The 461,373-nt window shown below is 60.9% G+C and carries 357 protein-coding genes, 5 tRNA genes, 1 other RNA gene and 2 pseudogenes (1 of these 365 running past the window's edge); 207 read left to right on the plus strand and 158 right to left on the minus strand.

Going from position 1 to position 461,373, the window contains the following annotated elements; translation table 11 throughout:
• Positions 1 to 79: 79 nt before the first annotated feature.
• Positions 80 to 982, minus strand: a complete 903-nt coding sequence (locus HS101_08410; GenBank protein ID MBE7506291.1) for a hypothetical protein — start codon at positions 980 to 982, stop codon at positions 80 to 82.
• Positions 983 to 1,317: 335 nt separating this feature from the next.
• Between HS101_08410 and HS101_08415 the strand changes: the two genes are divergently transcribed.
• The 3 genes from HS101_08415 to HS101_08425 all read left to right on the plus strand — a co-directional run bounded on the left by HS101_08415 (position 1,318) and on the right by HS101_08425 (position 5,125).
• Positions 1,318 to 2,907 carry a HAMP domain-containing histidine kinase gene (locus HS101_08415; protein MBE7506292.1) on the plus strand — a complete coding sequence of 530 codons (1,590 nt, stop codon included), beginning with the start codon at positions 1,318 to 1,320 and terminating at the stop codon, positions 2,905 to 2,907.
• Positions 2,908 to 2,934: 27 nt separating this feature from the next.
• Positions 2,935 to 4,080 carry a hypothetical protein gene (locus HS101_08420; GenBank protein ID MBE7506293.1) on the plus strand — a complete coding sequence of 382 codons (1,146 nt, stop codon included), beginning with the start codon at positions 2,935 to 2,937 and terminating at the stop codon, positions 4,078 to 4,080.
• A 253-nt stretch (positions 4,081 to 4,333) separates the two neighbouring features.
• The gene (locus tag HS101_08425; GenBank protein MBE7506294.1) at positions 4,334 to 5,125 is read left to right on the plus strand and encodes a UvrB/UvrC motif-containing protein; all 792 of its coding nucleotides are present in this window, start codon (positions 4,334 to 4,336) and stop codon (positions 5,123 to 5,125) included.
• A gap of 24 nt (positions 5,126 to 5,149) precedes the next feature.
• Here HS101_08425 and HS101_08430 read toward each other — a convergent pair whose 3' ends face one another.
• Entirely contained in the window at positions 5,150 to 8,350 is a 3,201-nt protein-coding gene (locus HS101_08430; GenBank protein MBE7506295.1) for a glycosyltransferase, read from the minus strand.
• A gap of 239 nt (positions 8,351 to 8,589) precedes the next feature.
• On the opposite strand from HS101_08430, the gene HS101_08435 reads away from it, so the two are divergent.
• Positions 8,590 to 10,104: a hypothetical protein gene (locus HS101_08435; protein MBE7506296.1), complete on the plus strand. Its 1,515-nt coding sequence runs from the start codon at positions 8,590 to 8,592 to the stop codon at positions 10,102 to 10,104.
• A gap of 15 nt (positions 10,105 to 10,119) precedes the next feature.
• Positions 10,120 to 13,005 (plus strand): FAD-binding protein, encoded by a 2,886-nt coding sequence (locus HS101_08440; protein ID MBE7506297.1) that lies wholly within the window; start codon positions 10,120 to 10,122, stop codon positions 13,003 to 13,005.
• 66 nt (positions 13,006 to 13,071) lie between these two features.
• Here HS101_08440 and HS101_08445 read toward each other — a convergent pair whose 3' ends face one another.
• The 4 genes from HS101_08445 to HS101_08460 form a co-directional block, all read right to left on the minus strand.
• Positions 13,072 to 13,872: an electron transfer flavoprotein subunit beta/FixA family protein gene (locus HS101_08445; protein ID MBE7506298.1), complete on the minus strand. Its 801-nt coding sequence runs from the start codon at positions 13,870 to 13,872 to the stop codon at positions 13,072 to 13,074.
• A gap of 36 nt (positions 13,873 to 13,908) precedes the next feature.
• Positions 13,909 to 15,084: a cobalamin B12-binding domain-containing protein gene (locus HS101_08450; GenBank protein ID MBE7506299.1), complete on the minus strand. Its 1,176-nt coding sequence runs from the start codon at positions 15,082 to 15,084 to the stop codon at positions 13,909 to 13,911.
• Positions 15,085 to 15,222: 138 nt separating this feature from the next.
• Positions 15,223 to 17,271: a glycogen debranching enzyme N-terminal domain-containing protein gene (locus HS101_08455; GenBank protein ID MBE7506300.1), complete on the minus strand. Its 2,049-nt coding sequence runs from the start codon at positions 17,269 to 17,271 to the stop codon at positions 15,223 to 15,225.
• Positions 17,272 to 17,497: 226 nt separating this feature from the next.
• Positions 17,498 to 20,068, minus strand: coding sequence for a thioredoxin family protein (locus HS101_08460; protein MBE7506301.1), 2,571 nt, complete (start codon positions 20,066 to 20,068; stop codon positions 17,498 to 17,500).
• Positions 20,069 to 21,034: 966 nt separating this feature from the next.
• On the opposite strand from HS101_08460, the gene rny reads away from it, so the two are divergent.
• The 3 genes from rny (at position 21,035) to HS101_08475 (ending at position 25,177) form a co-directional block, all read left to right on the plus strand.
• Complete coding sequence (gene rny / locus HS101_08465; protein MBE7506302.1) at positions 21,035 to 22,585, plus strand: ribonuclease Y; 1,551 nt, start codon at positions 21,035 to 21,037, stop codon at positions 22,583 to 22,585.
• A 220-nt stretch (positions 22,586 to 22,805) separates the two neighbouring features.
• On the plus strand, positions 22,806 to 23,951 hold the full coding sequence (locus HS101_08470; protein MBE7506303.1) for a DUF1570 domain-containing protein: 1,146 nt from the start codon (positions 22,806 to 22,808) through the stop codon (positions 23,949 to 23,951).
• Positions 23,952 to 24,037: 86 nt separating this feature from the next.
• Positions 24,038 to 25,177, plus strand: a complete 1,140-nt coding sequence (locus tag HS101_08475) for a DUF1570 domain-containing protein (GenBank protein ID MBE7506304.1) — start codon at positions 24,038 to 24,040, stop codon at positions 25,175 to 25,177.
• Positions 25,178 to 25,221: 44 nt separating this feature from the next.
• Here HS101_08475 and HS101_08480 read toward each other — a convergent pair whose 3' ends face one another.
• Positions 25,222 to 25,794, minus strand: coding sequence for a hypothetical protein (locus tag HS101_08480; GenBank protein ID MBE7506305.1), 573 nt, complete (start codon positions 25,792 to 25,794; stop codon positions 25,222 to 25,224).
• 333 nt (positions 25,795 to 26,127) lie between these two features.
• On the opposite strand from HS101_08480, the gene HS101_08485 reads away from it, so the two are divergent.
• From HS101_08485 to clpX, 3 genes are all read left to right on the plus strand, one after another.
• Complete coding sequence (locus tag HS101_08485) at positions 26,128 to 27,249, plus strand: hypothetical protein (protein MBE7506306.1); 1,122 nt, start codon at positions 26,128 to 26,130, stop codon at positions 27,247 to 27,249.
• On the plus strand, positions 27,219 to 27,521 hold the full coding sequence (locus HS101_08490) for an SHOCT domain-containing protein (GenBank protein ID MBE7506307.1): 303 nt from the start codon (positions 27,219 to 27,221) through the stop codon (positions 27,519 to 27,521). The genes HS101_08485 and HS101_08490 overlap by 31 nt, the downstream gene beginning before the upstream one ends.
• Before the next feature lie 213 nt (positions 27,522 to 27,734).
• Positions 27,735 to 29,012 (plus strand): ATP-dependent Clp protease ATP-binding subunit ClpX, encoded by a 1,278-nt coding sequence (gene clpX, locus HS101_08495; GenBank protein ID MBE7506308.1) that lies wholly within the window; start codon positions 27,735 to 27,737, stop codon positions 29,010 to 29,012.
• Positions 29,013 to 29,070: 58 nt separating this feature from the next.
• Here clpX and HS101_08500 read toward each other — a convergent pair whose 3' ends face one another.
• Complete coding sequence (locus HS101_08500) at positions 29,071 to 31,056, minus strand: DsbA family protein (protein ID MBE7506309.1); 1,986 nt, start codon at positions 31,054 to 31,056, stop codon at positions 29,071 to 29,073.
• A gap of 328 nt (positions 31,057 to 31,384) precedes the next feature.
• Between HS101_08500 and rnpB the strand changes: the two genes are divergently transcribed.
• From rnpB to HS101_08515, 3 genes are all read left to right on the plus strand, one after another.
• Positions 31,385 to 31,929: RNase P RNA component class A (rnpB, locus tag HS101_08505), an RNA gene on the plus strand.
• Between the two features lie 418 nt (positions 31,930 to 32,347).
• Entirely contained in the window at positions 32,348 to 33,748 is a 1,401-nt protein-coding gene (locus tag HS101_08510; protein ID MBE7506310.1) for a hypothetical protein, read from the plus strand.
• Between the two features lie 190 nt (positions 33,749 to 33,938).
• Positions 33,939 to 35,642, plus strand: coding sequence for a hypothetical protein (locus tag HS101_08515; protein ID MBE7506311.1), 1,704 nt, complete (start codon positions 33,939 to 33,941; stop codon positions 35,640 to 35,642).
• 8 nt (positions 35,643 to 35,650) lie between these two features.
• Here the strand turns inward: HS101_08515 and HS101_08520 are convergent, their stop codons facing one another.
• From HS101_08520 to HS101_08530, 3 genes are all read right to left on the minus strand, one after another.
• Positions 35,651 to 36,154, minus strand: coding sequence for a DUF192 domain-containing protein (locus tag HS101_08520; GenBank protein MBE7506312.1), 504 nt, complete (start codon positions 36,152 to 36,154; stop codon positions 35,651 to 35,653).
• A 2-nt stretch (positions 36,155 to 36,156) separates the two neighbouring features.
• Positions 36,157 to 37,005: a hypothetical protein gene (locus HS101_08525; GenBank protein ID MBE7506313.1), complete on the minus strand. Its 849-nt coding sequence runs from the start codon at positions 37,003 to 37,005 to the stop codon at positions 36,157 to 36,159.
• 320 nt (positions 37,006 to 37,325) lie between these two features.
• On the minus strand, positions 37,326 to 37,931 hold the full coding sequence (locus HS101_08530; protein ID MBE7506314.1) for an HAD family hydrolase: 606 nt from the start codon (positions 37,929 to 37,931) through the stop codon (positions 37,326 to 37,328).
• A 200-nt stretch (positions 37,932 to 38,131) separates the two neighbouring features.
• Between HS101_08530 and HS101_08535 the strand changes: the two genes are divergently transcribed.
• Positions 38,132 to 38,992, plus strand: a complete 861-nt coding sequence (locus tag HS101_08535) for a hypothetical protein (GenBank protein MBE7506315.1) — start codon at positions 38,132 to 38,134, stop codon at positions 38,990 to 38,992.
• A gap of 903 nt (positions 38,993 to 39,895) precedes the next feature.
• On the opposite strand, the gene ccsA is transcribed toward HS101_08535, so the two are convergent.
• The 6 genes from ccsA to HS101_08565 form a co-directional block, all read right to left on the minus strand.
• Positions 39,896 to 41,980: a cytochrome c biogenesis protein CcsA gene (ccsA, locus tag HS101_08540; GenBank protein ID MBE7506316.1), complete on the minus strand. Its 2,085-nt coding sequence runs from the start codon at positions 41,978 to 41,980 to the stop codon at positions 39,896 to 39,898.
• A gap of 107 nt (positions 41,981 to 42,087) precedes the next feature.
• Positions 42,088 to 44,412 carry a hypothetical protein gene (locus HS101_08545; GenBank protein MBE7506317.1) on the minus strand — a complete coding sequence of 775 codons (2,325 nt, stop codon included), beginning with the start codon at positions 44,410 to 44,412 and terminating at the stop codon, positions 42,088 to 42,090.
• Positions 44,413 to 44,701: 289 nt separating this feature from the next.
• Positions 44,702 to 45,229 carry a hypothetical protein gene (locus HS101_08550; protein ID MBE7506318.1) on the minus strand — a complete coding sequence of 176 codons (528 nt, stop codon included), beginning with the start codon at positions 45,227 to 45,229 and terminating at the stop codon, positions 44,702 to 44,704.
• A gap of 114 nt (positions 45,230 to 45,343) precedes the next feature.
• Complete coding sequence (locus HS101_08555) at positions 45,344 to 46,069, minus strand: DedA family protein (GenBank protein ID MBE7506319.1); 726 nt, start codon at positions 46,067 to 46,069, stop codon at positions 45,344 to 45,346.
• A gap of 33 nt (positions 46,070 to 46,102) precedes the next feature.
• Positions 46,103 to 46,900 carry a hypothetical protein gene (locus tag HS101_08560; protein ID MBE7506320.1) on the minus strand — a complete coding sequence of 266 codons (798 nt, stop codon included), beginning with the start codon at positions 46,898 to 46,900 and terminating at the stop codon, positions 46,103 to 46,105.
• A gap of 43 nt (positions 46,901 to 46,943) precedes the next feature.
• Positions 46,944 to 47,870 (minus strand): ParB/RepB/Spo0J family partition protein, encoded by a 927-nt coding sequence (locus HS101_08565; GenBank protein MBE7506321.1) that lies wholly within the window; start codon positions 47,868 to 47,870, stop codon positions 46,944 to 46,946.
• 478 nt (positions 47,871 to 48,348) lie between these two features.
• Between HS101_08565 and HS101_08570 the strand changes: the two genes are divergently transcribed.
• The 4 genes from HS101_08570 to HS101_08585 all read left to right on the plus strand — a co-directional run bounded on the left by HS101_08570 (position 48,349) and on the right by HS101_08585 (position 50,274).
• On the plus strand, positions 48,349 to 48,648 hold the full coding sequence (locus HS101_08570) for a hypothetical protein (GenBank protein MBE7506322.1): 300 nt from the start codon (positions 48,349 to 48,351) through the stop codon (positions 48,646 to 48,648).
• A 225-nt stretch (positions 48,649 to 48,873) separates the two neighbouring features.
• On the plus strand, positions 48,874 to 49,071 hold the full coding sequence (gene rpmI, locus HS101_08575; protein ID MBE7506323.1) for a 50S ribosomal protein L35: 198 nt from the start codon (positions 48,874 to 48,876) through the stop codon (positions 49,069 to 49,071).
• Between the two features lie 54 nt (positions 49,072 to 49,125).
• Positions 49,126 to 49,491, plus strand: coding sequence for a 50S ribosomal protein L20 (gene rplT / locus HS101_08580; protein ID MBE7506324.1), 366 nt, complete (start codon positions 49,126 to 49,128; stop codon positions 49,489 to 49,491).
• Between the two features lie 120 nt (positions 49,492 to 49,611).
• Positions 49,612 to 50,274: an HAD family phosphatase gene (locus tag HS101_08585; GenBank protein ID MBE7506325.1), complete on the plus strand. Its 663-nt coding sequence runs from the start codon at positions 49,612 to 49,614 to the stop codon at positions 50,272 to 50,274.
• 329 nt (positions 50,275 to 50,603) lie between these two features.
• On the opposite strand, the gene HS101_08590 is transcribed toward HS101_08585, so the two are convergent.
• The 3 genes from HS101_08590 to HS101_08600 form a co-directional block, all read right to left on the minus strand.
• On the minus strand, positions 50,604 to 52,007 hold the full coding sequence (locus HS101_08590; protein MBE7506326.1) for an MBL fold metallo-hydrolase: 1,404 nt from the start codon (positions 52,005 to 52,007) through the stop codon (positions 50,604 to 50,606).
• Between the two features lie 39 nt (positions 52,008 to 52,046).
• Entirely contained in the window at positions 52,047 to 54,716 is a 2,670-nt protein-coding gene (locus HS101_08595; protein MBE7506327.1) for an O-antigen ligase family protein, read from the minus strand.
• A 368-nt stretch (positions 54,717 to 55,084) separates the two neighbouring features.
• Entirely contained in the window at positions 55,085 to 55,345 is a 261-nt protein-coding gene (locus tag HS101_08600) for a transcriptional regulator (protein MBE7506328.1), read from the minus strand.
• Between the two features lie 444 nt (positions 55,346 to 55,789).
• Here HS101_08600 and HS101_08605 point away from each other — a divergent pair, with 444 nt between their 5' ends.
• Entirely contained in the window at positions 55,790 to 58,537 is a 2,748-nt protein-coding gene (locus tag HS101_08605) for a leucine--tRNA ligase (GenBank protein MBE7506329.1), read from the plus strand.
• Positions 58,538 to 58,588: 51 nt separating this feature from the next.
• Here HS101_08605 and HS101_08610 read toward each other — a convergent pair whose 3' ends face one another.
• Entirely contained in the window at positions 58,589 to 59,551 is a 963-nt protein-coding gene (locus HS101_08610; GenBank protein ID MBE7506330.1) for a hypothetical protein, read from the minus strand.
• 62 nt (positions 59,552 to 59,613) lie between these two features.
• Positions 59,614 to 60,480: a hypothetical protein gene (locus HS101_08615; GenBank protein ID MBE7506331.1), complete on the minus strand. Its 867-nt coding sequence runs from the start codon at positions 60,478 to 60,480 to the stop codon at positions 59,614 to 59,616.
• A gap of 614 nt (positions 60,481 to 61,094) precedes the next feature.
• Between HS101_08615 and HS101_08620 the strand changes: the two genes are divergently transcribed.
• The gene (locus HS101_08620) at positions 61,095 to 63,770 is read left to right on the plus strand and encodes a hypothetical protein (GenBank protein ID MBE7506332.1); all 2,676 of its coding nucleotides are present in this window, start codon (positions 61,095 to 61,097) and stop codon (positions 63,768 to 63,770) included.
• Positions 63,771 to 63,811: 41 nt separating this feature from the next.
• Here the strand turns inward: HS101_08620 and HS101_08625 are convergent, their stop codons facing one another.
• The 7 genes from HS101_08625 to HS101_08655 form a co-directional block, all read right to left on the minus strand.
• Positions 63,812 to 66,937 (minus strand): adenylate/guanylate cyclase domain-containing protein, encoded by a 3,126-nt coding sequence (locus HS101_08625; protein ID MBE7506333.1) that lies wholly within the window; start codon positions 66,935 to 66,937, stop codon positions 63,812 to 63,814.
• A 129-nt stretch (positions 66,938 to 67,066) separates the two neighbouring features.
• Positions 67,067 to 67,495 carry a hypothetical protein gene (locus HS101_08630; GenBank protein ID MBE7506334.1) on the minus strand — a complete coding sequence of 143 codons (429 nt, stop codon included), beginning with the start codon at positions 67,493 to 67,495 and terminating at the stop codon, positions 67,067 to 67,069.
• Positions 67,496 to 67,511: 16 nt separating this feature from the next.
• Entirely contained in the window at positions 67,512 to 67,868 is a 357-nt protein-coding gene (locus HS101_08635) for a type II toxin-antitoxin system PemK/MazF family toxin (protein ID MBE7506335.1), read from the minus strand.
• An 18-nt stretch (positions 67,869 to 67,886) separates the two neighbouring features.
• The gene (locus HS101_08640; protein MBE7506336.1) at positions 67,887 to 68,117 is read right to left on the minus strand and encodes a hypothetical protein; all 231 of its coding nucleotides are present in this window, start codon (positions 68,115 to 68,117) and stop codon (positions 67,887 to 67,889) included.
• A complete protein-coding gene (locus HS101_08645) occupies positions 68,104 to 68,541 on the minus strand; it encodes a hypothetical protein (protein MBE7506337.1) in 438 nt (145 codons plus the stop codon). Before HS101_08645 ends, HS101_08640 begins: the two co-directional genes overlap by 14 nt.
• A gap of 88 nt (positions 68,542 to 68,629) precedes the next feature.
• Positions 68,630 to 69,001, minus strand: a complete 372-nt coding sequence (locus HS101_08650; GenBank protein ID MBE7506338.1) for a hypothetical protein — start codon at positions 68,999 to 69,001, stop codon at positions 68,630 to 68,632.
• 627 nt (positions 69,002 to 69,628) lie between these two features.
• On the minus strand, positions 69,629 to 69,946 hold the full coding sequence (locus HS101_08655; protein ID MBE7506339.1) for a hypothetical protein: 318 nt from the start codon (positions 69,944 to 69,946) through the stop codon (positions 69,629 to 69,631).
• A gap of 272 nt (positions 69,947 to 70,218) precedes the next feature.
• On the opposite strand from HS101_08655, the gene HS101_08660 reads away from it, so the two are divergent.
• The 3 genes from HS101_08660 (at position 70,219) to HS101_08670 (ending at position 72,341) form a co-directional block, all read left to right on the plus strand.
• Positions 70,219 to 70,899, plus strand: coding sequence for an RNA polymerase sigma factor (locus HS101_08660; GenBank protein ID MBE7506340.1), 681 nt, complete (start codon positions 70,219 to 70,221; stop codon positions 70,897 to 70,899).
• Positions 70,896 to 71,744 (plus strand): hypothetical protein, encoded by an 849-nt coding sequence (locus tag HS101_08665; protein ID MBE7506341.1) that lies wholly within the window; start codon positions 70,896 to 70,898, stop codon positions 71,742 to 71,744. The genes HS101_08660 and HS101_08665 overlap by 4 nt, the downstream gene beginning before the upstream one ends.
• Positions 71,745 to 71,945: 201 nt before the next feature.
• Complete coding sequence (locus HS101_08670) at positions 71,946 to 72,341, plus strand: zinc-ribbon domain containing protein (GenBank protein MBE7506342.1); 396 nt, start codon at positions 71,946 to 71,948, stop codon at positions 72,339 to 72,341.
• Positions 72,342 to 72,398: 57 nt separating this feature from the next.
• Here the strand turns inward: HS101_08670 and kdsA are convergent, their stop codons facing one another.
• Together kdsA and HS101_08680 are read right to left on the minus strand one after the other, a co-directional pair.
• The gene (gene kdsA, locus HS101_08675) at positions 72,399 to 73,232 is read right to left on the minus strand and encodes a 3-deoxy-8-phosphooctulonate synthase (GenBank protein MBE7506343.1); all 834 of its coding nucleotides are present in this window, start codon (positions 73,230 to 73,232) and stop codon (positions 72,399 to 72,401) included.
• Positions 73,233 to 73,309: 77 nt separating this feature from the next.
• Entirely contained in the window at positions 73,310 to 74,092 is a 783-nt protein-coding gene (locus tag HS101_08680; protein ID MBE7506344.1) for a histidine phosphatase family protein, read from the minus strand.
• 247 nt (positions 74,093 to 74,339) lie between these two features.
• Here HS101_08680 and HS101_08685 point away from each other — a divergent pair, with 247 nt between their 5' ends.
• Positions 74,340 to 75,893, plus strand: a complete 1,554-nt coding sequence (locus tag HS101_08685) for a glycosyltransferase (GenBank protein MBE7506345.1) — start codon at positions 74,340 to 74,342, stop codon at positions 75,891 to 75,893.
• A 38-nt stretch (positions 75,894 to 75,931) separates the two neighbouring features.
• Here HS101_08685 and HS101_08690 read toward each other — a convergent pair whose 3' ends face one another.
• Positions 75,932 to 76,615, minus strand: a complete 684-nt coding sequence (locus tag HS101_08690) for a DUF2071 domain-containing protein (GenBank protein ID MBE7506346.1) — start codon at positions 76,613 to 76,615, stop codon at positions 75,932 to 75,934.
• 414 nt (positions 76,616 to 77,029) lie between these two features.
• On the opposite strand from HS101_08690, the gene HS101_08695 reads away from it, so the two are divergent.
• The 4 genes from HS101_08695 to HS101_08710 all read left to right on the plus strand — a co-directional run bounded on the left by HS101_08695 (position 77,030) and on the right by HS101_08710 (position 82,510).
• Positions 77,030 to 78,046, plus strand: a complete 1,017-nt coding sequence (locus HS101_08695; protein MBE7506347.1) for an NAD(P)-dependent oxidoreductase — start codon at positions 77,030 to 77,032, stop codon at positions 78,044 to 78,046.
• Between the two features lie 100 nt (positions 78,047 to 78,146).
• A complete protein-coding gene (locus HS101_08700; protein MBE7506348.1) occupies positions 78,147 to 80,423 on the plus strand; it encodes a hypothetical protein in 2,277 nt (758 codons plus the stop codon).
• A 3-nt stretch (positions 80,424 to 80,426) separates the two neighbouring features.
• Positions 80,427 to 81,857 (plus strand): alpha/beta fold hydrolase, encoded by a 1,431-nt coding sequence (locus tag HS101_08705; GenBank protein MBE7506349.1) that lies wholly within the window; start codon positions 80,427 to 80,429, stop codon positions 81,855 to 81,857.
• A 2-nt stretch (positions 81,858 to 81,859) separates the two neighbouring features.
• The gene (locus HS101_08710) at positions 81,860 to 82,510 is read left to right on the plus strand and encodes an isoprenylcysteine carboxylmethyltransferase family protein (protein MBE7506350.1); all 651 of its coding nucleotides are present in this window, start codon (positions 81,860 to 81,862) and stop codon (positions 82,508 to 82,510) included.
• Positions 82,511 to 82,532: 22 nt separating this feature from the next.
• On the opposite strand, the gene HS101_08715 is transcribed toward HS101_08710, so the two are convergent.
• Complete coding sequence (locus tag HS101_08715) at positions 82,533 to 85,841, minus strand: glycosyl hydrolase (GenBank protein ID MBE7506351.1); 3,309 nt, start codon at positions 85,839 to 85,841, stop codon at positions 82,533 to 82,535.
• A gap of 982 nt (positions 85,842 to 86,823) precedes the next feature.
• Here HS101_08715 and HS101_08720 point away from each other — a divergent pair.
• A complete protein-coding gene (locus HS101_08720; protein ID MBE7506352.1) occupies positions 86,824 to 87,315 on the plus strand; it encodes a GNAT family N-acetyltransferase in 492 nt (163 codons plus the stop codon).
• Between the two features lie 108 nt (positions 87,316 to 87,423).
• Here the strand turns inward: HS101_08720 and HS101_08725 are convergent, their stop codons facing one another.
• Positions 87,424 to 87,945, minus strand: a complete 522-nt coding sequence (locus HS101_08725) for a hypothetical protein (GenBank protein ID MBE7506353.1) — start codon at positions 87,943 to 87,945, stop codon at positions 87,424 to 87,426.
• A gap of 105 nt (positions 87,946 to 88,050) precedes the next feature.
• Entirely contained in the window at positions 88,051 to 89,622 is a 1,572-nt protein-coding gene (locus HS101_08730) for a hypothetical protein (GenBank protein ID MBE7506354.1), read from the minus strand.
• 215 nt (positions 89,623 to 89,837) lie between these two features.
• Here HS101_08730 and acs point away from each other — a divergent pair, with 215 nt between their 5' ends.
• From acs to HS101_08745, 3 genes are all read left to right on the plus strand, one after another.
• Positions 89,838 to 91,808, plus strand: coding sequence for an acetate--CoA ligase (gene acs / locus HS101_08735; GenBank protein MBE7506355.1), 1,971 nt, complete (start codon positions 89,838 to 89,840; stop codon positions 91,806 to 91,808).
• Positions 91,809 to 92,114: 306 nt separating this feature from the next.
• A complete protein-coding gene (locus tag HS101_08740) occupies positions 92,115 to 92,786 on the plus strand; it encodes a DUF3052 family protein (protein ID MBE7506356.1) in 672 nt (223 codons plus the stop codon).
• Between the two features lie 139 nt (positions 92,787 to 92,925).
• Positions 92,926 to 93,696 (plus strand): class I SAM-dependent methyltransferase, encoded by a 771-nt coding sequence (locus HS101_08745; protein MBE7506357.1) that lies wholly within the window; start codon positions 92,926 to 92,928, stop codon positions 93,694 to 93,696.
• A gap of 9 nt (positions 93,697 to 93,705) precedes the next feature.
• On the opposite strand, the gene HS101_08750 is transcribed toward HS101_08745, so the two are convergent.
• Complete coding sequence (locus HS101_08750) at positions 93,706 to 95,343, minus strand: hypothetical protein (protein MBE7506358.1); 1,638 nt, start codon at positions 95,341 to 95,343, stop codon at positions 93,706 to 93,708.
• Positions 95,344 to 95,769: 426 nt separating this feature from the next.
• On the opposite strand from HS101_08750, the gene HS101_08755 reads away from it, so the two are divergent.
• The 6 genes from HS101_08755 to HS101_08780 all read left to right on the plus strand — a co-directional run bounded on the left by HS101_08755 (position 95,770) and on the right by HS101_08780 (position 103,101).
• Complete coding sequence (locus HS101_08755; protein MBE7506359.1) at positions 95,770 to 96,795, plus strand: tetratricopeptide repeat protein; 1,026 nt, start codon at positions 95,770 to 95,772, stop codon at positions 96,793 to 96,795.
• Positions 96,796 to 96,852: 57 nt separating this feature from the next.
• Positions 96,853 to 98,172, plus strand: a complete 1,320-nt coding sequence (locus HS101_08760) for a hypothetical protein (GenBank protein ID MBE7506360.1) — start codon at positions 96,853 to 96,855, stop codon at positions 98,170 to 98,172.
• Between the two features lie 4 nt (positions 98,173 to 98,176).
• A complete protein-coding gene (locus HS101_08765; protein MBE7506361.1) occupies positions 98,177 to 98,401 on the plus strand; it encodes a hypothetical protein in 225 nt (74 codons plus the stop codon).
• Positions 98,402 to 98,483: 82 nt separating this feature from the next.
• Positions 98,484 to 98,624: a hypothetical protein gene (locus HS101_08770; protein ID MBE7506362.1), complete on the plus strand. Its 141-nt coding sequence runs from the start codon at positions 98,484 to 98,486 to the stop codon at positions 98,622 to 98,624.
• A gap of 173 nt (positions 98,625 to 98,797) precedes the next feature.
• Positions 98,798 to 101,872 (plus strand): hypothetical protein, encoded by a 3,075-nt coding sequence (locus tag HS101_08775; GenBank protein MBE7506363.1) that lies wholly within the window; start codon positions 98,798 to 98,800, stop codon positions 101,870 to 101,872.
• A 149-nt stretch (positions 101,873 to 102,021) separates the two neighbouring features.
• Complete coding sequence (locus HS101_08780; GenBank protein ID MBE7506364.1) at positions 102,022 to 103,101, plus strand: PilT/PilU family type 4a pilus ATPase; 1,080 nt, start codon at positions 102,022 to 102,024, stop codon at positions 103,099 to 103,101.
• Between the two features lie 194 nt (positions 103,102 to 103,295).
• Here the strand turns inward: HS101_08780 and HS101_08785 are convergent, their stop codons facing one another.
• From HS101_08785 to HS101_08795, 3 genes are all read right to left on the minus strand, one after another.
• Complete coding sequence (locus tag HS101_08785) at positions 103,296 to 105,110, minus strand: cobalamin B12-binding domain-containing protein (GenBank protein ID MBE7506365.1); 1,815 nt, start codon at positions 105,108 to 105,110, stop codon at positions 103,296 to 103,298.
• Positions 105,111 to 105,521: 411 nt separating this feature from the next.
• Positions 105,522 to 106,814, minus strand: a complete 1,293-nt coding sequence (locus HS101_08790; protein ID MBE7506366.1) for a hypothetical protein — start codon at positions 106,812 to 106,814, stop codon at positions 105,522 to 105,524.
• A 123-nt stretch (positions 106,815 to 106,937) separates the two neighbouring features.
• Positions 106,938 to 107,450 (minus strand): hypothetical protein, encoded by a 513-nt coding sequence (locus tag HS101_08795; protein MBE7506367.1) that lies wholly within the window; start codon positions 107,448 to 107,450, stop codon positions 106,938 to 106,940.
• 202 nt (positions 107,451 to 107,652) lie between these two features.
• Between HS101_08795 and HS101_08800 the strand changes: the two genes are divergently transcribed.
• A complete protein-coding gene (locus tag HS101_08800) occupies positions 107,653 to 108,261 on the plus strand; it encodes a cyclodeaminase/cyclohydrolase family protein (GenBank protein MBE7506368.1) in 609 nt (202 codons plus the stop codon).
• 16 nt (positions 108,262 to 108,277) lie between these two features.
• On the opposite strand, the gene HS101_08805 is transcribed toward HS101_08800, so the two are convergent.
• On the minus strand, positions 108,278 to 109,306 hold the full coding sequence (locus HS101_08805) for a hypothetical protein (GenBank protein ID MBE7506369.1): 1,029 nt from the start codon (positions 109,304 to 109,306) through the stop codon (positions 108,278 to 108,280).
• A 234-nt stretch (positions 109,307 to 109,540) separates the two neighbouring features.
• Between HS101_08805 and nadD the strand changes: the two genes are divergently transcribed.
• Entirely contained in the window at positions 109,541 to 110,173 is a 633-nt protein-coding gene (gene nadD / locus HS101_08810) for a nicotinate (nicotinamide) nucleotide adenylyltransferase (protein MBE7506370.1), read from the plus strand.
• Positions 110,174 to 110,602: 429 nt separating this feature from the next.
• Entirely contained in the window at positions 110,603 to 111,490 is an 888-nt protein-coding gene (locus tag HS101_08815; GenBank protein ID MBE7506371.1) for a DUF1571 domain-containing protein, read from the plus strand.
• Between the two features lie 109 nt (positions 111,491 to 111,599).
• On the opposite strand, the gene HS101_08820 is transcribed toward HS101_08815, so the two are convergent.
• On the minus strand, positions 111,600 to 112,460 hold the full coding sequence (locus HS101_08820; protein MBE7506372.1) for a hypothetical protein: 861 nt from the start codon (positions 112,458 to 112,460) through the stop codon (positions 111,600 to 111,602).
• Between the two features lie 129 nt (positions 112,461 to 112,589).
• Between HS101_08820 and HS101_08825 the strand changes: the two genes are divergently transcribed.
• The 4 genes from HS101_08825 to HS101_08840 all read left to right on the plus strand — a co-directional run bounded on the left by HS101_08825 (position 112,590) and on the right by HS101_08840 (position 115,022).
• Positions 112,590 to 113,306 carry a 16S rRNA (uracil(1498)-N(3))-methyltransferase gene (locus HS101_08825; GenBank protein MBE7506373.1) on the plus strand — a complete coding sequence of 239 codons (717 nt, stop codon included), beginning with the start codon at positions 112,590 to 112,592 and terminating at the stop codon, positions 113,304 to 113,306.
• Positions 113,307 to 113,313: 7 nt separating this feature from the next.
• Complete coding sequence (locus HS101_08830; GenBank protein ID MBE7506374.1) at positions 113,314 to 114,216, plus strand: helix-turn-helix transcriptional regulator; 903 nt, start codon at positions 113,314 to 113,316, stop codon at positions 114,214 to 114,216.
• Between the two features lie 97 nt (positions 114,217 to 114,313).
• The gene (locus HS101_08835) at positions 114,314 to 114,475 is read left to right on the plus strand and encodes a hypothetical protein (GenBank protein ID MBE7506375.1); all 162 of its coding nucleotides are present in this window, start codon (positions 114,314 to 114,316) and stop codon (positions 114,473 to 114,475) included.
• Between the two features lie 130 nt (positions 114,476 to 114,605).
• Complete coding sequence (locus HS101_08840) at positions 114,606 to 115,022, plus strand: nuclear transport factor 2 family protein (protein MBE7506376.1); 417 nt, start codon at positions 114,606 to 114,608, stop codon at positions 115,020 to 115,022.
• Positions 115,023 to 115,061: 39 nt separating this feature from the next.
• Here HS101_08840 and HS101_08845 read toward each other — a convergent pair whose 3' ends face one another.
• The gene (locus HS101_08845; protein ID MBE7506377.1) at positions 115,062 to 116,378 is read right to left on the minus strand and encodes a homoserine dehydrogenase; all 1,317 of its coding nucleotides are present in this window, start codon (positions 116,376 to 116,378) and stop codon (positions 115,062 to 115,064) included.
• 270 nt (positions 116,379 to 116,648) lie between these two features.
• On the opposite strand from HS101_08845, the gene HS101_08850 reads away from it, so the two are divergent.
• From HS101_08850 to HS101_08860, 3 genes are all read left to right on the plus strand, one after another.
• Positions 116,649 to 117,518, plus strand: a complete 870-nt coding sequence (locus HS101_08850) for a hypothetical protein (protein ID MBE7506378.1) — start codon at positions 116,649 to 116,651, stop codon at positions 117,516 to 117,518.
• A 42-nt stretch (positions 117,519 to 117,560) separates the two neighbouring features.
• Positions 117,561 to 118,226: a hypothetical protein gene (locus HS101_08855; GenBank protein ID MBE7506379.1), complete on the plus strand. Its 666-nt coding sequence runs from the start codon at positions 117,561 to 117,563 to the stop codon at positions 118,224 to 118,226.
• A 77-nt stretch (positions 118,227 to 118,303) separates the two neighbouring features.
• Positions 118,304 to 118,837, plus strand: a complete 534-nt coding sequence (locus tag HS101_08860; protein MBE7506380.1) for a peptide chain release factor-like protein — start codon at positions 118,304 to 118,306, stop codon at positions 118,835 to 118,837.
• Positions 118,838 to 118,894: 57 nt separating this feature from the next.
• Here HS101_08860 and HS101_08865 read toward each other — a convergent pair whose 3' ends face one another.
• A complete protein-coding gene (locus HS101_08865; GenBank protein MBE7506381.1) occupies positions 118,895 to 119,155 on the minus strand; it encodes a YdeI/OmpD-associated family protein in 261 nt (86 codons plus the stop codon).
• Between the two features lie 212 nt (positions 119,156 to 119,367).
• Here HS101_08865 and HS101_08870 point away from each other — a divergent pair, with 212 nt between their 5' ends.
• From HS101_08870 to iscX, 15 genes are all read left to right on the plus strand, one after another.
• Positions 119,368 to 120,354, plus strand: coding sequence for a hypothetical protein (locus HS101_08870; GenBank protein MBE7506382.1), 987 nt, complete (start codon positions 119,368 to 119,370; stop codon positions 120,352 to 120,354).
• 102 nt (positions 120,355 to 120,456) lie between these two features.
• Entirely contained in the window at positions 120,457 to 121,446 is a 990-nt protein-coding gene (locus HS101_08875; protein ID MBE7506383.1) for an electron transfer flavoprotein subunit alpha/FixB family protein, read from the plus strand.
• Positions 121,447 to 121,563: 117 nt separating this feature from the next.
• Positions 121,564 to 123,615 (plus strand): (Fe-S)-binding protein, encoded by a 2,052-nt coding sequence (locus tag HS101_08880; protein ID MBE7506384.1) that lies wholly within the window; start codon positions 121,564 to 121,566, stop codon positions 123,613 to 123,615.
• 183 nt (positions 123,616 to 123,798) lie between these two features.
• Positions 123,799 to 124,170 carry a transposase gene (locus HS101_08885; protein MBE7506385.1) on the plus strand — a complete coding sequence of 124 codons (372 nt, stop codon included), beginning with the start codon at positions 123,799 to 123,801 and terminating at the stop codon, positions 124,168 to 124,170.
• Positions 124,167 to 124,748, plus strand: a complete 582-nt coding sequence (locus tag HS101_08890; protein MBE7506386.1) for an IS630 family transposase — start codon at positions 124,167 to 124,169, stop codon at positions 124,746 to 124,748. Before HS101_08885 ends, HS101_08890 begins: the two co-directional genes overlap by 4 nt.
• Positions 124,749 to 125,076: 328 nt before the next feature.
• Positions 125,077 to 125,811 carry a B12-binding domain-containing protein gene (locus HS101_08895; GenBank protein MBE7506387.1) on the plus strand — a complete coding sequence of 245 codons (735 nt, stop codon included), beginning with the start codon at positions 125,077 to 125,079 and terminating at the stop codon, positions 125,809 to 125,811.
• A 530-nt stretch (positions 125,812 to 126,341) separates the two neighbouring features.
• Positions 126,342 to 127,613, plus strand: coding sequence for a hypothetical protein (locus HS101_08900; protein MBE7506388.1), 1,272 nt, complete (start codon positions 126,342 to 126,344; stop codon positions 127,611 to 127,613).
• A 178-nt stretch (positions 127,614 to 127,791) separates the two neighbouring features.
• Positions 127,792 to 128,274, plus strand: a complete 483-nt coding sequence (locus tag HS101_08905) for an Rrf2 family transcriptional regulator (protein ID MBE7506389.1) — start codon at positions 127,792 to 127,794, stop codon at positions 128,272 to 128,274.
• Complete coding sequence (locus HS101_08910) at positions 128,271 to 129,485, plus strand: IscS subfamily cysteine desulfurase (GenBank protein ID MBE7506390.1); 1,215 nt, start codon at positions 128,271 to 128,273, stop codon at positions 129,483 to 129,485. Before HS101_08905 ends, HS101_08910 begins: the two co-directional genes overlap by 4 nt.
• A 79-nt stretch (positions 129,486 to 129,564) precedes the next feature.
• Positions 129,565 to 129,975: a Fe-S cluster assembly scaffold IscU gene (iscU, locus tag HS101_08915; GenBank protein MBE7506391.1), complete on the plus strand. Its 411-nt coding sequence runs from the start codon at positions 129,565 to 129,567 to the stop codon at positions 129,973 to 129,975.
• A gap of 86 nt (positions 129,976 to 130,061) precedes the next feature.
• Complete coding sequence (locus HS101_08920) at positions 130,062 to 130,394, plus strand: iron-sulfur cluster assembly accessory protein (GenBank protein ID MBE7506392.1); 333 nt, start codon at positions 130,062 to 130,064, stop codon at positions 130,392 to 130,394.
• Between the two features lie 138 nt (positions 130,395 to 130,532).
• The gene (gene hscB / locus HS101_08925; protein MBE7506393.1) at positions 130,533 to 131,150 is read left to right on the plus strand and encodes a Fe-S protein assembly co-chaperone HscB; all 618 of its coding nucleotides are present in this window, start codon (positions 130,533 to 130,535) and stop codon (positions 131,148 to 131,150) included.
• A complete protein-coding gene (locus HS101_08930) occupies positions 131,147 to 133,090 on the plus strand; it encodes an Hsp70 family protein (protein ID MBE7506394.1) in 1,944 nt (647 codons plus the stop codon). The genes hscB and HS101_08930 overlap by 4 nt, the downstream gene beginning before the upstream one ends.
• Positions 133,091 to 133,093: 3 nt before the next feature.
• A complete protein-coding gene (locus HS101_08935; protein ID MBE7506395.1) occupies positions 133,094 to 133,540 on the plus strand; it encodes a 2Fe-2S iron-sulfur cluster binding domain-containing protein in 447 nt (148 codons plus the stop codon).
• A 2-nt stretch (positions 133,541 to 133,542) separates the two neighbouring features.
• Entirely contained in the window at positions 133,543 to 133,764 is a 222-nt protein-coding gene (iscX, locus tag HS101_08940) for a Fe-S cluster assembly protein IscX (GenBank protein MBE7506396.1), read from the plus strand.
• 45 nt (positions 133,765 to 133,809) lie between these two features.
• Here iscX and HS101_08945 read toward each other — a convergent pair whose 3' ends face one another.
• The 11 genes from HS101_08945 to trpB all read right to left on the minus strand — a co-directional run bounded on the left by HS101_08945 (position 133,810) and on the right by trpB (position 146,585).
• Complete coding sequence (locus tag HS101_08945; GenBank protein MBE7506397.1) at positions 133,810 to 134,337, minus strand: hypothetical protein; 528 nt, start codon at positions 134,335 to 134,337, stop codon at positions 133,810 to 133,812.
• Between the two features lie 5 nt (positions 134,338 to 134,342).
• Positions 134,343 to 136,037, minus strand: a complete 1,695-nt coding sequence (locus tag HS101_08950) for an Rne/Rng family ribonuclease (GenBank protein MBE7506398.1) — start codon at positions 136,035 to 136,037, stop codon at positions 134,343 to 134,345.
• Between the two features lie 811 nt (positions 136,038 to 136,848).
• Positions 136,849 to 137,484, minus strand: coding sequence for a DUF2344 domain-containing protein (locus tag HS101_08955; GenBank protein ID MBE7506399.1), 636 nt, complete (start codon positions 137,482 to 137,484; stop codon positions 136,849 to 136,851).
• Positions 137,485 to 137,644: 160 nt separating this feature from the next.
• Positions 137,645 to 139,384: a phosphoenolpyruvate--protein phosphotransferase gene (gene ptsP / locus HS101_08960; protein ID MBE7506400.1), complete on the minus strand. Its 1,740-nt coding sequence runs from the start codon at positions 139,382 to 139,384 to the stop codon at positions 137,645 to 137,647.
• Positions 139,385 to 139,442: 58 nt separating this feature from the next.
• A complete protein-coding gene (locus HS101_08965) occupies positions 139,443 to 139,733 on the minus strand; it encodes an HPr family phosphocarrier protein (GenBank protein ID MBE7506401.1) in 291 nt (96 codons plus the stop codon).
• A 202-nt stretch (positions 139,734 to 139,935) separates the two neighbouring features.
• The gene (locus tag HS101_08970) at positions 139,936 to 140,409 is read right to left on the minus strand and encodes a PTS sugar transporter subunit IIA (protein ID MBE7506402.1); all 474 of its coding nucleotides are present in this window, start codon (positions 140,407 to 140,409) and stop codon (positions 139,936 to 139,938) included.
• A 48-nt stretch (positions 140,410 to 140,457) separates the two neighbouring features.
• Positions 140,458 to 140,775: a ribosome-associated translation inhibitor RaiA gene (raiA, locus tag HS101_08975; protein MBE7506403.1), complete on the minus strand. Its 318-nt coding sequence runs from the start codon at positions 140,773 to 140,775 to the stop codon at positions 140,458 to 140,460.
• A 146-nt stretch (positions 140,776 to 140,921) separates the two neighbouring features.
• Positions 140,922 to 141,728, minus strand: coding sequence for a ComF family protein (locus tag HS101_08980; GenBank protein MBE7506404.1), 807 nt, complete (start codon positions 141,726 to 141,728; stop codon positions 140,922 to 140,924).
• 24 nt (positions 141,729 to 141,752) lie between these two features.
• Positions 141,753 to 144,395 (minus strand): DNA gyrase subunit A, encoded by a 2,643-nt coding sequence (gene gyrA, locus HS101_08985; protein ID MBE7506405.1) that lies wholly within the window; start codon positions 144,393 to 144,395, stop codon positions 141,753 to 141,755.
• Between the two features lie 173 nt (positions 144,396 to 144,568).
• Complete coding sequence (locus HS101_08990; protein MBE7506406.1) at positions 144,569 to 145,381, minus strand: tryptophan synthase subunit alpha; 813 nt, start codon at positions 145,379 to 145,381, stop codon at positions 144,569 to 144,571.
• The gene (gene trpB / locus HS101_08995) at positions 145,371 to 146,585 is read right to left on the minus strand and encodes a tryptophan synthase subunit beta (GenBank protein MBE7506407.1); all 1,215 of its coding nucleotides are present in this window, start codon (positions 146,583 to 146,585) and stop codon (positions 145,371 to 145,373) included. The genes HS101_08990 and trpB overlap by 11 nt, the downstream gene beginning before the upstream one ends.
• A 110-nt stretch (positions 146,586 to 146,695) precedes the next feature.
• On the opposite strand from trpB, the gene HS101_09000 reads away from it, so the two are divergent.
• Both HS101_09000 and HS101_09005 read left to right on the plus strand, forming a co-directional pair.
• On the plus strand, positions 146,696 to 147,175 hold the full coding sequence (locus HS101_09000; GenBank protein MBE7506408.1) for an acetolactate synthase: 480 nt from the start codon (positions 146,696 to 146,698) through the stop codon (positions 147,173 to 147,175).
• Between the two features lie 137 nt (positions 147,176 to 147,312).
• Positions 147,313 to 147,386 (plus strand) — tRNA-Val (locus HS101_09005).
• Positions 147,387 to 147,443: 57 nt separating this feature from the next.
• Here the strand turns inward: HS101_09005 and HS101_09010 are convergent.
• The 4 genes from HS101_09010 to HS101_09025 all read right to left on the minus strand — a co-directional run bounded on the left by HS101_09010 (position 147,444) and on the right by HS101_09025 (position 154,401).
• On the minus strand, positions 147,444 to 150,506 hold the full coding sequence (locus HS101_09010; GenBank protein ID MBE7506409.1) for an efflux RND transporter permease subunit: 3,063 nt from the start codon (positions 150,504 to 150,506) through the stop codon (positions 147,444 to 147,446).
• A 48-nt stretch (positions 150,507 to 150,554) separates the two neighbouring features.
• Positions 150,555 to 151,826: an efflux RND transporter periplasmic adaptor subunit gene (locus tag HS101_09015; protein ID MBE7506410.1), complete on the minus strand. Its 1,272-nt coding sequence runs from the start codon at positions 151,824 to 151,826 to the stop codon at positions 150,555 to 150,557.
• Positions 151,827 to 151,942: 116 nt separating this feature from the next.
• Entirely contained in the window at positions 151,943 to 153,412 is a 1,470-nt protein-coding gene (locus tag HS101_09020; GenBank protein MBE7506411.1) for a TolC family protein, read from the minus strand.
• A 479-nt stretch (positions 153,413 to 153,891) separates the two neighbouring features.
• The gene (locus HS101_09025) at positions 153,892 to 154,401 is read right to left on the minus strand and encodes a hypothetical protein (protein MBE7506412.1); all 510 of its coding nucleotides are present in this window, start codon (positions 154,399 to 154,401) and stop codon (positions 153,892 to 153,894) included.
• A gap of 265 nt (positions 154,402 to 154,666) precedes the next feature.
• On the opposite strand from HS101_09025, the gene HS101_09030 reads away from it, so the two are divergent.
• From HS101_09030 to HS101_09040, 3 genes are all read left to right on the plus strand, one after another.
• On the plus strand, positions 154,667 to 155,338 hold the full coding sequence (locus HS101_09030; protein ID MBE7506413.1) for a response regulator transcription factor: 672 nt from the start codon (positions 154,667 to 154,669) through the stop codon (positions 155,336 to 155,338).
• 9 nt (positions 155,339 to 155,347) lie between these two features.
• Positions 155,348 to 156,781, plus strand: a complete 1,434-nt coding sequence (locus tag HS101_09035; GenBank protein MBE7506414.1) for a heavy metal sensor histidine kinase — start codon at positions 155,348 to 155,350, stop codon at positions 156,779 to 156,781.
• 329 nt (positions 156,782 to 157,110) lie between these two features.
• The gene (locus tag HS101_09040; protein ID MBE7506415.1) at positions 157,111 to 157,389 is read left to right on the plus strand and encodes a hypothetical protein; all 279 of its coding nucleotides are present in this window, start codon (positions 157,111 to 157,113) and stop codon (positions 157,387 to 157,389) included.
• A 26-nt stretch (positions 157,390 to 157,415) separates the two neighbouring features.
• On the opposite strand, the gene HS101_09045 is transcribed toward HS101_09040, so the two are convergent.
• A complete protein-coding gene (locus tag HS101_09045) occupies positions 157,416 to 159,182 on the minus strand; it encodes a hypothetical protein (GenBank protein ID MBE7506416.1) in 1,767 nt (588 codons plus the stop codon).
• A gap of 363 nt (positions 159,183 to 159,545) precedes the next feature.
• Between HS101_09045 and HS101_09050 the strand changes: the two genes are divergently transcribed.
• Positions 159,546 to 161,162 (plus strand): sodium-dependent transporter, encoded by a 1,617-nt coding sequence (locus HS101_09050; protein ID MBE7506417.1) that lies wholly within the window; start codon positions 159,546 to 159,548, stop codon positions 161,160 to 161,162.
• A 317-nt stretch (positions 161,163 to 161,479) separates the two neighbouring features.
• Positions 161,480 to 162,637, plus strand: a complete 1,158-nt coding sequence (locus HS101_09055) for a hypothetical protein (GenBank protein ID MBE7506418.1) — start codon at positions 161,480 to 161,482, stop codon at positions 162,635 to 162,637.
• Positions 162,638 to 162,745: 108 nt separating this feature from the next.
• Here the strand turns inward: HS101_09055 and xerC are convergent, their stop codons facing one another.
• The 4 genes from xerC to HS101_09075 all read right to left on the minus strand — a co-directional run bounded on the left by xerC (position 162,746) and on the right by HS101_09075 (position 166,112).
• Positions 162,746 to 163,774 (minus strand): tyrosine recombinase XerC, encoded by a 1,029-nt coding sequence (gene xerC, locus HS101_09060; GenBank protein MBE7506419.1) that lies wholly within the window; start codon positions 163,772 to 163,774, stop codon positions 162,746 to 162,748.
• A 171-nt stretch (positions 163,775 to 163,945) separates the two neighbouring features.
• Positions 163,946 to 164,155: a hypothetical protein gene (locus HS101_09065; protein ID MBE7506420.1), complete on the minus strand. Its 210-nt coding sequence runs from the start codon at positions 164,153 to 164,155 to the stop codon at positions 163,946 to 163,948.
• Positions 164,152 to 164,919 (minus strand): hypothetical protein, encoded by a 768-nt coding sequence (locus HS101_09070; protein ID MBE7506421.1) that lies wholly within the window; start codon positions 164,917 to 164,919, stop codon positions 164,152 to 164,154. Before HS101_09070 ends, HS101_09065 begins: the two co-directional genes overlap by 4 nt.
• A 17-nt stretch (positions 164,920 to 164,936) precedes the next feature.
• The gene (locus HS101_09075) at positions 164,937 to 166,112 is read right to left on the minus strand and encodes a PD40 domain-containing protein (GenBank protein MBE7506422.1); all 1,176 of its coding nucleotides are present in this window, start codon (positions 166,110 to 166,112) and stop codon (positions 164,937 to 164,939) included.
• A gap of 729 nt (positions 166,113 to 166,841) precedes the next feature.
• Between HS101_09075 and HS101_09080 the strand changes: the two genes are divergently transcribed.
• From HS101_09080 to HS101_09135, 12 genes are all read left to right on the plus strand, one after another.
• Positions 166,842 to 169,343, plus strand: a complete 2,502-nt coding sequence (locus HS101_09080) for an NADH-quinone oxidoreductase subunit L (protein ID MBE7506423.1) — start codon at positions 166,842 to 166,844, stop codon at positions 169,341 to 169,343.
• A gap of 126 nt (positions 169,344 to 169,469) precedes the next feature.
• The gene (locus HS101_09085) at positions 169,470 to 171,047 is read left to right on the plus strand and encodes an NADH-quinone oxidoreductase subunit M (protein MBE7506424.1); all 1,578 of its coding nucleotides are present in this window, start codon (positions 169,470 to 169,472) and stop codon (positions 171,045 to 171,047) included.
• A 7-nt stretch (positions 171,048 to 171,054) separates the two neighbouring features.
• The gene (locus HS101_09090; protein ID MBE7506425.1) at positions 171,055 to 172,656 is read left to right on the plus strand and encodes an NADH-quinone oxidoreductase subunit N; all 1,602 of its coding nucleotides are present in this window, start codon (positions 171,055 to 171,057) and stop codon (positions 172,654 to 172,656) included.
• Between the two features lie 73 nt (positions 172,657 to 172,729).
• Positions 172,730 to 173,155: a hypothetical protein gene (locus HS101_09095; protein ID MBE7506426.1), complete on the plus strand. Its 426-nt coding sequence runs from the start codon at positions 172,730 to 172,732 to the stop codon at positions 173,153 to 173,155.
• Positions 173,156 to 173,216: 61 nt separating this feature from the next.
• Positions 173,217 to 173,615, plus strand: a complete 399-nt coding sequence (gene acpS, locus HS101_09100) for a holo-ACP synthase (GenBank protein ID MBE7506427.1) — start codon at positions 173,217 to 173,219, stop codon at positions 173,613 to 173,615.
• 133 nt (positions 173,616 to 173,748) lie between these two features.
• Positions 173,749 to 174,417 (plus strand): NADH-quinone oxidoreductase subunit I, encoded by a 669-nt coding sequence (locus tag HS101_09105; GenBank protein ID MBE7506428.1) that lies wholly within the window; start codon positions 173,749 to 173,751, stop codon positions 174,415 to 174,417.
• A 118-nt stretch (positions 174,418 to 174,535) separates the two neighbouring features.
• The gene (locus HS101_09110) at positions 174,536 to 174,922 is read left to right on the plus strand and encodes an NADH-quinone oxidoreductase subunit A (protein MBE7506429.1); all 387 of its coding nucleotides are present in this window, start codon (positions 174,536 to 174,538) and stop codon (positions 174,920 to 174,922) included.
• A 34-nt stretch (positions 174,923 to 174,956) separates the two neighbouring features.
• On the plus strand, positions 174,957 to 175,493 hold the full coding sequence (nuoB, locus tag HS101_09115; protein MBE7506430.1) for an NADH-quinone oxidoreductase subunit NuoB: 537 nt from the start codon (positions 174,957 to 174,959) through the stop codon (positions 175,491 to 175,493).
• 21 nt (positions 175,494 to 175,514) lie between these two features.
• Complete coding sequence (locus HS101_09120; GenBank protein ID MBE7506431.1) at positions 175,515 to 176,078, plus strand: NADH-quinone oxidoreductase subunit C; 564 nt, start codon at positions 175,515 to 175,517, stop codon at positions 176,076 to 176,078.
• A 6-nt stretch (positions 176,079 to 176,084) separates the two neighbouring features.
• The gene (locus HS101_09125; GenBank protein ID MBE7506432.1) at positions 176,085 to 176,720 is read left to right on the plus strand and encodes a Uma2 family endonuclease; all 636 of its coding nucleotides are present in this window, start codon (positions 176,085 to 176,087) and stop codon (positions 176,718 to 176,720) included.
• 8 nt (positions 176,721 to 176,728) lie between these two features.
• Positions 176,729 to 177,919 carry an NADH-quinone oxidoreductase subunit D gene (locus HS101_09130; GenBank protein ID MBE7506433.1) on the plus strand — a complete coding sequence of 397 codons (1,191 nt, stop codon included), beginning with the start codon at positions 176,729 to 176,731 and terminating at the stop codon, positions 177,917 to 177,919.
• Between the two features lie 148 nt (positions 177,920 to 178,067).
• Positions 178,068 to 178,700 carry a bifunctional 4-hydroxy-2-oxoglutarate aldolase/2-dehydro-3-deoxy-phosphogluconate aldolase gene (locus HS101_09135; protein ID MBE7506434.1) on the plus strand — a complete coding sequence of 211 codons (633 nt, stop codon included), beginning with the start codon at positions 178,068 to 178,070 and terminating at the stop codon, positions 178,698 to 178,700.
• Between the two features lie 3 nt (positions 178,701 to 178,703).
• Here HS101_09135 and HS101_09140 read toward each other — a convergent pair whose 3' ends face one another.
• From HS101_09140 to bamA, 7 genes are all read right to left on the minus strand, one after another.
• Positions 178,704 to 180,383, minus strand: coding sequence for an RDD family protein (locus HS101_09140; GenBank protein ID MBE7506435.1), 1,680 nt, complete (start codon positions 180,381 to 180,383; stop codon positions 178,704 to 178,706).
• Positions 180,384 to 180,415: 32 nt separating this feature from the next.
• Positions 180,416 to 181,372 (minus strand): hypothetical protein, encoded by a 957-nt coding sequence (locus HS101_09145; protein MBE7506436.1) that lies wholly within the window; start codon positions 181,370 to 181,372, stop codon positions 180,416 to 180,418.
• Positions 181,369 to 181,941 carry a hypothetical protein gene (locus HS101_09150; GenBank protein MBE7506437.1) on the minus strand — a complete coding sequence of 191 codons (573 nt, stop codon included), beginning with the start codon at positions 181,939 to 181,941 and terminating at the stop codon, positions 181,369 to 181,371. The genes HS101_09145 and HS101_09150 overlap by 4 nt, the downstream gene beginning before the upstream one ends.
• 39 nt (positions 181,942 to 181,980) lie before the next feature.
• Positions 181,981 to 182,517, minus strand: a complete 537-nt coding sequence (gene coaD, locus HS101_09155; GenBank protein MBE7506438.1) for a pantetheine-phosphate adenylyltransferase — start codon at positions 182,515 to 182,517, stop codon at positions 181,981 to 181,983.
• 75 nt (positions 182,518 to 182,592) lie between these two features.
• Positions 182,593 to 183,822, minus strand: coding sequence for an ABC transporter permease (locus HS101_09160; GenBank protein ID MBE7506439.1), 1,230 nt, complete (start codon positions 183,820 to 183,822; stop codon positions 182,593 to 182,595).
• Positions 183,823 to 183,825: 3 nt separating this feature from the next.
• The gene (locus HS101_09165; protein ID MBE7506440.1) at positions 183,826 to 184,581 is read right to left on the minus strand and encodes an ABC transporter ATP-binding protein; all 756 of its coding nucleotides are present in this window, start codon (positions 184,579 to 184,581) and stop codon (positions 183,826 to 183,828) included.
• 173 nt (positions 184,582 to 184,754) lie between these two features.
• Complete coding sequence (bamA, locus tag HS101_09170) at positions 184,755 to 187,130, minus strand: outer membrane protein assembly factor BamA (protein ID MBE7506441.1); 2,376 nt, start codon at positions 187,128 to 187,130, stop codon at positions 184,755 to 184,757.
• Between the two features lie 313 nt (positions 187,131 to 187,443).
• Here bamA and HS101_09175 point away from each other — a divergent pair, with 313 nt between their 5' ends.
• Positions 187,444 to 187,953, plus strand: coding sequence for an FxsA family protein (locus tag HS101_09175; protein ID MBE7506442.1), 510 nt, complete (start codon positions 187,444 to 187,446; stop codon positions 187,951 to 187,953).
• A gap of 122 nt (positions 187,954 to 188,075) precedes the next feature.
• Positions 188,076 to 188,435 (plus strand): cupin domain-containing protein, encoded by a 360-nt coding sequence (locus HS101_09180; GenBank protein MBE7506443.1) that lies wholly within the window; start codon positions 188,076 to 188,078, stop codon positions 188,433 to 188,435.
• Positions 188,436 to 188,573: 138 nt separating this feature from the next.
• On the opposite strand, the gene HS101_09185 is transcribed toward HS101_09180, so the two are convergent.
• Positions 188,574 to 189,893, minus strand: a complete 1,320-nt coding sequence (locus HS101_09185) for an IS1380 family transposase (protein ID MBE7506444.1) — start codon at positions 189,891 to 189,893, stop codon at positions 188,574 to 188,576.
• A 700-nt stretch (positions 189,894 to 190,593) separates the two neighbouring features.
• On the opposite strand from HS101_09185, the gene HS101_09190 reads away from it, so the two are divergent.
• Both HS101_09190 and HS101_09195 read left to right on the plus strand, forming a co-directional pair.
• On the plus strand, positions 190,594 to 191,898 hold the full coding sequence (locus tag HS101_09190; GenBank protein ID MBE7506445.1) for a PhoH family protein: 1,305 nt from the start codon (positions 190,594 to 190,596) through the stop codon (positions 191,896 to 191,898).
• 31 nt (positions 191,899 to 191,929) lie between these two features.
• Entirely contained in the window at positions 191,930 to 192,337 is a 408-nt protein-coding gene (locus HS101_09195; GenBank protein ID MBE7506446.1) for an NUDIX domain-containing protein, read from the plus strand.
• On the opposite strand, the gene HS101_09200 is transcribed toward HS101_09195, so the two are convergent.
• From HS101_09200 to HS101_09210, 3 genes are all read right to left on the minus strand, one after another.
• Positions 192,332 to 193,399: an HDOD domain-containing protein gene (locus HS101_09200; protein MBE7506447.1), complete on the minus strand. Its 1,068-nt coding sequence runs from the start codon at positions 193,397 to 193,399 to the stop codon at positions 192,332 to 192,334. The genes HS101_09195 and HS101_09200 overlap by 6 nt on opposite strands.
• A 40-nt stretch (positions 193,400 to 193,439) precedes the next feature.
• Positions 193,440 to 194,018, minus strand: a complete 579-nt coding sequence (locus HS101_09205; protein ID MBE7506448.1) for a response regulator — start codon at positions 194,016 to 194,018, stop codon at positions 193,440 to 193,442.
• A 434-nt stretch (positions 194,019 to 194,452) separates the two neighbouring features.
• Positions 194,453 to 195,130, minus strand: coding sequence for an HD-GYP domain-containing protein (locus tag HS101_09210; GenBank protein ID MBE7506449.1), 678 nt, complete (start codon positions 195,128 to 195,130; stop codon positions 194,453 to 194,455).
• A 498-nt stretch (positions 195,131 to 195,628) separates the two neighbouring features.
• On the opposite strand from HS101_09210, the gene HS101_09215 reads away from it, so the two are divergent.
• Together HS101_09215 and murQ are read left to right on the plus strand one after the other, a co-directional pair.
• Entirely contained in the window at positions 195,629 to 196,834 is a 1,206-nt protein-coding gene (locus tag HS101_09215) for an anhydro-N-acetylmuramic acid kinase (protein ID MBE7506450.1), read from the plus strand.
• On the plus strand, positions 196,831 to 197,766 hold the full coding sequence (murQ, locus tag HS101_09220) for an N-acetylmuramic acid 6-phosphate etherase (GenBank protein ID MBE7506451.1): 936 nt from the start codon (positions 196,831 to 196,833) through the stop codon (positions 197,764 to 197,766). The genes HS101_09215 and murQ overlap by 4 nt, the downstream gene beginning before the upstream one ends.
• Positions 197,767 to 198,081: 315 nt before the next feature.
• Here the strand turns inward: murQ and HS101_09225 are convergent, their stop codons facing one another.
• The 6 genes from HS101_09225 to HS101_09250 all read right to left on the minus strand — a co-directional run bounded on the left by HS101_09225 (position 198,082) and on the right by HS101_09250 (position 207,006).
• A complete protein-coding gene (locus HS101_09225) occupies positions 198,082 to 200,535 on the minus strand; it encodes a DUF4968 domain-containing protein (protein ID MBE7506452.1) in 2,454 nt (817 codons plus the stop codon).
• A 645-nt stretch (positions 200,536 to 201,180) separates the two neighbouring features.
• The gene (gene hppD, locus HS101_09230) at positions 201,181 to 202,323 is read right to left on the minus strand and encodes a 4-hydroxyphenylpyruvate dioxygenase (protein MBE7506453.1); all 1,143 of its coding nucleotides are present in this window, start codon (positions 202,321 to 202,323) and stop codon (positions 201,181 to 201,183) included.
• A gap of 117 nt (positions 202,324 to 202,440) precedes the next feature.
• Complete coding sequence (locus tag HS101_09235) at positions 202,441 to 204,375, minus strand: tetratricopeptide repeat protein (protein ID MBE7506454.1); 1,935 nt, start codon at positions 204,373 to 204,375, stop codon at positions 202,441 to 202,443.
• Complete coding sequence (locus HS101_09240; protein MBE7506455.1) at positions 204,372 to 205,271, minus strand: hypothetical protein; 900 nt, start codon at positions 205,269 to 205,271, stop codon at positions 204,372 to 204,374. The genes HS101_09235 and HS101_09240 overlap by 4 nt, the downstream gene beginning before the upstream one ends.
• 47 nt (positions 205,272 to 205,318) lie before the next feature.
• Positions 205,319 to 206,212 carry a 4-hydroxy-tetrahydrodipicolinate synthase gene (locus HS101_09245; protein ID MBE7506456.1) on the minus strand — a complete coding sequence of 298 codons (894 nt, stop codon included), beginning with the start codon at positions 206,210 to 206,212 and terminating at the stop codon, positions 205,319 to 205,321.
• 68 nt (positions 206,213 to 206,280) lie between these two features.
• A complete protein-coding gene (locus tag HS101_09250) occupies positions 206,281 to 207,006 on the minus strand; it encodes a pyridoxine 5'-phosphate synthase (protein ID MBE7506457.1) in 726 nt (241 codons plus the stop codon).
• A 440-nt stretch (positions 207,007 to 207,446) separates the two neighbouring features.
• Here HS101_09250 and HS101_09255 point away from each other — a divergent pair, with 440 nt between their 5' ends.
• The gene (locus HS101_09255) at positions 207,447 to 208,802 is read left to right on the plus strand and encodes an amidohydrolase (GenBank protein ID MBE7506458.1); all 1,356 of its coding nucleotides are present in this window, start codon (positions 207,447 to 207,449) and stop codon (positions 208,800 to 208,802) included.
• 174 nt (positions 208,803 to 208,976) lie between these two features.
• Here the strand turns inward: HS101_09255 and HS101_09260 are convergent, their stop codons facing one another.
• The gene (locus HS101_09260; GenBank protein MBE7506459.1) at positions 208,977 to 210,083 is read right to left on the minus strand and encodes an acetyl-CoA carboxylase carboxyltransferase subunit alpha; all 1,107 of its coding nucleotides are present in this window, start codon (positions 210,081 to 210,083) and stop codon (positions 208,977 to 208,979) included.
• 413 nt (positions 210,084 to 210,496) lie between these two features.
• On the opposite strand from HS101_09260, the gene HS101_09265 reads away from it, so the two are divergent.
• Together HS101_09265 and HS101_09270 are read left to right on the plus strand one after the other, a co-directional pair.
• Entirely contained in the window at positions 210,497 to 213,502 is a 3,006-nt protein-coding gene (locus HS101_09265; GenBank protein MBE7506460.1) for a phosphoribosylformylglycinamidine synthase subunit PurS, read from the plus strand.
• Positions 213,503 to 213,623: 121 nt separating this feature from the next.
• Complete coding sequence (locus HS101_09270; GenBank protein MBE7506461.1) at positions 213,624 to 213,833, plus strand: hypothetical protein; 210 nt, start codon at positions 213,624 to 213,626, stop codon at positions 213,831 to 213,833.
• A 99-nt stretch (positions 213,834 to 213,932) separates the two neighbouring features.
• Here HS101_09270 and HS101_09275 read toward each other — a convergent pair whose 3' ends face one another.
• A complete protein-coding gene (locus HS101_09275; protein ID MBE7506462.1) occupies positions 213,933 to 214,523 on the minus strand; it encodes a DUF1579 domain-containing protein in 591 nt (196 codons plus the stop codon).
• 579 nt (positions 214,524 to 215,102) lie between these two features.
• Between HS101_09275 and HS101_09280 the strand changes: the two genes are divergently transcribed.
• The 5 genes from HS101_09280 to HS101_09300 all read left to right on the plus strand — a co-directional run bounded on the left by HS101_09280 (position 215,103) and on the right by HS101_09300 (position 222,624).
• On the plus strand, positions 215,103 to 216,446 hold the full coding sequence (locus HS101_09280) for a sodium:proton antiporter (protein MBE7506463.1): 1,344 nt from the start codon (positions 215,103 to 215,105) through the stop codon (positions 216,444 to 216,446).
• A 216-nt stretch (positions 216,447 to 216,662) separates the two neighbouring features.
• Complete coding sequence (locus HS101_09285) at positions 216,663 to 218,684, plus strand: hypothetical protein (protein MBE7506464.1); 2,022 nt, start codon at positions 216,663 to 216,665, stop codon at positions 218,682 to 218,684.
• A 252-nt stretch (positions 218,685 to 218,936) separates the two neighbouring features.
• Entirely contained in the window at positions 218,937 to 219,515 is a 579-nt protein-coding gene (locus HS101_09290; protein ID MBE7506465.1) for a DedA family protein, read from the plus strand.
• A 456-nt stretch (positions 219,516 to 219,971) separates the two neighbouring features.
• Complete coding sequence (locus tag HS101_09295) at positions 219,972 to 222,065, plus strand: S8 family serine peptidase (protein ID MBE7506466.1); 2,094 nt, start codon at positions 219,972 to 219,974, stop codon at positions 222,063 to 222,065.
• Positions 222,066 to 222,180: 115 nt separating this feature from the next.
• Positions 222,181 to 222,624, plus strand: a complete 444-nt coding sequence (locus HS101_09300) for a hypothetical protein (protein MBE7506467.1) — start codon at positions 222,181 to 222,183, stop codon at positions 222,622 to 222,624.
• Positions 222,625 to 222,723: 99 nt separating this feature from the next.
• On the opposite strand, the gene mutL is transcribed toward HS101_09300, so the two are convergent.
• A complete protein-coding gene (gene mutL, locus HS101_09305) occupies positions 222,724 to 224,676 on the minus strand; it encodes a DNA mismatch repair endonuclease MutL (GenBank protein ID MBE7506468.1) in 1,953 nt (650 codons plus the stop codon).
• Between the two features lie 150 nt (positions 224,677 to 224,826).
• Between mutL and HS101_09310 the strand changes: the two genes are divergently transcribed.
• Positions 224,827 to 226,161: an alkaline phosphatase family protein gene (locus HS101_09310; protein MBE7506469.1), complete on the plus strand. Its 1,335-nt coding sequence runs from the start codon at positions 224,827 to 224,829 to the stop codon at positions 226,159 to 226,161.
• A gap of 57 nt (positions 226,162 to 226,218) precedes the next feature.
• On the opposite strand, the gene HS101_09315 is transcribed toward HS101_09310, so the two are convergent.
• Positions 226,219 to 227,919, minus strand: a complete 1,701-nt coding sequence (locus tag HS101_09315; protein ID MBE7506470.1) for an FG-GAP repeat protein — start codon at positions 227,917 to 227,919, stop codon at positions 226,219 to 226,221.
• A 387-nt stretch (positions 227,920 to 228,306) separates the two neighbouring features.
• Between HS101_09315 and HS101_09320 the strand changes: the two genes are divergently transcribed.
• Complete coding sequence (locus HS101_09320; GenBank protein ID MBE7506471.1) at positions 228,307 to 229,980, plus strand: vanadium-dependent haloperoxidase; 1,674 nt, start codon at positions 228,307 to 228,309, stop codon at positions 229,978 to 229,980.
• 61 nt (positions 229,981 to 230,041) lie between these two features.
• On the opposite strand, the gene HS101_09325 is transcribed toward HS101_09320, so the two are convergent.
• A complete protein-coding gene (locus tag HS101_09325; protein ID MBE7506472.1) occupies positions 230,042 to 230,758 on the minus strand; it encodes an acetyltransferase in 717 nt (238 codons plus the stop codon).
• Positions 230,759 to 231,263: 505 nt separating this feature from the next.
• Here HS101_09325 and HS101_09330 point away from each other — a divergent pair.
• From HS101_09330 to HS101_09360, 7 genes are all read left to right on the plus strand, one after another.
• Positions 231,264 to 232,832 (plus strand): SLBB domain-containing protein, encoded by a 1,569-nt coding sequence (locus tag HS101_09330; GenBank protein ID MBE7506473.1) that lies wholly within the window; start codon positions 231,264 to 231,266, stop codon positions 232,830 to 232,832.
• Between the two features lie 47 nt (positions 232,833 to 232,879).
• Entirely contained in the window at positions 232,880 to 233,872 is a 993-nt protein-coding gene (locus HS101_09335) for an exosortase/archaeosortase family protein (protein ID MBE7506474.1), read from the plus strand.
• Positions 233,872 to 234,639, plus strand: coding sequence for a hypothetical protein (locus HS101_09340; GenBank protein ID MBE7506475.1), 768 nt, complete (start codon positions 233,872 to 233,874; stop codon positions 234,637 to 234,639). The genes HS101_09335 and HS101_09340 overlap by 1 nt, the downstream gene beginning before the upstream one ends.
• 96 nt (positions 234,640 to 234,735) lie before the next feature.
• On the plus strand, positions 234,736 to 239,319 hold the full coding sequence (locus HS101_09345) for a tetratricopeptide repeat protein (protein ID MBE7506476.1): 4,584 nt from the start codon (positions 234,736 to 234,738) through the stop codon (positions 239,317 to 239,319).
• A gap of 184 nt (positions 239,320 to 239,503) precedes the next feature.
• Entirely contained in the window at positions 239,504 to 242,056 is a 2,553-nt protein-coding gene (locus HS101_09350; GenBank protein ID MBE7506477.1) for a polysaccharide biosynthesis tyrosine autokinase, read from the plus strand.
• Positions 242,057 to 242,120: 64 nt separating this feature from the next.
• Positions 242,121 to 243,119, plus strand: coding sequence for a KpsF/GutQ family sugar-phosphate isomerase (locus HS101_09355; protein ID MBE7506478.1), 999 nt, complete (start codon positions 242,121 to 242,123; stop codon positions 243,117 to 243,119).
• A gap of 21 nt (positions 243,120 to 243,140) precedes the next feature.
• Positions 243,141 to 243,740 (plus strand): hypothetical protein, encoded by a 600-nt coding sequence (locus HS101_09360; protein ID MBE7506479.1) that lies wholly within the window; start codon positions 243,141 to 243,143, stop codon positions 243,738 to 243,740.
• Here the strand turns inward: HS101_09360 and HS101_09365 are convergent.
• A complete protein-coding gene (locus HS101_09365; protein ID MBE7506480.1) occupies positions 243,729 to 246,584 on the minus strand; it encodes a protein kinase in 2,856 nt (951 codons plus the stop codon). The two genes, HS101_09360 and HS101_09365, sit on opposite strands and share 12 nt — an antisense overlap.
• A gap of 4 nt (positions 246,585 to 246,588) precedes the next feature.
• On the minus strand, positions 246,589 to 247,143 hold the full coding sequence (locus tag HS101_09370) for a sigma-70 family RNA polymerase sigma factor (GenBank protein ID MBE7506481.1): 555 nt from the start codon (positions 247,141 to 247,143) through the stop codon (positions 246,589 to 246,591).
• A 231-nt stretch (positions 247,144 to 247,374) separates the two neighbouring features.
• Between HS101_09370 and pepD the strand changes: the two genes are divergently transcribed.
• Positions 247,375 to 248,847 (plus strand): beta-Ala-His dipeptidase, encoded by a 1,473-nt coding sequence (gene pepD, locus HS101_09375; protein MBE7506482.1) that lies wholly within the window; start codon positions 247,375 to 247,377, stop codon positions 248,845 to 248,847.
• Positions 248,848 to 248,883: 36 nt separating this feature from the next.
• Positions 248,884 to 249,783: a PQQ-binding-like beta-propeller repeat protein gene (locus tag HS101_09380; protein ID MBE7506483.1), complete on the plus strand. Its 900-nt coding sequence runs from the start codon at positions 248,884 to 248,886 to the stop codon at positions 249,781 to 249,783.
• Positions 249,784 to 249,794: 11 nt separating this feature from the next.
• Here the strand turns inward: HS101_09380 and HS101_09385 are convergent, their stop codons facing one another.
• Positions 249,795 to 250,229 (minus strand): CBS domain-containing protein, encoded by a 435-nt coding sequence (locus HS101_09385; protein MBE7506484.1) that lies wholly within the window; start codon positions 250,227 to 250,229, stop codon positions 249,795 to 249,797.
• A 105-nt stretch (positions 250,230 to 250,334) separates the two neighbouring features.
• Complete coding sequence (locus HS101_09390; protein ID MBE7506485.1) at positions 250,335 to 252,014, minus strand: FHA domain-containing protein; 1,680 nt, start codon at positions 252,012 to 252,014, stop codon at positions 250,335 to 250,337.
• Positions 252,015 to 252,381: 367 nt separating this feature from the next.
• Here HS101_09390 and HS101_09395 point away from each other — a divergent pair, with 367 nt between their 5' ends.
• Positions 252,382 to 252,816 carry a hypothetical protein gene (locus tag HS101_09395; GenBank protein MBE7506486.1) on the plus strand — a complete coding sequence of 145 codons (435 nt, stop codon included), beginning with the start codon at positions 252,382 to 252,384 and terminating at the stop codon, positions 252,814 to 252,816.
• A gap of 104 nt (positions 252,817 to 252,920) precedes the next feature.
• Entirely contained in the window at positions 252,921 to 254,423 is a 1,503-nt protein-coding gene (locus HS101_09400; GenBank protein MBE7506487.1) for a hypothetical protein, read from the plus strand.
• 149 nt (positions 254,424 to 254,572) lie between these two features.
• Here HS101_09400 and HS101_09405 read toward each other — a convergent pair whose 3' ends face one another.
• A complete protein-coding gene (locus tag HS101_09405; protein MBE7506488.1) occupies positions 254,573 to 255,070 on the minus strand; it encodes a DinB family protein in 498 nt (165 codons plus the stop codon).
• Positions 255,071 to 255,247: 177 nt separating this feature from the next.
• Between HS101_09405 and HS101_09410 the strand changes: the two genes are divergently transcribed.
• The 5 genes from HS101_09410 to HS101_09430 all read left to right on the plus strand — a co-directional run bounded on the left by HS101_09410 (position 255,248) and on the right by HS101_09430 (position 257,934).
• A complete protein-coding gene (locus HS101_09410) occupies positions 255,248 to 255,706 on the plus strand; it encodes a GNAT family N-acetyltransferase (GenBank protein MBE7506489.1) in 459 nt (152 codons plus the stop codon).
• A 51-nt stretch (positions 255,707 to 255,757) separates the two neighbouring features.
• The gene (locus tag HS101_09415) at positions 255,758 to 256,150 is read left to right on the plus strand and encodes a RidA family protein (protein ID MBE7506490.1); all 393 of its coding nucleotides are present in this window, start codon (positions 255,758 to 255,760) and stop codon (positions 256,148 to 256,150) included.
• Positions 256,151 to 256,293: 143 nt separating this feature from the next.
• Positions 256,294 to 256,926, plus strand: a complete 633-nt coding sequence (locus tag HS101_09420) for a hypothetical protein (protein MBE7506491.1) — start codon at positions 256,294 to 256,296, stop codon at positions 256,924 to 256,926.
• A gap of 138 nt (positions 256,927 to 257,064) precedes the next feature.
• Complete coding sequence (locus tag HS101_09425; protein ID MBE7506492.1) at positions 257,065 to 257,262, plus strand: hypothetical protein; 198 nt, start codon at positions 257,065 to 257,067, stop codon at positions 257,260 to 257,262.
• Positions 257,263 to 257,298: 36 nt separating this feature from the next.
• Positions 257,299 to 257,934 (plus strand): tetratricopeptide repeat protein, encoded by a 636-nt coding sequence (locus tag HS101_09430; GenBank protein MBE7506493.1) that lies wholly within the window; start codon positions 257,299 to 257,301, stop codon positions 257,932 to 257,934.
• A gap of 15 nt (positions 257,935 to 257,949) precedes the next feature.
• Here the strand turns inward: HS101_09430 and HS101_09435 are convergent, their stop codons facing one another.
• From HS101_09435 to HS101_09455, 5 genes are all read right to left on the minus strand, one after another.
• Positions 257,950 to 259,026, minus strand: coding sequence for a response regulator (locus HS101_09435; protein MBE7506494.1), 1,077 nt, complete (start codon positions 259,024 to 259,026; stop codon positions 257,950 to 257,952).
• 33 nt (positions 259,027 to 259,059) lie between these two features.
• Positions 259,060 to 259,440: a response regulator gene (locus HS101_09440; GenBank protein ID MBE7506495.1), complete on the minus strand. Its 381-nt coding sequence runs from the start codon at positions 259,438 to 259,440 to the stop codon at positions 259,060 to 259,062.
• Positions 259,437 to 259,943: a chemotaxis protein CheX gene (locus tag HS101_09445; GenBank protein MBE7506496.1), complete on the minus strand. Its 507-nt coding sequence runs from the start codon at positions 259,941 to 259,943 to the stop codon at positions 259,437 to 259,439. Before HS101_09445 ends, HS101_09440 begins: the two co-directional genes overlap by 4 nt.
• A 254-nt stretch (positions 259,944 to 260,197) precedes the next feature.
• Positions 260,198 to 261,334, minus strand: coding sequence for a pyridoxal-phosphate dependent enzyme (locus tag HS101_09450; protein ID MBE7506497.1), 1,137 nt, complete (start codon positions 261,332 to 261,334; stop codon positions 260,198 to 260,200).
• Positions 261,328 to 262,779, minus strand: coding sequence for a GMC family oxidoreductase (locus HS101_09455; protein MBE7506498.1), 1,452 nt, complete (start codon positions 262,777 to 262,779; stop codon positions 261,328 to 261,330). Before HS101_09455 ends, HS101_09450 begins: the two co-directional genes overlap by 7 nt.
• Positions 262,780 to 262,887: 108 nt before the next feature.
• Here HS101_09455 and HS101_09460 point away from each other — a divergent pair, with 108 nt between their 5' ends.
• From HS101_09460 to HS101_09495, 8 genes and pseudogenes are all read left to right on the plus strand, one after another.
• Positions 262,888 to 263,964 (plus strand): amidohydrolase family protein, encoded by a 1,077-nt coding sequence (locus HS101_09460; protein MBE7506499.1) that lies wholly within the window; start codon positions 262,888 to 262,890, stop codon positions 263,962 to 263,964.
• A 395-nt stretch (positions 263,965 to 264,359) separates the two neighbouring features.
• Positions 264,360 to 264,959 carry a dephospho-CoA kinase gene (locus tag HS101_09465; protein ID MBE7506500.1) on the plus strand — a complete coding sequence of 200 codons (600 nt, stop codon included), beginning with the start codon at positions 264,360 to 264,362 and terminating at the stop codon, positions 264,957 to 264,959.
• A 155-nt stretch (positions 264,960 to 265,114) separates the two neighbouring features.
• The gene (gene rho / locus HS101_09470) at positions 265,115 to 266,671 is read left to right on the plus strand and encodes a transcription termination factor Rho (GenBank protein ID MBE7506501.1); all 1,557 of its coding nucleotides are present in this window, start codon (positions 265,115 to 265,117) and stop codon (positions 266,669 to 266,671) included.
• A gap of 119 nt (positions 266,672 to 266,790) precedes the next feature.
• Positions 266,791 to 267,872, plus strand: a pseudogene (locus tag HS101_09475) (IS3 family transposase).
• A gap of 315 nt (positions 267,873 to 268,187) precedes the next feature.
• A complete protein-coding gene (locus tag HS101_09480) occupies positions 268,188 to 268,838 on the plus strand; it encodes a sigma-70 family RNA polymerase sigma factor (protein MBE7506502.1) in 651 nt (216 codons plus the stop codon).
• Between the two features lie 51 nt (positions 268,839 to 268,889).
• On the plus strand, positions 268,890 to 271,520 hold the full coding sequence (locus HS101_09485) for a serine/threonine protein kinase (protein ID MBE7506503.1): 2,631 nt from the start codon (positions 268,890 to 268,892) through the stop codon (positions 271,518 to 271,520).
• A gap of 146 nt (positions 271,521 to 271,666) precedes the next feature.
• Positions 271,667 to 272,005: a hypothetical protein gene (locus HS101_09490; protein ID MBE7506504.1), complete on the plus strand. Its 339-nt coding sequence runs from the start codon at positions 271,667 to 271,669 to the stop codon at positions 272,003 to 272,005.
• A 32-nt stretch (positions 272,006 to 272,037) separates the two neighbouring features.
• Positions 272,038 to 272,796 carry a queuosine precursor transporter gene (locus HS101_09495; protein ID MBE7506505.1) on the plus strand — a complete coding sequence of 253 codons (759 nt, stop codon included), beginning with the start codon at positions 272,038 to 272,040 and terminating at the stop codon, positions 272,794 to 272,796.
• Positions 272,797 to 272,842: 46 nt separating this feature from the next.
• Here the strand turns inward: HS101_09495 and HS101_09500 are convergent, their stop codons facing one another.
• The gene (locus tag HS101_09500; protein ID MBE7506506.1) at positions 272,843 to 273,238 is read right to left on the minus strand and encodes a 6-carboxytetrahydropterin synthase; all 396 of its coding nucleotides are present in this window, start codon (positions 273,236 to 273,238) and stop codon (positions 272,843 to 272,845) included.
• Between the two features lie 727 nt (positions 273,239 to 273,965).
• Here HS101_09500 and HS101_09505 point away from each other — a divergent pair.
• The gene (locus tag HS101_09505) at positions 273,966 to 274,880 is read left to right on the plus strand and encodes a hypothetical protein (GenBank protein ID MBE7506507.1); all 915 of its coding nucleotides are present in this window, start codon (positions 273,966 to 273,968) and stop codon (positions 274,878 to 274,880) included.
• A 6-nt stretch (positions 274,881 to 274,886) separates the two neighbouring features.
• Here the strand turns inward: HS101_09505 and HS101_09510 are convergent, their stop codons facing one another.
• From HS101_09510 to HS101_09540, 7 genes are all read right to left on the minus strand, one after another.
• Positions 274,887 to 275,963, minus strand: a complete 1,077-nt coding sequence (locus HS101_09510; protein ID MBE7506508.1) for a DUF1834 family protein — start codon at positions 275,961 to 275,963, stop codon at positions 274,887 to 274,889.
• 13 nt (positions 275,964 to 275,976) lie between these two features.
• The gene (locus tag HS101_09515) at positions 275,977 to 276,420 is read right to left on the minus strand and encodes a DUF1320 domain-containing protein (protein ID MBE7506509.1); all 444 of its coding nucleotides are present in this window, start codon (positions 276,418 to 276,420) and stop codon (positions 275,977 to 275,979) included.
• A 162-nt stretch (positions 276,421 to 276,582) separates the two neighbouring features.
• Complete coding sequence (locus HS101_09520) at positions 276,583 to 277,497, minus strand: Mu-like prophage major head subunit gpT family protein (GenBank protein ID MBE7506510.1); 915 nt, start codon at positions 277,495 to 277,497, stop codon at positions 276,583 to 276,585.
• Positions 277,498 to 277,598: 101 nt separating this feature from the next.
• The gene (locus HS101_09525) at positions 277,599 to 278,354 is read right to left on the minus strand and encodes a hypothetical protein (GenBank protein ID MBE7506511.1); all 756 of its coding nucleotides are present in this window, start codon (positions 278,352 to 278,354) and stop codon (positions 277,599 to 277,601) included.
• Positions 278,355 to 278,426: 72 nt separating this feature from the next.
• Positions 278,427 to 279,449 carry a hypothetical protein gene (locus HS101_09530; protein MBE7506512.1) on the minus strand — a complete coding sequence of 341 codons (1,023 nt, stop codon included), beginning with the start codon at positions 279,447 to 279,449 and terminating at the stop codon, positions 278,427 to 278,429.
• 78 nt (positions 279,450 to 279,527) lie between these two features.
• On the minus strand, positions 279,528 to 280,859 hold the full coding sequence (locus HS101_09535; protein MBE7506513.1) for a DUF935 family protein: 1,332 nt from the start codon (positions 280,857 to 280,859) through the stop codon (positions 279,528 to 279,530).
• A 35-nt stretch (positions 280,860 to 280,894) separates the two neighbouring features.
• Positions 280,895 to 282,181, minus strand: coding sequence for a hypothetical protein (locus tag HS101_09540; protein MBE7506514.1), 1,287 nt, complete (start codon positions 282,179 to 282,181; stop codon positions 280,895 to 280,897).
• A 244-nt stretch (positions 282,182 to 282,425) separates the two neighbouring features.
• On the opposite strand from HS101_09540, the gene HS101_09545 reads away from it, so the two are divergent.
• Positions 282,426 to 283,775, plus strand: coding sequence for a 6-phosphofructokinase (locus HS101_09545; GenBank protein ID MBE7506515.1), 1,350 nt, complete (start codon positions 282,426 to 282,428; stop codon positions 283,773 to 283,775).
• Here HS101_09545 and HS101_09550 read toward each other — a convergent pair.
• From HS101_09550 to HS101_09560, 3 genes are all read right to left on the minus strand, one after another.
• Positions 283,759 to 285,510, minus strand: a complete 1,752-nt coding sequence (locus HS101_09550) for a hypothetical protein (GenBank protein MBE7506516.1) — start codon at positions 285,508 to 285,510, stop codon at positions 283,759 to 283,761. The two genes, HS101_09545 and HS101_09550, sit on opposite strands and share 17 nt — an antisense overlap.
• A 69-nt stretch (positions 285,511 to 285,579) precedes the next feature.
• Complete coding sequence (gene gyrB, locus HS101_09555) at positions 285,580 to 288,192, minus strand: DNA topoisomerase (ATP-hydrolyzing) subunit B (protein MBE7506517.1); 2,613 nt, start codon at positions 288,190 to 288,192, stop codon at positions 285,580 to 285,582.
• A complete protein-coding gene (locus HS101_09560; GenBank protein ID MBE7506518.1) occupies positions 288,193 to 288,660 on the minus strand; it encodes a DUF721 domain-containing protein in 468 nt (155 codons plus the stop codon).
• A 571-nt stretch (positions 288,661 to 289,231) separates the two neighbouring features.
• Here HS101_09560 and HS101_09565 point away from each other — a divergent pair.
• Both HS101_09565 and HS101_09570 read left to right on the plus strand, forming a co-directional pair.
• Entirely contained in the window at positions 289,232 to 289,816 is a 585-nt protein-coding gene (locus tag HS101_09565; GenBank protein MBE7506519.1) for a hypothetical protein, read from the plus strand.
• Positions 289,817 to 289,835: 19 nt separating this feature from the next.
• Positions 289,836 to 290,999 carry a hypothetical protein gene (locus HS101_09570; protein ID MBE7506520.1) on the plus strand — a complete coding sequence of 388 codons (1,164 nt, stop codon included), beginning with the start codon at positions 289,836 to 289,838 and terminating at the stop codon, positions 290,997 to 290,999.
• Between the two features lie 543 nt (positions 291,000 to 291,542).
• Here HS101_09570 and dnaN read toward each other — a convergent pair.
• From dnaN to HS101_09585, 3 genes are all read right to left on the minus strand, one after another.
• On the minus strand, positions 291,543 to 292,406 hold the full coding sequence (dnaN, locus tag HS101_09575; protein MBE7506521.1) for a DNA polymerase III subunit beta: 864 nt from the start codon (positions 292,404 to 292,406) through the stop codon (positions 291,543 to 291,545).
• 181 nt (positions 292,407 to 292,587) lie between these two features.
• On the minus strand, positions 292,588 to 293,928 hold the full coding sequence (locus HS101_09580; protein ID MBE7506522.1) for an SBBP repeat-containing protein: 1,341 nt from the start codon (positions 293,926 to 293,928) through the stop codon (positions 292,588 to 292,590).
• Between the two features lie 56 nt (positions 293,929 to 293,984).
• Complete coding sequence (locus tag HS101_09585) at positions 293,985 to 294,881, minus strand: hypothetical protein (GenBank protein MBE7506523.1); 897 nt, start codon at positions 294,879 to 294,881, stop codon at positions 293,985 to 293,987.
• A gap of 173 nt (positions 294,882 to 295,054) precedes the next feature.
• Here HS101_09585 and HS101_09590 point away from each other — a divergent pair, with 173 nt between their 5' ends.
• Both HS101_09590 and HS101_09595 read left to right on the plus strand, forming a co-directional pair.
• Complete coding sequence (locus HS101_09590) at positions 295,055 to 295,222, plus strand: hypothetical protein (protein ID MBE7506524.1); 168 nt, start codon at positions 295,055 to 295,057, stop codon at positions 295,220 to 295,222.
• Between the two features lie 572 nt (positions 295,223 to 295,794).
• Entirely contained in the window at positions 295,795 to 297,114 is a 1,320-nt protein-coding gene (locus HS101_09595) for an IS1380 family transposase (GenBank protein ID MBE7506525.1), read from the plus strand.
• A gap of 255 nt (positions 297,115 to 297,369) precedes the next feature.
• On the opposite strand, the gene HS101_09600 is transcribed toward HS101_09595, so the two are convergent.
• The 5 genes from HS101_09600 to nadA all read right to left on the minus strand — a co-directional run bounded on the left by HS101_09600 (position 297,370) and on the right by nadA (position 304,237).
• Positions 297,370 to 298,494 (minus strand): ABC transporter permease, encoded by a 1,125-nt coding sequence (locus HS101_09600; protein MBE7506526.1) that lies wholly within the window; start codon positions 298,492 to 298,494, stop codon positions 297,370 to 297,372.
• Positions 298,494 to 301,235 carry a ribosome-associated ATPase/putative transporter RbbA gene (gene rbbA, locus HS101_09605; GenBank protein ID MBE7506527.1) on the minus strand — a complete coding sequence of 914 codons (2,742 nt, stop codon included), beginning with the start codon at positions 301,233 to 301,235 and terminating at the stop codon, positions 298,494 to 298,496. The genes HS101_09600 and rbbA overlap by 1 nt, the downstream gene beginning before the upstream one ends.
• 11 nt (positions 301,236 to 301,246) lie before the next feature.
• The gene (locus tag HS101_09610) at positions 301,247 to 302,248 is read right to left on the minus strand and encodes an HlyD family efflux transporter periplasmic adaptor subunit (GenBank protein MBE7506528.1); all 1,002 of its coding nucleotides are present in this window, start codon (positions 302,246 to 302,248) and stop codon (positions 301,247 to 301,249) included.
• Positions 302,249 to 302,524: 276 nt separating this feature from the next.
• Positions 302,525 to 302,734, minus strand: a complete 210-nt coding sequence (locus tag HS101_09615; protein MBE7506529.1) for a hypothetical protein — start codon at positions 302,732 to 302,734, stop codon at positions 302,525 to 302,527.
• 342 nt (positions 302,735 to 303,076) lie between these two features.
• The gene (gene nadA, locus HS101_09620; protein MBE7506530.1) at positions 303,077 to 304,237 is read right to left on the minus strand and encodes a quinolinate synthase NadA; all 1,161 of its coding nucleotides are present in this window, start codon (positions 304,235 to 304,237) and stop codon (positions 303,077 to 303,079) included.
• Positions 304,238 to 304,551: 314 nt separating this feature from the next.
• Between nadA and HS101_09625 the strand changes: the two genes are divergently transcribed.
• The 5 genes from HS101_09625 to HS101_09645 all read left to right on the plus strand — a co-directional run bounded on the left by HS101_09625 (position 304,552) and on the right by HS101_09645 (position 308,824).
• Entirely contained in the window at positions 304,552 to 305,133 is a 582-nt protein-coding gene (locus tag HS101_09625) for a DUF2617 family protein (GenBank protein ID MBE7506531.1), read from the plus strand.
• A gap of 530 nt (positions 305,134 to 305,663) precedes the next feature.
• Entirely contained in the window at positions 305,664 to 306,173 is a 510-nt protein-coding gene (locus HS101_09630; protein ID MBE7506532.1) for a hypothetical protein, read from the plus strand.
• 22 nt (positions 306,174 to 306,195) lie between these two features.
• Complete coding sequence (locus tag HS101_09635; protein MBE7506533.1) at positions 306,196 to 306,846, plus strand: O-methyltransferase; 651 nt, start codon at positions 306,196 to 306,198, stop codon at positions 306,844 to 306,846.
• A complete protein-coding gene (locus HS101_09640; protein ID MBE7506534.1) occupies positions 306,846 to 308,096 on the plus strand; it encodes an amidohydrolase family protein in 1,251 nt (416 codons plus the stop codon). Before HS101_09635 ends, HS101_09640 begins: the two co-directional genes overlap by 1 nt.
• 341 nt (positions 308,097 to 308,437) lie before the next feature.
• Positions 308,438 to 308,824 carry a DUF1844 domain-containing protein gene (locus tag HS101_09645; GenBank protein ID MBE7506535.1) on the plus strand — a complete coding sequence of 129 codons (387 nt, stop codon included), beginning with the start codon at positions 308,438 to 308,440 and terminating at the stop codon, positions 308,822 to 308,824.
• 45 nt (positions 308,825 to 308,869) lie between these two features.
• Here HS101_09645 and dacB read toward each other — a convergent pair whose 3' ends face one another.
• Positions 308,870 to 310,360: a D-alanyl-D-alanine carboxypeptidase/D-alanyl-D-alanine-endopeptidase gene (gene dacB, locus HS101_09650; GenBank protein MBE7506536.1), complete on the minus strand. Its 1,491-nt coding sequence runs from the start codon at positions 310,358 to 310,360 to the stop codon at positions 308,870 to 308,872.
• Positions 310,361 to 310,542: 182 nt separating this feature from the next.
• On the opposite strand from dacB, the gene HS101_09655 reads away from it, so the two are divergent.
• The 3 genes from HS101_09655 to HS101_09665 all read left to right on the plus strand — a co-directional run bounded on the left by HS101_09655 (position 310,543) and on the right by HS101_09665 (position 313,887).
• Positions 310,543 to 311,280, plus strand: coding sequence for a hypothetical protein (locus tag HS101_09655; GenBank protein MBE7506537.1), 738 nt, complete (start codon positions 310,543 to 310,545; stop codon positions 311,278 to 311,280).
• A complete protein-coding gene (locus tag HS101_09660) occupies positions 311,277 to 312,584 on the plus strand; it encodes a GGDEF domain-containing protein (protein ID MBE7506538.1) in 1,308 nt (435 codons plus the stop codon). The genes HS101_09655 and HS101_09660 overlap by 4 nt, the downstream gene beginning before the upstream one ends.
• Positions 312,585 to 312,750: 166 nt before the next feature.
• A complete protein-coding gene (locus HS101_09665) occupies positions 312,751 to 313,887 on the plus strand; it encodes an aminopeptidase P family protein (GenBank protein ID MBE7506539.1) in 1,137 nt (378 codons plus the stop codon).
• 151 nt (positions 313,888 to 314,038) lie between these two features.
• Here HS101_09665 and HS101_09670 read toward each other — a convergent pair whose 3' ends face one another.
• Together HS101_09670 and HS101_09675 are read right to left on the minus strand one after the other, a co-directional pair.
• A complete protein-coding gene (locus HS101_09670; GenBank protein ID MBE7506540.1) occupies positions 314,039 to 317,221 on the minus strand; it encodes a proprotein convertase P-domain-containing protein in 3,183 nt (1,060 codons plus the stop codon).
• Positions 317,222 to 317,597: 376 nt separating this feature from the next.
• The gene (locus tag HS101_09675) at positions 317,598 to 319,457 is read right to left on the minus strand and encodes a DNA topoisomerase VI subunit B (protein MBE7506541.1); all 1,860 of its coding nucleotides are present in this window, start codon (positions 319,455 to 319,457) and stop codon (positions 317,598 to 317,600) included.
• 317 nt (positions 319,458 to 319,774) lie between these two features.
• On the opposite strand from HS101_09675, the gene HS101_09680 reads away from it, so the two are divergent.
• The 4 genes from HS101_09680 (at position 319,775) to HS101_09695 (ending at position 323,716) form a co-directional block, all read left to right on the plus strand.
• Complete coding sequence (locus HS101_09680) at positions 319,775 to 320,239, plus strand: hypothetical protein (GenBank protein ID MBE7506542.1); 465 nt, start codon at positions 319,775 to 319,777, stop codon at positions 320,237 to 320,239.
• Positions 320,240 to 320,617: a hypothetical protein gene (locus tag HS101_09685; GenBank protein ID MBE7506543.1), complete on the plus strand. Its 378-nt coding sequence runs from the start codon at positions 320,240 to 320,242 to the stop codon at positions 320,615 to 320,617.
• Positions 320,618 to 320,744: 127 nt separating this feature from the next.
• Positions 320,745 to 322,025, plus strand: a complete 1,281-nt coding sequence (locus HS101_09690; protein ID MBE7506544.1) for a tetratricopeptide repeat protein — start codon at positions 320,745 to 320,747, stop codon at positions 322,023 to 322,025.
• Complete coding sequence (locus HS101_09695) at positions 322,022 to 323,716, plus strand: tetratricopeptide repeat protein (GenBank protein MBE7506545.1); 1,695 nt, start codon at positions 322,022 to 322,024, stop codon at positions 323,714 to 323,716. Before HS101_09690 ends, HS101_09695 begins: the two co-directional genes overlap by 4 nt.
• 108 nt (positions 323,717 to 323,824) lie before the next feature.
• Here the strand turns inward: HS101_09695 and HS101_09700 are convergent, their stop codons facing one another.
• Positions 323,825 to 324,931, minus strand: coding sequence for a 6-phosphofructokinase (locus tag HS101_09700; GenBank protein MBE7506546.1), 1,107 nt, complete (start codon positions 324,929 to 324,931; stop codon positions 323,825 to 323,827).
• A 98-nt stretch (positions 324,932 to 325,029) separates the two neighbouring features.
• On the opposite strand from HS101_09700, the gene HS101_09705 reads away from it, so the two are divergent.
• Together HS101_09705 and polX are read left to right on the plus strand one after the other, a co-directional pair.
• Positions 325,030 to 326,280: a hypothetical protein gene (locus tag HS101_09705; protein MBE7506547.1), complete on the plus strand. Its 1,251-nt coding sequence runs from the start codon at positions 325,030 to 325,032 to the stop codon at positions 326,278 to 326,280.
• Positions 326,281 to 326,355: 75 nt separating this feature from the next.
• Entirely contained in the window at positions 326,356 to 328,089 is a 1,734-nt protein-coding gene (polX, locus tag HS101_09710; GenBank protein MBE7506548.1) for a DNA polymerase/3'-5' exonuclease PolX, read from the plus strand.
• Between the two features lie 16 nt (positions 328,090 to 328,105).
• On the opposite strand, the gene HS101_09715 is transcribed toward polX, so the two are convergent.
• Positions 328,106 to 330,442, minus strand: coding sequence for a hypothetical protein (locus tag HS101_09715; GenBank protein MBE7506549.1), 2,337 nt, complete (start codon positions 330,440 to 330,442; stop codon positions 328,106 to 328,108).
• Positions 330,443 to 330,736: 294 nt separating this feature from the next.
• Here HS101_09715 and ilvC point away from each other — a divergent pair, with 294 nt between their 5' ends.
• Positions 330,737 to 331,735 carry a ketol-acid reductoisomerase gene (gene ilvC / locus HS101_09720; GenBank protein MBE7506550.1) on the plus strand — a complete coding sequence of 333 codons (999 nt, stop codon included), beginning with the start codon at positions 330,737 to 330,739 and terminating at the stop codon, positions 331,733 to 331,735.
• Positions 331,736 to 331,793: 58 nt separating this feature from the next.
• Positions 331,794 to 331,866: transfer RNA gene (locus HS101_09725), tRNA-Ala, on the plus strand.
• Between the two features lie 53 nt (positions 331,867 to 331,919).
• On the opposite strand, the gene HS101_09730 is transcribed toward HS101_09725, so the two are convergent.
• The 3 genes from HS101_09730 to HS101_09740 all read right to left on the minus strand — a co-directional run bounded on the left by HS101_09730 (position 331,920) and on the right by HS101_09740 (position 338,022).
• Positions 331,920 to 332,942, minus strand: a complete 1,023-nt coding sequence (locus tag HS101_09730) for a response regulator (GenBank protein MBE7506551.1) — start codon at positions 332,940 to 332,942, stop codon at positions 331,920 to 331,922.
• Between the two features lie 28 nt (positions 332,943 to 332,970).
• Positions 332,971 to 336,588 carry a response regulator gene (locus HS101_09735; protein MBE7506552.1) on the minus strand — a complete coding sequence of 1,206 codons (3,618 nt, stop codon included), beginning with the start codon at positions 336,586 to 336,588 and terminating at the stop codon, positions 332,971 to 332,973.
• A gap of 1,119 nt (positions 336,589 to 337,707) precedes the next feature.
• Positions 337,708 to 338,022 carry an HNH endonuclease gene (locus HS101_09740; protein MBE7506553.1) on the minus strand — a complete coding sequence of 105 codons (315 nt, stop codon included), beginning with the start codon at positions 338,020 to 338,022 and terminating at the stop codon, positions 337,708 to 337,710.
• 421 nt (positions 338,023 to 338,443) lie between these two features.
• Between HS101_09740 and HS101_09745 the strand changes: the two genes are divergently transcribed.
• Both HS101_09745 and HS101_09750 read left to right on the plus strand, forming a co-directional pair.
• Positions 338,444 to 338,893, plus strand: a complete 450-nt coding sequence (locus tag HS101_09745; GenBank protein ID MBE7506554.1) for a helix-turn-helix domain-containing protein — start codon at positions 338,444 to 338,446, stop codon at positions 338,891 to 338,893.
• 89 nt (positions 338,894 to 338,982) lie between these two features.
• Positions 338,983 to 339,510 (plus strand): IS630 family transposase, encoded by a 528-nt coding sequence (locus HS101_09750; GenBank protein ID MBE7506555.1) that lies wholly within the window; start codon positions 338,983 to 338,985, stop codon positions 339,508 to 339,510.
• A gap of 162 nt (positions 339,511 to 339,672) precedes the next feature.
• Here the strand turns inward: HS101_09750 and HS101_09755 are convergent, their stop codons facing one another.
• Both HS101_09755 and HS101_09760 read right to left on the minus strand, forming a co-directional pair.
• On the minus strand, positions 339,673 to 340,554 hold the full coding sequence (locus tag HS101_09755) for a hypothetical protein (protein MBE7506556.1): 882 nt from the start codon (positions 340,552 to 340,554) through the stop codon (positions 339,673 to 339,675).
• A gap of 737 nt (positions 340,555 to 341,291) precedes the next feature.
• On the minus strand, positions 341,292 to 342,356 hold the full coding sequence (locus HS101_09760) for a PA0069 family radical SAM protein (protein ID MBE7506557.1): 1,065 nt from the start codon (positions 342,354 to 342,356) through the stop codon (positions 341,292 to 341,294).
• Positions 342,357 to 342,603: 247 nt separating this feature from the next.
• Here HS101_09760 and HS101_09765 point away from each other — a divergent pair, with 247 nt between their 5' ends.
• Both HS101_09765 and HS101_09770 read left to right on the plus strand, forming a co-directional pair.
• Positions 342,604 to 344,301 (plus strand): hypothetical protein, encoded by a 1,698-nt coding sequence (locus HS101_09765; protein MBE7506558.1) that lies wholly within the window; start codon positions 342,604 to 342,606, stop codon positions 344,299 to 344,301.
• Between the two features lie 116 nt (positions 344,302 to 344,417).
• On the plus strand, positions 344,418 to 344,891 hold the full coding sequence (locus HS101_09770; protein ID MBE7506559.1) for a DUF1801 domain-containing protein: 474 nt from the start codon (positions 344,418 to 344,420) through the stop codon (positions 344,889 to 344,891).
• Between the two features lie 26 nt (positions 344,892 to 344,917).
• On the opposite strand, the gene HS101_09775 is transcribed toward HS101_09770, so the two are convergent.
• The 3 genes from HS101_09775 to HS101_09785 are packed head-to-tail and all read right to left on the minus strand — an operon-like array spanning position 344,918 to position 347,819.
• On the minus strand, positions 344,918 to 345,256 hold the full coding sequence (locus HS101_09775; GenBank protein ID MBE7506560.1) for a DUF86 domain-containing protein: 339 nt from the start codon (positions 345,254 to 345,256) through the stop codon (positions 344,918 to 344,920).
• Positions 345,243 to 345,560 (minus strand): nucleotidyltransferase family protein, encoded by a 318-nt coding sequence (locus HS101_09780; GenBank protein ID MBE7506561.1) that lies wholly within the window; start codon positions 345,558 to 345,560, stop codon positions 345,243 to 345,245. Before HS101_09780 ends, HS101_09775 begins: the two co-directional genes overlap by 14 nt.
• An 18-nt stretch (positions 345,561 to 345,578) precedes the next feature.
• Positions 345,579 to 347,819: an MFS transporter gene (locus HS101_09785; GenBank protein MBE7506562.1), complete on the minus strand. Its 2,241-nt coding sequence runs from the start codon at positions 347,817 to 347,819 to the stop codon at positions 345,579 to 345,581.
• Positions 347,820 to 347,947: 128 nt separating this feature from the next.
• On the opposite strand from HS101_09785, the gene HS101_09790 reads away from it, so the two are divergent.
• Positions 347,948 to 348,826: a hypothetical protein gene (locus tag HS101_09790; GenBank protein MBE7506563.1), complete on the plus strand. Its 879-nt coding sequence runs from the start codon at positions 347,948 to 347,950 to the stop codon at positions 348,824 to 348,826.
• Here the strand turns inward: HS101_09790 and HS101_09795 are convergent.
• Together HS101_09795 and HS101_09800 are read right to left on the minus strand one after the other, a co-directional pair.
• Positions 348,812 to 349,555, minus strand: coding sequence for a hypothetical protein (locus HS101_09795; protein MBE7506564.1), 744 nt, complete (start codon positions 349,553 to 349,555; stop codon positions 348,812 to 348,814). The two genes, HS101_09790 and HS101_09795, sit on opposite strands and share 15 nt — an antisense overlap.
• An 80-nt stretch (positions 349,556 to 349,635) precedes the next feature.
• A complete protein-coding gene (locus tag HS101_09800) occupies positions 349,636 to 350,868 on the minus strand; it encodes a hypothetical protein (protein MBE7506565.1) in 1,233 nt (410 codons plus the stop codon).
• 193 nt (positions 350,869 to 351,061) lie between these two features.
• Between HS101_09800 and HS101_09805 the strand changes: the two genes are divergently transcribed.
• Both HS101_09805 and HS101_09810 read left to right on the plus strand, forming a co-directional pair.
• On the plus strand, positions 351,062 to 352,447 hold the full coding sequence (locus tag HS101_09805; GenBank protein MBE7506566.1) for a hypothetical protein: 1,386 nt from the start codon (positions 351,062 to 351,064) through the stop codon (positions 352,445 to 352,447).
• Positions 352,448 to 352,520: 73 nt separating this feature from the next.
• Positions 352,521 to 353,477, plus strand: a complete 957-nt coding sequence (locus tag HS101_09810; GenBank protein MBE7506567.1) for a M50 family metallopeptidase — start codon at positions 352,521 to 352,523, stop codon at positions 353,475 to 353,477.
• A 25-nt stretch (positions 353,478 to 353,502) separates the two neighbouring features.
• On the opposite strand, the gene HS101_09815 is transcribed toward HS101_09810, so the two are convergent.
• The 4 genes from HS101_09815 to HS101_09830 all read right to left on the minus strand — a co-directional run bounded on the left by HS101_09815 (position 353,503) and on the right by HS101_09830 (position 357,711).
• The gene (locus HS101_09815) at positions 353,503 to 355,062 is read right to left on the minus strand and encodes an aldehyde dehydrogenase family protein (protein ID MBE7506568.1); all 1,560 of its coding nucleotides are present in this window, start codon (positions 355,060 to 355,062) and stop codon (positions 353,503 to 353,505) included.
• A gap of 60 nt (positions 355,063 to 355,122) precedes the next feature.
• Positions 355,123 to 355,923: a YceI family protein gene (locus HS101_09820; GenBank protein MBE7506569.1), complete on the minus strand. Its 801-nt coding sequence runs from the start codon at positions 355,921 to 355,923 to the stop codon at positions 355,123 to 355,125.
• Positions 355,924 to 356,002: 79 nt separating this feature from the next.
• Positions 356,003 to 356,365, minus strand: coding sequence for a hypothetical protein (locus tag HS101_09825; protein MBE7506570.1), 363 nt, complete (start codon positions 356,363 to 356,365; stop codon positions 356,003 to 356,005).
• A complete protein-coding gene (locus tag HS101_09830) occupies positions 356,362 to 357,711 on the minus strand; it encodes an L-lysine 6-transaminase (protein MBE7506571.1) in 1,350 nt (449 codons plus the stop codon). Before HS101_09830 ends, HS101_09825 begins: the two co-directional genes overlap by 4 nt.
• A 494-nt stretch (positions 357,712 to 358,205) precedes the next feature.
• Here HS101_09830 and HS101_09835 point away from each other — a divergent pair, with 494 nt between their 5' ends.
• On the plus strand, positions 358,206 to 359,903 hold the full coding sequence (locus tag HS101_09835; GenBank protein ID MBE7506572.1) for a cation:proton antiporter: 1,698 nt from the start codon (positions 358,206 to 358,208) through the stop codon (positions 359,901 to 359,903).
• 26 nt (positions 359,904 to 359,929) lie between these two features.
• On the opposite strand, the gene HS101_09840 is transcribed toward HS101_09835, so the two are convergent.
• On the minus strand, positions 359,930 to 360,121 hold the full coding sequence (locus tag HS101_09840) for an Arc family DNA binding domain-containing protein (protein ID MBE7506573.1): 192 nt from the start codon (positions 360,119 to 360,121) through the stop codon (positions 359,930 to 359,932).
• Between the two features lie 42 nt (positions 360,122 to 360,163).
• Positions 360,164 to 361,075 carry an SPFH domain-containing protein gene (locus HS101_09845; protein MBE7506574.1) on the minus strand — a complete coding sequence of 304 codons (912 nt, stop codon included), beginning with the start codon at positions 361,073 to 361,075 and terminating at the stop codon, positions 360,164 to 360,166.
• A 307-nt stretch (positions 361,076 to 361,382) separates the two neighbouring features.
• Here HS101_09845 and HS101_09850 point away from each other — a divergent pair, with 307 nt between their 5' ends.
• From HS101_09850 to HS101_09935, 18 genes are all read left to right on the plus strand, one after another.
• On the plus strand, positions 361,383 to 361,991 hold the full coding sequence (locus HS101_09850) for a biotin transporter BioY (GenBank protein ID MBE7506575.1): 609 nt from the start codon (positions 361,383 to 361,385) through the stop codon (positions 361,989 to 361,991).
• Positions 361,992 to 362,026: 35 nt separating this feature from the next.
• Positions 362,027 to 362,518 carry a hypothetical protein gene (locus HS101_09855; protein ID MBE7506576.1) on the plus strand — a complete coding sequence of 164 codons (492 nt, stop codon included), beginning with the start codon at positions 362,027 to 362,029 and terminating at the stop codon, positions 362,516 to 362,518.
• Positions 362,519 to 362,785: 267 nt separating this feature from the next.
• Positions 362,786 to 362,986: a hypothetical protein gene (locus tag HS101_09860; protein MBE7506577.1), complete on the plus strand. Its 201-nt coding sequence runs from the start codon at positions 362,786 to 362,788 to the stop codon at positions 362,984 to 362,986.
• 38 nt (positions 362,987 to 363,024) lie between these two features.
• On the plus strand, positions 363,025 to 363,783 hold the full coding sequence (locus HS101_09865; protein ID MBE7506578.1) for a flagellar hook-basal body protein: 759 nt from the start codon (positions 363,025 to 363,027) through the stop codon (positions 363,781 to 363,783).
• Between the two features lie 90 nt (positions 363,784 to 363,873).
• On the plus strand, positions 363,874 to 364,683 hold the full coding sequence (gene flgG, locus HS101_09870) for a flagellar basal-body rod protein FlgG (protein ID MBE7506579.1): 810 nt from the start codon (positions 363,874 to 363,876) through the stop codon (positions 364,681 to 364,683).
• Positions 364,684 to 364,722: 39 nt separating this feature from the next.
• Positions 364,723 to 365,865, plus strand: coding sequence for a flagellar basal body P-ring formation protein FlgA (flgA, locus tag HS101_09875; GenBank protein ID MBE7506580.1), 1,143 nt, complete (start codon positions 364,723 to 364,725; stop codon positions 365,863 to 365,865).
• Between the two features lie 29 nt (positions 365,866 to 365,894).
• A complete protein-coding gene (locus tag HS101_09880; protein MBE7506581.1) occupies positions 365,895 to 366,641 on the plus strand; it encodes a flagellar basal body L-ring protein FlgH in 747 nt (248 codons plus the stop codon).
• A gap of 21 nt (positions 366,642 to 366,662) precedes the next feature.
• Entirely contained in the window at positions 366,663 to 367,763 is a 1,101-nt protein-coding gene (locus HS101_09885) for a flagellar basal body P-ring protein FlgI (protein ID MBE7506582.1), read from the plus strand.
• Between the two features lie 3 nt (positions 367,764 to 367,766).
• Positions 367,767 to 368,162 (plus strand): hypothetical protein, encoded by a 396-nt coding sequence (locus tag HS101_09890; GenBank protein MBE7506583.1) that lies wholly within the window; start codon positions 367,767 to 367,769, stop codon positions 368,160 to 368,162.
• Positions 368,159 to 368,680, plus strand: a complete 522-nt coding sequence (locus HS101_09895) for a flagellar protein FlgN (protein ID MBE7506584.1) — start codon at positions 368,159 to 368,161, stop codon at positions 368,678 to 368,680. Before HS101_09890 ends, HS101_09895 begins: the two co-directional genes overlap by 4 nt.
• 4 nt (positions 368,681 to 368,684) lie before the next feature.
• Positions 368,685 to 370,391, plus strand: a complete 1,707-nt coding sequence (gene flgK / locus HS101_09900; GenBank protein MBE7506585.1) for a flagellar hook-associated protein FlgK — start codon at positions 368,685 to 368,687, stop codon at positions 370,389 to 370,391.
• A 65-nt stretch (positions 370,392 to 370,456) separates the two neighbouring features.
• Entirely contained in the window at positions 370,457 to 372,394 is a 1,938-nt protein-coding gene (locus HS101_09905) for a hypothetical protein (protein ID MBE7506586.1), read from the plus strand.
• A 144-nt stretch (positions 372,395 to 372,538) separates the two neighbouring features.
• The gene (gene fliW, locus HS101_09910; GenBank protein MBE7506587.1) at positions 372,539 to 372,994 is read left to right on the plus strand and encodes a flagellar assembly protein FliW; all 456 of its coding nucleotides are present in this window, start codon (positions 372,539 to 372,541) and stop codon (positions 372,992 to 372,994) included.
• Positions 372,995 to 373,191: 197 nt separating this feature from the next.
• Positions 373,192 to 373,458: a carbon storage regulator CsrA gene (csrA, locus tag HS101_09915; GenBank protein ID MBE7506588.1), complete on the plus strand. Its 267-nt coding sequence runs from the start codon at positions 373,192 to 373,194 to the stop codon at positions 373,456 to 373,458.
• 102 nt (positions 373,459 to 373,560) lie between these two features.
• Entirely contained in the window at positions 373,561 to 375,000 is a 1,440-nt protein-coding gene (locus HS101_09920) for a flagellin (GenBank protein ID MBE7506589.1), read from the plus strand.
• Between the two features lie 279 nt (positions 375,001 to 375,279).
• The gene (locus tag HS101_09925) at positions 375,280 to 376,992 is read left to right on the plus strand and encodes a PQQ-dependent sugar dehydrogenase (protein MBE7506590.1); all 1,713 of its coding nucleotides are present in this window, start codon (positions 375,280 to 375,282) and stop codon (positions 376,990 to 376,992) included.
• Positions 376,993 to 377,154: 162 nt separating this feature from the next.
• Positions 377,155 to 378,537, plus strand: a complete 1,383-nt coding sequence (locus HS101_09930) for an N-6 DNA methylase (protein MBE7506591.1) — start codon at positions 377,155 to 377,157, stop codon at positions 378,535 to 378,537.
• Positions 378,538 to 378,565: 28 nt separating this feature from the next.
• Complete coding sequence (locus HS101_09935; protein MBE7506592.1) at positions 378,566 to 380,011, plus strand: MFS transporter; 1,446 nt, start codon at positions 378,566 to 378,568, stop codon at positions 380,009 to 380,011.
• A 23-nt stretch (positions 380,012 to 380,034) separates the two neighbouring features.
• On the opposite strand, the gene HS101_09940 is transcribed toward HS101_09935, so the two are convergent.
• From HS101_09940 to HS101_09965, 6 genes are all read right to left on the minus strand, one after another.
• Positions 380,035 to 380,116 (minus strand) — tRNA-Leu (locus HS101_09940).
• Positions 380,117 to 380,315: 199 nt separating this feature from the next.
• Entirely contained in the window at positions 380,316 to 381,404 is a 1,089-nt protein-coding gene (locus HS101_09945; GenBank protein ID MBE7506593.1) for a prepilin-type N-terminal cleavage/methylation domain-containing protein, read from the minus strand.
• A gap of 61 nt (positions 381,405 to 381,465) precedes the next feature.
• Positions 381,466 to 381,909, minus strand: a complete 444-nt coding sequence (locus HS101_09950) for a hypothetical protein (protein ID MBE7506594.1) — start codon at positions 381,907 to 381,909, stop codon at positions 381,466 to 381,468.
• Positions 381,910 to 382,271: 362 nt separating this feature from the next.
• The gene (locus HS101_09955) at positions 382,272 to 382,994 is read right to left on the minus strand and encodes an N-acetylmuramoyl-L-alanine amidase (GenBank protein ID MBE7506595.1); all 723 of its coding nucleotides are present in this window, start codon (positions 382,992 to 382,994) and stop codon (positions 382,272 to 382,274) included.
• A 108-nt stretch (positions 382,995 to 383,102) separates the two neighbouring features.
• Positions 383,103 to 384,194, minus strand: a complete 1,092-nt coding sequence (locus HS101_09960) for an aminopeptidase (GenBank protein MBE7506596.1) — start codon at positions 384,192 to 384,194, stop codon at positions 383,103 to 383,105.
• Positions 384,195 to 385,134: 940 nt separating this feature from the next.
• On the minus strand, positions 385,135 to 386,853 hold the full coding sequence (locus HS101_09965; GenBank protein ID MBE7506597.1) for an AarF/ABC1/UbiB kinase family protein: 1,719 nt from the start codon (positions 386,851 to 386,853) through the stop codon (positions 385,135 to 385,137).
• Between the two features lie 155 nt (positions 386,854 to 387,008).
• Between HS101_09965 and HS101_09970 the strand changes: the two genes are divergently transcribed.
• Positions 387,009 to 388,646, plus strand: coding sequence for a hypothetical protein (locus HS101_09970; GenBank protein MBE7506598.1), 1,638 nt, complete (start codon positions 387,009 to 387,011; stop codon positions 388,644 to 388,646).
• Here HS101_09970 and HS101_09975 read toward each other — a convergent pair.
• Together HS101_09975 and HS101_09980 are read right to left on the minus strand one after the other, a co-directional pair.
• The gene (locus tag HS101_09975; GenBank protein MBE7506599.1) at positions 388,636 to 389,754 is read right to left on the minus strand and encodes a YjgP/YjgQ family permease; all 1,119 of its coding nucleotides are present in this window, start codon (positions 389,752 to 389,754) and stop codon (positions 388,636 to 388,638) included. The two genes, HS101_09970 and HS101_09975, sit on opposite strands and share 11 nt — an antisense overlap.
• Positions 389,755 to 389,759: 5 nt before the next feature.
• Positions 389,760 to 391,394 (minus strand): LptF/LptG family permease, encoded by a 1,635-nt coding sequence (locus tag HS101_09980; protein MBE7506600.1) that lies wholly within the window; start codon positions 391,392 to 391,394, stop codon positions 389,760 to 389,762.
• A 241-nt stretch (positions 391,395 to 391,635) separates the two neighbouring features.
• Here HS101_09980 and speA point away from each other — a divergent pair, with 241 nt between their 5' ends.
• From speA to HS101_10040, 12 genes are all read left to right on the plus strand, one after another.
• Entirely contained in the window at positions 391,636 to 393,573 is a 1,938-nt protein-coding gene (gene speA, locus HS101_09985) for a biosynthetic arginine decarboxylase (protein MBE7506601.1), read from the plus strand.
• Positions 393,574 to 393,884: 311 nt separating this feature from the next.
• The gene (locus tag HS101_09990; protein ID MBE7506602.1) at positions 393,885 to 394,241 is read left to right on the plus strand and encodes a hypothetical protein; all 357 of its coding nucleotides are present in this window, start codon (positions 393,885 to 393,887) and stop codon (positions 394,239 to 394,241) included.
• A gap of 296 nt (positions 394,242 to 394,537) precedes the next feature.
• Positions 394,538 to 395,734, plus strand: coding sequence for a type II secretion system F family protein (locus HS101_09995; protein ID MBE7506603.1), 1,197 nt, complete (start codon positions 394,538 to 394,540; stop codon positions 395,732 to 395,734).
• Between the two features lie 159 nt (positions 395,735 to 395,893).
• The gene (gspG, locus tag HS101_10000; protein MBE7506604.1) at positions 395,894 to 396,349 is read left to right on the plus strand and encodes a type II secretion system major pseudopilin GspG; all 456 of its coding nucleotides are present in this window, start codon (positions 395,894 to 395,896) and stop codon (positions 396,347 to 396,349) included.
• A gap of 33 nt (positions 396,350 to 396,382) precedes the next feature.
• Positions 396,383 to 397,483, plus strand: a complete 1,101-nt coding sequence (locus HS101_10005; protein MBE7506605.1) for a prepilin-type N-terminal cleavage/methylation domain-containing protein — start codon at positions 396,383 to 396,385, stop codon at positions 397,481 to 397,483.
• A gap of 309 nt (positions 397,484 to 397,792) precedes the next feature.
• Positions 397,793 to 398,710 (plus strand): hypothetical protein, encoded by a 918-nt coding sequence (locus HS101_10010; GenBank protein MBE7506606.1) that lies wholly within the window; start codon positions 397,793 to 397,795, stop codon positions 398,708 to 398,710.
• Positions 398,707 to 399,552, plus strand: a complete 846-nt coding sequence (locus tag HS101_10015) for a prepilin-type N-terminal cleavage/methylation domain-containing protein (protein MBE7506607.1) — start codon at positions 398,707 to 398,709, stop codon at positions 399,550 to 399,552. The genes HS101_10010 and HS101_10015 overlap by 4 nt, the downstream gene beginning before the upstream one ends.
• On the plus strand, positions 399,549 to 401,267 hold the full coding sequence (locus tag HS101_10020) for a general secretion pathway protein GspK (protein ID MBE7506608.1): 1,719 nt from the start codon (positions 399,549 to 399,551) through the stop codon (positions 401,265 to 401,267). Before HS101_10015 ends, HS101_10020 begins: the two co-directional genes overlap by 4 nt.
• Positions 401,267 to 403,123, plus strand: a complete 1,857-nt coding sequence (gene pilM, locus HS101_10025) for a pilus assembly protein PilM (protein ID MBE7506609.1) — start codon at positions 401,267 to 401,269, stop codon at positions 403,121 to 403,123. Before HS101_10020 ends, pilM begins: the two co-directional genes overlap by 1 nt.
• Positions 403,120 to 404,655, plus strand: coding sequence for a hypothetical protein (locus HS101_10030; GenBank protein ID MBE7506610.1), 1,536 nt, complete (start codon positions 403,120 to 403,122; stop codon positions 404,653 to 404,655). Before pilM ends, HS101_10030 begins: the two co-directional genes overlap by 4 nt.
• Positions 404,656 to 404,762: 107 nt before the next feature.
• The gene (locus tag HS101_10035) at positions 404,763 to 418,118 is read left to right on the plus strand and encodes a hypothetical protein (protein MBE7506611.1); all 13,356 of its coding nucleotides are present in this window, start codon (positions 404,763 to 404,765) and stop codon (positions 418,116 to 418,118) included.
• Positions 418,115 to 418,726: a hypothetical protein gene (locus HS101_10040; protein ID MBE7506612.1), complete on the plus strand. Its 612-nt coding sequence runs from the start codon at positions 418,115 to 418,117 to the stop codon at positions 418,724 to 418,726. The genes HS101_10035 and HS101_10040 overlap by 4 nt, the downstream gene beginning before the upstream one ends.
• 149 nt (positions 418,727 to 418,875) lie before the next feature.
• On the opposite strand, the gene HS101_10045 is transcribed toward HS101_10040, so the two are convergent.
• From HS101_10045 to pckA, 5 genes are all read right to left on the minus strand, one after another.
• Complete coding sequence (locus HS101_10045; GenBank protein MBE7506613.1) at positions 418,876 to 419,328, minus strand: hypothetical protein; 453 nt, start codon at positions 419,326 to 419,328, stop codon at positions 418,876 to 418,878.
• A 12-nt stretch (positions 419,329 to 419,340) separates the two neighbouring features.
• Positions 419,341 to 420,024, minus strand: coding sequence for a DUF4349 domain-containing protein (locus tag HS101_10050; protein MBE7506614.1), 684 nt, complete (start codon positions 420,022 to 420,024; stop codon positions 419,341 to 419,343).
• A 224-nt stretch (positions 420,025 to 420,248) separates the two neighbouring features.
• The gene (locus HS101_10055) at positions 420,249 to 420,668 is read right to left on the minus strand and encodes a YjbQ family protein (GenBank protein ID MBE7506615.1); all 420 of its coding nucleotides are present in this window, start codon (positions 420,666 to 420,668) and stop codon (positions 420,249 to 420,251) included.
• 50 nt (positions 420,669 to 420,718) lie between these two features.
• Positions 420,719 to 421,666, minus strand: coding sequence for a hypothetical protein (locus HS101_10060; GenBank protein MBE7506616.1), 948 nt, complete (start codon positions 421,664 to 421,666; stop codon positions 420,719 to 420,721).
• Between the two features lie 114 nt (positions 421,667 to 421,780).
• A complete protein-coding gene (pckA, locus tag HS101_10065; GenBank protein ID MBE7506617.1) occupies positions 421,781 to 423,367 on the minus strand; it encodes a phosphoenolpyruvate carboxykinase (ATP) in 1,587 nt (528 codons plus the stop codon).
• A 289-nt stretch (positions 423,368 to 423,656) separates the two neighbouring features.
• On the opposite strand from pckA, the gene HS101_10070 reads away from it, so the two are divergent.
• From HS101_10070 to yidC, 4 genes are all read left to right on the plus strand, one after another.
• Positions 423,657 to 424,394, plus strand: coding sequence for a hypothetical protein (locus HS101_10070; protein ID MBE7506618.1), 738 nt, complete (start codon positions 423,657 to 423,659; stop codon positions 424,392 to 424,394).
• 233 nt (positions 424,395 to 424,627) lie between these two features.
• Positions 424,628 to 424,831: a Trm112 family protein gene (locus HS101_10075; protein MBE7506619.1), complete on the plus strand. Its 204-nt coding sequence runs from the start codon at positions 424,628 to 424,630 to the stop codon at positions 424,829 to 424,831.
• A gap of 53 nt (positions 424,832 to 424,884) precedes the next feature.
• Complete coding sequence (locus HS101_10080) at positions 424,885 to 425,643, plus strand: metallophosphoesterase family protein (GenBank protein MBE7506620.1); 759 nt, start codon at positions 424,885 to 424,887, stop codon at positions 425,641 to 425,643.
• A 68-nt stretch (positions 425,644 to 425,711) separates the two neighbouring features.
• Complete coding sequence (yidC, locus tag HS101_10085; GenBank protein MBE7506621.1) at positions 425,712 to 427,910, plus strand: membrane protein insertase YidC; 2,199 nt, start codon at positions 425,712 to 425,714, stop codon at positions 427,908 to 427,910.
• Positions 427,911 to 427,972: 62 nt separating this feature from the next.
• Here the strand turns inward: yidC and HS101_10090 are convergent, their stop codons facing one another.
• Entirely contained in the window at positions 427,973 to 429,727 is a 1,755-nt protein-coding gene (locus HS101_10090) for a hypothetical protein (protein ID MBE7506622.1), read from the minus strand.
• A gap of 360 nt (positions 429,728 to 430,087) precedes the next feature.
• Between HS101_10090 and polA the strand changes: the two genes are divergently transcribed.
• The 12 genes from polA (at position 430,088) to rplK (ending at position 440,454) form a co-directional block, all read left to right on the plus strand.
• Positions 430,088 to 432,850: a DNA polymerase I gene (gene polA / locus HS101_10095; protein MBE7506623.1), complete on the plus strand. Its 2,763-nt coding sequence runs from the start codon at positions 430,088 to 430,090 to the stop codon at positions 432,848 to 432,850.
• A 719-nt stretch (positions 432,851 to 433,569) separates the two neighbouring features.
• Positions 433,570 to 433,746 carry a hypothetical protein gene (locus tag HS101_10100; GenBank protein ID MBE7506624.1) on the plus strand — a complete coding sequence of 59 codons (177 nt, stop codon included), beginning with the start codon at positions 433,570 to 433,572 and terminating at the stop codon, positions 433,744 to 433,746.
• Positions 433,747 to 433,927: 181 nt separating this feature from the next.
• Positions 433,928 to 434,254, plus strand: a complete 327-nt coding sequence (locus HS101_10105; GenBank protein MBE7506625.1) for a hypothetical protein — start codon at positions 433,928 to 433,930, stop codon at positions 434,252 to 434,254.
• Complete coding sequence (locus HS101_10110) at positions 434,251 to 435,183, plus strand: hypothetical protein (protein ID MBE7506626.1); 933 nt, start codon at positions 434,251 to 434,253, stop codon at positions 435,181 to 435,183. The genes HS101_10105 and HS101_10110 overlap by 4 nt, the downstream gene beginning before the upstream one ends.
• A 50-nt stretch (positions 435,184 to 435,233) precedes the next feature.
• Positions 435,234 to 436,268, plus strand: a complete 1,035-nt coding sequence (locus HS101_10115) for an aldo/keto reductase (GenBank protein MBE7506627.1) — start codon at positions 435,234 to 435,236, stop codon at positions 436,266 to 436,268.
• A gap of 327 nt (positions 436,269 to 436,595) precedes the next feature.
• Positions 436,596 to 436,668 (plus strand) — tRNA-Thr (locus HS101_10120).
• Between the two features lie 291 nt (positions 436,669 to 436,959).
• Positions 436,960 to 438,168: an elongation factor Tu gene (gene tuf, locus HS101_10125; GenBank protein MBE7506628.1), complete on the plus strand. Its 1,209-nt coding sequence runs from the start codon at positions 436,960 to 436,962 to the stop codon at positions 438,166 to 438,168.
• Positions 438,169 to 438,268: 100 nt separating this feature from the next.
• Complete coding sequence (rpmG, locus tag HS101_10130) at positions 438,269 to 438,445, plus strand: 50S ribosomal protein L33 (protein MBE7506629.1); 177 nt, start codon at positions 438,269 to 438,271, stop codon at positions 438,443 to 438,445.
• A gap of 102 nt (positions 438,446 to 438,547) precedes the next feature.
• Positions 438,548 to 438,620 (plus strand) — tRNA-Trp (locus HS101_10135).
• A 132-nt stretch (positions 438,621 to 438,752) separates the two neighbouring features.
• Positions 438,753 to 439,265 (plus strand): preprotein translocase subunit SecE, encoded by a 513-nt coding sequence (secE, locus tag HS101_10140; GenBank protein ID MBE7506630.1) that lies wholly within the window; start codon positions 438,753 to 438,755, stop codon positions 439,263 to 439,265.
• 45 nt (positions 439,266 to 439,310) lie between these two features.
• Positions 439,311 to 439,970, plus strand: a complete 660-nt coding sequence (nusG, locus tag HS101_10145; protein MBE7506631.1) for a transcription termination/antitermination factor NusG — start codon at positions 439,311 to 439,313, stop codon at positions 439,968 to 439,970.
• Positions 439,971 to 440,019: 49 nt separating this feature from the next.
• Positions 440,020 to 440,454, plus strand: a complete 435-nt coding sequence (rplK, locus tag HS101_10150) for a 50S ribosomal protein L11 (GenBank protein MBE7506632.1) — start codon at positions 440,020 to 440,022, stop codon at positions 440,452 to 440,454.
• Between the two features lie 9 nt (positions 440,455 to 440,463).
• On the opposite strand, the gene thpR is transcribed toward rplK, so the two are convergent.
• From thpR to wecB, 4 genes are all read right to left on the minus strand, one after another.
• Complete coding sequence (gene thpR, locus HS101_10155; GenBank protein ID MBE7506633.1) at positions 440,464 to 441,033, minus strand: RNA 2',3'-cyclic phosphodiesterase; 570 nt, start codon at positions 441,031 to 441,033, stop codon at positions 440,464 to 440,466.
• 293 nt (positions 441,034 to 441,326) lie between these two features.
• Positions 441,327 to 441,743, minus strand: coding sequence for a type II toxin-antitoxin system VapC family toxin (locus tag HS101_10160; protein MBE7506634.1), 417 nt, complete (start codon positions 441,741 to 441,743; stop codon positions 441,327 to 441,329).
• Positions 441,744 to 441,971 carry a hypothetical protein gene (locus HS101_10165; protein MBE7506635.1) on the minus strand — a complete coding sequence of 76 codons (228 nt, stop codon included), beginning with the start codon at positions 441,969 to 441,971 and terminating at the stop codon, positions 441,744 to 441,746.
• Between the two features lie 108 nt (positions 441,972 to 442,079).
• Complete coding sequence (gene wecB, locus HS101_10170; protein MBE7506636.1) at positions 442,080 to 443,186, minus strand: UDP-N-acetylglucosamine 2-epimerase (non-hydrolyzing); 1,107 nt, start codon at positions 443,184 to 443,186, stop codon at positions 442,080 to 442,082.
• Between the two features lie 425 nt (positions 443,187 to 443,611).
• Between wecB and HS101_10175 the strand changes: the two genes are divergently transcribed.
• The 4 genes from HS101_10175 (at position 443,612) to carA (ending at position 453,506) form a co-directional block, all read left to right on the plus strand.
• Complete coding sequence (locus HS101_10175) at positions 443,612 to 444,931, plus strand: IS1380 family transposase (GenBank protein MBE7506637.1); 1,320 nt, start codon at positions 443,612 to 443,614, stop codon at positions 444,929 to 444,931.
• 227 nt (positions 444,932 to 445,158) lie between these two features.
• Positions 445,159 to 448,314: a hypothetical protein gene (locus HS101_10180; GenBank protein ID MBE7506638.1), complete on the plus strand. Its 3,156-nt coding sequence runs from the start codon at positions 445,159 to 445,161 to the stop codon at positions 448,312 to 448,314.
• 561 nt (positions 448,315 to 448,875) lie between these two features.
• Positions 448,876 to 452,418, plus strand: coding sequence for a carbamoyl-phosphate synthase large subunit (carB, locus tag HS101_10185; GenBank protein ID MBE7506639.1), 3,543 nt, complete (start codon positions 448,876 to 448,878; stop codon positions 452,416 to 452,418).
• Between the two features lie 5 nt (positions 452,419 to 452,423).
• Positions 452,424 to 453,506, plus strand: coding sequence for a glutamine-hydrolyzing carbamoyl-phosphate synthase small subunit (gene carA / locus HS101_10190; GenBank protein ID MBE7506640.1), 1,083 nt, complete (start codon positions 452,424 to 452,426; stop codon positions 453,504 to 453,506).
• 17 nt (positions 453,507 to 453,523) lie between these two features.
• Here the strand turns inward: carA and HS101_10195 are convergent, their stop codons facing one another.
• The gene (locus HS101_10195) at positions 453,524 to 453,802 is read right to left on the minus strand and encodes a hypothetical protein (protein ID MBE7506641.1); all 279 of its coding nucleotides are present in this window, start codon (positions 453,800 to 453,802) and stop codon (positions 453,524 to 453,526) included.
• 136 nt (positions 453,803 to 453,938) lie between these two features.
• Here HS101_10195 and HS101_10200 point away from each other — a divergent pair, with 136 nt between their 5' ends.
• Positions 453,939 to 455,441, plus strand: coding sequence for a hypothetical protein (locus tag HS101_10200; GenBank protein ID MBE7506642.1), 1,503 nt, complete (start codon positions 453,939 to 453,941; stop codon positions 455,439 to 455,441).
• Positions 455,442 to 455,447: 6 nt separating this feature from the next.
• Here HS101_10200 and HS101_10205 read toward each other — a convergent pair whose 3' ends face one another.
• From HS101_10205 to HS101_10215, 3 genes and pseudogenes are all read right to left on the minus strand, one after another.
• Complete coding sequence (locus HS101_10205) at positions 455,448 to 456,998, minus strand: hypothetical protein (GenBank protein ID MBE7506643.1); 1,551 nt, start codon at positions 456,996 to 456,998, stop codon at positions 455,448 to 455,450.
• Positions 456,999 to 457,085: 87 nt separating this feature from the next.
• Positions 457,086 to 459,161 (minus strand): annotated as a pseudogene (locus HS101_10210) (CoA activase).
• A gap of 158 nt (positions 459,162 to 459,319) precedes the next feature.
• A complete protein-coding gene (locus HS101_10215; protein MBE7506644.1) occupies positions 459,320 to 459,904 on the minus strand; it encodes a DUF3750 domain-containing protein in 585 nt (194 codons plus the stop codon).
• 79 nt (positions 459,905 to 459,983) lie between these two features.
• Between HS101_10215 and HS101_10220 the strand changes: the two genes are divergently transcribed.
• Together HS101_10220 and HS101_10225 are read left to right on the plus strand one after the other, a co-directional pair.
• Entirely contained in the window at positions 459,984 to 460,292 is a 309-nt protein-coding gene (locus HS101_10220; protein MBE7506645.1) for a hypothetical protein, read from the plus strand.
• The gene (locus HS101_10225) at positions 460,289 to 460,639 is read left to right on the plus strand and encodes a hypothetical protein (GenBank protein ID MBE7506646.1); all 351 of its coding nucleotides are present in this window, start codon (positions 460,289 to 460,291) and stop codon (positions 460,637 to 460,639) included. Before HS101_10220 ends, HS101_10225 begins: the two co-directional genes overlap by 4 nt.
• A gap of 53 nt (positions 460,640 to 460,692) precedes the next feature.
• Here HS101_10225 and HS101_10230 read toward each other — a convergent pair whose 3' ends face one another.
• On the minus strand, positions 460,693 to 461,373 hold the 3' portion of the coding sequence (locus tag HS101_10230) for a class I SAM-dependent methyltransferase (protein ID MBE7506647.1). It continues 171 nt past the right edge of the window; the window shows 681 of its 852 coding nt (coding positions 172–852); the start codon falls outside the window, past its right edge; the stop codon is at positions 460,693 to 460,695.

The following is a 461,373-nucleotide window of genomic DNA, read 5'->3' on the forward strand; positions in this document are numbered from 1 at the left end:
CCCGGGCCGCCAGGAATGATGTCGGTTCAATGATAGGATAACGTCAGTGTCAGTCAGCCAAGCGAAGGCTTTAAGCTGCTTATCGGGCGATCCCCTCATCACCACCGCCGGCCGGAGCCGATCGGGCTTCGTCAATAAACCGGCCAAAGCGGATGACCGCTTCGACCAGGTCCTTGTTCATGGTCGCCATGGAAGGATCGGCGAGTAATTTGGTCATGTATTGCTGTGCGGATATCAAATCACCGTCCAGCCAGGAGCAATATGCCAGGAGGAGGGCGGGACCGAAGATGTCGGTGCTTTGGGATTCCACGACGCCGAGCACGTTCATTGTGCGCTCAAGTTTCATCGGGTCGGGGTAGAATTTGGAAATATCCACCTTCAGCCCCTCGGGGCTTTCGGCTCTCTTGAAGGCCATAATGAGGCTGAAGCGGGCGCGATTCATGTCGCGCTGCTCAAGGGCACAAAAGACGTCGGCGATATATGCCCGGGCGGAGTCGCGATGAATCTCGCGATCCATCTGAAAATTGCTCTTTGCCTTTGCGAATTCACCCGCGGCGAAGTAGGCGACGCCGATCTCGTAGTAGTCATCCGCCCGGCGACTTAATTGTTGCTCGTAAAGATCGAGAAAATCCGAGGTGACGGCCTCGCCGCCCTTGAGACGGGACGCGGGGCTGCCGGCGATGTTCATGGGAAGCGATTCACTGGAGATCTCGGAAGAGGCGTCCCCGATGCCATAGTAATCCTGTCCGAGCATGTTTCGGGTGATGTTCGATCGCGGGCTCAGGAGGTTGCGCTGGTCGAGCATGATTTCGACCAGGGTTGGTTGTCGCCGAGCGAGGCCTTGAAGCTGTCGAGCTCGGTACCGGGGGTTGGTCGCCGCCAACAGAGCACGAATCTGGTCCTGTCGCGTCGATACGCCGATATAGCGGCTGTCACGGGCGGAGGAGCTGCGTGCCGGCCTCTGGGCAGTCTGGCTTTGCACCTGTGGCGCTCTCGCACTTTGTCGCCTTGCGGTTCCTCTGCGGCGCGAAGCCTGGCCGAATGAATCGGGGGTCATCGCTAGAACCAGGGCCAATGATGTAAGAAGTATCGAGGTAGAACGCATTTTCAGTGGCTCCTCCCTGATAAGTAGGAGGGGAACTTGTAATGATATCGGTCGAATTTGGGGGGGTCAAACGCAGGGGCGGCAGAATCTGCCCCGAAAGCCAATTCTTCGCACCCCGATTCGGCCGCGTAGCGTACAACTTGCGTAGCTCGAACGAGGCACGCCGCCACTACCACGCCTTCGGGCCGATCTCAGCTTAAACTAGCGAGGTCATGGCCCGAATCTCCTTTTTTTCGATTTCGCTCGCGGCGAAGTGCCGGATTCTCTTTGGACTTGCCGTTCTGCTGATTATTGCCTCGGCGCTCTTTGTCCCGTGGCTGAGAATGCAGGACCTCGTGCATGAGGCGAATATTCAGATTGCCCGCCAAATGGGTCGGCTGGCGCTTGCTCGAAGCGATCTCGGCACGGGTAATTGGCTTCGCAAGCAGCAGGCGCTCGATGCCTGGTGGACAACCGGAGCCGATCAACATGGGCTGCAAGGGCCTGCCCCGAGACTGATCCAGTTATCAGACCCCTCGAATCCTCAGCCGCCGCCGTGGGTAGATGCTGAGCTTGAAGAGGCGATCAAGCTTCTCGCCAAGGATCCCGGTCTCGAAGAGGCGCCGGCCATCGCATCATCGGTCGATCGCAATATCGTCTATCGGGTTGTGTTGCCGGTTCGCTCTTTTGGCGGGCATATGCCGCCGGGAACGCTGCTGGGGATCGTCGCGGTCGAGTATCCGTCGCCGGACGCGCGATTCAATTTGCTTGTAAACCTCGGGCTGAGCCTGATGGCCGGGGCGCTTGCGGGTATCCTAGCGGTTCTTGTTTTTTATCTCATCACGCAGAAGCTGATTCTCTCGCCGGTGCGCGAGTTGACGCGCGTGGCGGAAAGCGTGGCGCAGGGCGAACACGGCGTCAGAAGCCAGATCGCGACCGGGGACGAGTTTGAAGACCTGGCCCGGGCGTTTAATGCCATGCTCACGCATCTTCAGTCGTCCGAGATTGAACTGAGGACCATCAATCGCAGTCTTGATACGCGCCTGGGTGAGCTGGCCGAGCGCAACGTCGCGCTGTTTGAGGCGAACAAGATCAAGAGCCAGTTTCTGGCCAACGTGAGCCATGAGCTTCGCACGCCGTTGACGTCGATCATCGGGTTCGCCGAGCTGCTTCGGGAGGCGACGAGCAGCGACGGGGGCCGGATGCTGCGCTACTCGGAGAACATCATGTCCAGCGGCCGGATGCTCCTGGGGATTATCAACGATCTCCTCGACCTGGCGAAGATCGAGGCGGGCAAGATGGAATTGCACCTCGCCGAGGTCAACATGCAGGAGATGTGCAGGAACCTGATCGACTTCATGCGGCCGCTGGCGGACAAGAAGAGCCTGCAGCTTACGACGTCGATCAGCGAAGATGTCCCGGTCATTCATTCCGACCCGGGGCGCATTCAGCAGGTGCTCTACAACCTGCTTTCCAACGCGGTCAAATTCACCCCGGACGGCGGCGTTGTTGAGCTTTCGCTTTCCAACAGCGGCGAGGCGAGCGTGCAGGTCTGCGTCCGCGATACGGGCATCGGGATACCCGAGGCGGAGTTGGCGACGGTCTTTGAGAAATTCAGGCAACTGGACGACTCGATGACCCGCGAGCACAGCGGGACGGGATTGGGGCTGGCAATCAGCAAGGAACTGGTCACGATACTGGGCGGGACGATCAGCGCGACGAGTGAAGTCGGTAAGGGCTCGGTATTTTCGGTCACGCTGCCGATCGCCGGGCGGTTTGAGTCCTCGACGATTTCGACCGAGCCGATTTCCCTAAACGATTGAGGCCGCCGCTTCAACCGATGAAAGGTCATGGCGAACAACGATCCCCCACCGCAGGCCTCGACCACCACGGATGCCAAAGGCTCGAACTCCCGGCTCAATCGGAAGATTCTGCTTGCCTGGGCCAGCGTGATCGTCGCGTTCCTTATTGCGGAGCTGGGCGTGCGCGTTTTGGACATCGGGCCGAAGACGCTTGCGCCACGGAGATTCGAGCCACGCGGCGGCGTTCCGTTCACGTCGATCGACACCATGAACATTTTGCTCCCGGTTTATCAGCCGCGGGCTGTTTTCTCCTCCATTTACGATCCGGCCGGTGATGCAAACGGCGACCTGGGGCCGGACGGCCGCGTGGTGTATCGAATCAACTCGCTCGGGCTACGCGGTGACGCGGTGGTCGTTAAGAAGCCGCCGAATGTCTTCCGCGTGGTTTGTCTTGGCGACTCGATTACCTTCGGCGAGGGTGTTCACGAGGAGCAGACGTACCCGGAATTGCTCCAGCGCATCCTTGCCAAAGAGTTGCCGACGATGACGGTCGAGGTGATTAACGCCGGCGTTCAGGCGTACGGGCTCAGGGAGTGTGTGGCCCTGTTTCTGGCCCGTTGCCGGGCACTGGAGCCTGATGTCGTCACGCTGGGGCTCTTTTTGAACGATGCGATGGACTTTCCGGAGACGATTCGCCTGAACGACGAGTATACGCGTGGCGCAAAGCTGTCGGCCCTTTCGCGATTCTCCAGGGTCATTGAGATCATTGAGCGCAACCGGCGATCCGCGGCGCTTCAGGATGAGTATTTCACGGAGATCCGGCGATCGTTTGACTCGGCGAAGTGGAAGAAGGAATCACCGCTTCTTTCGGTCATGGCGGAGACGAGCCGTACTGATCACTTCAGATTTGTGCCGGTCCTGTTTCCAGTTTTCTGGGATCTGGATGGCGATTATCCGTTCGAAGACGTGCACGAGCGCATTCTTCGAGACGGCGCTGCGAACCATGTCAGCATCATTGATCTGCTGGACTCGTACCGCGGCATTCCCGCCGAATCGCTCTGGGTGCACATCACGGACCATCATCCCAATGCGAAGGCGCAGCGCATCGCCGCCGAACGAATCGCCCGGGCGATTCTCAGCGTGCCCGACGACGTCGAGGGCAACGGCTCGCGGACGGCGCAGAATTCGCCTTAGCGCAGAAACATGCGCGCATCATGACGAAGGGCCGATAGCGTCGCGCCGGCAAGTTCGAGCCCACAATAATTCCGCTAACTTTTCACCCCAGCACTTCATCTAAATGATAGGCACGCGGAACCACGGAAGGCGACGCTTTATCGGCACCTGGATCGGACAGCGCATTTTTTTCCGTTTTCAGCACTGAAAAGCTTGGGTTTGTCCGATCGCAGGGTTGTATAATTAGGTGACTCCCCGTCGAAAGGAGCCCATCATGGCATCACTGGATCTGCGAAGGATTCTGGCCGGTTGGAACTACGAAGCCAACCAAATCACGGTCCGTAAGATCACCGGAGACGATGGAACCGTGAAGGTGCAGATGCGTCTGGACCTTGGGCTGCTGCAGATGGAAGTCAGCGGGCGGCCGGACGGCACTCGGCCACACGGCTGCGATTCTCTGCTCGAATATCACGAAAAGCAGCTTGAGGCTCACACCGAGAAGAACGGAACCGAGCTGGGCTTTGAGCTCAGTCCCGCCGATTGTCAGGCGCTGCGCGAGGAATCGCTGCAGTACTACCATCGATATCTGGCCGAGTTCGTGCTTGAGGACTTCGAGGGCGTTGAGCGAGATACGGCGCGCAACGTGCGCGTGATCGACCTGTGCCACGATCATGCCCGCGAGGAGAGCGATCGAACGGCCCTTGAGCAGTACAGGCCCTACCTGATCATGATGAATACCCGGGCGCAGGTTCACCTCGCCCTGCGCCGCGGTTCCTTTAAGACCGCGATGGCGCGCGTCTCGGCCGGACTTTCGCAGATTCAGGAGCTTCTGACCGAGACGGGCCAGGAAGACATGTTCGAAGAGCTGACCGAAGTGACGATCCTCACGGCCCTGCGAAACGAGATCGCGGCGCGATTGCCCGCGGACCCACTGGCCAAGCTGGAAAGCGAGCTCAGCAAGGCGGTCGATGAGGAACGGTATGAGGACGCCGCCGTGCTGCGGAACCGCATGGAGGCCATGAAGGCCCGCCATGTTGGAAGCTCGGCTCGTCGGCGTAAGAAATAGCTTCCCGGGCAACTGGATCGAGTATTACTTTCGATACTTGTGCGGCTGCCAGGTCCCCCATTTCGACTCGAAATACCGCTTGTTACGCTCGAAGAGTTCCTTGCGCCTCGCGTCTGCCATCGTGTTGAATGAGGCGGATAGATGGTGATGCACGAAGACGTCTTCGGCGCAGGCGAGCGTATATCCCTTCTTTCTCGCGCGCATGGAGTAGTCGTCGTCCTCAAAGAAGCCCATCCCGTATTTCTCATCCAACTCTCCGATATCCTCCCAGACGCGCTTGCGCAGCATGACGCAGAAGAACGCCGCGCCGGCGAGGGCGAGCCGGAGTTTCGTGTATTTCGACGTATAGGCCTTTGCCGCGACGGCCATTTCCGCCATCGTCGTGTATTCGAGGTCGATCTTCGCTTCGTTTCCAATGTTGTTGGTGACCGGATTGAGAAGCCCGAGGTTCGGCTCGGCGGCGAAGTGGACGAGCAAGTCTGCAAGCCAGCCGGACGTGACGTAGGTGTCGTTGTTGAGGAAGACGAGAAACTCGCCCGTGGCCTGGCTGGCTCCCTGATTGTTTCCGGCGGCGAACCCGACATTCGTCTGATTGAGGGTGAGTCGCACGTAAGGACGATCCCTGGCGAAGTCCTCCAGGAACTTCGGCGTGCCGTCCGTGGAGGCGTTATCGATCAGGATCAGTTCCCAGTTCGGATACCTGGTGAATCGCTCCAGACTGGCCAGACACCTTTGGGTGAATTCAAGCTGATTGAAGGTCAGCACGATCACGCTCACCTTGGGGAAGAGGGTGTCCAATGCTTCGGAGAGAACTTCGCCGCGTTTCGCCCAAGTGTTTTCACGGGCGAAGGCACGCCGCGCTTCGACGCGCGCGGGCGCGTTATCGGTCAACGCCTTGCGCAAACCGGCGACGAACGCCTCGGCGGTCGCCGCGGTTTCGATGACATCCTTCATCAGAACCAGCTCCGGCAGCTCGACGGATACGACAGGCTTGCCGGCGCTGAGGTACTCATAGACCTTGACCGGGTTTGTTGCGAGGGTCAGCTCGTTGACCTGGAAGGGAATCATGCAGACGTCAAAACCGTGGAGGTAGCCGGGCAACTCGGTGTAGGGAACCTCTCCGAACAGCCTGACATTGGGAAGCCCCTGAATCGGGGATAGATTCGCACCGTAGGTCGATCCTACGAGGACGAAGTCGCACTCCGGCATCTGCCTGGCCGCCTGGGCCACGAGCTCCGCGTCAAACCATTCAGAAATGGCGCCGTAATAGCCGATCACCGGGCGGGTCTTCTCGAACGCGAGCTTGGCGGGCGGGGTGCAGAAGTGATCGTATTGGCCTGCGTTGCGGACGAGCAGCGGATTCGCCGAGGAAGCTTTCACCATATCGAACAATTTCGCCGATGAGGCGACGACCAGATCCGCGGAGCTGAGCAGGCGGACCTCCTGGCTGAGGACATTGCTGTTGTTATTGGAGAAGCCGGCGTGGTGATCCATGCAGTCGTAAACGACGCGATGGTTGGTCAATCGCCTGCAGACCGGGGCCCAGAATGGATGATCCACCACGCTGACCGCGGCGCCGATGGAGAAGCGGGTTCGAAGCAGCTCGATGCCGCCTACCACGCTATCGAGCTGCGCAGGGTCGAGCGACTCGCTGTAGATGACCGGCGGCTTACCGGAACAAGGCAGCGAAACCGTGAACACATTCGGCGCCACCAGGCGTACGACAGGCTCGTAGGCCTCGCTGGATGAAAACGTCGTTCGGAAGTAATAGACACGATGGCCGCGCTCGGCGAACTGGAGGGCCAGTTGCTGCGGACGCTGGTGGCGAAACTCCCAGTCGATCACCGGGAAGACGAAGACGTCGTAGGGCTTCGGCCCGCCGCCGGCCATATCCGGCTCGGCTTCCACGATGGTTGCGGAATGGATGGCGTCCAGATGGCGCCGCCACTCAAGGTAGCGCAGGTAGCGTCCGGATTGGGGCTGAAGCCGCCCCAATACCTTGTAGAAGATCGCCTTACACTGCTCCTGTGCGCGCCGGGGAAGGAGGGATGAAAAGGACCGAGCCAGGGCCCATGCGAAATCGATGAATGAGTAGACGGGGTTGCGACGGCGCGCCTCCAACTGGCGCATCTGCTCCCGATAAATCGCCTCGCTATGCGCCGCGCGCTGGGCGAGCAGTTGGAGATCGGCGGATCTTGAGGCCAACTGGACCGCGCGATCGCGATCCTGGCGGACCTGCGTCAGTTCGTCTCGGACGAGGACCATCTCGGCTCTTTCACGACGAATTGCTACGCGCTCCGGCTCGATCTCGGCAAGCTGCCGGTCCGCGGCGAGGCGCAGGGCCAGCGAATCGGCGATGGCCGCCGTGAACTCGGACTGCGAGAAGGTTTCCTGAAACGAGCTGAGCGACCACGATGCTGAAGCGATTCGGTCGTCCTTCTGAACGGAGCCGAGGGCGGCGACCAGGTATCCCCGCTGGACCTGGGAAACCACCCTGGAGCGGTGCACGGCGAGAATCTGGCTCTTCAATGCCGGATCGATGCCGGTCATGTTTTCGATCATGCCCTCGGTCCAGCTTTCGCCGAGGAAGGCGTGTCCGAGGAACTTGAGTCCGGCTGCTTCGAAGGCCGCGGAGAGATCCGCCATCGGCACCTCCTTGCCGAAGGGCCAGTCGGCCTTGCTGGCGCGCTGAATTCGCCAGAGCCAATACCAGTAGCACAGACGATTGGGGACCATGGCCAGAACGAATCGTCCGCTGCGTTGCGCCATGGCTCGAATGAAGGCAACCTGCTCATCAAAGGTATAGTGTTCGAGCACGCCGGCGTTGAAGACGAGGTCGTACTCACCGTTTGCGGGGGCGAAGACGTCGCCCTGAACGAAGTCGGCTCTGAGATGCTCGCGGTCGAAGAGGCGCTTGGCGTAGTTGAGCGCCTCCTGGGAGAAATCGAGCAGGCTTACCCGATGAACACCTGAACGGGCAATCGCCAGGCTTTGCCAGCCGCCGCCGCATCCCGCCTCGAGAACGCTGCCGCCCGAGGGCAGCAGCTCGGTGATCATTCCGGCGAAAGCGTCATTGAATTGCCGGGTCGCGGCATCTTCATCGACCAGCGGCAACGACGCGTAGTAGCTGTCCCACTTCGCCTGTTCGAGCTCGATATCCGATTGATCGGGAGCGGCTTGTCCAACCTTCTGTCGTGTCTCCGGCACCATCGTGTTCTCTGTCATCTTTGTGGGTTCCATTGCTCACCGAACGCACGGCAATGATCGAGCACCACTATGCGAGGGACGACTCGGTGGACGGGCACGAGGAAAGCTCAGGTACGCAGCCTGATGATTTTTATCCTACAAGCCCGGCTACAGGCTGGCAAGAAACCGGGGGTGCCGGATCGCGTCAAATGCGGCGTTGCGAGTGGGCACCGCCGGACGTTGCGGAATCGCCCCGCCGCGCATAGAAGTTGACGCGCATGCTGCTTCGGCTCGCCTTGTACTTTGCGCTTGCCCTGGCCTTCCAGTGTGAGACGGCGATTGTCACCCCGCGCGCCGATTCCGCGGCGTGGCTCTTCATGGCCCAGCGACAGCAGTCGGGCGAGATGCCGGGTAGAGACCTGTGGGATAACAAGCTCCCGCCGATCTACCTCGTCGGCCGTGCGGCGGTGGCGACGGGGCATCCGCAGATCTTTCTGTGGTTGCTTGAGGCGGCGCTGACCGCTGCCGGGGCCGTGGCGATTGCGCGAGTGGTTGATCAATCAAAGGCGAACCTCAAGCAATCAACTCGTCCGGGCACAATTGCCGGTGCGATTCTTTGCGTGGCCTCGGGGGCGGTTTCCTACCACGCCGGTGGTTACATGACCGAGACCTATGCCATGCCGCTGGCTGCGATCGCCGCATGGTGCACTCTCCATACACTCGAACCGAGGAGATCGTATTTCTTCAGCGTGCTGTCCGGCGCACTGTGGACACTGGCCGTTTCGTTTCGGCTGCCCTTGGGCCTCGCCGCGGTCGGGGTCGCGGGTTTTTCGATCATCCCCTCCGTGGATCACAGCCGGCGCCTGTTTCGGGTTGGGTGCCACACCATCGGCATTGCCGCCGGCTTGCTCGTCGTCTTTGCGCACCCGATCATTGCCGGATACCTTCCGGCGTGCATTGACGCCGCTCTACTCTGGCCACTCGGCATCGGGCACGTTAGAACACCCGGCCCTTTGGCGCCTGGGACGGCCGACCGGCTGGGGGACTGGGCTCAGGATATGTTCAAGCTGGGCTGGCTTCACGCCGCGGCGGTCGCGGGGCTGGTCATGGGATGGCGCGGAGGCGGGCGAACCTCCCAGGTCGGCGCGATCTGGTATCTCGCCGCGCTGCTCTCGGCCGCATGGGGCTGGGCGAGCTATGCGCACTATCAGTACGTCGCTCTCGCCCCGGCGTGCCTGGCCATCGGGCTTTTGATCATCGAATTGAGGCCTTCGCCTGGCCGATTCATGGCTCGGGCATTGATCGCAGTCACGGTCGCGATCGTCGGCTTTCAGGTCGTGCGTGAGACGGCGGGAAATCGTTTCGCGCAGGAGGACGCCGACAAACGGGCGGCGTATGAGTACGCACGGTCGCAACCTTTGCGCGGGGATGCTGTGTTTATTTGGGCATGGGGCAGAAACGCCGACATCCTTTATAAGCTTAATCGCCCAACCGGCGTGCGGCACTTCATGGCCCATGCGTATCTCGATATGGACGTGACGCTTTTTGACGAGTTTGTGACGGAGTTCATCCATGCGCCGCCCGCATGGATCCTTGAGGACACGCGTCGGAAGAAGCCGTCGCTCAGCGGGACGGCTGACTCGTTGATTGAGTCACGCGTCCCGTCTTTGAGGACGCTACGAGAGTTCGTGGCGACGGGGTATACACGCGTTGCCGCTTTCGGGTCGTGGTCAATTCATCGGCTGAATCGACAAGCGGCAGACGTGCCCGCGACACAATCGACTCGGCCGTGATAACATCCTCGTTCGATGGCTCAATCGGCAAACGCCCACACCCTTGCTGCGATCGACCAACTCAAGTCCACCCTGCGGGGCGAGGTGCGCGATGACCGGCTCGCGCGGGCGCTCTATTCGACCGATGCCAGCATCTATGAAATCGTTCCGGACGCGGTTGTCTTTCCGGCGTCGGTTGAGGACGTGCAACACGCCGTGCGCATTTGCAGTGAGCATCGTGTGCCGATCACGCCGCGCGGGGCGGGGACGGGTCTTGCCGGGGGGGCGGTTAATCGGGGGGTGCAGCTCGATTGCTCTCGCCATCTGAATCGCATCCTTGAGATTGATCCGGCACGGCGGACCGCGATGGTCGAACCGGGGGTGGTACTCGATGAGCTTAATGCCGCGCTGCGGCCGCACGGTCTGCAGTTCGCGCCGGACGTGGCGACGAGCAGTCGAGCCACGATCGGTGGAATGATCGCCAACAATTCCTGCGGCGCGCACTCGGTCATGTATGGCCGGACGGTGGATCATGTTCGCGGATTGGATGTCGTACTCTCTGACGGCTCGCGGCAACGCTGGGGGCAGTTCGATGTTGCGGCCGATGCTCCGCGAAACGAACTGGCCGCGCAGTGCGAGGCGGCGCTCTTGCGGGTTTGCGAGAACGAGCGTGAAGAAATCGCCGCGCGATTCCCGAAGGTGATGCGGCGAAACGGCGGATACGCCCTTGACCGGCTTTGCACCGCGAACGGGCGGATCAATCCCGAGTCGATCATCTGCGGCAGCGAGGGGACGCTGGTGATTGTCGTTGGCGCGGTATTGAATCTTGTGCCGCTGGCCCGGCATCGCGGGATCGTCGTCGCTCACTTCGCCGAACTGCTTGACGCCCTCGCCGCAACGCCCGTTGCACTGGAGCACGGCCCCGCCGCGGTCGAGCTGCTCGACAAGCTGATCCTCGACGCCGCGAGGGAGAACCCGGTAATGCGACGGCGGCCGTGGCTGATCGAGGGGGACCCGCGCGGGATTCTTGTCATTGAGCTTTACGACGACGATGCCGAACGGCTGGCAACGCGGCTTCATGCGTTGGCGGGAGATTTCAAGTCCCGCGGATTGGGATATGCCTGGCCGGTTCTGGCGGACACGGCCCTTCAGGATGAAGTCTGGTACGTTCGCAAGAGCGGGCTGGGACTGCTGATGTCCAAGCCGGGCGATCGCCAGACGTATGACTTCGTCGAGGACACGGCGGTCGATCCGGGTCGGCTGCGCGATTACATCGCGCGATTCATGACGGTGCTGTCCGAGGAGGGCGTGACGGAGGCGAGCTATTACGCCCACGCCAGCGTCGGCTGCCTGCACGTCAAGCCGGTGCTGAATCTCAAGAGCGCGGGCGACATCGCACGAATGCATCGCATTGCCGACCGAATCAGCTCGCTGGCGCTGGAGTTCGGCGGCACGATGACCGGCGAGCACGGCGACGGCATTTTACGTTCGTGCTGGCTGGAGAAGATGTACGGTCCGCGGATCGTGAAGGCTTTTCGCGCCGTGAAGGCGGCGTTTGATCCGCACAACATTCTGAACCCCGGCAAGATCGTTGATCCGCTGCCGATGCTGGAAAACTTTCGATACGGGCCCGCGTACCGGGCGGAGAATCCGCTGACGGTTCTCGATTTCTCCGCGCATGGCGGCATGTCGGGCCTTGCCGAGATGTGCAGCGGCGTCGGTCAGTGTCGCCAGAGGCTCGTCGGCGTGATGTGTCCGTCGTACATGGCCACCGGTGATGAGCAGCACACGACCCGCGCCCGGGCCAATGCCCTGCGGCTGGCACTTTCCAATCGCGACATACTCGACGGGCTGGCGGATCCGGCGCTTGACGAGGTGATGGACCTTTGCCTGTCGTGCAAGGCGTGCAAGACGGAGTGCCCAACCGGCGTGGACATGGCGCGACTCAAGTCGGAGTGGCAGCATCATCGTCATGAGAGGTCCGGCGCGCCGCTGGGCAGCCGGCTTGTGGCCCGCGCGGCGGACTTTGCTGCGTGGGGCTATCGCTTCGCGGGCATGGCGAACAAACTCGGCGAGACTCGATTTGTGCGCGATCTTGTCGAGGCGGTCGCCGGTTTTGACGCACGCATTCGTCCGCCGAAGTTTGCGCGGGAGTCGTTTCGTGACTGGTTCGCGCGGCACTCGCATCGCAGGACGCAAAGGCCCGGAGCGCGGCGCGTCGCGTATTTCGTGGATACGTGGACGAACTACTTCATGCCGCAGGTGGGCATCGCGGCCGTGCGGATCCTCGAACATCTGGACTGCGAAGTGGTAGTCCCGCCGACGGTGTGCTGCGGCAGGCCTGCGATCAGCAAGGGAATGCTCCTTCATGCGAAGAAACTCGCCGAGCGGAACGTCGCCGTGCTTTCGCCGCTTGTCGAGCAGAACATTCCAATTGTCGGCACGGAGCCGAGCTGCATTCTGACGTTTATGGATGAGGCGCCGCAACTGGTCCGCGGATCGAAGGCGGATCGACTCGGCGCCGGCGCGATGATGCTTGAGACGTTTCTTGCCCGGGAATACGCGGATCGACTGAAGGGATTTGGAATGGGCAGCCCGATTCTTTATCACGGTCACTGCCACCAGAAGGCGCTGGTGGGAACCGGTGACGTCGTGACCGTTCTAAAGGCGGTGTGCGGCGCGGGCGCGACGGAGCTGAATACCGGGTGTTGCGGGATGGCGGGCTCATTTGGACACGAGAAGGATCACTACGAAGTGGCCCGGGCAGTCGGCGAACAGCGGCTTTTTCCGGCGGTCAGAAACCGCGGCCACGCGGAGATTGCCGTGTCGGGCTTTTCATGCCGCGAGCAAATCTCTCACCACACCGATGCACGTCCGCGACACGTGATCGAGGTCATCGCCGACAGAATGCTGAACGGTTAGATGCCGAACCGATTCTTCGTCCGGCCGGCTGGCGAGAACTCGCCAAAGAGGCGGAGTCGTTTGCCGTCAGATGACCTTTACTTCTTCGCGCAGAATGCGGACCAGTTCCTTGGCCATGTCGGCGGGTTCGCCGGTCAGCTTGCGGCCCGGCGGTCGCGGAGGCGGGGGAGAGAACTCGCCCATCCAGGTGCCGACGGCTTCCTTGGAGAAGTCCGCGGGCGACAGGCCCAGGGCGGCCAGGTTTTTAGTGTCGATGGGCCGCTTCTTCGCCTTCATGAGTCCCGGGAGCGAAGGATATCGCGGCTCGCAGAGGCCCTTGTCCACGGTGAGGAGCGCGGGAAGCTTTACAGTCACGACCTCCTCTGCGCCTTCGATGCGGCGACGAACGGTGCACGACTTGAAATCGGCAGCCCACTCAATTGCGATGACGGCGCCGACGTGGGGCCAGCCGAGACTCTCGGCCAGGGCCGGGCCGACCTGCCCGCTGTCATAGTCGATGGCATGCTTGCCGGCGATGATGACCTCAAATCCGCCGTCCTTGATCGCCGCGGCGATGACCCGGGCGGTCGCCAATTCGTCGATGCCGTTGAGCGCGTCGTCGCAAACGTGGATGGCATGATCGACGCCCATGGCGAAGGCCGTCCGCAGGACGTCCGCGTGGGCCGCCGGGCCGACGGTCAGGGCGGTGATTTCGGCGCTTGCCCCCGCGTTCTTTTCCTTGAACTGAAGCGACGCCTCGACCGCGAACTCGCAGAACGGGTTCATCACGAACTTGACGCCGGCGGTCTCAATGCCGCTGCCGTCCGACTTGACCTTGATGGCCGTCGTCGATTCGGGAACACACTTTACGAGCGTCAATATCTTCATGAGTCACCTGCGAATGAGTGAATGACTTAGCTCTACCTATACGCGCTGAGCCTGCTTCGCGCGCGGCTTCGGCACGTGGGCCAATATGGCGTCGGCCAGATCGGAAATACCCTGACCGTGACTGGCGACGGTTTGAACGATGGGGCGCCCCGTGCCCAGAGTTTCGCGCACCTGCGCGTCGAGGACACCCGCCCCCGGAAGATCGGCCTTGTTGATTACGAAAATGTCTGCCACTTCGGTAATGCCGGCCTTTTCAAGCTGCAAATCGTCGCCCGTGCCGGGGATCATCAGCAGCACCAGCGGATTCGCCAGTTGATAGACGGAGACGTCGTTCTGACCCGCGCCGACCGTCTCGACAAAGATCACGTCCACCTTCGAGGCGCTGATGGCCTTCACCATGCCTGCCGTAGTCGGGGCGAGGCCGCCGAGCTGGCCGCGACTGGCGGCAGATCGGAGAAACACACCGGCATCGCCGGCGTTCAGTGTCATTCGGGCGCGATCGCCGAGCAGGGCCCCACCGGTGAGCGGGCTCGCCGGATCGACCGCCACTACCGCGACCTGCTTATCGCGCTGGCGGAACTCCTTGAGCAATCGACCGATCAGCGTGCTCTTGCCGGCGCCCGGCGGGCCGGTCATTCCGACAATCAGTGCGCCGTCCGGCACGTCGGCAAAGCGGCGCGCAACATCGTCGGGCTTTGCGTCGTTTTCGATCCAGGTGAGCAATCGGCCCAGGGCCACGCGATCGCCGCCGCGCGCCGCCGAGATCCACTTATCGACAGCGCCGCTCGCCGTGAGCTTGGCACGCGCTGCGCGGGCCTGCGATGCGATGCCTTCGATGACCGAGACAATCGAATCCATCGACGCCTCGGTCTCCAGGACGGCCGCACAGCCGGCATCCTTCATGACCTGCACGTCGTCGGGCGGAATGATCCCGCCGATGACAACCGGCAGATCGGATCGACCGCGGGCCTTTAATTCTTCAATGATCATGGGAACGAGAGTCAGATGGGCGGCACTGTGGAAGCTCACGCCGAGAACGTCAACGTCCTCTTCGATCGCCGCCTTCGCCGCGCCGGCGGGCGTCTGCCACAGGCCGGTATAGATGACCTCCATCCCGGAATCACGCAGGCCGCGCGCCAACACCTTGACCCCGCGGTCGTGTCCATCAAGACCCACTTTGGTCAAGAGCATCCTCTTCGGCAACGTCTGCATGGCAAACCTGGTGTTGAAATCGAGTCATGAACCGTCGGAATGAGCCACGTAATTTCGCCGTGTTCGCCGACTCGCGGCTATTCTGATGGAGATTGCGGTGAATCGCAAGCTGCGGGGTCCACGAGGCGTTCGCAACGTCTATCGTGCGCCGACCGTGGGGCGGCCCGATACGCCCCGCTCCCGGGGAACAGGCGGATGGGTGCGGAGCACGTCCTCGCACAATGCGCGCAGCGGCTCGGCCACACTCCACGCCTGCCAGGGGCAACCGCCGGGCGTGTGCGGATAATCCGCGTCGGCGACTTCGCTCACGCCGCCGATTCCCGCCTCACCGATGTGCGAGAGGAGGCCGTTGAGAAACGTTTTTGCCGTCTCGAGTGCCGCGGGCGAGTCACTCGACGCCTTGACGAAGGCTGATACGAAAGGTCCGAGCAGCCAGGGCCAGACCGTGCCCTGATGATACGCGGCGTCGCGCGCGTGCACGTCGCCCGCGTAATGTGGACAGTAACCCGGGGAGCCGGGGGCCAGCGTGCGGAGACCGACGGGCGTCAGCAACTTCTCGCGGCAAATGTCCACGACCGCCTTCCATCGCGACGCATCGAGAATCGGATAGGCCAAGCTGATCGCCATGAGTTGATTGGGACGAATGGCGCCGTCCACTTCGCCGGCGCGACCTTCCACGTCGACGACGTCGAAGAGACAGCCCGTCTGGTCGTTCCAGAATCTTGAATTGAAGGATGCCTTCGCCCGCTGGGCGAGTTCTTCCCACTGCCGTGCGCGATCCATCTTGCCCAGTCGCGTGGCGAACGATGCGCCGAACTGCAATGCGTTGTACCACAGGGCGTTGATCTCGACGGGCTTGCCGATGCGCGGGGTGACTGCGTAGTCCGGCAGCTTGGCGTCCATCCAGGTCAATGCGTATCCCTGCTCACCGGCGGCGAGCAGTCCGTCTTCGCAACAGTGAATGCCGTGCCGCGTACCCTTTTCATGCGCGTCAATGATCTGGGCGACGACATCGAACAGGCTGTCCGCGAGGAGGCTCCAGTCGCCGGTGTAGGCCAGGTAGCGCCCGATCGAATGGATGTACCAGAGCGTGGCGTCCGCGGTGTTGTACGCCGGGGCCTCGCCCCAGTCAGGGAAGCGATTCGGGATCATGCCGCCGTCGACGTACTTGGCGAATGTCTCGATGATTCGCCGCGCTTCGGCATGTCGGCCGGTCACGAGGCACAGACCGGGCAGCGAGATGAAAGTGTCGCGGCCCCAATCTCCAAACCAGGGAAAGCCCGCCATGATGGTTTTGTAGGTGCCGTCTCGCGTCGCGAGGTAGTCCCCGCTGGATCGCAACAAGGCCTCGAGCAGCGGGTCGGCCTCCACGTCGGCGGGAAGCTGAACCTTAGTGCGGGCGGCGGCCTCGACGAATGCCGATTCGTGCGCCCGCCAGGTCTTCTGCTCGGTTGATGCGGCGAAGATCAGTGAATCTGCGCCGCCGGGCTCGAGCGTCTGGGTGATCACGCCGGGCATGAATAGGTCCTGCGCCGAGTCGTAGCCGCGCGCGGCGGAGGTGGGCAGCACAAAGTGGTAATACCAGTCGGCGCGCGAGCGGAACGTACCGCTGTGCGACAGGTACCACGTCGGGCGATCCTTTGCCCAAGAGAACGCGAGCATGTCGCCGCGATCCTCGACGGTCGGCGGTCCCATCTCCTGATAGTTGGTGAGCACGTGAAAATGCCGGCTGGTGCAGAGCGGCCGCACCGAGAACTGGACCGGACGATTGCCCTCGACGACCCGATAGCGGACGAACGTCGTGTCCTCACCGTAGCCCATGCACAGGGTCTGCTCGATGACCGCCGAACCGGCACGCCATCGCCACGTCGGATAGGGCAGGGTGGTGAACGATTCGAGCAGCCGGTAGCCCTGTGGGTGGACGGCCTCGTAGTAATGATTCGTGCCAAGCTCGTAAGTGAGCCCGTCGACGAGGACCGTGGCGTCCAGCTTGGCGAGCACGACGAACCGCTCGACCGGCGGATTGACGGCGGCGACGAGCAGCCCGTGATATCGACGGGTGAGCATCTGATTGATGGAGGCCATGGCGAAACCGCCGCGGCCGTTAGTCACCAGCCATTCAAGCGTGCGCCCCTCTTCCAGATTGTTGCATCGTGGTGGGGAAACGCGGTACATGTCGCCGTTCAATTGGACCTCCTTCAATCGCACCCGCGAGGACGGTCATCCCCAGCGCCGACCCATCGCCCCCCCGATGACTCTCGATTCATCGCGGATTTCCAGAGAGCATGACGGCGTCAGCTTGCTCTGGAGCTTGTCGAACTCATTAAACCGTAACCCGCGAGCGTACGAATCGCAACCAAACCGACTCCGGGAGCACGGCATTGGTACCGCCATTGCTGCCTCTCAAGTTCACCTAATGCACGGTTGCCGGTTGACTTGCGGTCGATACGAGCGACGTCATGCCCGGACGGCTGGGCCCGGCGCGCTTGAGCGCCCCGACCAACATTTCTGCCGTGATGAGCTCGGGGAGGATTTCGGGCTTCTCAGTATCGAAGGGCCGGTACACGACAAAAACCGGAACGCCGCCGCGCTCGAAGCGCTTCAGGTCCTCGGTGATCTCCGGCACCGGCAGGGTGTAGTCCGCGGTGTAGGGAATGATGTCGAGTTCCTTCATCGCGGCGATGACTTCCGGGCGCTCGATGGCGGTCTTGAGCATGGTCTTGCAGTTCGCGCACCAGTCGGCGGTGTAGTCGACAAAGATCGTGTACCCGTTACGCACGTCGGTCAGCGCGCGGTCTCGCCTGTAGCGCTGCCAGGGGATGCCGCGCGACCAATCAAGTTCGACCCTGGAAAATTCGCCGGTTGAGCCGCCGACTCGGCGATAGAGCTCTCCGTCCGCAGCGAGGTCGGCGGCGTAGAGCTGTTTTTCGGCGAGGGCCTCGATCGTCGTGGCGAATCGAAATGGGATGACCCAACCGATCACCAAAATGCCGATGCTCAGTGCGTAGAGCCTTGCTTTTCTGATGGCCGAATCGTCGTATCGAATCTTGCCCTTGACCCAGGCCGCTATCGCCACGAACAAGAGAAAGATCATCGACAGGAGCAAACCGTCGCCGCCGATCTGATTTCGCAGGGGATTGATGATCCAGATCACCGTTCCCAGCAGGAGAAAGCCCATCAGATACTCGAACGTTCCCATCCACGGGCCGGGCCGGGGAACGAACTTGAGCCATGCCGGGTTCGCGGCCAGCACCACGAAAGGCGCGGCCATGCCAATGCCCACGGAGAAGAAAATAAATGCGCCCTGCACGGACGAAAACCTACTCGCAGCGCCCAGGGCTGCACTGAGGAAAGGCGCCGTACATGCGGTGCCGAGAAAGGTAGCGAGCAGGCCTGTCGAAAACGCGGAGAGCAACCCCTCGCCCTCGGCCTTTTCCCCCAACCTGTTGATCACGCGCGGGGTGAAGACCGCCCATACGCCGAACAGGCTCAACGAAAAGGCGGTCACAATCGCCGCCAGCCCGATGACCACATGCGGACGTTGAAACTGCTCGCCCCATTGCAACTTGCTATTGGTCTGCCAGTAGATGAACGCAAGCGCGCCGAAGAACACCAGGATCCCCGCCGAGTAGGTCATGCCGAGCCAGAAGATGCGCGCGCGATCTTCTTGGGCCTGTCGGACGAAGGAGAGAATTTTCAGCGAGATCACCGGCAGGACGCAGGGCATGAGATTCAATATCAGTCCCCCGATCAGTGCCACGATGATCGCACCCATGTATCCGAAGCTGAGCAGCCAGGTTTGCATTCTTGTGAGGACGTTGACCGAGTCAGACTCGGTCGCGTCGGACGACTGCGCCGTCGGTTGACCGGGCGTTTGATCGGTCGCGATTGAACCGGCGGGTGTAGCCGAGGCGCCGGTATCGGGCGCGGCAGACGCGGTCGCCTTTGCCCCGCCTTCCATCTGTACGGGAATCTCCACGCTTACGCGCTGCGGCGGATAGCATGTTCCGGAGTCGGTGCAGATTTGATATTGCAGGACGCCGCGAATCGTGCGCGGCGCATTGTCCGCGTCTTCGGCGACGGTCAACGGCGCACTGATTTCCACGCGGCCGTCGTACTCGCTGAGCTTGCCGAGAATCTTGTCCTCGCGCACGTGACCCTTGGGATAAGTGATTTCGCCGTATTCGAGTCCGGCGGTTGATTCCAGGAAGAGGATCGTCGGGATCATTTCCTCCTGGGCGGGCTTGTTCGACTGCATGTGGTGCTTCGAGTCTACGTCGATGATGAAACTCGCCGTCGCCGTGTCCGAAGGCTTCAGCGTCTCTTTACTGAGCTTGCCGGTGATCTTGACGTGCTTGGCCTTGTTGCCCGGCTCGGGAAGCGCCTGCTGTGCCTGCTTGAATATTTTCGCGTTCGCCGGGCGAGGAGCGGCACCTTTCTCAGCGACCGGCAGCGTCAGCACCACCTCGGCTTCTCCGGGGATGCACTCTTTCTTGCATGCGAGCCAGCTTACTTTCGCGTTCAACGAGACGTCTTTGCCGGTTTGGATATCCGCGGGCACCGTGACTGTCGTCAAAAAGAGCGACTCGCCTTCGAGGATGTATGTCGTCTCTTCGAGGTCTTTGTCGAAGTGGGCTGACGGTACGGGGTACTGGGTCGGTCCGGCCTTGAACCCGTCGGGCAGGCGCCATTCAATCGACGTCGGCATACCCGTGCCCGCGGGATTCTGCCAATAGATGTGCCACTCCTTATCGGGCTTTACCGAGATGAGGAGATTCAGCTCACCGCCGGGGACAATGGCTTCGCGATCGGCCATGGCCCGGACGGCCACGTTTGCGTCGCGAACCTGCTTGCTGACCGGCTGGGCCCAAGCCTGGCCGCCGAGCAAGGCCGGCGTCATCACCGCGATGATTGCGAGAAGCAGATTTCGGCCAAACCATGTCCCGGCCTGGCCGCAGTCGGATATCGGGTCTTTGCAGCTCATCTCACCTAAACCTCATTCCCGAAAACTCTTATGATGATTCGGCGATACATCGGGTTTCGCTGTTGGTTGGATATTACTCGCCCAATCCTGTTAAACGCGGCCGGGCTCCGCCGTAAACGGTTATTTTGACGATAGTTCCAGTCACGAACCCCTGCAGAATCCTTGACGACACCTAACCGTTTCTTATACTACGGCGAAGTGTGATCGGGTAAGTATGCCCGATGAGCGAATGTAGCGCTAGTTTTTTTGCTTGTCGGATGGCGACGGCGCCAGGGGACCCCTTGGGGTGTCCGGCCGCGACGTTCGGCAGGAATAAGGAGATAAACTTCCCCGCGGTGGTTGAGGAGCCATGGGTGCGGTGAGAAGTCTTGCGGAATTGCTGACGCACGGACCTCGGCGCGAGCGCCATAAGTCAAATCGGCGACCGATGATAGGCGATCGAATTGACTTTTAGTACTTTTCGACGGTGGGCCGGTAGTGGTGTCGACGAAATCGTTCACCCGCACACAAAGAGACCGATTACGGCTTTGAGTGCCAGAAATGGTGACTGAGGAACGAAAGAGAATCCAGACCCTTCGTATATCCATATCCTCCGGGCCAGGTCTGGATTTGAGCGTCGACCAGCAGTGACACGTCCGCTTTTCGGTGGTGTCACGGCAGGTTAAGCAGTTCATCGAGCTTTCGAGTCTCCCCTTTTTCTACCTCTCCATTCGCAGTTTCAGACTACGTCCGTCCTGTGGCTTCGATGGGTCTGAGAGGCCCGATCGGCCATCGGCGTCGATCGCCCCGGCGAACCAGGGCTAGGCATTTTAGTGTAACACATGGAACTTAACGGGCTATTGAGAGTGCGTCCCAACCCCGAAAGCGGCGCCGGCTTTCCGCTGGTGGACTTTCGGGGCCTCGGACGCCCTCGAGGAAAGGCAGTGAATCATGGGATCTCTGTTAATCGCAGAGGTCTCGACCGGCATGGCGGTGCTTTTTGCGGTCCTGGCCCTTGCGGCCGGCAGTGGGATTGTCGTCCTGCTCCAGACGCTCAAGGGAAAGACCATCAAGAACGCCGCCGAGCAGGAAGCCAAGAGGATGACCCGCGAGGCCGCTACCAAGGCCCAGGAGATCACCCGCTCGGCTGAAGTCGAGGCCAAGGCAACGTTTCTAAGTCGTCAGGAAGAGTTCGAGAAGCAGGCCAACGTCACCCGCAACGAGATTCGAGAGGCGGAAAAGCGACTCGACAAACGCGAAGACCAGCTTGAAAGGCAGATCGACACTCTCAATATCAAAGAACGGAACATCGAGAAGGCCGAGCTGGCGATCAAGGAAAAGCGGGCCGACACGGACAAGAAATCGGCGGAAATCGATGAGATTCTCGCCAGACGCCGGGCCGATCTGCTCAAGGCCGCCCAGCTCACCATGGACGAGGCGCGCAAGGCCCTGCTCCAGCAGCTCGAGCACGAGCTCGAGCAGGAATGCGCCGAGCTGATTCAGAAGCGCGTCACCGAGGCTCAGGACGAGGCTGAGGAGAAGTCACGCGAGATCGTCATCACCGCCATTCAGCGGTATGCCGCCGGTCATACTTCGGCCTCGACGGTCAGCACCATCGATATCCCCAGCGACGAGATGAAGGGCCGCATCATCGGGCGAGAAGGCCGAAACATCCGCGCTTTTGAAAAGGCCAGCGGCGTGGACATCATCGTGGACGACACGCCTGGCGTCATTGAGGTCACCTGTTTCGACCCGGTGAAGCGCGAAGTCGCCAAGCAGGCACTGAACAAGCTCATCCATGACGGCCGCATCCACCCCACGCGCATCGAGGAAGTCGTGGCTGAGGTGCAGGCCAACATGGAAAAGGAGCTGATGGAGATCGGCAAGAAGGCCGCCGTGGAGTCGAACGTCCAGGGCATGCACAAGAAGCTGATCGACCTGCTCGGCAGGCTGAACTTCCGCACGAGTTACGGGCAAAACGTCCTCCGCCATTCCATCGAGGTCGCCTATCTCTGCCAGATCATGGCGGATGAGCTCAAGCTCGACGGCGCCCTGGCTCGGCGGTGCGGACTGCTGCACGACATCGGCAAGGCGGTCGATCACGAGATCGAAGGCGGTCACCCGGCCATCGGCGAAGAGATTGCCCGCAAGCTCGGCGAGCGTCCTGAGGTGCTTAATGCCATCGCCGGTCACCACGGCGATGTCCCCGCGACCAGCCCCTATACGCCGCTCGTTGCCGCCGCCGACGCCATCAGCGCGGCCCGGCCGGGAAGCCGGCGCGAAGCGCTGGAGCGCTACATCAAGCGGCTGGAGCAACTCGAAGGGATCGCCCTCGGGTTCCACGGCGTCCGACAGGCCTACGCCATCCAGGCGGGCCGCGAGGTGCGCGTCATCGTTGATGCCAACAACGTCGATGACGCCAACGCCATGCGCATCGCCCGGGAGGTCGCCCAGAAGATCGAGGCTGAAATGACTTACCCCGGCGAGATAAAGGTCACGCTGCTGCGGGAGGTTCGCGCCGTCGAATACGCCCGGTGATGCCGGCGCCCGCGTTCAAGTGTACGAACGCCCAACCTGCGAATCGGGCCGCCCGCCGGCAGGCGGCCCATTCGAGCGGGTAAGCCTGCGTTTTTGCGGACCCCATTTTTACACGGCTTTCGGGCCCGTGGGTTGTCGGGGTCTGAAGTACAATCTAATATGATTTCATCAGTTCCGGGGTGGGCCTCTCGCTGAGTTCTCACTTTCTAAGGAGGGCGGCATGACAGTCCCTCGCAGCGCGGTTCTCGTTGCTTTCGTCATTGCATTGTGTGGTCTGTTTGGGATTGCCTCCGTGCAGATGCTCGTCGCCGCGCCGCCCAAGTCAGGCGACAAGAAGACGAAGTCGCGATCGTCCCGATCCAAATCAAGCAAGAAAAAGTCGGGCGACAGGCCGTTCAAGAAGGGCCCGCGCGAAAAGGAATTCGCCGACGCCGTGGGCGAGGAGTATCGCGTCAAGCCCACGGATCATTTCATCGTCCTGACCAACGCGGACGAGGCCATCGTCAAGGACTTCCTTCCCCGGCTCGAGAAGACCTACGATTCAGTCCACCGATTTGTCGATCAGGTCGGCGTGAAGATCAAGTATCCGAAGGAGAAGCTCCCGGTTCTCTTTTGTCACGACTTCGATGAGTACAGCGCCCGCTGCAAGCAGTTCACGGGGCAGCCCGCACCGGGCGAGGCAGCCGGGCTCTATTGGCGCGAGCCGCTGAACTTTTCGCTTTTCTACGACATGTCGCAGGTGTCATTCATCAAGGAGACGACGGCCAAGGCTGAACAGCTCAAGCAAGACGCCGCCAGGACGCCCGACCGAAATGCCAAACAGGCCAAGCTCCGCGAGGCCAACTGGTACATCAATCGCATCGCCATTTACCAGCAGGAGCAGAATCGCTCGGTCGTTCAGCACGAAGTCGCCCACCAGCTCTTGTTCAATCTTCAATTCCACAAGGCCGATGTCGACAACCCGCAGTGGTTCGTCGAGGGAATGGCCACGCTCTTTGAGCCGCCGCCGGGCAAGACCGGCGCGGGCTTCAACGTCATCAACCAGAGCCGCCTCGGCGAAATCCGCGATGCCCTCGTGGTCATGAAGACGGATGATCTGAAGAACCTCATCTCCAGAACGCGCACCGGAATGCTTTCGAGCCAGGGGTATGCCCAGTCGTGGGCCCTTTGCTATTATCTGGTAAAGCGAAAGAGCAAAGAGCTGCCCAAGTACGTGGAGCTCATCAAGAAGCGACCGGTGGATAAGGTGTTGTCGGCCAAGGAAAACCTGGCGGACTTCGAGAAGTGCTTTGGGAAGGTGAACGACATGTTCACCAAGAAGTTTACGAACTACATCACGAAGCTGCCCTTCATGCCGCCGCAGTGAACCATCGCCGCAGCGCGATGACCCCCCGAGTTCCACGGGGCATGACCAGTTCCATGCCTTGCCGCGAACCAGACTGGAAATGAATCATGAATTCGTCAAAGTCAGCCAAGCTCGCCTGGATGCCGTGGCTTCTGGCAATCGCGCTCGCCCTCTCCTGGCCCTGCGCTGTCGCATTTGCGGAATTCGACGGCCCGGCGAAGAAGAAGCGGTCGAAGCGTCATGCGGATATGTCGGAGATCAAGCCGGACGAGGCCGCCGAGAAGAAGGACCTCGCATCGCTCGGCGAGGGTTTCAAACTGAAGCGCACGAATCACTACTCCGTGCTCTTCGACACCAGCGAAAAGGACGTCAAGGAGTTTTCGTCGGCGATCGAGAAGACCTATCGCTCGTGCGTCAATTACACCCGGCGGCTCGGCTTCGATGCTCATCCGCCCAAGCGCAAGCTCATCATCTATTATTTCGAGCAGCACCAGGACTACTCCGACTTCTCCGTAAAGCTCGGCAACGGCCCGCGCGATCAGAACACGCCGGGCGTCTTCTTCCCGCCCCTTAACCGGAGCATGTTCTACAACTTCAAGAATCAGGAGTCGTTCAAGAAGGCCCGCGAGGATGCCGAGGCGAAAATCAAGGAGCTACGGGAGCAGCTTCGCCAGCCAGGCGTTTCTCCGGAGCAGCGCAAGGACATCGGCAAGCAGATCGCCGAGGCCCGGAAGCAAGCCAATCGAAGCAGCTCGGTCGGCGGCGATGTGAGCGAGTCCATCGTTCAGCATGAAGTTGCCCATCAGGTGCTGTGGAACATCGGGTTTCACAATCCCAAGGGTTTTCTGGCGAATCCGCGTTGGTTCGTCGAAGGCACGGCCATGATGTTCGAGCCGATCAGCACCGGGGCCAGCGCGAATTTCGGCGCGGTCAACGCTGAGCGTCTCAAGGGCTATCGAACCCTTCTGGCCGACAACCGTCTTATCCCGGTGCGCGATTTTGTTTCAACCGCCGACTATTTCGGTCCTCAGATCGATATCGCCTACCCGCAGAGTTGGGCCCTGGTGCATTACCTGAACCGGACGAAGCGCGGCAAGTTGAAGCAGTACGTCGAGGCGATCAACAAACGACCCGGCGACTACGAACCGACTCCCGAAAAAGAGATCGCCGAGTTTGAGAAGGCCTTCGGCACGATTGATAAGAAGTGGGTCGATACCTGGCAGGATTGGATGAAGCGCGTTCGCTGAGTCCGCCGATTACTCTTCACGTTGATCGTTTCTCATCCGCGGCGTCACAGGTTTCCGAACAATCGGTCAAGTGCGTCGGCGATGCTGTCGCTGTCGCGCTCGCTTTCACTCTCCGTGCTCCCGCCTGCGAAGGGATTGAAGCTCAGTGCCCGCTCGACTTCGACCTCGGCACGGAAGCTGAAGATGCCGCCGGTCAGCCGGACTCGTATCGTGTCGCCGCAGCTGAAATCCTTGTCGCGCTCCAGCCGTCGAATGTTCCCAACACCGCCGATCGGCAGTCCGCTCGACTCAAACGACGCCCCCTCGAAGATAATCACCTCGATGTCGTCGCTGCACGATATCGTCGTGCTCTCCGTTTGATTGGCCGCGACCACACCGTCCTGGCCCACACCGTTCACCGAGTCGCTGCCGCTGGTGATCTCCTCGATCAGGTTGGTCGCGCTGCTGGTGCTGAGGCGGGGCGTCGCCTTATAAGCCGTCGCGTTTTCGACAACGATGGTCACACCACCGGCGAACAGGTTGAGCAGACCCGCCGGCAGGTCCGCCGTGCAGCCCGCTGAAAGCAATACGCCGAGGACTATTCCGCCTCTCAACATCGAGCGTCCGATTCTTGCCATGACGACCTCCTGCGCGGCCGCTCTTCGCGGCTTGGGCCCATAGAATCTGAGTGCCTGTGCATCGGTTCGATCGGCTGCCCGCCTCATGATTCGATCTTGAACAGGGGTCGTTTTGCTCGTGTACCGGCCCGGCCGGGCTTCTCGTCACCAATTGTCCGCTCAATCGGCACGATCGTGACGACCGATAAGTCTATGACAGAACACGGGATAGGAATTGCTGTGAACCGTCGCGGTGGACATTCACGTCCCCAGCGATAAAGTTAGAGTGCGACGACAGTCGGGTTCGCCCTCCTGTCTTCATCCTCCTCGCGCGTTCTAATTGAGGACCCGACCATGCTCCACAGGAAATCGCTGCGGGCGACGCTTTTCATCTTCGCCGCGGTCGCCGGAACTGCCTCGGTCCCCACACATGCCGGCGTGACGGGCGTGGCCGGACAAGCCACGACGCAGGTCACTCAGTTTCTTGGGCCGCTCCCGGTGCAATCCGATTTTGGCCTGGAGATCATCCCGCTTACCAAGTCCGAGCCGCCGCTGCTGGCTCGGGCGCGCGTGGATCGATTGATCAATACCGAAGAGGTCTCGGCCGCCGGACAGGGTCTGGCCATTCTCTTTGCGCCCAATCTCAGCGGCGTCGGCAATCCCAACGATATCGGAATCGACGTCGGCGCGTTCACCGATGACACGGATATGCTCACGCACTGGGTGTCGAGCGCGACCGTTCAATCCAAGCGCACGCTTGTCCTCAGCGCCGGCGAAATCGGTCAGCAGCCCGGCATCAACGCCGGTCGCGCACGCAGTCGCGTGCTGCTGTCTGGCATCATGATGCTCACGTCCAGCAATCCGACGCGCGACATGAGCAGTGCCGAGGTTTCACTGGCGCTCAATCTCATTCGGACGCAGGAAGGTCGTGCGCCGCAGACCGCGCTGGCCGGTGAAGTCGCGCTGGTCGGCGGACCGAACGGCGCCATCACCGTCGAGCGTCGCACCGGGGTCTTTGCGAACACCGTTCTTCCGGTCATAGACTTCGGGCAGGCGGTGCCCGATACGCCGCTCGTTCGCGCCATTCTCTTCACCGGCGTCGATCTCCCGTTTGAGTACGACATGACGCTGAACCAGCCGTTTAACCTTGATCTGTCGGTCACGGCCACGGTCAAGACGACGCCCGCCGGTGTCGGCGGCCTGGCAGTGTTCGGCACGCCCCAGGAGGGACTGACCGCGATCTTCGATCGAATCAAAAAGGACGATCGCGGCGCGAAGCTGGCCGAAGCGATCACGGCCCGGGTCGACACGACCGGTCAACTCTATGTACAGAATTCCAATCCTCTTGCCCTGCTCCTGCCGTCGTGCGGCGCAATGACTGCCGTGCCTCTGGCAATGACCTGCGTCGGCTTTGCGGCGCTCGTTGGAGCAAGGAGACGATCCAGGTGCAGATCGCGGTCCAACAAGCCCTTGTGATCGGCGCGGCCTCGCCCCCGTCGCAGGCCGTCATCTGGGGGCTCGTCGTCATTGCGGCGATCGTCATACTTGGAGCGGGCGTCTGGTTCGTTCGCCGCCGGCTCTTCAACAATCGGGATTCCGACGATGCGGGGGCAGTCTGGTCGCTGCAGCATTTGCGCGATTTGAGGGCATCCGGCCAGATCACCGAGCAGGAGTTCGATTCGCTCAAGGCCGGCGTCATCGAATCGGCAAAAAAAAGCCGCTCAACCGGCGAGCAGCCCTCGGCCTAGCGCAACGACGGCGCGGCCGGGATTGAGGTCAAGACGGCCTCCGGGCAGGGTCGATATCTTGCCTGCCGTGCATTACAATTCATTGCCTTACCATAGGCGGGTGACGCACGGCGGCACCGAGCAACGCACCATGGCCAACCAATAAGGATTCTGCCCTTGAAGAATGGATCGAAGGGAAACGGCGGTTCCGGCGACAACACCACGCGCGGCGGGATGTCCGCCAGCGGAAACATCAGGCGACGCAAGTCGAGCACGTGTAGTTTCTGCGGAAAGACGCACCGCGAGGTCGGGCCCATGGTCGAAGGACCGGGCGACGCCTTCATTTGTTCCAACTGCGTCGATCTGTGCCACAACATCATCAAACAGGAGAAGCGCCGCGCCGGTGGCGTCAAGCCGCTCTTCCATAAGATCCCGACGCCGCTTGAGATCAAGAGCTTCCTCGATCAGTACGTCGTCGGCCAGGATCATGCCAAGCGCGCGCTCGCCGTCGCCGTCCACAATCACTACAAGCGCCTCGGCTACACCGATCGCGCCGAAATCGACGACGTCGAAATCGAGAAGAGCAACATCCTGCTCATCGGCCCCACCGGTTCAGGCAAGACGCTTCTGGCCAAGAGTCTCGCCCGCATTCTCGATGTCCCCCTTTCGATCGGCGATGCGACGACGTTGACCGAGGCCGGCTACGTCGGTGAAGACGTCGAGAACGTGCTTCTGCGACTTCTTCAGTGCGCCGACTTCGATCTCGAAACAGCTCAGCGCGGCATCGTTTACATCGACGAGATAGATAAAATCGCCCGAAGCGCCGGCAACGTCAGCATCACGCGCGACGTCTCCGGCGAAGGCGTGCAGCAGGCGCTGCTCAAGATGCTCGAGGGCACGGTCGCGAATATCCCGCCCCAGGGCGGTCGAAAGCACCCCGAGCAGCAATACATTCAGATGGACACGTCGCACATCCTCTTCATCTGCGGCGGCACCTTCTCGGGAATTGAGGAGACCATCAAGCGCCGCGTCGGCGGTAAGTGCATCGGCTTCGCCACCGAGGATGTCGGCGAACAGGACGCCATCGACGCCCGGACGGAGCTTTTGGCCCAGGTGGCCCCGGAAGACCTCGTTGAATACGGCATGATTCCCGAGTTCGTCGGTCGTTTGCCGATCGTTTCGACCCTCGGCCCGCTGAACGAAGACGCCCTGGTGAAGATTCTCACCGAACCGAAAAATGCCCTGGTCCGGCAGTATTGCAAGATGTTTGAAATCTCCGGGAGCATCCTGGAGTTCACCGACTTGGCCCTCCACGAGATATCCCGCCGCGCGCTGGAGCGCAAGACGGGCGCTCGCGCACTTCGCGGCGTCGTCGAAGACCTCATGCTGGACATCATGTTCAACTTGCCCGAGCCGGGCATGGAAGGCCGCTACGTCATCACCGACGCCGTCGTACGGGGTGAGTCATCCGCCCGAATGGAAGAGACCAAGCTCCGCAAGGAATCCGCCTGATTCGCAGGCCGTCAGCCCGCGGCGAATGCCGGACCCCCAGAATCATTGAGGTCGAACGTTACGGCGCGGCAACGGGCGCCGCCGGCGCGGCGGCCTGTTGGGATTTCGCTTCCTCGCTCTCCTTCAGTGCCGCTTCAAAGACGCGCTCCAGGATCCGCTCCTCGCGGCGATACCAACGCGGCACGAATCGCTGATTCACGAAAATGAAGGGAATGCTGGTGAGGCCGAGGGCTTTTCCGGTCTCGCAGTCAAACTTGATTCCCTGGGCGACTTCGGGGCTGTCCATCTTGGCGAAGAGCGGATCGGCCAGGAATCCCATGCCCTCGACGGCGGCGCGCAGGTTGGCGTCTGTATAGTTGGCCTGATTCTTCATCAGCCATTCGTGCACCTTCCAGAACCCGTCGCTCCCGTAAACCATGCCCGCCGCCTCGGCCGCCTGCGACATGCGGCACGCGTTTTCGTGACGAGTGAGCTGGCTCTTCGGATTGCACTTCTGGTTCACCGGGTAGTGGCGAAACACGTATTGCGCGTCCTTGCGTCCCGAGACGTACTTGCGAATGATCTCATCCGCCATCGCCGTATTCGGTTCCTGATAGTCTCCCCACATCACAACGTGCAACGCGGGAGCCTGCTGAACGCCCATGGGCCAGGACTGAATATCGTCGCCGGGCAACAGCATCGGGCCTTCCTTCCAGTCGTTGACATACTTCTCCATCGCGGGCGGCGGCTGATCGAGTTCGGAAGTGCTCGGAGTCGGATTGGTGGCCAAGACGTCCGTCACGGCTCGGCTCAGGGCCTCGAAGGCAAAAACGCCCTTTAACTCCTTGCCGTTGATGAAGATCATCGGCGTGTAATGCAGACCCAGCCAGAGGGCTTCCTGAATGTCCTGCTGCACCAGGTTCAGCGTCGTCTGGCCGCTCATGATGTCGATGAACTGACCGCGGTCATATCCAAACCGGTTCAGCGTCTCATTTAGCTGTTCGCTGGTGAATGCCCCACCGGTATCGAACAGATGCTTATGCATCTCCCAGAAACCCTCGGGGCCGCGGAGGATGCCGGCCGTCTCCGCCGCACGCGCCGCCCAGCAGGCATTGGGGTGAAGCGTCTCGCTCACGCCCTTATTGCAGTCCTTGCAAAACGGAAAATGCTTGATCGTGACCGACACATCGCTTCGCGCGTTCATAATCTTCAAGAGGTCCGTCTCGCTGCGCTTGCAATCGGGGCACTGATAATCGGTGATCATCACGATGCGCACCGCGGCCACTTCCGGTCCCCAGCGATAGCGCCCGGCAAATCCGCCCTTCCACGGACGCTCCACCACGGCCGTTTCAGAGATGGACGTCGTTCCGGTGTCCTCGACCGGCGCGGGCTGCGAGGCCGACTGAATGATCTCCTGCGTAGACTCCGCGAGTTGTGTTTCCTGACGAGTCTCTTCGGCCTTCTTGCCGCGCCACTCGGTCGCCCCCAGCGCCGCTGAGCCGAGAAGAAAAACCACCGCCATCGTTCCGACCGGACGCCAGGCGGCCGCCTGTCCCGGCCGAACGCGACAGTTTTCAATCACCAGCCAGAACAACAGATTCGACGCATGCGTCGCGATGCAATACCAGCAAAGATGCTTCTCGACGAGAAGCACGATCAGATACATCAGTGAGAGCAGTACGCCGAACCGAACGACCAGCTTCAGCGGCGCCGAAACACCCGACGACTTGCTCGAAAGCCAGGTCACCAGCAGCCCCAGGAAATATGCGAGCCCCACGAACGAGATCGGCCACGTCGTCCCCGGTAACTTGCCCCATGGACTCGCCGCGGCTTGATCGCAGGCGCCGCCCGGCCGACAACCCGGAAGACTCAGGGCATTCAAATGATTGGCCACCAAAACGCCGGTGACGCCGACGGCCACCAGAAGCAGCACGGCGCCGGTGATAAACGCACCACCGGAGATGCCGTCGCCCTCGACGTTACGCGGAGCGCTTGGGGCAGTTCGCGGCGCGCCTTCTGGCTTTTTGCTCGGTGTCTGTTGACGGGATCGTCCCTTCTTCGCCATGACGAATCTCCCAATGGCATGCCGGATAGTCAGGGGATGCAGGTCCAAGTGAACTCTTATTACCGATGAATATAACAGTATTTGCGCGCGCGGGCCACTTCGCCGGCGGCTGACACGTCCAGTAATCCTTCTGATGGGATGCCGAGTGGCCGACTTCCTCGACGGTTCGGGGCAGTTACAATTGCTTTACGAAGTCCGGCTCCGGCAAGGGTGCGATTCCTGTCCCGACTCAAGACATCGCCGCCCCGTTTCCGTCTATTCCTGAAGCGTTTCGATCTCAAAATTGGTTTCATTGGCCTGTCGACAATCCTAGAATAGGGTAAGCAGCAGAGTGGGACAGGCGGCCGCTCGAAGTCGTGCGGGCCCTCAAAAAGGGAACGCTCGATCTTCGGGAGGAAAGTCCGAACTGGACAGGGCACGGTGATGGCTAACGGCCACCGGCAGCAATGCCAGGGAAAGTGCCACAGAAAAGACACCGCCCAAGGCCGACGATTGTGGAGTCATCGGAGCAATTCCTGCTCCTTCGGCTCTTGCGAGAGTCGGTCCGGCAAGGGTGAAATGGTGCGGTAAGAGCGCACCGCACGTCCGGTGACGGGCGTGGCAGGGTAAACCCCACCGCCAGCAAGCCCACGTAAGCAGTGAGGAGATTTCGGCGCACCCGGACCTCTGGGACCCAGGCGTCGAAGGTCTCGCGGAACGGCCCGTTCCGTGCGATGGCTGACTTGGCTCCTCCTCGTCAGTTGCGCGTCATTGCGGGTAGGGTGCTAGAGCCGATGGGTAACCGTCGGCCCAGAGAAATGGTCGCCGCCCAGTGTATTGGCCTTCGCGGCCCATCCACAGGGCACAGAATTCGGCTTACGGACCACTCTGCTGCTTTCTTTTTTCCTTTTACGCATTACTTCTTAGCCACGCTTCCGCGGACCGGAATGTCCGGCACGAATTGCCGGCACGCAGGTTGGCGTGGGGATCGAGGAGTGCCCCAATTTGCTTCCACAAGGGTGTATCGCATAATAGGATACCGAGCCCGGGGTCGAACTCGCCGGCCCCAAAAGGGTATTCCTTTGATTCATCGTGAAAGTCGATCAGCCTGAGTCGCATGAATGGGTGTACGGCTACCTCGCCCGCAATGCTCCCTCGCGTTGATCAAGGTTGGTCGATTTGATTCGACGGTTCGGACATAACCCGTGCCTGTCCCCAGGATTCCGGGAGGCAGTTGATCGGCGGCCTGAAGGACGCCGGCTCCCTGAAGAAGGCGAGGATGGGCCAACGGACTCCCAGAGGAATTAAGATCATGAGTCACCGAAAGCAGTTTCAGGTTGTTTGCTTCATGGCATGGGCCGCACTGACGGCGACGAGTTCGGCATGGGCTGCGCCGGAGAACACCACCGCCGACGCGGTCATCGGACAGACGACTTTCACCACAAACCTGGCGAATCAGGGCGGCGCCAACGGAACCGCGGCGACCATGAACGGCAACCGCGGCCTCACGGTCGACAACGTGTCCGGCAGGCTCTGGGTCGCCGATACCTCCAACAATCGAGTTCTCGGCTTCGTCAATGCGGCCGCCTTCATTAACGGCGAATCGGCGGACGTTGTGATCGGTCAGGCCGATTTCACCGGAATCCAAAGCAACCGGGGTGGTGCGAATCCCGCTCAGAACACAATCAGCGGTCCGCGGGGCGTCGCCGTCGACTCAGCCAGTCGGCTCTATGTGGCCGACACCGACAACAAGCGAATTCTCCGCTTCGACCCGCCTTTCACCAACGGCATGAACGCCGTGCAGGTCTTCGGCCAGGCGGGCAGCTTCACCACCGCCAATCAGGCCGCGATGAATGCCGCGACCGCCGACAATCTCGGCAACCCTGAAGGCGTCGCCGTTGATGCCAACGACAATCTATATCTCGCCGATCGCTTCTTAAGTCGCGTCCTGCGATACAACACCCCCGCCGCGGGCGCCGGCGATACCACCGCCGACCTGGTCATCGGCCAGCCGAACTTCACCAGCGGCGACTCGAATCAGGGCGGCACCCCGGCCGCAAACACCATCAATCGCGCCAGCGGATGCGCCCTGGATGCCGCGGGCAATCTCTACGTCTGCGACGAGTTCAACAACCGCGTCCTGCTCTACCTGGCCCCGTTGCAGAATGGTCAGGTCGCCGCACGCGTGTACGGGCAGCCGAGTTTCACCACCGATACGGCAAACAACGGCGGCGTCAGCGCGACGAGCCTGAGCACGCCGGTCAGTGTCTGTGTCGATCCAGTGAGCGGCAACATGTACATCGCCGACTCCGTGAATATGCGAATCCTGGAGTTTACCAATCCGCTGACCGACTCCACGGCAGACCGCGTCTTCGGTCAGCAGGGTGACTTCACCACCAATACCGTCAACAAGGGCGGCATCAGCGCCGATAGCATCAACGATGTGGGCGGCGTGGTCGCTGATTCGGCGGGCAATCTGTACGCCGGAGACCGCTTGAACAGCCGCGTCCTGCGATACAATGTTGCTCCGGCGCCTCCCGGCGGCGGTGACGGCGGTAACGGCGGCGGCGGTGACGGAGGCGGCGGCGGTATGGGCGGCGATGGGGCGATGATGCCGTGCGGTCTCTGCGGAACCGGCACGACCATGTTGATGCCGATCATGCTCACTGCCTGGATTGCCCTGCGGCGAACGAATCGCCGTCGTAATCGCTGATTTGTGTCACAACCGACCCGGCCCTTGTCGGAACAGCATTCCGGCAAGGGCCGGTCTCGATTTTTGATTTGCCTGTCAAAGCTGCAATTTCCTCGAATAATCCGCCGAGATTCCGCGCCCCTCTCGTCCGCCATATAATCTCCCCGTGATCAGACCAGGCACTCGCAGGACGTTTTTCTTAATTGCTTCGGTGGCTGTCGGCGCGCTTGCCGTCTGGCGCGCGGGGCCGACGAATTCGCTGCGCTATGAATACAATCTGGCGCTCCCGCCGCTGCCCAGCACCATCCGACCTTCGATGCTGCTGACGCCGATCCTCGCCCTCGGACGCGCTCCTTTGGTCGATTACCTCTGGATTCGGGCGACCAAGCTCAAGGAGGAAGGGCACTTCTTCGATGCCTATCAGCTTTCGGAAATGATCTGCGAACTTCAACCCAAGTTCGCCCCGGTCTGGGCGTTTCAGGGTTGGAACATGGCCTACAACATTTCCGTGACGCTCAAGTCGCCGGAGGAGCGATGGCGATGGGTGCGCAACGGCTACGAACTCATTCGTGACAGAGGCATCCCGCTCAATCCGACCAACACCCAGCTCTACCGCGAACTGGCGTGGATTCTCTTCCACAAGGTCGGCGACACGATGGACGAGTGGCACTCGTACTACAAACTCCAGTTCGCCCTCATCGTGGAAGACATCCTGGGACAGCCGCCGGATGACTACGTTCGACCGGGCCGGGTGCGCGGCGACTTCTATCGGGACTACGACTTTCAGTCGCTGGCCGATGCGCCGCAGAACTTCGACACACTGCTCAAGGAGCGGCCGGATGTTGCAGTTTTTATTGAGACATTGAAGGGCTTTGAATTCGATTCGTCCGTAAGCGGCGTCTATCTCGGGCTGCTCAAGGGTCTTCGCGACGGCACGCTTCAGATTCCCAACACGCCCGAGGGGATGAAGGAAACGCGGTTGGCCGCATTGCGAAAGCTCATGGAGGACCCGAAAACCGAGTCCGCGCGGAAGGCGGTCGAGAACTTCTGGCGTGCGCATCGGCTACGAAGTGAACTCAAGCTCGATCCGGCGCGGATCGTGGAATTGCAGAAGGGACTTGGCGTCACGCTCGATTTTCGGCTGGCCCAGACACACGCCCTTTACTGGGCCAATATGGGAATCGAAAAGGGACTCGAAACGCATAGTCTGGTGGACATACACAGACTCAACACCACCCGAATCGAGTTCTTCTGTCTTCAGAAAATGTTCTACGGCGGTCGTATGGCGATGAGCCGCCAGGCCGATCTGGGGGAGCCGCCGAACTTCGGACCCGACATCCGCATGGCGCCTGTCTTGTTTGAGGCTTATCAGCGGGATTCCAAGGAGTATCTCCGGGAAGAAAACCAGGGGACGCCGATCTCGATCAACTTCATGACCGGTTTCGTCGGTTTCGCACGCAATGCCATCCTTCGTTACAGCGAATTGGGCATGGACGACAAGGGGCGGGAGATGTTCGACTTCCTCCGCAAGTATTACGACGATCCGATGTACGCGGGGGGATACAACAAGTTCCTCGAAAAGCAGTTCATCGAGGACAAGAAGAATCTGGACCTCGTCAAGGCCACGGCGCGCATTGAGAATCTGATTCTCGGCGGGCTCAAGCAATATGCCTACGACGAAGACGAGGAAGCCGTGCGGTATTTCAACCGTGCCAAACAGGTCTACGACGTGTATCGGCGCGACCTGACGTCCAAGCGCCTCGACATTCCGCGCAAGTTCCCGGAGATCATCAAGGATGTGGCCGAGCGGATCGGTCCGCAGATGTACCCGGGCACTTACAACATCATCCGACGAAAGCTCGGCATGCCCCCGATTGAGGACCTCGCTGCCACGAGCCGGCCCGCGAGCCGATGACGTCCGGTCTAATCTTCAAAGAAAGATTGCGGTAGCTCGACGTGGTCGCCTGCCTGAATGCCGTGGGCGGCGAACTGGCCCGCGCGCGTTTCCAATGCAAATCTGGCCGGCTCGATCGACGGATATCCCATTTCGTTGAGCGGCTCCATCGTGTAGGTCTTAACGATGGTCCCGTCCGAGCGGATGTAAGCGATGTCGAGGGGGATGATCGTGTTGCGCATCCAGAAGTTCAGATGCATGTCGGAGCTGAAGACGAAGATCATCCCCTGGTCTTCGGGCAGCTCTTCCTCGGTGACATTCATCAATCCGAGCTGCCGGGTGTGGTCCTGATCGGCGATGTAGGCGGCGTACGACGTGCGGCCGGTGATGGAGATGGTGACCTTCTGCAACGCGGCGAGATTGTTCTTCTCGGTGGAGTTGCGCGGGATCTGATCGCAACCCGAGACGAGCATGGCCCACGCGGAAAAGGCGAGAGCCGCGCGGGCGATGAGATTTCGTCGGGGCCTTTGCACGGTTACTCCATCTCCGCCGGGTTGACCAGGTTCTTTCCGGGCTCCAGAGGCTCAACGGTCACGATGAACTCTTTCGGCTCCTCGATGGCGAAGCGCGAGGCGGCGGGGGCCTCGTTGGTGTCGACGTCGTTGAAGTCCACCTCGATCCGGTTCCCGTCCTTAACCCGTTCGGTCACGATGCGGACGGGGAGGCCGCTGCGCTTGTTGATGTAAATCTCCACGCGCGTGTAGCGGGATGCCAGGTCGGTATTGGGAATCGGCACGCAGTTGAGATGCCGACTTTGGAGTGGATCACCTAGTGTGAACGGCTGAAGCTTGACTTTGAAGCTCCGCAGGATGTCATCCCGCTTCTGTCCGAAGGGCAATGGAAACGGCCCGTGGCCGATGCGGAAGGGATCGGTCTTCTCACTTTCGCGGGCGATCTCGCGCTTGATGATCTTCTTGGAACGGTCATTCCGCTCGGTGAGCCATCGGCCGTCGAAGGCGAAATACTCGCCTGACTCGCTGACCACGCCGTCGGCGATTTTCTTTTTGAAGTGAACGAGGAACTTTGAATTCGGCTCGCCCCGGGTGAAGAGCAGGTCGCCTTCCTTGATATGCCGGGACTCGACGGGCTCTCTCATCACGTATTCATAGTGGAGCTTGCACTTGAGGCCCTTGATGGCCGCGCCCTGCGACTCGAGACGATCGAGAATCTCGTCGGTCTCCTTATCGCCGGAGGAAAGTTTCTCGGCAGCGTCGGCCTCGGAGACCTGTGCCGGAGCGCTTGACGTGGGCACGCCCTCGTCGGCGAATGAGCACGCCGCTGAAAAAAGGGGGAGAAACGCCGCAAGGAATCGATGGATGTTCAACTGTCTCTCCTGCCCATGATCCGTCCGGGACTACGGCCCAGCATCGCCGGGATGAAGTAGATTAGGCCTTCCAAACGCGAATCGCCAGAGTGACATAAGGTGACACACGGGCTCGCGGACGCTTGTAACCGTTGTGGCGGGCACGTGTTGGGGCGAGTGGCATTTTGGGTGGTTTTACGTGAAACAGGGCTGGAGCCGGTCCGCACCGGCGACGTCGGATTACTGGGCCGTGGGATTTTCAATCGTGAAGTCATCGCAATCTGTACTCTTGCTCAACGACCGCGCCGTTTTCAAGCGTCGCGGCGCTGCCCAGCGCCTTGTCAGGCCATTCCAAGTAGGCTCAGCAACTCTCCCAGCTTTCGAATCACATGATTCGCCTCGCCGGACCACTCGGGCAGGGGGCCCGTCTCGCTCCACATGAGGACCGTCGTCGCGCCGGCGGCGTTTCCGCAGAGGATGTCGTAGTGAAAGTCGCCGATGACCCAGGCATCGGAGGGCTTGCCGCCGAGGGTGCCGCAGATTTCGTGGACCGGCTGCGGCGATGGTTTGCAGACGCCGTCCTCGCGCGTGCGGATCAGGTCGAAGGCAATCCCATGCCGATCCTGAAACGCCCTTACAGATACGCGAGAATTCCGCGTCATGAGCGCAACAGGAAATCCGAATCTTCTGATGGCGGCGACCACATCCTTTGCGCCGGGCTGCAGGATGCTCGACGCGGCGGCATCGGCCTCGTGGCGATGAACAATTTCCTCGGCCCGTGCCCTTTGCGCCGGGGACATGGTCTCCAACTCTTCGAGCAGCGATCCCTTGGTGATGCCGATTTCGGCGCGCATGCGGTCGAAGTCGAGGGCGGGGACGGTGAGGGTGCCGTCCATGTCGAAGATGATGACGCGGGATCGGGAATGCATGGGCAAATGATAGCCCATGCATCGATCCTCCGCGAACCGAGATGATCGCCCGCGCGGGCGGTCGGAAAGCGAGTGACCGAGTCGACGCCACTATGAAATGTCCTTTTGCGGCAAACCCCGGCGCGCAGCGAGAGTGAATGATCGCGTGCGAGGCTTGACATGGCGGGCGTGGGTATTATGTTGCCACTGTCGCAGAGGCTGGAAAGGAGGCAAGCCGCATGTTTCCCGCCCTTGTTAGCTACCTCATTCTCGGTTTGGCATCAGGCGACGCGCTTCATCAGCAGGCGAGCCAACGCGCCAGTACCAAGCGTTCGGAAAACAACGATGCAATTCGCCGTGATCTCGCCGAAAGGGTCGCCGGGACCCTGAAGAGTGCGCGCTCGCTGGTCATGGAAGTCGAAATACGCGCCGAACCCCATCGCTTGCGAGTCCTCACGGAGATGGCGCCGGCCCTCCTGAGAACCCGAGTCTACGACCTCAGCAATACGGAAAGCTGCGATCTCGACCGTCCGGACACCGCGTTTCTGTTCAAGAACGGTGTGATGAGTGAGTATCGTGCGGTTTGGCGCCCGGAAAACGGGCTTCCGTTGAAGAGTGTTCTGCTGCAGTACCCCGCCGTATTCGCGGTTCAGGAGAACTCCGGTGAGTCTTGGACGCCGGATCCGAACGGGAGCCAACATGCCATTCTCGGACACCCGACTGATTGCCTGATCGGGTCGTACATTCAGTCTTGGGTCGGACCGTTTTCGGAAAAAGCCGGCTACTTCGCGGGGGTGATTGGCGAGGGCGAAATCTCGCCGATCCACGAGCGAATATCCGACTCTGACTGTATCGTTGTTACGAAAAAACAAGAGATGGGTAACTACATACGGATTGATCGATACTACTTCGACAAAGACAAGATGCTGCCGCGTCGATGGCAAACGCTGGAACGCGAGGGTGAGGGGGAACCCAAAGTGACGCGTGTCAGGGACTTTGTGAAGATCCACATTGACGAGCAGACCCTGGATTCTCGCACTTTGAGTCTCCCATTCGTCGGGACACGCCAACAGGAAGCGCTCAGCGATTCGGAAGAATGAGGTCATCGTCCGGTCGAGTCAGAAAGAAGGTTGACCCTGCCGATTCGGGCAGGTTCATGCTGAAGTTCGTTGTGGATTTGACGAGGAATAGTGAGTCAATTGTTAAAGGAGGTCTACGTGAATATCACAAGACTGATCATGTCATGTCTGGTTACGGCGTTTGTTCTCGCTGGGCCCAGTGCATTGGCGATTGATCAAACGACTTAGCTGCAGCAGAAGATTCTCGTTGTTACCGATGGAGAAGAGTATTGGAAGCAGTTTGACGCCCTTCATTCTCCCGGCGTGGATATGTGGAGCGTCCTGGATAGAACGCAGGACTATACGCTGTGGAGCGACAAGCTTGGGAGCGATGCCTTCGCGGTTCGCTGGCGCTCCGCAGCCGGGTCGACTGAACTCGTGAAGAACGGCGTTGTTGTTGCCGATGTCGTGTGCGGGTCCGACCAGCAGAATCGTCCTACCTTTGCAGGGGCCTTTGATTCGCAAGGCAATCCTCAGATATCGGGACACCTGGATTACGACTCGGAAAACGAACTCGTAATCCTCCAAATTACGGTCGACGCAGCATCACACCGAGCAGCAATCGCGGTTTCCGCTGACGCCTTGACGATAGTGAGCTCCGCCAATAACTCGTGTGTCTGCTTCGGTCTCCCCGGCGGCACCACAGCTACGTGCAGTACGACGGCGTGCGACGAAGGAATCAGTTGTGGAACCGCCGGAAACGGCACGAACAAGGCTTGCAGATGGAAAGCCGGATCACGAGTGGTCGAGGAGGTTGTCGCTACTCCCGCACCGGACCCCGGCGGATGAGCGGCTTGCAACGCCGGTTGAATATCGACCCTGGAGGCCGCGTCCTTCAGGGTCGTTCTTTCGTCCAAGTCTTTGATTCAGTCCCCGATTCGTGCCTCATGCATAGCTGTGCAGGCCGACGATGTAGAAGTTCACGAAGCACCAATTGAAGGCCATCATCAGGCAGCCGGCGACACTGAGCCACGCGGTCCACAGGCCCTTGTTCTTGGTCACGAATCGCATGTGAATGAGAATGGCGTAGACGATCCACGTGTTGAGCGCGAAGACTTCCTTCGGGTCCCATCCCCAGGGGCGGCCCCAGGAGTAGTCTGCCCAGACGGCGCCGAGGATGGTGCCGACGAAGAGCATGACGAAGACCATGTTCAGAATGATGAGATGGCTCCAGTCGACATGCTGCAACCACATGGGTAGGCCGGTCGGCGAGGACTTGTCCCCGGGAAGGGCGCCGGCGAGGATGGGCTTTTCCAATGCCAGGTCGTGGAACGACCCTGAGACGCCGACGGCCGCGAGGCGGGGATTCGCGCCGATTGGACTTGCCGCGCCGCGAATGACTCGACCCGCGATATTGCCGAGAGTCCAAACACCGCCGACGCCGATCATCACCCAGCCCATGCCGAGCGAGAATCCGTGATTGCCGATGGCGAGCGTCAGACAGGCGAGGAACAAGCCCGTGACGGCGGCAATGAGGCGATGCGACGTGTCCGGGCGAACGACAATCAGCAGGAGCGCGAGCGAGCCGATCGCGGCTACCCAGAAGGCGGTGGTGGCGGTGGAACTCTTCACGTATTCGCCGGACGGGTCAAGCCCCTTGACGAAGACGAAGTTGAGCATGGCCAGCACGATGCCGCCGAAGAGGGCGACGACCGCGCCGAACTCCGCGGACTTGGTTGCGGCGCGATGGTGGTAGTAGCTGAAGAGATAGACCACCGCGATGATGGCGGCGACGAAGATGAGGGCATACGACGAGATGATCAGGACCGTGTGAATGCGCAGCATGAGGTCATCGAGGATGCCCATGATGGTCGTGATCGTTCCGCCGCCGGGGACCACAAAGCCCGCAAGCATCATCGCGACGAAACCGGTGGCGTGAGCGCCGATGAGCGCGACGCGGGTTCGATATTTGAGCTCAACGAGAAGGGCGATGGCGATGCCGATCCATGCCGAGCCGACGATGGCCTCAAACATGTTGGCCACGGGGATGCGGCCGAGGATATACCATCGCAGACCAATCCCAAAGGCGTGAACGCCCATCGCAATCATCAGAAACGCTATGGAAATGACCCACGGCTTGCGCCAGCCGGTGACCAGCGCCGGAATGCTGAAGATCAGGCCCGCCATGTAGAACCAGTAGCCCCAGGTGAATTTGCCCCAGGAGTAATAACTGGCTTCGGCGGCGCGCTGCGACTCCGCGGGATAGACGCCCTCTCCGGCCATGGTCGGCAGGAACTCAGCGAGCTGGTCGATGCTCGCCTGCACCTTCGCCGCATCGCCTTCCTTCCAGGCGCTCCAGACCTTCGCCCAGGCCTGCACGCCGCGCACGGCCTGTTCGGTGGTCACGCCGGGAATCGGCGCACCGATGGAATCGGCCGAGCGGCCGGCCTTGGCGAGCAGATCGGGCGGGAGATTCGCCTGAAGCTCGGCGATGGTGTGCCACATGGCGTCGCGCGCCTCGTTCGGGGCCGGCACAATCCGGAGCATTTCTTCCATGTGGCGAAAGACGGCCTCGGTTCCGCGGACGCGGCGCATGGCCGAAACCATCGGGGCCATCGGCTCAAGCTCGATGATTCGCTGGGCGACGACGGGGTCGTCGAACTCGCGCGGGGTCATGTAGCCGGTCTGCTGGATGCGCTGCCGCGCCGCCTCGGGCATGTGGGCCGAGAGATGGATCTGAACGCCTTTGTCCTTGATGCGAAGGACCGGCGAGTCGGCATAAGCATCGCGATTGAAGAGCCACTCCATCATCGTGGCCATGGGCGAGAGGCCGGGGAAATGCTCCTTGCCGTACATTTCGTGAATCGCCTCGCGGGCGAAGGAGTCGAGCGTCTTGTAGCGCCCGGCGTCCTGCACGGCGATGAGCCGGGCGTGTGACCAGTCGATTTGCGCGTCGATCGCGGCGGCCTTCTCTGAGGCGGCGAATGCGACCTCGTCGCCCGATGCCGGGGCCGCGATGGCTGCGATCATCAGGCAAAGTGAACATCCAAGGGCAAATAGACGCTTAGGTTGCATATCGATCCTCTCGATCAGATTCATTTGTCTTGCGGGCAATCCGGCAGCAGGTGCGGTCGGCTTCATACGTGCACCTCTTCCTCGGGATGGCTGACGACGGCTTCCATCCTGTCGGTCGCAAAATGACCGTTACCGCCGCGGGAAGCTGCGGCCCGGTCGTCATCATCTTTCGATTCCCTCGGTGCGCCATTCTTGCGGCGACCGCGAATCAACACGGGCTTCACATAGAACGCGTAGAAGCAGCCGAGCGGAATGAGCGTGCAGCCGATCAGCATCGTCCAGATTCCGTTTCGGTTTCCGACGCCGAGAATCGTGTAGCTCCAGTGGTCAGGGGCCGCCCCGCTCTGGAAGAGGGTCCATCGGCCGGCGCCGCAAGTCTGATTGGTATAGACGGCGGCGGGGCGCGGCGCTGCGTCTTCGCCGGTGCTGACCCAGAAATCGCTCCGCCAGGATTCGACGTTCTGGCGTCCCGGGAAAAACTTGACGCTGAGCTTGCCGGGGATGAGCGCGGCGCCGAGGGAGCGCGGCAGCCTGGAGAAGATGACTTCGTAGTCGCTCTCGTCTCCCGGCACGCGGAGTTGAATCGGTCGAGCGTCGGTATGCGGGTATTGACTGAACACGCACCAGCGCGTCACGGTGTCGCCCTTGCCGTCCTTGGGCGTGAACTTCAGTCGCACGGCGGAAACGGATCGCGCGGCGAGGTTGGGTCGGCGGCGCTCCAGCGGCTCGATGATCGGCTGTTCGACGCTGGCAGCGCGATCGAGAAGCTTGGCGATCTTTAGATCGACCGGCGTGTTCATGATCGACACGCGCTGCGACTTGCCCAGCTCGACATCCGACACGGTCGCGGCGCCTGTTTGATCGAAGACGGCGATCCTGGGCGTGAGCTTCGGTCCGCCGACGATCGTCACCCAGCCGTTCTCGGCGGTTCGATACTTGAGGATGAGATTGGGGTCGTAAGGGCCCTCGCGGTGGCGAACGCCCTGCTCGTCGATGTCCTGCGAGAGCGCGGGATAGCGCTGGATGACGGTTCGATTGTAGGACTTCTCACCGTTGGTCACGTCGACCGACGCCATCGGCGAACTCGCTCCCTCGAAACCGGGCGTCATCAGCGGCCAGTTTGGTTGTAGGTCTTTGATGGATAATTCGTAGGGCGTGCCTTCGATCTTGATGCTCTGGCCACGAATGATCGCCATTGTCTTCGACACCGGCGGGTCGATCACCTGAACAAACAGCTCGTGGGTGGAGGCCATCGGCTTGAGATAGGCGGCCTGCTCGGCTTCGTCGGCAGCCCAGCGATATTCGACGGGAATTCCGCGCGACATCATCGACTTGGCAGGTTGCAAAGCGAAGAGCGGCTCGGAGATGGATGCCTCGCCGACGGCCAGGCGGACTTCGGCCGCCGGATTCTGCGGACCGGTCGATGACTCCACGGCGGTCGAATCGAACCGCGAGATGTACGGGACATAACCCGTCACGCGAACCGAGAACGGCAATTCACCGGCGTCGAGCTCGATCGGCATTCGCCAATGCTCGAACCATTGCGTCGGAATCGTCGCGCTGCCGATGGTCAGATTCGGCGTGGTTCGCTTCGAGGGCACTTCGCGACCTTCGGTGTCCTTCAGGACGTAACCCTCGTCGAGGTAGCGCTCGCGGAAGAACGGCAAACCTTTGATCGGCATGACCGTTGGTCGATCGGCACCGGCCTTTCTGACGAAGAGCGCCGCTGTTTCGTTGTCATAGAAAGTCTTGACCGGCTCGGCGGGCTGCAATTGAACAACGAGCCGCCCCCCGGCCAGGTCGCCGGCGGAGCCATTGTCGATTCTGAACTGCTTCTCCTCGGCGCCGAGGGCGGCGGTGATGACGGCGCTGGAGACGATGCCGGCGGAGTCGCGGGCGACATCCACGACTTCGACCCGTGCCGAGCCGCCGAAGGCCGGCATGGTGGTTTCCCACTTCTGGCCTTTCTCGGCGAGCACTTCGGCGATCACGCGTTGCTGGGAACCGGCGATGCTGACAACCTGAACCTTCGGAGAAATCATCAGCGCGTCGCCCTCAATCTTGGTGGAGAAGTAGACGATGGAGCCGATCACCAGAAGGAGTAGCCCGGTGTGGACGGTCAAGACGCCGGCATTAAACCGATTGAATGCGATCCTGGTGAGGGTGGCTGTGATGATGGAGATGCCGAGCACGACGATCAGGCCGAAGAACAACCAGTGACGGAAGATTTCCATCTCCGTCATTTCCAGCGCCCCGCGCACCTGCGGCAGGGCTGACGCCACGCAGGCATAGACGAGGATGACCAACATCATGCTCACGCCGAAGCGGATATTGGCAAGCAGGCGGATGACCGGATTACCAAGCCAACCGGAGAGCGGGGGGTGCATGTGAGGACCTTTCTATCCTGAATGGGATCGGGCGAGAATGCATCTGGCCTTTGGGGCGAGTGCATGGCAGCTTGAGGGGGTATCGCCAACGCCCGAACACCGTTCCTCCCGTCAATTGTATAAGAATAAGGCAACATTCGTGCCATTTCAGGTGAATCGCGTTCGTACGCCGGTTTTCCGCCCGTTGTGAGGGATGTGGCGGCCATCACGCCTGGGACGTTTCCACCAGGGCTCGGAAACTTATGCGATCCCCCGTCCGGATCGGATTACCCCGCACCGGTCGGCGGAATCATTCGCGGCCCCGATGCCGGACGAAGGGGGTCATGGCATTGGCCAAGTCCTCCGTGTCGATCCGCGAAAACCGCAGTATCACGGTGAAGAGATCGCCATCCTTTCGGTGCATGAGTCGCGGCGTCAGGGCGTTATCCGGCATGGCGGCCAGAACCTCCGGCTCCATCGCATTTCCGTAGTCGGCCGCGATGTCGGTCCACAAGTACCGCCACTCGCCAAACGGGCCGAGATGTAATTCGATTGCATCGGGCCCGACGCGCATGCCGACGTGTTTGGGCCAGCAGGCGAGAATGAGCCAGCGCATGGCAGTATAGAAGAGCCAGGCCGACAGGGCCCCGAGCAGGACCATCACGACGACCATCGCAAAGAACGAGGCGCTGTCGGTCAGCCTGAGCAATCGCCAGTCGGGGCGAACGATCGACATCAGACCGACCATCACCGCCACGACCATCAGTCGCCAGAGTGCGCGCATCATCGCCGCGGAGCGCTCCACGGGAATGTCAAATGAGACGGGATCGTCGTGCATGGGAAGGGTTATTGTCGTCTTTGCGCCGTAATTAGGCAAACAGGCCGCGCAAGGCGTTACTGCGTTAACTGGTGCGGTGGATTTGTATATCGCGAGGAGCGGAGAAGACGGACGCTATGGATGGGTGGCTCCGGCGGCCGCGTGTGGCTCCTTGGGCTCGCGATGCTTTGGGTGGTCCACGACGAGCGGGGCCGACTTGACGACTTGCTCGATCGCGGCCGCGGCATCCAGCGCGTCGCGGTTCTTCTTCCGTAGGTTGTGATAGTACTCGTAGAGGCCCCAAGCGATCAGCGCGAGGACAAACACGCCCCCGATGACGTAGCTGGCGACGCGGGTGCCGCCCAGGATGCCGTCGATGTGGGCACTGAACTTGTAGCCCGCCCATACCCACAAGGGAACCGAGATCAATGCGGCGCAGGAGTCGATCAGGAAGAACTTCCAGAAGGGAACCCGGCACACGCCGGCGGTGAGATACAGAACTGATCGCAGACCGGGCATGAATCTCGCCGCGAAGAGAATCTTGATGCCGTGGTTGGCATAGAGGGTGCGCGCCCGTTCGAGCAGCCAGGGCTTGGCGATTCTCTTGAGCCAGCGATGCTCGACGATTTGCGTGCCGTATTTGCGGCCCATACTGAAGATGAGCGAGTCGCCCACCATGACGCCGGCCAGGCCGGTCAGGATCATCAGGTATAGATCGGCGCTGCCGCGGTAGGCCAGCCAGCCAGCGGCGAGGAGCGGAATGTCCTCAGGCAGCGGAACTCCCAGGCCGGCGATAAAGAGAATCGCGAACAGGCCGATGTACGAGAACTGCGAGAGGAATGTAAAGAATACCGAGTCCACGCCTGACTTACTCCATGTCCGGCCGCCGCCGCACTAATGCTCCATCGACCCGGCCCGCGCCACCGGGTCCGCGGCGGAATCACCCTGGGTCTCGGCCGGCGAGAGTGCCATGCGCGCGGCATCCGCGACGCGGGGCTCGGCGTCGGCCGACAACATTTCCAGCCAGGCCTTGCGGTATGGGCCGCCGACGGCCTGTACATATCCGACAATCCAGACTCGGCGGTCAACGCTCAGCTCGCCGAGACGACGCTGCATTTCAGCGAGGCCCGGGGCGCCCTGTCGCAATAAGCCGGCACAGGCCTCGTCGATGACGCTCTGCGATACCTCGCCCGACTCGGCGCCCTGAAGGCTCTTGCCGAGGACCTCCGCCGCGTATTCGGGCGGCTCAAGCTCGGCAAGGGCCGCGATGGCCTCACCGGCGATGTGCTCCCGGCGATCTCGCCGTAATTCAAACAACGCCTTCTCGATGCTCTTATGAGAAATAAACACCTTGGAGATTTCGATCATGGCCGAAAGCTGCTCGTCCGATCGGGCATTCGCCAGGCCCCGGCGCAGCTCCGGAAGTACATGCTGGGCCACCTTGGGGCGGTCCTTCAACTCCGCGGCCCGCTCGGCGAGCTCTTCGGGCGTTCGATTTTCGAGCGAGCTGATGAAGCTGCGGACGCGCGTGGTGAGCTGATATCGCTGGTAAATCTTGTAAGTCAGAAACACGGCTGAGCCGAGGATCGAGACGGTTAACAGGCACGCTGAGAGCGAAACGAGAACGTGCCCCCATACGCGGCCGCGCGGGGCTTCGACGAGCGGAGGTGTGCCTGGGCTGGATGAATTCAATTCAATCGGCTCCGGAAGTCTGCGGCTCGTAAGCGGATCGCCATCATGCAGAATCGCGTTCGACCCCCAGCTTCCCGGTTACGCGCTCGAAGTCGTCGAGCGCGTAGTATTCTATCGTGATTTTTCCCGTGTGCCGACGCCGCCCTTCCTTGATGGTGACGCGCGTTCCGAGCGCGTCCGTTAACTTGCGTTCCATGTCGGCGACGGCGGGCCTTACCTTGACCTCTTTCGAGGGCTTATTTGCGACCTTGTTTGTCGCGTTATTCACCGCGGCTTCGGTCTGCCTTACCGACCACCCCTCGCGGACGATTCTGCCCGCCAAGGATTGCTGATGTTTTATATCCGAAATACCCAAGAGTGCCTTGGCGTGGCCCATGGAGAGGCCTCCCCCTGCCACGAGTGCGAGCACCTCGGGATCCAAGCCGAGTAATCGCATGTAATTGGAAACGGTCGCCCGATCCTCGCCCATTCGGGCAGCAATCTCGTCATGGGAGAGCTTGTGCTGAATGTTGAGATTCCGGTAGGCGATGGCTCGTTCCACGGGATTCAGGTTCTCGCGTTGGATGTTTTCGATGAGAGCGAGCTCGAGGAGATCCTCATCCTTGACCGGCCGAACGATAGCCGGGATTGACTCCAGACCTGCCATCTGGGCGGCACGGAATCGCCGCTCGCCGGCGATGAGCTCAAAGCCGGACTCCGTAGGTCGTAGGGCGATCGGCTGAAGCGTTCCCCGTCGTCGCATGGACTCCGCCAGCGCTTCGAGGGCCTGCTGATCGAACGCGCGGCGTGGCTGGGAGGGGTTCGGTCGAATGGACGACAGGGGGATCATGGCGAGCCGCTGGTGCCCGGCAATCGGAGTGTGTGGGGCCGGCGTCGGCGCCGGAAGACCCTGGACTGCCTGCGCGTCTGCGGGAGACGTGGAGATAATGGAAGCGATTCCCCTACCCAGTCGTTTTGTATCCTTGGACATATTGCCCTCCCTGGCGCTCAAGCGATAGGATTTCGAAGCGTTTGAGACACGGATTCCTGCGTAGAGTAGCTGTGATCGGGTTGATTGGCAACGATGTTCCACGTGGAACGTGCGATTCTCTATGCCTTTGATGGCATGGGGGGAGTAGGCCCTGGCGACTCTAAGGGTGCCGCATGAGTCGCCGACCATCTCGTTGTGGCCGACGATCACTGACTCCAGTCGGAGCCATTCCGCGGCCCCGCCTAGTGCCCAAGGTGACTACATAGGTGGACAAGAACAACGTTCCACGTGGAACATGACGTATTATAGTCCGATAATGTATTTACGATGCATAATATCCGCATTAAACGCCAGGGGGAGCCCGACGGCTACAGGCTCGAATCCGCCGATGGGAATGAATGCCATGCCGCCATCGACAAATCTTTCCACCGCATCGAAGTCCCGGCTTCTGCGTACAAGCCTGGCGGAGGCATGACGGATGATCTTTCACCCGAGAAACTCACGCGCTCGACGGAACATCCTCGGGATACAGCGATGCCTTCTTCTGCTCTTGGCATTGGGCCTTTTGAGTTCGGCGGGCTGTGACGATCCCAATTCTCGCCGTCGCATTCAACGCAGATGGGAAAAGGTCAACGTGACGGCGAACCAGATTGGCCAGCGCGAGGTTGACGGCTCGCAGCGGGTGGAAGAGGACATGAAGACCCTGCGAAAGTGGTGGAGGAAGGATTGCGAGCGGTTCAATCGCAAGGCGCCGACGGTCGGGGACTACATCTGGTAATCGCCGGCTTGAAACCAGCATCCTTCTCCAGATACTCGCATAAGCACCTATATTTGATAACGTTAGGCTCAAACACGCCTCGGCCGGCCAAGCCCTTTCACCAGGGCTCGCGCTGGCGGCCTCGACCGGCTGAATCGAGGCGGTTCCGCAGCTTGTCTGGCCGGGGGGAACCGGTTAATGTATTGGGCTCGCCATCATGGCCCCGGCGAAGAGCGGAGAAGTTTGATGCCCAAAATGAAGCGACACAAGGGACTTGCCAAGCGGGTGAAGATCACCGCCAACGGCAAGGTGAAATATCGGAAGTCCAACATGGGCCACCTGATGAGCGGCAAGAGCGGTGATCGCCGGCGCTCGCTGCGGTCCAAGGGAATTCTGAACAACCCGAAGCTGAGCGCGAAGATCATTCGCGCCCTTCAGGCCTGACGCAGACATAGAGATATCTTTTCCGCGCGAGATTCGACGCGAGGAGTTTGAGAGATGCCAAAGACACGAACGCACGTCGCTCACCACAAGCGCGTGAAGCGGACGCTCAAGGCCGCCAAGGGTTATTACGGCGGACGCAGCAAGTTGCTTCGATCGGCCCGGGACACCGTTCTTCGCGCCGGCGTGTATGCCTTCCGAGATCGTCGGGCGCGCAAGCGGGATTTCCGCTCGCTGTGGATCACGCGCATCACCGGTGCGTGCCGGACGCGCGGCATCAGCTACAGCCGCTTCATCAACGGCCTGAAGATCGCGAATGTCGATCTAAATCGAAAGATGCTCAGCGAGATCGCCATACACGACGCGGCGGCCTTTGACATGCTTGTCGAACTGGCTCGCAGCAAGCTGAAGATAGCGGCGTAATTCTTAGGAATTTCGCTTAGATTTCGTATCATTCAAGCCCCGGGCGTTTGCCTGGGGCTTTTTGTTGGAACGCGTCATGCGACGAGGGCCGGAGACCGGCGGACTAAAGGAGACAACGATTTGAATTCGCTGGGCGTGATCTTCGACATGGATGGCGTGCTCGTCGACAGCGCGGCCGCGCACTTCGAGAGCTGGCAGCGGCTGGCGCAAGAGCGCGGCGCCGGGCCGATCAGAGAGGCGCAGTTCAAGGCGACGTTCGGCGGGCGCAATTCCGAGATCATTGCCGAATGGTTCGGCGAGGCTGACGCCACTCGGTCGAAAGCGCTCGGCGATCGAAAAGAATCGCTGTATCGCGAGATCATCCGTCACGATGTACGACCGATGCCCGATGCGAAGGAGTTGATTGATCACCTGGCCGCCGAAGGCATCGCGATGGCGATCGGCTCTTCGGGCCCGCCGGAGAATGTCCGGATGATCTGCGAGGCGATGGGGTTGACCGATGTGTTTCGGGCGATCATCACCGGCGCTGACGTTGCCCGTGGCAAGCCCGATCCGGAGGTCTTCCTGCGTGCGGCCGAGGGGATGTCGCTTGCGCCCGCTCAATGCGTGGTGATCGAAGACGCGCCGCTGGGGATCGAGGCGGCTCGTCGGGCGGGGATGAGGTGCATCGGCCTGACGAGTTCGCACGCGGCCGACGTTTTGGCCGGGGCGGATCTGATTGTCGGGTCGCTCGGGCAGGTCACTTCCGAGGGGCTGAGGAGGCTTATCGGGTCCCGCGCGTAGTTACCCGATTCGCGCGGCCGCCGCGGCGCGGTGGTAATATTTCCCAATTCTCTGCGGTCGGCACATCTCCTGAAATTCTTAGATAGTCTCAATCATTTGTTGAACAACGGGTTACGACTGATCCGCGTAATACCCGCAGCGGGACGATTGCGCGGCACAGTGGGTGCTTACCCAGATTCAGGAGAGCCGCGAGGCACTCCGGCGGGGGTGGCCAAGCGGTAATCCTGTGGGGTCCACTCGTGCGTCGGCCAAGAGCCCGGGCTGGCGTATGGGGACCCCGCAGTTTTTTTTACCCACTCAAAATGTGTTCGACATGATTCGCCGGAAGATCAGTCCAGCGTGAAGGACGCACCCCGTTCGGGCATTTCGACGTTTTTGAAGCCGTCGGCGCGCATCGTCTGTCGAAGGATCTCCATCTGGTCCGGCTCGCCGTGGACGAGGAAGGCCGTCTTGCACTTGGCGGCCAGCGGCTTGGTCAGTCGCTGCAACTCATCGCGATCGGCATGCGCCGAGAAGCCGTTGAGCGCCACGACCTCTGCCCGAAGCCGCAGTTTTTTCCCGAAGATGTTGACGTGCGTATTCTTCTCGACGATTCGCCGGCCGAGGGTGTGGGCCGCCTGGAAACCGACGATGAGCACCGTGTTCTTGGGGCTTTGAATGTTGTTGCGCAGGTGATGGACGATGCGGCCGTTTTCGCACATGCCGCTGGCGGAGATGATGACGCACGGCGCCCTGCGCTTGTTGAGGCGCATGCTCTCTTCGACGTCGCGGATGAACGTGCAGCAGCCGGCGCCGAGGATGTCGCCGTTCCGCTGCATGAACTTTCGCACTTCGGCATCAAACAACTCGGGATGCAGGCGGAAGATCTCCGTCGCGTTCACCGAGAGAGGGCTATCGACGAAGACCGGGAGCTTGGGAATCTTCCCCTCGACCTGCAATCGGTGGATGGTGTAGACAATGACCTGGGTTCGTCCGACGCTGAAGGCGGGAATGATGACCTTTCCACCTCGCTTCACGGTAGCGTTGACAACGTCAGACATTTCACCGGGCAGGTCGGCGGCGGGCGGATGGCGACGGCCGCCATAGGTCGATTCGCAGATGAGGTAGTCGCATTCCGGGAGCGGCGCGGGGTCTCGCAAGATCGGCAGGCCGAATCGGCCCACGTCGCCGGTGAAGACGAGACGTCGCGCCTGCTTGCCGTCGCCGGGCGAGAACTCCAATTCCAAGGAGGCGGAACCGAGCATGTGGCCGGCCTCGTGATAACGGGCCCTGAGTCGCTTGATGATCCAGAATGGCTTTTCAAGCGGCACGGCGTGAAAGAGGCGCAGCGTGGCGGCAACGTCGTCGTCATCGTAGAGCGGCTCAACGGGCGGCTCACCGACTTTGGCGCGTTTCTTGCTGTGGTAGCGCGCGTCTTCAACCTGAATGTGTGCGGAGTCGGCGAGGAGCAGGGCGCACAGGTCGCGCGTGGCGGCCGTCGCGTAGATGGTGCCGGTGAAACCGCGTTTGACGAGAAGCGGCAGACGCCCGCAGTGGTCGATGTGGGCATGGGACAAGATGACCGAGTGAAGCTTCGACGGGTCGATGGGGAATTCCTGGTTCTTCTCCAATGACTCGGAGCGCCTGCCCTGGAAGAGGCCGCAGTCGAGCAGGATGTGCTTGCCCTCGACGTTGAGAAGGTGACACGATCCTGTCACTTCGCGGGCCGCGCCGTGGAACGTCACATCAAACATGGGCTTGCACCTCTTGGGGCTGTCGGCGAATCGGCGAGCCTAGCGGCCGGGGGCGGCCGGGGCGCTCGTCGGTGGCCGGATCAGCCTGCCATAGTACTCGGCCATCGCGGGGAGGCGGTCAAAATGTTTCGGGCGAGTTTCGGGCGGGGCTTTTGACAGCAGGGCGTACGCCTCGCGGGCCAGCTCGAAGAGTTGGTGATTGAGATTGTCGGTCGTCCATTTTTCCGGCGGGAGGCTGGCGAAGATGCGAAGATCGAGGAAGCGATCCTCGCCGGCGACGACCTGGAGCAGCGCTGAGAGCCGCCAGAGCGGGCGCAGGCTTTCAGGATACTCGGTGGGCACGACCTCGCCGCCGACGTATCCCCAGTCGGGGTGCTGATCGGCGAGGTCTTCGTGATTGATGCCGAGAACGGCGTAGCGCTCGGCGTTGCGGATGGCGTCGAAGGCCTCGCGCCAGTTTTCGGGCTGGTGCTGCGCGAGCATGGCGGCGAGTTGGCACCAGGCGTCTGTCTCGGCTTCGTGGGCGCGGCGATATGGGTGCGACTCGCGCTCCAGGCGGCGGTAGCAATGCGCGGCGAGGCGCTGGTCTTCGATGGCGCCGGGCCAGTCGCCGGACTGACCCTTCACAAACGCCGAAACGCGGAGGAGTTCGACAAGCGTGCCGGAAAGCTCTTCATCGTCACCGCTAACTGCCGCGACGATGCGAGCGCGCTGGAGCAGTTCTTGATTCGCGGGCGATTGAAACTCGCCGAGGTGATCGGCGAAGACGGATTGAATGTGCTCGTCGAAGGCCCCTGCGCGAAGGGCATGCTCAAGGCAATCCAGATAGACGGCAGGGTCGTTGCGGAGCGAGGCGTAGAGGGCATTGGCCACGGGGTTGAAGGGTTTCTGTTTTGGGGACAATGTCGCGTCTAGCACCTGGCGCGCTTGCTCGGCGTCACCGGACTTAATGAGAGCGTGCGCGTATTGTTCCGCGACGTCGGAATAGACGGGGAAGACCTGCCACAGTCGCCCCCAGGCATCCGCACTTGTTCTCCATGCTGCGTGGGACGAAATATCACGGCTGGCGATCTCGGTGGTAAACGCGGCGTTTCGATAGCGGGTCTCGAACTCCTTTTCGAAGGTGAGGTTCATCTCCAAAAGATGGTATTGGCGGTTGGGGGCGCCGGTTCGGCTCGTGGCAATTGACATCACGCCGGCACCGAGCCAAAGACAATAGAGGCCCCAGAAGACGCCAGAGATTGATTGGATCAAGTTTCGGGCGGGCACGGAACTGTTTGCCGATTTCGTGTGCGCTGTATTTGAATTCGCCTGACCCATTGAAGTACTGAGGGGCTTTGATACACACAGCAGTCCGACCAGCGTCCAATACCACGCGGGCATGATCGGGCCGCGCATCGTGACGCTGGCGGTTTCGGTGACGCAGATGGCGATGAGCCCTGCGGCGAGGGGGTAGATGAGGAGCTTGTCTTCCGTGGATTTGGCGCGGCGGAGTGCCAGGGCGATGACGCCGAGCGGGAGGGCGAGGTAGAGAATCGCCGCGGGGACGCCGAGTTCCACCGCCGCCTGCACCCATTCATTGTGGGCCGTCGGGTCGTAGCCTCCGTGATAGACGTGCGGGCTGACGGCGCGGAGCGGAGCGATCTTGTTGGTCATGGCGACGATGAACATGTCGGGACCGACGCCGAGGAACGGATGCTCGCGGATCAGCTCCCAGGATTTTTCGAGATAGGTGAGTCGAAGCTGGACGGGGCCGGAGCGGACGCGATCGGGATTGGTCGCCTCGCGCACGACGTAGGCGACGCCGCCGGAGACGGCCACGATGGCAGCGAGGATGCCGGCGGTGATTCTTGCCCTGGTGGGCTTGGCGCGAATGAGCGCGACTGTGCCGACGATCACGAGGGCGGCGATGAGTCCGATGGCGGAGGAGCGCCGACCGGTGTTGATGAGGGCGGCGATGAATGCCAGCAGGACGACACCGGCGAAGATGGCGTCGCTGAGATTCCTTCGGGTCATGAGTCGGGCGGCGGCCCAAACGACGGCGATCGCCGCCCAGCAACCGGCGAGCGCGGCAGTGATGGTGATGGGGCCGATGGGCCAGGAGATGTGGGCGTAACCGACATCGCGGGCCCGGGCGAAGGCGAGCAGGATGGCAGCGGCGGCGACGGCGAGCAGGGAGAGTATGGCGGCGCGCGTCATCTGCGGTGTGAAGAATCGGGCGATGAGCATCGCCCAGACGGCACCGAGGACGAATCGTACAAACCAACCCGCGCTGAATTCAGAATTGTCGCATACGGCCATCGAGATGGCAGACAGGATGCCGACGCCGAAGGTGCAGAAAAGGAGCCAGCGCATGGCGGGTCCGGCCTTGAATGACTCGCCGGCGGATGAGGATGCGGACTTTTCTTCACTCGACCCCTTGGCCCCTGGACCCCTTGGACCCTCGTCACCCATCCATCGCGCCGCGGCGACGAATAGCATCATCATCCCCAGCGCGAAGATCAAAACGACATCGCGGACGTCGGCGATGCCGAGGGTGGGAATGGGAACGGTGAGCAGGTCGGCGATGGCCGCGAGCCACGGCGACCAGTTTCCCCCGGCCGCGGCGGTCTGCGGGTCCATGGGCCCGGCGCCGCTATAGAGGCAGGTCGTGCCGGCGCAGGCGAGGACGACAATCACGACCATCGCGATGGACAGGCGGCGGGGCATGGTTGAATTGAAACGTCGATGCGGGGAAAAGTCGAAGAGAGGGACCAGCGGCTTGGAATCTGGGGCGCTCGACAGCGGCGCGTAAAAAAGGAGAAACGCAGGCTGTTAAGAGCCCGCGCTTCCCACTCTCCCCTCCAAGAAGACCGTACCGCCGAAGAGCGAATTCGTTGGCACGCTTGTCGGTGGATCCCCCGATGGGTTCGCCCTTCCCCCCCGAGTCAGGCGAACCTGAGTCCCGTTCCCCAACAGGACTCAAGGAATCTTGTTTGAAGGATCACCGCACCCCCGTTTGAGGCTTCTTGTCGGGATGATTACTGGTTTCTCGAACCGTATCTCAATCAAACTCGCAGGTATCCGGGCCGGGCGAGTCAGGCTTCGGGCTCTTCGAGCATCTTGCGGAGGTAGTCGTTCTCCCGCCGCGTTGCTTCCAGATCGAAGAGCAGATATTTGATGGACAGTCGCAGATAGTCGATGGAATCGTGAAGACTGGCGACCGTCGCTTTGAGCTTTTCGTGGCGTGCCCTAGTCTGGTCGGCGAGGACTTCGAGCTTCGATCGCTCGGCGTCGGGCAGGGTTCCAATCTCCGAGACAAGTTCGGTGAGTTTCTGTTGGAAGGTGGTCTCGTCCATTGCTTCAACCCGCCTTTCGCAGTTGCCTTCGCAGTTCTGCCGCCGAGCCACCTCGGCGTCCCCTCGTGCCGGGCATCGCCTCGGCGTCGTTCGCTGCGGGGATAAAAGGCAATCGCCGTTCCCGATGTGCCGCGCGTTGAAAACGAGCAAAATTCGCGCGCAAACGCTTGTCGGAACTTCGATTATGATCGCAGCGGAGTTACCGGACGCGCTGTGGCGAATGTCCGTCTGTAGTGGCGGGTTGAGGCCGTGCATCGTTTGCGTTGATAGCGCGGGGTTTTTGATGTTTCGTTTGCGGGACAGCGAGCGATTCGCAGCGCGCAACCGCTCGGTTTGGAGGGTCCGTCGATACGGCGTAAACTCTGCCTTTTTGCGCATAACGACCGCGCCCCATCCTGCTTTGTAGTCCGATGCAGGGTGAGGCAATGACGAAGACTATTACCTATGGATGCTCCTCACACCTATCCGCCGAGGGCCCTTCGAGAGAAGTGGCAGAAGTACTGGGACGAGAACCAGACCTTTCGCACGGCGAACCCCGGCGAAGCGGACTTCGACGCCTCGCGGCCCAAGGCATATATCCTTGATTTCTTCCCTTACCCCAGCGGGTCGGGCCTGCACGTCGGACATCCCGAGGGATACACCGCGACGGACATCCTTGCCCGATATCGGCGGATGCGCGGGTACAACGTCCTGCACACGATGGGCTGGGATGCCTTCGGACTGCCCGCCGAGCAGCACGCCATCGAGACCGGCGAGCATCCGGCGGTCACGACGAATCGCAACATCGATACGTTTCGCCGCCAGCTCAAGATGCTGGGCTTCTCGTACGACTGGCGGCGCGAGCTGTCCACGACCGACACCGGTTACTACAAGTGGACGCAGTGGATCTTCCTGAGAATCTTCAATAGCTGGTACGACGCCGAGAAGAAGAAGGCCCGGCCGATTGCCGAGCTGCCGATTCCGGCGGATGTGAAGTCGCGCGGCGAGAAGGCAGTCCGCGCGTACGTCGATGGGCAGCGGCTGGCGTTCATCGCCGAGGTGCCGGTCAACTGGTGCCCGGCGCTGGGCACGGTGCTGGCCAATGAGGAAGTGACCAACGAAGGCCGCAGCGAGCGCGGCAATCACCCGGTCTTCAAGCGGCCGCTGAAGCAGTGGATGCTGCGGATCACGAAGTACGGCGACCGGCTCATCGAGGACCTCGAGGAACTCGACTGGCCCGAGTCGGTGAAGATCATGCAGCGCAACTGGATCGGCCGCAGCGAGGGCGCGCAGGTCAGGTTCCGCATCGACGGCCGCGATGACGTATTGGAGATCTACACGACTCGGCCGGACACGCTGTTCGGCGCGACGTACATGGTCCTCGCCCCGGAGCATCCGTTCGTCACGAAGATCACGGCTGCGGATCGCCGCGCCGAGGTGGAGGGCTATTGCCGCGAAGCCGCGAACCGCACCGAGCTCGACCGCACGGCCGACGCCAAGAAAAAGACCGGCGTGTTCACCGGCGCGTACGCGATCAATCCGGTCTTTCCGGCGGGCGACGCGCGCGGGCGCATTCCGATCTGGGTCGCGGACTATGTGATGATGAGCTACGGCACCGGGGCGATCATGGCGGTGCCGGGCCAGGATCAGCGCGACTGGGATTTTGCCAAAGCCTTCAACCTGCCGATCATTCGGACCGTTCAGCCGCCCGCGGATTTCGACGGCGAGGCGTATCTCGGCGAAGGCGTTGCGATCAACAGTGAATTTCTCAACGGCCTCGAGGTCGATGCCGCCAAGCAGAAGATCATCGCCTGGCTGGAAGAAAAGGGCGTCGGTGTTCGGGCGATCAACTACAAGCTGCGCGACTGGCTATTCTCCCGCCAGCGATACTGGGGCGAGCCGATTCCGATTCTGCACGGGCCGGACGGCGAACTGATGCCGCTCGATGAATCAGAACTGCCGCTCACGCTGCCGGAAATGGAGGATTTCCGCCCGACGACGCGCGAGGGCAATGACGCGAGCACGCCGGAGCCGCCGCTGGGCCGCGCGAAGGAGTGGGCGACGGTCACGCGCGACGGAAAGACGTACAAACGTGAATTGAATACGATGCCGCAATGGGCCGGTTCGTGCTGGTACTACCTTCGCTTTTGCGAGCCGTGGAACGAGGCGCGATTTGTCGGCGCGGAGGCCGAGCGCTACTGGATGCTGTCGAAGCGCAAGGACGGCAAGCCGCACGTCGGCGGGATCGATCTGTATCTCGGCGGCGCGGAGCACGCAGTGCTGCATCTGCTCTACGCCAGATTCTGGCACAAGGTGCTCTACGACCTCGGCGAAGTGTCAACGGTCGAGCCGTTCGGCAAGCTGTTCAATCAGGGGATGATCCGCGCGTTTTCCTATCGAGACAGCCGCGGCATCCCGGTCGGTTACGACGAGATCGACTTCCGCGAGGAGGGGGCGATTCGCAAGACAGACGGCGAGAAGCTCGTCGGCACGGTTGAGAAAATGTCGAAGAGCCTGAAGAACGTCATCAACCCTGAAGAGGTGGTGGATGAATACGGCGCGGATTCGCTGCGGCTGTACGAGATGTTCATGGGCCCGCTGGAGGCGAGCAAGCCGTGGAACCCGCGCGACGTGCCCGGCGTGTTTCGGTTTCTGCAGCGGTCGTGGCGACTGATCGTGGACGAGAACACCGGCGCGCTCGCCGCAACGGTGATCGGCGACAAGCCGCTCGCATCGTTTGACGCCCTGGAGCGCACGCTGCACAAGACCATTCAGAAGACGACGCAGGACCTCGACCGCATGGCCTTCAACACTGCGATCAGCGCGATGATGGAGTTCGTCAACGAGGCCTATCGGGCCAAGGGTCTGCACAAGTCGCAGGCCGAGCGATTTGTCATGCTGCTCTCCGTCTTCGCGCCGCACATCGGTGAGGAGCTTTGGCAGCGCCTGCGCGGCAAAGAGTGGCGCGGCAGCATGTCAAAGGAACCGTGGCCGACCTGGGACGACAATTACGTCGTGGAGAACGAGGTTGAGATTCCGGTGCAGATCAACGGCAAGGTCGTGGCGAAGATTCTCATTGCCCGCGACGCCGACGAGCCGACGGTGAAGAGCGTTGCGCTTGCCAACGACAAGGTCAAGGATCGCATCGGCGCGGGCCAGATCGCCAAGTGCATCTTCGTTCCCGGGCGGATGCTCAATCTCGTCGTGAAATAAGCCGGAAAATCGATCGCACTCGAAAGAATCCACCGGGATGACGGAGGGGATCTACGACATTTCCACCAGCGCCTGTCGCAAGAGCGGCAGCAGGATTTCGTGATGACCGGTGACGTGAAGCCCGCGCCCCTTCTGCACCGGGCGGCCGATGACGTTTTCGCTGGGGCGATAGTGGCGGATCATGTCGAGATTCGCCGTGGTGATGTCGTCGAGGTTGGCGCCGAGGTTTCTCGCCACGGACACCGCCTTCAAGAACACTTCCGGTAGCAGGACTGCCGAGCCGACATTCACCCACACGCCCGCCGGCGCGCCGCCCTTCGCGCCTGCCATGTCGGCGACGACGGCGCAGATCAGTCGGAAGTCAATCGTGCTTCGGGCCGCCAGGTCGCTGTCGCAGACGGATTGATGAACGTGAATTGTGTCGGTCCCCAAGGCGACGTGCACGCTTGCAGGCATTCCCAGCCGAGCCGCGGTGGCGAGCAGGCTCAGCTTCGCGTTCGGCGGATTGGTCTGCGTCAGGTGCGCGCCCAGCGCCGCGCCCAGCCCCGCTTCCTTCGGCGCCGCGGCCAGGGCATCAGCGAAGAACTTCGGCGTCTCCTGCACCATGCCGAAGCTGCCGTCCTTGATGGTGTCGGCGACCTCTTCGCTGGTCTGACCGAAGATCGCGACCTCAATATCGTGAATCGCCGTCGCTCCGTTCATCGCCAGCGCCGTGACGAGCCCGCGCTCCATGAGGTCGCAGATGATCGGCGAGCAGCCGACTTTAACGACGTGAGCGCCGAGCGCGAAGACGACGGGCCGATCGGCGCGGCGGGCTTCGACAACGGCCGTGACGAGTTTCTTCAGTGAGTTCGTGGCGAGATACGGCGGGAGACTCTCCCAGAAGTCGCGAAAGCTCGCGCCCTTGTCGGGAAGGCCCGCCGTCGCGTGGGCGTCGAACTTGTGGGCCCGATCGGAGATCGAGTAGGTGCGCAGGGCGGCCAAGTCGACGGGTTGATATTTTTTGCGTGCCATAGGCTTGGCTCCGCGACCGCCGCGTGGCGATCACGGCCCACATCCTAACCGTGGCCCGAGCCTCAGGCCACCGCCAGCCCGCTGCCGAGTCTCGCAAGCTCCTCCTCGTCGGCCGGATGATCCCAGCCCAGCCGGCGCTCCCGCGACATCGTGCGGAGCCGGGCGAACACCGTATCCTTCTCCAGCCGCTGGGCCACCAATTCGCGGAAGCGATCTTCGCAGCGCGTGACGCGGCCGATGGAAGAGCCCGTCCGGCCGGCGACCTGTCGAATCGACGTGCGGGCCGACTCCTCGGGGATCTCCCAACGCTCGCTCATGCAGGCTTCGAGGAGCGATTGATAGTCCGCTCGTCCGAAGGGTGAGGCCTTCATCTCGCGCAGTGCGTCGCGCATCGCCGAGTCGAGTCGATCGCGCGCCAGGTCGCCGATCGAAACGCGAGCGGCGCCGGACGGCTCATCGCCTGCTCGCCACTGCGATCTACTGCCCATCGATCGCCGCAGTCGGGTAGTCGGCTCGTTCAGGCTTTCGACCGATGGCGGGGCATCGGGCCGATGACGGTCTTCATCTGGCACGGCCCTTCGCCGGCGATGCAGCGACTGGCCGGCGGCGCGGCGCTGGGTGATGAACGGCACGCGGACGAGGGAGTCGTTCTCCTGAGCGTAGCGCCGCATGGCGAATCGAATGCGCGCGACGGCGTAGGCCCCGAATGGCCCGTGCTGCCGCGGATCGTGTGTGCGCAGGGCCTCGGCCAGCGCGACCGACCCTTCCTGAAAGAGCTCCTCGTGCGACCGGCCGATCTTCCCGCGGCGCGCCAGGCGATCGAAATGGCGGATGGTCCAATGGACCAGCGGCAGATTCCGACGGACGATCTCCTGCTGGGCGAGGCTTAGGGAGGTGAGCGGAATCTGAGTTTCAGTCGGCAGCTTCATGGCGCCTCCTAACAAGGACGAAGGGATGGACCGGCGACTCGGCACCGGCGGCCCCAAGCCGCCACCGGCAAGATCAGCCTACACTATTATACCTAACAAAAACCGAATTTCTGGCTCGAATGGAGAAATGACAGGCTGTGCGTATCCCATGGTCGCGCAACCCTTTGCTGGCACGATGGCTGTGTTACTATAATGGCGGGCGACAGTTTTGGAGATACACGCCGTTTGGAACGGGCCGGGGGCATGCTTGATATTCAGGGTAATCTGCTTACGATATCCAGGCAGGCACGCCAACTAAGGAGGAAATCAGGATGATATTGATGATTGTTCCCCGCACGAGAATCGGCAGGCCCTTGTCGTTGGCCCTGGCATTGACTTGTTTATTGTCGGCTTCACAGGTCGCACTGTCTTCGCCTCCCTATTGGAGGAACGATACTCGCACTGCTACGTCGAGATATGAACATGCGATGGCATATGACTCCCTGAGACATCGACTTGTGATGTTCGGCGGTAGTCGAAAATATGACAATTACACGAACGATACGTGGGAGCGTGATGGCACCGTCTGGACTTGCCGTGGAGGAGGAGGGCCAGCTGCCCGTGAAGGGCACGCCATGGCGTTTGACGCCGCCCGTGGCCGCGTTGTGCTATTCGGTGGGGAAATCGGATTCCAGAGAAGTCGAGAAACGTGGGAATGGGACGGTTTTGCCTGGGTACTCAAGTCGAACACCGGTCCGAATAGACGCCGAGACTCCGCCATGGCGTTCGATCCATTGCGTGGAAGAGTAGTTCTTTTTGGCGGGCAGGACAGCAGTTACTTCTCAGACACATGGGAGTGGAACGGTACATCGTGGATACAGATTGCCACGAGCGGTCCCAGTGGCCGGAAAAATCATGCGCTGACGTATGACCCTGCTACAGACACAGTGTTACTCTTCGGCGGTTACAACGGAGTCGATCGAGGTGACACCTGGCAATTGGAAGGAACGTCGTGGACGCAGGTTGCTACCACGGGTCCTTCACCTCAGAGCGGACATGTCATGGCAGGGGATATTGCTCACGGGAAAACACTGCTCCTGGGGAGTCAAAGCGGCACTGATAGCCAATCCGAAACCTGGATTTGGAACGGTTCGGTGTGGGAGTTTGCAGCGATCGGCGGTCCACCAGCACGAACAGCTTCCGCGATGGCATACGATCCGGATCGGGCTCGCGTGGTCGTTTTTGGTGGCCTCTCGCTGAACTCCTCAACACAGGATCTGGATGAAACCTGGGAATGGGACGGTTCGCTATGGACTCAGTTTGCCGGCGCTGGTCGGACGGCGAGATACGAACATTCGATGGTATATGACTCTGCGAGGTCTAAACTCGTACTCTTTGGGGGTACCGAAAAATCGCTATCAAGTGCTCGCCGGGATACTTTGGAATCTTCCAAAGATGGCTGGGAACTGCGATCTCTCATCGGGCCATCGGCACGTTGGGGACAATCGGTAGCCGTTTTGGGTTCGCAGGGCAAGACGCTGTTGTTTGGAGGAAAGGACGTAACCGGGACTTGCCTTGGAGATACATGGGAATGGAATGGCACAAACTGGAATCAGAGAATCGTTACCGGGCCATCGTGCCGTGATCACGCTGCCATGACTTACGACCCCCTTCGCGATCGAGTTGTTCTGTTTGGTGGAATACTCATTTCCGGAGGCGCGTCAGGCGAGACGTGGGAGTGGGACGGGAATAATTGGGCGATGGTGTCGTCAACCGGACCCCATTCTCGCTCAGGTCACACACTGATTTTTGATGAGACGCGAGGTACCGTGCTTCTATTCGGTGGAAAGGTTGGGACATCGTACAACGGCGAAACCTGGGAGTGGGACGGCTCAACCTGGAGTTTACTTTCTTCAGGTGGACCTCCTGCGCGCGCGTACCATGCGATGGTCTATGACAATGCCCGAAACAAGGCGGTACTGTTCGGCGGGTTTAGTTTCTCATCAGGAACTGGGACATTCTACGCAGATACCTGGGAATGGGATGGACTGACATGGCTCCAACGCTCCAGTGGTGGGCCGATAGGGCGCTATGGCCACGCGATGGCGTTTGATGAGCAGGCAGGTGAGACTGTCCTGTACGGCGGCGTGTATTCTAACAATATCCAAGGTTCTCCAGTGATCCCATTGGGTGATGAGTGGAGATGGAACGGCACTGAGTGGGTTCAGGAATCGACAAGGTCCAGGGGCCCGAGTCCACGGTCCGCTGCAGCATTTGCTTACGACTCTCTTCGTGACAGAGCGATACTGTTCGGTGGATGGACTGTTCAGTCGAACCTCACAAGCCTCGGAGAGACATGGGAATTGTCGAATCAAGAATGGACATTACTCTCCAACGCGGGACCCGGCCCTCTCGGCGGCAGCGCAATGGCATACGATCCGGCAAGAGATAGGATGGTGATGTTCGGAGGCGCAGAGAGTCTGGGCTCGCCAGTGCGAAAAACATGGGAATGGGATGGGAATTCATGGTCGCTTGTGAGCACGGCTGGACCACCTGCCCTTTATTACTCGACGATGATCTTCGATGACGTCGCCAATCGCTTGATCCTTTTCGGCGGCCTCGGTTCGGGCGGAGCCCGAAACGGGGAAACCTGGGCATGGGATGGAATTTCTTGGACTTTGTTAGCAAGTACGGGACCAAGCCCGAGATACGGACATCGAATGGCATATGATCAGGCGAGATCGCGTATCGTCCTGTTCGGTGGATTTCATTCGGGTAGCAGCTATTTTTCCGACACATGGGAGTGGGATGGAGTGAGCTGGACTCAAGTGGTGGCAAGCGGCCCAAGCGGCCGATCAAGTCATGCAATGTCCTACGACTCGCGGCGTGGTGCGACAATTCTTTTCGGTGGATACGCAGTCATTTCTTCAGTTGAGCAATTCTACAACGATACCTGGGAATGGAACGGAAGCACATGGACACAATTGCCGATTCAAGCCCCAAGTGCTCGTGGGAGTCATTCCATGCTCTATGACTCACACTGCGGGCACGTCAACGTCTTCGGCGGCAGCCGAAAGGGCGGAACCGTTTACGAGGACTTGAACGATTTGTGGACTCTGATTATTCCCATTCTTGACGCGGACCTCGACGGCAGCGGCGTAGCCGACGGCAACGACATCATGTACTTAATGCACGCAATCGCTGGGGGCTCAACAGACAATAACGATCTCGATCACGCTGATTTCGATATGAACGGCATTATTGGCGTCGGCGATATCCAAGGCTTCGTCAACAAGATCATCAGCGAGTAGATTGCAGCCGCAGTAGCAATTCCAGTTGCACACTGGTTGTCCTACTTTTCCTTCAACTCCAGCGCCCCGGCCCAATCATCGTCCGGGGGGAAGGTCTTGAATTCCTGGCAGGCGTCGATGTAGCGGCTGGCACCCGCGTCGTCGAAGCGGCGGGCGAGCATGCGCGTGAAGTGCACGATGCACTCGTCCCACTTGCGACTCTTGTACAGCTCCACGCCGGCCTCGAAGCGCTCGATGTATTCCTTCTGCTCCGGCGTGAGCTGACCGCGGCGGCAGACGACTTCATAGACCGGCACTGTCTTGGCCTTGCCCTTGACCTGAAGCTCGGCGAGGTATCGAAAATCGTAACTGTCGCGGACCAGCTCGCGCGTGGGACCGCTGACCATGATGCTGGTGCCGAAGACCTTGTTCGCCGGCTCCAGCCTCGCGGCAAGATTCACCACGTCGCCGATGACGGTGTAGTCGGCCTTGAGTTCCGAGCCCATGTCGCCGTTCATGGCGAATCCGCTGGCCAGGCCGGTGCGCATACTCAGCGTATCGAAGACTCGCGACGCCGAATCGTTCTTGCGCTCGACCTTTAACTTCTCCAGCTCCTCCATGGCGTTTAGGGCCGTTTCCACCGCCGCATGGGCGTGCTCCTTCATGGGGTCCACCGAGGCATTGAAGAACGCCATGATGCCGTCGCCCATGAACTTGTTCAGCAGGCCGCGCCGCGCCCAGATAACTTCGCTCATGCGGTGAAGGTAGGTATTGAGCACGTGCTGGATCGTCTCCGCAGTCTCCGCCTCGCTTAGCGAAGTAAAGCCGGCAAGGTCGGAGAAGAAGCATGTCACCTCTCGCTTCTGAACGGTCTTGAAGGCCTGGGCCGCCTGCGGGTTCTCGGCGATCTTCGCGGCGATGGCGGGAGCGGTGTATTGACCGAGCTGCTTGGCGAAGAGCCGCTTTTCGCGCTCGGCGGTCAGTTGGCGATAAAGCGTGACGAAGGCCCACGAGACGAAGAGACAGATCTCCGGTCCGGCGAGCGGCGCCCAGATGTCCATGCGGCGGAAAAGGGCTTCGCAGTTGAGACCGGCGTAGGCCACCATCAGGCCGATTGTCGAAATCAGCGCGGCGCGCGGTGCAAGCGTGGCGGTCGCAAGGCTGACGAGCGCTCCGCCGAGCAGGCAGATGGCGACGCCCAGCCAATGCGGCGCGATATGGATCGGGCGATTCTGCACGATGGCGTTGAAGACGTTGGCGTGGCACATGACCCCGTTGGTGCGGCCGTCGATGGGCGTAGTCACGATGTCGCCCTGCGCCGTCGCGGCGAAGCCGAGGAAGACGATCTTGTCGGCGAGACGCTCGGAAAGCTCTGCCTGCACGGCGACGATGGACTGCCGCAGCGATTCGTTCGCGCCCTCCAGCGCGGCGATGTCCTGATCGATCACACGAGCCGCGTCGCGAAAGCGCTTTGCGTCGGCGGCAAGCAGCGGGTCGGCCGCGATCTCCGCCTCGGGAATCTCCGCCAGGTCGGCAACGGACATCTTGATGAATGAGACCGCATTCTTCTGCTCGGACTGAAGCGCCTCGAGCAGCTTCGCCGCCTCGGCCTCCATCGCGGCGATTTCCTCTTCCGGCAGGTCGCGCCGCAGCCGCGCCATCCTCGCCTTGCGCGCCAGTTCGAGCTGCCGGTTCACTTTCAGGCGATAAGGGCTATCAGCCGCTCGTGCCGTACCGCCGTCACCCGTTTCTCCCGACTCGATGACCAGTTCACCCTTCGATGCCGCGACGATCTCGGCAAGTTTGTAGTTGATGGCCGTCTCGTTGTCGGCCAGCTCGCGCTGGGCTTCGATGATGGTCATCAACTTGGCCGCCGTGATGTGCGGCATGTCCTTGCCGGTTCGCCACTGGGTGCCCGTGCCGGTCCAGTGAATGATCAGTCCGCCGTTGCCGTCCAGCGGAAGCGTGATGGCGTTGGGCGCGGCCCCCAGTTGCAGGTTACCATTTTCATTCACTCGCGCCGGGCTTTCCGCCGCGTCGCTCAGGCCCATTACCTGTGCCGCCGCCGAAAGGCCCAGGTGCATGACGCCTTCACCGCCGCCGACGTCCATGAGCACCGGCACGCGGCGCACGGGCCCGTCCTCGTCGGCGTGGAAGTTGACCGCCGCGACGTGCATGGAGGCCTTGGCGAGCGGTGCAATCAGGGGCGTCACCTCGGCACTGACGAAAATCGGTCCGCCTTCCTTCAGGGGGATGGCCGCCTTCTGCATCGTGGCGAGGCGCGACTGGTACCAGTCGAACGCGGCGAGGACGTCTGCCCGATCGGCGGTGCGGCGATTCATCTGAGCGCCCAGCGTGGCGCGAAGCACGTCATCCAGCGCCGGCGGCCGTCCGGTCTCCTGGGCGAACGATTTCCAGCTCTTGGCGACCCAATGCCGCGCGGCCAGTCGCTTCGTCCCGGCGATGACCCGGGATATCTCCGTCGTCGGTCTGCCGATTCGTCCGGCAAGCCCTTCGACGGTCAGCGTAAAATCGCGGTCCAGCTCTTCAAGGATGCGCGTGCGGAGAAATTCCCGTTCGACCGCCATGCGCGTGGCGACGTCGCGCCTCAGGCCCAGGTCGCCGATCGCGTGATCGACATCCCAGGCGTCGTGCTCCTTTCGCCAGTGCTGCAATCTCAGCGCAAGCGGCGGAGCATCGTTCGGTGCGCGCGGGTCGAACTCGGCCGACATGATGACGTTGCCGGCCCGGCGGATTGCGTCGGCCAACTCCAGATCGCCGAAGACCTTGTTCTCCTCGGAGATCGCGCCGACGGCCTGCACATCTTCGCCGGGCAGGCCCTGCAGGGTGGGGTCATCGTAGTAGATGGTTTCGCGCTCGGAGAAGAGGAAGTCCACCATGATGAGCTTCGGCTGGAACTCGGACAGAGTGCGGACGAGGCTGGCCATCTGACGCCGCTTCCACGGCCACCGGCCGAAACGCTCAACGGCGCTGTCGTCGATGTCGACATGCACGATGCGCGGGTCGGCCTTGAGCGAATTGAAGTTTCGCATGCGCCAGTCGAAGGTCAGCAGCTCCGACTTGCGATCGCCCGGCGCGGAGAAAAAGTAGGCCGTCACCGTGGTCGTCACGGTGAGGCCGATGAGCAGGCCCAGAAACTGCTGGAGTCGTCGTCGATTGCTGAACATTTGTACCGGGCAGGTAGCCTATCCGGTGGACGGAGAAATGAGAATCGTCGGGAGTGTGAACAATTCGTGATTCCCTGAATCCGCGGGGCGAAGTCGCAGGCCGCGCAAAACCTGAGCAGGCCGTTGCCATCAGGAGATCGGCAGGCGCTTTCTCGATTTGCCGGCGAGTCTTGCGGGGACGGTCGGCAACCTGATGCGCAGCCTGCGGTATTGCGCCTTCATGAATTGCAGGGCAAGGTAGGTGTGACACCGATCGACGCGCGGGTTCTTCTCGGTCGGGCAGGAGCAGCCAATGAAGACGTCTTCGGCGGCGGCCAAAGCGGCGAGCTCGTCGAAGGGCCGGCGATCCTCGCGGAAGCGCTGCGCGATGAGTTTGCGGTACTCAGCGGCGAACTTCTTCCACGCCGCATCGGTGCCGACGGCGAGGAAGGCCGCGGCCATCTCCTTGGTGGGGCGAAGAACATGCCGCGTGCGAAACCGCGAATCCTGCCGAACGCCGACCGGCAGAGGATCACTCGGCGGACGCCTGCCGCGATAAATTTTGTAGCGAGCGAGCAATTGAGCCACTCCGGCTTCACAGCGGTCGGGCATTTAATCGTCGGACCAGAGCCACGACTTCCAACAACTTGCTCGTCGGGACAAAGCCCATGGTCTCAACGATGTCGCTTTGCTTGATCGTCACCAGCCAGTCACAGACCGCTGCGCTTCGCTTGACCAGGCCGGTAGATGTACGAATCGGCGGTCGCGCCCACGGAAGTTCCACCATGTTCTGCGGCGTCGGAGTTACGAAGGAACTGGTCACCGCCACCGCCACTAACGGGGAATCCAGAATGATCTCGCTTGTCGATGTGAGGATGACCGCCGGGCACACTTTGACGTTGCCACGGGGATCGGTCACGCGAACGCGAACGACATCGCCCTGTTTGCTCAACGAATTGCTCTCGTTCGATTATTCGTTACCAACGGCGAAGGGATCGTCGTCCTCGTCAAACCATGCCTGAGGGGGCTGGTTCCTGGGGTCCGCCGCCCAGACAAGGAGGTCCGACGCGGCAGGCGTCGACTCAGCGAGCCGCTTCGAGAGGTCGGCGATTCCTGTGCGCTGCGTGCGGACAGTCGGATGCCACTCCATGACATTGCTGGAAACTTCGTCGGTTGTCGCAGGCGTACTATTCCCCGTCATTTCCTTGTCCGCCTTTTTCTGTGGTTTCAATGGCCGTTACTAACAGCGGCCGTTGCTGCAAGATTTCCTCGTCAGCCTTAATCATGACCCAATATTTTCCCGGCTGCTCAAGAATAATGTCTCGCAATCGAATGTGCATGTCCTGAACAGCAAGCGGATCGCTAAAGCGCGCCGGCCCTTCCATCGTTAACACCTCGAGGCCGGATTGCTCGTGCTCGATGCAGAGTTTCAAATTGTAACTGCCCTGTCCGTTCGTCAACGTCACGAGGACGGACATTCGGGGGTGCCGACAAGGAAACACCCGCGATCGAATCTGGTTAAACGTCCCGACAAGAATGAGGTTCTTCGTCTCCTCGTCCCTGTAGATCTCGTTGCAGATCACGATCGAGATGCACTGCAATCTCTCAGGATTGGGTTCCGACACGCAGCATCCTTAAACAAATCCCAAAAAACCGCTTCGCCCTAATTCTAGATTATCGACATCCCAATGACAACGAATTCGTAGGTCGCCGTTATTCGGACCCGACCGCCCGATTCCCAGAACCAGCAACACGGGTTGATTGGGCGAACTGCTGTCCGCACTCCGGGCAGATGCCGCTGACGTTGCCGGTGAGGTCGTAGCTACAGTTAAGGCAATGGTCGGCGTCTTCATAGCTGATCTTCCACCTGATCAATGGGTACGCGACCCTTGCCGTAGTGTAGGAAATAAGCATTGCAACGAATAAGACGGTGATGACGCGCATGGTTTCCGGAAAATGCAATGTTTCGCGCATGAAATCATCGAGACTACCCGGCGAGAAAATGGCATCGATCAACTCAAATAAGAATGGCATTGCAAAAAGAGTCGCAACGCAGATGATTGCCGCGACGATCTTGGAAGTCACGTTTCCCAAGCGGTCGCGGACGACCGTTCGAAATGTCCGGCCTTTCCACCGATAGCGGATGAAGGCTCGACGCCACGAAAGCACAGCACATAGACCAAAGACTGCGCTCGGCATCACAATGGGTATAATGCATGTCCGAAGTGTACTTGACTGCGTTGTCACGGATGAATACGAAGGAATCCAGTCTGATCGACCTGTCTTGAAGACCCACCAACTCCACACGGGGCTGTTGCTTATTGAAAAACCTTGAAGCGAGCTGTTCCCGGGAGCGGAGAGGATTGGCAGCCCCAGCACTAACTGTCCGTCTTCGATTGCCCAAACCCGATACAGGGCGAGTCCCTGGTAAGGACTGGGTAAACCTTTAAGATTGGCAGGCGAAGCAGCCATCGTGCAAAAGGAGAAAGAGCGGAGGTAGCTACATGCCCAGGTTCCGATGGTGACGAGAAAAAGGAGCGTGGCAAGCCAGAACCAGATCCCGAAGATTGGCCTGTTTCGCTGCACTGGTTTTCTCCCGCTAAGAAACGCAATGCGGGCAAATCGTTCTGGTCACGGGATGCTGAATCGTCAAGAGCTTGAACCTCGCAGAAACAAATCGACGAGCAGTAGCCTTGATGGGTGCGTAAATCCCTATTGCGGCAGCGTATCGTCCTCCTCATCCTCATCATCCGTGTACTTCCACGCATCCGCCTCGTCCACGTCGTCGATCTCGTGTTCCATCTGCCGGAACATCTTTTCCTGTAGCGGCTGGATGCGCTTGTACATGGCCAGTGTCGCCTCGTAGGCACTGACCATCCGGTCGAGCTTCTGCGACACCTCCGTCAGCCGCAGCATCTGCCATTTCACCAGGCACTCCGGCTCCTTGATGGTGCCGAAGGGGTCGCATGTGAATTTCATCTGCCCGTCGGGCCCGCGGGAGAAGTGCTCGCAGTCGGTGCATTGGATCATATCGGTTCGCCCCTTTCGGAGAAAATGCCGCGAAGCGCCATCCTGTCGGGCCGTTGACGAGCACGGTCAGGAGCAGGCGCCCGCCCCCTTCCGGTCCACCTAAGGATATCCTCAACCGGCGGAATCGGCACGTTTTGCCGGTTTTTTAGCGGGTTAGCGTGGTGTGTCGGGGCTGTGGCGGCGGTCGCATCAGCCGATGAATCGCTGATCCGCCCCCATAATCCGCAATCCGGGCCCGTTCTCGACACATTAAGTCTTTAGAATACGAGGTTATGCACGAGCCGAGCACGAGCCAGGGTCAGGATCGCTCGCAGCCCGAGCGCGGCAGCGCGCGGGACCGGTTTACCTCGTATTATCGCGAATCGTTCCGAGTGCTTTGGTTCACGGCCGTCGGTATCGTGGGGGATCGGTCGCTGGCCGAAGACGTCGTTCAGGAAGCGGCGATCATCGGTCTCGAAAAGTTTTCCCAGTTTCAGGACGGCACCAGCTTCCCGGCCTGGATGGGTCAAATCGTGCGTCACGTCGCATTGAACAGCATGAGGAAGGAAAACCGCCGGCGCACAAGCCCCCTGGATTCCGACGGCGAGGTTCAATCGCCGATCGGCAGTTCCAAGAACCAGCCCAATGCGAGCGACCCGGCCGCCGACCGGCAGCGGCTCGAAAGCGCGCAGCGCGGTGAGCTTGCGCCCGACCAGGGAGATTTTGACGATCGCGTGGTCCAGGCACTGGGCGAATTGACCCCGGCCGCTCGGGCATGTCTGCTGCTGCGGACGGTCGAACAAATGGAATACCGGGAAATCTCAGGAATACTGGGAATCCCCGAGGGCACGGCGATGAGCCACGTTCATCGCAGTCGTCAATTGCTCCGGGCCAGCTTGGGTAAGGTCAGCCGACCAGGAACGACCGCAGCCAATCCCGACGGCATGCCTCGTGCAACGAGTGAGGAAGCATGAGCGAGCAGGACAAAAAGAAACAGATCGCGAAATGGGTCAACGCCCATGCCGACGGCCTGCTGACGCCGGAGCAGCAGGCGCAGTTCGACCGCGCGCTCGCGTCCAACGCCTACCTTCGCAACGAGGTCGCCAAGCAGGCACGCATCGATGAATCGCTCAAACGCCGGTTCGCCGCCCCTTCCGCCGACGAGGTTCTGCGTCGGGCACTGGGCGAGAACCAGACCGCCGCGCCTGCGAAGAAGGCGAAGAAAGCGCCCAAAGCGCCGCGTCGCGACTGGTCGCCGATGGCGAAGTACGCGTCGCTCGCCGCCGCGGTCCTGCTCATGGCCGGAGCCGGTTCGTGGTATTGGCTCTACCAGCCGGACATCGGCGGCCAGACTCCGGTGGCCCGATCGTCGGGTGCGCCGCCGGTCGGCCCCCAATCGCGCGACTTAAAAGGGGTCTATGACGAGACAGTCGCCTCGGGCTTCACGCCCAAGTGGGTCTGCAAGACGGACAAGCAGTTCTTCCTGACGACCTACAACCGCTTCGGCCGGGGGCTCTTGCTCGCCGGCCTGCCGCCGGACATCAAGGCCCTAGGCTGGTCCTACGGCGTGGCCATCTCTCCTAAGACGGCCTATCTCCTTGCCGACGTGCGTGGTCATAAAGTGGTCGTGTTTATTGACGAGGCCACCTACGACGGCAAACAAAGGTCCCCGGCCGATTGCAGTCTCTACATGCATTACCGTCGGATTGACGACCTCATCCTCTACGAAATCTCCGATCTCGATCAGCCCGCCATGCTCGAGTATTTCTACTCCAAAGACATTCCCGAAGAGTGGAAATCCTCGGTCCTTCGCCCGTGAAAAACCCCTTGTTTCAGCGGTCACCCACCCCCAAAACTTGCACTTGACATTTTGGACCGGCTCGTTTTCCATTATTCTCCAGTTAGAGGGCTATGCAGGCGATCCTTCCTCGGAGCATCCTTTCCTAATGACCCGGCCGCTCGGCCGACGGATTCCCTGAGATATTTTCGCGGCAGCCGCTCTTAGCCTGAGGCCAAACCCATGGAATACACTGACAAGACCCTGATCTGTGTCGATTGTGAAGGCGAGTTCATCCACTCGGCCGACGATCAGGCCCGATACGCCGAGCGCGGGTTCACCAATGAGCCCAAGCGCTGCCGGCCTTGTCGGGACAAGCGGAAGAAGATGGGCGGCGGCGCGAACGGCCCTCGTGGCGGCGGCGGCGGTGGCGGAGGTCGAGGCGGTTTCGGCGGCGGAGGCGGCGGCATGCGCTCCGGTCCTCGCGAGCTGTTCAAGGCCACATGCTCGGAATGCGGCGTCGAGACGGAAGTCCCCTTCCAGCCCAAAGAGGGACGGCCGGTCTACTGCCGCGACTGCTATCGCTCGAAGAAGCCCGGCGGCCCGTCAGATGGCCCTCGCCACGCTGAATTCGACTGAGAATCAATCTGATCCTTTAGCTTTGATCTGATATCGCCGGTTGGGCCGAGCGGCGGGCTATCGATGCGCGCCGTCGGCGATCGCATATCTGACGCGAAGACACGCGGCGAGCAGGGCCTCCAACTCATCGAGCGGATAGACCGTCGCCGGGTCGGACTTCGCGTCTTCCGGCCGGTCATGCACTTCAAGAAAAAGCGCATCGGCGCCCGCGGCCATCGAGGTCTTGGCGAGAAGCGGCACGTACTGTCGCAGACCGCCGGATTGATGCCCCTGTCCGCCGGGAATCTGGCAACTGTGCGTCGCGTCAAAGATGACAGGGGCAAAGGCCTGCATGATCGGGATGCAGGTGAAATCATTCACCAATCGGCCATAACCGAAGAACGTGCCCCGGTCGGTGAGCAAAACGCGATCGTTCCCCTCGCCGCGGACCTTGGCCGCAGCCTGCCCCATCTGGTCCGGGGCCATGAATTGGCCCTTCTTGATATTCACGGCCCGGTGCGTTCGCGCGGCGGAGACGATGAGGTCGGTCTGCCGACAAAGGAACGCGGGGATCTGAAGGATGTCCGCCACCTCGGCAGCCGGCGCTGCCTGATCCGCGGTGTGAATGTCTGTGACAATCGGCACGCCGATTCGCTTCTTCACCTCATCCAGCGTGCGCAGGCCCTCTTCGATGCCCGGTCCGCGAAAGCCGCTGGCGCTGGTGCGATTGGCCTTGTCGAAGCTGCACTTGAAGACGTAGTGGATGCCGAGTTTCTTGCAGATGCCGGCCACCTTGTCGGCGACCATCAGGCAGTGTTCGGTCGATTCGATGATGCAGGGCCCGGCCAACAGGGCAAGTGGCTGGCCGCGACCGATCTTGAAGGAACCAATTTCTACTTCCGGGGGCGTCATCGGGGTCTCGATTTTTGTTGACCTGAAAAGTACCGAGACATCATCCTAGTCGGTTCGAATAAGCCGGGAAAGGTTCGCTAGACCATGGGCGGCCGTCGCGGCTTGATCGATCCGTCGGCATTGTAATTGGCGATTTCCGGGGCCGACAGCCCAACCAGATGGGAAGCCTCGTTCAGGCAGGCGAGCGTGCTGACGCCGTTATAAAAGCGCAGCGCGGAGATCGTCGCGTTATCGATGACATAGCGAAAACTCGGGCACGTCCCCTCGGCCAGCCAGCCATGCACCAGTCGGGACGACGGGCTGCCATGACTGATGAGGACAACCGCCGCATCGCTTTCCCCCCACCGGGCCTTGAGATGATCGGCGAGTGAGCGCATCCTTCCGTCCAGCTCGTCCGACGACTCATCGTGTGCCGGCCAGACCCATTGGCCGTCGTAATCCGGGCAGAGTTCCAGCGACGAATGGTTCTTCAGAATATCGTCGAGTTCGCCGAGTTCACTTTCGACGCGCTGTCCGTGTGGCAAGTGGTAACACTCGTGCAATTCGGGACGGAGTCTCACTCGAATATTTCCGGCGGCCGCGATCGGCAGCGCCGTCGCCAGGCACCGCTCGAACGGGCTGCTGTAAACGGCTGCGAGATTTGCGGCGGACAGTCGGCGCACCAGACGTTCGACCTGCTGAAATCCAAGCGGCGTCAACGCCGGGTTAAGGCTCTTGCTCTTTCGGGCGTTGGTCAGCGACTCGGCATGGCGAACGAGATAAACAAGCATGACGACTCCGGTAAATCCATAAGGCTGCGGCGAATCATAACCGGGCAGCCGCACGACCACCGGCCACAATTCGCCCCGGCAGGGGATCAATCCGAACTCCCCGAAACACCCGCGAAATCGCATTCGCCGCAGCCGTGGAAATAGTCGCACTTGCGGCCCCAATTCCCAGATACCGTACTAAGCCCGGGGATCGTGCCTTATTAGTGGCCCCCCCGCAGCAACTTTGACATGACCGGCACCGTGCACCTAAAATCCCCAGTTGCTTAGAGATACCGACATGGCCACTGGCTCCGCGGCCCACTCTGACTGAATACCGCCTACATCGAGCAAAGCATTCATGGGCGATACCTCGCTTCCGTACCAAATCCTGTTGATCATGCACCTGTGCATCTGCCTGACGCTCGCGGTGTACGGCGTTCATCGCTATTGCCTGGTCTATCTTTACTACAAGTACAGCCGGAATACGCCGCGGCAGACCGCCTGCTTCCTTCAAAGGCCGCGCGTCACCATCCAACTGCCCATGTTCAATGAGCAGTTCGTCGCCCAACGGGTCATCGAGGCCGCCTGCCGGATCGAGTACCCCCGGGACCGGCTCGAAATCCAGGTGCTCGACGACTCGACCGACGAGACGGTGGAGATCGCCCGATCGACCTGCGACCGCATGCGCGCCGCCGGCCACAACGTCGTGTTTCTTCACAGAAGCGACCGAACCGGTTTCAAAGCCGGCGCACTGGCCGAGGGTCTCAAGGTCGCAACAGGCGAGTTCGTCCTCATCTTTGATGCCGATTTTCTCCCGCCGCACGACGTGCTCGATCACCTGATCGACTACTTTGTCGATTCCAAAATCGGCATGGTGCAGGCCCGATGGGAACATCTCAATCGGGACCAGTCCCTTCTCACCAAGAGCCAGGCGATCTTTCTCGACGGCCATTTTGTCATCGAACACGCCGCGCGAAACCGCTCCGGGCGTTTCATGAGTTTCAACGGCACCGCGGGCATGTGGCGGAAAACCTGCATCGAAGAGGCCGGCGGCTGGCAGCATGACACGCTGACCGAAGACCTCGACCTCTCCTATCGGGCTCAGATGAAGGGGTGGAAGTTTCTCTATCTGCCCGAGATCACCACCCCAGCGGAATTGCCGCCGGAGATGAACGCCTTCAAGAGCCAGCAGCACCGTTGGGCCAAGGGCGGGGCGCAGACTTGTCGCAAGCTCCTGCCGAGCATCTTGAAATCGCGCCTGCCCTGGCGGATCAAGGTCGAGGCGTTCTTCCATCTGACGAGCTGGGTCAGCTATTTCCTCATTCTCCTGCTGACGCTGTCGCTTCTCCCGGCCCTTTATTTCAAGACTCACGTTTTCGCGGATAACGAGCTCATGCGGCTCGTCTTCGATATCTCGCTGGTGCTCATCGCCACTTGCTCGGCCAGCACCTTCTACGTCGCCAGCCAGCGCGAGGTCTTCCGCACCTGGGGCGAGAGCCTCAAGTACCTGCCGTTCCTGATGAGTCTCGGCGTCGGCGTGGCTTTGAACAATGCCCGGGCGGCGTTTGAGGGCTTCTTCGGCAAGTCGGGCGAGTTCGTCCGCACGCCGAAGTTCGGCGTCGCCGGCCAGAGTGGCAACGCGTGGCTGAAGCAAAGCGGCAAGCAGCGCCTCGACGCCAAGCGCATCCAGGCATGGTGCGAACTGGCCATGGGCCTCTACATGTCCGCCTGCGTGGCCTACACCGTCTATCAGAAGATGTGGGTCGGCCTGTTCTTCATGTGCCTCTTCACCGTCGGATACCTCTACGTCGCAGGCCTCACGTTCTGGGGTCAGTACCACGCCTCGCGACCGGTGCCGCAGACACCGGAGCAGGACGCCGTCGTCACCGCGAACGTCGTGGCAACCAAGTAACCCCCTTTCATCAAGCGAAACATCCTTCACCGCGATACTCAAGCGCACGAACGCGGTCGCCATATGAGAGCGCGAATACGCTTCGAGAAGTGAACCAAAGGGGGCACATCCGGCAGGCGAATGCCTAACCCCTGCGTCATCGTGTTCGCGTGAATCGTCGCGCAGGCCGTTTGAAGCGGCCACGGACGATGTGTTATGTCAGCCGTCATAAGTGCGCCGTTGCCGTGAGGAGCGAAGAGGCAGTATCGCTCCGTGAGCCAATGATCCAGCGATCCCGGGCGAGCGTTGACGGCCGGACCACAAGGCGAGTACTCAGCCGCAAAGTCAGCGTCTGGGTGACCGTGTTCGACGCGCTCAGACGTGAATGAGAATCCATTCGCTGTCCTATGAACCGACATGCGAGCTTTCCGATACGGCAGATGAAACCAGCATCGGGCAATGCAATTCATCATTGCGTAAGGCGCATCTAACGTAAGAAAAAGTACGCCGGGGCGTCCGCGATACCGCACGTAAGTTCTGATGTTCAACTCCGCGAAGCGCGATACAAACGGCAGCGGAGGCATCCCGCGCAGCCGAATTCCGCTCATCCAGAACGGGACAACTCCTATCCAGGCCTCATTCTCATACAGGTCAATTTCAAGCGGCTCGCGAACGTGTAGACACAATGCATCAATGTCGACCGGCCAGTGAAAAAACGCGAGATCGTGCCATACTTGCGACATGATCCACGCTCGACTCGGCAGCGGCCATGGGCGATGAGACGACGCCGCGAGGAGGTCGGCCGGTGTTTCAAGCGGAGTCGGCGTCCTCGTTGCAATCCGAAGAATTCTGATATCGTCCGTCGGGCTTTGTACGTCGTTCGTTGCGAGTTCCATAACATAGCCCAAATTGCCGGTCCCCCATTCGGATTCTGACTCAATGCCGCTAAAAGGGAAATCCGCACATTGAGATTTGAAAGTGCCAAAATCCTTGAAAACAAGCTCGACAAAAAGCGTCTCATCGGGATGGATGCCCATCGCTGACTGCTTGCGAAGCCGGTCGCCGAGCCTGAGAATAAGGCTTCTCACGTCGCTTCCGAACTTGTTGCGGGGCGAGGCGCGGATAGGCAGCCGAAAACGGCAACACTTGTAAATGTCATGATCCTTGTCACCGGTTCATCTGGTCTTGTCGGGCGTGAACTCGTCCGGCAGTTGCTCGACGCGAAGGAGGCCGTGCGCGGTCTCGACATCGTAGATGTCCCGCGTGCGGGCTTCGATCATGTCCGCGGCGACCTGCTCGATCCTTCGGCGTGCCGAAATGCCGTTACCGGCGCCGACGTCGTCATTCACACCGCCGCCCTTCAGCATCACAGCGGTCTGCCGCGATGGGGCCGGCGCAAATTCTTCTCGGCAAACATTGAGACGACGCGCAACATCGTCGAGGCCGCCGCGTCCGCAGGCGTCCGTCACCTCGTCTTTCTCTCCAGCGACATGGTCTACGGCGAGCCGCGCGGTGCGCCTTTCGTTGAGACCGATCGACCCAGCCCGATCGGGCCCTATGGCTGGAGCAAAGTCGAGTCCGAGCGCATCTGCGAATCCGCTCGCGCCCGCGCCATGTGCGTCACCATCCTTCGACCGCGCCTCATCGTCGGCCCGGGCCGGCTCGGCGTTTTGCAGAAGCTCTTCGACCGCATCCGCGCGGGCCAAACCGTGCCGATCCTTGGCGACGGCGATCATCGCTATCAGATGGTCTCAGTCGCAGACGTGGCGGCGGCCTGTATCGCGGCGGTGCGCCGGCCGATGAACGAAACATTCAACCTCGGATCGGCCCATCCGCCGAGCGTGCGAGAACTCCTGACCCACGTCATCCGCCTTGCGGGTTCGGACTCGCGGCTCGTCTCGCTTCCAAGAGCTGCCGCCCGGGCGGCACTGTGGACCTTGCACGCGTTTCGCGTCTCGCCGCTCGCCCCGGAGCAGTTTCGCATCGCCGACATCGACTACGTCCTAGATACGACGAAGGCGCGCGACACGCTGGGCTGGCAGGCGAAGCTGGAAGACGCCGACATGCTCTGGAGCGCATACGAAACCTACGTCGCCGGTATCAGCGATACACGCATCACAAGGCAGGAAGACAGTGCGACCTTAAGCGCCGCGCCCTCGCGCTCGGCCGTTTGACGAAGCCTCGCCGCGATGCAAAGTTGCCGGAGCCCTGCCGGTTCACTATATTGCCGCACGCGCCTGATCTCGCCGCTGACAGAAGGCCAAGTCCCCGAAAATGACCACCCAATTGCCGCGTCCCGCACCAAACCCGCCGACCGATGCCGACGCGCCGGCCGCCGGCGCGTGGTATCTCATTCGCGGCACGCTCACGCTGGCGATCGTCACCGCCATCCTGCACGGCTTCTCACTGTTCGACGGAACGATCCTCGACGACTACTGGCACCAGAAGGGTCTGCGCGAGCACGGATGGTCGTTCGGCGAACTACTCAAGACCCTGATCATCGCGCCGGGCGATTTCATCCACGCGTGGTGGCAGACGCAGGATGTCCGCTGGGATTACCTGCGCCCGTTCTTCATCATCTGCATGAAGACGCTGTACGTCATCGTCGGCAAGGGCGACCCCACGGCGCTTCACGCCTTCAGCATCGCCCTGCACTTCGTCTCCGCCCTGCTCATCTGGCGGCTGGCGTGGCTGCTCACGCGCAACCAGACGTGGAGCCTCGTCGGGGCACTGCTCTTCGTCGTCTATCCGCACACGGTCGTGACAGTCGCGTGGCCCTCCTCGCAGAATGTCGTCATACAAACGGCGCTGCTCCTGGGCACATTGCTCTGCTACATCCGCGCTTCCGGGCTGACGATCGCCCCCGACTCTCAGAGTCTGACGTCGCCGGTCAATCCCGCGCCGCTTCGCAAGGGCCCGCTGGTTGCGGTCATGTTGCTGTGGCTGCTGGCGATCTTCACGCGCGAAAACGCCATCCTCATGCCCGCGATATTCGTGTCATTCGATCTGGCCTTCGGCGGTCTGCGTCACGCGTGGGCGCGGCGTTGGTTCTACGCCGCATGCTTCGCTGTCGGCTGCGCGTTCATGTTGTGGCGACAAGGACTCGGCATTCACCCATTGCCCGAGGTCTATTGCCGCAGGCCCGCCGGCGACTGGGGCGAGTATCTGCCGTGGCTCGTCGCCAAGTTTCTCCACTACATCTGCGCCAGCGTCTGGCTCGCCCCCATGACCGTCGGCCCGACGGGGCGATTCAACCCCTGGACCGAGGCGCCGGGCGACTGCGCGCTGATGCTGGTAATCGTCGGCGGATTGGCGGTGTTTTATTTTCTCGCATCGAGAAATGCGCGCGGCTGGTGGATCTGGCCGCTCTGGATCGCCCTGTTCATCGTGCCCGTCGCCGCGGTGATCGCCACGCCGCACTCAGGCTACATGAGCGCCGTCGGCTTCGCCCTGGCGGCAGCGGTTGGAACCTCGGCGGCCATCCGAACGCAATCGCGCCGCATCGCCCGCACCGCCGTCGGACTCACCTTCTTCTACGCCGCGAGCATGGGATTCATGGCGGGCGTGAATCGCCTGCAATGGTTCGGGACCGACGCCGCGGAGAAATACACGCCGAACTGGGTCATGGTCGATCCGCCGGATCAATCGACGACGGACGTCTTCTTCATCAACCTGCCGTTCGTGAATGTCTACTGCAAGCCGAACCTGACGGCGCGACTGGGCCCGTGGTTCGACGAAGTGAACCTCCACGCCCTCACCTACGCCCCGCGGCCGTTTTCAATGGGCCGCGATTATCTCCCCGAGTCGCTCGTCCCGACCCTGCGCACAACGATCGAGCAACAGGACGCCCACAGCTTTACGCTCGCCATCGAGGGCCAGCCCTACTTTTCGCGCCTGCTCGGACGATTCCTGCTGGAGGCCTTTCGCGGAAAAGAACTTTTCGAGCCCGGCCAGGTCGTGCCGGGAGATTTGTTCGACACGACGATCCTCTCGGCCGACGAGCAGGGCGTCTGGAAACTGCGCTTCACCTTCACGCGCCGTCTCGACGATCCGGCGCTGCGCTTCTACATGGTCACGAGCGGCTGCGGCGCGGCGCGCATCCGATTCACCGATGTGTCCGCTCAAAAGGCCGACGCGATCTGGTCGCCGCCGACATTGATCGACGCGGCCTCCATGGTCGAGGCCGGCCACTCCGGTGCCGCCGAAATGTTATTCTCCGCCGCCGGCTCCACAGATGTCGAATTGTCATCGCAGGCCGGCCACCTCGTTCAACCCGTCGCATATTTCATGTCAACCGTGCTCGGCGGACCCTATCAGTCGGAGCTTGCGACGAAGAATCTGACGGCGGAGCAATGGCGATCGTTCGCCGAGTGGTGGCGCACCCGCGTCGACGATCGGGCGTTGGCCATGACCTGGCTGCACCGAAACGACTTCGACGAGATGATCTACCTGCGCAGCGAGGCGGACTGGGATCGCTTCGTCGCCAGCTTTGCGGTTGACACGGACCTGTATCTGACCGGAAAACCCTTTCCCGGACCCCGAGGGCACTGACGCGTGTTCGCCGACGGCATCGCCAAAACGACAAGACGTACTCTCCACCTCGCGGTGCTGCTGTGCCTCTCCGCGCCCGGCTGCTTCAACGAGCACTCCCATCCGCTTCAAACCGGCGACGTGACGCGCCTGAAGTCCACCGACCATTCGGAGCCCCGTTCGCTGACCGCCCGACCCTGGCTCCGTGAAGCGAATCGACAATTCAAACATCTCCTCCCGTCGGGCAAAGACACCGCGATCCTCACCGAAGACCTTCTCGATTCCGACGGAATGCCGATCGACGTCCTCGGTCGCTACGGCTACCGCTTCGAGCAGATGGACAGCCTCATTCATAATTTCGACGGCATGTCCAACTCCGCCCAGGCAACCGGCGACAACTTCGTCGCGGGCCATTCCACGCCGCCCTGGCCCGGCTTTGAGCAGGTGTGGATTCCGATCAACGACAAGCTCTCGCTTTCCGGGCGTCTCGGTTTCGCAATGAAGGACGGCAAGCCGATCGACACAAACTGCGTCGTCATCCTCCCCGGCATCTTCGGCCACAACGACATCTCCCGCACGCGCGACCTGGCCGCGGGCCTCGTCGCATCCGGCATTCATGCGCTGGCTCTCGAAATGCGCGGCAATGGAGACACGGAAAACCGATACCCCGATGTGTACTATACCTTTGGCGCGCTGGAGTCAGGCGATCTTCTGGTCGTCTCCGAGTGGCTCCAGACGAAGCCCCACGTGCAGCGTATCGGCCTCGTCGGCTTCTGCTGGGGCGCCAATCAAGCCCTGATCACGGCATGGTTCGACAGTCGCCTCGAAAACGACCCGAGTATTTCCGCGAAAATGGCGCCGCACTTGCGACCCGTCTCTGCCAGGCAGCACTTTGAAGCGGGCGTCATGGTGTTCTCGCCGGTGCTGCGCTTTGAGGAAGTGATCGAGAGTCTGAAGAAGCCGCAGCAGATGCTCGTGCACCCCGTGTTCTGCTCCCTACAAGGCACGGTGGAGAACCGCTTCCGCCAAAAAAATCACGAAAAGACGCACGTATTCAAGCCCGGCGATTCGCCCAGAAGCCTGCGCGAGCTGATCGATTGCGAATTCGCCCGATCGGAGATGAGCTATCCCGAAGCCCCCGACGACACGATGGACTTCTTTCGCATGCTGCCCTTCCGCGACCTTCCAGACAACGGCAAGCTGACGCGCACGCCGGTCCCGGTCGTCATCGTCCATGCCGCCGATGATCCGCTCGCCAACGCCAACGACGTCGCGGAGCTCATCCTGCGAACACCGAATCCCAACGTCGCAGCGATCGTCCTTGCCGGCGGAGGTCACGTCGGCTTCGCGCCATTCGCTCGCAAATACTTCTATAGTCTCATCGTGAACTTCTTTGACCCGCAGACCGGCCCGGCGGCAGCGACCCTTCCGCCGTCCATCGCCCCGAAGGAATAAGCGTGAAGCGGCTCTGGATACTGCTGTTCCCGACAATCTTCGGGCTGATCCTCTTCATATCCGCCGGGCGAATCGATCTTCCCTTCTTCTGGATCACGCTCGCCGTACTCACGCTCACCATGTCGCTCGGCATGGGCGGCATCGATGCAGACTTGATGAAAGAACGAAAGCGCCCCGGCCCCGGCGGCGTCGACCGAATGCTGCGCTGGCGCGCTATGCCGTTCATGCTGGCACAATTGATCGTCGCGGGGCTCGACGCGGGACGCTTTAACTGGTCAGGAGAGTTTCCACCGTGGCTTCAGGCGTTGGGCGTGATGATCTGCTGCACGGGCATGCTCATCTCCGGCTGGGCCATGCGCGTCAATCGCTTCTTCTCGCCGGTCGTGCGCATTCAATCAGAACGCGGCCATCATCTCATCACCGACGGCCCCTATCGACTCATTCGACATCCCGGATATCTGGGAACCCTGCTCGGTTCGCCGGGGATGAGCATTGCCCTCGGTTCGTGGTGGTCCATGCTCGCGCTGATCCCCCTGAGCATGCTTCTATTCCGCCGCCTGCTCATCGAAGACCGCTATCTCAAGGAGCATCTCGACGGATACGCGCAGTACGCCGAGCGAGTCCGCTTCCGTCTCATCCCCGGCATCTGGTAGCGCGAACCTGATCGAAAGTGACTTACTCCATCTTCCAATCGGGAATGCGACCCGGCGTCCACGGCGCGCCCGCCGCTTCCAGCTTCGCCTCAATGCCCGCGAGGTCGTCTTCGATGAGCACTCGCAGACCCGCCAGCACCGGCGCAAATTCCTCACCGGCATAGCGATACGCGTCGAGCTGCGTCTTCGTCGGCGGGCTGGTGACAAACCACTGGCCATAGACAAGCGTCGAGACACGGTCGCTGATCGACGGCGGTGTCGGTTCCTCGCGGCTGCCCAGCGTCGAGTCGCCGTTCAGCTTCGTGAGTAGATCGGTCAGCCGCTTCTGGATCGAATCGAGATCGGCCACCGCCGCCGGATCGGCGTTCGGCGTGTCGATTAGCGCCTTTCGCAAATGGGCGATGCGCGTCTCGGCCTCTCCGGCGATGCGCTGCGCACCGGTCACCGCGCGATGCAGTCGAGCCGACTTCGCCTGGAAGGCCAGCACCTCGTCGCGGTCCTTCGCGGCAAACGTGGCAATGTCCAGCGGCGTGACCTTGAAGGTCTGCGGCTCAGCCATTTCGGTCCAAGCGCCGTCAACTTCCTTCGCCAGCGTCACCGTGTATTCGCCCGGCGTCGCCAGGTAGCCGACCGGATCGACGTCCCAGTCGGCCCGCTCCTCGGTGGAGCGAAGAACAGTCGGCGTCGTCGAAGGATAGCGCAGGTTCCACGTCGCACGATGGATGCCCTTGTCTCGGGACCCTGCCACGCGTGCAACCGTCTGGCCCTCCGAATTCTTCACCGTGAGCATCACCTGCGGCTCGCGCTCGGTGTCCTCGGCGCGAAGCTCCTCAATCGGCGGAACGCGCGGCGACTCGCCGGCCTCGATGGCCTTCTTCTCCGCCTCCTTGCGCCGCTCCTTGCGCGTCGTCAGCTTCTCCTTGAGGTAAAAAGAAAACGTCGCGCCGAACGGCGGATTCGGTGCGGTGTAATACGAGGTGCCCATCCAGCCGCGACCGCTGCGACCCGAGAACCGGCTCGTCTCGATGTAGCGCAGCGCATCCTTCGCCGGAAACAGCACCGCGTCCGATTCGAACAGCTTCTCGTCCGCCTGCCGCAGCGCGGCATAGTCATCGAGGATATAGAAGCCCCGCCCGAAGGTCGCCAGCACCAGATCATTCTCGCGCCGCTGAATGTCGATGTCTCGCACCGCAATCGTGGGCATCCCGCCCGTCAGTTTGATCCAGTGCGCCCCGCCGTCGACCGTGAAGTACACACCGAACTCCGTGCCCGCGAACAGCAGATCGGGCTTCTCGTGGTCCTCCGCGATGCTGTAAACGATCTCGCGTTCCGGCAGATCGCCGACGATCGACTCCCACGTCTGACCGCGATCGGCGCTCCGCAAGGCATACGGCTTGAAGTCGCCGTTCTTGTGATTGTCAAAGGACGCATAAACCGTGTCCTCGCCGTGTCGCGAGGCGATCAGGCAACTGACATAAGTGACATCCGGAATCGTCGGGAACACGGAAATCTTTCGCCAGTTCTTGCCCGCGTCCTCGGTCACCTGCACCAGTCCGTCGTCCGTCCCGACGTAGATCAGGTCCTCGACCAGCGGCGACTCAGTCATCGCTACGCAGTTGCCGTAGATCGACGTCGACCGATGCAGCGCCACCGCATCGACGCTCTGCACCTTGCCGAACACCTTGAGCTTGCGCCGATCCAGCTTGCGCGTCAGGTCGTCGCTGATGCAGGTCCAGCTATCGCCCTGATCGTCGGAGCGGAACACCTTCTGCGCCGCAAAGTACAGCCGCTTGCGATTGTGGGGGCTGATGATCAGCGGGCTGTCCCAGTTCCACTTCAGCGGGTCTTCGCCCGGCGCCTCGCGCGGCTTGATGTCGACAATCTCTCCGCTCCGCCGATCGTGGCGCACCAATCCGCCGTGCTGCCACTGGCTATAGACAATGTTGGGGTCTTCCGGGTCAATCGCCGGCTCAAAGCCGTCGCCCCCCACCGTGCTGAACCATTCCTCATTGGCGATCCCTGCCGGGCTCTTCGTCCTCGAAGGGCCGCCGAGCGTATTGTTGTCCTGCGTCCCGCCATAGACGTAATAAAACGGCGCGCCGTTATCGACGGCCACGCGATAGAACTGCGTGATCGGCAGGTTCCCCTTGTGCGTCCAGTTGGCGGCGCGGTCGAAGCTCTCGTAGATGCCGCCGTCGCAGCCGACGAGCAGGTAGTTCGTGTCGTTCGGGTCAATGTAAAGCGCGTGATCGTCAACGTGGCGATTCTTGTTCGGCACACGGGAGAACGTCTTGCCCCCGTCGTTCGTCACCTGCATGAAGGTGTCGAGCGAGTAAACGCGGTCCGCGTTCTTCGGGTCACAGACCAGTTCGTGATAATACTGCGGGCTGCTGGCGTTGTAGTCGCACATCTTCGCCCACGTCTCGCCGCGATCGGTCGAGCGAAAGAAGCCGCCCTCCTTGTCCTGCGCCTCGATGATCGCATAAACGATGTCCGGGTTCGCCGGGCTCACCGCCACGCCGATGCGGCCCTTGTCGCCCGCCGGGATGCCGCTGGTGATCTTCCGCCAGGTCTTGCCCGCGTCGGTCGACTTGTGGATGCCGGACTCCGGCCCGCCGTTCACCAGCGTCCACACGTGTCGCCGGCGCTGATAGGCCGAGGCATACAGCACGTCGGGGTCCCGCGGATCGAAGTGGACCTCGTTCACGCCCGTATCGTCGCTGATGTGCAGAACGCGCTCCCAGGTCTTTCCGCCGTCGATTGTCTTGTAGAGCCCGCGCTCGCCGCCGCTTCGCCATAGCGGCCCCTGCGCCGCGACATACACCACATTGCTGTCGCGCGGGTCGATGATGATCTTGCCGATGTGCTCGGACTCCTTGAGGCCGAGGTTCTCCCACGACTTGCCCCCGTCGCGCGTGCGATAAACGCCGTCGCCGAACGACACGCTGCGCTGGCTGTTGTTCTCGCCGGAGCCGACCCATACCACGTTCGGGTTGTTCGGGTCCATCGCCAGGCAGCCGATCGAGTACGACCCCTCCTTGTCGAACACCGGCTCGTAGGTGTTGCCCGCGTTGTCCGTTTTCCAAACGCCGCCGGAACAGACCGCCACGAAATAGCGCGCCCGATTGTTCGGGTCCACCGCGAAGTCGCCGACACGGCCGGACATCATCGCCGGGCCGATACAGCGCAGCGACAATCCGGCGAAGGTCTCGGAAGTCATAAACTTCGGCTTCTCGTCAGCGCTCGCGTCGGCCGGCTGGCTGGCCGGTGCGGTGGTCGTGCTGATTTGCGGAAGCGCGGCGATGATGCAAAGCGCCAGGAATTGGAGCATGTCGATATCCCTCTTGTTAAACGAACGCGGCTCGCAGCGGTCCACCCACCCCCGCAGGCAGGATAGCTGTCACACAGTATCGGCCCTTACCCGACCGAATTAAAGACCCGCTCGACCACTCCGCTCGAAAAACCCCGCTCCAAAGAGATGAGACGTGGTTATCAGACCATTAGCCCGCCGAAGTGACACAACTAAATGCGATGAAAATCACTCAACGCCGGAAACGGCACCGGCAACACGGATGTGTCCGACTGCTGAACAGCCCGAACGCCTCAAAGGCGACAGGCACCGACATCGCCAATGGGTACGACGGTTCCACAGCCCGAAGGGCTGAAAGTTAGTAGGCAGTGGCAACGCCGCTGTACACGAAGCCCATCTAGAAACCTCGACCCCAACGGGGTCGCATCACTCCCCCGCCGCGAACGTACCCGAGCTCAAGAGACGCGCCCCATCGGCGCGAGCGCGGAGCAAGTGTGCATGAATGGAAACGAGTTCGGCAATGTCCAGCAGCCAAGCAATAGGGAATCCTGAGGAAACCGATCCGGCCCACCGGCCCCTGGATCTGGTGTCTCAGAGCCGAATCACCAAAAACCCCCCGATTTTCGAACCACCGCAACACATGCCCGCCACGCGAGTTGCAAGCGTCCGCCAAAACTTTTTTCGCCTATTGTCACCTTCGATTCTGCACGACTTACGCGCGTCCCGCGCCCCTGACGGACGCATGACACACGAGCCCTCCGGAATGAACCCACGCACACTCGCTGCCCAAAGTTTTGACGTTTTGACTTTTTGGCGTTTTGACGTTTCCACCAGGAAACCACCTAAAACGTGCATCGCCCCAACTCGTGCCCGCCACATGTGTTGGCACAATCCCCGCGAGGCTTGTGTCACCTTATGTCACCTTCGAATTTGCACTCAATCCAGGCCCCCGAAACCCCCGGAAGCCGCGACGCAACATCCTCCCGAAGGGTATGATTTCAGCATGTCTCAGAACCACTCCAATTCCCGGTGCGATTCCGTTTGCCTGCGAAATGTCGAGCCCGCCGACCTGCCCGCCCTCTGCGAGCACCAGCTCGATCCCGAGTCGAATCACATGGCCGTGGCCAATCCGCGCGACGTCGAGGCGTTTCACGCACACTGGACGAAAATCATCAACGACCCCTCCGTCGTCGCGAAGGCGATCCTCGCCGACGGCGAGATGGTCGGCTATGTCTCGTGTTTCAACATCGAGGAGAAAAAGTTCGTCGGCTACTGGCTCGCCCGGCCTCACTGGGGCCGCGGCATCGCGTCCCGGGCCATGGCCCTGCTGCTCGAGCAGGTCACGACTCGGCCGCTCCACGCCCGAATCGCGAAATCAAACGCCGCCTCGCTCCGCGTCCTCGAAAAATGCGGCTTCCAGATCACCGGCTACGAACAAACCCCCGCCACCGAACGCTACCCAGCATGCGAGGAGGCGATTCTGATTATGGAATAGGACGGGTACAGATCAATTCCGACTCGCGCGAAAGTGCTCAGGTTTTTGCGTGGGCGGCGGTAAGAGGAAATGTCAAACGCGAGGACGTGGATTCATCGAAGGAGGAGGCTATATCGGAGAAGGAGGATCGAATTGTCCGCCGCCGTCGGGCATTCCGCCGGTCGTTTCATCATCTTGATCGACCCGCCCTTGCCGGCCCAATGGGTTCCATGCCTGAACGTCTGCTTGAGCAATCGGAAATGCAAAGTCGTTCGGCGCGATGACCCAGTCCGGCAATTCGACCGGCCGAAGCGGGTACTCAGCCATGCGATCGCCCATCGATCGCGAGCGTCGGCGGCCGCCGTACGAGCGGTGCGACCATTTTCGCCAGGCGTAGTCCGTTGCGTACGATGTCAGACGCTCAACATCGCGCGGACGGCAACAATCGGCATATGCACGGTTCGCCTTGCGACCGCGGCGGCAGGGGCACGGCGACGCCGGAGCAATCTCGCACAGACGGTGATAGTACGGCTGCAGAGCCACGGCCCTCGGCGACCAGCGCCGAAGAAGCAGCCAGACCGCGCAGCAGAACATCACTACGACAATCGCGCAAAGCGCGAACTCGACCGTCAGCAGGGGGCCGTCGTTCATCGGAATAATGATATCACGCGTAAAGGCCCGCGACTTTTTGGTAACAGAGGAGAAATAGCAAGCTCGCCGAAAGGTGTAAACCGGCTCGCTGATCTGTCTATGACGTCACGCCTGCGGCGCGATCTGCTGCTGAAGCTCGCCGAGTCGTTCGTCGACCAGCTTCTTCGTTCTTGCCTCGATCGTCAGATTCAATTCGCCGTTCGCTTCCGGCGATCGAAGGTTGAACCACCAATCGGGATAGCGAACGGTGACGCCGTCCAGGTATTCAATCTCCGCCTCCTGATGAGCCGCCGCGATGGTCCGCATTGTCTGCTCGGGATCGTCGCACGGCACGCGAACCTCGCCCGAGGTGCGATACTTCGCCAGCGGCCGAATCAACTCGCTGAGCTTTCGGCCCGACTCGATGAGAAGATTGATGACGCAAGCCGCCCCCAAAAGGGCGTTCTCGCAGAAAGAGGCATCGCGGAAGAAGTGCCGCCCGGACAGGTCGGCCCCGAAGACCGCCTGACGATCGGTCATCGTCTTCTTGATGAAGACATGGCCGACGCGCTCGCGCGCCAGAACCCCGCCGGCCCGCTGAATCTCCTCGACCGCCGCCGAACTGAATCGATGGTCGAAAACCACGCAGGCCCCCGGCTCGCGCTCAATAAATCGCCGGGCAATCAACGCGGCCAGCAGATCCGGCGGCACGGGCAGCCCTCGTTCGTCGACGACCTCGCACCGATCCGCGTCTCCGTCAAACCGCAGGCCGAAATCCGCGTGAAGTTCCTTGACCGCCTTGCGCAATTCTGGAGTGACCGAGCCGCTGTACGCATTCGGCGCGGCCGTCGCGCCGTCGCGCGGTTCGTTCAGCTTGACCGTGGTCACGCCCTGAAGATGACCGAGCGTCTCGTCGAACCAGTGCCCGCCCACACCGCCGCCGACATCGACCACGATCTTCAGCGGCCGCGGAAGCGCCGGAGCGCTCGGCACCGAGCGCAGGATGAAGTCGCGATAGCGCCCGGTCAGATCGAGCGAGGTGAGCAGCGCATCGACGCCCGTGCGATGCGGCGGAACGCGAACGGCCATGTCTCGAATGCTGTACAGGCCCGTCTCCGAGGCGATGGGAAAGGCCTTGGCCGCGCAGATCTTGAAGCCGTTGTAATCGGCCGAGTGCCGGCCGCCGGTCACCTGAATGCCGCCGCAGCCGCCGAAGTGAACCACGGCGAAGTAAAGCTGCGGCGTATCGACAACGCCGATGCGCACAACGTCGATGCCGGTGGACTGGATGCCGGCGATGAGCGACTTCTCCAGTTCTTCACTGTGTGGGCGATTGTCGCGGCCGACGACGAGCGAGCGAGTGCTGGGGTTGGCGCGGTCGAATCCGCGCAGGCGACCGTGGAGGTACTGTCCGCAGGCGTGACCGATGCGCCACGCCGCGTCATCAGAAAGCGGAAACGGGTGGATGCCGAGGATGTCGTGAGGCCTGAAGAGCGATTCGATGATGGCGACAGACTTCGCCCGGCTCTGGGGCGAGGACGGCGAGGGCGTCCGATTTTCATCGTCGTTGAACTGACAGCCCGGACACTTTGGGTAATGCGCATGGCGGCGGCCGCGACAGATCGCATTGGATAACTTGATCTGCTCCTCCCCGGGACAATAGCGATAGTAGTCCACAAGTGGTTGGGCGCCGCTCATGGGGAGCCATCTTACACGGCGAGTCGCCTTGAGACCATGAATAGCGGGACGATTCGCTTAACCGGCGCTGGCTCAAGACGCCTCGGCACGACCCGTTTCGCCGTCCCGATCCTTTTGCGAGAACGCCTCGATCCGGGTAATATTCATCGGAGATTCCGCTTGTTTGCCAGACTTCTGCGCGATCTCACATCTGCACATCCCGGAGGATCGACACCATGACGCAAGCTGTGAATGACTCAAAAACTCCCGAATCCGCGAAATACCCGCCGCCCGAGGCCTTTGCCAAACAGGCCCACATCAAGAGCATGGACGAGTATCACCGGCTGTACGAGCAATCCATCAAGGATCCCGAAGCCTTCTGGGAAGAAGTGGCCGGCGCCTCGCACTTCTTCAAGAAGTGGGATCGCGTCCTGAAGTGGGAGCCGCCGTTTTCGCAGTGGTTCGTGGGGGGGACAACAAACGTCGCGTACAATTGCCTCGATCTGCAGATCGAGCGTGGCCGCGGCGATCACCCGGCGATTCTCTGGGAAGGCGAGCCGTGCGACGAAAAGGGCCAGCCCCGCGAAGTGCGCACCTACACATACCGCGAGTTGCTGCGAGAGGTGAGCCGTTTCGCCAACGGTCTCAAGTCGCTCGGCGTCAAGAAGGGCGACCGGGTGACGATCTACATGCCGATGATCCCCGAGCTGCCGATTGCGCTATTGGCCTGCGCCCGGATCGGCGCGCCGCATTCGGTGATCTTCGGCGGGTTCTCAGCTCAGGCGATCGTCGATCGTCTGGCCGACGCGGAATCGCATTACATCATCACCGCCGACGGCGGCTGGCGGCGCGGCTCGGTCGTTCCGCTCAAGGCCAACACCGACGAAGCCTGCGCCATGACCGACCTCGTGAAAAAGGTCGTCGTTTGTAAGCGATGCAACAACGATATCTCCATGAAGGCCGGCCGCGACGTCTGGTGGGAAGACGTCGTCAAGGATGCGTCCGACAACTGTCCGGCCGAGCAGCTTGATTCCGAGCACATGCTCTTCCTGCTCTACACGAGCGGCAGCACCGGCAAGCCCAAGGGCATTCTTCATACCACCGCCGGGTACATGGTGTACATCGCCTATACCACGAAAATGATCTTCGATCTGAAGCCGGACGACGTTTACTGGTGTACGGCCGACATCGGCTGGGTCACCGGCCACAGCTACATCGTTTACGGCCCGCTACAAAACGGCGTCACCACCGTCATGTATGAAGGCGCGCCGAATTATCCCGAGTGGGATCGCTTTTGGGCCGTCATCGCCCGGCACAAGGTCACGAAGTTCTACACCGCGCCGACCGCGATTCGCGCGTTCATGAGGCAGGGCGCCGAGTTCCCGAAGCGGCACAATCTGTCTTCGCTCAAATTGCTCGGCACCGTCGGCGAACCAATCAATCCTGCTGCCTGGGAATGGTACAGCAGCCACATCGGCGGCGGCCGGTGTCCGATCGTTGACACCTGGTGGCAGACGGAAACCGGCGGCATTCTCATCTCGCCTCTGCCCGGCGCGACACCGGCCAAGCCCGGCTCGGCCACGTTGCCGCTCTTCGGAATCGAACCGGCCATCATGACCAAGGAGGGCGACCTGCAGAAGGGCCCGGCAAGCGGGATGCTAGTCATCCGCAAGCCCTGGCCGGGTATGCTCCGCGGCATTTACGGCGATGAGGAGCGCTACAAGAAGCAGTATTGGTCGGAGTTCCCGGGCTTCTATTTCACAGGCGACGGCGCTCGACGTGACGAAGACGGTTACTACTGGATCACCGGCCGCGTCGATGATGTCATCAAAGTCTCGGGGCATCGACTTGGAAGCGCCGAAGTGGAATCGGCGTTGGTGTCACACCCGAAGATCGCCGAGGCAGCCGTCGTAGGATTCCCTGATGAAATCACAGGCGAGGCCATTGCCGCCTTTGTCGTCGTCAGGCAAGGCGTCGTGCCGGATAGCGAGCTTGAGGCCGAACTGAAAAAACACGTCGCCGGACAGGTGGGGGCCCTCGCGAGGCCGAAGTCCATCCGCTTTACGGATGCCCTTCCGAAGACACGCAGCGGAAAAATCATGCGGCGACTTTTACGGGAGTTGGCGACCAAGGGCCGCGTAGAGGGCGATACGACCACTCTGGAGGACTTTTCTACCATCGCAACATTGAACTCTGACGAGGGATAGGCCCTTCTCTACCGGGCGATTTGTGGTATAATGCCGAGCGTTCGTGACGGGTCTGATAACCCGTCGCAATGACGACCGGCAATTGGGTACCGGCGATCGGCTGTTCGGTTCAGCGGCCAACCCGACAGGGGGTCGCAAGCGATTGGATCATGAATCATTCGCAAGTCTCGCGGCGCGGCGAAACTTGCGATGACTAAGAGTAAGCCGATCGAGTATTTCGGTTCCCACTGATTGTTTTTGTCCAGATACCTCGCCTTTGAATCAGGCAGGGCCTAATCGCGCCGCATAGATTAAGGGATTGAGATCATGGCGATGGAATCAGCCTGCAAGCTTGAAGTCGGACGGGAGCATTACGAGGGCCGCGTCCGCATGTCGGGCGACCACATCGACTTTGCGGGCTCGACGAAATTCCGCTTTCGAATCAGCGAAATGCGCGACCCGGATCGTGCCAACCAGAGCATCGTATTCAACTTTCACGGTAATCCCGTGAACATCGAGCTTTCTAGCCTTCGCGCCGCGGAGAACTGGATCGCCTATATCCTCCATCCTCAAACACTGGCGGACAAACTGGGCGTCAAAGAAGGCCAGACCATCCGCGTCATGAATCTGGAGGACGATGACCTGCTGACCTCCCTCCAGAGCAAGAATACCAAGATGGCCTCGCGAGCCACGTCGCGCTGCGATCTGGTCATGCTCGGCGTCGAGCGATCGGCGGAGCTCCGCCAGCTCGAAGACATCAGCGAGTCGCTCCGGCCCAAGGGCGCCATCTGGGTCGTCCTCCCGAAGACGGGTCGCCTCGTCACCAAGGCCAACGTCTCCGCCGCCGCGCGAGAGGCCGGTCTGAATCAGGTAGACGTCGTCGATTACTCCGAGACGATGTCCGCCTTCAAGATCGTTCGCCCTAATACTCCCAAAAAGCGCTCCGGCGGTAACGGCAACGGTCACGATGCCGCCCCGCGTCAGGCCGCGGCAAGCTAACTCTCTTTTTCGTCACAATCCTGTCGTACAATGACCCCGAAAGTGTTGATCACTTGCTCGGCCGTTCGGGCATGCGCGGAGGTTTTTATGCCATCTTGCGAATCATGGGTTAGGTCCGGGGAAGAAAGGGGATCTTCGCATGACTGTCGCTAATGCGCTGACGCGATTCTCCAACCGGGTGCAGGACTACATTCGCTATCGACCGGGCTATCCGCAGGCGGTGATGGATTGCCTTCGCGATGAGTTCGGCCTTCGGCCGCAGCAGGTCGTCGCCGACATCGGCAGCGGGACCGGCATCTCAACGGGCCTGCTGCTGGATAACGGTCATCGTGTGATCGCAGTCGAGCCGAACGCGGACATGCGCGCCGCCGCGGAGACGCGGTACGGATCAAACGGAGCCTTTCAAAGCGTGGCAGCGCCTGCGGAGGCCACGACGCTGCCGGATGCGAGCGTTGACTGGATCGTCGCCGCCCAGGCATTCCACTGGTTTGACGTTGAGAAGTGTCGGGTCGAGTTTCGCCGGATTTTGAAGCGCGGCGGATTCGTCGCGCTGTTGTGGAACGACCGCCGAGACGACACGCCATTTCTCAAGGGGTACGACGCACTCCTCAAAGAGTACGCCATCGACTACGAAGCGATTGACCACCGCCACGCCGAAAGCGACGGGCGAATCGAGCGCCTCTTTGCTCCGCACGCACCGTCTCGTCGGGTCTTCCCGAATCACCAGGACTTTGACTTTGACGGACTTCGCGGTCGCGTGCTGTCGTCGTCGTACATGCCGACGGCGGAGCATCCTCAGTTCAATGAAATGATCCAGGCGCTGCGAGAGCTTTATGATCGGCACCAGACAGGCGACCGAATTCGGTTTGCTTATGACACGAAATTGTTCGTCGGGCCGGCGGGCGACTGAGTTCGCGGGTTATTCGCCGATATCGTCGCTGCTGGCCGTCTTGCGCGGATTGGCGGGCGCTTGAGCATCGTCGCCGGTTGAGGCCTCAGGGGATGCCTCGGAAGGCGGCGGAGCGGCCTCACGCTGTGCGCCGGATTCCATCAGGCTTTTGCGCTGCGTCAGATCGACGACCTTGCCGGCAACGGCGATGGGGACGCGAGCCGACGGGCTGAAGGTCCGGCCTGCCGTGCGGATGCCGACGAAACGACCGATGAGGTGCTCGGGGTTTTCGTCGACCGATCGCGGAATGTCGACATAGGCGACGGTGGAGTCCGTCGCGGGATCGACCAGCCTGAATCTGCGGTTTTCGGGACCAAATGCCAGGCTCCGCCGCAACTCACCCTCGAGGTCGTAGGTTTCGAGAATGGCCTCGGTTCGCTTGCGCATGATTCGCATGCGTTCGGCGTCCATGCCGGCGCGGTACTGCGCAAGATCGTTTTCCATCGGCTTGAGAGCCACGTGCTGTTCGCGCAGCGACATGCGATTCTTAAGCTGGCGCACGCGAATCTTCGCCACTTCCGCCGGAATGTATTCGGATGTCTGAGCGGCGATTTCCTCGTAGCGCTTGACGAGCGAAGTCGTATCCTGCTCCTCAAGGGGCTTGCTCAGCAGGCTGACGAGCTCGCTTTCGCACATGGTCAGCATGGCCTCATATCGAGCGGAGCCGGGCTCAACCTTTCCAGCCGGGGCGGCGGTCTGCTTTGAGGGTACCGGCTCAAGGACCGGCTTTTTCGTGTCGGCCGCGAGCTTCTGCGCGGGCGGCTTGGTTCCGGCGGCAACCGGCGGCTTTGTGCCATCGGCGGTTGCGGGCTCGACGGCGCCGGACGCGCCAGGTGTCGTGCCGCTGGCACTCGTGTTGGTAGCCTGAGCAAGACTCGGATCCTTTACGGCTGCGTCCCCGGCGGCATCGTCGATCGGCGGCGGAATCGTGACGGAATCCGGCGAAGCACCCTGCGCAACCTGATCTCCGGTGGGAGACGGCTCCAGCGCATCCGTCTTTGCATCACCGGCAGTTGCGGGGGCCGGGGGCTCTGACTTTGCAGACGACGCATCGGCGGTCGGCGCGGGCGGAGGGCTGTTCGACAGGTATCGTTCCACCATACCGGTCGAGAGCTTTGCCTCGATCGGCTTTACATACTGCTTGGAAATGTAGAGCGTGGCACCGGGCGGAGGCGAGATTTTGAAGAACCCCTGCGCCTCGCCGAGAATCTCGACGGTCGAGCCCTTGTTCAGCACGACCTGAGTCGCACTTTTCCGCTGCTCGATTGCGCTGCCGGCCCTGACGTAGACCTTGTCCTGCTTGACCGTGCCGACCTTGTCACCGGGCTTGCGATCCACCATTGCCATGTCGATGTAGCTGAAGCTGCTCTGGGGCGGGGTGATCTGATACCAGCCGAACTTGTCACCGAGTACGAGGATTCGATCGCCGGCGTTCAGCTTCATCGTCGGGTACCAATTGGCACCCGCTCCGCTGCGAACGTAGACGTTGGAACCGCTGACCTCACCTTCCCAGGGAAAGCCCGGCGTCTGGCCGTGGGCCTCGGCGGCGGAAATGAGCAGAATTCCCGTGACTGAAAACGCGATAAGTTTCGCAGCTACCGAAGGCATGATTCAACCTCCCTGTTAACCCCCGCCGCGATGCGCGAGGCGATCCGTTTACGATGATATTCAATGGAAAAAGGTATTTCGCGGCACCCCAAATGTCAATCCGGCGGGATGAATTGGGCGGCTATCATTGTCCGGCAACTGCACTTGGCGGGCTAACACCCGATTCGGATGAGCGCCGAAATGCCCTTTGCGCCGCTTTGACCGTGTGAAATCCCCGATTCGCACGATTCTTGACAATGCCCCCCCGCAGCCGTATGAATCCCTCCGGCGATTCGGTCCCTCAACGCTTTATGGATGAAGCAGGCCGGTCCGCCGACCCCCCTCGCATGGGTCAGTCGTCCGGCATCTTCACCGAATTGCCCGGAAAACTGAGTCCGGTCCTAACCATCAATCGGGAATTGTTGTCTCTTGCAAGGAGTATTTGCGATGAAGCGAGCCGCAGGGCTAGTCGGAATGTGTCTGGTAGGGGTGCTGGCAGTTGGTTGTGGTCCGAAGACCCCGAAGGCTACGGTGGCCTTCAGCCAGTTTATTGAGCCGAAGTCGCCCCTCAGCTCCCAGTACATGCAGATTGCGGTGATGAACGCCAATATGGAAGGCAGCAGCGACGAGGTCGATCAGACGAAATGGGCCGGCATGACGGCCGACATGATGCAGCACTATCTCGAGCAGGCCTCGGAAAAGTACAACATTCCCATCAAGCTGGTCGATCGCGAGCATCTGAAGATCGCCATGGGCGAAAAAGACCTCGCCGCGGCGGGCATTACCGACAGCGGAGACGAAGTAGCCGCATCGCAGGTCAAGGGGGCCAGCGCCATTCTCACAAGCAAGGTCACGGTCAAGATTGACAAGCAGGTCGGCAAGCAGCGCAGCATTGATGCCATGAGCGTCTTCGCCAGTGCCTGGGGCGGGGGTGGCGGCATCAGCACCGAAGAGGTCGATGAGGAGGCCCGCAACATCACCGTCACCTGCCAGTTCCAGCTCAAGGATCCCGCGACGAACGACATCGTCGTATCGCATAGCGCCATGCCCTCGCAGGAATATGCCAAGACGTCATCGAGCTTCTTCTTCGGCTCCAGCAAGACCGAGGCCGACATGTCCCCGCGCGACAAGGTCATCGGGGCGATGATCGAGAAGCACGCCCAGGACTTTCTCGCCAAGTTCGTGCCGGTCGAGACGTTTACCGAGGTCACGGTTGAGCCGTCCAAGAATGAGAACAGCATCGCCGGCGTTCGCTCTTTGGTGATGGACGAATATGAGTCAGCCCTGGCCAAGTTCAAGGCCGCGATCAGCGAGGACCAAAACGACGACGAGTCGCTTTTCGGCGCGGGCGTGGCCTGCGAGAAGCTCAAGCGCTACGACGAGGCCAGAAAGTACTACAAGCTGGCCCAGTCGCTGGACACCGAAAACGCGAATTACAACGCCGCCGTTGCGCGCATCGGCCGAATGGGCTGATGATGCATTCGTCATAATGAAAGTGTCGAGGCAGTCAACACATTTGGAGGATTTACGATGACATCATCGAAAAAACACATCCTGCTTTTTGCCGCCATGGCGATGGCGATTCCGACCATCGCATTCGCCCAGGACGCGCAGAAGGATGCCCAGAACAAGCTGCTCGCCAAGCGCGCCGCCGAGGCGGACGCCTATCGCAAGCTCGGCGAGACGATTCAGGGACTACAGATCACCTCGGAGACCTACGTCCGCGATTTCGTCGCGGAATCCGACACGATTCGCACCGAGTTTGACGGTTTCGTTCGCGGCGTGCGCTTCGGCAAGCCGCAGTGGGACTCCGAGGGAGTGTGCATGATCGAGGCCGAAGTAACGGTCGCCAAGGTCATCGAAGAACTCAAGTCGATTCACAAGCGACACTACAAGGGAAACACGCTGAAGAGCTCGGACTTCGAGCAGATCACCCGCCACGTGCAGAAGAGTGTGATCAAGGCGGTCGGCATGGGCGCTCCGCGACCCGACCTTCCTCCCGATGTGCCCGGCGGTGACATTGCCATGCCCACGGGCATCACGGCTCCGGATCCGGTCATTCCCGCCTTGTGGAAGGCTGTCCCCGCTCAGGAGCGACTGATGGCCCAGCGCGCCGCCGAAGTGGACGCCAAGCGCAAGCTACTGGAGCGCATCAAGGGTCTTCGCGTCAACAGCGAGACCCGCGTGCGCGACTTCGTGGCCGAGTCCGACGTGATCGACACCGAGGCCCAGGGCACCCTGGTCGGTTCGCAGATCGTCGGCAGGCCCTACTTCCACGATGACGATCTCATCGTCGAGGTCACCGTGCAGGTGCCGATTGAGTCGGTCATTACCACCATCAAGACCCTCCACAAGCGTCACTACAAGGGCGACCGCGTCACCGGCATGGATATCGAAAACATCACCCAGACGCTCAAGAGCCAGACATTTGAGGCCGTCGGCATGGGCGTCCCCCGGCCGCAGGCCATCAAGGTGGTCGTGGCTGCGACGAAGATGGATATCCCCGATTGGGCGGCCATGCCCATTCGCGCTGAGGGCAACGGTGTCCCGCCCGGCGACAAGGCCGGCACGCCTCAGGGCAAGTTGATGGCCGCACGCGCTGCCGAGCTGGACGCCAAGCGCCGCCTCGCCGAAGAGGTCATGGGCTTCCAGATCGACTCCAGCACGACGGTGCGCGACTTCGTCACCGAGCGCGATGAGATCAACACCCAGTTGATGGGCTACATCCAGGGCGCCTATGTGAAGTCGACCAAGTATGACAGTGAGGGCACGGCGACCGTCGTCGTGGAGATGCCTGCCATGCAGATTTGGGAGATCATTCACACGTACATCCGCGTCAAGCGAATGTAATCATTTGAAATCAACGGTCCGCGCCGACGGCGATGGTCTGTCGGCGCGGACCGCCTATATGAAAGGATGCAACATGCTTCGGAAAATGCTCAGCGTTATGTTTGTTTTTGCGTCGGCTTACGTCGTCAGTGGCTGCGCCGAGGACGAGCACACGGTTTCGCAAGAGACCCAGTCGCAGACTGAGTCCGAGCCGCGCGACGTCGATCAAGGTACGATGATTGTCGAGTAAGCGACTAGACGGCATGTACATCAGACAAGCTTGTAAACATCAAAAGCCCGGGGCGACGACGCTCCGGGCTTCTCTATTTTCCATGTCTCCCATTGCCCGATTTGCCCGAGTCGCACTGCTGGCAGCCACTATCTTTTCCGCATCCGCGTCGACCTTCGCCTGTCGCAACGATCAGGCGATCATCGACCGCCACCAGGAGGCCCTCGACGCTGACGACGAATAGGCTTTTGCTCGAAGGGAAACGGTCTGGTCGCAGCGGACGCGGTACTTCGATCCTCCACGGCTTGAATCGCAGGGCGTCGCCGTGCTATTCTGAACCAACGACTGTGCCCACCGCCATTGCCGATGGGGTCGCAATGGCCCTGCCAAACCTGGGTCCCAACGGGTCATCAAGTCATGCACCTTCGTCGATGCATCCTGCAATTCAACTTGCCGCGTGGTTGCTGCCTTGCGGCGTTGATCATGCTCGCGATCGGGCCTGCCCGCGCACACTCCGCGCAGATTGACTCAGTCTGGTCCGGCGGCGCTGGCATCTGGCATCTGTCAGGCAACTGGAGCCCGGCGACGATTCCGACGAACAGCGCGATGGATACGTACAATGTTCTGATCGACAACTCTGATACCGGCAATTTGTCGATCGTCTCGCTCAATCTCAGCGCCGCCATCGATAACCTGACGCTCGACCTCGGCGACACGCTGATGATCGACAACTCGCGCATTCTGACAGTTGTCGGCGGCATCGGCCGAGGCACCATTCTCAATTCCGGCCACATCATGCTTAACTCGACTGGAAGTTTGTCCGGCATTACCGCAAGTGCCGGGCCCGTGACCTTCTCCGGGGGCGGAACCCTGATGATGTCGGGGAACATCAACAACCGCCTCATCGGAACGTCCGGCGGCTCGTTTGTGAATTTGGACAATTTCATTCAGGGCGCGGGCTTGATTGGCGTAGGCGTCACCGACTTTTTCAACGCTTGGACGATTCAGGCCGACGAGGCGGCAGGGATTATCATTGATCCAGCCGTTAGTCCGTTTGTGAACACCGGCACGCTGCGCGCCGCCAACGGAGCGACCCTCCGACTTCAACAGGGCTCGTTCGCAAACGACGGTGGGCTCATCGAGGCGTTGAACGCGTCGCGGGTCGATCTGACGACGGCGACGGTCACCGGCGGCACGATCTCCACCACCGGTTCGGGGCTCGTTCGCGCCGTCGCCAGTTCAACCAACGTTCTGGCGCAAGGCGTCACGCCGGTCACGAATCTCGGCAACATCGAAGTGACGAATGGCGCGAGTATTCGACTCGTCGGTACGACCTTTCAAAACGCGGGCGACATCTCGCTTGTTTCTTCAGGATTCGCGACCGATCTGGCGGCCGATGGCGGAGTCGTCAATCTGACCGGAGGGGGCGAAGTGGTCATGGGCGACAACGCCAGCAACCGCATCGTCGGCGCCGGCGGTGGTTCGCTCGTCAACGTCGACAACACCATTCGCGGAGCCGGTCAGGTTTGTGCCAACACGATGGACATGACCAACCAGGCGGATGTGATCGCGGACCAGCCGAGCGCGCTGACGATTGATCCAGCGGCAACTTTCACCAACCTCGGAACGCTTGCAGCACAGGGCGGCGGCACGCTGCGATTGAGCGGCGGGCTCTTTGCCAATGAGGCCGGGCTCATCGAGTCGCGGGCGGGCTCGCTCGTCGAACTAAGCGGCGCGACGATCAGCGGTGGATCGCTGCAAGCCGTTGATGGCGGCGTGGTTCGCGTGATCGCCAATTCGAGCTTGAACGGAGATGTGAGCCCCCTTTCCATCGCATGCGCCGTCGAGATGCCTAATAGCGTTGACATCATCCTCCGTGGGTCCATTCAGAACGGCGGGTCGCTCAATCTCAACGCCACCGGCTCGTTCACGGATGTTCAGGCGGCTGACGGCGTGGTGACGCTTTCCGGCGGCGGAATCATCAACATGGCCAACTCGAGCGCTGCCCGAATCATCGGCGTTACCGGCGGCTCGCTGATCAACGAGGATAACACGATCCGCGGCTCCGGGGCGATCGGCTCCAATACGTTGAACATGACTAATCAGGGAGAGATTATTGCGGACCAGTCGGTCGCGCTGACGATTGATCCGGCGGCAAGCCCCTTCGTCAATTCCGGCGTCCTGGGTGCGAGCAGCGGCGGCACCTTGAGTCTCGTCAACGGTGCGTTCGACAATCTGGGCGGCCTCATCGAGGCGCAAAACGCCTCCCTCGTCACGCTTGCGGGAGCAACCATTTCCGGCGGTGAGCTGACCACCGGCGGCACCGGCCTCATCCGCGTCACCACGACGGCGACATTCGACGGGACGGTCAACATTCCGACCAACTCGGGCGTCATTGAGTTTCAAAATGATGCGGATGTCATCTTCCTCAGTGCAATTGAGAATTCAGGCACGATACACCTCGCCTCGATCGCCAGCGTGACGGACTTTGAGCTGCACAACGGGCCGGTCGTGCTCACCGGCGGCGGGCAGGTGACCACGTCGAACCTGGCGACCAATCGCATCTTCGGCGTCTCGGGCGGTTCGCTCATCAACGTCGACAACACGATCTCAGGCTCGGGCAACATCGGGGTGGGCATAACGCCGATCATCAATCAGGGCAGCATCATCGCGAATCAATCCGTCGGCCTCGGCGTGAATCCCGACGGCGCCGTCGGTCTTAACAACCAGGGGACGCTGAAAGCAACCAACGCCGCAGCCATGACCATCGGCGCAGGGCCGTTCACCACGTCGGGCAGCGTCATCGTCGATCCCGGCGCAAACCTGTCTCGATCCGGCGCCTTCACCCAGACGGCGGGCTCGACGATCGTCAACGGCTCGCTCAGCGCGACAGGGCCGATCCAGATTCAAGGCGGCTCACTCTCGGGCAGCGGTACCGTCACGGGTCCCGTCACTGTCAGCGGCACGACGGCACCCGGCACATCGGCCGGTCAGCTCAGCATCAGCGGGACATACACGCAGCAATCGACCGGAACGCTGGCGATCGAGATCGGCGGACCGATGCCCGGCACCCAGCACGATCGACTCGCCGTCAGCAGCGCGGCAACCCTGGGCGGTACACTAACCATCGGCTTTATCAACGGCTACACACCGACGATCGGGCAGACTTTCACCGTTATGACCTATCCATCGCGCACGGACACATTCGCGAACGTTGTCGTCCCATGCCCAGGCGGTTTCGGTGTTGCCGTCAACGTCCTGGCGACATCGGTGCGCGTGGATATCGTCGCGCCGACGAACAATCTCGGCGACATGAACTGCGACTGCGCCGTGAGCTTTGACGACGTGGTGCCCTTCGTCCTGGCCCTGGTCGACGCGGCGGCCTATGCGGGGCAGCAGCCGCTGTGCTCGATCAACAACGCGGATATCAACATGGATACGACTGTTGACGGCAGTGACATTGCCGGGTTTGTCGATTTGCTCCTACCATGATCGCTGTCGCGCCGTCGCGAAGCACGTCGCAGGCAATCTGCAATCAATTGCCAATCAGTGCGTAAAACGTGCATAGGGGGCTTGCATCAAGCAGTCCTTCGCCGGAGAGTATCCCAATAAGGGCAAGCGATTTCCTGAGGAGTGACCGCGTGAACTCAGCTTCCATGCCGACGAACATTATGGAACTCCTCCACTGCATGCACGATGCCGAGGCGTCGGACCTTCACCTCGTGCCTGGCTATCGTCCCATGTACCGCGTGCATGGCGACCTGCGCCCCGCGGGCGAGACAGTTCTCGCGCCAGGTAGCGCGCTGGAGGCCGTTCGTGCCGTTTCATCTTCTGAAACAGCGGACCGGCTGGGCAATACCAACGATCTCGATTTCGCACTCTCGCTGCCCGGTCCGAGCGGCCTTTCGCGCTTTCGCGTCAACGTGTTCGCCAGTCGCGGCGACTTCGGCGCCTGTTTCCGCGCCATTCCGGAGAAGATACCCTCGCTGGGCGAGCTTGGCTTTCCCATCGAGCTGGCGGAAAAGATCACGCGGCTCAACAACGGCCTGGTCCTCGTCACAGGAATCACCGGCAGCGGCAAGACGACGACGCTGGCGGCGCTGATTCAGTTGATCAACGAGCGCGGCGGCTCGCGCATCATCACCATTGAAGAGCCCATCGAATATGTTTACCCGCAGACCGACGGCAGCGTGGTGACCCAGCGCGAGGTCGGGACGGATATTTCCAGCTTCTTCGACGGCCTGCGTTACGGCCTTCGGCAGGACCCGGACGTGCTGCTCGTCGGCGAGATTCGAGATCGCGAGACGGCGCAGCTTGCCCTTTCGGCGGCCGAGACCGGGCACCTGATCTTCGCCACCATGCACACCACCGACGCCAAGGGTGCAGTGACGCGACTCGTGGATCTGTTCCCGCCGGAGCAGCACGACGACATCCGTACTCAGCTCTCGATGAGCCTGCGATATGTCATCGCCCAACATCTGCTCCAGACCGGTTCGGGTGGCCGGCGCGTGCTGGCGATGGAAGTGATGTTTTCGAATTTCCCGGTCCGCAGCGCCATTCGCCAGGGCAAGATTGAAAACTTGGAGTCCGCCATTCAAAGCGGTCGAAAGGACGGCATGTACAGCCTGGACGCTGACCTTCGCCGACTTGTCACCGCGAACCAACTACCCATTGAGGTGGCCCGCTCGTTCGCCAAGGACCCGGAAGAATTCGGGGCCTGATGTGGCCGCGGTCAATTGTGGCTTTCAATCTCTCTATTGACTTGGACTACGGCGAATTAGGTCCCGGCTATCGCCGGAGGAGCGCAACTGCGCACACCCCAACGCTCGCTGCAGTAACGATGCGCCCACTGCCCATCGTCGCTGGCATCCGCGAAAATATTCTTCGAGGGCAGATCTGGTTGTCCGAAGCCCCCCTATAACACGGGGGCGGGGCTTGCCTGGACGACGATTTGGACCAAGTTGTCGTTCGTCGTGCGGGTGATGGTTGATGCGGTGAATCGATCCCTTTTAGGGAATATGCGACGGACGAAACTCTTCACTTTGTTCGTCATGTCTTCTTTCACGGCAGCGAACAGGTTCGCGTGAAAGCCCCCTTGCAAACGGGAAACTCGAGGCGCGGGGACGGGGGCTGCCTGGGTTCGATGCTCGATTCTTAGCAGCGCGGGCTGTTGAAGAATGCCCAGCGTTCGCGTGAGCCAAGTCCAGCACGCGAGCCCCAGGAGGCCGCCACCCTGAAGCCAGAGCACGGGGCGTGACGGTTTAGCTTCCTTGTTGATACGTTTGTACAAATCGCGGGCCATCGCGCGGGTCTCACGGGTCGGCCCCATGAGCATTGCAGGGACGAGCGTCGGGAGCGCCTCGCGGACACCGTTCCAAAGCCGCTCTGCACGTGCACGCAGGAGTGGCGACGTCGAATCGCGGAGGCTCATATAGCCCTCGAACCAGGCGCTGACGAGGCGCATCATCGAAGGGCCAAGCGTCTGGAACTCCCTGCGGTAAAGCTCACGCTGAAGCCCCTCAAGTTCCCGGGCCGTGAAATTCGCATGTTTGAAGTGCATCGCGAATCCATCCCAGCGGCGAAGATCGGGCGCCTTCTGATACTGCGGGAGATAGCGATCTTCCGCCAATACCTGTGCGTGAAACGGCGTACCCGGGAAGGCGAAGTAAATGAGAATCTGCGTCATGGCAGGGCGAAGTTGCATGAGCCGCCCGAATTCGAGCATGACCTGCTTGCGATCCTGATAAGGGAATCCAATGATCATGGAAGACAGGATGGAGATGCCGCGCGAGCGCAGTGAATCATAAATCTCTTCGACGGGCCTCCCCTTGAGCTTGCCGAATCCGGACTCGACACCCTCGAAGCCGGTCCAGATCGTGTCGAAGCCCATCTCGGCGATCTCGTCGGGCGTGAACTGTGAGAGGCCGCGTATGCTGCCGAATCCCATCAGGCTCAGGGGCTCGCCGCCGGCGCGCACGCATTCCAGGAATTCACGGGCCCGCTCCTTGAAGAGGAAGAAATCCTCGTCGATGAAGATGAATCCTCGGAGGTCGTCGCCCTTTTCTCTCGCCGTTCGCTGCATCCCGCGCAGCGCTTCGTAGATATCGCGGCCGGATTTGAGGAAGGGAACGTACTTCCGCTTGAAGAAATGCGATGTGCAGCAGAAGTCGCAACCGTTTGGACATCCCAGCCCCGCCGTCAGGTGACCGACCACGTTCGACGGCTGAAACGAAAAAACGCGCACCGCCGGGATGGGCGCATAGGGATGCGACACGGGCTGATCGCCCGCCTCGCCCAGAAGACGGCGCATGAAGCCGATCCCCTCCTCGCGGCAGACGTGGTCGCAATAAGGCTTGAGCAAATCGTCAGGGAGGACTGTGCCGTAACCGCCGAGGATGATGCTAGTGTCAGGGGCGTGTTTGCGGATCAGTTCCACCATGCGCCGCACCTTATGGAAGGTCGCCACGACGAAATTGATGCCGACATAGTCGTAGGCGTGCGCTCTTAGCTCGCGAATGAATTCACGTTCTGATGGATAGTGCAGCACGGTTGCTGGCGCCGCGATGTTTTCGGCGATGTAGTCGATCGCCCAACAGCGAATGACTTGCCGAAAGCTGAAAAGCCCCTGAGCACGGGTAACCTGGGCATTGAACAATTCGGCGCCGACGGAATCCCCCTCGCCCGGCCCCCCGAAGGGACGACAGACGGTTGAGAGCAGTAGTTTTGACATGAATGAGACTCACCTGACAAGGTAAACATCGTTTGAATACGAATCCGCCGACCGCCCGAACATCGCGAGAAGCAGACTTCCACTCGGGCACATCCGCCGGGAGGACGACAAGGAAGGTCGCTCTGGGCTGACATATTCATACATCTAGATGGAGATGTCAAGAAACATCCCAACCTCGGACAGAAAACAGATCCGATGTTTGAAGCGCAAGCTCTTAATACGGCCCATGCTATGGAAGGCGGTTCACCTGGGACAAAAAGTCTCAGGCCGTGCTCATGTATCCCTCATCCGGACAATAGATCGCCGAAAGGGCCGCGAGCGATCAATTTGATGACGTGATGGTCGATGGCGTTCGGCAGGGTTTCGCAAACTCCGCGGGATTGATTGGGATGCCGGATGAGGTCGCAGTCGTCACATCGTGCCGAAGAGGAGATCCTTGCGGAATGACTGTGCGAAAATCCCGTGCAGTCGGGCGAGGACGTAGTTGCCGTAGAAATAGAACGCCATCACGACGCCCCACGCCACGAGCGCCAGTGCAACCTGTAGCATGTTGCCCTGGCCGGCCCCTTTCATCATCTCGCCGATCTGCGGAATGAACCAGTCGAAGACGATCGCCAGAAAAGCCGAGGCGAACAAGATGCCGTACACCGACAGGAGCAATACAAGAAAGATGTAGTGAACGTGCGTACGGCCGATTGACTTGAACACCCTTATCGGATTGATCGCCTGGCCCACCGAACCGAGTCCGAAGCCCAGGAGGTTCATCGGCACGCCGAAGGAAATGACCAGCATGCCGATGAAAAAGGGAGTGCCGGCGGCGGTGAATATCTCAAGGACTTCGCCTTTTTGAATCTCGGCGACGAGATCGCCGGGGTAGGTGACGAAGAGAATTCCCGTTGTCGCCACGGCATAGTAGGAGAGGAGCACGAAGTATCCGACGAAGCTCTTGCCCCAGGCAGCGGGAGTCCAGCCTAGATTCGGCGGGGCCTGAGTACCGATGACGGTCGCGCGGATCGTGTCCAGAAAGGCGTGCAGGGCCACGGCGGTGTAGAAAAGCACCTCCAGGCCGAAGATGGCCGCGAGGATCCACTGGATTCCCGACAAATCCTGCTCCTTCAGGTCAGCGCCCGGCAGGCCGACATTTCCCTGTGCCATCACATAAGTCAACGCGGTCATGATTGCCACTGGCGCGAGAGCCGCAGCGATGGCGATGCCCGCGGCAGAGCCGAGCCCGGCCAGCGCGGGAATCGGATAAGTGACGGCGGTGGCAAAATCTCCATAGAAGGCGGCCGCACCGCCGCGCGATGCCTTGACCTTGACGAGCGTCTCTCCTTTGACCAGAGCGGGTATGGATTGCCAGCAATGGGAGCAGAGGATGTCGGCGTAGGGGTCCTTTACCTCGGTGGGCTTATTGCAATTGGGGCAGACCCGCACCTTGGCACTGGATTTTTTCTTGGCCTCTTTTTGGGCGGCGACGATCCGGCTCGCTTCGGCCAATTCCCGCTCGTCCATTTCTGTTGACGCGCGTTCGAGGCCGGCGAGACCTTCGAGGTCCAGCTTTGATGCTTCCATCGCGGCGCCGGTGCCGGCCGTCAGCTTGGGAACGGAAAAGGCCCGGCTGCAGGCGGGGCAGCGAATCGCCTTGCCCGCGTACTTGTCGGGGATAGTCAGCTTTTTTTGACATCGCGGACAACGTAACTTCATGGGAGGCTAGACCTTGGAGACGACCTTTTAACGGGCATGATTTGTGTTCATCCTAAGGGAAAGCACGCGGCGCAGCAAAAAGCTCATGCGGACACTGATGCCCAGTCAGGGCCCAAGCGGCGATCAATCAAGGTCGGAGTTTTCTCGGTCGTTCGTGTCGGAGTAGTACCGTCCGACGACTTCGCCATTGTGAATGACAAGCGTTACGGGACTATTCAGGTAACGAGTCGTGGGCCAACAGGTGACGTGCAGGTCGCCGTCTTCAACGGGTGTTGCGCACATTCTCCACTGCGGGGGGAGCATCGAGCGTGATCGCAGATAATCTCGAGACTTCTCAATCGCTGATATCGCTTGCTTCGGTAGCTCGTGCGGCGATGGCTCCGCTTCAGACGTGCGACACCAGCAGGGCTCAGACTCCGTCTTGACGGTCACGATGGCGACGCGGCCCGAGCACTCCAGGATTCCGGCCTTCTCCGGGACCATTTGCGCTACGGCAAGGCCGGGGCTTTCGGCGGGCCGAGGTGCGGCGTCAAGCGGAATTCGCATCCGCTCGTTTGCACGGCAGCCGAAACCCACGATTCCGCAGGCGCCGACCATGCACAGGATCACGAAGCGACACAGGTGATTGCTATCCATTTTCGGCCCATCGATTCAACGGGGCTGCCGCGCATGTATTTCCAAGGCGATTTTTCTATCCTACCGCCTGGTGGCCCGGCCCGTACAACAGATTCTGGACCCGTCCGCGGGATTTATACGTCACCATTGCCAGCTTGGTGCTCGCATCCGATCATCATCGCATATCATGGGGTTGCGTTACCGCCCATACGGAGCCTGAATCGTGACTCAGCTTGACCAGACCGTTAAAGGATTTCTTCAATCCCTCAGTTCCAAAGCCGCCACGCCCGGAGGAGGGAGTGCCAGCGCCTTGGTCGGGGCGGTCGGTGCGGCGCTCTGTGGGATGATAGGGCGCCTCAACGACAAGAAGGACGGCGCGCCGGGTCCTCTTCATGATACGCTCGGCGAGGCGGACCGGTTGCTCGCACGCCTGGGCGAATTGATCGACGAAGACGTCTTGGCATTTGAAGCACTGGCCGCCTCGTGGAAATTGTCGGACGACAGCCCCGAGAACGCAGCCGCAAAGGAATCGGCGGCGATCGCGGCGACACAATCTCCGTTGGAGATCATGGAACAGGCCGTGGCCGTCATGCGCCTGGCCGTAAGCGGGCTGGAGAAGTCCAAGAAGAATTGTCTGTCGGACGCCGGCGTCGCGGGGTTGATGGCACATGCGGCGCTGGAGGGCGCGCGGCTCAACGTGGCGATCAACCTGCCGGGGATCAAGGATGCGGTGGCAAGGTATTCACTGCGAACACGATCGGGCGCGCTTCGAGATGAAGCGGCCGCCTTACGCAAGCGGATCGACGCGCTGATTGACGCCAGCTATGGATGAGCGAGGGGTCGGCGTTTTATCGCCGCGTGGGCATCAGTTTTTGCTCCAGACCACAGTGACGCAGCGCCAGGCTCTTGGCAAGCTGGTCGATGTCGTCAGTGACACTTGGTCCGGCCTGATTGATGATGCTACGCGCAATTTCCGGTGTCATTTTCAGATTCCATTCATCACGAAGCGTCTCACCCGCTCGCGGCATGACGTTTTGCTTGTCGATCACCCCACGGACACTGCCAACCAACACTGACCATTGATCATTTGGAACATGGTCGATTCTTTCGCTGGATGGGCCAAGCCCGCGATACCAGTTTCCGAAAAGTCCCAGTCGTTTGACATCCGCAGGCTTCGCCGTATGCGCGATGACCCTGCGACCCATTCTGGGATCGGGCGCAAACATGCACCCCGCGAAGACGACGTCAGGCTCTCTGAGCTCGATCGGATACATATTCCCGGCAATGACGCAGTTCGTAACCAAACAGAATCCGCCTTCAAGCTTCGGCGTGCGGTAGGTCACGTTGGAAAAAACGCAGCGGTCGATCCGGGCCAGGTTGTCTATATGAGCTATTCGGTCTTTACTGGTCCATATCAAAAGGCCCTGCCCATAGACGCCTACCGGCATTGAAAACAAGCAGCGCTCGTAGTTAATGCGCCGGGTGCTCAAGCCTCCGCAGCCGGCCATATCGTCGGCGCAAATTGCGAAGCTGCACCGCGAGACCGTCACGTCCTGGCAATCGGAGATCACCAGACCTCGACCGTCCATGCCGTCCGACTTCATGATCTCGCGGGCAATCGTTGCGAAGTCATCACCGCCATGATGACGATGGGCGAAGTTCTCATGACGAATTAAACTGCAGTTTATGTAAGCAAGCTGATCGCCGACCAGATAGGTCGGGCCCGGCTTGCTGATGAGGGAAAACCGATTGACGTTCTTAACGGCCAGCGCCGTGGACAGGCGGATCGTCCAGCCTTCGGGCGGCGTCTCAATCGTGACGGTCTGACCGTCAGCGGCGTTCTCAAGCGCCTGCCTGAATACGGCCTCGGGCGGCATCCTGAGAATGACGTCTTGGGCTGAGCGTGACGGCGGAGGAGGCAGAAAACAAAACGAACACGCAGCAAGAATTTGTAAGCAGGAGAACAGCGTGTACACCCGGGGCATTATCGAATCGGGCATGATCTCCCGCAAGCCGTGACACGTAGTCAAACCAGCCGCATTGGAAGAATATGTTGGGACCGACAAAATCAGTAGAATTGGGTGGAATGACGGAAAGGCGCGCGTGAGACGATGGATTCTCGTCCGACATCAACTTCGGTCGGCCTCTTTGGCGGGAGCTTCGATCCCATTCACTTCGGCCACCTCATCTCCGCGCGAAGCATTGCCGAGCAGCTTGGATTGGAGCGGATCGTGCTGATTCCGTCGGCACGGCCGCCGCACAAACTGGGCGGGGTTAAGACGGCGCCGGAGCACCGGCTGGCAATGGCAAAGCTGGCCGTGGACGGCGATTCGCTATTTGACGTATCCGACATTGAGCTTCACCGCGAGGGTCCGAGCTATACATTCGACACGGTCGGGCAATTTCGACAATTACTTGGCGATAATGTGAAACTCTGTTGGCTGATCGGCGGCGATACGCTTCCGGAACTGCCGACGTGGTATCGGGTGCGTGAGTTGGTTCAGTTCGTGCGGATCGTGACCGCCACCCGGCCGTCGTGGAGCCCGCCGGCGGCTTCCGTTCTGGAGCCGGCAGTTGGTCCAGACGCTGCCGCGGCGCTTTTGAAGGACTGCATTCTGACACCGAGGATAGATATCAGCGCCACAGACATCCGCGCCCGAGTCCGAGATGGGCGCAGCACACGATACCTGCTTCCTGAGCCCGTGAGGTCCTATATTGAGCGCAACGAGCTATACCGGCCGTAACATTTAAGGGGGAGGAGAATCTCTTCGTAACCTTCTTTCTGGCAGTTCATTAGAGATTGGTAGATATGCACCCCAAGTCGCAGTTGCGGCGTATAAACAATTTGACCGGTCAGTGGTCTTAGGCTAGGCTATTTATTGGAGAGGTCTGTATTTGCCGCCCGGACCCGTAAAGGTCGCAAGGACGGCTGGCCATGGCGTGGGGCCGTGCAACCCTCTTCGCCGGGAGCAAGGGAAAGCCCCCCGGCAGCACTGGGAGTTCCGTTTGCGCCGTTGGAATGCGGTGAACTTGGTTAACGCCCGGAAGACACGGGACCGATGATGATGAAAGAGGCGTCGTCCGCAGATTCGGACGACCGGGCCTGTGGGCCCTGTGCGAGGCGGCAGCCCGCATCCGCTTCGAGCCAATGAAAGGTATCTGGTAAGCGCTTCATGCCCAGAGATCCCAAGCAGTTTACGCAGCGTCGAATTCAGTTGGTTGTCGGTGCTGCATTGGCAGGCATCCTGTACCTGCAATTCTCGCTGACCGAGGAGAATGAGGTCGTGGTTGGTCCGCGCTCTCCCATTGTCATGGCGGCGACGATCACCCAGGATCCATTTGAGACGCTGATTCGCACCCGGCCGCTGGAAGCGCTGATCCGTTCCCGGCAGGAACACGCGAAGCAGGTACCGGATTACAAGTGCACGATGGTTAAGCAGGAGCTGCTCCCTTCCGGCATGAGCGAAGAACAGGAGATTGACGTCCTTTTCCGTCAGGAGCCTTACAGCGTCGTTCTGACATGGCGCCGCAATCCCGGCCTTGCCGAGCGGGTGGTTTATGTGAAGGACCGGTGGATCGACGAGGACGCCGACAGCCCCGAGGAACGCGACCTGGCTGTGTGCCAGCCCGGCCCCATCGCCCGATTGCTGGTCAAAAGTCTCAAGCAACCGATTCACGGCAAGCTGGCCAGAAAGACTTCCCGGCGCTTCATTGATGAGTTCGGCTTTACGCGAGCGCTGGACCTGCTCATCAAGTATTGCGAGATCGCCCACGAGAGCGGCGATTTGAAGCTCGTCTATTGCGGCGAGACGCGGTTTGATGGACGGCCCGTCTGGGTTGTTCGTCGCACGCTTCCCTACACGGGTCCCGATGGCCTTTATCCCGACCGAACGGCGGAAGTTTTTATCGATAAGGAATACCGCGTTCCGGTCGCCGTTTACTGCTACTCGGATGACGCCAAGGAAACCCACAACTTGCTTGGCAAGTACGAGTATCGAAACATTCGGATGCGTGCCGGGCTCTCCGAATCCGATTTCGATCCCAAGACCTACGGTATGTAGGCCCCCCACCGCATGCTGATTTCATTTTGAAAACAGATTTGAGGAGCAGTGATGCTTCCGCCTTCGTTGCGCGCCCGTGGCTACCCGCGCCTGTGAGCTGAGCGTTGGCTCAATTTGCGTAGGGGCCGACATGCTCGAACGGGTTCGATTGCAGAAGCTTTGGAAGGAAGATCGCCGCGACACCCATGATGAGAGAGATGAGGCCGATCAGGCCGAGAGCGAGCTTGGTCGTGGCGCTTAATCCGGCGAAGGGCTTGTCGATAAGTACGAGCACCGCAATTGTCGCCTTCACCGGAGCGAGGGCGATTGCCTTTGTCATGCCGAAGATGAGCCTGGGAAATCTGCGCCAACCGACGGATCGGACCACGATTGGCGCGGGCTGGTCCACGGTTGTACCGATGGCCTGCTCCGGAGTCTTGGGTTGATCGGAGACTTTCGCGGCGGGGGAATCCGGCGGTTCGAGAACGATGGTCGCTCTTGCCTTTTGCCTCGCAGGGGCAACGGACTTTTTCTCCGCGGTCGCCGCGAGCTCGATTAAAGGTCGGTCTGCCGGGAATCGCTCGTTCGACTCTTCCTTGATGAGTGTCGGCTTTTTGGTTGACGGTGCATCGCCGCCCGTTAGCTTGCCTTCGCCCTTGATTACCAGCTCATTGCCCTTCTCTGAATCTGAGGGCTTTTCCTCGTCAACGGTCGCGTCGGGGACTTCCACGAGATGGGAGTCGTCCCCCGTCTGTCGCTTCAGCTTTTCAACGTGGGCTGCGGTCTCCTCCAAAGCGGCGAGGGCGTCCGGTTTGTCGGGGAACGGAGTGGCATGAAGCTCTTTTGGCTCGCGCTGCTCGTCGGCAACGCCGACTCCGGACGAGATGTCGGCGACCAGGGACTCGGCCTGATTCAGAAGGCGCTCCAACTCCTCGGCGCCGACCGAGATGGGTGAATCGTCAGGAGATGGTGTTTGCTCTTTGGGGTCCATTTTTCTTCGCGCGGACAAGTATCGTTCGACACGGCCGGCAGTTTCTTATCGGCCCCATGATTAAGAACGCTCAAGGCGTTTGGGATTGCGCATCTTGTGCCGGACGAGGGCTAAGTGGAATATGGCTGTATGGCCACGCGCAGATTCCATGTGACAGACGTGACGCCGGGGCGAATCAGGGTACAAGGGGCCCAGGCTGCGCACGGGCTGAAAGCATTGCGGTTGGGAATCGGCGATGAAGTCGTCGTTTTTGACGGCAACGGGGCCGAGGCCACGGGCAGGATCACTGAGATCGACCGGGAGGCCTTTGAAATTGAGGTGACATGCCGAGGTGCCCCTACGGACCAGCAACGGCTTTGCCTGACCATCGCGACCGCGATCCCCAAGGGCGAACGGGCCGATTGGATGATCGAAAAGTGCGCGGAACTCGGCGTCAGGCGGCTCATTCCCCTCGCATGCCAGCGAAGCCAGGTTCGCCCGGGGGCCGCGAAGCTGGAACGCTGGCGGCGCAAGGCGGTGGAGGCGGCAAAGCAATCGCGACAATCCACGGTGATGGAGATCGGACAGGAATGTCCGATTGGGGAGTTCGCGGCTCAACTGTCGAGTTCGTCGCTCCTACTTTTCGGAGACGGCGGCGCGGTACAATCCATGATTGATGTGCTGTCGAACCGTGCTGCGGAGGATGACTGTATCACCTGCATCGGGCCAGAGGGCGGGTTTGACGACGATGAACGGGAGTTGCTACGGTCGCAGGGAAGCATTCCGGTCCGCCTCGGCGGGACAGTCCTGCGAGTAGAGACGGCGGCGGTGGCGGCGGCGGCGATCTGGGCGAGTTGGGCGCGTTGACGACGATATGGCACAAAGCCTGAAAACCCGAACGATCTTTCGGAGCGCGACGACCTATGTCGGTGACGTGCGGTGCCGTCCGACCGACGGCGGATGCAGCTGCGAGGAAGTGTCGCACGTGGACGACTTCGCCTTTGTGCGGCGCGGTATGTTCATCAAACATGTAGGTAAGCGGGGATGCACCGCGAATCCCAATCACGTCGTTTTTTTCAACCGTGATGAGCCGTATCGCGTGAGCCACCCGATCAGGGGCGGCGATGATTGCAGCGTTTTTTCGATTCGGCGGGACGTCCTGGCCTCGATCGTCGCCGAATTCGATCCGTCGGCGCCGGATCGTCGGTCATTGCTGTTTAGGTCGGCAGATGCCGGCTGCGATGCCGCGCTGCATATGCGCCACCTGAGGCTGCTGAGCGAGATCGAGCGAGGTAATCTGACGGATATCGCGGTCGAAGAGCAGGTACTCCTATTGGCGCGCGAAGTGATGCGACAGTCGTCGAGCCGCTCATCGCAGCGATGCCGAGCCGTGCGAACTGAAACCCGCCGATCGCGCGCCGATTGCGTTGAGGAGGCTAAGCGCGTCATTTCCGCCGATTTCCGAACGCCGCTGTCTCTGGACGAGCTATCGCGCCGGGTTCACGCATCGCCCTATCACCTGTGTCGCATCTTCCGCGACGTCACTGGGCGGTCGATCCACGCCTACCGCAACGATCTTCGACTGCGATTCGCCCTGGACCGTCTGGCCGAGGGTGAGCAAGACCTGACAAGGCTGGCGCTGGAACTGGGCTTCGCCGACCACGGACATTTTTCGACTGCATTTCGCAGGACATTCGCCATTTCGCCCTCTCAATTTCGACTGATCGCCTCGCGGAAGGCGGTGCGCGAAATGAGCAGGAATCTACAAGTCTCCTGATCCGCTTTCTTCTATCTTTGGGTCATACCGGTGCGGGACCTGCGTTCATGTGGACCAGGAGATTCCGCACGCCGCGAAACACTTTTGAGGTGCCGCGATGAGCAAGGCTGCGTCGAAAGAGAAGTGTCCGGTCTGCGACTATGACCTCGATGAGTCGGCGATCAAAGCCAAGGTGCAAGGCCGCGAGATTCGTGTGTGCTGCGAAGAATGCCGCAAGGCGCTGCAGGCGTCGCCGGAGAAATATGCTCGTGGCAAATAACCATTGTCGCCAGGCGGTGGGCCGTGCCCGGGCACTTGCGATTCTTAACACCGCAGTAATCGTTGTTGCATGCGCCTCGTCCGGCTGCGCGATCAATGGACAACCCGGCGTTGACGAAGGTGGAAAACCCATGACAAAGCAGTGCGATGCCACGGACGAGAAGGAAATCGTTGCCCACATTCACGGGCTTTTTCAGGCATACATCAAGAAGGATCGCGAGACCATTCGACACGGGCACACCGCCGACTGGCGCGGATTTCAGACTCGCAGCACAAGAATCGTGCGGGGAATCGAAGAGTACATGCAGGCCGCCGACCGCATACTCGAAACGATGGAAGGCATTCGCTACGAATTGCACGACGTGGAAGTGCATATCTATGGCGACGTCGCGGTGGTCTATTACGTGGCGAGTTACTGGGTCCGCGGCAAGGACGGCAACGAACAACTCGTCCCCCTGCGCTCGGTGGACATCTATCGCCGCGAATCCGGGGGATGGAACCAGTGCGGCTCGAACATCAGCTTTGTTCCGCCTCCGGTCGAATCCTGAGCCAAATCTGTGTGCCCACCTTTTCATGGAATAGAGCAGCTAGTCGCCGACCTCTTCGAGCAGCGGGATGCAGATCGGGCGGCAGGCGACGGCTTCGAGGTTGGCCATGGCGTCGAGTGCTTGCGACATGGCGGCCTGGCGGGCTGGGCGCGTGGTGATGATGACGGGAACCGAGCCGTTACCCAGAGCCGCGTCCGGCTCGTGCTGAATGAGCGATGCGATGCTGATGCCCTCCGCGCCGAGAACGGTGGCGACTTTCCCGACGCTGCCGGGGCGATCGCGAAGGCTGATGCGCAGGTAATAGGCCGAGATGTTTTCTCCGGGGGAGCTATAAACGGCCGCAGGCGTCTGGTCAGGCAGGACGGTTAGTTGATCGAACGTCCGCCTGGCGTTGCCCAATGCGACGTCGACAATGTCGGAAACGACGGCGCTGGCCGTCGGTGCGCCGCCGGCGCCACGACCGTAGAGCATGACGTGCCCGACGGCATCGCCATAAAGACTGATCGCGTTAAAGGGGCCGGACACACTCGCCAGCGGATGCGCGTGTCGCACAAATGTCGGCCTTACAGAGAGATCAATTCCGTCGCCGATTCGTCGGGCAATGGCGAGGAGCTTGCACGCGTAGCCAAGTTCCCTGCCGGATGTGAGGTCGAGCAGCTCGATGTCGGAGATGCCTGCGACGGCGATTCGATCGAGATCGCACGACTGGCGCATAGCGATGGACGCAAGAATGGACAGCTTGTGCGCCGAATCAATGCCGTCGACGTCCAGTGTCGGATCCGCCTCTGCATAGCCGAGTCGCTGAGCCTCGTCGAGGGCGTGGGGATAGCTCGCGCTGTTATCAAGCATCCGCGTCAGGATGTAATTGCACGTGCCGTTCAGGATTCCGTACACCGCATCAATGCGGTTGCCGATGAGGCCGCGACGAACTGATTCGATCAGCGGAATCCCTCCGGCGACCGACGCCTCGAACGCGACGCACTGATTGCCAAGGCGCGCCGCGGAGAAGACCTCGCGGCCGTGCATGGCGAGCAGAGCCTTGTTGGCAGTCACGACGCTCTTGCCGGCGGCCAGCGCCGCAAGGGTCACGCGCTTGGCTTCGTCCGTTCCGCCCATCAACTCGACCATGATTTCTGACTTGGGATCGGTCAATGGCGCAGAGGCATCGGCAGTGATCATTGCCGAGGGGATCGTCACGCCGCGCTTCTTTGCCGGGTCGCGGACGACGACGTGGCGAATCTCGAATTTCAGGCCGGTGCGGCCCGCCAGGCTTCCGTCTGCGTCGAGCAGAATGCGGACCACCTGCTCGCCGACGGTTCCACATCCAATCAAACTGATTCCGACTACCCGCGACATTTCGGCTCCTGTATTGGCGAGGCTATCTTCGGCGGAGAGGCCCGACTTGTGGAGGTCCATGATCGGTTTGGGGTCGGCCGTTTTTGCCGGGACACGTCGTACCCTTTTGGGCGACGTCTGAGGGCAGGGCATAGCCTGATCTAATCCCAGCAAGCGCATTATCTTAAATGTCAGTGGTTCCCATAAAGTTGACGGGGCGAATGGCCGATAACGGGTATGTTGGTTGCGCACAGTGCAGCGCTCGCCGCCGGTCGGCTGCAGGAGGCGTTCATGATTGAGAGACCCGAAAAACTGAAAGCCCGCGACGCTGAGGTCGTGCCGGAAGCGTTTGAGGATGACCACTTTGACGACGACGCGACCGCGTCCGAGGCGAGCGCCCCGAAACACGATCTGCCGCAGCTCAAGCTCCGCCGCGCTGACCACGACGACGAAGACATCCCGTCCGATGACTCGGAAATGGATGAAATCTCCGATTCGGATGATGCGATCGACGAGAACGATCGCTGGCCGTGGGACCACGACCTCGCCGAAGTGGCCGTAGATGACGATGACCAGTCGTCTGATGAAGAATCCGAGATCGATTCATTTGACGACGACGAAATCGCAGGCTCGAACCCTCTAATGTCTCAGCAGGACGAAGATCACGTCGCCATGTCGGCCGTCGCGGCCGATCTGGAGGACCACGCCGCGATAGAGGATCTGATTCTCTCGATGCCGATCGTGCAGACGCCGATCGAGGAGTCGCTGGCCGCCTTCGCCCGGGGACTGGAATCCGACGGCGACGACACCCCAGAATTGATTGAGACGTCGTTACAGGCGACAGGCCCGACACCCGCGGTCATCATTGAAGCCGCATCATCGACCAACGTAGCCAATGAATCAGGCTCTCGGGGGCGGTCCACCACCGTCGAGAGCGGCCTCGCCGGATCAACCGCTGTGCAACCCACTGTAACACCCAAGCGCATCGGAAGCGGCGAACTCGTTCCCGTACGACTGACTTGGCGACCGGGCGATCCATTCGGCGATACCGGCGAGTCGGGTGTGCGCCGATTTCGCTGGGACTTGATGCTGACCTCGGCAGGGGTCACGGCGGCTTGCGGTCTGGCGTGCATCTGGTTGTTGCGGACGCTGCTTGCCTAATAGCAACCGACGAGCGGGGCCCGGCCCGAGCCCTGACACTTGATGAACATCTATCTGGACTCTCAGCCGCTCGCCACCAAAAGCCTGGACAGTCATGCAACGGTACACGCCGCTCTGGAGGCGGCCAAGCACCAGCTCACCAGCACTGACCTGATGGTCTTCGGCGTGAAGTGCGACGATCAGGAAGTCTCGCCCGAAGACCTTGAAAAAGTCCTCAGTATGCCCGCTGCGCGGTTCTCTCGCGTTGAATTTATTTCCGGCCATCCCAGTGAAGTGGTGCTTTCCGCCCTTCGGCAAACGCGGCTTTCTCTGGCCGATTCGTTCACCGGCGTGAAGCAGGCGTCGGAGTGTTTGTCGAAAGGACGAGTTGCGGAGGCGTTCGGAGCACTGGTACGATGCCTCACGGTCTGGGGCCAGGCGCATGAAGCGGTCGTGCATGGCATGGCTCTCTGCGGGATTGATGCCGAACGGCTGATCATCTCCGGCCGGCCGCTACTCGACTGGCTGCAGGGGTTGGCCGAACAGCTTCGCGGCCTAAAGGGGGCTATTGAGTCGCGCGACCACGTCCTGCTCGGCGACATTTTGCAATACGAGCTGGACGATACCCTCCGGGGCTGGGAAGTGATGCTGGACGGTATCATCTCCCACGTCGAGCAGGGATTCAGCTCGCCCCCGTCGAAGCGACCCGAAGCGGCGGTATCGCCCTAGCGAATTCCACGAGTCCACTTCTCACCATTCCAGCCGCATTTCACGTTTTCCATCCTCGCGGATTATGCTCAACAACAATGAGTTCCATCGCGAATCGTGATCGATGGCTGGCGCAGTCCGACGCCGAGTTGCTCGCGCAGTGCGAAGTGGACACCTATCGCGCCAGCGGGCCGGGCGGCCAGAAGCGCAACAAGACCAGCTCAGCCGTGCGGCTGCGGCATGGCCCCAGCGGTCAACTGGTCATCGCCGAGGAGAGCCGATCGCAGCATGAGAACAAGGCCAAGGCGCTGCGGCGTCTGCGCAAGGCGATTGCGCTGTCGATTCGCATTGAGCTGCCGACCGATTGGAGACCGCCGGAGGTGGTCGCGAAGTATCTCACGGGCGCCGGTCGATTGGAGATATCCACGAAGAACGAAGATTACCCGCCGCTTATTGCCGCGGTCCTCGATGTCGTCGCGGCGTGCAAAGGCCAGATGCGCGAATCCGCCGAACAGTTCGGCATTACAACTGCTCAGTTATCGCGGTTCATTCAGCGTGACGGTAAGCTGATGGATGCGGTGAATCAGATTCGCAAAAGCCAGGGGTTGAAGGCGGTCGTCGGATCGCCTTGAAATGATAAGCCCCGACTCCTACATCAAGCGCTTGCCCGCTGAGCAGGACAGGATCAATTATTGCAGCCGCCTCTCGCGCGTTTCCTCCTGCGTCGCGGCCACGACCCACCATGCCATTTTCTGGCGATAGCTTGGCGGCTGCGCCTCAAAGAAGTCCCATGCGACCCAATTCTTCTTGAACACCTTGATACTCGCCGCATCCAGGGCCGCCTGGCGCGATTGGTACGTATAGCTGATCGATTCCGGAACGGGTCGTGCATTGAACGCGACTCGCCCGTCGGCGGTCATTCTTCCGGCGACCTCCAGATCTGCGACCATGCGAATATTCACCGCGCTGCATGCGCTCCTGGGCCTTCTTGTGGTTTGCCTTCAGCCATGCTCGAAATGCGGCAGGCGAGGTGAAGAATCGGGGCCTGGCACTCATATTTCGTATCTTAACGAGTGCGGGCGAGTTAGAGCCGAAGGCGGCTCCTCGGGCCGACGTTACCGATTGCCCGGCGGACTGTACAATTCCGCTAAGGAAGCAACGCATGAATCGAATTAGCCATATCTCCTGTCTGTTGACGGCGCTGACGGCCTCGGGGCTTTCGACTTCTTGCGCGAATGATAAATCGCCGGGAGTTATCGAATCTGTCGCTTCGTCATCACCCGCGAGCGCTCAGCCGCCTTCGATAGCCGACGAGCAGCCTCGCGACTATCCCGGGCTGCACAATGTCGTTGCCTATCATGAGGACTGCTATTCCGGCAGCGTCCCAGAAGGCGACGCAGGATTCGACACGCTGGCCTCGCTCGGAGTGAAGACGATCATCAGCGTGGACGGCGCGGAACCGGAGCTTACCCCCGCGAAGGCACGGGGGATTCGCTACATCCACCTGCCGATTGGATACAACGGCTTCGACGACGAACGAAAGTTGCAGCTCGTGCGCGCCACGCGCGACGCGATGCGAGTCGGTCCGGTCTATCTGCATTGCCATCACGGGAGACATCGCAGCGCCGGCGCTGCCGGAACCATCTGTGTAAGTCTGGGCTGGGCCACCCCCTCGAAGATGGTCGAGCGGATGAAAGTCTCTGGGACATCGCCGAATTATCGCGGGCTGTACGCCTGCACTCGCCGTGCGACCGTCATTCCTGCCAGCGCGATCGACGCAGTCCCGCCGGACTTCCCAGAGGTGTCGCACCCGGCGGGCTTTGTGAAGGCAATGATCGAGCTCGACGAAGTCAACGAGCGGCTCAAGTTGATCGAGAAGGCGAATTGGCGAGTTCCCGACAGCCATCCCGATCTTGTGCCCGCCGCCGAGGCGGGACAGATGGCCGATCTGTTTCGACTACTGGCCGAAGGGGACCGGGCAAAAAGCAGACCCTCAGGCTTCGCCGCCGAGCTGCGTAACAATGAGTCGCTCGCGGTGGCGCTTGAAGGAATGCTTGCGGGCGGCGATAAGGACGGGAAGAAGCTCTCCACCCAATTTGCACGCATCGCGGAAGGCTGCAACCACTGCCACGTCAAGTACCGCGATTAGGCCCCCAATCGATTGATCGCCATTCTGCATGACCTGCTTTGCGGGGTCTGAATCGACCCCTTATCATGCCAGCCTGACAACCAGCTTATCAGCGAGGACATCATGACCAAGGACATCTTCGTCTTTATAGAGCAACGAGGGGGCGTCGTATTGCCTGCCGCGATGCAGGCCATCACCGCCGCGACGCAGCTTGCGGGAAAGACCGGCGGCAAAGTCGTCGCGGGGATCATCGGCCACAGCCTCGGCGCGGTCGCGGACAAGCTCGACGGCACCGGCATCGCGACGACCTACGTCGCCGATGCGGACGCGCTGGCCAATTACAACGCCCTGAAGTATTCGCGAACCCTGGCCGGGATGATTCAGAAGGCCGATCCACAGATCGTCCTGATGGCGGCATCGTTCATGGGTCGTGACATCGCCCCGCGCGTCGCCGTGCGACTTAACGCCGGTCTTGCGACGGACTGCACCGAGCTGGACGTCGAAGGCTCCGGCGCGCTGGTCGTACGCCGGCCGATTTACAATGGCAAGGCATCGTCGCGCGTCCACTTCTCGCCAACGAAATTGCAGATCGCGTCGGTTCGACCGAACACATTTGCATCGCCGGCAGGCGGTGGGGCGAAGGCGGAGCGCGTGGAGTTTCCATTTGTCGCGGACCCGACGGATGATCGGCAGGTCACAAAGGAAATTGCCCGAACCGGCGGCAACGAGAAAGACGTCTCCGAGGCGGCGATCGTCGTCTCCGGCGGCCGCAGCCTCAAGAGCGAGGAGAACTTCAAGATCATTTACGACCTGGCCCACGCGCTGGACGGTGCGGTCGGCGCCAGCCGCGCCGCCTGCGACGCAGGCTATCAGTCGCACTCCCGGCAGGTCGGCCTGACCGGCAAGACCGTAACCCCGCAGCTCTACATTGCCTGCGGCATCAGCGGGGCGATCCAGCACCTCGCCGGAATGCGCGGCAGCCGCTGCATCGTCGCCATCAACACCGACGCCGAGGCCCCGATCTTCAAGGTGGCCGATTACGGCGTGGTCGCCGACCTGTTCAACTTCGTGCCGCTGCTGACGGAGGAAGTGAAGAAGGTTCGCGCACATTGAGTCGGTCAACCGGATGTTCAAAGATCAGCCGGCTGAACGCATGCGGGAGATGCACTTCTGTTCTTGTCGTCTGTTAATCGCCGTGCTCCTGATGAACTCCATTCTTAGAGGCGATTTATGAACCCAACGGTCATGACGCTGCTCCTCGTCGGAGCCTGGGGGCTTTTTGGCTGGCAGATGCTCCGTCGCTGGCGATTGATGACGCTCGGCCCGGGCGAGAATCGCTTCGACCAGATCGGCGAGCGCGTCAAACGCACCTGGCAATACGCCTTCGCCCAGAAGCGCATGCGTCGCTACTGGTGGGCGGGCATTGCCCATCAGGTCATCTTCACCGGCTTCGTCGTGCTGCTGCTGCGGACGCTTGTTTTGTGGGGCCGCGGCTACAGTGAAGGTTTCGATCTCTGGGTGCTCGGGACGGATCAACCGCTCGGCAAAGTCTATTCGGTTCTCAAGGACTTCTTTGCCGTGTTGGTCATCGCGGGTACGCTGGTCTTCTTCTATTACCGGCTCGTCACCAAACCCGCCCGTCTCTCAAAGGGCTTCGAGGGCATTCTCATCCTGATCATCATCGCCGTGATGATGCTGGCTGATATCACTTATGACGGCGCGAACATCGTGCAACATGCCAGGGCCGAAGGCGCAGCGGTTGTATTTCAGGCCGTTGAGCCCGCCGGTTCGGTCGCGGCGTTCGCCTTAAGCGGCGCCAGCGATAATGCGCTCAATGTCTTTCGCCACATCGGATTCTGGACGCATGGCACGTTGGTGCTGCTGTTCCTGAATCTACTTCCCATTTCCAAGCACTTCCACGTCGTTACCGGCATTCCCAATGTCTTCTTTCAAAGCCTCGCCCCGCGCGGCCGGTTGCCGAACGTGCCTGACATCGAGGGCATGTTGGAACGCGAGGAAACGCTGGGCCTCAAGCGCATCGAGCAGTTGCCATGGAAGGCGGTCATGGACCTGTACACCTGCACCGAGTGCGGGCGGTGTACCGATCATTGCCCGGCGAACATCACCGGCAAGCTGCTTTCACCGAAGCAGCTCACGCTCGATCTGCGCGATTATCTGTACAAGAACGAAAAGGCTCTTGTGGGGGCCAAGGGTAAGGCGCAGCCCGACACGGACGGCGGAAATGGCTCGCTGGTCGATCTCGTGCCCGATGTCATCAAGCCGGAAGTTCTTTGGGCCTGCACCACCTGCGGCGCGTGCGAAACGGAGTGCCCGGTGTTTATTACGTATGTCGACAAGATCGTCGACATGCGCCGCAACCTGGTGATGGAAAAGTCCGAGTTTCCGGCCGAACTTCAAAACGCCTTCCGGGGCATGGAGACGAATTCCAACCCGTGGAGCTTCCCGGCATCTGACCGCGCCGCGTGGACCGAAGGCCTCGATGTGCCGCGCATGGCGGAGAAGCCCGACGCCGATGTGCTCTTCTGGGTCGGCTGCTCGGCATCGTTTGACGACCGTGCTCGTCGCATTGCCAGGGCGATGGCACAACTACTGACGACCGCCGGCGTCAATTACGCCATTCTCGCCGAGGAGGAGTGCTGCACCGGCGACCCGGCCCGCCGCGCGGGCAACGAGTTTCTCTTCCAGATGATGGCCCAGACCAATGCCGAGACTCTCAACAACTACAAGCCCAAGACGATCGTCACCACGTGCCCGCACTGTTTCAACACGCTGGCCAACGAGTACCCCGATTTCGGCGCGAAGTTCAAGGTTGTGCACCATTCGGAGTTTCTCTCGCAGCTCGTCGCCGAGGGCAAGCTCAAGCCGAAGAACCGAATCGATGCAAAGGTTGCTTATCACGACTCATGCTATCTTGGCCGCTACAACGAGATTTACGAGCCACCGCGCGAGACACTCCGCGCCATTCCCGGCCTGACTGTGCTGGAGCCGACGGCAACGCGCGATCGCGGCATGTGCTGCGGGGCGGGCGGCGCGCAGATGTTCAAGGAAGAGGAGCGCGCCCGCGAAGGCGTGATCGGCGAGCGAGTCAATGAGAAGCGGACCGATCAACTCCTGGAGACGCAGCCGGACATGGTCGCGTCGAGCTGCCCGTTCTGTCAGCGCATGCTCATCGACGGATTGGCCAGCCGTGGACGTGATTCCGTGAAGGAATTGGACATCGCGGAGCTGCTTTGGCAATCGGTCGGAGAGGCCGTCGCCTGATTTCCTGCCGTCTCGCCCCGTTCAAGTCAGCCTTTTCCTGTTTCACCCCCGCCTGAATATCGCCCGGGTGTCCAAGGCCCAGGCCACAACCTCCTGCCAATAAATTACTTAGAGCGGATTGCGCGTTCCTCTAGCGCCATAGTGCACTAGGGGTTAGGCTCATTGCCAAAGGAGTACTTTGGCATGGAAGCCTATTCGATGGATTTGCGCAGGCGGGTGCTGGCAGCGTGCGATGCCGGGCACGGGACTACTCCGGTTGCAAAGTCGTTCGATGTGTCGCCAGCCTGGGTTCGACGACTCAAGCAGCGGCGTCGCGAGTTGGGGACGATCGCGCCGCTTCCGCATCGCACGGGACCGATCCCCCGACTAAATGAATCTCGGAAAGAGCGACTCCGCAAGCTGGTGGAGGCGCAACCTGATGCGACGTTGGCGGAACTCCGCGACCGGCTGGGCCTGAAGATCACCCTGGGACATCTCTGCCGCTCGCTCCGCAAGATGAAGCTGTCGCTAAAAAAAAGTCGCTCTTCGCGGATGAGCAGAACCGCCCGGATGTGAGAATTCAGCGTGAACACTGGCGTCGGCAATTAGGAGGCCTCGATCCCGATCGCCTTGTATTCATTGACGAAAGTTCAGCGAAGACCAATCTGACGCGCCTGCGCGGCCGAGCGCTGCGCGGTCAGCGGGTCAAAGCCCACGCCCCTTATGGACGATGGCAAACCACGACCATGCTCTGCGGATTGCGCCTTCGCGGCGCCATTGCCCCGATGATCTTGTCCGGTGCCATCGACAGCGCCTCATTCACCGAATACGTCCGCCAGGTTCTGGCTCCGGCCCTGCAGCCCGGCGACATTGTGGTCATGGACAATCTGGCATCTCATCAGGCCGTCGGTGCACACGAAGCCATCGCTGCCGTCGGCGCGCACGTGGCATTCCTGCCCCCGTACTCGCCCGACTTCAACCCGATCGAGATGATGTGGTCAAAGGCCAAACAGATTCTGCGCACCGCGGCCGCCAGAAACTTTGAGGAACTATGCACCGGAATGGCAAAGGCCATCGCCGCGATCAGCCCCTCAGATGCATTGGGCTACTTCACGCACTGCGGAGTCGCTACAGAAAAGCGCAAAACGCTCTAGGAGGCACATAGTCCGCAGCTGGGCCGAAACGGCAGGCGAAGGGGCCGAAAATGCGTACCCGTTAAAGTTTTTTGGAAGGGCCAGCCGATTGCTTCTTTACGCATGTATCCTAACTTACCCAAACTATCTATTACGCCCACTGTGAACAGCAGCGAATAGCTGAGCAGAACCATATCGGACGCTTGTCGTCGAGGGTAGCAAATCGGCTCCATTGGATGTGGAGATTGCCCCAAACGGGCGAAACGGAAAAACGCGGACGTGCTCGCCGGAGGCGGGGCGTCGGGTCACGAGAGGCCCGGGCACGCAAATCAAAAACGGAGACGCTCGCATGTCGATGTCGAACCTTCTAAATCAGTATCTGGATCCCCTCCTTCGCGGCAAACGGCACGACTGCCGGGAAATCGTGAAAAGCGCCCTTCGAGACGGTATCGAACCGCGCAAGCTCTATCAGGACCTCATCTGGCCGGCGATGGAACACGTCAATCAGATGTATCGCGATGACCGCATCAACATGGCCGCCGAACACATGGCGACGCGGATCAACAGAACCGTGGCGGATCACCTTCAGTCGCGCCTGGATCGCAAACCCGATCTCGGTCGCTGCATCCTCATTGCCTGCGCGGCGGATGAGCCGGAAGAGCTCAGCGCACAGATGTGTGCCGATCTGTTCGAAGCTGACGGATGGCAGGTATTCTTCCTGGGCGGGGGCGTGCCTGAAGACGAAGTGACGACGCTGGCCGGCCAGATTCAGCCGGACATTCTCTTGATCTTTGGCAGTCGGCCGACCGACGCGCCAGGCGTTCGGGCCCTGATTGACACGGTGCGCGAGATCAATGCGTGCCCGAAGATGAACATCATGGTATCGGGCGGCGTCTTCAATCGTGCCGCCGGTCTCTGGAAGGAAGTAAAGGCGGACCTTTTTGCGGAGACCGCGGGCGAAGCGCTGGAGCTGGCGCGTGCGGCCGAACCGCGTACGCCGGAAATTCGCGTGTTAGGCGCACCGAAGAAGCGCCGTCGTCGCCGCCGGCCGCCGCTTCTGGTGCAGACTGAGGGCGAGTGCTAAGTCAGTCTGATTGCATGGACCTATTTTGAGCCGGTCGGAGACCGGTACGAAGACCTGTTCGAGAGGACCGCCACCTTGGGCACTCTCGAACAATAGACCGCGAGCAACCCGTCGATCGGGACAAGATCGGCGGGTTGCTCTATTTCGCACAGCACGCTTTATGGCCGTGTCAACCCTGGGAATGTGTCAATCATCCGGCCCTGAAGGAAGCACTAGAGATCACTCTTCGAGCGTAACACAGAGCTCAGCAAGCATCCGCAAAGACCAAATCCGAACCTATTTGGCCATACCCTGATAAGAATTGGGGGCGTACTTCGCTACTTGGTTGATCGCAATTGAACGGCCACGCGAAAATGGATACGATCGTTTGATCGTCTACCATCGTGGCCGACCAGATTCGCGGAACGCTTCGTCCCACTGATCAACCGGCCAACTGATGCGCCCGAGCCGCAGACAATAAGGGGCCTCGGCGGATCCATGCGCCAAAAAAAGCCACCGGGCCACCTCACTTACTCAGAGGAAGTCCTACTATGCGTTCAGTTCGAGCCTTTTCTTCAAGCATCCTCCTGTTTCTAACAGTCGCTCCATCCGCGCAGGCCACGTTTCACCTGATGCAGATTGAACAGGTGATCGGCGGCGTAGACGGCGACACGACCGCTCAGGCGATCCAGCTTCGCATGCGCTCGGCAAACCAGGGGAGCGTTTCCGAGGCAAGCCTGGTGGTGCGGGACGAAAACGGCGCCAACCCCGTGGTGCTCATCGATTTCCTGACCAATGTCTTGTTTGAAGCAGGCGGCGACCGCGTTCTCATATGCACGGACAATTTTCGCGCGCTGTGTCGTCCGAACGCCGTGAGCGACTTCACCATGACCGCCATTCCGGCGAGCTACCTCGACGCCGGCACTCTGACCTTCGAGGAGAAATCCACGGGAAATGTTGTCTGGCGACTGAGTTGGGGCGGTGCAAACTACATGGGCCCGACAACAGGTACGGATGACAACGACGCCAACAGTGACTTCGGCGTATTCGGGGGCGATCTTCCCAGCACGACTTTACAGGCCCTTCGGTTTGGCGGGGCGTTTAGCGCGCTCAGTACAAACAATGCCACGGACTATGCCTTGACCGGCACTGCCGCCGACTTCACGAACAATCGCGGTTGCCTATTCACGGTGAATGCCGCGGGCCCCTGCACCGGCGGTGACGTGGACAACGACATGCTGATGGACGACTGTGATGCCTGCATAGATTCCGATCATGACGGTCTGGGCGATCCCGGTTTTCCAGATAATTGCTGTGACCTGGACGGTTGCCCGATGGACCCGGACAAGGGGACGCCTGGGGCGTGCGGTTGCGGAGTGCCGGATACCGACGATGACGGCGATGGCGTACCCAATTGCATTGATGCATGCCCGGGGACTCCCGCAGGCGAGGCGCGCGATGCAGTCGGGTGCGGCTGCTCGCAGCAATCCGCCGACGATGACGGGGATGGAACCAGGAATTGCGAAGACGCCTGCCCAGCCGATCCCGCCAAGACCTCCACAGGCCAATGCGGCTGCGGTGTCGCGGATACGGACTCGGACAATGACGGAACCCCTGATTGCAATGACGGCTGTCCCAGCGATCCGAACAAGATCGCGCCCGGCACGGCGGGCTGCGGCGCGGTCGATCCGATTGGAGGTGGTCAATCGAATCCGACGGCCAATTGCGGCGCCATGGGTGGCGCGGCGGGGGCATGTGGTTCCGGCGTGATGATGGCTGCACCTATACTGCTGCTGGCGATTCGTCGGCGTGGGCGCTCATGAGAGGCAAGCAGCAGTCCCCAACTGATAGCCATAACATGCGTATTGACAAGTGTTTGCGCTAATAGAGCGGCGTGGCGCGATCACTGGTCGATAATGATCTTGAAATAGGACCAATAAGGTACTATATTCATGCGCATCGGGTTGGGTGTCGCAGTCCCGATCTAACGGTTGAACTCAAATGTTTGCGCTGACCAAAAAGACGGACTACGCCATCATCGCCTTGTCGGAAATGGCGCGAAGGCCCGGCGAAATCGTCAATGCACGCGAGATCGCCGAGAGATTCAGCGTGCCCGCGGCGCTGTTGGTTAAAGTGTTGAAGTCGCTCGCTCATGGGGAACTCATTCGATCGAATCGAGGCGTCAAAGGCGGATATGCCCTCGCGTTGCCCGCCCATCGCATTAGCTTGGCGTCTATCATTTCAATCATCGAAGGTCCGGCAAAGTTTGTACAATGTGCAACAGACCCTGAACCGGGCGAGTCTCCCTGCGAGCTGGCGAAGAGCTGTCCAGTGACACGTCCGATGCGGAAGATTCACGAACGACTAACCGAGCTACTGGAACAAGTAACGCTCGCGGAGTTGGCATTCGACAACGGCAACACGATACATCCCGTGGCCGTATCGGTCGAGGGCCATGCCTTGAGCCTGGAGCAAGTACAATGAAACTGCCTATCTACATGGATTACAACGCGACAACGCCGGTTGATCCGCGCGTACTGGATGCGATGCTGCCGTATTTCCAGGACAAGTTCGGGAATTCCGCCAGCCGGAACCACGAATTTGGCTGGGTCGCCGAGGAAGCGGTCGAGAAGGCGCGCGATCAGGTCGGCGCCGCGATCGGGGCATCGGGAAAGGAAATCATCTGGACCAGCGGTGCGACCGAGTCGAACAACATCGCCATCAAAGGCGTGGCGGGTATGTACCGCGATAAGGGCAACCACATCATCAGCCAGGTGATCGAGCACAAGGCGGTGATCGATCCCTGCAAGTACCTGGAGCAGAACGGATACGACGTCACCTTCCTCCCGGTGGACAAGCACGGCATGGTGCACCCGGAACAGGTGCGCGAGGCCATGACGGATAAGACGATCCTCGTCTCCATCATGCACGGCAACAACGAAATCGGGACCATCAACCCGATCAAAGATATCGGCGCGGTCTGCAAGGATCGGGAAGTCATTTTCCACGTTGACGCCTGTCAGACCTTCGCCAAGCAGCCCATCGACGTGGAAGAAATGGGTATCGACCTGCTCTCCGCGTCGGGGCACAAGATCTACGGCCCCAAGGGCATGGGCGCACTCTATGTTCGCCGCAAGCGACCGCGCGTGCGATGCGAGCCCATCGTCCATGGTGGAGGACACGAGCGTGGCATGCGCAGCGGCACGCTGAATGTGCCGGGTATCGTGGGCATGGGAAGGGCCGCCGAGCTTTGCGTGGAGTTGCGGGTGGATGAATTGCCCCGCGTCGCTTCGTTGCGCAACCGCCTGAAGGACGGCCTGTTTGCACGGCTTCCGGAAATTTTCCTCAATGGTCATCCGACCGAGCGAATTCCGAATAACCTGAATATCAGCTTCCTGTACGTCGAAGGCGAGTCACTTATGATGGGGTTCAGCGACATCGCCGTTTCGAGTGGATCGGCCTGCACCAGCGCCTCACTGGAGCCGAGTTACGTCCTCAAGGCCCTGGGCCTGGGCGACGATCTGGCCCACAGCTCCATCCGATTCTCGATCGGCCGGTTCACGACGGAGCAGGAGATCGACTACACGATCGAGCGCGTTTGTGTCGCGGTCGAGAAGCTGCGTGAGATGAGCCCGCTCTTTGAGATGGCACAGGAAGGCATTGACCTGAGCAAGGTGCAGTGGGCGGCACATTAGCCAGCCCTGAAGATTTAGAATTGATCCGGGGGCATGAGTCAGCATAGAAGGTTGCCTGAGCAACCAGGAGAAATTAGTCATGGCATATAGTTCAAAAGTCGTCGATCACTACGAGCATCCGCGAAATGTCGGATCGCTGGACAAGAGCGACGCCCATGTTGGGACCGGCATTGTCGGCGCACCTGAGTGCGGCGACGTGATGAAGCTGCAGATCAAGTGCGACGAGAAAGGCCGCATCGTGGACGCAAAGTTCAAGACCTTCGGCTGTGGCTCGGCGATCGCTTCCAGCTCGCTGGCGACGGAGTGGGTCAAGGGCAAGACCGTCGACGAGGCCCTGCAGATCAAGAACACCGAAATCGTGAAAGAGCTTTCGCTGCCGCCGGTCAAGATTCATTGCAGCGTCCTGGCGGAGGATGCCATCCGCGCGGCAATCAATGACTACAAACAGAAGCAGGGCGCCGCAACACAGGTTGCCTCCAGCGCCCACTAGGAATCGTTGGGACGAATCAGAACTTTGCAGGCTTGCCCGATCGGCGTTGGCGCTGGTCGGCAGTTGATTGAAGGAGATAATGGTCCATGGCAGTTGAACTTACAGAACGAGCCGCATCGGAAGTAAAGACGATCATCGAGCAGCAGAGCCTCGACCCGGCGAAGACCTACCTTCGCGTCGGAGTCAAAGGCGGCGGCTGCAGCGGTTTCTCCTACACGCTCGACCTCACCGAACACGTCTCGGAGAGCGACGAGCAATGGGACATCCACGGGATCAAGGTAGTTTGCGATTCGAAGAGCAACATCTACCTGACCGGAACCGCCGTTGATTTCAAGGACGAAGTCATGGGCCGCGGATTCGTCTTTAACAATCCGAATGCGTCCCATACCTGCGGCTGCGGAAGCAGCTTCAGCGCGTAATGAAGTGATCCGAGAGAGAGGATGAGTCGCCCGCGGCGATTGTGCCGCGGCGCGAACCACGGCCCGCCTGGAGGAATCCGCTGGCACGACGGCGGGCGCCGGCGGGCCGCGGCATTGAGAGATTTCGTACGCATCGACATGACGACACGATCTCAGTCCGCCGTACCAACGAAATGCCTGACCTGCGAAATGCTGGCACAGGCGCCGCTGGCATGCACCGATTGCCACCAACTACTGAATCACGTTCAGGGCGCAGACTATTTTGAGCTCTTCGGAGTGCCGCGACAATTCGATCTGGACGCGGCCGAACTCAACCGACGGTACCTCGCCATCAGCAGCAACATCCATCCCGACAAATTCGCCACCGCCGGCAACGAAATGCAGTCGTTTGCCCTCCGCGCTTCCGCGGCGATCAACAAGGCATTCAACGTGCTGGCTAGCCCACGGCAGCGGGCGGAGTATTTGCTGGAGACAGCGGGCGGTAAATCGGCCGCAGACGACAAGCGCGTCCCGCCCGACCTTTTGACCAGCGTCATGGCGCTCCGCGAAGAGATCGACGAGGCAAAGAGCGATGGTGACACCGCCGCACTGGATAGATTGCGGGCGACCATTTCGCGACGCCGGGACGAGGCGGACCGAAAAATCGCCGAGTTATCCGCCGAGTTGACGGGTTCGTCGGACGAATCAAAAGAAGAGCTTCGGATGCATTTGAATGCCGCCAAGTACATCGACAATTTGTTGGCTCAATTGGCATGACGACAGACGACATCATTCTTGGCATCGACCTCGGCACGACTTTCAGCCTCGTGGCCTTTGCCGATGCTCGCGGTCCACAGGTGATCCGCGATGCAAACGGCGACGGCCGATTGCCCTCGGTGCTCAGCTTTTCACCGGACGGCAAGGTGACGATCGGTTGGGATGCCCGCCGACATGCCGTTGAAAACCCACGGCATACCGTCTACTCGGTGAAGCGATTGATGGGGCTGGGCATCGACGACTTGCAAAAAGACCTTCCCTATCTGGCCTATCACGTTGTGGCCGGAGAACGCGAGACGATCAAGATCGACCTCGATGGAGAGTTGCTGAGTCCGCAGGAGATCTCCGCCCTCATCCTTCGTGAACTCAAGCAACGGGCCGAGCGACACTTTGGCCGCCCTATCCTGCGCGCGGTCGTCACCGTTCCGGCGTATTTCGACGACTCTCAACGGCAGGCCACGCGCGACGCCGGACGGCTGGCGGGCCTCGACGTTGTGCGAATCGTGAATGAACCGACAGCCGCAGCGCTGGCCTATGGCATCGGGTTGCGTTCGCTGCCGTCCGAAAAGCCGCGCAAGACGAACCTGCCGATCGGCGACAAGTCAAAATGCACCGGCGAGACAGAGGCCGGCTCAAATGAGTCGGGCTCGCGCGGCTCCACGGTCGCCGTGTACGATTTGGGCGGTGGGACGTTCGACGTGAGCATCCTGCGGCTCACCGGAGATATCCTCGAAGTCATTTCGACACATGGCGACACCCATCTGGGCGGCGACGATTTCGACCGGCAGATTGTGATGCTCGTCCAGCGTGAAGTCGCCGAAAAGTACAAAGTCGAAATCGACTCACCGGCCACGCGTCAGGCCTTGCGAACATTCGCCGAAGAAGTAAAGAATCGCCTGAGCGTCCAGGAGTCGGCCGCCATCGAACTCGACCTGGGCCAGGGGAGACTCTATCAGCGAACCATCACGCGGGATGAGTTTGAATCGCTCGCCTCCGGACTTGTCGACCGGACACTGGAAAGCTGCAGGAAGGCGCTTGCGGACGCGAAGCTCGAATCAACCCAACTCGATCAGATCGTCCTTGTGGGGGGCGCCACACGGATTCCGCTCGTCCGTCGCAAAGTGGGCCAGTTCTTCAACAGGGAGCCTTACACCGCGCTCAATCCCGACGAGGTAGTGGCCCTGGGCGCTGCCGTGCAGGGGCAGATTCTCGCCGGCAAACGGACCGACGCCCTGCTTCTCGATGTCACCCCGTTGTCCCTTGGTATCGAGACCATGGGCGGCGCGATGGGCAAGCTCATCATGCGAAACACGCGCATCCCCTGCCAGGCGACGGAGAAGTTCACGACCTTCGTCGATGGCCAGACCAGCGTGAAGATCAACGTTCTGCAGGGCGAGCGCGAGTTGGCATCGGATTGCCGCAGCCTGGCGACGTTCGACCTGACCGGAATCCCTCCGATGCCGGCGGGAATCCCCAAGCTCGAAGTGCAGTTTCTCATCGACGCCAACGGCATTCTCATCGTCACGGCCCGGGAACAGCGAAGCGGCAAAGAGTCGTCGATACAGGTCATCCCTGCCCATGGCCTGACACAGAGCGAGGTTTGCAGAATCGAGCAGGAGTCGGTTCGATTCGCGCGGGAGGACATGCAGGCCCATCGGCTGATTGACCTGCGTAATCAGGTCGAGTTTGACATTCACAAGACCGAGCAAATGCTCGCGGCATACGGATCGGCCTTGCCGGCGGAGGAGCGCACAGCCCTGGTCGAAGGCATTCGCGTCTTGCGCGCCCTGGCTGCCAGGACCGACGACGCCGAAAAGCTGCATCAGGCCCTGGACGCCTTCGGCAAGCAGACCCTGAGCCTGGCGAACATCGCCCTCCGCGAATCACTGCGCGACATCGATCAAGTAGACAACCAAGAAGCAACGACATCACGGAGCTAAGACATGGGCGGCCAGAATCCATATATCAAAGATACGGACGCAAAGACCGTCCAGAAGTATACCCTGACGATTATCGACGAACAGGGCACCGAGCATGTTCTGGAGATTGACCCGGCGAAGATTCCTTTCGAGGATCATGGGCTTCCCGGCAGCATTCTCGATATCTGCATGGGCCATCACATCGAGCTGGATCATGCCTGCGGCGGCGTTTGCGCATGCAGCACCTGTCACGTTCACGTGCTCGAAGGTCTCGACAGTTGCAATGAGACCACGGAGGACGAGGACGACGAACTTGAAGAGGCGTATGACCTCAAGCCCAACAGTCGCCTGGGTTGCCAGTGCGTCCCGAGCGGCACGAAGAACGTTAAGGTGAGAATTCCGAGCTGGAATCGAAACCTCGCCCGCGAACCGCACGGCGCTGAAGGCATGACGACGAAAAGGGATGAGTAACGATGCCGCGCAAACTGACCTGGCTGGATTCCGAGGACATCGGCATCCTCCTTCACGAGAAGATGCCCACGACGGACCCCCTGACCGCACGGTTCACCGACCTGCGTGAATGGGTGATCGCCCTGCCGGATTTCGGAGATGACCCCCATGCCTCGAACGAGGCCAAGCTGGAGGCCATCCAAATGGCATGGCTGGAAGAATTCCGCGAAGCAAATGAAGAGTAAGCGCGACATCGCGCCAACGCTTCGCTGAATCAGCGGAGTTCCTGTCTACTTTTGCGGGGTTGCGGGCGCCGAAGTTGATTCAGACGGCTTCGCTTCGGCCTTGGCGCGCTTTAACCATTCCAAGAACTGCTCTGGAGCCGGAACGGGATTGACATAAATCGGCGTGCCGACGCGCTTCCCCTGCGGAGTGGCCATCACGCATACCTGGGGCCGCTGCACGCCGAATCGCTTGCAGAACTCGGGAAAAAGGCCGAATTCCACCTCGACATTCACCGTGCCGGTAAGCTCGCTCTTGACCGCGCTGTTGTCGAACACTTCCAGGCGCATATTGCGGTGCTGACTGGAGTCCCAGACTTTGAAGTAAAGCAGGAGCGGCTTACCTGTCTGGGCTGCCTGTCGCTCGCCAAACTCCGGGTCGATGTACCAGACCGGACCGCACCCGACGCATGCGTATAGGAAGAGCGGCGCAAAGTTTGAAAGGACTCTTGTCATTCGACGGCGAAGCCCGTGCGGCCTTAATTTCGCTTTGGCGACCATCGCATTGCGAGGTCCATCGAAAGTCGATTCATCCATGATGATTATGCAGATCCTCCTGACGGTGCGGACGCGCCCGAACCACCTCTGCCGCGACGGCGACGGCCACCGCGTCGACCGCGGTTCTGCCCTTGGCGCTCCACGGCCGAAGCCGGCTTTGATGTTGCGGCCGGACGTCCGGTGTTGGCCGCCTCACTGGAAGACCCCGATCCATTTCTGGCAATGGCGGCCAATGGGACATCACGACCTCGCCGGTCGGTACATGATATCCTGACGTCATCGACTGCCAATGCGGAATCCGCGTGGATGCGAATCAGCTGGCCGTGCTCGCGCTCGATATCCGTCAACTGGTGCCGCTTGCGATTTAGCAGATCGTTCGCCACGGCCGTCGCCACGACCACATCCACGCTGGACACGTCCTCCATCTGGCTCGCCAGACGAATCGACCGCATGACATCGAGCGACACGCTGTCCGGCGCCTTGACGCGGCCACTGCCCGTGCAGCGCGGGCACTCGTGGTACATATTCTTCGCAAAGGACGGCCGCTGACGCTGTCGCGTCATCTCCAGGATTCCGAATCGCGAGATGCGCAAGAGCTTGGCGCGTTCTTTGTGTTTCCTCAGAGCCTCGGTCAGTTTCATCTCGATTTGCCGACGATGGCGCTCCTGAAGCATGTCGATGAAATCGCAAATGATCAGGCCGCCGAGGTCGCGCAGTCGCAATTGCCGGGCAATTTCATCGGCCGCCTCCAGGTTCACCCGGAACGCGGTCTCTTCCGCGTTCTCGGGCACACGGAATCGACCGGAATTCACGTCGATGGCGACAAGGGCCTCCGTTTGCTCGATGACCAGGGACCCGCCGCATTGCAGCGGCACCGTCTTGGAATAGAGCTTGTCAATCTCGGTCTCGATTCCGTAGCGATGGAACAACGGCTCAGGCTCGGAATACAGCGTAACCATGTCCTGAGTCCGGGGACTGGCAATTCGCAGAAACTCGCGGACTCGCTGAGCGACCGTCTCGTCGTCGATGATGATCTTATGGAGGCTCGCGTCATAGACGTCGCGAACCGTGCGGATCACCAGATCGGACTCTGTATAGAGTGTCGCCGGGGCAGGCTCCTTCTTGATGCGCAGCTGGACCTTTTCCCATAACCGCGACAAGTAGTTCAAATCGCGCTGAAGATCTCGCTTGTTTCTCCCGATGCCCGCCGTGCGAACGATGAACCCCATGTCCTTCGGCAGCGAAAGCTGATTAAGGGCCTCTCGCAGCGTCCGTCGTTGCTCCTCGTCTTCGATCTTGCGCGAAACGCCGAGCTGCTCCATGTTCGGCATCATCACAAGGAACCGGCCCGGTAGCGAAATATAGGTGGACAGCGTCGGCCCCTTCGTTCCCACGCCTTCCTTGATGACCTGCACGAGAACTTCCTGGCCGCGCTTGAGGCATGCCTGGATCGGCGGACGGTGGCGTCGCGGCGTCTTGCGCCCGACTAATTCCAATTCGCCCTCGTTGCCCGGAAAGTAGTTGGGATGCAGATCGCTGATGTGCAGAAAGCCATGCGCCGGCCGGCCGAAGTCCACGAAGGCCGCCTGAATTGAGGGCTCGACGTTGGTCACCTTGCCCTTGTAGATGTTTCCGACATTTGAGATCGAAGCGGCGCGCTCGATGTAGAGTTCGTCAAGTCGCCCGTCGTTAAGCAGCGCGATCCTGACTTCATCAGGATCGGATACGTTGATGAGCATTTCGCGACGCGTCGAATCCGACGGATCAACAGCGACGTCATCGCCGTCCAGCAGAATATCGTCCTCTTCGCGATCGTCTGCCGGCACTAATTCGCGCTGCGGCGCGGGCTCGGACTTGACGGTCGCAGGCTGTCGAGATCGCGGTGACTCCTCGTCTCGTGGAGGCGACTCTGACTCCGCTGAGCGGGCAGCGTCTCGGCCGCGCCCCGATCCGCGACGCCTTCGAGGCCGCCGACCCGAACGGGCGTCACGCTCCTCTTCAACGGGCTTGGCAGCGGCGGCCTCGGAATCGCCCGATATCGTGATCGGGCCCGCTTCCTCCTGGCCGCTTGTCGTTTCACCGTTGGTGTCACGCTCGCTATTTCTGTCGCTCAAGTCCGCATTATCTTCAATATGAGTGACGGCGGGATTGGATGACGGGTACTCCTCAACGACGATGGTGCGCGACTGTTCTCCTTCGGGGAGCAAGTCAACCACGGCGACGGCCGGAGCCGCGTGTGGTTCGTAAAGTCGTTCTTCGACCTCGAAGATACCGGCGTCGAAGCCGGACTCGGCGCTCGGCGCCGCGGCCCTGGCAGCCTTTGACGGCCCAGGGTCAGCCACGGTGACTGCGGACTCCACCTTCTCGATTTTCTTGTCGTGAGGCGGACTCGCAGACTTGGTCGCCGCCTTGGCCCGGGATTTGGCCGCGGCCGGTTTCTTGGCGGACGTCGATGCGCCCGTCTTCTTTTTAGCCTTTGATGTTTGTCGTATGTTTTTCAAAACTGGCGTCTCCGGGAGGGATCCCGAAGGATTGCGGTGCCCGGCGCGATCACGGTTCGTATTTAACCGATTCGCGCGTCAGCCGGTGCAAGTGCAAGCAACTTGGCAGGCCGAGCAGGTCGAGAATCTCACCCACTCGGGATGTCCCGGTGCCCGTCACAATCTGTGTCCAGCGAAGCATGCCGCCGCTCACGTCGATCGACCGTATGTACGGTCGGATGTCGACCTTCTTGGCCGGATTCCTGCTGTCGGCGGCGTGCCGCTCGACGATCATTGAATCCGAGGCCAGGAAAGACCGCGCACGGGCGAGAACTGTCTCGCATGCGTCGTCGGTCATGGGCATGGTGTAGGTAGCTTCGCAGGGAAGGCGTCGGTCAGAATCTTCGACAGGCTCGGCATCAAGCAGGGCCAGGCCCCGCGGCATATGCGGAGAGAGTCGAGATAAGGCCGTCGATGGCTCCGTGGGCTCGGTCAGCGTGATCACCAGAAGTTCGTCGCGGGATGCTACTCCCACCGGCCGCGGCAATGCGATGCTTAATTTCGGGCGCTGATTGAACCCCTCGGAATACCGCAGGGGAAAGTCGGCCCGAATCATCGCTCGCTCAAAGAGCCGCAACGAATCGTGGTGCGAGATGAACCGAAGGTCACCTTCGACAGAATACCGAATCGCCAAACGATTGCGCAATCCGTTAGCGATCCCTCACAAATACAGTGGTTCCCAAAGGCCCAGGCGTCACACGACGCCGGCGTCGGGAATCGAAATCATTTCACTCGCGTGTCAAGCAAGTGGCGGAAATGCAGCCAAAACCGTCGATCTCTGCATTTCCGCCAATTGCCGGGGCGAACTAAAGGTCTCCCCAGACCTTTCGAGTCTCGACTCTAAGGTAGTTTAGCACCTCACGCTCGCTTTCAAAGGACAAAACTCGTCGCTTCACCCTCTCCGCATCGGCCATCGTAATGCATCGAATAATGTTCTTCACGACAGGAATGTGGCCGGCAGCCATCGAAAGCGTGCGTAACCCCAGTCCCAGCAATAAGATAGTAAACAGCGGGTCGCCCGCCATTTCCCCGCAAATGCTCACCTTTGCGTTAAATCGACTACCGTCGCGCACCACGCCGCGAATCAGGCGAATGATCGAGGGATCGGCCGGGGTGTATAGCTGAGCGACACGCTCGTTGCCGCGATCGACGGCGAGCGTGTACTGAATCAGGTCATTCGTGCCGATGCTGAGAAAATCGGTTTCCCGGGCCAACTCGCGGGCACAGATCGCCGCCGCCGGCGTCTCCACCATGACACCTACCGGCAAGGGACGCGTGAACTCATATCCGCTCTCTTCTAACTCTTCCTTCACGAGATTAAGGACAAACTTCGCCTGGCGAAGCTCCATGATGCGGGAGATCAACGGAAACATGACCCGCACATCGCCCAGAAGGCTGGCACGCGCGATGGCGCGCAATTGCGCGCGAAACATCGTGAGATGCTGCAAGCTGTATCGAATTGAACGCAGTCCCAGAAACGGATTCTTCTCCGGCTCCCAGGCGCCGCCGGTATGACACTTATCCCCGCCGAGGTCCATCGTGCGAATCACGAGGGGGCGACATCCCACCGCATCGATTGCCGACTTGTAAACCTGATACTGCGTTTCCTCGTCGGGCACCGGTCCGTCATGAAGAAACAGGAACTCCGTTCGGAAGAGCCCGATGCCCGTGGCCCCCTGCTCGAGGCAGACCGCAACTTCAGAGGGAAACTCGATGTTGCCGAGCAGCTCGATCGTGTGTCCATCGAGCGTTTGGGCCGGCAGACCGCGCAGCTCGCCGAGCGTCGCCTTGACCTCGAGAAGGTGGGCCGCCTGCGTGTCGTATTCCGCACGCTGGGACGAGTCAGGATTGATGACGACGACGCCGTGCAATCCGTCCACGACAAGCGTATCTCCGCTCGACACATGAGCGGTGATATCCTCAAGTCCGACAACGGCGGGCAGCCCGAGGCCGGCAGCGAGGATCGCCGTGTGCGACGTGGACCCTCCGGCATCGGTGGCAAAACCGAGCACTTTCTTGGTCTTTTCGAGCATCACCACCTGTGAAGGGGTGAGATCGTGGGCGACGACGATGACCGGCGATTCCAGCGCCGACAACTCTTGCCGCGCTTCACCGCCGACGTGATGCAGCAGACGTCTCTCGATGTCGAGCACATCCTTGCCGCGCTCCTGCAGGAACGGGCTCGCCATCTCCTGAAACCGTCTTCGATATTTCCGCATGAAGACGCTGATCGCGTAGGAGGCGCTGTATCGGCGCGATTCGACCTGCTGCGAGATTTCTTTGCGAGGTTTCTGGTCGTTCAACCAGCGCTCGTGAAATCCGAAGATGTCCGCCAGGTCATTCCCGGCACGCTTGGACAACTCCTGTCGCTCGTTGGCGATTTCCTCGGCGGCTGCGGTGAAGGCCCGATTGACCAGATCCAGTTCGCGCGGAATCTGCTCCGCTGAAACGGTCCGGCGAGGCACGCGCGTTTCGGCAGTGTCGAGAACCAGCGCATCCGCCACGACGACTCCGGCGGATACGCCAATGCCACGCTTTAGCGCCATGTCGCCTCCGGAAAAACGACGCGCGCATCACGGCCCCGTTGTATGAACCCTGCAAATATCATTCTTCGCCGAATTTTGAATTGACGAGATCGGCCAGGGCCTGCACGGCCTCCCTGGCGTCCGGACCCTGAGCGCAAATTCCGAAGACCGTTCCCTTTACACCTTCCAGAAGCATCATTTCCATCGGACTCTTGCCATCGACCGATCTCCCATCGGAGCGCTTGAGCACCCGAATCGAACTCTGGAAAGTCGAAGCCAGATCGACAAAACGCATGACCGGCCGGGCATGCAAGCCCTGTGCGTTCGAGATCGTGACCTCGATCTCCGCCTGTCCATTTGCTTCCGTCATGCCATTCGTCCATGTGTCTAATCAACCGGTTTCCAGACCGGACGACGCGCGAGGTTGAGAGCTTGTGATGCCATTCAAACTGGGCAAATGATCAACTCTTTACCGCGACACGGCCCCGTCGCCTGTTAACGCGCCATCGAAACAGCAACGCCCCATCGAACCAACGAACAAACTCCGAGGCCCGCGACGTATGCCGTGCGCGTCAACCCGCGGGCATCTCATCGGCCTCTTTGATCAACTCCCAAATAGCACTCGCGGTCTCCGCCTGCCGGAGAAATCTCCTGAAGTTGTCCCGCTGCAAATGCCTGAAGATGCTCTCCATGGCCTGAAGGTGGCCGTCAGGATTATCCGGGGGCGAAAGCAATACCACGACCGTGTAAACCGGGGCGCGATCCAGCGCGGAGAAATCGAGGCCCGCCGGAATTCGCCCGATCGTGGACATGATCTTGGGCACCAGCGCGTGCTTGACGTGGGGTACGGCGACACCCTTGCCGAAGCCGGTGCTGCCCTGGTTTTCTCGCTGAATCACCGCCTTGGCGATCGTCTCCGCGCTTTGAGCAGACACGCCGGACGCATCGCAGACGCTCTTGACCAGTTCACGAATCACACCGTTTCGATCGGTGGCCTGCAATTCAGGCACGATCGCACCTTGCACGACAAAGTCCGTGAGCTTCATGGTCTTGATTCCTCGTGGTACATGCGGAACGGGGCTGCCTGGCAGCCGCTATTCTATGCGGTCCGCTTCAGGATGCTTATGGTTGCGGTGCTTTTCCTTGTGTCGCGTCAACTGACGCTCCAATTCCCGTGCGGTTGTGTCGAATGCGGCGAACGCATCTTCGTGTATTTCCTTGGCGACAAACGTGGCATGATGATCGGCTCGCGCAATGATCTCGCATTTCAGCTTCGACGCCTCGGCGGCGAACACCACTTCAACAGTCTGAACACGATCGTAGTAGCGCTCAAATTTCGAGGCCTTCTCTTCCACGTACTCGCGGAGCGACGCAGGAATCTCCGTATGTAGGCCGGATACTGTAATCTGCATGTAAGTTACCCCACGATAAGGAATTCCCTACGAAATCGATCATGGCGCTCGCGGGCGAATCCCCGACGTGCCTCAAGACTCGCCTCACAGCATAAAACAAGATGCAGCATATATTTATGGCACACAAATCGCAGACGACTCGAAGTCTAGGCGTTCCCTTCCTGCCGGTCAACCCCGGCGCTCGGGCTCATCACTACAGGTTCGCCCTGTCCTGCCCTTGCCAAAACCGCTGCAGAGACGCTCGCGGCGCCCGCCGACTTGAGCGCCTTGGCCGCTTCGCGGAGTGTGGCGCCGGTGGTCATTACGTCATCCACCAGACAGATGTGCCGGCCGGCGATGCGCGATCCTCGCCCGATCATCATGGCATCCTCAATCTCCTTCGCTCTCTGAGCCGCCGTGACGCCCGACCGCTCGTGAAACGGCCGTACTTCCTTGCGCATGACAAGGAGCGCCTCGACGACTCCGCCAAAATGCGCAACCGCCGAGCGCGCCAACAATGCCGTCGGCTGATAGCCCAGTTGCCACTTTCGCGTCCAGTGCGATGGGATAGGCGTCCAGCAATCAATCGCCGGCGGACTCATCGCCCCCTGAATCGACTTGGCCAGCAACGAACCCAGAAAATGATCCATCGTGAACGATCGCTTGAATCGGAGGATCAACGCCTTCAGCGGCCCGGCATACGTTCCGACTCGAACGAACGAGTGAAATCGCCCCCGGGTAAGCCCGGTAACGCATCGTGTGCATCGTGCATCATGCAGAAGATACGCCCCCCTGCTCTCTCCACAGTGCCGGCAATAGGGTACGTCAATGACCGCGGTAAGCTCCGCGGCGCATGCGGCGCACAGGTCACGCTCGTCAAGCCCGATGGAATGATCGCAGGCAGCGCACACCCGGGGAAGCACGAGGTCTCCAATTGCAGCCGCCGCCCGGGAAAGACTCGCAAGCGCTGTCACGCTTCAACCCTCGTTGGAACCAGCCTATTCCGGATTCTGCCCCGGCGCGTCGTCATCGCCTCCGGTCGGCAACTCTCCGCCGGCATCCGAAGGCTGTTCTGCAACGTCTCGCGCGGCAGCGGATGCATCTTCGTCGGCCTCCTCCGACGCGATGCGCGCCACCGACACCACCTTGTCGCCCTCGTCCGGCTTCATCAGCTTGACGCCCTGTGTGGCGCGGCCGATCTCGCGAAGCTGGGAGACCTCGGTGCGAAGCATGATCCCCTGAGCGGATATGAGCATGAGTTCATCGGCATCGGTCACAGCGCGAAGCGCCACAACGTCGCCGTTCCGCTCATTCGCCCGGATATTGATGACGCCGCTTCCTCCGCGCTTCTGAAGTCGATAGGCGTCGATGTCGGTTCGCTTGCCGAATCCGTTCTCGCAGACCGTCAACAGGCTCATCTCGGGGCGGATCACGGCCATATCGACAACTTCGTCGTCTCGATCGAGGCTGATGCCGCGCACGCCGCCCGCCGCGCGACCCATCGCCCGCACGTCGGTGTGCATGAAGCGAATCGACATGCCCTTGCGTGTTCCAAGCACCACCTGGTCGTCCTCGCCCACGAGTTGCACACGGATCAACGAGTCCGCCGGATCGAGACCGATGGCGATAATCCCGCTCGGTCGAGGTCGGGAGAAAGCGCCCAGCGCGGTCTTCTTGACCGTGCCTTGTGCCGTGGCGAAGAGGACGAATTTCTCCTCGAACTGCGATACCGGAAGAACGGCGGTCACCGTCTCGCTGTCCTGAAGCCTGAGCAGGTTGGCGATCGATCGCCCGCGCGCGGTCCGGGCCATCTCCGGGATGTCATAGACCTTCAGCCAATAAACGCGCCCGCGCGTCGTAAAGAAGAGCAGGTAGTTATGCGTGCTGGCGACGAAGACATGCTCAAGGAAATCGCCTTCCTTGGTGTCGCTCGCCCGAATGCCGCGGCCGCCGCGACCCTGGCTGCGGTATGTGTCCGTGCTGACGCGCTTAATGTAGCCTTGGTGAGAAATCGTCACGATGACCGGAAGGTCTTCGATCAATTCCTCCATGCAGAACTCGCCGACGGCGGCGGTGATCTCTGTGCGTCGCGGATCCGCGTACTTCGCCTTCATCTCGTGAATGTCTTCGCGAAGAATATCCAATACCCGCGCAGGCTCCGCGAGGATCGCCGCGTAACCGTCGATTTCGGCGACGAGTCCGACGTATTCCTTTGCCAGCTTTTCCACCTCGAGGCCTGTCAACCTTTGCAGTTGCATCGAGAGGATCGCCTGGGCCTGGACGCCGGTCAGGAACTGATCAGCGGCCCCCGCCTTCCTGGCGAACTGCTGAGGCAGCAGCTTGTAGAGCGCTGCCGAATCCGCGAGCCGAAGCGGTCGCGCCATGAGGCTCTGTTTCGCGGCATCGGGATTTGCCGACTTGCGGATCAGTTGAATGATGGCGTCGATGTCACCCACCGCGAGGATCAGGCCCTCAAGAATATGGGCCCGTTGCCGCGCCTTGCGAAGCAGAAAGCGCGTTCTCCGCGTCACGATGTCCTTGCGGTGATCGAGGTAATACTCCATCAACTGCTTGATGGACAACGTCTGGGGCTGCTTGCCGACCAGCGCGATATTCGTGACCGCGAAATTCGTCTGAAGCGGCGTGTACTGGTAGAGCTTATTAAGCACCACGTCGCCGCTCACCCCCGACTTGCATTCGACAACCAGCCGAATGGCGTGCTTGCGGTCGGACTCGTCCCGCACGTCGGAGACTTCCGGCAGACGGCCGTCCTTGACGCACTGGGCGATTTTCTCGGTGATCGTGTTCTTCAGGATGTTGAACGGAATCTCATCAACGACGATGCGCGTTCGATCGCCTTTCATCTCCTCAAAGTGCGTCTTGGCACGCAATGTCATCGAGCCGCGCCCGCGCGTATAGGCATCGATAATGCCCTGACGACCGCAGATCATCGCCCCGGTGGGGAAGTCCGGTCCCGGAACGTGCTTCATCAATTCCTGAATGGATATCGCGGGATTCTCGATGAGCGCGATGAGCCCATCGCAAATCTCGCCGAGGTTGTGCGGCGGCATGCTCGTCGCCATGCCGACGGCGATGCCCATGCTGCCGTTAACAAGGAGATTCGGAAACTTCGACGGAAGCACCACCGGCTCGGTCGTCGTTTCGTCATAGTTGGGAACGAAGTCGGTGGTCTCCTTGTCGATGTCCTCCAGCATCTCCATGGTCGGCGATGCCATGCGCGCTTCCGTATACCGCATGGCGGCCGGCGGATCGCCGTCGATTGAGCCGAAGTTACCCTGACCGTCGATCAATGGGTACCGCATGGCAAACGGCTGCGCCATACGCACCAGCGTGGGATAGACCACGGCCTCGCCGTGCGGGTGATAATTGCCGGAAGTGTCGCCCGAGATCTTGGCGCATTTTCGATGGGCCGTGCGCGGCCCCAGCTTCAGGTCGTGCATCGCCACCAGAATGCGCCGCTGCGAGGGCTTAAGACCGTCGCGGACATCAGGAAGAGCGCGCGCCACGATGACGCTCATCGCGTAGCGCAAATAGGAATCCTGCATCTCCTCGACAATCGGCAGGTTTCGCGATGGATTAGGCAATGCGGCCGGCGGATCAGGCTGGTTTTGGTCGGTCATCCGTTTCTTCGACTCCGTCAGGATTACCGGGCAAAAATCATGCCGCCCGGACAGGGGGAATTGTAGTGCAATTCAAGCACCCTGACGAGCATGGCACGCCCCCGCAGAATCGATAAAAAAGGCGAACCACGGAGCCGGAAAGCAGGGTAGGGGGCTGGCAATAAAGAAGACCGTCAGCGCGCCCCGGGGCCGGCGAGTTCGGCGACAAACAACATGCACTCGGCGAGTAGCTGTTCCTCGTTGCAACCTTTGGTAACAAGCTGTGAAATCCGGGCGACAATCGCGCTGCCGACAATGGCGCCGTCGGCAAACGTACAAACTTCGCGAACCTGATCGGCAGTTCCGATGCCGAAACCGACCAGAACCGGCCGCTGGGTCCGCTGGCGAATGTCCTCCAAATGACCGCGCAGGTCGGGGGGTAGCTTTCCTCTCGCCCCGGTCGTGCCCTGCACCGAGACGTAGTAGAGAAATCCGCCGGCAAGACGGGCGATGCGATCCTGCCGATCGGGCGGGGTTGTCGGTGCGACGAGCATCGCGACGCGAAGCCCGGCGGCGTGAACGCGCTCGACAATCGCGGGGGCCTCTTCGAGGGAGATGTCGGGAATGATGAGTCCGTCGATGCCCGCGGCCGCTGCCCTCGCGATAAATTCGTCCGCTCCGATGCGATAAATGATGGAGGCGGAAACCATCCCGAGGATGGGGTAACTCACATCGCGCCTGACGGAGGCGATCAAAGCGAAGATATCGTCCACGCGCGTTCCGGCGGCGAGGCTGTGAGTGAAAGCCTCCTGAATCACCGGGCCGTCTGCAATCGGGTCGGAGAAGGGAAATCCGATCTCGACGCCGCGAATCGGGAGCGATTCGAGACCTCGAAGGAGGGACGCAGTAAATGCAACACTCGGATAGCCCGCGGGGATGAACGGCCAGAGGCCGGAAGGCTGTGCCGCCAGGGTGGCATCAATTCGATTGACCGGATTAGTGCTCAACGCTCTTCCCCCTGAGCCGGGCGACCTCGACGCAGTCCTTGTCGCCACGGCCCGAGAGACTAACGACAATCATCTTGTCCCGCCCTAGCTTCGGCGCAAGTTTGACGACGTGAGCGATGGCATGGGCCGTCTCCAGCGCGGGAATGATGCCCTCGGTGCGACTGAGCAACTCAAAAGCCGCAAGCGCCTCATCGTCCGTGGCACTGACGTATTCAGCACGGCCGGTAGCGGACCAGTAAGCGTGCTCGGGGCCGACGCCGGGATAGTCCAGTCCCGCCGAGACGGAGTGGACCGGGAGCGTCTGCCCGTCGTCATCCTGAAGCACAATCGTGTGCATGCCGTGAAGCACGCCGGGGCGGCCCTTGGAAATCGTGGCGCTGTGCCGTCTGTCGAGACCTTCGCCGGCCGCTTCGACGCCGATAAGACGGACGCCGACGTCGTTTATGAATGGGTGGAATATTCCGGCGGCGTTGCTGCCTCCTCCGACGCAGGCAACCACGGCATCCGGCAGGCGACCCGAAAGCGCCAGGGCCTGTTGTCGGGCCTCGCGACCGATGACAGATTGGAGGTCGCGGACGATCAGAGGAAATGGGTGGGGACCCATCACAGAACCGATCACATAGTGGGTGGTGCTAACGGAAGCGATCCAGTCGCGTAGTGCCTCGTTAATGGCATCCTTGAGGGTGCGCTGGCCGCTTTCCACCGGAACGACGCGCGCGCCCATGAGCTCCATGCGATAGACATTCAGACGCTGACGCCGGACATCCTCCGCCCCCATGTACACCACACACTCGAGTCCAAAGACGCAGGCGGCTGTTGCCGTGGCCACGCCGTGCTGGCCCGCACCGGTCTCGGCAATGATGCGCCGCTTGCCCATTCGCTTGGCAAGAATGGCCTGACCCAGCGTATTGTTGATCTTGTGCGCCCCGGTATGGTTGAGATCCTCGCGCTTCAGGTAGATGGCCGCGCCGCCGAGTTGCTCACTGAGCCTCGCCGCGTGATAGAGCGGGCTCGGACGGCCCACGTAATTCTGCAGGTATCCGTCCAATTCCGCCCAGAATGCTGCGTCATGCCGAGCGGTCGCATAGGCCTGCTCAAGGTCGGTCAGTGCCGACATGAGCGATTCCGGAACGAACTGCCCGCCGAAATTGCCGAACCGCCCGGAGGCGTCGGGAATAGTCTTCTGCGGGTCGAAAGAGGTCATAAACGGCTCCCAGGGGCTCGAAAATCCATCATAAGACGCATCCGGTGGACGGCCAAATCGCCCAATTGAAGATTGTTCTCTCGCCTGCAGTAGGCCGATACAATATCCCTATGGCAACACGTCCCTTTGAAACGGCGGGATCACTCAAGTCCCCAATGGTTCGACAGATATCGGTCTTTCTCGAAGACCGTGTCGGGGCACTGATGCGTCTCTTCAAGGCATTCGAAGGATCGGACGTCCGGGTTGTGGCGATGTCGGTCGTTCACGCAATCGACTGCGCCATTATCCGGGTCATCTGCGACCAGCATGACGCCGCCGTCGAGATCCTTGAAAAGCGCGGCTTCCCCCTGAGTCAGACCGAGCTGCTAGTTGTTGAAGTGCCGCACGGCCACGGATTGATGTCCATCTGCTCCGCCCTGCTCGCCGGCGAGGTCAACATCGACTATGCCTACCCGCTGCTGGTGCGCCCGGCAGGCCGCGCTGCCCTGGCCATCCACACAGACAGCGTTGAGACCGCGGTCCAGGTTTTTCGCCTGCGCAAGTTTCAACTCATGTCCGAAGACGACCTCGGCCCCGGCCCGGTCCGCTGAATCAACCGTCCCACTAATCAGCCCGAAACCCCGCTGCAGGAAATGCAGTGACGAGCCTGCGCCTGGACGATCGGGCTGTTTCCCTTCGACGTACGCCCCGTCCCGCATTAGAATCCAACGCTTAACCCGCTGCACCCGGGCGATTAGCTCAGTTGGTTAGAGCACCTCGTTTACACCGAGGGGGTCGGGGGTTCGAGTCCCTCATCGCCCAGTGCCCACCCATTTTCATTCTCGGCTCGAATAAGAGCGCTTTTGCCGGATTCACATTTCAAGCCGGCTTTCGAAATACCCTGTACAGGGCCGGAACACACAGGAGATTCATCAGCGTGGATGTGACGAGGCCGCCGGTGATGACGACGGCGAGCGGGTACTCAATCTCGTGGCCCGGTCTGTCGCCTGCAATAACCAAAGGGGCGAGGCCGAGACCCGTGGACAGCGCGGTCATCAGAATCGGAGACAAGCGCTCTTCCGCACCGCGCAGCAGGAAGGATGCGCTCATGCACTCGCCTTCCTCGCGGAGCAGATGCTCGTAGTGGCTGACCATCATGATGCCATTTCGCCCGGCGATGCCGATCACCGTGACAAAACCCACGAGCGAGCCGAGTGACAGCACCCCTCCGGTAAGAAACGCGGCGGCCACGCCTCCAACGAGCGAGAAGGCAAGCGTAAGCAGGATCAGCCCCGTTAGGCGCACGGACTGGAATTCCACGTAAAGCAGAACAACGATTCCGGCGAAAGCCGCGAATGAGAAAACCAGCAATCGGCGCTGGGACGCCTGGCGGGCCTCAAACTCACCCAGAAACTCCGGGTGGTATTCGCGATCGAAACTCAGGGACCGCACCTTTGCCTCCACATCCCGCGCGACGCTTCCCAAATCACGGCCCTTTGCATTGCAGGTAATGTCGATGCGACGCGACGCTGACTCGCGCTTGATTTCGTTAGGTGCTGGAACAATCGCAATATCCGCAACGTCGCCCAGTCGCGTATGCCCGCTGCGGGGCAGGTCGATCAACAAGTCTCCTAGCCCGTTTGGGTCGGCCCGCAGTCTTAGATCCCCGAGGACCGCGACGTCGAAGACTTTTTGTCCCTCGAAGATTTCGCCGACTTTGACGCCTTGCAGTAGCGTCGTGGCAGCGCGGCGGACATCGCCCGCGGTCAGGCCGAACAGAGTCGCGGCGTCCGGCTTGAGTCGAACCAGAATCTGAGGCACAAGCGTTTGCGTCTCGACGTGAAGGTCAGTCACACCCGGAACCTCCGCCATAACCCTTTGGACTTCCTGCGCCTTGTCTCGAAGGATAGCGAGATCCGGACCAAACAACCGAACCACGATGCTCGCGCTCGAACCGGTCAGGACTTCTTTGATCCTCTCCTTCAGATATGTCAGCACATCTCGGTAAATGCCGGGGTACTCGTCGATGACCGCCTGAATCCGCGCCAAGGTCGCGGCAAAGTCCGCTTCCGGCTCAACGCTGATCCAGAGTTCGCAGAAATTTGGGCCGACGACTTCATCGGCGACCTCAGCGCGGCCCAGGTGCGCGCCGAAATTTCGTACGCCGGGAATGGCGCGTAGCTCTCGGCTTACGTTGATGGTGGAACGGGCCAACGCGTCGAGGGAAGTGCCCGGCTTTTCGACCCAATGCATCAGAAAATCGGTCTCTTGAAAACTCGGCAGGAATTCCTCGCCGAGGAGCGGAATGCTTAGTGCCGTCGCCAGGAGAATCGCCGCGACGCTCCAGCCAATTCGGGCGGGCCTGAAGAGCAATCTCGGGAGGAGATTCCTGTATTTCTCTTTGAGCCATCGAACCAGTCGGGAATCTTCCGCGACATGATTGGCTCCCGGGAGCAAGAAATAGGAAAGTGCCGGCGTCACCGTTAGGGCAACCAACAGAGACACGAGGATGGCGAGGATGTACGAAACCGCCAGCGGCCGAAAGAATGTGCCCGCCAGCCCCTCAAGGAAAAAGATGGGAACGAATACGAGGATAACGATCATGCTTGCGAACACGACCGCGCTTCGCACCTCAAGAGATGCACGCAGAACGACGCGGAAGCTCGACACCGGCGAGCCGGCAAGGGCGTTAAGCCGCAGACGCCGCGCGATGTTCTCGACGTCAATGATGGCGTCATCGACAACTTCGCCGACGGCGATGACAAGGCCGGCGAGCGTCATGACGTTGATCGTCCCGCCTCGCCAATAGAGAACGAGAATAGCCCCCAGGATGGACAGTGGAATGGCGACCAGGCTGATGACGGCGGTGCGCCAGTTAAACAAGAAGATCACAAGAATGATGGCGACAAGCAGCGCGCCCAGGAGCATGGCGTCCGTCAGATTATCAATCGAGCGCTCGATGAAAGTCGCCGGGCGGAAGATGGTGGAATCGATTTCGACGTCGCTCAGACCGGGGCGCAAGGCATCGAGCGCTGTCTCAACTTTTCGTGTTACTTCAAGCGTATTGCCCCAGGGCTGCTTCTCGACGATGAGCAGCAAACCCGGGCCGTCGTTGATCACCGCATCGCCGATGGGCACCGGATGCCCCTCAACCACCTCAGCGACGTCCCCCAGCCGGAGTATCCCCTGATCGGACTCGATAACCACCGCGCGTGCGAGTTCTTCGACAGTCTGAACAGCAGCAGCATGACGAATGGGAATCCGCTGGACCGGCGTATCGACGAAGCCACCCGCGGAAACCACCGTTGCATCACCGGCGGCGCGGACCACCTGATCCAACGAAACGCCGTGAAGTCGCAGGCGATCCGGATCCACGCGCACCTGTAACTGGCGGTCGCGCTGACCCCAGATGGCGACATTCGCGACGCCGGGGACGGCCATCAGATGCGGTCGAATCGACCACTTGGCGAGGGTGGTGAGCTCCACCTGAGAGAGCTTCTTCGACGACATCCCAATCTTCAGCACGCGGCTTAGCGATGACAACGGAGAGAGCATGACCGGCGGCCTGGCGACGGCGGGAAGCCGAGGAGCCTCAATCGCCAGGCGCTCCTGAACGAGTTGGCGGGCCTCCATGAGATCGACGTCTTCCTCCAGGTACAGGACGATGGAGGCAAGGCCGAGCACGGACTTCGAGCGCAGTGTCGTCAGCCACGGCGTGGCGTTCAGGACACTCTCAAGCGGAACCGTGATCAGGCTTTCGACTTCCTCAGTGGACAATCCAGGCGCTTCCACCTGGATTTCGATTCGTGGGGGCGCAAATTCCGGAAAAACGTCCAGCGGAACGACGGTGGCCGCGCGAAATCCGGCGACCACGCTGACCGCGGCCAGTGCAATGACCACTACGCGAAGCTGCAACGACGTCTTGACGATCCACGAAAGCATGATTCGGATGCGTGGCGCGCCGGCGGGCCTCGCAACTCCCTGTTGGTACTAGTGCCCCGCTCCGCCAAACTCAATGCCGAACAATTCGGACGAGCCCTCTACCACAATCCGAGATTTCTCCTGGAGTCCCTTGGCCAGCACCGCGAGGTCTCCGTCGACGCGGTCAACGGCGACGCGCAGTCGTGTAAAGGCGCCCGGCTCCACTTCTCGATAAACCCATTGCCCACCGTGGATATCGTGCACCACCGAGGCCCAGGGGACGACGAGCAGATCTGTTTTTGCGGTTGTTGGAATGTCCAATCTCAACCGTTGCCCCGGGAATAATGAAAGGGTGGGATTCTCGATTTCGTAATACCAATCCACGGTTGCGGTTGATGGATTCGCGGTCATCGGCGATGACAAGGGCTTCGCCAACAATGTGTAATTCTTTGAGTCGCCAAGGACGAATACCCGTGCCGCGTCGACTCCTTCAAGGGATGCCACGTCTCCAACGTAGACCGGCACTTTGATCCACAGCGGGTCGAGCGACGCAATTTCGCACAACGGAGCACCGGCGGCCACAGCTTGGCCGGCCGCAACGTAGATTTTCTGGAGTACGCCGTCGAATTGGGGCGAAATCGGCAGCGCAACGCCTGTTGCTGCATCCTCAAGGTCACTGAAAGTACGCTCCAGAACACTCAGCCGAGTTTGTGCGGCGTCCAGATTCGACTTCGCTAGACGGTGTCCGGCTTTGGCCTCATCAAGCGAACGAACCGATCCTGCGTTTTCCCTCAAGAGGCGCTCGGCTCGCTCCTGCGCAATCGCAGCGGCATCCAGCCTGACCAGGGCCGCCTCCACTTCGCCCCGAGCCTGGGCCATTGCCGTCTCGAGGTCCGCCTGGACTCGGGCCAGCGCGATTCGATCGGCGGGATTGAGGACCTCCCGATCTCCCCTGATGGATGGAAGCAATTCAAATAGGATTTCACCGGCTGAAACACTGATTCCGGGCCCGGGCCAGGTACGCGAGGACGTAGCTGTAATCGTTCCGGGAAAAGGTGATGAAAGGGTGATCGATCGCCCCTCCGGAATCACGGTCGTGCCGCCATACGTGCGGAATTGTTGAACGCTTTCGCGCACAACTTCAATCGTCCTGATCGCGAGGTGCTTGCGCGCATCATCGGAGAGCGTGACGGTCGTCAAGGCCGTTTCCGGCCTTGGGTTCTTGACGTCGACCCGCTTGACCGAGGCATGATCGCCGTCATTCGACGACGACGAATCGCAGCCGACGGCCATTGATGTCAGGCTCAGGGCAAACAAAATACAACGCAGGGCCTTGGTCATGAGTGTTCCGATTTCAAAAGAGCGACGCAGCAAGGATCTGCCTGCCAAAGTCAAGAAAGAACCCCAGGAAGCTCTGGACGAACATCACGAATAACTGGAATAACTGATCAAGGGGACTAGTCATTGCCACTGGAATCCTCCTCATGGTTGGATACATCTGCTTCAGGTGCGGACGGGCCGCGAGCCGCTTCAAATCGGCCACCCAGAGCTCCCGTCAGTTCCGCGATCGCCGTTCGGTAGTCTCGCAGTGCGTCGGCTGACAGCCGTTTCTGCATAAACTCAGCTTCCTGAGCATCGAGCAGGACGAGGACGCTCTCCTCACCGTTCTCGTACCGGCTCTCAGCGCTTTTCAGGTTTCCTTCCACCTGGGGCAGAATCTCATCCCTGAAAGAACTGACCAGTTCCGCCGCGATGCGGGCGTTATTGGCGGCCGTTCGAACTTCGGTCACAACCGAATCCAGGAGCTGCTCGCGCTCCTTTGAGATGCGCTGAAGGGTAAATCCTGCCTTGGCGATCTGGGCCTGATTCTGGTCCCAGATGGGAAGCGTCAGTTGAATCGTCGGACCGAGCATGCTGTCAATGATTTGCCGCCGCGCAAGATCGCGCTGGCCCTTTGACTCGATGGTCGGCGCCGTCGGCGCCCCCGCCGCAATCGACGCCCTGGCGGTATCCGCAAGGACCTTGCGTCCCGGTAGCGCGCGGCGCTCCGTTCGTTCGCCCTGCAGCCCAATCTCCAGACTGGGAAAAATCTTGAGAATCTGCAGGTCGATGTCGCGCTCGGCCGAGGCGACTCGGGCATCCGCCCACTGAATGTCGAATCGATTCGCCATCGCAGTCGCGATGAGGTTATCTTCCGGGGCGATGACTGGATCAACCGAATCAATTTCGCCGCTCAGGTTCCAGGAATCAGGCCAACGGGCAAGGCCGAGAATCTGGGCGAGGGCAAGACGGGAGTTCTGCAAATCGCGGGTCGCGCGACGGGACTCGTTCTCAGTATCGAGAACCTGTGTCCGGATCAGCCCTGCTTCCAGCGGATTTGCCTCTCCGGCCCGAAGCCGTGCGTCGGCCAGCGCGAGGGATTGGCGCGCCCGCTCTGAGTTCTGCCGGGCGATCTCTTCGAGTTGAGCGCGCCAAAACACATCGAAGCATGCGGACTTCGTGCGCGCGGCGATGCGCACAGCCTCATCGAGAACGGAAAACACCGTTTGCTGAAGCTGGGCCTCGGCAATCTGCTTTCGAACAGGAATCTGCCAAAGGTCTACCAGTTGTTGCGCAAATCCCAGGGTCAATTCGCTCCGCCCTCCGCCGTCTGGAAAGCGCGCGCCGATGACCAGTGATGGATTCGTGAGCAGCCGGGACTGAACGACATCCGCCTGTGAAGCGCCGATTGATTGAAAAAGGGCCTGAAAGGCGCGGTTGTTGAGCATGGCCATGCTGACGGCTTCCTCAATGGTCAGCCCGTCCGCAAGGAATGATCGCACTTTGTCGTCGACGAGCGATTCACCGGTCGGGTTATAGACTTCCTGCACGCCGAGTCGATTCTTGATTTCCGAACCCGCCTGCTCAAAGTTCGAAGCAGGATCCACACGGGCGCAACCCGTTCCAATCGCGGCGACAACTACCGCAGCAGCCATCAGACCCGACAAACACCCGCGTTCACCGAGAGGTGATCTTCGTCGTGAGTATCTCACAATCGCGACAACTTTCTTGAATGGAAAAAACATGTGGAAGACGACTGCGTTCCTCTCTCCCTGTCAGCGGCGCCCCAGGTGCGGAAGCCCGTCAATGGCGATTGTGTAGAAGATGTCCGCGCCCCAGTCGCCATTGACGCCTGCACCTCCCAGCGGTCCGAATGCACGGCAATGGTCGATTGTCCCGCTACCGTCCGGCACACGGAACACACGACCACGAATGCCGCGAGACACAGCGCAGCTCTTTGTCTCAGGCTCACAGGAGTCGTCATTCGAACCGTGAACCGCTCTTGGCCGATACCGGGCATTGTTCACGCCGGTTTGAACTCCAACCAACGCTTAAGTTCAACAGGCCCTCGACGTTATCGATCCGGCTAGTCGTCGTCGTGTTCTTCACCGTGTTCATCGTCCCGATCGTGCGTTCGGCCGTCCGGGGAGTAGAGCACTTCATGCCGGCGATCGCCATTGCGAAACTTGACCTCGTACATGATGTAGGTCTTCTTCTCGACATAGACCTTGGCGTCCTTGCCCGCGGCCTGCGTGGCCTTGTCCTGAACGGCCTTCGGAATCGCGTCAAAGGGCACGGCCTCTTCCAGCTCGACCAGATCACCCGACGCTGTCACCAGTGCGTCAACGTTTCCGTGCGGGCCCTTCCACGACCCCTCATAAAATGTTCCTCCGTACTCTTTCTCCTCCGCGAATTCCGTGAGCTTGGCGTCACCCGCGAGTTTCTTCAGCGCTGCAAGCGCCGCGGCCGGAACCTCGGATTCCTTGACTTGTCGCTCGCTCTCCTCGTGCGGACCCATCGCGCGCACCAGACTCACACTCGCAGCACCAAGTGTGACCACCGCAATCGTCGTGATGATTGTTCGCTTCGTCGTCATGCCTGTCTCCCTGTAAAGAGTGTTCTCTTCTCTAACCGATCCGATGAGCCTCATTGCTACAAGGCACATCAGGCTCGGATCGTACAGTGCGGCGGTTTCCACACTAGTTCAGGTTCATTACAAACCTGAAAGAAATACCCGATTGGGTGTGCGGAACGCACGTCGGCGTCTTGGCGAACCAGTGCCTGACGGGCTAAGCTAACCTCAGAAGACGGATTCAAGAGGAATTCGCGCTCCGTTCACTATTGTCCAAGGTCACAAACTCATGCGCGCACTGGTTGTCGAAGATGAGCCCGGAGTGGCGACATTCATCGAGGGATGTTTGCGCGAGTCGTCTATTGCGGTCGACGTGGCCGCGGACGGACAAACCGGTTTTCAATTGGGGACGGAAAATCCTTACGACATTATCGTCCTGGACCTGATGCTTCCGATTCGCGATGGATTCAGCGTCGTGCGCGGCCTGCGCGCCGAGGGCGTTCAAACTCCTGTCATTTGCCTCACGGCGCGTGACGCGGTGGACGATCGCGTCCGAGGGCTGGACTGCGGCGCAGACGACTATCTGGTCAAACCGTTTAGTCCCGCCGAACTGCTCGCCCGGATTCGCGCACTGGTTCGACGGACCTCGGCCGTTCCGACCAACCCCATTCGCGTCGGCGATCTGGTGGTTGATGTCGTCGCCCGTCACGTGGAGAGAGCCGGCCGTCGTATAGACCTGTCATCCAAGGAATTCGCACTCTTGGAGTATCTCGCCCGCAACACGGGACATGTGCTTACGCGGTACATGATCCTCGAAAAAGTCTGGGACATGAACCAGGACCCGCTCACCAATGTGGTCGACGTCCAGATGACTCGTCTGCGAAAAAAGATCGATTACGGGTTTGATTCGCCGCTGATTCATACGATTCGCGGTGTCGGCTTTGTACTTCGCGCGGAATAGGAGTTCGCTTTGCCCCGAAGTGTCCGCACACGCATCACGATGTTTGCGACGGCAGTCACCTTGACGGTGTGCCTGATGGTCTGCGCGGCGCTTTACACCGGCCTTCACATTTCTCTGCATCGAGAGGTGGACGCATTTCTGCGCGGTGAAGTTCAGGAATTCAAGGCCGTCCTCATTCACGAGGACGATGACGACCTGCAAGAGGTGGAGCGCGAGATCCGCGCGGAGCTGGGGAGCCGGCTGGGAACCGACCTGACCTTTCGGCTCCTCGATTCGACGGGCCGCCTCTTGATCACCAGCGACCCCGACGACGCCTTTGCAAACCCATGGACCCTTCAGCCCATGGATCCTGCTGACACCCCAATCGTGGCGTTTCAGACGATTCCACCTTCGCCCGGATCTTCATCGGTTCGCTTCTGCAGCGAACACGTGAACTTACCCGGCAGGGGGGATATGGTGATTCAGGTGGCCTACCGGCTCGATCGCGTGGATCAGTCGCTTTCGGTCTGTCGCCTGGTCTGTGCCGGGGCAATGGTCCTTGCCGCTTTATTCTCAATCATCGGCGGGCGCGCCGTGGCCCGGCGAAGCCTGCGGCCGGTCGCAGACCTGACGCGAACGGCAAAGCATATCAGTGCTCGGCGACTGTCGACGAGGCTGCCCCGATCCGGCGCGAACGACGAGCTGGACGCCCTGGCCGACACGTTGAACGAAATGCTGCAGCGCGTTGAACGGAGCTTTCGACAGATTCAGCAATTCACTGCGGACGCCGCGCACGAGCTGCGAACGCCGTTGACCGCCCTCAAGGGAAATGCGGAGCTTGCGCTCACTCAATCGCGTTCGGAGGCGCAGCTTCGCGCCGTCATCGAACAGAGTCTTACCTATTACCGAGTCCTGGCCCGTGTCACCGATGATCTATTGCTTCTCGCGAGACTCGACGCGGGACAGGAGACGCTGCAATTCGAGCGACTCAATTTGTCAGAGATTGTAGAGGATGTCGTCGACCTGTATCGCCCGTTGGCCTACGAGAAACGCATCGAGATCGCGGTCCAATCATCGGCGGATACACAGGTCCACGCGGATCAGGGAAAAATCCGCCGGCTCATCAGCAATCTGCTCGACAACGCAATCAAGTACATGGGCGACGAGGGCTCGATCGACGTCTGCGTTCAACGCCAAAACGGCGTCGTAACCACCTGCATCGCCGATACGGGCCCGGGCATTGCAGAAGATGAGCTCCCCCACGTCTTTGAGCGGTTCTACCGAATTGACAGGTCCAGGACAGGCGACGGCGGGGCGGATTCGCGAAGCGTCGGCCTCGGGCTGGCCATCTGTCGATCCGTCGTCGATGCCCATGGCGGTGACATTTCGATATCGAGCGAATTAGGCAGGGGCACGCAGGTCACCGTCGTACTCAAGACAGATGATGTAAACGGAACAGCCTGACTTTGGCAGCCGAAGTCTATCGCGCATGCCCTCGAATCGAAGGCGCGGGATCGGGCTCAGTTCTCCGCCTCAACTTGCGTTACGGCGTCATCAAGCGAAGTACTCGATGACTGGCTCTTGATCTCCGCAAGTCGATTCAGCATACGGTCGTACTTGGCGGAGGAACTCTCCAGGGGATTGGCGCTGGTATCTGCCGCCCGGGCCCGGGGCGCTGGCGATGTTGGATCATCCGAACATCGCCAAGGTACTCGACGCGGGCGTGACCGATACCGGCCGCCCCTACTTCGTGACGGAATTGTGCGCGGGCGATCGGATCGCGGATTATTGTGATGCGCGTCAGCTCACGATTCCGGCGCGCCGCAACAAGCCTGGCACAGAGCAATAGCCGCGGAGGAATCGAGTCGGTCGTCGCGGCCCATGAATCTACCGCCGCGGGCGGGCCGGGCATGGACGATGCCGAGCAGCGTAGCGCCCGGCTGCTCGTCCAGCTTTACAACTCATGGGAGATGGCAGACCCGGGAAAAGGCCACGCCGCACAGCGCGAGCTCTGGAATGCCAGACTCGATTCCGAGTCGTCAAAGGTCAACGGAACAAACGAACGCCGTTAAACGACATCCGGAGTGAACCGCCTTCACTAGAGCGGACAGTCATCACCGCCGATGATCATATCCACAAACGCATCAAGGTCGGCGATGCTCGCGGAGCCCTGCGCGGAGATATCCGCGCAGCCGCAGTCGCCATGCGCAACTCCCAGCACGCAGTCCAGATACCCCTGAATGTCGAGGCCGTTGCGCTGGCCGTCAACGAAGCAGTCCCCGGCGCACGCCCCGGGCACGCGAACCGTCGCGGCAACAGAGTCCGGCGAACCGGTCCGAAAGAGCCCGATCGTAGCTTCGCCGCTCACCGGACCGACATCGGCATCGAACCAGAAGTTGTACATGGTTCCGAATCGCAGGGCGTTGCTGTTTGCGTTCTGCGCGAAGGTCTGCGGGCTGTTCCATTTGACGTCATTGGTATTGACGTTGAAGGGCCAATCGGTGTTGTCAAACGGCTCGCCGGAGTGGTAGTCCACATCATGGAACCCCACGTTGGCAATCGTTGTCCCGGTCGGGAAGGGCACTGACAGCGACCCGGCGCTGCGGTGCGAATTCAGATTGTAAATGGCATAGTCATAGCGCCACATCCCGTTGCCGAGCGGCGTCACCTTGCTGGCCACATGAAACCGCCCTTCGGATGGCACGTCGACGGTTGTCAATTCGACGGATTCGTCAGGATTGCCGATTCCCAGACCGTGATCCCGCCAGGCCATGATCGCCGGCTCGCCGACGTGCATCGGCCCAGTGGGAAAAATCTGGAAAGAAAGCTCGACGGTGAATTGCTTGTAAGAGGCGTTGTTCAAGGCATTGCCCGCGATGGCATCGGCGGCTGCGACGTAAACCCCCTCCGAAAAATAAAGCGCCCCGGCGTTCTGATTCGGATCAATATCACTGGTCGATATCTGAAGCCGCTTGTAGATCACATTGCCGCTGCCGCCGGAGGGCCCGGGATACTGACCATTGAAGGCATTGCATGCCGAGCGCGGTCCAAGAATGCCCTGTCCACCGTTGTAACTCGGTCCATAGATATCGCGACAACCCGCGCCAAGCTGGCTCCCGCCGCTGCCGTTACAGGGCAGGCCACAACCGCTGCCGGCTGCCGCGACCGTGGCATTCTTCAGCCAGGACATCCCGATCTGCTCGAGCCGTCCGTCCGCCAGCTTGTAGGCGTTCATGCCGAGCAGCGGCGAGGTTGAGTTCCACGGAAGATTCGTATCGCCGAGGTTGCAGGTATAACTGCCCAGTGAATACGCGTGGATTCCACCGGAAGAGCCCCAATAATGGATGCCCTGCGTATCGGAATAAACAACGTCGACACCGCCGACCGAACCGCCGGGATTAAAAGTCGCCGTCAATGTGAACGTGCCGGTCGCGCCGCCATACCCGGCGACACGAACGTAATAGGTCTGCCCCATGAGCACGCCAACCGTCGTTGTCGATCGCAGGTCGCCGCATGCATCGTCATCACAGCCGAGTTCGGCCCCGCCGCAGGATGCAAAAACCGACAACGTGGTGTCCCAACTTGCCGAGCCGCATAAGCTGAAAGTCGCGAGCCCGTCTTCGCCCGGAATGAAGTAGTACCACACATCATTGACGTCGCCGGATCCGGCGCAACTGCTGAGATCGGTGCCGCTCGCGCCGACGCTCGTCCCGGCGATCGGCGTATCTACAAAGATCTCGATGGCATTGGCGCACTCGTCATTGGCCGGCTGGGCCTGCACAGTGGACGTGGGGATCGCCAGCAATGCGATCGCGATCGTGATGCGAAATGACAGAATTCCAATGTTACGGGGGGCTCGGGGCATGAAACTCACTCCAATGAACGATGACACGGTCCGACGGCCGACCCTGTGCGAAGGAACCTGCCGGCGCCGGGGCCGCCTTGTCTTGAATCGACAGGTTCGGCTGGTTGACAGACTGCCGAACACGCACGAGCAAGTGGCCCGTGCGACCCCGAAGAATCAAGCGAGACGGTTTATCGGGAGTTCATTCTATGTGATCGGCATACCTCAAGACAACGATTGAATGGCCGATCATCTATCGAATCTTAAAATCGTGCATCAATGCACAATTGGCTTTGACGCCTCGCCATCTGCCGGTAATCTATGCCGATTCTTGATCGCCGAAGTCGTGAATCGCATCCATTCGCCATCTGGAGCATGTCAAACATGACGCGACCCAAAGAGCAGTGGGCCAGTCGTCTGGGAGTCATTCTCGCCGTCTCGGGCTCTGCCGTCGGACTGGGAAATTTTCTCCGGTTCCCCGGAAACGCCGCGCTCAATGGCGGCGGGGCGTTCATGATCCCTTATTTCATCGCCCTGCTGGTGCTCGGTATTCCCATCTGCTGGATCGAGTGGGCCATGGCGCGACGCGGCGGTCTGGCCGGATACAACTCGTGTCCCGGCGTTTTCAGCATCATCTGGCCCAATCGTTCGAGCAAGTATCTCGGCTCACTGGGCCTCCTCATCCCACTCATCATTTACATGTACTACGTCTACGTCGAGTCGTGGTGCCTGGGTTATTGCTATCTCTACGCGACCATGCCTTCGGACTTCGCGGCGTGCGGCAAGGACCCTGCATTATTCAGTTCCTATTTCAAAAAATTCGTCGGCCAGGATCAGGACGGCCTCATGATGGCGGGGGGGCTGCATACCAGCGTCGTCTTCTGGATCATTGTCTTCTCAATCAACTTCGCCCTCATCTATCGCGGATTAACCAAAGGCATCGAGTCGTTCTGCAAGTACGCGATGCCTGCCATGAGCATCTGCGCGATCATCGTCCTTGTCCGCGTCCTCACCCTCGGAACGCCCGATCCCGCGAGGCCCGACCAGAATGTGGTCAAGGGTCTGGCCTTCATGTGGGAACCAAACATGGAGAAGCTCCTGCAGTTTGATACCTGGCTGGCAGCGGCGGGGCAGATTTTCTTCAGCCTCTCTGTCGGTTTCGGTGTCATCATCAATTACGCCAGTTATCTGTCCAGGAAGGACGATCTGATTCTCTCAGGACTGACCGCGACTTCGACCAACGAGTTCTTCGAAGTGTGTCTCGGCGGATTGATCACCATCCCCGCCGCATTTGTTTTCCTCGGTGCGACCGGCATCGCCGATTCGATCAACTCGACCTTCTCGCTGGGTTTCCACACGCTCCCAGTCGTCTTCGCCCACATGCCGCTGGGCCGGCTCTTTGGATTCCTGTGGTTCTTCATGCTCTTCCTCGCGGCAATCACCAGCTCGCTCTCCATGCTCCAGCCCGTGGCGGCGTTTCTGGAGGAAGCATTCAATATCGGTCGCCGCTCGGCCGTCGTGATTCTTGGCGTGCTCACTGCGGCAGGCGGCCTCTTCGTCATCTATTTCAGCAAGGGCCTCGGCGCGGTGGACGCCATCGACTTCTGGGTTGGAACGCTGGCCATCTTCATCCTCGCGATGATTCAGGTCTTCATGTTCTCCTTCAAGTACGGTGTTGATCAGGGACTCAAGGAGGCCCATGAAGGCGCCCACATGCGCATCCCCCGAGTCTTCTATTTCATCATCAAGTATGTAACGCCGACCTATTTGCTCATTATTTTCGTCGGCTGGTGCTATCAATCCCTGCCGAAACGATTCTCGCAGCTCCGGGCCGGCGGTGTCGAGCTCTACTCCGTCATCATGATCCTGATCGCCCTGGTTATTCTCCTCGGCATGATCTACTTCGCGGGCAAGCGCTGGAAAAAACGAGGCCCCGTGCCGACACATGTCCCAATCCCCGGTGGCTTCCCCACCGCAGAAATGGAAAAAGGTGCGCGATGAACGCCTACGGCTGGCTCATCATGTGCGTCTCGATCGGTTTCGTCCTGTCCCTTGCGTCATGGTGCTATTACAAAGTGCTGACCCTGCCTCCGCTTGAAGAGGGCGAGCAGTTGTAGCACCCGCCTTGTGACGCTTCGAGAGCGGCGCGTCCGAGCGAGCTTTGAATAGATCGGGCGATCCCGCGGCAATGGTGCCCAGGCCCATTCGTATATTGCACTCCTCAGAACAGAATCTTCTCTTTGAGGTGCCGACTCCGCGCCCGCCCGCACAACGGTACAATGCCCCATATGGTCTCGAATGGGACCCGGAGCACGCCCATGCAGCAGCGGTTCATTTTTTGGTGCCATCCCTGGGATCTCGAAGACGAAGGCATCGACGCGACCCTGGCCCGACTGGCCGGCGATATCGGCGTGGACACTCTCAGCGTCACCGCGGTTCATCCCGGGATCTATCAGGTGCGCCCTCGCCCGCTGGGCGACCGGTGGACCTTTCAGTCAGGCGCGGCTGCACACTTCCAGCCCGATGCAAAGCGCTACGGCTCCTCGCGGATTCGACCGCACGCCGCCGCATGGATGAAAAATCGAAACCCCCTCGAGCGCATCGCCAAGGCCGCCGAACGCGAGCGACTTCGCCTCCGTGTTCGCGTCTCCCTGCTCAATGGAGAGGAACTCGTCGAGAGACACGCCCACGCCGCCTGCGTCAATCTATTCGGCGATCCCAGCCGCGATAGGCTCTGCCCCTCCCATCCCGATGTCCGCGAATACGTCGCGGGCCTCGTCGAAGACCTCTGGACCAACTACGGCCTCGACGCCATCGAGCTCGACGGCCTCGATTGGGGACATGACAGCCGAATCACTATTAGCGACGACGTACACCATGATGAGTTGCTCGGTCAATTTAGCTCGTGGTGCTTCTGCGCATCCTGCCGACAAAGGGCAGCCGAATCATCCATCGACGCCGAAGCCGTTCGCCTCGCCGCCGTAGACCATTGGCGTCTGACAGCGAGCATCGAGATTGATTCCCAGGACCGCGATTGGGAGACATCGGAGGCGCACACCCTTGTCTCGCGCTATCTGAATCAGCGCCCGGCAACGATCACTTCTCTCATCCAGTTGATCCGTACCCGATCGCCGGCGGCATTGCGATATCACCTTGGTCCGACATCGGGCACGGTCGGCGCCGGCGCCGCCAGGGAATGCGGCGCCTGGGTTCAACACTGCGGCGGCGCCGACGCCGCAAAAGAGCTTCAGCCCGCCGGCGCGATCGGCGCGCCGTCGAATTGCGACATCTTGATTCCCCTCTCCCGTGCGACAATCAAAGACGGCCCATCTCTGGTCGCGCTCGTACACCAGCTCTCTCAGGTCGGATACGCGGGAATCGGCTTCGACAGCTACGGCCTCACGCCCGAGCCGTGCCTCGATTGGGTCCGCCAGGCCGTTCGCTATGCTCGCCGCGAACCAGGCGCCTCGTCGTAACCCCCCCAAAAAAAACAGCGAGCAGGCGGCCTTATGGGCTGCCTGCTCGTTGCAGAGTTATCGTGATAGTGACCTTCGATCGAGACGCCGCTGAGCGCGTCGCAGCGGTCAGGAGCGCGGATGACTGTTGTCGTAATCCCGCTTCAGTTGGGCTGTGGTCACGTGCGTATAGACCTGGGTGGTGCTGATCGACTGGTGTCCGAGCAGCTCCTGAACGCTTCGCAGGTCGGCGCCGTTGTTCAGCATGTGGGTCGCGAAGGTGTGGCGGATCGTGTGGGGGCTGATCGACGGATCAAGACCGCACATGATCAGATACTTATCGAGCTTGCGGCGAACGCTTCTCGTGGAGAGGCGCTGGCCGTGTTTGTTGACGAAGAGAGGCTGCTGATCGAACGTCGCGTTCCGCGGATCGCGCGATCGCATATCCACGTACTTGCGAATGGCAATCAGCGCCGTCGGGCCGATCGGAGCGATTCGCTCCTTGCGCCCCTTGCCGCGAATCCGCAGGCACTGCCCGGGGGCATCGACGTCGGAGATATTGAGTGCGACCAGCTCGCTCACGCGAACGCCGGTCGAGTACAGCGTCTCGAGCATCGCCCGATCCCGCGCTCCCAGGAGCGTCGAATCGTCCGGCGTCGAGAGCAGCTTCTGCATCTGCGTCACGTCGAGGAACTTCGGCAGGCGCTTTTCCTGCTTCGGAGTCCGGATCGTGGCGACCGGGTTCTGCGTGACGAAGTTTCGCCGCAGGCAGAACTTGTAGAAGCTTCGCAGCGTGGCGAGCTTCCGCGCAGAAGTCGCCTTCGAGTACTCCCGCTCGTGCAGGAATGAAAGGAAGGAGCGAATCTGATTCGCGTCGGCCCCCAGCAGCTTCTCGCGAAGCAACTGAAGCTGACCGGCGTTCTGCGTCGACACCGGGGCCGTTGCCACCGCGGTCGAGCCGCCGCCGCCATAGCCGCCGACCGACGGGCTCTTGCGCGTTTGCACAGAAGCCTGTGCTGCCGCATCAGGCCCGCCCAGTAGAAACTGGCCGAACTGATACAGATCAGCGGCATAACACTTTCCCGTGTGGGGCGAGAAGTGGCGCTCGAAGCGCAGGTAGTTTAGAAAATCTGTCACGAGTGGATGTTCTTGGCTCATGATCACGAAACTCTTTTCGGCGAAGTCACGTTCTGTTTCTCTGCAACCTGGCTCAGGCACACACCTGGCCTCCCCACCAAATCACAGCCTTATTCGGCGACGGCCCGGTCTTAAGAGGCCCTTCACCGCTGCGGACCCACCATCCGCAAGGCAACTGCCGTATCGGGCGTTTCAAGTCCGGAGTTCATCTAGTTCCAGTTCTAATCTTCGACCCATCTGATAACTCAGCACGGCGGCGTCAAACCAGTCGAATTCGCTGGTCTTGTCGCTCGCCAGGCTCGCAAATGCCGCGATCACGTCGGCCTCGCCACCGGGCTGGTAGCGGAAAAGAAACCGGTGCCGACCTTTGACCAGCGAAAGTTGCCGAACAGAGCCGTTCATATCGGGTGCTCCATGGATTCTAGGCCCGCTAACTCGGTCCTGAGGCATCGCTGCTGAGCCAGGAGCCGGGTAACGGCGTTATGCCAGACGAATCGGATATAGAGAGTCTGTACTTTCAGGTATTGTTGGTAGCCCATCTGAAGATCTTCTTTGCGGTCGTCGGCATAGGCCTTTACCGCGTCAACCACGTATGCGTGATTGGCGTTGTAAATGACCTGAACCTCGCCCGTGGGCCGCCGCGGATCATCCAGATCGCTGACCATCGATGTCGGCCTCGCCTCCCGGGCAATCGTCGATGGGTCCATTCCCACCGAAACCGGCCGGCGAACCGAATAAATCTGCATCGCCACACCGAGGATCGGCGTGTAAGCGTCGTACTCCGTGATTCCCGCCACGATGATTGCATCGGCGCCGACCGCCTCGGCGATTGCCAGGGCGTCTTCCGTCGATTCAATCTGAGTACGACCCCGAGCCGCCAGCGCCGCCACCACTCGACTCACCGGCAGAACGGTCGCGCCATCCACATAAGTTAGTTCTGACGCCAACAAGTCCGCGAGCTTGATCGGATCGAGCGTGAGTTCGCCGCTGAAGTTGAGAATCGGAGCGACGCAAAACGTCGTCGGTTCAATCAGCGCCGTATGCACCCGCACCTTCTCCTCCGAGTGCGTACACGAGACAAGCGCCACGCAAGACATCGCCGCCGGTCCCATGAACCGGAAGCGACCACGACGCGAAGCCCATCTATCCACACGACTCAGTCGCATGATGCCCACAATCCTCGCTAGTCGACCGTCTCGATGACCTGCGCCGCCTTTCGGCTGCCGGTCAGCGCCGGGGGTGTTTCAAAGCCCGACGGCCGGAACGGCCGAAGGCTCCAGATCGTCTCCGTTTTGTTTCGTCGCGCAGTAAAGAAGATGCGCCCGTCAGACGACCACGACGGAGAGTAATGCTCGCCCGTGCCACTGGTCAGTCGCTGAAGGCCCCGGCCATCTACGTCAACGACGCCGATGTCCGACCGCCCTCGACGAACGGCCTGTCCCGCTTCATTCCGGGAGTCCGGAGAGTGAACCCAGGCAAATGCGATACGCGTCCCGTCGGGCGACCAGCAGGGGGCGATGAACGCCGCATCCGTACTGCTCGCCACTTCCGTCGGGAATAACGCCTCGTTTTCCTGTATCTGAATGGTCCAGATGCTGAACCATCGGCTGCCGCGCGCCCGTGCCCGCTGATAGGCAATGGCGTCACCCTTCGGGGACCATGAAGGAAAAAGCCCTTCCCCGATCAGCCGCTTCACGCCAGGGTTGTCCACGTCACAGATCCAAAGCTCGCCCTGCCCCTCCTGCGGATGCACGCGGCAATAAACAATCTGCTTGCCGTCCGGCGACCAGCTCGGATGCAGCTCAGGCATCGGGTTATTCGTCACCTGCCGCGGATTACGTCCGTCAGCGTCAAGCAGCCAGATGTCCCAGTGACCGGCGCGATCACTTGCAAAGGCAATCTGCTTGCCATCCGGCGAATAGACCGGCTGGGCGTCAGATGCGTTCTCGTCGGAGATCTGCGTGATCGTCGCCCCCTGCGCCGGCTTGGTATAAAGATGACTGTGCGGAGAATGTCGCGTCGAGGCAAAGACGATCGTGCTCGCCGACGCGTCCAGGGCCGGGTCAAAGTCCGCGCCTTCGCTGGGCGGCGTGTGCTGCTGGAGATTCGTCGCCGCCTTCGCCTGAAATGCCACATCGCGTGCCGGATTGCCCTGCCCAAACAGCATCAGGTCACGGTTGGCGTCGCTTTCGGTCCATGATCCCTCCGCTCCAGCTGACTCTGGCCCGTATTCTCGCTCGTCAGTTGACGCCGGCACCGTGCGCGATGCGGTCCGCTCCCAACCCGTCGTGCACGACAAGGCCACACAAAGACAAACACCAGCCGCGAGGATCGCACCGAAGCTTTTGAACCACTTCATAAGACAGGCTCCGATTCAAGCGCCGGATCTACCGGTCGCCACCTGCCATGCCCACGATGGCTCGCGGCACGGCGCTGGACGCCGCCCTCGTCACTGGCTCGCCCGTTCGTAAGACAGAGCGAAGTTGGGACACCCGAACGAGGGCAGGTCTGTCCGATAAGTCAACTTCCATCTATCGACGATGAAACCCCCACACCTTGAGCATCAACTCCGCTCATTATCGTCCACAAATACTTATAAATAATGAAGTTGTGGCGATACATAATCGGTTGCGCACGCGGCATTTCCTGCGCCCAACCGGCAGATTCTGCCGATCGTTTGAGTCAGGCGAAACTGCGGCCCTCGTAGCTATGATTTGAGCCCCTGAGCGCAAGCTCTGCCCTGTGAATCCTGCCGCTTGGACAAATCCCTCAGTCGGCCGCGCGAACTCTTCCGGCTGCGTCCACTCCCGATTGAACCGACCTCGCTTGGTCGCCCGATACATCCGACCACCACAGTTTCACGTCACTTCAGGTGGACAAAATCGGCGTTGATCGTCAACTGCTGCTTGCGAAATCCCCGCCTCAGACGCGCTTGCCAATGCCCGGCTTCCCGCTACCCTAGTGCCCCTTGGCGTCGCAAAGCGCGGAGGTGGTCTCGATGGCCCCGGCGATTCCAAGTCTCGGCAGGCCCACTGGTTGAGTGGCCGGGGTAATCGAGGGTGGTCCGTCGGAACCTTCAGCAGGCACAATGCAATACCAAAGCGCTCTAGCACTCGGCGTCCTGATCCCCCTGATCAGCTTCGCCGTCCTCGCCTTCACCGGCCACAAGTTCGGAAAACCGAAGGCGTCCTACGTCGCCCTTCTGGCCATCGGCCTCAGTTGCGCCCTCAGCACCTACGTCCTCGTCGGCTGGTTGGGAACCTCCACCGAGATTCGCGCGAAATTGTCCGCCGAGGCCTACCGATTCAATTGGGGACGCATCGGCGATATTCCAATCCTCATCGGCGTCAAGCTCGATTCACTCACCGTGATCATGTACTTCATGGTCACTTTCATCGCCTTCTGGATTCACTTCTTCTCGATCGGCTACATGGAAGGCCACAGCGATGAAGTGGATCACGTCAGTAAGTACCACCGCTTCTTCACCTACCTGTCGCTCTTCTGCTTCTCCATGCTCGGGCTGGTGATTTCCAGCAGCCTCCTGTTCCTCTTTATCTTCTGGGAACTGGTAGGCCTCTGCTCGTACCTGCTCATCGGCTTCTACTTCGATAGGAAGTACGCCTCCAACGCCGCGATGAAGGCCTTCATCACCAACCGCGTCGGCGACTTCGGCTTCATCATCGGCCTCGCCATGGTCGTCCTCTACCTGAACACCTTCGACCTCGATCAGGCAGCGAAAAACTTCGCGACCGATTTCCATTCGAATACAGGCATCTTTGCCGCATCGATCAATCTGTTCGGCTGGCATGTCTCCGGCATGACGCTGGCGACCCTCATGGGCATCTGCCTCTTCTGTGGCGCGATGGGCAAGAGCGCCCAGTTCCCGCTGCACGTGTGGCTCCCCGACGCCATGGCCGGCCCCACGCCCGTCTCCGCCCTGATCCACGCCGCAACCATGGTCGCCGCCGGCGTCTACCTCGTTGCCCGAGTCTTCCGGCTGCTCACGCCGGACGCCCAGTTCTTCGTCGCCGTCATCGGCTGCATCACCCTCACCATTACCGCCCTCATCGCAATGGTGCAGACCGACATCAAAAAGGTGCTGGCCTACTCCACCCTCAGTCAGCTCGGCTACATGATCTTCGGCATGGGCGTCGGTGCCTGGGTCGCGGCACTCTTCCACCTCATGACTCACGCCTTCTTCAAGGCCATGCTCTTCCTCGGCTCCGGCCAGGTCATCGAAGGCTGCCACCACGAACAGGACATGCGCAAGATGGGCGGCCTCCGAAAGAAGATGCCCGTCACCTGCTGGACCTTCTTCATCGGCGTCCTCGCCATCGCCGGCTTCGGCATCCCCAAGACCGACTACGGCCTCGGAGGATTCTTCAGCAAAGACGAAATCCTCGCCGTCGCCTACGAACGCACCTTCAATCTCCCCTCATTGAAATCAAGCGACGCCGCGGCAGACGACGCCGGCGAACACGCAAATGCAAGTGACCATGAAGGAAGCGATCCCATCAGGCTCGCATCCGCGCTCACGTCACCCGCCGCAACGCTGTCAATCGTCCAATCTCAACTGGCTTCCACCGATGAACACGGCGACGGCGACGGCCACGGCCACGCCGATGCACACGGAACCGGCACCCCCGAAAAACTGAAGATCGCCGCGACGTTGCCCGTCATTCCGCGATGGATGTTCGCCCTGCCGATCATCATCGCCTACATCACCCCGTTCTACATGATGCGGTGCTGGTGGATGACCTTCTGCGGCAAGCCGCGCGATCATCACGTGTACGACCACGCCCACGAAAACTGGAAGATGTTCCTCCCCCTCGCCGTCCTCGCGGCCGGCACGGTCTTTTGCAGCTACAGCACCTTCCGCCCGCTTATTCACGAAGCCGCCGGCATGGCGACAGACTCGGCCGCCATCGTCGCCATCGACGGTGAAGCCCACGGCTTGAAGGATGCGCCTTCAATCAATGTTGCCGGACACGATGGAAATGTGACCACAACGGCGACGAATCTCACCCTAGATCACTCCCCCGGAAAGAACCCCCACGACTGGCTCGCCTACGGCGTCGGTCTCTCATGGCTCATCGGCATGGGCATCGCCGTCATCATCTACCGCAACGGCCTCGCCTTCGCCGACAAACTCAAGCGGGCATTCGGGCCGATTCACACAGCCCTCGAAAACAAGCTCTACTTCGATCACTTTTACGACAACGTCCTCGTCGCCGGCACGCGTGGCATCGGCTACGTCTGCGGCTGGTTCGACAAGCTGTTTGTTGACGGCGCGGTCAACGGCGTCGCCTGGCTCGGCCGCGTCACTGGCAGCATTACCGGCCGCCAGCTCGACATGCCCGTCCAGCGCGGCGATTGGGGAATCATCGATGCCGTCGCCAATGGCCTCGCCGCCACCATGCTCGATGTCGGCACGCAGATCCGCCGGCCCCAAAGCGGCCGCATTCGCATGTATGTTTGTCTGACGGCCGGCGCGGCGGCGATCGCCCTGCTGGCCGTTTTGTATTTCGACCAGCTCGCCGCGGGCTACTACTGGGTCATGACCCGAACCTCGGCGCTGGCGCAGGGATGAAAAAGAATTGGGAATTGAAAATGTAAGTTCGAGAATGAATGACCCGCGGCGTCGGCCGGCGTGTCGTCCGTTCTAAATGAATCATTCTCAATTCCACATTCTCTCGGAGCATTCACCGTGTCTCACATTCTCGACTGGATCGTCTTCCTGCCTCTCATCGGGGCCGTCGTCGTCCTCATGGCGCCGGCGCACATGGCGAGGTCCCTCACCTGGGTCTTCACCTTCGGCGTGTTTCTGTTGTCGTGCGCCCTCTTCGGACCCTTCCTCCCCGGCGGTGCAGGCTACAGCGCCGATTACGGCACGATGCAGTTTCAGCACATCGTCCCCTGGATTCAGGTCGGAAATTTCAACATCAACTACCACATCGGTATCGACGGCCTCTCCTTCCCCCTGATCATCCTGACAACCCTCGTCACCTGGCTCTCCGCATGGGCAAGCTGGAACTTCGATCACTGGAAGGTTAACCGCGGCCCCAAGGGCTTCTTTTCGCTGTTCCTCCTGCTTGAGACCGGCGTCCTCGGCACGTTCGTCGCGATGGACTTCTTTCTCTTCTACATCTTCTGGGAAGTCATGCTCCTGCCGATGTATTTCCTCATCGGCGTATGGGGCGGCCCCCGGAAGGAATACGCCGCCATCAAATTCTTCATCTATACCTTCGCCGGCTCCGTGTTGATGCTCGTCGCTCTGCTGGCGATGTACTACACCAGCGCCGACGCCCTCGGCACGCCCGCAGGCACCTTCAGCCTCATCGAGTACGTCACCAACCCCGCCATCGCGGAGATGTTCAACAGCGGCTCCACCAAGTTCCTCTCCTGGACCTTCGGCCCGGCGATGTTCGTCATGCTGTTCATCGCCTTCATGATTAAGGTCCCCGTCTTCCCGTTCCACACCTGGCTGCCGGACGCCCATGTCGAAGCTCCGACGCCGATCTCCATGATCCTGGCCGGCATTCTGCTGAAACTCGGCGCCTACGGCTTCCTCCGCGTGTGCTACCCGATCTTCCCCGAGGCGGCCACTCAGCTTGCCTGGTACATCGCCCTGCTCGGGGTAATCAATATCATCTACGGCGCATTATGTTGCCTCGCCCAGACCGACTTTAAGCGCCTCGTCGCTTACAGCTCCATCAGCCACATGGGCTACGTCGTCCTCGGCATCGCCATCATGACCAAAACCGGTTTTCAGGGGGCGATGTTCCAGGTATTGGCCCACGGCATCAGCAGCCCGATGTGCTTCTTTTTGGTCGGCATCATTTACGACCGCGCCCATCATCGCGATCTCAATCGCTTCGGCGGATTGTGGCTCGCCATGCCGCGATATGGCTCACTGGCCACCCTCGGCTTCTTCGCCTCGCTCGGTCTGCCGGGCCTGTGCGGCTTCATCGGCGAGATTTGGGTGCTCCTCGGCGCCTTCAATGCCCCCTTTACCTGGGCCAAGCCGATGGCGGTTGTCGCGGCTTTCGGCGTTGTCCTCACTGCCGCCTACATCCTTTGGATGATCCAGCGCGTCTATCTCGGCAAGAAGAAGGAAGAGTACGCCGACTACCCCGATGCCACCGCCCGCGAAACGGCGATCCTCTTTCCCATGGCCGTACTGGTGATCTTCATGGGCATCCTGCCCAGCTACACATTTGACCTGATGAACGGCACGCTGGACAAGGTGGTTGCGATCTTCAATCACTCCACCGCCGTCGCCCTGGGAGGCTGACTTGTTCATGTCCGACGCACTCATTGCCAACATCTGGCTCCCCAGCGGCGAAGAGCTCGCGCGCCTGGCGCCGATCTGGTGCCTCGTCGGCACGATTGTTGCTGTCCTGCTCGGAGCCCTTCTGGTCGGTCGGAATTGGCGCGTCGCCGGCGGTATCGCCTTCGCCGGCGCAGTCATCACTGCCTTCATCAGCTTTCGTCAGTTCGCCGTCGCGCCGTCCAATTGGTCCGGTTTCGCCCCCGACGACGCCGCCCCCATGCTCATCGGCGATCAGTTCTCCAGCTTCTTTACCTTCCTCATCGGCGTCTTTCTCGCAATGATCGTCGGCATGTGGTTTCTCGGTCAGGATGCCGATCTGCCCGAACGCGACGCGCGCCGTGCCGACGCCACGGAGTTCTTCGTCCTCCTCGTCGGCAGCGCCTTCGGCATGGTCATGATGGTCAGCACCACCAACCTGCTCATGATCATCCTCGCCATCGAAGCGGCCTCGCTGCCCTCCTACGGCCTCGCCGGCTTCCGCAAGAAAAACAAGCTCGCCGCCGAAGCCTCCATCAAGTATGTGCTCTTCGGCGCCGTCACCAGCGCCATCATGATCTACGGCACATCCCTGCTCTACGGCCATTACCACACCCTCGACCTTGCCGTCATCGGCCGCGAGATTCAGCGCCAAGGCCCCTCCGTCCTCATGGGTGTTTCGCTGTTTGCATTCATGGTCGGCGTCGCCTTCAAGGTCTCCGCCGTCCCGTTCCACTTCTGGTGCCCCGACGTCTTCGAAGGCGCTTCCATCGAAGTCACCACATGGCTGAGCGTCGTCAGCAAAGCCGCGGGGCTCGGCCTCCTCCTCCGCATCATCACCGTCCTCACCGCCGGTCTCGAATCCGGCCAGGCCCTGCAATACGTCACCATGGCCATTGCCATCATGGCGGCGCTCACCTGCACCTGGGGCAACTTCTCCGCCTTCCGCCAGACCAACATGAAGCGCCTCCTGGCCTTCAGCTCCATCGCCCACGCCGGCTACATGCTCATGGCCGTCGCCATCATCTGGAAGCCCTCAGCCGACATGACCACCCACCCGGCCTTCAGCGCCATCGTCGCCTACATCAGCGTCTATTCCCTGATGAACCTTGGCGCCTTCGGCATCATCGCCATGGTCTACTGGGCCACCGGCAGTGAATCGATCGACGCCTTCAACGGCCTCGCCCGGCGAAATGTCCTCCTCACCATCCTGATGGGCGTTTGCCTCTTCAGCTTCGTCGGCATCCCGCCGATGGGCGGCTTCATCATTAAGTGGTGGCTCCTCGCCGCGCTGTGGGAAGGCAAGCTCACCTGGCTCATCTTTGTTGCCGTCTTCAACTCAGTCATCAGTCTTTACTATTACGCCCGCATCGCCGTCGCCATGGTCTTCCGCGATGACGGCCAGGCGCCTGTTCGCGCCCCGCTTGTCGGTCAGGTCGTCGCCCTCGCCTGCGCCGTCGGCATCCTGCTCACCGGCACGCTCTGGGCCGGCAATCTGAAAGAGTTTTCCGACAACCGCTCGCGCGATTTGTTCGCGGTAACGAAGTCCTCAGCGACGCCAACCGTTGCCGAAGCGCCGAGCAGTGAACCGTAATCAGAGAATCGATCGACGGCACTCTGTTTTGAATTCGTGGCGTTTAGTTTTTTTTGACTTCTTGACGTTTCCCATGGAACGAGCCGTTCAAACACTCAACCGCCTTCTCGCCGCCGAGTACGGCAATCTCGTACAGCGACTCGACGAGGCCGACCCGTTCGTCACCTGGCCCGCCGCCGAGGATCGCGCCGAAGTCCGCCGGATGTTCGACGACAGCAAGCAACATCAGAGAGAGCTGATTCAGGCGATCATCCGCCTCCGCGGCGCGCCCGTCCCGCCGACCTACCCAACGAGCGTCGGCGGCGTTCATTACCTCAAGTTGTCCTTCCTCATGCCCCAGGTCGTCGCCGGCGTCCGCGATCTGGTGAAGACTTATGAGCAGGCAGGTACGACCGGCGACCGCGAGGCCGACGACCTGGTCGCCCGAATCCTCGCCGATCACCAGCGCAACCTTGCCAGCCTCCAGCGCCTGCACTCCAACTTGCTCCAGCCAAGCTGAGTCGCAGGATTTCTCCTCGCCCTTGAGTCGCATCAACTTCGCTTGTAGCTTTTGTGCCTGCATGAATGTCATCGCCCATGGGATTGACCTGATCGAGTGCGACCGGATCGCACACATCCTGCGCGACCATCCCGATCGATTCCTGGACCGAATCCTCACCCCCGCTGAGCGCGCCTACTGTCAGCGCATGAAAAACCCCGTGCCCCACGTCGCCGGACGCTTCGCCGCCAAGGAGGCCATATTGAAAGTCCTCGGCACCGGCTGGCGCGGCCCCATCTCCTGGACCGACATCGAAGTCCTCAACGATCAGTCCGGCCGGCCCCACGTCACCCTCTCCGGCCCGACCGCCGAAATCGCCGCCAAACTCGGCATCGACCGGATACTCATCTCCATCACCCACACCGACAACTACGGCGCAGCCTCCGCCATTGGCCTGAGTTCCCCGGCGCATCCTCCGTAAGGGCCCGTTATTCCGGCGAGACCATCTGATCGCGGTGTTATGGCATGGGGGGCCGGTTGTCTCTATAATCCGCGCGGATCGAATGCAAAGGCCACCGGCCGCATGATTTGGAGAAAATCGAAGGAAACGCCTTATGGTCGCCCCCGTTATGTCGTCCCGGCCCCCCAGGGGCAGTGCCCGGGACTACTTCCAGAATATCTACGACACCGTCCGCACGATTGCCATCGGAATGCGGATCACCCTTAAGTACTGCTTTGCCCGAACGATTACCCTCCAATATCCCGACATGGCCCCCGCCATCCAGCCGCGCTACCGCGGCTTCCACTGGTTCGAGGCCGAAAAGTGCATTGCCTGCGATCAGTGCGCCAAGGCATGCCCGGTCGACTGCATCTACATCGAGAAAGGCGGCCCACGCAAGATAGATAAGGAGACGGGCATAGCGGTCGGCGGCGCCCTGGAGCGATACGCGATCGACTATTCCAAGTGTATGTTTTGTGCCCTGTGCTGCGACCCCTGCCCGACTGACTGCATTCACATGGGCGACAATCACGATCTCTCGGCCTACACCCGCGAGGACATGATCGTGGAGTTCACCGATCTGGCGAAGGACGGCAAGCAGACGCCGGAGCCCTATTGGATGCAGCAGGAGCGGATGCCGGAATGGGTCGCCGCGCAGAAGCAGCGCTGGGATGAGCGTGCTATGCCCGTTCGCGATGAAATGTTAAAAGCACTGAAACCGTCGTCGGCGACGAAGAAGCCGGAAAAGGCCGAGAAGTCCGAGGCGGAGACAGAAAAAGCCTGAACATGGCCTGTCGCCGGCGAGAATCCGGCGGCGCATTTGTACGAGTGGAGTTTGCAAGATGTCCAGCGGACAGGATTTGGTCGTCGGCCTGCTGCTTTTCACGGTGGCCGGCATCGCGATGTCGCTCGGCGCCCTTGTCTTCGGGAGCTTCGTGCGGACCAAGCTGCCTCACCCGGAAAAGGGAGCCCCCTACGAATGCGGCGAACCGACCATCGGAACGAGCTGGGTCCAGTTCGACCTGCGGTTCTACGTGGTCGCGCTGGTGTTCCTGATATTCGATATCGAAGTGGCGCTGTTCTACGCCTGGGCGGTGGTCTATGCCGAGTCCGGAGTCGCCGCCCTTTGGGACATGCTGTTCTTCTTCGGCGTTATCGTGGTCGGCTACCTCTACCTGTGGCGCTTCGGCTATCTCGACTGGGTGCGGGCAACCGGCCTTTACGATGCGCGACCGGCACGGGACAAGGCGCGCGACCCCCTGGGCCGCGCGGCGCGGCAGTGGTCATAAATGAGATTCCTCCAGGCAAGATGGAGGCGGTGATATGAGCTGGATCGAAAACAGATTTGAAGAGGGGTTGATCGTCACGTCGCTGGACTGGGCGATCAACTGGGGTCGGCGCTCGAGCATCTGGCCGTTGACGTTCGGCCTCGCCTGCTGCGCCATCGAGATGATGGCCGTCGGCGCCAGCCGCTTCGACCTCGATCGCTTCGGGGCCGGCGCCTTTCGGGCAACCCCACGCCAGGCCGACCTGATGATCGTCGCCGGCACTGTCACCTTCAAAATGGCCAGCCGCGTCAAGCGGCTCTACAACCAGATGCCCGAGCCCAAGTACGTCATCGCCATGGGCGCCTGCACCATCGGCGGCGGACCCTACTTCAAGCACGGCTATCACGTCGTCAAGGGCGTGGACCTCGTCGTGCCGGTGGACATCTATGTGCCCGGCTGCCCCCCGCGGCCCGAGGCCCTCATCGAAGGCATCATGCGTCTGCAGGACAAGATTAGAAACACCACCATCGCCCGGGATCGGTGGTCCGTCGCGAAGGACGAGGCACTGGGCGCCGCGCCGGTCGCGGTTTGATTCATTCCGAATGAGAGCGATATGTCACCAGAGGAAATCGTCACAATATTGAAGGAGGCGCTCGGCGAGCGAATCGTCGGCGCCGAGTTCCAGACTGCACACCCGCGCGTCGAGGTAAAGTCGGAAGCGTGGCGCGACGTCGCGGCGTTTCTAAAAGATGACAAACGCCTGGGGTTCAACTTCCTGCGGTGCATCTCTGCAGTCGACATGCTCGAAGACGACCAGTTCATCGCGGTCTACGACCTCGATGCCCTGGACGGCGCGCCGCACAGCAAAAACCTATGGACCCGTCGACACACGATGGCCGTTCACGTTCGCGTCCCACGTGAGAATCCACATATTCCCTCCGTGGCCGACGTATGGAACGCCGCCGATTGGCACGAGCGCGAAGCATTCGACATGATGGGCATCGTCTTCGACGGCCACCCCGACTCAGTCGAAGGCCCGGACGGCCAGCACCCCCGGCGCATCCTCTGCCCGGACGACTGGGAAGGCTTCCCCCTTCGCAAGGATTACGTGTTCCCGATGGAATACCACGGGATCCCCGCGGTGACGGAATACGGCCAAACCCGGCCGGTGCATTGAGACGTCATGGGACATCAGGCGACGACATCCCGGACGTCACGCGGCGCGATGCGAATCGGACCGGAGGATCATGGCCGCGCATTTTCGCTTGCCGAATGGAGTCGGTCGATCGAGACCCCGGGATACATTTACGAAATCATCGATGGAGCGCTGGTTGTGTCACCGAATCCCGCGCCGAGCCATGACTATTGGGTTCAGATCGTCGAAGAAGAACTCCGCGCTTACGCCGCGGAAAACCCAAAGTCGATCAACTGGATCACCGAGCGCTGTGACGTGGTGGTGCCGGGCAGGGCGGGCGAAACGCGCCCGCAGCCTGACCTCGCGGCGTTTCGCAACTATCCAAGGCAGCCGCCCAAGAGCTGGGACGAAGTCTGTCCGATCGTCGTAGTCGAGGTAATTTCCGCGCGGCGCGGGGCAAAGGACATTACTCGTAATCGGCATCTTTACTGGCTGGCCGGCGGAATACGCGAGTACTGGGTAATCGATCCGTCCAAGAGCCAGAGGCGACCGACGCTCATCGCGCACGTCCGCGGGCGCGGTTCAAAGGAATGGCGGCGATCGATCGTCCCCTTTGATAAGAACTACGAGAGCCCCACCCTGGGCGGCTTCGCACTGAATCTGCAACAGGCAAGCAAGAGGTAATATAGGACATGGCAGAAATCGTTCTCGAAGCCCGGCCGGATATCAACGCCGATCTCACCTCGGACAAGATCGTGCAGGACGACCTGCAGACCGAGGAAATGCTCGTCAACATGGGGCCGCAGCACCCGGCGACCCACGGCGTGCTGCGCGTCGTCCTCCGCACCGACGGCGAGATGGTCCTCGAGGCCGTCCCGCATATCGGCTACCTCCACCGCTGCGCCGAAAAGATCGGCGAAAACCTCGCCCCGTACCAGTACATCCCCTACACCGATCGCATGGACTACCTCGCGGGGATGAACGACAACCTCGCCTTTTCCCTTGCGGTCGAGAAGCTCGCCGGACTCGAGGTCTCGGAGCGCGCCCGATACATCCGCGTCATCTTCGCCGAGCTCAACCGAATCGCATCGCACCTCGTCTCCATGGGCACCTACGGACTCGACATCGGCGCGTTCACGCCGTTTCTCTATGCCTTCCGCGAGCGTGAGATGATCCTCGACCTGTTTGAGTCGGCCTGCGGCGCGCGGCTGACTTACAGCTACATCACCATCGGCGGCGTCCATGATGACCTGCCGGAGAGGTTCATCGACATCACCAGCGAGTTTCTCGATTACTTCGAGCCCAAGATCGACGAATACAACGGCCTCCTTTCATTCAACCACATCTTCGTAAAACGCACGGCCAATATCGGCGTGATCTCGCCGCAGGATGCCCTCGACTGGGGCCTGACCGGCCCGGTGCTGCGCGGCAGCGGCATTCGCTGGGACCTGCGCAAGGTGCAGAAGGATCTCGGCTACGACGAGTTCGATTTCGATATTCCCATCGGCGAGGGGCTCAAGGGCACGGTCGGCGACTGCTGGGACCGCTACTACGTCCGCATCCTGGAAATGAAGGAGTCTGTGAAGATTCTGCGCCAGGCCCTGGCCAGGGTCGGCAGCGCCAAGGGCGACGCACTGGACAAGCGCGGCAAGACAGTCAAGCTGCCGGCGGATGAGATCTATTACGAACTGGAGAATCCACGCGGCCAGCTCGGCTTCTACGTCCAGGGCAACGGCTCAACCATCCCCGCTCGCGTCAAAGCTCGTGGCCCTTCCTTCTGCAACCTGTCCATCACCAGTCACGTCTGCACAAATTGCCTCCTGGCCGACGTGGCCGCGATCATCGGCAGCATCGACGTCGTCATGGGCGAGGTGGATCGGTAAGCCCCCCGCCGTCTCCGCCGATTTTCAGCTAAGCTCCAATTCGGCCTGTTTTGATCGCGCGTTTGTGGAGCCCGGCAGCAGTTCCGTGGGGAAAGTCACTTAAGCGCCGGCTGCCGAATTCAGACGACCACAGTATCGGGAATCAATCATGAGCGATGACCAAAAAGCTCTCACGATTCGGCGCATCCAGGACTATCGCGTCAGTGCCATCCTTCGGACCGATGATGCCCAAACGGCCAAGGACGCCATGAACGCCGCCGTCGACGGCGGCTTCCGGATGATCGAGTTCACCCTCACCACCCCCGGCGCGATCGAACTGATCCAGGAGTTTTCCGCTCGGCAAGACCTTCTCGTCGGCGCAGGTACCGTCCTGACCGTCGAACAGGCCCGTACGGCGACAAAAGCCGGTGCAAAGTTCCTCGTCTCGCCCGTATTCGACCCGCAAATCGTCGCCGAAGCTCGTTCCCTCGACGCCGTCAGCATCCCCGGCGCCTTCACGCCGACAGAAATGTTCGCCGCCCACAAATCCGGCGCCGACTTCGTCAAGCTCTTCCCGTCACCCGGCGACGTCGCCCAATTCGTCAGCGCCGTGCTCGCGCCCATGCCGTTCCTCCGCATCTTCCCAACAGCCGGAGTAACCGCGGACAATTTCCTCGCCGTCCTGGCAAGCGGCGCGGCAGGCGTCGGTTTCGTCAAGAGCTTGTTTGATCCGGCTGAGTTGTCCGCGAAGAACTACAGCGCCATTCAGGCTCGCGCCAGGCGAATCATCGGCATGTTGTAGTCGTCACACACTTGGGCCGTCGTCCGGCCCGCCGAGAAACGAATCTTCCACCGGCGGCGGCGCATCCTCTACCACGACCGTAAATGCCAATAGATCGCCGACGCGCTGCCGATTGCGGCTCAACATGCCCATCATCATGATGGTGATGATCCATCCGGAAGGCCCGATGCCCACCATGAGAATTCGGCACACGTTGCGAAGCATGACCTGCCGCGGCGTCGCGGCATTGCCGTCAATCCCGAGGACCCGGCAACCAAAAAGCATCTTTCCCGGCGTCGCCCGCGTGAACAATTCCCACACCCAGCACCAGACGCCGTAGATCAGAACCGCCGAATACTGAATCGGCATCAGCTTCGCCTCCACCGAAGGCTGTTCGATGACCCGCTGTATCTCCTCCCACGACATGCCCGACGACAATTCCGGAACCGCCTTCACCATCCACGGCACGGCGATCAACGCCGCCGGCGCGACATCAATCATCGTCGCCATGATCCGTCGCCACACCGCCGCGATCTGCATCCCCTGCGGCACCGTCGCCGGCAGGGCCAATTGCTGTCGGCGCGTCCACATGACAAACGTCAGTACCGCCAGCCCCACCATCAATGCGATCGTTTCCTGAATCGTCCCCCGCGGCGAAACCTCCGGCCGCGCCATCGATAGCGGCTCAAACCGAACCGGCTCGCTGCCGTCGATCTCGGTCGACGCGAATTCAACCCCGCCGTCCGCCGACGCCCTCGCCATGATGATCCGCTCACGGGCAAACCCGACGTCGTAGCGACCGGAATCGATCTCCAGAAACTCCAGATTCTCCCGCAAAGTCGCGCCGACCCGCCATTCGCCATCCTCTCTCGCCGACAGCAGCTTAACTTCGCATCGTTCCTCAGTTCGCCCAACGGCGACAACAAGCACCGCGCCGGCCGACCCATACCCCGCCCATGCCCCCTGGATTTTTCCCGCACTGGGTACGCCGATCGTTTCCCCCCACGCCGTGCCGTTGTATTCGACAAAGCTGATCGCCTCATCGAGCTCGGAGAACAAACCCACGCGCCCCGAGCGCGCACAAAGCCAGGCGCGGTTCGCCTTTGTCAGGCTGGTTGGACCATCGAGGCGCGACCACGCCCCGTTGTGGAGCTTCAGGAGACAATACGCCGTCGTCGGCATGGGGGTCGCCGCCGCCGCAACCGGTTCGAGCAGGTCATCGGTATCGTCCTCCGAGGAATCGCGCGACGTAACGCTCGGCTCCGGCGGAATCGACGCTGTCGTCACCAACGCATAGACCACCGGCTCAATCGCATCGCCACACCAGGCCGCCGGAGCCCGCTGCGATTGCGACAGCCACTTCGGCCCGGGAGCCAGCGGCCTCTCGGCGAAGTAATCGACCTGCGTCAGGTCGGCGTACAGCACGCGAAGCGCGCCGTGCCCGTCAGCAGCCACACAGAGCGGATTTCCGGAAATCGGCGGTAGTAACTGCGAAAGCGATGGTGGGCCTGCGTCTGGACCGGTCCGGCCCTTCCATATCTGCACCAGCGGCAACGCCTTCCCCGTTGCATCAGACGCACCCATCACCCAGATATATTCGTCGCTGCCTGAAACCAGAACCCGGGACGCAGACCACGTCTCGCCCCGAACAAGTCCCGTGGCCGAGAGAAGCAATAAGATGGCAAGCGCGGGGCGTGTATTCATTGGTCGGATTATTCGGGCACCGGCGTGCGGGGTCAATCAGCCTGACTGTCCGGCGGCGCAGTTTCGGCCGTCTCACAATCCGCATCAACCTGAACCACCCGATCGATTCCAGCGGGAAGTGCGGTCGGATTCGGCATGTTAAACGCTTTCGGGCTCACTTCATCATCGCGCCGCGGCTGATAGGCCGCGACCGACATCGTAAGTTTCGCCCCATCCTGGGCCCACATCATGCTGACGTCGTACGGCAGCATCGGCCCTCCCTCCCAGGCCGTCTTGTAATTTGTCAGATACGCGCTCATGACATCCCGCCCCAGTTCGTCTCGAAAGACAACCAGCCGAACGAGATGCGGCGGATCGCGATCGACGTAGTAACGTCGATACTCCGCCCGTGGGGCTGCCCGATGATAGGTCAATACATCGTACGCTGCCCGCGAATCGCGGATCGGGCCGTACAACCCCTCCGATTCGCCCGGCAATCCGCCCACCAACAGCGCCGAGACAAGCTGATCGGGCCGCACCGGCATCTTCCCACAACAAGGCATACCCGCATTGCGATGATGCCCCCAGTGCATGGAATGAATCTCCGGCTCAATCCACACCCAGAACGTCTCTTCATTGGAGCCGATCTGCATCACCTGCTCGCCGAGGCCCGGCCGTAGATCCATGCGAAAGTTCCGCGGGCGCTTGAAGAGTAGCGAGCCGTCGAAGTTAAACGAGTGTTCTTTTCCTTCGCGGTCCTTGTAATGCCCCGTCGCGCTCACGCTGCTGGACCATAGCGCCTGATCGAGTCGGGCAGCATTTGAATTGATTGTCTCGATGATCTCATCCGTCGTACGAAGTACACGCGGCGGACCTTCTTCAAAACGCGGCGTCTCGCGCGGCGGACAACCGGCAACTCCGGAAAGAATGAAAATAGAAATAAGACACCGGCAAATCCGCCGGCAAAGTAGCAGGGGGGCATGAGCCGTCCGGATCAATCGCGGCGTCATGCCGGCGACTCCTCGATCTCCTCGCTGGCCGCGGCCTCTTCAGTCGGCGCAGTCGATTCGACGGGCTCGTCAACGTCATCAGGAACGAAGCCCGCGAGAATCGCCCCAAGCTGGCCCGTAAGGTCCTCGATCTCGTCGTCGTTCAATCGCGGGTTGAGCACCTTGTGCGCCGACTTGTCGCGCATCAGGCGCATCTCCCAATGCTCGACGTCGCCCTCGCGAATCGTCCGATCATACTTGAGCAGCCGCTTGCGAAGCAGTATGAGCGAGAGCACAAATCTGAATCGGAGCTTCGACGCATCGTCGCTGTCGGCCAGCCGGGTGAAAAAGTTGATAAGCAGATCGTCATCGACAAAGGTCCGCTTCGGCTCTTCCTTCCGCGGCATGCGCGTCTTGAAAAAGCACAAAGCTCCCTCTGGAGGTCCCGCCCACTGATCTTCGCAATAGTCCTTGCGCTCAAAACTCTCTCCGGCCGCGAACAACGCTGAGTAGAAGTTCTCTCCCTCGACGAATGTTCGGCCGGTCACGCTGCACTGTCCGACGGGCCTGGATACTTCAAAATCAGTCATGAAAAATCTGCGTCCTTGCGATGGTGTAGATTCTTACGATCAAGAGTGATTCTTGTTCTGATGATCCCGGCCTATCGAGCCGAGTTTCCGCTGCATCGCCTCGACCACCTGCGGCGGGATCAGCCGGGTCAGATTCGCGCTGTCCAATCCGCCGAGTTCGCAAATCTGGCGGATGAGGGTGCCGCTGATCAGCGCCGTTGTGTCCGTCGTGAACAGGAACACCGTCTCAATATCCCCCGCGATCATGTTCACGTTCGCCTGCCGCAGCTCGTTGCGCAGGTCGTCACTGTCGCGGATGCCCTTGACGATCACGTCGGCCCCCTTGCGCCGCACATAGTCCATCGTCAGGCCCTTGTACGACTCCACCTCGACATCGGCGTATCCGCCGACCAGCTCGCGCAGGAGGCTCACGCGCTCCTTGTCGGTAAAAAGAGGCTGCTTCTCTGGATTCCGACCCACCGCCACGATCGTCTTGGAAAAAAGCCGGCGGCTGCGATTGATGATGTCCAGATGCCCGAAAGTAGGGGGGTCGAACGTCCCCGCGAACACCGCCGTCTTATGTGTGTTGTTCGCCATGGAGCCGTTCCGAATTACCCGCCGATCTGGTCTGCAATTCTCTTGACGTTTTGACTCTCTAGCGTTTTGACGTTTCTACTCGTATCGTAACGCTTCAACCGGATCGAGGCGAGACGCCTTCCACGCCGGATAGATGCCGCTCACGATGCCGACGCTCGTGGCCATCGCCAGCGCCATCCCGATCGCCCACGCCGTTGTGATCGTCTCGAACACCCGTGTCAGGTTCTCAATCGTCGTCGCCAGACCCCATCCCACCAGGACGCCCAGCGCTCCGCCCAGAAATGAAACAATGCTCGCCTCAACGAGAAACTGCCAAAGCACGTCGCCGCGCTGCGCGCCCATCGCCATGCGAACGCCAATCTCCCGTGTCCGCTCCGTCACCGCCACCAGCATGATGTTCATGATGCCGATGCCGCCGACCGCGAGGCTGATCCCGGCGATCGAACCGAGCACGATCCCGATGATCGTCTGAAATGTCGCGAACTGCTGCACGAATTCCTTTTGCGCCTGCACCTGGAAGTCGTCCTGCTGACCGGCCCGAATCTTGTGCCGCTGACGAAGGAGTTTTTTCGTCTCCTCCTTGGCCCTCTCAATATCCTCGTCCGCCGGGCTGATAGCCTCGGCCATGATCATGTTCACGCTCTTAAGGCCCCACAATTTGTCCATCGCCGTCGTGATCGGAATGATCACCTGCTGGTCCACATCCGTGAATGCGACGTTGCCCTTCTCTTCCATGACGCCGATGACCGTGAAGGTCCGTGAGCCCAGCGTCCCGTTGATCTTGATCTTCTCATCGAGGGCCGGTCGGCCGCCGAAAAGGTCCCGTTTGATCTTCCACCCAAGAACCGCCACCAGCGACGCGGATTGTACGTCCGTATCAGAGATGAACTCTCCCTCGCCGGCCTTATGACTGTTAATCTCAGTGTATTCAGGCGTCGTCCCGAGGATCGAGGCGGTGGTGTTCTTCGAGAAATACTTCACCAGCGCTGAGTTCCCAACCTGCGGCATCACAATCCGCACCGACGGACACTCCTTGGGAATCGCCGCGGCGTCGTCCAGCTTGAGCGACTCGAAGTTGCCAACCATCCGGCCGCTGCGCCGCTCGATGTTCGGCGAGATGAACAGCTTGTTCGAACCCATCGAGGCAAACCCCGTCTCGATCCGCGCGCTCATCCCCTGCAAAATGGCCATCGCCGCCACGACGGCCGCGACCCCGATGATCACCCCGAGCGTCGCCAGAATCGTCCGCAGCGGATGAACCGTCAGGCTGCGAAGCGCCATCATGAAAATGCGAAGGAAAAACATCGGCTATACCCCCGCCGGCCGGGCCATCGGCGGCGGCGAACGCTCAGGCGCGCGCTCGCCTTCACCGGTCAACTCTTCCGTCAGCGCCGCATCGACGAATCGATCCTCGTACTTCAGCCCGTCCCGCATCCGTATCACGCGCCGCGCCTGAAGCGCAACTGACATCTCATGCGTCACGAGAATCACCGTCACCCCGCTGCGGTTCAGCTCGTGAAAGATATTCATGATCTGCTTGCCGGTGCGGCTGTCGAGATTGCCCGTCGGCTCGTCGGCGAGAATGATCTTCGGCTCGTTCACAATCGCCCGGGCAATGGCCACGCGCTGCCGCTCGCCGCCGGATAGTTCACTGGGGGCATGAGAAGCGCGCTTCGAAAGCCCGACGCGCTCAAGCGCACGCATCGATGCCTCATTCACCCGCGTCTTTCGTGCATAGAAAAGCGGAACCGCGACATTGTCCAATGCGCTGGTTCGTTGAATCAGGTTGAAAGTCTGAAATACGAAGCCGATCTTCTGGTTGCGAATCACCGCAAGCTGCCGATCGGTCATCGAGCTGACCAGTTCGCCGTCCAGCCAGTATTCGCCGCTCGTCGGCCGGTCGAGGCACCCCAAAAGGTGCATCAACGTGCTCTTCCCGCTGCCCGATGCGCCGGTGATCGAGATGAACTCCCCCTCATCCACGCTCAGATCCAGCCCGTCCAGCGCGCGCACAATCGTGTCGCCCATCTCGTAGTGCTTGCTGAACTTGTTAATTTGGATCAAAGATCCCATGAATTCTCGTCCGCCGGCGCTTAGCCGTCCGTACCCCATGCCGACCACCGCCGTCCCGAGGGCGATGCAGACATTGATTATAAGTGCCCGGGCCTATCCCGCCACGATTCCCAAAATATCCTCGGAATCTGATACGGCTTGATCGCTCGGCTGCTGCGATAAAATCAGAACGTCGTGCCGAACGAAAAGCTGAAGATCTGCTCGTCGTCGTCGCTGTCGCTGGAAATCGGGAAGGCAAGGTCAAACGCCAGCGGGATCGGGCCGAAGTACTTGATATACACACGAACGCCCGCACCCACCGCCGCCCGCCACGACTGTATACCGAAGTCCTTCTCGACAGTACCCATGTCCAGAAACGTCACGCCGCGAAGCGTCTCGCCGGCGATGGGGAAAGTGTACTCTGTCGTCGTCGCCAGCATGAAGTCGCCGCCGACGCGGTCATTTCGGATGCCGTCGCGCGGGCTGATCCCTCGAAACTCAAATCCGCGAATCGAGCCGATGCCGCCGCCGTAAAATCGCTCGAACACCGGTGCGTTGCCGAATATCTGTCCGATGTTCGCGCCGAAGTGCAGGATGTGCTTGCGATTAAACGTATCCTTGTGCAGCGTGAAGTAGTGATCGTACTCGCCGATGACCTTTGAAAAGGTCCACTCGCCGCCAAAGACGCCCGCCTGCTCCCACGATCCCTTGAGCCGGGTCCCCTTGCTCGGCAGCCACGCGCTGTCCGTCTTGTCGCGAATCAGCGTGCCCTTAAGTGAAGTCAGCCAGCCGCTTCCCTCGGCGTCCTGAATGTCCTTGGCCGCGAGGAATTTCACGTCGTCGATGTCGATGTGCTCGAACCGAGTGGCGATCTCCGCTGCCCAGTCCTTGAGGATGCCCTCGCGAAAACGCTTGTCCAGGCTCTGGTAAAAGCCGATGCGCTGCTCATCGTATTCGTCACGGCCGCGCTCAAAAACATACGCACCCAGGCCGAGTCCCAGGTCCTTGTCCATCAAATACGGCTCGCGAAAGTCGATCCTCGCGCGATTCAACTCCGTGCCGGGCTCTAGCTGCAACCGAAGCGTTTGCCCCGCCCCGCGGAACGACTTGCCCTTGAAGAACTCCGAGCCGCCGCGCGGCCAGTCGAACAAATCGAAGTTCCGCTGCTCGATCGAAATCGAACCGACAAGCCCGCTGTTGCTCGTCACGCCGACGCCGAACAGGATCGTCGTCGTGTCCGCCTCGGTCACATCCACCAGCGCATCGCGAACGCCCGGCGCCTCCCCCTGCGGCGTTATGGTCGCCTCGGAAAAAAGTCGCGTCTCCTGCAAGCGCTGCTCGGCCGCCTTCGTCTCGACCGTGTTGTACAACTGCTCCGGGAAGAATCGCAGCTCGCGCCGTACGACCTTGTCCTTCGTCTTCTGATTGCCGCGAATAACGATTCGACCGAAAGTAAATTGCCCCCCCTCGTTGATCGTATAGTTCAGGTTGACGAACCCCTCTTCCTCATCGAAGACGTGCGTCGTCGTCACCTCGGTATAGATGTAGCCGCTGGTCCCGTAGTGATCGAGAATTCGCTCTCGGTCAGACTTCAGCACGTCCGCGTCGATCGGCCTGCCCACGTTCGACGAAATCAACGCCAGCAGCACTTCCTCCGTCGCCACCACATTCCCCGCAAACGTAACCGACTTGATGATGTGCTGGATGCCCTCGTCGATCTGAAAAATGACCGTCAGGTCCGACTGGTTCTCCGCCAGCTCAATGCGATATCCGACCTGAGCATTCAAATACCCCCGATCAATGTAGTATTTCTTCAGCGTCGCCGCGTCGCGACTGGCGGTCTCATCGTCGAATGCCCCCGTCCGAAACAGCCAGATATACGTCGTCGTCTCGATCTTCGATCGAAGCGTGATGCCGTTGTATGCGTTGTTCCCCTCGAAGAGAATCTTGCGAATCTTGACCCGCGGCCCCTCGGTGATGCGAAACAAGACGCGATTCTCGCCCTCGAGAATCTCCTTGTCCGCCTCAACACTGACGTGGTAATAGCCGCCTTCCTTGTACTTCCGCTCGATCGCCTGCTGAGCCTGCGAAAGCAGATACTCGCTCACCGGCGACCCCGTCGAAAGCTCAATCTCCTTCAGCAGCTCCGAAGTTTTGTACTTCTCATTCCCGACAAAATCGACGCTCGTCACGAACGGCCGCTCGTTCAGCACGAAAACAAGAACCAGCTTCCCGTCCTCCTCGCGCGCCTCTGCGTAAGGGTTGCCCTCAAACTTCCCAGTCCCCGCCAGTCGGGCACAAGCCGACGCGATCTCCTCGCGATTCCAGACGCTCCCCACCGCGATCCGCGCCACACCCTGCAGATAGGCCGCGTCCGTGCTGACCGCCCCTTCGTAAATAACCTGCTCAATAACCCGGCCCTCGGTCTGGACCGGCTGGCCCACCGGCTGCGCCTCAGGCCCGAGCTGCAACAAACCCATCATCGAGACGACCGCGATCGCCGTGCAGACCGCAATCGCCAGCGACCGCGTCCCACCTGAGAGAAGGTTTGTACCGCTCACGCTCGCCACCCGAGCCCCTTTGCTCAGCGATAGTTAATGCTGGTCAAGCATGCCGCGACACAAGCCCAATATGCCTGTGGAACCCAAGAGAGCAGGACCTGACCAACGCCGATCGTTCGACCGCGCCACGGCCGCGTTCGTCGCGGAATATAACCTCCGATTGCGCAGGCGGAAAGGAGGCCAAACGTACGATTTCAACCCCGATTTGACCGTCGCCTCGGCCCACCGGCCAGTGTCCGGCCACTATAATCCAGCCCATCGCCGGAACGTCCCCCGGCAACCAACCCCGCCCGGCGACATCCCGGAGGACGCCGTGTTCCGCATTCTCTTCCTTGCCTTCATCGTCGTGCCCCTCCTCGACCTCTTCGTCCTGCTCAAAATCGGGGGCCTCCTGGGCTTCTGGCCCACCGTCGGCCTCGTCCTCCTGTCCGGTGCCGTCGGCGCAGCGCTTGCCCGCTGGCAGGGCCTTAGCACCATCGCGAAAATTCAGTCCGAACTCACCGCCGGCCGCCTCCCCGCTGCCGAGCTCGCCGACGGCGCCATGATCCTCGTCGCCGCCGCCCTCCTCCTCACCCCCGGCTTCCTCACCGACTGCTTCGGAATCCTCCTGCTGATCCCGCCCGCCCGGCGCCTCCTCGCGACGATCCTCACCAGATACTTTCGAACCCGAATCGTCGTCTCCCACGTCTCATTCAACTCAGCCGGCCCAAATGTCACCACCGTCGGCGCCATGCCCGACATCTTCGAAGTCGGCGCCGAATCACCCGGAAAGATAAAGTACGTCAAAAACGAAGCCCCCGACGGCCGCCCCGGCAGCGAATAGTTCGGTATTCAACAAGAGAATGGATCGCGTATTCTATTCTCGTCGACGCGCGCCGCCGCCCATTTAGCCGCCGCTCTTGAGCGGCACATCTCGCCCAAGAAAACTCTCGGAGCAACAAGCCCATGCAAAAAACCAACCTCGCCGAAAAGCTCACCCGAATCCGCGACTGCTGGTCCCCGCACATCGTCGGCGAACTCAACGGCCAGCACGTCAAGCTCGCCAAGCTCCACGGCGAATTCGTCTGGCACCACCACGAGCACGAGGACGAGCTCTTCCTCGTCATCAAGGGCCGCCTCCGCATGGAGCTCGAGGGCAGCGACATCACGCTCGAAGAAGGCGAGTTCCTCATCGTCCCCGCCGGAGTCGAACACCGCCCCGTCGCCGAAGATGAGTGCCACGTCCTGCTCTTCGAGCCCGCCGGCACCCTCAACACCGGCAACGTCACCAACGACCGAACCGTGCCGAACCCGAAATCCATCTAGCCCGCATATTTCATCAGTGATCTTCGAATGGTGATGGACGGAGTTTTTCGGCTTTGTGCGTGAGCGGAGGGATGAAGGTGGAGGTTGGGGCGCGCAGAGCCCCCTTACCCCCAAGCGGTGATCAGGTTGTTTTTCGGGTCATGATGGGGCGGGCGGGATCAGGCGGAGTCGTGGAACCAGGGATCGCCACAGGTCCTGCAGGGGGCAGCTGCTCGACAGTCGCAGTACGACGCGGCGCACGGAGACGACCACCCGCGCGGCGACCTTGAAGAGTTTCAGGCGAATGGTGTTCACCTGGGCCTCGGCCAGTTCGGTGCCGGCCAGGGCCGTGCGGCGCAGCGTTTCCACCAGGACGTAGGCCGCCGAGGACAACAGCAGCCGGAACTGATTGGCCAGGAAGGCGTGGCAACTGGTGCGATCGGCGAAGAGCCCGAGCTGCTGCTCCTTGATGCGGTTCTCCATGTCGCCGCGGGCCGTGTACAGACCGTCGTAGATATCGTTCGGCGTGCGGTCGGTCAGGTTGGTCACCACGAATCGAACGTTGGGCCCCTGAACCAGCCGCTCGGCCTTGACGATCACGCGGCGCGGGCGATCCCAGGTCTGCGCCGCGTACTCGATCTCGTGGAAGTTCCGCACCTTCTGCTGCGTGGTGGCGAACTGGGCCTCGGCCGCCTGCATGAAGGACTCGGCCGCTTTCTCCAGGACGGTGTTGCGGGCCAGGCCCAGCACGTACTTGACGCCGTGCCGGTCGCACCATTTCATCATTCGCCGGCGGCAGAAGCCGGAATCCCCGCGGACGATGATCCGCACCCCGGGCCACGCCTGTCGCAAGCGCTGCACCAGCAGCTTCAGGATGGGCCAGGCGTGATGGGCCCCGTCGATGTTGCTGGGCCGCAGGTAGGAGACCAGCAGCCGCGAGCCGCAGAACACATACAGCGGTAGGAAGCAGTGGTGGTCGTAATAGCCGTGGAAGAAGCGGCCTTCCTGGTTGCCGTGGATCGGATCGTCGGTCGCGTCGAAGTCGAGGATCAATTCCTCCGGCGGCGATTCATAGGACGCGATGAACTGCTCCACCAGCACACGCGACATTCGTGCCAGGTCGCCGCGCGTGACGCGGTTCTCCAGCCGGCACAAGGTCGGACTGCTGGCCAGCGGCTCATCCGCGCTCGGCGGCCGCCCGGTCAGGACCGCCAGCACGGGATCGCTCCGCAGGGCTTGATGGTCGTTGAGATCTTCGTAGCCCATCGCAATGGCAAAGATGCGCTGGGCCAGCATGACCCGCTGGTCATGTTGAATTCGGGCCGGATCACGCGGGTCGTTGATGACCCCGGCCAGTTGATCGACCAGGCCCAGACGCCGCTCGACCTCCCGAAGCAGCAGACCCCCGGCGTCTGAGGTGAGCGTTCCGCCTGTGAAATCGGCCACGATTTTCTTGCGGCCGAGACTGGAAAAGAACATCGGTTTGCTGTTACAGTCTGTCACGAAAAAGCCTCCCTGCCTATGGACCGGAATGTTCTTACGAAACCCCAGTCTACAAGGCTTCGAGGCTTTTTCTATTCCTATTCAACGCCGACCTGATGAAATATTCGGGCTAGCCCGCCGCACCCCCCGAATAAACACTAGCGAACGATCTCGCATCTGAGTATTCCGGCGCAAAAAAATTCCCAGAGGCTGATCGAAGGAGGGTACCTTCGAGCAAACCTCTGGGGAGCCGACAGGGGGTGCCCCCTGCGGAGGAAGGTCTATCTGGTCACGGAATCTGCCCGATCCCGGCCGACGCACCCATTTACAAGGCAAAATGCGTGCCACGCCGCAACCGCTTTCCTATTCGGCAGCCGCTTTCCCCCGGGTCCCACGACGCCTGACCCGCGTCCTGACCCTACCAATAATAGGTTTGCCCGACGTGAATTCTCCAACAAACTCAGGCAAATTCAGCGAATTATCCCGATCCGCCCCCGATCCCCGACACCCCCGCGAAAAAACTCACCGACCTCATGATTCCGGCGCCCAAATGGTTTTATCCACAGCCCCCGAAGGCTCATCCTTTGTGCCTTTTGCCCCGCCCAACGTGCAGATTGGCACAGCCTCACCCGCCTCTCAAACGCCCCGCCCGGCCCCATGCGCCGCCCGCCATGCCTCCCGTTATAGTAATCCCGCCATGCGCAAGCACTACATCATCGACACCAACATCCTCCTCCACGACCCCAACTCCGTCCTCCAGTTCGCCGACAACGACGTCATCATCCCCATCGAAGTCATCATCGAGATCGACCGCTTCAAACACGAGATCACCAGCCGCGGCCAGAACGCCCGCGAGGTCTCACGCATTCTTGATCAACTCCGCCAGTCGCAAAGCCTCGCCAAAGGCGTTCAGCTTCCTTCCGGCGGCACCCTCCGCGTCCACTGCGGCCACGACCACGGCGCCTCGCCCAAGAATGCCTACGCCGACGCTGAAATCCTCCGCATCGCCCGCGAGATTCAGGACGCCGACCCCAACCGCCCCGTCGTCATCGTCACCAAGGACATCAATCTCCGCATCCGCGCCGACGCCCTCGGCCTGCTCGCCGAAGACTACACCACCGACCGCGTCGGCCTCAAAGACCTCTACACCGGCCGCATCGAAGTCGTCGAGTCCGGCGAGTTCGTCCAGGAGTTCGCCCGCGCCGGCCTGGCCCCCATCCCGCCGGGCCTCAGTCGATATCCCAACGAATACGTCCTGCTCAAGAGCAACAACGGAACCAGCATGTCGCTGCTCAGCCGCATCGACGCAGGCTGCGAAAACCTGGTCCGCATCATCGACCCCAAGAAACCCATCTGCGGCATCCGCCCGCGCAACAAAGAGCAGTACTTCGCATTCGACGCCCTCCTCAACGACGCCATCAAGCTCGTCACCATCATGGGCAAAGCAGGCACCGGAAAAACCCTCCTCGCCATGGCCGCCGGTCTCCATCAGGTGCTGCACATGAAGTCTTATCGCGGCCTGCTGGTGACACGACCCATGACACCCGTCGGCAAGTCGATGGGGGCCCTGCCCGGCACCATCGAAGAAAAGCTGGCCCCCTGGCTCAAGCCCATCAGCGACACCCTGGAAACGCTTATCGACGCCGCCGGCGCCATCGCCGGCCGCAAGGACGCGCGCGAACTCTGGGCAAACGGAACCGTCGACGTCCAGCCGCTCTCCTACATTCGCGGCCGCAGCATCCCCAAACAGTTCCTCATCGTCGACGAAGCCCAGAATCTCACCCCGCTGGAAGTAAAGACCATCATCACCCGCGTCGGCGACGGAACAAAGGTTGTCATGACCGGCGATGCCTACCAGATCGACAATCCCTACGTGGACAGCTCCAGCAACGGCTTCAACTACGTGGTGGACCGCTTCCGCGCCGAGCCTCTTGCGGCGCACATCGAATTGTCAAAGGGCGAAAGAAGCCCGCTTGCAGAACTCGCCGCGAATCTGCTCTAAATGAGCTGGTGCGGTGCGTGCGGAGAGATAAATGAAGTTCGAGCGCTCCACGAATAACCCCATGCATGGCGTTCTCGGCATCATCCAGCATGAAGACTGCCTGTTGATGATCCAGCGCTCGGCCAACGTCCGCGCCCCGCTTGCATGGTGCTTCCCCGGCGGCCAGATTGAAAAGGGTGAATCCCAGGAAGAAGCCCTCATCCGCGAGATGCGCGAAGAAATCCTCGTCGAAGTCACGCCCGGCAAGCTGCTCATGACCCAAACCAAGTACAACGGCGCCTTGATCCTCCACTGCTGGTCAGCGAAGATTCAGACCGGTCAACCGATGCCCAATCCCCGCGAAATCGCCGAGATTCGATGGTTGAAGCCCGCGCAGGTAAGGGCCCTCCAGGGCGTCCTCCCGGGAACCACCGATATCCTCGATGCGATCGGGTTATGACCGAATGGTTGAGAAGAGACCGCTCAATGAGCGCTGAGGCGGATAGCTGCGATCCGCCTGCGGAGCCTCGGGAGTTTGCTTCGTATCATCCGACGCCCGAATGGCGCACGGCCGCGCGACGCCCAGCGCATCAGCCGCCGGAGCAAACAACTCCGCCCCCGACTGCGCCGGCGCGATGATCGGCTCAAACAGCCCGACGACATCCTCATACTCATCAAGCGCCTGTTGAAGCAGTTGCGCCGTCTGATCCTCGGAAACGTCGAAACACTTCGAGAAGATTTTCGAAACCGACGGTGCACTCGATTCGACTTCGCCCTCCGCGCCAAGCGGCAGCGTGCCGATCAGATAGCCGATCTGCCACAGCCGCACACCAAGGTCGTTTGACGTAGAAATCGGCGGATTCGTGTGATGACGCCCGATCGCATCCGTCACAAACGACGGCAGCCCCCAGCCGCTCAACACTTCCAGCCCCAGATGAATGTGATTCCGATTGAAGGCCTGCCACTCCAGCAGCGCAAGCCGTATCGACGAGCCGCTGCTCCGCTCGACCATATCGAGATAGCTCTCCGGTCGCGCCGCCGCAAAGAAAACCGTCCCAATGTCCTGCATCGCCGTCGCAATAAAAGCCGGCCCCGCCAGCCGCGCATCGCAATGCATCGCCAGCGCCCGAGCCAGTGCCCCACGAGCCATCGCCGTGTACCAAAGCCGATCGAATCCTGCGACGTGTCCGACAATCGGACTCAGCGCCCGCCCCATCGCAAACGCCAGCGCCAGCGCCTTCGTGCGATCGTTGCCCATGCGCACCGTGGCGGAATCAATGTTCATCGCGGCAATGCCCGCACCGTACTGAATCGTGTTGGCCACCGTCATGAATCGCGCCGCAAGCGTCTCGTCGCGGGCAATAACTTCGGCCGTCGCAGCGGGACCGCAAAGCGGCTCCTGGTAAAACCGATGCGCCATCGTGGATATTCGCGCACGCCCCAGCATCAGGGCCTGCGAAATCAACTCGTTAATGGATCGATCCGTCGAACTGACGGCAGAAAGCGTTGTGCTCTGATACATGCTTGCGCACTCCTGTTGCGTGCAGCCCCACAGGGCCGACTCAGGCGGGCTGCGGAAGGGAGGCCTCAATCACCCGAACTGCGCGGGCAACGTCGAACGGCTTCGCCAGTGCGGCGTCGTAGCCTTCCTGCCGCAGAATCTCTTCGTCCCCCGGTCGCGATGAACCCGTCAATGCAATCATCTTGATCCCGGAACAGGCCGGCAGCGATCGCATCGTCCGAATCGCCTCTCGCCCGCCGATTCCAGGCACCTCGACATCCATGAGCAACACGTGCGGCTTGAACGTCTGCGTCGCGGCCCCCGCCTCAAAAGCCGTCCGCGCCAGCCGAACTTCATAATTCGCCTCGCGCTCCAGACCATCCGAAAGCAGATCCGCCACGTCCCGGTCCGCCTCGACGACCAGCACGCGCGTCATTCCCGTATCAAGTCCATTCAGCGGAATCTCGTGATCGCGCATGAATCGAACAAGCTGATCCAGCGGGATGCGTCGATCCTTGCTGCCCGGTATGCGATAGCCCCGAAGCTTGCCCGTATCAAACCACTTGGAGACCGTCCGCGGCGCGACGTTGCAGATCTTCGCCACTTCTCCGGTCGTCAGGACATCTTTGGGACGGGCCATGGCTGGCACTCTCATTATGGTGCGAACAACAGTATCAACGCTCGGCCACGCACGAATTGTGCGGCCGCCGTGCTGTCGCCCCTGCCGCCGTCTCGACGAACCTCGCCTCGCGCAACAAAGCGCGGACAGATCCGATCGAGTGCTTCCGTCCCCTTGATCGGCTCGTTAAACCTTCAACTGAGCAAAATCGTTCGAGATGATGCAGCCGTTACAGGGACTCGGCGCATCAAATCTTTACAACTCGTGGATATCGGGCGATGGGAGAGGAAGAAACGCCCGGCTCGGCGACGGCTCGGGGGGCCGCGCGAGTTGACTCATTGTAGGAACGGTCATCTCCCCGGGCAAGCAGTTGATGTCGCGAGTTCTGTTGCAATGTGATCGCAGCGGCCCCGGGCCGATGGACAGCGCCGAGTTCTGATCTTGATGATGGATAATCAATGAGCAATCGCAGCCCGACCGACATTCACGAAAGCTGATTCATTGCGCACCGCCAGACTGGGAGTCGGCCACGGCGCCGATTCGCCCACGGCCACCTGTGCCGAAACAAGTCCGGGGCAGATCGCCAGCGCCTCTTCGGGCAGCCGGTCGAGCATCGCCACCGCCGACTCCGCGATGTCCGGATCGAACTGAATGCCACGCCATCGCTGCAATTCGGCGATCGCCTCCTCAACCCCGATCGCCTTCTTATATGTGCGCGGCGAGAGCATGGCGTCGATGCTGTCTGCGACCTGCAGGATTCTCGCACCGAAAGGAATCGCCTTACCCGCCAGACCCGCGGGATATCCGCAGCCGTTGAACCATTCATGATGATGCAGAACGAGCGGAAGCTCCCTTTCCAAGAAGCCCATCCGCCGCAAAATCTCCACCCCTCGGGCAGGATGCAGCTTGATGATCTCGAACTCATTCGGCGTGAGCCGCCCCGGCTTCAACAGGATCGCGTCGGGAACGGCGATCTTCCCGATGTCGTGCAGCAGCGCCGCGATCACCAGCACCTCCACCTCGGTGGACCCCAGCCCCGCCGCCGTCGCCAAGTGCTCCGCATAAATCGCCACCTGCGACGAATGACGCTCCGTGTGCGGGTCTTTCGCTTCCAGCGCCGCAACCAAGGCCATCACGCTTTCCAGGTGCGACTGTCGCAATCGTAGTCGCAGCCGTCTAATCTCTTGCTTCAACGGAACGGTTTGAGATGTCTGTATGGGCCCCCAAGATACTCCGGGACCCAATGCGGGTTTCCCGAATGTGCCAGGCTGTCCGCCCCCGGAAAGATGAACGTGTGTCTGCGAATCAGTAGCGGACATCACAACCCCCCGCATCCTCCCGTGACGCACCAGGTCTTCCCCCGACAATTCCCACCCACCGTTCGCGATAACATGAGTCCGATCTTCCGCCGCGTGGCAGGACCAACCGTACACCGCATCATCGGAGCGCGCACCACCGCTCTTGAGGGTGTGAAGGGTTTTTCCCAGTATTGGCGGGCACTTTTTTATGGCCCGCAAATCCGCCCCATTTCCGGCGGCTCAGCCTCCAACAAGCCCCGCCGCAATTGCAAATCCAACCCAGGTCCGGAACAATGCCGCTCCGATCGCGCTGACGGAGATTGACTCATAAAGATGCCCGACCAACGAATCGTCATCGGCCTCAATAGCGGAACAAGCGCCGACGGCGTTGATGCCGTCGCCTGCAAACTGACCGGCCGAGGCGCCGCCATGCGCGTCAGTGTGCTGGGCCACACCTCTCGCCCCTACCCGCCGGCTCTTCGCAAGCGAATCCTCGCCGTCATGGCCCCGGCACAAACCCGGACCGAGGAACTCTGCCGCCTCGAAGTCGAAATCGGACGCGCCTTCGCCGACGCCGCCCACGCCCTCGTGCGCCGGCTCCGTCTCAAGCGCGTCGATCTCATCGGCTCACACGGCCAAACCGTCTGCCACCTCCCGCCCACCACCGGCAAGAAAAGAAAATCCGCCGGCTACGTGCCCTCCACCATGCAGATCGGCGACCCCACCATCATCGCCGAGAAACTCCGCTGCCCCGTCGTCCACCACTTCCGCCAGGCCGACATGGCCGTCGGCGGCCAAGGCGCGCCCCTCGTCCCCTGGACCGACTTCGTCCTCTTTCGCGACAAGCGCAAAAACCGAATCATCCAAAACATCGGCGGCATCGCCAACCTCACCTACCTCCCAGCCGCCTGCGACGTAACCGACGTCGTCGCATTCGACACCGGCCCCGGAAATCTCCTCATCGACGGCATGACCCGCATCGCGACGAAGGGCCGCGAACAGTTCGATCGCGGAGGCCGCCGCGCCGCCAAAGGCCGCGTCCACCCCGAACTCTTTCACCACTTGATGCGTCATCCCTTCCTGCTCGCCGCCCCGCCCAAGAGCTGCGGCAGAGAACAGTTCGGCGAGTCCTACATCGCCGATCTCCGCAAACGCTTCGCCCGACTTCGCCTTCTCCCCAACGACTGGATCGCCACCGTCACCCACTTCTCCGCCGCCTGCATGATCCTGGGATACGCATGGCTCTGCGATGCCCGGCGCACCGAATACCCGCCGATGGATGAAATCATCCTCTGCGGCGGCGGCGCGAAAAACACGACGCTCGTCCGAATGCTCTCCCGCTGTCTCCACGCCGCGGGCCGCCGCATCCCCGTTACGTCAATGAATGCCCTCGGCATCTCCACCCAGGCCAAAGAAGGCGTCTCTTTCGCTATGCTCGCCGCTGCAAGAATCGACGGCGTTCCCGCGAACCTGCCGCGCGTCACTGGCGCAAAGAACCCGGTCCTGCTCGGCGACATCTGCGATCTGGGATTGAAATGAAACGCACCCCAAAAAAACCATCCGACGACCGCGGCCACCTGCTCACCGAGCGGCAAAACGAAAAGTCCCGCCGACTCGATGCCATCTCCCTCTCCGCCGCCTTCGACCTCATGAACGCCGAAGACGCCTCCATCCCCTGCGCCGTCGCCAAAGCCAAGCCCGCCATCACCCGCGCCGTCGAGCTGGTGTCACACGCATGGCAGCATGGTGGCCGGCTCATCTACGTCGGCGCCGGCACCAGCGGCCGCCTCGGCGTCCTCGACGCCTCAGAGTGCCCCCCGACCTTTCGCAGCGATCCCAAAATGGTGCGCGGCATCATCGCCGGCGGAAAGAAGGCCCTCTGGCGTAGCGTCGAAGGCGCCGAAGACGATCGCCGCGCCGCCGTCCGCGACCTGCGGCTCCTCGCCCCATCGTCCAAGGACGTCGTCATGGGCATCGCCACCGGCGGCACAACGCCCTACGTTCACGAAGCCCTGGCCCTCGCCCGGCGCCGCGGCGCCAAGACCATCTTCTTCGCCTGCGTGCCGAAGTCTCAGGCCCGCGCCGTCTGCGACGTGGACATCCGTGTACTCACCGGCCCGGAAATCCTCTCCGGCTCCACACGCCTCAAAGCCGGCACCGCGACCAAGCTCGTCCTCAACACAATCACAACCCTCGGCATGGTCCGCCTCGGCAAGACCTACGGCAATCTCATGGTCGACCTCAACAGCTACGCCTGCCGAAAGCTCACCGAGCGCGCCACCCGCGTCATCGCCGCCGCCACCGGTCTCACCAAACCCGCCGCCGCCGAACTGCTCCACCGCGCCCGAGGCCGCGCCAAAACCGCCATCGTCATGCACCGGCGCAATCTAACCTTCACCGCCGCCGAAGCCCTGCTCCTAAAGCACAAGGGCCGCGTCCGCGCAGCCCTCGAGTCTCCGTTACAACCGTGATACTGAGGGGGCAACCCTGATGCGGTTCTCATCCCGGCATTGCAATCCTACCCAACCGGGTAGCATGGGCCTCCGGCCCGTGCGCGAGTCTCCGTTACAACCGTGATACTGAGGGGGCAACCCTGATGCGATTTTCATCCCGGCATTGCAGTCCTACCCAACCGGGTAGCATGGGCCTCCGGCCCGTGCGGATGGAATAAACTTGTACGAATGAAGAATGCGACATTCGTGCGAAAATCGCGCAAGGTTAATAGTGCGCCCACCCGCGACACACCTCGCTGCAGTCCACCCAGAAATCGAAATGTAGTGAGCAGTCTACTTGCGGAAGTTCCCCAGCACTTCAACCGTCGCGCTCTCCGGCAGCTCCGCCACCCGCACGAGCACACTCCGCTGCTTGCGATCGAAAAACCATCCCGCTCGCGCTCTCGTCATCCGCCCCACTGTCGGGCACGCCGTCAGCGGCCGCCCATCAACAGTCACCGCGTCCGGACACTTTGATATGCCCGCGAACCTCAGCAGATACGACTTCGGTATAAACTGCGCCGAGCCCTCCCGCCAGATCACGCGGAACGATGTGCCCCCATCCGACGGCCCCGTCGCATACTGCTCCAGCAGAAACTCCCCCTGCTCGTATCCGTACGAAATCCCGTCGTCGTTGTAAAACCACCCGCGACCGCTGCCGGGAAAGATATTCAGCGTCAATTCCTTGATCGCCTTCTCCTCGGAATACTGCCGAACCTCGCGCGTCGGAATGATCGCCCCCGCCCGAGCGAAAATGGGAATCGTTCGCAAATGCACCGGCCGCTCGAACTCGACGCCACCCTCCCGTACCGCGCCGCTGTCGAAGTCGTACCATTCCCCCGCCGGCAGCGTCACCTTCCGCGTCGTCGCCCCCTCGTGCACCACCGGCGCGACGAACAACTGCCGCCCAAACATGAATTCGTGCTCGCAGCGATGCGCCTTTGGATGACTCGGGAAATCCAGAAGCACCGGCCGCAATAGCGGCAGCCCGGTCCGCGAGGCATGATGCATCTCGGTATAAACGTAAGGCAGCAGCCGATACCGCAGCTCGATCGCCTCGCGATTGTGCTTCTCCGCCTTCTTACCGAAGCTCCACGGGTCCTGCTCCTTGCCGCCCGCCGTATGCACGCGCATCAGCGGATAAAACACGCCAAGCTGCAGCCACCGCGTAAACAGCTCCGCCGACGGATATCCGCGAAACCCGCCGATGTCCGCCCCGCAAAGCGTCACGCCCGACAAACTCATGTTCAAAAGCATCGGCACACTCATGCGCAAATGCTCCCAGCTTGAAAGATTGTCGCCCGTCCACACCGCCGCATATCGCTGCACGCCGCTGTATCCGGCTCGCGTCAAGACAAACGGCCGCTCCTTCGGCCGCGTTCGCTTCATCCCGTCAAACGTCGCCCGCGCCATCTGCATGCCATAGACATTATGCACCGCCCGATGATCCGTCGGCGCCCCGTCATTATCGTGTCGCACCGTCAGAGGGATCGTCCCGTCCGCGAACGTAAAATCGGCCGGCTCATTCATGTCGTTCCAGATGCCGCCGACCCCGTCCTTCAAGAAGTTCGCGTACAGATCGGCCCACCACCGCCGAGTCGCCCCGCGCGTATAGTCCGGCCACACAGACTCACCGGGCCACACCTTGCCGACATAAAGCTCGCCGTCAGCGGCCCGGACGAAGTGATCGCCCGCCACCCCGCTGTCATAAACCGAGTATCCCTTCTCACACTTGATCCCCGGATCGATGATGCCCACCAGCTTGAACCCCTTCGAGGTCAACTGCTCCGTGAGCTTCCGCGGATTCGAAAATCGCTTGGGGTGCCATGTAAACGAGCGAAACTCGTCCATGTAATCAATGTCGATGTATATCGTGTCGCACGGAATCTTCCGCTTCCGAAACTGTCGGGCAATCTCCTTCACCCGTGCCGCCGAGTCATAGCTCCACCGGCACTGCTGATAACCCAGCGACCATCGCGGCGGCAGCGGCATCGCCCCCACCAGCGACGCATAGCGCTGCACCACGTCCGCCGGCGCCGGCCCCGCGATGAAGTAATAATTCATCTCCCCGGTGTCCGCGCCAAAGCAATAGGCGTCCCGCGAGGTCTTCCCGAAATCAAAAAATGATCGACAGGCATTATCGAAGAAAAGCCCGTGCGCCCGGCCGTTATTCAGCACCAGCGCAAACGGATGCGTCTGATACAGCGGATCGGTCCACGGATCGTGCTCCGCCGCGTCGTGATTCCAGTTCACCAGCGCCGTCCCGCGCTTGTCCATCGGCGAGCCCTTCTCGCCAAGCCCGAAGAAGTGATCCTCTTCACCAAGCTGTTTCCAGCAGCGAATCTCGTCGCCCGCCCACGCCATCCCCCTGGTCGGGCAGTCCCCCAAAATCACCGCGCCGTCGAGATGGTGAAAGGAGATGCGACAGGGCGACCGGCTGATGCGCACACGAAGCGTATTCGTGACCATCTCCATCGCGTCGCCGTTCTCTTCAAGCCCCCAATGAGGCCGCGCGCCGCTCTCGTCCGTAATCACCGCCCAGGAATGATCTCGGCCGAACTCGCCCTCCGGCGCCAGCCGGACGCGAACGATCTCGTCCGTGATCGGCGAAATCAAAACGCGGCTCTCATCGCATTCGATCAATAGGCCGCCGTTCTCCTGCCGGTAAGACGTCACATCCCCCAGCGATCGCCAGCCCCGCATCGCTCGGCTCAGAAGGCCCGTTTCGCCGCCGTTGTTGTTGCTCATGGTTCCCATCCAGCGGGCCGTCTATTGAAACCGCTCATTTACCCGGCCCGGTTCATCTGCAAATCGTATTGGCACGCTTCCCGGCTCAGAGATTCAGCGTGCACGTTGCCCCACGCAAATCCTGTCGCCTCCCTCCGATCCACTCAGAGTGCCCCGTAGGAGGGGTCAGCACGGGGCGCAAACCAAGTCGGCCCACCGGCCAACGCCAAAGGCCCTGACAGTCGGGTAAAACCTTTTTCCATGATAACCAACCCGGTTTTCAGGGTCAAATCCAGGGCCCTTCCCTGCCCACCAACGCCGCTCGTTCCCATGAAAAATCCGCGCGAACGATGAGCAAGTATAGTTGCAAGCTATGAGTATCAAGCTATGAGTTTCTCCATTGCAATGCCATCCACCAACCCGCATCCCAAGACCGCGATGGGCCCCGAAGCGGCCCACCGTCTTGCATCGATTGCCGCGCGAGCTCCGAGGCGGCTTGCCGTTTGGCGATGGATCACCAGCCCCGCCGCATTTTTCGCGCAAAACGCCCATCGCCCCAACCCGCGACCGCCACGCGAGTTGGCACAATCCCCACAGGGCTTGTGTCACCTTATGTCACCTTGCAAAACGAGCGTTTGTACCGCCGAAAACCGCGGAACAGAATTGTCAAAGATTGCCGCGCTTCTGCTGCTCTTCCTCAATGGAGACGAACAGGGCCTTGAAATTGCCGATGCCGAATCCGCGAGAACCGTGCCTCTCGATCACCTCGTAAAACAGCGTCGGTCGATCCTCCACCGGCCGCGTGAAAATTTGCAGCAGGTATCCCTCCTCGTCGCGATCCGCAAGGATGCCCAGCTCGCGAATCTCCTTGTAATCCTGGTCGATCTTCCCCACCCGGCCGGGAAGCGCGTCGTAATACGTATCCGGAACTCGAAGGAACTGAACCCCGTTGTCCCGCAAGGCTCGGACCGTCTTGCAAATGTCCCCGGTATTCAGCGCGATGTGTTGCACGCCCGGAGTACGGTAATAATCAAGGTATTCCTCGATTTGGCTCTTCTTCTTGCCCTCCGCCGGCTCATTGATCGGGAACTTGATCCGCCCGGTCCCGTTCTGCATCACCTTGCTCATCAAGGCGCTGTATTCGGTGCTGATGTCGTCATCCGAAAAGTGAGCCAGCTGAGTGAAACCAAGGATATTGGCATAGAAATTCACCCAGTGATTCATTGCCCCGAGTTCGACATTGCCGACCACATGATCGACCGCCGCAAGTCCCGTCCCCTTCGCCTTCGGAGCGCTGAACGGAACAAATCCCGGCGCGAAAATCCCCTTGTAGTTCTTCCGCTCGACAAACGTGTGAACCGTCTCGCCGTATGTGCGGATCGTCGCCGACCGCAACGGTCCGTGCTCGTCCTTCGCAGTCTCCGGCGGGCTGACAATCGTCGCCCCGCGCTGGCGAACCGCCTCAAACGCCGAGTCCACATCGTTCACCGTGAAGGCGACCACCTTCACCCCATCCCCGTGAAGCTGGCAATGACGGGCAATCTCGTGATCCGGCGTCAGCGCCGAGCTCAGCACGATGCGAATCTTGCCCTGCTCGATCAAATAGCTGGTCTTGACCCGGTCGCCCGTCTCCAAACCGCGATACGCGACGATGTCAAAACCGAACATGCATCGGTAATAGTGCGCCGCCTGGTGCGCGTTCCCGACGTAAAACTCGATATGGTCGATCCCCTGCAGCGGCAGAAAGTCCTCACCGGCGGCTTGCGAAGTGGCGGCCGATCTGGAAGCGGGTGTCGCAGATGTAGCCATGAAAGTGCCTTTCAATGCGGATGTTTCAGGACTTGTCACATTATAACGTGGAATGGCCCGATTCGAGTAGTGCGCCGCGTCCCCGCAATGCCCGCGTCAGTCGGGGAGATTCGACCCTCACGGCTGCGCCGGCATGTCCCGAAGCGCCGCCTCAACCGCATCGCAAATCTGCTCCAGTTCCGTACTCTTCGATTCGCGTGCCTGTCGAACGAATGCTGTGTAGGCCCGGCTGGCCTGCGCCGTCATTCCCGCCTCGCGATAAAGCTCTCCCAGGAAGAACAGCCCCCGTATCACTGCCGGGTCCAGGCTGCCCCCCATCTGCTCCTCAATCGAGGCCAGCTCGCGAATCGCCTCGTCCGCATTTCCGCGATTCCGCTCCAGCACCGCAATGTTAATCGTGTACGTCTCATTCAAATAGGGCAGCAACTTTCGCCCCTCATCAAACAGGACGATCGCCTCGCTGACTCTGCCCTGCTGTTGAAGACAGGATGCCAGATTCTCCCGCGCCACGTTCTCCTTCGGCAACGCGGTAAGGATGCGCCGCAACAACCGCTCCGCCTCGATGAAACGCTTCTCCGCCACCGCAAGCATGCCAAGCGCCAGATTGGATGTCCACAGGTCCGGGTTCAACGCCAGCGATCGCTCCAGCTCGCTTCGCGCCTGCGACAACTTGCCCGCCTGCCGAAGCGCTTCGCCATATTGCGCCGAGGCATGCGCCGACGTGGGATCCGTCTTCACCGCCTGCTCCCACAAGGCGACCTCATTGGCCCACGTCGGGTTCTGCTGATACGTCAGGACCGCCAGCCCCGCCGCCAGTACACCCGCAATCGTCATCCCCAGGCCACGCGCGCTGCCCTTTCCGATCCGCCGCATTGCGTCGTAAATGAGTTGAGCGATTATCAATATCGCGCCGCACAGGGGCAGATACAAATAGCGATCGTTTACGATCTTCTCCGGAAGAAAGACGCGCACATCGAGAGCCAGCAGAATGGAAATCAAAAACCAGATGAGCCCGACACGATATGCCCTATCCTTCGGCAACACATACAGCACGCCGCGGGCCATCACCGCCAGCGCAACCACCGGCGCCCAAAAATTCACCCAGTTCATATTTTCGCTGCTGACCACCCGCAACCCATACGCCATTCCCAACGGATACGGCCATATCGTTTTCTGAAGGTAAAAGCACAGAACGGACGGAACTGTGGCCAGCGCGCCCGCCCATCCCGGCGCGCCCGGCGGCAGCCGACGCATGGTCCCGAGAATCGAATACCGCACGGCAACAAAAGCGATCATCACCATCGCGAACAGCGCCGCATGCCGCGCCGCGCGACCCCAGTTTACCCGCGCCCGCGATCCGCCGCGCGGCATGGTCGCCCACTCCGTGAGAAAGATGATCGCCGGATATACAACCATCCCCTCCTTGCTGAGCAAACTCATCGCATACAAGCCGAGCGCGGGAATCACCCACACGCCGCCGAGCCGTCTCCATCGCAGATAGCAGATGTAGCTGCCGAAGATAAACCCCGACATGAGCATATTGGGAATTCCCGACGCCCAGGCCACCGACTCGACCAGCGTCGGATGCACGGCAAACAGCCACACCGTCATCAACCGCACGACCGGCCGAATCCGAAGCTCCTTCAGCATGAAGTAAAGCAGGACAACCACCGCGAGATGCGCCGCAAGATTGGCGACATGCCAGCCGATCACCTTGAGACCGAACACCTGGTAATTCGCCGCCATCCACGTGACAAAAAGCGGCCGCCAGTAATTACTCCACGCCTGCCCCCGATCGCCCTTGAACGCCCACACGTCCGACGTGATCGCCTTCAGAAACAACGAGGGCTGCTGAATCAACGGGTTCTTGACGATCTCGAACTGATCGTCATAGACGAATTCGCCTCGCAGCGAGTTGGAGTAGGCGGCGATCGTCAGGAGACAGGCAACGCTGAGGGCAAACACGCCCCAGCGGCGTTCGACGAGCTGCCGCGAATGACTCGGCGCGCTCACAAGTGCTGGGTCAGGAATTTCGCCCAAGTGCCCCGTCATGCGCGCGTCTGCGGCGGAAGTCCAAAGAGCGCGCGCAAAACCGACATCGCGTCGCGCTCGAGAAGCGCGCCGATCGACCCGAGTGCCGCGTACTCAATCGGCAATGGCCGAGCCATCGGGGCCAGGGTGAGATAAGTCCCGGTCTGCCGCGCAGCCTCAATCTCTCGGCTGTCGGGACCGGCAAGGAGATAAGCGGCGGTGGCCACGATCGCCACGGCGGTCAACAGCCACACCCGCGACTGAAGATGGAACAACCAGTTGGCCGCCATCGCTCCAACCAGAAATCCCAGGGCGATGGCGAAATAAATCTGACCCTTGAAAAGAGGATTCTCATCGCCGCCCAGTGCGTAGGAAGTAACCGTCCATCCAACGAGCGAAACAACGGCAATGGCGCCCAGGCCCTGTCGCACATCAGGGGCGCGATCGACCGGCGTCACGGCGGCGGCGTTCGCGCCGCTGTCAAACCAACTGTCCACCCAGCGACCGACGACGAATCCGACGGCGATCAGCGCCAGCCACAACCACGTCTCCGCGACCAGCGCGGTGGCCGGAAACGGATCAACCGCGCCAGGCCCTGCGCTGAGCCGGCGAAGAACAAGCATGTCGAGCTGAGTACCCCGCATGGCCATCGCGGCAAGGCCGACGGCGATGGCCAGCGCCCCGCGCTCAGCGGAGCCTGCCCCGCATATGGCCACTGCCAGGCCACTCGCTACGACACCCAGAGCGAGAAGCTCTGCCATGGCGATGACACCCTGGTCCACACTGATAAGGGTAATCGGGGAAAGTGGATCGGCGGACTTCGCGGCCCAGAATCCGACGTACAAAAAAACGACGACCGCGAAACCCATTCCCGCGAAAAAGCGCAATCGATGTATCAATGCCTGTCCGTCGCTCATCTGTCCCGTATCCCCAGGCTCCATCATCGTCATTGCCGATGCCTGCGTCATGCTCGCTGCCCTGTCCCGATCGTCGTCGGGTATTTCTCGATGATCTTGGCCAGCCGCTCCCGCTTGGAGGGCTCCAGCTTACACATCGGCAGTCGGAACTCCTCAGCCATCATTCCCCTCATGGCCAAGGCCGTCTTGATCGGGATCGGATTGATATCGAGCCTCAGCAAATCGCGAAACACCGGATACAGCTTCTGGTGCAGCGATTGGGCGGTCTTCCAGTCGCCCGCCAGCGCCGCCGTCGTCAACGCCGAGGTCTCCTTCGGCAGCAGGTTGCCCACGACGCTCACCACGCCGACCGCACCGACCACCATCATCGGAAGCGTCAACGGATCGTCGCCGCTCAGGATGGCAATGTCGCTCGCGCCGGCCAGTTCGCTCACCCCATCCACGGAGCCGGTCGCGTGCTTGACCGCGACGATGTTCTTGTGATCCGCGTGCAGTCGGGCAATCGTCTCTACGGAAATCTCAACGCCCGTCCGACTGGGAATGTTGTACAGCATGATCGGCAGCGCCACGGCCTCGGCGACAAACGAAAAATGCTCGTAGAGACCGCGCTGATTGGGCTTGTTGTAGTAAGGCGAAACCAGCATGATGCCGCTCGCGCCCGCCTTCGCTGCCGCCTGCGATTGAATGACCGTCTTCTCGGTGCAATTCGCGCCGGTCCCGGCGATCACCGGCACGCGGCCTTTGGCCCGTTTGACCACCGCGGAAATGACCTTGAGCTGCTCATCCGCGGACAGCGTGGGCGACTCGCCCGTCGTCCCGCACGGCACAAGTCCGTTCACGCCGCCGTCGATGACGTAATCAACCAGTTCATCCAGCGCCGGCCAGTCGATCTCGCCGTCGCGAAACGGCGTCACCAGCGCAACAATGCATCCGCGAAACATGTCTCTCATCTTTCACTCACAATCGATGGGTTCGGTGCGTCGATCGGCGGTCAGCCGGCTGTGCGGCCTTACGGATTGAAACGGTCCAGAATGTCCTTCATTTCTCGAACCGCCGATCGCAGGCCGACAAACACCGCCCGAGCGATGATGCTATGGCCAATGTTGAATTCAGAAAAGCCCGGAACCGCGGCGACGGCCGTGACATTCCGATAAGTCAGGCCGTGCCCCCCGTGAACCTCCAGGCCGCAGGCATGCCCGGTCTTCACGCCCTCGTTCAGTGTGCCCAGGGCCTCTTTGATTGCCTCATCACCCTTCGCATGGGCGAAAGCACCCGTCCAAAGCTCGATGGCGTCAAACCCAAGCTCGGCTGATTTCTCGATCTGCGCCTTCACCGGTTCGACGAAAGCGCTGAGGATGATCCCCTCGTCTTTGAGGCGCTTCACGACCTCTCCCACTCGAGCAGCGTGGCGAACGACATCAAGCCCGCCCTCGGTGGTCACCTCTTCGCGCTTTTCCGGCACCAGGGTGCATTGGGTCGGCCGCGTGCGCACGGCGATCTCGACCACGTCAGCCGCCATCGCCATTTCCATGTTGAGCTTGGTGACGACGACTTCCTTCAGAAGCGGGACGTCGCGGTCGATGATGTGCCGGCGATCCTCGCGCAGATGAAACGTGATGCACGCCGCCCCGCCAAGCTGCGCCTCGGCCGCGGCCCAGACAGGGTCCGGCTCATCCGTACGCCGTGCCTGACGAACGGTAGCGACATGATCGATGTTGACGCCGAGGATAGGCATGGTTCTCCCGACGAAGGCGCTTCAGGCAACCGCCGTGCGGACATCGGCGCGTTCGTGAAATAATTATAGATGGGCTTGGTGGCGGGGCAAGCGACGAGCGCGCTAGTCTGCTTAACTGCGGTGCTGTGCATCGCGAGCGGCGAGATTCCTTGCGGCAATTACCCACAGACCTGTCCCCTGGTTCGAATGTGCTACACATGTGACACCTTTTGACAAAGCAGACTGAAGAACCGTGCCAGGAAATGCGACTCGATCCGAAAACTGCCCCGGACGTGACCATGCCCTCCGACCCTGTTTCCGCCGTTACCACATGCCTTCGCTCGGTTTATAATGTCCCCGTGTTCGCCGGATTCCGTTGTACAAAGGCCCGCCTTCCCGGCAGGCTCGGCAAATGTGATATCGTCTGTCGCTCATACGGGAATCCCCAGGCAGGAAAGTCTATGCAAACCAATTTCAGTTCCGTCGTCTCGAGCGTCATTTGTCCTCTCCTCTCGCTGCTGATGTCAGCGGGGTCGGTCGCCGCGGTTGAAATCCCCTCCGCCATGCCCGGGGTTGACAAGAAAATCGCCGCCTCCCTCCCCGGCTGGCTCGACCTGTACAAAACCTGTCACGAGAACCCAGAGCTGTCCTCACACGAGAAGCAGTCCGCCGCGCGGCTCGCCGGTCTCTTCCGCGACGCCGGCTACGAAGTTACCGAGAACATCGGCGGCTACGGCGTCGTCGGAGTGATGAAGAACGGCAACGGCCCGACCGTACTTATCCGCGGCGACATGGACGCCCTCCCCATCACTGAGGAGACCGGCCTGCCGTTCGCCAGCAAAGTGAAAGTTGAGCTGGGCGATGGCTCCCACGTCGGCGTGATGCACGCCTGCGGCCACGACATGCATCAGACCGTCCTTGCCGCCACTGCCCAGACGCTTGCCGCAATGAAGGACAAGTGGAAGGGCACCGTCCTGCTCGTCGCCCAACCCGCCGAAGAGATCGGCCAGGGTGCCCGGCTGATGATCGAGGACGGCCTCTTTAAGCGGTTCCCCATGCCCGACAAGTGCATCGCCTTGCATGTCTCGCACGAGCTTGCAACCGGCGCCATCGGCTACACCTCCGGCTGGGTCTGGGCCAACGTCGACTCCGTCGACATCACCGTTCACGGCAAAGGCGGCCATGGCGCCTATCCACACGCCTCCATCGATCCGATCGTTACGGCCTGTCAGATCGTGAGCGCACTGCAAACCATCATCAGCCGCCGCATTAATCCGCTCGATCAGGCGGTTATCACAGTCGGCTCGATCCACGCCGGCACCAAGCACAACATCATTCCCGCGACGGCAGTCATGCAGATCACCGTCCGCACCTTCACCGACGAAGTCCGCAAGGAGGTGCTCGACTCCATCAAGCGCATCGCCATCAACACAGCTCGTGCGATGGGCTGCCCGAAAGATCCCGATGTGGTTGTCCTCGACAAGGACTTCACCCCCGCCGCCTACAACGACCCCGACCTGACCGCCCATGCCGTCAACCTTTTTGAAAAATTGATCGGCAAGGACAACGTCCACGAGCGCCCGCCGAGCATGGGCGGCGAGGATTTCGGCCTCTTCGCCAAGACCGCCGGCGTTCCGGGTTTCATGTTTGTTCTCGGCGTGGTCGATGAGGCCCGATTCGAGGCTTCAAAGAAGCCGGGAGGCGAAGCGCTTCCGACCGTGCACTCCTCCAAGTTTCGCACGGAACCCGAGCCTACGCTCCGCACCGGAGTCCGCTGTATGACGGGTCTCGCGTTGTCGCTCCTGAATGGGCAATGAGCGACCGTTCAGCGCGGAACCAGAATGGCTAAACCGATCTTGATGTGATGAGTTGATGGCCCGCGGATGGCCTGTCCACGCTGCGGGCCTCGACCGAGTGGCGTAAAAATACAGCACCGATTCACACAGCTAACGGATATCCCGTCAGGTGCGTGAATCGGGCTCGTGAAGTCTTCAGGCGTAAACGGAAATCGGTTGCGTGGCCGGAAGCACGACAACCTTAGGAGCCCGCTTGGAGCTGACCTTTGACTTTGTCTTGGCGGCAGCCGGCTTGCCGGCCGGTGTGCCGTCGACTGCAAAAAACGAGCCGAGATCGCGAAGTCGCTTGTAGCGCCGCTTCAGGAGCGTGTCGGTTCGGACCCGCTTCAAATCACGAAGGCTGTCCACGATGTATTTTTCAAGGCTTGCAGCTGTGGCGACTGGATCGCGATGGGCGCCGCCAAGTGGCTCGCCGATGACATCGTCGACAAGCTTGAGTCTCTTCAAATCCTTGCTGGTGAACTTCAAAGCCGCGGCCGCCGTCTGAGCGTGTTCGGCGGACTTCCAAAGGATCGCTGCGCAGCCCTCTGGTGAAATGACGGAGTAATAGGAATGCTCGAACATGGCGACTCGATCGCCGACGCCGATGCCAAGTGCCCCGCCGGAGCCGCCCTCGCCAATGACCACGCAGACGATCGGCACCTTCAAGCGGGCCATCTCCATCAAGTTCACCGCGATGGCGTAGGCGATGCCGCGCTCCTCGGCGCCAATGCCGGGATATGCCCCCGCCGTATCAATCAGACAAACGACCGGAAGGCCGAACTTCTCCGCTAGCTTCATTTTCAATAGTGCTTTGCGGTACCCCTCAGGATGGGCCATTCCGAAACAGTTTTCGATTCGCTCCTTGGTGTCCTTGCCCTTGTTGTGGCCGATGAACATGGCCTTGTGAGGGCCGATTCGGCCCAGGCCGGTGATCAGAGCCTTGTCGTCCCGGAAGTTCTTGTCGCCGTGCAGCTCGACGAAGTCGCGCACCATAAGCCGGAGGTAATCCGGGGTGAGCGGCCGCTTCGGGTGGCGGGCGATCTGCACGGTCTCCCATGCGGAAAGCTCGGTATATAACCTGCGCTTGGCGGTCAAGAGCTCCGAGCGGACAGTGCGAATCATGTCCGACAAGTCCCGTCCGGTCGCGGCCTGTGTGGCCTCCAGCTCCTCAATCTGCTTTTCAATCCTCGCCAGGGGGCGTTCGAACTCAAGATACCCGCCCCCATTTAGGCCATTTGATCCATTACTGATCGTACTCATGCATTTCCTCTAGATTGATCGATCGCCGTTGCGAAGTGTGCCCGCACGATTAACCATGCGAACCGGGTCTTAACGTTAGTAGGGCGATCGCGTTGTCCATCGAGCCGTTCGGGCAAGCTCCTTCATGCTGCCTTAATGTGGCCTCCCGCGCGAAGTCCACAGAGCCCGACATTTCCTGACTGCTCACGTTTGCGGATATAGCCGGCCAATGTTGCCGGCCGAACTGTCCGGAGCAGTCACTCCGACGCAATAGGCTAGCCGTCTGTTCCTCGAACGACAAGTACTAATTGACGCCTCAACTCCCACGCTATAAGCTCGGCAAGATAGCGAAAATTCTTAATGCTGCATAAGATACTTCAGGACAATATCTTACGTCAGCATGTTTTCGAACCCTTTCCAGCGGACCCCGGCTTATGGGACTATGGCGCTTTAAGGTTTCCCCTGCCCCCGATCGAGCGGACCCGCTTGGCGCGAGCACTCTCCAGATGCTGCGCGAGTTCAGCATTCGCTCAGTTCAGGCCGTTCGGTCGGCAAAACTCTTCCTCATCGAGTTCGACGGACTGGATCATTTAAGTGAGACCAAGGCAGCCCGGCGCATCGCCGACGAACTCCTGACGGACCCCGTCATCGAAACCTGTTCCTTGCTCCTCAGGGGTGATCAAATTCCCGAGGCCGAAGGGGCCTTGTCCATCGAAGTTCACCTGAAGCCCGGCGTCATGGACTCGGTGGCCCAGTCCACTGCCTTCGCCCTGGCGGATATGGGGATTACGGCGTCAAGCGTAAGAACCGCTCACCGCTTCGAGCTTTTGCCGATCCCGGATGACGCCGAACTAAGGCGCATACCCCGGCTCCTGGGGAATGACTGCATTGAAGACGTCATCGTTGGCTCGCGGCCGATCGAGCCGCCACCGTCACCCCCGATATACCGGTTTGCCCTCCGTCATATTGAGATGACCCCCCTCGCCGAGGCCGAGCTTCTCAAGCTGAGCAGAGAAGGACACCTATTCCTGTCGCTGCCCGAGATGCTCGCGATCCAGTCACATTTCAAGGCATGCGGTCGAGAGCCCACCGACATCGAACTGGAAACCCTGGCCCAGACCTGGTCGGAGCATTGCGTACACAAGACGCTCAAGAGCCCGATCCTGTATCGGGGCGAGCCGATGCCTTCGATCCACCCGCTCCAATCGGACACACCTCGCCGCGAGATTCGCTACGCCAACCTGCTCAAGGACACCATTGCCAGAGCAACGGCGGAACTGATGGCCGAAGGGCGGGGACCGCATTGCCTGTCCGTCTTCAAGGACAACGCGGGCATCATCGCCTTCGACGACGATTGGGCCGTCGCCATTAAGGTGGAAACACATAACCATCCATCAGCCATCGAGCCTTACGGCGGCGCCGCGACGGGCGTCGGCGGCGTCATCCGCGATGTCCTCGGCTGCGGTCTCGGCGCCAAGCCCATTGCCAATACCGACGTCTTCTGCGTCGCGCAGCCCAATTGGCCGGTGGACTCGGTACCCAAGGGCGTCATTCACCCGCGCACGGTGCTTCGGGGCATCACCGCCGGTGTGCGCGACTACGGCAACTGCATGGGCATTCCAACCGTCAACGGAGCGGTGCGGTTTGATCCGCGATACCTCGGGAACCCACTGGTCTTCTGCGGCTGCGTCGGCGTCATCCCGCGTGATCGCATTGAGAAACAGGTGAAACCGGGCGACGCGATTGTCGTCATTGGCGGCCGCACCGGCCGCGACGGCATTCACGGCGCAACCTTCAGCAGCGCCGAACTGACCGACACGCACGAGGACGAATTCTCCCACGCCGTGCAGATCGGCAGCCCTATTGAAGAGAAAAAAGTCCTCGACCTCATCGTGCGGGCACGCGACTACAACGACGGGGGGGTTCGACGATGTTTGTTCTCCTCGATCACCGATTGCGGCGCCGGCGGGCTTTCGTCTGCGATCGGTGAGATGGCCGAGGGCCTTGGCGCCGAGGTCGATCTGGAAAAGGTGCCCCTTAAATATGCCGGGCTGCGATACGACGAAATCTGGATCAGCGAGTCGCAGGAGCGGATGGTGCTGGCGGTATCACCGGGCGACGTGGACAAACTCCTGGCCCTGGCAGAAGCGGAAGAAGTCGAAGCCACGGCAATCGGCCGCTTCACCGAAAACGGACGCCTTACGATTCGATATTGCGGTCACGTCGTCGGCGAGCTCGACTTGCGATTCCTTCATGAGGGCTTGCCCAAGAGTGAGCTCATCGCCGAATGGGAAAAGCCCGATCCTGCGGCCGGCGCATCGACCGCATCGGTTTCCGATCCTGTCGCCATAGGGGCCGAGCTGCTTCGCCGCCTGGCACAACTGAACATCGCCTCCAAGCACTGGCTCATCCATCAATATGATCACGAAGTGCAATCGCGAACGTCTGTGCGCCCACTCGTTGCAAGGCACGAAGGGCCGTCGGACGCCGCGGTCATTCGTCCGCGATTGGACTCCGACGCCGCAGTGGCAATCGGCTGCGGACTCAATCCGGATTTGTCCGCAACCGATCCGTATTGGATGGCGATCGCGTCCATCGATGAGGCGCTGCGCAATGTCGTCTGCGTCGGCGGCGATCCGGCACGCACGGCGATCCTGGACAATTTCTGCTGGCCCCGTGTCGATAACCCAATCAACCTCGGAGCACTGGTTCGCGCATGCCAGGCCTGCTACGACATGGCCTCTGCGTACGGCCTGCCCTTTATCAGCGGTAAGGACTCGCTGAATAACGAATTCGCATTGGATCCGGCGGATGTTGAATTGGTCCGGACCGCGGCCGCGTTGCTCGACGAAGCGGCCCCCGATTCCGATCACGTCATCGTGGACGGTCGCGTTGCCATCCCGTATACGCTGCTGATCTCCGCCTTATCCATCGTCGATGATGTGAAACGCTGCACGACGTCTGATCTCAAGTCAGGCGGGACGCAAGTCTACCTGCTGGGTCGCCCGATGCGGCTCGGTGATTCGCCCGCCAGCCTGCCGCCTTTTGACGCGGCCACGGCGCTTCGGACTCACCTATCCGTCGCCCGACTGATCCGCGACGGCGTGGCCCTGGCGGTTCACGATGTGAGCGACGGCGGGCCGCTGACGGCGCTCGCCGAGATGTGCTTCGGCGGCTGGCGGGAATGCACGCTAAACACCAACGGCCTGCCGGCGGAGCAACACTTCGTCGAAGCCCCCGCCATGTATCTCGTGCAGGTATCCGACGCACGCACCGGAGATTTCGATCGAATCACCGCAGATATCGAAACGCGGCATTACGCGACCGTGAAATGCGAGGAAATTCCCGAGCCCGCCCTGGTGATGGACGTGGATAACGAAGGACATCGTCTGCCGCTCGATGACCTCTATCACGCTTGGCGACATCCGCTCGACTGGTAACGCGAACGCAGCGCTTCGAAAGACGGCCGCCCAGGCAAATACTCCTCACTGAATCCGCGGCGGCACGTCAATCGCGGATCAAGATGAGCCGGCTGTTCTGGCAGCGGGCAGGAGGTGCGTCATGCTCTCGTTGAGGTCATTCCACATCTTCTTCATCGTGGTCGTCGTGGTCGCCGCGGACCTCTTCGCCGCCTGGGCGATCCGCGACTACACGACCTCGCACGACATGCTCACCCTGTTACTCGGGATTGTCGCCATCATTGGAAGCCTGGGCCTGGTCGCCTACGGCATCTGGTTCGTCAACAAGATGAATCGCGCGAACATTCAGTAATCGAGGGCAAGCTCGATACGGCCTTCAACCTGAAGCCGGGCACATCCGCCGCCCCTCCGATCGGCGGATGCACCGGCAATAGTCGTGGAGTGGAACCTGCTATTTCTTTGTGTAGGTGATTTCGAGGCTCTGGAATTCCTTGCCATCAGGGCCGAAATCGTACACGTCGAAGCGCATCTCGGTATCGCTGACCATGCGCATTACGGACCGATTTGCCGACTTCTTCCCGGTCATTGGGTCAATGAACTCGCCTTTGTATTGGAAGGTCTTACCTGAAGCGTCACAGGTTCCGTGCGAAATAAACGGAGCCGTGCTCATCGAGTCAACCCACACATCCGTATACTGTTTCGTTATGTTGTCGTAGCCGGTAATACTAATGCCTTGAAATGGGCCCATCGCGGCCGAATTACCGTCATAGTTCAGCATCACATAGCGACCGCCCATGATTGACTTCCACGTGGCCGTGCCTTGTCCCTCGTTCGGCTTGTCGTCCGGTCTCATCCAGAACTTCGCCTTCGCCGACCATGTGCCGACCAGTTTCATCAGGTGCTTGTGGTGCTCGCCCGGGGATGTTGCCTTTATCCGCGCCTCCATCATCTTCTGTTCCTCCGGGCTCATCTTTGGCTGATCGCCCTTTTCTTCCGAGACGACCCGCGTTGTCACCGTCGCCGTCACCGCGACCAGCGCCATCGCCGCCAATGCGATACGCCAGCGAGCCCCTTGTGTTGTCCGCTTGAATTCCGTCATGACCATACCCTTTCGAAATGACTAACCGCCGCCATGCGTCTGCCCCGACCCACGCGGCCGGTCGCCATTAACAGCGCATCGCGATCAAGCCGCTTCCCCCCACACGAAGCGGCCACGGTCATTCAGACCAAACAATAACCAAACATTGACGGGGTTGTCAAGCGCGTTTTCGATAGCGGTCTGGCGGGCATTTTCTGCGATCGGTTGGCCCGTGGCGCGCTGGGTTGGCGTCGATTGGGCGCGACAAGCAAATCGGCGATTCCTGCGCCTCACCCCTGGGGCGCGCGGCCTACTCGCACTCCGAACCCTGAGCAAGCGAAGCGGATAAGCGCCCGTCGCCCTCGACTAAAAGGGGCCGAATCAAAGCAAGCGCAGGTAAGTGTTTCGGTGAATCCTCCCCAATTCGAAACCGATGTATACCCTCAAGGTCCGCATAGATTACCTATTCCGGAGAATCCAACCGTGTTCACTCTCCTCGCTGAGACCGCTTCGCACACAGAGCATGCAACACACGTACCTGGTCTGGCCTGGGTCGCGCCATTCGTTGCCCTGCTCTTGTGCATCGCCGTCCTGCCGCTCATCCACAAGACTGAACATTGGTGGCATCACAACAAGAACAAGCTCATCGTTGCTCTGGCCCTCGGATTGGTCACGCTCGCCTATTACCAGTTTCGCGGCTACGGCTTCGGCCACGGCGAACACGCCGCCTCGCCGGGCTTTTCAACGGTTCTGTCGGTCCTCGACCATGCCGTCCTCGCCGAGTTTATCCCATTCATATCGCTGCTCTTTAGTCTGTACGTCATCTCCGGCGGCATCTGCGTCAAGGGAGACATCCCCGCGCATCCCATGACGAACGTCGCCTTCCTCGCCATCGGCGGCGTTATCGCCAGCCTCGTTGGAACAACCGGCGCGTCGATGCTCCTGATACGTCCGCTCCTGGCGACGAACTCCGAGCGCAAGCATATTGTTCACACGGTCATTTTCTTCATCTTCATCGTAAGCAATGTCGGGGGCTGTTTGCTGCCCATCGGCGATCCGCCGCTGTTTCTCGGATTCCTCAAGGGCGTGCCGTTTCTCTGGACCCTTAACCTCTGGAAGGAATGGGCCGTCTGCCTCGGCGCCCTGCTGGTCATCTACTACTTCTGGGACATGGCGGCCTATCGCAAAGAAGAGAAGCGCGACATTCAGCGCGACGAAACCCAGGTCCAGAAGATTCGCATCGAGGGAAAGATCAACTTCCTCTTCCTCGGTGGCGTCGTTCTTGCCACGGCTCTGCTCGACAGCAGCAAGCCGGTCCCCGGCACGAACTACACGCCCTTTCCCTTCCTTCGCGAGATCGTCCAGAACGCATTTGTGTTGCTCTCTCTTGTGATGACGGGCAAAAGCGTGCGCAAGGACAACAACTTCAGCTACACCGCCATCCTCGAAGTTGCGTGTCTCTTCATTGGCATCTTCATCTGCATGCAGGTGCCGATCGAAATCCTGAATGCCAAGGGCGCCAGCCTCGGCATCGATACGCCGACCAAGTTCTTCTGGGCCACGGGAATGCTCTCCAGTTTCCTCGATAACGCCCCGACCTATGTTGTCTTCTTCGAAACCGCCAATGCCCTGACCCACGTCCACGAGCCGGGCACAACAATCCAGCTCATCACCGGGCAGATCATTCAGCTCGACCATCTCGTGGCAATTTCCATCGGCGCGGTTTTCATGGGAGCGAACACCTACATCGGCAACGGCCCGAACTTCATGGTCAAGTCCATCGCCGAACACGCCGGCGTGAAAATGCCCAGCTTCTTCGGCTACATGGCCTATAGTTGCTGCATCCTCATGCCGCTGTTCATTGCGCTCACTTTCATCTTTCTCTGATTCGGGGCACGCCGCGGCGCGCCGTCGATGGAAGCGAAAATCGCCACAAGCGGGGCGGCAGTCCGCCTTCATGCCCGTCCCACGATTCTTGCAAACGCACAATCCCCGTGCCTGCGGGCACAAAAACGGCGGTGGGGCGTGTTTCCACCTCTGTTTTGGTTGTTTAGTGTCCGTGCCGGGGATACGATAAGTATCTTTGGATTCGGAGGTTGGAAAGTGTTTGATCGACTGCCCACGCGCATTGGGGTCGGGGCGTTTGTGCTCCTGAACTTCTGTCAGATTGCGGCTGCCGCGGGCCCGGACGTCATCGTCGGCGAACTCCAAGTGATCATGCGCTGGGGACGTGTCGGGGGCATCACCGGCTACTCTTTCGGCACGGTCTCGTGCAACATTGGCGACACCCCCCTCCTCTGGATCGCGGAGACAAATCAGCACCCGGTCATCGCCCAGAACATGTATCGATTGAAGGGCGGCCAATTCGAGCAGATCGGCATGGCATGGCTCAAGCACGCCTTCGCCTCCACGAATGAATCCGGCGTTTGCGCTACCTGCCAGGATCCCGGCACGAGTGATCTTTTGGGCGTAGGATGTAATGATCCCTACGGGGCCGGGCTCAACGGAAACCAGATCATCCTCGGGCCCCGTTCGGAGGTGAACGCGGCAACCGGGGCATTTCCATATCCCTTCACGAATTACCCACACACTTTGATCATCGATAAGCGCCTTCAGGTGCGCGACGAAGACATCAATCCGGCACTCAACGCTGGCGCCCTTTATTTCGTCGAGGGGCACTACGTCACGCCCGACGACGCCGCCGCCGCGGGCAACGACAATAACAACGCGTCGTATCGCCGGTTTACCGTCAACGAAAACTCGACCAACGTCTTTGCCTGCACGATGACGGACACGACCGAGCGAGAGAAGTTCGGCATCCAGGCGTGGCAGGACTTCGATCCGACGGTCACGCTTGTCAACATCGACATTCCCGGCGACGGACGGCTGATACTTGGGGCGAAGGTCACCGACCTGGGCACTGGCTTCTGGAACTACGAATACGCGCTCTTCAACGCCAACTCCGATCGCAGCGTCGGCTCGTTTTCGATTCCGCTCGATCCCGGCGCGGCGGTTCCATCGTCGGCCTTTCACGATGTCAGTTACCACAGCGGCGAGACCTATGACCCGACCGATTGGCCGGCCGGTATTGCGGGCGGCGCGATCACCTGGCAGACGACCGCGCATGGCGTGAATGCGAACGCAAACGCGCTGCGATGGTCCACCCTCTACAACTTCCGCCTCGTCACCAATGCCCCGCCGATACCAAACAGCCAGATCACCCTCGGCCTGTTTAAGCCCGGCGCACCGGCGTCGGTCGTCGTCATTGCGCCCGGCCCCGTGGATGCCCCGGTCGATTGCAACATGAACGCCATCCCCGACGCGGTCGAGATTCAGATGAATCCGGCGCTGGACTGCGACTCCAACGGAAATCTCGACGAATGCGATCCCGATTGCGACAACAACGGCACGGCCGACGCCTGCGAGATCATTCTGAATCCGCTCTTGGACTGCAATGTCGATGGGATTCTTGACGTGTGCGAGATTCCCGTCGGCAGCCCGGCGCCGGGCGGACCTTTCTTCTGCGTCTCCGACTGCGACCCGGATTGCAACGTCAACGGCACTCCGGACAGTTGCGACATTGCCGAGATGACCAGTGCCGATTGCAACGCCAACGGCGTGCCCGACGAATGCGACATCGCCGCGATGACCAGCAACGATTGCAACGCCAACGGCGTGCCCGACGAATGCGAGATCGCCGTCGGCAGCCCCGCGCCCGGCGGGCCGTTCTTCTGCACGAGCGGCTGCGACCCGGATTGCAACGGCAACGGCGTGCCGGATGAATGCGATATCTCCAGTGGCTTCGACGGCGACTGCGACACAAACATGATCCCCGATAGCTGCGACATCGCCGGCAATCCCGGCATCGACTGCAACGCCAATGGCGTGATCGATGCATGCGGCGAAACGGATTGCAACGGCAACTCCATCCCGGACGACTGCGAGCATCCGGCCTGCCCCGGCATTCTCGTCGGCGACATGGATTGCAGCGGCGTCGTGGACCCCGGCGACATTCCCGCCTTTGTTCAGCAGGTGCTGTCCGGCTGGCTCTCCTGTCAGGCCGATATGAACGCCGATGGGAACGTGGACGGCCTCGACGTGCAGGATTTCGTTTCCGCGATGTGACACCCCGGACCCGATGTCGAGAAGATCGATGGGGGGACTTTCCGCACGTTGCCGCCCGTGCCCCCGCCCGATCCTGCTTGGCCGATCAATTACACATCGGTACGCTCTCTTCCTTTGACGTTCCCAGACAATCACGACAGCAACTTGAGGACAGCTTTGATCAAGCCAACCCCCGAAGCGAATGACGTTGCCGCCGCAGGGCCGGCTATTCATGCCGAGACTCCAACGGCCGCGCCGGTCGGCAAGTGGCATTTGCATCGACGGTTGTACGATTGGGTTCTTCATTGGGCCCATACGCCGCACGGGGCCATTGCTCTTTTCCTGCTGGCCTTCGCCGAGTCCAGCTTTTTTCCCGTCCCACCGGATGTTCTGCTGATCGCCCTGGTGCTGGGCGCCCGGCAGAAGTGGTGGAGGTTCGCCGCGACCTGCACCGTCGCCAGCGTTTTCGGCGGAATCGGCGGATATCTCATCGGTTTGGGACTCATGGACACGGTGGGGCAGAAGATCATCGCGTTTTACCATGCCGAAAAATATTACGAGCAGGTGACCGGCTGGTATCAGCAGTACGACTACTGGATCGTCTTTATCGCCGCCTTCACGCCGATCCCGTATAAGGTTTTCACCATTGCCTCGGGCGCCTTTCACATGAACGTGATCGGTTTCGCGCTTGTCTCGGTCGTCGGCCGGGGCATGAGGTTTTTCATTGTTGCCGCGCTGCTTTATAAATTCGGCCCGCCGATGCAGCGGTTTATTGATAAATATTTCAATCTGCTTTGTCTCACGTTTGTCATTCTCCTTGTCGGTGGATTCGCGGTTATCAAGCTGTTTTGACGCCGATCCTGGCCACAGGGACGACGAAAACCCAAGGTGACATAAGGTGACACAAGCAGTCCCCGGGCGATGGCAACTACTGTGGCGGTCATGTGTTGGGGCTGTTCGAGTTTTTGGCGGTTTTTGGTGAAATCGAAGCCCCGCGTGCTCATCGTTCGTTCCCTTCGGGACGGCCGCCGTTCTTTGCATCTCAACAAAGTCCCTCATCTCTAAATCCTTGCTCGGTGTTCGCGCCGATTGGGGGTCTGGCAGGTCGCCACATGCTCTCAACGACGGCCAGGCTGGAATGAGACGCCGCGCCACCCACAAGGGGTGGCGCTACGGCCGGAAGCGTTTTTTTCAATGGAAAATGCCGTTTTTCGCGATTCGCGGCAGAAACTGTGTCGGCTTGTGTACCTCCTGTGTCTCCGGCATGTGCCGGTTAACCAAGTGCTCAATAACACGGGAGATCGAACGATGAACATGCGAAGTGAAAACAGAAACGGGAAGCGACTCAAGTCGGGGTTCACGACGGCTCTTGCGGCCCTCGTTGTTCAAGTGGCCCTCGCTCGAACGGAAGCGGTCGCCGCCGACAGCGCAAACGGCCCGACGATGGAGGCCAGGATTGTCGAAGCTCAGGCGATTACCGAGCAGTTCGACGCCGGATCGGAGACGGTTGAAGTGCTGGTCAACCTGAGGTTGCCGGCGACGAATCGAAGCAATGCCGTACTGGGCGCGGCCGGCGATTTCGCGGCGCAGCGCACGACGGTCGCGGCCGCTCAGACGACGCTGATGACGAGAATGGCGCCCGGCGAATTCATGCTGCATCACAATATGGAGAACCAGGCGACGATGTGGGTCTCCGTCACGCGTGCGGGCTTGGAATCGCTGCGGAACGATCCGAGCGTTGAGTCGGTTGAGCCGGTTCGCATTCTCGAAGCGCACGACGTACAGGGACTTGCCCTGATGAATGCCGCGGCTACACGCGCCACTCACGGTGGGGCGGGCGTGGCCATCGCCGTCTGCGATACGGGCATCGACTACACGCACCCGCAACTTGGTAACGGCGGCTTTCCGAATGCCAAGGTGCTCGGCGGTTTCGATTTTGGCGATAACGATGCCGACCCCCGGCCCAATGGTGAGAGCCACGGCACGGCGTGCGCGGGCATCGCGGCCGGTGACGTCGCCAACATCGGCGACTACAACGGCGGCGTCGCGCCGCAGGCCAAGCTCTATGCCTTGAAGATATCCACGGGCAACACGGGCAGCGCCACGGATGCCGCGATGATCGCCGCCTGGGACTGGTGCGTGACGCATCGCAACGACAATCCAAACTTCCCGATCAAGGTGATCAGCACCAGCTTCGGCGGCGGCCGGGCCCTTGGAAATTGCGATGCGGACGTCCCGGCGATGGCCACCGCGGCGCAGAACGCGATGGCGGCGGGCATCACGCTGCTGGTTTCTTCGGGCAATGAGGGTTACTGCGACGCGATGGGCTGGCCGGCCTGCATCAGCGGAGTTTTGTCGGTGGGCGCGGTGTATGACGCGAACGTCGGCGACGGGATGGCCTTTGTCGTGGCACCGGAGTCCTGCACGCCTGACAAGCGGAGTGACGCCAACAGCCCGACGGGCTACATCGGCGTTGACATGACGACGGCGGCCGACCAGGTGACGTGCTACTCGAACACGTCGAGCGGCCTGACGCTGTTTGCCCCCTCGCACATGGCGTTCACGACTTCGATCCGCGGCACGGGTAATGACGCCACGCGAAACTTCGAGACTGATTTCGGCGGAACGTCCGCAGCCTGCCCTTACGCAGCCGGCGCGGTGGCGGCGCTGCAGTCCGCGGCGAAGGCGACGACGGGACAGTTCCTTACGCCGGCGCAGGTGAAGCAGATGCTCACCTCGACGGGCGACAACGTCACCGACCACAAGGCCAACATCACGAAGCCGCGGGTCAACCTCGGAAACGCCATCGCCGGATTGTCGGGCGGCACGCCGAATCCGAACCCGAATCCGACGCCTGAGCCGGCGCCGAACCCCGTCGACGACGCGTACGAGCCGAACAACACCGTTGAGCAGGCGGCACAGATTCAGGCCGGGACGTTTGATCTGAAGTGCCTCGATAGTGACATCTTCAAGCTGCGAACGAGCACGGGACGGTTGACGGTCTCGATCCAGGGCTCGACGGGCGACCTCGATCTCTACGTCGTCCTGACCAAGAATGGCCAGACAGTGGTTGCCAAGTCCGAGACGGAATCGTCGAACGAGTTCGTGGAGGTGCAGGTCACCGACGGCGACCAGTTCATCGAGGTTGTTCCCTACCAGGGGCAGACCAGCGACTACCGCATGACCGTGAGCTTTGTCCCCGAGAATGCCCGCGTGGTCCCTGAGCCGCCGTCTTCGGAGATTCCATGCAGCTCGGGCATGTGCGGCGTCGGATGCCAAGCCAGTCTCATGGCACTGGCGGTCGGCTTCATGGGTCAGCGGCGAATGCGGGTTCGCCGCAAGGGCCTGCGAACCTGGTCCCCCCGGTCGGCGGCAGTTGATTCCGCAGGCGGGCAGAATTAGGCTATTGGTTCCAGTTCATTGGCTCGACAGGCTTGGCCACGTTTGGTATGACGCATTGTGTGATCGCACCCGACGTGCGGACTGTCGGACAGCACGACACTACTAGGAGAATTCGATGACAAGAGTAAAGACGATGAAACCCCTGAAGTGCATTGCCATGGTGGTTGTCGCGGCACCGTTCATCCTCGGGACGACCTGTCCGCTTTTTCCCGGAACCGGTACGCTGCTGAATCAGCAACTGCCGGCAAACCTGGGCGCGACCGGTGAGAACGACATTTGCGCTACAGCCGCCTCGGCGCTGCAGACGACGTTCCAGGCGGATGCCAACAAGGCAGTCACCGCGACGGTCACGGGCCCGGCATCAAACAGTCGCCCGCAGATTCGCATTCTGGACAACAATAACCAGCCCGTGGCGAACAGCGGGACTGGCCCGACCTCCAAGACGACGACGGCGACATTTACGCCGTCGGCTTCACTGACCTTCACGCTGCAGGTGTTTGAGTGCGCCGGCGCGGTCGCGGGCAACTACGACATTCAGGTCGTGCAGGCGCCGTTCTGATGACGACCGCGAAAGCGTAAGAGAGTCACATGAGTCTCAACGACGCCGCTCCTGACCGGGGCGGCGTTTTTTTGCGCACGACTCAATTGCGATGATGTCTCAGGTTCTCTTGAATTGTCTCTCGAGGTCGCGGGTGGAGAGTTGAAGCGTTGTCGGGCGGCCGTGGGGGCAGTTGCTGGATCGATCGACGACGTGCCGCTGATCGAGAAGGGTGAGCATTTCTTCCTGGGTGAGCGGGTCGCCGGCTTTGACCGCGGCTTTGCAGGCCATCATGTCGAGGGCGGCGTGGAGCAGTGTCTCGCGGGCATCGTGGCCCGGCGCGTCGGCGCCGGAGTCGATGCGGTCCTGGTCGGCCAGCTTGTCGAGCAGGTCGCGCACGAAGTCGGCGGGGTCGATCTCGCCCAGGAGGGCCGGGAGACACTGCACGGCGAGCGATTTGGGCCCAAAGGGAGAGACTTCAACGCCGATGCGCGAAAGCAGCTCTGCATGATCTTCGGCGGCCTGCACCTGGGCCGGGGATGCGTCGAAGGCGGGGGGGATGAGCAGGCGCTGGCTTTCCAGTGAGCCGGCAAGGATGCGCTCGCGAAACCGCTCGTAGAGAATCCGCTCGTGCAGGGCGTGCTGATCGATGATGACGATGCCTTCTTCGGTCTGGGCGACGAGGTAGGTATTGTGAACCTGGATGACCTGCGAACCGGCGGCGGCATCGGGCGGCGCGCCGGCGGAGAGATGGTCCTGCGGCGCCGCGGTTTCGAGGGAAGCGGGATCATTGGAAGGATGCGCAGGTGGGGCGGCAAGGCCGGACGGGATCGGTGACGACAAGCCATCGCGACTGGCCGGGGGCGCATTGCCGGACGCCGGGTCGTGCAATCTGCTGGTCGACGAACTGCGAAGCGACGGCCGGACGCTCTGGCTGGGGAACCTCGGCGGCACGAACCCCAGCCGGGCCTGGGTGGGGTCGACGGATTTGAGATAGTCGGCCAGCGCCTGGCGACTTCGCGCCTGATGCTCTCCACCGGGGGGGCCCAAGGCCGGGCGGTCGAAGCCGAGTTGCGGCGTCAGGTCGTGCGACAAGAGCGTCTCACGCAGGACGGCGAGTACCTGCGACTGGATCAGTCCGGCGTCGCGCCAGCGGACCTCAATCTTTGTCGGATGTACGTTCACGTCGTAGGCGTCGGGCGGGGTGGTCAGGAAGATGAACACCACCGGGTAGCGACTGTGTTCGACGAGGCCGCGAAACGCCTCGCGCACGGCGAAGGTAATCCGGCGATCGGTGATGTAGCGGCCGTTGAGGAAGAGATATTGCCACTTAGAAGAGGCGCGAGACTGGGCCGGGGGGGCGATCAGGGCCTCGATGCGAACGCCGCGCTCGTTCCGATCGATGGGCAAGAGACACGCGGCGAGTTCTGTGCCGTAGAAATCGCCGATGCGCTCGCGGCGATGCGTCGTGACCGGAAGGGTGCGCGATGAGCGGCCGTTGTGCGAGAGGCTAAAGGCCACTTCGGGATGGGCCAGGGCCAGCCGGGCAAGCTGCTCGGTGGCGTGGGAAAACTCGGTCGGGCCCTGCTTGAGGAACTTTCGCCGGGCGGGGACGTTGTAGAACAGGTTGCGGATTTCGATGGTCGTGCCGGTCGGCGCGGCGCAGGCCCGGGGGCCCTGAACCTGGCCGTCGGTAGCGATCAGCTCGCAGCCTTCAGTCTGCCCCTCTGGACGGCTGACGATGCGCAGGTGGCTGACGGAGGCGATGGACGCGAGCGCCTCGCCGCGAAAGCCGAGGGTGTTTATGGCGAAGAGGTCGTCGCTGGTGGAAATCTTGCTGGTGGCGTGGGGGGCTATGGCCAGGGGGAGGTCTTCGGGCGACATGCCGCGGCCGTTGTCGGTGACGCGGATGAGGCCGACGCCGCCGTCTTCGAGGGCGACGTCGATGCGCGTGGCGCCGGCGTCGAGGGAATTCTCCAAGAGTTCCTTCACGACGGAGGCAGGGCGCTCGATCACCTCGCCGGCGGCGATCTTGTTGACGAGGGATGGGTCGAGTTTGCGGATGTGCGGCATGGCGTCCGTGCTGGGTGGTAGGATACTCACATACGAAGGGCACTATTGTGCGTCGTCGAACAAATACCGTCAAAGCGAGTATTAACGACGACGTGGCGGTCATTCGGCCCGCAGCGTTTAAGGCCCGACGCTCGCGAAAAAGGATTTCACATGCCAACGAAGATACTGCCGGTTCTCTTTTTGATCTTCGCTACGGCCGGAACAGCCGGCGTGGAAGAGCCGCTCAAGATCGTGGCCGGGCCGATGTTTTCCGTGGTGGACACGACACATCTAGCCGTCTGGGTGCAAACCAATCGGCCTGAGAGATTGGTGTTTTCAATGAATCGAGTATCGCGAGATGCGGCGAAGCTGTTGGCCGAGAATCTTAGCAGGGAGATTCATACTTCAGCCGAACGACGAAATATCGCTTGCGTGATCGTGCCGATTCCGCCTCCGGGGGAGTATGAATTCAGCTTCAGCGCAGGGACGAAGCCCCCGGATGAGTTCAAGATGATCCTGGATGCCCGCTTCAGGCTAAGGACGCCTCCGCTGTATGGCGAATCCGGCCGTTACACGATTGCCTTTGGCTCCTGTTCGCATCAGGAGAAGTTTGGCGAGCATCAGCCGATCTGGGATGCGATCGTGAGGAAGAAGCCGGATTGCTTTCTCTTTATCGGCGACAACATTTATCTGCCGAACAGGCTCGAGGAGTTCCCCGGGAAGCGCGACGGGGTGCTCAAGCTCTATTGCGATCGTTACGACCACCAGCGGCAGATGCCCGAGATGCAGGTACTGTTGCGTTCGACGATCTCTTTCGCACTTTGGGACGACCACGACTTCGGCGGGAACAACAGCGACCGGACATGGCCGTGGAAGGGTGTCGCCTTCGAGGCACTAAATCTCTACTTTCCCAACAACTACGGCCTGCCGGATGCGAAGGGATGCTTTTACAGATTTGCATGGGGCGATATCGATGTCTTCATGACGGACGACCGTACGTTTCGCGATCCGAATGATGACCCGAATCGCAAGACATTTCTCGGCGAGAAGCAGCTTGCATGGCTGAAGGACGGCCTTGCTCAGTCGAAGGCGAGCTTCAAGTTGATTGTGTGCGGCAATCAGATACTTGCTGACACGCATCCGCACGAGTCGTGGGGCGTGCAGTTTCGCCCGGAGCGGGATGCGTTTCTGGACTGGCTCTGGGAGAAGAAGATCACAGGCGTGATCTTTTTGTCGGGCGATCGTCACTTCGCCGAATTGACGCGAAAGCGCGCCCCCAAGGGCAGGGGCGGCGACCTATGGGATCTGACGAGTTCTCCGCTGGCGAATGAGGTGTACAAGGACGGCCCGACGTTTGAAAGCGCTGATCGCGTCGCGGCCTACAGCGACGGCGTGAATTTCGGCGTCCTGGACTTTGACACGACCGGCAAGCATCGTCACGTTGTTCTGTGCGTTATGGATGTCAATGGCAAAGAAGTGATTCGCCGGCGTGTTGAACTCCCGTAGCTCGACTGATGTTCGGGTTCACGCCGCAGATCGAAAAGCGGATTCGGCGATCCGTGGTTAGATGCCGAGCAGCAAGTCAACGAAGCCCGCGATGTCGGCGGTGCTCACCAGGCAGTCGTTGTTCAAATCGGCGGCGGGCCTGCCTTGACGATCGACGGGCGTACCAGCCGGCGTGCCGGTACAGAGATCGATGTTATTCGGGACGCCGTCGGAGTCGGAGTCCGCGATGTTGAATCGATAAGCCGCACCGCAGTCGATCGGGCTCGGCGGGGGATTGTCGAACAATCCCGAAATCAAGATGTCTCCGCGACCGTCGCCGGATGCGTCGGTCAGCCCGGCAAGGGCGAAGCCGAAAGCGCCGGCGGGATCCGGCTGAGGAGAAGCCAGTTCCGCGATGAGCGAACCGGTTGCACCCGAGAAGACATATGCGCGACCGCGCCCATCGGGACTTGGGTTGCCGCCTTCCTGGCTTGCACCGACGATGACGTCTCCGCGACCGTCCCCGTCGATATCGGCAACGCCTGCGACCGCGTTACCAAATGTTCCGAACTCCAGTTCGATGGGCGAAGTGAGTTCATGAAGCACCAACCCGGAAGCGCCGGAGAAAATGTATGCCCTGCCGGCGAAATCCGGGCTCGACCCGGAGGATTCCTGTGATGCACCGACGATGATGTCGCCCACTTCGTCGCCATTGACATCCGGGACGCCGCTGACCGAACCACCGAAGTTTCCCAACGGCTGCTCGTTGCCTGAAACCAGGGTTCTCAACAACTCGCCGTTCGAGCCGGAAAATACATAGGCTCTTCCCGCCAGGATGGGGCCCTGCGGCGGATCGCCCGGCGCGCCGACAAGAATGTCTTCAACGCCGTCGGTGTTGATATCGGGGACGCGGGCAACGGCCACGCCAAAGTATCCCGCCACGGTTTGATTCGGGGAGGACAGCGTGAACAGCAGCAAGCCGGTCGCACCGGAAAAAACATGGACCCGCCCTGCGTCACTGGGACTGCCCGACGCGGATTCGTGCCATGCGCCGACGACGACGTCTCCGCTGTCGTCGCCGTTGATATCGGAGATGCCGGTCACGCTGTAACCGAACAGGGCGCCTTGTGACCCGATCGGTGAGACCAGTGTCTTCAGGAGCATGCCGGTGGCGCCGGAGATGAGGTAGGCGCGACCCGAGTCCGGCATGGAGCCGCCCGGATTTTCGAGCGGCGCGCCGATGATTACGTCACCGCGACCATCACCGTCAACATCCGGTACGCCGCCGACTCCCCACCCGAATCGACCATCGGACTCCTGGTTGGGTGAAGCGAATGTGCGGAGCAGTTCGCCCGACTTTCCTGAATAGAGGTGCGCGCGGCCGGCGTCATTGGGAGCGCCCACGGGGTTTTCGAGCTTTGCGCCGACAAGAAGATCGGTGAGGCCGTCACCGTCGGCGTCCGGCACGCCGGAAACACTAATGCCGAAGTAGCCTGAAGATTCCGGTGCGGGCGAAATCAGTTGAAGCGTGGTGGAGACCGCGGGGGCCGGCGTTGAAAGAATTTGTTCGACAAATCCGCTGAGATCCAAGCCGTCCAGCGCGCAGTCCATGTTGAAATCAGCAGCCGGCCGACCGTGGGCATCGACGACAACACCGGAGGGGGTGAAGGGGCAGACATCGATTTCATCGGGGACGCCATCCCCATCGGTATCCACCGCCAACACGGGCCGGGCGAAGGCGAAACAAACGACCATAAGACTGGAAAGAAAGACACGCATGTGCACCCACCCGCGTTGAAGAGAACGTCGACCCGAATTGGAGGGCTTCAGTATAGCCCAAATTGGAATTGTACCTCCTTCAAACGGCGCAATTCAAGGAAGGCCGGGCCGAAGATGGGCGACTTATCGGGGATGCGCCATTGATTTTGCCTCCGACGACGTCACCCGAAGGAGTAATTGGTTGCTTCGCGGCTCAAAAATGTGTATGTTCAGGGGGATCACTTCAGCCGTTTTAGGAATGGGAAAATGGCTCGCCGCCGAAAGCCTGAGCTCGGTCAAAGCCCGAAGTCCACGGGTTCCGCTGGGGAATGCCCGGATGTGCTGAGCCATTCCCAACAGGATTCCGCACGAAAGGGAGGCGAGGTCTCTCGACGGACATTTCTTGGTGTGACCGCCGCAGCCATTATCACCGGGGAAATTGAGACCGCGCGCTCCGCCGAATCCATCAATGTCGGCAGTGTCCCACAACTCGGCGGCGCAACGGATGGCGCTCCAAGGGGTCCGGTCGATGACGCCACGCATCGGGCCGACAAGTCTTACACGATCCGGGCCAAGGCCGCGTGGGCGGAGCGCGACACCGCGATTCCGACGCAGTCATCGAACGGCGACGAGGCCCTCTATTCGAGAAAGATCGCTAATTACACAAAAGGCCTTCCGCACAATGCGCGCGGCGAGGTGAGTACGACGGCGTACAACGCGCTGCTCACCGCGCTGGCCAGCGGCAAGCCGTCAGATTTTGAGGCGATTCCGCTCGGATGTTCGACACCGAGCTTCCGCCGCAAGCTGGTGAATCCGCAATGCGGCCTCGCGTTCGACCTCCAGGGCGCCGACACGCACGCCCTGGCGCAGCCGCCGGCGCCCGCTTTCGACAGCGCCGAAATCGCGGCCGAGATCATCGAGAACTATTGGATGGCTCTGTGTCGTGACGTGCCGTTCGGGCAGTACGACAGCAATCCGCTCACGCTTCAGGCATGTGCCGAACTTTCGGGCCTCAGCGACTTTCGCGGGCCTAAAATTGGCAACCAGGTGACACCGCAGACACTTTTCCGAGGTCTGACGCCCGGCGACCTGACCGGGCCTTACATCTCGCAGTTCATGTATAAGCCCTGCCCGTTCGGCGCGAATTACATCGAGCAGCGCATTCGAACCCACGTGGCGGGCCTGAGTTTCATGACGCAGTACGCCCAGTGGCTGAGCGTTCAAAACGGATGTGTGCCGTCGCAGGCGGAGCCGTTCGAGAACGTGCGACGATTCATTCATAACGGCCGCGACATCGGCCAGTGGGTGCATGTCGACGTGCTGTTTCAGGCGTATTTTCAGGCGTGCCTGATTCTTCTAACGCCGGTGGGGACGGGAACGGATCCGCTTTCCAGCGGGATCGGTGCGCCGCTCAGTCCGGGTAATCCTTACCTGACATCGCAAACACAGGAGGGCTTCGCCACATTTGGCGAGCCCTTCATTAAGTCGCTGATGTGCGAAGTCGCAACGCGCGCGCTAAAGACGGTCTGGTATCAGAAGTGGTTCGTTCATCGGCGGCTTAGGCCGGAGGTATTCGGGGCCAGGATTCACAACCATTTGATTGGACTGGCGAGCTATCCGATTCATCCTGAAGCACTCAATTCGGCGGCCATACAGCAATCGTTCGGCCAGCATGGATCATATCTCCTGCCAATGGAGTTTCCGGAGGGATCGCCACTGCATCCGGCGTACGGCGCAGGCCATGCGACTGTCGCCGGGGCCTGCATCACGATTCTTAAGGCGATGTTCGACGAAAACTTCGTCATATCGAACCCCGTGATGCCGGACCCCAATGACCCGACGCAGCTTGTCGCGTTCAACGGGCCGGCCCTGACGGTCGGTGGAGAACTCAACAAGCTGGCGAGCAACATCGCCATCGGCCGGAACATCGCAGGTGTGCATTGGCGGTCGGATGCGACCGAATCGCTGAAGCTGGGTGAAGAGGTTGCGATTCGCATCCTTCAGAACCAGGCGGGATGCTACAACGAGAATTTCGGTGGATTCGCATTTACCAGATTCGACGGCACGACAATCACGGTCTGACATCCCCCCTCCAACAGCAGAAACCATTCGGACGCTGCCGTCTCGACGGGCCGGCAGGATGCTATCTGCCGGGCACGCGCATGGGGTCGCGGGGATCGATGGAACGGGCGGGGGAGAGCATGGCGGTGAATTCGGCGGCGTTGGGGGCGTCCTTGATTGCGCGGGCCGGAACGCCGACGACGGTGGTCATCGGGTCGACATCCTGAATGACGACGGCGCCGGCGCCGACGATGGCCTCGAAGCCGACGCGGACATTCTGCACGACGGTCGCGCCGATGCCGATGTGGGCGCCGGCCTCCACGACGACGTGGCCGGCGAGTCGAACGCCGGGACAGATGTGGACGCTGGTGCCGATCATCGATTCGTGATCGACGATGCAACCGGTATTGAGGATGACATAGTCGCCGATCTGGCAGTGGGCGCAGACGAGCGCGCCGGCAGCGATGACGACGCCTTTTCCGACCGAAGCGTTGGAGGCGAGCTGGGCCGAGGGGTGAATCGCGCTGACGAGTTCTAAATCGCCCTGCTCAACGGCATCGCCGAGGGCTCGGCGCACGCCGTTGTCGCCGACGGCAACGACGGCTCCGCGAACGCCGTGGCTGCGTACGTCGGCGAGGCTTTCGATGCCGCCCAGGACCGGCAGGCCGTCCACGCGGCGGCCGTGCAGGGCTTTGTTGTTGTCGAGGAACCCGACGGGCTTGAATTTCTTGCCCTGCTGGAGGATGTCGAGGACCACGCGTCCGTGGCCGCCACCACCAAGAATGACGACATCCATCACGATACCTTCTCCCAACGGGACAACCCGAGTGAGTATTTCCCCAGAAAGGCTATCGGCGCGTACGGACAGACCGCTGAACTCCGCCGGGGCCGCGGGAAGAAATCGTGTGCGGCAGGTCTTGCGCGAACCTGTTTGAGGGGTTTCCTGCTGTATCAGGATTGGCGTGGCGGACAACGGCATTGACCCATGCTCCCGGGAACCTCGAAGGCGCGTGGTTATCGGCCGAAGCGGTCGATTTGGGCAGGTTGGCGGCCGGAGTTGCCGACCTGGGCGGTGGGCGGAAATGCAAATCCCGCGGCGTGTATTTGGTGCGCTTCCGGTCGAGGAGTGACGATAACAGCGAACGAGAAGAACTGATTCTCGGTCTGCCACGGAAGGAACCGGCATGCGTCCTTTGTCACGGACAACTCAGCGATGGATACGAACGGCTCAACTGCCCGGCAACGTGGGCGGCGGGTCAAGCAGCGGCATCACTCGATTATCGAGTGCCGGAGAGTCGGCACTGATGCGAGCTTCGCGTGGTCGCGGCTATGCCCCCAATCGCCGCTGCGCGGTCCTGTTGATTGCGGTGTTCGCCGCGACGGGCTGCAAGCCGGGCGGCGAAAGCGCCCGGTGGCTTCAGAACGGCCTCGTCGACCCGACACAAGTCGGTCAGTTCCTAGAGCCAAAGCGCAACGAGATTCGCGCGTCGCTGAGTATTCTGGAGGAGCCGACCGGCATTCAGGATGCACAGGAGCCTCAGGCGGAAGACCTGATCGTGGAGTATCGCGAACATGTCATTCAGCCGGGCGACGGGCTGAACATCACGGTGTTTGAGTTGCTGGTGCCGGGACAGGCGACGAATCAGCAGGTCCTGGTCAGTTCGTCCGGCTATGAATCGCTCCCGACAATTGGGCGAGTGCGAATGGCGGGCCTGACCATCAGTGGACTGGAGTTGGAACTGAAGGAGTTGTTGCGAGAAGCTCAAATCCTGCCGGACCCCGAGGTGCAGGTTGCATTGCTGAGCACCCGGGCAACACGATTCTCGATCATCGGCAGCGTTTCGCGGCCCGGCAGTTACGAGTTGCCGCAGCCGGACTACAGGTTGTTATCGGCGCTGGCCGACGCGGGCGGCGTACCGCCCCAAGTGCAAACGATCTACGTATTCCGTCGGGGAGCCCTGGACGAACTTCGGGACGGCGAAATGGGAGGGGGCGCCGCGCCACAGTCACAACCGACCCGGTCGGACAGCATGGAGCCCACGCCGTTCATGCTCAGTGACACGGCATCGGGACCTTCTTCTTCGCCCGCCAGTGGGCCGGCCGTCAGCCCCTGGGCCTCGTCTGAGCCCGAGTCGATGACGCCGGTTTCGACACAGGAAGGCAAGATCGATGAGATCGACATTCTCGAGGGAGGTCCGACGACCTCGCCCGAAGCGATCATTTGGGACCCGCAGCAGGGTTGGATCATCAAGCCGGCGGAAGACGCGGCCAGCGAGCCGGTCATTGTTGAGGACAGGCCGAATCGAGACGCGCCCGATCCGCTGACGCAGGAACTGGCCCAGCCGGTTCGGATCATTGAGGTGCCAATCAAGGACCTGTTGGCGGGCGATCCCCGTTACAACCTGGTCATTAGGCCTTATGATCTCATCAGCGTTCCGCCGGGTTCGGTGGGCGAGTACTACATGATGGGCAATGTCGCCCGAGCCGGAGCCTATGACATCACCGGGCGTCGGTTGACCGTGAAGGAAGCCGTTGCCGCCGCGGGTGGTTTCGGGCCGCTCGCCTGGCCGTCTCGCGCGGACCTCGTGCGTCGCGTCAGTCAGGATGAAGAACAAATCATTCAGTTGGATCTCGATGCCATCTTCGCGGGAACCGCTCCGGACTTTTATCTTAAACCCAATGACATTCTCAATGTCGGTACAACCCCCGCAGCCGTGTTCCTGGCAGTTCTGCGGAATGCCTTCCGCTTCAGCTATGGGTTTGGGTTTGTCTATGATCGAAACTTCGCTGACGCGGACACATTTCAGGCCAAGGAACAGGTTCGGCAGCGTCGCACCCAGGAAGCGGCTCTGCGCGGCATCCCGCTTCAGTAGCCGAAGCGGGCCGGAGCGGTTCCACCGATTATGGGAGGCCGACGCGCGTGCATAGGACTTCCCTGGACTCGCCCCAGACCGAGAGTAGAGCGCCCGGGCGGGCTTCCGTTGCGGGCCGACGCCGAGGCCAGCCGCAGCGCGTGGACCCCGGTTGGTTTCAGATTCTGGGGACATCCGGACTGGTCGTGATCGTGGTGATCTGCGCCTTGATGGGGTGGCTTTACAAGCCCCAATGGCAGCGGCTGTTTCGGATGTGGCAGAACCCCGACTGGTCTCATGGGTATCTGATCCCGATCTTCTGTCTTTACATGATTCACGTCCGAAAGGCGGCAATCCTCGCGGCGCCGAAAAAGGGCTCGCTGGCGGGCCTGGGCGTCATTTTGCTCGGGATCGCGACCTACGCCTACTTCATCTATGTGAAGATCGGTTATCCGCAGGACCTGTCGATGCTGCTGGTCGCGATGGGCCTGGTCTTGCTCATGTGCGGTTGGAGAATACTGAAACTCACCCTGTTTCCCATCTGCTTCTTTGCGCTGGCGATTCCTCCGCCGGACCGGATTTACAAGGGTTTTACGCAGCCGCTTCAGCAGGGGGCCGCCTGGCTGGCGACCAAGATGCTGAATCTTTTTCCCGGTGCTGAAGTCGAACAAGCCGGCATCAATATTGCGTACTACATAAGGGGCGGCAATCAGGGCATGTTTACGGTGGCGGGGGCATGCAGCGGCATGCGGTCGCTGCTGGCCTTCGTGGCCCTGGGACTGGTGATGGCCTATTTCACGCCGCGCCCAACCTGGCACCGTGTGGCCATGGCGGTATGCGTGGTTCCGGTTGCGTTGGCCTGCAACGTACTGCGAGTGATTATCACGGGGGCGTTTCAAATGTATGGATACGGTAATCTGGCCGCGGGAACCCCTCACACGGTTCTCGGATTGGTGATGTTCGCCGTCGGTTTCGCGATCTACGGCGCCATTCTGTGGACTCTCGATCATTTGATGGTTGAGGATCCCGACGCCGAAGATGCTTCCGGAGTGCCTGCCTGATGGCCTGGGGAACACGAGACAAGATCAATGTCGGACTGGGTCTTGCGGTTCTCGGCGCGAGCGCCGCGTTCATGCAGGCCGCGCAGTCCAAGGGCTGGTTGAGCCTGGTGAAGCAGCGCCTGCCGATCTTGAAGCCGATCAAGGATCTTGATCGGTCGAAACTCGAGCCATTCATGGTCGTCAGTTCCCAGGAGTTTCCCGCGGAGGTGATCGAGGAACTCGGCACGGATGAGTATTTCAACTGGATGCTGAAGGAGCCGTCGAGGTCGCCGTATAAGGGGAGGGCCATCAACCTGACGGTGACCTACTACACGGGGGTCGTCGATCAGGTGCCGCACGTCCCTGAAGAGTGCATGGTGCAGGGCGCCTATACCCAGGCCGGCGATGACATCATGCAGATGGAGCTTCCGGCGCTGGGCGAGTCCATCGAGGTCCGCCGGCTTCAGTTTTATCCGCCGCGCGATGTGACAGTTAAGACCTACGTCTATTACACCTTTTGCGTCAATGGCGACTATATGGCCACGCGCATGGCAGTACGGTCGCGGATGACAAAGTTCGCGGACACGCACCTCTATTATTCGAAAGTCGAGGTTGCGTTCAAGGGACGGCCGGACGCCGACCTCAAGGAACTGGACTCGCGGGCGCGAGAGGTACTGGACCGTGTTCTCAGCGAATTGCGGTCATCGCATTTCCCGCCCAAGGGCTGGGAACAGGGCGGCCCCCCGGCTGGATCAAGCTCATCGGCGTCCTCGCCCCGGAATCCGTGACAACCTGTATAATCTGAACCACTCCGCCGCGGCGCATTCGCGCGGAGGTGGTTCGCTTGATTGCCGTCAGACTATCAATCGGAAGGCTTGGTCATTATGGCGAAGAAACTGAATCGGAACCTGGTTGGCATCCTCACACTGGTCGGAATGGTGCTGCTTGCCGTCGGCGGGTTTGCACTGCTGGCGAGCCTCCCGGGTCAGGATCCGAAGGTCTATGAAGCGGAAGCGGAAAAGCTCCGCAGCGAAGGCAAGTTTGAGATGGCCGCTGACACGCTGGTCCGGGCCTACCAGCGCGATCCGGCGAAGAACCCAGAATATCTCGTGAAAGGCGCCAAGTGCGTGCTGGAAGAGGGCAAGATCGGCAAGGCACGGGCGATGCTCCGCGATGCGCTTCAGCGCGATCCCAACTTGAAATCCGCCCTGGAAGTCACCGCGGACCTTGAGTTCGAAATCGCCCAGAGATTCGGCTCCAGTGCCCAATGGAATCGCGTTCTGACGTCATCCAAGAAGCTGGCTGCGGCCGATGCGAATTCGGCCCTGGCGCAACACGCGATGGGCATGGCGTATCTCGCACTGCAAGGCGAAGACTCCCGGCACCGCGAGGAGGGTGTCGCGGCGCTTAAGAAGGCGCTCGAGCTCGACCCGACGAACGCGAAAGCCGTGGATACCCTTGCCAAGCAGTGGTGGAACGAATCCGAGACTGCGAAGCGGGCCGGCAAACTGGACGAGTCGGACGCGCTGGTCGTCGCTCGAGACACGTTGATCGCGGACACGATTGAAAAGTGCCGCGCCGCGGCGCCGGAGAAAGTAACGGAACTGCGTCAGTTGCAGTGCATTTTCAAGATTGTCTCGAAGAAAGTCGACGAGGGCATTCGCGACCTCGAGGAAATCGTCAAGTCTGAGGTGAAAGGCGTTGACGCCCATCGACTCTTGGGCGGCATCTACATGGGCGTCCTCGGTGACGCGGTGAAGCAAGATCTGGCCAAAGCCGAGGCGCTCTATCTAGAGGCGTTGAGCATTGAGCCGGATAACGGCGATGTCTATCTGGAGCTGGCTCGGGTCTATCGCCAGCAACGCGAAAAATCCAAAGACCCCGAAGAGCAGAAGAAGCTTCGCGAGAAGGAACTCGGCCTTTACAAAAAGGGACTGGAAGTCGTTACGCGGACGACCGATTTCCGAAAGCTCAAGAATAACGTTGCCCGGGCACAGTTCTATTCTGAGTTGGTGCTCGGCGCCCTCGGTGATGCCGATCAGAGCCCGGACGAGGAGGCGCGAGAAAAGGGGATTGCGTCCGCAGAATCCTGGCTGGCGCGGATGAAAGAGGAGATCGATCCGGGCCAACTGGAAGTCAGGTTCCTCGTGGCCAACATCCTCAACATGAAGGGTGAGATTGTCGAAGCGACCAAGGAGGCTGAAGCCGCGGAGCGAGCCGCCGGGTCGCGCGGCCACCTGGGACTCCAAGTGTTGCTGGGAGAAGTGTATTCACGGCAGCAGCAATGGGGGGCGGCCGAAAGCGCCATCAAGAAGGCGCTGACCATGAACCCCGATTCCCCGGGCCTCATTCTGCGGCTCGCACAGTTGTATCTTCAGCAGAACAAGGCGAACGATGCCCTGACCCTGCTTAAGCCCATGGACTCGGGCCAGCGCGGCCAGTTTCTCCGAACGAACCCGGCGGCCGCGCGCCTGCGAGCCGATGCGCTGCGCCAGTTGGGCCAATATGAGCAAGCCTTGGCGGAGAGCGCGCGATCGGGTACCGGCAGCATCGCGGACGAGGTTCGAGAAGCCCAACTCTTGATCCTCAGCGAGAAGACGGCCGAAGCGGAAAAGAAGCTCAAGACGCTGCTGGCATCCGCTCCAACTGATATTGGCGTCTTGCGAACACTTTGCGGGCTCTATCGGGACACGAACCGGCTGGATGAGGCGACTGCGGTGGCGAAGGCCGCGCTTCAGAAGGAGCCGGATAATCGGCAGCTTAAGATTCTGGAAATCGACCTCCTTCCGGGAGGTAGTAGTGACGAGCGTAAGGCCCGAACGTTGAAGGTCATCAACGAGGAGAAGGATGAATTCGTAAAGGCCCTGTCGCTTCACGACTTTTACAATAGCGACAATAACGAATCAGAGGCCCGAAAGTATTTGGATGAGGCCGAGCGGCTTCGGCCGGACCATTCGGCGGTCATTGAGCGACAATTCCGGCTTGCGGTCATGGCCAAGGACTGGAGTCGCGCGGAGAAGTATGCCGCGAAGAGCGGCTCGCTGAATATCGACGGCACCGAGGGGCTGCTTTCACAGGGCCGGCTGGCTCTGGCGAAAGGCGCGAGTCTTGAGGAAGAAGGCAAGGCGGACCAGGCCAAGGAGCAGTTCGAGCGGGCCATCGACCTGATTCGCAGCGGTCTCCAGAAGTATTCGAGTAATTCCCTGGCATGGACGGTTCTCGCCGACGCCTACCAGGCCGCCGGTCGCGGCACCGAGGCGAAGGGCGTGCTTCTTGAAGCTCTCAAGATGGATCCGACGAACGGCTTTGCCAATCGCGCATTGGCGGAGTTGAGCATCCGAGAGGGCAACGAGGCTGAAGCGCAAAAGTACCTGATGGCCGCGAGTCGCACGCTTCCGAACGATGTTTTTGTTCAGCGTCAGCTTCAGATTCTCAAAGAGAAAGAGAATCCGCGCGAGGGCATCAAGTCGCGCGAGAAGATCCTGCAGGAGAACCCTCACGATCTGCAGAACCTCGTTCTCCTGGCCAGGCTGTATGCGCTCCCGGAGGTAGCCAAATTTGACAAGGCCGCCGAGGTCTATCGGATGGCCCTGACGGAGTCCAAGAACGACCTGGCAATGGCGTTTGAGTTTGCTAATTTCCTGGGGCGAAGCGATGTGAAGCGTCCATCGGAGGGCGATCAAATCCTCGGGGACTTAATGGGCAAGGAGCAGGACAAGGCGAAAAAGGCACAGATCGCCATCTACCTCGGACGGTTCTACGAGAACCAGAAAGTTCTCGCGACGGCCGACCGGCATTTCCGACTTGCCGTCAGCCTCGATCCGTCGGCGACGATTCTGCAGTCGGCCGGCGAGTACTACGCAAGGACAAGCCGATTTAGAGATTCGACTGAATACTACGTCCGCGCCCTTAAGCAGTTGGACTCGGAAGGCTCCGCCCAGGCGGAACAGGTCCGATCCAAGATCATTGCGCTCTGTCTGGCGGTCGGCGACCTCGAGCGGGCACGAACCGCCATCGACGAGTTCCTGACAAAGTACCCGAACAACGATCAGGGCATGATCTTCGAAGGCGCCTATCACCGGATCGCCGGTGACGTTCAGCAGGCGCGTCAATCGTTCGACGCCCACATTGAGAGGAATCCCGATAACGCCGTCGCACTGTGGCAACGAGGAGAGTTGTTTCGCCTGATGGGGGGCTGGCAGAAGGCAATCAGCGACCTTACCAAGGCCAAGACAATCAGTCCCAACGGATTCAGCTTCCAGCATCGCATTTCGCTGGCCGACGTGCTCATGGAGACCGGCAAGGCGGAGCTCGCCGTTTCCGAGTTACGAACCATTCTCGATGAAAACCCGGACGAAGAGGCCGTCGCCGAGGCGCTGATCGATCTTTACATCCGCATCGGCCCCTCGCGCTATCCCGATGCCGAAACACTGATCTTCACCTTCGCCCAGAAGCGACCGCGTGACGAGAAGTGGCAGATGATTCTCGGCCGGCTTTATGAAAAGGCGAGGAATGACGCCAAGGCCATCGCGGCGTACGAAAAGGCGGCGGAGTTGAGTCATTACGGCCGAGCATCGGTTGAGGCCTTGTTCCGGCTGTGCCGGTCGTCGAACCAGCCCAAGGTCATCAAGGACTACGCCGCCCAGAAGCTGTCGTCGCGACTGCTCAACACCATGCCTGGGGCGCTGTCGACGGTCGCCTGGGCGTATCTCCAGTCCGGCGAACAAGACAAGGCCATTGAGTATTACGACATGGCGCTTGCGGCGGCGGCCAACGAATTTGACGTATACACCTCCGTCGTCATGGAGATGGTCCAGTCGGCCGGCCGGGAAGAGTGCCTGAAGCGTCAGCAGAAGAGAGTCGAGGCTGATCCTCAGAACATCGAGCAGCTCAAGCTCCTCGTGCAGCTTCTGCACATCAACGACAAGGTCGATGATGCGATCGCGGTCACCGAGCAGATCGAGAAGCTGGCCGCCCGCAATGAGGACATCCTGTTCGCCCGACTGGCCCAGGGCATGCTCTCTCAGCGGGCCGGAAAGCTGGATGCGGCGCTGGCCAAGTACGAAGAGGCCCTCAAACTCGATCCGAACAATGCCCTCGCGCTCAACAACCTCGCGGCCCTTTTGTGTGAGGAAATGAATCGATGCGCCGAGGGGCTCCCCTACGCCGTTCGTGCCCGGAAGATCCGGCCTAACGATCCCAACGTCCTGGATACGCTGGGATGGGCCCTGGTCCTCAACGATCGTCTGGGGGAGGCCCTGGGGGTCTTCCTGCGCAGCCTGGAGGTGAATCGGGAGCACGTCATCACTCTTTACCACCTGGGGCTGCTGCATGAGCGCAGAAATGAGTACGACGAGGCGCAAAGACGGCTTGAACAGGCAAAAAAGGCAGCGGAATCCCAAGGATCGTCCGTATATCTACCGAAAATAGTGAAGGCGCTCGAAGACATCGCCGCCAAGGGAAAATAGCCGCGTAACTCGATCGGAAGGCCGAGTTTAGCCCACGAAAGCGACGTCTTCCCGGCGTTCCCCTGGTCTTTGAAAACGCGCCACATTGCTTCCTGCTCGTGAACTCGACCGTGCAAGGACGAGTATTAGGAGGTATACACTTGCAAGGGGACAAGGCTTTGGCCAAGGCCGTGAGCACGCTCGAATGACGACTCTAACATCAGCACCAAGCAGTCTGCCCAGCCAGGGACCGGGAATGGAGCCCTATGTCCTTCCGGCCATGGCGGGCCCGCCGGCGACCGGCGGCGCCTTCACCGGCGCCGAGATATATCGCGTCATTCGCCAGCGGCTGGTGATGATTCTCTTTCTTTGGTTGTTCTTCATTACCGCGACGGCAGTCGGGACATATGTCTGGATTCGATATTGGCCTGTCTATAAGGCCATGGCCCTGGTCCGGGTCCAGTCGATTACGCCCGCCAATCCGCTCGAGCCGCTCAAGCCTCAGGAGGCGCGCGAGGACGAGGTCACTCGACTTCTTCAGGATCAGGCGCTTCAGGTCATGAGTCCGGAGGTATTGGACAATGTGATTGCGGATCCTCTGATTCGCGAGACGACCTGGTTTAAGGAGGCGGAGAAAAAGAAAGCCGAGAAGGACGAGGACCCCTTCGACCTGCTCAGCGACATCGTCAAGGCGGACCCGGTTCCCGAATCGAACCTGCTTTCGATTTCAGTCTCATGGAAGGTGCCGTCCGAAACGCCAAAACTTGTCAATACCGTCGTCGACAAGTACATGGCGGTCATCGAGAACGCCCAGAAGAACAAGATCAGAAAAGCCAGCGACACCCTTGGTGTTGAAGTCACCCGTGCCAAGCGTGACTACGACCAGAAGCAGGCCGACCTCGATAGTTTTCGCAGCAATGTGGAAAGCACCGGCACGGGCCGTGACGAGCTCAAGGAGAAAGTGCTCACCCTCACGGCCATCGAGACGGAGCTTGCCATGGACATGGATGGCAAGCGGACGATCTACGAGCAGTTCGAGAAGGCGAACCCTGAGGATCTTCCCATCACGCCCGACCTGCAGGCGATCCTGAACAGCGACCCGACCATTGTCCAGCTCGATAATCTGGCACGCGCCGCAGATGCAGACCTGAGCACGGTCCTTTCCCGATTCGGCCCGAAGCATCGAGTTGTTCAACAGCAGCAGGCGGCCCGCGACGCGGCCATGGACCGGGCCGCCGAAGAGCGCCGGATGAAGACGCTCCAGTATCAGGTCAATCAACTGGACCAGGCTCGCACGAACTACCTTGAGGCCCAGGCGCAGTTGCTTGCGATTCGCGAGCGCCTCAACGGGGCCCAGGCGGAACTCCTCGACAAGGACCAGAAGTACGCGTCTTACCTTCGACTGGAGGAGGAAACCAAGACCCTCAAGGAAAACTACCTGCGCCTGGTAGAGCAGCAGCAATTCGTGGTCATGACACTGAATCAGGACCACACCGTCCAGATTACTCCGTTGGGGCAGGCCAAAGTACCCAATCGCCGATCAAGCCCCAAATGGGAGATTCTCCTTCCGATTGGAATTATCTTCGGCTTGGGCCTGAGCGTCGGATTCGCGCTCCTGCTCGAAATGGCCGACAAGTCCGTCCGAACGCCGCGCGATGTACAGCGCCAGTCGATGACTGTGCTGGCCACGATTCCGGCGGTTGAAGATGACGAAGTTGAGATTTCCCGGGTAGAGACCGCGAGCCTGGACGCCCCGCAGTCCATCACCGCCGAGGCGTTCCGAACCCTTCGGGCCAATCTCTTCTTCTGCGCCCCGCCCGAACAGCAGGCGACTCTGCTCGTCACCAGCCCCAGCGGCGGCAACGGCAAGACGACCGTCGCCGTGAATCTGGCGATCTCCATCGCACTTTCCGGTCGTCGCGTGTTAATTGTTGATGCGAACTTCCGAAGGCCCTGTCTGCCACGCATTTTCCCGGACATGCGTCCCGACGGATTGAGCAACATTCTCATCGGGCAATCCCACCTGGACGATTGCGTCATGGCCACCTCGGTACCGGGCCTGGATGTTCTGGGCGCCGGGCCGCTGCCGCCGAATCCCGCGGAGCTCCTGGGCAGCACCTATCTGCGCGACATGCTGGCGGATGCGCGCGCCCGGTACGATCAGGTGATCTTCGATGGGCCGCCGGTTCTACTGGTCAGCGATGCGATGGTGCTGTCGGCCGCTGTAGATGGCGTGCTGCTCATCTGCCAGTATCGCTCGACGTCGCGCGGCGCTTTACAGCGAACCCAGCAGCAGCTTGAGGCCATCAACGCGAGAATCTTCGGCGCCGTGTTGAATCGCGTGGAGACGCGGGCCGGCGGATACTTCCGCGAGGCCTATCGCGAATTCTACGAATACAGCGAGATGCCCGAGGAATCGGGAGGCCAAGCCAAGCAGCTTGACGCGGAGGCCGCCGACCAGTTGCAGACCGGTGAAGGGGCTTCCGAAGGGGAAGCGCCTCGGGAAGGCGACGATCAGAACCTCCTTGCCACGGACACCGATGGCAAGGACGCCGAAGGCAGGGACGCCGATGCCACGGAGACGCCCCAGGACACCACCGACGAGGCCCATCCGGCGGACGATGCGCCGATCGATGTGGACGCAGAGATCGCCAGCATTGGCGGCGAGTCCATCCTTGCCGACGAAGACCTTATCCTGGACGACGATACGCCGTTCATCGACAATGAAACCACCCCTGAAGACCCCCATCGCACCTGACCGTTTCCCGCCACGGCTCCTCGACGTATTCTATTGACCGGTTCGCCAGGCGACGGAGGTTCAGGTGCGCAAAGATCCGATCGTACTCGCCCAAGACATGCTCAAAGAACAGGCCGAGGCCTTGGCCGAACTCGGCAGCTTGATCGGTGAGCCGCTGCGCGAGGCCGTCGAGTTGATCCTGGCGACGCGCGATCAAGTCGTCCTCACCGGACTCGGAAAGAGCGGCCTAATCGCCCGGAAAATCGCCGCCACGCTCGCCAGCACCGGCACGCCGGCCATCTTCATGCATCCGGTGGAGGGGGTTCACGGCGACCTCGGCGCCGTCGGCCCCAACGCCGTCCTGGTGGCGCTTTCAAAGAGCGGCCATACCGACGAACTGGTTCGATTCGTCGGGCACTTTCGGCGGCTGGGGGGAAAAGTCATCGCCGTCTGCGAATCCAACGGCTGCCCGCTGGTTGAGCTTGCGGACGTATTTCTGGCCATCCCGGCGCGCTGCGAGGCCGGCCCCCTGGCACTGGCTCCGACGACCAGCACCCTGCTGATGCTCGCCCTCGGCGACGCCTTGGCGATGGCCCTCTTGGATGCCCGCGGTTTTTCGGCGGAAGCTTTTGCCAAGTTTCACCCGGACGGAAGCCTGGGACGCCGCCTGCTGCTCCGGGTCGCGGATTTGATGCATCGCGATACTGAAATGCCCTGCGTGTCGGACTCGGCCAAGTTCAACGAGCTCCTACTGGAGATGACCGGCAAACGCCTGGGCATGACGTGCATCGTGAATGCGGCCGGCCATCTGCTGGGCGTGTTCACCGACGGCGATCTTCGCCGATTGCTCACGCGGTCTGAATCTCCCGGCAAATTGTCCGCCCTGGAGGCGTGGAAAGGCAGTCGTCGCGATCCATCGGAGCCGGCGGTTCGCTGCTCCACGATTTCTTCGTCGATTCTGGCGGTTGACGCGCTGCGGATGATGCGCGAGAGCGAAATCACGGTGCTGGTTGTTTCCGACGACGGCAACGTGCCGATAGGAATCGTGCGGCTACAGGATCTGGTGAAAGCGGGCCTGAGCTGATTTAGCGGAGCGGCAGGCGGCATGAGATTGCGCAATAGCACCGGCATTTGCTCGAAGCGGCTCGCGGAAATATTTGCCGAGGCCGTGGGCGATTGGCCGACCGGCAACATCGACGTGGCGGTTCGCCACAGCAGGGGGTCTGAGTTCTCCGGAAGCTGCTACTATTCGCCGCCTCGCATCTACATCAACCTGGGCCGGGACAACCGCTATCCCTACCATATTCGCACGCACATTGCCCGGGCCAGCTCCAATGCACGCTGCTGGTGGCGCGAGTTATACACGGTGGAACTGGCCGACGCCTCTCAACTTGCACTGTTCATCTTTCTGCATGAGTTTTATCACTGGCTGGTTCGACAGGCTCGCCGCAACAGCCGGCAGAAGGAGGCGCGTTGCGATCGGTTTGCGACGAGGCACCTCGTCGATGTGCATGGCTGCAAGGTCCGCGACGCGCGTGGGCAGATTGTAAGCCGGCATGCCTGGGATTTTCAGGACCTGGAGGGCTTCGTCGCGGCGGCGAAGCGGAAGACTGGGCATGGCGTCCATGCGGCCCCCTATCCTCACCCGTTGCAATCCGCTTCGCGCCCCATTGCGCGAGATGATCAATTCCTTTTATTCTCCTGAATTCGCCCGCTCGGCGCGCGAGGGCTCCCCGTCGTCGCTCAACTGTTTGATCCGTTCGTCGCAGTCGCGGAGCGCCTCATCGGTTCGGCTGATCGCCGCTTCGCTCGCCGGCGGAAGCCGTCCGCTCGATTTCAATTCGTCGAGAATGCGCTTCGACTTTTCGAAATCCAATCGCGCGGCCTGCCAGTGCGCAAGTCGCGACTCCGCCGAAAGGCCCGGCGCCTCGCCCATGAGGGCCCGGACATCGCCGACATCGTAGTGGCAGGTGGACAAGTCAAGGGTGAACTGCACGTCCTGTTGTTCTTTTTCCTGCAGGCCCTGGATCAACTCCAGCGCCGACTTTGATGATTCCATGGCCTCGTCGGCGTTGCCCTGTGCCTTGTAAATCGCGCAAAGCCGCTGGTGGGCCAGCGCCAGGTCGCGCTGGACGACAACATAGTTCGGGTCGGCGTCGGCCACCTTCTCGATCAGATCGCGATATTTGAGGAAATGGGCCAGAGCCTTGTCGTATTCCTTTTTCTCCTGAAAGACGTCGCCGATCATGAACTCGGCAACCGCCAGATTGCGCTTGGCGTGAAAATCCGCGGGGTCGATCTCCGCCTGGGCCGATCGCAGCGAGAGTACTTCCTCGTAGTAAGGCAGCGCGTCGTCGGGCTTGCCCAGTTTGATCTGAATGATTCCCTGGCTCCGCAGCAGGTTCGAGAGGCTGTTCACGATGCGGACGTTTTCGGGATCGGCGGCAATGATCTGCCGGGCAATTCGCTCGCCCTCCTTGAAGTGGGCGGACGCCTGGTCGTATTGCTTCATGACCAGCCGCAGCTCGCCCATGCTGCCGTTGATCATCGCCAGATTCGTGAGGATGCCGATATCCGAGGGCTTTTGCGCCAGAAGATTCTGGGTGTACTCCAGATACTTGGCGTGATTCTCAATGGCCTCGTCGAGTTGCCCCATGGAGGCCTGCAAACGGCCCAGGTTCACATATGCGCCCGCCAGCCCACGCTTGTACTTCGCGCTGGCCGGGTCCTGCGCAACGAGCTTCTTGGCGATTTCAAGATGCTTTTTTGTATGATCCAATGCGTCCTGCGATCGTCCGACCCGACGCAGGGCTATGCTGACCAGTTCGTGAGCCGCCCCCAGCGCCGACGTAGACTCAGGATCGTCGGGCCGCAGCGCGCAGAGTTTCTCGACGATGCGCAGGGACTTTTCCTGACTTTCGAGCGACCCTTTTGTATCGCCGAGATTTGACAGGCTCGCCATACCCTGGACGGACGCGAGCCGGCTGTATCCCTCGGCCAATCCCTTCAGCAGGCCGACATCGTCTCCGGCCTCGCTTGCCAGCTTGTCGAGATATTCAATGCCGGTGCGCACGATCTGCTCGCGGGCCTTCGTCGCGCCCGGCAGGGCCTGAACCTCGTCGTAAAGGTCGAACAATACGGTGCGGGCGAGCGACTGGACCTCCTGGAATCGCCGCTCGGCGCGCTGGCGTTCGAGATTCTCGGCGTCGCGGGCCTCTTGCGCCTCAATCAGGCGCGCCTCGGCGAGCCGGCGCTGACTCGATTCGCGGACGGCGAACCATGCCATGCCGATGACACCCAGGACCAGGGCGAGGAGCGTCGCGGCGCTGCCGGCCACCATCGCCTTGTTGCGCTTGGCGAATTTCTGGAATTGATAGGCGGCACTGGCGCGGCGGGCGATGATGGGCTCATCTCGAAGGAATCGCCGAAGGTCGCCGGCCAGCTCCGCCGCCGACTGGTATCGCCGGTCCCTGTCCTTCTCCATGGCCCGCTGGACGATCGTCTCGATGTCGCCCCGAAATGTCGTGCTGATCGAACTTAGACGCGATGGCTCCTCCTCGCGGATGATCCTCACCGCATCGGGGATTGCGCGATTGCGGACTTCGAGAGGGAGCTTGCCGGCGAGCAGCTCGTAGAGAATGACGCCCAGAGCGTACACGTCCGAGCGCATGTCCAACTGCGACGGATCACCGGCGACCTGTTCCGGGCTCATGTACGGCACGGTTCCGATCAACTGGCCGACGTCGGTCTGCAATGTGACGGCGTGAATGTCCGAATCGGTCGCCCGGGCAACGCCGAAGTCGAGAATCTTGGGCTGGCCGATCGCCTCATTGCGCGTGCCGGCCGACGTTGCGCCCGACTTGCTGACCGGAGTCTCCGCGGCCCCGACGAGAATGTTCGCCGGCTTCAGGTCGCGATGAATGACCCCGCGCTGGTGGGCATGGTGAACGGCATCGGCGATCCGCGCGAGCATCTCGATTCGTTCGCGCGTCCCGAGATGGCAGGCGTTGACATGCTCCAGCAGCGGGCGCCCATGGATAAGCTCCATGGCAAGATAAGGCTGCGTGACCGTGAAGCCGGAGGCGGTTTGCACCTCGGAGACGCCCGCTTCATAGACATGGGCGATGCCGGGATGCTGGAGGTGGCCGAGGATTTCGGCTTCAAGCTGAAAGCGGCGCAGCACCTGGCGCGAACCCAGACCCGGGGCGATGACCTTCAGGGCGACGGTTCTGCCGGGGTTTTCCTGGCGCGCCTCGTAAACGACGCCCATGCCGCCTTCGCCGATTTTCTGAATGATCTCGTAGCGGCCGATGCGCCTGGGGAGTTCGTCGGCTTGCGCGGCCGTCGACGACTCGACCCGGAGAGCCGGCGTTTCCAGGAAGCTCTTGGTTCCGTCGGCGTCGCTGCGAAGGAGACCCTCGACGAAGGCGCGGAGCTCTTCATCGCCTGCGCACTGCGCCGCGAGCGCCGATGCCCGATCAGGTACAGGCAGCGTGACAACCGCCTGAAAAATCTCTTCGGCTCGTGAAAATTTCTCGCCGCTCAGCATGGGCTCATTTCCGGGGCCCGGAGTCTGTTTCCGATAGTTGGGAGTGCAGCAGTGCTTTGACGAATCGCCAATCCCGCTCCGCGGTGGGAACGGAGATCCCCAGGGCCGCCGCCGCCTCTTCCGTTGTCAGGCCGGCGAAGAATCGAAGATTGACGAGCTGCGCCTTTCGCGGGTCGCGCTTCTCCAGTTCCTTGAGGGCCTCGTCGAGCGCGAGAATGTCTTCCGAAGGCTCGGCGATCGCCAGTTCTCCGGGATCCACGGCGACGCGGTCGAATTCCCCTCCGCGCTTCAGGCTGGCTTTTCTTCGCACCTGCTCAACGAGAATCTGGCGCATGGCTTGTGCAGCAGCCGCGAAGAAGTGGCCGCGACTGTTCCACGACGGCGCATCGCTGCCGACCATGCGCATGTACGCCTCATGCACCAGCGCGGTCGGCTGAAGGGTGTTGCCCGGTGGCGTTTTCGTCATACGAGATTGGGCCAGCTTGCGAAGCTCGGCATAGACCAATGGCAGCAGTTCCGAAGAAGCGCGCGGATCGCCCGCGCTGACCTGCTTCAGCATCTGCGTGACCAGTCCGGCCTGCTCATCCGCCATGATCTGCGGTTCTCCGTCTGGATTATCTTAGCTCATCGTACGGCCGGAGGGATATTTCCCGACCCAATCCAAGAATCGGGCAACGTCGAGCGCCGGTTTCACGCACGACACTTCGGGTATACCATGGGTAACTGCATCGCATGGGCGGGGGACGGCGATTCGTCCCAGCCCGGCAACATCGGAAGGAGCAAAATAGAGATGGCCCAATCCATCGAGTCCCTTCAGCCTTCTCTCGTATGGCAGATTTTCGCGGGGATGGCCGCGGTTCCGCGACCCTCCAAGCAGGAGGAGCGCATCCGTGCGCACGTCAAACAATTTGCCGAGTCGAAGGGCCTCAAGGTCCGCGAAGAGCAGATCGGCAACCTTATCATCGACGTGCCCGCAACGAAGGGGCACGAGTCCGCTCCGATCACAGTCCTTCAGGGCCACCTCGACATGGTCTGCGAGAAGAACAGCGGGACCGCCCACGACTTCGACAAAGAGGGCATCAAGCTGCTGATCGACAAGGAGCCGAAGACCGGCGAACCGATCGTCCGCGCGGACGGCACGACCCTTGGCGCGGACAACGGCATGGGCGTTGCGCTGGCACTGGCCGCCGCGCTCGATCCCGCCGTCGTTCACGGGCCGCTTGAGATTCTGCTCACCATCGACGAAGAGGCCGGAATGAGCGGGGCCAAGGCCCTGACGCCGCAATCGTTCAAAGGCCGGCGGATGATCAACCTCGATTCCGAGGAGGATGACGCGATCTACATCGGCTGCGCGGGTGGATGCGATACCAATCTTACGTGGCGGCTGGGCCTGTCCGCCAAGGGCGAGTCCGCTGAATCTTGTCGCGTGATCGTTGAGGGGCTTCGCGGCGGGCACTCCGGCGGGGACATCCACGAGGGCCGCGGCAATGCCATCAAGCTGCTGGGGCGCGTGTTGTCGCGGATCGGCTCTGACGGCTTGCGCATCGCGTCGATCGTCGGGGGGAGCAAGCGAAACGCGATCCCGCGCGAGGCGCACGCCGAACTTCTCGGGCCCGGCGGCATGACAGCACAGCTTCAAAAGGCCGCCTCGGCGATCGAGCAGGAGGCGAAGGCTGATTCGTTCGAGCCGCAGGTTCGCATTCGCGTGGAGAAGGCGGAGATCGACAAGGCTGCGAGCGCCGAGCAATCCGCCGCGCTGCTTGCCGCCATCGCCGCCCTTCCGAGCGGGGTCCTCGGAATGCACCCCAAGGTGCCCGAACTGGTGCAGACGTCGAACAATGTCTCGACCATCGAAACGAAGTCCGCCGGCGGCTCGATCGATGTCGTGATCGGTTGCCTGTCCCGCAGCTCATCTAACTCGCGCCTGGATGAGACAAAGCGGCAACTCGCCGCGATCGGTTTTCTGGCGGGTGCGACGATTGAAATCGGCAATGAGTATCCGGGATGGGAGCCTGACCTGGACTCGCCGACGCTTGCCAAGTGCAAGGGCGTCTACGAACGGCTGTTTGGCCATCCGCCGAAGGTGCTCGCGATTCACGCGGGCCTGGAATGCGGCATCATCGGGCAGCGCGTCGGGAAGATGGACATGGTCTCTTTCGGACCGCACATCACCGGCGCGCACAGCCCGGACGAACTGGTATATGTAAACTCCGTCGCCAAGTCATGGAAGTACCTCCAGGCGGTGTTGGCGGAATTAGCCTGAAACTTATCCACGCGAGCCAAGCGAGGAATCAACGCGATGAGAGGGTCCGTAATCGAAAGCGTCCTTCGCCGGTCCATCGGAATCCCCTTTTTTCTTCTCGCCGCCGTCACGCTCGGCTGCTCACAGGGAAGCTGGACGCAATGGGGCGGACCCAACCGAGACTTCTCTGTCGGCGCCGCACCGATCGCGGATAAGTGGCCGGAGGGCGGGCCGCAGAAGCTGTGGTCTCGCGAGTTGGGAGACGGTTTCAGCACCATTGTTTCCGACGGTCGAACGCTTTTCGCGATGTATCGCGGCGAGCAGGATCAGGAATGCATCGCGGCCCTGGATGCCGCCAGCGGCAAGACCCTTTGGGAGCACAAGTACGCTGCGCCGTTTATCGAGTTTGAAGTCGATGAGATCGACAAGGAAACCGGCAAGAAGCGAATCGAAAAGCAGGTGACCAAATTCGGCACCGGCCCCAATTCGACGCCACTGCTCGTGGGCGGCCGCCTCTTTACGCTGGGCTACACCGGCATCTTCACGTGCCTCGACGCGGCCACCGGCAAGGTGAACTGGTCGCACGATCTCTACAAAGACATGGGCGCGACTTACCTGCGATTCGGCTGGGCCACCAGTCCCCTCGCATACGGCGATAACGTGATTGTGCTGACGGGCGGCAAGGGACACGGCGTCACGTCATTCAAGCAGGCAACCGGCGAAGTCGCATGGCAGGATCGCGCCGCGCCCGGGCCGAAGTGCATCAACGCGGATGGGCGGCTCATCGTGCTGGACGACGACGGGAACCTGATGCTCATTGCCGCCAATCTGGAGGGAATGAGCGTGCTGAGCCAGACCAAGCTATTGGAAAGCCCAAGCTGGACCGCGCCGACACTGGTCGGCTCGAAGCTCTATCTTCGAGATCGGAAAGTCATCATGGCGATGGACTTGAGCTGAGTGGTAGCGCGCTAATTCGGTCCGTGCATGTATTCGTGAAGCCAGCGGATCGTTTCTTCCTGCTCCTTCAGCTCTCGGGCAAGGATGTCGCCGCTGGAAATGATGCCGATCAGCTTGCCGTCATTCACGACGGGCAGGTGCCGCATCTTGTTGTTGGTCATCGCTGCTCGGCAGGACTCGATCGGCGTGTCCGGCGAGCAAACCGCGACCTTCTTGGTCATCACCTCGAATACTTTGATGTCGGAGGGATCCTTCTTCTCCGCGACGACGCGGTTGAGCAGGTCGCGCTCGGTGAAGATGCCGATGATGTTCCCGTCGTGCAAGACCACCAACGCGCCGATCCGGCGTGCGTGCATCAGCTCCGCTGCGTCCTGCGCCGTGGCGTCGCGATCAATGGTCGCGACCCCGCCCTGCTTTTGCTCGATGATGTGTCGGACCAGGGACATGAGGGGGCCCTCGCTCTGGGACAACGAGTTAATTCAGATGCATTATAGCCAACGAATTTGAAAAGCCAGCGTTAATCGGCGGCTGATTCGGAGGCGATTGATCGGCTATCTCGGCATCGCCGGGCCATGGGTCTCAGCGCTGTCGACGCCCGTCGGCGAGTGGATCGGCAGCTTGACCCGAATCAGCGTGCCTTCTCCCGGGGCCGATTGCACTTCGATCTTGCCGCCGTGCTCGTCGACGATCTTCTTGGCGACCGCCAGCCCCAGCCCTGTTCCGCCGTGCCCCTTGGTTGAGTAGAACGCCTCAAATATTTTCGAGGCAGCGTCCTTCGGTATTCCGGGCCCGTTGTCGCCGATGGTGAGCGTGACTTGATCCGCCGCGGTATCGACCGATGTGCGGACGGTGACGGCGCCGCTGCCTCGCTCGACCGCGTCGATGGCGTTGACGACGATATTCAGCGCGACTTGATGAATGCCGTCTTCATCCATGAGCACCGGCGGGACGTGGTCCGACAGCTCGGCCTTCAGCATGACGCTCTTGTCCGATGCCCGGCGCTCGACCAGATTGAGAACGTCCTCGACGATCGTATTCAACTGGATCGGCGCGAGTCGCGGCACTCGGCGCTTGGCGAAGGCGAGCATGTTGACCGACAGGCCGTAGATCTTGTCGAGGTTCCGCCGGACAACCTGCCACCCTTCGTCGACGGTGTCCCAGTTCTTGGATTGGAGCCCGGTCCGCAACGCGTCGCTTCCGCCCATCATGCCCTGAAGAATGTTCTTGATGTAATGAGACAGCGCCGCCACGGTTTCGCCGACGGCGGCCAGTCGCTCCGTCCGCATTCGCTGATCGACCAGCCGCACGTCTTCGATCGCCAGTCCGCCCATCTGACCGATGGCCGCCACGAGGCGGAGCTGCTCTTCGGTGTAGATGTGCGTAGCCATCGCCGATTCGAGATAAATAATCCCCAGCGCCGTCTCACGGGCCACAAGCGGCACGCAGATGACCGAGTGCAGTCCGACGCCGGAGGCGACCTCGTCTTTTTCGCCCTCCTTGAAGCGGGGGTCGGTCGTCGTGTTGGAGCAAAGGATGCCCTCGCGCCGATCGACGACGTGGCTGATGATCATTCGGTTCGGTCGCATCTTTCCGGCAGCCTGGCCTTCACGCTGTCGCATGACCTGGGTGTCGAACTTGCCGGTGCGCTCGTCGCGGATCAACACCAGTGCCCGATCGCCGGGCACCTCTTCAAAAAGGAGGTCGAGAATGCGCTCGACGAGTTGCTGGGGCGATAGAATGGCCCCGACGGCATGGAGCAGCGCGGACATCACCCGCCACGAGCGAACCGCCTCCGCAGCGGCCGGCGAAGCGAGAATCATGCTGTCGTCCGCCGTTGTGACGGAGCCGATGATCGACGCGTCGGTCAGATTGCGGTCCGCCTCCAGATCGACAAGGTCGGACATCAGCGGGCTCTTGGCCTCGCCGGACAGGGCGGTTTCCTCGGTGGAGTCCCAGATCATCAATGTTGAGCCGAGCCGGATCTGATCGCCGTGCTTGAGCCGCGTCGGGCGCTCCAGTCGTTTTCCGTTGAGGTAGGTTCCGTTCGCGCTGCGGCTGTCCTCGATGGTCCAGCCACGACCGGCGGGCCGGACCTCGGCATGCTTGCGGGAGACGGTGTAGTCAGTCAGCGGCATCTCCGGGCTGGCCCGGCCCAGTTGTAGCGGCTGAGACTCAACCAGGTTTTGCCGCAGCCCCTTGTCAGGGCCCTGAAGAACAAGCAGATGGGGCACAATTCTCCCTCTTCGCCGCAGCCCCGGGGGCGCGATCCGGCGGCGAATCGAAGACGTAAATAGCAGCATCGACGCCGATCCGAGGTGTTCGGCGACACACTGGCGGCACTTGAGCCTCGTCGACGCAATCGCGAATCCCAAAACGACGCTTGAGGGCGTTTTAGTCTACGCATTCAGCGAATTGTCGTCAAACAAAGGCTCGTGCAAGTTGCGGCGAAATCGAGGCTTGCGCCTGATCGCCCCCGCCGGGTCGGTTGCTCGGTCGCACCAAATGACCTATCATGGGTCTCCTGAAGGCGGCCCTTATCGGCCTTCCCCGGCACGATGTTTATCGCCTCGACGCAACACCCAATCGAGTTTTCGGCACATGCCCCGAATTGACAAGAACGAACAGGCCCGGCTCCTTGAGGCGATTCACGCGCACGACTTCCTCCATCGCATTGTGCGGACCATCGAGCACCTGCATCGGGTAGTCTTTCACGCGGAGAAGCTGGACCCGATGTTCGTCCGCGCTTCGGCGGAGGAAATCCTCTCAGCCGATATCTATACGCGCCACCACGGTCAGATAGACGGCGTGTACTTCGCCCTCCGCAAGGCCGAGGACGGCGGCCGCACATGGGCGCAGGCGATCGCGGAGTACGCCGCCTACATCCACAACTACTACACCATGCCGCTCGGCGTCGTCATGCGCCGCGATTTATTCGGAGACGCATGCCATTTTGTTACTCCGGCGGCGGGCAAGGAGTCGGCCCTGAACCGGTCGGCCGAGCCGTCATCCAAAGCAACGGCGGCGCGGTCGTAGGGCCACAGCCCTCGTCAGGGGAATCAAAGCGGGCCTCTGAAATGTCGATGACTTCGCCATTGCACTCCGACGGGACGCCCGGGGCACCTGTCGGAGTCTCGCGGTTGATCTCGACGGCCGGTCAACCGGCGCTCGGCCCAGGTTCCGTGCCCCAGTTCATTTTTGTCGGGGCATGCGCATTCGGCATCGCATGGCTCAGCTTCTCATTGATCATCAACTCGGCCTTTGGTCGCGCGGATAACGGTGACTATGGGCGATTTATGGCCCCCTTCGCCGACAAGCCCTACGGTTTTATTGCGAACTGGCCGCCGCCGGATCAACGGTTGCAGGAGGATCGGTTCTTTCAATGGTGGATTCCCTACTGGGATCCGGCAAAGATCGAAGATGCGCGGTACTTCGGCAGCACGGTCCTGTTCTGGCTCGGCGGTAAATTCCTGAGCCGAATCCTATTGGGTGACGATGTTGTCAGCCTTCGCATGTCCGGCGCGATTGCTTGTTTGGTATTGATGGGTGCATATGGCCTCGTACTTTGGAGCGCCCGAAAATCGGCCTGTTCGGGGAGGCTGCTGATGAGTGTGGTGCCCATGATCCTCGCGTCGGCATTGGTGCTTTCGGAGGTTTGTTACGGCAGCTTCATAAACTCGTACTTCCAGGAGGGAGGCTCATTCGTATTCCTGGTGTGCCTGTTCTCGGCGTCCGTTTTCGTCTGCGGAGGATCGATTCGTTTTGAGAGGATGCCGATCCTCGCGGCGGCGGCGTGTCTGTTCGCCACGGCGAAGGTACAGCATGGGTTTGTGGGCCCACTGCTGCTGGTGCTTATCGTTGTCCACGCCTTCCGGATTCGTCCGCGCGGCCGGTACGAACGGGCGGGGCTGGCGGTTTCCATCTGTGTTATCGTCGGGGCGATGCCGGCCACATTCTGGCTCAACGGCCACCGACCATCTCGCCGCAACAACGCCTATCACTCGCTCTATTTTGGCATTCTCGGGCATTGCCATGATCCGACAGCGCAGCTAAGGGCCGAAGGCCTGCCTGAGGAAAGCGTCGCACTGATCGGCCTTCCGGCCTACAGCAACGAGGCGGGCGTGCTCATCGGCCAACTGGGCGCACGTCTGGCTCACAGGTCCACGTTTCGCATCTCGATGCGTGAGCCGACGGCGCTGATCAGTCTGCTGCGCGAGGCGGCGATGCACGCGGGAAATATCGAGATGGATTATCTCGGCATGCGTGCCCAGGGTGCGGTGGACTATCGATCCATCCCCTCCGGCATACACGTCTGGAGCCGATTGCGCCGCGCCGTGATCCCACGAGGCGATGGGCTTCTGCTCCTACTGGGAATTCTGATCGTCGGATTTGGTGTGTCATGTATTGTTCCGAAGCGCCTGTCGATTAGGTCCTGGGCATTTCTTGGCCTGCTATTCACCCTGATCTCAGGGTTGGAACTGTGCGCGTCAACGCTCGGCGACGGACTTTACGAAATCGACCGGCACCTGTTCGCCTCGAATCTCGCACTGGACCTTACCCTGTGTATATGCCCAACGCTCGTGATGATCACCGTTCTGGGCAGACGGGATGAGGCTACCTCCAACGTGAACGCAACGAGGTGATTGCCGCCCTGCATCCTCCGGTCTGCCGCGCCATCCGCTATCGCCGCTTCAGCAGTCGCAGCGCGGCGAAAGCCCGGGGCAGCAAGGCCTCGAAATGCCTGGCACATTCGGAGCGATGGACGATCTCGGCCTGTGGGGCGGAAATTGCGCTAACCGAACTTGGGGCTGATTCCCAGACTCTTACGGATGACCGTGAGCTGCCCGGCGTGCAAGCCTTCGTGCCATGCCATCGTCGAAAGCAGCGTCGCCCTGTTTGGAGCGAAGGTCTTCAGGTCCTCGGGCAGCGCCATGCGAGCGTCCGCCTCATTCATCGAATCGACCCACTGGAGAAATCGCTGGCGGTTCTCGTCCAGCACCTGCTTGACTTCCGACACCGGCGGATAGTCCGACACATTGGGCGTCGGGGTCGACTTCATGAAGAAGATGCCGTTCCACGTTTCAAATCGATTGAGCGGCTTTCCTCCGATTTTGTTCATGAAGAATTCGTCGGTGCAGGCCAGATGGCCCAGGATCCACAAGGCGTGATTGGCCCCGGGGACCGGCTGGTGGCAAACCTTGTTATCAGGAATATCTTCGAAGAGACCGTGTGTGGCTTTTCGGGCGAATTCAAGGGCGGCAATTCCTGACTCAAAAAGTGCGTGGGCCATATCGTGCGGGTCCTTTCCGGCTCGCTTGCTCGCAGCCTTCAATAAATGATACCGTCAATCCGATGATTGAAGCCGTTTCCAATCAACGCGGAATGGCGACGGGTGAGTATAGGCGCCGGCCCTTCGCGGTCGCCCGGCGTTGCCGCGACACCGTCCCGGCCGGATAATTCCAGCCCGATGAGCGGTGTTGAGATACGCGAGGCCGACGAATCCGATTTGCCGGAGGTGCTTCGGCTTTATGCCCTGCCGGACTTCGACGACGGCCATGCCCTGCGCCTTCAGGACGCCGTCGAGCGGTTGCGGCAGATGCGGAGCTATCCGGATTACCGCCTGTATGTCGCGCTCATCGATGGCCGGATCGTCGGCACCTTCACATTGCTCATCGCCGAGAAAATTCTGCACATGGGGGCCAAGGCTGCGATCGTGGATGACGTGATCGTGGACACCCTATGCCGGGGCCGCGCGATCGGAAAGGCCATGATGGCGGCGGCAATGGACATGGCCAGGGCCCGGGGCTGTTACAAGCTGGCCTTGTCGACGAACGCGAAGCGGATTGAGGCGCATAGATTCTACGAGTCTCTGGGTTTCGCCAGGCACGGCTACAGCTACGTCATAGAACTCGCGAACAGTTCGTGACGTGAATAGGGTAAACGGTCCGTAGGCGAATCAGGCGATCGAGGTATTGCGATGCCAGTGACGAGGGTGTTCTCAAAGGCGGTTTGGGAGGGCAGGGTCGGCTACTGCAGGGCCATCCGCGCCGACCATCATATTTACGTCACCGGCACGGCGCCGATTGGACCCGATGGCGCCGTCTTCGCGCCGGGCGATGCGTACGCTCAGGCCGCGCGTTGTTTTGAGATCATCAAAAAGGCGCTCGCCGACCTTGGCGCAACTCCGGCGAACCTCGTTCGCACGCGCATGTTCGTCACCGATATCTCCCGCTGGGAAGAGTTCGGCCGGGCCCATCGAGATTTCTGCGGCGACCATCCGCCTGCGACGACGATGGTCGAAGTGAAGTCACTGATCGATCCCGCCATGCTGATTGAGATCGAGGCCGACGCCGTAGTCCCGCGCGATTAGGCCGCGAGGCAGCCGCGTTATTTCCGGGCGGCACCTCTTGCGCCTCCGCACCCGATACCGATATCCGCGGGGCGCTGATCGAACCGGGGCCGATCAATGGTCTATAACAAACATCGCCGCACGATCGGGCCGATTGTGTGGACGTGGGTGATTCACCGGAAACATGGCACGGCCTGGTTGAGGGATTGGATGGGCTCGGCGCGGACGCCTGGCTGGGGGCCGGCTGCGCGATTCTCATTTCCTCCATTGTCGCCGCGATGACCTTGCTGCAATTCCAAGCGCTCAAGCAATGCCGTCGACGGCTGGACGAACTGGAAGAGCGAGACGCGATGCGCGCCGCCCGCGACACCGGGCCGACGATTCAGGAGTTCTGCCGACAGATCATGTGCGCACTGGGCACAGAGACGCCGGAGGCGGTGTCCGACCGGCTTTCCGAGGCCGACCCCGCGCGGTTTGCCCGTGTTCTCGCGGTCTATACCCGGGCCCAGCGAAGGCGGCTTGTGACGCTTTATCAGCAGGCCGAAAACCTGCGCGAAGCCCTGAGCGCGGAGGAGTCCCGTCACACCGAAGAGCGGAGCGACAAAGTTCGCGATCTGGACCTGCGGATCGAGCGTGCGGCACGTCAAACCGCGGAATTGGATGCGGCGTGCGGTCGCGCGACCAGGCTGCTGGACCAATTCGAAATGAGCCCCACCGCAGTCGCGAAGAATAAGAAGCCAGGGGTGGCCGGCAGCCTCGCCCCGGCCCCGTCCGGATGCGCCGCCACGACCGACTAGCCTCACATCCGGCCCTTGTGGGCCCACTTCCCTTTCGCGGGGCTTCGCTTGTATAATCCGTGCATGGGCCATGCTTCGTCCGAAGCCTGCCGAAGCGCCGCCCCACTTTGAGGCCGTCATCGAAAGGAGTATGGGCGTATGCGAAGACACCTAGCAATGCTCTCGATCCTCGCCGCCGGGCTGACCGCACCGGTTATGGCGGGCGTGCAGATCGGCGACAAATCGCCGGCGGTCTCCGCCGGGTCGTGGTACAACCTGCCCAAGGGAATCAAGAGCCTGACTCCCGCCCACCTCAAGGGGCAGATCGTCATGGTCGAATTCTGGGCCACATGGTGAGGGCCTTGCCGTTCAGGCATTCCGCATCTGGTTCAGATGCAAAAGAAATTCGAAGACAAGGGTGTCATACTGGTCGCCCTTTCATATGAGGCCTCAAGCGCCGTAGCGCCTTATGTCTCTCAGCACAAGATCCCTTACATCGTCGGCAGCGACGCAAAGGCCACGCGCGACGCCTTTGGCATTCAGGGATACCCCACTGCTTTTCTCGTGGATCCGGACGGCAAGATTGCATGGATCGGGCATCCGATGGAGGCTGACAAGGCCATCGAAGATCTGCTCAAGAAGAAGAAGCCGCGCGGAGCGGGACTGCTGGCCGAAGAGGCGGGCAAACTGGCCCTCGCCAAGGCGGGCAAGCTCTATAAGCAGAAGAAATACGCCAAGGCCCTGAAGGCGTACCAGAAGATTGTCAAGGATTATAAGGGTACAAAGGTCGCCAAGACCGCGAAGGCCAAGGTCAAGTCGATCAAGGGCAGCACCGCCGTCATGGCGAGCATTCGCGCCGAAGAAGCGGATCGGAATGCGAGTCGCTGGCTGGACATGGCCCGCGTATTAGCCAAGAACGGCGCGGAAAACGACGCCATGCGTTACTACGAAAAGATCGTCTCGAAATACCCGGAATCCGAGCACGCCGACACGGCCCGCCGGGAAATGGAAAAGCTCCGCGGTAGTTGAGAGCGGGTTGCCGGTTTAGGACGGCTTTCGCGCCATGCGACACATGCGGATCAGTTCGCGGGTGGTCTTCGCCATGGAGGCTGGGGGCGTATCGGCCGCAAGGAGCGATTCGACATCCTGGGCCAGTTTTGAGATCGGCTCGAATCCGTAGCTGCCGGCCTGGCCCTTGAGGCTTCGCACGATTCGTTTCATCGCGTCGGTCTCGCCTTTCGCCGTTGCCTTTTCCAATTCAGAAACCAACGGCGCCAAACCGTCCACGAACTGATTGATCAACTCAAGCATCTCTTCATTGTCGGCCATCGTACTGAAGAGCGGTTCGTCTTCGATTTCCACAAGTGCCTGAGTCAAAGACTCACGCGTCACGGGCTTGGCAAGATACTGATCGAAACCCGCCTGGAGCAGGCGCTCACGGTCGCCCTCGGCACTGAGTGCGGTTAGTGCAATGGTGTTTCCGCCATATCCGCTTTCCCGCAATTGCTTGATGGCGGCGACCCCGTCGAGCTTCGGCATTTCGATGTCCATGAGAATCACGTCGAAGGCGCCCGCCCCAACCGCCGCGATCGCTTCTTCGCCGTTCTCCGCCTCGGTGATTTCGACATTCAGTTGCTTGAGGTGCACCCCCACCAGTTTTCGCATGCCGGCGTCGTCGTCCACCATCAGGATGCGCTTGGGGGTGGTGTTGCAGCAGAAACTGGAAATGTCGATGGCGTGCTTGAACTGCATGCAGACCAGGTGGATACCGCCCTCGACGTACTCGCACCGGACGACGGTCCCATCGACAAATTGCCAACTGTTGCGCGTCGTGACGAGTTGCACCCGGCCCTTGGTCCCCACGTGGATAAATCCGTGGTAAAGAAACGCCATTCCGCCGCGGCTCAGGTCTCCCACGGGGGCCTTTATGGACATCACGGTTCCGCTGGGTTGAGTCAGTTCGATCAAACACGTCTTGTGAAATGAGAATCGCTCGTGGGCGCGGCGATCCGCGTCGGCGCTGTTGGCCCGAAGATCATCCAGCTTGCTCAGGATGCGCTTCGCGGTTGCGTCGTCGATTCGTACGTTGACGGCCTTCGCTGCAGCTTGTTGGCTCGACATATCGTTGCTCAACTCTCGGCCCTGGCGCTCCGGTTACGACGCTGCCGCGGCAGCCACCTTGGACAGGGTTTGTTTAATTTTCTCCGCGAGCGTATCCGCGGTGAACGGCTTGACGACATAGTTGTTCACGCCTGCCTTCACGGCCTCGATGACCCGCGACTTTTCCGCCTCCGTGGTCACCATGATGATGGGCAGGTTCTTGTCGGCTTCGCGGACTTTTTTGATCAGGGCGATGCCGTCCATGTTGGGCATGTTCCAATCCATCAGAATCAGCCCCGGCCGCTCCTTCGAAAGGAAGTTGAGCGCTTCTACGCCGTCCGAGGCTTCCAGAATGTCAACGTAGCCCAGCGATTTGAGCGTGTTCTTCTGGATGTTCCGAATGGTCCGCGAATCGTCGACCAATAAGATTTTCATGCGCCGGCTCCTGCTGTGGCCCGGACGGCAGAACCGGCCGGGGATGAGACGGTGGCCAGGGCGATCTCGACTTCGAATCGGCCGAACTCCGTCTCACAAGGGATAGTGATAAATGGCGACGCCTTCGATTGAGGCTCCGCGTGGTTGCTGCCGACGACGACGCTCGGCAGCGAGATTTTTGTGTTGTAACCCACGAAACCCTTTCTGGCGTTACCCGCGACCATGTTTGCCAACTCGCCGATCGCATCGGTGAAATCGGGGTGCTGAGTCGTCAAATCAGCCCCCGCGAATTTCGACGCCGCCTGCTCGGCAACGGACCCGGGGAAACTCAAAACCACACACCCCTGCACGTCGCCGGATAGTCCGATGATGCCTGACACTTCCGCCGAGGGGCCGCCATTCTGCTTTAGAACCGGCCTTCCGACCTCGACATCCGCATGAACCATCGTCTTGAAGACATTGACGATCGATCCAACGAAGGCATTTACGAACCTGACATCCATGGGCGGCTTCCCCCTGGCACGAGCGCAGCCCGGGCATTTGCGTCGCGATGCCGGAGGGCGAAAAGGCGCTCTTCTACATGGACTTTCGGGCCGCGAGACCTCTTACTGAAGTTCTGGATGTCCCGAGCGTTACGGAAGGCCCTGGTGGGTCGTCGCGAACCGCGCCCTCGCATCTCGGGCGAGTGTATCGGACGCGCTGGATTGATTGGGACGCTGCCACATGGCCGGAAATGTGCGGCCGAGAAAATTGGGGATTAGTGAACCGGTCGCGGGAACTGGTCGTCGAGCGGCTGAACCGGCAGATCGAAATACGCCCGCAATCGCGCGGGAACAACTTCGCGTCGAATTTCTGCCCTCTCAAGGCCTTGAAGATGGTGATATGTGTTCCAGAATAAATGAACTTTGTGATTAAGCGCGCGATCGCGAATGAACCCGAACATTCCCGACAGCGCCTTGGCCGCGTAGGTGCCGTCAGTAATGACGCCCTCCAGCGCATGAAGTTCCGCCGCGGCCCTCGCGGCCTCCGGCGTAAACTCGCCATAGCCTTTGCCCAAATCCCGGCCGACAATCTCAACGCCTTCTGAATTTAGTCGCGCACTGGGGATCGTCGGGTCGTATCGGCGCAACCGCCGCAGGGTCCGCCGCGCAAGCCGCAATGTTCTGCCGCGCGTGCAGTACCAACGATGCGATACCACGATCCCTACGACCCTGGCCCGCAGGCCCGCCAGCTTGCAGCCCAGGACCAATCCCGCCGCCGTACCCAGGCTTCCCATGGGCACATAAATAAAATCCGGTTCAGACATTTCGTCGCGCTCGATCTGCCGTTGAAGTTCGAACGCCGCATTTACGTGGCCGATGCACGCAAGACTGTTCGTTCCGCCCGGCGCGATGTAGTACGGCGGCTTGCCGGCTCGCCGATTCAGCGGTCGAAGCCGTTCGAAAACAAGTCGTGGCAATGCCGACGCGTAATCCGCGAGGACATACCGCGCACCGGATGAAAGCCCAAGCCCCAGATTCGCGCAAACGTAGCAGGCTCGCGGCTGGTCAACGACGACCGCCGTCGTGTCGATGCCCAGTTGTTTCGCATGATACGCCGTTCGGGCGATGTGATGACTTCCCACGGAACTGAGCGTCACAATGCGCGTCGCTCCACGAGCTACCATGTCGGCCAGGAGGAACTCGAGCCCGCGCAGCTTGTTGCCGCCGACGATGGGGTGGCTCAGGTCCTCGCGCTTGATGAAAAGTTGTGAAAGCCCGTGAGCCGCGCCCAATCGCTCGGCCCTTTGTATCGGCGTCGGCCACGATGCGATGGATCGCCACGGCACCGATTCCGCCAGGCGAGGAAACGCTTCAAAAATCGGCAGCGTCTTGTCTGTCTCGCTCTTCAGCATCTTTGATTCACGCGCTCGGCGACCCGTTCCGCGAGGGCCGCGATGGTCATGGAGGGCGGACGCCCGATCGGCGTCGGCAACAGGCTTCCATCGGCGACAAACAGGCCTGGACAGCCAAACACCTCCCCGTGCGAATCTGTCACGCCTTGTTCGGGAGAATCCGCCATCGCCGCCCCGCCCAATGGATGCACCGTGACGGCGAACCGGTCGAGAAACCATCTCGGCGGCATAACAAGTCGCCCGCCCGTTGCCGCCGCAAGCTCGCGCAGTCTCTCTTGTGCCCGATCACTGAAGACCGATTGCACCCGCTCATGTCTGATGCAGGCGAATCCGCCATTGAGTTTTCTGATGATCTGATGTTCCGTCTCGTCGAACCCCATCACGCCGAAGGCCCAATGCCCATCGCGCCCGGCGCCGACCGCCGGGCTCAGCCATCCCAGGACACGATCTAACATCGGCGGCAGCGGCAATCGCCCGAGCTCCATCACATAGAGCCGGTCGCTGTCCCAGTGATCGATCCATGCAGTCGTCGGGGGCCCGTCGTCCGCCGGCGCGCCATCGAGAGGATTCACAAGTACGCCGCCCAGGTCGCCATTGGTGAAGAAGCGACGCCCCAAAAGATCACTCAACCCCGCCAGTGACCGCAGCTCATCTCGGCACTTAAAGAGCAGGCGAATCGTCCCCAGTGTGCCGGCCGCGATGACCACTTGCCGCGCGCGAATCGCACCGGGGATTGTTCCCGCGTCACTGCGATTCAAATACTCAATGCGATAGCCGTCGCCCTCCGAGATGATCGAGCTCGCCTCATGCATCGAGCGAACTTCCGCGCCGGCCTGCTGGGCCTTTGCAAGATAGGTCGCATCGAGCGTCCGCTTCGGGGCCAATGTCCCGCCGCGAAGCCAGGAGACAATTCGTTTTCTCGTGTCGAGTTCGTCACCCCGCGCGGCGGGGGCGGCGCTTTCGCTTTGCCAGCGAATCGAGAGCGGCAGCCGCGTCACCTTCGATCCGATCGCCGCGCCGATCCGCTCGAGTGTCGTCGTGCGCGGCAATGCAATCGGCACAGGCGCCGGGTCAATGATCCGCTCAACCCGATCGAAATAGCCCGCCAATTTTGCCGCGTTGATGTCGCTTGGCCAGCCGCGGTCGAAGATTTCATCCGGCGCGCGAACGGTGACGGCCGTATAGACATGCGACCCGCCGCCCACGGCGCATCCAGCCAGGCAAAGCAGTCCGGCGATCTTCGGGACTTCGACCAGCCCGGTCCGGTGGGTCGAATGAACCAGCGGCAAAAGACCGTCGGCGATCGCCGCGTAGGCGTTTTCGTCCATTCGGCGGCCGCGCTCCAGCACGATCACCCGCTGTCGTGCCTCCGCCGCACGCAGCGCGCAGACCGATCCGCCGAAGCCCGAGCCGATGATCGCCAAATCGCAGTCAAACCGATTCACGACTAAACGTTATAGCCACAATTCGGCGGAGCCGGTGCAACCGCAATCCCACGCGGATTTCCGGATTACCCATTCTCAGCCGTTGATTGCCCATTCATAATCATTGTCATGGTCATCGACGTCCATTGCCATGCCGGCCTCTCCGCACGCCGGGTTGACTCGTCCATCCCGCGATTCTCATTCGAGGCCCATGGCGCGGAAGGCTCGCCCGGTTATGACAGCTTTCTGTCTCCCCGGCTGCTGCGTCGTCCGGCGTGGTTCTTCGTCAAGCGGTGGATGAAGATTGACCCGGCCCTGCCGCGCGGTGACGCCCTCGATCAGCGGATCGAGGCAGTCAACGAAATGCACTGGTCGAACATGCCGAGCGTCGATCGGCTGGTGCTGCTCGCCTTCGATGAATATCGCACCGACGAGGGCCAGGCCCTGGGCGCCGCCGAAAAAGGGGAGCGCCGCGGCAGCGATCTGTACACTTCAAACAGTCTCGTCAAAGCGATGTGCGTTGCCCGACCGGACCGCTACATGTTCGGCGCTTCGATCCATCCCTATCGCCCAGGAGCGATTGAGATGCTCGCGGAAGTCGCGGCGGCCGGGGCCGTTCTCATCAAGTGGCTGCCCATTCACCAGAACATCCGCGCTGAAGACCCCCGCACCGTCGCGTTTCTTCGGGCTGCCGCGCGACTGAACGTCCCGATGTTGATTCACTACGGCGGCGAGATGTCGCTCTCCCGGCAGCACATGGAGTTTGAGCATCCGGGGCCCATGCTCGACACACTGCGTGCCCTTCGCCGCGAGGACGCATTGCCCTGCGTGATCGTCGCTCACGCGGCGACCCCCTCCTTCCCATGGCAAAGTTCCGCCGGGTTTCATGCGCTTATGTCCGCGCTGCTGGGGGAATTCTCCGCGGAGCCGATCTATGCGGATATCTCCGCCCTCGCGGCATTTGGCCGGACCGGCTGGCTCCGCCGTCTTGCGGCCAGCCCCCAGGCCCACCGGAAGCTCGTATGGGGCAGCGACTATCCCATCCCCGTGCTCACATGGCCATTTTGGCGCGTACTGGATCGGGACACGCGCCGTCGCATTGCCGCGATCCCCTCGTGGATTGAAAAGGACCTTCAACTCAAGCGGGCCCTGGGATTCGACGATGGCGTATTTAACCGGGCAGCCCAACTTCTGGCCCGGCACTAGAATCCCCATGATCCGTTCCCCTCGCCGAAGTGTGAAATTTCGAAGAGTTGGGCAGTTGTAAGGAGTCTCAAAGACCCTAAAAAAAAACGTGACAAGCCCTCGGACACGCGATATAATACCATCAGTAGTCGCGTTTCTTGGGGCATAATCCGCTTTTCGCACACAGTTCGCGGTCCTCAACAGACACGAAATTTCCAAGGGATATGATCATTTCGGGCTTGGGCAAGCAGTTTACGCTCAAGCGATTCCTGAGCCTTTTGTTAATCGGGCACCCAGATGTGCCTCCGAATAAGCGTCCATCGGGACGAGAATGTGTGCCGGTTTAGGAGTTGATCGGAGATCGTCTCACGGCTCACAAGAATAGTAGATCGGGATCCGGCAAACCGATCGTCGGCTTGGCCGGCGGAATCGGCTCAGGCAAGAGTAGTGTTGCCAAAATCCTGAGCGAACTCGGCGCGGCGGTGATCGATTCCGACGAGCTGAGTCATCGCGAGCTTAACCATCCTGATGTTCAAGAGACACTGGTGCAATGGTGGGGCGGCCAGATTTTGGCCGCAGATGGTACCGTAGATCGAAAGAAGATTGGGGCCATCGTCTTTGCTGATCCGACGCAGCGCCACAGATTAGAGGCGCTGATTCACCCTCGCATCGACGTGCGACGTCAATGCCTCATCGAGGCCTACGAGGCGCAACCGCGCATCAATATGATTGTCCTGGACAGTCCGCTGCTTTACGAGTCCGACCTTGATCTCACCTGCGACGCGGTGATATTTGTGGATACCCCGCTGGAAGATCGCATCGCCCGGACCAGGCAGACTCGGCACTGGCCGGACGGAGAGCTGCAAAGAAGAGAAAAACTTCACCAACCCCTGGACATGAAGCGAGCCAGGGCCGATTATATTTGTAAGAACAACTCCAGCCTCGCGGACCTGCGGTTGCAGGTCGAACGCATTCACGATCAAATCGTATCGGAGTCGAGTCCCAGTCAGCCATAGGCCGCCAACCGACAGGTCGGATACACATTTGCCCCGCGATCAGTCGGTCCCAAAACCATCAGTTAATTTTTCAATAGTCTGTTTTTCAAAAGATACACGCTCAATAGGTACACAACACATGCTACATGACCATTCTCGAATCGGAGGCCACAATCATGCCTAAACCACAAGGCAAACGACCCTACCAGCAGAAGACCCGACGACCGGCGCCCGCGGCAGCGGCAAGGCGGCCCCGAGTAGATGATAATGACGATGACGAAGTCATTGTCGTTTCCCCCGATACCGACGATTTCGGCGCAGGCGTCGAGGACGAGGCCCCGGTTTCCGCCCCAGTCGCCGCCCCCGTCGCGGCGCCCATCGCCGCCTCCGCCACAGCCGAGCAGGAACACCGCTCGTCGCCGCCGCCGGCCGGCTTCGACAAGGAAACCCACGATCGCTACGAAAAGATCAAGCGCGGCGATCTGCACATCACCGACCTCCAGCGCATGGGCATCCCCGAGCTTCACGAAGTCGCCAAGGAAGAGGGCGTCGTTGATTATGCCGCCCTGAAGAAGCAGGAGCTCATCTTCAAGATCCTCAAGGAGCGCATCAACAAGAACGGCCTCATGTACGGCGAGGGCGTTCTCGAAATCCTCCCCGACGGCTTCGGCTTCCTCCGCAGCCCCGAATACAACTACATCCCCTGCCCCGACGACATCTACATCAGCCCCTCGCAGATTCGACGCTTCGGCCTGCGCAGCGGCCACATCATCGCCGGGCAGATTCGTCCCCCCAAGGAGTCGGAAAAATACTTCGCCCTCCTCCGCGTCGAGGCCATCTGCTTCGAGGAGCCCGACAAGGTTACCGAGAAGGCCGTCTTCGAAGACCTGACGCCGCATCACCCGAATCGGCGCATCGTCCTGGAAACGAGCCCCGACGAAATCAATATGCGCGTCATTGACATCGCCACGCCGATCGGCTTCGGCCAGCGCATGCTCATCGTCGCTCCGCCGCGCACCGGCAAGACCGTGCTGTTGCAGAAGATGGCCAACGCCATCACCACCAACCATCCCGACGCCTACGTCATCATCCTTCTCGTCGATGAGCGGCCCGAGGAAGTGACGGAAATGCAGCGGCACACCAAGGCCGAGGTCGTCTCGTCGACCTTCGACGAGCCCGCCAGCCGGCACGTACAGGTCGCCGAAATGGTCATTGAAAAGGCCAAGCGACTCACCGAGTACGGCCGCGACGTCGTCATCCTTCTCGACTCGATCACGCGACTGGCCCGCGCCTACAACACCGAAGTGCCGCACTCCGGCAAGATTCTGACCGGCGGCGTCGACGCCAACGCCCTGCAGAAGCCCAAGCGGTTTTTCGGCGCGGCCCGTAACATTGAGGAAGGCGGCAGCCTGACCATCATCGGCACCGCCCTTGTCGATACCGGCTCCAAGATGGACGAAGTCATCTTCGAAGAGTTCAAGGGAACCGGTAACAGCGAACTCCACCTCGATCGCCGATTGGTCGACAAGCGCGTCTGGCCGGCCATCGACATCGCCGCCTCCGGCTCGCGCAAGGAAGAATTGCTGCTCGACCCGAAGGAGCTGGAGCTCATCTACAAGCTCCGCCGCGTTCTCGTCGATATGAACCCCGTCGAGGCGATGGAGCTGCTCACCGGACGGCTCAAGAAGGTCAAGACGAACGCCGAGTTCCTCATGACCATGAACCTGGCGTAACCCGCCGGACAATCCATATGGCTAGTTCAACGCGCGGCCGATGCGGATGACCTGCTCCCCGAGACTTGATCCAGTTCTTATGAGAGTCTTAACTGCCCGGATGGGCAAGGAGATTCTTGATGAAGCGAAGACGACATGGCCCGGAGCAGATCATCGCCAAGCTGCGTGAGGCGGACGCGATGCTGACGGCCGGGGCGAGCATCGGTCAGGTGTGCCAGCGGCTGGAAGTCAGCGAGCCGACCCTTCACCGCTGGCGGAACCAGTACGGCGGGATGAAGGCCGAGGCGGCCAAGCAGCTCAAGGAGCTGGAGATCGAGAACCGCCGGCTAAAGAAGGCGGTGGCCGACCTGATTCTGGACAAGCAGATCCTGGAGGAAGTGCTGAAGGGAAAATAGCGAGCCCGGCGCGCCGCAGGGAGGCGGTGCAGGAGGCGCAGACGGCATGCGAGGTGTCGGAGCGTCGGGCGTGTGAGGTGGTTGGTCAGCCGCGAAGCACTCAGCGGTACGAGCCGCTCGTGGTGGAGGATGAGCCGATGCTGGTGCGCGCGATGCATGAGCAGGTACGACACCATCCCCGGTATGGCTACCGTCGGGTCTGGGCGCTCTTGCGGGGTGAGGGCTGGAAGGTGAACCGCAAGCGAGTTTATCGCTTGTGGCGGAAGGAAGGGTTTCGAGTGCCTCGAAGGCAGCACAAGAAGCGCAGATTGGGCCATAGCGACGGGGGGATTCTGCGTCATCGCCCGGAACACCCCAACCACGTCTGGGCCTGGGATTTCATCCATGACCGGGATGAGGGCCATCGGTCGCTGAAGTGGTTGACGCTGGTCGACGAGTACACCCGGGAGTGCCTGGCGTTGGAAGTCGAGCGCGGCATGACCGCCTCGGTGATCATCGACATCGTCGCCCAGGTGATCCTCATTCGCGGGGCGCCGCGGTTCCTCCGCAGTGACAACGGTCCGGAGTTCATCGCCCAGGCGCTGCGAAGCTACTTGGAGGCGGCGCAGATTGGCACGCTCTACATCGAGCCGGGCAGCCCCTGGGAGAACGGCTACTCCGAGAGCTTCAATGGCAAGCTGCGCGATGAACTGCTCAATGCCGAGTCCTTCGCCGATCTGCGCGAGGCCAAGGTCCTGGCGGCCACCTGGCAAAATGATTACAACCACCATCGGCCGCATTCGTCGCTGGGCTATCAGACGCCGGCGGCGTATGCGGCCCAGTGTAGATCGGAAGCCTGGGGGGCCCTGCCCCCAAACCCCCGCCAAGGGCTCAGCCCCTGGACCCCGGCTTCTTCCCCTCCTGCCGGTTCGCTATCAGCGCCTGCGCAGGATCGAAAAGTGGACTCGACTCTCATAGCAACTGGTACATAAATTGGGGGCAGGTCACGGACACACCGTGTCGGCCGCCGTTCGTTTTACACTTCCGTTACGCCGCACCAACGCCCGCCCGCCGTCGAACCCGAAAATTGTTCAATATCGGAACCGGCGAACTTCACCGAACACGGCCCCGTGTCGGCTATAATGAGCGATTCGGTGCCGATCGTCGGACCATTGCCGGGAGTGACCGTGGCACAAGAGGGCTTCGCAAGCACGGGCGATATAACCGCCGGGCACGATCCCGCGCCGGTGACCAAACTGCTGCACGCAGCCGCCGGGGGCGAGAAGCAGGCCGCCGATCAACTCCTGCGCGCCGTTTACGATCAGCTCCTCGCCATCGCGCGCAACCGGATGAGCCGCGAGAACCCCGACCACACTCTGCAACCTACCGCCCTGGTCCACGAAGCCTATCTCAAGCTCGTCGGCAGCCAGGCGATCAACTGGTCCAGTCGGGCACATTTCTTCCACGCCTCCGCCCAGGCGATGCGCCGGATACTGATCGACCACGCCCGAAGCTGCGGCCGCGTGAAGCGCGGCGGCAACATGCGCCGCAAATCGCTGGATGCCATAGATATGGCCCTTTCGACCGACGGCGACGACATTCTCGCGCTCGACGCGGCCGTCACACAGTTGGCCGAACGCGATGAACGGGCCGCGACGATTGTGCAATTTCGGTTCTACGCCGGCCTGAGCGTGGAGGACACCGCCGCCGCCATGAACCTGTCCGAGCGGACAGTCAAGCGCGAGTGGGCCTTTGCCCGGGCCTGGCTGTACAAGCAAATCGAATCAGAATAAAAATGTTTCACCTGTTTCGTTTGCGCCGGCAATAAATCACCGAGGGCCCGCATGTCAGATTGGCAGCGCGTCAAGTCAGTCTTCGAGGAAGTCATCGAGCTGCCGGAGGAGGGCAGGGTTGACGCCCTGCGCCGCATCTGCGACGGCGATTCGCAGTTGCGCGTCGCCGTGCAGGACCTGCTCGCGGCCCACGACGGCGCAGGAGACTTTCTCGACGCGCCGACTCTCAATCCGCTGAACCTGAGGGGCGAGGGCCCTCAAAATGTCGAGCCTGCCGCACTACCCGAGCGAATTGGCCCCTACGTTCCGCTCGACGTGACAGGTGAAGGCGGCTTCGGCATCGTCTACCGCGCGCGCCAGGATGAGCCCGTCCGCCGCATCGTCGCCGTCAAGGTCATCAAGCTCGGCATGGACTCGCGCGAGGTCATCGCCCGCTTCGAGGGCGAGCGACAGGCCCTGGCCATGATGAGCCATCCCAATATCGCCGCCGTGCTCGACGCCGGGACAACCGCCGAAGGCCGGCCGTACTTCGTCATGGAGTTCGTCTCCGGCGAGCCAATCACAACTTATTGCCGAAACCATAAGTCGTCGCTGCGCAATCGACTGCTCATGTTCATGCAGGTCTGCCACGCCGTTCAGCACGCCCACCAGAAGGGGATCATTCACCGCGACCTCAAGCCGAGCAATGTCCTCGTCGTATCTCACGACGCCGACGCGCAAGCCGACTTGCCGCAAGCCTCGAACGACGCGGCGAACAGCGTGACTCTGGGCGCCGTCGTCAAGGTCATCGATTTCGGCGTCGCCAAGGCCATCCATCAACCCCTCACCGATCATTCGCTTCACACCCGCCAGGGAATGCTCATCGGCACGCCCGCATACATGAGCCCCGAGCAGGCGGACATGAATCAACTCGACATCGACACGCGAACGGATATCTATTCGCTCGGCGTCCTGCTCTACGAATTGCTCGCCGGTTCGCCGCCCTTCGATCCCCGAAGCCTGCTGAGCCAAAGCTACAGCGAAATCCAGCGGATCATCCGCGAGGTCGAGCCTCCCCGGCCCAGTACCCGACTCATCGAAAAATCCGCCAGGGATTCCGGCGCGCTCGCAGGCCAGCCGATGGCACACCGCAGAATCCTCGCCCGGCAATTGCGCGGAGACCTCGACTGGATCGTGATGAAGTGCCTTGAGAAAGACCGGGCACGGCGCTACGAGACGGCAAGGGACATCGCGCTCGACATCGAGCGATATCTGAACAACTGCCCGATCCTCGCCGGTCCGCCGACCCTCGCCTATCGATTCCGCAAGTTCGCCCGGCGAAATCGCGCCGCGCTGCTGGCTCTAAGCGGCATCGCCGCCGCCCTGATCATTGGCATGGGCCTTGCGGTCGCCGGATTCATGGAGGCCCTCCAACAGCGCGATGTCGCCCAGGAGCAGCGAACACTTGCGCTCAAGAGCGCGGCCGACGCGCATGCCGCCGCCCGGAAAGCCGAGGCCGTCAACCGCTTCATGCTCGACATGCTGGCCGTCGCCGATCCCATGGTCGGCGCACAACGCGACATCACCGCCAGAGAAGCCGTTGAAAAGGCCGTCGCCAAGCTCGATGCGGGCTCCATGAAAGACCAGCCGGTCGTCGAGGCCGGCGTTCGATTGACGATCAGCCGCACATTCATGGGGCTGGCACAGTATGCGGCAGCAATGGACCAGGCGAATCGCGCGATCAATGCCTATCGCGACCTCGTCGGCGAGCAGTCCGCCGAGTACGCCGAAGCCCTTCAGCTCCGCGGCAGCATCCAGTCTTTCTCCGGAAAAGTCGAACTGGCCGAGCCGGACTTCCGCACCGCGCTTGCCATCCAGCGGACCATTCGCGACCCCGACGACCCGGCTATCGCCGCATGTCTCAATGATTTGGCGACGACGCTTAACTCATTGGAGCGATATGACGAGGCGATGGCGCTGCTCTCCGAGGCGGAACGCATCGCGCGATCTCCACGAAATGCATCCCTGTCCGTCCTCCCCGAAATCGTCAACAACGTCGGAATGGTCTACCGTCAGCTCGCCAACTGGAAAGAGGCCGAGCCCCGATTCCGCGAGGCGGCGGGACTCAACCAGGCCGTCCTCGGACGGCTCCACCCGAACGTAGCCACAAATCTCGACAATCTCGCACAGGCGCTGCACCAGTTGGGTAATCTGGACGGCGCGCAGAAGGCCTACGACGAAGCCCTGGACATCCGCCGCAAAATCTACGGCTCAGATCATCCCGACGTCGCTACGACGCTGCACAACATGGCCACCCTGCTCTGGGCCCGCGGTGATCAAAAGGGCTGCGAAATTGCCCTCAGGGAATCCTTCGCCATCTTCCGCCGCATCCACGGCCTTGCACATCCCGACACCATAACCGCCATGCACAGTCTCGTCAGCACGATCGGCGGCGTAGGCAAGCTGGACGAAGCGGAACAGCTTCTTACCGAGTCGTATCAGGCCATCATCGACTCTTCCGATTTCCGCTTCGAAGACAAGCTCGCCATCGCCCAGCGCCTGGTTGGTCTGAACACCGCCCGCCAGTCTTCCGAAAGGGTCGCCCGATGGAATCAAGAAATCGACCGCCTCAAGGCAACCACCCGGCCGGCAGACGATGCAAACGCGTCAGATGCCTCGGCCGATGTCCATAAAGTGAAGTGAACCGGCGCGGACAAGACTTTTCCAGGCAGGTAATCAATGAGCGCCGCAAGACGACTCGCAACGGGTCTTAAGATCCCCTTGCAATAATCCAGGACCGGTGCAACCTTAGGCCCTTTAGCGAACCAAGTATTGGGGAGCGGAAATTCATGCGCGCAACAGTCCTTATTGCGATGATTTTCCTCGCGATCATCGGCGTATCACCCGCTACAGTTCAGGTCCTGCCCAATTTCAGCAATGTCCCCGTCGGTGTCATTCCCTTGGCCGCCGGGGGCGCGGTGACCCGGATGATGGACATCTATCTGCCGCCGGTCGGGCAGCCGCTCTTATCGACGGTGCTCCGGATTCACGGCGGCGGCTGGCAAAGCGGGACGTACAACAGCGTGCCCGCCTCGGCGCTTCGGCTTCGCGACGACGGCGTGGTGGGCGGCCGCGACATCGCCGGATTCGTCGATCTCTTTCTACCCCGGCCAGTCACTCTCGGTTGACGACATCCCCGTCCGTCGGATTGAATAAGCCGATGCCGCAGCCCCCCCAGACAATCTCGGCCCCTTCCGTTCACGCGCGGCACTACAAGTACTACGACCTCGTCATGGCCGTCTTTGTCACCGTCCTGCTCTGCTCCAATCTCATCGGTCCCGGCAAGACGTGCATCATGCCGCTCCCCTTCAGCCTGCCCGGCATCGGAAGCTCACTCACCTTCGGCGCAGGCAACATCTTCTTTCCCATCAGTTATATCTTCGGCGACGTTCTCACCGAGGTGTACGGTTACGCCCGAACGCGCAAGGTCATCTGGGCCGGCTTCGGGGCGATGATCTTCGCCACCATCATGGGATTCGCGGTCATCCACTTCCCGGCAGACCCTAACGAGCCCTTCAACGAGGTCATGCAGCCGGCACTGGAGACCGTCTTCGGCAACACATGGCGAATTGTGGTCGGCTCGATGATCGCCTTCTGGTCCGGCGACTTCGCCAATAGCTATGTCATGGCCAAGATGAAGATTTGGACAAAAGGCAAGCTGCTCTGGACGCGCACCATCGGCTCAACCATGGTCGGCCAGCTCGTCGACAGCGCCCTCTTTTACCCGATCGCCTTCTACGCCATATGGCAGCCAGGCACCATGATCCGCGTCATTGCCTTCAACTGGGTCTTCAAAGTATCGGTGGAAGCGCTTTTCACGCCGGCCACCTACGCCATCGTCGGCTGGCTCAAACGCGCCGAGAACGAAGACTACTACGACCACGATACAAATTTCACGCCCTTCTCGCTGAGCGATTAGGCGCGGCCCCCGGCGACGTCTGTTTCATTTGAATTGAGAGCGCTCGCTAACTGACATACTCCGCATACGTCTTCGCCGTCTCCCACACCCGTACCCGCCGCAGCTTCGCCGGAGAAACCTTCGCCTCCAGAATCTCCCAGATCACTCGGGCGATATTCTCCACCGACGGGTTGAGCTCCGCGAACTCCGCCGTGTCGCTGTTGAGATGCTTGTGGTCGAAGCGATCGATCACCTCTGATTTCACCACTGACTCGAAACGCGGCAGCGGCAAGACCGCGCCCGTCTTCGCGTCAATCGGCCCGGCGACCGTCACCTCAATCTGATAATTGTGGCCGTGCCCATTGGGGTTGTTGCACTTGCCGAACGCGCGGCGGTTCTCTTCGTCCGAAAGGGCGGCGACGTGCAACCGGTGCGCGGCGGAAAACTCAAAGCATTGCGTCAGTTCAATCATCTCGGCGTCTCCCGGTCTCATGCGATACGACAGAAACGGCGTCGCGCACATCTGCAGCGACTCAAAGTGACAATTCGCCGGCACCAGCGGCGTGATCTTCTCGACGATGCCCGCCAGCAACTGTTCGCCGGTCAGCCGAACGCCCGCTGCAAACAGGCGCTGCGCCGCCTCCGGTATGGCGTGTCGCCGCAGAATCGCATCGAGTTCCTGAATGTTGACCAGATACCCCGTCACCGGGTCCGGCGTCCCCGACACGACAATTCGCAGCACCAGGTGCGGCGCGATCCCTACCGCCGAAGGCCACCCGCCCCACGAATTCGTCACCGGCAGTGCCCCCTCAAAACCGCTCTCCCCATGCGCCGCGTGAACCCAGTCGCGGTCGATGGAGAATCGAATCTCACGCATGAGCCGAACGGCCGGACGTGTGCGCGGCACCGCGCCGGCGCGTTTGACTGATTCAGCGGACGCTTGATTCATCACTGGAATTGTAATTCGCCCCGACCATCGCGTCATTTTTCCTCGCACACAGTGCCGCCGGCCATGCACACAAAAGGGCAAAATACCGCCGATTGCCACCAAAAACGCTTGGTTTGGCTGCCCCCAGCAATTACACTGACTTAATTGGATTTCAGGACCGGCCCAGTGCCGAGCCCGATAGAGTTGTTCGATTTTTCTGACGCGAGCGGTCATTGCCGCCGCAATCCCGGGAGGAAAGAAGATGATTCGCTTTGCCAGACGTTCCGCGTTCTTGTTGATACTCAGCCTGGGCCTGGCGGTCACCCCCGCCTCGGCAAGCCTCTTCGTCTCCAGCGACGTCTTCAACTTCGTCGGTGAATACAACGCAACCACCGGCGCATTCGGCGGGCCGTTCGCCGCGTCCGTCGGCGCGCAGGGGCAACTCGGCGTCAAGCTCAATGCGGCGGGCGATCGCATGCTTGTCGGCCACTTCGGCGGCGGCGTCAATGAGTTCGACGCCAACACCGGCGCGTACATCAAGACTTACAATGGCGGCCCCGGCGTCGGCACCCAGTGGGCCGGCCTCTACGCCCCGACCGGCGGCGTCTACATCGGCAGTTGGAATACGGACGACGTCCGCGAATACGACGCCACCACCGGCGCATTCATCCGCGTCGTCACGACCTTGCAGGACCCCTCCGACATGCGCATCGGGCCCAACGGCAATCTCTTCGTCTGCAGCTATAGCGCCAGCGGCGTCAAAGAAGTGGACGCAATCACCGGCGCATTCGTCAACCAGTGGACCATCCCGGTCGGCGCAAGGGCGAATGACATTGAGTTCCTGCCGAACGGTGAGCCGCTCGTCAGCGCCCTGGGATTTAACCAGGTCTACCACTACGACACGTCGTACAACCTGCTCGGCAGCTTCTCGGGCACCGGCTGGGGCAACACCCACGGCATTGAGATCAGCCCCTTCGACGGGAATATCTACGTCGTCGACGGCGTCACGGCGCAAGTGCACATCTTTGACCCGGTGACGTTCAACGAGATTGATTCGATGTTCCTGACGCCCGGCCCGCAGGGCAAGATCGTGGACCTGGCGTTCCGAGTCCCTGAACCAGCAACGCTCAGCCTGCTGATTCCGGCGCTGCTGCTCATGCGCCGCAAGCGCTCATAAGGTGAATCACAGCCGCACGCGCCGAAAGTTGATCCACCCCATGCGCGCGATCAAAAGATCCTGCGTATACGTATCCGCCGCGTCGCTTGCCCCCAATCGCTGAACTGCAAACGACACACAATCCCCGGCCGCCAGCGCACTCTTCGCGATCGTGCCGGCAACCAGAAAAGCAATGTCGCCCGCACCCGTCGGCCCAGCCACGACATTCCCCGCGATGCCCTCGATGACGCCGCTCGCCCCTGCTCGGGCAATGTCCCAGTTCACGCGAAGCGACACATCCCCGCTCGCGGCGGCCGCCGCTTGCACCGGCACGACAATTTCCGCGACATCATCCACGTCACACCAGTCCTCGATGAGGACCGGCAGCGAGCGCCATCCGCCGTCGCTGGTACTCGCGATCTGCACCGCGGGAAAACTGCTCGACGCCTCGGCATTGGTGGAAAATTGCGTAGCGATATAGCTCCCGACGTTGTACGAAATCACCCCCGCCAGCCCGATGATCGGCAGTTGCCGCGTCGGCCGCGCATCCCCCACAAGTGTGTACGACGCGCTCGCCACATCCAGTCGCAGATAATCCGTCGCCGTGCCGATCATGCGCGGGGCGATCGCCGGCGGCTCTGCCAGCAACGCCTCAACAAGAAAAATTGGCCACGCCCGATATGCCAGCTCATAGATGACAACGCGATCGTCCGCATCGACGAACTTCTCGTGAATACTCTGAAGCTGTGTGTCCCCGCCCGGCTCGTACAGGTCCAGTCGCGCACGAACGAGATCCATCAGCTCAAACGCGCCCCGTCCATCCGAAGTGCCGTGCCGCGCATTATCGCCGACGCGAAGCATCTTCGCCGCAATCATGATGACAAACTTTGCGCCGCGGCGGAGGTCCGACGTCTCCGGCGCCGTCAGCTCCTCGGTAAATGAAACATACGCGGCGGGAGCCTGTTCCCGTCGAATCGCCTCGCGCAGCTCCGGTCGATTCCCCCCGGAAAATCCGCGCACGACCGCGAACGCCGGCGAACCGGAAATCGTCGCCGTCGCCAGCCGTGAAACAATGGTGTTTTCGAGATCGCCCAATCGTGACATCGTCGAGGCCCTCCTACAGATTTTCCATGCTCTCGCGCGTCATCAATCGGGCAGGCCCCGTGGCGCGCCCCGCGATACCCAGCGCCGGGTTTTCCGTCGGCGCGCTGGCCGCCGGAAGCTGAACCAGCCCCGACGCCACGCGCGCCAGCCAGGTCACCGCGTCGTCGCGCCGACGGATAATGTCCTCCGGCACCGGCGGACGACGCGTGTGAAGCCGATACGCCGCGATGTCCAGGACAAACGACCGAAGCGCCGCCTGCACCTGAGGCTCGCCCGTCAAGTCCACCGGCACCGCATACCGCGCTGCAACGTAGCTGTTCGCCTCGCCCTCGGCCCCCAGCCGCGCCTCATCCACCTTCGACGCGTCCGCCGACCCCGTGCCCGCGTCATCCGTCAACTGAATGTACGCCGCCGATCCGATTCGAGATTGAATGTCTTCGTTGGTGATATATGCCATGTCTGCGGCACTCCATTAAGTAGAACGGCCCAGGAATCTGCGGTCATAATCGCCCCCAAAAAGGGTGCTCGCCGGTGAGGCGGTGTCGTCTCCCGCGCTCACCGGCGAACAGAGCGTCAACAGCCGCACGCGTTGACGGCCCCCCTTTCCCTCCGGCAAGTGTCAGATAAAGTCCGATCGAACCGCGAACTGCCAGTAGCCATAAGCCATTCGGTATCGGGCACGAACGCCGAACAGGAACTTCTCCCGGCGGAATCCCTCGTCGGAGTCCTCCGCCAGCGCGTTGAACTCCACCGGCTCGCGATCCTGAAAAATGAACGGGCGGAGAATCCCGTCCGTCTTGAGCAGATACCACTTGGACTTGTCCGTCAGCCACGGAAACGAGATCACCCGTGCGATGCCCGACAACGTGTTCGCCCCGCCGCCGGACACCGTGGCGCTGATCGCCTCGTTCGCGGTGAAAAGCATGGTCGGCGGAACGACGCAGACCAGCCCACTGGCGGAAACCAGCATCGGCTCGCCCTGATCATCGACGAACCCCAGCATCGAGCCGATCGCCTGCTTGAGCGCCTCCTTGAATTCCTCAGCAGTCGGCGCATCCGTCGCGTCAGCGTCGAAAGTGAGCAGGTTGCTCTGATTGCCGGACGCGCCCGATAGGTGGGCGGCATTGAAGAAACTCACGCCGTCATAGCTGTTGTTGCCCGCCGTCTCCCCGCCGACAAGCAACTGCGAAATCAGGAAATCCTTGTGCGTTGCGGCGCGCTGAGCCAGTTCCGCGACGCGCAGCCTAATCTGGCCCGTCTGATCGTCGCTGATCTCGTCGCGATCCACCTCGATCGTCGCCTCATACTTGAGGTTTTCAATCGAGTAACTTTCCACCCGCAGACCCTGGGCCAGCCGGCCCTGCCCCCACTCGCGCACCTTCGGCACCGTACCAAGCCACCGATAGTCCTCGCGATCGCTCGTCGACACCACACGCGTCGAAAGATCGCCAAAGTGAACAGGCGTCCCGTCAAACCGATTGAAGAATTCGCTTCTCAGGCCCTTGGTCAAGAGCCCCGTGTTGATCACTGCCATGTGTAACCTCCTCCTTCTTCGTCATGCGCCGCGCGCATCGCGCGCCCGGCGATCAATGTCTCTCTTGATCAGGCGGCTCAACGCGACCCGCCTCCCGGCAACTACGGCAATTCGATGTATCGAAGCGAAAGCAATCCACCGACGCCCGCCGTCGATGACGCCTGCCCGACTTTGGCCCAGACGCGCAGCCCCTTGGCCACGTTCGCGAAGTTGATGGTCAGCGTGGCCGGCGTATTCGCGCTGAGTGACGCGAGATTGAAGCCCGAGACGACTTCGTTTGGCGTGGAGTTACCGGTCCCCACATCCAGAGCGCCGGAATTCGGAACGGTGTTGAATGAAACCTGGGCGTGCAGCACCTTGATCGCCCGCTGAGTAATCAGCACCGGGTTCGTCGTCGCGGCGCTCAGCGAGCTGTCGAGCCGAACATTCGATTCCTGCTCAACCTGCGGAGCAGCCATCGGCATGATCCGCACGATCCCGACGTTGGCGCCGGCGATGGCCATCAAAACACCACAATAGCTGCCGCCGACCACCGGCGCGACCGTGGCCAGCTCATTGTCCAGCGCATACACCGGCCCGCCGACCAGCGTCTGCGTTGCCCCGGAGACGGTGAGAATAAAATCTCCCTGCGTGTAAAGTCGAACAGTGGCATCGCCGTTCTGCCCCGCGCTGTTGTCGATCTCCTCATAGGCGATTCCCGCGAACACGTCGCCGGCAACGAGATTGCGAACATAGCCGCTCGCCCGATCAACGCCGACGATGGCGCCCTTGTAAACGCGCGTCGATGCGGCGACCGCAAAGCTGCGCAACTCCTGATCCACATACCTGCTCAATTCACGATTGGCCGAGATAGCCATTTCCATCATCCTCCTTCTTGATCCTTTTCATCCTTCCCATGTCCGGCATTCACGCAAGGTCGCCGCCGCCGGTTAGCTGCTCGCCGACTCCGCCCTTACGGCCTGCGCGACATAGGCCTCTTCGTTACAAAGCTTTTCAAGAAACGTCCGGTTGTTGCGGTACTCCGCCCGGGCCGCCGACTCCGCCGCCCTATAGGTCGAAGTTGACGAATCACCTGACACAACAGGCACGATCCGCCCCAGCGGCACCACCACGGGTGCGACCGCCGCCCATCGCTCAAACTCCGCCGGACTGCGCTCGGCGAGCGAGACAGCCCAATCCCTCTGCGCGGCCGTCAGCTTTCCGGCAGACATCGCCGCCGCCACGCGCTGGCTCGCCGCCTGATTTCGCTCGCGCGACTCGAGCAACTCGATGCGCTCTGCCGCCGCAAGAAGAATTGCCCCCTCCTCCGCGGAATCCGCAATGCGCAATAGCCCCCGCAATCGCTCGGCGGCACACGCCATCGGCTGATGACCATCCCGTGCCGCTCCGTCGGCACTTGCGATCAACGGCCTCATCCCGACAATCGCGGGCTTGTTGGTCAGGGCGACGGAATGAAGGCCGATTAGCCGCCGGTCGCTTCGGCGCACCAACGCAACTGGAGACAGATAGCGATACTGCCGCGTTCGAAGCTTCTCCGCCGCCTCATCCGTCCACTCCACGCGCGCCCACAGACCCGGCTGAATGTCGCCGCCACGAGCCGCGGCCTCACTGGGCGTGATCATCGACAGCGCCCGAATCCAGCCCGCGGCAGGCGCCTGACCAGTCGGCGAGCTGTAGTTGCCGCCGAGAGTTTGGTGTTCGTAGTCGACCGGCACATCAGCGCCGTGCGCGGTGAACGCCTCGATCGTGGCCGTGGCGGCCTCCTGATCCACGATGAATGATCCCGCCAGGGTCTCCACCTCACCCCACGGCGCAATGAAAATCTGTTCCGGAGGATCTGCCTGCCCCACGGCAGACGACTCCATCACGAGCCTCTCCACCGCTGCCGCCTGAACCAGGCTTCCTGGCACAGTGCGCCGGGCATTGTCACTGACGATCGCGTTTTCGTTCATCGGCCTCTCCCTTCCTGATAGGTTGTTGTCCGGGTCCTTGGTGCAGCCCGCGCTTCAAATCGCCGCACATCTTTCCCACTAACCTTGCTCCCCGTTCGCGCCTCTCGCGCCACTTGCAGTCGGGACTCCGGGAAGCGCCGCCTCCTGCTCACCGGCTTCGGGTATCCCCAGCGCTGCATGTGCCCACCGCGTCGGAACCTTCGCCCCCAGTCGGTTCACGGCGATATCGAGTGTGTTGCCCAACTGCAGGGGGTCGAACCGCTGCTCCATGATGCGGCGGAAGTGCGGAACCGGAGCGCCAGGCCCAAACTGCATTCGTGTCATCGGGGCCAATAGATCGCGCCGCAGCGTCACCGCTTCTTTGCGCAAGTCATCATCGCGCAAGTCGCGCCGCACCTGATCGTGAACTTTCGCCGCCCCCGCACTGGCCAGCATGCGCGCCGTGTCAGTGGTCAGTGTTTGCCCCAGCCACGCCTTGCTCATCTCTCGGTCAAAGTAGAGACACAGGTTCTCGTACAAGTTCACTTCACCGGGCGTGCGCGATTGCACGATCTGAAGCTCCACCGCCTTGGAGAAAATCCCGGTCGCATCGGCACCCAACTTGCTCAACATCCCCAGCAGCTCGCGCTTCTCCTCCGGCGTCGCGTTCGGCGCATATCGGGCAATCCGCACCGGCATCCCAAACACCTCCGCGAATACCAGCCAGTCCTTGACTGCAAAGTGCTTGCCGAGATAGGCAATCGCCGTCGCGCGAAGAATTCCGCCGCGCAGGGGATGCCCGCTCGACACGTGCGGCACATGCATGATGAACTTGTCCGGCGGCAGCTCGATCCCCTCAAACGCCGCCGCGTCCGTCAAAACGCGCACCTGTCCGTTCCCGTCGAGCGTGATGCGGCCAAACGGAACCGGCTCAAGGGCCGCCAGACGATGGCCGGACTCCGACGCCTCCCAAATCAACTCAACCAGTGAAATATTGCGCCCAACGGCGAGCGAGATATGGTCCAGCGCTGCCTCAAACCCCGGTAAGTCGCGCAGTGTTGCATCGCAGTAAGCGGCCGCCTCGTCAGCAAGGGCTCGGCTTGCGGAAACACTTCGCGCCGATCCCCATCCAGGCATCTCCGCGGCCGACACAACCTCCCACGCCAACCCCGTCACCGCCAGGCGGCGAGTCCTCGCAACACTAAACAAATGGGCGTCCTTCTCCTCCATCTGCTCGAAGAGTGAAAGCTGCGCGGATGGATCGCCCGCGTCAGCCTCGCGGATGATAGAAATCAATCGCTGGGGCGTCAGACCATCGGCAGGGTAGTCTTGCCAGACATCCTCGCGGCCTCGACGCACAATCGCGCCGGGCCTCGGCAGCGCTCGCCCGCGCCCCATGATCGAATTGACAATTCTTCCAACGATATTCATATGCGACTCCTCATGTTTTCTTCGCGTGTGATCTCTTACCAGACGCCGTCTCTGGCGAATCTGGGTGGATATGCTGTCGTGAATTCGGCCTCGCCGCGCGGGCCGGCCGTCGCCGCGTGAATCCCCAGCGCAGCCGCCCAGAAGCGGTCCGCGTGCGCGCCTTCCGATCGCGCCGCGTCGAATCGCACTCCGCCCGATGAAGTGACGGCTCGTGTCAGACTGTGCCAGTCTTCGACAATGCGATCGTCCACGGGAATACTGAGCAGCCCGCGCTCCGCGCTGACCCGAAGCCGGCCCGCCAGCTCTCCCTTGAGCGCCGCCGTAAAGACAACGCGCTGAATACGATCGTCGCCGTATCGGGCAGTAAGCCGCTCCGCCAGATGCAGACCCATTCCGGTGGCGTCGATGCAAACTCGCCGAACCGACCGGTGACGAAGCAGCCGATCGAGGGCCGCCTCCTGCTCGTCGAACGGTGCATCGCGGAGCACTTCGAGTCCGCGCGTGACGAGCGACTCTCCCATGCGCTGCCACAACCAGATGGCAGTGAGGTCTCGATGTCGGCCCACGTCCACGCCGATGTAGAGCTCCGCGTCGCGCGAGTTGAGCAGGTTCCAATCCACGTCAGTCTTGCACGTGTCGTCCTGACATGATCGAATCAGTTCGTAAGTCAGAAAGCTGGTGGCCTCGTCGAGAAACTCGCAGCAGAATTCCTGCCGCCACGCCCATTCGTCGCCGATGCTCCGCCGCATCAGCTCCGCGTCTACCGACAATCCACGCGAAACCGCATCCGCCAGCGTGATGGTCCGCTTCGCAAAATCTTTCCGATCCTTGAGCTGAAAGAACTCGTTCTTCTGCCCGCGCGGAGTCGATGCAACGTCGATTTCCCCCTCTCCGCGAAGCACCGTCGGAAAAAGCGCCGCCCAGATCTCTTCCGCGTCCCGGTGCATCGCGAACTCATCCAGGAACACGTCGCCCGAAAACCCCCGTGCGGTCGTCGGGTTCGCCGGCAACCCGATGATCCTCACGCCCCCGGAAAGGCGAAGCTCCAATTGGCGAAACTGCGTGCCCTTGAAGTAGCTCTCCTCACACCACTCGTAATAGATGGACAGCGAGCGGCAGTGATGACGAATCTTCTCCATCACCTCGCGACTCTGTCTTTCGCCCGCCGACAAAATGACCTGCAAGCGCTTTCGTTCGACCGCCCGCATCAGCCGCCGAAGACCAAGCGTCGTGCTCTTCCCCGTCTGCCGCGCCCAGCAGTTCCACGTAAAGCGCGCGGCGTCCGAAACAAGACTCTGTTGATAGGGCAGCAACTCAAGCAAGTGACGTGCTCCGCCGAGCCCGACCGATCGGAAGGGCGCCCGCCCCTCTCGATCGCGTCACCCTCGACACTTGCTCCCCGTGCGCGCCCGCCGCCGCCCCACATACCCTTTCCGGCCCGGCCATCATGAATGCCCGAGAAAATCGCCGACCAGCGTGTATACTCCGAAATAGGCGGTGCCGGCTTCCGTTTTCAGGCGGCCGAACTATAATAGGAAAAACGTTTTAGCTATCTGGATTTGCATCATGGCACTGAATCGTCCCAAGCTCGCAATCGTCGTCGGAGGCGGTCCCGCGCCCGGCATTAACGCCGTCATCGGCGCGGCTGCCATCGAAGCCATCAACCGCGGCCTCTCCGTCGTCGGTATCTACGACGGCTTCAAGCATCTCGCCTCCGACAAGTTCGTCCAGGAGCGGCACTGCATCGACCTGCACATCAAAGATGTCGCCCGCATTCACTTTGACGGCGGCTCCATTCTCCGCACCGCCCGCACAACCCTCCTCGACGAAGGCTCGATCGAAGTCGAAGGCCACGTCCGGCCCGACGAAAAAAAAGTGGGCCGCGTCATCCAGCACTTAACCGAGCTCGGCGTGACATGCATCATCACCATCGGCGGCGATGACACCGCCTTGTCAGCGCGCTTCGTCGCCGAGCGAACCGGCGGCCGCATCCGCGTCGTCCATGTCCCCAAGACCATCGATAATGACCTACCGCTCGCCGGCGACATCCCCACCTTCGGTTACAACACCGCCCGGCACCTGGGCAGCGAGCTTGTCGCCAACCTCATGGAAGACGCCAAAACCACCGGCCGCTGGTATGTCGTCGTCGCCATGGGACGACACGCCGGCTTCCTCGCCATGGGCATGGGCAAGGCCGCCGGCGCGACCGTCACCCTCATCCCCGAGGAATTCGGCGAGACCACCACCATCCAGGGCATCGCCGATGTCCTCGAAGGCTCCCTCCTCAAACGCAAGGCAATGGGCCGCTCCGACGGCGTCGCCATCGTCGCCGAGGGCCTCGCCTACAGGCTCGGCGATCGTGAAGAACTGGAGCGCCTGCTCCACAAGAAAGTGCCCGTCGACGCCGCAGGCCACATGCGCCTCGCCGAAGTGCCCCTCGCCCGAATGCTGACCGAGGAGCTCATGCGCCGCTCCGAGGAGCGCGACGAGAAAATCACCGTTATTCCGCAGACCATCGGTTATATGCTCCGCTGCGCACCACCTACCCCGCTCGACATGGCCTACTGCCGCGACCTCGGCAACGGCGCCGTCACCCTCATCCTCGACGAAACACGCGACCTCACCGGCGGCATCATGGTCACCATCCAGGGCAGCAATCTCTTCCCCGTCACCTTCGCCGAAATGGTTGACCCCAGGACCAACCGCACGCGCATTCGCCAGGTCGACGTCCACAGCGACAGCTACAAAGTCGCCCGCGCCTACATGATCCGCCTCGAATCCACCGACTTCAATGACCCCGTCATGCTCGCCAAGCTCGCCGCCGCAGCCAAAACCACCGAGCATGAATTCATCAAACGCTACACCCGCGCCGCCACCCGCCTCTTCGAACAACCCGGCTTCACCCCGGTCGTTTGATGGCGCCGTCTCCCAGCCTATTCGCCGGGCTCCACTCTTCCGGCACGCCATCAGGCCGCACTTTGAAAAACTGGTAGTTGTCCGAACTGATTGGCTCATCAAACCGAAGCTCGACGCTGCGCAGCCCAGCGCCCGTCTTAACCACCTTCGCCTCAAACCCCAGCCCGCGCATCGTTTCGCCTTCCGCCCGTGCATGCCCGCGCGTCGTTCCCATCTGCCCCAAAAATCCACTCAGCATTGGATCGTCCGCTCCAGACCAAATCACAATCGTATGGTCATCACCTACCGCCGCTTCAGTATCCCCGCTGTCCGAGAGAATCGTCGCCGTCCCCGCCGCCCCCGGCATCGACATGAAACGGTCCTGCATGAAAAGCCCTTCAAACGCATACCGATTATTGATCACAAAGATGTGATCGCCCTCCCTCATCGGCCGACCAAACGCATCCGCCATCATCTTGAGATGCAACCGCGATTGCGACTCCAGATACGAAAGCAACCATCCCGTCGTCCACACCGTCGTTACCTGAACAACAACAAACAAGAAAAGCGGAATCAGCCGCAATCGCGGCGAACCATCTTTCCTCGGCCGCGTCATCCACGCCGCCCCCAAAAACGCCAGCCCGATGCTCGGCAGCACCATCACCCGATCGTCCGGCGGCGTGCAAACCAGAATCGGCAGAAACGCGACCGCCCAAAGCGCCATCCATCCGACACCGCGCTGCCCCCGATCTCGGGCAACAAACAGGAGTGCAATGCACCCAATCGCCGCGCCTCCGATGGCCGCATACACCCACCGATAGGCCATCAGCCCTGGCGTCAATTCAAAGAGAAACGGATTAACCGGAATGACCCATGACGAAAGCAGCAGCAGCGCCCGAAGCGGCACCGCCGCCAAATAGTCGCCGAACGCCCGAACAGGATCGAGCATCACCGATGTATTCGAGCCGTAACCGCCCTTCGAGTAATACAGGAGCCACGCCAGCGCCATCACCGCCGAAACCGCCAGCGCCGCGAGAACCCGCCTGCCCGCGGCCGCCTCTCCTCGGCGAATGCGCCACACCAACAGCGGCGCCGCCGCCACCGGCAACATCGCCTCCTTCATTCCCAGGCCGATGACAAGGCTCAGCGCAAACAACACAAGCCCCGCCGCGCTTCCCGTCCCGACAAACCGATCGACCGCGATCACCGCCCCCGCCGCGCAGACCAGCGCAATCACGTCCCCCTGCGCGGAAATAAAAAGCACCGGCACCGCATGGCTCGCCGCCGCCGCGAAGATCAGCGCCCCCCATCGTGCCACACGCTCGTCACCGCCGACAACCCGCAGCAGCCGCAACACCAGCAGCACGCCCGCCGCATAGAGCGCAAGACCCGCCACCCGATACCCCAGCGGCCGATCGCCAAAGACAACGTACTGCCCGTACAAAGCCCACTCCGCCAACGGCCGCATATGCTGGTACTTAAGGTCGTCGTCCATCCACCACGGATACCACCCCGCATCCCGCTCGGCCCGGTTGCGCCCGACGTCGCCCGACAGGAATCGGTAAACGTCCGGCGAAGGCCGCTCCCCCGCATGATGCTCGCGCAAAACGCGCATCGCCCGATGATCGTCGAGGATGAATCCGTCGCCCACCGATGGCGCATACAAGGCAATAACTAAGAGTATGAGCACAATGCCCGGCCGCCGCGTCGCCTCAAACCAGACCGCGACTCGATTGCGTGAATGGGGTGCCTTCATGATCGAAGGAGAGTGTATCGCCGAATGATGTGTTCACGCGAGAAGGGGGGGGGGAATCGAATCGGCGCGTCAGACGTCCAGATCCTTCACATGAATCGCATTCGTCTCGATGAAGCCGCGGCGTACTTCCACGTCGTCGCCCATGAGAATGGAGAAAATTCGATCCGCCGCGCGCCAGTCCATTTCCATCTGCTCAAGATCATCCTTGCCGGCCTCGCTGATGACCACCTGTAGCAGTTGCCGCTTGGCCGGGTCGAGCGTCGTCTCCCAGAGCTCGTCAGGATTCATTTCGCCCAGACCTTTGAAGCGCTTGATCGTCGCGCCCTGCTGGCCGATCTTTCGCACCCCGTCAGCAACACCGCCCAGGCCTTCCAGCTCTGCCGGCTCGCGGTCGTCCGGCACGAGAACATACTTGGCCGGGGTCAGTTCGCCCGTGACCAGCTCCTCGCGCACCATGAAGTAGTCGTCGAGGTCGATCCCCTGTTCGTCGAGCCAGCCAATGGCCTTCTCCAGGCGACGGCATTCGGTAAGCTCATATCGAACCAGCTGCGCCGGCGCGCCCTCCTCATCCCTCGCCGCCGGAAGGCTCACGCCGCCCTCAACCACCTCAACCGCCCCGAGCTTCTCCTGCATCTCGCGTCGAAATCGATTGAATCCATCCTCATCCGCGAAGTAATGCTCCTTGCCGCCCAGCACCGCACGAATACGCGGCAACGCCCCCTTCCCCTTGCCGTGATGCTCGGCGACAAAGCTGCGGAAGTCGATGCTCCGCCGCTGAAAGACGCGCCGAATGTAGGCGATGTCGTCAAGCACCCTCACGAGCAATCGCAGCTCCTCGCCGGAAAGAGTTTTCTCCTTGCCCGCCGCAGAGCCATTGCCGCCGCCCGGGCGAATCACCAGCTTCGTCCCCTCAAGGCCCCAGTCGGTCAGGTTTCCGTCGAGGATCGTATCGTTGAGTACGAACTCGGACTTCTTCCCGCGCTTCAGCAGATAAAGCGGCGGCTGTGCGACAAACATATTGCCGCTCTCAATCAACTGCCGCATGTGCCGGAAGAAGAACGTCAGCAGCAGCGTGCGAATGTGACTGCCGTCTACGTCCGCGTCGGTCATGATGATGATCTTGCCGTAGCGGCACTTGGCAACATCGAAGTCCTCCGAGCCCGGCACCCCGCAGCCCAAAGCCCCGATGATCGTCTTGATTTCCTCGTGCGAAAGGATCTTGTCCATCCGCGACTTCTCGACGTTCAGAATCTTTCCCTTCAGCGGCAAGATAGCCTGTGCCATCGAGTCGCGGCCCTGTTTCGCCGAACCGCCTGCCGAATCGCCCTCGACCAGGAACAATTCCGACTCGGCCGGGTCCTTGCTCCGACAGTCCCACAGTTTGCCGGGCAGATTGCCGCTGGACAGTGCGCTTTTGCGCGTCGCTTCGCGCGCCTTACGCGCCGCTTCCCGCGCCGCCGCCGCCGCGATTCCCTTGTTCACCACCTTCTTCGCGTCGCCGGGATTCTCCTCAAGCCAGTTGCCGAGCTGCTCGTTCACGACCGTCTGCAGGAACGACTCGACCTCCGAGTTCATCAGACGATCCTTCGTCTGCCCCTGGAAGTCAGGCTCCCGCACCTGCGCCGAAACAACAGCCGTAAGCCCCTCGCGCCAGTCCTCTCCCTTGATCTGCAAATCGCCCTTGAGAATATTGCTCTTGCGCGCGTAAGCATTGAGCGTGCGCGTCAGCGCGGTCAGGAAACCGGAAAGATGGGTTCCGCCGTCGCGGTTCTTGATGTTGTTGGCAAAGGCGAGAATGTTCTCGTTGTAGCTGCTGTTGAATTGAAACGCGATCTTGCAGCCGAGGCCCTGCTCGTCGTCCTTCGCGGCGAGGATCTGCACCTTGTGCAGGCCCTCCTTGCCCTCGTTCATATGGCCGACGAACGCCTTCAGGCCGTCGGAGTATGCAAACTCCTCTTCCTTGCCGATCCGCTCGTCAACGAACTTGATCGAGAGGCCCTCATTCAGATAAGCCAGCTCGCGCAGCCGCGTAATCAGTGTCTCGGTGCGAAATTTCGTGTCATCGAAGATCTCGGGGTCCGGCTGGAACTCGACGCGCGTACCCGTCCGCGTCGTCTCGCCGATCATCTCAAGTTCCTTGACCGCCTTGCCGCGCTCAAAGCGCATCGTATAGATCTTCCCCTCGCGCTGAACTTCGACGACCAGCCACTCGGACAGCGCATTCACCACGCTCACGCCGACGCCGTGCAGACCACCGCTCATCGCGTATGAATCGCGATCGAACTTGCCGCCCGCGTGCAGGACCGTCAAAACAATCTCGAGCGAGCTCTTGCCGTCGAGCTGGGGGTTGCCCGGCAGTCGCTTGACCTCAACCGGGATGCCGCGGCCGTCATCCGTAACCGTACAGCTCCCGTCGGCGTTGATCTTGACCAGGATATTCTTGCAGAACCCGCCCAGCGCCTCATCGACCGCGTTATCGACGACCTCCCACACCAGGTGGTGAAGACCGTGAAGCTGCGTGTCGCCGATGTACATCGACGGCCGCTTACGGACGGCCTCCATCCCCTCGAGGACGCGAATGCTCTCCGCGCCGTATTCCTTCACAGGCTTCGGCGCAGGCTTGTCGTTGGAAATCTCTTCCACGGTCGACCCTGATTGACTATCCGTCGGCGGCGCGCTCATTTACTGGCGTTCCTTGCTGATCTTCTTTTTGTTGCTGTCGATCGACTTGCGCCGACCGGACATCCGACCTACTTGATACTCGATCCGGCCGACGTCAGAAGCGCCCATCGCCTCGTTCACCGCCGCAACCAGGGACCCGCCAAGCTGCCGCTCCAGGACAAACCGCGTCGCCGCGCTGTCCACCATTATCCGAAGCCGCCCGCCCGTCAGCCCCTCAACTTTCGTCAACTCCGCGTATTCGGCGGGTAGCGCCCTGAGCCACGCCGCCTCAACCCGATCCAAAAGTCCGCTCTTCTTGCCTGCCGACTCCGGCCACGCCTTCGCCAATAGGTCCCCCAGTGCAGCCGGCAATCGCCGCCGCCACGGAACGAAATTATAGCGCCGCCAGAACTCTTCCTGGACGTCCCTTGGGGCATCAGCTACCCCGCCTTGCCGCAGAATCCGTTCTCTGGAGGGGTGCCTTCCCATGCAAGAAACCCTATGTAAAACCCGCACATACTTTAATCGATCGCGGCCTAGGTCGCCAGCGCCGCCCCATGGACACCCATAAGCCTAATCCGCGTGGATGTGAGGCCTTGTAATGCGGGATTGGCTTGTTATTCTTTACGCAGAATCCTCCTGATTGGGCCAAAGACGGATTGGGCGTCCATTTCTCTTGGGCCAACCGGAGATGATTCAAGTCTTGCTAGAGGAGGCTAGACAATGATCGCTTCGTCAATCGTGTCACTATTACTGATGTTGCCGGCGCAAACTTGTCCGACGTTTGAACAATTTGAGCCCGCCCCTGCGGGCGATCCCGGAACGACTTCAATAACGATTCCCGTCGGGATTCTTCCTCTCAACGACATTCTCGCAGCGCTCGGGCTTCCCTCCCTCGTTAAACTCGAAAGCATAACGGTTCCCGCCCCCGGTGGCGGTGGATCGGGGGGGGGGGACAACTTCGCCCCCGACCCCACAAACCGGCACCGCGAACTACACGTTGCCGTACGGTGAAGGAATTCTCTCAATTACTGTCGATTGGCGCAGGATTAAGCTCGGTTTGGAGACAGACGTCATTGTTGTTTATTCTCAGTCAATCGCCGGGCTTCCACTCATCGAGGAGGTTTGGAGCAGCACGTTCATCGTCCGCTTGACCACCGACTACGAGGCTTCCTATTCCGGTGTCTCGCAGCATGTCACCGCCGAAAATTCTCTACCCGTCGAGATTGAGGGTCGCCTCAGTTCCGCTGTGCTTGAAAACCTGTCCGCAGCACTCTCTTTCAATTCTGTTGTAACGAACACTTCGTTTGAAGCAACGGTTCCCTTCCTTCTCCACTCGATCACAACTGGTAGTTCCGGCGGATCGACAACCGCCGCTCAACCGGGCTTCCAATACTGCGGCGGAAGCTGTGTGTGTGCCAAGCAGCAGAATGAGACAGTCCAGACCAACGACTGCCCTACCGCTACAGACAATGCGAGTTGCTCTTCAAAATCCTGCCGTGTTCAACCCAACAGTGTACATCGAGACTGCAACTGGATTGGCGCAGCAGGCCATCCCATCGTAGCTATTCTTGCGATGTTTGCGGCCGCCGCTGCATGGCGGGCGAGAAGACGGCTCGCCGATCGCTTACACGCGCCTCATTAGTGCCTTGGAAGTTGCTCAGATGCAAGCGGACGGAACACAACACCTTAATCATAATTCGAGAGGCGGGCTCGGCGGCTGGGCGCAATCCGTATCCGGTAAGGGTGTGGATTGCGACCCCGCTGACGCGTCGGCCCTCGAGCACATTGATCGTTCCGCGTGGCGGCTAATCGTCGCGTCGCTTGCCATTTGGAGGTCTTTTCCGTCGGCGTTCTGGCTCGATCCGGACCAACTACGGATCAACGGGAAGCGGAAGGCGCTGGAATTCTGCTGGCTGGGATTCGTCGGCGCTTTCTTTATCGTCGTGGTCGCGCCGACTTGGCAGCTTAGTTATTCGATGGTTGCTAATCCTGGGCTAGAACGAGAAATTCTAGCTCTACCGCTGACAAGTCTATGGAACATCAAAGAAGAACCCCGCCTCGAATACATTCCGAATACTGTCGCTTCGTACGATGCGCCGTGGATGCAGGAGCGCATCGAAGACCTATGGGGCGATGAAGTCGGTGTTGGTTGGATCGATCCGTTGGAATCCGAGGAACTAGATTACTACGTCAACACGATGATTGACCAGGAACACCTTTGGGGTGACTCATGGATTGGGCGTATGTTAAGGGAACCGTGGTTTACAAATCTGTTGGGAATTCAATTGTCGCTGCAGGACGGGAGCCCGCCAAGTTGGCAATGGGTGTTCTGTTGCTTGTTCAAGGAGATTATTCCGTCGATTCGATTGGTCCTGGTCCCATTGACAGCCTGGCTGGCAATCATGGTCGCCATGCGGCTGTTAGTTAGACGCACTTCAAGGGCAAAGGACGGAATACAGTGTTTGAGAATCGCATGCTTGATTCCCATCCGCTACTCTTGGATTGGCGCGCTTCTGTTGGCTGCTGCGTTCTTTGTCGCTCCGGATGCATCACGCCAATTACGGAGTCATGCTTATAGTCCACTACTTGTTTTGGCCGTAGCCGGTCCCATACTGGTATCGCTCAGACCGCTCTGGTCTGCAATGCGTGCCTTCCATCCTGAGTGGACTTGCCGCCGTCGCGTGATCCTGATGGCATCTACGCTTCTCGCGCTAACTGTATTGGTTGGATCGATCGACTTCGCGGCAAGATATACACGCTTTTATTTCTTTTTGAAGACGGGCCGCTGGATTGGAGAAACGTGTAATTTTTCCCTCTGGACCTGAGACCGATTAGCCATAATCATGATAGACCTGACTGAAACAAGCCCCGCGTCGATCCCAAATGGACATTGGCTCCTGCCGATTGTTTCGATCATATTGTCGGTCATTCTGCTCCTTTCTCCGGCCCCGCCAAGATGGACCGCTGACTTTGCCGGCGCTTGGCTCTCTGCCTCAGGAACATCCCACATCACTGAAATGACCCCCCCGCTCATCCAAATCGGAAACAACAGGTATAGTATCGTCTTCTGGTGCACCCCAGTCCCCCTCTGGGCTTGCATGTTCCTGGCGTTCGGATTCACCGGACTTTCGACTGCCCGTTACGCATTCTTCACGGCATTGTATGGCTCACTTTTCGCAGTGCTGGTTCCCTTGCAGGTTGCCCTCGCTATTTACCTCCATCAGAAAGGCCTGCGGTGGAGCTTGGCGCATTATCCCATCTATGCCCTACTGCATTTCGCGGGTGCTATCGCAATAATAAGTGTTTCTAAGAAAGCCGCTGGATGCCACGGCAAAGCCCAAGGCCAACTCACCGTACCCTGATGTTGACTACGATAGATTGACTGGCATCACCACATACAAAAACACCGGACCGCTGCGGATCACACCGGGCCGAGAAGGCTCCTTCAGCTCAAAACTCAGTGTTTCTCCACAGACTTTCAACGCATCTACAAGGAACTCGGGGTTAAACCCGATATCCAGCGCCGGGCCGCCGTATTCGATCCCTGAGAGCTTCACCACTGCCTCGCCCTGTTCCTGGGCACGGCCGGAAAGCACCAGCCCCTCGCTGCTCACGTTGATGCGGATCCCCTTGGACTCAACGCCCGACAGCAGGGAGGCCCGCTTCACCGCACTCATGAATTCATCGGTCTTAAGCGAGATTTTCTTGTCGTTATCGCGGGGAACCACGTCCTCGTATTTCGGGAAGTGGCCCTCCACCAGCACGCTGCTGATCGTCGCCCGATCGCTGCGCAGAATGATCTGATTCGTCGAAAGCTTGACCTGAATCACCTCGTCAGCCGCAAAATGCAGCTTCGAGAGGAGATTCAGCGCCTTGGCCGGCACGATCGCGCTGACCTCTTCGCCGACCGACTTCTCCAGCGAAACACTCGACATCGCCAGCCGCCGCCCGTCCGTGGCGATCAATTGCAGGTTCTTGCCCTTCTTTTGCCAAAGAACGCCGTTGATCGCATAGCGCGTGTTCTCCCGCGCCGCGGCGAAGAGCGTCTGGCCGACCGCCTCGCGCAGCACGCCGACCTTCACGCTGAAATCGGCGTCGCCTTCCATGTCCGGAACAGGCGGAAATTCGCGGGCACTCTGACCAATCACCTGAAAATGGCTGTCCGCCCCGCGAATATGAAGAATGTCGTCCTTGGTCTCAAAGGCCAGCGTCTCATCGGCCGACTCCCGCACAAAGCCGAAAAACTCCGTCCATCACCATTCGAAGATCACTGATGAAATATGCGGGCTAGCCGGCGCTCGGCGGCGCGGCGCTCGCCTGGCCGGTCTCAAAGATCGAGACGACCAGAATGGCGGCGAGCGTTAAAGGGATGAAACGTCTTTTTTGTGATTGGCATTTGAGAATAGATTGTCCTTATTGTGATTCACCAATCCGCGCTGCGAATCGGATTCGGACGCGCCGCTGCCCCAGCCGCCAGCCGGCGAGGACCACGGGCGTGAACAATCCGACCGTGGGGAATACACCGGGGGCGCAGCACCCAGCCGCCGAGGTACAGGCATTCCCTACACCATCGCCGTCTGAGTCCGCCTGATCCGCGTTGAATACTGCCGGACAGTTGTCGTCATCGTCGGTCTTGCCGTCGCCGTCCATATCCGGCGCAATCTTGAAGGCGTTGTCGCTGAGGCTTCCCGTCACGTAGGCGTTGCCCGCGGCGTCCACGGCGATGCCGCCGGGCCCGGACAGGACGTGGCCCAGATGATCTCCGATCGCGTCGATAATCGTCGTGACAACTCCGGCGGGGGCGACTTTGAAGGTGTTGTCGCTGAGGCTTCCCGTCACGTAGGCGTTGCCCGCGCCGTCCACGGCAATGCCAGAAGGAAAAATAAGGCCGTTGCCCCCGTCGCCTGTCGCGTCCAGGATCTGGGTAATGACCCCGCCGGGCGTAACCTTGAACGCGTTGTTGCTGGCCTCTCCCACCAAGTAGATGTTGCCTGCGGCGTCCACGGCGATGCTCCGCGGATCGTTAAGGACATGCCCCGCGCCATCGCCAGTCGCGTCGATGATCTGGGTGATGGCCCCAGCGGACGTGATCTTGAAGGCGTTGTCGCTGACGTTTCCCGTCACATAGGCGTTGCCCGCGCCGTCCACGGCAATGCCTTCAGGATTATTGAGGACATGGCCCGCGCCGTCGCCAGTCGCGTCGATGATCTGGGTGATGGCCCCAGCGGGCGTGATCTTGAAGGCGTTGTTGCTGCCGTTTCCCGCCACGTAGGCATTGCCAACGGCGTCCGCCGCGATACCGATCGGAAAACTAAGCGCATGGCCTGTGCCGTCGCCGGTCACGTCGATGATTTCGGTAATGACCCCGGCGGGCGTGATCTTGAACGCATTATTGCTGAGACCTCCCGTCACGTAGGCGTTGCCCGCGGAGTCCACGGCGATGCCAAGAGGAAAATTAAGACCATTACCTCCTCCGTCGCCGGCCGCGTCGATGATCTCGGTGATGGCTCCATCGGGCGTGATCTTGAAGGCGTTATCGCTGCCGCGACCCGCCACGAATACGTTGCCCGCAGCGTCCACGGCGATACCGCGAGCTTCATCGAGAGTATTACCCGTGCCGCCGCCGGTCGCGTCGATGATCTTGGTGATGATGAACTGGGCGCTCGCTTGGCCGGTCTCAAAGATTGAGACCACCAACATGGCGGCGAGCGAATAATGGATGCGACTTCTTTCTCGTAATTGGCATTTGAACATCAATCTCTCCATCACAGGCCCCAGATTACAATCGCGATTCCTTCGTTCGGACGCTTCTACGGACAGCCGCCGTTGGTGATGCAGATCACGAACGAGTCGGTGTCTAGGCCGTTGATGTTTCCGTCCTGCCCGCAATCGGCAAGCAGGCGGTCGCAGTTCGGATAGGCCGCCGCGTAGCCGGCTGGGTCAATCAGCGCCAGCGCGAACGGGTCGATGTCGAACGTGTTGACGGCGCCGTCGCAGTTCAGGTCGCCCAGCAGCCCCTGCGGCCCAAGGCTGACGGCAATTCCGTCGATGAAGATACCGCCCGGTGAGTCCAGGGGAATGCGGACGGAACGGATTTGCGGCGTTTCACCCACCAGCCCCACAAAATCGATGGTAAAGTAGCAACTCGTTGCCGTGGTACTGGTCGAAACTGAACCCAGAAGGTTGCCGGTTGCACCAAGCCCGTCGTAAAGCAACGCTGTGTCCCCGGGATTGTATCTACTGGAGCATGGCCGGCCGACCCAGGAACTGAAGCCGAACGAGGTCAACGGTTCGCTGAAGTTGAGGATGAGATCGCCATGGGCCGTGTCCAATGGGGAATTGTAGTTTCCGATGTAATCGCCCGGATCGACCGCGGGGTCCCGCGGAAGTCGGAAGAAGTCGAATCCCGGCGAACTCCAATCGAAGCATCCGATGTAGTAAGGCCCATCTTCATAACCCGGAGGAGGGGAGGACCCCAGCGTTGTGACGGTGACCTGGTTGCCCCCCACGTCGATTGTGAAGGGGGTCCAGTAGTGCGCCCCGCATGCAGACGAATTCCATATGTTGTAAAACACACTGTCCGGCATATCTAGGAAGCTGCCGATCGGCTGCAACTGCGCCGGTGCCCTAGAAGCTGCCGCCAACAGGACCACGATTGCGGCCACCGCCGCATGATGCCAGCGAACGCCCGTGCTACGTGCTTGCATGAGAACCTCCTTTGCAGGCGACAAGCCGCAATTGCGATCCCTCCGTTCGGACGCTCGGCATGGACCGTCCAAGCTGAGCGTGCCCGCCGTGACCTCGGTTCTCTCCGGGCCCACAAGGGAGGGGCGGGTCAGAGGGAAGGAGGCCGAATCCGTACCACGTAGGTTCGCTCCAGATGGTCTTGGTAGCGATGGTGGACCAATCGACGTTTACGGGTTCGCCTTGGCAAATGATCGCAGGTCGAACGGCGAAGTGCCCAAACTGGCTCAAGGTGACAAGCGGTACAGGTGAGAACGAGCAGGACAGCGAAAGGCTGACATCCATCAGCACCGCCGAAGCGTAGAGGCGACGGGACCAATGCCGGGAGAGTCGCGGAATAGCCAAGACGGCTCGCATGATAAGCACGTGTCGAGGCATAACGGTATGACGCCGATTCGAAGTCCGATTATCGATTTCTTGATCGACACATAATATAATAACCAGATGGAAACACTACGTGCAAGTCCGAGTCCATTTTTCTTAAAACCCGACAATCGCCAACCATTTGGGAGCTGTCCTCAAATAGACACTGCGGTAAGGTCATGTCATGTCAAGTGAACCAACCTTCCAGCCAACCGGGTGGCCGAATTCGACTCCGAGAATGGCAACGCCAAGCTTACTCAGCTGACAGTCGTAACACGCACATATTGACCAAGCGTGCTGTTGGGACGACCTGCACCTGGTAAACGTGCGTGGTCTTCGCAGACGATGAGGCTCGAAGCCACGAGGAAGCCAGTTCCTAACCCGAATATTTCATCAGGTCGGCGTTGAATAGGAATAGAAAAAGCCTCGAAGCCTTGTAGACTGGGGTTTCGTAAGAACATTCCGGTCCATAGGCAGGGAGGCTTTTTCGTGACAGACTGTAACAGCAAACCGATGTTCTTTTCCAGTCTCGGCCGCAAGAAAATCGTGGCCGATTTCACAGGCGGAACGCTCACCTCAGACGCCGGGGGTCTGCTGCTTCGGGAGGTCGAGCGGCGTCTGGGCCTGGTCGATCAACTGGCCGGGGTCATCAACGACCCGCGTGATCCGGCCCGAATTCAACATGACCAGCGGGTCATGCTGGCCCAGCGCATCTTTGCCATTGCGATGGGCTACGAAGATCTCAACGACCATCAAGCCCTGCGGAGCGATCCCGTGCTGGCGGTCCTGACCGGGCGGCCGCCGAGCGCGGATGAGCCGCTGGCCAGCAGTCCGACCTTGTGCCGGCTGGAGAACCGCGTCACGCGCGGCGACCTGGCACGAATGTCGCGTGTGCTGGTGGAGCAGTTCATCGCGTCCTATGAATCGCCGCCGGAGGAATTGATCCTCGACTTCGACGCGACCGACGATCCGATCCACGGCAACCAGGAAGGCCGCTTCTTCCACGGCTATTACGACCACCACTGCTTCCTACCGCTGTATGTGTTCTGCGGCTCGCGGCTGCTGGTCTCCTACCTGCGGCCCAGCAACATCGACGGGGCCCATCACGCCTGGCCCATCCTGAAGCTGCTGGTGCAGCGCTTGCGACAGGCGTGGCCCGGGGTGCGGATCATCGTCCGCGGGGATTCCGGCTTCTGCCGCCGGCGAATGATGAAATGGTGCGACCGGCACGGCGTCAAGTACGTGCTGGGCCTGGCCCGCAACACCGTCCTGGAGAAAGCGGCCGAGTCCTTCATGCAGGCGGCCGAGGCCCAGTTCGCCACCACGCAGCAGAAGGTGCGGAACTTCCACGAGATCGAGTACGCGGCGCAGACCTGGGATCGCCCGCGCCGCGTGATCGTCAAGGCCGAGCGGCTGGTTCAGGGGCCCAACGTTCGATTCGTGGTGACCAACCTGACCGACCGCACGCCGAACGATATCTACGACGGTCTGTACACGGCCCGCGGCGACATGGAGAACCGCATCAAGGAGCAGCAGCTCGGGCTCTTCGCCGATCGCACCAGTTGCCACGCCTTCCTGGCCAATCAGTTCCGGCTGCTGTTGTCCTCGGCGGCCTACGTCCTGGTGGAAACGCTGCGCCGCACGGCCCTGGCCGGCACCGAACTGGCCGAGGCCCAGGTGAACACCATTCGCCTGAAACTCCTCAAGGTCGCCGCGCGGGTGGTCGTCTCCGTGCGCCGCGTCGTACTGCGACTGTCGAGCAGCTGCCCCCTGCAGGACCTGTGGCGATCCCTGGTTCCACGACTCCGCCTGATCCCGCCCGCCCCATCATGACCCGAAAAACAACCTGATCACCGCTTGGGGGTAAGGGGGCCCTGCGCGCTCCAACCTCCACCTTCGTCCCTCCGCTCACGCACAAAGCCGAAAAACTCCGTCCATCACCATTCGAAGATCACTGATGAAATATGCGGGCTAAAGCGGCTTGCACATCTGCGTAGCGTCCGGCGCCTCTGCCGGACGTGAATCTCAAGGAACATTTTCTGAGATACAACGCTGCATCAACGCGCAATCTGCCATAGCCGAGGGGGCCTACATGCTCACAGCAATCGAGCGTCGGAATAAGGCGAGACTGACAAGGAAGAATGCCAGTCCAAGTCCGGCCACTGTAACGAATTCGGTCCATACGTTTGTCAATCCCGCGCCTCGAAACAGAATCGATTGCGAGAAGCTGACAAAATGCCGGGACGGAAGAAACCACGAAATTGCCCGGAGCCATTCCGGCTGGCTTTCGACAGGTGTGCTACCGCCGGAGAGAAGTTGCAGCACGATGATCGAGAGAATGATGAGCAAGGCGAATTGGCCCATTGTGCGAGAAACTGTGCCGAGGAAAATGCCGAGAGCCGTGGCGAAGAACAGATAGAGCGTGGTTCCGCAGAGATACAGGACAAGTGAACCTGCAAACGGAACGGCAAGCAGCCCCCGCACAACAAGAGTGAGTGATGCCGCAAAGGCGACAAGAATGACCAGCGCATTGGCCCAGACTTTCGCCATCGCAATGTCAAAGGCGGACAACGGCATGACGAGAAGATGCTCGATGGTGCCGTGTTCACGTTCGCGGATCAACGCGGCTCCGGTGAGAATGATGGTGAGCATGGTTACGTTGTTAATGACGCCGATGACGCTGAAGAACCAAGTCTGAGTACGATTGGGATTGAAGGCCGCCCGCGTGACGATGCCCACAGGCTTGGGCGGACTTTGCATAGTCCGTTCGGCGAAACGAGCGACTTCGTCGCTGATGATGTTGGTAATGTAGCCAGCGCCGATGCCGGCTTGCATGACAGCGGTCGCATCGATATTCATTTGAACTTCGGGCGACCGCCCTCGAATCACGTCGGCCTCAAAGCGGGGCGGGAAGCTGACGATAAACATGAAGCGGCCCTGATCCATCGCGTCGTCAATTTCATCATCCTGAAGAATCTTCGGTGTCAGAAAATTGGGCGGGTAAAACCCGTCGATGATTCGTCGCGATAGCGCGGAGTGGTCGTCGTCCACGAAAGCGATGGACACGTGGTTAACGCCGTAGCCGGTCGCCGTCCCGTTGACGTACACCGCCAGCGTGAACGAATAAATCAGAAAACCTACAATCCATCTATCGTGCTTGAGACTGCTCAACTCCTTCAAACCAAGCCAGAAGATATTCTTCCATCTCGCCATTATCGTGCCTGTTTCTTCAGAGCAAGGGCGCTCAGCAGCGTGAGAACCGGAATGAAAAGGGCCAGCGCGATGAGGTCCCTCATCAGCTCGCTCACTCCCAACCCCTTGGTAAACGCCCCCACGCTCATCTGCATGTAGTAAGTTGTCGGCCAGAGCATCCCCATGATCCTGGAACCGCCTTCAAGCGTTGATACCGGCTGCATCAGTCCCGAAAACTGTACCGTGGGCATCATGGTCAGAATTGTCGTGCCAAACACCGCCGCCATCTGGCTTGATGTGAAGGTTGAAACGAGAAACCCCAGGCCCGTGGTCGCGACAAGATAAAAAAACGCGCCGACCGTCAGCATGAGGGCGCTGCCCTTCAAAGGCACTCCAAAAGCAAAAACGGAAAGCAGAGTCAGTATGGCGAAGTTGAACATTCCCGCGCCCACATACGGTATCTGCTTACCGAGGATGAATTCAAGTCGCTTGCTCGGCGTCACGTGAAAGTTCGTGATGGAGCCGAGTTCCTTTTCGCGCACGACGCTGACGGCCATGAGGATCGCCGGCAGGAGCATGAGAAGGATGGGCGGGATGGAAGGCACCATCGCGTACACGCTCTCAAAGGTCGGGTTATAGCGATATCGGGGCTCAATATTCACCCTCAGTGCGGCGGCGCTATTGTGAGGATTGCGGCGCTCGCGCTCCTGCAAGAAGTTGGCGTGAACGCCCTGAACATAACCCTCGATGGTCTCGCCACGCGAGGGATTCGAGCCATCGACCCAGGCTGAGATCTCCGTGGGCGCGCCGCGATGCAAGTCTCGCGCGAAGCCCGGAGGAATCTCCATGGCCAACGTGATGTCATTCGTTTTCAACCGCTCCTGCATTTCATCGGGAGTGCCGAAGCCGGGTTGTTCCTTGAAATAGGCAGAGCCGGCGATGCTGTGAATATAGGCGCGGCTCTCCGGCGTCTGATCGAGATCCAGCGCCGCAAAGCGGATTTCGTCCACGTCCGACGTGATGCCGAAGCCAAACAGCACCATCAGGATCAGCGACCCCGCGAAGGCAATTACGAGCCGTACGGGGTCTCGCAGAATCTCCAGCGTCTCTCTATGAGCGTAGGCCAGCAGTCGAACCAGACTGAGAAACGAAGCAGGACGCGAGGCATCCTCGTCCAGCGCCGCATCGAGGTGCGGGACATCCGATGCTCCCTTCAATTCGGAATCTCCCCCGGCATCCTCCATGTAACCGATAAAGGCGTCTTCAAGGTTGCTCGCACCTCGCGCGGCGATCAGGGCCTTTGGTTGATCGCAGGCCAGAACCCGCCCTGAGTGCATGAGCGATATTCGGTCGCAACGCATCGCTTCGTTCATGAAGTGCGTCGAGATGAAAATCGTGACCCGTTCCTTTCGCGAAAGATCAACCAGCAATTCCCAGAATGAATCGCGCGCGACCGGATCGACGCCGGAAGTCGGCTCATCCAGGATCAGCATTTCCGGCTCATGGATGATGGCCACGGCCAGTGAAAGTCGCTGCCGCAAACCGAGCGGAAGCACCTCTGCGAGCTGATCGCGATAGCCGGAGAGCCCGAAACGATCGATGAGTTCATTCACCCTTCCTGGAAGACGCTCAGTGGGCAGCGAGAAAAGCCGGCCGTGCAGCAGGAGGTTATCTCGTACCGTAAGTTCCCCATACAGCGAGAACGACTGCGACATGTAGCCAACTCGCTTTCGCGTCGCGAGGTTTTTGGGGTCCACAGGCTGGCCGAACAGCCATGCCTTCCCATCGCTCGCCGGCAGCAGGCCCGTCAGCATTTTCATGGTTGTCGTCTTGCCGCACCCATTCGATCCGAGGAATCCGAAGATTTCGCCTCGCTCAATCTCGAAGCTCACGTCGTTCACCGCCGTGAAGTCTCCAAACCGGCGTGTCAGCTTTTTTGCCACGATGACCGGCGGTCCGTCGCTCTCCGCACGAGGGGGAATGACAAGTTCATGGGGGTTGCCTCTTTTTTCCTCCGGAAGCAGCGACACGAAGACAGCTTCCAAGGAGGCTTTTCCCGTGCTTGCTTTCAACTCACCTGGCGAGCCGGACACGAGGATCTGCCCGGCGTCCATCGCCATGAGCCAATCGAATTGGTCCGCTTCCTCCATGTAGGCCGTGGAAATCAGGACGCTCATGCCGGATCGCCCTTTTCTAATGTCCCGAATGAGATTCCAGAACTGCCGACGCGAGAGCGGGTCCACGCCGGTGGTCGGTTCATCGAGAATGAGTAAGTCCGGATCGTGGATCAGCGCGCAGCAGAGACCGAGCTTCTGCTTCATCCCTCCCGAGAGTTTTCCGGCGGGTCGTTCGATGAAGGGTTCAAGCCCCGTCGCATGGAGCAGCTCCACCGCTCGCATCCGGCGCTCCCGCGCTGATTGACCGAAGAGCCGCCCGAAGAAGTCCAGGTTCTCCGCGACACTCAGCTCCATGTACAGATTCGATCCCAGCCCCTGAGGCATGTAGGCGATGCGCGGGCACACCGCGTCGCGGTGGCGGGCGGATCGCATGTCGCCGCCGAGGACAACAACGCTTCCGTTTTGAAGTTTCCGCGCACCTGCGATCAGCCCGAGTAGTGTGGACTTCCCCACGCCATCCGGTCCGATGGTGCCCGCCATGCAACCCGCGGGAATCTCGACATCCACGTCAGCCAGCGCGCGCGTTTTCCCATAGACGTGTGTCACGCCAGTCACATTGACCACGGTGGATGGCATGTTCGTCATTGGAAAAGTCTTTACTGTGATGTGCCGAGGTAACGCTTCTCCAGAAATGCAGGCCAGGGGACGGCGTCTTCGGTCCGCACATAACCGACCCCCCTCACACCCGTCTTCACTCTCTCGATATGCGGGATAACCAAGTCAGGCGGGATTCTGAGCCGGACCCGAAACATGAGCTTCTCACGTTCCTGAAGGGTTTCGACTTGCTTGGGAGTAAACTGAGCCTCAGGCGATACAAAGCTGATCGTCGCGGGCACGGCAAATTCGGTCGTGGCCGCGTCAAACGTGATGCGAGCGTCCGATCCAATCGCCAATCGAGCGGCATCCAGCGACGGCAGAAAAATCTCCATGTACACGTCTGTCAAGTCTAGCAGCGTCACAACTTTTCCGCCTACACCCAGCACCTCTCCGGGATTGACGAGTCGATAAAGCACGCGGCCCCGCGTGGGCGATCTCAGAACGCAATCGTCGAGCTGCGCCTGAATGACGCTCACCGTCGCCTCAGCTACTGTGACGCTTCGACTTGCCGTCACGAGCCTCGCTTTGGCCCCGTGAAACGCTGCCGCGGCCGAATCGCGATCGCTTCTTTTTTGAGCCAATTCAGTCTGAGACGCCGATCCCGACTGCACCAGCGGTGAAACACGGCCAAGTTCGTATTCGGCAAACGTCAGTCCGCTTTGACGCTGCGCGATCATCGCTTCGTATTCGCTAATGGCGGCTTCCGCCTCAGCCACGCTGGCCTTGGCCCTCTCTAGCTGCGCCTGGAGTTCAGTCATGTCCATGCGGGCAACCACCTGATCAACCCCGACCATGTCGCCTTCGTTGACCAAAATCTCCGCGACCCGCCCCGCATACTTCACGGCGACATCGACCTGATCGGCCTCAAGCCTACCGTTGCCACTCGCGATCCCCTCCGGCAGGGCCGAATCTCGGTCATGTTGCCATTTCCATATACCTCCGGCGACAATGGCAATCAAAACGACGATGATGGAAATCCGCTTCAATTGCTTCGCTTTCATGGGCTATGACAATCGTAGTATATGTTTCCAGAAGAAAGATCACCGAGGATACTTTAACGACGCCAATCCCTCGCTACGCTCTTCCCTGGCGCGAGCCGACCTCGTCTCGGAGCGGGAACCACAACGCTTGGCCGCGGAAGCAACACCATCTTACAGGATCGTCCGGCCGGTCGGTGAAACTACCCAATACCGCCGGTTCCAAGCCTTCCCCTTCCTGTCGTTGTCCCAGTTAGAACGACCGCGAAGAGGCCCTATTAAGCAATCGTGCATGTTGTGTCACTGATTGCCCGCCAGTTTGCAAACAATCGTGGAAACATCGCAACGGCATCCGCTGTCACGACGAACCAGCGCGGCGGACATCAAGATGAACGCGAGAATCCCCAGCCGGATCGGGCTCTCCAGGAATAGCGTCTGCGCGAAATCCATGTCCAGCTTCCCAATGTCCCGCCGTCCCAGCCGCCGCCGGGCGGCGTGTCTCACCCTCATAAGCAGCCGCGCGATCCTCCGTCGCGGCTCAAAAAGGCGAGAGCGCAGAGCAAGTGTAATACGAGGAGGGCGGAGTCTGCGATGGAACGGGCCATGTCACAAGTGCATACGAAACCGGCGGCCGTATGTCACGCTGCTTTTCGCGTAAAACCACCTTTTTCGCGCACAGCCCCAACACATGCCCGCCACGCGAGTTGCATTCGTCCCCAAAAACTTTTTTCGCCTATTGTCACCTTCGATTCTGCAACACTTGCGCGCGGCCCGGCGATCCTGCCTTCACCCTCGGCACCTTGGCCCCTCGACCCCGTGGCCCCTTTTTCGCCTTATGTCACTTTGGAAAATTCAGTCGATCGTCGAGATGGGCTGCACGCTTTTCGCCTTCGCGGCGCCGTCGCCGACGAGGGACAGCATGCGGTCCAGCGCCAGCCGCGCCAGCGCCTTGGTCTCCGGATCAACGCGGATCTGGTTTACCACGCGCCCGGCCGCCAGTTCGTCCAGCGACCAGAGGAGGTGCTTCATGTCCACGCGGAACATCGTCGTGCACAGACACTGGATGCCCGCCAGCAGGCGGATGGTTTTTTCACCCTCGAAGCGCTTCGCCAGGCGGTGTACGAGATGAATCTCCGTCCCCACCGCCCACTTGCTGCCCGGCGCCGACGCCTCGATCGTCTTGATGATGAACTCCGTGCTGCCGGCCAGGTCGGCCTTCTGCACCACCGACCAGTCGCACTCCGGATGCACGATCACCTTGTAGGCCGGGTCGATCGCCCGAATCTCGTCGATCTGCTGCGCGGTGAAGAGCATGTGAACGCTGCAGTGCCCCTTCCACAGAAGCACCGTCGCATCGCGCACCTGCGCGTCGCTCAGCCCGCCGCCGACCTCGTGCGGGTCATAGACCGCCATTTGGTCCAGCGCGTACCCCATGCCGAAGGCCGTGTTCCGTCCCAGATGCTGGTCCGGCAAGAACAAAACCTTGCGAGCTCGGCCGTCGCCCTCGCGATCCGTCAGCGCCCATTCAAGCACCTGCCGAGCGTTCGAACTCGTGCAGCAGGCTCCGCCGTGCCCCCCGACAAACGCCTTCACGGCGGCCGTCGAGTTCACGTAGGTAATCGGGACAATCGTCGCGTCAGTGACCGATTCCAGGTGTTCCCAACAGTCTTCAAGCTGCTCCAGGTTGGCCATGTCGGCCATGCTGCACCCGGCGGTCAGATCGGGCAGGATCACTTTCACGCGGTCGCTGGTCAGAATATCCGCCGACTCGGCCATGAAATGCACGCCGCAGAAGATGACAAATTCGGCATCCTTCTGCGCCGCCGCGAGTTGCGAGAGTTTGAAGCTGTCACCGGTATGGTCGGCGAATTCGATGACTTCGTCCTGCTGATAGTGGTGACCCAGGATGACTAATCTCTTGCCCAGCATAGCCTTGCGAGCAAGGATGGCCTCCCGCATCTCCGACTCGGTCAATCGGGCGTATTTAGGTGCCAGTGGTGGTTGGTAGAGCATCGGATAATCCTGGGTGGTTGTGTCGGGGCATTGTAGCGCCGGCAGGGCGCACTGCAATCGCTCCGAATCGACCTCAGTTGGCCGGACATCTGGCCTCGACGATGCCCATTGGGAAGTTCCTCCCCGGCCGACTCAAAAAGCCGCAAGTGCTGATGCTAAAAACCTTTCCAATCGGAGCTTAGATGGCATCTCCGACCCGTCGAAACGGTCTGGGCCTATGAGCAAATAATTTCTTTGGTGTGAAGAAAATCACAAGCTATAATGATCCAAATCGGGCTTCCGCCGTATAAGAAGTACCCGGAAAGCGGGAGATCATGAAGGATTCTCAATTGGAACTCGGCCTTACAAAACAGCGAAGCACCGATCTCAATTTCTTTTTGTATCGGCGTGCCCTCCATCCCGAGCTTTTCCACATCTACTTGGATAAGCATATTAAGTACGGGAACTTCCAGGCGGACATCTGGATCGTCGGCCTCGCGCACCTTGTCACCGTCCAGAGCGGTGGGACCATGGTCACCGAGCTGGCCGCCGTCCCCAGCGATCTGCTCACCGACCGTAATCTCGTCACCCAGTTCCGCTTCCGCGGCGAGCGTGACTTCCAGTACCGCTTCAGTGACAACATGCGGTACATCTTCAGCAGCCAGGTCGAGGAGATGACCGAGCACATCTTCCGTACGACCTACCGCGATCTCGTCCGCTATGCCAAGCAGAAGGGCCTCTATGTCCCCTACAGCCAGTGGGCGACAAACAGCCTGGAGCCCTTCACCTTCATCGATTACGAGACCCGGGCTCACGAGCTGCACATTCACGCTTACCACGCCTTCCCCGGCGAGTGGCGCATCCTCCGCACCCAGTCCATCTTCGAGACGGGTCCCTCCAACAAGAGAAACGCCTAGCAATCTTCGTGCCCGAAGTTCGGTTTCGAGAGACGCAACGAACCCTCCACGCGCCAAATCACGGTAACACCTTTTTGCGCGCCGGAAGCCGTACTTCACTCGTTCGTGGTACGAAACTTGCGTTACTTGAAACGGTTGCATTTCGCCGATGGGATTGCTAAGAATGATATGTCGATTGAGTTCTGTCCCTGTCATGTTCGATAACGGAGGCATCAGTCTTTTGAACCGATGCGTTTGAACCCAGGACGCCGGTTGGTGCATGATTCCCGGGCGAACTCCGATGCGTCGGAGAGGTCCAGGCTTCCCACGAGGCGCCCACCTAGTTAGCTAGGGTTCAAAAACCGCCTTCGACCGGCATTACGGCGGAGACAAAACTCGCCTTTGACAAAGAGACCCGTCCGGCCCGGCCGTTGACGGGTCTTCTTTTTATTGAGCCGCGCTCGCCGCTGTCTTGGGCATTCTTGCCCGCCCTTTCACCTACCCGTACTATTCTCACCTTCTCGCAAACCAGCCAATGGAGTTCCGTGGTAATGAAGCGATCCAAGTCCGCGATTCTTAAGCATGCGTGTCTCGCCGTCCTGTCTCTCGTGACGCTCAGCGGCACGTCCTGCCCGATTCCCAGCATCGGTCTCACCTGTTCCAACAGCCTCGACGGCACTGCCTTCGGTTTCCTCCTGACCGTTCCGGCGGACTTCGTCTGCACGACGGTCGTCCCCAATGACCAGTTGCTGGTCAGTGCCCGATATCGCCAGAATGTCACCGGTTACATCGCCTCGATCACCGTCAGTCCGACGACCGATCAGGGCACGGCCTCCGGCGACGGCGTGACAGTGACGGATCTCGGGGCCTATACGAACGCGAACAACATCACTTTCACCCGGACAAAAATCGAAATCCCGGCGATCAGCGCCTACAGCTACATCGCGACGGTCACGCTGCCAAGCGGCAACACGCTGGGCATCACGATCGCCGGTTTCACCGATGATCCGGCGCTGCTCACGATTCTGACGGCTATTCTCGACACCGTTCAGTTCCCCTAAAGCACGACCGAGATCTGTCCCAATGTCCGACACCTCGACGCTTGTGACGGCCGCGCACTTTGAGTACGTCGCGGCGCACACCACCGGGGACGACGGTTTCCTGCGCCAATTGAAGGATGCGGCGCGCGCTGCGGGGCTGCCCGCCATCTGGATCGCGCCCGAGCAGGCGGCATTCATGCAAATCCTCCTTCGCCTTGTGCACGCTCGCGAGGTGATCGAAGTGGGGACACTCGCCGGATACTCCGCCATCTGGATGGCCCGGTCTCTGCCGGTCGGCGGCCGCGTCAGAACCATCGAGCTCGATTTAGGACACGCAGCGTTTGCCCGAGAGTGGATCGGCCGATCCGACGTCGCCAAAAAGATCGAACTGCATCAAGGCGCCGGCGCCGAGGTCTTGCCGACGTTCGCGGATGATTCGGCGGATGCCGCCTTTCTCGATGCGGACAAGTCGAGCTACCCAATTTACCTGCGCGAGGCGCTCCGCATTGTTCGCCGCGGCGGATTGATCATGGTGGATAACGCCTTTGCATTCGGATTACTCCTCAGCGATCAGCCGACCGACCGCGAAGTTCCCGCCGTGCGTGCGTTTAACGAATACATGTCAACTGTAAAGCAGATTCAGAGCGTCATTGTCCCCATCGGCGACGGTCTGTGGGTGGGCGTCAAGCTCTGATGTCCGCTAAGAGTCACGTTCACGGGATTCGATCGCGGTGGATATGCCCGATAGATCGTCCGCCCATTGAGGATGGATTGATCGGCATCGCAGGCGGTCGCATCGTCGCGGTTGGCCGTGCGGGCGAGGTTGAGGCTGATTCGAATGAGGACATCGGCGATGCGATTCTGATCCCGGGCCTGATCAACGCACATACACATCTGGAATTGGGGTGGTGCCGGGGACTCATTTCACCTCGTCCGTTGTGGGAGTGGTTCGACGAGTTGATTCGGCTGAATCGACTCCCGGAGGCCGGGGCGAATCGCAGCAGATCCATCGCCCACGGGGCGGCCGAGTCGCTCGCGGCGGGCGTAACCTGCGTCGCGGACATATCCCGAACCGGGGCATCCGCCGAGATATTGCGTGGCACTCCCATCCGATCGCGATGTTACGTGGAGCTTATCAGCGAAGCCGCGACTTTGCCGAATAGCGCGGCGACTTTAGAGACGAGATTGTCCGGCCTGCTGCCGGCGGACGGCACTCGTTTCCAACTGGGCATTTCACCGCACGCGCCATACAGCGTTTCCGAGGCCGATTTGTCCGGTTGTGCCGAGGTGGCTGCGCGCCTCGACCTGCCGCTCATGATGCATCTGCTTGAGACCACAGAGGAGCGCGATTGGTACGGGCAAGGCGGCGGCGCTGTCGACGACTACCTTACTCGACACAATCTTAAGCGTTCAAAGACGAATGCGCCGCAAGATGCGATCGAACTACTTGCGCAAACCGGAATACTCGCACGCGCCCCGCTGCTCGCTCACGTCAACTACGTTTCCGACGATCAGATACGGCGAATACGAGAGGCCGGCGCCAGCGTGGTCTGGTGCCCGCGAACGCACGACTATTTCGGTCACGAAACGCATCGCTGGTGCGACATGATCGCGGCAGGCATCAACGTCTGTTTCGGCACCGACAGCCTTGCCAGTGCGCCGTCACTCTCCATCATTGAAGAGTTGCGACATGTCGCGCGATCAAGTCCCGGCACATCCGCGTCGACTTTGCTTGAATGCGCCACGATTCGCGCTGCCGTCGCGCTGCAACTCGATTCGGTCATCGGATCGCTCAGCATCGGAAAGGATGCGGATATGTCATCATTCCAGTGGACCGCTGATGGCGATGCCGAGCCTGCGAAAAACCTGATTCACAGTGGAAAGTCTGTGGAGAAGATTTGGATTCGCGGAGAATCCATCCACCAAACCCTACCCCAGGATTGACCCCGCGCACTCCCAAGTACCTTATAGCGCGCGGCTTGCAGTGATAATCGCTCGTTCGAATCCAACAACTGCCCTGGCCGGGCAAAGGTCCCTAAAAGTCTTGTTTTCGGGTTATCGGAAAGGTTACACTAGGTATCCCGGCCAGGCGTTCCGGTACTCACGCGGTTCCCCCCAGCCGCGCCCGGACCCTGGCCCCTTTTTTTTGATGCATTATTGGCTGTTGCTTATCAGACTTGCCTCATCACACTGGATCAGTTAATCCTCGCCGTCGTGCGACGATTGAGCCGGGTCGCTGATGAAGTCAGGCAGGGACCTAAAGCACGGGAGGAGTTACTTCGCCCATGAGCGATCAGGACCAGCGACTACAAATAGATGACGACTGGAAGAGCGAGGCGGCGGCGGAGAAAGCCCGTCTGGCGGAGACCGTGGAGGAGCAGGAATCCCGCGGAATGCCGGCCGCGGATTTCGTCGGGTTGGTTCAACTGCTCGCCATGCAGGCGGTCGTGGGTCTCGGCGGGTTTGCCGGGCCGGGCGGGCAGGAGATTCCGCCGAATCTCGAACTCGCCAAACATCACATCGACATGCTCGAAGTGATCGAGACCAAGACCAAGGGCAACCTGACACCGGAGGAGAAGCGGATACTCGATACGACGCTTCACCAATTGAGAATGGGATACGTGGAGTCATTGCGGGGCGCGTCGGCACCGCCGCGAGGACCTCAAGCCTGATTCGAAATCAGGCACGCGAATCCGATCAAATCGGACGGTCGCTCGTCAACCTTTTGGCCAGGCGGCGAGGACTTCGCAGGTCTTGTCCTGGATTTGCGTGAGGGGTCGCGTTTTGCCGGAGCCGTTGAAGAAAACGGCGAAGGCCAGCCACCGGCCCGACGTCGTTTGAACGTAGCCTGCCAATGTCCGCACGCCGTTGATATAGCCGGTCTTGGCAAAGACGCGGTCCTTCGTCAGGGGGCCGCGGAGCCTTCTTTTGAGTGTGCCGTCATCACCGGGCGTAGCAAGGCTGCTCTTAAGCACTTCGAAGGCGCCGCCCGGCGCGCGATACATGTAGGCCAGGACTTGTGTCGCCGCTTTGGCACTCACCTTATTGCTACGGGACAGGCCGCTTCCGTCGTCGATCGCATACTGGCCGGGAGAGGCGCCGACTTTCGCGAAGAACTCCGACAATGCCTCGCGTCCGGTCGCCCAGGAGCCAATGCCCTTCTTGTGCGCGCCGATGGCCTTCATGAGGCCTTCGGCCATCATGCCCAGGCTGTTTCGTCCGGAGCGTTGGAGCGTGCCGGTGATGGGCGCGCTGTGAACTGCTATGACGTGGCCGCCTTCGGGCAGTCGATCAGCGCCCAGCTTTACTTTCTCGCGTACTACCTTGCCCAGAACCTTGATTCCTTTGGCGGCCAACGATGTCTTGAAGGCTGAGCCGAAAAAGAGGCCGGGATCGCTGACGGTGACGGGGCCAAGGGTCGCAGGTCGCGCGACGGAGCCGGTGGCGATGATTGAGTCGCTGCCGCGTTTGCGACGAACGGAGACGGTCTGCTTGCCGCCCGATTTGGTCTGGTTTACGAATCGCAGAAATGTGTTTCCGGGGCTGAACGAGAGGATTGCCGGTTTTCCCGATGCGGCGGGGCGGGCGACGACATCGACGCAATTGTCGCAGAGGTTCAGGCCTCCGATCGGGGCTTCGTACCATGCCTGGAACTGGTCGGAAGGCCAGTTGGGATGTACGAACTGCTGATCGTAGATTGAATCGTCAATGACGATGTTTCCGGATACCTGCTTGACGCCCGCCGCTTTGAGCTTTGCCGCCCAGTCATGGAAGACGGCCGTGACGGCCTGACCCTTCTGTTGGCACAGCTTTTCATCGCCGAATGATGGATCGCCTCCGCCGACGATCACCAGGTCGCGGCCTCTGATAGAAAGCGAGGTCGTGAACTGATAGTCCCTGCCCAGTTGGTCGATTGCCGCGGACATGACCATCAGCTTCATGTTGCTCGCGGGGATCAGCGGCGTGTCGGCATTTTTCTCATAGATCGCGGCCCCGCTTGTCAGATCGACGACGCGCGCCGTGAGACGCACCTTGGGATCGTGGTGGCTGTCGAGCAGATCATCGAGACGCCGGCCAAGCTGGGCGATCGCGGCGGCATCCGGCGCATCCGACGCGCGCGACACGCTCGGCGCCGGGCCGAGAACTCCGCCGATAACCAGCAGGAAAAGCCAAGAAAACCGAGCGCTGCGCCAAGTCCGATTATTCATCTTGTTTGCACACATGAGCGAAGATATTACGTGTCGATCGGGATGTCGCAAGCTTTGACTTGAGTTTCAGGCCCTCATAAACTGGTTAGGGGAGCGGAGCGGCCGCGAAACGACGTATCTCACCTTTTCAATTGCATCACGTCGAACCGCCGGATCCTGCTTGCTCCGCATAGGGGCGGATCATGTCAACGGCGCCGGCCCAGTCGAAGTTTGCAGGGCTGCTCGTCGGGTCATTCCTTGAGGACTCGATGGACGCGTGCGCGGATCGTCTGCGACGCGCGGGCGTGCCCATTCACCGTGTCGACGATGTCTATGCTGCGATGGCCATGCTCACCGAACGTCCGGAATTGCGCATCGCCGTCGTCGATGTCAGCTCACTGGACCGGTTTGAGGCTTCTTTCGTCACCCTCGCACCGCGCTACTTTCCGCGTCTGCGGGTTCTTATTCCGCGGGCTTCAGGCACACTCGACCGGATGATCTCCCTCGGATTGACCGGCGAGCCGGCGACTCTGGAATACATCGAGGAGGAATTGCGGGGGATTGCAGGAAACGGCGGTCATGCGATTCTGGCCGATCAAGCCGCATCGCCTCGACGAGAGCCTCCGCCCACGCAACTCACACCGGCTTCGGCATTTCCGCAGCCCGACGACGAAGGAGACGCTCCCAGCGCCAGCAACGATGCCGCTGCAGTTTCCGAGCCATCGGGCGAACCATCGCTGCATGAGGCCGTACGAATGCGGATGGCGGGCAATGACCCACGCATGATCCGGCGCAAGCCCCCGACCGGACCATCCGCAGCCACGCCGCGTCCGCCGACTTCGACCTCGCTGTCCGCCGCCGAAGTTTCAGCCCTGCTCGGCGAAGAGTCCGGCGCCTCGCCAAACGAAGATACCGATGACGAAGGAACCGACCCCTCATGAGCGCCGGACAGGAAAACGGCAATCGACGGCTGCTTATCGCCGCGGACCTGAACCGATTGGGTCCGGTGGCGGCGGAATGCTTTGCGCCGCGGCCGATCGAGGGCGTCAACACCTACCTTGAGGCTATTGCCGAAATTCCGCGGGCTAAGACGGACGCGGTTCTGCTCGGCTTCGACGCAACATGCCGCAAGCTTGAGGCGGCCGTTGCCGGAATGAAATCCGTGGCAGCGGACATCCCTCTCGTGTTGTGCTGCGATCCGGCCCACGAGCCAGTCGTCAGAAAGCTTATTCCCCACGGCCTGGACGCCTACGTGATCTGGCCGCCGAGCGCGCGCGAGTTGGAAGACGTTCTCGGGATTCCTTCCAACCAGACACAACGACTCTGGATCGAGCAGCCCATCGTCGCTCCGGTGCCTACGGCTGAGGAGCTTGCCAGATTGGCGGATATTCTTGCCCGATCGGTTGCCGGCGACGAGACCATGCTGGACGCCATGGCATCGCTGGTCTGCACGGCCTTGAAGGCGAGCGATGCGACCATCGTCATCGAAGGCGGCACGGGGCGCGCTGGACGTGGTGCACACCGTGATGCCGTCTTGATTGAACCGATTCTCCAGGACGGCCGTCGCATCGGGCAGATTCGCATTGGTGATCGTTCGATCGGCGGTTTCACGCACGAAGACACCGCCAAGCTGCGACACTACGGCGCCTTGTTCGGCAATGTGTTGGCGGGAATTACGCAGGCACGAAAATGGCAACAGCTCGCTCATACGGACGATTTGACAGGCCTGCCGAATCGCAGGCGTTTGCTCCAGTTCCTGGATGAGAAAATCGAACTCGCCCGGCATCAGAAGGCGACGGTCACAGCGCTCATCTTCGATATCGATGATTTCAAGCGCTACAACGACACCTACGGACACGATGCCGGAGATCAGATTCTGGTCGAGGTCGGCCGGCTCTTTCAGCAATGTAGCCGAAGGTCGGACCTTGTCGCGCGTCACGGCGGAGACGAGTTCGTCGTCGTCTTCTGGGATCCCGAGGGCCCGCGGACACCGGGGTCGCAACATCCCGAGGCGTTTCTTCCCGTTGTCCAACGATTCCGGGAAGCGATGAAGCACCATACGTTTAGTCGTCTCGGCCGCGAGGCGACGGGCTGCCTCACGATCAGCGGCGGGCTCGCTCACTTCCCCTGGCAGGCATCAAACGCTACGGACCTGCTTAAGGCCGCGGATGTGGCACTGCTGCAAGCGAAAAAGGCCGGTAAAAATCGATTCTGGGTCATTGGTGACGGCCCGGTTTGCGATTGACGCTCAAGACGAGCGTACCCACTCCTAAACAGCAAGATCGACGAAGTCCTCAAAATGGGCTCGAATGCCATTTTCTTCGTGCAATCGCCACTGATAACGTTAAAATGAGGCAAGGAATCCTCGCTTTGATCGCCGAGCGCGGCAGAGCAGCTCGGAGGAATGGGACATGCCAGTTGACGTCACCGATCCGGCGATACAGCCGGGCTTGGTTCAGCAGCATCTCGAGCGAATCGCCGCTGCGCTGACCCAGCACGACGCCGACGGCGTCATCGTTTTCCGAAAGACAAACATTATTGCATTCACCGGCGTCCCACTTGAGCCATCAGACCGGCTCGTCTGCGCGTTCATCAATTCCGACGGGAGAATCGCATTTGTCGTTCCCGCCTTCGAGGCGGATCAGGCCGGTCGCCTTCCTCCGGATAGCGAGATCGTGACCTGGCAGGAGCACGACGACCCGTATGTCGCCGCAAGAATCGCCGCCGAACGAATCGGACTTTCGAAGGCGACCATCCTTGTTGATGGGCACACCTGGCTCGACGCCCGGGATCGACTTCAAGCGGGCATGGCCGGGGCAAAGCTCGTCCGAGACCCCGGCCTGCTTGACAACATTCGCATCATCAAGAGCGACGAGGAAATCTCCGCCATCCGCGCAGCGTGCGACGACACCGGAAAGATTTATTCCCTTGTTCGAAAACATATGCGTCCGGGAATCACGGAGCGAGAGCTCTCGCGCGAGGTCATCGATCAACTCCTGCGCATGGGCGTCACGCCTCACGGGGATCTGATTCAGGGCGGTCCCAGCGCGTCGGTCCCGCATCAGCCGACGGGACATCGCCGCTTCATCAACGGAGACGCGGTGATCGTGGATTTTGTCGCCCGGCGCTTCGGATACCACGGAGACATGACGCGTACGTTTTCCGTCGGGGCGATTTCAGACGAAATCGTCTCTGCCTACAGTGTCGTCCGGGAGGCCCAGGCGGCGGCCATCGCGGCCATCAAGCCAGGCGTCACTTGCGAGGAGGTTGACCGCATTGCCCGAGACGTCATCGAGCGTGAGGGGCTCGGTGATTACTTCACCCATCGCCTCGGCCACGGCATCGGGCTGGACGTACATGAGCCGCCTTACCTCGTTCAGGGAAATCGGCAGAAGCTAGAAGCGGGAATGTGCGTCACCGTGGAGCCCGGTGTTTATGTGCCTGATCGGTTTGGCATCCGCATCGAGGACGTGATTGCCGTCACTGAAAGCGGATGCGAAGTCCTTTCCGCGTCGGTCCCGACCGATCTATCCGATTCCTTCAGGTAAATTCCAGTCTCCACAGCATCGCCAGCGGCCATTCTCATGAGCCGCGAGAACGAGACACCTGCGCCGCGAGGCCGTTTCGGCCTCGCGGGCGGTATAGGTGTCTTGCGTCGGGCGGAGGCGCCAGAGGCCAAAGCTCAATCGAACCGTCTCATCAGATACCGAGTACGGCACTGACGAACGGATCAAGGTCGGCCATGTCCACGTTGGCGTCGGCCGATACGTCGGCGGCGCAGAGCTCCTGCTGAGTGGCCGATCCGGGGTTCATGAGCGTGTTCACAAACTTCTGAACGTCGCGTCCGTCGATGAAGGTGTCGGCGTTCATGTCGGCGACGAGTACGCCCTTGCACGGATCGGGCACGAAAGCCCAGATCTGTACGTCATCGACGTTCCAACCGCAGTAGGTGACGGAGGTGTCGGTCGGGCCCATTCCCCAGCGGATGAAGACGGTGGACTGACCATCGGCGACGGCGGAGATGTTGTAGTTCAACAGTTGCCAGGACGTATCGCTGAAAGAACCGCCGGCGTGGTCATAAACCGTCGTCCAAGTTGTGCCGTTGTTGGAGACCTGGATGCTGGCGTGGTCATAGGAGGAAGACTCGACCCCGAGCCATCTGCGGAAGCGCAGTTGCGTGCCGGTGAGGCCGGAGCAGTTGATCGCCGTTGTGGTCAGGTACTGCGGCGTGGCCATGTTGTTGGGATATTGGCCGGAAAGGTTGTAGCCGTAGACGTTTGGACCTGTGAAGCCGGAGGTGGGATCGCCACCGCTGCCGGTCGGAACGCCGTAGGCCCATTGGCCCTGCACGCTCCAACCGGGGTTGGTCGTCAGCGGGTAATCGTGGACGAGATCACGCACGGCGCAGTTGCCCAAACCGGTGGAGGCGATCTTAAGCACCCAGTTGTCGAGGGTGCCGACGTCCTGACTGGCGTTGTCGCGGACATTCAGGGTCCAGACGCCCTGCACCTGCGTGCCGGCGAAGTCGCCGAGCGTGCCCGGGCCGTCGGGGTTGGTGACCCCATCGTCGTAGAGCTTGTGGATGTCGTCGGTCGATCCACCGGTTCGGTTGTGCAGGCGAACGGTGACACCGGTGGGCGAGATGAGATCGATCGAAAGGTCACCGATGTAGGTGTGGGTGATGTCGATCTGGACGTCCACGTCGGCTATGCAGTAGTTGTCGGCGACGTTGATGGTGCGCGTCGTGGTCGTATTGTCCGAGATCGCCGTGGGCAGGCCGGTCGCGGAATAGGAGTATCGACCGACATCGAGTGCGACGGGCCGAGTTGTCGTGCCTGCGCCGCCGGAATTGTTGGAGATGGAGACCGAGCCGTTGTAGAGACCGGCGCCCAGGGCGTTGGCGGTTGCGCCGTAACCGATGGTGACAATCTGACTGTCACCGATTCCGTTGAGGACGAAATTGACGGGTCCAGCGCCGCCATTGATGGAAATCCACGGCTGATTGGCGGCGATCTGCACACTGACGGGGGTCGGGCGCGTGCTGGTCACGGTGTACGCCTGAGTTGCCGTAAAGGGACCGCCCACCGGGCCGCCGGCGGAGAGGCCGTCAGCCGGAGTGGTGGAAAAGTCGGTCGTTCCAACCTCGACCGTATGAAGTCGCTGAACGATTCGGCTGTTGGTGGTGTCGGTGAACTCGATGGTTTCGTTATAGATGCCGGCGCCGAGCGAATTAATGGCCGCGCCGAGTGTGACATTCACGTTGACCGAGCCACCGAGGGCCGGAAGTGAGCCGGCGAGCGGGCTGGTGCCGCCATCCAGAAGAATTCCGAAGTTCGATGTCAGCGAGACGGTGTAGTTGATGGGGCTGGGCGACGGGTTGGATAAGGTGTAGACAACGGTCGGGTTCGTGAAAGGACCGCCAACCGAGCCGAGGTGGAGCGTGGGGCCCGCGGGGGCGACGCCCAGGCCGGCACCGGAGATTGTGTCGACAAACATCGCGCCGGTGTTGCCCGTATCGAGCCAATTGGAAAGGCGAGTCGAATTGGTTCCGCCGCCGGTCCATGAACGGCTGATGCGGCCGTAGCAATCCGAGATCGATTCGCCGGTGGCGCTGCATGAGGATGCGCCGCCGTGAAGCTGGCCGATCACGCGATGGTTATTGTCGAAAAGCGGTGAGCCGGAGGAGCCGGGCTCAGTGACGCCAAGCGACCAGTAGACTTTGATATGCGTATTGTCGCCCGGTCCCGGGAATGCCGAGCATCCCCAGCTCGAACCGTGAGTCGGATGAAGCGATGACCCGTCATAGAAGGTGATGCGCTTCTCGTCGGTGTCGGGATGGTGAATGCAGGCGCCGCTGGGCGGGTTGAGGCCCTGACGATCCCAGCCAGCGAAGGAGACCTGCCAATCGGGGTTTGGCGCTTCGTCGAGCTCAACAAGGGTGAAGTCGGAGGTGGAAGACGCTGCGCGGAAGAATGAGCCGGTCTGAAAATCGGACAGCGTGCCGTCGCCGGTGCCACCGCCGCCGGGGGTACCGCGGCAAATGGAGTTCTGGAAATTCCAGAAGACGACGAGACTGGCGGCGTTGCCGGACGAGATGCCGCAGTGATTGGCGGTCATGAAGTAGGGCTTGAGGTCCTGCGCCGTGTTGTTGACCATAAAGCCGGTGCAGAAGGTGCTACCGCCGGTGGAAATGACGGCGACGGAATTGATTTCCGCCTCCCACGGATCTGCGATCGTGCAGACCACGTCGACGTTGCACGATCCCGACCGCGGTCCGGCCCCAGCTTCGGCAGCCACTTCGCCGAACTCTCGATAGCCGACGTTGATGGAACCGAGGATCAGGTCCAGGGCGGGAACCTGTTCGGCGGGGAGTGTGACTTCCACGACGACGTGATTGGTGTTTAGCGGCGGCGTCCAAAGCTGGCCATGCGACGCATTGTCCGCGGCGGTGAAGGGGCGGACGGCCATCTGAGCATCGGCGGCGCGGAAGACCAGTTCACCGCCTTCGGGCATGACGAATCGAGTGAAGCCCAGGTTCATTGAACGAGCGTTCTCGCAGTTGATATCAAGGGTCCAGCGACGCCGTCCGTTGGGCATATTCGACCAGACGCCGGTGTTCTCTGGTGTCATCTGTACGACATTGGGAATCGCGAATCGCGGAGGCAGGCCCTGGGCGGCGCGAAGGTCATCTTCCTGGTTGATCGCGGCGAAGTCGATCGGAGCCATCTGCACCTGACGCATGGCCTCGGGCTTTCGATTCGGGTCGCGCTTGTAGTCCTGATTCATCACTTGCGCGAGTGAGGGCGCCGCGGGAAGCAAGAGCGCGATGATGGCGAGACAGCACATGCGCGACAGCATTCGGGACGGTCGAGTCTGGGACATGGTCACTTGTCCTTTTGGAAATTAAATGGGCGCTAATAATGCGGGTCCTCAAGCGCGGTGCTCGGGATGAAATGATGAGCGCATACGAGGGTCAAGGATGATGAACTTGACGTATGCGGTTCCTCCCCACTATGGGCGATGCGCCGTTAATCGAACCAATAAGCGTATCCTACTGCATTGCAACTGGTATCAACAAGCAGGGAACGAAATCTTCAGCCTGTTGAAAGGCTTGCTCAGGCGGGCGCGGGGAGAAGTGCTCCGAAATACACGATCAAGGGCGCTGCCGATAACCGGTTTCTTGATACCAAACGCATCACCTGTTCGGGTGACGGGCCCGTACAGATTCCGCATGGTGGGTCGTTGTCGCCCAGTGCGATCAGTTTCTGGTGAAGAGTGGACCAGTCGGGGTCTCGGCCCGGTCAACAACGACGGTGTTCTCGCCGTACTCGCTTCCGGGCAGGTCCGATTGTTTTTTCCTTCCGCGACCGGTCTGGCCGCCGATGAGCTCGACTTCCTCGTCGGCCCGGGCCGTGATGCGCTTGGCAACTTCGAGAAGCTGGTTGGTGAGTTCCTGCTTGTTGACGCGCTTGATCTCGTTGCAGGCGTTGACCACCTCTCCGATGTAGCGGGTGAAGGCGCTGCGGCGATCGGCCTCGTACTTGGCTTTCTTTCTGCGGTTGAGGTAGCCCTGAAGCTTGCGAGCACACTCCTGCACGGCCAGCTTGATCTCCTTGCGAATCTCGTCGTAGTCGGCGACGGCTTCCTTGCCTTCACTGGTAAAGGGGACCCACACGCTGGCCATATGGACGAAGATGGCGAGCGGGCCGGTGGGCAGATTTCCGCCGGGCTGGGACAGACCATATCGTCGCCATTCGACGTCGATCACCGCCTTGTAAATGCAGCACCCCGAGAGCTGATAGAGCAGCGGAACCCGATTGGCGAAACGCATGAGCCTCGCCTGAGAGGGGCCCTTTGACTCCTGAACGACTTTTCCGCGGCGGACGACGGCCTCACTCTTTGACCCGTTTTCATCATCTTCAGCGGAGGGATCGGGCCCCAGCTCACCACCATAGGCAAGTCCGACTTCGATTTGAAATGGATTGCCGCGATAGACCGCGGGGGGGCGCGTGCCGGCGGTGAAAAACTCGGCCTTCACCCCTTTTAGCAAGCCGGCGAGAATCTGCTCGGGACCGATCGGAGAAAGGCAGTCAGTGGACGGAGCGCGGATCGTGGTGTCCTGCATGGCTTTGTAGAGCGTCTCGGCCTCGTGAGTTCCGATGCGCGAAGGACGGGCGCGGGAACTGATCTTCGCCTTGTCGCAGATGCTGCTTGCTGTGGAACTGCTGACCCGGCTGAACTCGTGATGTAGAAACTGCGCGACCGTTCCCTGCCGGGCATCCTTGAGCATCTTGATAAGTACGCCGAGCTCGATGCCGTAGGGGTGGGGCTTAATCTCCGTGGTCGGCTCCGGGGCTGTTTCGGTCCCACGAGGGAATTCGAGGACGCCGCCCGCAGGATCGACAAACTGAAAGCTCGCGTGCGGATTGGCGATGGCGGTCAGCTCCAGATACTCGTCAACAGAAGCGCGGCCCTTCTGATAGGTGCCGACGAGTTCGATGGCCACCTGCGTGCCGTGCGCCCAATCGACCTGGACGGTCGTGTCCTTCACGATTTGCGGGTCGTTGGTCTTGGTGTTGATCTGAAGCTCGTAATAGTGCGCCTCACTTCTGGCGCTGGTTCGCGAGGTAATCTTGACGCTCCTGCCGGTGGTGAGCAGGCCGTACATGCCTGCGGCGGAGATGCCGATGCCCTGCTGGCCGCGACTCATCTTGAGCCGGTGGAACTTGGATCCGTAGAGCAGCTTGCCGAAGATGTTGGGAATCTGATTCTTGACGATGCCGGGGCCATTGTCGCGGACGGAGACGAGGAATCGTTCGGCGTCGGTCTGCTCGATCTTGACGAAGATGTCCGGGAGGATGCCCGCCTCCTCGCATGCGTCGAGACTGTTGTCGACGGCTTCCTTGACTGTAGTCAGGAGGGCCTTGCGTTTGTTGTCGAATCCGAGGAGGTGGCGATTCTTGGCGAAGAACTCTGAGACTGAGATCTCCCGCTGGGCCTTGGACATCGACTCCGCGGTGGCGTATCCCTTCTTGGCTTTGCGCTTCTTCGGAGGCGAATCGTCATTTGATTCTCTTCGAGGCGCCTTTTTAGGGGCGACGACTGCTTTCCTGGGCATGGGGATCACCGGCTTGCCGAGCGCGGCCTGGTCAGGTGTGAACAACAGGGGCGTCTCGTCCGAGCTCTTTTTCTTCCTATTCGGCTGTGACTGTGTCGCCGTCGCCATCCGTGGCACCCCGCGGGTTTGATGGAAATTCTAGTGAAACCATAATAGCCATCGGTCAAATCCTCACAAGACCGGGGAAACCGGCGGCGCCACCCAGGACCGGTTTGCGAGATTGCCTGTGTTTATTCGTAGTCAATCCATGAACGAGCTGTCTGGCACGCGATGTGCGGCGGCAAGAACAACCCTCAACCAGTCGGAAGCACAGTTCCATGTCACTCTGGACAATACATCGGCGGACCGCGCGTCGATTGTGGCCGGCATATCAGCGATTCGTCGTCGCGGTGCTGATCGCGCTGGTTTTTCACGGCCTTTACGCCGGCTGGCACTGGCACACGGAGCTGCGCACGGGTCGCGGGCTGCGCTTCATCTCCCCGACCGGCAGCATCTGGCGAAACGAATCCGCGCGAATCATCGTGGCTAACTGGGCGCAGGAGTCGCTGCGAATGTGGTCGTCGTCCGTGCCGGCGTTGAGCGCCGCATGGCAATCGAATCTGATTCATACCATTCCGACGGTCCTGCCGAGCTCGGTTGTCGGGATCATTGCGTTCGCGATGTTGTCGAGACGCATTGGACGACCGGACCTGCGCGATCCCCACTCGCGTTGTCGCCGATGCAGGTACATCTTTATAGGATTGCAATCGCCGCGGTGCCCTGAGTGCGGGGAGATGATTTAAATGCGCCACAGGCTGCCGGTTTGGTCGTGCGTGGCGCTCAGCGCCCTGGGGACGGTGCTGATTTGCTGGCCCTTTTCGAGCTACTATTGGTGCGTCTGGCTGGTGGACGGGCCCTCGCCCGAAACAGGTGGACACCCCACTTACATCTCAGGCACGGGGACTGAAATCTCAGTCCGTTTCAGCGAGCGACTAGACTTCGAAGATCCTGCGGCATTTCTGGACGCGTTTGTCGGGATCATTCTGGCGATCTCGCTATTCGCGATCCTGCGACATTTCTTCGGACGTTGCGAGATCGGCGGGACGTTTTGCCGTCGCTGCCGGGGCGAACTCCGCGGGTTGAGCGAGCCCGTGTGCCCAGCCTGCGGTGAGCGCCTGTAATACAGCTCGATGCGAATCCTGCCGCCTCCCCGTCGAATCCTAGGTAATTCCTGCCACATGCCATGTCGATAGCAAAATATGGCTCATGGAAGGGCCGCGCGAATTGTTAACGGACCAGGGAATCATCATGTTTGGCAAGAAAAAGACGATCGGATCAGGACTGGCAAACGCCGCCGCCATTTACCAGAAGGGCATCGCCGCGTTTGAGACGGGCCGATATTCAGAGGCGATCGAGCTGCTCGCATCCATCGCCGAGCAGTCCAGCCTGCCGGCGACGCTTGCCAAATTCTATCTGGGCCAGGCGCACATGAAGCAGGGCATTCGCGAGCTGAATGCCAAGTCATTTGCGCCAGCGGCGCGGCACTTTGCGGAGGCCCGACGAATCAACCCGAACTCCGAGGGACTTTCGAAATACATCATCGCGTGCCACGTCGGTCAGGGGCGATTCGATATGGCCGCGGACGAGCTGGAGAGAACGCCCGGTGACCAGCGGCGCGATCCGGCGATTCCGATCCGCCTTGCTCACGCATTCCTACGCGACGGTCAGCAGGATCGGGCCATCGAAACGCTCGTTGGGGCGATCGATCTGGCGCCGCGACGCGCGGACCTGCGATTTCAACTTGGTCTGATCCAGGCATCGGCTGGGGAATACGAAGCGGCGACCAAGAGCCTTGAAGCCGCCGAGAGGCTGAGCCCCTTCGATCCGTCTGTGCAACTTCATTTGGGGATGGCTTACGGCGCACGGCAGATGCCGGAAGAGGCGGTTCGACATTTACGATCGGCGCAGCGACTGAAGCCGCACGATGCCCATATCGCTCAACTGCTCGCGATGGCCATGCTGAGTTGCCCGGTCGAGACGGCAGGGGAGATTGCATTTGTCGGCGCAAGCGAGAATCGCAACGCCCTCGATCAACTGGGCGACGTGATCACGCAGGACCCCGAATTCGTCGAGGCGTTTCTCAATCTGCCGGCATCGGATGTTGACGGCGAGATCTTCGCCATGCTCGCGGGAACGCTGGAACGCGCTCTGGAGCGCCATTCGGACTACGCCGACCTTCACTATCACTGCTCGCGAGTTTATCGCCGCCTGGGCAAGACTCAGGAGGCCATTGCCTTCGCCCAACAGGCCGTGCAGATCAATCCGCGTTACGTGCAGGCGCTGATTCAGTTGGGCCGGCTGTACGCGGAGACGAACGAATCGGGGCCGGCGATGGAACGACTCATCGCGGCGATCGAATCGGGTGGGGACTATCCGGATGTTCATTATCTGCTCGGCGAACTGTATCGCCAGAGCGGTCGCAGGGAAGAAGCATGCGCGGCGTATCGCCGGGCCCTGACCTTGAATGGTGAATTCAAGAGTGCCCGGGAGGCGCTGGAGCTGGTGGCGGCCGCCGAAGGGGGGGCATGATGTCTCATTTGCTCGAAGTGCTGGGGCGCGGTCTGATCGCGCAACTGGTCGGTGCATTCGACTCCATTCTCGGTACGAACACGGAAGAGGAGATCGAGGATCTTGAGCGGCTGGTGGAGACCTGCCCATCGGACGTTTCCGCGAGAGTGCGGCTCGGTGGGAAACTGCTGCGCAGCGACCGGATTGCGGACGCAAGACGAATCTTTGAGGCGATCATTGCTCAGGACCCGGAACATTTCGCGGCGAGGATCGGCCTGGCGTGCGCCCTCGACGCTCTGGGAAGGGTGGACTTGTCGCTCGAGCAACTGCGCACGGCGCAAAAGGCCGACCCGCTCAATCCGTCGATTTTGTTTTGCCTGGGCTATTGCCATGAACGGCTCAATCAGGATGACGCGGCGATCACCTATTACGAGGACTCGATCAGCGTTTGCCCGACACTGCGAAATGCGCACGAGCGGCTTGCGGCGATATACCTTCGGCGCGAGATGATCGAGGCCGCGGCGGATCATTACACTCGATTGTGCGAACTGGACCCGGAGCAGACGGAGCTGCAACTGGGATTGGCGAATCTTCTCCTGAAACAGGGGGAACACCAGAAGGCGATCGCTCGATACGAGTACGCGTTGTCGCTTGAGCCGGATAACTGGACGGTGCACAACGATGTGGTCTCGGCCTATGAGGAGGCGGGGCTGATTCGCGAGGCAATTGAGCATCTGCACAAGATGATCGAAAAGGAACCGGAATTCGCGGATACGCGACTGCGACTGGGCGATATGTACGCGCGAATCGGCAACGACTCCGCCGCGACGCTTCAGTACGAGCGTGCGGCGCAGATATCGCCGGACTATCTGGAGGCGAACGTCAAGCTGGGCACCCAGCACCTTCGCGCGGGCCGATTCGAGCAGGCATCGCAGTGGTTCTCGACCGCGCTTGAGCTCAATGACCGGCTGCTGTCGGCCTACGTGGGAATCGGCGTGGCGCAGCACGCGTCCGGCCGAACTGCCGAGGCGTTGAGCTCGTTCGAGATGGCCCGCAACATCGAGCCGAACAGCACGCTGCTGTTTTCTGAAGTGGCGCGCATGCACTTGAAGGCGGCGGCCGGACAACAATCAGAACGATTCATCCTGGGATCGAACCCCGCAGGTGAATCGGACACGCCGGAACATCTCACCGACCTGCTGTCGCAGCAGATTCAGCGTGTGCGCGATGCGATCACTCAGAGTCCCAATCACGCCGATCTGCATTACCGCCTGGGGCTCTTGCTTCGCAATCGAGGGCAACTCGATGATGCGATCGCGTCCTTTCGTCAGGCGGCGACGATCAATCCGACTTACATGAAGGCGCTGATCAAGCTTGGCCTGGCGCTCTCCGAGGCCGACCAGACTGAGGAGGCCATCGACGTCTTCAAACAGGCGACCGACGTTCGGCCGGATTATGTTGATCTGCACTATCAGATCGGCCTGCTGTTCGTTCAGCGAAATCAATTCGAGATGGCGGTCGAGCACTTCGAACAGGCGGTCAGCGGCAATCCGGGAAACGTGGCGTTTCAGGCGAATCTGGCCCTGTCGCTGCAAAACATGGGGCTGATCGATCGGGCACAGGCGACGTGGCAGATCGTGAGTGAGTTGGCGCCCGATTCGGAGTATGCCGAGCAGGCCCAGCGGGCAATGGCCAAATCGCGAGAAGAGTAACGCTCCACTCCAGAAGCGCGCGATCTTGAGTGACGTCCGAGCTTGTCATTGCCGCGGGCATGAGCAAAGCGCGAGCCTCGCCGCTTCCGAATTCCCGACTGGGATTCTTTACTCATCACCGAAGCTGGTATCAACTGCGCGGGCAGCGCGGACGAGATCGTGATCGCGCGGGACCAGGCGCTGCCGATTGGCCACTTCCTCGATCGGCACGCTGGTCATTTGTCCGTGCTGCACCACGACGAGCCTGTTGAACTGACCGGCGGCGAGCAGGTCGATGGCCTTGTGGCCAAGACGCGTCGCGAGAACCCGGTCTGCGCCGCATGGGGTTCCGCCGCGCAGGACATGCCCAAGGACGACTGATCGGGCCTCGATCCCGCTGCACATTTCAAGTTGCTTCGCAAGCACCGGGGCGATGCCGCCGAGCCGGATGGGATCGGGGCTGTCTGCAACGGTCTGCTGAACAAACTGACTACCGCCCAGCGGCTTGGCGCCCTCGGACACCGCGACGATGGTGCTGCGATGACGATGTGCCATGCGGTTCTTACAGAATTCGCAGAGCTTGCCGATGTCGTAGGGAATTTCGGGAATGAGAATAATGTCTGCGCCGCTTGCCAGGCCGGCGTAAAGCGTCAGCCATCCCGCGTTCCTTCCCATGAGTTCAACGACCAAAATGCGATGGTGGCTCGCTGCGGTCGTATGAATGCGGTCGATTGCGTCGGTCCCGATTTCAACGGCCGTTTGGAAACCGAAGGTGATGTGCGTATGCATGAGATCATTGTCGATGGTCTTGGGGACGCCGACGCACCGGACGCCCCCGGGCAGAAGGCCGGTCGCGCAGCTCATCGCTCCGTCGCCGCCGATGACGACGATCGCATCGAGGCCGTGGGCACGATAATTCTCAATGCACTTGTCGCGAACATCCTTGAAGATCAGCTTGCCTGCGGCATCGGTGCCCACCGCGAATCGCGCGGGATCCGCCTTGTTTGAAGTGCCGAGGATGGTGCCTCCCAGGGTGAGGATGTTGCTGACGCTCTCGGCGTGCAGAGGTCGGATGCGGTTTTCGATGAGGCCCAGAAAACCGTCCTCAATTCCAAAGCACTCCCACTTGTGGTCAAAGATGGCGGTTTTTGTGACGGCGCGAATGACGGCGTTGATGCCGGGACAATCGCCGCCGCCGGTAAGGATACCGATGCGCTTGATGGGACCTTCGGACATGACGAGGGCTCCGAGTCGAGGTTCAACTCAAGGTTACGAATCGTGAAGCGTACTCTACGTTTTGCATATGGTCGCGTCGAGACCTAGCATTACGCGGCGTGAGCGAATTGATCCCTTCAGCCTGCCGCCGAGCCGACTCGCGCCGACCGTTTCGAACGGCGGCTCTTCTCCTGGTGCTGCTCGTCTCTCGGGTGGCGCTTTTGGATCATCCGACGCCCGTTCACGGAGATGAGCTGGAGTTTATATCGGCGATCGGTTTCCCGGCGGCTTATCCCGTGCATCAGCCGGGCTATCCATTGTGGGTGGCCATGGGGACCCTGCTGTCCCGATGTGGAGCGCCGCCCTATGCGGCGTATCAGGCGTGGTCGGTGGTCTGTTCGGTGCTCGCTCCGTGGCTCCTGTATCTGGCGCTGCGGCGGGAAGTAGACGACGCGATTGGATGGTGGATCGCCCTGGCGATGGGGGTTTGCCCGCTGACCTGGTTCATGGGGACGACAGCGCTTAATTACTCGGCAGCATGCGCGGCAGGGCTGCTAGTGGCCATGAACTGTCGGCGAGCGGTCATCGACCAGTCGGCGGCGCACATGCGTTGGGCCGCTGCCTGCCTGACTTTCTCGATGCAACTGCGACCCGACCTGCTGTTGTGGCTGGGGCCGATGGTGTTGGCGACTGCATGGCGGTTCAAGCGGGCCGATCGCGTTTTTTGTTTGCTGGTCCTTGCGATGGGGACTGCCTGGGTCTTTGGTGTCCAATCGTGGCTTTATGGCAGGGCGCCCGTGATGGGCGGTGTGCCCCAGGTCGGACACACCGTCGACGTCATCCTTAATACGAGTGTCTTCAGGCTGGGCGCTGTCGACGGCCTTCTCAGGAATGCAGCCAAGCTCGTTGCGATAGCCGCCTGGCAGGTGGGCCTGCCGCTGGTTATTTGCGCGGGCGGCTGCCTGTTGCGGCAGGAAAGGCTGCGTCCAGCAACGGTTGGGGCGTTCGGAAGTCTGAATGCGTTCCTCTTGGTATGGATGCTGCCGCTCACGGCATTTCTCGTCCTGATTCACATGACGGAAGCCGGGCATACGCTCCTGCTCATTCCAGCCGTGTATTGGCTGATCGCTCATCTCGTGACAAGTCGATGCACTCGGCGGCGCGGCCTGATACTCGCAATCTCGATCGCCGTCGCCTCTGCCCTGCAATTCTCGCTCTACCCGTGGTCGGCGGAAAGCAAAGGTTTTAAGCGGACACTCGACGCAAAAGTGGCGTACATCAGCGCTGCCGGGCTTCGACACATCGACGACCGCGACTTGATTCACACGCCCGGCGACTATTGGCGCACCGGAGCGCATGATTCGGAGTAGCCCAATTCGCTCGTTCTGTTAGCGCGGCCGTGAGGGGTCTTTCGCGCAGGTCATCGGCGGATTAGACTCGAAGTCATGGGCAACGAGAGTTTAGAGTCCATTTTCGACGAGATCGCCGACCTGCTCGAAATCAAGGGGGAGGACGCTTTTCGCGTTAATTCTTATCGCCGCGTCGCACGGACCATCAAGAATCTGACCGAGGACATCAGCGAAATCGCCGCGCGCGGCGAAGTAGCCAAGCTCCAGGGCGTCGGAAAGGCCACCTCGGAAAAAATCTCGCAGTACCTGACGGAAGGAAAGATCTCTCTGCTGGAAGAACTGCGCTCTTCCGTTCCGAAGGGGCTGCCGGAACTGCTCAAGATTCCCGGCATGGGGCCGAAGAAGATCGCGCTGGTCTGGAAGGAACTAAAAGTCGAAAACGTGGATGACCTGAAGGCGGTCATCGCCGACGGACGCTTTGCCGCTCTCAAGGGCATGGGCGAGAAGAGCGTCAAGCAGATCGCCGACGGGATGAGCTTCATCGAAAAGGCAGACGAGCGCACACCGCTGGGTCTGGCCATGCCGCTGGCCAATGAGTTGGCCGAGGCGATGCGGCGGGTCAAGTCGGTCCGGCGCGTCGAGGTGTCCGGCAGCGTTCGGCGGGGCTGCGAGACAATCGGCGATCTGGATTTGTTGTGCGAATCCGATGACGGGCCCGAAGTGATCAAGGCGTTCACGACTCTTCCGCAGGTCAAGAGGGTGCTGGCCGGCGGCGACACGAAGGGTTCCGTGATTGTCGAACGGCGCGACGGCTTGCCGATCCAGGCGGATTGCCGGGTGGTGCCGACGGCCTCATTCGGCGCCGCGCTTCAATACTTCACGGGGAGCAAAGAGCACAATGTCCGCGTCCGCGGCATCGCGGTGAAAAAGAAGTGGACGCTCAACGAGTGGGGATTGTTCGACGGCGACAAGCAACTGGCCGGCGCGGACGAGGCGGGCATCTACAAGAAACTCGGGCTGCCGTGCATTCCGGCGGAGTGCCGCGAGGACCGGGGGGAATTCGACGCGACGGCGAAGGCGTTCGACGAACTCATCAAGCTGGAGGACATTCGCGGCGACCTGCACATGCACACCAGCGCCAGCGACGGAACCGTGTCGGCGGAGGTGATGGCCCAGGCCGCCAGCGACAAGGGCTATGAGTACATCGCCATCACCGACCATTCGCGCTCCAGCGTGCAGGCCAACGGGCTTTCCATCGATCGGATGTGGCGACAGATCGAGAAGCTCCGCAAGCTCAACGAGGCCCATAAGACGATCGCCGTGCTCATCGGCTGCGAGTGCGACATTCTCGCGGATGGAAAGCTCGACTACCCGGACACGATTCTTGCGGCATGTGACATCGTCGTGGCCAGCGTCCACTCGGCCCTGCGTCAGGAAAAGGGAAAGATCACCCAGCGTGTGATGACGGCCATGGAGAACCCATTCGTGACGATCCTCGGCCATCCCACGGGCAGGCTGCTGAATCGCCGCGCGCCGATGGATCTGGACATACCTGAGATCATCAAGCAGGCCGCCGCGACCCAGACGGTGCTGGAACTGAACTCATCGTGGCAACGGCTGGACCTGTGCGATCGCCACGTGCGCATGGCCCGCGACGCCGGCGTGATGCTCTCGATTGACACGGACTCACATGCCCCGGCTCAACTCGCCCAGATGCAGTACGGCATCTTGACGGCGCGGCGTGCATGGCTGAAGGCGGCCGACGTCCTGAACACGCGACCGCTGGCAGTGATGCGATTGTGGATCAACAAGAAGCGAAAGAAAGCATGAGCCTCGCGAGCTTCGATTACGGCTCAATTATTTCCGAATTCGCCTGGCTCCGACTGCCATCGAGCAGATAGCTCGTGGCCATCGTGCGGACGCTCTGGCTCGCATCCGACCGGCTGACGTGCTCCAGTACCTTGCGAAACGCGTCGCCCTGTTGAACAGCGAAGAGTTGGATGGCCAGTACGCGCACGGCCGGCTCGCCGTCACGCACGGTCGCAGAGGCCGCCTGCGTCAGAATCGCATCCAGCTTCGACCATCCTGCCGCGACCAGTGTCCGCGCGCGAATCGTCCAGTCGGAATCCGTGGCGAGTCGGGCGAGAATCGACCGAAGCTTCGATACATCCTCGCTGTTGGACTCGTCGCTGCTGCCCGAAAGGCGCGATGCGAGGATCGCCCCCGCAAGTTCGGCGGCTCTTGCTCGTGCGGTCGCGTCGGGGCCGGCCGCCATATCCGCCAGCGCGGCGATCGCGGCACTGGAACCGTCCACTGCCTTTCTTGTTGCGGCGATCGGTCCGAAGGTGACAGTGCCGAGGCCCGGAGCGAGCTTGCTCTCGTGGTAGATCGGGTCAAACATCGCCGTGATTTCAATCTTCGTATCCGTCGTGATGCTTGCGATGAACTGCTCGCGCATCGAACCGACGTCCACCGCGACGATCTTCTCCATCGCATCGCCGGGCACCAAGACCGGCCGAGCGCTTAACAAGACCTGGAGGTAGTCGCGATACTCGACGGTCTTCGCACCGGAGACCTTGGCGCTCAGCGCGACCAGCGGCCTGGCCATGAAACCGTCGCCGAAGGTGATGATGAACGGGCCGACGTTTTCCAGCCGGACGGCCACGTTGACCGGGCCGGTCGGGGCAATGGGATCGTCCAGAAATCTCACGGTGAACTTCAGGAAGTCCGATGTCCGGCGATAGTAGTCGAATACGTCGCGCTGAAACTTGTCCAGCGTCGCGCAGATCTTATCGTGCATGGGCGGCGAGCCTACCTTCTCGCCGTGCTTTTCGAGGAGCTCCTTGATCTGGTCGTAGGCGAGACCGGAGTATTGAATGCTCGACGCCTTGTGCAGGAGAGTGATGGCTTCCGATTTCTCACTCCGCTGGAACAGGCAGCGGGCCAGCTCGACGGCGGCAAGCTGATCGTCTTCCGCAAGCGGCCTGAGCACCTTGATCGCCTCGTCGGTGCGGCCGTTGGCGCTGAGGGCATAGCCATATGCAAGCTTCGCCAGTGGGCTGGGACTGCGATTCTTCATGGCGATCTCGGCGAGCTTGATGGCCTGTCCCTTGTTGGGTTCGTGATAGCAGTAGTACCATGCAACCGGAATCGCCTCGTCCGCGAGAGACTTCTCGATCACATCACCGGCGAGTTTTTCATAAGCCTTGCGGACGCGTTCCGTGTCTTCGGCGGCGATTGATTCTTCGCCGAGCTTTCGGCAGGCGCCGGCATGAAGGAGCCTGGCAGACTGAAGAGAATCATCCTCCTTCAATGCCGCCTCAGCGGCCTCCTTGGCCCTGGCCGCGTCGCCGGAGGACAGGTAAGAAATCCCGAGCTTTTGCCAGAGATCGGCCGGAATCGGGCCCGCCTCGGCTCGCTTGTGCATGTCGATGGCCCGGCAATACCACTCCTGCGCCTGCTTGTGCAGGGAGAGCCGGTCGAGAAACTCGGCCAAGTCCCAAACGAGATTCACCTGACTGGGATTGATCGCGATCATCTGCAGCGCGAGCTCGACGCGCTGAAGCTCGGCCTGCGTCTCGCCATACATTTCATAAGCGAGTTGCCGGGCGGCGACATTCATCGGATTCAAGCGCAAGGCGTGCTCAACCTGCTTGCCGGCATCTTCGTTCTCATCGCGCTCGCGGTGAAACTTGGCCAGCCAGCCGCGGAGCTGGCTTTCGTAAATGCGAGTCAGACCCGACCGCTCAAGCTCCTGCTTCACAAACTCCACGCGAGCTTCGGCGGTCTGGCGTTCGGCCAGGGTGAACTCCAGAAGCTTGAGCCGCGCGCCGTCGTCGGACGGCTCGAGTTCCACATAACGGGCCAGCGACTTCATCGCTGCCTCGGACTTGCCCATGCGCTGATAGAGATCGTAAAGCCAGTAATAGGCCTCGGCCGTTTCGGGGGCACACTCCGCCGCCGCCTCCAGCAGGGCGATGACGTGCAATGATGCTTTGCGTGGATCACTCCGGCCGATCAAGTGCCCGTTGTGTCGGGCAAGGTGGACCAGCCACTCACCAACCTCGCGGCGATTATTCTGCGTCGGTCGCGACGTCTTTACTGTGGACGCCGCCTCAGGCTGGGCCGGCTCCATCTGCCCAACAAGCAATGACGCGAATAGGAATACGTGCAACACCGACATGAGTGGACCTCCTCAGGGAGCGGATGCATCCTTTTCATCCGGGTTTTCTCTATCGAGCCGCCTGAAACGCGGGGATTGCTGATCAGGCCGTCCGGCACAGAACCCCATATGATGTCGGCACTTGTAGCCGCCCGGTCACAACCGTGCAAGGCCGGAACGGAGGCCGACGCGATTCACCTCGGTATTGAGCAACACCCCTCTGATTCGTATGAGATATATGATGTCCTGCCCCCTGGGAATCTGCAATTCAATGGATGCGACTGGACGCTTGTTCAGCAATAGAGAGGCGAGTTAATGACGCTCCACGTTTTCTATGAAGCCGATGCCGATCTCTCGGTCTTGCGCGGCCGGTCGGTTGCCGTCCTTGGGTATGGCAACCAGGGGCGCGCCCACGCTCTAAATCTCCGTGACTCCGGGTGCAGCGTCACCGTCGCCCAGCGACCCGGAGGCCCGAATCATGGTCGGGCGATTGAAGATGGGTTTACTCCAGTTTCCGTCGATGAGGCGGCACGCCGCGCGGATTTGCTGATCTTCGCGCTCCCGGATGAGGCGATGGGCGGAATCTATTCGTCTCAGATTGCCCCGTACCTTCGACCTGCCCAGACGCTCGGCTTTATCCACGGATTCGCGATTCGATTCAGCCAGGTCTCGCCTCCCAAGGACGTCGACGTCGTGCTGGTCGCTCCCAAGGGGCCGGGGGCGCTGGTGCGATCCAGCTTTGAAAAAGGTGGGGGGCTGGCGTGCCTGGTCGGCGTGCATCAGGATGCGACGGGCAATGCCATGAAGTCCGCGCTGGCCTGGGGCGCGGCGATCGGCGGCGGAAGGGGCGGGATGATAGAGACTACTTTCGCGGCGGAGTGTGAGACAGACCTGTTCGGCGAGCAGACGGTTCTGTGCGGCGGCGTGATCGAGCTGATGAAAGCGGCGTACGACATCCTCGTCGAGGCGGGTTATCCGGCGGAACTGGCCTATTACGAGTGCATTCACGAAGTGAAGCAAATCGTCGATCTGCAATATGCAGAGGGCATCGCCGCCATGCGAAAACGCATCTCCGGGACAGCGGCGTTCGGCGGACTCACCACCGGGCCGCGCATCATTGATGAACACGTGCGAGCGGAAATGCGGCGGGTTTTGTCGGAGATTCAATCGGGGCAATTCGCCGACCGATGGGTCAAGGAGTGCGCCGGGGGCAAGGGACTATTTACGCGACTGATGGCGGAGGAGGCGGCCCACCCAAGCGAGGCGGCGGGCCGCAAAGTGCGCGGGCTTGGCCGCAGGGTCCCGGGCAAGTAGCACAGGACCGGGCTGCGATTGCATTCCGATCACGTCGGGCTAGAATAAATTGAATAATGGGGACGTAGCTCAGTTGGGAGAGCGTCGCGTTCGCAATGCGAAGGTCGAGGGTTCGAGCCCCTTCGTCTCCACGTTTCACAAATATAGCCGCCCTCAACCGATCGAGAGCCTGGCCACGCTGATCCTAGGCCATCACCAGGTTCGCGTGTGACTCTGCGCATCTTCGCTTGATCTCCACGAATTCGGACTCCTGCGCGACGAACGCCTTAATAAGTGCGGGGTCAAAGTGCCTTCTGGACTCCGTCAAGATCATTTCCACGGCTGTATCGTGATCGTATGCATCCTTGTAGGGCCTCTTGGAAGTTAGCGCGTCATAGACATCCGCGACTGCGACAATTCTTCCGCTGAGAGGAATCTGAGAACCCCTCAGCTTGTCCGGATATCCGGCGCCATTGAACCACTCGTGGTGGGTCAGCGCGATGTCTCGGGCCATCTTGAGGAAGCGAGCCTCCGGGAAAGACTGCAGGACGGAATCGAGCGTCTTTGCGCCGATGGTTGTGTGCGTCTTCATGATCTCGAATTCTTCCCGGGTCAATTTGCCGGGCTTGAGCAGCACTTGGTCTGGAATTCCCACCTTGCCAATATCGTGAAGCGGACTCGTCATATAAATGAGGTGAATGAACTCCAAGTCGATGATGTCATTGAACTCGGGGCTCAGAGAGAGTTGAAGCGCCAGGACTCGAGAGTACTGACGAACACGCTCCAGGTGCTCCCCTGTCTCCGGATCGCGCGATTCGGCGAGCCGGGCCATGGCGATCATGGCCATGTCTCTGGTTTCGAGAGACAGGACGCGCTCCGCGGCCCGCACCCGTGCCCTGAGTTCGGCGGGCTCGAAGGGCTTGGTCAGAAATTCATCCGCACCCGCGGACAACCCCTCAACGATATTATGTGTACCACCCTTTGAAGTCAGCAGGATGAAATAGACGTATCCGGTAATGTCCTGCCGTCGAATCTGACGACACAACTCAAGCCCGTCCATATTGGGCATCACCCAATCGGAGATAACAAGATGATGATGGCCGATGACGAAGGCAGTCAGCGCTTCTGATCCGTCTTCCGCCACATCCACATCATGGCCGGCAGAGGTCAGTGCATGGCGCAGCGCCTCCAGTGCAACAACGTCATCGTCAACAATTAGAACCCGCATCTACGGTCTCCCTTCCCAACTATCTAATTCACGATACGTGCTCGGCCTCAGTACTCGTAATGAAGGCCATGCAGCAATCTAATTCCAGCCGAAGTTGTTCTGCCAGCTCTTTGATGGATTCTTCCTCGCCGGCGGCCGCGGCCGCCTCCAGCTTCTCACAGATCACTCCAATGGCGTTGGCGGCGACGTACCCGGATGAGCCCTTGAGACGATGCGCGATTCGGGCGACTTCCTGCCAATCGCCGCCGGAAGCGGCCGCCTCGATTTCCGAGAGATCCATCGGCGCCCTGGTGCGGAAGCGCGCGAGGAGAGTCTGAACAAATCCTTCATCGCTTCCCCACTGCTTGTTGAGGAAGTCCAGGTTGATAGGCGGGCGCTCGCGGACCGCGTTCGAGTGCTTCGTTGCGGATTCCTGCAGATCGCCGTCACTCGATTGATCGAGGATCGCGCTGGACTCGGATACGCTCGGAGTCGTTTTGCTGACCAGCCTATTGATGACCTGGATGAGCTTCTGCGGATCGAGCGGCTTGGTCAGGTACTCGTCCATGCCGGCGTCAAGGCATCGCTCCCGATCACCCTTAATGGCATTGGCGGTCAGTGCAACAATTGGAATCCTCTTAGCAGGCGAACCGGACAACTGGGCTGCTGATTCCAGCTCACGGATCTGACGGGACGCATCGAATCCATCCATCAGAGGCATCTGACAGTCCATCAGAATCAGATCGTATTGGCCCGACCGAGCGGCCTCGACGGCGCTTTGGCCATCGCTAACGGCGTCGCAGTGATATCCGGCTCTCGCCAGTATCTCCGTCGCGACCATGAGATTGATCTCATTGTCCTCGGCAAGCAGAATCTTCGCAGAGCGAGGGCTCGACGGCGTCCTTGACTGCCGTTCCTGCCGAAGCGCTGAACTTGTCCTGCTTACCCGCTCAGTGAGTTGCCTGGCGGATGAAAGCGCATTCATGATGGCGTCGAAGAGTTGTGACTGGCGTACCGGTTTGATCATCTGACCGTCGAAGCCCATCTCACGCAGTTGCCGGGGATCCAGATCCGACTTAATGGTGGCCAGGATCATCAGGACCGTTTCGCGAATGTCGGATTTCGACTTAATCTGCCGTGCCAATTCCAACCCATCCATACCCGGCATGTCTTGATCGACGATGGCCACCCTAAAGGGCGTACCGGCTGAGGCAGCACCGCAAAGGACGTTGAGAGCCCGCATTCCATCCGGGGCCGCCGCAGCTTGAAATCCCCATGCCTCCAATTGCTGTTGCAGTACTTCCAGATTGGCGAGGTTGTCATCCACCGCAAGAACGCGCAGGCCACGTGGATCGATCACCGGCGCAAACTCATTGCTTTCATTTGGCTGCACTGTGAGCTTTGCCGTAAACCAGAAAGTCGAACCCTTACCAAAGGCACTCTGGGCGCCGATCTCACCGCCCATGAGTTCGACCAATTGCTTGGAAATCGCAAGTCCCAGGCCCGTTCCGCCGTGAACGCGCGTTGTTGACGCATCAACCTGGGAAAACGACTTGAACAATCGATCCATCCGATCAGCGGGGATTCCGATGCCGGTGTCAACGACCGCGAACCGAACGAAGGCAGCTTCGTCCTGGATGGTCTCCGCGGTAACGAGAATAGTGATTGTTCCGTCGGTGGTGAACTTGATCGCGTTGTTAACCAGATTCACAACGATCTGTCGCAGTCGATCGGGATCGCCCCGAACCAGTGCCGGCACAGCAGGAGCAATGTAGCAGGCAAGCTCAAGATTTTTCTGCGCTGCCTTCTGGGCAAGCATCACCATTGCGTCCTCCACCGTGAGGTGAAGATTGAAATCGGTCGATTCCAACTCAAGCTTGCCGGCCTCGATCTTGGAGAAGTCGAGTATGTCGTTGATCAAGGCCGTCAGCGCGGCCGCGGAGGACTTGGACAGTTTTGCATATCGAGTCTGCTGCTCATTCAGACCGGTTCCAAGCAGCAGATCGAGCATGCCAATGACGCCGTTGAGCGGCGTGCGAATCTCGTGACTGACGTGGGCAAGAAACTCACTCTTGGCCTCACTGGCCCGATCAGCCGCGGACTTCGCGGATTGGAGATCATCCTCAATCACCTTGCGATCGTGAATGTCCGTCAGCGTTCCGATCCACTGAACAACCTCGTTTTCCTGACCGCATCGGGGAACCGCGCGGCACAGGAACCAGCGATAGACATTGTCCGATTTTCTCAGAAGCCGGCACTCAGCCTGAAACGTGTCGCCGGCGCCTCGGGCATGATCCCATTGACTGAGGAGATCCGGCAGATCGTCGGAATGAATGACTGTCCGCCATGAATCCTCTTGCGCTGCCTCGACTGGGCAACCGGTAAACTCCCGCCATCGAGAATTGAAGTATTCCATTTGCCCATCGGGGCTGGAGGTCCAGATGATCTGGGGCATGACATCGGCCAGAAACCGATAGCGCTGCTCGCTCTCGTGAAGCAACTGCTCGGCCTGCTCGCGGGCGATCATGTCGCGGCGGATCATTAATCCGGCCACCGCCACAAGCAGGAAACATGCAAGGCTGCCGATCGAAATCACCCACATGGCCACGCCCGCACTGCTAGCCTGTTCCTCGGAGCGTCTTTTAAGTAGACGGTCCTCATCCTGTCGCATTTCCGCCAGAACGAGGCGTAGGTTCCCCATGATGCGCTTGCCCTCGGCCGCGAGAAGCTGCGATTGCGAGGACTCCACGCGACCGGATCCACGAAGGTCCACAAACTTCTGTAAGTTGTCGAGCCTTTTGGAGATGATGAAATCCAGGGTGGTAACCCGGTCCTTCTGAGCCGGATTGTCCGAGGTTAATGACTTAACCTGAGCGACCGACTGCGGTACTTCGGCGATGGCGCACTCATAAAGATCGAGGTAGGACTTGTCTCCGAAGATCAGGTATCGTCCCGCGCCAATCTCCGCGTCGCGTATGTCCGTGGCCAGATCACTGATGGCGACCATGACCTGGTAGGTGTGATCGTTCGATCGTGCGTCGGAGAGGAGCTTGGTGAGGCTCGCGTAAGAAGCGATGCCGATGGTGCTCAAGATGAGCAGAGCGCCGGTAAAGCCAACGATAATCTTCCGTTGTAAAGATTGGCCTTCACCTGACTCCCTGGAAATATCCAGGAGGCTTGATCGGGTCAGAAAGGCGGAAAAAGTTCCGCATGACAGGGCAAAGAACCCGATAGCCGTCGGAAACGACATCGGGATGAATTCGGAGAGTCCGTAGAATGCATTGGCCCCGCGCAAGTAACCAATGTTGGCGAGGAGGGAGAACATCACCGTTGTCAGGGCAAGCACGCGACCGGCAACTGAGAAAAGGCGTCGATCGCTTCCCAGTGTCCAGATGGCGATGCCCGACATGAGAAATCCCATGGCCGTGTTGGGCGCCATCTGGTTGGGACCGGTCGAATGGGTGATAACCTTGCTGGCAAAGAAGAATTGATCGGGCCAGAAATCACATCCGAGGAAGAAGCAGCACAGCTTTCCCGCCGCCAGGCCCGCGACAGCCATTGAGCCGACTCGCGCGAGCGACAGGCACTTTTCGTTTGAATTGTAGAAGTGCGCCAGCGCGAGGCATGCCCCCAGCGTGATGATGCACATCGCGGTCAGAGGATTCATCGGAACTTTCGAAGTCTGGACGCTCGTCAGAGAGTCATTGTCCAGGCACCATCCGACGAGGACGGCCGATCCGATGAGGCATGAGACGGCAGCGCCCCCCAGCGCGAATCTCGACGCTAGGCGTGTGCCCGGAAGCCAATCTGAGCTCGACGTGGGACCGTACGTACTGCTCACGTGATCCATCCTCCTTGAAGCGCGCGGACCGTCCGACCCCGTGAGCAGCTTTTCGGCTAGATTCGCCGGTGAAATCAGCCTCGGCGCGTATTTCGAGCCATTCCCGATTTCGGGAGCTCATTATTTGCGGAATGTTATTGGCGGTTTTCTCGCGCCGGGGAATCGACCCGATGCCGCCGGTTGAGGTGGGGTTTTACCGGGGCTTGCACTTGGGAGCCGGCCGAAGGCGGCTGGGTCGGCGACGCGAATTCGGACTTAGGGTATTCCGCTTCGCCTCGCTTCGTGGGCCTGCCGGGAGGCCTTGGGGGGAGCAATTGCAAGGTGATATAAGGTGACACACGGTGTTTGGAAATTGTGCCAACACTTGTGGCGGGCATGTGTTGGGGCGCTTCGCGAATTGGGCGGTTTTTGGTGAAAACGGGCAAGGTGAAACGCGACGGGTGTATGCCCGAATGGGCGCGGAAAATTTCGGGGAAGTTCGTTTGTAAGTCTTTGAAAAGTGTGCCGGGAAGGTGACACAAGAGGGGCCGAGCGGTCCAGGTTCCGAGGGGCCGAAGGGGCCGAAGGGGCCGCAGGGCTGCAGGCTGCAGGCTGTAGGCTGTAGGCAAATGGGTGCAGGCAAGGGGCGGCGGGGTCTAGGGGCCGTGGTTTTTTTTCTTGAGTCTTCATCGCGCGCATCTCCGCCGGGCGTGGATGGTTTGGGCTCCATTCGTTAATACGTGCTCAGCGCTCGCGCGGGCTGGGGTGGCCCCGCACAAGGCCGGGCTTTAGCCGGCTGGTGTTTGCCGCCGGTTTCAACCGGTGGTGGGCGGTGCACACCTAAAGTTTCTTTCCGTCTGACTCCTGCCGGGTTACCAGGGATTTAAGGGCGACAACAAGTTCCGGAGAGTAACATCGCGGGCGAATAGCGCCGCAAAGGCGTCGATGGTTGACCGATGAGACGCGTTAACCGACCAAACGCAACTTATTCGCCCGATTGACAAACTCGCGATTGGGCCATTGCGCCCTATCAGGCGGCAGGTAAATCTTGCCTAGGGATCTTTCGAAATCGACCAAGCCACCGTCCAAGCCGAGTTCCGTGTGAAATCTTCGGCGGGGCCCACTGATGCACATCTCGAAGGAGTCGTTAAGGTAGATCAGTCCCGTGTCGAAAGCCCGGTGATATGTGGACGACAGCGCAATCCCATTGGTGACATGATCCGAACTTTTCTCTGCGGCGACAGGCAAGATATGAGCTGCTTCAACGAGTTTGAGCTGCATCCGCGTGACTGCGCACCGATGGCCATATGCGGTCAATACTTGGTCGCGGAAATTCGCCGAGCGAGAGAGTCGACTCACAGTTTCGACGATGCGTCTTCGCACCACACATTGTTTCAGTGGGTTGCCAGGGGGATCGGCTCTTGGGCGATTGCGGTCCGCCGTAACTTGAACTACCAATCACTACCCGCCAAGCGTGGTGCGTAGTAAAAGGTCTACTTTGTTAAGGTTGCGTCGCGATGTCGTGTTATTCGACGAGTTCGCATGTCTGCGAGTGCGTGCAGGCTACCCGAGTAACACTGAAACCAACCAGCGACGCGAAACTGCGATAGTGCTGCCGCTAAGTAGAAACGCAAAATGATTTACCCAATTGCCTGTCCTTTGTCGACTTACTTCTTAGCGGCGGAGCCGCTGGGAGGTTGGCATGGGACGCGGTATCAGACTGACTCCGGGAGAGTGGGAAGCCTTGGATGGTCTTCGATTCGGCGCGTCCTCGGCGGATGTGTTTCGCAACTGTTTGATCATCTTGATGTCGGATTCGGCCTCGACCATCGCGTCCATCGCCCGGACGCTGGGTTGCAGCCCCGAGACGGTCAAGCGGATTCGCAAGCTCTACCGCATCGGCGGGATCGATGCCCTGCAACCGATCAAGCCGCCTGGCCGCAAGACGCGGGCCACGCCGCGCTATCTGGAGGCCTTGAAGAAGGCCGTGCAGACCAACCCCCTCGACTTGGGATACGGCTTCTCGGTCTGGTCGTCGGGTCGGCTGGCGGCACACATGGTCAAGACCACGGGCGTGCCCTACAGCGACGATCAGCTCCGTCGGATTCTCAAGCAACAGGGCTTCTCCTTTCGTCGTCCCAAGCACCCCTGAAGGGCAAGCGCAACGAGGTGGCCTACGAAAAGGCCCGCCGGCAGTTGAATCGTCTCTAAAAACGCCGTAAGGACGATGCCACGGAGGCCGTGATCTATCAAGACGAGGTCGAAATTCATCGCCATCCAACCCTCACTCGGATGTGGGCCCCGATCGGCCAGCAGCCCGAGGTGCCCGCGCCCGGCAAGAATGAAAAGAAAGTTGTCTACGGTGGGGTGGACTATGCCACCGGCCGGATCGTTCACACCATCGCCGACACCAAGAGCGGCACGAACTTCCTGATATTTCTGACGGCGCTGGTCAGGGTCTATGCCGGCCGAAAGATTCGGCTGATCTGCGACAACGGAAGATTTCACCATACCCAGGCCGTCTACGAATGGCTGGCGGCCCACGCCGACCAGATCACCATCTACTGGCTGCCGCCGTACTGCCCGAGCCTCAATCTCATCGAACGGTTGTGGGGACATCTGAAACGGACGGTCATCGCCAATATCCTGTTTGCAACCGTCGATGATCTCGTAGATGCGTTCCGCCTCGGCATCGCCCGTGTCAATGGCCACCGCGACAAAATGGGATTCATGTACGATCATGACGAAGTTTACAAAAAGGCAGCGTAAAGGATTCTGCGTTTCTACTTAGATCGTCCTCAAACTGCTCGCATGTATCACAACGCTCGACGACGATCCAAGGCTTCTTTGGCGCGTCGATCCGACAGGACGGCCGCGCCGGGGCCCGAACACCGCGTCCATCACATCCTTCACAGCTTAACCTGGCCATGACTACTCCCCGTCTGACGGCAGGCGTCCTCTAGTCAGAGTCCAGTTATCGCCGGTCAGTTCAATTCGTCCGCGTTTTTTCAGCTGTTGCTGGGCGGTTCGCACCGCGTGCTTCCATTTTTTGCCGAATCGCTTGCCATCGATCACACGGTCGACAGAGTTGTCGCACAGATCGGGGTGCATGGCCTCAACGCGTGGATGGAGTTCCGTTGTTGGCATGGGGCCATGCTTAGCGAGTAGGTATTGGATTGTCGCGGCGAACACGGTGTGTATGGGGCCCCCAGCAAGCCGTAGCCGGGTGAGATCGTCCGCTGTAGTAGTCAAGGCGCGACGTAGCCGGGTATCCTCGCGCCGTATGGTGCTCTCGCTCTTCTTGTAGAGTTGTCGAAGTTGCGTAGCTTTCTCACAAAATCCGATCAGGGCTTCGATGGGCACGAGCGCGCCAAGCTCAGCGTATTCGGTAATGTCGCGGTTGATTGCGGCTGCCGTCGGCTCATCGAGCACCTTGAGTCCGTACTCATAGTTGAAATCCAGCCCGCCCTTCGTCAGATTCCCAGATGTGACAATCGCCCGCTCAGCATCCGTGACATAGACCTTGGCATGAACGCGAGGAAGATGGAATACGCGAGTTCGGGGCAGCGCGGTGGCAAGTGAACGAACCGCGTCCGGGTCAGTCGAGGCTTGCGCAACGTTCATTGGCGACAGGTCTGTGAGAAGGGCAACTTGAATCGTCGGCTTTATCGTGTTCGAGAGATGGGTGAGGATAAAATCCGTCCCACGTGTCGTAACATAGGGTGACGAGATGACGAGACTTTTCCGAGCTTCGGTCAGGAGTGAGCGAAGATCATCCTTCCAATCGTGGTGAAGCCTCGCGGCAACAGTCATGTATTGCGGGTCCGGTTACTAAGAAGCGGCTTGGTTGCTTGTCATGAACCACTTGACCTACTGGTCCACATCTCGGTTGCTGTAGCCCTTCTTTTGGACGAGTCCGAAAGAAGGGCTAGTCATCACCAGATCCACAGAATTAGGCCTCAGTGCTGCCGACAGCAGGGAGAGGCTGTCACCAAGGTATGCGGCACCCCGATTAGTCACCAAATATGGTGCGGGCTTTCGTTTTGTGGTTCCACCACTGATACGGCACCTCCGGGCGGCTTTGCCCGATTGAGTGTCTGATTGTACTTGACTAGCCGCTCGCGGGCAAAAGGATCATCACCAGCGGCGGGATTTCAAAGACGAATTCCTCGAAGTCGTCCGGCGACACCGAATCGAGTTCGACGAGATTGAAGGCTTCCCGTGATCGTCGTCCGCCCTGCCGGGCAAGGGAGCCGCAGATTGAGGAGTTAGATTATCCTCCTAACTACCGGGACTGGTAAGTTGACAGATTGTCGTATTTGGCGCGGACGTGGAGCAAGCATTACTCCAAGAAGGCGGCCTATGCGAATCAAGTATCCACATTACAAAACACATCCAACCCGCAGCCCGAATGTCAGGGCCTTTCCACTCAAAAGCCGCCAGAAACTCGAGCCGCCCCAACACATGACCGCCATTGGAGTTGCGAGCGATTCGCCGACGCATGTGTCACCTTATGTCACCTTCGTTTTTGAGCGGTTTGTTCTGCATTTTCAAAACTCAAACTGCATCTGCTGCGACGGCGGCGCAGTTGGGGTCAGCACCGGGAGGCTGGTTGTGATTCCGGCCGGGAATTGTCCCTCCTTCACGCAGTCGCGGAGGACTTCGGAGAGGCCGAAGCGGGCGGCGGAGACGGCGAAGAGGGATTGGATGCTTCGCCAGTAGGTGCCTTCGCCTTTCATGCGGTGGCCGAAGCGGTTCTCGTTGAACTTGTTGCCGCGCATCTCCTTGAGACGGGCCTCCACACGATCGGCACGCAGGGGCAGGGAGGATTTCAATCGAGAGCGAAACACCTCCTCAACGCTGCCGGGCAGGCGCAGGGGGATGTAGCTGGCCGATCGGGCGCCGGCTTCGGCGGCGCGGCGGAGGACCTCGGGGATCTCCTGATCGTTGAGGCCGGGGATGATGGGCGAGACCATGACACCAACGGGAACGCCGGCGTCGGCGAGCTTGCGCATGGCCTCGAAGCGCTTGGTCGGCGGTGGGGTGTGCGGCTCGATGGCGCGGGCGAGTTTGTCGTCGGCGTAGGGGATGCTCTGGTAGACGACGGCCCCGGCGACGCGCTGGAGCGTGGCGAGCAGGTGGGCGTCGCGCATGACGAGGTAGCTCTTGGTGATGATGGAGATGGGGGTGCGATAGTCGAGGCAGACTTCGAGACAGGCGCGGGTGATCTTGTAGACGGCCTCCAGCGGCTGATAGCAATCGGTCACACCGGAGAAGCTGAGCGACTGGCCGCGCATCTTCGGACGGGAGAGTTCTTTGGCGAGGAGCTGGGCGGCGTTGGTCTTGACGACGAGCTTGGTTTCAAAATCGGTGCCGGCGCCCATGTCGAGGTATTCGTGGTAGGTCCGGGCGTAGCAATAGGCGCAGGCGTGCTGGCACCCGCGATAAGGGTTGACGGAGTAGGTGAAGGGGATGTCGGGGCTGTCGTTCTCGGTGATAACGGACTTGGCGGTCTCTTCGAAGACCTCGATCTTGACGGCGGGCGGGGGCTCGAGCCATTGGCGGTGTTCGGAGGCGTAGGGATTGGGCGGATTGTCGATGAGCTTGATGGCCATGATGGGGGCGATCATATTCGGTTTTAGTTAGGTATTCAAGGGCTTGGGGGGGCGGGCCGATTCGAAAAAAAACGAGGATATCGGGGGTGCATCAGGGTTCTGTCGGAGCGTGGGTTACGGTTGAGCGAGGGGCTTTTTGGCCCGGGGGAGGCGTGAAGGGGCGGGCCGAGATGACGCAAGGAGATATATGGCCCAACGCCGGACGCCCCTTACCCTCGCGGGAGAGCGTCTCGAAAGGAGTCGAGCCATGACCACCCACCATTCAACTATCCGAACGAGACGAAACAGGTTCCTGAGTGTAACGGGCGCGATGGCGGTTTTCGCGCTTGCCGTGACAGGTTGCGGGACGCAGGCCGACAACATGACGCCGGGACCGGGCGCGCCCGTGGTGCAGCCGGGGCTTTCGGCGAGCGCGAACAGCATCACGGCGGTGGCGGCGGGGACGCGGAACGACCCAGAGGGAATTGCCGCGCCGGCGAGCGTGAACAACGTGACGTGGAAGGATTCGCTGGGGGCGAATCGCTCAATGATCATCGGGCCGTATCTGTATCAATACGACTTCTCATTCAACGACGGTGTGCAGACGGTGACGCGGAGCGCGAACGACGACGCGTACGGCCACGAGGGATTCGGCTACGTCGTTTCGCACAACAACGTCAACGGCAACTCGCCGATCGGCAAGGCGAATGCGCCGACGAGCGTGACGACGACGGTTTTTTCCGGCGGGCATCATGCGATTCATCGGGTGGAGATGCTTTACGATCGGGATAAGGAAGGCGGCGGTAATGGGATCAAGATCCCGGTGGTGATCGACTGGTTCGTGGCGACGGGGCGGGATCATCCTGTCTGGGCAGTGACGTGGAAGACGGGCCAGGCGACGAATCCGGGCAATACCAGTTTTGATGTGTACCGGATGGATGTGCGCGGGCCGTATGGATCGCTGAATTGGGATGGCGCGGCGTCGCGCAATGCGGGCGATGCGATCGGCGGGGTATCGTGGGGCGATGCGGGATTCAAGTTTCGCACGACTGACGCGATGCTGACGCTGAATTCGCCGTGGATTTATTCTGAGGCGAATACGGTGAACTTTACGCGATCGTGGACGGCGAACACGAACGCGGAGATGGGCATTGTTGAGACGATGCCGCTGGATAAGCAGATGGGCTACGGCGATCGCGTGGTGGGACGCGAGCGCGGGACGAATTCGGCGGCGGCGTTTCCCAACAAGGGCGACTGCAACGGATTCGGCGATGCGCGGGTGTATGCGATGCCGTGCGTCACGGGCTGGCCGTATCAGTTGATGAATTACGATTGGGACCCGACGACGGGGAAGCCGGCGGGTGAGGCGACGGGGACGAAACTGATCGCATGGGGCTCGCCTTATGGATGGCTGGGCGCGTCGAGCTTCAGTTTGTTTGACTACAGCGGGACGGCGGATGGCCGGGGCGATCGGTCGTATGCGACGCTGATCGTGCTGGGCCCGAAGAACCGGTTTGACGCGGGCGCGGGGATGTACACGGCTGACGGCGACGTGGCGATCGCGATCAAACAGGTCGAGGCGATGGCCGCGGCGACGATTACGAATGTCACGGCAGGTGCGCTGGTGATGACGGCGCCGCGCGGGCCGGGTGCGGCGCAAACGAAGACGCTGGTGAACGGATACGACCCGAGTTACACGACGTATAACCTTACGGCGGCGGCGAACCAGGCGGCGTTTACGATGACGCCGGCGGCGGGGAAGCCGGTGAAGGCGCCGATCTTTGTAATTCGCGAGTACGCGGCCGGAACGCTGCCGAGCATCATGGTGGATGGCGCGGCGGTGACGGTGAACACGGGGGCGGCTGACGCCGGGGCGTTTGTCTCGCTGAACACGGCGACGCAGGAGTTGTGGGTGACGCTTAACCGCACGGTGTCGGCGGCGACGACGGTTTCTGTGGCGCCTTAGGTGCGGGCGCCAAAGGGGGTTTGGTGCGGGATTCGATTGGTGTCTATCCGGCGTGCTCCCGGGCGAAGATGCGGTAAAATGCCTTCGCCTGCGGGGCACATTGGAGGAACCATCGAATGGTGAGCAAGGCGAAGACGGTCAAGGAGTATCTTGATGGATTGCCGCTGGATCGGCGCAGGGCGATCGAGGCGGTGCGCAAGGTGATCAAGAAGAATCTCGGAAAGGGATACGCCGAGGGGATCACGTACGGCATGATCGGCTACTTTGTGCCGCACAGCGTTTATCCGCCCGGGTATTACTGCGATCCGAAGATGCCGCTTCCATTTGCGGGATTGGCGTCGCAGAAGAACCACATGGCGATCTATCTGATGTGCGTTTATCTCAATGCCGGGCAGCAGGAACGATTCCGCAAGGAGTGGGCTAAGACGGGCAAGAAGTTGGACATGGGCAAGTCGTGCATTCGGTTCAAGAAGATTGAAGACGTTGCGCTGGACGTGATCGGCGAGGCGGTCGCCCGGGTGCCGGTTGACGAACTCATTTCGTACTACGAGGCGAACATCAAAACGGGCGGCAAGCGGAAGAAGAAGTGAGGGCGACCGCGCCGGCCGAACCGCCGCTAGGCGTCGCTGACGATGCTCTCAAGTAGGTTGACGAGTTCGGGCAGGTTGGCCGTGGCGACCTGCCAGAGAACGTCGTCGTTAATATCCATATAGTCGTGGACGATTCGATGGCGCATGCCGCTGATGCGGCGCCACGGAATCTGCGGGTGAGCTGTTTTTGATTTTGCAGACACGCGGGTTGATGCCTCGCCGATCACTTGAACGAGGTGTGCGAGCACGATTCGGAGGTCTTCGTCGGCGTCGAAATCGGCACGCGTCTTTCCGCTAACCTTTGAGACCGCTTTTCGGGCGGTATCGAGCATGTGACCGAGATACACGCTGTCATCGTGCGGCATCGTCGGCCTCGTACTGAATGACTGCTTCGCCAAGAATTCGATCGCGAAGGCGATGATTGACGAATTTGGGGTTAATCAGATCGATGCGACGGTTGTCAAACACGGATGACAGATCATCCGCCACGTCGACAATTTCCCAGCCCGGCGTGCGGCCTTCGGCGAACTCGACGAGCACATCGACATCGCTGTCCGGCCGGAAATCGCCGTGGGCGGCGGAGCCGAACAATGACAGACGGCGGATGCCATAGCGGCGACAGACTTCGGCCAGCTTGTCTCGGGAATACTGGACATTCGCTCGAACCATCTGGGCCTCCTTCTTGCATTATAACGCCCGGGCGGCGGCGATGATGGCGTCGACGGATGGGAGGACTGTGTCGGCGGCGGGGCCGAGGGGGATGTAGGTGTCTTCGCCGACGACGCGGCGCATTTTGATCGGCCTGTCGCAGCCTTCGATGATGGCGGTGAAGATTGCCTCGCTGATGCCGCCGCTGCGACGTCCTTCATCCACGACAAGAACTCGGCCCACTTCTCGGGCGTGCTCGGCGATGGCTTCCACGTTCAGCGGGGCGAGCCAGCGGAGATCGACGACGCGGACGCGCAAGCCTTCCTGATCGCGGAGGCGCTTGGCGGCGCGGAGCGACATGTGGGCGCCGTTTCCGAAGGTGATGATCACCAGGTCTCGGGCCTCGGGGAAATAGACGCGAGGTTCGCCGAGGGGGATGGCTTCATCGGGCGGCGGATAGGGGAAGAGCCACTGGCCGTCGCCTTCGGCGTGGAGGTCCTTGGTCATGTAGAGGGCGATGGGCTCCAGAAAGGCGACGACGCGGCCGTCGACTTTGGCGAGTGCGGCGCAGGTGCGGAGCATGGCCGCGGCGTCATCTCCGCGCGAAGGGCATGCGAGGATGAGCGAAGGGATGTCGCGCAGGGCGGTGATGCTGTTGTCGTTGTGGAAGTGACCGCCGAAGCCTTTCTGGTAGCCGAGCGAGGCGATGCGAATCACCATTGGGTTTCGATATTGATCGTTGGAGAAGAACTGGAGCGAACAGGCCTCGCCGCGAATCTGATCGCAGGCGTTGTGGAAGTAGGCGAGGTACTGAATCTCGGGGAAGGGGAGCATGCCCATGTTGGACATGCCCTGTGCGACGCCGAGGATGGTCTGCTCGTCGAGCAGGGTGTTGAAGACGCGGGCAGCCTTGAACTTTTTCCATAGTCCGGCGGTGCAGTAGTAGACGCCGCCTTTCTGGGCGACGTCCTCGCCGAAAACCATCATCTCGCCGTGCTTTGCCATGAGGTCGTGCAGGGCCGAGTTGATCTGCACGGCGAGGTGGCGGGGTTCCAGCTTTTCCGGCAGGCGCGATTCATCGCCGAAGGCCTCGACGCGCTTTTCGTGCGGCGGTGTGCGCCGGGCTTCGGCGTTGACCTTGTCGGGGTGGTACGGGGCGAGGGGCTTCATGACTTCGGCGGCGGTGGCGAGGCGGGGACGGGTGACGGCCTTCTCGGCGGCGGCGGCGGTGCGCGAGCGGATGGCCTCGTACTTTTCGAGAATCTGGGCGGCGGTCATGAGGCCGGCGCGCATGACGAGACGGGCGGAGGCGAGCAGGGGATCGCGGGCTTCGGTGGCGGCGATTTCCTCGAGGGTGTGATAGGCGGGCTCGAAGTCGGTACCGGCGTGGCCGAGCATGCGGATGGTCTTCAGGTGCAGAAAGACGGGGGCGCGATGGGTGCGGCAGTATTTCACCGCGTCGGTGACGGAGCGATGGCACTCGATGAGGTCGAGTCCGTCGGCCTGGAAGTAGTGCAGGCCGGGACGCTCGCGGAACTTGGCCTCGACCCAGTTGGGCGGGGTGCGGACGGAGATGCCGATGCCGTTGTCCTCGCAGACGAAGAGCACCGGGGCGGGCAGCGACTGGTAGGCGGCCCATGCGGCGGCGTTGATGGCGCCCTGCGCGGTTGAGTGGTTGATGCTGGCGTCGCCGAAGCTGCACACCACGATGCTGTCTTCGGGCACGGGCAGCTTATGGCCCACCTGCTTGGCGCGGCGGATGGCGATGGCGGTGCCGACGGCCTTGGGGAGGTGGCTGGCGATGGTGCTGGTCTGCGGGAGGATCCACAGCGGCACGGAGCCCCAGACTTTGTGGCGACCGCCGGCGATGGGGTCGTCGGCGCTGGCGGCCTGGGAGAGCACGGTGTCGTAGATGAAGTCGACGGAGGGGACGTATCGGGCCCGTTCGGCTTTGAAGGCGCAGCTTCGGTAGTGGAGGAATGCGGGGTCGGTGTGGCGGGTGAGTCGGCCGACGACGGCGTTGCCCTCGTGGCCGGCGGAGCCGATGGTGTAGAAGGCGGCGTTTCGTGCGCGGAGCCAGCGGGCGATGAGGTCGAGGTGGCGCGTGACCATCTGCGACTCGAAGAGTTCGAGGAGGTCCTGGCCGGTGCAGGTGCCGCCGTTGCGCAGGGGCTGGTCCAGCGGGGGCGCGGGCGGGGCGGGTTCGCTCCAATCCTTAAGGACGGCAAGGAAGTTTTTGTCGACGACTTCGGCGCGGTTGAAGGTTGCGGGTGCTGCCATGCGGTCAAGATATACGCCGGGGGTAAAAACGCCAAAGATGCGGGGTTCGTCGGCGGCCGGATTACGTATATGCGTATGGGAGACGATTGACTCACCGCTTTCCCGGTGCGAGGAGGATGGGCAGGGCGATGGAAACTGGGTCAGGCGGAACCGGTTCCGTGTTCATTGACGCCGATTTGGAGTGCGTCGGGTGCGGGTACAATCTTCGCACTTTGGCGCGAGATGCAAAGTGTCCGGAGTGCGCGGTACCGGTGGCTGATTCGGTGGACGCATTTCCGCCGGCGTTCCTATTTCGGCGATGGTCATCGATTCGCTGGATACGGCTGGGGCTGCTCCTTTGGGTGCTGTCGATTCTGGCCTGGGCCGGGGGCCTCATCTATTGCACGATGCGGGTGGCGTGGGCGACGGAGCTATGGATAGCCGCACGATGGTCTTACAACGCGGTCATTCAGGGACACGTCAGTTGGGTGATCGAAGTTGCCGGGCTCATCTGTCTTTGTCGGGGCGTCATCATAGAGTCGCGTCGGGCTTGGCGACTTACGGCGATCGTCGCAACCGGGGTTTACTTACCGGCTTGTCTGTTTAACGCGGTGAGTTTCTTCGTCGGCCTCACTCGTGCATATGCAATTAACGGGTATATCGTTGACGTTGTGGTCGCTCTCCTGTTGTTTGGGCGACTTGCGGCCCTCGCGTCAATTTGTCTCCTGCTTCTCGTTGCCACTACTCACCGAGCGCGCGTGACCCGAATTGCGCTTTGCTTCCTGATCATGAATTTGTGTGCGCCCATTGTCGGTGCTGTTTACGAATTGACCTGGGCATTGATCACGATTGATCCGGACTTTTACATCTACCGATGGGTTTGGTTCGACTTTGAGCAACCAGGGTTCGCCCTGAATTCCGCCGCGACCGCCATTGCGATTCTCATCGTCGATCGCGGACTAACGTGCAATGCGGAGAAATCGAAGAAATGCCCACGGAGCGAACTCAAGCTGTTACTGCAACCCTGACAGCTCAATTTGCATCCCGCACTCTGGGCATTTTCCGGAGACGTTGCCGGTGAGGTTGTAGTAGCAATTTGGGCAACGAGGAATCTGGTCATCGACGAACTTCCATCCCATCCACCAAAAGAGAGCACGAGCAGGCAAATAGGCGCCGATCAGGACAAATAGCAGCATACCGAGAAACAGCAGAGTTTCTCCGACTCGGTCGGTGGGAATCGCGTTCCCGCCGATGGCATCAAGCATCATCGCTAAGAATGCGATCAGTCCGATCAGAAAGGCGACGAACGTGATGGTGAATGCGGTAATCCGGGTAAAGGATGAAAATTGCTCCCTCGGTACACACTGCGCCCTGCTGAAGAATCCGGGCGGGAACTTCCACCTTAAGAGTTCATAGATTTCCGGCAGTAGAAAGAAGACCAAAAGCGTGCCAACAAGCACGATGGCCGGGCCGGCTTTCTGCCCGAGCAGGACCATCGTTAATGTTTGCCAGCCGTAAGTGAGGGCAATGTAAAGGCGAAGGAACCGAAACCAGGGCTTCAGTCGCAATACCGATTCGGCTGGACTGAGGATGGCAAAAAGGAGCGGACCAATCAGAAACGTGGCGATCAGGAAAAGCGCGTCGGTCGGACCCGTGAAACCAATCCGCGTACCCAGGAGGCCGGCGGATCCATCAATGGTAAACCAAGGCTGAACGTGAATGCACGAAGCGTAGCAGGCAGGCACGGCGATCAACATCGCCAGTAAAGCTCGCTTGCGGTCAGATCGAATCTTGAACACGGCCGTGCCTCAAACCCAATTCTACTTCGCACGGTCGGTTAATTAAACCAAATCGCGTATTCCAGCAGGCGGCCTTCGAAGATGTTCATCAGGCCGTCCCAGGTGCGTTTGTCGGTGATGGCTCCCTCTTCGAGATAGGGGGCGGCGGCGCTGCCTTGCACCCAGAGGACGAGGTCGAAGCGGCTCGGCTCGGTGAAGACGCGGCGGAGGTTGAGGCCGCGGTCGTCGCCGGTTCGCCAGAAGGGCAGGAGCGTCTTACCTGCCAGGATGGACTCCGCCTCGCGCAGGAAGACGCGCCACGCGGCGATCATTTCCTTTGAGACGCGGGCCTCCGAAATCACACTCTCCTGCCCGGGGTTCGGGAGCCATTCGTGATCGTTGTCCTTCTCCGCCTCGATGGCATCCCAAGTCTTGCTGCTGAGGGCGATGACCTGTTCCAAGTGCTTCAGGCTGCTCCTCAGTCGATCGGGCTCGACGACGGGAAAATTGATCAGATGGATGAAGGCGATGATGTCGGTGATTTGCTCCATGTCTCCAAAGAACGATTGATTCTGACTGGGGGCGCGATGACCGGCAAAGCGATAGGGGGACTTCGTCTTCGGAAAAAAGAGGTGTCCGACGGTTTCGAACAGGTCATGGAAGTCGTGAGCCAGCGCGAAATCATCGAGGGCCATGAGAAGGTGGCAGTATCCGCGCAGCCAGTAGGCGTCGCCGAGGTCGAAGTTGATGACAAACTTCTTCGCCTCTTCTTCCATTGCGCTGCCAGGGCCGTCGCCGCTGAAGACTCGCCATAGCGTCTCCGTTTCGTCCGCCGTGCCGTCGCCGTTGAGGTCGAGTCGAATGAGTCCAAAGTGCAGCGGCATTCGCACCTTCTCGTCGGTGACGCCCGCGAGGCTGGCCTCGGCACGGGCGAGGTCCTCGGCCCACGTGCGCATGATCTTGCGCAAGACGTCGTAGTCGATGTCCTTTGGCGCATCGTTGGGCGGCAGGGGCAGCCTGACGAACATCGCCAGGTCATTCGTGGCGAGGAAGCCGTGCCGCCAGAGGGATTGTGCAAGCGTCTCGACGGCCCGGAGGAACTGCACCGTGCCCAGTTGAAATCGTAGTTCCTGATCGTCGGGCTTTTCCTTGATCGCCTTCTCAACGGCGTCCTGGGCGGCGGCGAGCTTGCCATCCTTGAGGAATGGCTCGATCAGCGGCTCGGCGGCAGAGAGGGTCGAGCGCGCGGTGAGACAGACTGCGACGATGAGGATCAGACGACACAGTTTCATCGGATTTCCTTGCACGAGATTCGTTTCGATGAGGGTTACTCCGTATAAGAACGGCGGATCATACCCGGGCTCACCTTGGCGCGGAGAGGTTGGGTTCGATATACTCTTGCTGTCGGGCGCCGCCGGGCAGGCAGCCTGCAAGGACCCGGTCGGCCTTTCCAGGTTTCTGGACACTTCATCGAAAAGAGCACGCATGGCTACCTTGAAGCAGGTCGGCATGGGACTGGCGATACTGGCGACAATCGCGTCGATGGCGCACGCCGGACCGGGGCCGGACATCGCCGTTTGCAGCATTTCTGATCTTACGCAGTACGGCCGGGAAGGCGCGGTCGGCAGCGGCACGGTCGGGCTTGCGTTTGGGACCTCTCATTACAACGCGGGCACGGTGGGGATTCTGTGGACCAACGCACCGAGCACGAACCATCCGCTCCTGACTCAAAACTTGTATCGGTTGATGACTGTCAACGGGGCGGCACGCTTCGAGCAGATCGGGCAGGCGTGGGTGTTCAACAGCTACTGCCCTTTGCAGAATGCGACCTGCGCGGTGTGCAATCCGGACACGGTCTGCGGACCGACACTCGGGGCCGGGTGCGCTACGCCGCACTCCGCGGGCAGCCACGCCTCTCAGGGGAACCTTTCTTCACGAGGCTTCGTGAATCCGTTTACGGGCGTTTATCCGTCATCGCTCAACAGCCACGCGCATGCTCACACGCCTATTTCGCATCGATTGCAGGTGGATGATGTCGATTTAGCTTTGCCCGGGGCCATCTATTTCGGCGAGTCGCACGCCGTCACGCGCGACGACGCCACGAGCGGCAATCAGGATAACAACGTCGGATATCGACGGTTCCACGTGACCGGGCCGAGTCAGAGCGGTACGTTTGGTTTCCCGGTCATAGGGGGGACGGTGTCTGAGGCACCGGCGATCTACGCGTGGACAACGGCGACGCACGTGGTGGTGGCGCCGACGCCGGGGACGGACGGCGAACTAATCGTGGCGTACGAAGTGACGCCGCTGGTTTCCGGCGGGTATCACTACGAGTACGCCGTCTACAACATGAACAACGACGCAGCGGTAGGCGGCTTCAGCGTGCCGGTGGAGCTGTGTGCGGCGGTGACGAACGTCGGCTTTCACGCCGTGAAGAACCACGCTCCGGAGGCGGACGCGCCGAGCTATTCCAACGATGCGTGGGAAGTGACGCAGTCGGGCGGGGAGATTTCATGGGCGACAGAGGCGTACGCGGCCAATCCGAACGCAAACGCGATTCGCTGGGGCACGATGTACAACTTCCGCTTTGATGCCGCGGAGGCGCCGGTGGCCGCAAGCGCGAGCATCTCCCTGTTCAAAACCGGCGGCAGCGCTTCAGTAGCGATCCTTGCCCCCGGCGCTGCCGCGCCGATCGCGGCGGATATCAACGCCGACTGCCTGGCGGACGATGCCGATGTGTTGACGCTGGTGGATGTGCTTCTTGGGGTGGATGCCGATGAGGTGCACGTTGCCCGAGCGGATGTGGACGGCAGCGGTGGGGCGGACGGCGTCGATATCAGCGCGTTTGTCGCGGCCTACCTGGTCGAGTAGCGCGGCGAGGCCTTGCCGATCCAATCCTCAGCCGCCATCGTCCTGACGCATCCGGTCGCCTACAATCCGCCTTATGGCAGAGCAAGGCGCGGGACAAGGCGGTTTCTCCGGGGCGATCAAGCTCTTTCGATTCTCGGGGATCCAGGTTTATCTTCACTGGTCGTGGGCTGTGGTCGCGATGATCGTGATACAGTCGCGCGGCGATCAGTATGACTCCCGGATATGGAATGCAATTGAGTACGTCTCGCTGTTTGCGATCGTGCTCATGCACGAATTTGGCCATGCCCTGGCATGTCGCAGCGTCGGTGGGCGTGCCGAGCGGATTCTGCTTTGGCCTTTCGGCGGCGTGGCATATGTCGATCCGCCGCGCCGGCCGGGGGCGGTGCTGTGGAGCATCGCCGCCGGTCCGCTGGTCAACGTGGCGCTGATCCCGGTGACGATCGGGGCGGTGATCGGCGTCGAGATGTTCATGCCTTCGGCGTCGAAGGATTTGCGCACGTATCTTGAGATGGTGGCGACGATCAACATTGTCCTGCTGGTCTTTAACATGCTGCCGATCTATCCGCTGGACGGCGGGCAGATTTTTCAGTCCATCCTTTGGTATTTTGTCGGATTCGCGAAGAGTCTGACCGTGGCGTCGATCATAGGGTTGATCGGGGCGGCCGGTGTCGTGGTGGCGGCGGCCGTGATAGGTAATATGTGGCTGGTGCTGCTGGCGATACTGGGCATCTCGCAGAGTTGGCGCGGTCTGCGACATGCCCGACTGCTGGCGAAAATTCTCGCTTTGCCCCGGCATTCGCACGCGAGCTGTCCATCGTGCCGCGAGGCTCCACCGGTCGGCGTTGCATCGCGATGTGCCTGCGGGCAGCCGTTTGACGCGTTCGCCAATTCGGGCGTTTGTCCGCGATGCGGCGGGCCGATCGCGACGGTGATGTGTCCGTACTGCGGCGTGAACCGATCGTATGCCGAGTGGATCATGCCGGGATTGGCGGCGGCGCGACCTGTCGCGTTTCGACCGGTCGGATCGTAACGCGGGGCGGAGTGGCGGCGATCGATCAGTCTCCGAATCGGATGCCCTGTGCCAGCGGTAACTCGGTGGTGTAGTTGACCGTGTTGGTCTGTTGGCGCATGTAGGCCTTCCAACTGTCGCTGCCGGATTCTCGGCCGCCGCCGGTTTCCTTTTCACCGCCGAATGCTCCGCCGATCTCGGCGCCGCTGGTGCCGATGTTGGCGTTGGCGATTCCGCAGTCGCTGCCGGTGCAGGAGAGGAAGCGTTCGGCTTCGAGCAGGTTGCGGGTGAAGATGGCGCTGGACAGGCCCTGCGGGACGCCGTTGTGCAGGCGGATCGCCTCGTCGAGTTCGTTGAAAGCCTGCTCGGCCGTCGACTGGGCGCGGCCGTAACCGATGATGTAGAGAATGGGGGCGAAGGTCTCTTCCTGCACGATCTCGAACTCGTTCTTCGCCTCGGCGATGCAGGGCGTGACGTAGCAGCCGCCGGTGTAGGCGTCGCCGGTGAGTCGCTCGCCGCCGACGAGGACGCGGCCGCCCTCTTTCTTGAGCTTTTCAATGGCCGACTGCATGGCGCCGACTGCTTCGGTGTCGATGAGCGGACCCATCAGGGTGCCTTCATTGAGCGGGTCGCCGATCTTCACCTGTTTGTAGGCGGTGATGAGCCGGTCGGTGAGGGCCTTCTTCACGCTTTCGTGGACGATGATGCGCCGAGTGCTGGTGCAGCGCTGGCCGGCGGTGCCGACGGCGCCGAAGACGATGGCGCGGACGGCGAGATTCATGTCGGCCTCGGGTGTCACGATGATGGCATTGTTGCCGCCGAGCTCCAGGATGGTGCGGCCCAGTCGCTTGCCGACGACTTCGCCGATGCGATAGCCCATGCGGCAGGATCCGGTGGCGGAGATCAGCGGGATGCGGCGGTCCTGAATGAACTTCTCGCCGATGGTGGCGCCGCGGCCGATGAGGAGGCTGAAGATGGCCGGGTCGACGTTTGCCTCTTTGCAGACGCGCTCGGCGATTTTTGTGACAGCGACGGCGGTCAGCGGGGTCTTGCTGGAGGGCTTCCAGACGGTGGCGTTTCCGCAGACGGCCGAAAGGGCCGCGTTCCAGGCCCAGACGGCGACGGGAAAGTTAAAGGCGCTGATGACGCCGACGACGCCGAGGGGATGCCACTGTTCAAACATGCGGTGTCCCGGGCGCTCGCTGTGCATGGAAAGTCCGTAGAGCTGGCGCGAAAGACCGACGGCGAAGTCGCAGATGTCGATCATTTCCTGAACCTCGCCCTCGCCCTCGGCGCGAATCTTGCCCATCTCCAAAGTGACCAGGGCGCCGAGGTCGCGCTTGTGCTCGCGCAGGGCGTTACCCAGCTTGCGGACGAGGTCGCCGCGGACGGGTGCGGGGATCGATCGCCAGGTCTCGAAGGCCTTCTGCGAGGCGGCGATGACTTTTTCATATTCGTCCGGCGTTGCCTGGGTGACAGAGGCGATCACCTTGCCGTTGATGGGCGAGATGGAGTCGAGCTTGGCATCCGAGCCGATCCACGAAGCGCCGTCAAAGACGCCGGGGTTGACCTGCTGCAATCCGAGTTTGCGGAGAATGTCCTGCATGGGTGAATCCTGGTGTGTTGGGAGTTGTCAGAGTCGCGGTCGCCGGGTGAGCCGAAGGCGTCAGGCCTCGGTGTCGGCTTTCTTCTTCTTTTTCTTGCCCTTCTTCTTGACGCTGTCGGCTGATTTTGAATCTTCCTTCTTGCTCTTGACGGGCTGCATCACCAATGAGACGGAGATGTTCTGCGTCTTGGAGACGGTCTGGCCGAGGCCATTGCCTTCGATGCCGAAGTCGGCGAGTTCGACGTCGAACTTGGACTTGATGGAGACCCGCGCGCCGTGCTTCTTGCCGGACTTGCTCTTGCCGGCGGGCAGGTAGGCGATGGTTGATGCAACCTTCAGTTCCTTTTCGTGGCCGTTCATCGCCATTTTGCCGATGAGCATGCCCTTGAGGATTTTTCCGCTCTTCGACTGCTTGCCATCGGGCTCAATGCCGCTGAGGGTGAAGGTGATCATCGGATGGCTCGCCGCATCGACCCAAGGCGCGGCCATCATGTGCTGGTTCTTCGTCTTGTTGCCGGTGTCGAGATCCTTCCAGGCGACTTCGAAGGTGCCGGCGATCTCGGTCAGGTTGTATAGATTGCCCTTGAGGGTTCCGGTAAGGGTTCGCGTCTTGCCCTTGATTGTTTCCTTCGGGGCCTTGGAGATGAAGACGACTTCATTCCGCTTGGACTTGGCATCCAGCTTGAACTCGGCCACTTCATCGGGAGCGACCTTCAGGCCCTCCTTCGGACCGGGCTTCGGCGGTGCGGTCGGCTTTCCCATGCCGCCGGGGACGGGGCCGCCGATCGCCGAAAGGGGCGTCAGCGACATGGCGAGAATAAAGGCGCATCCACGGATCAATCTTGTGCATTTGTTTGTCATGAATCTCAAGCTCCACCCTCGGGACAAGAATCGTCCAATGGCTCACCGGTCGCTCTGTGTCGGAGAAGTCCTATTGTAGTTATTGAGGCGGCTCCATGCCAAGCCCGGGCTTTTGGCGGGCCCGACGTCTTAGAATCGTCCAGCCTGCAAGAATAACTCCGCCGCCGAGGACGGCGGGGCCGGTCGCGTCGAGGAGGCCGAGCACGAACATCGGTTCCTCAACGGTCATGGTGGGCGATTCGCCGGCTTCTTCAAACAGTTCGTCGAGTTGGGCGTCGGTTTCGTTGTCGGCTTCGACTTTTTTCTCAATCAGGACGGTCGTACGCGTGAGAAGATAATGCGGCTCGCCGGAAAGCGCGGTCGCACGGCGGCCGGTGTAGAGTGACGTGCCGATCAGCGCAGCGGAAACCGCGATGTAGGTCGCAAAAACGCGGCGCATCATCGACCAATACGACGAACCTGGTCGCGCATGATCGCCACCGACTCGTCCATGATGTCGGCCTTGACGTCGAGTACCGGACGCAGGCGGATCGACCGCTCGCCGCTTCGCAACACGAGCAGGCCGAGCTCGAAGCAGCCCTTCCAGAACTTGTTGCGCGTCTCGGTGTCCGGCAGGTCGAATGCAAGGAGAAGTCCCCGGCCGCGGACGGCGGAGATGATCGACTCCTCGGCCTGGAGGCTCTGGAGCTGCTGAAGGAAGCGCTCGCCCATGGCGCGGGCGTTATCGACGAGGCGCTCGCTCTCGATGACGTTCATGTAATGCGTCGAACGAACCATGTCGGTGAAATTCCCGCCCCAGGTGGAGTTGATGCGGCTGGAGACCTTGAAGACGTTCTCCGGCACTTCGTCGATGCGCCGGCCGACCATGATGCCGCAGACCTGGGCCTTTTTTCCGAAGGTGAGAATGTCGGGGATGACGTCAAAGTGCTGGAAGCACCAGGTCTTTCCGCTCATGCCCATGCCGGTCTGCACTTCGTCGAAGATGAGCAGCATGTCGTTTTCGTCGCAGATGCGGCGGAGAATGCGCAGCCATTCGGGGCGGAAGTGGTTATCGCCGCCCTCGCACTGAATCGGCTCGGTGATGATCGAGCAGATGCGGTGCGGCCGCGCTTCAATGGCGGCCATGATCTCCTGCTCGGCAGTCTTCTCGGCGGCGACTACCTTCTTGAGTCGCTCCGCCTCGGGCAGTGAATAGTCGAGTCCCGGGCTGCTGACGCGCGGCCAGTCGAATCGGGCGTAATACTTGACCTTGTTGGGGTCGGTGTTGGTCAGGGACATCGTGTAGCCCGTGCGACCGTGGAAGGCGTGGCGGAAGTGAAGGACTTCGGTGCCGATTTCTCCGCGGCCGGCGGCCATGTTCTTGCGCACTTTCCAGTCCATGGCGGTCTTGAGGGCGTTTTCAACGGCCAGGGCCCCGCCCTCGATGAAGAAGTAGCGATCCAACTGCGGGACGCCTACGACGCGATCCAGGGTGCGCACGAATCGGGCATACCGCCGGGTGTAGACGTCTGAATTGGAGACCTTCAGCAGGGCTCCCTCCAGCATGTCTTCACGAACTTCCGGGCGGTCGAAATAGGGGTGGTTGAAGCCGATCGGCATGGACGCGTAAAAGCTGTACAGGTCGATCAGGCTGCGATCGGTATGCGCATCGTAGATGCGGCAGCCGCTGCTTCGTTCGAGATCGAGGACGATCTCAAAACCGTCCACGAGGATGTGCTTCTTCAATTCCGAAACGACTTCATCCGCACCGACAAGCGGCTCAATTTGCGTTTTCATGTCAGACCTCATTCCCGGACTTTTTTGCCTGTTTGAATTCGATTCCCTGATCGGACCTCGCGCCGTGAGCTTCATCGACCCCGGATCGAGCGACCTTAAGGGCGCGCGAATGTGCCCTCCCGAGGCAGCCCGGAGTAGATGGAGGATGAGGATTATTATAGGGAGGCTATTCGTTGAAAACGGACGACATAAACGCGTCGACGCCGATCGAAGTTCGGTGGCACTTGGGGTGGCCCGCGTCGCGTGTGCCGTAGCCCACGCCCGCGGACTCCGTCGTCAGATTGTGGATAATTTCAATCATGGCCACATCGCTCCAAACGAACGGATTGCACTCTGATCATATTTGTCGGCCATTGCTTCGTCAACGATTCAGCGATTGATTCGAATGGCAGGTGCGTTTGAGGGTGTTGGCCTCGCGAAGTCCGCTCGCTACGATCATGATTCGTTGATTCGAAACCGGGGTTTTTCCTTTCACCATCCAATCGGGTGGGCAGGCGCAGCCGTGAATGGTCCAACTCAGTTCCGATGATCTCGGTCGGCTCCTGCTCGCGGTCGGCGTCCTTTTGGCGCTGGCCCGGATTCTGGGTGAGCTTGCGCAGCGCATCGGGCAGCCGGGCATTCTCGGCGAGCTACTCACGGGTATTTTGCTCGGTCCCAGCATCCTTGGGTCGTTGGCTCCGAGAGCACACGACTACCTCTTCCCGGCGTCGGGCCCCTTCGCACTGGCGCTCGACGGGCTTTCAAATGTAGGCGTCGTTCTGTTTCTTCTCGTGGCGGGGATGGAGGTGAATCTCTCCGCGATCTGGCGTCAGGGTAAGAGCGCCCTTTCGGTCAGCATCTCGGGCATCGTGATTCCCTTCGCCATCGGGTTTGTCGCGGGTTGGTTGAGTCCGAGTCTGTTCGGGGCCGACGCTGAGGCTGATCGCCTTGTATTCGCCCTCGTCCTGGCGGCGACGCTTTCCATCTCGGCATTGCCGGTGATTGCCCGGACGCTGATGGACCTCAATCTTTACCGCAGCGATCTCGGCATGATCATCATCGCCGCGGCGATCTTCGATGACCTGGCCGGCTGGATCATCTTCGCGGTTGTCCTCGGCATGATGGGCTCCGTCGACCACGGGCTGAGTACGAATCTCACCATTATGCTCACGCTGCTCTACGTCGGCGTCATGTTGAGCGTCGGGAGGTATCTCGTCCATCAGGCATTGGGATGGATTCAGGCGAACACCTCGTGGCCGGGCGGCGTGCTCGCATTTTCGCTTTCGCTGGCCGTGTTCGGCGCGGCCTTTACGCAGTGGATCGGGGTCCACGCGGTCTTCGGGTCATTCGTCATCGGTGTCGTGATCGGCGATTCGAGTCATCTGCGCGAGCAGACGCGCTTGACGATCAGCCAGTTCGTTTCGTTTGTCTTTGCCCCGCTGTTTTTTGCAAGCATCGGGCTGAAGGTCAACGCTGTCGCCAACTTCGATCCGCTCTTGATCGTGCTGGTCTTTGCCCTTTCGTGTTTCGGCAAAGTGATCGGCTGCGGCGTTGGGGCGCGGCTTGGCGGGATGGGCCGGCGGGAAGCGTGCGCCGTCGGATTTGGGATGAACGCCCGCGGCGTCATGGGCATCATCCTCGGGCTGCTTGCGTTGCAGAACCGCGTCATCTCGGAATCGATGTTCGTGGCGATTGTCATCATGAGCGTGGTCACGTCGATGATCGCCGGACCGGCCATGCGAGTGGTGCTGCGGCTTCGCAAGCGTCGCCAGCTCGCGGACTACATCACGTCGAAATCGTTCGCAGGATGGCTCAAACCGACGGACCGGCGCGAGGCGATCGAGGTCTTGTGCAGGGTCGCCGCGAACAACGGCATATCGGCCGACGTGATTCTTGAGGCGGTGCTCGCGCGCGAGGGCACCATGCCGACGGGGATTGGAAACGGCGTGGCGATTCCTCACGCGCGCATCGAAGGTTTGCAAAGTCCGATTCTGGTGCTGGGGTTGTCGGCGGCCGGCATCGATTTCGACGCTCCGGATGGCGAGCCGTCTCACGTCATCATTCTGATACTCAGTCCGATCAACGACGACGGCGTGCAGTTGCAGATCCTGGCGGACATCGCGCGGACGTTTTCGTCTCCGGCGGCGCGGCGCGAGTTTCTCAAGGTAAACACGTACACCGAGCTGCTGGCGACGCTGCGGTCAACGGCGGACGTCCACGCGTAGTTCCCAGTGGCTGCGGTGCGATCAGGTCAACCGTCGGTTGATTCGGCGATGGAGTCAGGCGTTTCCGGCACATTCTTTCCAGTGCGCTTTCGCACGGCCTCGCGCAGGATGAACTCGATCTGTCCGTTCAGGCTGCGAAGGTCGCTCTCGGCCCATTGCTGGAGCTGCTCCCACAGCTCGTGTGATATCCGCAGCAGAATGGGTTTCTTCGACGCCATCGGGATACTCGATTGGAGGACTGATTCGTCGGCCGCGCTTCGTCAGCTGTACAGTGTTCCCGTGTTGACGACGGGCTGCGCCGCCTGCTCACCGCATAGCACGACGAGGAGGTTGCTGATCATGGCTGCCTTCCGCTCCATGTCCAGTTCGACGATCTTTTCTTTCTCGATGTGCTCGAGCGCCATCTGCACCATGCCGACTGCGCCGTCGACGATCCGGCGGCGGGCCGCGACGATGGCTTCGGCCTGTTGGCGGCGGAGCATCGCGCCGGCGATCTCCGATGCGTAAGCGAGGTGACTGAGCCGCGCTTCTTCGACGACGACGCCGGCCTTGGCGAGGCGCTCCTGCAACTCCTCCGTCAGAGCCGCGGAGACTTCATCGAGACTGCCGCGCAGGGAGAGCTCATTGTCCTCATGGGTGTCGTAGGGATAGCGGCTTGCGAGGTGCCTGACGGCCGACTCGCTTTGAATGTGAACGTAGTTGACGTAGTCGTCCACCTCGAAGACGGCACGGCCTGTATCCTCGACACGCCATACGACGATCGCGGCGATGTCGATGGGATTGCCCCGTGCGTCGTTGACCTTGAGCTTCTCACCGTTGAAGTTGCGAACGCGCAGCGACACCTTGATCTTTTTATAGAATGGGTTGGCCCAGTGAAAGCCCTGCTTGCGGGCCGTGCCCTTGTATTCGCCGAAGAGGATCAGCACGGCCGCAGTGTTGGGCTGAAGGGTGAAGAAGCCGCACCACAGGGTGAAGACGGTCATGCCGAGCAGGCACCACCCGACGATGTGAAGGGCAGGCCATAGACCAGAGATTTCCGGGCCGGCTCCTTTTAGTTGGGCCGCGAGCGAGATGGACCAGACCAGCCCGCAGACCGTGCCGATGGATGCCAGGCATTGAAAGGCCAGCATTCCCCAGCCACTCTTGGGTACCCGTTCGAATTCGCCACTCATGACAATCTCCTTTTATGAGGTCCCTCCTCAGAGGGCCTATACCATAACAATATCACATAGATATCATTGTGCAAATCAGCATCGGGAGAATTGTTGTAAGTCATTGTTTTACATAATAATAATGGCCGTTAATTTCCTGCGTGAATTGGATTCCTGTGGGGCTCTTTGGGGGATCCTTCGCTACGCAGGCCCCATCGGGAGCGGCGGGTCTCGGGTTGCGAAGTCCCTGAGAATCTGCGTAAATCGTCGCCTGCGAACCGACCGGAGTTCGCCCTCGTGTGAGACTAATTGCTGAAAGGCAGATTCGATGAGCCCAGCCTGCACCTTGAGTGATCTGATTCGCCCGGCAAAGGGCGCCAAGCAAGCGACCGTGTTGCGAGACACTGTTCTGGTTATTGGCGGGAGCCTGCTCGTCGCGGTGTGTGCGAAGGTGCAAGCGCCCACATGGCCGGTGCCAATGACGTTACAGCCCTTCGCCGTTCTGCTGGTCGGCGCGGCCCTCGGCAGCCGGCGCGGCGGCCTCGCGATTCTTGCTTATCTATTGGAAGGCGCATCGGGGCTACCTGTCTTTGCTTCTGCACCGTACGGCGGCGCGGCTTATCTCCTGGGACCGACGGCCGGATATCTGCTTGGGTTTGTTCCAGCGGCCTATGTCGTCGGCCTGCTTGCTGAGCGGCGGTGGGATCGTCGATTCGTTTCCACGCTTGCCGCGATGGCAATCGGACAGTCGATCATTCTCGCCTGCGGTTTTGCATGGATGGCGGTGGGTATCGGCGCGAAGGCGGCGTTTGCCACCGGCGTCGTGCCGTTTATCGTCGGCGACAGTCTCAAGATCGCCCTGGCCGCTGTTGCTCTGCCTGGTGCATGGCGAATCATTCATACGATGAGCGGCTCAACCGAACAGCGCGAAGAATGAGACGGGCCTCAGGCCGAAACTCTGTAACACTTGCGATGCAGACATCCTGCGCGATTCGCGTGGCCGGTATCTTGTTTGTCCTGACCATGACGGTCGGCTGCAGCGTCGAAGGGCCTATTCACGTCGATTCCACCGCCGAGCCGGTCCGCTTTATTGTTGACCATCGCGGCTGGCCCCGGCCGTTCTGGTCTCCGCGCATCACCGAATTCGCCATTGCCAGCGAGGCCGACGGGCCGATCTGGCAGTTGGAATCCGCCGATGCCATCGGCGTGCCCGCGAAGCAGTTGGCATTTCTATACGGAGAGGTACCGCCCGGCTTCGTGCAGCTTTTTCCGGAGCAGGCCCGCAGACCGATTCGCCTCAAGCCAAGTAGAAACTACTTCGTAGCGGCCGGTGGTCCCAAGGCGGTCTTCAAGATGGTCTTCGCGGTTCCGGTCGACGGTTACACGCCGGTTTTGCCGGATGTCGGCAATGTCGGCGCGACGAGCGCGCCGGCGGAGCCTTCGTCGCAACCGAGCGCGCCCTGAGGCGCGCAATTCCAAGAGGGCCGGCCTCTGCGCGGTTTCTGCCGCGCGGGAAGCATGTCCTGCACGGATCGTGCCGGTCTCATGTCACCACTTCATAGTTTCCGAGCGGCGACCGCGAAAAACTCTTCGCGTCTAGAGCCTCGTCAAATCAACACTTAGCGATTTTCGAATCGATTCCCGTCACGGCTGTTGCGCGTCTGGCACGCCAAGTGCCTTCAGTCGGCGGCGACTCGTGCGCCGATAGTAGGCGCGTCGCAGGAGTGATGTATGTCTCGTGATCGCATGACACAAGAAAGCAACGAGTTCCGCCCTTCGTGCACGGCCACCAAGGGCGAGGATTGGCAGCGACTCGGCGCTAAGATTCGACAGGCCGCTTTGGCCGCCGCCGCGCTGCACGTGTGCCGCCGTTCATGGATTCACGATCGACTTGGTGAGATTCAGTCAGGCAATGGATCAAGCGCCGCCTGAGTACGGCGACACGATTTCTTAGAGAAGACGACACGCGAATGGTTTACGGGCTCTATCAATCCGCTGCAGGCCTTCAGACGCAGGAGTATCGCCAGGCGATTCTGGCGAACAACCTCGCCAACGTCGACACGCCGGGCTTCAAACCCGATCGCATCACGTTTCAGGAGCGACTCGCGGCATCACTGGTTGAGGGCAACCCTCGAACGCGGCACCCGGTGCTCGATTCGCTGCCCGGCGGATTGTTTGAGACGCCGGTGTACACGGACTATTCGCAATCCAGCTTTGATACGACGGGCGGCCCACTCGATGTCGCGCTTGAAGGTGACGGATTCCTGACGCTCAAGACCGACGAAGGCCGTCGCTACACGCGTGACGGGCGACTGATCGTCGATCGGGAAGGCACGCTGCTTCATGCTTCAAGCGGCGCTCCGATCCTCGACGAGCAGGGCCGCACGATTCAGCTTGAGCGAGCTTCGCTGAGTAAGGTGCGCATCGACGACACCGGCCGCATTCAGCAGGGCGAGACGGTTATCGCCCGGCTTGCCATTGTGGACTTCGCCGACAAGACGGCGCTGCAGAAGACCGGCGGCAATCTCATCGATGCCAATGGGCAGAAGCCGATCGGCTCGAAAGCGGCTGTCCTTCAGAACGCGGTGGAGTCGTCCGGCGTCGATCCCATCACCTCGCTGGTCGAGATGATCGAGTCGACGCGAGCATATCAGCTCAATGCCAACATTTTGACGCTTCAGGATGAATCACTCGGCCGAGTTGTGAACGACGTCGGCCGAATTGGATAGTGACGACGGCGGGCGCACTCGCGTGACCGCCAGTGACAGGTGCGAAACAGGACGTAACGGGACGACAGGAAGTCGAGAGTGAAGGCTTAAATGGCACTTCAGGCACTTTATACTGCGGCGACGGGCATGAAGGCGATGGACTTCAAGCTCAACGTCACCGCCAATAATCTCGCCAACATCGAGACGACCGCGTTCAAGCGATCGCGCGTCAACTTCGAGGATCTGATTTACCGCACCCTCGAGCAGCCCGGTCTCCGGAACGGTCTGGAAACCCCGCTGCCCATGGGCAAGCAAATCGGCACCGGCGTTCGGGAGGCCGGCACGCAGCTCGACTTTACTCAGGGTTCCTTCGATCAGACCGGCGCTCAGCTCGACATGGCCATCGAGGGCGAGGGCTTCTTCCAGGTGCAGGCCTTTATCGACGGTCAGGAAAAGACCGTCTACACGCGGGCCGGCAACTTCACGAAGAACTCGAACGGTGAAATCGTCCTTGGCAACAGCCTCGGTGCGCGGCTCGAGCCGCAGATCACCATACCGCAGGACGCCATCGAGCTTTCGATCTCCCCGCAGGGGTTGATCGCCGTGCGTACGCAGGGCTCATTGGAGTTTCAAGATGTGGGGCAGATTCAGCTTGCCCGCTTCGTGAACCCGACGGGTCTCAAGCAGCTCGGAAAGAACCTTTACGACCAGACCGATGCGTCCGGCCCGCCGGTGCAGGCGAACCCGACGCAGGACGGCACCGGGTCGATTCTTTCCGCGACTCTCGAATTATCCAACGTCGATCCGGTGCGCGAGCTCGTCGAGCTTATCCGCACGCAACGGTCGTTTGAATTGAATTCGCAATCCATCCAGAGCGCCGATCAGACGCTTCAAACAGTTAACAATCTGAGGAGATTCTAATCGCCTAGTTAGCGGAGCAGGGACGGCGGAGACGTCAGCATGAAAATGAATCAACATGGATGTTGGATGGCCCTTGGGCTCCTCGCGGCGACGCTGGGGGCGACAGCGGCTCCCCTTTCGGCCGGGGAAATCAGGGTCTGGCCGACCGCCGTTGTGAAGGGCAGCTCCGTCCTCCTTTCGGACATCTCCGCGCTCCGCGGATTCAACGCGGAGACCGACGCCAGACTTCTGAACCTATCAATCTTCACCGCACCGCGAGCCGGCGGTCAGATCGCCATTTCAGCCGACGACATCCGCGCGGCACTGGTTGAGGCCGACTTCAACCTGGCCGACATCAGCATTTTTGGGGCCTCGCGGTGCAGGGTCTCAAAGCCTGCCATGCCGGCCGCTGAGAAAGTGCGAATCAGGAAGCCTACTTCCAAGCCGATTCAGGCAGCGCCGGCGATGGGTTCAGTTCAGTCGGCGCCGGCCTATGACATTGCGGAAGAGTCCGATTCACCAAACGGCACATTGGAGACCGCTCTGCGGGACTTCATCGCGGCGCGCGGTCTGAGGGACGGCGGCCGAATCGAGATTCGTTTCAGCCCTGCCAGTGCCGGCTCGCTTCGTATCGCAGGCCCGGCCAAGAAGTTTCGCATTCATCCGCGCAGCGAGCAGCGCCTCGGCCTGGTGAGCTTCGACGTCGACATTCTCGAGCGCGGGAGCGTGGCGCGGACGGTACCGATCGTGGCGGAAGTCGCCCTCATGACGGATGTCATCGTCGCCCGCCGATCCATCAACCGCGGTGAGACGGTTGAGCCCCGGGCCCTTCGCATCGAAGAGCGCCGCTTCACCGATCAGGCCGCCATCGGTCTGACCGAGTTGTCGGCCGCCGTCGGAATGGAAAGTCGCGGCCTCATCCGCGCAGGCGAAATGCTGACAGCTTCCGCTCTACAGACAAAGCCGGTCGTGTTACGCGGCCAGCCCGTCACGATCTGGATGCGACAGGGCGCTCTGGTCATTCGCGCGTCAGGCAAGGCCCAGCAGTCCGGCTCGCTCGGCGACCGGGTCAGCGTCTTGCGCGACGGTACGCGCCGAAAGCAGGACGTGCTCGAGGGCGTGGTGACCGGTCCCGGAACGATTAGTGTCGAACCGTCGGCACAGGCCACGATCGAAGAAATGCGTGTGGCGTGGACGAATTAGGAATTCGAGTTTGCAAGGCAGTTAATCGGATGCGTCACATAGCGATACTCATTGCCATCATCCTCGTCACGTCGTCATGGGCCGGCGCGCAGAGCAACTCGCTCTTTTTGCAGAGCCTTCAGACGAAGGCGGAGCAGGCCGCCGCCACCACCCAGCCCGCCGCGAATGGGTCGCTGCCCGCCACGGCAGGGACGACGCAGGCGGCATTGCCGGTTCGCAATGTCGCGGTTTCGCAGCTTTCGCTCACGGCAGCAACGCCGCCGGAGCCCAAGGTTATTCAGGTTCACGACCTTCTGACGGTCATCGTGCGACACCGGCTTCGCTACCAGAGCGAGGCCCGAACGAATCAGCAAAGCACCTGGGATCTGGAATCTACGCTCGATTCGTGGTTCCGCATCCACGACAGCAAGTGGGTGGACCAGAGCTTCCGGGGCGGCACGCCGAGCATTGAGTTCGAGAACAAGAACCGCCTCCAGAACCAGGGACGGGCGGATCGCAAGGACATCTTCGAGACTCGCGTCATGGCGGAGGTTCTCGATATCAAGCCCAACGGGAATCTCGTCATCGGGGCGCACTCGCGGGTCAAGATCGGCGAGGAGGACCAGCTCATCGTTCTGACCGGCGTGTGCAACAAGAACGACATCGCCCCGGACAACAGCATTCTCAGCGACAAGATTTTCGCGCTCGACGTGGTCACGGAAAACGACGGCGCGATGCAGGACCTTGCCAACCGTGGCTGGCTCAAGCGGCTCATGGATGACGTAAAGCCCTTCTAAGTGTGAAGGAACAGATTCGACGTGCGTAACAGACTTACAACCCGGCAGCAGGCACTCGGCATCAGCCTCGCGCTATTCGGCGCGCTGTTGATAACGCCCGAGGCGCTGGCCACGCGCATCGCCGACGTGACCCATCTTCAGGGACGCCGCGGCAACGTGCTCGTGGGATATGGCCTGGTCATCGGTCTGCCCGGTACGGGAGACGGCGGCAAGTATCTGGCCTCCATCGTGCAGCTTCAGGCGATGCTGGCCAAGTTCGAGATTCCGCTTCCGACGGCCGCACTGGCCGACACGAAAAACGTCGCCATCGTCATGGTTGAGGCGACGATTCCGGACAACGGCGTGCGCGAGGGCGATCGCATCGATGTGCGCGTCAACTCCAGTGGCGTTTCCAAGAGTCTGGCCGGCGGGCATCTCGTGCCGACGCCGCTCCAGGGGCCGGGCCTCGATCGCATTTTCGCCTTTGCCAGCGGACAGCTTCGGCTGCCGGATTCGAAGATCAAGACCAGCGCCATCGTGACGGGCGGCGCCATCATGGAAGCCGACGTCATCCACAACTACATCGCCGAGGGCTGGGAGATCACCCTGGTGGTCGAGGATGTGTACGCCAGTCATGCGATGGCCGCCACCATTGCGCAGATCATCAACGAAGACGTCTCCGAAGTCGGCGAGATGCGCCGCATCGCCATCGCACTGAATCCCAAGATGGTCGTCGTTCGGATTCCCGAGGGCCAGCGCGATAACCCGGCCGAAATGATCGCCCACGTGGAGTCTCTGGAATTGCTCATGCCGCCGGGCGAGGCGCGCGTCGTCATCAATCGCACAACAGGAACGATCGTCATCGACGAAGCAGTGGAGATCGGCCCCGCGGTCATCTCGCATAACGGCATGTCGATCGTCACGACGCAGCCCCCACCGAAGCCGACCGACGAAGCGCCGCTCATTACCGAGCAGCGCGTCGCGTCGATCCAAGCGCCGAATCGAGACGGTAAAGGCGCGCGGCTCAAGGAACTGGTGGACGCTCTGAATCAGCTCAACGTTCCCGCGCCGGACATCATTGAAATCGTCGAAAACCTTCATCGCACCGGAAAGATCACCGGCAAGCTCATTATCGTGGAGTGAAACGTGAATCTCGCTGCTCTTAACAGCTCAACGCCATTCGCCGGATCGCCGGCAACGCCTGCATCATCCGCGCTGCTGGCGGATAAGCCGTTGTCATTCGGCGGCCGGAAGGACGGCGGCGACTTCCGTAAGCAGGTCGGCGAGTTCGTCGGAAACATCTTTTACGGCACGCTGATCCAGCAGATGCAGGCGTCCAGCCTGAAGACCAAGTATTTCAGCGGAGGACGAGGCGAGGAAGCCTTCCAGGGGCAATTGGGCATCGAGCTCGCACAGCGCCTGGGTCGCTCCGCGAACAATCCGGTCGCCGACAAACTCGCCTCAGCCATTGAGAAGCGCCTCGGCATTTCAAATGTCCAGACAGAGACACCCGCCGCCACCGGGAAGGAAGGCGCCGAATGACCCCAGCACGCACCAACACTGCTGCTCTCGAACTGGTCGAGCTACTCAAGTCGCTCATCTCGCTTCAAGAGTCCCTCCACGCCGTCATCGAAGTCAAGCTTCAGGCGATGCGCCGGGCAGACGTGGAAGGCATGATCGCGGCGACTCGATCCGAGAGTGAACTGACCGCCAAGTTCAGCGATCTCGACGCGACTCGCCGATCGGTTGTTGACAGGCTGTGCAGTCAGTACGGCACACCAGCGATTGAGGACGGCAGGCCCGTTCGGCTGAGCACGCTGCGAAAGCGATTTGACGCGCCGCTGGCCGGCCGGATCGCGAAGCTCGCCGAGACGCTCAAGGAGCGGATGCTCAAAGTGGCCGAATCGAATCGCGTCGTCGAGCTAGCCAGTCGTGAGCTCCTCGTTCATTTCAAAACACTTTTCGAGGCAATGGTCCAGGACGAGTCGCAGCCGACGTACTCGGCGGGCGGCGGCGTCAGTCGTGCCAAGGGTCCACGCGTCCTGGACGCAGTAGGTTAATCGTATGGCGTTGAACTCAGCATTAGGCATCGGTCGCTCCGCATTGACGGCGTATCAGGCCGCGCTCTCGGTGGTCGGCCAGAACATCGCCAACGCCGGCACGCCGGGCTATAGCCGCGCTTCGGCTCGCCTCGCCGCGCTGTCCGGCACCGGTCTGAATACCGGGCAACTGGGTGGCGGCGTGCGACTCGACGCGGTTCGCAGGAATGTTAATGAATCGCTCAATGCCCGATTGCGGCTGTCGGGTTCGGATCAGCAGTCAGCCCTGGCTCAGCGGTCGAGCCTCTCGCGCGTAGAGGGAATTTTCGATCCGCTCGGCGGCGACAATCTTGGATCGCTGTTGAGCGAGTTCTTTGGATCGCTCTCCGATTTGCAGAACACGCCCGAGAACCCGGCCAGCCGCGGCATTGTGGTCAACACGGCGACGGCCCTGGTCCAGCGTATCGGCGATGTGCGCGAGCAGTTGATCGGCCTTCGCAAGGACTTGAACGTCGACGTCGAGGACGCCGTCATTCAGGCCGATGCCATCGCGACAAAGATCGCGGAAATCAACGTGCAGATCAGCTCGACGGAGGCCGCGACCGGCGGCCCGGCGTCGGCGCTTCGCGACGAGCGCGATCGGCTTCTGACTTCGCTCTCAGAGTACTTCTCCATCACGGTCAAGGAGCAGCCCTCCGGCGCGGTCAACGTCTTTGTGGGCAATGCGTCGCTCGTGCAGTTTGGCGAGTCCTTCGGGATCTATACATCCAACGAAGTGAACGCCGACGGGCTGAACGTGGCCGTCGTGCGATTCAAGATCGACAACGGTCCGGTCAATGCCGGCAGTGGCATCGTCAAGGGTCTGATCGAATCCCGCGACACGCACGCTGGTACCCAACTCGCTCGGCTGGATACATTGGCCGCGTCCGTCATCAGCGAGGTGAATCGGATTCACGCGGGCGGCAAGGGCCTGAAAGACTTTACAAATGTCACGGGACTGACCGGCGTCATTGATCCGTCGCTGGCGCTCTCCGCCGCGGATAACAACGTGGCTTTCCCGCCGCAGACCGGCTCATTCTTCATCGACGTCAAGGACACGGCCACGGGCCAGGTGGTGCGAACGCAGATCCACATCGACCTCGACGGCATCGGCGCCGACTCGTCGCTCAACTCGGTTGCGGCGGACATCTCGGCAAACGTTCCGAATCTAACCGCCACGGTACTTGCCGACGGCCGGCTCCAGCTTTCCTCCGCCAGCGGATACAGCTTCAGCTTTGCCGACGACACTTCCGGCGCGCTGGGCGCCCTGGGCATCAATACATTCTTCGGCGGCAGTGACGCACTGACCATCAAGTTGAACCCGACGATTGTGAGCGACCCCTCGTATATCGCCGCGGGCCAGTCCGGCCTGTCGGGAGACGGCGGCAATGCCACGGCACTGGCTTCACTCGCCGATACGGCGGTCGCCGGCCTCGGCGGGGTGTCTCTGAATGCATATTACAACGCAACCATGGCGGACATCGCCGTTCGCTCCTCCGGTGCGCAAAGCGCGCTCGATGCCAGCGGCATCGTCTTCGACTCACTGACCGCGCAGCGCGAGGCGGTCTCCGGTGTGAACCTCGATGAAGAGGCCGTCGCTCTGATTTCCTATCAGCGCGCCTACCAGGGCGCTGCGGAGTACATGCGTGTCGTGGATGAGATGTTACAGGTGCTTATCGGTCTCGTGAGGTAATGGATCGGCCGCGCTTTGCGGCATGACGTTCCCGGTCGCTTTTGACCGGCAAGGTGTTTGAGACAATGGCAATCCCCGGCGGTGGAATATCTCGAGTCTCGCATGGTCTGCAGACCTTCACGCTGCTGACCCGCCTGCGCGACAATTCCCTGCGGCTCTTCCAGGAGCAGCAGCGCCTTGCCAGCGGCAAGCAACTCCTCTCGGTCAGCGATGATCCGATCGCCGCGACCAAGATCGCCCGTCTCAATCAGGCGCGCCAGGGCCAGGATCAAATCCTGACAAACCTTCGCCATGCCGACAAGCAACTGACCGCCGCCGACGCCGCTGTCTCAGACGTCGCGGACCTGCTCATACAGGCGTCGCGGATCGCCAGCGAGCAGGCGGGCAGCCTTCAGAGCACCGACGAAAGGGCGTCTCAGGCCGTGGTGCTCGATGGAATCATTACGCAACTGCAGAACCTCGGTAATCAGCAGTTCGAGGGACTCTACCTGTTCGGCGGGCGCAGCGTCGAAAACTCCCCGCTCAGCTCCACGCTCGGTCGCGTCACGCACGTTGGCGACCTCGGCCGGCGCAGCACGATCGTCGATACGGGCTTCTCGCAGCCGTTCGATGTCAACGTCGCCGAGGTATTCAATCTTAATGAGAACGTCACCGGGGGCATTGCGAACTTCAACGTTCAGCTCGCCGCCGATACGCGCATCTCGGATGTTAGCGGCGTGCTCAACGCAGGGGTTCGACTCGGTCCGATTCGAGTGACCCAGGGCGGCCCGCCGGTCACGTTTGACGTTGACTTCACCGGGGCGGACACCGTCGCGGACCTGATCGCACGATTCAACCAGGCCGCGGCCAATGCGGGCAGTTCGCTGACCCTCGGAACGAATCCGACCGACGCGTCGCGGCTCTATATCGCTTCCGCCCCTGGTGTCACCATCAATGTGAGCGACATCGGCAACGGCACGACGGCTGCCGATCTGGGCATTCGCAAATCCGTCGGCGCGGGCATCGATCTGGTCGGTGACGACGTTCAGCCGAAGGCGACATTGACGACGAAGCTGACCGATCTGGCGGTGGGTGGTATCAGTCTGCCCAGCGGTATCCGGATTACAAATGGATCGCTGTCCGCGACGGTCACATTCGCCGGCGCGACAACGGTCCAGGACGTGTTGAACGCTCTGAACGCGTCGAACGTCGGCATTCGTGCTTCCATCAACGCGGCCGGCGATGGAATCGAGATTCGCAATCTCATTGCCGGCACTCCGCTCGTCATCGGGGAAAACGGCGGCGTCGATGCCGCAACCCTGGGGATCAAGACGTTGAACACGGGCTCATCCCTTTCGAGTCTTAACGGGCTCAGAGGCCTGCATCCCGTCACCGGGGCCGATTTCCGAATCACTGACGCCAACGGCATAGCGTTCGACGTGGATGTCACCGGGGCCAAGACCGTTGGCGACATCATCAACGCGATCAACGCCGCCGCGGCACTTGCCGGCACCACGGTGACGGCGACTGTTTCCAACGCCGGCGCCGGCATCGCCCTTTCGGGCCCGGCAGGAGCGGGAAACCTGACGGTCGAGAAGCTGAACCTCTCGCCGGTCGCGGACGAATTGGGAATCCTCAAGACCGGCTCGGCCACGCTGCTTGAGGGTGACAACGTCGCGCAGAGTTATCAGTCGGGCATTTTCTCGGCGCTTTATCGACTGCGCGACGCGCTGGTCTCGGACAACTCATCGGAGATCACGGAGGCGGGTAGCCAGATCAACGCCGTACAGCGGCACGTTTCGTCGGTCGCCGGTCAGGTCGGCGCGGCCTCGAAGGCCATGCGCGCCCGGCTGGAGCAGACCGAAAACGCAGTGACAGCGACGGAAGTTCTTCTCTCTGATCTTGAAGAGGTGGACTTCACCGAGGCGGTCACGAAATTTCAGCAGGCCCAGACGGCGCTTCAGGCGAGTCTGTTGGCCGGATCGAAAACACAAAACCTGTCTTTGCTGGACTTCCTGCGGTAGCTGGAGCTGCCGCGGCATTGACGGGAGACACTGTTCGTCGCGACGAGTGATTTTTTATCAGGGCTTATCAGCGAGCCGAGAGTGGCGAGCGAGGCCGACGCGACGAAAGCTGGGGCCGCATGAGGCGGCCGGGAGCGAGTAAGTATGGTGATCGAAACATCAAGATTCGGCGGCATCGAAGTCGACGATCAGCGATTCCTCAATTTTCCCAAGGGCCTGCTCGGGTTCCCGGATGATCGTGAATACGCGCTGATTCAGACGGGCGAGCAGAGCGCGTTCTACTGGATGCAGGCGGTTCATCGGCCCGAGCTGGCCTTCGTCGTCTGCGACCCGCGCATGTTCATCCCCGACTTCAAGGTCGCGATCAAGCAGGAAGATCTCACGGCGATCGGCCTGGCCGATACGCACGGCTCGCAGGTGTTCGTCATCGTGAACAAGGTCGACAACGTGCTCACCGGCAACCTACAGGGTCCGCTGGTGATCAATGTGGCCACCCGCATCGGCAAGCAGCTTGTCATGTCGGAGAAGAAGTACACGACGCGGCACGTCCTGGTGGAAATCCCAGCGGGTCGGCAGATGGCGGACGTACGGACGGCCTAGGCAATCGGCCGCAAGCGCCGCTGACCGGCCTATGATCCGGTTGCGGCCGGCGCGTCGTGAAGTGGTGGTCAGAGGACCACCCGACGCCCGGGCACTGAACAATGAGCCAGGGATGGCTCGATCTGTGCCGGGCACACCGAGACACGGATGTCTCTGTGTACATGGGAGTCGCGTGCAGCGACCCAAAGGAGTCAGGGATGCTGGTCTTATCACGTCAGCGTGATGAAACGATCATGATCGGAGACGACGTCGAGATCACGATCGTTGATATTCGAGGCGACAAGGTGCGTCTGGGCATAACGGCGCCGTCGCATGTTCCCGTGCATCGCAAGGAAGTCTACGACGCGATCCAGCGGGAGAACCGTGCAGCCGCCAACATCAAGCCCGAGGATTTGCCCCCGGATGGCGGCGACGCCGGGATAGATGAGTCGTTGCGTAAGAGGCCGCGCGGACCGCGGCACTGAAGATCGTAATCGCGCGTCGGGCGTATGTAGCCAGCCCCGTCGCGTATGTATGGATGAGCCGGCGCACTTGGTCGCCGGAAAGCAGTCAGGGAGGATTGTGACATGGCTCGGATAAACACGAACACGGCCTCGATTCTGGCGGCGCGCCAGTTAGGCCGATCGAACCAGGGACTTCAGACGTCTCTCGAACGTCTGTCCAGCGGGCTGCGCATCAATCGCGGCGCGGATGACCCCGCAGGCCTGATTATCTCCCAGAACCTGCGTTCGGAGATAGAAGGAGTGCGCCAGGCGATCAACAACTCGCAGCGCGCGTCGAATGTCGTGGCAACGACCGAAGGCGCGCTGAGCGAAGTGGCCTCGCTGCTCAACGATATTCAGGCGAAGATCGTCGAGGCAGCCAACGTCGGCGCCGTGTCGGATGACGAAATCCGCGCCAACCAGTTGCAGATCGACTCGGCCATCGCATCGATCACCCGCATTGCCAACACGACCACCTTCGGCGGGCGCAAGCTCCTGAACGGCTCCCTGGGCTATGTCACCAGCGGCGTGAACGTGACCAACGTGACCGACCTGCGCGTCAACGCCGTCCAGTTCGGCACGGCGAGCTACATCCCCGTCACGGTCAACATTGTGCAGTCCGCTCAGCACGCCTCCCTGCAGTTCCAGACGAGCGCCATCACCGCCGGAGTCACCCTGGAAATCGCCGGAACGAACGGCGTCACCACCCTCCCCTTCATCGCCAATACGACCGCCAGCGCCATCGCGGCCGCCGTCAACCTCATCAGTGATGCGACCGGCGTCAGCGCGTCGCTGATCAACCCGGCCAATGCCGCCAGCGGCATCTACCTGACTTCCATCGAGTACGGAAGCGACGCCTTCGTGCAGGTCAGCGAGATCGGATCGACTCCCAACGTCTTCACCACCGTCGATGCCAACGGCGATCAGGTGAAACGTGACATCGGTCGAGATGCCTCTGCCACCATTAACGGCGCAAGCGCACTGGGACGAGGCCTGGACGTTTTCCTCAATACGACGGGTCTGGGAATCGAACTTCGGCTGAGGGAGTCGTTCAACACAATCGGCTCGACCTCCTTTGCCATTACCGGCGGCGGCGCCACGTTTCAACTGGGGTCCGGCGTCGATTCCAATCAACAGGTCAACATCGGTGTGCAGTCCACCGCGGCATCCGGGCTGGGCAACGGCACGGTCGGCTATCTCGCGGACATTGCCAGCGGCGGACAGTCGAGTCTTGTCGGCGGAAATTCCGCGGACGCGGCGAAGATCGTCGCGGAAGCCATTCGCCAGGTGTCGGTCCTGCGAGGACGACTCGGCGCCTTCGAGAAGAACACCGTCGATACCAACATCAACCAGTTGCAAATCACGCTGGAGAATCTGACCTCGGCGGAGTCGACGATCCGCGATCTGGATTTCGCTCAGGAAACCAGCGCCCTGACCCGATCGCAGATTCTCGTCAGTGCGGGAACCAGTATTCTCGCCATTGCCAATCAGACGCCGCAGACGGTGCTCTCGCTTCTCCAGTAGTCGGGATTGAAGCTTGATGCGACCGTTCCGGACCTCTTTCGGGTGAGCCCCTTGCCCTGAAAGAGCCTCGGAGCCCCAATTTTGGGCACAAATCGCGGTTCCCAGGGTGCCGTCCGGTCGGCCGGCGCGTTATAATCCGGGCTAACCATTGAGGGGGTATGCCCGCGCGGCCCATTGTGTACGCCGCCACGCCGCTTACCGAATGTACCGACTAAAGCGAGGATCAGAATGAGGAACCCAGGGAAGAGCACACTCTTAATCGCAGGAATTATCGTCGCAGTGGCCGCGGAACTCACCCATGCCGCTGGTCCGACGCCGCTGACGACCGTCCGAATCTATCCGCCCGACGCCAGTACATCGCAGTTGTATCGGCCCGTCTTTCTGACCTCTCCGCCCGGCGATACGAGTCGCCTCTTTATCGTGCAGCAGAGGTTGTCAGCCGCCGCCACGACCCAGGGGCGGATCCGCGTTCTGAACAAGAGCACCAATGCCTTCATCGGAACCAGTTTTCTGGACACGAGCGGGCAAAACAGCGGCAATGAAGAAGGACTCCTTGGGTTGGCCTTCCATCCCGACTTCTACGCCGATGCGCCCAACGTCAATCGCGGCGCGTTCTTCATTTACATTACACAGGGCGGGAATAACCACGTCATCCGCTACACGACGACGGGTCAGGATCCCAACGCCAACACAGCCAACCCAGCCAGCGCTCAAACCGTCCTCGATTTGAGCCACCCGGGGAACAGCAATCACAACGGCGGTTGGATCGCCTTTGGCCCCGATGGCTATCTCTACATTGCAACCGGTGACGGCGGTGGGGCATGCGACTCCCCCGGCAATGCGCAGAGCATTAACTCGCTACTCGGCAAGATGCTCCGTCTTGATGTCAGTGTCGATCAGAATCCCGGCAGCTCGACCGTTTGGGGCTATTCGAATCCTCCGGATAATCCATTCGTCGGCGTCGCCGGCCTTGATGAAATCTTCCACTACGGCCTCAGAAATCCCTGGCGATGCAGCTTTGACCGCCTCACTGGAAATCTCTACATGGGCGACGTCGGTCAGAACGCTCGCGAGGAAGTCTCCCTGGCCCCCGCAGGCGTCGGCGGCCTTAACTTCGGCTGGGATCAGCGCGAAGGATTTCAGTGTTCTAACATCCCCTCAAGCAATTGCACCAGCGGTTGCAGCACGACGGGCAGGTTGAATCCCATCTGGGATTTCGTCTGGACAAGCGGCAGCGCGGTCACCGGCGGCTATGTGTATCGAGGCGAAAAGATCCCCGATCTCAAGGGAACATATTTCTACGCCAACTACAGCAACGGCTTAATCGCTTCGTTCGCCTACGCAGGCTCCTGCCCAGGCCCGGCCTTCCAGTGCAGTGCCGTGACGGCAGGCCAGGTGACGAATCGCAGCGCCGAGCTGGTCCCCACCGGGCCCATCGGCGGTCTGTCGATCGGCTCCATCGCATCATTTGGTGAGGACGCGGAAGGTGAGTTGTATCTCCTCGATTCGACTTCGCAGGGCGAAGTCTTCAAAATCGTCGTGAATTGCGCGGGCAGCATGCTGGCGATTTCCGACGATCCCGATTCACAATCCGCCTGCGAAGGCAGCACCGTCATCATGAGCGTCGGCGCCGGCCCGCTCCTGGGCGCCGCCACTTTCACCTGGAAACGCGGCGTGACCGTCGTCGGCGCCAATAATCCCACCCTGGTTCTCACGGGCGTCACACCGGCCGATGCCGGCGACTATACCTGCACCGTCGAGGACCAGTGCGCCATGGTCGTCAGCGCGATCGCCACGCTCACCATCGACACGCCGCAAATCGGAGACGTGAGCGCGGACTGTGTGATCGACTTGCTCGACCTGCCGCTCTTCGTCGATGTCCTCATCGGCGTGGATGTGGACGCGGGTCGCGTATTTCGTTCGGACATTGACGGGCTAAACGGCCCGGACGGCGCAGATATTCAGGGCTTCATCGATCTTCTCCTGCCCTGATTGATCGCGACGAGTTCATTCGCATGAATGAGGGCGATTGGTTAACATCCAATCGCCCTTTTTATGCGCCAAGAGATACCTCCAGCACGATCACTCGAGAATCTCGGCGCGCTATCGTCGCCGCCCGGCGATGATGGCGTGGCCCGGCGGCGTTGGGGACAGGTGGCGACACCGCGCCCGGTCGCCGACTGGATGACGAACTGGGCGTGCGCCGATCAGCCTCATCGCATCCTCGACCCGGCGGTAGGCGAGGGCGTATTCATCGAGTCCGTGCGAGATTTTTTTGGACAGCGCGGCCTCAAATGCCCCGTTGTGCATGGCTGCGAAATCGACGCGGACATTGCCCGTCGCCTCGCCCGGCGCAATCTGCCGCTCGAACTGCGACAGGTCGATTTTCTCCGCGCCCGGTTTGCATCGAGTTTCGACGCGGTGATCGCCAACCCGCCGTACGTCCGGCACCATTCCCACGCGTGCGATGAGGCGACACTTGCCGGGTTGGACCGTCTTTGCGGTGAACGACTTTCCCGCATGACCAATCTCTACGGGCTGTTTCTCATCAAGATCAGGTCGCTCCTTGCGCCGGGCGGGCGCGCCGCCGTCATTGCCCCGGCCGAGTGGCTGAACGCCGACTTTGGTGTGCCGATCAAGCGGCACCTCCTTCGAGAAAACGCCATTGAGGCGATCGTCCAATTCTCCCACGCCTCCGCCGTCTTCAGTGATGCCCTGACCACCGCCGCCATTGTTTTGATCCGCGGCGGCCGCCGTGCCGGTGATTCCGTACGACTGGCGATGGTCGATGACGCTGAGGGGTTGGCGAAGCTCGACCTCGATCGCGCGACCGAGCGAAGTCCCGGCGAGCTTGATCCCGCACAAAAGTGGTCGCCCATGATCGAGGGGCGCACCCGCCCGGCTCAATCCGCGCACACGCTGGCCGATATCGCGGATTGTTCGCGCGGCATTGCCACCGGGGCGAATGACTACTTTACGATGAGCGAGTCAACGCGACGCCGATGGAAGATCGATCGCCGTGACTTACGCCTCTGCATCGTCAAGGCGCGGCAGATTTCCGGCGATCGGTTTACGGCGATCGATCTGCGCGCTCTGATTGACGCCGATGAGCGCGTCTATCTCCTCTCGCCGCGAGATGCACTGTCGATTCCCGTGAACGAGTATCTTGCCGAGGGTCGTCGCCTTGGCATTCCCGAAAGATATCTCCCGTCGCATCGGCCCGTCTGGTTTCGCCCGGAGGTGCGCCGGCCCGCTCCGATCCTCGTCTCCGTCTTTGCACGCGGGCGATTCCGCTTCGTCGATAACAAGGCGGGCGTGCTGAATCTCACCGCGTATCACGGCATCTATCCCCACGACGATTCGCCGGCGCGGGTCGGCGCACTTGTCGATTATCTCAATTCGCCCGCAGCCGCGAGGTCGCTTGCCGATCATCGCCGCATCTACGGCGGCGGCCTCATGAAGCTTGAGCCCCGCGATGTCGAGTCACTCGAAATCCCCGATTGCCTGTATCATCCCTGCATCGCCCAGAAGCGCTGATCGGCACTGGAATCATTAAAGGATCATCATGCATTCAACTTCGCCTGCCGGGCCGGACCATGACGCAGCACCAGGGCCCCGCGGCACGTGGCGATTCCCGGCGACATTCTGGTTCGCCAATTTCGCCGAGCTTTTCGAGCGCGCCGCCTTTTACGGCATGTTCATCAGCCTCCAGCTCTACCTCGTCGGCGAAGTCGGCTTTACCGACGTGTCTGCCGGAACCGTTGCTGCATTTTTCTCGCTGCTGTTGTATCTGATGCCCGCATTCCTGGGGCCGCTTGCTGACAAGATGGGTTTCCGCGCCGCCCTCATTCTCGCCTTCGCGCTGCTTACCGGTGGATATGCCCTGCTCGGAGCGCTTCAGATCAAGGCCACCGTCGTCGTTGCCCTTGCCCTCGTCGTTCTCGGCGGGGCGATCGTCAAGCCGGTCATCTCGGGCACCGCCGCGAAATGCTCCGACGATTTCAACCGTGCCCGAGCGTTCTCGATTTTCTATTTCATGGTCAACATCGGTTCCTTCTCGGGAAAGACCATCGCCCCCTTCATTCGCCAGGGTTTTAATCTGCCCGGCTTCGGCCACTTCGAGCTCGGTATCCGCTATGTGAACTTCTATGCGGCGGCGATGGCGTTCATCGCGATGATCATTGTCGTCATTGCCTATCGCAATCCCGACACGGCCGGCGTCGGCAGGTCGTTCTCCGAGGTCTTTGATTCATTCCTGCGTGTGCTGGGCAACGGCCGATTCATGTGCCTGATCGTCATCGTCGCCGGGTTCTGGACGATTCAGGGCCAGCTTTATGCCGCCATGCCGGCCTACATCATTCGACTGGTCGGCGAACAGGCCCGGCCCGAGTGGCTGGCGAACATCAATCCCTTCGTGGTGGTGACGTGCGTCGTCTTCATTACGCACCTCGTGCGCAACGTGAAGCCGGAGAACTCCATCGCCATCTCGCTGGCCATCATCCCTTTTTCTGCTTTGTCGATGGCCCTCGCCCCCATCCTTCAGCGCGCGACGGGCAATTCTGTCGACATTTTCGGCTTCGCCATGCACCCGATCACGGTGATGGCCATCTTCGGCATCGCGGCGCAGGGATTGGGCGAGTGTTTCCTCTCGCCGAAGTTCATGGAATATGCCTCGAAGCAGGCGCCCAAAGGCGAGGAGGGGCTCTACCTCGGCTTTCAGAATCTCCACTCCAGTATTGCGTGGTTCGTTGCATTTTTTCTATCAGGATTCCTACTCGATCGGTACTGTCCCGATCCGAACAAGCTCAAGGAAATCGATCCCGCCGCGTACGCACAATGGCAGGACGCCATCGCAGGCAACGGCCCGATGCCGGAGGCGTACGCCAGCGCGCATTACCTTTGGTATGTCTACGCGGGAATCGGCGTGGTTTCGTTACTGGCCCTGCTGCTCTTCAAGTATGTGACGGCGAAACTCGATCGCCAAAAGGCAGTAGCCGCCGGCGGTCGATGAGCCGACTGAGAAGCACGGCCCAATGCGCGAGGGGGGAGTCGAACCCCCACGGGTTTCCCCACAGGATCCTAAATCCTGCGCGTCTGCCAGTTCCGCCACTCGCGCTGGTGAGGGGTCTTGTAGAAAGATTGTGGCGGGCCGTGAAAGCGGCGTCAATCAGTTGAGCAGTTCGACGAGGCCCACCGGTCGCGTGGGTTTTGGTGGACAATTCAAACGCGAACTCAGGAATCCGGAATTGGCTCTTGCTTCCGCGAGTTTTGGCGGCGCCACAGGCCGGAAAGCGATCGAGCCGGAGTCGAATCAATCAGCCGCCGATGCGAACACCCGTCGCGGCTGCCCCGCTAAGGCCGAAGTGAATTCGAGTGTCGCGCCAAATCGTGCTGATTCCCATTAACGTGCCCTGCGGCAGCCACTGATGCGGGTTGCTGGATTCCAAATCGCCCTGGGTTTCGGCGTGCCCATCGTGAAACATGAGATTTGTCTTGAAGGCGTTTGCGGGGGCTCCGAGCGGAGGTATCCCGCTTGAGTGCCGATATCCATAGACTCGGCCGTCAATAGGCCCAATGTAGCCGTTTCCGGGGGCACGAGAGCGATCCCACGAACGCGTGAAACTCGTATAAGCGCCGGCATCACCGAATGCACCGCCCCATGCGCCGCCGACCGACAAATCGTAGTCGGGCGGAATCTCGCTGCCGCTGCGTGCCTGGGAGAACCGCGAGCCGTCGGCACAGAATATTTTGTTTGACGGCACGCCAAGCTTCGCAGTGACGGGCTTCCAAGTCTTCGGGATTGACTCACTATGGCTGCCGTCGTACCAGGCGACGCCGGGCGACGATCCGTCGAGACCCTTAGTCTGGGCGTCGGCGGCGTCCTTGGCATACGCCATCAACTGATATCGCGAGGTGTTATAGCTGACCATTCTGCCGGTTCCGGCATCCACACCGCCTGGGAAGAAGGTCGACAAGAACTTATTTGAGCGACAAAGAAAGGCGGGGCTGGAGCGAAGCGCGTTGAACCGAGCCGCGACGCTCTCGTTCGATCCGTCGGCCAGGGCGATTCCCATGCCCATCAACTCCGCCATGGGGCCCATGAAATCCCATCGCTGAACCGCCGGACCAAATGCACCGCCCGCGCCGGCCAGATAGCCGCCGCTTCCGGCAGGCGCGCCAATGATCCAGTCCTCGTTATCAGCGGAATACGAGGCGGCGCCTTGTGCAACGCCCCTCATGCTGGCCATGCAAGCGACCTTCTCGGCTGCCCGGCGGGCGCTGGCGAGAGACGGCAGGAGAATCGAGATGATGAGGGCGATGATCGAAATCACCACCAACAGCTCGATGAGTGTGAAGGCGTTTCGCTTCATGATTCGCACGTTGCACCGCGTTGCTTGCCGCATGGCTGGTTCCTCGATTTCATCGTGAAGCCCCGACTTCGGGAGCCTCACCGGGGTCGCCTTGTCACTGGCTCGCCTGTCCCAACGCCGCCGCCATCATGTCTTCAGGCGGCGGAGGATTGTGCCCGACAACTTCTCGTCCACAGTCCGGGCAGATGGTCGGTTCGTGATTATTCGGATCCAGTCGGATATTAAGGATGACATAGGTCGGCTGGGCCTTGGCCGCCCATTCACCGTCGGGCCCCTTTGTCCAATAGCAGCGCTCGGCAGCGTAGCCCGACTGATTGCCGCACTTGGGGCACTCGATCGGCTCGCGGTCGCCTTCTTTGGGCGTGTAGTCGAAGACCGCCTTGCAATCGTTGCACATATAACCGCGGATGGATGCAAAGTCGGCCTGACTGTCGCCGGCGAGATTCTTCCATGCGATGCCAATGGCGACGAGGAAGATCACGACGGCGACGGCGATCTTAACTATCTTCTTTTTTGAATCGGGTTCCGGCGGCTGCACGAGTCGGTCACCTCAGTCGATATGGCTCACCCCAGGCTGCCGCTGCGGAATCTGCCAATGTGCGTCAATCCGGCAAGGCAACACAACTACCTACGGAATCATAGTTTCCCCTGTTTTGAGCGTCTGTTCAAGGGGGTACCTCGTTAATTCTGCATGAATCGGCCTCGGGAGGCGTGCCCATATTCACAGCCAAGCGGCGATACTCGAGCAATTTGGACGATCAGGCGCGTTCCGTCGTTCGGTAGATTCACCTGAAAAGGTGATATCCCCGCTTAGCTGAATTGACGTTTGCGCAGTGCTCGGAAGTCCCCGATCAAGGATTACGGGTGCCCGAGGCACGAAGTTCCAAGTGAAATGGCAACCTAGGGCGTAACGAAGTTGGCTTCGAGATCGGGGTCGGCTGCTTGGGCCCGGGCGGACATGATCCTGAGGACCGGTCCGAGCGAGAAATATCGACCGGGGCAGGCGGTCTTGTGGGTGACTCCCCCATGCGTGAGTATTTTGCTGTCGGGAATACCGCACTTGGCGGTGAGGAACGAGGAGAGTCGGGCAAGCGAGGCGAGTTGCTTTTGGGTCGGCGGATGTGCATCAAAATCGCCGATCAGGCAGATGCCGATGCCGTGCTCGTTGTAGTGATTGTTCGGCGTCTTGCAGTGAGCGCCGTGCTTCTGCTGTCGCCAGCGATTGCCGACGAAAATCTGCCCATCGGGGTACTTCACGCCGTTGCCAATCACGAAGTGATAGCCCAGATCGTCCCAGCCGCGCTGGCGAACGTGATAATCGCGCATGCCTTCAGGCGTGGACTTATCGCTCGCCGAGTGATGGACAACGATGCACTGCCATCGCTTTGAAAAGCCGCCCGGCGGGGTCCAGCCATTATCTGCGCCGCCGGCATAGTGTTTCGAAGGTGGTGGGGCGGGGCGGTCGACAGGTCGCATGGGGGCCGGCCGACCACCTACATAGGGATCGAGATCGGCGACGTGCGGCCCGGTAGGCTGCTGACAGCCAACCGTTCCAAAGAGAAAAGTTACGCAGGTCAGGGCGAAGCAGCAGAAGGCGAATTTGTGCGGTAGTCGATCGTACATTGGCTTTCTATTTAATCGGCGAACAATGGGTGAACAGACTAACATCGGGACACCCGGCAGGGCAAGTGAATTGAATCGACAGCGATCCCGATATTATGCCCCCAAAAATCAAGGGCTCTGTGCGAATGCTCTTAGATACGCTCGACTATCCGGTTGGTTCGCCGCTTCGGCATAGACGGCGAGTGCGTCCGGAAAGCTGCGGCCGACCTTCACGAAGACCCCCTCATAGTCGCTGAGCCCCCCCTGATAGACGATCGCGGCCAGGAGCCGGGCATTGTCGAAGGGCGACGTGCGCAGAAATGACCAGTATTCGGGGTCGGCCAGTTGCGGCTCGTAGGTCGTCGAATAGGCGGCCAGGGCGGCGTCGAGTTCCACCTGACGGTTGGCGATGATGACATCCGGCGGGTCGCCCCGCGCCGCGGCCTGGCCATAGTAGGCGGCCATTCGGTTGTAGGCGGCGACGACGTAGAGATCGATGATCGCCTTGTCGGCATATCGTATCCTCGCGGCCATGGCCTGTGGCGAATCGACGCCGTAATTCAGGTCAAACCACTCCTGAGCGGCCGTGCGGCCGATGAACGTGGCCATCCCCTCGTTGTAGGCGCCGTCGTTGGGCTTGAAGATCGTCTGATGGGTCATTTCGTGGAGGATGAGCTCGACCAGCTCCGCGTCGTCGTCCTGAAGATTCGACTGCCGGACGGGATCGGCGAAGAAGTTGAGCGTGGAAAAGCCCGCCGCACGGCCGAAGAAAACGTCGTATCCCGCATCCTGCAATGAGATCGCCACCCGCCGGGCGTACTCCATCTCGAAAAACCCGCGCGTCGAGTATTGCCCGATGATCGGGTAATCCCACAGAAACGGCGTGAAGCTCTCCTTCGCCGAGGCGGAAACGACCCACACAGCAGGCTCCATCCCGTTGTAGTCGAAGACCGTGTAGGAATATGAGCCGCGCAGGCCGACGACATGGATGCCGAATCGCCGAACGTGCTGCGTGATGGCCAGCTTGGCCCGCTCGTCGTCGGTAAGGTTGGGGTCGGCGAGCGCCTGATCGACCGGCACGATGCGGACGAGAACGCCGAGCTGCCCAAAGGCGATGTGGGAGAGATATTCGACATCGCAGCCTGCAGCGGCCAGAAGAAGAGCGGGCAGGCAGACCGCGGAGAGCAGGAGTCGTAGCGGCGATTGCAATCTTGGCTTCAAGGAATTGCTCCGGCGAGGCTGGGGCGAGTTCCACGGATTGTATGCGGGGGCAGCGGGCCGGAAAAGCACGGCCTGCATCCGGCGCGAAGCAACAGGCCCGAGCAAACTCATCCTCGGCCCGTAGGGCCAAAAGTCAGTAGGCAGGTGCATCGCACCTGTACCCGAGCAAACCCCAAATCAATCTCGACCCCAACGGGGGTCGCATCCCGACACGCACGATCATCAATCCCCGCGCGAGCGCTGAGCAAGAATGAACAACTGGAGGTCATTCTAACCATGACCCAAAGAGGTAGCGCAATGTGTACATCCAAAATCCGCAGCCCGCTGGCCTCGCTGTGTCACTTTCCCGAACCATTTTTCAAAGACTTACAAACGAACTTTCCCGAAATTTTCCGCGCCTGTTCGGGCATGTACCGGTCCTGTTTCACCTTGCGCGTTTTGACCAAAAACCACCCAAATCGCGACTTGCCCCAACACACGCCCGCCACAGCGCTTACAACCGCTCTCCAAAACCTTTTTCGCCTATTGTCACCTTCAAATCGACGCATCGCCGCGCAAAACCTCAGCCCAAACAAAGCGCGTGCACATGCCCACAAACGCCTCGCCCCCAATCGAACTCGGAAACGTGCGCGAGTCCGTACCACCCAGCGAATCGCCCCCGATCGAGCCCCGAATGGGGCGCCGGCTTGTAGCCACGGATGCAGCGTCGTCGGGCACCGCCCGACCAGCGCAATCCGTGGTCAGCGTCGCGGAGAAAATCCAGCCCCGGCAGGGGCGTAGGAGTCACTCGATTGCGCGCAAGAAACCACCAAAACCACCAAACGCCCCAACTTGCGCCCGCCACAAGCTTTGGCACAATTCCGAAAGGCCGTGTGTCACTATATGTCACTTACGATTCTGCTCGACTTACGCGCGATCAGCGCGTTTGCCTTCCCACTCGCTACGACAGCTTCCCGCTTCGGAGAATGGCGACAAGCAGGCCGCCGGCCATCACGAAGGTGATGGCGTAGCCGACGAAGCCGAGGTAGCGAATGGGCATGTTAAAAATGCTGGCATCGATGGAGATCAGCATGGTGCTGCTGATGATCGTCGAGGCCACCAGCATGGCGAAGGCGATGCGGTTGCTCGATCGATCCAGTTCGCTGGCCAGGTGATCGAGGTTCTCGTGCTTGATGTTGATCTGGAATTGTCCCCGGCCCATGCCGCGCATGGTGTCCCGGATGAATCGCGGGGCGTCGCGGAGGATGCTGAACAGGTGCCAGGTGGACATGCCCGCCATGCGGAGCAGTCGCCGCGGCGAGAAGCGATCGCGAAGCAGCTTGGAGAGCTTGGGCTGGAGCAGTTCGAGCAGGTTCAGCTCGGGGTCGATCTGCAGGACGACGCCGGAGACGGTGGCCAGCGACTTGAACAGGGCGACGAAATCGCGCGGCAGGGTGACGTCGTTGCGGCGGACCGTTTCGATGAGCTCGCGGAAGATGATGACGAGGTCGAGCCGGTGAAGCGGCAGGCCGTAGTATTTCTCCAGCATCTGGCGCAAGTCAGAGGCGAGGACGAGGCGGTCGGTGTTGCGGCCGATGGCCCCGAGGTCGGCCAGCACGTCGATGAGGACTTCGATTTCCTTTTTGACGATGGCGATGATGCTGATGACCAGCCGGCCGATAAGCTCGTCGTCGATACGGCCGATCATGCCGAAGTCAAACAGGACGACCCCGGCGGGCGGGCGGATGAGCATGTTTCCAGGATGCGGGTCGGCGTGGAAGAAGCCCAGTTCGAAGAATTGTTTCAGGAAGCATTCGCTGAGATTGTGGGCCAATTGCGCGCGGTCGACGCCCTTGGCCGGAGAGCCATTGCCCCCCTCGGCGGACCCCAGCGCCTCGCGGAGGTGCATGCCGTCCATGAACTCAAGGGTGAGGCTGGCTTTGCCGGTGAGTTCCCAATGCACCCTGGGTGTCTTAATGTTCGGGTCGTCCACAAAGACTTCGTAGAATCGGCTGGTGGTCGACGCCTCGTTGACGAAGTCGAGCTCGCGGCGAATCGTCTGGGCGAATTCATCGACCACCAGCTTGGGGTGATAAGGCCGCAGTTCCGGGAAAAGGGCCTCGGCGCGCTCGGCCATCCATTCCAGGACGTACATATCGAGCTGGATCATGTCGTCGATTTCGGGCCGCTTGATTTTTACCACGACCTGTTCGCCGTCATGTGTCTCGGCGCGATGGACCTGGGCGATGGAGCCGCTGGCGAAGGGCGTATCGATGAACGATTTGAAGGCCTTGTCGATATCGACCCCGGTGTCTTCCCGGAAGATGCGACGGGCCTGCTCGGTGGGAAACGGCTTGACGTCGTCCTGCAGTTTCTCAAGGGCGGTGATAATCTGCGGCGGAAAGATATCGGGCCGCGTGCTGGCGATCTGTCCGAACTTGATGAACGTCGGCCCCAGTTCCTCGCAGACCTTGACGATGCGCTCTCCGATTGCGACGAGGGGATCGACGGCGGGTTCTTCGTCAGGCTTACCCTTTCGGATCCAGTTGATCGATGGGACATATCTTCCGAGTTGCAGGCGATCGACGACGTGTCCGAAGCCGTGCCGAGAGAAAACCTGGGCGATCACGCGAAGGCGTGCGAATGTCCGGACGGTTCTGGGCAGGGTGGCAATTGACATCGCGAGAACAACAAGGCTCCGAGGAAGTGTTAGCGGACGCCGGGGGGATATTCCCGTCTCAGCGGATTATCGTCAAATCACGCCGCGAGGATGCGATCCAGGGGACCTCAAGCTTGACCTTTTGGCGGGGCTTCGTGAGACTCGGTCGCCCCCTTATGAAGCAACATGACAAGCATATCGTCGGGTGGCTGAGCGAGTGGCGAAGATTCAGCGTGCTCCTCGCCCTATTGTTCGCCGTTCGGGGGGTGCTGGTCATCTGCGTGCTCCCGCCTTTCGAGGGGTGGGACGAATATCAGCACCTGGCCTACATCGTTCATCTCATCGAAAAGGGATCACCACCTGATCTTGCGGCCGGGTCGGTCGTGCCGCGCTCGATGTATCCGTGGTTGGCGAAGTATCCGCACTGCCGATTCGGGACGGATCAGCTTCGACCTTTGGGTGCGCAAAGCTACGACGAGTATTGGAATGGCGCGGCGGCAGAAACAGCGATCGCGGACAGCGGACATCCTGACGCCGCACCGGATGTCCCGATTTATCAGGCTCAGCATCCGTCACTCTACTATCGCATGATGGTTCCCGTGGTGCGACGGTTTCTGCCGGACGGAGACCTGCTGACGCTGGTTGGTCTGCTGCGGTTGATCAACATCGGATTCGGATCGCTGTCCGTTTATCTGGTGGCGCGATTGCTCGGCAGGCTCATCAAGCCGTCGGCGATGCGTTATCTCCTCGGTTTGTTAATCGCCCTTCAGCCGCTCTATCTGCTGAACTGTGCCCGAGTGGCGAGCGATGCGCTGGCGGTGCTTCTGGGCACCGCGGCGATCGGATTGATCTTGTGGCCGATGTCGCGTTACCGCGCGGCGTCCGGGGCAGCGGCCGGCGCGGCGACAGGTTTGGCGATTCTGACAAAGACGGTGAATCTGGCGCTGGCGCCTTTCGGCATATTGGCGGGATTATTGTTCGCATGGCGTGATCGTGTCAGGCGCGGAACGCTCATTGCAGCGCCTGCGGCATTTCTGGTCGGGCTGGTCGCGATCTGCGGCTGGTATTTTTTCGGCAACCTGAAGACGTTCGGGCTGCTCACGCCGATGCAGGAGGCCGTTCACAATAGGGCGGCGGGCAGGGGCCTATCCGACATCGCGCAGTGCGTGATGGAAATGGATCTGGTCGATGAGCTTGGGCGGAGGTTTTATCGTCGCAGCCTGTGGACGGGCGGGTGGAGTTATCTTGCGCCGCCGATTGCCGCGACAAGGATTCAGGAATACTCGTATTACTTCGCCTCGCTGGGTTTCCTGTTCGCGCTGGGGCCGACGGTTCGCCGATCGCGCTCGATATCCGCGCTGGCGTGGTTGATGCCGACGTTCGCGCTTCTTTGTGCGCTCAGCGCGGCGGGGCTTAGTTATCACATGATTCATACGAAGATGCTGCTGGGATCGGTGGCGACGAATATCTGGTATGCGGCGGTCATCTTCCCGTGGCTATTGGTTCTCTACGCGCAGGGGCTTGCCTACTGGCCGATCAAATGGGTGGGCATAGCATCGGGGCTGGTGCTGGCCGCTACATTCCTGGGAGCGGAGATTTACGGCACGCTGGTGACAATGGTCTCGACGTATTCCGGCGGCGCGACGGGCATCGAGGCGTGGCGACGGATTGGCGAGCTGCATCCCGGCGGGCTGAATCCGTACGTTGCCGGTGCGGCACTTGGCGGTGTTGGGCTGCTTGTTTCGATGGCGGTCGGCATCATCGCCAGCGCGCACTCCAGGTCGCGACCTGAAGAAGGCATCCTTACGTCTTGACGTTGTCCATGAACAGGACGGCGATGGGACCGAAGATGAGGACCGGCAACCATGCCGGCAGGGCGGGATTGATCCCCATTCCGCTGAGGTCCAGGCTCTGCGAGATGAACGTCAGCACATAGCACATGCTGCAAACCAACAGGCTCTGGCCGCCGATTACAACGACCGATGGGCGCTCTCGATTCAGGAAGAAGGGCATCCCCAGGCACAAGAGGATCATGTTGATGAGAATGACGGTCAGGCGGCGATGCTTGAGCCGGATGAATTCCGAGGTGCCGGTGGCCGCGAAGCGTTCCTGAAGCCGTTCGATGTCCGGCAGGCTCAGGAAGTGGGTCCAAAGCGTTGCCTGTTGCAGGGCCAGTTCCTTCGGGACCAGGTCGGAGACGTATTCCGTTACCGGCACGCCGCCGAGTTCTTCCCCGGAAATGGCCGGCCGGCCGGTCGCGCCGGGGGTCGTCTCGTTTTCGAATCGAATGAGGTAGCCGCGATCGAGGTGCCAGACGCCTCGCTCGTCGTCCCAGGGGGCGCGCTCGGCGCGGATCACTTCGGTCATTCGTTGCTTGTCGTCCCGCTTGATGATGAGGACGCCGCGCATTTCCTTCGCACGGGGATGAAATTGGGTTGCGGAGACCAGAGCGTTATCGCGATCGGCCTGGAACCAGACGGCGAAAGAGAGGCGTCCCTCGATATCGCCGTGCTTTCGCGAGAGCTTGTCGGCGAAGTGAGGAATGATGAACTCCTGATCGACGAACCACAGGCCGTTCATGGCCAGCGAGGCGAGCAGGACCGGCGCGGCGACCCGGTGCAGTGAGGTGCCCGAGGCGAGGATCGCGGTCAATTCATTATTTCGATGGAGCCGGGCCAGGGTGCAACACGCGGCGACGAGGAGGATGACGCCCGCGAGCTGGGCGAAGTAAAGAAACAGGTTGTAGCCGTAGTAGTCAATGATCTTGACGATGGTTTCGGCCTTGGAGTCGGACTGAACATTGGTGAACTCGTCGAGGTTCACGAACAGGTCGAGGAGGATGTAGAGGCCGATCATCACGGAGAGCGCGATGAGGTAGTTCGTGAAGAAGGCACGCAGGATGTATCGGTCGAGAATCTTCATCAAACCTATCTCTGCAGGAACTTCATGCCGATGACGCCGGTGGCCAGGTAGATAACGGCTGCGCCGCCCCACATCACGCAGAGGCTCGCGACGGCCATGCCCGGTCGATCGGAGAGATTGCGTCCGACGATACTCGTCAGGACGACAATCAGGGATGGAATGCAACTGATTCCAAAAGCCGTGAGGACCTGGCCGCCACGGACGATGATGCCCAGCATGGCGCCCATGAGAACGACGGCCATGCTGGTGATGGAGTACGAGGCTCGAAAGTGGATCTCTCCCTGGACTTCAGCCTTGAACTTGCGGAGAAACTCCAGGAACTTCTCACACTGCTTGGTCTGTCGCTTCGGCAGGCCGTGCGGAATCTCGCCGTTGGTGAGAGAGGTGGTGTCAAAGGCCAGGGCCTGGCGGCGCAGTTCCTCCTGATCCATGAAGGGCACGAGTTTGAGCGCCTCTTTGGGTTTGTGTATCGCGCGGTCCGCCGCGGTCTCAGTCGCGCTCCGTATCTCGGCATTGCCGATGAGCTCGACCTGGATATTGGGGTGCATTCGGTCGAGTGAGCTGCGCAGCTCGATGGTCGCGGAGTCCGAGGTGTAGCTGAATTTGCCGGCCGGACCGGTCTCTTCGACTCTTACGACGCGCATCAGCGGACGCCCGTCGTCAGGATCCTGCGAGCCTTCCTTGGAGTAGATGTCGTATTGCACCGTCGGGCCGACCAGCCGGAACGATCCGTGCTCGCGCAATTGGTCGACGACGTACTGGTACATGTAATAGGTCATCATCTCCCGGGTGAGTCCGTAGAGCCGGTCCTCGACCTCGGGACTGAGCTGCGGCTTGGTTTGGTATTCCAGGAGGTTTCCAAGAGTCTCGAATTTCGTCTTCCGGCGCAAAGACAGCGGGATGTCGAAGGGGGGCAGCGACTGGCTGGCGAGGTCGTAGTATTGGCGCCGGCCGGCATCGAAGAGCCGGACGCCCTCGAGATTGACGGAGACGCGCGGCGAATTGTTCGACGTGTCGAATTCGATCACCGTTTCCTCGGCGGTGCCGAAGCGCATGATCTCCTCGTCTTCCATCTCGACGAAGCTGACGCCGGTGAGCCAAAGATAGGTGTGATGGGGGTCGCTCGTCGCGGAATCCGCCGGCTTGGCGATCTCGCAGTGGGTGGCCATGATCCGGTGCCGGCCGAAGATGAGCGGCTTGGCCTTCTGGAATTGCTGGACCACGATGGACGGCAGATCGCGCTTGGTGAGTTCTTCAATCTGCCTCGAGAGATTCGGGATCATGTAGTTCCAGGCCCAATAGGTGATCAGGGTCACCAGCAGGCCCAGAAGCCCGGCCGAGAGCAGCAGCCGGTGAATATTAATTCCGGCTGCCCGACAGGCTGTGATTTCATTATCGGAAGCCGCCCGTCCGTAAGTGATCGTCGCGGCAAAGAGCGCGGCGACCGGCAGGATGAGGGTGATGGCAACGGGGGTGAGAAAGAGGAAGACCTTGGCCATGTCATCGGCGGCCAGGCCCTCGCCTTTGAAGATGTTGGCCACGCCGCCGCCCATGACGAGCAGAAGCGTCAGCGCGACGGCCGTCAAGGCGAACGTCTTGATTAGTTCTCGTGCAAGATAAAGGTGAAGGGTGATCATCATGCAGAATTGCGGGAATCGACCGAATCGGTCCGGCCGCTGACGGTCAGCCGCGCGGCTCCGGAGAGTCTAGGGGCGACCGGCCACACGTCAAGCGCGTCGCCTCCTGGACCCACAAAACGTTCGGCAGGTGCTTGACTTAGGTTGGCGATACTGCTCTCATTGTGTATCGCATTTGGACCGGTCGCAGGGCCGTGCGGCTTATTTTTCTCACCGAGGAGCAGACCCGAGAGGTTTGGTGACGATGGCAAACATGACTAAGAGCGGTTCTGCGCGCCCGGACCTGCTTCATCGTTGGAGCGTTCAGGATTCCCTGGACCTTTACAACGTGCGGCAGTGGGGAGCGGGCTTCTTCGGTGTTAACGATCGCGGCCACGTCGTTGTCTCATCGCGCGGCGCCGAAGGCCCCACGATCGACATGAAGGAACTCGTCGATGAGCTGCTTCAGCGCGGCATCGACATGCCGATCCTGCTTCGCTTCTCCGACATTCTTCGGGCCAGAATCGAGCAGCTTTGCGAGGCGTTCAAGAAGTCGTTCGAGGAGAACGGCTACACCGGCCAGTACATGGGCGTCTATCCAATCAAGGTCAATCAACAGCGCCACATCGTCGAGGAAATCGTCCAGTACGGCGCGCCCTACAACTACGGCCTCGAGGCCGGCTCAAAGCCGGAGCTACTCGCGGTGCTGGCGATGCTTGAGTCGGCCAGTCCGCTGGTCATCTGCAACGGCTACAAGGATTTTGAATACATCGATATGGCACTGTGGGCGACCAAGCTCGGCCGCACGGTCATTCTCGTCGTCGAAGAGTTCGGCGAACTGGAACGAATCATCGATCGCGCCTCCATCATGAAAGTGAAGCCGAACATCGGTTTTCGCATGAAGCTGGCGGCCCGCGGTTCCGGCCGTTGGCAGGAATCGGGGGGCTCGCGCTCCAAATTCGGCCTGACCGTCACGGAAATGCTCAAGGGCGTCGAGCTGCTTCGCAGCGAGAACATGCTCGACAGCCTGGTCCTGACCCATTTCCACATCGGAAGCCAGATTACCAATATCCGCTCGATCAAAGAGGCGCTGGCCGAAGGCTGCCGGATCTATCAGGAGCTGACCAAGCTCGGGGCTCAGCTTAAGTACTTCGACGTCGGCGGCGGCATGGCTGTCGATTACGACGGAAGTTCCAGCAATTTCGCCTCCAGCGCTAACTACACCATGCAGGAGTACGTCTCCGACGTCGTCTCGGCCCTGACCGAGGCCTGCAATGCCATGGAACTGCCGCATCCCACGATCGTGACCGAAAGCGGTCGGGCGATCACGGCCCACCATTCCGTGCTGGTATTCAACGTGCTCGGCGTCACTGAAATTCCCGACTACGCCGTGCCGCAGTCATTGCCCGAGGAAGCGCCCCAGGTTCTTCATAATCTTCTCGACGCCTACAACTCTACGACCGCTAAGAATTTCCAGGAGGCGTATCACGACGTGCTGCACATTCGTGACGAGGCCTTGTCCCTCTTCAAGCTCGGCTACCTGACCCTGGCCGACTGCGCCACCATGGAGGGACTCTTCTGGACGACCTGCAAGCGAATCGTCCGCATCATGGATGAAAAGGAATACGTCCCCGAGGAGCTTCAGGGCCTCAAAGTTCAGCTTGCGGATACCTACGTTTGCAACTTCTCGGTGTTTCAGTCGGTGCCGGATTGCTGGGCGGTCGGGCAGCTCTTCCCGGTGATGCCGATTCATCGCCTTAATGAAGAGCCGACGCGCCGCGGCATCCTTGCCGACATCACCTGTGACAGCGACGGCAAGATCGACAAGTTCATCGACCTGCGCGACATCAAGAGCGTGCTGGAGCTTCACTCCTTCACCGGCGAGAGCTACTACGTCGGCATCTTCATGACCGGGGCGTATCAGGAAATCCTCGGTGACATGCACAACCTCTTCGGCGATACCAACGCGGTTCACGTCACCATCGGCGACGACGGCCAGTACTTCATCGAACATGTGGTCGACGGTGATACCGTTTCCGAAGTGCTGTCGTACGTGCAGTATTCGTCGGAGACGCTCGTTGCCCGGCTGCGCAGGACGGTGGAGGACGCCGTCCGCCGCAAGGTTATCACCTTCCACGAGTCGGCCGAGTTTCTCCGCCGCTACGAGGCGGGCCTGAAGGGCTATACCTACCTGGGTGGGTGATCCACAAAGAGCATGTACATCGCTCCACGAAGCCCACCCACTGCCGTGGGTGGGCTTCAGTTTGCGTGTCGAAATGCGCGCCCTGACGCTATGCTGCCCTCGCGATGATACCGTCGGCGAATAACGCCAAGTCTCCGCTTAAATGGTTCCACGTCACCTTCAGTACCTACGGTTCATGGCTTCCTGGAGACCCTCGGGGCTTTCGCACACGCGATCATCGCGAACAAGTCGAAGGTAACTACAAGAATCCACCGCCTGCCGGACAGTTTGACGGCCTGTGGCAGCGCAATCATGCGCGTCTGAAGCGGCCGATGGTACACCTCACTCCGCCTCAGCGGGCCTGCGCCGGACGGGCGATGGTCGAGATGCTGCGGCGCCTGGAAATGGCTGTTGTCGCGATCGCCGTCGGCGCACAGCATGTTCACATTGTGGCGCAATTGCCGGACGACGAAGCCAAGCTTGTGGTCGGTCGAGCCAAGAAGCACGCAGCGCACGTATTGATTGAGGATGGGTTTCGCGGTGGGCCGTGGGCCAAAGGATGTCGGACCCAGCCGATCGTCGATCAGGCTCATCAGCACAGCGCTATCAGCTATGTTGCCAGGCATAAAGATCAGGGCGCATGGGCTTGGAGGTGGGGTGATCCTGATCCGTTGAAGACCCCACTTTGAAGCATCCAAACGCATTATGCCGCCGAAGCCCACCCACTGCCGTGGGTGGGCTTCCCGCGGACTTTTCCGGTCAGGGTTTCCAATACTGCGAGCGTCTTCGAGCGTGGAGATCGGCTGCGGCCGATATTATCCTTAGGCTGCCGCTGCAGGTCCGGGTGCAATCCCCGCCGACAATCGTGGGTATACGCTGCGGCGGAGGTGCGCCGGGTCCGATCGTGGACTGATCGGTATAATCCGCCCAAGGCACTCGAGTGAATCGAAGAATCTCGGATCGGAAGTTCGAGTCTTAACGACGAATGGCCACTTTCACTTACACCGCTCGCAATGTGGACGGCAAGACCGTCACCGGCGTCCTGACGGCGGACAGCCAGCAGCACGTGCTGCGCACCCTGGATGAGCAGTCGCTATTCCCCGTGGATGTGCACGAGGGCGGCAAGGCACAGAGTTCGGCCGGCGGCAGGAAGCGCAAAGTCAAGCCGGCCAAGGTCGCGGTGATCTATTCGCAGTTCGCCGACCTGCTTCGCGCCGGCGTCCCGGCGCTGCGGTCGCTCGATGTGCTGCACAAGCAGACGTCGAATCCGGTGTTGAAAGAGGTGCTGTCGGAGGTGCGCGAGGACCTGTCCAGCGGCGACACCCTTGCCGACGCGATGGAGAAGCACCCCAACGCGTTTAACCCGCTGCACGTTTCGATGATTCGTGCCGGCGAGAAGGGCGGCTTCCTCGAGGAGGTGCTGAGCCGCATCGCCATCTTCACCGAGCGGCAGAACGAGCTTCGCAACAAACTGATCGGCTCGATGTTGTATCCGGCCATCTTGATGACGGTTGGCGGTGGTATCGTGATTTTCCTGCTGGTGGTGGTCGTGCCGAAGGTGCGATCGTTCCTGCGGGGCGACTTGCCGGTCATGACGCAGATCGTCTTCGCGGCCTGCGATTTCCTGCAGGCACATGGGCTGGCCGTTGCCGGCGCGGCGGTGGTCTTCATCATGTTGGCGATCGCAATTCTGCGAAGCCAGGCCGGCCGACAGGCTATGGACAAGTTTCAATTGAAGGCCCCGATGATGGGGAAAATCGTCACATTGGTGGCGATCTGCCGATTTTGCCGAATTCTGGGAACCCTGCTGCACAATGGCGTGCCGATCCTCCAATCCTTGAAAATATCGCGGGATTCTGCGGGAAATCGTATTCTGATGCAGGTGATCGAGGATGCCACGGAGAGCGTGCGAAAAGGGGCCTCGCTGGCTGCCCCTCTGGGCAAAAGCAACCTTTTCCCCCTCGACATTGTAGACATGATTGCCGTCGGTGAGGAAAGTAACAATCTCGAACACGTGCTGGTCACCATCGCGGACTCCTACGAGGCGAGGACGGCCCGGCAAATTGACCTGATGGTGCGGATGTTGGAACCGCTCCTGCTGGTCGGCATGGCCGGTGTGGTGGCGGTCATCGCCATCGCGCTGCTCCTGCCGATTCTGTCGATGAGCACCGGCGCTGCTTAAGGCACTAATGGCGGCGGCCGTGCTGCCCGAATGGGAACGCGGCATGGATTTGAGCTAGAATTACGCCGCCCATGCTCTGGTGACGGGTATTGTCCCGTCGAGGTGGCGTGGAGCTGAAAAACGATTAGTTTATTGTCTGCTCAGGCAAGGAGATCAGTCATGTACGGTAAAAAGAATAATCAGCGGCGCGTGCGGCGACAGGGCTTCACGCTACTTGAAATCCTCCTCGTGGTCGGCTTGCTCGCCCTGCTGGCGGCATTCGCGATTCCGAACTTCGTCGGGGCCGGTGAGACCGCGAAGCAGAAAATGGTCAAGGGGGCGATCGGGCCCAACGGCACGATCATGCAGGCCATCGACATGTATAAGTTCAACACCGGCGTCTATCCCGAGGAGCTCAAGCATCTCGTGGAAAAGCCAAACGATGATGACATCGCCAAGAAGTGGACGGGGCCCTATCTCAAAGACATCGCCGGTCTCAAGGATCCCTGGGATCACGACTTCATGTACCAGTCGCCGGGACAACACAATGAGAATGGCGTGGACCTCTGGAGCGTCGGCGCCGACGGCCGCGACGGGACCGACGACGACATCAAGAACTGGGGCGACGACAGGTAAGTTGTCGTCCGCATTTTCTCCGGACATTCGATCATGGGTTTTCGACAGCATTCATTGCGAACGTCGCGGCGCGCCGCTGCGCGGGCGGCTTTCACGCTGCTGGAACTCCTGATCGTCCTCAGCCTTTTGGTCGTGCTTTCGTTCTTTGCCTGGCCGATGATGGAAAGCCAGATTACCGCGGCCAAGCTGCCCGAAAGCGCTGCGCGGATTCGCGAGACACTCTACATGACCCGCTCCGCCGCGATGCTGGAGCACCGTCGGCATCGGGTGCGATTTGCCCCCGGCGAGCAGCAGCCGACCGTCGAGATCGAGATTGATCCCCTCTATCAGCCGGGCGTCTGGACGCTGGTCACCTATCCCTGGACGAAGGAGCCGATGCTGCTGGATGACGCCGAGGTGCACGAGATTCAGCCCGGCCGGCCCGTCTATCTGAAGCCGGTTTCCCAGACCGAGGACGCCGACAGCAAGGCCGCGAAGGAAGAAACTCAGCGCGATGCATCACTTGATTTACAGGTAACACAGGGAGAGCAGATCGGCTCCGTCAGCATCGCGTCGGGCAATGATGAAGCCGAACTCGACGAGAAGCGACCACCGATCGTCTTTGAGACGGACGGCTCCTCGGATTGGGCCACGATCATTATTTCAGATGTCAGGTCCGAAGAGGCATTGGAAGAGGAAACGCCGCAACTGTGGGTGGTACTCGACGGCCGAACGGGCTTGGCCAACGTCCGCGAGCAGGTGACTCAGGAACAGTTGGCCGACCCCGAGTTTTACATTCAGAAGGAGAAGCTTGAGCTTCCGGAGACCACCTCACCGGAAGACCTCTCTTTGACCATTTCGACCGACGAACAGGGCCAGCTTATAGACCCGGCCGCAGCTGCCGGACTCCTCGGTGATCAGCAGGGGCTTGGCGATCAGGGCTTTCCCGGGACGGGCCAGCAAGGTCTTGTCGATCCCAATGCGATGCCGCAGGGTCAATTGCCGTCCGGAGCAGAATCGACGCTGCCCGCTGAGCAGCCAAGCGAGCAGCAACTCATGGAGGACCTCGAGAGGGAACTGGCTGAATCTGACCTCTCCGATGAAGAGAAAGAGGAAATCCGAAAGAATTTTCAGAGTGATTCTTCGGCGAAATAGCCCTTGTTTCCTCGCTTTTCGAGGTTCGAGCGGCCGCTTTCGAACGTCCGACGCAAACCTGTTCCAGGCCGCGATTTTTTAGAATTCCGCAGCCTACTATAACTTTCTATATTGCAAGATGTTGTGGTATAATTCCGCCCTCGAAGGCGGCATCGCCCCAAACCACCTCTTTCGTCGATCTTACTGCGACGATTTGCCGCCGTTTGCATAGAAAAGCGGGGCGGGCATGCCCGGAACCATGCCGTTCCGCGCTTATGGCGAAGTCGGGCTCGGTTCTGAAATCCGCCCCCGGGGTGGCAAGGAGATGTCTTGGGTCAAACACAGGCATTTGATCGTTCATTTTCACGGCGAGGAATCGTCCATGCGCATGGCAGCGTCCGGCGCCGTCTCGTTGGCGGCGTTGCGCTGCTTGAAGTGGTTGTGGCGCTTTCCATTCTCCTCGTGGCGATGGCCGTTGTTGGAGCGACGTTTCGGAACGGTGCGCAGAACGTCATGCTCGCCGAGCGCATGAATCAGGCGCAGCTTTTGACCGATCGCCTGCTCACGGAACTCGATGTCGGGCTGATTCCGCTGGATATTCCTGAGCAAGGCATGCCCAATCAGGACCTGAGCGGCTACTTCGAAGACGATGCGCCGCCGGGCATGTCGTGGAAGCTCGAAGTCACGTCGGATGACAACCTGCCGGACATGCTGAAGGTCGGCGTCAGTATTTTTCTGGGGGATCCGGAAGCCGCGGATGATCAGCATCAGCGACTCCTGACGACTCACGTCGTACGCGTTGTTCCGCGAGCGATCAACCTCGAGACGGACTTCGGATTTTCTCAGGAGCAACTGGATCAGTTGACCGAGGCGATTCCCGGCGGTGCGGCGATTTTCGACCCGGCCGCATTCGACCCACGGGCCATTGCTTCATTGGACATTGAGACGCTGCGGGAGCTGTTGCCGGCGCTGATCCAGGCGCTGGGCGGCGGAATGCTCGGCGGTCAGCTCGATTCAATCCTCCAGGCAGCGCAACGCGGCGACTTGTCCGGTCTTCAGGATCTCGGCAAACAACTCGGCGGTTTACAGCAGCTCGGCGGTGCCTCCCCGTTACCGCCCGGCGGGATTCCCGGTGCCCAAGGCCCACCTGCCGGGGGACGCGGTGGTCAGCAGCGTGGCGGTCAGCAGGGCGGTGGTCAGCAGCGAGGCGGACAGGGTTCGAGTCGTCGAGGAGGTGGGTCGAAGTGAAGCGATCGCATTATCATCGCCGTCGCGGCCTGACGCTTCTTGAAGTGCTGCTTGCCCTCGGACTGGTCACGCTGCTTTCGGCGTCGATGTTCCTGTTTTACGACGTCACCCTTCGATCGCGCGACTTTGGAACAAGGCGAATCAACGAGGGCAATCTTGCCCGTGTCGTTGCGCAGAAGATCGCCGGTGAGATTCGCTCGGCCAACGGATTCCTCCAGGGTGCCGGGCCGGGGATCGCCGGGAAAGAGCACCAAATCACCATCCAGACGGTCGTTTTGCCCGACAAGGAGCTTTTTGTCCGGCGACAGATTCAGGACGAGCCGCTTCCCGCGCAAAGCGACATGCGTCAGGTGCAGTATTACATCGCCTATGACGAGGACCTGTCCTTTGATTACCCCGACGGGGCGACCGGGCCTGCGCCGATGGGCCTGGTTCGCCGGGAGATTCAGACGCTCAATCAAGTGACGGTGCGCGAGGATCAGACGCAGTCGGTGGAGCTCGATCTGTACGCGCCGGAGATGAAATACCTGCGGTTTCGTTACTTTGACGGCGTTGAATGGCTGGATCGCTGGGACATCGGAAAGGGCGGCGAGGCGGGGCTGGGGAATTCGCTGCCGCAGGCCGTCGAAGTCACCGTGGGGTACACGGCGATCGAGCCGCCGGAGGATGAAGACGAACTGGATTTGGAGAACCAGGATTTGCTGCCGGCCCCGCCCGAGCCGTACGGCGAAGACAAGTGCTCGATCGTGGTTCGATTGCAGCAGGCAGACACATTCTTCGGTTCCCGCATTCTGCGCACCCAGCGCCCGCCCAGCGGGGAGGGAGGGGCCACGACGCCATGACGATGACGCGGAATAACCCTGTTTCCAAACCCCATCGCGTCGCGGCTTCGCGCTCGGGGCTCGTTCTTGTGGTCGTATTGGTGATGGTGACGCTTTTGGCGCTGCTCGCCGCGAGCTATTCGTTCATGGTTCAGTCCAATACGCGAGCTGCCATCTCGAATCATTACCGATTCCAGGCTCACATGGCGGCGGAAAGCGGCTATCAGCGAGCGGTCGCCGTATTACGGGCCGCCCGCAACGAACCGGGCATCTGGTACAGCAATCCGGATTTGTTCAAGGGCGTGCTCATTGAGGGAACGGAGTCCGACCTCTCCGATGCCGAGGCGAATCTCAAGCAGCGAAATGAGACCGGTTGGTACGATCCGGCCGCCAAGCCGGCGTGGCGATTCAATCTCGTGGCACGGAATTACGAAGACCCCACGACGGTCCGCTACGGCATCACCGACGAATGCTCCAAACTGGATCTTAATGGTGCTACCGAGGCCCAGCTTCGCCGTCTCTTCGAACTGGTTATTCCCCAGGACACGACCAACGCTGTGGACATCAATGTACTGGTGGATTCATTGCTGGATTGGCGCGAGCCGGGCGCGGCGCCGAGGGCGAACGGCGCGAAGGACGAATACTACAGTCAGCTTGAGCCGCCCTATCGCTGCAAGTCCGCCCCGTTCTCCACGGTTGAGGAACTCCTGCTCGTCAAAGGCTTCACCGCCTGGGTCGTGTTCGGAGAGGATTACAACCGCAACGGTCTGCTCGATCCGAACGAGAACGACAACGACTCGTCGTTTCCGCCGGACAACGGCGATGGCGCACTCTTTGCCGGAGTCGCATCCTACTTCACGCTCTGGTCTCGCGAGCTCAATGTGTCAAACGATCAGCGTCCGCGCATTAATTTGAACATGGAGGACACGCAAAAACTGCAAGAGCTGCTGGAAGAGCAGTTCAGCCCCGCGATTGTCAGCTATGTTATGGAGGTGCGCGGCGGCGGCGCGCCGTTTAACAGTATTATGAACTTGATTCCCGCGCCTCCGACCCCTGAATCGGAGGAAGACCCGCAGGATTTGCAGCCAACGACACAGCCGGACCCGTTCGCGCAAGACCCAGCCACGTCGCAACCTACGACGAATCCGACCGACGGAATCGACACCGGTTTGGAGCAGCCTCCGACCGATCTAAGTCAGTCCGGTGAAGCGTCCGAGAACACGCAGGTCTCGAAGCCGCCGGAGTTCAAGGACCTGACGGCCACGCCGCCGCCGGGAACCTATGAGGATTTGCCGTTGATCCTGGATCGTCTCACGACAGACCCCGTGCCCATGTTCACCGGTCGTATCAACGTGAACACGGCTCCGCGCGAGGTATTGGCGACGATTCCAGAGCTGACGGCCGGGGAGGTGGAGGCGATCGTGGCGGCCCGCGGTGGACTGGCGCCTGAGGAAAGATCGAATTCGGCGTGGCTGGTGCGCAATGCCGTTCTGGATCTGCATAAGTACCGCTGGATTCTGCCGAAGCTGGCGACGAAATCGTCGGTCTTTCAGGTGGAGTCGGTGGGCTACGCGGACCACGCGGGCGTGATGGATCGGATCAACGTGATTTTTGAAATGCGCGGCCCCATCGCCCAGGTGATTTACACGCGAAACCTGGATGAGCTGGGTACGGCTTATACACCGCACGGGGAGGACATCCGCGCCGTGCAGGAAAACACGAATCAGGGGAACTGATGGCCATCGGTGGAAAGCAACTTCTGGCGCTCGACTGGAACCGCAAGGATCTGCGGATGGTCGTCGTGCGCCCGAAAGCGGACGGCGTTGACCTGATCAAGGCTGCGTCGGTTCCGATTCCCGCGGATATTCGCATAGAGGATCCCGAGGCCTTCGGCACCTTTGTGCGGGAGGCGATGAAGCAGTCGAAGATCGGCGTGAAGAAGGTCCTGCTGAGCATTCCGCGCGACCAGGTGGTCTTGAACACGCTGAATCTTCCGCCGACGCCGGCCGAGGAAATGCCGGCGATTGTGCAGTTTCAGATTGTCAAGGAGCTGCCATTCCCGGCGGAACAGGCGGCGCTGGATTTTGCGGTATGCGGTGAATTTGATCCGAAGGGGCCCAGCAGCGCCCTGGTGGCGGCGGTGCGCAAGGATGATCTCGACTATTACACGAAGGTCGCCTCGCAGGCCGGGCTGACGGTGTTGCAAGTCGGGCTTCGGCCGTTTTCGAATCTGATCGCCGTGATGGCGAACGCCCCGGACCTCGCTACAAAGAACCTTCTCGTTGTCGAGGTAGGCCCGCAGTTGACTGAGATCGACATTCTCAAGCGCGGCGTCCTGGCCTTTTCGCGATCAGCATCGGCAACGGTCGCCGCTTTCGGCGCCGGCTCGACGGAACCGATTGCGGACAGCCGAATAGCAGGGCTCAATGTTCCGGATCACGAGCCGGACGAGGCTTCCACGCAGAGCATCTCAGCCCTGATGGTGGAGATTGTCCGTTCGTACGAAGCCTATCGCGCGACCGATCCGTCGATGAGTCTCGACCACATCATCGTATGCGGGTCATCGGGCATCGAGCCGCAGCTTGCCCACTCCCTTGCTTCACGATTTGCCACGCGGGCCGAGCTGTTTTCGCCGGACAAAGCGCTGGGGCTTTCCGCCCAGAGGGCGCGAGAGCTTCGCGGGTTTTCCGCGGCGATCGGACTGGCCATCGGACATGGCCTGACCGGCCTGGAACAGTTCGACTTCCTGCATCCCAAGAAGCCCGTGACCAAGCGGCAGCTGCGCATGAGGAAGCTGCCGGTGGCGATCGGCACGGCGGCGCTCTTCGTCGGGTCGGCGGTGATGTACCACATGAAATTCATCGCGCCGAAGCAGCAGGCCGCCGAGGAGCTGCGCGACGAAGTGGCTACCAAGAAGTTGCAGGAACGCCAGATTCTCGAGTTCAAGAAAAAGGTCGATGCGCTGGAAGACTGGCTCGACGCTGAACAATACTGGCCGGATGTGTTGGTCGCTTTGACCGAAAACTTCCCCGACCAAAAAGAGGCTTACGCCACAAGAATCGATTTCGAAACGAGGTCGGGCGGTCGTTCGAAAAAACGCGAGAGCATCGCCCGAGTCAAATTCCGAACCGTTTCGCTGGGCAAGGTCAATGAAGTCGCGGAAAAACTCGGCGGCTCTGGTTTCCTCAGCGTCGTGCCGGGCCGCGAGACCACCGCCGGCACGCAGGACGTCTATTCGAAAGACACGAGTATCGAGTTGGTTCTGCCGGATCGGCAGGCGTTCCTCGCCCTTCGCGAATCGGTGTTGGACGAGGTGGAGCCGCCTATCGATGCAGCCCCGGCGACCGTCAGTCCCGCCGCAGAAGAACCGAAGCCTATTGCGACAACTCCCGCACCCGCCGCCGCAAATACTCAGAAGCCAAATGGGCATCCGGTTAAGCCTCCGGTCACGCCGGTCAGTCAGGGGCCCGTAGACGTGAAGACGAATAAGCCCGCCGCTGGAAACGGCAAGGCGCCAAGCACGCCGCGAACGCGACTGCCGAGAAATCCGCGGCCTACCGGCGTCGGAACCGGCAAGGGGGGCAAGCCATGACCCCACGCGAAAAATTCCTGGCGATCCTCATCGGCGGCTCGATCGGCCTGGCCATGCTTTATCAGGTGGTCAATTTCGTGTTCATCAGCCCGCTGACGAAAGCGGAGACGGACATTGAGAACCTGACGCGAGAGAGCGATCGCCTCGACGGCATCATTCGCTCGCGCCGCAGCCTTGCCGAGCGCTGGCTGGCTTATGCAAGCAGGACGATTTCGTTCGATCGTCCCGAGGCGAGCAATCGGTTCGCGCAGGAGCTCAAGGAACTCGCCGGTCGGCATCAGTTCACGAATCCGATTTTTTCGCCCGTCTCAGGTTCGAAGCTCGGCGACAAGACGGATGTATCGACGATCGGCTACCGCTTCGCCGCGACCGGGGCGTATCGCAATGCCGTCGCATTTGTGAGAGATCTGTACCGCTCACCGTACTACAGCGCCATCACCAAGATGAGCATCGCGCCGCTGCTGCAACGCAATCTGCCCATGGACACGATAAAGCTCGAGTTCACCATCGAGACGCCGGTCCTGCCGGTCATTGATAAGAAGACGTTTCAGGAAGTCGCCACGGCATCGACCCTTTCTCAGGCCGAGGAACCGAAGACCGACCCGGCGCGGGAGTTTCTGCGGTCGGACGAGTCATTCGCGCTGCTCGATCGGCGGAACATCTTCAAGCCATACATAGCTCCGCCGCAAAACGTGGTCATGCTGGACAATCAGGATTGGAAGACCGTCGCCGCGAAGGTTCGCTTCTATTGGGATGGCGAGGTCTTCGAGCAAAAGGTGGAAACCGTCTCGAGCAAGGCTCAGCAGGCCGTCAAGGGCATGGGCGACATTGTGGAAATCGAGGGCTCCTACGCCGACGGCAAGACGTTCGGCCCGCAGCGACTGGATTTCAGTACGAGGCAGGACTGGACCTACGCGATTCCCGTTCACAGCCCGGCCCCGCCGCCGACGGTCGTGATTCTCGCCGTCGACAACAAGGACAAGAACATCGTCGACTTCGATGTCACCGTGGTGAAGCCCGATGGGTCTTCACAGACGTTTCCGACCATGCGCGCCAAGCCGGGCAGCGTCATCGACGTGGGACAATTCGAGGCGAAGCACGTCACGATCTCCGCGACCTATGGTTCCGGAAAAAAACACCCGCCGATGAACTTAACGCCGCGGCCGGATAAGCAGGTGTACACGATCCCAGTAGAGCCGGCGGAGCAGGTCGCGGTTGTGTCGCAACCTGTCAGCGACCCGCCGGCCGATCCGCAGTATACGGTTTCAGGGCTGGTCACCTATCGAGGTCAGCAGGAAATGATCGTGACCGGCAACGCCAACGCCCGAGCGGTGATTCCCGTGGGCGAGAAGGCGGCCGTTGATGGCGGTGATCTGTTGGGCGTTCATCCCCTGGGGGGAGTTGTGAAAATGCCCAGCGGTAATTTTTATCTGTACCCACTCGGTCGGAAATACACCGACCGCGTCAAGCTCGAAGCTGCCAAACCGGAAGACTTGCCCAGGGCGATTGATTCCTGGGCAATGGCTCAATAGAGCGGCGCAGCGACAGACCGCGGCGGAAGAGTCGCCGTGGATTAGCAAGGTCGATCCTCGAGGCGAGACGAAAGCTCGTCCGGGTCGGACTGTGCGGAGGCACGATGATGATGAAGACAGCTCACTATTTCAATTCCCATATTCGTTTCGCCCCAATCGCTTTTGTCGTCTGCTTCGGTCTCACCGGGCTCACGCCGGCGCTGCGCGCACAGAATGCGGCCACTTCGCAGCCGGCAACGACCCAACCCAACGACAAGGCCAATGAGCAGGAAGACGCGCTGGCTCGCGCTCGGCGCGAGGCCCTCAAGTCGCTCGGCAAACAGCAAGCGGCGCCCTCAACCGCGAAGCCTGCCGTGCAGCCGATGAAGCCCACGCCGCCGGTCGAAAAGCCGCCCGTGGCGCCGGTCGTTGAACAAAAGCCGTCCCCTACTCAGCCTCCCGAGGCGGCCGCACCAGCGACGACACAGCCCGCTGCCGAGACGAAAGAAGAATTGACGACGCCCGGGGAGCCGGTCAAAGCCGAATTGACCACGCTGACCTTCACCATGCTGTCACCGGACCCCGCCGCGCGCTCCTATCGCTTTGACTATGACAAGACGCCGTGGGCCGACGTGCTGACGGACTTCGCCCGCATGAGCGGCCTGCCGTTTATCAGCGAGCCCGATCCGCCGATCAGCGAGACGCTCACGTTTCGCAGCAAAGGCGAGATGACTTATGCCGAGGCGCTCCAACAGCTCAACGAATTGCTTGTCGGGCGTCCGCTCAACAAGTACCTCATCAAGCGACAGGAGAACTTCCTCGTCATCAAGCGGCTTCCCGACTGGATGCGCGAGATTCCGCCCAGCCTGATGTTCAACTCCTTTGAAGAGATGGAGGCGACGAATCCCGATCCATACGACATCGTCCTGGTGAATTTGGATTGTCCGGAAGGCTGGTCGCCTTACGAGATCATCGAGACATTCCGGCCGATGTTCAGCGACACCTACGGCACGCAGGTCAACGGCGAACGCCTCGAACTGACCGGCATGGTCTGGGAGCACCGCCGCTTCCGTGATGTCGTCTTCAAGCTCTCCGGCATGAAGCCCGGGCCGCCCGAGGGTGATCCGCGGCCGACATTGACCATCGAGTTGAAGAATGCCCGATGCGCCGACGTACAGACGATGCTCCGCCAGCTTTACCCGATCGCCGCCCCTACTGCGCCGCAGCGCGGACCGGGCCTCGACCCGACCGCTGAGACGGCCAAGAAGGTCGACATCATCGCCGACGTGAAGAACAACCGGCTCTTCGTGAAGGCGCCGGCGCGGTTGCTCTCGGAGATCGAGCAGATGTCAGCCCGGCTCGACATCGGCAGCGGCCCGATGCTCCCGGTGATGAAGGTCGTCGCGCTGGAATACGCCGATGCAAATTCGCTGACCGGCATGCTCAAGCCCATCTTCATGAAGGAGCAGCAGGCGCTCTTGAAGCCGGATGGCTCGTTCGTCTCGGTGGATCAGCGCGCAGCGCTGGAGCGCGACATCTTCCCGGATGCAACCAGTAACTCCGTCGTTCTCATCGGCGGAGAGGAGGGCGTTGCCGCCGCGGAGAAGCTCGTCAAGGAATGGGACAAGCCCGGCGAGAACTCCCTTGACGAAATCGTCAAGCTCAAGCATACCGATGCGAACGAGATCGCCGGCATTCTCTCGCAGGTGTTCCCGCCGCAGGCCAAGCCCGGCAAGATGCCCGACCGGATTACCGTTCGCTCCGCGGACACCTTGCTCTTGTCGGTTTCCAAGCAGACCTTTGAAAAGGCACTCGCGCTCATCGAAAAGCTCGACGTGCCGTCGGGCGATGAGGAGAAGGAACACCTTGTCCAGCCGAAGGCCGCGGCGCCCAGCGCATTGGCGGCAATCCTTCAACAGGCGATCTCCGGCACCGGTTCTCCGCGCCCTGCGCAGCAGATGGCCGGCAAGCGACCCGGTCAGCCGATGCAAGTGACTTCGCTCGCCGGCGGCGGGGCGGGCCCGCGATTCATTCCCGATGACAGCACCGGTTATCTGATTATCTACAGCACCGACGCCGACTGGGAGCGCATTGAGCCATTGCTCAATACGCTCGACGGTAAGGCCGCGTCGAAAGAGCCGCGATTCGAGACGTTTATTCTTGAGAAAGCACGCGCTCAGGATGTGGTGAATCTGCTTCAGCAGATGTTCCCGCCCGAGCCGGTCGTCGCGGGTCAGCCCGTTGCCCAGGTCCAGCAGAGTTTCTTCACCGACTTGTACAACAACGGCGTGCAGGTCTTCGCCCCGGACGAGTTCATTCAGCGCATCACGCCGTTCATCAAGCGCCTCGACATCGAGACGACCGGCCCGCTGACCATCATCAAGCTCGAATACTCCGATGCCGAGACCATTGCACCGATCCTCGCGGAGAGCGTCGGAGGGACGTCCGTCTCCACGGGAGCCCCCTCGCGCGCGGTGCCGATTCGCCGCGGACGCCCTCAGCCGGGCCAGCCCGTTGCGGCGCAGCAGGCGCAGGCGATCGACCCGACTGGCGGCTCGATCCGCATCGTCCCCGAGCCGATCACCAACACGCTTTTGGTGACCGCGCCGGACAAGGAACTCGTCCAGATTCGCGACCTCGTCAAGCAGATTGAGGAAGAAGCTCGCGTCCAGAAGGACAAGGTCGAACCGACGCGCGTGCTGCTCACGGCGCAGTCGCGCCCGGCGGAGGAGATTGTCGAGACACTGCGCTACCTGGCCGAGACGCCGCAGCAGCTTCCCGGTGGGCCGCGCGCCGCCAGCAAGGAAGTCGAGGCCGCCCAGTCAGAAGGGCTGAAGATCGTCGCCAGTGGACAGCAGGTCATCATCGACGGCCCGCGCGATCAGGTCGCCAAGGCGGTGCAGCTTTTCCAGGAGATTGACTCCCCGCACGAGCCGATGATCTTCCGCAAGTATGCGGTCGTGGATGCCGAGGGCGATGAGAAAAAACTTCGGACGCTCCTCTCGCAAAGCGCCGAATCGACCATCAAGACGGAGACGACGCCCACCGGTCGCCCGCAGCGAATGAATCGTCAACCCACTCCTGCGGCGAAAGTCTCGGCTCCTGAGTCCATCCTCATCTACGCGGATGTTGACGAGAACACGCTGCTGGTCGGTGCGAGACTTGAGTCCGATCTCAAAGAGGTCGAGCGCATTCTTGAAATCATTTTCGCCGACGCCAGCGAAGTGAAGGGCGGGCGCGAGGTGAACTCTCTCGAACTCGGCTTCATGCTGGTGAAGCTGGAAAACACCAAGGCCTTCGACATCGCCTTCGACCTCGAAGACATCCTGAACCCCGACAACAAATCCGGTGGTCTCAAATTCGACGAAGGCCCGACGGAAAAGACCCTGCTCATCCGCAACTGCAAGTCGACGCAAGAGGCACGCGTCCGCGAAGTCATCAAGATCTTCGACGTGCCGGAGAAGCCCGGCTTCGCCCGGAAGAACTTCCGCATGTTCTCCTCCGAGAAGATGCCGCCGGAAATGCTGGTGGGTCGACTCCAGCAGCAGTATGACAAGCCGATAAAGCTCATTCCGCTCGGCGATGCCACCGGCCGGGTGAAGGTGATTGATATTCACGAGGGCGAAGAGGACGATAGCGGCGTAAGCCCGTGCGTCCTCCCGATGAGCATGATCAACTCGCTTCAGTCGCTTTCGCTTGGGCAGTCAGATGCGAAGTCAGGTGACTCAGATCTGCTCGATCCGGCAGTGTGCCCGATCTGCCATCAGAGCCCCTGCACCCTTCCCGCTCAGTTGCTTCGCTCGCTTGATTCGGTATCGATGGCCGGGTTCGACTCGCAGCCAGAAGAAGAAAAGCAGAGCGGCAAGCGCGAGTTCTCCACCGGCGAGCGGCAGCACAATCACCCGGTTGAGCCGAATGCCGAGGCTTCAACCGATGAGGTCAACCAAGTCGAGATTCTCTACGATGCCGAAACCGGCAAGATCATTCTCAAGGGTCCCGAGGAGGAGCTTGAGAAGATCGAGCTGATGCTTGAGGATATCGAAGACGAAGAGCAGCCCACGGTCTTTCGCGTATTCCCGCTCAAGTACGCCGATGTCGTTACGGCGGCGCAGCTTCTCGAACAAGTGTTCAACCAGGGCCAAGCCGTCGCCGCAGGTAGTCGCAGAGGTCGCGGCGCGCAGCAGCCGGCGCCGATGCCGGTCCCGCAGCCTCCGCCGCAGCCCGGCCAGGGGGGCAAAGGCGGTCAGCCCAATCCGCAGCAGCAGCTTCAACAGTTGATGGCCCAGCAACAGGCCGCCCAACAGCAGGGGCCGTCGCGCGTCAAGGTAGTGGCCGATCCGCGCACGAAGAGCCTGTTCGTCGCGGCGCTGCTTTCCGATGTGCCGCTCATCGTCGACGTGCTTCGCAAGATTGATGCCCCGACCGACGTCTTCGAGAAGACAATCAAAATCTTCCGACTGGAGAATCTCGATGCCACGCAGGTGGTCGAAAGCCTCAAGGAAGTCCTCGGGGTACAGAGTGCTGCAATTGCGCGCGGCGCTCCGCAGCGTGGCGGTCGGCCCGGTCAACCGCAACCCGGTCAGGACCAGCAGCAGATGCTTCAGCTTCAGAATGCCCAGGGTCAGTCGGTCGCCGTCTCGGCCGATGCCATTGAGCTTTCCGCCGAGGCCCAGACCAACAGCATCATCGCCAAGGCCCCGCCGGACACGCTCACGTTGATCGGCGACCTCATCAAAGACCTCGAATCGCAGGACAACACAACCGTGACCGAGATGCGCCGAGTGCCGCTCAAGTTTGCCCGTGCAACCGATGTGGCCACGATCGTGAAGGAAGTCGCCACTCAGGTAACCCCGCGACGTGGCGGCAGCGGAAGATTTGGCGGTCGCAACGGCGGCGGCACGACTTCCAGCGGCGTCTCCGTCAACGCGGATGCCCGAACGAATAGCGTCATCATCGCCGGGCAGTCCAAGGATGTTGACCGCGCTGCCAAGATCGTGGAGGACATGGATATCCCCGCCGACGGCGGCGCTATTCAACAGTTCGCCGTCAAGGGCAGTCCCAGCCAGATGGCCAACACGCTCAAGTCGCTCTTCTCGTCCGGCAGCCAGAACGACATCGTCATCACCGGCGACGATTCCACCGGCACGCTGCTGGTGAAAGCCCCGCCGGCGCAGATGCAGGAGATCGCCGACCAGATCGCCAAGATGGACGAGAAGGTCGCCGACACCAAGGACATCAAGACCATCAAGCTGCTCGTCGCCGATGCCGAACAGGTCGCGCCCAAGTTGCAGGAAATCTTCCAGGCCCCGCGCACCGGCGGCGCCAAGCAGACGGTGAGCATCAAGGGCAACAAGAACAACAGCATGCTCTACGTCACCGGCGCAGACGAAGAGACCATGAAGCAGATCAAGGAAGTCGCCACGGGAATGGACCTTGCTCCCAGCGGCATCCAGGTTCGTCGCTTCCCGATGCAGAACGCATCCGCCGTCGAGATGAACACCCAGTTAACCGACATGCTCGCCAAGGCGAAGATGTCAGGTGGGCTTGAAGGCGTCAAACTCGACTTCGTCGGCGCCGTGCCCGACCCGCGCACCAATTCACTCATCGTGACCGGCGGGCCGATCACGTTTCTCCTGATCGGCGACATTCTCAAGGAAGTGGACGTGGCATCGCCGCCGGACATCGCCCGCGACACGCGGACCTACGAACTGCCGATCTCGGTGGACGTCAATCAGGTCGTGCAGAACATCCAGTCGCTGTTCGCCTCGGCCGCGTCGCAGAAGACCGGCTTGGAACCGCCGACCGTCGCAGCAAACGTCGCCGGCAATCTGGTCATTGTTACGGCCAATGGCAAACAGCACGAACAGATCAAGACCTCGGTGATCGACCCGATCATCACCGCCGTCGGCTCGTCGTTCGAGGACTATCGCATCAACCTGAAGTTCATCCGCGCGGAGGATGCCGAGGCGACGCTTAAGAAGTTCATGGATCAGTGGTGGCAGTCGCGCGGCGGAAAGTTGCAGGACCGCTTCGCCATCACCGCCGATCCCGGCAGCAACATTCTGCTCATCAACTGCACCCCGGCTACGAAGCAGATCATCGACAATCAGCTCGTTGAAATGGACATCGCCGGTGGCATCCCGGAGACGCGCACGATTCAGCTTCAGTTCGCCCGTGCCGATCAGGTCGCACCGGCCATGATGCAGACATTCCAGAGCAAGACGACGGCCAACACCAAGGGTCAGTGGCCGGTCACCGTCATTGCCGAGGTCAATTCCAATTCGCTCGTTATCACGGCCAAGACCGACCTCTGGCCGGAAGTGGAGTTGCTTGTTAAGTCGCTCGACGTCCGCGACACGGCGGGCGAGCGCGAGCGCCGACTCTTCAAGTTGACCTACGCCGATCCCGGCTCGGTTTCGAATGCGATTCGCCAGGCCTTCCAGCCGGTGGGCCGCACGCCGAGCCCGCGTGACATGGTCGCCACCGCCGACGACTGGACGACCGACAGCGTCGTGGTGACGGCGGCCAAAGACCTCATGCCGGAGATTGAATCGCTCGTCCTGAAGATGGACCAGCCCGGCGACGCGCTGCGGACCGAGCACGTCATTGAACTGACGAACACTAACCCGCAGGACGTGGCGACGTCGCTCCAGCAGATTCTCGACGCGTCAAAGATGGGCCAAAGACAAAAGCCTCCGGCTCAGATTCGCGCCATCCCCGGTACGACCAAGATCATCGCTTACGCCAACGAGGAGGAATTCGAGCAGATTTCTTCGTTGGTGGAGAAGATCGACCGTGCCGAGGGCGGCCGCGAAGTGCACACCGTGGTTTTGCCGGAACTCGTTCCGGCCAAAAACGTCGCCGAGGCGATCAAGCTGCTCTACGGCGGCGGCCAGGGCGGCCCGGGTGCCAAGGACATCAAGGCTGAGTATCACGAGCCGACCAACACGATCATGGTCTATGCCACTCAGGCCGAGTTCGACAAGATTAAAGAGCAGATCATCGACAAAATCTCCACTGTGCCGACCATCGGTGCAATGAAAATTTACCAGATCGCACTTCACTACGCCGTCGCCGACGAACTCGCCAAGACCCTGCAAACCTTCTTCGATAAAAAGGCCGGCCTCAAGACCGGCGGACAGAGCAATCTGCCGCCGTGGATGCGCGGCAATGAGCCCCCGTCGAAGGCCGCGGACAATCAGGTCTCGATCATCGCCGAGCCGACCAGCAACACGCTGCTTGTCTATTGCACGGACGCAACCAAGGCCCTGATCGACGACATCATCAAGGAGATCGATGTCGACCCGTCCACCGGCAGCATCATGGAAATGGTGCCGCTGAAGTTTGTCGACGCGACCGAAATGCTCGACATCCTCACCGAATACCTCAAGGTCGCCCAGCGCTCGCCGGACAGCGAGAACAAGCAATTCGTCCCCTGGTGGGCCGACCGCGAAGAAAAGACCGAGGAGAAGACCGTCCTCGCCGGCGGTATGCGCCTCAAGGCGATCGACTCCATGAATGCGATCATCGTCGTCGGCAAGACCGACAGCGTCCGCGACGCCGTGGCGAAGATCAAGGAACTCGACATCGAACGGCCGGAAAGCGGCGATGCCCCGCAGCGCATTCAGCTTGCTTCCGCGAACGCGACCGAACTGACCGACACGCTCAACAAGGTCTTTAACGATCCCAACCTCGCGAAGTCCAAAGGCAAGAACTACGTCCCGCCGATCATCGTCGCCGAAGAGGCCACCAAGAGCCTGATCGTCCGCGCCAAGCCCAGCGACTTCAATCTCATCAAGAAGATGGCCGAGGGGCTGGACAAGGAAATGGAAGGCGACACCGGCGCCGGCGTTCGCGTCCTCTCCGTTCCCACCGGCCGCGACCTGGAAGAGCTTGCCCGTAACATCGAAAAGCGCATCAACGACGCCGAAAACAATCGCCGCCAGACGCAGAGGGATTACAAGCCGAGTCTGGTGAGCATCGGCGCCGACCTGCGTTCCAGCGCGCTCGTCGTCGCCGGATCGAAGGGCAAGTACGAGGAGGTCAAGCAGCTTGTGATCGACCTCGTAAGCATGGCCCCGGCCGGCAACACCCAGCGCCGTGTCATCCCGTTGAAATCTCTCAGCCCGCAGGAGGCGAAGCAATTGATCGAGCAGTTCCAGCAGAGCGGTAAGGGTAAGTCGTCCGGCCCGCGCTCGGATGCGACATGGACCAATCAGCGGCGCTACGAGGCCCCACTTCAAAGGAAATCGCCGCGCCGCGCGATGGTCGCAGGTTCGATTCCTGTCTTCATGATGCAAGTCGCCCTTAGTAGCGCGATGGCGCAAGCTGATTCGCAGAAGCCAACGACCAAGCCGACCGGCCCGATGATCAGCACGATCCGCCCGCGCGTGGCCACGACGCAGCCCACCCTGGAGCCGCAGGCCACCGCCACCAGCCAGCCGCGCCCAGCCACGCCGGCGAGTCAGAGCGACCCGAAGAAAATCCTGGAGAGCCGCATCGCCGAGCAGGGCAAGCTCGATATCTCAAGAATGTCCGACTCCGCCAAAGAGGCCCTGGGTCGCAAGCTCTCCGGTGCGCCGATCTCCGTCGCCGAGGCCGGCTCAGAGACGATCGTCGTCGAGGCCTCCGATGAAGACATGGAAGTGCTTATTTCCATCCTTGAGATGCTCGATACGGCGATTCCTGACAAGCGCATCGAGTACGTCGCGCTTCAGAAAGCCAGCGCGCAGGACATCGCCAAGACCCTGACCGACGTATTCAGCAAGGTCGAGCAGAAGGGCGAACGCAAGGTCAAGCCCGAAGACAAGGTCGACATCATCGCCGACCCGCGCACCAACGGCCTCTACATCGCCGCGACCGAAGCGAAGATGCAAAAGGTCATGGACCTGATCGAGCAGAACGAAAAGGCCGCCGGCGCGATGCTCAAGCAGGTCAAGACCTTCGCCCTCAAAAATCGTCGCGTCTCCGAAGTCGGCGAAGTCCTTAAGAAGATGGTCTCGACCTACCTCTCACAAAAGGGGCTCGATCCGAAGTTGATCGGCGTTGAAATCGACCCGCAGACCAACAGTGTCTTTGTCACCGCAAACGAGACGGACCTCTCCTTCGTCACCCAGATCATCGAAGGCCTCGACGCCGCTCTCCCCCCTGCGGAGGAAGGCAAAGAGCAGCCCATCGGCGAAGCAGACGTGATGATTATCCCCCTGCGCATCGCCCAGGCCGACACCCTCGGCACCCTGCTTAACGAACTCCTCAAAAAGGCCGGCACCGGCGACACGCCGATGAAGGACTTTATCCGCCGCTTCCGTCTGCTCGACGAGGCGGGCAATCCGCTCGCCACGGTCAATCTCGATCGGCCCATCGTCGTCTTCGGCGACAAGGACTCGAACTCGCTCATGATCGCCAGCACCCGGCAGAACTGCCTCATCATGAAGCAGGTCGTCGCCGCCTTCGACAAGGAGCCTGCCCGCGCAGAAGTCGCCTACAAGGTCTTCACCCTCGCCAATGCCGACGCCACCGAGGTCGCCGAGCAGATCAACAAACTCCTGACCGACGGCGAGAAGCTCACCGCCCGGCCGGGCAAGAGCGAGGCCTCCGGCGTGCCCGACGGCGAAGCCGGCTCGCTCGTCTATCGGGCAGTCATCTCCGCCGATCCGCGGACGAATCAGGTCATGCTCGTCGGCCGGCCCGAGTCGCTTGAAGTCCTGTCCGACCTGGTGACGCGGCTGGACCAGAAGGGGCTGGACGTGATGCCCTTCGAGTTGGTCCGGCTGGAATATGCCAGCGTCTCGGCACTGGAGAAGGCCCTTTCGGAGATGATGAAAGAGCGCGCCGAGGCCCTTCCCAAGGGCACCTCGGCCAATGCCGGCAAGAGTGAAACGGTCATCATCAAGGGTCACCCGCAGTCCAAGTCTCTGATCATCGCCGCCAAGGCCAACCGCCTCGAAGAGCTCAAGGTCCTCATCAAGAAACTCGACATTCCCTCCACGCTTCTGATGGATGACATTCGCACCATCACCGTCAAGAACACCAACGCGACCGAGCTGGCCGACAAGCTGAAGGACCTCTGGGATCAACGGGCCAAGCAGCAGGATGAGGGCGACGGCTTCAAGCTGGAGACCCCCGCCATCGTCGCCGACGAGCGAAGCAACTCGCTGATCGTCGCCGCGGCCAAGGCCGACTTCGACGCGATCAAGAACGTGGTCGACAAGATCGAGGCGCTGGAGCTGAACCCAATGGCGAACATCTACGTCATCCGGCTGAAGTTCAATTCCGCCAAGCAGCTTCAGTCCGCCTTCCAGGCCCTCTTCGACAAGCGCGCCGAGATGCGCACGGTCGAAGGCAAGAGCCGCCCCGAGGATAAGGTGGCCATCGAGATCGATGAGACGACCAACGCCATGCTCTTCGCCGGCTCGCGCGAGAACTATGACGTGCTCATGCAGAAGGTCACGGAGCTGGATCAGGAACTGGGCGTCCCCGGCGTGGTCGAGTTTTTCGTCTGTGACAACGTCGGCGCCCACCGCGTCAAGGACACCATCGACGAGTTGTTCAAGGACAACGGCATCTACAAGCCGGGCGCCAGCAGCGACAGCGAGACCGCCAAGAAGCGCGACAAGGTGACGGTCAGCATCGACGATCGGTCGAACATGCTCCTCGTCTCGGCCTCCCCGGAGAACATGAACCTCATCCGCGAAGTCTACAAGCGGATGAACAGCGTCACGACGCCGTGGGACGTGGCCATCACCAAGATGGTCATTGTCGAGCACGGCGACTCGGTGAAGATCGCCGCACAGGTCGCGGACTATTTCAAGAAGCTCGACGAAATCCGCGACACCGGCGGTTCCAGCGGAAGCAGCGGCGGCAGCAGCAAGTCCGGCTTCGGCATCACCGTCTTCGCCGATGAGCGAAGCAATCGCATCATCGTCGGCGGCACCAAGGACGGCATCGACGGCGCGGTCGAACTCATCAAGCGTCTCGACGTTCCGCCCGGCACGCCCGGCCAGCTCATGGAGGTCTATACCCTTCAGGAGGCACCGGCCGCAAAAATCGGCGAGATGATTAAGAAGGTCTTCGAAGAGCGCAACAAGCCGCGCGAAGGCGGCGGCGACACCGGCGTCCAGGTGCCCAACGTGACCGTCACGGTCGAGCCGGATAACGGCCGCAATGCCCTGCTCATCAATGCTTCAAGAGAAGATCATCTGCTCATCCGAGACCTGGTGACCCGTCTCGATCGGCCTTCGACCATCCTGCAAATGGCCCGTGTGATTGCCCTTGAAAAGGCGCCGGCCGAGCGCGTGAAAGAGATTCTCGAAGAGCTGTACAAGTCCGGCGAGTCCGGCGGCGAAGGTGGTTCCTCCGCCAAGTCGATTGGCGTCGTGGAAGACAAGCGGACCAATTCCGTCGTCGTCACCGCCGCGCCGGGCGAATTGGAGAACATCGTTTCTCTCGTCAAGCGGCTCGATCAGACCGAGGTCAAGGGTCAGGTCGAAATCGGCATCTATCTCTGCGAAAACGAAGACGCCGAGAAGATGGCCGACGTTCTCAATCAGATCATGACCGGCGCGGCTGGTGAAGGCGGCAGCGGCGGCTCGTCCGCATCGGGCGATGATGCGAAGCGAACCCTCTCCTCCATTCTTGTCTCCTATGCAGACAAGGATCCGCAGGGCCGCGAGATTTTCCTGCGCACGATTCGCGAGAACGTGCAGATCACATTCAACGTTCGGACCAACGCCATCGTCGCCGTAGCCCCGCCCCCGGCGCTTCGGCTCATCGAACAACTGGTCACCAAGCTGGACCAGATTCAAAAGCGCTCGGTGCTCGTCAAGGTGTTCATGCTGCGTAACGCCGACGCGACCAAGATGGTCGAACTGCTTACGGACATGTTCGCACAGGACGAAGGGGCCGAGGACCAGGCCGAATTCCAGCGTGATCGTTCCGTCGAAGTCGAGGGCGGCAGCACCTCCACCGGAGGCGCGCCCACCGCCGCCTCGCAGGAAGGCTCGTCGCGCAAGGGTACCTTCGGTCGCCCCAAGACCACCTTTGTGCCGGACGAGCGGACCAATTCACTGATCGTCGCCGGCTGGCCCGAGGATATCGACGTCGTCGCCGACGTGATCGACCAGCTCGACTCGCGGCCGATCCAGGACCGCGACAACTTCGTTTACACCCTGGTCAATCAGACCTCCGACGAGATGCAGGGCGCGCTCCAGGAATACTTCGATGCCGAGGTGCAGCGCCTCGAAAGCCTCGGCGAGACTGTCTCGCCGCAGCGCCTCATGGAGCAGGAAGTCTCCGTCATCTCCCATCCGGAGTCGAACCAGCTCGTTGTCTCGGCGAGCCCGCGCTACAAGCAGCAGGTCATCTCGCTGATCGAACAACTCGACATGGCCCCGCCGCAGGTGATGATCCAGGTGATGATCGCCGAAGTCTCGCTTGATGATCGCTTCGAGATGGGGCTGGAGTTTGCCCTTCAGGAACTCCGCTTCAGCGAGACCGCCGTCGCCGGGCCCAATGGCATTCTCCAGAGCAGCCACTTTGACGTCGTCGGCGGTACCGATCTCGGCGCCTCCGGCAGTGGACTGGGCGGATTCTCATTCACCATCACCGGTGAAGACTTCAACTTCCTCGTCCGCGCCCTCCAGGCCGACAGCCGCCTGGAAGTCATTCAGCGACCGATGATCATGTGCCAGGACAATCAGCAGGCCACGATCCAGATCGGTCAAAGCGTGCCCACGCCCAGCGGCGCACAGACCTTCGGCGGGCAGACTTCCACGCAGGTGCAATACCAGGAAGTCGGCGTGATCCTCAACGTCGAGCCGCACATCAATCCTGATGGCTTTGTGTACATGCTCGTTGAGCCGGAAGTGTCCTCCATCACGGACTCCACGATTCAGATCGCCCCCGGCGCCTTCGCCCCGATCTTCAACCGCCGAACCGCTTCAACGAATGTCGCGGTCAAGGATGGCGAAACGGTGGTCATCGGCGGTCTCATCACGACGACCGAGAACGAGTCCGAGAGCAAGGTTCCTCTCCTGGGCGATATTCCCGGGCTTGGCGTCCTTTTCCGCACGACCTCACGGACGAAGAATCGCACCGAATTGCTCATCGCCATGACACCGACGGTCGTCCGCACGGTGGAGGATGCCCGACGTATCTCCATCGAGAAGCGCGACGAGTCCGGCATCATCACCGACGAAATGAAACAGAGCGTCCTGATGGGTAAGCTGCAGGTCAAGGCCGAGTCGGCCGACGAGATCGACTCGCTCGAAGCCCCGCCGGAGCTGAGCCCCGACGCCCCGTTGCCGGAAGGCACTTACATGGAGGACAGCGAAGTTCTTCCCGCCGAGCCGGTCAAGACGAAGGATCAGCCCGACAGCGACAAGCCCAAGTACGGCCCCGAGCCGCTCAAGTATGGCCCCATGGCGCCATCCGGCGAGGACATGGTCGCGCGGCGCACAACGAAAGAGTTGGAGGTCGGCCGATGATCAGACGACCACGGCATTTAACGCAAAACGCGACCCGCGCCGCAATCTGCGCGGCGGGCCTTTTTGTTCTCGCCCTGTCGACAGGTTGCACCGAGCAGGAAATCGCCAAGTGGGAGGCGGCGAATCGTCCGCTCCTCGCGCGCGACTCGGCTCCGGTCGAGACCAACATTGTCCGCGTCAACAAGTTCTTCAGCCAGACGCCGTGGCTCTCCTTCAAGAACGACGGCAGCAAAAAAGTCGATGGCGTCAGCTTCAGCCTTTATCTCGAAGGCCCCTCCGCCCCTAAGGGCGTCTTCGGCACCGGCACCATCGCGATTGCCATGTACCGCCTCGACACCGATCCGCTCGGCAAGGAAGTGGCGACTCAGGTCAAGGAATGGGTCATGACCGCCGACGAGGCCTACGCATGGCGATCGAAGAAGCAAACCGCCCTTGGCTGGGGATACGGCATCCGGCTCAACTGGGGTGATGAAGTCGACGTGGCCGGCAAGCAGATCGCCATCGTCGCCAAGTACCTCCGGGAGGACGGCCGCGTGATCAGCTCCTCCCGCCAGGTTCTCAAAGTGCCCCCCGACGGCGCCAAGCCCTCGCTCGCCGCGCGTAATTAGCCCGGGCAATTCATCAGCTTCGTGATTTCGGTATCGATTGAGTGGGGCAGGAGTTCCCCGCCACGCGCGACACCCACCTGCGACTCTTTGCCGGAATAGGACGACGATCTCCTGCCCGATTGGGAGGCGAATCGTCCGCGGTGTTCGCGCTATCGAATTGACTGCATCGACGCCTTTAGTTTGTCCATGTCCCTGGTGATCGAATCGGCCGGGCCCGTGGCTTCGATGGTGTAGATGCGCATCGGTGTGACATAGAGCGCGACGAGATAGGCCGTCTTGCCCTGCCCCTCGCCGGACTCGAAGTTGAAAAGCACGCCCTTGGTGCCCCCATTCGAGGTGATCGTCTCGCGCCCGGCCAGTCGCATGCCGTCGATGTCCACTTTCTGATACTCGACGGCGTCGGACCAGTACTTCAAGTCGGCCTTGCTGTTTTCATTCGCACGGACGTTACAGGCGATCACATTCCCGCGCGCCGAGACCGCCTTGAAGTCGTACGCGTGGCTGGATGAGTCCTTGATGTACCCCTCCGGCGGTTCGATCGGCATACAGCCGAAGAGCGCGGCGGCCGACATCGTTACGCAAATAGTCGCGATTCGCTTCATGGTCGGCTCCACTTAGTACTCGCGCGTCAGCCGCGACGGGTCCAGTTCCTTCAGCCAGTTGAACGGCAGCTTGAACTGCTGCGGCAGCGGGGCGGCGCGATACACTCGTTCAAAGTCCGCGGTGATGGTGCTGTAGGCCACGCGATTCTTGAGCACTTCCAGCTTGGCCTGCAAACGCTCGATCTCCTCACCAACGCGGTTGAGCTCCTTCTCCACCGCCAGCGCGGCTTCGACATCTTCCGCCTTGGCCAGAAGCGCCTCCAGCCGAGTGCGCACGGCCATGGAATTCTTGAGGCGCGCCTGCAGGTCGACATACTCCTCGGTCACGTCGGTCGCCTGGAGATCGCGCCGCGCGACGTTGCCCAGCGACTCGACCTCAGCGACCGCAGCCTGATACTTGGCCACCGGCACGCGAATGACGATCTGATTCCCGCTGATGGACTGCACGTAGCCGCCCTGTGCCTCGGCCAGCCGCTCCATCGCATCGATCGCCGCCTCAATCTCCTGCACGACAATGCGAAACTGCGCGGTGTAAATGACGATGCGCTTGTCGCCCTGCGAGGCGGGCTCGCGATCGGACGCGGGGCGAATCCAGCCTACCCCTGAGGCTGGTGCGGGCGGTGGCGTTTTCGAAGCTGCGGCGCGATCGAGGTCTGACGGCTGGGCCGCCTTTCGCGCCGCGAATTTGGCTCTCAAGTCTTCATTTCGACCCACAGTGGAACAACCTGCGATGAGGCAGATCGCCGCCAGGACAAGAGCCATTCGCGGAACAGCAATTTGATTTTTTCCGGAGTGAGCATTGATCATCATATTAATACGGCCCTCGGCTGCGATGAGATCGCGGATACTACGGAGGGGCATTATCCGTCCGTTGGCGGGCAGCGGCAACCGGAAATCAGGATGGGGTCCGCAGTCCCCTTTTATTCCCCGATGAACTTCACCAGCACGCGCTTGCGCCGGCGACCGTCGAATTCGCCGTAGAAAATCTGCTCCCACGGGCCAAAGTCGAGCTTACCGTCGGTGATGGCCACGACGACCTCGCGGCCCATGATCGTCCGCTTGAGATGGGCGTCGGCGTTGTCCTCGCCGGTGTCGTTATGGCGGTATTGGTTCACCGGCTCGTGCGGGGCGAGGCCCTCGAGCCACGTCTCGAAGTCGGCGTGCAGCCCGCGTTCGTCGTCGTTGATGAAGACGCTGGCGGAGATGTGCATCGCGTTGACGAGGCAAAGCCCCTCGCGAACGCCGCTCTCCTCGATCGCCGTCTCCACCTGCGGCGTGATGTTGACATACCCCCGCCGGGTCTTGAGTTCGAACCACAGTTCTTTACGAAATGATTTCATGAGTATGCTTGGACCGTAGCGACCTATCCGTGGATCGGAAAACCTTATTGCTACTTCGCAGAGTTACCGTCCAAGGCAGTTGCAGCCCTTTGCTTTTGGATTGAGTCTTCAGCGGGCAGTTTCTTGAAATAGATGCTTGCCTCGATGCGCACACGTCGCTCGTCCAGCCGCGACACTTCAACTTCCGTATCCCACATGAATCGAAACTTGAGCGATTTGCGGAAACCCGGAGTGTCGAGTCCACTTAGATCAAATGACGCGAAGCAGCGACCGAGGACGTCTCGAATGAAGGTACCTCGAACGCCCAGGTCATCGCCCGGTTGCAGGCGGCCTTTTTCTGTTGGAAACCTCGACGGGTGAGGAAAGAGACCCGCAAACCAATACAGGTAAGACTCCATATCTTCTGGCGGGAGAGGCTTGATCTCACGAGAGATTCCGCGCCGATCTCCAATCGGAAAATCGTCATAGCTCTGAATGGCTGCATGAATCGCATGCGCTTCATTTTTCTTTAGCCGCTCGTTGCCCTCAACGACTCTCCACAAAGGAAGCGAGGTTGGAGTAGAGTCGCCCCACCATTCCCTCGGCTCGCGGTGGTACTCTTGCAATGCAATATCGCCTTCTCTTAAGTAATCCTCTGTCGGCTTTTCAGGCGGCTCGAGAAATGTCTCTGGAACATCAACATCTATGAGGCAATGGAGCTTGCGTTCACTGTCCGACCAGTACGCCGCCTGAATACCCCAAACTTCGCCAGCCTCGTTGCTGAAAGCACAAAGCCCCTTTACAGCGGGACAGTAAAGGCGATCAGCCACATTCGGCCTTTCCCAAAGCAAGAGTGATTCTTTTGGGCCCTCAGAAGAATAATCCGGATTTGCGGCACTCATGAACGAGCCAAGGCGGCCATTGACGGTCGAAGGATCTGCAACGCAACCCGTAAGCACGATCTCAAAGAATGCCGATGCAAGATAGGCAAGCAAACGATTCTTGGAAGTGTTTCTCACCGCGGTCCTCCTATTATTGCATGTCGCTTGATTTGCGCACCCCAATTGATGTTGGCGCCCTCAGGGTATCAATCGGCACTACAAACAAGATAGCATGCCGGGCTCCCTGACCAATCAGCCCTTCGGCCCCGCCGCCTTCACGTCCGCCGTCGCATCCGGGAACTTCTCGAAGTTCTTGATGAATAGCTGCGCGAGGTCCTTCGCCTTCTCGTCATACGCCGCCTGGTCCGGCCAGCGGTTTCGCGGAACGAGCAGCTCCGGATCAACCCCCGTCACCTTCGCGGGAATGTGCAGCCCGAACACCGGGTCCGTCGTCGTCGAGACGTTCTCCAGATCGCCGCGCAAGGCCGCCGACACCATGGCCCGCGTCGCCGGCAGGGCGATCCGCTGACCCACGCCGTATCCCCCGCCCGACCAGCCCGTGTTGATGAGGTAGCAGGTCGAGCCATGCTTCGCGATCTTCTCAGCCAGCATCTTCGCATACACCATCGGGCTCCGCGTCAGGAACGGCTGGCCGAACCCCGTGCTGAAGGTGGCCTGCGGCTCGCTGCCGACGCCCGCCTCGGTGCCTGCGAGCTTGGCGGTATAGCCGCTCAGGAAGTGATACATCGCCTGCGTCGTCGTCAGCCGCGAGATCGGCGGCAGCACGCCGAACGCATCGCATGTCAGGAACACAACAGCCTTCGGGTGCGCGTTCGCCAGCCCCTCAGGGATCGCATTGTCTATGAACTCCACCGGGTACGCCGCGCGGGTGTTCTCCGTGTACTTGTCGTTGTCGAAATCGACGGCCCGCGTGTTCGGATCGACGACGACATTTTCCAGTACAGCGCCGAAGCGCAGGGCGTGGTAAATCTGCGGCTCGCGCTCCTTGGAAAGCCGGATGCACTTCGCGTAGCACCCGCCCTCGAAATTGAACACCCCGCGATCCGACCAGCCGTGTTCATCATCGCCGATCAGCCGCCGATCGGGGTCTGCGCTCAGCGTTGTCTTGCCGGTGCCGGAGAGCCCGAAGAACAGGGCGACATCCCCGCCGGGCCCGACGTTCGCCGAGCAATGCATCGGGAACACGCTCTTATCCGGCAGGATATGGTTAAGCACGGAAAAGATGGATTTCTTGATTTCACCCGCGTAATGCGTGCCGCCGATGAGCACCATCTTCTTTGTGAAGTTGACGACGATGTAGGCCTCGCTGTTGGTGCCGTCAGACTTCGGGTCGGCGTGGCTGTCCGGCGCGGCGAGGATGACGAACTCGGGAACGCTCCTGGCGATCTCATCAGCCGACGGGCGGCGGAAGAGTTGCCGGGCGAACAGCGCGTGCCAGGCCTTCGGCGTCACGACGCGAATCGGCATGCCATACTTGTGATCCGCCCCGGCATATGCATCGACGACGAACAAGTCCTGCTGGTTGAGATGCTCGACACACCGCTTGTGCAGCTTGTCAAAGGTCTCGGTGGTCATCGACTGGTTGGTCTTGCCCCAGGCGACGGTCGATTCGGTTCCCGCATCCTTGACCACGAACTTGTCATTAGGCGAGCGGCCGGTGCGCTTGCCGGTCAGTGCCGCCAGCGCCCCAAAGTTGGTCAATTGCCCTTCCTTTCGGGCGATGGCCTGCTCGACGAGTTCGGCGGCGGTAAGATTATGGTGCACGCTCTTGCCCGGCTTGATGCCGTGATGCTCGAGGCTGTGGCTGCTCTGAATCATGGTGTCGGTCCTTTCGTGCCTTCCGCATTTTGCCCCGCACGGCGGCATGGCCCCGCCCCTTTCGGCAGGCGTGGGAGCGCGGCGATTGTCGCCTCGGCCCTCAGATCGGGCAAGCAAGCTCCGCGCCCCCGCCCCATACATGTGTCCCCATCGGTCCTGGCGTTTCTTGAATTCCAGGCGTTCCGGCGTTTTCCGCCAACGCTTTACACGATTTAACGGCCGTCTTACCCTAACCGCCATCATGCAAACAAATCATTCGGCCACGGTCACGCGGTGTGCGGTTTGGGGGATGGCGACTTTTGCGCTGGCGATTGCCGGCTGCGGCGGCGGCGGGACGACGGCCGAGGTTAAACTACCCGAAGCCGAACGGCCCGATATCGACTCTGCGGCGGCGGCGACCGGCGGCCTGACCGTGCCGGGCCCGGCGGACTTTAATTACGCCTCCTTCCGCTCCGGACAAATCGGTGCGGGCCGTGGCGAGTCGAAGCGCAGAGGTCCGGCCGGGGCGATGTGCCGCGCGGAGTGCCAGAAGAATGGCAGCGCCTGGGGCGAATTCCAGTTCGGCTACACCTTCGACAACAAGACCGGCAAAGCGCTCGACGCCGTCGTCAAAGTACGGTTGAAGGTCAGCGAGTCGAACAACGTCAGCACGCAGCCCGGGGATGAGATCGCCGGCGCGCCGACCGCGACCAGTGCCCTCACATTTTTCATCAAAGACTCGATCGGGGCGGAATTGAAGAACGCCAACCTGCTCTCGACCGTGATCGGCAGCGGCCCGAAGTCGTCAGGCAATCAGCAGGAGTTGGTCTTCGACGCCCGCTTCGAGCCGGATCGCGGTTACTACCTGATCGTCTCCGGCCGCTGCGACACCAACGCCGGCGATGCGGAGTCGCTCTCGGCCACCGTGGAAATCAGTGACCTCTCTATCGAGATAAGCTGGAAGCCCGCGCCGGCTGCGATGAGCAAGGGCAAGGGCGATGACAACGCATCGCTCGCCGGGACGGCGGACGAAGCGGCGGGCTCCTGAGCCGAACGTGGCGACGCCACTAAATAAAACGCTAATCATGAATGCGGCGTGATCGGTTGCGGGACTTGCTGCCCGAATGCACCATGGAGGCCTGAAGCTCGTTTCGGCGATTCGTGAAAAATGTACCCCGCCCTGCACAATTGACGTCCGCTTTCCCTTTCCCTAGCATCATGGATTCGCGCCCGGGACCGCCCCGGAATCGGCGATGACACGACCGCTGGAGCCTTAAGCACATGATCGACAAGGACTTGCTCGACATTCTGGTCTGCCCGAGCTGCAAGAAGCCCGTCGAACAGAAGGCCGCCCAGCCGGGGGAAAACGCGGAGGCGTGGCTGGAATGCACCGGTTCGGGCTGTGGCCTCCGCTACCCCGTCCGCGAGGGGATACCGATCATGCTCATCGACGAGGCCAGTGCCCCCCAGAAATCAGGCGGCTGATTCAGGAATAAACACACGCCTCAGGGGCAATACCGACCGGGCAATCCAACCGAATGTTCGCCATTATTTCCGACATCCATTCGAACCTTGAAGCACTCAAGACCGTGCTGGGCGACATCAACCAGCGCGGCATCGAGACGGTCTATTGCCTCGGCGACATCATCGGCTATGGGCCGGACCCGGCGGACTGTCTGGACCTGGTGGCCAAGACGTGCAAGTGGAGCCTCTGCGGCAATCACGACCACGCCGTCTTCTACGAACCGGCGAATTTCAACGTCGCCGCCGAGAAGGCCGCCTTCTGGACCCGAACCGCGCTGGAAGATGAGAAAGATGCGGACAAGCGAAATGCCCGATGGCGTTTTCTGGGCGGCCTGTCGCCGCGCAATGAGATGGACGGCCTGCTCTTCGTCCACGGCTCACCGCGCAAGCCGATCAACGAATATCTTTTCCCCGACGACGTGTTCACCGCGCCGCAAAAGCTGCTGGCGAACTTCGAGCGCATGGAGCAGCTCACCTGCTTCTGCGGTCATACCCATGTGCCGGGCGTCTTCGTCGATGATCCCTATTTCGAGCCGCCCGACGAGTTGGGCGACGACCGCCGCTACACGATCGGCGATGAGAAAGTCATCATCAACGTCGGCTCGGTCGGTCAGCCGCGCGATCGAGATCCGCGCGCGGCCTACGTGATCGTCGATGGCGACGAAGTCGAGTTCATCCGCGTCGAATACAACATCCAGGTGACGGCGAAGCGGATCCGAGATAACCCCAACCTCGACGACTTCCTCGGAATGAGGCTTTTTGAAGGAAAATAAGCGACACATCCCTCTCCGCCGCCGGGCCTTGCGTGCCGCCTCGAATTCCCGCATCCTGAAAGATTCAAATGGATAATCAGGCCAAAAGAACGATGATCGCCTTCAGCCTTTGCCTGCTCATCATGGTGGGCTGGTTCAAGCTGATGGAGGTGATGTACCCGCCGGTAAAGCCGTCGCAAGGCCAGACGACGACCGTACCGTCTGCGCCCTCATCCGATACCGGCATGGCGCAGATTGAAGATTCCGCGTCCCAGCCATCCGAGCAGGTGCCGAGTATCGCGAGTGTCCCGCCCGCTTCAAACGCGCCGGCCGCTCAGTGGGCTATCTCCTCCGCCGCGGACAGTGCGACCGTCGCGCTCGGCGATGACGATGCGTCAGAGGGCAATCCGTACGAGATGAAAGTGGTCATTACGCCGCGCGGCGCCGGCGTCGAATCGGTCACTCTTTCCCGGCATCGCAATCACGTCGCCAAGGATCGAAAGAATCCGGACGACGATCCATACGTGCTCCTCTCTCCCGTCGTTGATCCCAAGACCGATCGCAGCGTCGAGTCGTTTGTCCTTGAGCATGTCAAGATCAGAAAGAACAAGGACACGACGCTCGGCGAACTCGACGTATCGGCCGCCATGTGGCAGGTCGAGAAAAGCCCGACCGAGACCGGGCAGCAGGCCGTCCTGAGCACATTTATCACGGACGAGGGTCGTCCGGCGTTTCGTTTAAGCCGTGTCTATGAACTTGATAAGCATGCTTATCATCTGGCGATCCGGACCCAAATAGAAAACCTCACCGACCAGCCGCGGGATTTGATCCTCACCGTGCGCGGGCCCGTCGGCATTAAGAATGACGATCCGCAGCGCGAGTTTCGCCGCATCGTCTCGGCCATCGTCGATTCGGACGGGAAGATCACCGATGGCCAGCACGCCCTGCGATCCGACGTCTTCAAGAGCGATGGCGGCGAGAAGGAACTCCTGCCGGGTGAAGGTGAGCACACCCTCTGGACCGCCCTGGGCAGCAAGTACTTCGCATGCATCGTCTGTCCGCTGCCGTCTGACAAGGCGAAGCAGGCATGGTCCGACGCACTCGTGAAAGTGACCGGCAAGACCCTGTTCGATGATCCTTCAGCGGTAGACGATCTGACCTTTGAGCAGGTTCTCTCCACCGGCACCATTGCCCCTGGCGCGAAGATGATGCTTGCCGCCGACGCATTCTGCGGGCCGAAGAGCAGCAAGCTCTGGGCAACCATGCCCCAGGCCGCCGAGCGTCACTACGACATCGCCCAGCACGTCGATCAGTCGGGCTTCACCTTCCGCATCATCACCGTCGGAATGCTCTGGCTGCTGACAAAGCTCTACGGCGTCGTCGGCAACTATGGCATCGCCATCATCATCCTCGTCGTCATCGTGCGCACCATCCTGCACCCCATCACCAAGCGGGGTCAGGTCAACATGATGAAGATGCAGAAATCAATGGGGTCCATCAAGCCGAAGATCGAGGCGATCCAGCAGCAATACAAGAACGACAAGCAAAAGCTCAACGAAGAGACGATGAAGCTCTATCGCGAAGAGGGCGTGAACCCCGCCGGCAGTATCCTCGGCTGTCTGCCGATGTTCCTTCAGATGCCCATCTGGGTCGCCCTGTGGACGACGCTGAATACCAACGTCGACATGCGGCACCAGCCGTTCTTTTTCTGGATCAACGATCTGTCCTCGCCGGACGCCCTGATTCCTTTTAACTCCAGCTTTCACATTCCCCTGCTCGGCGCGATGACTGGTCCGATCACCGGGTTCAACCTGCTGCCGATCATCATGACCATCACCATGTACGCGCAGCAGAAGTTCATGCAGAAACTGACCAAGCCCGCCGTGCCGGCAGCCCCCAAGCTCGATGAGCAGGGAAAACCGATTGCCGACCCCATGGCCCAGCAGCAGAAGATGATGAACATCATGTCCATCTTCTTCGGCTTCCTCTTCTACAACTTCCCCAGCGGGCTCAACCTGTACATCCTCTCCTCAAACCTGCTGGGCATGGCCGAGCAGTATCGCATCAAGAAGCATATTCGTGAGAAGGATGAACGCGGCGATTTTGAATTGAAGAAGCGCCCGCCGGACGATGGTCGAACCGATGACCGCGGTGGTTCGGGCGGCGCCAATGGCAAGCCGCCGGGCCTGCTGGAGCGCCTGGCTAAGAAGGCCGAAGAAGCGCGTCAGCTCCAATCATCCCGCCGCGACGCGCAGACGAAGAAGCGCAAGAAGCAGCCCCGCTTCTGAAAGCCAATCGCCCAGGCTCAATTTAACTGGATGGCCGCGTCGGCGTTTATCGCGTAATCAGCTTACTGATCCAGCGCCCGCGCCGCCTCGCGGCCGCTTTCCAAGCCGACAAAGTTGAAGAATCGATCCTGCGGCAATCGAGGAATCGAGAACATCCTCGCCCGATAGATCGCTTCGTCGTAACGATCGCGCTCGCTCATCGCCCGGCGAAGTCGAGGCGATCGGGTCGGATCAACGACCGGATTGCGGGCGATGGTGGGAACGGACGGCGCCGCGGCAGCGCTGCCCGCGGCCTGCGGCTCGTCGTCAGAAGGATCCTCATCGCCTGCGGGGATGCCCTCCTCGTCGGACTCGGCGTCTTCATCATCAAAATCATCGCTGTTTTCGTCGTCTGATGCGTCATCTTCTTCGGCATCGGCATCATCAGCGTTCGCGTCTTCATCGTCGCTATCGTCGGGCGCTACGTCTTCCTCATCGTCCGAGGACTCGTCTTCGTCGTCAGATACGTCGGCGTCCTCGCTGTACTCATCAGCCGACTCATCCGACGCCGTCGCATCTTCGATCGGCTCTTCGGCGCCTCGGCGACCTTCAAGCGTCAGGTTGGACGGGGCGTTCGGCGGTTCGAGACCGACAACGACATAATCCGTGGTCGCGTCCACATGATCGACCACTTCGCCGCCGTATCGCTTCACCAGCGCCGCGATGGCTTCGGGCCCGCGAACGTCCGCGGTTCCGTCGAAATCGATGTCGAACTGACCGACGATGCAGAATCGCTGCTTCTTGGATCGGTCTCGGCTCAGCACGATGTTGCCGATGCTGTCGCCTTCGAGAATGGGATTGTCGGGAGACGGCGGCGTCGTGACCCGGCACTCGGCCGTTCGACGATCGACGCTCACGACTTCGATGTGCGCCTTGCCGCGGCCGTCCGCTGGAATCCGCTCTTCCGCCGAGTAAACGCTGAAGCTCATTCCCAGTCGCACGTTGTCTTCGCGGCCAAGATCGATGTGCACCAGCGAATCGCCCGGCAATGCGCGCATCACTGTTCCTACAGGCGTCTGGGCTATGGCCAGTTCCTGTCCGGCGTCGATGCCGGGACCGCGCAGCGAAGCAAGCGCTTCGCGCTGCTGATCCAGCAATGACTCACGCCGAAGGAGTTCGTCTCGGGCCTTTCGACGCATGTCTACAGATTCGCGCCGGAGGGCGTTCAGGGCGTCCTGCTTCGCGCCGATCTGGCTCGCCAGGGCCTGAGTCTCGCTGGACTTGATTCGCTCGAATTCGGTCTTGGCGTTCTGCAGCTCGTCAACCTTTGACTTTAATTTTGAAAGATCATCGGCCAGTTTTTTCTGCAAATCGGAATGGGCGGCCAGAGCGTCTTTCAGGTCGGCGTTCGCCTTATCGAAGCCGGCCATCAGCTTCGCTTTCGCATCAAGCTCTCCGAGGTAAAGCTGATAGAGTTGATCGATCACGCCGACCGAGCCGACCGTCGCCGTCATCTCGTCGGGAGCAGGAACCCGCCCGTCATCGCGAATCTTCGCGAGAGACGCTTCCAGCTTGTTGCGCGCCGAAACCGGGGCCTCGTTCGCGTCGCCGGTCATGGCGCCGACGACCAAGCCTGCCGATGCCTTCAAGTCTTCCAGTTCCTTGTTGATCCGTACCCGCGCCGCCACGGCCTGATCGGCGTTCTGGCTAAGCTGCTCCTGCTGGGTGATGAGCCATATCAGGGCGCCCAGTAGCAGCACGGCGACGATGATCGAAACGACCATGCCGATCGTCGTCGCGTTGGATCCTCCGCGTTGCTGGGGAACTGCTCCCGCCATGGCTTCTCCTCGTAATCGACGCTGTGGGCTTATCCGCAGTTATCTTCGGATACCGCCCCCCGGCAGTGTGGCTATTCGCTGTAGTCTCGGTCGCTCCGCTGGGGTGGGTACCGTCCGGTAGGCCAACTCAACTCTCGGCACAGCAGAGCATACTCAAGTATCTGCGAACCAACCCCGAATGTCAACGTCCGGACCCGTTTCCAGGCCGCTTTAACCGACCGCCCGCCCGGCCGTCCGCAAATCCGCAAGCTGATAGTTATCCGACTGTCGAACTTATGGGCCCGGCGCGAATCCGACTCACGTCCCGGCTTGACATTCCGTCGCGCCCCGCAGAAAACCGCCCCGCGAGGCCCACTCGAAATGCCGCGAAAAACCCTCTACCTCATCGACGGTCACGCTCAAATCTACCGCGCCTATTACGCCCCGTTCCGCGCGCTGACTTCACCGACCGGGGAGCAGACGCGCGCCGTCCACGTTTTCCTGCAGATGCTCCTGGGCCTCTTGCGCGATCGAAAACCCGACTATCTGGCCATGACGATGGACGTCGCCGATGAGACCGTCTTTCGCGTGGACCTCGACGCGAGCTACAAAGGCAAACGCGAGCCGCCGCCGGAAGACCTCCCTCCCCAGATCGACCGCATCGTCTCCATTCTCCAGGCCATGAAGGTGCCGATCCTCCGCAAGGAGCGCTACGAGGCAGATGACATCCTGGCGACACTGTGCCGCAAATACGCAGCCGATTTCGACATCTACCTCGTAAGTCGCGACAAGGACCTCGATCAACTGCTCGGCGAGCATGTCTTCATGTTCGACCCCGGCAAGGATCGTGTGATCGACGTTGCCGCGATGATCGAAGAAAAGGGCTACGGCCCGGACAAGGCCGTCGAGGCCCAGATGCTCATCGGCGACAGCGTGGACAACATCATCGGCGTCCCCGGCGTCGGCCCCAAGAAGGCCGCCGACCTGCTGGACAAGTACGGCACCGTCGCCAACATCATCGCCCGCGCCGACGAATTGACCCCCAAGCTCAAGGAAAACATCCTCGCCTTCAGACCGCGCATGGAGGTCGTGCGACAACTCGTCACGCTCAAGGACGACGTCGAGTTCGAATTCGACCTCGCCGCCGCCGATGTCTCTCGCTTTGACGCCGCCGCCGCGACGCCCATCCTCGCCGAACTGGGCATGAATCGCATGATCGCCCGGGTGACGACCGGCGAAAGCGGTGACGATGCGCCCGCCGCAACGCCCAGTTCCGCACGATCCGCCGCCAAAAAGGAGGAGCCGCCCGAAGACGCCGGCCTGTTCGCCACCGTCGCCGAATCTTCCGGCAAGTATCAGCTCATCGACACTGAGAAGGCCCTGGCCGATCTCGCCGCGAAACTCGCCAGGCTCCCGGCATTCGCATTCGACACCGAGACGACCGGTCTCGTCCCGGCCGCCGCCGACCTCTGCGGCATCAGCATTGCCTTCGAGGCCGATCACGCCTACTACATCGCGGTGCGCGGCGTCGGCCGCCTCATCCCGCAGGATGTCGCCGTCCGCCACCTGAAGCCCATCTTTGAAAACGAACGCATCAAGAAGTGCGGCCAGAATCTCAAGTACGACATTGTCGTCCTCAAGGCCGCCGGTATCGAAGTCCACGGCGTCGATTTCGACTCAATGATCGCAAGCTTCATTCTCGACCCGTTGCGCGGCTCGCACGGCATCGACAAGCTCGCCGAGGAACTGCTCCACTACCGCAAGATCAAGACCCACGACCTTATCGGCAAAGGCAAGCATCAGACGACCTTTGATCAGGTGCCCACCAACCGCACCTGCGAATACGCCTGCGAAGATGCCGACATCGCCTGGCGACTTTGCAAGGTCCTTCGCGGGCAGATGACCGATCCCACGCTCACCTCGCTCTTCACCGATCTGGAACTGCCGCTCGTCGATGTCATCGCCCGAATGGAATACCTCGGCGTCACCATCGACACCCAGCTCCTTGCCGGGCTCTCCAACGAGATGTCCGATCGCCTGGTCGGCCTGCGCGATGAAATCCACGGCATCGCCGGCCGGCCCTTCAACATCGACTCCACCAAACAGCTCGCCGAAGTGCTCTTCGACGAGCGCAAGCTCCCCGTCGTCAAGAAAACCAAGACCGGCCGCTCCACCGACGCCGAAGTGCTCGATGTCCTCGCCGAACAGACCAACGACCCCATTCCTAAACTCATCCTCGAATACCGCGAACTCGCCAAGCTCAAGGGCACCTACGTCGATGCCCTGCCGGAGATGATCTCGCCGAAGACCGGCCGTATTCACCCGAGCTTCCACCAGACCGGCGCCGTCACTGGCCGCCTGTCGTGCAGTGACCCGAACCTGCAGAACATCCCCATTCGCACGCCGCTGGGGGCGCGTATCCGCCGCGCCTTTGTGCCCGGCGGAAAGGATGAAGTACTGCTCAAGGCCGACTACTCGCAGATCGAGCTGCGCGTGCTGGCCCATTTCAGCAGAGACTCCGCCCTGGCCGAGGCCTTTCGCGAGGACCGCGACATTCACGCCTTCGTCGCTTCGCAGATTGAAGGCGTGCCCATCGAGGAGGTCACCTCCGAGCAGCGCTCCAGCGCCAAGACCGTCAACTTCGGCATCATCTACGGCCAGTCCGCCTTCGGCCTCGCCCGGCAGACAGGCATGAACGTCGGCCAGGCGAAGATTTTCATCGACCGCTACTTCGAGCGCTACCCGAGGATTCGCGGCTTCCTCGATGAGTGCATTGATCACGCCAAGCGCCATGGCTACGTCCAGACCATCCTCGGCCGCCGCCGCCCCATCCCCGACATCTCCTCGCGCAACCAGGCCGCCCGCAGCGCCGCCGAGCGCTTCGCGGTGAACACGGTCGTGCAGGGCTCCGCCGCCGACATGATCAAACGGGCCATGATTGCCATCGACCGCCGCATCCGCGAGGAAAAGCGCCCGTCGAAGATGATCATCCAGGTCCACGACGAACTGGTCTTCGAAGTCCCGGCCAAGCGCGTCGAAGAAGAAGCGGCGATGATCTCGCAGGAAATGTCGAACGCGATTGAATTGACGGTTCCGATCAAGGTGGACGTCGCCTGGGGGCCGAATTGGCTGGATGTGAAATAGGATGACTTGTTGATCGGGAGAGTTTATTCTGATGTATCGTGACTAATCTGGCCATTCGATAATCAACAGCAGGCACGAAGTCGACGCGAGGCCAAGTCAGTTACCCGATTACGGTCTCTCCTCGAGAACAAGAGACCTACCGTCGTCCAGTCAGAATAAGCCGGGATCGAAGTTGTGGCGCACAATGGCTCAAGGCAGCTTGTCGGATAATCCCGTAAAGCGACGATCCAATGCTGAGATGGCTTATTCCCGAGCTTCGCGGGTTCTATAAATCCCACAACCGAAGTAATGCGTGGAATCGCGCGTGTAGACCCTTTGCACGCCGGATAATCTTTTTTTATTTGGCGATCCTGGCCGTCGATATCGCTTTCGTTTGTTCGCTATCTTGGCTGGGCGTCCCTGTCCAATACAAAGGAATTGCCCGAGCCTTGTCCTTCGTGTTCCTCATAGGTGGACTAATCCTGGGGCCGATCTTGCTGGCTCGAAAGTCAATCAGAAAGAGTCTTCGAGCTGAACTCCTAGCCCTTCGTCGATGCCCGAGGTGCTTTTATGATGTTCGAGGAATAGAGAACAGTGTCTGTCCAGAGTGCGGGGGCTCGATTTCGTTAGATCCCCCAAACTTGGAATGATTTTTCGACGTTATTAATTCCGTTGGTCCAATCGTCATTTTCCAATAGAATGGTCGCGGTGTGTTACAGAAGAGTCTTGGGAGGGAAGTGATGAGCCGCTTTCTTCAGCAGCTCGATCTGGGCAAAGGCGATTACTCGAAGGATCGCCACGAATGGGTCGACAAGACATCGCTGGAAGATATCAAGAAGCTCTCCCGTAAGAAGGCCGGCGCGATGAAGAAGACCGCTGGAAAGTCTCGACGTACTCGCAACCGTGATTCTAAGTAATTGCTTCACCGCTCCCGTCCGTATAGCCTTCTAATCATGCGCCGGGAATCCTTGATATTCGCGCTTGCATTTCTGCTCCCGTATTCTAACGGCTCAATTCTTGCCGACGACACTACATCTGATCGGGCCGAATAGGTATTGATAATGCTGGGCGCAGTTCGCCGGCGGGCAGACGATCGAGGTGAAAGCCCCGCTGGACCGCATGCCGCTCTTTGTTCGCGCCGGTGCGATCATCCCCATGCTCCCGGACGAGATCGACACGCTCATCCCGCGCCACGCGGCCATGTCGAAAGACGTGATTGCCGTCGATGACCGCCGCGTGCTGCAAGTCCGACCCCGTCGATCAAAGCAGACAGTTCACCAAGATGGCAATGTCATCGGTAGTATTCGCACAGTCGCCGTTCATGTCCGAGCTCGCGGAACCCCGGTGATTCGCCGGGGTGGTGCGATACAGAAAGCCCAGACCTCTCTACAATCCACCAAGATGACCCAGGGAGGATCGGCATGAATCGCATTTTGGCTGTCACCCGTCTTGCGTTTCTCGCGGTGGGGGCGCTTACCGCCGCGGCCTGCGCCAAGCCCATGCTCAACCTCCAGGACTGCATCGCCGCGCCCGACGGCAAGACCCTCCTCGTCGCCGACATCAGACGAGAAACTTTCTTCGGTCTCGCCAAGGATGTCGAGGATCGACCCGTTAAGTTTTTCGCCGGGGACAAGGAACTCGGCGTTGCAGTCGGCCGTGAAGACGGCATCTCCATCCTCGAGTGCACGCTGCCTGATAAGAAAATCGAGACGATTCAGGCGACAGCCGATATCAACGGAGTCGAGCTTCGCGCCGAGGCCCGCGTGTTCCGCTGGGACCCGCGGCGCGTCGTGGTTGTTCTCGACATCGACGATACGATCTGCAGAACCGACATGGACGACGTTCTCTTCGATGAGGAGGATGACTCCAAGGCATTCAAAAACGCCCGCGAGACCCTGACGGCGCTGACCGACGACTACGAGCTGCTCTATCTCACTGCCCGTCCATCGTTCCTTCTTGAGAAGACCAAGAAGTGGCTGGCGATGCGCGAGTTTCCCGCTGCGCCGATCATTGTGTCCCAGCGCAAGAGCGATCTGCTCAGGCAGGGCGTCTTCAAGGAGCGAGTCCTCGATCGATTGAAACGCACCTGGCCGAACATCCTGATCGGTGTCGGCGATCGCGCGTCCGACGCCCACGCCTACGGTGAGGCCGGGATCCTCTCTATCATCATTAGCAAAAAGGGCGACAACGATTTCGGCCGGCATAGCCTGCTCATGCCCGACTGGGCGACGATCAAGGCGTTCTTCGCCAATAATCGCAAGGTGCTGACCGATCCCCGCGCGTGCAGGGACGCCGTTGACGGAAAGCAGCCGCTCTTGCTCGTTGTGAACCCATTTAATAAAAAAGAGAACTGACCTTTGGTGACGATCCGCCCCCGGATCAACCCGCCACGGAGAGACCATCCATGAAGCTTCGACGACTCGGCAACACCGGCATTCAAGTCTCGGAACTCTGCCTTGGAACGATGAACTTCGGCATGGCCGACTGGGGCGTGGACGAAAAGACCAGCCTCGATGTCATCGCCGCCTATTTCGACGCCGGCGGGAACTTCATCGACACCGCCGACGTCTATTCCAAGGGCGTCAGCGAGGAAATCTGCGCCAAGGGCATCAAAGGCCGGCGCGATCGCGTCATCGTCGCCACCAAGGGCCACTTTCCCGTCGTGAAGAAGTTCGGCGAGCCACCGGAACACGAAAACGCCACCGGCTCCAGCCGCCGCCACCTGACCATCGCCCTGCACGACAGCCTGCGCCGCCTCGGCACCGACTACATCGATCTTTATCAGGTTCACTGCTGGGACTGGCACACGCCCATCGAAGAGACCCTCAGCACGCTGAACGACTTCGTTCGCAGCGGCAAGGTGCGCTACGTCGGCCTCTCTAATTTCGATTCGTGGCAGATCGCCGAGAGTCGGCAGCTCGCCATGCGCTGGAACTGGGAGCCCTTCGTCACTGCCCAGATGCAATACAGCCTCGTCTGCCGCGACATCGAGACCGGCGTCATGCCCGTCTGCGAGCGATATGGCATCGGCATTCTTCCGTGGAGTCCGCTGGGCGGCGGTGTCCTGTCCGGCAAGTACGAGGGAACCGGCGCCGGCCCCAAGGGCTCGCGTTTCGGCGACACGCCCGACGAGCCGAATTCCTGGCGTCGGCAATTCGTGAACGAGCGAAATCTAAAAGTCGTCGAAGCGGTCAAGCAAATCGCGTCGGCCCATCGCACGACGCCGATCGCGGTCGCCATTAACTGGGTGATGAATCGTCCCGCGGTCAGCAGCGTGATCATCGGCCCGAAGCGGGTTGAGCAATTGACGGACAATCTCGCGGCCTGCGAGTTGAAGCTAAGCGGCGAGGAGTTGGCGAAGCTCGACGAAGCGAGTCGCCCGGCGCCGACCTACCCGCACCAGTTCATCATGAAAACCGCGAGGAACGCGGGGATGTAACGTTCGCCGCACCGTTAAGGCGGGGGGCCGCTGCGGATACCTCAAACCCGGGCTGGAGCCGGTAACGTGTCCGGTAAGCTTTCTGGTCCTTTTGGCGGCCCTGAAACCTCCATAACATGGTGTCGTATATATTGTTATGGACGGTGCATTTGAACCGATAGATACGGTGTGGTCGCTCCTGAACTTGGGCATGGCGCAGCATTGACGCCCTTTAGCAAGGCCTTATACTGGCGGGTCTTACTTGCAGGCTGGCGCGCGACCTCGAGCGATCTTCCGGCCGCTGTGACATGCTTCGGCGGCAAATCGGACGAGTGAATTTTTGTCCCTGCTGCTGTAGCTCAGTTGGTAGAGCGCGTCCTTGGTAAGGACGAGGTCACGGGTTCAAGTCCCGTCAGCAGCTTTCGCAGACGATTCTTCCGAGTTTCTCGGATGACGCGGCCGCTCGAAGGCGCGGCGGGTGCGTCGGCGGTCGGGCTGCCTTACACTAGTTGGCCGACTCGCGGAGTGCGAGCCGTTTACCGATGACCGCACCGGTGAACGCGGCATTATTCTGATGGTTGATCGTAGCGAAGCTTGAATCGGTCAGCCGCGTTCGACGAATCGACGCGTGGCGACCGTTGTATGGTGTTGACGGAAAACTGACTCTCAAAGATTGACTCAGACATAAGTAGGACTCGGAGGAATCGCTGGAATGGCCAAGGAAAAATTCGAACGAACGAAACCACACGTGAACGTCGGAACGATCGGCCACGTCGACCACGGCAAGACCACGTTGACCGCAGCGATCACCGCCGTACAGGCTGCCAAGGGTCTGGCGAAGTTCAAGGCCTACGATGAAGTCGCCAAGGCTTCTGAGAAGGACGGCCGCCGCGACCCCACGAAGATTCTGACCATCGCCACGAGCCACGTGGAGTATGAATCAGAGAAGCGGCACTACGCCCACGTGGACTGCCCCGGCCACGCCGACTACGTCAAGAACATGATCACCGGCGCGGCCCAGATGGACGGCGCCATTCTCGTCGTCAGCGCCGCCGACGGCCCGATGCCGCAGACCCGCGAGCACGTCCTGCTCGCCCGTCAGGTCAACGTGCCGGCCCTCGTTGTCTTCCTCAACAAGATCGACCTGCTCGACGATCCCGAGCTTCTCGAACTCGTCGAGCTTGAAGTCCGCGAGCTTCTCAATAAGTACGATTTCCCCGGCGACACCATCCCGATCATTCGCGGACAGGCCAATGCCGCCTTGAACAATCCGAAGGATCCAAAGGCGACCGAGTGCATCGGTAAGCTCATGGAAGCCCTCGACGCCAACATCCCCGACCCGGTCCGCGAGGCTGACAAGCCCTTCCTGATGCCGATCGAAGACGTCTTCAGCATCAAGGGTCGCGGTACGGTCGGCACCGGCCGAATCGAGCGCGGCGTCATCAAGGTCGGCGAAGAAGTCGAGATCATCGGCCTTTCCAAGGAAATCAAGAAGACCACCGTTACCGGTGTCGAAATGTTCAACAAGACCCTGGATGAGGGTCAGGCCGGCGACAACGTCGGACTCCTCCTCCGCGGTGTTGAAAAGGAAAACCTCGAGCGCGGCCAGGTGCTCGCCAAGCCCGGCTCCATCACGCCGCATACGAAGTTTGAGGCCGAGGTTTACGTCTTGACCAAGGAGGAAGGTGGGCGACATACCCCCTTCTTCACCAACTACCGGCCGCAGCTTTACGTCCGTACGACGGACGTGACCGGCAGCCTGAAGCTCCTGGGCGGCGCTGAAATGTGCATGCCCGGTGACAACGTGACTCTTGAAGTCGAACTGATCGCGCCGGTTGCTCTGGAAGAGGGCGTCCGGTTCGCGGTTCGTGAAGGCGGCCGAACCGTGGGTTCCGGCGTCGTCACCAAGGTGATTGCATAGCGAGTTGTTTGAATTCCAGTTATTCCGGTCAGGGTGGTGTCCGGAGGTTTTCCTCCTGACGCCCCCAGCCGGGTGCAGACGAGCATGAGCGGTGTGACCGATGGCCAAAGCAAGCAAAAGAGAATGGGTCTGGTTGGAGTGCACCGAGACCGGCGATCTGAATTACCGAACCCAGGTAAACGTATCGCAGGGTGTCCCGGAGAAGCTCAAGGCAGGCCTGAACAAATTCTGTCCGAAGCTCCGCCGCCACACGCTCCACAAAATCAAGCGGAAGTGATGGCGCGCCGCGTGCTCGCCCGCCCACTGAGTGTCCCGGCCCTCTTCGTGAGGGCTATGATCTCCGATGGCACGTTGCCTGAGGTGAATCGCTTGAGTTTGAAGGAGCGTAGCTCAATTGGTAGAGCACCGGTTTCCAAAACCGGCGGTTGGGGGTTCGAGTCCCTTCGCTCCTGTTGTCCGGGCGGCACGTTCGCCGCTTTGCCGCAGGTTGCGAAACCGAGTGTCCGATGAATAAGAATGATGACAAATCCAGCAGCCGACCACACAGCTCCGGCGCGACCGCTGTTGCTGAAAAGAGGCCCCCGATGAAAGACTCGTCCGGCGGCGACCGCAATGGGGGATACGCTGACGCTTCGCAATTTGCCGGCCAATCGCAGGCGCCGCGCCAGGACGGCGGCGGCTTCTTCGATATTTACAAGCCGTCGCAGGGCTACAACACCCGGGTCTGGACCGGTGTCGCCTATGGCATGATGGTTTGCTGGCTGGCTTACTGGCTGTACGAAAAGTTTGAGATCGTCGGCGAAGGCGCCACCACCAAGTACATTCAGGTCGGCGTCGCCGTGACCACGATCATCGGCTTCGGCCTGCTCGGCTACTGGTGTCTCGCCCTGAACCGGAAGATTTGCGACTTTCTCATCGCTACTGAAGGCGAGATGAAGAAGGTCAACTGGACGAGCCGCAAGGAAATATTCGGATCCACCAAGGTCGTGATCTTCGTCCTGGTCTTCATGAGCATTTTGCTTTTCGTGGTGGATATTATCTTCATGGTATTCTTCAGAACGATCGGCGTTCTGCAGGCCGGCGGCAGCATTCTCTAAGGCGTGTCTCGGATGACAGATGCGGAACTCGAAGGAGTTGAGGTCATGAGCGGCGAGTCCCCTCACGACAACCAACCGAACGCTGCGGACGAGCCGGTCCCGGCCCCCGCGGCCCCTGCGCCGAAGAGGCCGCCCGCGTCCGCCGGTGCGCTGCCCATGCACTGGTACGTCCTCCGCGTTGCCAGCAACTGCGAGGACCGCGTCTGTGAAGCCCTGTCCCGCAAAGTGAAGATCGAGCGGCTTGAGGACCGCATCGGCCGCGTCCTCGTCCCCACCCAGCGCGAAAAGCGGATGCGGGCCGGTGTCGCACGCGTCTTTGATCGCAAGCTCTATCCCGGCTACGTCTTCGTGGAGATGGCCACCGAAGAGGACGGCAGCATTCCCGAAGACGTCTGGTTTCTGGTTCGTGAGACCATGAGCGTCGGTGATTTCATCGGCTCCGATGGCAAGCCCACCGCGATGAAGCCCCACGACGTCGAAAAAATGCTCGCGGTCATCGAGAAGTCCGCCGAGCAGCCCACCCTGGCCGGTATGGCCGGCATGAAGAAGGGCGACCCCATCAAGGTCAAGGAAGGCCCATTCGAGAACTTTGAAGGCGAAATTGACGAAGTCTTCCCCGACAAGGGGCAGGTTCGCGTCATCGTCACCATCTTCGGTCGGGCGACACCCATCGAATTGGAATACTGGCAGATTGAACAGGCCTAAAAGGGCCGTGTCGCCGACGACTGGCGATTAACACCGAGGCGGTAGCAACGTGGCAAAAAAGAAGAAAACTCCGACAGCGACATTCAAGGTTCAGGGTGCGGGAGGCCAGGCGACGCCCGCGCCGCCCATCGGCCCGGCATGCGGTCAGTACGGCGTCAACCCCGGCCAGTTCGTCATGCAGTTCAACGAGCGCACCAAGCACCTCAACGGCATGCCCGTCACCGCGGTGGTCAACGTTTATGCCGATCGGACCTTCGACTTCATCGTCAAGAGCCCGCCCGCTTCGGTCCTGCTCAAGGATGCCGCCAAGATCGCCAAGGGCAGCGGCGTCCCCCATAAGGAAAAGGTCGGCAAGGTCACCGATGCTCAGGTCGAGTCCATCGCCAAGCAGAAGATGCCCGACCTGAACTGCCACGACATGGTCGCCGCCAAGCGCATCATCGCCGGCACCGCCCGGAACATGGGCATCGAGATCGTCGGCTGACAGCCCCCATTACACCTGGTCTTTACACAATTCGTGCCGGCTGATCGACTCGTAAACCGGGCCGTCGCCGGTCTGCGTTGATTGGTAGAACGTTAACGCGGAGACGCGCTGGGCCTGCGCTGCAATCGGCGGGGGATGGTGCAGCAGCTTTCGCACTTCGTCAGACAGCCTCGGGTTCTTGTTCCGCGCCAGCGTCAGATGCGCCGAGAACGGCCGTTCCTCCCGTGCGAAGCCGATCTCTTCCAGTGCTTCCTCGCAGCATCTCCAGCATTCCGCCAGTCCCCCGGTCATGTCTTCCACCCCCAGCCACAGCACCTTCACCGGCCCGTGCGGCGGGAATACGCCCAATTTCCCGATGTTGATGTCAAATCCCCGGCACTGCTTCGCCGCCTGATCGAGCGCCGCCTGAATCGGCCCCACCTGCGCCGGCTCAATCTCGCCGAGGAACTTGATCGTCAGGTGCATGTTCCGTGGCCGCACCCACGCGAGCTTCGGGCAGCGAATCTGCAACTTCCCCGCCAGCGCCCCAACGCGCTCCCGAACTGCCCGATCAAGTTCCACCGCCACAAAAGTCCTCATGGTCTGCAATTCTCGCTCTGGCTGCGACTATAAACGATGTGGCCGTATTGACCGGACCGGATGTGTTATCCTCGGAATTCGCGATCGTACGCACGTTCCGGCCGATCGGCCACCGGAGCCATTGGATATGTCATCCATGCTGAGCCTGTATCTTCCGGAGTTATTGATTGTGGCCTGGGTGCTGAGTTTGTTTTATCGCACCGACCGACGGCTGCGGCGGATCGAACTGGAGTTGGAACAACTCAAAGAAACTCGACCTTGACAGCCTCTGTTTGCCGAACACGGATCGCTTCTTAAACCGCGTATGCTTCGAGCTCGATCTCCGGGATATCCGCGAAGTGTTTGACGTTTGACGTAACGAGCGTCTCCTGATGGCGAATCGCCACGGAGGCGATGAGCGCGTCCATGTCCCCGGTGGGACGATCGATCTTCAACAAGCGCCCCTGAATGAGCCCAAACAGCTCGGCACAGGCCGGGTCGAAAGCGAGAACCCTGAATCCCTCGAGCGCGGTGTTCAACTTCTCCCGCTCCAGTTCGGCGTCGTTTGCGCGATGCACGCCCACCATCAATTCAGCAACGTTGAAGCATGTCGTGGTCAGAGACTTGCCTTCAGCACAGAGTCGGCGAATCGCGGATGATGCCCGGCGCATCCCGACTCGCCCGCCACGTCCCATGAGGTCGAGCAGCACGCTTGTGTCGAAGCAGGCCATCTATCGCTCCCGCTTCGACGGGCGCCGGCGATGTCCGATCTGTTCTTCGACGGCCTTGATCGCCTGCCGGCTCATCGGGCTCTTCGCGACGCGGTGGAGCCAGGCCTCGACGTCGATCGGTGGGCGGACGACGCGTTTGATCACCTCGCTGAATGACTCACCTTCGCGCTTGCACTTCTTGAGTCGGTCGTAGGCATCCGTATCAATGGTGATGGATTTGACGGCCATGGCAATCTCCGTGTACGTGTATGTACACTTATTCTAGCATTCATCATAAATCGTCGTCAATGCTTTTCCACTCATCGGCCCTCATTGCTCGCCTAGTTTTGAAGCCCTCTACACCTGCCTCAGAACGATCTCCGCGATCCGCCGGCCGGCCCTGCCGTCGGTCAACTCACTCCGCCGAATCGGCCGCGCCGGGCTCGTGCGAAAGTCCTCAAAGGTCGCCCGGATATGTGATGCCGTCGGCTTCACCAATCGGTTGGTCCCCTGCGTCAGCGTATAAGGCCGCTCCGTTGTCTCGCGCAGCGTCATGCAGGGCACGCCGAGAATCGTCGTCTCCTCCTGAATGCCGCCTGAATCCGTCAACACCAGCGCTGCGTCGGTCATCAACTTGAGAAAGTCGAGATATCCGACCGGCTCGATCAGTTGCAGCCCGGCCATGTCTTGCACCCGTGCCATCAACCCGAACTCTTCGAGCCGCCGCGTCGTTCGCGGATGTGCCGGAAAAATCACCGGCATGTGTCCGGCAATCGTCGCGATGCCCTCGACGATCTCAAACAGCGCCGCGGGGTCATCAACGTTTCCCGGTCGGTGGAGCGTCATCACCGCGTAGCGCTTTCCGGCGACGCCGATGTTCCTCAAGATGGCCGACTCCCGCGCTCGAGGCAGATGGCGCAGCAGTGTGTCCGCCATCGTGTCACCGACCAAGTGACATCGCTCCCGTTCAAAGCCCTCTCGCGCCAGGTTCTCCATCCCGGCCGGCTCGGTCACGAAGAACAGATCGCTTACCCGATCGGTGAGTACGCGGTTGATCTCTTCCGGCATCGACCGGTCAAAGCTGCGCAGGCCCGCCTCGACATGGGCGATCTTCACGCCCAGCTTCGCCGCCACGATCGCACAGGCCACGGTCGAGTTCACGTCGCCGACCACGAAAAGCCATTCCGGCTGTTGCTCGATCAGCACCGGCTCGAAGCGCTGCATGATGTCGGCCGTCTGTCGGCCGTGCCCGCTCTCGCCGCAACCGAGGTTGATATCCGGCGTCGGCAGGCCGAGATCGCTGAAGAAGAGTTGAGACATCCGCTCGTCGTAGTGCTGTCCGGTGTGAACGATGTAACACTGCACACGGCCAGTGGTGCGAAACGCCTCAACCAGCGAGGCGATCTTCATAAAGTTCGGCCGCGCCCCGCAGACGATCATGCAGCGTATGGTGCTTTCCGCCATTTCGGGTATTCAAACACCGTAATCCCCAAAACGCCAATTCCCGGAGTTCTCGATGCGGCCGGTGACAAGTGGCACCGCGTCGCAAGAAAACAAAGGCTAAGGTTACTAAGCTTCTTGCATCTGGGTGAATCGTTGAGGTAGAATAACGCTACCCAAAGCTATAGAGGCTAGTAATGGGAATCAAGGGCCGCATTTCGTTACTTCACTGGTTGACCATCGTCTTGGGTATCGTGGCAATTGTCGATATCGCCGAAAGCTCGCCGTTAACATCTGCGGCCTTTTTCTCCACTAGCCCGAATATTTCATCAGGTCGGCGTTGAATAGGAATAGAAAAAGCCTCGAAGCCCTGTAGACTGGGGTTTCGTAAGAACATTCCGGTCCATAGGCAGGGAGGCTTTTTCGTGACAGACTGTAACAGCAAACCGATGTTCTTTTCCAGTCTCGGCCGCAAGAAAATCGTGGCCGATTTCACAGGCGGAACGCTCACCTCAGACGCCGGGGGTCTGCTGCTTCGGGAGGTCGAGCGGCGTCTGGGCCTGGTCGATCAACTGGCCGGGGTCATCAACGACCCGCGTGATCCGGCCCGAATTCAACATGACCAGCGGGTCATGCTGGCCCAGCGCATCTTTGCCATTGCGATGGGCTACGAAGATCTCAACGACCATCAAGCCCTGCGGAGCGATCCCGTGCTGGCGGTCCTGACCGGGCGGCCGCCGAGCGCGGATGAGCCGCTGGCCAGCAGTCCGACCTTGTGCCGGCTGGAGAACCGCGTCACGCGCGGCGACCTGGCACGAATGTCGCGTGTGCTGGTGGAGCAGTTCATCGCGTCCTATGAATCGCCGCCGGAGGAATTGATCCTCGACTTCGACGCGACCGACGATCCGATCCACGGCAACCAGGAAGGCCGCTTCTTCCACGGCTATTACGACCACCACTGCTTCCTACCGCTGTATGTGTTCTGCGGCTCGCGGCTGCTGGTCTCCTACCTGCGGCCCAGCAACATCGACGGGGCCCATCACGCCTGGCCCATCCTGAAGCTGCTGGTGCAGCGCTTGCGACAGGCGTGGCCCGGGGTGCGGATCATCGTCCGCGGGGATTCCGGCTTCTGCCGCCGGCGAATGATGAAATGGTGCGACCGGCACGGCGTCAAGTACGTGCTGGGCCTGGCCCGCAACACCGTCCTGGAGAAAGCGGCCGAGTCCTTCATGCAGGCGGCCGAGGCCCAGTTCGCCACCACGCAGCAGAAGGTGCGGAACTTCCACGAGATCGAGTACGCGGCGCAGACCTGGGATCGCCCGCGCCGCGTGATCGTCAAGGCCGAGCGGCTGGTTCAGGGGCCCAACGTTCGATTCGTGGTGACCAACCTGACCGACCGCACGCCGAACGATATCTACGACGGTCTGTACACGGCCCGCGGCGACATGGAGAACCGCATCAAGGAGCAGCAGCTCGGGCTCTTCGCCGATCGCACCAGTTGCCACGCCTTCCTGGCCAATCAGTTCCGGCTGCTGTTGTCCTCGGCGGCCTACGTCCTGGTGGAAACGCTGCGCCGCACGGCCCTGGCCGGCACCGAACTGGCCGAGGCCCAGGTGAACACCATTCGCCTGAAACTCTTCAAGGTCGCCGCGCGGGTGGTCGTCTCCGTGCGCCGCGTCGTACTGCGACTGTCGAGCAGCTGCCCCCTGCAGGACCTGTGGCGATCCCTGGTTCCACGACTCCGCCTGATCCCGCCCGCCCCATCATGACCCGAAAAACAACCTGATCACCGCTTGGGGGTAAGGGGGCCCTGCGCGCTCCAACCTCCACCTTCATCCCTCCGCTCACGCACAAAGCCGAAAAACTCCGTCCATCACCATTCGAAGATCACTGATGAAATATGCGGGCTAGGCAATACGGCCAACCTGCTTCCGCTGAAATGGCCTCGTCGGGCAGCGGCGCGTTGCTGGGAATCGATCCCTGCGATCCCTGCGATATGAATTGCGACACCTTTCACGATGACTTCGATATTCCAATATTTGTGGATGCACTGGTTCGGGGGACGTCGTTATGTTCAACCTGTACCGGAGACTTGGACGACAACGGGCTCTTCGACGGCCGCGACATTCAGATATTTGTGGAATGCATGTTAGGCAGAATGGGTCCCAGCGTCGTCATTCTGCAAAACGGGACCGTTGTCCCGAATCCCGCGTATCCCTATCGAATGGAAGCGTATGGCGAAGGCGATCTGCCCGATTTGCGCGCTTTCGCCGACGCCGCCGGCATCTTCGCAGGCATTGATATGAACGCCGACTGGAAAGATCGCGAATGGGAGATGATCCAGGCGATTCGGGTTTGGATCGTAAGAAATGTGAGAATGTCGGCGGTAGGCCAGAATAGCAAACACGACTTGACTGGTCGTGCAATCTCATTTTTCAGCTCTCTCGCCGAGCGTGGGCAACTCGTTGCTTGGGGCGATGACGATCGATATGGAAACGTGAGCGGGGTGTCCGACTTGAGTCCGAATAGCGGTTTCGTGGCCGTTGACGCCGGCATACACCATAGTCTTGCGCTGCGACGCACCGGCGAAGTCGAGGCCTGGGGTCGAAATCAATTCGGTCAAGGAACGGAACCGATCCTAAACACGGGCTATATTGCTATTTCCGCAGGAGCAAACCATAACCTCGCGCTCAACAGAGACGGCACGATCTTCGCATGGGGTCAAAAAGAATCCGGCCAATGCGACATTCCGGAACCAAACGCCGACTTCGTCGGAATTGCCGCGGGGATCAAGTTCAGCATGGGCCTCAAGAGCGACGGCACCGTCGTCGTGTGGGGTATTCTCCCGACCGACGTCTTGCTCAACGAAGAATGGCAGGGACACTTCATCAAGGTTGCGGCAGGCGGCTATCATTGCGTCGGACTGCTCGACGACGGAACGGTCGTTGCTTGGGGGGACAACAGCACCGGACAGTGTGTGGTGCCAACCCACTTGGGCAGCTTTCCGCTGCAAGATCGCATTCTCGACATCGGTGCCGGCAAACGGCGCAGTTACGCGACGGTTGATCTTGGATCCGGGATCGTGTCCTGGGGGGCGCCGCTCGACCAGGGATTTCTCCCCGGCGGTCGCTTTCGATTTGTTTGGCCGAGCCCGACTCATAAGTATCTGCTTACTAGCAGAGCTACCGTTCCGAACGATCAGGTGGTGATTGATCGGCAGATCACAGTACCGACTCCGAGTTCCAATCTTGCACTCGCATACGACTCCGATCTCGAAGTGGTCGTGAAATTTGGAGGGAGTTTTGGCTTGCCTGGCCCGGGCCTCGACGAAACATTTGAATGGGACGGGCGAGAGTGGGACAACATAGCTCCGACGATCAGGCCATCCATCCGTTCCGGTCACTGCATGGCCTATGACGCCCTGCGGAAGCGTGTCATCATGTGGGGCAGGGACGGTAGCGCTGGCGGCCAGGCCCGCGATGCCTGGGAGTGGGATGGAAACAACTGGGCAGGGCCGTTTGCCGCGAGCGGTGCCTCGCGCCCATCTGCCTATCGGGACTGCCGAGCGATATGGGATCCGAGCCGCGGTACCGCACCGGCCGGTCGAGTTACCATTTTTTTTGGTCGAGGTTCCTCGACCGTCTATGAAACGGCCTTCGATTACGATCCTGTTACCCACACATTCGAATCGCGGGACATCGGGGGATCGCCGGGCGCCAGGTATTCGTTCGGCCTCGCCTATGATTCCGTTCGCGATAAGATCGTGAGATTTGGCGGCGCGAATAGCCTGCACATCGCCACCAACGATACACGCGAGGCCCCGGCCGGCGGGACGGGAACAACGACGTTTTCTCTCGTAGTCCCGGCCACTACCACACCGTCGCCCCGTTACGAGCACGCCATGGTGTATGACGCCGCCCGCGCCAAGATCGTGATGTACGGCGGGCAAAACGGCAGCACATTTTACGACGATACGTGGGAGTGGGATGGCGCCGATTGGACACTCAAATCGCCGGAAAACTCCCCTGGACAGTTGGCCGGGCATGAGATGGTCTACGACGAAGAGCGCCAAGTCGTCGTTTTGTTCGGAGGCATTCGAAATGGCGGGGTCAGTGTCGAGGCCTCGAACGAAACGTGGGAATGGGATGGCACGGACTGGAAGCAAAGAAACCTGACGACGATTCCGGAGGGCGCCATCCCGGACGTGTCCTCCACCGATTTCGTCTATGTGGGCTACGCGACCGGATCGCAATTCGGCATCGGCCTGCTTGACCAAGTCTGGAGTTGCGGGGCAATTCAGCAGATGTTTTCCGGCCTTTGTGTCGCTCATGGAATCCCGGCCCGCCGTGTCGAAGGATGGTCGCTGGGCTGTGCGGCAGATACGATTGTGGAAGCCTTCTCAACGCGGTGGAACAAGTGGATTCTGTTTTGGCATTACACGGGGAATTGGGTCGAAAACGCCGCTGGTATCCCGCTAAGTCAGGCTGAGATGCGTGCGCACTATGCCGCTGCCGATTACAGCATTAGTCCCGGTTATGAACTGGAAATCGGAAGACGCGGCTGGAGAGCGACGGCCCAAAACGACTCCGGACTGGTTTTTCAGCCGAACGCCGTCTGTACGGCGCCGCTGCATCCGAGGATCGAGGCCAGGTGGTGGTCCGACACACTGAAGGTCAATCCGGTTTCTCCCGCCGATGATCACGATCATTTTGAGCGCAACTTCACGACAAGTCTAACCAGAGCTCACCAGCCAAATCCAACTGCGAATATCGTTCTATTAAACGACTACACCGATATTGACGCGATTTGTGGAACCAATCTAAGTAGCAATCTGATGTCGTTTGACGGTGATCCGAACCTGACCTATCCAATAAATAACGTCCAAGCCGAGGCCGAATTGGTGCAAGAAACGCCTCCCAAAGTGCGAATCACCTTACAGCACAACATGGTCGTAGGAACCGGGGAATTTTCGCACTACGAGAAGAGCCTGGATAACGGCCAGACATGGACGGAGTTGCAAGCATTGCTCGGAGTCTATGACTGGTACCCAACCGGCTCCGCCATATTGATGATCCGCGGCGTAAACGACGCCGGCGTGCATAGCCCGGACGTCGTTATCCAGTTTTCAGCCGCGGGGGCGACCGGGACCTAACTCTTCCAGGTGGCTCAAGCCCACGATCCTAATCGTAGTCGCTACACGCCGGGTCCATTGGATCCTGAGTCGCCACTCCAGCTATCGGGCCAGTTCCTGCATGAATGGCACCCACAGGAAGCAAGATCGTACAGCCGCTGTTCGTCGCGATGCCGTGGCCGGTCAAATAGTACGACCCCGGCTGCGAGATCTTAAACAGGCTGTCGGCGTCGCCCGACGATCGGTCGCCGAATCCCCTGGTCGTGTTCAGCTATCTTACTGTTTTTCACATGCTGATTCAGCGTATCGGCGGCCTCTTCTGCGAAACTTCTCGTTAGAAATAGTTGAGAATTCACATAGCATCGCCGCAGTCGCGTGCGGGCTTCACCCTCAAACACGATGCGGCCTGGCGTGACCGCGCGGCGGGCAAGTCGGCGATGGCGAGTTCACTTCGCAAGCAGAGTGATTCTTATACACATCGCCGGGCGAGCCGCTATAATCCCAGTCATCGGCGTCGGCTGGAACGGATGCGCTGCAAGTCGGTCGACGCCGCCCCCAACGAATCTCAATAATGGCAGGGGAATGCCCAAGCGAGAGGACATCCACAACATCCTCGTCATCGGTTCGGGTCCGATCGTCATCGGCCAGGGCTGCGAATTCGACTATTCGGGCACGCAGGCCTGCAAGGCACTCAGGGCTGAGGGCTACCGAGTCGTCCTGCTAAACTCCAATCCGGCCACCATCATGACCGACCCGGAGACGGCCGACCGGACCTACGTCGAACCCATCACGCCGCACTTCGTCCAGCGAATCCTCCAATTGGAAAAAGATCGCGGCCAGCCGATCGACGCCCTGCTGCCCACACTCGGCGGGCAGACCGGTCTCAACTGCGCCATGGAGACGCACGAACTCGGCATCCTCGCTGAGTTCGGCGTGGAGATGATCGGAGCGAGTCCGGAGTCGATCGCCAAGGCGGAAGACCGCACGCTGTTCAAGCAGGCGATGCAGCGCATCGGTCTCGATCTGCCCAAAAGCGGCACGGCCCATAACATGGACGAGGCCCGGGCCATTCTCGCGGACATCGGCCTGCCCTGCTGCATTCGCCCGGCATATACACTGGGCGGAGAGGGCGGCGGATTTGTCTCGACGATGGATGCGTTTGTCGACATCGCCGCGAGGGGGCTGGCCCGGTCGCGCATCGGTGAGATCCTCATCGAAGAGAGCTTATACGGCTGGAAGGAATTCGAGCTGGAGGTGATCCGCGACTGCAATGACAACGTCGTGATCATCTGCTCCATCGAAAACATGGACCCGATGGGCGTCCATACCGGCGACAGCATCACCGTGGCCCCGGCGCAGACGCTGACCGATCGGGAGTATCAGCGGATGCGCGATGCGGCCAAGGCGGTCATGCGTGAGATCGGCGTGACCTGCGGCGGCAGCAACGTGCAGTTCGCCGTCGATCCCCTCACGGGCCGGCAGTGCATCATCGAGATGAACCCCCGCGTGTCCCGCTCCAGCGCGCTGGCGAGCAAGGCGACTGGTTACCCGATCGCCAAGGTCGCGGCGAAGCTGGCCGTGGGCTACTCGCTGGATGAGATACCAAACGACATCACGCGAACGACGCCGGCCAGCTTCGAGCCGTCGATCGACTACTGCGTGGTCAAGATACCGCGCTGGACTTTTGAGAAGTTCCCCGACGCCGACGAAACCCTGACGACACAGATGAAGAGCGTCGGCGAGGCCATGGCCATCGGCCGGACCTTCAAAGAGGCGTTTCAAAAATGCATCCGCAGCATGGAGATTCAGCGGGCCGGTTTCGGGCTGGATCGCAATGACCGGTGGCTGACCTCGGCGCATGAGCGCTTCGCCGGAGGCCAGGCCGACGCCTATCGCACCTTGCAGAATCGGGAAGAGGTCGCAGATGAGGCCATCATGCTCGGTAGCCGACAAGGTGAAGCCCCGGCGGACGTGGATGAATCGACGGCCACACACTGGCCGATCGATCGCGCCGCCCTTCGCCAAAAGCTCTCGACGCCCTGCCAGGGAAGACCCTACTACATCCGATACGCCTTCAAGATGGGCTGGACCATCGAGCAGGTGCACGAGCTGACACGGATCGACCCGTGGTTTCTCGACCAGATGCAACAGCTCGTCGAGTTCGAAGCCGAGCTGCTCGAACATGCGCCGCAGGTCGTCGCAGCGGCGGCCCACGGCGGCGTCGGCGTCGGGACCGACCTGCTGCGAAAGTCGGAAATGCTCGGCTACAGCGCCGCCCAGATTGCCCTGGCCCTGCGCACCCCGCTCGGTCGGGCAGATCAGATGGAGCCGCGCGAGGAGGACGGGACCTTTCGCATGGTCGACACCTGCGCCGCGGAGTTTGAGGCGGTCACCCCCTATTACTACTCAACCCATGAGGCGCCGACCATGCGCGTCGAGGACGGTCGCGTTGTCATCGGCGTTGAGCACGAGATTCGACTGAAGGCCGAGCCGCACGTCGTGGTCCTCGGCGGCGGGCCCAATCGCATCGGCCAGGGCATCGAATTCGACTATTGCTGCGTTCACGCGGCGATGGAGGCCCGGCGGCTCGGCTATCGCACGGTGATGATCAACTCGAATCCCGAGACCGTCAGCACCGACTATGACACATCCGACGTCCTGTTCTTCGAGCCGCTGACCCATGAAGACGTCCTGCGCGTCCTGCGATCCATCGTAGCCCAGGCGCCGCTCCGCGGAGTCATCGTGCAGTTCGGAGGCCAGACGCCGCTGAATCTCGCCGAGGCCCTGAAGGCGGCCGGCGCGCCGATCATCGGAACCCCGCCCGAGTCGATCCATCTCTCCGAAGATCGCGATGAGTTCACCAAGCTCCTCTCTGAGCTCGGCCTCCTCCAGCCCGAGAGCGGCACGGCCCGAAGCGTTGAGCAGGCTCACGACATCGCCGAGCGGCTCGGGTTTCCCGTGCTGATTCGTCCAAGCTACGTTCTCGGCGGCCGGGCCATGGAGCTTTGCAATAACCACGAAGACCTGGACCGCTACGTTCGCCGGGCATTCGCCGCCACCGATCGCGTCTCGTCCGGCGTGAATGCCCCGCCGCCCGTATTGATCGACAAGTTTCTGCTCGATGCGACGGAGATCGACGTCGATGCAGTCGCCGACTTCAGCCGGCCCGGCGACACCAAAGGTGACTGTGTCGTCTGCGGGATCATGGAGCACATCGAGCACGCCGGCATCCATAGCGGCGACAGCACCTGCGCCATTCCGCCGCACTCCCTTTCGGCCGAGATGGTTCGCGAGTTGGAGCGACAGGCCCAGCTCCTCGCCCGGGGAATCGGCGTCCGCGGCCTGATGAATGTCCAGTTCGCCATCGCCGAGGGGAAGCCATACGTCCTCGAAGTCAATCCGCGAGCGTCGCGCACCGTGCCGTTTGTCAGCAAGGCGACCGGCGTGCCCTGGGCGAAGGTCGCGACAAGCGTCATGCTCGGCCGCTCGCTGCGCGACGTGCTCTGGGACTACGGTGTCGGGCGACGACCGCGACCGACCATGACCGCCATCAAGGCGCCGGTCTTTCCGTTCAAGAAGTTCCACGGCATTGACGCGGTCCTGGGGCCGGAGATGCGCAGCACCGGCGAAGTCATGGGCATCGACGAGTCGTTTGGTCTCGCGTTCGCCAAGGCGGCGATGGCCACCGGCCTGTCGCTGCCGATGTCCGGCAACGCCCTCGTCAGCGTGAATGATCCCGACAAGCCGCGTGTCCTGCCGATTGCCCGTGAGTTGAAAGAGATGGGGTTCAAGCTGTTCGCCACGGTCGGCACCCATCTGGCGCTGAAGAGTGCCGGCATCCCATCGGTCGTCGTCAGCAAGCAGGCCGGCGCGCCGGAGGGATTCCTGCTCGATCTTATCAATCACGGCGTCCTCGATCTGCTCATTAACACGCCGATTCACTATGGCGCGTCGTGGGAGGAGGGCCGCTGGCGCGCCGCCGCGACGGCTCGACATCTCCCATTGATTACCACGATCGCCGGCGCTCAGGCCGCCGTCGCCGCGATTCGAGAAATGAAGGCCCGCGGCGCGGACCGCGCCCTGGGCGTCCGCGCACTGCAGGACTACGGAGCGGGGCTTCGATGAGAACCATGCGCTGCTATCTTGCGCTCGAAGACGGGACGGTGTTCGCCGGCGAGTCGTTCGGCGCCGAGGGGACGTCTACCGGCGAGGTGGTCTTCAACACCTCCATGAGCGGTTATCAGGAGATCCTCACCGATCCCTCGTACTGCGGGCAGATCGTCACCATGACCTCGCCGCTCATCGGCAACTACGGCGTGAATGTCGAGGACATCGAGGCGGCGAAGCTGCACTTGTCCGGCTTCGTAGTCAAAGAGCTGGCCCGGCGCTATTCCAATTATCGCGCGAGCGGAAGCCTGCATGATTATCTGCACGCGGCCGGTGTCGTCGGCATTTCAGGCGTCGATACGCGGTCACTCACCCGACGATTGCGAGATCGCGGGAGCCTGCGAGGCGTCATCTCCACCGAGCTGTCCGACCCGGCGATTCTCGTTGGCAAGGCGCGCGCTTCGACGCAGATGGAGGGCCGCAATCTCGTCGAGACAGTGATGCCTCGCGGTGAAACGCGAATTGAGCCCGCCCGCGGCCCGGCGAAGTATCGCGTCGTGGCGGTGGACTGCGGCATCAAGCAGAACATCCTCCGCGAATTGGCCCAGTTGGGCTGCGAGGTTCGCGTCGTCCCGCCGACCACCACCGCCGAATGCATTCTCGAATCTCGTCCGCACGGTCTGCTGCTCGGCAATGGTCCCGGCGACCCGGCGACCGTCGGTGAGGCCATCGCGACCATGCAGGCCCTGATCGGCAGGCTGCCCATCTTCGGCATCTGTCTCGGCCATCAGCTACTTGCCCTTGCCCTCGGAGCCAGGACCTACAAGCTCAAGTTCGGCCATCACGGGGCGAACCACCCGGTGCAGAATGTGGACACCGGTCGGGTAGAGATTACCAGCCAAAATCACGGCTTCGCCGTCGATGTCCCCAGCCTGGAAAGCGTCGGCGGCCGGGTGACGCATATCAATCTTTACGACCAGAGTCTCGAGGGCTTCGCCCACGCCGACCATCGCGTTTTCGCGGTCCAATACCACCCCGAGGCCGCCCCCGGCCCGCATGACTCGCAGTACCTGTTCGAGCAATTCGTGCGAATGCTGGGCGATTGACCCCTAGAGGTTTCGCCTCAGGCCATCATGCCAGACAGGGTCTTCTCGACTTCGGCGCTGTCGATCGTCTCACCGGCGTTCAGCCGCCTGATGATTTCGGCGATGCGCTGCTTGCCCTCGTCCTTCTTCAGGTCGGTCAGGAAACCGTCAAAGAAGTGCTCACCGGATAAGGCCCGGTTGATCTCCGCTTCCTTATTGTGCTCGTCGAGCTCGGTGAAATAAACAACGCGATACTGCCGCCCATAGTCGGCCTCGCGGTAAATCTCAAACATCGTCTTGTCGGAAGGCGTCGCCATGGCAGAAGGTTATTGGCGTCCGGCGCGGCGGGCAAGCCCATCGAAGTCAATGGGCGTACGATAAGCCGACTCACCCGGGACTCATGCCCAAACAGGGCTATCCGCGATAGACCGTGCCGATATGATCCGCGAGTTTATGGACCATCCCGGTGCGAAAGATCCAATTTCCGCGAAAACACCGCCGCCATCCACACTCGGTCGCTATGACCTCATCTTCGTTGGCGTCATCTTGCTCCTAAGCGTCGGGCTTTACCACTCGGTCCTTACCCAGGGCCTGATGCGCGACGACTTCTGCTGGCTGAGCCTGGCCCGCGAGGGGTTGTCGGACCCGTCGATCGTTTTTTCCCGCTTCGTCTCCGGCTTTTTCCGCCCCGTCGTGCATCTGTCGTTCATCCCCACCTATGCCGTCTTCGCGGAACAGGCGTGGCCGTACTACGCGACGAACCTGCTGCTCGATGCGGCGTGTGCATTGCTTGTCGCGTGGCTCGCGCTGCTTCTCACGCGATCTCGGGTGGCCGCCTGCGTCGCCGCCGTCATGTTCATCACCCACCCTCACCATGCCGAAGTCGTGGCCTGGGTGTCAGCCCGAACATCATCGTTGATGGCAATGTTCAGCCTGCTCGCGCTGATCGGATGGATCCGGTTTCGTACGCATGGAACAAGGCGCTGGGCCGTCGTCACGACGCTCGCCTTCGCCGCCGCGCTCGGCTCCAAGGAAGAAGCCGCGATTCTCCTGCTCCTCATCGTGCTGCTCGAATGGATCGCCGTTCGCAGCATGACAAATGCTCCGCTGATGGCCGGCCACCGACTCCGTCGCCCCGCCGTCGTCGTCTTCGCCATGTGCTGCGTGATCTTCGCGGCATACCTCGCAGCGCAATACGCCTTTCAATCGGCCAACCCCATCGTGACCGGCGGCGGTTTCTCATTGCATCGCGAAGGATTCACCCGGGCCCTGTCGCGCGTGCCGCGCCTGTTCATACACAAGCACATCGCGCCCTCCGCCTGGGCCGTTGCATCATTCCTGCTTTTGTGCGTGTTCGGGGCAGTCATCCTCAGGAATGCCACGCGTAAATTGCGCCGCGCGGCAATCTTCGGCCTTTCGCTGGCCTTCGTCGCCGTATTGCCGACAAGCTTCTTCACGGATGACGCCTATCCGATGCGATACGACTATCTCGCCACCGGCGGGTCGGCCATCGCCTGGGGGGCCGTCGTCGCTGCTTGCATTGGGTGCCTCCGCGAACTGCGACGCTTATGGTCCATTCGCATGGTCGCCTATGCGCTGCTCTTCACCTTCGGCATGGCGATCCCGACACAGGCCTATCGGCTCAGACAAACTCTCCGGCCGTTCGAATCGGATGCCCAACTCGGCGGAAGAGTTCACGCGGCGATGCAGGCGATCGCCCCTGAGCTGGAAAATGCACGGAATCAGAAAGTGGGCGTAATTCTCGAAGACCCGCCGCTGCCGCCGCTGGACATGCAATGCCTCTGCCACCTCGTCGGCGGCATCCCGCGCGAGGTCGTCAAACCGGTGTACAACGAAGATGCGGAAAAGTCGCCGACAACGAATGAACCACGCATCGGCTGGCGCGATTCGTCCGGTCAATTCTTCGCGGAAGTACTCGGCAAGCCCGCCGGCTAAATGGCTCTAGACGCCGACCACAGCCGTCGTCTCCACCTGCCGGGCTGCGCCGTACTTCGCACGCAGCTCGCGCTCCAGCTCGGCGATCTGCGCATCGATCTCGACCATCTTCTGCCCATCGCGGACCAGCTTGTCGCGGTGCCGCCGCAGGAAGTAGGCGATCGTCTCAATGCGAATTCTGATGGAGCCGGTCGGCTTGTTCTCGTCGATGTCCTTGAAGCAGAAGTACGGCGTGCCGCTGTTCTCGATGATCTCCTCGATCACGCTGTAAATCGGGGCATCGTGGCCGCACTTGAAGCTGGAGAGCTCCAGGGCGATCAGGTTCGGATGCCGCGCCGCGTACTTGGCCGCCCACACCTTGCGATTCGTGTTCTCGCTGTAGGCGTTCTTCCACGCGTCCTCGATCGACAACACGCTGGCGAATTCACCGCGGCGCACTTCCTCGCCGAAGAGCCGATCGAGAATCTCCGGATCGCGCGGCAGCACGTCCATCGTAAAGACCGGGTAGCCAAGCTTCTGCAGTTCGTCAGGAATCTCGTGGCACACGCCGGGATCGTGGTGATACGGCCGCGTCAGCAGAACCACGCCGATCTCGTTATTCCTCTCCAGCCGCTCCAGGACGTCGCGGGCCTGATTGCGCAGGTCCTCGTTAAAGCTGTCGTAATACTCCCACGCGACCTTGCATGCCCGGGCATTCTCTTCCATCGAGACGCCGAGCTTGTCGGCGAATTCCTGGTACATCTGCCGCACGAGCAGCGGCGGCTCGCTGAAGTTCACGAAGGTGTCCAGATACTTGGTGCCATGATCGGCAAACAGATCGGACTCCTTGGTGAACGCAGCCTTTACGGCCTCCGGCGTCGCGGAGACAGTGGGGCAGGCGCGGCTGTCTTCAATGCCTTCGAGGAAAGTCGGCAGGCAGTCGATCATCGGGAAGAAGATGTAATCAAGCGGCTTGTCCTTGTGCTTGTGATAGAGCAGGTTGTGGACGTGCGGAATGCCGATCTTGCTGGGGAAGCACGGGTCAATCGCCCCGCGCTTGGCGCCTTCCTTATACATCTCCTCGCTGGTGTAGTCAGACCAGATCAGGTTCGCAGCCCGCACGCCGAGCGACTGGAAGTACGCCATGAACCACGGGCCCATGGAGTACATATTCAGGACCTTGGGCATGCCGATGCGGATCGACTCGCGCTTCTTCATCAACTCGGCGCGGCGCTCGATCTCCTTCCGCTTGAACATGTTGGCCAGCGTGACCTTCGGCATCGGATCGCTGATGTTCGGCACCGTGACCGGGGCGAAGGCCTCTCGGGCCGAAATCTCCGCGAAGTTCGGGTTCGCCTTCTTGGCCGCGTCGAGTCCGGCCTTGATCTCGCGCATGTCGTTGATGTCTTCGACGGTGCCCTTCTCGCAGGTGGCGATGATGAGCCGCTGCTCGCCCGCCTCGAGGGCGACTTTGGACTTGGTCTTGGCCGGCGCCTTGGGCTTCGCCGGGTCGGTCGTCGGTGCCTCGGCGGCCGCACCGTGCTTGATGCGCGTCGGATGGCCGGCCTCGGGGCCCATTTTCACGATTTGCGTCGTGAGACTGACGAGGACGCCGTTACCGCTCGGCGTACCGTTGCCTTCGTGTTCGTGCGCTTCCGCATCGCCCGTCTTCACGTCGATGAAGGTTCGCAGGCACTTGTTCTTGCAGAAGTAGCAGCGCGTGTCCTCGTTGCGCGTCGTGCGATACGTCAACTGCTGAACGCGCGACAGCCCGATGAACTGAGTTCGAACGCCGTTCTCAACGTACAGCCGATGGGCCTCGACCGCGCAGCCGATGGCGCCGGCCTCGCCGCAGAACTTGTGAACGATGATCTCCGGCTGGACATCCATTCCCTTGAAGCGGCTGGCGATGAAATCGACCTGCGATTTGACCGCCGCGAGGTTGTGCTGCGTGCCGCCCTGAAGAACAAACGTATTGCCCAGCTTGGCCAGATTGGGAATCTGAGAGACGTAGAGCCAGATGTTCTTCGGCAATACGTCGCAAAGCCCGGCCATGATCTCGTTCGGGGCCCAGCCCTGCCGTTGGAAATCGACGATGTCCGACTGCATGAACACCGCGCAGCCGTAGCCGAACGAAGGCATCGCCTCGGCACTGAATGCGATATCCGCAAACTCCTCCACCTTGAAACCGAAGCCCTGGGCCGTGCTCTGAAGGAAGTAGCCATTGCCCGCCGAGCATTGCGTGTTGAGCTTGAAGTCCTTGACCTGCCCGTTCTTCAGAACGATCAGCTTGATGTCCTGCCCGCCAACGTCCACGATGACGTCGGTATTCGGGTAAAAGTGAAGGCCGGCCTGGGTATGGGCGACCGTCTCCACCAGCGCGACATCAGCCTTAAGCACGTCCCTGAGGATGTCCTTCGCGTAACCCGTCGTACCGACGCCGAGTACCTCGAGCTTGCAGCCCTGATCGACGATCTGCTTCTCCAGCGCGGCAAAGATGTCCATCGTGTCTTCGATGGGGTTGCCCTTGGAAAGCTGATACGCCCGGGCAATCACGTTCTTGTCCATGTCGACCAGCACGCCCTTGGTGCTGGTGCTGCCGCCGTCCAGACCCGCGAAGGCCTTGATGGTGGTTCCCGCCTCAAAGGTCGGCGCCGTCCAGGATTCCTTGCGATACTGCTCTTTGAAGTCCGACAGATCGGTGGAGCTCTTCCAAAGGCCCTTGCTGCCCGCCGACTTTTTCTCCTCGATGCGGCCGACCGAGATGTACCACTCCAGTTCCTCTAACCCGCGAAACACGCCGAAGTCCGGGCAGTCTGCCAGCTCGATCTTGGCGTATTCGACGGCCCCAAGGGCGGCAAAATACTGGGCGTTTTCCGGGACGACGATGAGTTCCTCAATCGGCTTGGACTCGTCGAAGGCCACCTTGCGCTCGCGCCAGATGGCGGGAATGTTGTGTCGCCAGCAGTCCATCATCCCCTTGATGTAACAATTCGGTCCGCCGAGCAGCAGCACCTGCGGCCGCAGGGTGTGACCGCGCGTCAGCACGGCGAGGTTCTGCTGGATGATGCTCTCAAAGAGCGAGGCCATCAGTTCCTCGCGCGGGACGCCCTGCTTCTGAAGGCCGTTGATGTCGGTCTCGGCGAAGACGCCGCACTTGCCGGCGACGGGGTGGAGCTTCAGACCCTCGTATCCCATCTGGCAAAGCTGATCCGCCGGAATCTTGAGCTTGGCGTTGATCTTGTCGATCACCGCGCCGGTGCCCCCGGCGCATTTGTCGTTCATCGAGGGAATTTTCTTTTTCTTACCCGTCGATTCGTCGGTCTTGAAAACGATGATCTTCGCGTCCTGCCCGCCGAGCTCGACGACGCTCTGCACGTCGGGGTAAAGCTTCTCGACGGCGAGGCTGACAGCATTGACTTCCTGAACGAATTTCGCGCCGATCCTCTTGCCGATCGAGGAGCCGCCGCTGCCCGTCATGAAGATGCGAAAAGCGTTTCGGGGAACGTCGGCGAACTGCTGCTTGATCGCCGCGAACATCTCGATGCACTTCTCGGGCTGCTTGGTGTCGTGTCGCTGATAGTCTTTGGCCAGAATCTCATCAGTGATGGGATCGACAACGACGAATTTGACGGTGGTCGAGCCGACGTCGAGGCCGATGATGAGCCCCTGCGGATACTTCTCGGTCCCCGCAAACGGCAGGTTCTCGATGACCGGCTTGGTCTTTTCAGCCTTGACCATGCCGACGTTGAGTTGGACGAAGCCCGTGGGCGTGTCCTTCGGCTCGCTCTTCGTCGAGCAGCAGCCTCCCGATGAACAGCCGCCGCCGGAAGTCTTCGCGCTGGGCGTCGTGCCGCAAGAACCTCCGCCGTGACCGTGATCCGCTTCGTGATGAATGCTCATGATTGCCTCATGTTGCTTTTTGATTTAGCCGGCCCTGCACACGAGAGGTCCTTGCCGATTGCCGTCGGCGGTAACGTCGCGCTCCAACCTGTGCCTTCCAAAACCCACTGAGCGTAGCTGCTGCTGTTGGGCCCGGGGAAGAGAACGTAGGTATCCCGGCAGGGATAGCTCGGCGATTGTGAGTAAATGAAGTCCACCACAGGCTCGGCCGCCGCGCCCTGTAGCTCGGCGATGATGTAGGCGCCGTCTGAAATCACATCACCTTCAGCCGGGAATAGATTCTGCCGCACGTAGCCGTAGGGCTCGCCCGCCTCCGGCCAGACCTCCCATCGGTCAAAGCCGCGGCTTTCCGCCCGCTTCACGACAAACCACGGATGACTGGCGAAAAGCCCTATGCCCGGCACCGGAGCGGCGTAGAGCCGGGCGATCGCCAGATCGCTCTCCGTCAGGGCGGCAAGTGCCGCAAACGCGCCCTGGTCTGGCGCCGCGCCGCATCCCAGTATGGGTGCCGCCGCGCCAAACAAGAGCAACCGTTTTGCCGCCAGCCGACCGCGAAACCACAGTGAAAGAGCCGATTTCATTCGTCGACTCCCGTGGTTTGTATGCCCCGTGCGACCTTATTATGATCGCTCGAAACGAGACAATCTCGGACGGTGAGAAATGTCGTGCTACTTTCGTGTCGCTTCCCACGCCGAGTTTGAAGACCTGCAGGCATTCGGGAGATTCCGGGCAGGCCCGACATCAGCCGAGGGCAAGTACCTTTGGAGCCAGATGGAGCACGCGCGGGCCTTTCGGAATCTGCTCTTGGCGAATGGTTGGGAACGGGAGTGTATAATACTGAAGGTCGAAGTGGCTGATGAACGCGCTGGCCGATTCGCTCGATTTGCGATGATGGATGGAATCGGCCCGGCGAGCTTTGCAGAACTCGACGACTTGGAATCTGCTGTCGTGACACGGGTGATTGAATGAGCGAACGAGCCATGATCCGCTGGCTGCCGAAGGAACGAGGGGGTCGCTCTGCCCCTCCTGCCGCGAGGTATCGTTCCGCTGCTCGGTTCGAGGACTCTCGGGACCGTTGGCCCGAGGCTGTCTGGAGCATCGTCGTCGATCCAATCAAGCCATTCGGCACGGATTCCATGGCGACGCTTTCGGAAGTGCAGTTCCTTTCCCCCGACGCCCCGAACGAACTGCTCGTAGCCGGCGCGCGGTTTGAACTCTGCGAAGGGTCTCGCGTCATCGCAAAAGGAGTTGTGCTGCCCTCAAGAGTCACAGTTCCACCTCAACTGGACGACTTCGCCATCTCACTTCTTGGTTGAGCCGAACGAGCCATACACTCCAATGCCCTGCATGCGAATGCAATAATCGTTGTCTACGCCGCATCCTTCACCAGTAGCGCCAGGCTCGTCACATTCGACCCCAGCTTTGTCGGCCAGGGCAATTTGCCCAGCGGGATCACGCGAACCGGCACGCCTTCATGTCGGATCCGCTTCACACCGAGAAACGGTCCCGCCAGATACTTGTTGTTCGACCATAGCGGCTTCAGGTCAGGGAAATAATCGTGAAGGAGAATGACGCCGCCCGGATTCAGCAAATTCAGGGCCGCCGCCACTTCGCGGTACACCGTCTTCGCCGCGTGGTCCCCATCGAGAAAGATGAAGTCGAACTGCTGTTCGCACCTTTCCATGAAATCAAGCGATGGGCTCTTCACGAATCGCACCAACTTGCTAAGGCCGAGTTCCTTGATCAGTTCCGCCGGAGAATACCGCGTTCCATACTGCAGCCACGGCTTCGACACCGGATCGTTGACGTCGCCGATGTCGACCGTGATCAGTTTTTCTTCGTCGCCGCCTTCCGACTTTCCGAAAGTCGAAATCGCCGAGGCCGCGTGCATCGTCGAAGCGCCGATGTGCGTCCCCACCTCCAGCATCCGGCCAGGCCGGAAATGCGAAACAAGGTAGTAGAGCGCCCGTCGATCACCCGGGTTCACGCCGCCTGTCCCATCCGGCACCCCGAACTTGCGAAACTGCGACTCAGCCTTTTCCCAAGCCGT

This window comes from Planctomycetia bacterium, from assembly GCA_015075745.1.
Lineage (GTDB): Bacteria > Planctomycetota > Phycisphaerae > UBA1845 > UTPLA1 > UTPLA1.

What these genes read in the sequence shown, in the direction of transcription:
- HS101_08600 (MBE7506328.1), bottom strand. Translation starts at nt 55,345, where the DNA reads ATGGACGAGACCACCTTCCAACAGAAACTCACCGAACTTGTCTCGGAG.
- HS101_09505 (MBE7506507.1), top strand. Translation starts at nt 273,966, where the DNA reads ATGATTCGCTTTGCCAGACGTTCCGCGTTCTTGTTGATACTCAGCCTG.
- HS101_09855 (MBE7506576.1), top strand. Translation starts at nt 362,027, where the DNA reads ATGCAGACATCCTGCGCGATTCGCGTGGCCGGTATCTTGTTTGTCCTG.
- HS101_08880 (MBE7506384.1), top strand. Translation starts at nt 121,564, where the DNA reads ATGAACCCAACGGTCATGACGCTGCTCCTCGTCGGAGCCTGGGGGCTT.
- HS101_09675 (MBE7506541.1), bottom strand. Translation starts at nt 319,457, where the DNA reads ATGCCCAGGAAAGCAGTCGTCGCCCCTAAAAAGGCGCCTCGAAGAGAA.
- HS101_09965 (MBE7506597.1), bottom strand. Translation starts at nt 386,853, where the DNA reads ATGTCAATTGCCACCCTGCCCAGAACCGTCCGGACATTCGCACGCCTT.
- HS101_08895 (MBE7506387.1), top strand. Translation starts at nt 125,077, where the DNA reads ATGTCGATGTCGAACCTTCTAAATCAGTATCTGGATCCCCTCCTTCGC.
- rho (MBE7506501.1), top strand. Translation starts at nt 265,115, where the DNA reads ATGCCTAAACCACAAGGCAAACGACCCTACCAGCAGAAGACCCGACGA.
- HS101_09515 (MBE7506509.1), bottom strand. Translation starts at nt 276,420, where the DNA reads ATGGCATATATCACCAACGAAGACATTCAATCTCGAATCGGATCGGCG.
- HS101_09655 (MBE7506537.1), top strand. Translation starts at nt 310,543, where the DNA reads ATGTCAACGGCGCCGGCCCAGTCGAAGTTTGCAGGGCTGCTCGTCGGG.
- HS101_08545 (MBE7506317.1), bottom strand. Translation starts at nt 44,412, where the DNA reads ATGCACCCCCCGCTCTCCGGTTGGCTTGGTAATCCGGTCATCCGCCTG.
- HS101_09015 (MBE7506410.1), bottom strand. Translation starts at nt 151,826, where the DNA reads ATGACCAAGGCCCTGCGTTGTATTTTGTTTGCCCTGAGCCTGACATCA.
- HS101_09255 (MBE7506458.1), top strand. Translation starts at nt 207,447, where the DNA reads ATGCAAACCAATTTCAGTTCCGTCGTCTCGAGCGTCATTTGTCCTCTC.
- HS101_09820 (MBE7506569.1), bottom strand. Translation starts at nt 355,923, where the DNA reads ATGACAAACAAATGCACAAGATTGATCCGTGGATGCGCCTTTATTCTC.
- HS101_08435 (MBE7506296.1), top strand. Translation starts at nt 8,590, where the DNA reads ATGCTGCTTCGGCTCGCCTTGTACTTTGCGCTTGCCCTGGCCTTCCAG.
- HS101_08930 (MBE7506394.1), top strand. Translation starts at nt 131,147, where the DNA reads ATGACGACAGACGACATCATTCTTGGCATCGACCTCGGCACGACTTTC.
- HS101_09955 (MBE7506595.1), bottom strand. Translation starts at nt 382,994, where the DNA reads ATGTACGATCGACTACCGCACAAATTCGCCTTCTGCTGCTTCGCCCTG.
- HS101_09790 (MBE7506563.1), top strand. Translation starts at nt 347,948, where the DNA reads ATGGAAACTGGGTCAGGCGGAACCGGTTCCGTGTTCATTGACGCCGAT.
- HS101_09780 (MBE7506561.1), bottom strand. Translation starts at nt 345,560, where the DNA reads ATGGTTCGAGCGAATGTCCAGTATTCCCGAGACAAGCTGGCCGAAGTC.
- HS101_09135 (MBE7506434.1), top strand. Translation starts at nt 178,068, where the DNA reads ATGAGCGATGACCAAAAAGCTCTCACGATTCGGCGCATCCAGGACTAT.
- ilvC (MBE7506550.1), top strand. Translation starts at nt 330,737, where the DNA reads ATGACGCTCCACGTTTTCTATGAAGCCGATGCCGATCTCTCGGTCTTG.
- HS101_08550 (MBE7506318.1), bottom strand. Translation starts at nt 45,229, where the DNA reads ATGCACGACGATCCCGTCTCATTTGACATTCCCGTGGAGCGCTCCGCG.
- HS101_09090 (MBE7506425.1), top strand. Translation starts at nt 171,055, where the DNA reads ATGTCCGACGCACTCATTGCCAACATCTGGCTCCCCAGCGGCGAAGAG.
- HS101_08605 (MBE7506329.1), top strand. Translation starts at nt 55,790, where the DNA reads ATGGATGCTCCTCACACCTATCCGCCGAGGGCCCTTCGAGAGAAGTGG.
- rpmI (MBE7506323.1), top strand. Translation starts at nt 48,874, where the DNA reads ATGCCCAAAATGAAGCGACACAAGGGACTTGCCAAGCGGGTGAAGATC.
- HS101_09800 (MBE7506565.1), bottom strand. Translation starts at nt 350,868, where the DNA reads ATGAAACTGTGTCGTCTGATCCTCATCGTCGCAGTCTGTCTCACCGCG.
- HS101_09495 (MBE7506505.1), top strand. Translation starts at nt 272,038, where the DNA reads ATGCCGCAGCCCCCCCAGACAATCTCGGCCCCTTCCGTTCACGCGCGG.
- HS101_09635 (MBE7506533.1), top strand. Translation starts at nt 306,196, where the DNA reads ATGTCCGACACCTCGACGCTTGTGACGGCCGCGCACTTTGAGTACGTC.
- HS101_08740 (MBE7506356.1), top strand. Translation starts at nt 92,115, where the DNA reads ATGGCGATGGAATCAGCCTGCAAGCTTGAAGTCGGACGGGAGCATTAC.
- HS101_09345 (MBE7506476.1), top strand. Translation starts at nt 234,736, where the DNA reads ATGGCGAAGAAACTGAATCGGAACCTGGTTGGCATCCTCACACTGGTC.
- HS101_08430 (MBE7506295.1), bottom strand. Translation starts at nt 8,350, where the DNA reads ATGACAGAGAACACGATGGTGCCGGAGACACGACAGAAGGTTGGACAA.
- HS101_08750 (MBE7506358.1), bottom strand. Translation starts at nt 95,343, where the DNA reads ATGCCTTCGGTAGCTGCGAAACTTATCGCGTTTTCAGTCACGGGAATT.
- HS101_08530 (MBE7506314.1), bottom strand. Translation starts at nt 37,931, where the DNA reads ATGGGCTATCATTTGCCCATGCATTCCCGATCCCGCGTCATCATCTTC.
- HS101_09730 (MBE7506551.1), bottom strand. Translation starts at nt 332,942, where the DNA reads ATGCGGGTTCTAATTGTTGACGATGACGTTGTTGCACTGGAGGCGCTG.
- HS101_09995 (MBE7506603.1), top strand. Translation starts at nt 394,538, where the DNA reads ATGGCCACTTTCACTTACACCGCTCGCAATGTGGACGGCAAGACCGTC.
- HS101_10090 (MBE7506622.1), bottom strand. Translation starts at nt 429,727, where the DNA reads ATGGCGGGAGCAGTTCCCCAGCAACGCGGAGGATCCAACGCGACGACG.
- rbbA (MBE7506527.1), bottom strand. Translation starts at nt 301,235, where the DNA reads ATGACGAACATGCCATCCACCGTGGTCAATGTGACTGGCGTGACACAC.
- HS101_09770 (MBE7506559.1), top strand. Translation starts at nt 344,418, where the DNA reads ATGGTGAGCAAGGCGAAGACGGTCAAGGAGTATCTTGATGGATTGCCG.
- HS101_08870 (MBE7506382.1), top strand. Translation starts at nt 119,368, where the DNA reads ATGAATCGAATTAGCCATATCTCCTGTCTGTTGACGGCGCTGACGGCC.
- flgA (MBE7506580.1), top strand. Translation starts at nt 364,723, where the DNA reads ATGAAAATGAATCAACATGGATGTTGGATGGCCCTTGGGCTCCTCGCG.
- HS101_09920 (MBE7506589.1), top strand. Translation starts at nt 373,561, where the DNA reads ATGGCTCGGATAAACACGAACACGGCCTCGATTCTGGCGGCGCGCCAG.
- HS101_09745 (MBE7506554.1), top strand. Translation starts at nt 338,444, where the DNA reads ATGGGACGCGGTATCAGACTGACTCCGGGAGAGTGGGAAGCCTTGGAT.
- HS101_09095 (MBE7506426.1), top strand. Translation starts at nt 172,730, where the DNA reads ATGGAACGAGCCGTTCAAACACTCAACCGCCTTCTCGCCGCCGAGTAC.
- clpX (MBE7506308.1), top strand. Translation starts at nt 27,735, where the DNA reads ATGTCCGCCAGCGGAAACATCAGGCGACGCAAGTCGAGCACGTGTAGT.
- trpB (MBE7506407.1), bottom strand. Translation starts at nt 146,585, where the DNA reads ATGACCTCTTTCGACCCGCAGAAGACTATTCCCGACGCCTCCGGGCGG.
- HS101_09485 (MBE7506503.1), top strand. Translation starts at nt 268,890, where the DNA reads ATGTCAGATTGGCAGCGCGTCAAGTCAGTCTTCGAGGAAGTCATCGAG.
- HS101_09250 (MBE7506457.1), bottom strand. Translation starts at nt 207,006, where the DNA reads ATGCCTATCCTCGGCGTCAACATCGATCATGTCGCTACCGTTCGTCAG.
- HS101_09405 (MBE7506488.1), bottom strand. Translation starts at nt 255,070, where the DNA reads ATGGCCCACGCACTTTTTGAGTCAGGAATTGCCGCCCTTGAATTCGCC.
- HS101_09125 (MBE7506432.1), top strand. Translation starts at nt 176,085, where the DNA reads ATGGGACATCAGGCGACGACATCCCGGACGTCACGCGGCGCGATGCGA.
- HS101_08655 (MBE7506339.1), bottom strand. Translation starts at nt 69,946, where the DNA reads ATGATCCAATGCACCGACTGCGAGCACTTCTCCCGCGGGCCCGACGGG.
- raiA (MBE7506403.1), bottom strand. Translation starts at nt 140,775, where the DNA reads ATGCAGATTACAGTATCCGGCCTACATACGGAGATTCCTGCGTCGCTC.
- HS101_09025 (MBE7506412.1), bottom strand. Translation starts at nt 154,401, where the DNA reads ATGACGACGAAGCGAACAATCATCACGACGATTGCGGTGGTCACACTT.
- xerC (MBE7506419.1), bottom strand. Translation starts at nt 163,774, where the DNA reads ATGAGCCAAGAACATCCACTCGTGACAGATTTTCTAAACTACCTGCGC.
- HS101_08460 (MBE7506301.1), bottom strand. Translation starts at nt 20,068, where the DNA reads ATGAGCTGCAAAGACCCGATATCCGACTGCGGCCAGGCCGGGACATGG.
- HS101_08825 (MBE7506373.1), top strand. Translation starts at nt 112,590, where the DNA reads ATGGCCACGCGCAGATTCCATGTGACAGACGTGACGCCGGGGCGAATC.
- iscX (MBE7506396.1), top strand. Translation starts at nt 133,543, where the DNA reads ATGCCGCGCAAACTGACCTGGCTGGATTCCGAGGACATCGGCATCCTC.
- pckA (MBE7506617.1), bottom strand. Translation starts at nt 423,367, where the DNA reads ATGATTCAGAGCAGCCACAGCCTCGAGCATCACGGCATCAAGCCGGGC.
- dacB (MBE7506536.1), bottom strand. Translation starts at nt 310,360, where the DNA reads ATGAATAATCGGACTTGGCGCAGCGCTCGGTTTTCTTGGCTTTTCCTG.
- HS101_08730 (MBE7506354.1), bottom strand. Translation starts at nt 89,622, where the DNA reads ATGAGCGGCGCCCAACCACTTGTGGACTACTATCGCTATTGTCCCGGG.
- HS101_09300 (MBE7506467.1), top strand. Translation starts at nt 222,181, where the DNA reads ATGACAAGAGTAAAGACGATGAAACCCCTGAAGTGCATTGCCATGGTG.
- HS101_08690 (MBE7506346.1), bottom strand. Translation starts at nt 76,615, where the DNA reads ATGTCGCAAGTATGGCACGATCTCGCGTTTTTTCACTGGCCGGTCGAC.
- HS101_08420 (MBE7506293.1), top strand. Translation starts at nt 2,935, where the DNA reads ATGGCGAACAACGATCCCCCACCGCAGGCCTCGACCACCACGGATGCC.
- pepD (MBE7506482.1), top strand. Translation starts at nt 247,375, where the DNA reads ATGGCCCAATCCATCGAGTCCCTTCAGCCTTCTCTCGTATGGCAGATT.
- HS101_08625 (MBE7506333.1), bottom strand. Translation starts at nt 66,937, where the DNA reads ATGTTCAGCAATCGACGACGACTCCAGCAGTTTCTGGGCCTGCTCATC.
- gyrB (MBE7506517.1), bottom strand. Translation starts at nt 288,192, where the DNA reads ATGAGCGCGCCGCCGACGGATAGTCAATCAGGGTCGACCGTGGAAGAG.
- HS101_08815 (MBE7506371.1), top strand. Translation starts at nt 110,603, where the DNA reads ATGCCCAGAGATCCCAAGCAGTTTACGCAGCGTCGAATTCAGTTGGTT.
- HS101_09270 (MBE7506461.1), top strand. Translation starts at nt 213,624, where the DNA reads ATGCTCTCGTTGAGGTCATTCCACATCTTCTTCATCGTGGTCGTCGTG.
- HS101_09145 (MBE7506436.1), bottom strand. Translation starts at nt 181,372, where the DNA reads ATGACGCCGCGATTGATCCGGACGGCTCATGCCCCCCTGCTACTTTGC.
- HS101_08745 (MBE7506357.1), top strand. Translation starts at nt 92,926, where the DNA reads ATGACTGTCGCTAATGCGCTGACGCGATTCTCCAACCGGGTGCAGGAC.
- HS101_09050 (MBE7506417.1), top strand. Translation starts at nt 159,546, where the DNA reads ATGACGCGACCCAAAGAGCAGTGGGCCAGTCGTCTGGGAGTCATTCTC.
- HS101_08415 (MBE7506292.1), top strand. Translation starts at nt 1,318, where the DNA reads ATGGCCCGAATCTCCTTTTTTTCGATTTCGCTCGCGGCGAAGTGCCGG.
- HS101_08920 (MBE7506392.1), top strand. Translation starts at nt 130,062, where the DNA reads ATGGCAGTTGAACTTACAGAACGAGCCGCATCGGAAGTAAAGACGATC.
- HS101_09000 (MBE7506408.1), top strand. Translation starts at nt 146,696, where the DNA reads ATGGCAACACGTCCCTTTGAAACGGCGGGATCACTCAAGTCCCCAATG.
- HS101_09160 (MBE7506439.1), bottom strand. Translation starts at nt 183,822, where the DNA reads ATGTTTTTCCTTCGCATTTTCATGATGGCGCTTCGCAGCCTGACGGTT.
- HS101_08480 (MBE7506305.1), bottom strand. Translation starts at nt 25,794, where the DNA reads ATGGCAAGAATCGGACGCTCGATGTTGAGAGGCGGAATAGTCCTCGGC.
- HS101_09945 (MBE7506593.1), bottom strand. Translation starts at nt 381,404, where the DNA reads ATGCGGCAAGCAACGCGGTGCAACGTGCGAATCATGAAGCGAAACGCC.
- HS101_09215 (MBE7506450.1), top strand. Translation starts at nt 195,629, where the DNA reads ATGCCCGACCAACGAATCGTCATCGGCCTCAATAGCGGAACAAGCGCC.
- nadD (MBE7506370.1), top strand. Translation starts at nt 109,541, where the DNA reads ATGGATTCTCGTCCGACATCAACTTCGGTCGGCCTCTTTGGCGGGAGC.
- HS101_09410 (MBE7506489.1), top strand. Translation starts at nt 255,248, where the DNA reads ATGAGCGGTGTTGAGATACGCGAGGCCGACGAATCCGATTTGCCGGAG.
- pilM (MBE7506609.1), top strand. Translation starts at nt 401,267, where the DNA reads ATGGCCATCGGTGGAAAGCAACTTCTGGCGCTCGACTGGAACCGCAAG.
- acs (MBE7506355.1), top strand. Translation starts at nt 89,838, where the DNA reads ATGACGCAAGCTGTGAATGACTCAAAAACTCCCGAATCCGCGAAATAC.
- HS101_10005 (MBE7506605.1), top strand. Translation starts at nt 396,383, where the DNA reads ATGGGTTTTCGACAGCATTCATTGCGAACGTCGCGGCGCGCCGCTGCG.
- HS101_09070 (MBE7506421.1), bottom strand. Translation starts at nt 164,919, where the DNA reads ATGCGACTGAGTCGTGTGGATAGATGGGCTTCGCGTCGTGGTCGCTTC.
- HS101_09625 (MBE7506531.1), top strand. Translation starts at nt 304,552, where the DNA reads ATGAAGGATTCTCAATTGGAACTCGGCCTTACAAAACAGCGAAGCACC.
- HS101_09735 (MBE7506552.1), bottom strand. Translation starts at nt 336,588, where the DNA reads ATGAATCCTCTGACCGCGATGTGCATCATCACGCTGGGGGCATGCCTC.
- nuoB (MBE7506430.1), top strand. Translation starts at nt 174,957, where the DNA reads ATGAGCTGGATCGAAAACAGATTTGAAGAGGGGTTGATCGTCACGTCG.
- HS101_08885 (MBE7506385.1), top strand. Translation starts at nt 123,799, where the DNA reads ATGGAAGCCTATTCGATGGATTTGCGCAGGCGGGTGCTGGCAGCGTGC.
- HS101_10080 (MBE7506620.1), top strand. Translation starts at nt 424,885, where the DNA reads ATGTTCGCCATTATTTCCGACATCCATTCGAACCTTGAAGCACTCAAG.
- HS101_09815 (MBE7506568.1), bottom strand. Translation starts at nt 355,062, where the DNA reads ATGCAGGACATTCTCCGCAAACTCGGATTGCAGCAGGTCAACCCCGGC.
- HS101_09435 (MBE7506494.1), bottom strand. Translation starts at nt 259,026, where the DNA reads ATGTCGAGCCAACAAGCTGCAGCGAAGGCCGTCAACGTACGAATCGAC.
- HS101_09860 (MBE7506577.1), top strand. Translation starts at nt 362,786, where the DNA reads ATGTCTCGTGATCGCATGACACAAGAAAGCAACGAGTTCCGCCCTTCG.
- HS101_09210 (MBE7506449.1), bottom strand. Translation starts at nt 195,130, where the DNA reads ATGGCCTTGGTTGCGGCGCTGGAAGCGAAAGACCCGCACACGGAGCGT.
- HS101_09480 (MBE7506502.1), top strand. Translation starts at nt 268,188, where the DNA reads ATGAGCGATTCGGTGCCGATCGTCGGACCATTGCCGGGAGTGACCGTG.
- HS101_08470 (MBE7506303.1), top strand. Translation starts at nt 22,806, where the DNA reads ATGACAGTCCCTCGCAGCGCGGTTCTCGTTGCTTTCGTCATTGCATTG.
- HS101_09030 (MBE7506413.1), top strand. Translation starts at nt 154,667, where the DNA reads ATGCGCGCACTGGTTGTCGAAGATGAGCCCGGAGTGGCGACATTCATC.
- HS101_10045 (MBE7506613.1), bottom strand. Translation starts at nt 419,328, where the DNA reads ATGAAGCGAATCGCGACTATTTGCGTAACGATGTCGGCCGCCGCGCTC.
- HS101_09755 (MBE7506556.1), bottom strand. Translation starts at nt 340,554, where the DNA reads ATGACTGTTGCCGCGAGGCTTCACCACGATTGGAAGGATGATCTTCGC.
- HS101_08670 (MBE7506342.1), top strand. Translation starts at nt 71,946, where the DNA reads ATGGAATACACTGACAAGACCCTGATCTGTGTCGATTGTGAAGGCGAG.
- HS101_09785 (MBE7506562.1), bottom strand. Translation starts at nt 347,819, where the DNA reads ATGGCAGCACCCGCAACCTTCAACCGCGCCGAAGTCGTCGACAAAAAC.
- HS101_09660 (MBE7506538.1), top strand. Translation starts at nt 311,277, where the DNA reads ATGAGCGCCGGACAGGAAAACGGCAATCGACGGCTGCTTATCGCCGCG.
- HS101_09865 (MBE7506578.1), top strand. Translation starts at nt 363,025, where the DNA reads ATGGTTTACGGGCTCTATCAATCCGCTGCAGGCCTTCAGACGCAGGAG.
- HS101_08660 (MBE7506340.1), top strand. Translation starts at nt 70,219, where the DNA reads ATGCACGAGCCGAGCACGAGCCAGGGTCAGGATCGCTCGCAGCCCGAG.
- HS101_08945 (MBE7506397.1), bottom strand. Translation starts at nt 134,337, where the DNA reads ATGGATGAATCGACTTTCGATGGACCTCGCAATGCGATGGTCGCCAAA.
- HS101_09310 (MBE7506469.1), top strand. Translation starts at nt 224,827, where the DNA reads ATGCCAACGAAGATACTGCCGGTTCTCTTTTTGATCTTCGCTACGGCC.
- HS101_09895 (MBE7506584.1), top strand. Translation starts at nt 368,159, where the DNA reads ATGACCCCAGCACGCACCAACACTGCTGCTCTCGAACTGGTCGAGCTA.
- HS101_08665 (MBE7506341.1), top strand. Translation starts at nt 70,896, where the DNA reads ATGAGCGAGCAGGACAAAAAGAAACAGATCGCGAAATGGGTCAACGCC.
- HS101_09975 (MBE7506599.1), bottom strand. Translation starts at nt 389,754, where the DNA reads ATGAAGATTCTCGACCGATACATCCTGCGTGCCTTCTTCACGAACTAC.
- HS101_09185 (MBE7506444.1), bottom strand. Translation starts at nt 189,893, where the DNA reads ATGTTCTTTTCCAGTCTCGGCCGCAAGAAAATCGTGGCCGATTTCACA.
- HS101_08700 (MBE7506348.1), top strand. Translation starts at nt 78,147, where the DNA reads ATGACCACCCAATTGCCGCGTCCCGCACCAAACCCGCCGACCGATGCC.
- HS101_08860 (MBE7506380.1), top strand. Translation starts at nt 118,304, where the DNA reads ATGAGTTCCATCGCGAATCGTGATCGATGGCTGGCGCAGTCCGACGCC.
- HS101_08715 (MBE7506351.1), bottom strand. Translation starts at nt 85,841, where the DNA reads ATGCTCCAATTCCTGGCGCTTTGCATCATCGCCGCGCTTCCGCAAATC.
- HS101_09825 (MBE7506570.1), bottom strand. Translation starts at nt 356,365, where the DNA reads ATGATGCGCCGCGTTTTTGCGACCTACATCGCGGTTTCCGCTGCGCTG.
- HS101_09450 (MBE7506497.1), bottom strand. Translation starts at nt 261,334, where the DNA reads ATGCTGAAGAGCGAGACAGACAAGACGCTGCCGATTTTTGAAGCGTTT.
- HS101_09360 (MBE7506479.1), top strand. Translation starts at nt 243,141, where the DNA reads ATGAGATTGCGCAATAGCACCGGCATTTGCTCGAAGCGGCTCGCGGAA.
- HS101_09980 (MBE7506600.1), bottom strand. Translation starts at nt 391,394, where the DNA reads ATGATGATCACCCTTCACCTTTATCTTGCACGAGAACTAATCAAGACG.
- HS101_10115 (MBE7506627.1), top strand. Translation starts at nt 435,234, where the DNA reads ATGAAGCTTCGACGACTCGGCAACACCGGCATTCAAGTCTCGGAACTC.
- HS101_09805 (MBE7506566.1), top strand. Translation starts at nt 351,062, where the DNA reads ATGGCTACCTTGAAGCAGGTCGGCATGGGACTGGCGATACTGGCGACA.
- HS101_08760 (MBE7506360.1), top strand. Translation starts at nt 96,853, where the DNA reads ATGACATCATCGAAAAAACACATCCTGCTTTTTGCCGCCATGGCGATG.
- HS101_09440 (MBE7506495.1), bottom strand. Translation starts at nt 259,440, where the DNA reads ATGAAAATCTTATTGGTCGACGATTCGCGGACCATTCGGAACATCCAG.
- HS101_08935 (MBE7506395.1), top strand. Translation starts at nt 133,094, where the DNA reads ATGGGCGGCCAGAATCCATATATCAAAGATACGGACGCAAAGACCGTC.
- HS101_08905 (MBE7506389.1), top strand. Translation starts at nt 127,792, where the DNA reads ATGTTTGCGCTGACCAAAAAGACGGACTACGCCATCATCGCCTTGTCG.
- HS101_08775 (MBE7506363.1), top strand. Translation starts at nt 98,798, where the DNA reads ATGCACCTTCGTCGATGCATCCTGCAATTCAACTTGCCGCGTGGTTGC.
- HS101_09055 (MBE7506418.1), top strand. Translation starts at nt 161,480, where the DNA reads ATGCAGCAGCGGTTCATTTTTTGGTGCCATCCCTGGGATCTCGAAGAC.
- HS101_10165 (MBE7506635.1), bottom strand. Translation starts at nt 441,971, where the DNA reads ATGGCCGTCAAATCCATCACCATTGATACGGATGCCTACGACCGACTC.
- HS101_10020 (MBE7506608.1), top strand. Translation starts at nt 399,549, where the DNA reads ATGACGATGACGCGGAATAACCCTGTTTCCAAACCCCATCGCGTCGCG.
- HS101_09550 (MBE7506516.1), bottom strand. Translation starts at nt 285,510, where the DNA reads ATGAAGGCACCCCATTCACGCAATCGAGTCGCGGTCTGGTTTGAGGCG.
- HS101_09645 (MBE7506535.1), top strand. Translation starts at nt 308,438, where the DNA reads ATGAGCGATCAGGACCAGCGACTACAAATAGATGACGACTGGAAGAGC.
- coaD (MBE7506438.1), bottom strand. Translation starts at nt 182,517, where the DNA reads ATGGCGAACAACACACATAAGACGGCGGTGTTCGCGGGGACGTTCGAC.
- HS101_08845 (MBE7506377.1), bottom strand. Translation starts at nt 116,378, where the DNA reads ATGTCGCGGGTAGTCGGAATCAGTTTGATTGGATGTGGAACCGTCGGC.
- HS101_08620 (MBE7506332.1), top strand. Translation starts at nt 61,095, where the DNA reads ATGGCGTTTGACGCCGCCCGTGGCCGCGTTGTGCTATTCGGTGGGGAA.
- HS101_09525 (MBE7506511.1), bottom strand. Translation starts at nt 278,354, where the DNA reads ATGGCTATCTCGGCCAATCGTGAATTGAGCAGGTATGTGGATCAGGAG.
- hscB (MBE7506393.1), top strand. Translation starts at nt 130,533, where the DNA reads ATGACGACACGATCTCAGTCCGCCGTACCAACGAAATGCCTGACCTGC.
- HS101_08695 (MBE7506347.1), top strand. Translation starts at nt 77,030, where the DNA reads ATGATCCTTGTCACCGGTTCATCTGGTCTTGTCGGGCGTGAACTCGTC.
- fliW (MBE7506587.1), top strand. Translation starts at nt 372,539, where the DNA reads ATGGTGATCGAAACATCAAGATTCGGCGGCATCGAAGTCGACGATCAG.
- HS101_09430 (MBE7506493.1), top strand. Translation starts at nt 257,299, where the DNA reads ATGCAAAAGAAATTCGAAGACAAGGGTGTCATACTGGTCGCCCTTTCA.
- HS101_08755 (MBE7506359.1), top strand. Translation starts at nt 95,770, where the DNA reads ATGAAGCGAGCCGCAGGGCTAGTCGGAATGTGTCTGGTAGGGGTGCTG.
- HS101_09075 (MBE7506422.1), bottom strand. Translation starts at nt 166,112, where the DNA reads ATGAAGTGGTTCAAAAGCTTCGGTGCGATCCTCGCGGCTGGTGTTTGT.
- HS101_09810 (MBE7506567.1), top strand. Translation starts at nt 352,521, where the DNA reads ATGGCAGAGCAAGGCGCGGGACAAGGCGGTTTCTCCGGGGCGATCAAG.
- flgK (MBE7506585.1), top strand. Translation starts at nt 368,685, where the DNA reads ATGGCGTTGAACTCAGCATTAGGCATCGGTCGCTCCGCATTGACGGCG.
- gyrA (MBE7506405.1), bottom strand. Translation starts at nt 144,395, where the DNA reads ATGACCGACCAAAACCAGCCTGATCCGCCGGCCGCATTGCCTAATCCA.
- rplT (MBE7506324.1), top strand. Translation starts at nt 49,126, where the DNA reads ATGCCAAAGACACGAACGCACGTCGCTCACCACAAGCGCGTGAAGCGG.
- HS101_09110 (MBE7506429.1), top strand. Translation starts at nt 174,536, where the DNA reads ATGTCGCTCGGCGCCCTTGTCTTCGGGAGCTTCGTGCGGACCAAGCTG.
- HS101_09415 (MBE7506490.1), top strand. Translation starts at nt 255,758, where the DNA reads ATGCCAGTGACGAGGGTGTTCTCAAAGGCGGTTTGGGAGGGCAGGGTC.
- HS101_09385 (MBE7506484.1), bottom strand. Translation starts at nt 250,229, where the DNA reads ATGTCCCTGGTCCGACACATCATCGAGCAAAAGCAGGGCGGGGTCGCG.
- HS101_08785 (MBE7506365.1), bottom strand. Translation starts at nt 105,110, where the DNA reads ATGTCAAAACTACTGCTCTCAACCGTCTGTCGTCCCTTCGGGGGGCCG.
- HS101_10225 (MBE7506646.1), top strand. Translation starts at nt 460,289, where the DNA reads ATGAGCGAACGAGCCATGATCCGCTGGCTGCCGAAGGAACGAGGGGGT.
- HS101_09840 (MBE7506573.1), bottom strand. Translation starts at nt 360,121, where the DNA reads ATGGCGTCGAAGAAACCCATTCTGCTGCGGATATCACACGAGCTGTGG.
- HS101_09530 (MBE7506512.1), bottom strand. Translation starts at nt 279,449, where the DNA reads ATGAACGAAAACGCGATCGTCAGTGACAATGCCCGGCGCACTGTGCCA.
- HS101_09365 (MBE7506480.1), bottom strand. Translation starts at nt 246,584, where the DNA reads ATGCTGAGCGGCGAGAAATTTTCACGAGCCGAAGAGATTTTTCAGGCG.
- HS101_10215 (MBE7506644.1), bottom strand. Translation starts at nt 459,904, where the DNA reads ATGAAATCGGCTCTTTCACTGTGGTTTCGCGGTCGGCTGGCGGCAAAA.
- HS101_09330 (MBE7506473.1), top strand. Translation starts at nt 231,264, where the DNA reads ATGCGAGCTTCGCGTGGTCGCGGCTATGCCCCCAATCGCCGCTGCGCG.
- HS101_09990 (MBE7506602.1), top strand. Translation starts at nt 393,885, where the DNA reads ATGGTACACCTCACTCCGCCTCAGCGGGCCTGCGCCGGACGGGCGATG.
- HS101_09585 (MBE7506523.1), bottom strand. Translation starts at nt 294,881, where the DNA reads ATGCAAGCACGTAGCACGGGCGTTCGCTGGCATCATGCGGCGGTGGCC.
- HS101_09595 (MBE7506525.1), top strand. Translation starts at nt 295,795, where the DNA reads ATGTTCTTTTCCAGTCTCGGCCGCAAGAAAATCGTGGCCGATTTCACA.
- HS101_09080 (MBE7506423.1), top strand. Translation starts at nt 166,842, where the DNA reads ATGCAATACCAAAGCGCTCTAGCACTCGGCGTCCTGATCCCCCTGATC.
- HS101_09880 (MBE7506581.1), top strand. Translation starts at nt 365,895, where the DNA reads ATGCGTCACATAGCGATACTCATTGCCATCATCCTCGTCACGTCGTCA.
- HS101_08725 (MBE7506353.1), bottom strand. Translation starts at nt 87,945, where the DNA reads ATGAACGACGGCCCCCTGCTGACGGTCGAGTTCGCGCTTTGCGCGATT.
- HS101_09105 (MBE7506428.1), top strand. Translation starts at nt 173,749, where the DNA reads ATGGTCGCCCCCGTTATGTCGTCCCGGCCCCCCAGGGGCAGTGCCCGG.
- HS101_09520 (MBE7506510.1), bottom strand. Translation starts at nt 277,497, where the DNA reads ATGGCAGTGATCAACACGGGGCTCTTGACCAAGGGCCTGAGAAGCGAA.
- HS101_09680 (MBE7506542.1), top strand. Translation starts at nt 319,775, where the DNA reads ATGTCACTCTGGACAATACATCGGCGGACCGCGCGTCGATTGTGGCCG.
- HS101_09265 (MBE7506460.1), top strand. Translation starts at nt 210,497, where the DNA reads ATGGGACTATGGCGCTTTAAGGTTTCCCCTGCCCCCGATCGAGCGGAC.
- mutL (MBE7506468.1), bottom strand. Translation starts at nt 224,676, where the DNA reads ATGCCGCACATCCGCAAACTCGACCCATCCCTCGTCAACAAGATCGCC.
- HS101_09460 (MBE7506499.1), top strand. Translation starts at nt 262,888, where the DNA reads ATGGTCATCGACGTCCATTGCCATGCCGGCCTCTCCGCACGCCGGGTT.
- HS101_09935 (MBE7506592.1), top strand. Translation starts at nt 378,566, where the DNA reads ATGCATTCAACTTCGCCTGCCGGGCCGGACCATGACGCAGCACCAGGG.
- ccsA (MBE7506316.1), bottom strand. Translation starts at nt 41,980, where the DNA reads ATGATCGCAGCCATCGCGGCCCCGGCATCGGGCGACGAGGTCGCATTC.
- HS101_08965 (MBE7506401.1), bottom strand. Translation starts at nt 139,733, where the DNA reads ATGACGGAAGCAAATGGACAGGCGGAGATCGAGGTCACGATCTCGAAC.
- HS101_08855 (MBE7506379.1), top strand. Translation starts at nt 117,561, where the DNA reads ATGAACATCTATCTGGACTCTCAGCCGCTCGCCACCAAAAGCCTGGAC.
- HS101_09275 (MBE7506462.1), bottom strand. Translation starts at nt 214,523, where the DNA reads ATGGCGCTGGTCGCGGTGACGGCGACGGTGACAACGCGGGTCGTCTCG.
- HS101_08535 (MBE7506315.1), top strand. Translation starts at nt 38,132, where the DNA reads ATGTTTCCCGCCCTTGTTAGCTACCTCATTCTCGGTTTGGCATCAGGC.
- HS101_08900 (MBE7506388.1), top strand. Translation starts at nt 126,342, where the DNA reads ATGCGTTCAGTTCGAGCCTTTTCTTCAAGCATCCTCCTGTTTCTAACA.
- HS101_09600 (MBE7506526.1), bottom strand. Translation starts at nt 298,494, where the DNA reads ATGGCGAGATGGAAGAATATCTTCTGGCTTGGTTTGAAGGAGTTGAGC.
- HS101_08790 (MBE7506366.1), bottom strand. Translation starts at nt 106,814, where the DNA reads ATGAAGTTACGTTGTCCGCGATGTCAAAAAAAGCTGACTATCCCCGAC.
- HS101_08570 (MBE7506322.1), top strand. Translation starts at nt 48,349, where the DNA reads ATGATCTTTCACCCGAGAAACTCACGCGCTCGACGGAACATCCTCGGG.
- HS101_09140 (MBE7506435.1), bottom strand. Translation starts at nt 180,383, where the DNA reads ATGAATACACGCCCCGCGCTTGCCATCTTATTGCTTCTCTCGGCCACG.
- HS101_09245 (MBE7506456.1), bottom strand. Translation starts at nt 206,212, where the DNA reads ATGTTTCGCGGATGCATTGTTGCGCTGGTGACGCCGTTTCGCGACGGC.
- HS101_09580 (MBE7506522.1), bottom strand. Translation starts at nt 293,928, where the DNA reads ATGTTCAAATGCCAATTACGAGAAAGAAGTCGCATCCATTATTCGCTC.
- HS101_08835 (MBE7506375.1), top strand. Translation starts at nt 114,314, where the DNA reads ATGAGCAAGGCTGCGTCGAAAGAGAAGTGTCCGGTCTGCGACTATGAC.
- HS101_09295 (MBE7506466.1), top strand. Translation starts at nt 219,972, where the DNA reads ATGAACATGCGAAGTGAAAACAGAAACGGGAAGCGACTCAAGTCGGGG.
- HS101_10180 (MBE7506638.1), top strand. Translation starts at nt 445,159, where the DNA reads ATGAATTGCGACACCTTTCACGATGACTTCGATATTCCAATATTTGTG.
- HS101_09490 (MBE7506504.1), top strand. Translation starts at nt 271,667, where the DNA reads ATGCGCGCAACAGTCCTTATTGCGATGATTTTCCTCGCGATCATCGGC.
- HS101_09315 (MBE7506470.1), bottom strand. Translation starts at nt 227,919, where the DNA reads ATGCGTGTCTTTCTTTCCAGTCTTATGGTCGTTTGTTTCGCCTTCGCC.
- HS101_08475 (MBE7506304.1), top strand. Translation starts at nt 24,038, where the DNA reads ATGAATTCGTCAAAGTCAGCCAAGCTCGCCTGGATGCCGTGGCTTCTG.
- HS101_09685 (MBE7506543.1), top strand. Translation starts at nt 320,240, where the DNA reads ATGCGCCACAGGCTGCCGGTTTGGTCGTGCGTGGCGCTCAGCGCCCTG.
- HS101_09235 (MBE7506454.1), bottom strand. Translation starts at nt 204,375, where the DNA reads ATGACGGGGCACTTGGGCGAAATTCCTGACCCAGCACTTGTGAGCGCG.
- carA (MBE7506640.1), top strand. Translation starts at nt 452,424, where the DNA reads ATGCGCTGCTATCTTGCGCTCGAAGACGGGACGGTGTTCGCCGGCGAG.
- HS101_08720 (MBE7506352.1), top strand. Translation starts at nt 86,824, where the DNA reads ATGTCTCAGAACCACTCCAATTCCCGGTGCGATTCCGTTTGCCTGCGA.
- wecB (MBE7506636.1), bottom strand. Translation starts at nt 443,186, where the DNA reads ATGGCGGAAAGCACCATACGCTGCATGATCGTCTGCGGGGCGCGGCCG.
- HS101_09715 (MBE7506549.1), bottom strand. Translation starts at nt 330,442, where the DNA reads ATGTCGGTGTTGCACGTATTCCTATTCGCGTCATTGCTTGTTGGGCAG.
- HS101_09795 (MBE7506564.1), bottom strand. Translation starts at nt 349,555, where the DNA reads ATGTTGATCGCCGTGCCTGCCTGCTACGCTTCGTGCATTCACGTTCAG.
- HS101_09845 (MBE7506574.1), bottom strand. Translation starts at nt 361,075, where the DNA reads ATGAGTGGCGAATTCGAACGGGTACCCAAGAGTGGCTGGGGAATGCTG.
- secE (MBE7506630.1), top strand. Translation starts at nt 438,753, where the DNA reads ATGAAAGACTCGTCCGGCGGCGACCGCAATGGGGGATACGCTGACGCT.
- murQ (MBE7506451.1), top strand. Translation starts at nt 196,831, where the DNA reads ATGAAACGCACCCCAAAAAAACCATCCGACGACCGCGGCCACCTGCTC.
- HS101_09535 (MBE7506513.1), bottom strand. Translation starts at nt 280,859, where the DNA reads ATGAATATCGTTGGAAGAATTGTCAATTCGATCATGGGGCGCGGGCGA.
- HS101_09395 (MBE7506486.1), top strand. Translation starts at nt 252,382, where the DNA reads ATGCCCCGAATTGACAAGAACGAACAGGCCCGGCTCCTTGAGGCGATT.
- HS101_08510 (MBE7506310.1), top strand. Translation starts at nt 32,348, where the DNA reads ATGAGTCACCGAAAGCAGTTTCAGGTTGTTTGCTTCATGGCATGGGCC.
- HS101_10195 (MBE7506641.1), bottom strand. Translation starts at nt 453,802, where the DNA reads ATGGCGACGCCTTCCGACAAGACGATGTTTGAGATTTACCGCGAGGCC.
- HS101_08615 (MBE7506331.1), bottom strand. Translation starts at nt 60,480, where the DNA reads ATGAAGCTGCCGACTGAAACTCAGATTCCGCTCACCTCCCTAAGCCTC.
- HS101_10100 (MBE7506624.1), top strand. Translation starts at nt 433,570, where the DNA reads ATGAGCCGCTTTCTTCAGCAGCTCGATCTGGGCAAAGGCGATTACTCG.
- polX (MBE7506548.1), top strand. Translation starts at nt 326,356, where the DNA reads ATGGGCAACGAGAGTTTAGAGTCCATTTTCGACGAGATCGCCGACCTG.
- HS101_09370 (MBE7506481.1), bottom strand. Translation starts at nt 247,143, where the DNA reads ATGCTGAAGCAGGTCAGCGCGGGCGATCCGCGCGCTTCTTCGGAACTG.
- ptsP (MBE7506400.1), bottom strand. Translation starts at nt 139,384, where the DNA reads ATGGCGCTAAAGCGTGGCATTGGCGTATCCGCCGGAGTCGTCGTGGCG.
- tuf (MBE7506628.1), top strand. Translation starts at nt 436,960, where the DNA reads ATGGCCAAGGAAAAATTCGAACGAACGAAACCACACGTGAACGTCGGA.
- HS101_09195 (MBE7506446.1), top strand. Translation starts at nt 191,930, where the DNA reads ATGAAGTTCGAGCGCTCCACGAATAACCCCATGCATGGCGTTCTCGGC.
- HS101_09180 (MBE7506443.1), top strand. Translation starts at nt 188,076, where the DNA reads ATGCAAAAAACCAACCTCGCCGAAAAGCTCACCCGAATCCGCGACTGC.
- carB (MBE7506639.1), top strand. Translation starts at nt 448,876, where the DNA reads ATGCCCAAGCGAGAGGACATCCACAACATCCTCGTCATCGGTTCGGGT.
- HS101_09120 (MBE7506431.1), top strand. Translation starts at nt 175,515, where the DNA reads ATGTCACCAGAGGAAATCGTCACAATATTGAAGGAGGCGCTCGGCGAG.
- HS101_09700 (MBE7506546.1), bottom strand. Translation starts at nt 324,931, where the DNA reads ATGTCCGAAGGTCCCATCAAGCGCATCGGTATCCTTACCGGCGGCGGC.
- HS101_08440 (MBE7506297.1), top strand. Translation starts at nt 10,120, where the DNA reads ATGGCTCAATCGGCAAACGCCCACACCCTTGCTGCGATCGACCAACTC.
- iscU (MBE7506391.1), top strand. Translation starts at nt 129,565, where the DNA reads ATGGCATATAGTTCAAAAGTCGTCGATCACTACGAGCATCCGCGAAAT.
- HS101_09760 (MBE7506557.1), bottom strand. Translation starts at nt 342,356, where the DNA reads ATGGCCATCAAGCTCATCGACAATCCGCCCAATCCCTACGCCTCCGAA.
- HS101_09225 (MBE7506452.1), bottom strand. Translation starts at nt 200,535, where the DNA reads ATGAGCAACAACAACGGCGGCGAAACGGGCCTTCTGAGCCGAGCGATG.
- csrA (MBE7506588.1), top strand. Translation starts at nt 373,192, where the DNA reads ATGCTGGTCTTATCACGTCAGCGTGATGAAACGATCATGATCGGAGAC.
- HS101_09425 (MBE7506492.1), top strand. Translation starts at nt 257,065, where the DNA reads ATGCGAAGACACCTAGCAATGCTCTCGATCCTCGCCGCCGGGCTGACC.
- HS101_09850 (MBE7506575.1), top strand. Translation starts at nt 361,383, where the DNA reads ATGAGCCCAGCCTGCACCTTGAGTGATCTGATTCGCCCGGCAAAGGGC.
- HS101_09630 (MBE7506532.1), top strand. Translation starts at nt 305,664, where the DNA reads ATGAAGCGATCCAAGTCCGCGATTCTTAAGCATGCGTGTCTCGCCGTC.
- HS101_08950 (MBE7506398.1), bottom strand. Translation starts at nt 136,037, where the DNA reads ATGCTCATCAACGTATCCGATCCTGATGAAGTCAGGATCGCGCTGCTT.
- HS101_08485 (MBE7506306.1), top strand. Translation starts at nt 26,128, where the DNA reads ATGCTCCACAGGAAATCGCTGCGGGCGACGCTTTTCATCTTCGCCGCG.
- HS101_09640 (MBE7506534.1), top strand. Translation starts at nt 306,846, where the DNA reads ATGTCCGCTAAGAGTCACGTTCACGGGATTCGATCGCGGTGGATATGC.
- acpS (MBE7506427.1), top strand. Translation starts at nt 173,217, where the DNA reads ATGAATGTCATCGCCCATGGGATTGACCTGATCGAGTGCGACCGGATC.
- HS101_08640 (MBE7506336.1), bottom strand. Translation starts at nt 68,117, where the DNA reads ATGACGGGGAATAGTACGCCTGCGACAACCGACGAAGTTTCCAGCAAT.
- HS101_09670 (MBE7506540.1), bottom strand. Translation starts at nt 317,221, where the DNA reads ATGTCCCAGACTCGACCGTCCCGAATGCTGTCGCGCATGTGCTGTCTC.
- HS101_08565 (MBE7506321.1), bottom strand. Translation starts at nt 47,870, where the DNA reads ATGTCCAAGGATACAAAACGACTGGGTAGGGGAATCGCTTCCATTATC.
- speA (MBE7506601.1), top strand. Translation starts at nt 391,636, where the DNA reads ATGGCAAACATGACTAAGAGCGGTTCTGCGCGCCCGGACCTGCTTCAT.
- HS101_08685 (MBE7506345.1), top strand. Translation starts at nt 74,340, where the DNA reads ATGGGCGATACCTCGCTTCCGTACCAAATCCTGTTGATCATGCACCTG.
- gspG (MBE7506604.1), top strand. Translation starts at nt 395,894, where the DNA reads ATGTACGGTAAAAAGAATAATCAGCGGCGCGTGCGGCGACAGGGCTTC.
- HS101_08865 (MBE7506381.1), bottom strand. Translation starts at nt 119,155, where the DNA reads ATGGTCGCAGATCTGGAGGTCGCCGGAAGAATGACCGCCGACGGGCGA.
- HS101_09615 (MBE7506529.1), bottom strand. Translation starts at nt 302,734, where the DNA reads ATGAGGGTGAGACACGCCGCCCGGCGGCGGCTGGGACGGCGGGACATT.
- HS101_09610 (MBE7506528.1), bottom strand. Translation starts at nt 302,248, where the DNA reads ATGAAAGCGAAGCAATTGAAGCGGATTTCCATCATCGTCGTTTTGATT.
- HS101_10220 (MBE7506645.1), top strand. Translation starts at nt 459,984, where the DNA reads ATGTCGTGCTACTTTCGTGTCGCTTCCCACGCCGAGTTTGAAGACCTG.
- nusG (MBE7506631.1), top strand. Translation starts at nt 439,311, where the DNA reads ATGAGCGGCGAGTCCCCTCACGACAACCAACCGAACGCTGCGGACGAG.
- HS101_09690 (MBE7506544.1), top strand. Translation starts at nt 320,745, where the DNA reads ATGTTTGGCAAGAAAAAGACGATCGGATCAGGACTGGCAAACGCCGCC.
- HS101_09545 (MBE7506515.1), top strand. Translation starts at nt 282,426, where the DNA reads ATGGCACTGAATCGTCCCAAGCTCGCAATCGTCGTCGGAGGCGGTCCC.
- HS101_09560 (MBE7506518.1), bottom strand. Translation starts at nt 288,660, where the DNA reads ATGGGAAGGCACCCCTCCAGAGAACGGATTCTGCGGCAAGGCGGGGTA.
- hppD (MBE7506453.1), bottom strand. Translation starts at nt 202,323, where the DNA reads ATGGCTACATCTGCGACACCCGCTTCCAGATCGGCCGCCACTTCGCAA.
- HS101_09590 (MBE7506524.1), top strand. Translation starts at nt 295,055, where the DNA reads ATGGTCTTGGTAGCGATGGTGGACCAATCGACGTTTACGGGTTCGCCT.
- HS101_09905 (MBE7506586.1), top strand. Translation starts at nt 370,457, where the DNA reads ATGGCAATCCCCGGCGGTGGAATATCTCGAGTCTCGCATGGTCTGCAG.
- HS101_09040 (MBE7506415.1), top strand. Translation starts at nt 157,111, where the DNA reads ATGCGCGTCAGCTCACGATTCCGGCGCGCCGCAACAAGCCTGGCACAG.
- HS101_09065 (MBE7506420.1), bottom strand. Translation starts at nt 164,155, where the DNA reads ATGAACGGCTCTGTTCGGCAACTTTCGCTGGTCAAAGGTCGGCACCGG.
- HS101_09830 (MBE7506571.1), bottom strand. Translation starts at nt 357,711, where the DNA reads ATGAGGTCTGACATGAAAACGCAAATTGAGCCGCTTGTCGGTGCGGAT.
- polA (MBE7506623.1), top strand. Translation starts at nt 430,088, where the DNA reads ATGCCGCGAAAAACCCTCTACCTCATCGACGGTCACGCTCAAATCTAC.
- HS101_10205 (MBE7506643.1), bottom strand. Translation starts at nt 456,998, where the DNA reads ATGGGCCCCGAGGCCGGCCATCCGACGCGCATCAAGCACGGTGCGGCC.
- HS101_10160 (MBE7506634.1), bottom strand. Translation starts at nt 441,743, where the DNA reads ATGGCCTGCTTCGACACAAGCGTGCTGCTCGACCTCATGGGACGTGGC.
- HS101_09045 (MBE7506416.1), bottom strand. Translation starts at nt 159,182, where the DNA reads ATGCCCCGAGCCCCCCGTAACATTGGAATTCTGTCATTTCGCATCACG.
- HS101_09130 (MBE7506433.1), top strand. Translation starts at nt 176,729, where the DNA reads ATGGCAGAAATCGTTCTCGAAGCCCGGCCGGATATCAACGCCGATCTC.
- HS101_08850 (MBE7506378.1), top strand. Translation starts at nt 116,649, where the DNA reads ATGATTGAGAGACCCGAAAAACTGAAAGCCCGCGACGCTGAGGTCGTG.
- HS101_09150 (MBE7506437.1), bottom strand. Translation starts at nt 181,941, where the DNA reads ATGACTGATTTTGAAGTATCCAGGCCCGTCGGACAGTGCAGCGTGACC.
- HS101_09570 (MBE7506520.1), top strand. Translation starts at nt 289,836, where the DNA reads ATGCAAGCGGACGGAACACAACACCTTAATCATAATTCGAGAGGCGGG.
- HS101_09970 (MBE7506598.1), top strand. Translation starts at nt 387,009, where the DNA reads ATGAAGCAACATGACAAGCATATCGTCGGGTGGCTGAGCGAGTGGCGA.
- HS101_09350 (MBE7506477.1), top strand. Translation starts at nt 239,504, where the DNA reads ATGACGACTCTAACATCAGCACCAAGCAGTCTGCCCAGCCAGGGACCG.
- HS101_10070 (MBE7506618.1), top strand. Translation starts at nt 423,657, where the DNA reads ATGGCGACTTTTGCGCTGGCGATTGCCGGCTGCGGCGGCGGCGGGACG.
- HS101_10175 (MBE7506637.1), top strand. Translation starts at nt 443,612, where the DNA reads ATGTTCTTTTCCAGTCTCGGCCGCAAGAAAATCGTGGCCGATTTCACA.
- HS101_08910 (MBE7506390.1), top strand. Translation starts at nt 128,271, where the DNA reads ATGAAACTGCCTATCTACATGGATTACAACGCGACAACGCCGGTTGAT.
- HS101_10030 (MBE7506610.1), top strand. Translation starts at nt 403,120, where the DNA reads ATGACCCCACGCGAAAAATTCCTGGCGATCCTCATCGGCGGCTCGATC.
- HS101_09835 (MBE7506572.1), top strand. Translation starts at nt 358,206, where the DNA reads ATGGTCCAACTCAGTTCCGATGATCTCGGTCGGCTCCTGCTCGCGGTC.
- HS101_08770 (MBE7506362.1), top strand. Translation starts at nt 98,484, where the DNA reads ATGTCTCCCATTGCCCGATTTGCCCGAGTCGCACTGCTGGCAGCCACT.
- HS101_08805 (MBE7506369.1), bottom strand. Translation starts at nt 109,306, where the DNA reads ATGCCGCCCGAGGCCGTATTCAGGCAGGCGCTTGAGAACGCCGCTGAC.
- HS101_09260 (MBE7506459.1), bottom strand. Translation starts at nt 210,083, where the DNA reads ATGAGTACGATCAGTAATGGATCAAATGGCCTAAATGGGGGCGGGTAT.
- HS101_09340 (MBE7506475.1), top strand. Translation starts at nt 233,872, where the DNA reads ATGGCCTGGGGAACACGAGACAAGATCAATGTCGGACTGGGTCTTGCG.
- HS101_08610 (MBE7506330.1), bottom strand. Translation starts at nt 59,551, where the DNA reads ATGGCACGCAAAAAATATCAACCCGTCGACTTGGCCGCCCTGCGCACC.
- HS101_08795 (MBE7506367.1), bottom strand. Translation starts at nt 107,450, where the DNA reads ATGGATAGCAATCACCTGTGTCGCTTCGTGATCCTGTGCATGGTCGGC.
- HS101_09775 (MBE7506560.1), bottom strand. Translation starts at nt 345,256, where the DNA reads ATGCCGCACGATGACAGCGTGTATCTCGGTCACATGCTCGATACCGCC.
- HS101_10055 (MBE7506615.1), bottom strand. Translation starts at nt 420,668, where the DNA reads ATGAAATCATTTCGTAAAGAACTGTGGTTCGAACTCAAGACCCGGCGG.
- HS101_10035 (MBE7506611.1), top strand. Translation starts at nt 404,763, where the DNA reads ATGATGAAGACAGCTCACTATTTCAATTCCCATATTCGTTTCGCCCCA.
- HS101_09695 (MBE7506545.1), top strand. Translation starts at nt 322,022, where the DNA reads ATGATGTCTCATTTGCTCGAAGTGCTGGGGCGCGGTCTGATCGCGCAA.
- HS101_08425 (MBE7506294.1), top strand. Translation starts at nt 4,334, where the DNA reads ATGGCATCACTGGATCTGCGAAGGATTCTGGCCGGTTGGAACTACGAA.
- HS101_09205 (MBE7506448.1), bottom strand. Translation starts at nt 194,018, where the DNA reads ATGGCCCGTCCCAAAGATGTCCTGACGACCGGAGAAGTGGCGAAGATC.
- HS101_08970 (MBE7506402.1), bottom strand. Translation starts at nt 140,409, where the DNA reads ATGAAGCTCACGGACTTTGTCGTGCAAGGTGCGATCGTGCCTGAATTG.
- HS101_08875 (MBE7506383.1), top strand. Translation starts at nt 120,457, where the DNA reads ATGACCAAGGACATCTTCGTCTTTATAGAGCAACGAGGGGGCGTCGTA.
- rny (MBE7506302.1), top strand. Translation starts at nt 21,035, where the DNA reads ATGGCGGTGCTTTTTGCGGTCCTGGCCCTTGCGGCCGGCAGTGGGATT.
- HS101_08595 (MBE7506327.1), bottom strand. Translation starts at nt 54,716, where the DNA reads ATGCCCCGCCGCCTGTCCATCGCGATGGTCGTGATTGTCGTCCTCGCC.
- HS101_10075 (MBE7506619.1), top strand. Translation starts at nt 424,628, where the DNA reads ATGATCGACAAGGACTTGCTCGACATTCTGGTCTGCCCGAGCTGCAAG.
- yidC (MBE7506621.1), top strand. Translation starts at nt 425,712, where the DNA reads ATGGATAATCAGGCCAAAAGAACGATGATCGCCTTCAGCCTTTGCCTG.
- HS101_09240 (MBE7506455.1), bottom strand. Translation starts at nt 205,271, where the DNA reads ATGAGCGACGGACAGGCATTGATACATCGATTGCGCTTTTTCGCGGGA.
- rpmG (MBE7506629.1), top strand. Translation starts at nt 438,269, where the DNA reads ATGGCCAAAGCAAGCAAAAGAGAATGGGTCTGGTTGGAGTGCACCGAG.
- HS101_08590 (MBE7506326.1), bottom strand. Translation starts at nt 52,007, where the DNA reads ATGTTTGATGTGACGTTCCACGGCGCGGCCCGCGAAGTGACAGGATCG.
- HS101_09190 (MBE7506445.1), top strand. Translation starts at nt 190,594, where the DNA reads ATGCGCAAGCACTACATCATCGACACCAACATCCTCCTCCACGACCCC.
- HS101_08450 (MBE7506299.1), bottom strand. Translation starts at nt 15,084, where the DNA reads ATGCAGACGTTGCCGAAGAGGATGCTCTTGACCAAAGTGGGTCTTGAT.
- HS101_10200 (MBE7506642.1), top strand. Translation starts at nt 453,939, where the DNA reads ATGGACCATCCCGGTGCGAAAGATCCAATTTCCGCGAAAACACCGCCG.
- HS101_09740 (MBE7506553.1), bottom strand. Translation starts at nt 338,022, where the DNA reads ATGCAGCTCAAACTCGTTGAAGCAGCTCATATCTTGCCTGTCGCCGCA.
- HS101_09765 (MBE7506558.1), top strand. Translation starts at nt 342,604, where the DNA reads ATGACCACCCACCATTCAACTATCCGAACGAGACGAAACAGGTTCCTG.
- HS101_10040 (MBE7506612.1), top strand. Translation starts at nt 418,115, where the DNA reads ATGATCAGACGACCACGGCATTTAACGCAAAACGCGACCCGCGCCGCA.
- flgG (MBE7506579.1), top strand. Translation starts at nt 363,874, where the DNA reads ATGGCACTTCAGGCACTTTATACTGCGGCGACGGGCATGAAGGCGATG.
- HS101_09200 (MBE7506447.1), bottom strand. Translation starts at nt 193,399, where the DNA reads ATGTATCAGAGCACAACGCTTTCTGCCGTCAGTTCGACGGATCGATCC.
- HS101_09510 (MBE7506508.1), bottom strand. Translation starts at nt 275,963, where the DNA reads ATGTCACGATTGGGCGATCTCGAAAACACCATTGTTTCACGGCTGGCG.
- HS101_09665 (MBE7506539.1), top strand. Translation starts at nt 312,751, where the DNA reads ATGCCAGTTGACGTCACCGATCCGGCGATACAGCCGGGCTTGGTTCAG.
- HS101_10110 (MBE7506626.1), top strand. Translation starts at nt 434,251, where the DNA reads ATGAATCGCATTTTGGCTGTCACCCGTCTTGCGTTTCTCGCGGTGGGG.
- HS101_08830 (MBE7506374.1), top strand. Translation starts at nt 113,314, where the DNA reads ATGGCACAAAGCCTGAAAACCCGAACGATCTTTCGGAGCGCGACGACC.
- kdsA (MBE7506343.1), bottom strand. Translation starts at nt 73,232, where the DNA reads ATGACGCCCCCGGAAGTAGAAATTGGTTCCTTCAAGATCGGTCGCGGC.
- HS101_08820 (MBE7506372.1), bottom strand. Translation starts at nt 112,460, where the DNA reads ATGGACCCCAAAGAGCAAACACCATCTCCTGACGATTCACCCATCTCG.
- nadA (MBE7506530.1), bottom strand. Translation starts at nt 304,237, where the DNA reads ATGCTCTACCAACCACCACTGGCACCTAAATACGCCCGATTGACCGAG.
- HS101_09010 (MBE7506409.1), bottom strand. Translation starts at nt 150,506, where the DNA reads ATGCTTTCGTGGATCGTCAAGACGTCGTTGCAGCTTCGCGTAGTGGTC.
- HS101_09445 (MBE7506496.1), bottom strand. Translation starts at nt 259,943, where the DNA reads ATGGATGTCAGGTTCGTAAATGCCTTCGTTGGATCGATCGTCAATGTC.
- HS101_08445 (MBE7506298.1), bottom strand. Translation starts at nt 13,872, where the DNA reads ATGAAGATATTGACGCTCGTAAAGTGTGTTCCCGAATCGACGACGGCC.
- HS101_09380 (MBE7506483.1), top strand. Translation starts at nt 248,884, where the DNA reads ATGAGAGGGTCCGTAATCGAAAGCGTCCTTCGCCGGTCCATCGGAATC.
- HS101_08500 (MBE7506309.1), bottom strand. Translation starts at nt 31,056, where the DNA reads ATGGCGAAGAAGGGACGATCCCGTCAACAGACACCGAGCAAAAAGCCA.
- thpR (MBE7506633.1), bottom strand. Translation starts at nt 441,033, where the DNA reads ATGAGGACTTTTGTGGCGGTGGAACTTGATCGGGCAGTTCGGGAGCGC.
- HS101_08840 (MBE7506376.1), top strand. Translation starts at nt 114,606, where the DNA reads ATGACAAAGCAGTGCGATGCCACGGACGAGAAGGAAATCGTTGCCCAC.